Origin of the sequence: Dyadobacter chenhuakuii (genome assembly GCF_023821985.2) — a bacterium.
GTDB classification, from domain to species: Bacteria; Bacteroidota; Bacteroidia; order Cytophagales; family Spirosomataceae; genus Dyadobacter; species Dyadobacter chenhuakuii.
This window is the reverse complement of the sequence record NZ_CP098805.1, coordinates 5,651,715-5,989,234: the sequence shown is the minus strand read 5'-3', so window position 1 is coordinate 5,989,234 and position 337,520 is coordinate 5,651,715. Positions and strand designations below refer to the sequence as shown.

The 337,520-nt window shown below is 45.9% G+C and carries 281 protein-coding genes, 1 other RNA gene, 1 pseudogene and 1 riboswitch (1 of these 284 only partly in view); of the genes and pseudogenes, 142 read left to right on the top strand and 141 right to left on the bottom strand.

Going from position 1 to position 337,520, the window contains the following annotated elements:
* Nucleotides 1-129 precede the first annotated feature (129 nt).
* Together NFI80_RS25135 and scpA are read left to right on the top strand one after the other, a co-directional pair.
* On the top strand, nucleotides 130-1,320 hold the full coding sequence (locus NFI80_RS25135; RefSeq protein WP_235164212.1) for a methylmalonyl-CoA mutase family protein: 1,191 nt from the start codon (nucleotides 130-132) through the stop codon (nucleotides 1,318-1,320).
* Complete coding sequence (gene scpA / locus NFI80_RS25130; RefSeq protein ID WP_235164211.1) at nucleotides 1,317-3,461, top strand: methylmalonyl-CoA mutase; 2,145 nt, start codon at nucleotides 1,317-1,319, stop codon at nucleotides 3,459-3,461. Before NFI80_RS25135 ends, scpA begins: the two co-directional genes overlap by 4 nt.
* Before the next feature lie 5 nt (nucleotides 3,462-3,466).
* Here the strand turns inward: scpA and NFI80_RS25125 are convergent, their stop codons facing one another.
* The 14 genes from NFI80_RS25125 to NFI80_RS25060 form a co-directional block, all read right to left on the bottom strand.
* Complete coding sequence (locus NFI80_RS25125) at nucleotides 3,467-4,663, bottom strand: beta-ketoacyl-[acyl-carrier-protein] synthase family protein (RefSeq protein ID WP_235164210.1); 1,197 nt, start codon at nucleotides 4,661-4,663, stop codon at nucleotides 3,467-3,469.
* A 2-nt stretch (nucleotides 4,664-4,665) separates the two neighbouring features.
* Nucleotides 4,666-4,932: a phosphopantetheine-binding protein gene (locus tag NFI80_RS25120; RefSeq protein ID WP_233796899.1), complete on the bottom strand. Its 267-nt coding sequence runs from the start codon at nucleotides 4,930-4,932 to the stop codon at nucleotides 4,666-4,668.
* Nucleotides 4,933-4,954: 22 nt separating this feature from the next.
* Complete coding sequence (locus tag NFI80_RS25115; RefSeq protein ID WP_235164209.1) at nucleotides 4,955-6,232, bottom strand: ABC transporter permease; 1,278 nt, start codon at nucleotides 6,230-6,232, stop codon at nucleotides 4,955-4,957.
* A 1-nt stretch (nucleotide 6,233) separates the two neighbouring features.
* Nucleotides 6,234-6,983, bottom strand: a complete 750-nt coding sequence (locus tag NFI80_RS25110; protein ID WP_235164208.1) for an ABC transporter ATP-binding protein — start codon at nucleotides 6,981-6,983, stop codon at nucleotides 6,234-6,236.
* A 10-nt stretch (nucleotides 6,984-6,993) separates the two neighbouring features.
* Nucleotides 6,994-8,025 carry a BtrH-related acyltransferase DarH gene (gene darH / locus NFI80_RS25105; protein WP_233796902.1) on the bottom strand — a complete coding sequence of 344 codons (1,032 nt, stop codon included), beginning with the start codon at nucleotides 8,023-8,025 and terminating at the stop codon, nucleotides 6,994-6,996.
* 4 nt (nucleotides 8,026-8,029) lie between these two features.
* The gene (DarG, locus tag NFI80_RS25100; protein ID WP_233796903.1) at nucleotides 8,030-8,428 is read right to left on the bottom strand and encodes a flexirubin biosynthesis protein DarG; all 399 of its coding nucleotides are present in this window, start codon (nucleotides 8,426-8,428) and stop codon (nucleotides 8,030-8,032) included.
* 15 nt (nucleotides 8,429-8,443) lie between these two features.
* Nucleotides 8,444-9,586: a dialkylresorcinol biosynthesis protein DarB gene (darB, locus tag NFI80_RS25095; RefSeq protein ID WP_235159548.1), complete on the bottom strand. Its 1,143-nt coding sequence runs from the start codon at nucleotides 9,584-9,586 to the stop codon at nucleotides 8,444-8,446.
* A 2-nt stretch (nucleotides 9,587-9,588) separates the two neighbouring features.
* Complete coding sequence (locus tag NFI80_RS25090) at nucleotides 9,589-10,497, bottom strand: hypothetical protein (RefSeq protein ID WP_235159547.1); 909 nt, start codon at nucleotides 10,495-10,497, stop codon at nucleotides 9,589-9,591.
* Between the two features lie 29 nt (nucleotides 10,498-10,526).
* The gene (locus NFI80_RS25085; RefSeq protein ID WP_235164207.1) at nucleotides 10,527-11,012 is read right to left on the bottom strand and encodes a hypothetical protein; all 486 of its coding nucleotides are present in this window, start codon (nucleotides 11,010-11,012) and stop codon (nucleotides 10,527-10,529) included.
* A gap of 50 nt (nucleotides 11,013-11,062) precedes the next feature.
* Entirely contained in the window at nucleotides 11,063-12,121 is a 1,059-nt protein-coding gene (locus NFI80_RS25080) for a methyltransferase (RefSeq protein ID WP_235164206.1), read from the bottom strand.
* 9 nt (nucleotides 12,122-12,130) lie between these two features.
* The gene (locus NFI80_RS25075) at nucleotides 12,131-12,856 is read right to left on the bottom strand and encodes a YdcF family protein (RefSeq protein WP_233796908.1); all 726 of its coding nucleotides are present in this window, start codon (nucleotides 12,854-12,856) and stop codon (nucleotides 12,131-12,133) included.
* Between the two features lie 232 nt (nucleotides 12,857-13,088).
* Nucleotides 13,089-13,700: a hypothetical protein gene (locus NFI80_RS25070; protein ID WP_235159543.1), complete on the bottom strand. Its 612-nt coding sequence runs from the start codon at nucleotides 13,698-13,700 to the stop codon at nucleotides 13,089-13,091.
* 35 nt (nucleotides 13,701-13,735) lie between these two features.
* Nucleotides 13,736-14,998 carry a flexirubin biosynthesis putative acyl-CoA ligase FlxY gene (flxY, locus tag NFI80_RS25065; protein WP_235164205.1) on the bottom strand — a complete coding sequence of 421 codons (1,263 nt, stop codon included), beginning with the start codon at nucleotides 14,996-14,998 and terminating at the stop codon, nucleotides 13,736-13,738.
* Complete coding sequence (locus NFI80_RS25060) at nucleotides 14,988-16,709, bottom strand: C45 family autoproteolytic acyltransferase/hydrolase (protein ID WP_235164204.1); 1,722 nt, start codon at nucleotides 16,707-16,709, stop codon at nucleotides 14,988-14,990. Before NFI80_RS25060 ends, flxY begins: the two co-directional genes overlap by 11 nt.
* Before the next feature lie 62 nt (nucleotides 16,710-16,771).
* Between NFI80_RS25060 and NFI80_RS25055 the strand changes: the two genes are divergently transcribed.
* Together NFI80_RS25055 and NFI80_RS25050 are read left to right on the top strand one after the other, a co-directional pair.
* Nucleotides 16,772-17,398: a 4'-phosphopantetheinyl transferase family protein gene (locus NFI80_RS25055; protein WP_235164203.1), complete on the top strand. Its 627-nt coding sequence runs from the start codon at nucleotides 16,772-16,774 to the stop codon at nucleotides 17,396-17,398.
* Between the two features lie 30 nt (nucleotides 17,399-17,428).
* Complete coding sequence (locus NFI80_RS25050; protein WP_235164202.1) at nucleotides 17,429-19,906, top strand: PIG-L family deacetylase; 2,478 nt, start codon at nucleotides 17,429-17,431, stop codon at nucleotides 19,904-19,906.
* A gap of 3 nt (nucleotides 19,907-19,909) precedes the next feature.
* Here the strand turns inward: NFI80_RS25050 and NFI80_RS25045 are convergent, their stop codons facing one another.
* The 8 genes from NFI80_RS25045 to sufC form a co-directional block, all read right to left on the bottom strand.
* Nucleotides 19,910-21,019, bottom strand: a complete 1,110-nt coding sequence (locus NFI80_RS25045) for a vWA domain-containing protein (protein WP_235159538.1) — start codon at nucleotides 21,017-21,019, stop codon at nucleotides 19,910-19,912.
* A gap of 91 nt (nucleotides 21,020-21,110) precedes the next feature.
* Entirely contained in the window at nucleotides 21,111-21,539 is a 429-nt protein-coding gene (locus NFI80_RS25040; RefSeq protein ID WP_026631606.1) for a BrxA/BrxB family bacilliredoxin, read from the bottom strand.
* Nucleotides 21,540-21,591: 52 nt separating this feature from the next.
* Complete coding sequence (locus NFI80_RS25035) at nucleotides 21,592-21,903, bottom strand: SUF system Fe-S cluster assembly protein (protein ID WP_026631607.1); 312 nt, start codon at nucleotides 21,901-21,903, stop codon at nucleotides 21,592-21,594.
* Nucleotides 21,904-21,927: 24 nt separating this feature from the next.
* Complete coding sequence (locus NFI80_RS25030; RefSeq protein WP_233796915.1) at nucleotides 21,928-22,362, bottom strand: SufE family protein; 435 nt, start codon at nucleotides 22,360-22,362, stop codon at nucleotides 21,928-21,930.
* 14 nt (nucleotides 22,363-22,376) lie between these two features.
* A complete protein-coding gene (locus NFI80_RS25025) occupies nucleotides 22,377-22,757 on the bottom strand; it encodes a DUF5618 family protein (protein ID WP_235164201.1) in 381 nt (126 codons plus the stop codon).
* A gap of 47 nt (nucleotides 22,758-22,804) precedes the next feature.
* Nucleotides 22,805-24,031, bottom strand: coding sequence for a cysteine desulfurase (locus NFI80_RS25020; RefSeq protein ID WP_235164200.1), 1,227 nt, complete (start codon nucleotides 24,029-24,031; stop codon nucleotides 22,805-22,807).
* An 84-nt stretch (nucleotides 24,032-24,115) separates the two neighbouring features.
* A complete protein-coding gene (sufD, locus tag NFI80_RS25015) occupies nucleotides 24,116-25,435 on the bottom strand; it encodes a Fe-S cluster assembly protein SufD (RefSeq protein WP_235164199.1) in 1,320 nt (439 codons plus the stop codon).
* A gap of 60 nt (nucleotides 25,436-25,495) precedes the next feature.
* Entirely contained in the window at nucleotides 25,496-26,254 is a 759-nt protein-coding gene (sufC, locus tag NFI80_RS25010) for a Fe-S cluster assembly ATPase SufC (RefSeq protein ID WP_235159535.1), read from the bottom strand.
* A 258-nt stretch (nucleotides 26,255-26,512) separates the two neighbouring features.
* Between sufC and NFI80_RS25005 the strand changes: the two genes are divergently transcribed.
* A complete protein-coding gene (locus tag NFI80_RS25005) occupies nucleotides 26,513-27,973 on the top strand; it encodes an arginine deiminase family protein (protein WP_235164198.1) in 1,461 nt (486 codons plus the stop codon).
* A gap of 65 nt (nucleotides 27,974-28,038) precedes the next feature.
* Nucleotides 28,039-28,995 carry a citrulline utilization hydrolase CtlX gene (ctlX, locus tag NFI80_RS25000; protein ID WP_233796920.1) on the top strand — a complete coding sequence of 319 codons (957 nt, stop codon included), beginning with the start codon at nucleotides 28,039-28,041 and terminating at the stop codon, nucleotides 28,993-28,995.
* 67 nt (nucleotides 28,996-29,062) lie between these two features.
* On the opposite strand, the gene NFI80_RS24995 is transcribed toward ctlX, so the two are convergent.
* Nucleotides 29,063-29,521, bottom strand: coding sequence for a hypothetical protein (locus NFI80_RS24995; protein WP_235164197.1), 459 nt, complete (start codon nucleotides 29,519-29,521; stop codon nucleotides 29,063-29,065).
* Between the two features lie 240 nt (nucleotides 29,522-29,761).
* On the opposite strand from NFI80_RS24995, the gene NFI80_RS24990 reads away from it, so the two are divergent.
* Together NFI80_RS24990 and hemW are read left to right on the top strand one after the other, a co-directional pair.
* On the top strand, nucleotides 29,762-31,834 hold the full coding sequence (locus NFI80_RS24990) for a TonB-dependent receptor (protein ID WP_235164196.1): 2,073 nt from the start codon (nucleotides 29,762-29,764) through the stop codon (nucleotides 31,832-31,834).
* Nucleotides 31,834-32,967 carry a radical SAM family heme chaperone HemW gene (gene hemW, locus NFI80_RS24985; protein ID WP_235164195.1) on the top strand — a complete coding sequence of 378 codons (1,134 nt, stop codon included), beginning with the start codon at nucleotides 31,834-31,836 and terminating at the stop codon, nucleotides 32,965-32,967. The genes NFI80_RS24990 and hemW overlap by 1 nt, the downstream gene beginning before the upstream one ends.
* A gap of 56 nt (nucleotides 32,968-33,023) precedes the next feature.
* Here the strand turns inward: hemW and NFI80_RS24980 are convergent, their stop codons facing one another.
* Nucleotides 33,024-33,446, bottom strand: coding sequence for an OsmC family protein (locus NFI80_RS24980; RefSeq protein WP_233796923.1), 423 nt, complete (start codon nucleotides 33,444-33,446; stop codon nucleotides 33,024-33,026).
* A gap of 271 nt (nucleotides 33,447-33,717) precedes the next feature.
* On the opposite strand from NFI80_RS24980, the gene NFI80_RS24975 reads away from it, so the two are divergent.
* The gene (locus NFI80_RS24975) at nucleotides 33,718-34,269 is read left to right on the top strand and encodes a hypothetical protein (RefSeq protein ID WP_235164194.1); all 552 of its coding nucleotides are present in this window, start codon (nucleotides 33,718-33,720) and stop codon (nucleotides 34,267-34,269) included.
* An 83-nt stretch (nucleotides 34,270-34,352) separates the two neighbouring features.
* Nucleotides 34,353-34,973: a DUF1684 domain-containing protein gene (locus NFI80_RS24970; RefSeq protein ID WP_235164193.1), complete on the top strand. Its 621-nt coding sequence runs from the start codon at nucleotides 34,353-34,355 to the stop codon at nucleotides 34,971-34,973.
* Between the two features lie 65 nt (nucleotides 34,974-35,038).
* Here NFI80_RS24970 and NFI80_RS24965 read toward each other — a convergent pair whose 3' ends face one another.
* Nucleotides 35,039-35,548, bottom strand: coding sequence for a YcxB family protein (locus NFI80_RS24965; RefSeq protein WP_233796926.1), 510 nt, complete (start codon nucleotides 35,546-35,548; stop codon nucleotides 35,039-35,041).
* Between the two features lie 234 nt (nucleotides 35,549-35,782).
* Between NFI80_RS24965 and NFI80_RS24960 the strand changes: the two genes are divergently transcribed.
* From NFI80_RS24960 to NFI80_RS24945, 4 genes are all read left to right on the top strand, one after another.
* Nucleotides 35,783-37,843 (top strand): BatA domain-containing protein, encoded by a 2,061-nt coding sequence (locus NFI80_RS24960; protein ID WP_235164192.1) that lies wholly within the window; start codon nucleotides 35,783-35,785, stop codon nucleotides 37,841-37,843.
* Nucleotides 37,844-37,941: 98 nt separating this feature from the next.
* Nucleotides 37,942-39,072: a 5-(carboxyamino)imidazole ribonucleotide synthase gene (locus tag NFI80_RS24955; RefSeq protein WP_255703523.1), complete on the top strand. Its 1,131-nt coding sequence runs from the start codon at nucleotides 37,942-37,944 to the stop codon at nucleotides 39,070-39,072.
* Nucleotides 39,073-39,086: 14 nt separating this feature from the next.
* Nucleotides 39,087-39,578 carry a 5-(carboxyamino)imidazole ribonucleotide mutase gene (gene purE / locus NFI80_RS24950; RefSeq protein WP_026631626.1) on the top strand — a complete coding sequence of 164 codons (492 nt, stop codon included), beginning with the start codon at nucleotides 39,087-39,089 and terminating at the stop codon, nucleotides 39,576-39,578.
* 59 nt (nucleotides 39,579-39,637) lie between these two features.
* Nucleotides 39,638-40,270 carry a LysM peptidoglycan-binding domain-containing protein gene (locus NFI80_RS24945; RefSeq protein WP_233796931.1) on the top strand — a complete coding sequence of 211 codons (633 nt, stop codon included), beginning with the start codon at nucleotides 39,638-39,640 and terminating at the stop codon, nucleotides 40,268-40,270.
* 93 nt (nucleotides 40,271-40,363) lie between these two features.
* On the opposite strand, the gene NFI80_RS24940 is transcribed toward NFI80_RS24945, so the two are convergent.
* Nucleotides 40,364-43,237, bottom strand: a complete 2,874-nt coding sequence (locus NFI80_RS24940; protein ID WP_235164191.1) for a TonB-dependent receptor domain-containing protein — start codon at nucleotides 43,235-43,237, stop codon at nucleotides 40,364-40,366.
* Nucleotides 43,238-43,372: 135 nt separating this feature from the next.
* Nucleotides 43,373-46,987: a PAS domain S-box protein gene (locus NFI80_RS24935; RefSeq protein WP_235164190.1), complete on the bottom strand. Its 3,615-nt coding sequence runs from the start codon at nucleotides 46,985-46,987 to the stop codon at nucleotides 43,373-43,375.
* A gap of 81 nt (nucleotides 46,988-47,068) precedes the next feature.
* Between NFI80_RS24935 and rsmA the strand changes: the two genes are divergently transcribed.
* Nucleotides 47,069-47,875: a 16S rRNA (adenine(1518)-N(6)/adenine(1519)-N(6))-dimethyltransferase RsmA gene (gene rsmA / locus NFI80_RS24930; RefSeq protein ID WP_235164189.1), complete on the top strand. Its 807-nt coding sequence runs from the start codon at nucleotides 47,069-47,071 to the stop codon at nucleotides 47,873-47,875.
* Between the two features lie 68 nt (nucleotides 47,876-47,943).
* Nucleotides 47,944-49,296, top strand: a complete 1,353-nt coding sequence (mgtE, locus tag NFI80_RS24925) for a magnesium transporter (protein ID WP_233796935.1) — start codon at nucleotides 47,944-47,946, stop codon at nucleotides 49,294-49,296.
* On the opposite strand, the gene NFI80_RS24920 is transcribed toward mgtE, so the two are convergent.
* Genes NFI80_RS24920 through NFI80_RS24910 form a run of 3 tightly spaced genes read right to left on the bottom strand, consistent with a single transcriptional unit; the run spans nucleotide 49,293 to nucleotide 51,432 of the window.
* The gene (locus NFI80_RS24920) at nucleotides 49,293-50,756 is read right to left on the bottom strand and encodes an L-serine ammonia-lyase (RefSeq protein ID WP_235164188.1); all 1,464 of its coding nucleotides are present in this window, start codon (nucleotides 50,754-50,756) and stop codon (nucleotides 49,293-49,295) included. The two genes, mgtE and NFI80_RS24920, sit on opposite strands and share 4 nt — an antisense overlap.
* A complete protein-coding gene (locus NFI80_RS24915; protein ID WP_235164187.1) occupies nucleotides 50,753-50,926 on the bottom strand; it encodes a hypothetical protein in 174 nt (57 codons plus the stop codon). Before NFI80_RS24915 ends, NFI80_RS24920 begins: the two co-directional genes overlap by 4 nt.
* 23 nt (nucleotides 50,927-50,949) lie before the next feature.
* The gene (locus NFI80_RS24910; protein WP_235164186.1) at nucleotides 50,950-51,432 is read right to left on the bottom strand and encodes a DUF6934 family protein; all 483 of its coding nucleotides are present in this window, start codon (nucleotides 51,430-51,432) and stop codon (nucleotides 50,950-50,952) included.
* An 80-nt stretch (nucleotides 51,433-51,512) separates the two neighbouring features.
* Between NFI80_RS24910 and dtd the strand changes: the two genes are divergently transcribed.
* Entirely contained in the window at nucleotides 51,513-51,965 is a 453-nt protein-coding gene (gene dtd, locus NFI80_RS24905; protein ID WP_235164185.1) for a D-aminoacyl-tRNA deacylase, read from the top strand.
* A gap of 87 nt (nucleotides 51,966-52,052) precedes the next feature.
* Nucleotides 52,053-52,382: a nucleotide pyrophosphohydrolase gene (locus NFI80_RS24900; protein ID WP_235164184.1), complete on the top strand. Its 330-nt coding sequence runs from the start codon at nucleotides 52,053-52,055 to the stop codon at nucleotides 52,380-52,382.
* A 95-nt stretch (nucleotides 52,383-52,477) separates the two neighbouring features.
* Here the strand turns inward: NFI80_RS24900 and odhB are convergent, their stop codons facing one another.
* The 8 genes from odhB to NFI80_RS24860 form a co-directional block, all read right to left on the bottom strand.
* Nucleotides 52,478-54,112 (bottom strand): 2-oxoglutarate dehydrogenase complex dihydrolipoyllysine-residue succinyltransferase, encoded by a 1,635-nt coding sequence (odhB, locus tag NFI80_RS24895; RefSeq protein WP_235164183.1) that lies wholly within the window; start codon nucleotides 54,110-54,112, stop codon nucleotides 52,478-52,480.
* 50 nt (nucleotides 54,113-54,162) lie between these two features.
* A complete protein-coding gene (locus tag NFI80_RS24890) occupies nucleotides 54,163-56,925 on the bottom strand; it encodes a 2-oxoglutarate dehydrogenase E1 component (RefSeq protein WP_235164182.1) in 2,763 nt (920 codons plus the stop codon).
* A gap of 112 nt (nucleotides 56,926-57,037) precedes the next feature.
* Nucleotides 57,038-57,961: a PorP/SprF family type IX secretion system membrane protein gene (locus NFI80_RS24885; RefSeq protein ID WP_235164181.1), complete on the bottom strand. Its 924-nt coding sequence runs from the start codon at nucleotides 57,959-57,961 to the stop codon at nucleotides 57,038-57,040.
* A gap of 99 nt (nucleotides 57,962-58,060) precedes the next feature.
* On the bottom strand, nucleotides 58,061-61,285 hold the full coding sequence (locus tag NFI80_RS24880) for a hypothetical protein (RefSeq protein WP_235164180.1): 3,225 nt from the start codon (nucleotides 61,283-61,285) through the stop codon (nucleotides 58,061-58,063).
* A gap of 16 nt (nucleotides 61,286-61,301) precedes the next feature.
* The gene (locus tag NFI80_RS24875; protein WP_235164179.1) at nucleotides 61,302-62,372 is read right to left on the bottom strand and encodes an NAD(P)/FAD-dependent oxidoreductase; all 1,071 of its coding nucleotides are present in this window, start codon (nucleotides 62,370-62,372) and stop codon (nucleotides 61,302-61,304) included.
* 1 nt (nucleotide 62,373) lies between these two features.
* Nucleotides 62,374-63,081, bottom strand: coding sequence for a (d)CMP kinase (cmk, locus tag NFI80_RS24870; RefSeq protein WP_026631641.1), 708 nt, complete (start codon nucleotides 63,079-63,081; stop codon nucleotides 62,374-62,376).
* 98 nt (nucleotides 63,082-63,179) lie between these two features.
* A complete protein-coding gene (locus NFI80_RS24865; protein ID WP_235164178.1) occupies nucleotides 63,180-63,767 on the bottom strand; it encodes a LutC/YkgG family protein in 588 nt (195 codons plus the stop codon).
* A 4-nt stretch (nucleotides 63,768-63,771) separates the two neighbouring features.
* Nucleotides 63,772-65,148, bottom strand: a complete 1,377-nt coding sequence (locus NFI80_RS24860; protein ID WP_235164177.1) for a lactate utilization protein B — start codon at nucleotides 65,146-65,148, stop codon at nucleotides 63,772-63,774.
* Between the two features lie 242 nt (nucleotides 65,149-65,390).
* On the opposite strand from NFI80_RS24860, the gene NFI80_RS24855 reads away from it, so the two are divergent.
* Entirely contained in the window at nucleotides 65,391-65,783 is a 393-nt protein-coding gene (locus tag NFI80_RS24855; RefSeq protein WP_233796946.1) for a T9SS type A sorting domain-containing protein, read from the top strand.
* 93 nt (nucleotides 65,784-65,876) lie between these two features.
* Here the strand turns inward: NFI80_RS24855 and NFI80_RS24850 are convergent, their stop codons facing one another.
* From NFI80_RS24850 to NFI80_RS24820, 7 genes are all read right to left on the bottom strand, one after another.
* Complete coding sequence (locus NFI80_RS24850; RefSeq protein ID WP_235164176.1) at nucleotides 65,877-66,653, bottom strand: (Fe-S)-binding protein; 777 nt, start codon at nucleotides 66,651-66,653, stop codon at nucleotides 65,877-65,879.
* A gap of 2 nt (nucleotides 66,654-66,655) precedes the next feature.
* Nucleotides 66,656-67,438, bottom strand: a complete 783-nt coding sequence (locus tag NFI80_RS24845; protein ID WP_235164175.1) for an endonuclease/exonuclease/phosphatase family protein — start codon at nucleotides 67,436-67,438, stop codon at nucleotides 66,656-66,658.
* Between the two features lie 42 nt (nucleotides 67,439-67,480).
* Nucleotides 67,481-67,813, bottom strand: a complete 333-nt coding sequence (locus NFI80_RS24840; RefSeq protein WP_235164174.1) for an L-rhamnose mutarotase — start codon at nucleotides 67,811-67,813, stop codon at nucleotides 67,481-67,483.
* Nucleotides 67,814-67,816: 3 nt separating this feature from the next.
* Nucleotides 67,817-68,647, bottom strand: coding sequence for an amidohydrolase family protein (locus NFI80_RS24835; RefSeq protein ID WP_235164173.1), 831 nt, complete (start codon nucleotides 68,645-68,647; stop codon nucleotides 67,817-67,819).
* 1 nt (nucleotide 68,648) lies between these two features.
* Nucleotides 68,649-69,512 carry a fumarylacetoacetate hydrolase family protein gene (locus NFI80_RS24830; protein WP_235164172.1) on the bottom strand — a complete coding sequence of 288 codons (864 nt, stop codon included), beginning with the start codon at nucleotides 69,510-69,512 and terminating at the stop codon, nucleotides 68,649-68,651.
* Between the two features lie 84 nt (nucleotides 69,513-69,596).
* Nucleotides 69,597-70,370: an SDR family NAD(P)-dependent oxidoreductase gene (locus NFI80_RS24825; RefSeq protein WP_235164171.1), complete on the bottom strand. Its 774-nt coding sequence runs from the start codon at nucleotides 70,368-70,370 to the stop codon at nucleotides 69,597-69,599.
* A 634-nt stretch (nucleotides 70,371-71,004) separates the two neighbouring features.
* On the bottom strand, nucleotides 71,005-72,657 hold the full coding sequence (locus NFI80_RS24820) for a UxaA family hydrolase (protein ID WP_235164170.1): 1,653 nt from the start codon (nucleotides 72,655-72,657) through the stop codon (nucleotides 71,005-71,007).
* 157 nt (nucleotides 72,658-72,814) lie between these two features.
* Between NFI80_RS24820 and NFI80_RS24815 the strand changes: the two genes are divergently transcribed.
* The 4 genes from NFI80_RS24815 (at nucleotide 72,815) to NFI80_RS24800 (ending at nucleotide 77,464) form a co-directional block, all read left to right on the top strand.
* Nucleotides 72,815-73,717, top strand: a complete 903-nt coding sequence (locus tag NFI80_RS24815) for an AraC family transcriptional regulator (protein ID WP_235164169.1) — start codon at nucleotides 72,815-72,817, stop codon at nucleotides 73,715-73,717.
* Nucleotides 73,714-75,345, top strand: a complete 1,632-nt coding sequence (gene ade, locus NFI80_RS24810) for an adenine deaminase (protein WP_235164168.1) — start codon at nucleotides 73,714-73,716, stop codon at nucleotides 75,343-75,345. Before NFI80_RS24815 ends, ade begins: the two co-directional genes overlap by 4 nt.
* 162 nt (nucleotides 75,346-75,507) lie before the next feature.
* A complete protein-coding gene (locus NFI80_RS24805; protein ID WP_026631654.1) occupies nucleotides 75,508-76,089 on the top strand; it encodes an RNA polymerase sigma factor in 582 nt (193 codons plus the stop codon).
* Between the two features lie 103 nt (nucleotides 76,090-76,192).
* Entirely contained in the window at nucleotides 76,193-77,464 is a 1,272-nt protein-coding gene (locus tag NFI80_RS24800) for a replication-associated recombination protein A (protein ID WP_233796955.1), read from the top strand.
* On the opposite strand, the gene NFI80_RS24795 is transcribed toward NFI80_RS24800, so the two are convergent.
* Nucleotides 77,458-77,640, bottom strand: coding sequence for a hypothetical protein (locus NFI80_RS24795; RefSeq protein ID WP_235159504.1), 183 nt, complete (start codon nucleotides 77,638-77,640; stop codon nucleotides 77,458-77,460). The two genes, NFI80_RS24800 and NFI80_RS24795, sit on opposite strands and share 7 nt — an antisense overlap.
* A gap of 137 nt (nucleotides 77,641-77,777) precedes the next feature.
* Between NFI80_RS24795 and NFI80_RS24790 the strand changes: the two genes are divergently transcribed.
* Nucleotides 77,778-78,326: a YfbU family protein gene (locus tag NFI80_RS24790; protein WP_235164167.1), complete on the top strand. Its 549-nt coding sequence runs from the start codon at nucleotides 77,778-77,780 to the stop codon at nucleotides 78,324-78,326.
* 299 nt (nucleotides 78,327-78,625) lie between these two features.
* Here the strand turns inward: NFI80_RS24790 and NFI80_RS24785 are convergent, their stop codons facing one another.
* The 4 genes from NFI80_RS24785 to NFI80_RS24770 all read right to left on the bottom strand — a co-directional run bounded on the left by NFI80_RS24785 (nucleotide 78,626) and on the right by NFI80_RS24770 (nucleotide 82,144).
* Nucleotides 78,626-78,820, bottom strand: a complete 195-nt coding sequence (locus NFI80_RS24785; protein ID WP_233796958.1) for a hypothetical protein — start codon at nucleotides 78,818-78,820, stop codon at nucleotides 78,626-78,628.
* Between the two features lie 165 nt (nucleotides 78,821-78,985).
* Nucleotides 78,986-79,354, bottom strand: coding sequence for a hypothetical protein (locus NFI80_RS24780; protein WP_235159501.1), 369 nt, complete (start codon nucleotides 79,352-79,354; stop codon nucleotides 78,986-78,988).
* Between the two features lie 106 nt (nucleotides 79,355-79,460).
* Nucleotides 79,461-79,961: a hypothetical protein gene (locus NFI80_RS24775; RefSeq protein WP_235159500.1), complete on the bottom strand. Its 501-nt coding sequence runs from the start codon at nucleotides 79,959-79,961 to the stop codon at nucleotides 79,461-79,463.
* A 173-nt stretch (nucleotides 79,962-80,134) separates the two neighbouring features.
* Nucleotides 80,135-82,144: a T9SS type A sorting domain-containing protein gene (locus NFI80_RS24770; protein ID WP_235164166.1), complete on the bottom strand. Its 2,010-nt coding sequence runs from the start codon at nucleotides 82,142-82,144 to the stop codon at nucleotides 80,135-80,137.
* A gap of 578 nt (nucleotides 82,145-82,722) precedes the next feature.
* Here NFI80_RS24770 and NFI80_RS24765 point away from each other — a divergent pair.
* The gene (locus NFI80_RS24765; protein ID WP_235164165.1) at nucleotides 82,723-83,421 is read left to right on the top strand and encodes a response regulator; all 699 of its coding nucleotides are present in this window, start codon (nucleotides 82,723-82,725) and stop codon (nucleotides 83,419-83,421) included.
* A gap of 29 nt (nucleotides 83,422-83,450) precedes the next feature.
* Here the strand turns inward: NFI80_RS24765 and NFI80_RS24760 are convergent, their stop codons facing one another.
* From NFI80_RS24760 to NFI80_RS24745, 4 genes are all read right to left on the bottom strand, one after another.
* Nucleotides 83,451-84,497, bottom strand: coding sequence for an aldo/keto reductase (locus NFI80_RS24760; RefSeq protein WP_235164164.1), 1,047 nt, complete (start codon nucleotides 84,495-84,497; stop codon nucleotides 83,451-83,453).
* A 393-nt stretch (nucleotides 84,498-84,890) separates the two neighbouring features.
* The gene (locus NFI80_RS24755; RefSeq protein WP_235164163.1) at nucleotides 84,891-85,514 is read right to left on the bottom strand and encodes a hypothetical protein; all 624 of its coding nucleotides are present in this window, start codon (nucleotides 85,512-85,514) and stop codon (nucleotides 84,891-84,893) included.
* Between the two features lie 77 nt (nucleotides 85,515-85,591).
* Complete coding sequence (locus NFI80_RS24750) at nucleotides 85,592-87,241, bottom strand: ArnT family glycosyltransferase (protein ID WP_235164162.1); 1,650 nt, start codon at nucleotides 87,239-87,241, stop codon at nucleotides 85,592-85,594.
* Between the two features lie 101 nt (nucleotides 87,242-87,342).
* The gene (locus NFI80_RS24745; RefSeq protein ID WP_235159494.1) at nucleotides 87,343-87,765 is read right to left on the bottom strand and encodes a response regulator; all 423 of its coding nucleotides are present in this window, start codon (nucleotides 87,763-87,765) and stop codon (nucleotides 87,343-87,345) included.
* Between the two features lie 256 nt (nucleotides 87,766-88,021).
* On the opposite strand from NFI80_RS24745, the gene NFI80_RS24740 reads away from it, so the two are divergent.
* Both NFI80_RS24740 and NFI80_RS24735 read left to right on the top strand, forming a co-directional pair.
* On the top strand, nucleotides 88,022-88,540 hold the full coding sequence (locus NFI80_RS24740) for a DUF4142 domain-containing protein (protein ID WP_235164161.1): 519 nt from the start codon (nucleotides 88,022-88,024) through the stop codon (nucleotides 88,538-88,540).
* Between the two features lie 31 nt (nucleotides 88,541-88,571).
* Nucleotides 88,572-88,913 carry a hypothetical protein gene (locus tag NFI80_RS24735; RefSeq protein WP_235164160.1) on the top strand — a complete coding sequence of 114 codons (342 nt, stop codon included), beginning with the start codon at nucleotides 88,572-88,574 and terminating at the stop codon, nucleotides 88,911-88,913.
* 19 nt (nucleotides 88,914-88,932) lie between these two features.
* Here NFI80_RS24735 and NFI80_RS24730 read toward each other — a convergent pair whose 3' ends face one another.
* The 27 genes from NFI80_RS24730 to NFI80_RS24600 all read right to left on the bottom strand — a co-directional run bounded on the left by NFI80_RS24730 (nucleotide 88,933) and on the right by NFI80_RS24600 (nucleotide 125,999).
* A complete protein-coding gene (locus NFI80_RS24730; RefSeq protein WP_235164159.1) occupies nucleotides 88,933-92,721 on the bottom strand; it encodes a metallophosphoesterase in 3,789 nt (1,262 codons plus the stop codon).
* Nucleotides 92,718-93,572 (bottom strand): SdiA-regulated domain-containing protein, encoded by an 855-nt coding sequence (locus tag NFI80_RS24725; RefSeq protein ID WP_235159490.1) that lies wholly within the window; start codon nucleotides 93,570-93,572, stop codon nucleotides 92,718-92,720. Before NFI80_RS24725 ends, NFI80_RS24730 begins: the two co-directional genes overlap by 4 nt.
* A 5-nt stretch (nucleotides 93,573-93,577) precedes the next feature.
* Entirely contained in the window at nucleotides 93,578-95,614 is a 2,037-nt protein-coding gene (gene ppk1, locus NFI80_RS24720) for a polyphosphate kinase 1 (protein ID WP_235164158.1), read from the bottom strand.
* A 3-nt stretch (nucleotides 95,615-95,617) separates the two neighbouring features.
* Nucleotides 95,618-96,847, bottom strand: a complete 1,230-nt coding sequence (locus NFI80_RS24715) for a Pycsar system effector family protein (RefSeq protein WP_235164157.1) — start codon at nucleotides 96,845-96,847, stop codon at nucleotides 95,618-95,620.
* A 37-nt stretch (nucleotides 96,848-96,884) separates the two neighbouring features.
* A complete protein-coding gene (locus NFI80_RS24710) occupies nucleotides 96,885-99,281 on the bottom strand; it encodes a GAF domain-containing protein (protein WP_235159487.1) in 2,397 nt (798 codons plus the stop codon).
* 83 nt (nucleotides 99,282-99,364) lie between these two features.
* Nucleotides 99,365-100,651, bottom strand: a complete 1,287-nt coding sequence (locus tag NFI80_RS24705) for an NAD(P)/FAD-dependent oxidoreductase (protein WP_235159486.1) — start codon at nucleotides 100,649-100,651, stop codon at nucleotides 99,365-99,367.
* A gap of 105 nt (nucleotides 100,652-100,756) precedes the next feature.
* Nucleotides 100,757-101,488 (bottom strand): methyltransferase family protein, encoded by a 732-nt coding sequence (locus NFI80_RS24700; RefSeq protein WP_233796974.1) that lies wholly within the window; start codon nucleotides 101,486-101,488, stop codon nucleotides 100,757-100,759.
* On the bottom strand, nucleotides 101,485-102,231 hold the full coding sequence (gene cmoA, locus NFI80_RS24695; RefSeq protein WP_235164156.1) for a carboxy-S-adenosyl-L-methionine synthase CmoA: 747 nt from the start codon (nucleotides 102,229-102,231) through the stop codon (nucleotides 101,485-101,487). The genes NFI80_RS24700 and cmoA overlap by 4 nt, the downstream gene beginning before the upstream one ends.
* A 157-nt stretch (nucleotides 102,232-102,388) precedes the next feature.
* Nucleotides 102,389-102,961, bottom strand: coding sequence for a DUF4833 domain-containing protein (locus NFI80_RS24690; protein WP_233796976.1), 573 nt, complete (start codon nucleotides 102,959-102,961; stop codon nucleotides 102,389-102,391).
* Nucleotides 102,962-102,976: 15 nt separating this feature from the next.
* Nucleotides 102,977-103,885: a PfkB family carbohydrate kinase gene (locus tag NFI80_RS24685; RefSeq protein WP_235164155.1), complete on the bottom strand. Its 909-nt coding sequence runs from the start codon at nucleotides 103,883-103,885 to the stop codon at nucleotides 102,977-102,979.
* A gap of 58 nt (nucleotides 103,886-103,943) precedes the next feature.
* Nucleotides 103,944-104,654, bottom strand: coding sequence for an HAD family hydrolase (locus NFI80_RS24680; RefSeq protein ID WP_235164154.1), 711 nt, complete (start codon nucleotides 104,652-104,654; stop codon nucleotides 103,944-103,946).
* An 86-nt stretch (nucleotides 104,655-104,740) separates the two neighbouring features.
* Nucleotides 104,741-105,754, bottom strand: coding sequence for a lysylphosphatidylglycerol synthase transmembrane domain-containing protein (locus tag NFI80_RS24675; RefSeq protein WP_026631680.1), 1,014 nt, complete (start codon nucleotides 105,752-105,754; stop codon nucleotides 104,741-104,743).
* Nucleotides 105,735-106,700: a CDP-alcohol phosphatidyltransferase family protein gene (locus NFI80_RS24670; RefSeq protein ID WP_235159482.1), complete on the bottom strand. Its 966-nt coding sequence runs from the start codon at nucleotides 106,698-106,700 to the stop codon at nucleotides 105,735-105,737. Before NFI80_RS24670 ends, NFI80_RS24675 begins: the two co-directional genes overlap by 20 nt.
* Nucleotides 106,700-107,569 carry a hypothetical protein gene (locus NFI80_RS24665; protein ID WP_235164153.1) on the bottom strand — a complete coding sequence of 290 codons (870 nt, stop codon included), beginning with the start codon at nucleotides 107,567-107,569 and terminating at the stop codon, nucleotides 106,700-106,702. The genes NFI80_RS24670 and NFI80_RS24665 overlap by 1 nt, the downstream gene beginning before the upstream one ends.
* 64 nt (nucleotides 107,570-107,633) lie before the next feature.
* Nucleotides 107,634-108,347: a nucleotidyltransferase family protein gene (locus NFI80_RS24660; protein ID WP_235164152.1), complete on the bottom strand. Its 714-nt coding sequence runs from the start codon at nucleotides 108,345-108,347 to the stop codon at nucleotides 107,634-107,636.
* A gap of 28 nt (nucleotides 108,348-108,375) precedes the next feature.
* The gene (locus tag NFI80_RS24655) at nucleotides 108,376-110,946 is read right to left on the bottom strand and encodes a DUF5686 and carboxypeptidase-like regulatory domain-containing protein (protein ID WP_235159479.1); all 2,571 of its coding nucleotides are present in this window, start codon (nucleotides 110,944-110,946) and stop codon (nucleotides 108,376-108,378) included.
* Between the two features lie 125 nt (nucleotides 110,947-111,071).
* Nucleotides 111,072-112,097, bottom strand: a complete 1,026-nt coding sequence (locus NFI80_RS24650) for an NAD-dependent epimerase/dehydratase family protein (RefSeq protein ID WP_235164151.1) — start codon at nucleotides 112,095-112,097, stop codon at nucleotides 111,072-111,074.
* Complete coding sequence (locus tag NFI80_RS24645) at nucleotides 112,094-113,215, bottom strand: GNAT family N-acetyltransferase (protein ID WP_235164150.1); 1,122 nt, start codon at nucleotides 113,213-113,215, stop codon at nucleotides 112,094-112,096. The genes NFI80_RS24650 and NFI80_RS24645 overlap by 4 nt, the downstream gene beginning before the upstream one ends.
* Nucleotides 113,212-114,417: a serine palmitoyltransferase gene (gene spt / locus NFI80_RS24640; RefSeq protein ID WP_233796985.1), complete on the bottom strand. Its 1,206-nt coding sequence runs from the start codon at nucleotides 114,415-114,417 to the stop codon at nucleotides 113,212-113,214. Before spt ends, NFI80_RS24645 begins: the two co-directional genes overlap by 4 nt.
* A gap of 448 nt (nucleotides 114,418-114,865) precedes the next feature.
* Nucleotides 114,866-118,012, bottom strand: coding sequence for an efflux RND transporter permease subunit (locus NFI80_RS24635; protein WP_233796986.1), 3,147 nt, complete (start codon nucleotides 118,010-118,012; stop codon nucleotides 114,866-114,868).
* A 21-nt stretch (nucleotides 118,013-118,033) separates the two neighbouring features.
* A complete protein-coding gene (locus tag NFI80_RS24630) occupies nucleotides 118,034-119,083 on the bottom strand; it encodes an efflux RND transporter periplasmic adaptor subunit (protein ID WP_235164149.1) in 1,050 nt (349 codons plus the stop codon).
* A gap of 36 nt (nucleotides 119,084-119,119) precedes the next feature.
* Nucleotides 119,120-120,436, bottom strand: a complete 1,317-nt coding sequence (locus tag NFI80_RS24625; protein WP_235164148.1) for a TolC family protein — start codon at nucleotides 120,434-120,436, stop codon at nucleotides 119,120-119,122.
* A 65-nt stretch (nucleotides 120,437-120,501) separates the two neighbouring features.
* Nucleotides 120,502-121,113, bottom strand: a complete 612-nt coding sequence (locus tag NFI80_RS24620; protein ID WP_235164147.1) for a TetR/AcrR family transcriptional regulator — start codon at nucleotides 121,111-121,113, stop codon at nucleotides 120,502-120,504.
* Nucleotides 121,114-121,270: 157 nt separating this feature from the next.
* Entirely contained in the window at nucleotides 121,271-122,500 is a 1,230-nt protein-coding gene (locus tag NFI80_RS24615; protein ID WP_235164146.1) for an acetate/propionate family kinase, read from the bottom strand.
* Nucleotides 122,497-124,590, bottom strand: coding sequence for a phosphate acetyltransferase (pta, locus tag NFI80_RS24610; RefSeq protein WP_233796991.1), 2,094 nt, complete (start codon nucleotides 124,588-124,590; stop codon nucleotides 122,497-122,499). The genes NFI80_RS24615 and pta overlap by 4 nt, the downstream gene beginning before the upstream one ends.
* A 53-nt stretch (nucleotides 124,591-124,643) precedes the next feature.
* Complete coding sequence (locus NFI80_RS24605) at nucleotides 124,644-125,639, bottom strand: FAD:protein FMN transferase (protein WP_235164145.1); 996 nt, start codon at nucleotides 125,637-125,639, stop codon at nucleotides 124,644-124,646.
* A gap of 171 nt (nucleotides 125,640-125,810) precedes the next feature.
* Complete coding sequence (locus NFI80_RS24600; RefSeq protein WP_026631695.1) at nucleotides 125,811-125,999, bottom strand: hypothetical protein; 189 nt, start codon at nucleotides 125,997-125,999, stop codon at nucleotides 125,811-125,813.
* Nucleotides 126,000-126,223: 224 nt separating this feature from the next.
* Between NFI80_RS24600 and NFI80_RS24595 the strand changes: the two genes are divergently transcribed.
* Complete coding sequence (locus NFI80_RS24595; RefSeq protein WP_233796993.1) at nucleotides 126,224-126,370, top strand: hypothetical protein; 147 nt, start codon at nucleotides 126,224-126,226, stop codon at nucleotides 126,368-126,370.
* 53 nt (nucleotides 126,371-126,423) lie between these two features.
* On the top strand, nucleotides 126,424-128,028 hold the full coding sequence (locus tag NFI80_RS24590; RefSeq protein WP_235164144.1) for an amidase: 1,605 nt from the start codon (nucleotides 126,424-126,426) through the stop codon (nucleotides 128,026-128,028).
* A gap of 18 nt (nucleotides 128,029-128,046) precedes the next feature.
* Here NFI80_RS24590 and NFI80_RS24585 read toward each other — a convergent pair whose 3' ends face one another.
* Entirely contained in the window at nucleotides 128,047-129,504 is a 1,458-nt protein-coding gene (locus NFI80_RS24585) for a hypothetical protein (protein ID WP_233796995.1), read from the bottom strand.
* A gap of 275 nt (nucleotides 129,505-129,779) precedes the next feature.
* On the opposite strand from NFI80_RS24585, the gene NFI80_RS24580 reads away from it, so the two are divergent.
* Nucleotides 129,780-131,492, top strand: coding sequence for a hypothetical protein (locus NFI80_RS24580; RefSeq protein ID WP_235164143.1), 1,713 nt, complete (start codon nucleotides 129,780-129,782; stop codon nucleotides 131,490-131,492).
* Nucleotides 131,493-131,638: 146 nt separating this feature from the next.
* A complete protein-coding gene (locus NFI80_RS24575) occupies nucleotides 131,639-132,892 on the top strand; it encodes an asparagine synthetase B (protein ID WP_235164142.1) in 1,254 nt (417 codons plus the stop codon).
* A 40-nt stretch (nucleotides 132,893-132,932) separates the two neighbouring features.
* On the opposite strand, the gene NFI80_RS24570 is transcribed toward NFI80_RS24575, so the two are convergent.
* From NFI80_RS24570 to NFI80_RS24560, 3 genes are read right to left on the bottom strand one after another with little or no spacing between them, the layout of a single operon-like run.
* Nucleotides 132,933-133,454, bottom strand: a complete 522-nt coding sequence (locus NFI80_RS24570) for a GNAT family N-acetyltransferase (RefSeq protein WP_235164141.1) — start codon at nucleotides 133,452-133,454, stop codon at nucleotides 132,933-132,935.
* Between the two features lie 52 nt (nucleotides 133,455-133,506).
* The gene (lpxB, locus tag NFI80_RS24565) at nucleotides 133,507-134,616 is read right to left on the bottom strand and encodes a lipid-A-disaccharide synthase (RefSeq protein ID WP_235164140.1); all 1,110 of its coding nucleotides are present in this window, start codon (nucleotides 134,614-134,616) and stop codon (nucleotides 133,507-133,509) included.
* A gap of 20 nt (nucleotides 134,617-134,636) precedes the next feature.
* A complete protein-coding gene (locus NFI80_RS24560; protein WP_233797002.1) occupies nucleotides 134,637-135,056 on the bottom strand; it encodes a 6-pyruvoyl trahydropterin synthase family protein in 420 nt (139 codons plus the stop codon).
* Between the two features lie 104 nt (nucleotides 135,057-135,160).
* Between NFI80_RS24560 and rfaD the strand changes: the two genes are divergently transcribed.
* The 3 genes from rfaD (at nucleotide 135,161) to NFI80_RS24545 (ending at nucleotide 140,052) form a co-directional block, all read left to right on the top strand.
* Nucleotides 135,161-136,126 carry an ADP-glyceromanno-heptose 6-epimerase gene (gene rfaD / locus NFI80_RS24555; RefSeq protein ID WP_235164139.1) on the top strand — a complete coding sequence of 322 codons (966 nt, stop codon included), beginning with the start codon at nucleotides 135,161-135,163 and terminating at the stop codon, nucleotides 136,124-136,126.
* 96 nt (nucleotides 136,127-136,222) lie between these two features.
* Nucleotides 136,223-137,674 (top strand): Fe-S cluster assembly protein SufB, encoded by a 1,452-nt coding sequence (sufB, locus tag NFI80_RS24550; protein WP_026631702.1) that lies wholly within the window; start codon nucleotides 136,223-136,225, stop codon nucleotides 137,672-137,674.
* 107 nt (nucleotides 137,675-137,781) lie between these two features.
* Nucleotides 137,782-140,052 (top strand): monovalent cation:proton antiporter family protein, encoded by a 2,271-nt coding sequence (locus tag NFI80_RS24545; RefSeq protein ID WP_235164138.1) that lies wholly within the window; start codon nucleotides 137,782-137,784, stop codon nucleotides 140,050-140,052.
* 5 nt (nucleotides 140,053-140,057) lie between these two features.
* Here the strand turns inward: NFI80_RS24545 and NFI80_RS24540 are convergent, their stop codons facing one another.
* Nucleotides 140,058-140,954 carry a 1-aminocyclopropane-1-carboxylate deaminase/D-cysteine desulfhydrase gene (locus tag NFI80_RS24540; protein WP_235159463.1) on the bottom strand — a complete coding sequence of 299 codons (897 nt, stop codon included), beginning with the start codon at nucleotides 140,952-140,954 and terminating at the stop codon, nucleotides 140,058-140,060.
* A gap of 40 nt (nucleotides 140,955-140,994) precedes the next feature.
* On the opposite strand from NFI80_RS24540, the gene NFI80_RS24535 reads away from it, so the two are divergent.
* Together NFI80_RS24535 and NFI80_RS24530 are read left to right on the top strand one after the other, a co-directional pair.
* The gene (locus NFI80_RS24535) at nucleotides 140,995-142,026 is read left to right on the top strand and encodes an RluA family pseudouridine synthase (RefSeq protein WP_235159462.1); all 1,032 of its coding nucleotides are present in this window, start codon (nucleotides 140,995-140,997) and stop codon (nucleotides 142,024-142,026) included.
* A 47-nt stretch (nucleotides 142,027-142,073) separates the two neighbouring features.
* Complete coding sequence (locus NFI80_RS24530; protein ID WP_233797007.1) at nucleotides 142,074-142,517, top strand: GNAT family N-acetyltransferase; 444 nt, start codon at nucleotides 142,074-142,076, stop codon at nucleotides 142,515-142,517.
* A gap of 2 nt (nucleotides 142,518-142,519) precedes the next feature.
* On the opposite strand, the gene trmD is transcribed toward NFI80_RS24530, so the two are convergent.
* The 11 genes from trmD to fabG form a co-directional block, all read right to left on the bottom strand.
* Complete coding sequence (trmD, locus tag NFI80_RS24525) at nucleotides 142,520-143,191, bottom strand: tRNA (guanosine(37)-N1)-methyltransferase TrmD (RefSeq protein ID WP_235159461.1); 672 nt, start codon at nucleotides 143,189-143,191, stop codon at nucleotides 142,520-142,522.
* On the bottom strand, nucleotides 143,181-143,744 hold the full coding sequence (gene rimM / locus NFI80_RS24520) for a ribosome maturation factor RimM (RefSeq protein ID WP_235159460.1): 564 nt from the start codon (nucleotides 143,742-143,744) through the stop codon (nucleotides 143,181-143,183). Before rimM ends, trmD begins: the two co-directional genes overlap by 11 nt.
* A gap of 88 nt (nucleotides 143,745-143,832) precedes the next feature.
* Entirely contained in the window at nucleotides 143,833-144,597 is a 765-nt protein-coding gene (locus NFI80_RS24515) for a 30S ribosomal protein S16 (protein WP_235159459.1), read from the bottom strand.
* Nucleotides 144,598-144,739: 142 nt separating this feature from the next.
* Nucleotides 144,740-146,260 carry an OmpA family protein gene (locus tag NFI80_RS24510; RefSeq protein ID WP_235159458.1) on the bottom strand — a complete coding sequence of 507 codons (1,521 nt, stop codon included), beginning with the start codon at nucleotides 146,258-146,260 and terminating at the stop codon, nucleotides 144,740-144,742.
* Nucleotides 146,261-146,315: 55 nt separating this feature from the next.
* Nucleotides 146,316-146,723: RNase P RNA component class A (gene rnpB / locus NFI80_RS24505), an RNA gene on the bottom strand.
* A 108-nt stretch (nucleotides 146,724-146,831) separates the two neighbouring features.
* Nucleotides 146,832-148,172 (bottom strand): DUF4403 family protein, encoded by a 1,341-nt coding sequence (locus tag NFI80_RS24500; RefSeq protein WP_235159457.1) that lies wholly within the window; start codon nucleotides 148,170-148,172, stop codon nucleotides 146,832-146,834.
* A 94-nt stretch (nucleotides 148,173-148,266) separates the two neighbouring features.
* Entirely contained in the window at nucleotides 148,267-149,250 is a 984-nt protein-coding gene (locus NFI80_RS24495) for a Smr/MutS family protein (RefSeq protein WP_235159456.1), read from the bottom strand.
* A gap of 58 nt (nucleotides 149,251-149,308) precedes the next feature.
* On the bottom strand, nucleotides 149,309-149,782 hold the full coding sequence (locus tag NFI80_RS24490) for a hypothetical protein (protein ID WP_252172083.1): 474 nt from the start codon (nucleotides 149,780-149,782) through the stop codon (nucleotides 149,309-149,311).
* Complete coding sequence (locus NFI80_RS24485) at nucleotides 149,746-150,291, bottom strand: YfiM family lipoprotein (RefSeq protein WP_252172082.1); 546 nt, start codon at nucleotides 150,289-150,291, stop codon at nucleotides 149,746-149,748. Before NFI80_RS24485 ends, NFI80_RS24490 begins: the two co-directional genes overlap by 37 nt.
* Nucleotides 150,278-152,353 (bottom strand): VWA domain-containing protein, encoded by a 2,076-nt coding sequence (locus tag NFI80_RS24480; RefSeq protein WP_235159454.1) that lies wholly within the window; start codon nucleotides 152,351-152,353, stop codon nucleotides 150,278-150,280. Before NFI80_RS24480 ends, NFI80_RS24485 begins: the two co-directional genes overlap by 14 nt.
* 25 nt (nucleotides 152,354-152,378) lie before the next feature.
* Entirely contained in the window at nucleotides 152,379-153,125 is a 747-nt protein-coding gene (gene fabG / locus NFI80_RS24475) for a 3-oxoacyl-[acyl-carrier-protein] reductase (RefSeq protein ID WP_026631714.1), read from the bottom strand.
* Between the two features lie 146 nt (nucleotides 153,126-153,271).
* Here fabG and NFI80_RS24470 point away from each other — a divergent pair, with 146 nt between their 5' ends.
* Together NFI80_RS24470 and NFI80_RS24465 are read left to right on the top strand one after the other, a co-directional pair.
* Nucleotides 153,272-153,985, top strand: coding sequence for an SDR family oxidoreductase (locus NFI80_RS24470; protein ID WP_233797016.1), 714 nt, complete (start codon nucleotides 153,272-153,274; stop codon nucleotides 153,983-153,985).
* A 192-nt stretch (nucleotides 153,986-154,177) separates the two neighbouring features.
* Nucleotides 154,178-155,212, top strand: a complete 1,035-nt coding sequence (locus NFI80_RS24465) for an isoaspartyl peptidase/L-asparaginase family protein (protein ID WP_235164137.1) — start codon at nucleotides 154,178-154,180, stop codon at nucleotides 155,210-155,212.
* 15 nt (nucleotides 155,213-155,227) lie between these two features.
* Here NFI80_RS24465 and NFI80_RS25725 read toward each other — a convergent pair whose 3' ends face one another.
* Nucleotides 155,228-155,512: a type II toxin-antitoxin system RelE family toxin gene (locus NFI80_RS25725; RefSeq protein WP_374759221.1), complete on the bottom strand. Its 285-nt coding sequence runs from the start codon at nucleotides 155,510-155,512 to the stop codon at nucleotides 155,228-155,230.
* Complete coding sequence (locus NFI80_RS24460) at nucleotides 155,506-155,793, bottom strand: hypothetical protein (protein WP_235159451.1); 288 nt, start codon at nucleotides 155,791-155,793, stop codon at nucleotides 155,506-155,508. Before NFI80_RS24460 ends, NFI80_RS25725 begins: the two co-directional genes overlap by 7 nt.
* 210 nt (nucleotides 155,794-156,003) lie before the next feature.
* On the opposite strand from NFI80_RS24460, the gene NFI80_RS24455 reads away from it, so the two are divergent.
* The gene (locus NFI80_RS24455; RefSeq protein ID WP_235164136.1) at nucleotides 156,004-157,467 is read left to right on the top strand and encodes an alpha-L-fucosidase; all 1,464 of its coding nucleotides are present in this window, start codon (nucleotides 156,004-156,006) and stop codon (nucleotides 157,465-157,467) included.
* A gap of 141 nt (nucleotides 157,468-157,608) precedes the next feature.
* Entirely contained in the window at nucleotides 157,609-158,574 is a 966-nt protein-coding gene (locus NFI80_RS24450) for a sugar phosphate isomerase/epimerase family protein (protein ID WP_235164135.1), read from the top strand.
* A gap of 34 nt (nucleotides 158,575-158,608) precedes the next feature.
* Here the strand turns inward: NFI80_RS24450 and NFI80_RS24445 are convergent, their stop codons facing one another.
* Nucleotides 158,609-159,793 carry a substrate-binding domain-containing protein gene (locus tag NFI80_RS24445; protein WP_374759649.1) on the bottom strand — a complete coding sequence of 395 codons (1,185 nt, stop codon included), beginning with the start codon at nucleotides 159,791-159,793 and terminating at the stop codon, nucleotides 158,609-158,611.
* A gap of 361 nt (nucleotides 159,794-160,154) precedes the next feature.
* Between NFI80_RS24445 and NFI80_RS24440 the strand changes: the two genes are divergently transcribed.
* The 15 genes from NFI80_RS24440 (at nucleotide 160,155) to cobA (ending at nucleotide 186,533) form a co-directional block, all read left to right on the top strand.
* On the top strand, nucleotides 160,155-163,181 hold the full coding sequence (locus tag NFI80_RS24440) for a SusC/RagA family TonB-linked outer membrane protein (RefSeq protein WP_235164133.1): 3,027 nt from the start codon (nucleotides 160,155-160,157) through the stop codon (nucleotides 163,179-163,181).
* A gap of 30 nt (nucleotides 163,182-163,211) precedes the next feature.
* A complete protein-coding gene (locus NFI80_RS24435) occupies nucleotides 163,212-164,705 on the top strand; it encodes a RagB/SusD family nutrient uptake outer membrane protein (RefSeq protein ID WP_235164132.1) in 1,494 nt (497 codons plus the stop codon).
* Nucleotides 164,705-165,637, top strand: coding sequence for a hypothetical protein (locus NFI80_RS24430; protein ID WP_235164131.1), 933 nt, complete (start codon nucleotides 164,705-164,707; stop codon nucleotides 165,635-165,637). The genes NFI80_RS24435 and NFI80_RS24430 overlap by 1 nt, the downstream gene beginning before the upstream one ends.
* The gene (locus NFI80_RS24425) at nucleotides 165,634-167,631 is read left to right on the top strand and encodes an FAD-dependent oxidoreductase (protein WP_235164130.1); all 1,998 of its coding nucleotides are present in this window, start codon (nucleotides 165,634-165,636) and stop codon (nucleotides 167,629-167,631) included. Before NFI80_RS24430 ends, NFI80_RS24425 begins: the two co-directional genes overlap by 4 nt.
* Nucleotides 167,632-167,780: 149 nt before the next feature.
* Nucleotides 167,781-170,351, top strand: a complete 2,571-nt coding sequence (locus NFI80_RS24420) for a glycerophosphoryl diester phosphodiesterase (protein WP_235164129.1) — start codon at nucleotides 167,781-167,783, stop codon at nucleotides 170,349-170,351.
* A 317-nt stretch (nucleotides 170,352-170,668) separates the two neighbouring features.
* A complete protein-coding gene (locus NFI80_RS24415; protein ID WP_235164128.1) occupies nucleotides 170,669-172,354 on the top strand; it encodes a sodium:solute symporter family protein in 1,686 nt (561 codons plus the stop codon).
* A gap of 966 nt (nucleotides 172,355-173,320) precedes the next feature.
* Nucleotides 173,321-175,342, top strand: coding sequence for a glycoside hydrolase family 2 protein (locus tag NFI80_RS24410; protein ID WP_235164127.1), 2,022 nt, complete (start codon nucleotides 173,321-173,323; stop codon nucleotides 175,340-175,342).
* A gap of 74 nt (nucleotides 175,343-175,416) precedes the next feature.
* Nucleotides 175,417-177,693 (top strand): FAD-dependent oxidoreductase, encoded by a 2,277-nt coding sequence (locus NFI80_RS24405; RefSeq protein ID WP_235164126.1) that lies wholly within the window; start codon nucleotides 175,417-175,419, stop codon nucleotides 177,691-177,693.
* Between the two features lie 180 nt (nucleotides 177,694-177,873).
* On the top strand, nucleotides 177,874-178,992 hold the full coding sequence (locus NFI80_RS24400) for a TSUP family transporter (RefSeq protein WP_235164125.1): 1,119 nt from the start codon (nucleotides 177,874-177,876) through the stop codon (nucleotides 178,990-178,992).
* Nucleotides 178,993-179,072: 80 nt separating this feature from the next.
* A complete protein-coding gene (locus NFI80_RS24395; protein WP_235164124.1) occupies nucleotides 179,073-180,260 on the top strand; it encodes a trans-sulfuration enzyme family protein in 1,188 nt (395 codons plus the stop codon).
* A gap of 24 nt (nucleotides 180,261-180,284) precedes the next feature.
* Nucleotides 180,285-180,989, top strand: a complete 705-nt coding sequence (locus tag NFI80_RS24390; protein ID WP_235164123.1) for a phosphoadenylyl-sulfate reductase — start codon at nucleotides 180,285-180,287, stop codon at nucleotides 180,987-180,989.
* Nucleotides 180,990-181,051: 62 nt separating this feature from the next.
* The gene (gene cysD, locus NFI80_RS24385; RefSeq protein WP_233797035.1) at nucleotides 181,052-182,005 is read left to right on the top strand and encodes a sulfate adenylyltransferase subunit CysD; all 954 of its coding nucleotides are present in this window, start codon (nucleotides 181,052-181,054) and stop codon (nucleotides 182,003-182,005) included.
* 191 nt (nucleotides 182,006-182,196) lie between these two features.
* Entirely contained in the window at nucleotides 182,197-183,441 is a 1,245-nt protein-coding gene (locus tag NFI80_RS24380; RefSeq protein ID WP_235164122.1) for a sulfate adenylyltransferase subunit 1, read from the top strand.
* A gap of 14 nt (nucleotides 183,442-183,455) precedes the next feature.
* Nucleotides 183,456-185,684 (top strand): ferredoxin-like domain-containing protein, encoded by a 2,229-nt coding sequence (locus NFI80_RS24375; protein ID WP_235164121.1) that lies wholly within the window; start codon nucleotides 183,456-183,458, stop codon nucleotides 185,682-185,684.
* Nucleotides 185,685-185,762: 78 nt separating this feature from the next.
* Nucleotides 185,763-186,533, top strand: a complete 771-nt coding sequence (gene cobA, locus NFI80_RS24370) for a uroporphyrinogen-III C-methyltransferase (protein WP_235164120.1) — start codon at nucleotides 185,763-185,765, stop codon at nucleotides 186,531-186,533.
* On the opposite strand, the gene NFI80_RS24365 is transcribed toward cobA, so the two are convergent.
* A complete protein-coding gene (locus NFI80_RS24365; RefSeq protein WP_374759647.1) occupies nucleotides 186,530-186,868 on the bottom strand; it encodes a hypothetical protein in 339 nt (112 codons plus the stop codon). The two genes, cobA and NFI80_RS24365, sit on opposite strands and share 4 nt — an antisense overlap.
* A 111-nt stretch (nucleotides 186,869-186,979) precedes the next feature.
* Here NFI80_RS24365 and NFI80_RS24360 point away from each other — a divergent pair, with 111 nt between their 5' ends.
* The 11 genes from NFI80_RS24360 to NFI80_RS24310 all read left to right on the top strand — a co-directional run bounded on the left by NFI80_RS24360 (nucleotide 186,980) and on the right by NFI80_RS24310 (nucleotide 201,181).
* Nucleotides 186,980-187,879 (top strand): lysophospholipid acyltransferase family protein, encoded by a 900-nt coding sequence (locus tag NFI80_RS24360; protein WP_235164119.1) that lies wholly within the window; start codon nucleotides 186,980-186,982, stop codon nucleotides 187,877-187,879.
* Nucleotides 187,880-187,980: 101 nt separating this feature from the next.
* Nucleotides 187,981-188,895 carry a lysophospholipid acyltransferase family protein gene (locus tag NFI80_RS24355; RefSeq protein WP_235164118.1) on the top strand — a complete coding sequence of 305 codons (915 nt, stop codon included), beginning with the start codon at nucleotides 187,981-187,983 and terminating at the stop codon, nucleotides 188,893-188,895.
* A complete protein-coding gene (locus tag NFI80_RS24350; protein ID WP_235164117.1) occupies nucleotides 188,888-189,871 on the top strand; it encodes a glycosyltransferase family 9 protein in 984 nt (327 codons plus the stop codon). Before NFI80_RS24355 ends, NFI80_RS24350 begins: the two co-directional genes overlap by 8 nt.
* A gap of 40 nt (nucleotides 189,872-189,911) precedes the next feature.
* Entirely contained in the window at nucleotides 189,912-190,820 is a 909-nt protein-coding gene (locus tag NFI80_RS24345) for a carbon-nitrogen hydrolase (protein WP_255703516.1), read from the top strand.
* A 781-nt stretch (nucleotides 190,821-191,601) separates the two neighbouring features.
* A complete protein-coding gene (locus tag NFI80_RS24340; protein WP_233797042.1) occupies nucleotides 191,602-194,760 on the top strand; it encodes a SusC/RagA family TonB-linked outer membrane protein in 3,159 nt (1,052 codons plus the stop codon).
* A 31-nt stretch (nucleotides 194,761-194,791) separates the two neighbouring features.
* Nucleotides 194,792-196,270 carry a SusD/RagB family nutrient-binding outer membrane lipoprotein gene (locus tag NFI80_RS24335; RefSeq protein ID WP_235164116.1) on the top strand — a complete coding sequence of 493 codons (1,479 nt, stop codon included), beginning with the start codon at nucleotides 194,792-194,794 and terminating at the stop codon, nucleotides 196,268-196,270.
* Nucleotides 196,271-196,310: 40 nt separating this feature from the next.
* On the top strand, nucleotides 196,311-196,793 hold the full coding sequence (locus NFI80_RS24330) for a hypothetical protein (RefSeq protein WP_233797044.1): 483 nt from the start codon (nucleotides 196,311-196,313) through the stop codon (nucleotides 196,791-196,793).
* Nucleotides 196,794-196,899: 106 nt separating this feature from the next.
* Nucleotides 196,900-198,090, top strand: coding sequence for a pyridoxal phosphate-dependent aminotransferase (locus NFI80_RS24325; protein WP_026628192.1), 1,191 nt, complete (start codon nucleotides 196,900-196,902; stop codon nucleotides 198,088-198,090).
* 192 nt (nucleotides 198,091-198,282) lie between these two features.
* On the top strand, nucleotides 198,283-199,377 hold the full coding sequence (locus NFI80_RS24320) for an AEC family transporter (RefSeq protein ID WP_233797045.1): 1,095 nt from the start codon (nucleotides 198,283-198,285) through the stop codon (nucleotides 199,375-199,377).
* A 22-nt stretch (nucleotides 199,378-199,399) separates the two neighbouring features.
* Entirely contained in the window at nucleotides 199,400-199,987 is a 588-nt protein-coding gene (locus NFI80_RS24315) for a Hint domain-containing protein (RefSeq protein WP_233797046.1), read from the top strand.
* A 132-nt stretch (nucleotides 199,988-200,119) separates the two neighbouring features.
* Nucleotides 200,120-201,181 carry an agmatine deiminase family protein gene (locus NFI80_RS24310; protein ID WP_235164115.1) on the top strand — a complete coding sequence of 354 codons (1,062 nt, stop codon included), beginning with the start codon at nucleotides 200,120-200,122 and terminating at the stop codon, nucleotides 201,179-201,181.
* A 159-nt stretch (nucleotides 201,182-201,340) separates the two neighbouring features.
* Here the strand turns inward: NFI80_RS24310 and NFI80_RS24305 are convergent, their stop codons facing one another.
* Complete coding sequence (locus NFI80_RS24305; RefSeq protein WP_233797048.1) at nucleotides 201,341-202,150, bottom strand: glycoside hydrolase family 25 protein; 810 nt, start codon at nucleotides 202,148-202,150, stop codon at nucleotides 201,341-201,343.
* 158 nt (nucleotides 202,151-202,308) lie between these two features.
* Between NFI80_RS24305 and NFI80_RS24300 the strand changes: the two genes are divergently transcribed.
* Complete coding sequence (locus NFI80_RS24300) at nucleotides 202,309-202,689, top strand: T9SS type A sorting domain-containing protein (RefSeq protein WP_235164114.1); 381 nt, start codon at nucleotides 202,309-202,311, stop codon at nucleotides 202,687-202,689.
* 85 nt (nucleotides 202,690-202,774) lie between these two features.
* On the opposite strand, the gene leuS is transcribed toward NFI80_RS24300, so the two are convergent.
* On the bottom strand, nucleotides 202,775-205,582 hold the full coding sequence (gene leuS, locus NFI80_RS24295) for a leucine--tRNA ligase (protein WP_235164113.1): 2,808 nt from the start codon (nucleotides 205,580-205,582) through the stop codon (nucleotides 202,775-202,777).
* Between the two features lie 252 nt (nucleotides 205,583-205,834).
* Here leuS and NFI80_RS24290 point away from each other — a divergent pair, with 252 nt between their 5' ends.
* The 3 genes from NFI80_RS24290 (at nucleotide 205,835) to NFI80_RS24280 (ending at nucleotide 209,275) form a co-directional block, all read left to right on the top strand.
* Entirely contained in the window at nucleotides 205,835-206,503 is a 669-nt protein-coding gene (locus NFI80_RS24290; RefSeq protein WP_051349907.1) for a porin family protein, read from the top strand.
* Between the two features lie 163 nt (nucleotides 206,504-206,666).
* Nucleotides 206,667-208,157 carry a helix-turn-helix domain-containing protein gene (locus NFI80_RS24285; protein WP_235159423.1) on the top strand — a complete coding sequence of 497 codons (1,491 nt, stop codon included), beginning with the start codon at nucleotides 206,667-206,669 and terminating at the stop codon, nucleotides 208,155-208,157.
* A 158-nt stretch (nucleotides 208,158-208,315) separates the two neighbouring features.
* Nucleotides 208,316-209,275 (top strand): sterol desaturase family protein, encoded by a 960-nt coding sequence (locus NFI80_RS24280; RefSeq protein WP_235164112.1) that lies wholly within the window; start codon nucleotides 208,316-208,318, stop codon nucleotides 209,273-209,275.
* Here the strand turns inward: NFI80_RS24280 and NFI80_RS24275 are convergent.
* From NFI80_RS24275 to NFI80_RS24260, 4 genes are read right to left on the bottom strand one after another with little or no spacing between them, the layout of a single operon-like run.
* Nucleotides 209,268-210,431 carry an acyl-CoA dehydrogenase family protein gene (locus NFI80_RS24275; RefSeq protein WP_235164111.1) on the bottom strand — a complete coding sequence of 388 codons (1,164 nt, stop codon included), beginning with the start codon at nucleotides 210,429-210,431 and terminating at the stop codon, nucleotides 209,268-209,270. The two genes, NFI80_RS24280 and NFI80_RS24275, sit on opposite strands and share 8 nt — an antisense overlap.
* 14 nt (nucleotides 210,432-210,445) lie before the next feature.
* Nucleotides 210,446-210,658, bottom strand: a complete 213-nt coding sequence (locus tag NFI80_RS24270; RefSeq protein WP_235164110.1) for a type II toxin-antitoxin system HicB family antitoxin — start codon at nucleotides 210,656-210,658, stop codon at nucleotides 210,446-210,448.
* A complete protein-coding gene (locus NFI80_RS24265; protein WP_235164109.1) occupies nucleotides 210,651-210,908 on the bottom strand; it encodes a type II toxin-antitoxin system HicA family toxin in 258 nt (85 codons plus the stop codon). The genes NFI80_RS24270 and NFI80_RS24265 overlap by 8 nt, the downstream gene beginning before the upstream one ends.
* Before the next feature lie 45 nt (nucleotides 210,909-210,953).
* Nucleotides 210,954-211,868 carry a sugar phosphate isomerase/epimerase family protein gene (locus NFI80_RS24260; RefSeq protein ID WP_235164108.1) on the bottom strand — a complete coding sequence of 305 codons (915 nt, stop codon included), beginning with the start codon at nucleotides 211,866-211,868 and terminating at the stop codon, nucleotides 210,954-210,956.
* A gap of 109 nt (nucleotides 211,869-211,977) precedes the next feature.
* Between NFI80_RS24260 and NFI80_RS24255 the strand changes: the two genes are divergently transcribed.
* From NFI80_RS24255 to NFI80_RS24225, 7 genes are all read left to right on the top strand, one after another.
* Entirely contained in the window at nucleotides 211,978-213,564 is a 1,587-nt protein-coding gene (locus NFI80_RS24255; RefSeq protein WP_235164107.1) for an NAD(P)/FAD-dependent oxidoreductase, read from the top strand.
* Between the two features lie 75 nt (nucleotides 213,565-213,639).
* Complete coding sequence (locus NFI80_RS24250) at nucleotides 213,640-213,873, top strand: DUF4160 domain-containing protein (RefSeq protein WP_026628202.1); 234 nt, start codon at nucleotides 213,640-213,642, stop codon at nucleotides 213,871-213,873.
* 29 nt (nucleotides 213,874-213,902) lie between these two features.
* Complete coding sequence (locus NFI80_RS24245) at nucleotides 213,903-214,142, top strand: DUF2442 domain-containing protein (RefSeq protein WP_233797059.1); 240 nt, start codon at nucleotides 213,903-213,905, stop codon at nucleotides 214,140-214,142.
* A 30-nt stretch (nucleotides 214,143-214,172) separates the two neighbouring features.
* Complete coding sequence (locus NFI80_RS24240; RefSeq protein ID WP_235164106.1) at nucleotides 214,173-214,826, top strand: NUDIX hydrolase; 654 nt, start codon at nucleotides 214,173-214,175, stop codon at nucleotides 214,824-214,826.
* 169 nt (nucleotides 214,827-214,995) lie between these two features.
* A complete protein-coding gene (locus NFI80_RS24235; RefSeq protein ID WP_235164105.1) occupies nucleotides 214,996-217,800 on the top strand; it encodes a DNA gyrase/topoisomerase IV subunit A in 2,805 nt (934 codons plus the stop codon).
* Between the two features lie 221 nt (nucleotides 217,801-218,021).
* Nucleotides 218,022-218,582, top strand: a complete 561-nt coding sequence (locus NFI80_RS24230) for a SanA/YdcF family protein (protein WP_310587955.1) — start codon at nucleotides 218,022-218,024, stop codon at nucleotides 218,580-218,582.
* Entirely contained in the window at nucleotides 218,579-221,149 is a 2,571-nt protein-coding gene (locus tag NFI80_RS24225; protein WP_235164104.1) for a DUF5686 and carboxypeptidase-like regulatory domain-containing protein, read from the top strand. The genes NFI80_RS24230 and NFI80_RS24225 overlap by 4 nt, the downstream gene beginning before the upstream one ends.
* A 4-nt stretch (nucleotides 221,150-221,153) precedes the next feature.
* On the opposite strand, the gene NFI80_RS24220 is transcribed toward NFI80_RS24225, so the two are convergent.
* Nucleotides 221,154-222,134 (bottom strand): ABC transporter ATP-binding protein, encoded by a 981-nt coding sequence (locus NFI80_RS24220; RefSeq protein ID WP_235164103.1) that lies wholly within the window; start codon nucleotides 222,132-222,134, stop codon nucleotides 221,154-221,156.
* Nucleotides 222,134-222,706, bottom strand: coding sequence for a nitroreductase family protein (locus tag NFI80_RS24215; protein ID WP_233797064.1), 573 nt, complete (start codon nucleotides 222,704-222,706; stop codon nucleotides 222,134-222,136). Before NFI80_RS24215 ends, NFI80_RS24220 begins: the two co-directional genes overlap by 1 nt.
* A 170-nt stretch (nucleotides 222,707-222,876) precedes the next feature.
* Between NFI80_RS24215 and NFI80_RS24210 the strand changes: the two genes are divergently transcribed.
* Nucleotides 222,877-223,197: a heavy metal-binding domain-containing protein gene (locus tag NFI80_RS24210; RefSeq protein ID WP_233797065.1), complete on the top strand. Its 321-nt coding sequence runs from the start codon at nucleotides 222,877-222,879 to the stop codon at nucleotides 223,195-223,197.
* Nucleotides 223,198-223,546: 349 nt separating this feature from the next.
* Here the strand turns inward: NFI80_RS24210 and NFI80_RS24205 are convergent, their stop codons facing one another.
* Nucleotides 223,547-224,005 carry a GNAT family N-acetyltransferase gene (locus NFI80_RS24205; RefSeq protein WP_235159412.1) on the bottom strand — a complete coding sequence of 153 codons (459 nt, stop codon included), beginning with the start codon at nucleotides 224,003-224,005 and terminating at the stop codon, nucleotides 223,547-223,549.
* A gap of 100 nt (nucleotides 224,006-224,105) precedes the next feature.
* Here NFI80_RS24205 and NFI80_RS24200 point away from each other — a divergent pair, with 100 nt between their 5' ends.
* Complete coding sequence (locus NFI80_RS24200; RefSeq protein ID WP_233797067.1) at nucleotides 224,106-224,822, top strand: YebC/PmpR family DNA-binding transcriptional regulator; 717 nt, start codon at nucleotides 224,106-224,108, stop codon at nucleotides 224,820-224,822.
* A 3-nt stretch (nucleotides 224,823-224,825) separates the two neighbouring features.
* On the opposite strand, the gene NFI80_RS24195 is transcribed toward NFI80_RS24200, so the two are convergent.
* Complete coding sequence (locus tag NFI80_RS24195) at nucleotides 224,826-225,272, bottom strand: transcription elongation factor (RefSeq protein WP_233797068.1); 447 nt, start codon at nucleotides 225,270-225,272, stop codon at nucleotides 224,826-224,828.
* A 161-nt stretch (nucleotides 225,273-225,433) separates the two neighbouring features.
* Between NFI80_RS24195 and NFI80_RS24190 the strand changes: the two genes are divergently transcribed.
* The 4 genes from NFI80_RS24190 (at nucleotide 225,434) to rlmB (ending at nucleotide 229,464) form a co-directional block, all read left to right on the top strand.
* Nucleotides 225,434-226,354, top strand: a complete 921-nt coding sequence (locus NFI80_RS24190; RefSeq protein WP_235164102.1) for an aspartate carbamoyltransferase catalytic subunit — start codon at nucleotides 225,434-225,436, stop codon at nucleotides 226,352-226,354.
* Between the two features lie 120 nt (nucleotides 226,355-226,474).
* The gene (locus tag NFI80_RS24185; RefSeq protein WP_235164101.1) at nucleotides 226,475-227,365 is read left to right on the top strand and encodes an SDR family oxidoreductase; all 891 of its coding nucleotides are present in this window, start codon (nucleotides 226,475-226,477) and stop codon (nucleotides 227,363-227,365) included.
* A 147-nt stretch (nucleotides 227,366-227,512) separates the two neighbouring features.
* The gene (locus tag NFI80_RS24180) at nucleotides 227,513-228,718 is read left to right on the top strand and encodes a GWxTD domain-containing protein (RefSeq protein ID WP_310587988.1); all 1,206 of its coding nucleotides are present in this window, start codon (nucleotides 227,513-227,515) and stop codon (nucleotides 228,716-228,718) included.
* Nucleotides 228,694-229,464 carry a 23S rRNA (guanosine(2251)-2'-O)-methyltransferase RlmB gene (gene rlmB, locus NFI80_RS24175; RefSeq protein ID WP_026628216.1) on the top strand — a complete coding sequence of 257 codons (771 nt, stop codon included), beginning with the start codon at nucleotides 228,694-228,696 and terminating at the stop codon, nucleotides 229,462-229,464. Before NFI80_RS24180 ends, rlmB begins: the two co-directional genes overlap by 25 nt.
* A 151-nt stretch (nucleotides 229,465-229,615) precedes the next feature.
* On the opposite strand, the gene mnmA is transcribed toward rlmB, so the two are convergent.
* Together mnmA and NFI80_RS24165 are read right to left on the bottom strand one after the other, a co-directional pair.
* Nucleotides 229,616-230,719 (bottom strand): tRNA 2-thiouridine(34) synthase MnmA, encoded by a 1,104-nt coding sequence (mnmA, locus tag NFI80_RS24170; RefSeq protein ID WP_235164099.1) that lies wholly within the window; start codon nucleotides 230,717-230,719, stop codon nucleotides 229,616-229,618.
* A 131-nt stretch (nucleotides 230,720-230,850) separates the two neighbouring features.
* Nucleotides 230,851-231,894: a hypothetical protein gene (locus NFI80_RS24165; RefSeq protein WP_233797108.1), complete on the bottom strand. Its 1,044-nt coding sequence runs from the start codon at nucleotides 231,892-231,894 to the stop codon at nucleotides 230,851-230,853.
* Nucleotides 231,895-231,950: 56 nt separating this feature from the next.
* Between NFI80_RS24165 and mobA the strand changes: the two genes are divergently transcribed.
* The 5 genes from mobA (at nucleotide 231,951) to NFI80_RS24140 (ending at nucleotide 237,005) form a co-directional block, all read left to right on the top strand.
* A complete protein-coding gene (mobA, locus tag NFI80_RS24160; protein ID WP_235164098.1) occupies nucleotides 231,951-232,541 on the top strand; it encodes a molybdenum cofactor guanylyltransferase in 591 nt (196 codons plus the stop codon).
* A 4-nt stretch (nucleotides 232,542-232,545) separates the two neighbouring features.
* Nucleotides 232,546-233,379, top strand: coding sequence for a formate dehydrogenase accessory sulfurtransferase FdhD (gene fdhD, locus NFI80_RS24155; protein ID WP_235164097.1), 834 nt, complete (start codon nucleotides 232,546-232,548; stop codon nucleotides 233,377-233,379).
* Nucleotides 233,376-233,744 (top strand): DUF7009 family protein, encoded by a 369-nt coding sequence (locus tag NFI80_RS24150; RefSeq protein WP_235159403.1) that lies wholly within the window; start codon nucleotides 233,376-233,378, stop codon nucleotides 233,742-233,744. Before fdhD ends, NFI80_RS24150 begins: the two co-directional genes overlap by 4 nt.
* Nucleotides 233,745-233,746: 2 nt before the next feature.
* Nucleotides 233,747-236,059 (top strand): FdhF/YdeP family oxidoreductase, encoded by a 2,313-nt coding sequence (locus NFI80_RS24145; RefSeq protein WP_235164096.1) that lies wholly within the window; start codon nucleotides 233,747-233,749, stop codon nucleotides 236,057-236,059.
* A 175-nt stretch (nucleotides 236,060-236,234) separates the two neighbouring features.
* Entirely contained in the window at nucleotides 236,235-237,005 is a 771-nt protein-coding gene (locus NFI80_RS24140; RefSeq protein WP_235164095.1) for a glycerophosphodiester phosphodiesterase, read from the top strand.
* A gap of 97 nt (nucleotides 237,006-237,102) precedes the next feature.
* Here NFI80_RS24140 and metX read toward each other — a convergent pair whose 3' ends face one another.
* Nucleotides 237,103-238,152 (bottom strand): homoserine O-acetyltransferase MetX, encoded by a 1,050-nt coding sequence (metX, locus tag NFI80_RS24135; protein ID WP_233797079.1) that lies wholly within the window; start codon nucleotides 238,150-238,152, stop codon nucleotides 237,103-237,105.
* A 124-nt stretch (nucleotides 238,153-238,276) separates the two neighbouring features.
* Nucleotides 238,277-238,384, bottom strand: a riboswitch (SAM riboswitch).
* Between the two features lie 139 nt (nucleotides 238,385-238,523).
* Between metX and NFI80_RS24130 the strand changes: the two genes are divergently transcribed.
* The 3 genes from NFI80_RS24130 to NFI80_RS24120 all read left to right on the top strand — a co-directional run bounded on the left by NFI80_RS24130 (nucleotide 238,524) and on the right by NFI80_RS24120 (nucleotide 241,932).
* A complete protein-coding gene (locus NFI80_RS24130; RefSeq protein ID WP_252172081.1) occupies nucleotides 238,524-239,453 on the top strand; it encodes a M20/M25/M40 family metallo-hydrolase in 930 nt (309 codons plus the stop codon).
* Between the two features lie 10 nt (nucleotides 239,454-239,463).
* Entirely contained in the window at nucleotides 239,464-241,014 is a 1,551-nt protein-coding gene (gene treA / locus NFI80_RS24125) for an alpha,alpha-trehalase TreA (RefSeq protein ID WP_235164093.1), read from the top strand.
* 126 nt (nucleotides 241,015-241,140) lie between these two features.
* On the top strand, nucleotides 241,141-241,932 hold the full coding sequence (locus NFI80_RS24120) for a PhzF family protein (RefSeq protein ID WP_233797082.1): 792 nt from the start codon (nucleotides 241,141-241,143) through the stop codon (nucleotides 241,930-241,932).
* Here the strand turns inward: NFI80_RS24120 and NFI80_RS24115 are convergent.
* The gene (locus NFI80_RS24115) at nucleotides 241,929-242,801 is read right to left on the bottom strand and encodes a DMT family transporter (protein ID WP_235164092.1); all 873 of its coding nucleotides are present in this window, start codon (nucleotides 242,799-242,801) and stop codon (nucleotides 241,929-241,931) included. The two genes, NFI80_RS24120 and NFI80_RS24115, sit on opposite strands and share 4 nt — an antisense overlap.
* Nucleotides 242,802-242,901: 100 nt before the next feature.
* Here NFI80_RS24115 and NFI80_RS24110 point away from each other — a divergent pair, with 100 nt between their 5' ends.
* Nucleotides 242,902-244,269 carry an OmpA family protein gene (locus NFI80_RS24110; RefSeq protein ID WP_252172080.1) on the top strand — a complete coding sequence of 456 codons (1,368 nt, stop codon included), beginning with the start codon at nucleotides 242,902-242,904 and terminating at the stop codon, nucleotides 244,267-244,269.
* Nucleotides 244,270-244,875: 606 nt separating this feature from the next.
* Here the strand turns inward: NFI80_RS24110 and pth are convergent.
* On the bottom strand, nucleotides 244,876-245,436 hold the full coding sequence (gene pth / locus NFI80_RS24105; protein ID WP_235159395.1) for an aminoacyl-tRNA hydrolase: 561 nt from the start codon (nucleotides 245,434-245,436) through the stop codon (nucleotides 244,876-244,878).
* A 66-nt stretch (nucleotides 245,437-245,502) separates the two neighbouring features.
* Here pth and pyrR point away from each other — a divergent pair, with 66 nt between their 5' ends.
* Entirely contained in the window at nucleotides 245,503-246,042 is a 540-nt protein-coding gene (gene pyrR / locus NFI80_RS24100; protein ID WP_026628231.1) for a bifunctional pyr operon transcriptional regulator/uracil phosphoribosyltransferase PyrR, read from the top strand.
* An 8-nt stretch (nucleotides 246,043-246,050) separates the two neighbouring features.
* Here pyrR and NFI80_RS24095 read toward each other — a convergent pair whose 3' ends face one another.
* Nucleotides 246,051-247,601, bottom strand: coding sequence for a hypothetical protein (locus NFI80_RS24095; RefSeq protein WP_235164090.1), 1,551 nt, complete (start codon nucleotides 247,599-247,601; stop codon nucleotides 246,051-246,053).
* A gap of 161 nt (nucleotides 247,602-247,762) precedes the next feature.
* Here NFI80_RS24095 and argS point away from each other — a divergent pair, with 161 nt between their 5' ends.
* From argS to NFI80_RS24075, 4 genes are all read left to right on the top strand, one after another.
* Nucleotides 247,763-249,541, top strand: coding sequence for an arginine--tRNA ligase (gene argS / locus NFI80_RS24090; RefSeq protein ID WP_235164089.1), 1,779 nt, complete (start codon nucleotides 247,763-247,765; stop codon nucleotides 249,539-249,541).
* Between the two features lie 135 nt (nucleotides 249,542-249,676).
* Nucleotides 249,677-250,234 carry a glutathione peroxidase gene (locus tag NFI80_RS24085; RefSeq protein WP_235159393.1) on the top strand — a complete coding sequence of 186 codons (558 nt, stop codon included), beginning with the start codon at nucleotides 249,677-249,679 and terminating at the stop codon, nucleotides 250,232-250,234.
* A 72-nt stretch (nucleotides 250,235-250,306) separates the two neighbouring features.
* Nucleotides 250,307-250,684, top strand: coding sequence for a DUF5618 family protein (locus NFI80_RS24080; protein ID WP_233797089.1), 378 nt, complete (start codon nucleotides 250,307-250,309; stop codon nucleotides 250,682-250,684).
* Nucleotides 250,685-250,707: 23 nt separating this feature from the next.
* A complete protein-coding gene (locus NFI80_RS24075) occupies nucleotides 250,708-251,601 on the top strand; it encodes a 1,4-dihydroxy-2-naphthoate polyprenyltransferase (RefSeq protein WP_235164088.1) in 894 nt (297 codons plus the stop codon).
* A gap of 6 nt (nucleotides 251,602-251,607) precedes the next feature.
* On the opposite strand, the gene NFI80_RS24070 is transcribed toward NFI80_RS24075, so the two are convergent.
* The 7 genes from NFI80_RS24070 to NFI80_RS24040 all read right to left on the bottom strand — a co-directional run bounded on the left by NFI80_RS24070 (nucleotide 251,608) and on the right by NFI80_RS24040 (nucleotide 260,447).
* Nucleotides 251,608-253,389 carry an SGNH/GDSL hydrolase family protein gene (locus NFI80_RS24070; RefSeq protein WP_235164087.1) on the bottom strand — a complete coding sequence of 594 codons (1,782 nt, stop codon included), beginning with the start codon at nucleotides 253,387-253,389 and terminating at the stop codon, nucleotides 251,608-251,610.
* Nucleotides 253,390-253,463: 74 nt separating this feature from the next.
* A complete protein-coding gene (locus tag NFI80_RS24065; protein ID WP_235164086.1) occupies nucleotides 253,464-253,913 on the bottom strand; it encodes a DUF4920 domain-containing protein in 450 nt (149 codons plus the stop codon).
* Between the two features lie 28 nt (nucleotides 253,914-253,941).
* Nucleotides 253,942-257,394: a DUF7948 domain-containing protein gene (locus NFI80_RS24060; RefSeq protein ID WP_235164085.1), complete on the bottom strand. Its 3,453-nt coding sequence runs from the start codon at nucleotides 257,392-257,394 to the stop codon at nucleotides 253,942-253,944.
* A gap of 19 nt (nucleotides 257,395-257,413) precedes the next feature.
* Nucleotides 257,414-258,034, bottom strand: a complete 621-nt coding sequence (locus tag NFI80_RS24055; protein WP_235164084.1) for an ABC transporter ATP-binding protein — start codon at nucleotides 258,032-258,034, stop codon at nucleotides 257,414-257,416.
* Between the two features lie 41 nt (nucleotides 258,035-258,075).
* Nucleotides 258,076-258,975, bottom strand: a complete 900-nt coding sequence (bla, locus tag NFI80_RS24050) for a class A beta-lactamase, subclass A2 (RefSeq protein ID WP_235164083.1) — start codon at nucleotides 258,973-258,975, stop codon at nucleotides 258,076-258,078.
* Nucleotides 258,976-259,005: 30 nt separating this feature from the next.
* Nucleotides 259,006-260,211 (bottom strand): hemolysin family protein, encoded by a 1,206-nt coding sequence (locus tag NFI80_RS24045; RefSeq protein WP_235164082.1) that lies wholly within the window; start codon nucleotides 260,209-260,211, stop codon nucleotides 259,006-259,008.
* Complete coding sequence (locus NFI80_RS24040) at nucleotides 260,208-260,447, bottom strand: hypothetical protein (RefSeq protein WP_235164081.1); 240 nt, start codon at nucleotides 260,445-260,447, stop codon at nucleotides 260,208-260,210. The genes NFI80_RS24045 and NFI80_RS24040 overlap by 4 nt, the downstream gene beginning before the upstream one ends.
* Nucleotides 260,448-260,684: 237 nt before the next feature.
* Between NFI80_RS24040 and fbaA the strand changes: the two genes are divergently transcribed.
* From fbaA to NFI80_RS24025, 3 genes are all read left to right on the top strand, one after another.
* Nucleotides 260,685-261,764 (top strand): class II fructose-bisphosphate aldolase, encoded by a 1,080-nt coding sequence (fbaA, locus tag NFI80_RS24035; RefSeq protein WP_235164080.1) that lies wholly within the window; start codon nucleotides 260,685-260,687, stop codon nucleotides 261,762-261,764.
* Between the two features lie 252 nt (nucleotides 261,765-262,016).
* Nucleotides 262,017-263,015, top strand: coding sequence for a DUF6973 domain-containing protein (locus tag NFI80_RS24030; RefSeq protein WP_235159384.1), 999 nt, complete (start codon nucleotides 262,017-262,019; stop codon nucleotides 263,013-263,015).
* 17 nt (nucleotides 263,016-263,032) lie between these two features.
* On the top strand, nucleotides 263,033-263,407 hold the full coding sequence (locus NFI80_RS24025) for a hypothetical protein (protein ID WP_235164079.1): 375 nt from the start codon (nucleotides 263,033-263,035) through the stop codon (nucleotides 263,405-263,407).
* A 37-nt stretch (nucleotides 263,408-263,444) separates the two neighbouring features.
* On the opposite strand, the gene NFI80_RS24020 is transcribed toward NFI80_RS24025, so the two are convergent.
* On the bottom strand, nucleotides 263,445-263,750 hold the full coding sequence (locus tag NFI80_RS24020) for a winged helix-turn-helix transcriptional regulator (RefSeq protein WP_235159382.1): 306 nt from the start codon (nucleotides 263,748-263,750) through the stop codon (nucleotides 263,445-263,447).
* Here NFI80_RS24020 and NFI80_RS24015 point away from each other — a divergent pair.
* Both NFI80_RS24015 and asnB read left to right on the top strand, forming a co-directional pair.
* Nucleotides 263,744-263,989 (top strand): annotated as a pseudogene (locus tag NFI80_RS24015) (class II fructose-bisphosphate aldolase); the annotation flags it as partial. The gene NFI80_RS24020 and the pseudogene NFI80_RS24015 sit on opposite strands and share 7 nt — an antisense overlap.
* Before the next feature lie 413 nt (nucleotides 263,990-264,402).
* Nucleotides 264,403-266,307, top strand: a complete 1,905-nt coding sequence (gene asnB / locus NFI80_RS24010; protein WP_235159381.1) for an asparagine synthase (glutamine-hydrolyzing) — start codon at nucleotides 264,403-264,405, stop codon at nucleotides 266,305-266,307.
* Here the strand turns inward: asnB and NFI80_RS24005 are convergent.
* Complete coding sequence (locus NFI80_RS24005) at nucleotides 266,270-266,677, bottom strand: winged helix-turn-helix transcriptional regulator (RefSeq protein WP_235159380.1); 408 nt, start codon at nucleotides 266,675-266,677, stop codon at nucleotides 266,270-266,272. The genes asnB and NFI80_RS24005 overlap by 38 nt on opposite strands.
* 91 nt (nucleotides 266,678-266,768) lie before the next feature.
* Between NFI80_RS24005 and NFI80_RS24000 the strand changes: the two genes are divergently transcribed.
* From NFI80_RS24000 to NFI80_RS23990, 3 genes are all read left to right on the top strand, one after another.
* A complete protein-coding gene (locus NFI80_RS24000; protein ID WP_235159379.1) occupies nucleotides 266,769-267,401 on the top strand; it encodes an NAD(P)H-dependent oxidoreductase in 633 nt (210 codons plus the stop codon).
* Nucleotides 267,402-267,467: 66 nt separating this feature from the next.
* Entirely contained in the window at nucleotides 267,468-268,175 is a 708-nt protein-coding gene (locus NFI80_RS23995) for a DsbA family oxidoreductase (protein WP_235164078.1), read from the top strand.
* A 104-nt stretch (nucleotides 268,176-268,279) separates the two neighbouring features.
* Nucleotides 268,280-270,847: a DUF5686 and carboxypeptidase regulatory-like domain-containing protein gene (locus tag NFI80_RS23990; RefSeq protein WP_235164077.1), complete on the top strand. Its 2,568-nt coding sequence runs from the start codon at nucleotides 268,280-268,282 to the stop codon at nucleotides 270,845-270,847.
* 72 nt (nucleotides 270,848-270,919) lie between these two features.
* Here the strand turns inward: NFI80_RS23990 and NFI80_RS23985 are convergent, their stop codons facing one another.
* On the bottom strand, nucleotides 270,920-272,779 hold the full coding sequence (locus tag NFI80_RS23985; RefSeq protein WP_235164076.1) for a M1 family metallopeptidase: 1,860 nt from the start codon (nucleotides 272,777-272,779) through the stop codon (nucleotides 270,920-270,922).
* Nucleotides 272,780-273,048: 269 nt separating this feature from the next.
* Between NFI80_RS23985 and NFI80_RS23980 the strand changes: the two genes are divergently transcribed.
* A complete protein-coding gene (locus NFI80_RS23980) occupies nucleotides 273,049-273,213 on the top strand; it encodes a DUF1328 family protein (protein WP_026628251.1) in 165 nt (54 codons plus the stop codon).
* Nucleotides 273,214-273,269: 56 nt separating this feature from the next.
* Here the strand turns inward: NFI80_RS23980 and guaA are convergent, their stop codons facing one another.
* Entirely contained in the window at nucleotides 273,270-274,799 is a 1,530-nt protein-coding gene (guaA, locus tag NFI80_RS23975; protein WP_235164075.1) for a glutamine-hydrolyzing GMP synthase, read from the bottom strand.
* Between the two features lie 178 nt (nucleotides 274,800-274,977).
* Between guaA and NFI80_RS23970 the strand changes: the two genes are divergently transcribed.
* Entirely contained in the window at nucleotides 274,978-275,169 is a 192-nt protein-coding gene (locus NFI80_RS23970; protein WP_026628253.1) for a cold-shock protein, read from the top strand.
* A 291-nt stretch (nucleotides 275,170-275,460) separates the two neighbouring features.
* Nucleotides 275,461-277,917: a TonB-dependent receptor gene (locus NFI80_RS23965; RefSeq protein WP_235164074.1), complete on the top strand. Its 2,457-nt coding sequence runs from the start codon at nucleotides 275,461-275,463 to the stop codon at nucleotides 277,915-277,917.
* Nucleotides 277,918-278,072: 155 nt separating this feature from the next.
* Here the strand turns inward: NFI80_RS23965 and NFI80_RS23960 are convergent, their stop codons facing one another.
* Nucleotides 278,073-279,263 carry a phosphoglycerate kinase gene (locus NFI80_RS23960; protein ID WP_235164073.1) on the bottom strand — a complete coding sequence of 397 codons (1,191 nt, stop codon included), beginning with the start codon at nucleotides 279,261-279,263 and terminating at the stop codon, nucleotides 278,073-278,075.
* A 268-nt stretch (nucleotides 279,264-279,531) separates the two neighbouring features.
* Between NFI80_RS23960 and NFI80_RS23955 the strand changes: the two genes are divergently transcribed.
* Nucleotides 279,532-281,280 (top strand): VRR-NUC domain-containing protein, encoded by a 1,749-nt coding sequence (locus tag NFI80_RS23955; protein WP_235164072.1) that lies wholly within the window; start codon nucleotides 279,532-279,534, stop codon nucleotides 281,278-281,280.
* Here NFI80_RS23955 and NFI80_RS23950 read toward each other — a convergent pair.
* Nucleotides 281,239-282,036 carry an endonuclease/exonuclease/phosphatase family protein gene (locus NFI80_RS23950; protein ID WP_235164071.1) on the bottom strand — a complete coding sequence of 266 codons (798 nt, stop codon included), beginning with the start codon at nucleotides 282,034-282,036 and terminating at the stop codon, nucleotides 281,239-281,241. The two genes, NFI80_RS23955 and NFI80_RS23950, sit on opposite strands and share 42 nt — an antisense overlap.
* Nucleotides 282,037-282,133: 97 nt before the next feature.
* On the opposite strand from NFI80_RS23950, the gene NFI80_RS23945 reads away from it, so the two are divergent.
* From NFI80_RS23945 to NFI80_RS23935, 3 genes are read left to right on the top strand one after another with little or no spacing between them, the layout of a single operon-like run.
* Nucleotides 282,134-283,453 carry a M16 family metallopeptidase gene (locus NFI80_RS23945; protein WP_235159371.1) on the top strand — a complete coding sequence of 440 codons (1,320 nt, stop codon included), beginning with the start codon at nucleotides 282,134-282,136 and terminating at the stop codon, nucleotides 283,451-283,453.
* Between the two features lie 39 nt (nucleotides 283,454-283,492).
* A complete protein-coding gene (locus tag NFI80_RS23940; RefSeq protein WP_235164070.1) occupies nucleotides 283,493-284,869 on the top strand; it encodes a M16 family metallopeptidase in 1,377 nt (458 codons plus the stop codon).
* A gap of 49 nt (nucleotides 284,870-284,918) precedes the next feature.
* Nucleotides 284,919-285,773 carry a sugar phosphate isomerase/epimerase family protein gene (locus tag NFI80_RS23935; protein ID WP_235164069.1) on the top strand — a complete coding sequence of 285 codons (855 nt, stop codon included), beginning with the start codon at nucleotides 284,919-284,921 and terminating at the stop codon, nucleotides 285,771-285,773.
* 161 nt (nucleotides 285,774-285,934) lie between these two features.
* Here the strand turns inward: NFI80_RS23935 and NFI80_RS23930 are convergent, their stop codons facing one another.
* The 4 genes from NFI80_RS23930 to NFI80_RS23915 form a co-directional block, all read right to left on the bottom strand.
* Nucleotides 285,935-287,833 carry a RagB/SusD family nutrient uptake outer membrane protein gene (locus NFI80_RS23930; RefSeq protein WP_235164068.1) on the bottom strand — a complete coding sequence of 633 codons (1,899 nt, stop codon included), beginning with the start codon at nucleotides 287,831-287,833 and terminating at the stop codon, nucleotides 285,935-285,937.
* A gap of 17 nt (nucleotides 287,834-287,850) precedes the next feature.
* The gene (locus tag NFI80_RS23925; RefSeq protein WP_235164067.1) at nucleotides 287,851-291,351 is read right to left on the bottom strand and encodes a TonB-dependent receptor; all 3,501 of its coding nucleotides are present in this window, start codon (nucleotides 291,349-291,351) and stop codon (nucleotides 287,851-287,853) included.
* Nucleotides 291,352-291,533: 182 nt separating this feature from the next.
* Nucleotides 291,534-292,658: a FecR family protein gene (locus NFI80_RS23920; protein ID WP_235164066.1), complete on the bottom strand. Its 1,125-nt coding sequence runs from the start codon at nucleotides 292,656-292,658 to the stop codon at nucleotides 291,534-291,536.
* An 88-nt stretch (nucleotides 292,659-292,746) separates the two neighbouring features.
* Nucleotides 292,747-293,337, bottom strand: coding sequence for an RNA polymerase sigma factor (locus tag NFI80_RS23915; protein WP_235159365.1), 591 nt, complete (start codon nucleotides 293,335-293,337; stop codon nucleotides 292,747-292,749).
* 154 nt (nucleotides 293,338-293,491) lie between these two features.
* On the opposite strand from NFI80_RS23915, the gene NFI80_RS23910 reads away from it, so the two are divergent.
* The 8 genes from NFI80_RS23910 (at nucleotide 293,492) to NFI80_RS23875 (ending at nucleotide 301,472) form a co-directional block, all read left to right on the top strand.
* Nucleotides 293,492-294,448, top strand: a complete 957-nt coding sequence (locus tag NFI80_RS23910) for an isopenicillin N synthase family dioxygenase (protein WP_235164065.1) — start codon at nucleotides 293,492-293,494, stop codon at nucleotides 294,446-294,448.
* 12 nt (nucleotides 294,449-294,460) lie between these two features.
* Complete coding sequence (gene chrA, locus NFI80_RS23905; protein WP_235164064.1) at nucleotides 294,461-295,648, top strand: chromate efflux transporter; 1,188 nt, start codon at nucleotides 294,461-294,463, stop codon at nucleotides 295,646-295,648.
* A gap of 98 nt (nucleotides 295,649-295,746) precedes the next feature.
* Complete coding sequence (locus NFI80_RS23900; protein ID WP_235164063.1) at nucleotides 295,747-298,758, top strand: serine hydrolase domain-containing protein; 3,012 nt, start codon at nucleotides 295,747-295,749, stop codon at nucleotides 298,756-298,758.
* 38 nt (nucleotides 298,759-298,796) lie between these two features.
* On the top strand, nucleotides 298,797-299,123 hold the full coding sequence (locus NFI80_RS23895) for a DciA family protein (protein ID WP_026628268.1): 327 nt from the start codon (nucleotides 298,797-298,799) through the stop codon (nucleotides 299,121-299,123).
* Nucleotides 299,124-299,165: 42 nt separating this feature from the next.
* On the top strand, nucleotides 299,166-299,474 hold the full coding sequence (locus tag NFI80_RS23890; RefSeq protein ID WP_235164062.1) for a DUF2683 family protein: 309 nt from the start codon (nucleotides 299,166-299,168) through the stop codon (nucleotides 299,472-299,474).
* On the top strand, nucleotides 299,450-299,728 hold the full coding sequence (locus NFI80_RS23885) for a Txe/YoeB family addiction module toxin (RefSeq protein WP_235164061.1): 279 nt from the start codon (nucleotides 299,450-299,452) through the stop codon (nucleotides 299,726-299,728). The genes NFI80_RS23890 and NFI80_RS23885 overlap by 25 nt, the downstream gene beginning before the upstream one ends.
* Nucleotides 299,729-299,738: 10 nt before the next feature.
* Nucleotides 299,739-300,665: a S66 peptidase family protein gene (locus tag NFI80_RS23880; RefSeq protein ID WP_235164060.1), complete on the top strand. Its 927-nt coding sequence runs from the start codon at nucleotides 299,739-299,741 to the stop codon at nucleotides 300,663-300,665.
* A 6-nt stretch (nucleotides 300,666-300,671) separates the two neighbouring features.
* Nucleotides 300,672-301,472: an SDR family oxidoreductase gene (locus NFI80_RS23875; RefSeq protein ID WP_235164059.1), complete on the top strand. Its 801-nt coding sequence runs from the start codon at nucleotides 300,672-300,674 to the stop codon at nucleotides 301,470-301,472.
* A gap of 5 nt (nucleotides 301,473-301,477) precedes the next feature.
* On the opposite strand, the gene NFI80_RS23870 is transcribed toward NFI80_RS23875, so the two are convergent.
* Nucleotides 301,478-302,806 (bottom strand): amidohydrolase, encoded by a 1,329-nt coding sequence (locus NFI80_RS23870; RefSeq protein ID WP_235164058.1) that lies wholly within the window; start codon nucleotides 302,804-302,806, stop codon nucleotides 301,478-301,480.
* 465 nt (nucleotides 302,807-303,271) lie between these two features.
* Here NFI80_RS23870 and NFI80_RS23865 point away from each other — a divergent pair, with 465 nt between their 5' ends.
* The 7 genes from NFI80_RS23865 (at nucleotide 303,272) to NFI80_RS23835 (ending at nucleotide 316,078) form a co-directional block, all read left to right on the top strand.
* Nucleotides 303,272-306,514, top strand: coding sequence for a SusC/RagA family TonB-linked outer membrane protein (locus NFI80_RS23865; protein WP_252172079.1), 3,243 nt, complete (start codon nucleotides 303,272-303,274; stop codon nucleotides 306,512-306,514).
* 8 nt (nucleotides 306,515-306,522) lie between these two features.
* Entirely contained in the window at nucleotides 306,523-307,986 is a 1,464-nt protein-coding gene (locus NFI80_RS23860) for a SusD/RagB family nutrient-binding outer membrane lipoprotein (protein ID WP_233797136.1), read from the top strand.
* 235 nt (nucleotides 307,987-308,221) lie between these two features.
* On the top strand, nucleotides 308,222-311,377 hold the full coding sequence (locus tag NFI80_RS23855; RefSeq protein WP_235164056.1) for a SusC/RagA family TonB-linked outer membrane protein: 3,156 nt from the start codon (nucleotides 308,222-308,224) through the stop codon (nucleotides 311,375-311,377).
* A gap of 11 nt (nucleotides 311,378-311,388) precedes the next feature.
* The gene (locus tag NFI80_RS23850) at nucleotides 311,389-312,963 is read left to right on the top strand and encodes a SusD/RagB family nutrient-binding outer membrane lipoprotein (protein ID WP_235164055.1); all 1,575 of its coding nucleotides are present in this window, start codon (nucleotides 311,389-311,391) and stop codon (nucleotides 312,961-312,963) included.
* Between the two features lie 10 nt (nucleotides 312,964-312,973).
* The gene (locus NFI80_RS23845) at nucleotides 312,974-313,879 is read left to right on the top strand and encodes a BT_3987 domain-containing protein (RefSeq protein WP_235164054.1); all 906 of its coding nucleotides are present in this window, start codon (nucleotides 312,974-312,976) and stop codon (nucleotides 313,877-313,879) included.
* A gap of 122 nt (nucleotides 313,880-314,001) precedes the next feature.
* On the top strand, nucleotides 314,002-315,246 hold the full coding sequence (locus tag NFI80_RS23840; RefSeq protein ID WP_233797140.1) for a pyridoxal phosphate-dependent aminotransferase: 1,245 nt from the start codon (nucleotides 314,002-314,004) through the stop codon (nucleotides 315,244-315,246).
* Between the two features lie 43 nt (nucleotides 315,247-315,289).
* The gene (locus tag NFI80_RS23835; RefSeq protein WP_233797141.1) at nucleotides 315,290-316,078 is read left to right on the top strand and encodes a queuosine precursor transporter; all 789 of its coding nucleotides are present in this window, start codon (nucleotides 315,290-315,292) and stop codon (nucleotides 316,076-316,078) included.
* 17 nt (nucleotides 316,079-316,095) lie between these two features.
* On the opposite strand, the gene NFI80_RS23830 is transcribed toward NFI80_RS23835, so the two are convergent.
* Nucleotides 316,096-316,860 (bottom strand): TrmH family RNA methyltransferase, encoded by a 765-nt coding sequence (locus NFI80_RS23830; protein ID WP_235164053.1) that lies wholly within the window; start codon nucleotides 316,858-316,860, stop codon nucleotides 316,096-316,098.
* On the opposite strand from NFI80_RS23830, the gene tamL reads away from it, so the two are divergent.
* The 6 genes from tamL (at nucleotide 316,860) to secG (ending at nucleotide 323,943) form a co-directional block, all read left to right on the top strand.
* Nucleotides 316,860-319,328 carry a translocation and assembly module lipoprotein TamL gene (gene tamL, locus NFI80_RS23825; RefSeq protein WP_235164052.1) on the top strand — a complete coding sequence of 823 codons (2,469 nt, stop codon included), beginning with the start codon at nucleotides 316,860-316,862 and terminating at the stop codon, nucleotides 319,326-319,328. The genes NFI80_RS23830 and tamL overlap by 1 nt on opposite strands.
* 134 nt (nucleotides 319,329-319,462) lie before the next feature.
* Complete coding sequence (gene miaB, locus NFI80_RS23820; protein WP_235164051.1) at nucleotides 319,463-320,947, top strand: tRNA (N6-isopentenyl adenosine(37)-C2)-methylthiotransferase MiaB; 1,485 nt, start codon at nucleotides 319,463-319,465, stop codon at nucleotides 320,945-320,947.
* Complete coding sequence (locus NFI80_RS23815) at nucleotides 320,944-322,248, top strand: sigma-54 interaction domain-containing protein (protein WP_235164050.1); 1,305 nt, start codon at nucleotides 320,944-320,946, stop codon at nucleotides 322,246-322,248. The genes miaB and NFI80_RS23815 overlap by 4 nt, the downstream gene beginning before the upstream one ends.
* Entirely contained in the window at nucleotides 322,238-322,792 is a 555-nt protein-coding gene (locus tag NFI80_RS23810) for an LptE family protein (RefSeq protein ID WP_235164049.1), read from the top strand. The genes NFI80_RS23815 and NFI80_RS23810 overlap by 11 nt, the downstream gene beginning before the upstream one ends.
* 52 nt (nucleotides 322,793-322,844) lie before the next feature.
* Entirely contained in the window at nucleotides 322,845-323,498 is a 654-nt protein-coding gene (locus tag NFI80_RS23805) for a DUF8458 domain-containing protein (RefSeq protein WP_233797147.1), read from the top strand.
* Between the two features lie 46 nt (nucleotides 323,499-323,544).
* On the top strand, nucleotides 323,545-323,943 hold the full coding sequence (gene secG / locus NFI80_RS23800; RefSeq protein ID WP_233797148.1) for a preprotein translocase subunit SecG: 399 nt from the start codon (nucleotides 323,545-323,547) through the stop codon (nucleotides 323,941-323,943).
* Between the two features lie 67 nt (nucleotides 323,944-324,010).
* On the opposite strand, the gene NFI80_RS23795 is transcribed toward secG, so the two are convergent.
* Nucleotides 324,011-324,718 (bottom strand): hypothetical protein, encoded by a 708-nt coding sequence (locus NFI80_RS23795; protein WP_235164048.1) that lies wholly within the window; start codon nucleotides 324,716-324,718, stop codon nucleotides 324,011-324,013.
* A 230-nt stretch (nucleotides 324,719-324,948) separates the two neighbouring features.
* Here NFI80_RS23795 and NFI80_RS23790 point away from each other — a divergent pair, with 230 nt between their 5' ends.
* Together NFI80_RS23790 and groL are read left to right on the top strand one after the other, a co-directional pair.
* Entirely contained in the window at nucleotides 324,949-325,245 is a 297-nt protein-coding gene (locus NFI80_RS23790) for a co-chaperone GroES (protein ID WP_026628287.1), read from the top strand.
* A gap of 57 nt (nucleotides 325,246-325,302) precedes the next feature.
* Nucleotides 325,303-326,934 carry a chaperonin GroEL gene (gene groL, locus NFI80_RS23785; protein WP_235164047.1) on the top strand — a complete coding sequence of 544 codons (1,632 nt, stop codon included), beginning with the start codon at nucleotides 325,303-325,305 and terminating at the stop codon, nucleotides 326,932-326,934.
* A gap of 148 nt (nucleotides 326,935-327,082) precedes the next feature.
* Here the strand turns inward: groL and NFI80_RS23780 are convergent, their stop codons facing one another.
* Nucleotides 327,083-327,745: an ABC transporter ATP-binding protein gene (locus NFI80_RS23780; protein WP_026628289.1), complete on the bottom strand. Its 663-nt coding sequence runs from the start codon at nucleotides 327,743-327,745 to the stop codon at nucleotides 327,083-327,085.
* Nucleotides 327,746-327,834: 89 nt separating this feature from the next.
* On the opposite strand from NFI80_RS23780, the gene sucC reads away from it, so the two are divergent.
* The 3 genes from sucC to NFI80_RS23765 all read left to right on the top strand — a co-directional run bounded on the left by sucC (nucleotide 327,835) and on the right by NFI80_RS23765 (nucleotide 329,948).
* Nucleotides 327,835-329,058 carry an ADP-forming succinate--CoA ligase subunit beta gene (sucC, locus tag NFI80_RS23775; protein WP_026628290.1) on the top strand — a complete coding sequence of 408 codons (1,224 nt, stop codon included), beginning with the start codon at nucleotides 327,835-327,837 and terminating at the stop codon, nucleotides 329,056-329,058.
* A 186-nt stretch (nucleotides 329,059-329,244) separates the two neighbouring features.
* Complete coding sequence (locus NFI80_RS23770; protein WP_235164046.1) at nucleotides 329,245-329,652, top strand: HEPN domain-containing protein; 408 nt, start codon at nucleotides 329,245-329,247, stop codon at nucleotides 329,650-329,652.
* Nucleotides 329,625-329,948, top strand: a complete 324-nt coding sequence (locus tag NFI80_RS23765) for a nucleotidyltransferase domain-containing protein (protein WP_235164045.1) — start codon at nucleotides 329,625-329,627, stop codon at nucleotides 329,946-329,948. The genes NFI80_RS23770 and NFI80_RS23765 overlap by 28 nt, the downstream gene beginning before the upstream one ends.
* On the opposite strand, the gene NFI80_RS23760 is transcribed toward NFI80_RS23765, so the two are convergent.
* The 3 genes from NFI80_RS23760 to NFI80_RS23750 all read right to left on the bottom strand — a co-directional run bounded on the left by NFI80_RS23760 (nucleotide 329,940) and on the right by NFI80_RS23750 (nucleotide 333,389).
* A complete protein-coding gene (locus tag NFI80_RS23760) occupies nucleotides 329,940-331,274 on the bottom strand; it encodes a GntP family permease (protein WP_235164044.1) in 1,335 nt (444 codons plus the stop codon). The two genes, NFI80_RS23765 and NFI80_RS23760, sit on opposite strands and share 9 nt — an antisense overlap.
* A gap of 13 nt (nucleotides 331,275-331,287) precedes the next feature.
* Nucleotides 331,288-332,400: an alpha/beta hydrolase family protein gene (locus tag NFI80_RS23755; protein ID WP_235164043.1), complete on the bottom strand. Its 1,113-nt coding sequence runs from the start codon at nucleotides 332,398-332,400 to the stop codon at nucleotides 331,288-331,290.
* A gap of 113 nt (nucleotides 332,401-332,513) precedes the next feature.
* The gene (locus NFI80_RS23750; protein WP_235164042.1) at nucleotides 332,514-333,389 is read right to left on the bottom strand and encodes a diacylglycerol/lipid kinase family protein; all 876 of its coding nucleotides are present in this window, start codon (nucleotides 333,387-333,389) and stop codon (nucleotides 332,514-332,516) included.
* 45 nt (nucleotides 333,390-333,434) lie between these two features.
* Between NFI80_RS23750 and NFI80_RS23745 the strand changes: the two genes are divergently transcribed.
* The 4 genes from NFI80_RS23745 to NFI80_RS23730 form a co-directional block, all read left to right on the top strand.
* Nucleotides 333,435-334,475 (top strand): App1 family protein phosphatidate phosphatase, encoded by a 1,041-nt coding sequence (locus NFI80_RS23745; RefSeq protein WP_235159343.1) that lies wholly within the window; start codon nucleotides 333,435-333,437, stop codon nucleotides 334,473-334,475.
* Nucleotides 334,472-335,158 carry a response regulator transcription factor gene (locus tag NFI80_RS23740; protein WP_026628294.1) on the top strand — a complete coding sequence of 229 codons (687 nt, stop codon included), beginning with the start codon at nucleotides 334,472-334,474 and terminating at the stop codon, nucleotides 335,156-335,158. Before NFI80_RS23745 ends, NFI80_RS23740 begins: the two co-directional genes overlap by 4 nt.
* Before the next feature lie 2 nt (nucleotides 335,159-335,160).
* On the top strand, nucleotides 335,161-336,528 hold the full coding sequence (locus NFI80_RS23735; RefSeq protein ID WP_235164360.1) for a sensor histidine kinase: 1,368 nt from the start codon (nucleotides 335,161-335,163) through the stop codon (nucleotides 336,526-336,528).
* A gap of 93 nt (nucleotides 336,529-336,621) precedes the next feature.
* Nucleotides 336,622-337,520, top strand: the 5' portion of a protein-coding gene (locus NFI80_RS23730) for a TolC family protein (RefSeq protein ID WP_235164041.1). Its footprint extends 349 nt past the window's final position; the window shows 899 of its 1,248 coding nt (coding positions 1-899); the start codon lies at nucleotides 336,622-336,624; its stop codon lies off the right edge, out of view.

Sequence of the window (337,520 nt, the reverse complement as noted above, 5' to 3'; positions counted from 1 at the left end):
AAAATCGCATGACTTTATGTTCCTGATCCGCCGAAGGAACGGTTTGCCCCGACAACTGAAAAAGTAACTTCAAATTTGTAGCTTTGTTTGCAAGCAAAAATCGCTCACTTCCACCTTATCCGTCAAGAAATGGCTGTCCTTAACTTCCCAGAATTCAGCCCTTCCGATAAAAACGCCTGGGAACAACGGGCTGACAAAGAATTGAAAGGAAGGCTTAAAACACTATCTGATTGGACAATCGGGGCTGATCTGCATTTGGAACCTTATGTGACGCGATCGGAAATTGCTCCTGAAAAAATGGCGTCTATGCAGGCTTGTCAGAAAAAAACACCAGGCTGGCAAAACTTGCCTATGGTGAAATTCTCAGAACCGCGCGCAACCAATGCAGCCATGAAGCATGCCCTGGAAAACGGCGCAGATGCGATTATGCTGGACCTTGGAAATGCCAGCATAGCACATTGTGAATTCCCGAAATTGCTTCACGGAATCCGGTTAAGCGACACCGCTATTTATTTTCAAACACAGGAAAATGCTACGGACGTTTTCAAGGAAATATCCAAAAACGCCGGTTATTATCTTAAAGGCGGCATCGCATTCGACCCGGTCGCCCACCAGATGCGCACGGGAAAATCAATTGGTAACAGCATTGACGCTATTATTTCTGTTCTAAACCAAAGCCGCAACATGCGGGAATTTCGGGCCTATATGGTTGAGGGTCATTTATTTCACAACAATGGCGCGACACCAGTGCAGGAACTGGCCATGCTGATTTCGGCCACTGTCAATTACCTGGATCTGCTTACAGACAGAGGGATTTCACCGTTAACGGCCTTCAACCGCGCCCTTTTCTCCATTTCCATTGGCACCAACTTCCTTTCGGAAATCGCCAAATTAAGAGCATTCCGGTTTTTATTACGAAAAGTTTCAAACGCCTATCAACTGCCTGCTGAGCTTTGCACGCCATTTATACAAGCGCAAACATCAACATTTAATGATGCCGCATCCGAGCCTTACACCAACATGATCCGCTCTGCCTCCGAGGCCATGAGCGCAGTAATGGGTGGATGCAATGCATTGACAGTGAGGCCATACGATGAATCAGCCAACAAGCAAAGTGACTTTTCAGCACGGATCGCGCGCAATGTATCCTCCATTCTTGCCCACGAAAGTGCATTGACGTATGTTGCGGATCCGGCGGCGGGCTCATACATGCTCGAAAAAATGTCCCTGGATATGGCCGCCAGGGCTTGGGAGTTGTTTTTGGAAATGGAAGAATCGGGAGGTTCCGAAGCATCCGTGTTAACCGCATCAAAGCCATGAAACCGGATTTCAGGAACATTCAGACGACCCATCATAACGAATCCGCTCAGCCAGAGGAACGGGCTGGCAAATCTGTGTTTACCTCAGAAGGAATCAGATTAAAAAGCATTTATAACCAAAATGATCTCGAAGACGCCGAACATTTAGCATTCGAAGCCGGAATTCCACCGTTCGTACGTGGGCCTTATGCGAGCATGTATCTGGAACGACCGTGGACAATTCGTCAATATGCCGGCTTTTCGACTGCTTCCGATTCCAATGCATTTTATAAGCGCAACCTTGCCGCTGGCCAGAAAGGCCTTTCTGTTGCATTTGATCTGGCCACGCATCGAGGATATGATTCGGATCATCCGCGTGTCACCGGCGATGTGGGCAAAGCCGGTGTTGCGATTGATACGGTGGAGGATATGAAAATGCTTTTTGACCAAATTCCGCTGGATCAAATGTCGGTTTCCATGACCATGAATGGGGCTGTTATTCCGGTTATGGCCTTTTTTATTGTGGCTGCGGAAGAGCAGGGCATTAAGCCTGAGTTATTGTCAGGAACCATTCAGAATGACATTTTGAAGGAATTCATGGTCCGGAACACCTACATTTATCCCCCAGCGCCTTCCATGCGGATTGTGGGCGATATTTTTGCCTATACTTCCCGTTTCATGCCAAAGTTCAATTCCATCAGCATCAGCGGTTATCACATGCATGAAGCGGGCGCGCCCGCGCACATTGAGCTTGCCTATACGCTTGCAGACGGATTGGAATACATCAGGACCGGGCTGAACGCGGGCATCGCGATTGATGATTTTGCACCCAGGCTGTCATTTTTCTGGGGCATAGGGATGAATCATTTCATGGAAATCGCCAAGATGCGTGCGGGACGGCTGCTTTGGTCAAAGATTGTAAATCAGTTTAATCCCAAAAATGAAAAATCGCTGGCATTAAGGACACATTGCCAAACAAGCGGTTACAGCCTTACCGAACAGGATCCGTATAACAATGTTACCCGGACAACGATTGAGGCCATGGCCGCCGTCATGGGGCACACGCAATCGCTGCATACCAACTCGCTCGACGAAGCCATGGCGCTTCCCACCGACTTCTCTGCCCGCATTGCGCGCAATACACAGCTTTTTATTCAGCATGAAACGGATCTTTGCAAGGCCGTGGATCCATGGGGCGGCTCCTATTATGTCGAGGATCTGACAAAAGAGCTCGCAGAAAAGGCCTGGCAGCTGATTGAGGAAGTAGAAAAACTCGGCGGCATGACCAAAGCCATAGAAACCGGACTGCCGAAGATGCGGATCGAAGAAGCAGCGGCAAAAAAGCAGGCCCGCATTGATTCGGGCAAGGACATTATTGTGGGGGTTAATAAATTCAAAACAGAAAGCAAGGAGACATTTGACATTTTACAGATTGATAACCAGGCAGTTCGGCTGTCGCAGATCGCTTCTTTGAATAAAATAAAAGAGGAACGAGATTCGCAGGCAGTTGCATTGGCGCTGAATGCTATCACGGAAGCCTGCAAGCAAAAGGGCGGCAAGGACATGTCTGTAAATTTGTTGGCGCTGGCCATCGAGGCGGCGCGCAAAAGGGCTACATTGGGTGAAATTTCTGATGCGATGGAAAAGGAATTCGGACGTTATAAATCAACCATCCGGTCTGTTTCGGGTGTTTATCAGGCAGAAGCTTCGGATGATGAAAATTTCCGGGCAGCGCTGCAATTGTCTGATCAGTTTGCGGAAATGGATGGCCGGCGTGCACGGATATTGGTTGCAAAGATGGGCCAGGACGGCCATGACCGAGGGGCCAAAGTGATTGCAACGAGCTTCGCCGACCTCGGCTTTGACGTGGACATTGGCCCGCTCTTCCAGACGCCTCAGGAAGTCGCCAAACAAGCAGCAGAAAATGATGTCCATGTAATCGGCGCATCGAGTCTGGCAGCAGGTCACAAAACACTTATCCCGGAACTCATCGCCGAGCTTAAAAACATTGGCCGGGAAGACATTATGGTGATTGCCGGTGGCGTTATTCCGGCGCAGGATTATCAGTTTCTTTATGATGCGGGTGTTAAAGGCATTTTCGGCCCCGGAACCATCATCTCAATTGCCGCACAAAAGATCCTGAAAGAACTCATGCAATCCTAGGACGCTTAATTTACGCTTCCAAAAACAAGGGAAGTGCAATTTCCTCCGAAGCCAAACGAGTTGGAAAGCGCATAGGCCACTTTTTTATCCTGAATCAATGCAGCAACCGGTTGCGCCTTGTGTGAGCTCATGGCCGTTTCCACGTGTAAACTCGGGAAAATCTCATCGTGGACGATGCTTAATATGCTGAAAATGGCCTCCACCGCACCAGCCGCTCCTAATGTATGCCCCGTGTAAGATTTGGTAGAGTTAAAAGGCGGAATTTCTTCGAATAACCGCGACATTCCGGTTAGCTCAACTTCATCATTGTTGGGCGTCCCCGTTCCGTGGGCATTGATATAGTCGATGCGATTGAAGCCAATCCCCGCCGATTCGATGGCTTCACGCATGGAGAGCATGGCGCCTATGGCATCGTCGGACATGGCCGAAGGGTGATGCGCATCATTTGCATTGCCATATCCGGCGACTTCCGCATAAACGCGTTTATCACCAACGACGTCCTCCGCTTCCAGCACAAGATAAGCCGCCGCTTCTCCCAGATTAAGCCCATCCCGGTTTTCATCGAATGGCTTACACGCGGAAGCAGATAAGATTTTAAGCGAATTGAAACCATTAACCGTGTATTTGGCAAGACTATCCACGCCGCCGACGATAACCCTTTTTGCCCGTCCGGACCGGATCAGTCGCGCGCCCATTAAAATGGCATTGGCAGATGACGAACAGGCTGTGTTAATGGTGTCGGAAAAGCCTCTGATGTTATACTTTTCGAGTAATGTAATGGTGTGCGCTGCGCAATTGTATGATTCCAGATATTCCGATCCGCTCGTTTTCAGATTGGCATCTTCATAGAGCTGATCAGTGAGGCACATTCCGCCGACTGTTGTTGCGGAGATGAATGCTGTATCAAAAGATGAAAGCTGGTCTGCGGAAAGATTAGCGTCTTTAATTGCCTCGTCGAATGCCTTGGTAGCAAGCAGATCGGTGCGCGTGTAACCTACGCTATCCTGCAAACCGAGCATTTCCTTCAGCCGTTCGTTGCTGCACGCAATTTCACCGAAAGGAAGTAATGCGGCATAGCGGGAATCAAAATGTGCTGCGGCGGTAATGCCCGTTTTTCCCTGGCGCAAACTGGCGTGGTTCTCCGAAAGGTTTTCACCAATGGCTGATATAATGCCCATTCCGGTCACCAACACCTTTTTCATATTCAGGCCGTTTTTGTATTTGCTAAAATGTATTCAGCCATGTGGTTTACATCCACAAGGATTTTTCTTCCCTCGGCAGGATTGGTGATTTTGATCCCGTACTCTCTTTCAAGAAGCACCACCAGTTCCAGCGAATCAATTGAATCCAGGCCCAGGTCGCCTCCGAAAAGGGGTTCGTCATCCTTAATGTCCTGCGGATTAATGTCAAGTAAATTCAAATATTGTACAATCTGACCTTTAATGACGGGTTTTAAACTTTCTATGTCCATAATTTCTTTTCTGAATTCAAACTTAAATAATTCTTTCCATCCTAAGCTTAAAATAAGTGGCAAGTTGACAAAGCAGGATAAATATCCCTAAAAAGGCGAAGACATTTTTGAGCTCCTGCCAGCTTCCGCCTTTGAGGAAAAGAATGTAGAAACCTTCCAGGCACCAGTGCAGAGGTGAAAAGTTGCTGGCAAACTGCATAAAACCAGGCATAACGAATGTAGGCACCAGGATACCGCCTATTGCCCCGAAAATAATAATGGAAATCGCTCCGAAACCATTTGCCTGCTGCTCGGTCCGTGCATAGGCGCCGATCATCAATGCATAACTCACGGCGGCCATGCTGCTGATCAGGATCACGCAGGCGAATGCAAAAAGGTTAGTAGGAATGGTTAGTTTGGGAAGTCCGAGCTCGGGAAGTATCCATATTCCCATGGAAAATGTCAATGCTACCTGCACCACTGCTACCAGCACGTAAATGGCCATTTTACTAAACATCACCAGCATAAATGTCGTAGGCATGGTTTTCAGTCGCAGAAAACTGCCGTTAATGCGCTCTTTTACAATGTTACTGCCAAGCGAGACGACCATAAAAAACATGGCAAAAATCGTCCAGGCAGGCACATTATGCTGTGTAGAATTGGGAATAGCCGTCGAGTTATTGTTGCTGGCCACGATCTGATTGATCTTAACCCGGTTGGAGATCATTTTCCTTTTCAGTTCTTCCGACTGTCCACCCAGGTCCATGGTTGAGTACATCCGGTCGATCATCAGCGAATTTTCAATAACACTCATGTAGGATTGAATAATGCCCATGATCGAAAAGCTGTAATTTTCCTGCAAAACCGGGTCATTATAAAAAGATAGCGTCGGCATCGACACCTTCTCCGTGTTAACTGAATCACGTTCCAGCCCCAGATCGTCCATCAGAATGTTACTTACATCGGCTGCATTGCTTTCAAGCCCCGAGGAAAATGTTTTAGGAATGTATAACCCGATCAATTTTCCTCTTGATAATAATTCGGATTTCAACGACTTTTCAGCAACCGCATCCTGCGAATCGATCTTGAAAAGGCCGGATTTTTTGAGAAGGTCAACAAGCTTATCACCTTCCTTACCCGCGTCGTGATTGACCACGAGCAGCGGGATCTGGTTCTCATTCACCATTTTATACGCACTATCCTGGATAATGGTAATGATAAATACCAGCAGCAGCGGCATCAGGAACATCAGCGCCAGGCCAACCTTGTCGTTGATCAGCAGCAGATATTCTTTACGTAATGATGAAAAAACCTTGAACATATTAATCCCTGTACTCCTCCCCTGTCAGTTTGATAAATAATGATTGCAGATTAGGAGCGTGATGCGTTTTCCTCAGATCTGTAAGGTCGCCTTTAGCAATAACCCTACCATGGTCAATGAGCGCAATGTGCTTGCAGAATTCCTCTGCTTCGGACATGTGGTGGGAAGTGTAGATGATGGTCGTCCCGGCCTTATTTATTTCCTGCAAATAGCGGATGATCGCATTGCGGCTTTGCACATCGACCCCCACTGTGGGCTCGTCCAGAAAAAGGATATCGGGTTTGTGAATAATGCCGATCGCGAGGTTAACCCGGCGTTTCATCCCGCCTGAAAACGACCCGACTTTTTTATCCGCAAACCGGGCCAATCCCAAAATTTCCAGCAGATCTTCCCGACGCGCTTCAAGCTCTTCCCTGCCCAGGTTATACATGGCGCCGAAGTAATCCAGGTTTTGCCGCGGCGTAAGTTCCTGGTAGAAAGCATATTCCTGAGGAACAAACCCAATATGGCTTTTGCGTTCCTGTTCGGAAATAAATTGGTTTTGGTAGTAAAAGTTAACCGTTCCGGAAGATGGCGGGATTATGCCGCAAAGGATCGAGATCAATGTTGTCTTGCCGGCCCCATTAGGTCCCAGCAAGCCAAAAATATCAGACGTACCAATGTTCAGGGAGACGTCGGTAAGGCTGTTTTCCTGCGCAGTTTTATATTTTTTAGAAACGTTTTGTATTTCAATGCTAACCGGTTCGGTCATATCGTAATGCTCATTTACCAAGACTCATGCGCGATAGTTTCTGAAACGCTTCTTTCTCTACCAATCTGATATCAACCAGCATATCGGCTATTTCATCAAAATCTTTTTGTTCCGTCAACCGGCCTTTGTAAACGCCCGCCATTTTGATCGCACTCGCGCGCCACATGTCGCCTGCTTTGGTAAAGTCCTCAGAAACAGCCGACAAACGATCATCCTGCATGTAAGCGGACGCTTCTTCCAGAAATGCACCGTATAGGAACCGAAAACCGCCTCCGCCTGTGCCGATCTCTTCCTGCATCCGAACAATTTGACCCAGATAAAGGCTGGCTTTTTTCAGCCCAAGCTTATCGCGCCACTTGCGGATATGCCCCGCTGTGTGCCTGATGCCATCCACGCCGGCAAAGCTGCCCGGAATTTTGAGCATATCACGCACATTCCGACGGATTCCTTTTACAATCCCTTTACGGATCATGTCATCGGTCACCGGTTTCACCCGTTCAGGATAATAAATGTGTCCTTTCGGAGCCAGCGGGCCTTGTGCAAAACGAACGCGGCTGAGATCCGACTTGGATAAAGTGGTCACATCCTCCATGACCGGATCACTGATAAGATAATTATTGTCTTCCTGCCCGAAAACGATCAGGTTATGGGCATTGAAATGGAACCGGTATTCTTTTGGAAAATAAGTAAGGTGAAAAACGCCGACCTGGCAGGCCACCGGGACGCCTTCCTGGACTTTTTTGTCCAGGAACGCTTCCGCTGAGGCTACATTTGAGAATTTTTTCCGCGTCACATCTACATTAAGTGAATTGCAAGTCCGCTTGAAAATAGCACCCGGCATGGTCCTGAAAGAAATCGCAGGGCCGTTATTAACAGTAAGGAAAGGAATCTGAATGTAAAAAAGCCCCGAACCCATTCCAAAAGCCAGCGGCTCGGTCATGAAATCCAGACCGTGATAACGCAACAATGCCGTGGTAACCCCATTCTCACAATGTGCGGTCTGAACGTGGCGGAACTCATCCGTATGGCTATCAATATTCACTGGATCAACCTTTAAAATTTTTCAATTCCTGCAATGTAACATCGAATGCGCTGGCATATTTTTCCAGCTTCCGGTCGCTTAATCCTTTAAAAACAGATGGTTTTAAATGTCTTTTGATAAAAAAAGGAAAAAAACCTGTGTAACCCGACAGAACCGACAGATCCATCAACCGGAGTTCCATATAGTAGTAGATCGGACTTTTCTCACCGTTTGCTACGGCTTTTCTGGCGTCCGCTATCCGTTCATTCACATCGTCCCATGCGCTATCCAGCGCCTGTTTTTTAACCTCCCAACCTCTGCTCAACGCGGTTTCGTATTTTCCGTCCTGATTTTTGACGTAACATACTTCCCTGGTAAATTTATCCAGTGCGCCCGGGTCTTGTGGAAGGTCTTCCTTTTTCATGGATCAGCAATTAGATCAGCAAACGGTCAACATACAGAACATATAAGAGAAGCGGGAGCTTTCGGGAACTGCTAAAAGTATCTTCTCACCCTTTTTCAGTGCCCCGCTGTAAAAAACTTCTTCAAGCATCATATAAATCGAAGCCGAACCTACATTGCCCTTGGTAACCAGGTTGGTATACCACTTTTCCTTTGAAATCGGCATGCCGTTCTCGTTACAGAAGTCTTCGATTTTGTTTTCAAAAAAGTAGCTGGACAAGTGCGGCAGGAAATAGCTCACTTCATCCATGCTGATCCCCCGTTTGTCGAGGATATCTTTTAATTTGGCAAAACCCAATTTAACAATTTTTTCTCCTAAAAGCTTCACATCCTGCTTGATACTGAACACAGACTGTTCCAGGACCTGCTCACTTTTAAAATCTTTATAGCTTTTAAGCGTACCGTCCTCCTGCTTGTCAGCGCCCATATACATGCATGCCTCCTCCTCGTTGGCATAGGAGCAGCCTTCTATCCAATCAATTTTCAATGATATCCCGGACTTGTTGGGCTCGGATTCGACAAGGAAAGCGCCGGCGCCATCCGACAACATCCAGCGTAGAAAGTCTTTTTCGAAAGCCAGATAAGGATTTTTTTCAAGCCTTAAAAGCTGCTGCACTTCATCCTCAAACTGATCCGCGCGCAAAACAGGAGAAAGCCTTTCGGAAGCACAGGCCACCGCTTTTTGCTTTTCGCCCAGTTTTACAGACATGTAGGCATATTTGAAAGCGTGCATCCCCGCGCAGCAAACGCCCGAAGGCGACACAACCTCAACAGGGCCGGTGTCTTTCAAGTAGCCGTGCACCATTGAACCGTGTGAGGGCATCAGTTGGTCCGGGCTCGACGTAGCACAACTGATCAGGTCCACGTCCTTTATTTCCGATGTATTTTTTTCAAAAAGTTTTGTTACCGCCAGCGCCGCCATTTCTGCATTGGTATGCGTCGTTGTGCCGTCTTTCAGCAGCGCATAATATCTGTTTTTTATGCCGTTATTACGTAAAACAAGTGCTTTTGATTTGGAAGGCTTTCCATTTATATATCCTAAATATGCTTCCATTTCATCATTGGAAACGGGCTCATTCGGCAAAAACTTGGCAATTCTGGTAATATATGCGTCTGACATTATTATTTGGTTTCTACACCACAAAAGTATTGTTTTTTCTTCTTAATCGCATTTCCGGTAAAAGGCACGATCAGCAAATTATATACGAAAAGGATCACGGGAGCGACCATAAACAAGGCGATCAGCAGATAATATTTGAAAAAACCAACCAGTCTTTTCCGCTTAGCAGGAGTCGTTCCTTTTGTTTTGATCAGCTTTGCCCAGATCCTGAAAAGTTTTTTGGCACGTTGTTCAATAAACAGAATGTCTGTCGGGATCGCGATCAAACCTGTTGCCAGAATCTCGTTCTGCAGATTGCCGTAATCTGATTTTGCTGCTGCGTTGTTCACAATATCGCCAAATTGCGATGCGCTTCGGATATCCTGGTCACTAACGCCGGGAAGTGGAAAAATATTCCATTTTCGGTCTTTTCGTCCGGTTAGCATCCAATGTAAAATAGTAAATGCGCTGATCAGATTCGACGTCCGGTCCATCAGCGGAATGTTGCCTACCAGCTTACCGCCTGCATTCTTAATTAACTTTTTAACACTCTCCTGCGAATTGAGCCACATATTTCTTCCTCCTATGACGGTCACAACGGGCGTGCCGCGCAGGATGGACTGGAAAGTAGGGTCTTTAAGCAGGGATGTAACGGGTGGCGAAGGGGACAAAAACCAGGGCTGATAACCCAATACGATCAAGTCGTAACGCTCAGCTGTGTAGGGAATTGATTTTAGTGGAATGGTGTCCTCCTCAACACATTCCGGCATCTTATCGAAGAATTCCTCCGTAGTCCAGGGAAAAACGTAAGGTGTAACCGGGAAAATCTGGTGCTTCTCTATGCTGTTTGGATCGAATGGAGCTAAAAACTGGTCGATGATTTCATTCAACTGTCCGGTTTGCGAGTAGTTTACGACTAGTATTTTTGCCATTGATCAACAATTCCTGTTTACCTGAATTCTCACTTTAAATCACTCGCTTTCAACACCTTGGAATCCTTGGCATAATTGGAAACAATCGCTTTCAAATCATTGTCCAGCTTGCCAAAACCCGCTATCACTGCCTGCTTGTCTTCGTCAAGCTGCTTATTATATTTCAAAACCTTAGGTGCATGTTCCTGAATGGTTAGTCTCAGAAACCGGTATTCTGTATTGGCCGGATTACTTTTAATCTCATCTTCAAGCATATAAGCACCTTTTTTGAAAGTTTTGACTTTCACTTTTACACTTTTCTGAAACCCCGCCTTCTTCATTGTCAATGCGCCTTTGCAGGCGTTGATCCGGGAAGACGGTTTTTCCTTTTCAAGATTTGCAAGCGCCTGATCGATAGTGGATTCTTCCCCGCTCGACAATGCCTTATAAAAATCTTTTTTTTCCGACTGAACAAACCCAAACGTAGTCAGGGATGCCAGGCAAACGAGTATGATAATAATCAGGGATCTTTTCATGTAACTAATCGTAGACTATTGCTTAAACAAATGATCAGAACCAGATGTTCCTAAGCCCGTTTTTTGCATTCCAAAATAGTATGATAGCTATCGCCGATCAACGGATAGGTTTCCACGATTTCGAACCCAGCCTGACGGGCCAGATCCTTCATTACTTCCACACGATACATTTTGCTGTTTCCATTCGCCATAATTGTGAAATAGAGCGATGTAGCCACCAGGCTATGATGAGCAGCCGGGAAATTCTGGTTGTCGAAAAAGGGTTCCAGGATGTAGAGCGTCGTGTTTTCGGAAGCTGCATAGCACGCATTTTCGAGGATCTGAATGATCTGCTCTTTTGAAAAGCAATCCAGAAACTGACTCATCCAGATCACATCAGCGCCCTTCGGGATTTCCTGCGAACGATCCAGGAGGTCAATCGGGTGGAAACTAATGCGGTCCAGTAAATTCCGCTCCGTTGCATTGGCCTGTGCCACTTTCAGCTGAACTGGAAGGTCAAGTATTTTTAACCTGACATTAGGATCGTGCTTGCAGCATGCAAATGACCATTTACCTGTGTTTCCGCCTACGTCAAAAATTAATTTTGGATTGTTCCTGAACACAATTTTTAATGCTTCGGGAAATGCGTTGTCCGAATAATAATGGTCAAATTCGAACCAGGAAGTTTTCGCTGGCTCCGGTAATACAGAAAGTCCCTCGTAAATGGTCGGCCAGTTGCCCAGCACTTTCAGCCCCTCAGGTTTGCCATTTTTGAAGCTTTCGGTCATATTTTTTGCACCGAGATAGCAAACATCATTCATGAAGTTGATATTGACCCGCGTCATTTCGTCTTTCAGGAGGAAAAAACCGATCTTGGAAATTTTAATAATGTCGTCTTCCACTTCCACAACCCCAAGAACCTCAGCGGCTTCCAGCAACAAAGTAACACTATACTCCGACACACCGGTTTTTTCAATAATCGTCTCAATGCTGACACCTTTCCGATTGTTGCTGATAAACTGCAAAATGCCCAATTCCCGAAGCGCAACGACCGCTTGAAAATACATGGGACCAAATGCTATTTTTTGTGCTTCATACTTGGCGTCAATTGCCGACAATTCTTTTTTCATTATACGCTTTTAAGGTTCATTTTTGGCCGAAGAGGCGGGTATCATTCTATCTTTAAACTTCCTTCTGTGCTTTTTCTTTTTGAGGTCTTCCTCATGCCAGACAATGTATCTGCCCATGGTGCCCCTGAAACGCTGGAAAAAATTTTCCCTTTCCGACAGCTTCACAAATCCTTCCCGCACGGCCAGCGTGTTGTCTACTTTGGGCTCGTAAAGGTTCATCCCCTTTAACGTATCGATGACAGTCGGCAGAAGCCCGATCGGCAGGTCGAAACGCTTAATGAATTTGCGCATGTAGCTCGTCTGGATCGGGTCGGTAGCGAGTGCAAGTTTCGTAAAACCCAGGTCTTTTCCAAGGCGATAAGAATAGTATACGTTTTCCGTGCTGTGCTCGGCTTTTTCTTCGGTAAAAATATTTTCACGGGGTACGCCTAATGCGTGTGCATAATTGGCCATCACCTTACTTTCTACATAAGGCGTAGCAACGGCAGAGCCTGAAAAGATAATGTTTTTGGTGTATCCCTTTGAATAAAGGTAATGTGCCCAGTGGATGCGCATTTGCAGGATCATATCCCATTTCTCACCATTGTGCGGAAAGCCGGGAACGATGACGGCATCATAGGGCGACTCTTTGATTCCTTTGTTGAATGCTTTTGCAGCCGACCGATATAGCATTTTTCCGCATCCTGACAATGATAATGTAATGAGCGCCAGGAAAATGAGAGGTAAAATCCGCACGTTTATGGGTTATCAGTTAAACAGTAAGCTGTGAAGCGCTCCCCCAATCTGGCGAACAAATCACAGCTTACAAAATATGCTATGGTATCGGTAATGGACTTTAAAAATAGGCAATTCTGTTTACTTTTTAAACCTTATAGGGTTTTGTAAAGCCAGTATGCATGAGAACGAATGCAGGAAGTCACAGCTTTTCATAACATAAGGATGTTAAAATTGTGACTCTGGATTGTTATTAAAGCTTTTTATCCAAAAATGCAGCAAGAGATTTTCCTGCTTTCGCATAAGATTCCGCGATCCTGACGCCGGTGTCAAAATCGAAGCCGCCAAACTGGCCGCCGGGAACATTGCGCATATTCAGCTGAGCAACTTTTGCAGATTTATTCGCTGATTCAACCAGATCCACTTCGTAATCCACGTAGGCATTTTTACGCATCACCCCTACATTAAAGCCAGGCTCAACGAATTTCGTGCGAACGATCAATGTGTAAGTTGCATCCGGACGGGACTGAACGGCTTGCAGGCCTTTGTCAGCCATTCCCTTATTGAAAAGCTCTTCGAATTTGGGTTCGAAACGGTTTTTGCGGTCATCAACCCAGGCTTTTTTCCAGGCGTCACCTTTGCCTGCTTCCTTTGCATTGTATTCAGCAGATTTCTTGTCCAGATATTCTTTTTCAGTTGCAAATTTGCCAACCCCGAACTCTGAATAATCGTATTCAACGTTTACTGTTTTCTGGCCTGATAATACGGCAATGTCTCCGCTTTTCAGCTCGACTCTCTGAGCAAATGTATCTGTTGCTCCGATCGCAACAATGGCAAAAACTGCTGCGTAAATGGTCTTTTTCATGTTCGTAATTTTATTTTTATATGGTAATAGAGGCGTCAAATATAGATCAATTTTTCAGGTTTGCGTTTTTCCTGTTTGTATATTCTGAGGTTGAGTTCGTGAGCGGTTGTGAACGCAAATGACGGCGTCACGCGAAGCCTGGATTTGAATAGTGAATGCAGTTTTTCCCGAAAAAAGGCAGTGTCCAGATGATCCGGTAACTGGATCGAAATGTCATCATTCCCAAACTCGTTTTTGGCAACGACAACCTGATAAAGGTCAATTTCGGGCATCATATCAAGGACATCGAAAATAGCAGGCGGGAAAATGGTCGTTCCCTTAAATTTAATCATTTGCTGCTTTCTGCCCACAACAGGACCCACGCGCGGGCTCGTGCGGCCGCAAGCACATTTTTCGTAATGCACATGGCATAAATCGCCCGTCCGGTAACGCAGCAGCGGCATTCCTTCCACGCCTAATGTTGAGATGACAATCTCTCCAAGCCCACCCTCTTTAACCACAATATCCTGCTCATCAACCACTTCCAGGATCAGCAGATCTTCATTCAGATGTCCGCCTTTACCCTCGCTGCATTCCGTGAAAGCCGCACCCATTTCTGTTGACGCATAAGTGGAGTAAAGTTTCACATCCCACTGTGAAGTGATCCGCTTACCGAGTTCATTATAAGTAAAATCCGGATTCCGGATCGGTTCACCGATGCATATGACCGATTTGATGCTGGAAGAGGCGAAATCGATGTTATTAGCCATGGCGTAATCAATGAGCCGCGGAATGAACGAGGGGATGGCGATGATAACGGTAGGCGAAAAACGCTGGATCGATTCCCATTGCAAAAACGGTGCGCCCGGCCCTACCCGGATCATTCCGGCTCCTAGTTTCCGGGCGCCCATCCAGTATGCGAGCCCGGCCATAAACCGCTTGTCAATGGTGGTCATGAGCTGGTAAATGTCATGCTCGCTCCCATCGGCGCAGCGAAATGATTCGGATTCATTCTCGGCAAGCCTTTCAATGTCGGAGTCTGTTAGATAAAATGCCACCGGATCGCTTAATGTGCCCGAAGTCGTTACATAATCCGCGATCCTGCCTTTTGGAACACACAAAAAATCATCATTGGCCGCAGCCAGATCGTCCTTCGTAGTGAAAGGCAGCTTTGCCATATCTGCAATTGAAACAATGCTGTCCACATCCACGCCGTGCTTCCGAAAAACCTTCTGGTAATAAGGAGAATGTGCCGAAACGTAAGCCAGCAAGTGCTTCAATTTTTGCTCCTGCGTTTCGCGGATCATATTAATGGTCATTGGAATCAGGTTTATAACTAAAAATCAGAAAGGAGACTTTTTGGCTTTCGGCGATTTTGTCTTTGATCACATTCCTTTCCTTGAGAGACGCTACATCGTGATTTAAGGCTTCCCTGTAATAGCTGATCGCTTTCTTTGAATTTTTTCTCTTTTTGAAATAATCACCTAAAAACAGATAGGTAAGATAACTTTCCGGGTTATTGGCTACAAAAGCAACCTCTTCTTCGCGCGAGAGCTCGAAAGGAACGCCCAGCATCACATATTTACTGATCTTTTGCTTGGTAACCTTGAACGCTTCAAACTTCTTGTAATCATTGGAAGCCAGGAAAGGGTCTGAACGGATTTTGAGTGAATCCACGGGTTGGAATGTTCCGTTCCGCGAGAATACATCATTTAAATTGTAATAAATAAATTCCCCCAACTGGTAAGGCGGCGTTGAAATCCACATTTCTCTTTTTTCCGGCTTGAAAAGAATCCCGTGATGCGCAATGAGCTGGTTCAGTGTTTTTGAATTGCCATAACCCACGAATTTGTCATTAACGCCCTTTTGATCGCGTAAAATAGCGGCAGCCTTGTCCACATCGAGCGGGTAAGACCGGTTCATCAGCTCATTCATGCGATCAAAACGAGATTTGGAATCTGTATCCTTGATGTTGTTAATGTTCACAGAATCAGTAACAAACGATTTTCCCTGGTAATGGTTGGCGCAAACCAGATAATCCTTTCCCGATTCAAAAACATCCATTTTCTGTGGCGATTTTTCAATAATAGCCGCATTATCATCGGCCGCGGAACCGATCAGTAAGGATTCGGAAACGAATGTTTCGCTATGCTGCGCGATTTTCCTGGCTTCTTCAATGGTGCCTGCATACTGCAAAATTTCCCTGGCCAAAATAGAAATCGGCTCTTTCGCCGCAAACGGAATGTCTGATTTTGAAGCATTTAATGTAACGGTTATGCCTTTTTCATTCATTCCCGAAACCACACCGGTAAGCCCCGCCCAGGCGTATGAAGCGAATTTGTAGCCCTTATCCGGGTTCATGAACACGATCAGCTTGTCTTCGGCGAAAGCATCGCCCATATAGAAATCGAAGTTCCTGGCAATCAGCAGCGTGGAGTCCTTTGTCAATGCATTATTGACTGCAAAAGACGTGCAGCCAACCATATTCAGATCGGTAAGCGCGTGGCCGATGTCGTGCGCGGCGTGGTAATTGAGAATGCGGTAATATTTAGGGCCAATGTAGTTGAACTGCTCAGAAAAAGATTGGGACACGCCGTAAATTTCCTGCTGGTTTTCTTGGGGAATATATTTGTAAATGTCCCGGTTAAACCAGCCGACAAATCCCTTCAGCACCTGCAAAAACACGCTGCTGGGAATCATTTCCTTGATCTGGTTAACAAAATGGACTTCCTGCTTTTCCATTAATTCCTTTGCAAGGATCCCGTAAATGAGCCCGCGCTCGTAAGGCTTCCCTTCCAGATACATTTCCCAGATCCCCTGCTTATTCTTTTTAAGCCAGCAATTTCCGACCGTATAATGATCTTCGGCCACCTTCATGCGCTTGTAACTCCCGGTTGTTTTATTACTTTCAAGCTTGGGAGCCGGCACGCGGATGCGCCAGAGGAAAAGGCCAAAGAGAATACCCGCAATGAGCAGGAATATGCCAAAGGTTTTCAGGACGTTCCTCGTAATTCTATTTTTGGGCCACATAATGAGCAGAGACGGGCAAATGCAGTTATTATGCCCGGTTTGAATATCAAAATTAACAATAAATGGCCATCTGTTACATAAAAAGCATCTCGGATGATTCAACGCTGGGCTTATGGCATATGTCGGAAAGTTGGCAGGAGCTGAAAGAAATGGTTAACCTCCACGACCTGGAATTGCTGGCACTGGAAGATAAAAAAACCGACCGTAGAAAGCAGGAATGGCTGGCCTGCCGCATTTTATTGCAGGGAATGAGTCAAATGCAACCTATCATTGTTTATGATGAAAATCGCAAGCCACATATAAAAGCTAGCACAAAGCAACTCTCCATGTCGCATTCGGGTGCCTATGCCTGCGTGTATGTGCATGATAGTAAGCCGGTTGGAGTGGATTTACAGCAAATGAAACCATCTATTTCCAAAGGCGCCGATTATTTCCTGAACGATGCCGAAATGCAGTGGACGGATCTGAACGACAACGTTTTGCTGCATTTGATATGGTGTGCCAAGGAGGCTGTATTTAAATATGCAGGCGATGCGGATCTGGACTTGAAAAAACATATTATTACAAATCCTTTTCAGAGCAACCAAAATGGAACAATTGAGGTTTGTATTCAAAAGGAAAATGTAAACAGGTCTGTCAAAGTGCATTATGACGCATTTGAAGACTACTTACTGGCCTGGACCATTTGATTTTGCAAAAGTTTAAAACCTAATCCCCATATGCAGCGAGTTCTTACCATCCTCTTTTTATTAATTGCTTTCCAAATTTCCGCACAGGTTCCTTCGCAGTCATCGAGTGAAATTTTTCAGAACATTAAGAAACTGAACGTCTTAGGCTCGGTGCTTTACATTGCGGCGCATCCGGATGATGAAAACACGCTGATGCTTTCCTATTTGTCCAAAGATCAGCTTGTGAGGACGGGATATTTATCATTAACGAGAGGCGACGGCGGGCAAAATCTGATCGGTGCGGAACAGGGTTATAACATTGGCGTTATCAGGACGCAGGAGCTGCTCGCTGCACGGCGCATTGATGGCGCACAGCAATTTTTTTCAAGGGCTTATGATTTTGGTTTTTCCAAAACACGCGAAGAAACATTGAATTTTTGGGATAAGGACAAAGTGCTGGGCGATGTGATCTGGATGATCCGCAAGTTCCAGCCCGACGTCATCATTACCCGTTTCCCACCCGATCCACGCGCTGGACACGGCCACCACCAAACTTCCGCATTCCTGGCCGAACAAGGTTTCAGCATGGCCGCCGATCCGAAATCCTACCCCGATCAACTAAAATTTGTAAAACCATGGCAAGCGAAAAGACTCGTTTGGAACACGTACACGCCTGGTTTTACGAACAAGCAGCCCACAGAAGAGAAAAACCCTTTCATATCCGTTGAAATTGGCGGTTACAATCCAATTTTAGGCAAATCTTACACAGAAATTGCAGCAGAGAGCCGCAGCCAGCATAGAAGCCAGGGATTTGGAAGCGCACCTCAGCGTGGGGCCAGGATCGATTATTTCCTGCATAAAGTGGGCGAACCTGCACAAAAAACCCTGTTTGACGGCATTGACGTTTCTTGGAAACGCGTGAAAGGAAGCGAGAAAGTGCAAGCTATGGTTTTAGCCGCGATCAAGAACTTCTCCGTAAACAAGCCTTCCGCATCTGTTCCCGAGCTCTTGAAAATCAATGCCGAACTGAACAAGCTGGATTCGGCGAACATTTATATCAAGGCAAAAAAGGAAGAAGTTAAAGAGCTAATATTACAATGTGCCGGACTTTGGTTTGAAACCAATCCGGATGATTTCTCCCAGGTTGCAGGCGATACGGCTTCTGTTAAGGTGTCTGTTGTGAAAAGATCTGATTATCCAGTGAAACTCCTTTCCCTGCAATGGACGGGAAACAAAAAAGACAGCACATTAAACATGTCCCTGGAAGATAATGAGCTGAATTCCATAGCATTGAGTCCCGTTTTACCAACAAGTCTGAAAATTACGCAACCTTACTGGCTGGAAAAGCCGATTGACAAAGGTTTGTTCCAAATTGATAATCAGCAGGACATTGGATTCCCTGAAAACCGCCCGGAAACCGTTACCAAATTTACCTTTGAAATCGGCGGCCAGCAATTCAGCTTTTCACGCCCCTGGATTTACAAGAGCACAGATCCGGCACAAGGTGAGATTTACCGTCCATTTGAAATCCGCCCTGCTGTAACGACTACCATTACAGAGCCCGTTTTCATATTCTCATCAATGGAGCCCAAAACGGTTACCATCGTCGTAGAAGCACAACGGAAAAATGTGAAAGGATCGGTTAAGCCCGAAATTCCCGCAGGCTGGAAATCTGTTCCCGAGTCTGCAAGTTTTGATTTGAAAGGAAAATATCAGCAGCAATATTTCTCGTTCATTGTTACGCCCCCGGCTGATAATCAGGAAGTGAAGTTAAAAGCAATCGCAACGGTCGACGGCCGGATGCTTGATAAATCGGTTAAAACCATCGCTTACCAGCACATTCCAAGTCAGACGATCTTCCCTACATCGGAAGCGAAACTGGCCAAAATCGATGTAAAGACAACGGTCAAGAACATTGGTTACATTGCTGGTGCCGGTGATGATGTGCCAACAGCTTTGCGGCAAATGGATTGCCAGGTTACCATGTTGAATGAAGGTGGTCTGGCGAAGGATCTGGCAATTTACGATGCCATTGTTGTGGGCGTCAGGGCTTATAATACGGAGAATTATTTGGCCAATTACCAATCCAAATTGATGGATTATGTTAAGAACGGCGGCACGATGGTTGTGCAATACACCATTCCGGGTGGACAAAAAGTAAAGCAAATCGGACCTTACGACATGGAACTGGGAAGAGACCGCGTTGCCGAAGAGGACGCAGAAATGCGCTTTCTATTGCCTGAGCATCCACTACTGAACTATCCCAACAAGATAACAGAGAAAGATTTCAATGGCTGGATCCAGGAACGCGGGCTTTATTTCGCACAAACCTGGGACAAAAAGAATTACCAGGCCTTGTTTTCAGCCAATGACAAAGATGAAACTTTAAAAGAAGGAAGCGTGCTTTATGCTCAATATGGCAAGGGACACTACATTTATACAGGTTTGTCCTTTTTCCGGGAGCTTCCTGCGGGCGTTACGGGAGCATACAGACTTTTTGCCAACATGATTTCTGCTGGCAAAAAGTAAGCATTACTTAACGTTTTTTCTGCGGTTACGCTGGAAGTCTTCCAGCACAAATCCGCCCAGGCCTTGCAGGTTGCTGTAATAGGCACGCCCATTATTCACCTGGGTGAAATTCTGTACAAATTGTTTCAGGTAGGGATCCGTGGCGATCATGAATGTCGTCACGGGAATGTCCAGCCTTCTGCATTGTGCTGCCAGGGTGAGGGTTTTGCTAATGATCTTGCGATCGAGGCCGAAGCTATTTTTGTAGTAACGGATTCCTTCTTTCAGACAGGTTGGCTTACCATCCGTGATCATGAAAATCTGCTTGTTACGCGTTTTTTTCCGGCGCAGAATGTCCATAGCAAGCTCCAAACCCGCCACTGTGTTTGTATGGTAAGGGCCTACTTCCAGGTAAGGCAGATCTTTGATCTGGATCTGCCACGCATCGTTACCAAAAACGATAATGTCAAGCGAGTCCTTCGGATATTTACTTCTGATGAGCTCGGCGAGTGCCAATGCTACTTTTTTTGCAGGCGTGATACGGTCTTCTCCGTACAAGATCATGGAATGACTGATATCAATCATTACAACGGTTGCAGTGGTTGTTTTTTGCTCACGTTCCACCACTTCCAGGTCATTTTCCATCAGCATAAAATCACCGATGCCATGGTTAACCTGCGCATTTTTGATGGATTCCGTCATCGCGATCTGGTCCAGCGTGTCGCCAAACTGAAATTGGCGAATGTCGCTGCTCAGCTCATCGCCTACGCCCATATGCGGCGTGTGATGGTTTCCGCCTGTTTTCGAGCGTTTCAACTTACCAAAAATCTCGTCCAAAGCACTTTTACGGATGCTCTTTTCAGCTTTTGGCGTCATAATGATCTTACTCTCACCCTCCTGCTTCTCTTCCGTGATATATCCTTTCTTTTTCAGGTCATCGAAGAAATCGCCGATGCCATAGGAATCATTGGTCAGATTATATTGGCGGTCGAGTTCACTAAGCCATGACATTGCCTCACTCACATCGCCGGAAGTCATTAACAATAACTGCTGAAAAATGTCGAACAATTGCTCAAACTTGCTGTTTGGGCCTTGTTCGGCTGGAATAAATTTTGAAAAACGATGTCCGCGCATATAAAATCAGGCTTAAAAAGATCTCGAAAAAAAGACGGCTACTTTCAAATTTAATCGAAAGTAGCCGCATATTCATTCATATTTTAAAAGACTACGCCTCTTCTGCGCAGAACTCTTCAAATGCCATTTGCAAATGTTGTGCAATCATCTCAGCCGAACGGCCTTCAATGTGATGACGCTCAACAAAGTGAATCAATTCACCATCTTTGAAAAGCGCTACTGCCGGTGAAGACGGAGGATATGGCAATGTATATTCGCGCATTTTAGCGACTGCTTCCAGATCAGCCCCTGCAAAAACGGTTGCCAGATGATCAGGCTTAATTTCGCTGCGTGACAAAGCTGCTGTTACACCGGGACGGGCAGCCCCAGCCGCACATCCGCAAACTGAATTGATCACAACCAAAGCTGTTCCTTTTGTAGTTTGCATAAAGTTGTCAACTTCCTCAGCCGTTGTCAAATCCTGAAAACCTACATTAACCAGTTCAGCTTTCATCGGAGCCACTAATTGTGGTGGATACATATTTCTAAAAATTAAAGTTTATGATAAAAATTATATTCTTCTCAGCCGGAAACTACATGAACCCAAGTTCAAGCTTTGCTTCTTCCGACATCATTTCTGTTGTATAAGGGGGATCAAATGTCAGTTCAAGACTTACATCATTCACCCCTTCCACTTCACGGATCTTCTGTTCTACTTCCCCTGGCAATGTTCCCGCAGACGGGCATGAAGGCGACGTCAAAGTCATGGAAACAAATACATTATTGACAGGGAAGATTTTCAAATCGTAAATCAGCCCTAGCTCATACACATCCACCGGAATCTCCGGATCGTACACAGTCTTGATGGCCTTAACAACTTCTTCCCTTAATTCTGACTCTGACATTTTTTATAAATTTACTGATCTGAATTAATTGGCTGTATTAAAGGAACTTGCCTGAAAAGCCACACCATAAGCCTTCATTTGTTTCAACATTGACGCCAGGCCATTCGACCGGGTTTGCGCAAGATGCTGGTGTAATCCAATGCGTTCCATGAAATAAAGGTCCGCACTGGCAATTTCCTTCGGCGTATGTCCTGACAAAACTTTCACAAGCATGCTAACCAGCCCGCGAACAATAATCGCATCGCTATCCGCTTCAAATTTCAGCAAATCGCCATCCATGTAAGCATTCAGCCACACGCGGGATTGGCAGCCCTTGATAATGTTATCCTCAGTCTTATATTGCTCTTCCAATGGCGGGAACTGCTTTCCGAGATCTATAATATACTCGTACTTACTCTCCCAATCATCAAACAATTCAAAATCCGAAATTAGTTCGTCCTGTATCTCGTTTATGGTCATTTGTATTTTTAAAATTACGCAGCAGCAGTTCTGATTTCAACCCAATTTATCAACGATTCCGCTAGCTTTAAGCCGGCTGCCGAAATATCCGCAGATTGATTTCCATCATAGCCCATTGATAGATGCAAGGTCTCATAGGCTGCATGCAAGGATGTTAATGCCTTCTTATCCATCTTTCCAACCTCCTGCAAATACCACTCAATACTCTTTCTTCCTCTCCCTTTGGCTCCGAGCAATCCGTCAAACGCGACTAACACGCCCGTATAAGCCGCGTGCCCCGCTAACTTCACATACTTTTTATCCTGATAAAACCCATCCTCTTTCTTCGCTTTCTCTCTTAAAATCTCCTTAGCATTATCCAGATAACGCTTTGCTTCTTGTACTGTATTTGGCATAGGTGTATATAGGTTTGGTTTAATATTCGGAGGTTAATTTAATAATATTATCCGAGCATTCTTTTCACTTTGTGCAAGCCCTGTATCAAAAGATCGATTTCTTCTATCGTGTTATAAACAGCAAATGAGGCGCGGGTGGTTCCGGTAATATTGAAGCGGCGCATGAGTGGCTGGGTGCAATGGTGCCCTGTGCGAACTGCTATGCCCTGCTGGTCCAGCAACACGCCCATATCCTGGTGATGAATGCCATCAATTACGAACGAAAGCACACTCACTTTCTCCTTTGCCCGACCGATAATCCTCAGTCCTTGAATGTCCTTTACAGCCTCCGTTGCGTATTCCAGCAGCTTATGTTCGTGCGCTGCAATGTTGGATTTGCCCAATGTGTCCACATAATCCAATGCATACTTCGCGGCCACAACGTCTGCTATGTTAGGCGTTCCTGCTTCGAACTTGTACGGCAGCTCATTATATGTTGTTTTCTCAAAAGTCACTTCCTTAATCATTTCCCCACCACCGCGATAAGGAGGAATGGCATCCAGCAACTCTTTTTTGCCATACAAAATCCCCATTCCTGTCGGGCCGTAGATTTTGTGCAGGGATAATGAATAGAAGTCGCAATCCAGGTCCTGAACATCCAAATGCAAATGCGAGCTCGCCTGCGCGCCGTCCAGCAGCACTTTCGCGCCAACAGCATGCGCCTTGGCTATGATCTCCTTGACAGGATTAATAGTCCCCAGCGAATTAGAAACATGCACGACAGACACAAATTTCGTCCGCTCCGTCAGCAATTTCTCATATTCATCCATCAACAATTCACCCTCATCATTAATCGGGATGACCTTTAATATGCAGCCTTTTTCTTCACATAGCATTTGCCACGGAACAATGTTGGAATGGTGTTCCATGGTTGAAATGATCACTTCATCACCGGCTTTTAGGAACGTGCGGCCGTAACTCGATGCCACGAGATTGATCCCGTCTGTGGTTCCGTAAGTAAAGATAATTTCCTCGGGAAGCGGTGCGTTCAGAAATGTCTGCAAGCGGCGGCGCGACAACTCAAATGCAGACGTTGCCTTCTCGGCTAAATGATGGATCCCCCTGTGAATGTTGGCATTATAATGCTCATAGTAACCCGACAGCGCATCCAAAACCAGACGCGGTTTCTGCGTTGTTGCCGCATTATCAAAGTAAACCAGCTGCTTTCCGTTCACGATTTCATTCAGGATCGGAAAGTCACTTCTGATGGATGCTATATCAAGATTGTTGCTCATTATGACAGGTATTTAAGAAAAATACCCAACCCAATAATGACAGGTTGGGTAGCAATAAGATGAAGCCTGAGTAATGTCAGACGATTATTTTGAAGCTAGTTTCTGAGCAATTACGTTTTCAAGATATTCACGGACCGAGTCAATTTTGATCTGCGAAACCACGTCAGCGCAGAAAGCAAACATTAACAACGCCATCGCTTCTGGTCTGGAAATGCCGCGTGAACGCATGTAAAATAATGCTTCCTCATCAATCTGCCCGGTTGTGGTTCCGTGCGAACATTTTACGTCGTCGGCAAAAATTTCAAGCTGCGGTTTCGTATTCATTGTCGCTTCTGTCGACAGGACAATGTTTTTACAGGATTGAAAAGCATTGGTCTTTTGTGCATCCTCACGAACAATTATCTTTCCGTTGAAAACACCTTTTGACTTATCCCTCAAAATCCCTTTATACAATTCATTGCTTTCAGAATTGGGCTTGCGGTGATCTGCAACTGTATGGTTATCAACGTGCTGCGTCCCGTCCGGAAAATATAGACCGTACATATGCGCATCGCAACGCTCCCCATCCAGGATAATGTTCAGGTTGTTACGGGTAAAACGCCCGTTGAGCGTAACCGTTCCCGCGTAAAAGTGCGAGCGGTCAAGCATCCGAACCTGCGTTGTGCCGATATGATAAGCATTATCGCTTTCGTTCTGAACTTTATAATATTCAACATTCGCGTCCTCTGCAACGTAGATTTCTGTAACTGCATTTGTGAAAGAGCGCTGCGTTCCCAAAGTCCGGAACGCTTCGGCAAGCTTCACTTGTGCATTGCGGCCAACAGATATAATGTTCCTCGGCTGGCTACCCACATGTTCGGTTCTCGCGTCACTCAGGAAGCGCAGGATTACCGGGTGCTCCACTACTTTATTATCAGCAATGTGGATAAAAATGCCGTCCTGCGCAAAAGCCGTGTTCAGCGCAGTAAAAGCATCATCCTGGTCTTTTACCAACTCATTAAAGTAAGAATTGACCAAAGCAGGATTGCTTTTATAAGCTTCCGAAAGTGAACTGATCATGATCTGATCCTGCGATGAAATGATGCGGGACAGCTCGGCGTTATAATGTCCGTTTACAAAATAGATAATGTTCGCATCTTGTGCCGGAATCTTCAAATCTTCCAGATCAGCCAGTTCAAGCGAGCTGCCAGCATTAAAATTATAAGAAACGCTGATCAGATCCTTTACATTGGAATACTTCCACTCCTCGTTTCTTGTTGTCGGGAAACCCAACCTATCAAATTCAGCCAGTGCTGCTCGTTTTTTCTGGTGAAAAGCCGATGAAGCCTCCCCATTCATTACGGACTCGCGGGCATGAAAATCCGCGACCAGCCTGGTTTTTAAATCTATTGTTTCGGTACTCATTGATGTATCAGTTGTCACTTTAAATGTTAAGAGGGCTCAGGTATAATCCCTAATGTATTCTTAACCAACGGCTTCTACTTCCGCTTTAATCCAGTCGTAACCTTTTTCTTCCAATTCCAGCGCCAGCTCCTTAGGACCGGATTTCACAATCCTGCCTCTGTAAAGCACGTGTACATAATCAGGAACAATGTAGTCCAGAAGACGCTGATAGTGCGTAACCACAATGGTTGCACGCTCAGGAGAACGCAATGAATTAACTCCTTCTGAAACAATGCGCAATGCATCAATGTCCAAACCAGAATCGGTTTCGTCGAGGATAGCCAGTTTTGGTTCAAGCACGGCCATTTGGAAGATTTCGTTGCGTTTTTTCTCACCACCCGAAAATCCTTCGTTCAAAGCACGTTTCAGTAACGAATCGTTCATGCTTACCAATTTCGCCTTTTCACGCACCATTTTAAGGAATTGTGCAGCGTCCAGCGGGCTTTCACCTCTATATTTACGGATTTCGTTTACAGCAGTTTTCAGGAAATTGATGGTGGTAACACCAGGAATTTCAACTGGATATTGGAATGCAAGAAAAATACCTTCTGCAGCTCTGTGCTCAGGCGCCATTTCAAGGATATCTTTTCCGTCAAAAACTACCGAACCGCCAGTAACTTCATATTCATCTCTTCCAGCCAGAACAGATGCCAAAGTGCTTTTACCAGACCCATTAGGCCCCATAATCGCATGCACTTCACCTGGCTTAACTTCCAGGTTGATGCCTTTTAATATTTCCTTACCTTCAATTGAGGCACGCAAGTCATTAATAGAGAGCATAACTTATTTATACTTAAAATACAGTTCGTGGTAAATTTACCGCAAAAGTAACACGCTTTGGGCGTAAAAGAAAATAGCGGTAATTGGGTGCAGTTATATCCTGCATATAATGTACAACCTTTTTAAAGACCGCCTTGTTCCCCGGATTTGCATATTTCTAATGTTAAAACCCTGCCTGTAAGCACATACGCTGTAAGCCGGTTTTTAATTGGAAAAGAAACATTTACTTTGCGAACAACACACGTCAATAAATCATTTATGCATACAGAAATCATCGCCGGCACGGCCATCAACGTGGCTTCCGAAACCGGGACATTAAAACGCCTCCTGATCCACAGCCCCGACCGCGGCCTTGGCAAAGTGGTGCCCAGCAAAGCGCAGGACTGGCTTTTTGAAGATATTGTCCACCTGGACACCATGCGGCGGGGCGAATATGACTACTATGTAAAACTGCTGCTTTACTTCCTCGACCCGGAAAAAATCAAGGGCAGGCTGGCCGACATTGACAGTGACCCTACCCGCTCCTTTTTCATCCCCGGTTCCGAAAAATACTTCAATTCCGACTGTGTGGTTGACATTCAAAAACTGCTGGGGGAAATTCTGGAAAATGGTGAAGTTCGAGTCAAACTTACAGCGGCGATTTGTGGCATTGAACGTTGTTCCTACCATACGCAGGAAGAACTCAACCAATATGACCCCCACGAGCTGTCCAAAATTTTCATTTCCGGCTCCTATTCCGATAAACGAATGCTTTTTGCCCCACTGCCCAACCTCATCTTCATGCGGGACATCGGCATTGTGATCAATGATCATATTTTGTTGAACAAACCTGCTAAAAATGCGAGGACAAGGGAATCGATACTGGCGCAGTTTGTTTTCTTTTACCACCCGATGTTTGCCGACATCAAAAGCCGCATCATTGAAATACCCGAAAACGAACGCCATTTTTTGCTGCCGGATGATGAAAAAGCGAGCGATTACCACCGCTGCACGCTCGAAGGCGGCGATGTAATGATGGTGGCGCCTAACCATTTGGTGATCGGTTGCAGTGAACGGACTTCGCTTTATGCCGCGCAACAGGTAATGAAATTGTTGTTCGAAAAGGAAGTTGTCACGAAAATAACCATTGTCAAAATCCCTAAAAAAAGGGACTACATGCACATTGACACGATTTTTACGCAAGTCAAAAAGAATGTCTGGGTGCTTCTTGGTTCGTTGGCGCGCCTGGGAGACGAGGCTAAGAAGCAGGATGTGCTTCATTTTTTTGCCCCGCAGGATACAAATAAGGAATTCAGGATTTTGCAATTTGTAAAAGGCCAGGAACACAGTCCGACTGAAATAGAAAATCTGGAAGATCTGCTTACATCAATCAGCGTCAATGATCTGGGTGTTACGGAACCTGTCAGATTCATTTATTCGGGCGATAACGAGTTCCCTTACGGCGAGCGAGAGCAATGGACGGATTCCTGCAATCTGTTAGCATTAAAAGACGGCGTTGTTGTGGGTTACGACAGAAATGACAAAACACTGGATGCATTCCGGAAGCACGGTTATCAGGTGATCACTGCTAAGGATTTGATACAAAAGCTGGAAGACGATGAGCTGTCGGTGGACACCTTGACAGATACTTTCATCACGCTTCCATCCGCTGAACTTTCACGTGCACGGGGCGGCTCGCATTGCATGAGTATGCCCATTTTGCGTAGCGCGGCCCGGTAAATTTTATATTGTAATCGCGGCGTTTCGGTTGTAAATTGCAGTAGACATTCATTCCCAACACTCCTATGCGCGTAATCACTTCATCCGCCCAGATCCAGCCTCAATCGACCTCCCGGATCATGATGATCAGGCCGGTTCAATTTGGCTTTAATGCAGAAACTGCGGAAAGCAACGAGTTTCAGCAAAAAGCATTTGCGCAAAACACACAGGAAACCGCCGGCGACCTGGCAAAGGAAGAATTCGACCTGATGATCGATCAGCTTAAAAAAGCGGGCATCGATCTCCATATTTTTGATGATAATGAGGACATTCTGAGGCCAGACGCTGTTTTTTCCAACAACTGGGTGTCTTTTCACCAAAGCGGAAAAGTGGTCCTGTATCCAATGATGGCCGAAAACCGCCGGGCGGAACGCAGACTGGACATTATCGAGCGATTGAGGGAAGATTTTAAAATTGAAGAAATCGTAGACCTTTCCTATTTCGAAGAGCAGGGAAAATTTCTCGAAGGGACTGGCAGCATGGTGCTGGACCGCCGTTATAAAATTGCTTATGCCTGTCTGTCGCCTCGCACGCATCCAGAGGTTTTGGAGGCCTTTGCGGATGCATTAGGATACGAAATTGTTGCATTTTCGGCTTCGGATGAAAATGATAAGCCTGTGTATCACACCAATGTGATCATGTGCGTAGGTGATGTGTTTGCGGTGGTTTGCCTGGAAGCCATCAAAAATCCGGACGAGAGGCAGATGGTACGGGCTGCGCTTGAAGAAACAAAAAAATACATCATCGAAATATCATTTGACCAGGTGCGTCATTTTGCAGGGAACATGCTTATGGTGCGCAATACCAAGCAAGACAAGTTTTTGATTATGTCCACGCAAGCCTACGATTCGCTTACCAGCCACCAGCGGCAGGCATTGAGTGACTATGCACGTATTTTGCATACTGACCTTGGTGTAATTGAGGGCAACGGCGGAGGTTCTGCGCGCTGTATGATGACGGAAATCCATCTTCCCAGAAAATGAATTCCCTATAAACAAAAATGCTCCTCACCGGGAGCATTTTTGTAATTCGTAACCCTCATAAAAACAATTAATCCCTAATATCGGCTTTCGCTTTTGCGATTTTTTCTTTTGTTTCTGCTTTAAATGCATCCCATTTGTCAGCAGTTTCGTTCTGAGCATCTTTCCAGGAAGCTTGCAAATCCTCTTTTTCTTCGTTTAGTTCTTTCTTGCGGTCTCTCCACTTCGCTTTTTCCTTGTCAGTGGCTTTTTCCATTTTAGCGTCCGCGTCTTCTATCTTCTTGTCTAATTTCGCAACAGCCTCATCTATATCTGCTTTCAACGATTCTTTATCCTCTTTCACTTTCGCCTCGAAATCATCGCCTGCTTCTTTGATATCCGATTTTGCTTCAGCTACATTATCATCCATATCTTCTTTTGCCTCTTCAACGGTCTCGTTAGCAGAGTCTTTTGTTTTTTCGGAACAGCTGGTTAGGCTCAGCATGCCCATGGTCATCATTGCAGCAACCATTAAGGTGATCTTTTTCATAATTGGGTGTTTTAAATTATTTGAAAAAAGAATGATCGTCCATTCCAAAAATTACATATCAAAAATCTTACCAGACCACTATACGCGATTGAGCCTATGGGTTGTAGAATTTTATGCTCACAGTCCTAACCGTTTGGCAAGAACCTTGTGTTTCTTCAAAAGGTTAAGGTTGGTATAACGCTTGCTAGTATTCCTTTTAATAATCAGATTTGTATTTTATTGATAGCCTTTCAACTCAACATGCGCCAATTTTATATTCCCAGCCTTTTATTTTCGACTCTTATTTTTACTAATCCGGGAAAGTCCGTTGCGCAAAGCGATTCGCTGAACGCGCGGCAGCTGGAAGAAGTGACCGTCAATGCATTTGAATCCAAAACAAATCCGTTAACGACCACCGCAACTGTGGGGATGATCACATCCCGGTCGCTGGAAAGATTCTCGACTTATACGTGGGCAAATGCGGTTAACACGGTTCCCGGTGTCAAAATGGAGGAACGCTCACCCGGAAGTTACCGTTTTTCGGTTCGCGGGAGCCTGATCCGGTCGCCATTTGGGGTGCGTAATGTGAAATTTTATTGGAACGGAATCCCTTTCACAGATGCTAGCGGGAATACACCGCTTAACTCGCTGGATTATGGTGCTGTACAGAATATGGAGATCATTAAAGGACCAGGAAGCAGCATTTACGGGGCCGGGACGGGCGGCGTAGTGTTGTTGCAAAGTCAGACAGACAATGATTTCACCAACCGCATTGAGCAAAGCGTAAGTTTTGGTAAATATGGTTTTCAAAGCAGAAATTCAACCATTCAGGTGGGCGACATTTCAGTACAATATGGTCATAGCGAGCAAGATGGATATCGCAACCACAGCAATATGGTGCGGGATGCGCTCCGTTTTACTTCTTCTTCACGATTAGGCGAACGCAGCACATTATCGATCCTCGGAATGTTTTCCGACCTGAAATATGAAACCCCGGGCGGCATTAATCTTGCACAATACCAGAGTAACCCGAAACTGGCCAGACAATCTACCCCGACGGTGCCGGGGAGCGAGGCGCAGCAGGCTGCTATTTACACGAAGCTCGCCTTGATCGGCGGAAACTATGCATTACAGCTTTCCGACAGCTGGACACAATCCAATGCATTATATCTGACGTTCACAGACTTTGCCAATCCATTTATTTCAAATTATGAAAAACGCGATGAGAATGGAATCGGCGGAAGGAATATCTGGCAAAACCGCTCTCAGATCGGCAATGTAAAAACGAGCTGGACCTCAGGATTTGAATGGCAGTATGGCAAATCTGCACAGCGCAATTATGACAACATTGGCGGCAGACCGGACAAGCAGCAAACAGTGGAGGACATCAGGACAAGCAGCCTTTCTGTTTTCAGCCAGCTGGAAGCGGTGCTCTTTACCGACCTTACATTAAGCGCCGGCGCGAGTTACAACACATTTAAATACAAATACGAAAGGTTTTTCGCCCTTCCATACAGCAAGGAGGGACGTAAGTTTGACGGCATTTTCGTCCCGAGATTTGCGGCAAACAAAGTGATAGCCAAAAACTGGGCGGTTGTGGCATCGTATAGCGGTGGTTACTCGCCACCCACATTGCAGGAAGTGCGCCCATCGGCAGGTGGCTTCCGCCGGGATCTGGAGGCTGAGAAAGGGATGAACACCGAATTTGGGATCAGGAAAACCGGGAAAGTGATCACCGGGGAAATCAGTCTGTATCATTTCGGATTACGTGAAACCATTGTTCGCAGGACCAATGAAGCGGGCGCTGAATTCTTTATCAATGCAGGAAAAACCCGTCAGAAGGGAGTAGAATGGACTGTCGCTTATGACATCCTATCTGACCCAAAACTGCCGGTAATGCTTAAATTATGGAACACCGGCACGGCAACAAAATACACATTTGAAGATTTCCAGCAAGCTGATGTGGATCTGACAGGCAAGAGAATCCCGGGAATTCCAAAATTCTCACAAACATCTGGTCTGGATGCCCTTTTCAGATATGGCTTTGCCGCATTTGTAACTTATCAGCACGGAAGTTCGTTTTACCTGAACGATGCCAACACGGTTGAAAACACACCTTACAATCAATGGATTGCGCGCGTAAGCTGGAAGAAAAGCTGGGGTCAGCATTTTTACAGCGAGCTCTCAGCCTCCGCAGAAAAAGTGAATGCAGGCATTTACAGCCTCGGTTATGACCTGAATGCATTTGGCAACCGCTATTATAACAGTGCGCCAAAAGACAATTTATGGGCTGGTGTGAAGATCGGCTGGGAGTGGCAGAAAAATTCCAAATAATGCATTTATACCTTCATATTCCTTTTTGCAGACAAGCTTGCCATTACTGTGACTTCCATTTCAGCACCAACACCGCCAACAAACGGGCTGTGGTGGAAGCCATAGCAAATGAAATCATTCTTAGAAAAGATTATCTGCCCAAAGCGGATATTGAAACCATTTATTTCGGCGGAGGAACGCCTTCGATGCTGGACGAGGCGGAGCTGCATTTGTTGCTCAACACAATCAATCAGCATTTTACGGTTTCTCCCCGTGCTGAGATAACATTAGAAGCCAATCCGGACGATTTGCAGCGGGAGAAGTTGCAGCAATTTTACAATGCGGGAATCAATAGGCTAAGCATTGGCATACAATCTTTCCACGAGCCCCATCTTCAATTCCTGAACAGGATACATTCTGCTAATGAAGGTGAAATATGCGTCAGAACTGCGCAGGAAATTGGCATTACGAACATTTCCATCGATCTGATCTATGCAATTCCCTCACCGGATCACAGCATTCTGATGCAGGATATGCAAAAAGCATTTGCAATGGACATTGCCCATATTTCAGCTTATTGCCTTACTATCGAGCCGCAGACAGCATTTGGAAGCTGGCTTAAAAAGAAGAAAATCAAGCCCATAGACGAAGAATATGCAGCGCAGCAATTTGAACTTCTTGTAAAAAACCTGGCAGAAAACAGATATGAGCAGTACGAGATCTCGAATTTTGCCCGGAACGGACATTATAGCATGCATAACAGCTCCTATTGGAAGCAAAGGCCGTATTTAGGCGTTGGCCCGAGTGCGCATTCCTATAATGGTGCAAGCCGTGAGTATAATGTTTCAAATAACGCGCGCTATGTCGAGGCCATTCAAAAACAGATCATTCCCACAACGGTGGAAACGTTATCGCCGGCAGATCAGACGAATGAATATTTGCTTACAGGCCTGCGAACGAAGTGGGGCGTAAATAAGGAAAAATTGGAGTTGTTATCGGGCAGCACTTTCGCATCGATCCATTCAGCCGATTTGCAACAGATGACGAAGAAAAACTGGATCAGGGAAGATGCAGACAACTGGTATCTGACGGATTCGGGGAAGCTTTTTGCGGACCGGATTGCAAGCGATCTTTTTATCGAGTGGAATGGGTAATGAGTTACCGGGCGCTCATTGCGTATGGCCCGATAACTCAAAAACGCGTCTTTTGCTTATGAAAGCAATTCTGCGTTCAATGTAATTTCTGCATTCAGCAACTGTGAAATCGGGCATTCTTTTTTCGCTTTATCCGCAATTTGCGCAAACTCATCTGCGGAAACGCTCGGCACTTTCGCCTTCAATTCGATTGCGCTTTTTGTAACCTGTCCTTTCGCCGGATCCAATGTTACAGTTGCAGTGGCATTCAGCTCATCGGCTGTAAAACCTGCTGCATTAAGCTCAAAGCTAAGTTTCATGGCAAAACAGCTCGCGTGAGCAGCTGCGATCAACTCCTCAGGATTCGTTCCTTTACCCTCAGCAAAACGGGTGTTGAATGAATATTGCGTGTTTTCCAATACAGTGCTTTGTGTACTTACGGTTCCGGTTCCTTCTTTTCCAGTTCCTTTCCAAACGGCTGTTGCTTTACGGTTGATCATCTTGAATGTGTTTAAAAGTTTAAATTAAAATCCCTTGTTGCAGGATCGTTTCATCGAAAAGTAACAAGCATCGGCGATTTACGCAAATTATTAAATTTATATCCTGTGCAATAAATGGGCACTTTTGCCTGTTCCAGACTATGCGCATTCCCGGCCGGAGGCTACTGTTTTAGTTAAGGAATGTTAATGGCGAATCGGGCATTAAACTTTATTATTGCGCAGCAATCTAAAACCAAATTACAAACCATAATTCAACTTAATCTATTCAATCATGAAAAAGATAATAATGCCTCTCCTACTGATTGTAGCTGTTCTGTTTCAAAGCTGCGAAGGTCCGGAAGGCCCACAAGGACCTCCGGGGCCGGATGTGGAAGCACTCGGAAAAACATTTGACCTTACAGATGTGAATTTTGTAGCCGCAGAAGATTATCAGTTTGGCCTCACTTTCGCAGCCGCAAAACTGGGCTTTGAGGTGCTGGAATCAGACGCAGTATTGGTGTACATCAACTGGGGAAGTGAAAATGTGAACGGCCAGCCACTCACAGCATACAGACCATTGCCACAGACCGCATTCCTGGACCAAGGCATCCTTACTTACAACTTTGACCGCACTGTGCAGGATTTTTCCATTTTCCTGGACGGAACCGCTAACCTTGCCACAGTGCCTGCCAGGTATACAAGAGATCAGGAATTCCGGGTGATTATCATTCCAGCCGATTTTGTCCAACGCAGAAATGCCGCAGTGGATTTCAATGACTACAATGCTGTTGTGAAAGCATTTAACATTGATGATTCAAAAGTTCGGAAGATCTCAGCGAAATAGGCACAGTATTTTAGTTGTGTAGGCATTCTGGATATTTTTTTATAAAATCCGGTAATTTTTTACCGGATTTACTTTTACTAAGTATGAAAAGCGTTTTAAACACACTCGGGTTACTGCTGATTACAGTTTCGCTGGCAACTGCCCAGGATTTCAAGAAGGAGACTGACAAGTTCAGAAAGAAGTATAAAGACGAATTTCTGAGTTCGGCAAACTCTCCCCTCAAAGAAGCTGATCTACCGTTTTTGCAATTTTACGAACCCGATTCGTCGTATAGGGTTATCGCAAAATTCGAAAAGAGCCGTGGGCAATCTTTCGAAATGCCTACTTACAGCGGAGTCAATAAAACGTACGTAAAATATGGAAAGGTGAAATTTCGGATTAACGGCAGAAAGCAGACATTAACAGTTTACAGAAGCCTGAGCTTGCAGCAGCTCGCGAAATACAAAGACTATCTTTTCATACCTTTTAAAGACAAAACAAATGGCGACGAATCCTATGGCGGCGGCCGCTATCTCGATCTTAAAACCACAGACATAAAAGACGGCCAACTGGTGCTGGACTTTAATAAGGCATACAATCCCTATTGCGCGTACAGTGACGGCTACAACTGCCCGATTCCGCCCGCGCCTAATCATTTGCCGATTGCGATCACGGCCGGAGAAAAGAAGTTCGGAAAAGACCATCAGCAAGCGCAATTGAAATAGCATAAAAAAATCCCGATCTGTTCAGACCGGGATTTTTTTATGCTCCAATTATTATGCTCCAATTATTATGCTTTCAAAAATTCTTTCTGCTTCATAATTCGCTCGAAAACTTTAATGTCGTGCTCAGAAGTAAAAATGCTGAAAGGAAGATATACAAACTGTCCTTTTGAAATCACCAGCACGTAGGCTTCCTTATCCTTATAAGCGTCCATAATCTGCTCCCATTTCATAACACTTCCCTCCTTCTGGTTTAACTTCATCAGTATCTGACGATTATCAATCTCGTAGGAGAATTTTTCGAACATGGGTTTGTATTGCGCAAGCTGCGTAATGCCTGTAAACTGCACCAGCCAGAAAAGCACGTAAAGAAGTGCCCCCACAAACACGGTAATGTAAATCCACAAGTTAGGATACACCCCGGTAAGGTTTAAAATGGCGTTGATCAGGATAAGCGCGAGTGGTATTAATCCCCATTTCAGCTGCGTTTTGAAAAAATGACGCATGGCAAGGGCAATGTATTTCTTCGTTGGTAAAGCGTATCTTTTTGTACGGACCGCCGCAGGGTTCGTCGGCATTTGATACACAGGTTGGTGTTTATTCACCGAAACTTTGGCCATAATTCAGTTTAAATTAACATATTCTTGGATTCCCGGCATGTCGCCATGCTATCGGAAAATGAAGTGCAAAGTTAGAAAAAAAGGAGTCGACATATCAGAATGCCATTGAAATAAAAAACTGTTATGAGATTTTAGTGTAATTTGTCTTTCTTAACTGCGTTGAACATGAAACACGAAAATATTCATAACTAAATGGGTTTCCTTTTTCCATCATTTTTGTGGGGTCTTCTGGCTGTTTCGGTTCCAATTGCGATTCATATTTTCAATTTCCGTCGTACAAAAAAGGTCTATTTTACCAATGTCGCCTTTTTAAAGGCAGTAGATACAAAAACGCGTTCGGTAAGACAGGTGAAGCATTGGCTGGTGCTTGCGGCGCGGATTTTGGCGATCATATGCCTTGCGCTGGCATTTGCCCAGCCGTTTCTGCCTGCTCAAAACAATCTTTCGGTAGACCGCAAAGGCATTACCAGTCTCTATCTCGACAATTCGCTAAGCATGGAAAGCGAGCTTAATAACAAACGCTATCTGGACATTGCCACCGCGCGGTTAAGCGAGTTACTGGGGCTTTTCAGGAACGCGACTTCTCTCCAATTGGTTACCAACGATTTTTCAGCCCAGGAACAAGGCTTATACGCGTCCGAAAAATTACGCGACAGGCTGACAACCATCGGGTTATCCAATACACCACGCACATTTGAGCAGGTTTATAAGCGCCAGGAAAACCTCATGTCCCGGCATCAGCAGGCGGGCAAAAATCAGCTTTTCTGGTTTTCTGACTTTCAAAAAAGCACTTCCGGAAATCTTTCAGGATTGAAAGCCGATACGACAAATCAGCTGTTTCTGGTGCCTGTTCAGGCTGCGGCGGAGAAGAATGTTTTCGTAGATTCTGCCTGGCTTAACACGCCTTTTATCCGCGAGTTGCAGAACAACATTCTCTTCGTTAAGGTCAGCAATTCCGGATCAGAAGCGGCCCGCAATGTTGTTTTGAAGCTGAGTCTGGATAATATGCAGGCTTCTACGGCGTCCGTAAATGTTCCTGCCAACGGCAGCGCAACCGCCAAATTCAATTTTAACCTAAAAGGAAAAGGCTATAAAAAAGGGCAGATCACATTTGACGATTTCCCGGTTACATTTGATAACAACTATTATTTCGTGCTCAATGCTTCGCCGTTGATCCGCGTCCTGCACATTTACGGGCAGAAGTCTGCTGGTAACTACATTGAAAACGTCTACGCCAACGACAGCCTCTTTTCTTTGCAGAGTTACAGCGCCAGTAATGTTGATCCGGGATTAATCAAAAATACAGATCTTGTTGTTTTAGAAGGTGTTACCTCATTATCCGGTTCCCTACCCCAGGATCTGCAGGAGCTCATCCGAAATGGCGGAAGTGTTACAATAATCCCTCCCGCCGCACCTAATACTGAAAGTTACAGCGGCTTTTTGTCGCGGATCGGCATTAATGGTTTGTCCGGCCCCCAGAATGCGCAACCTGCACCGGTTGCCCTGGCAGCGCCCGATCGTAACAATCCGTTTTTCAGCGATGTTTTTGAAGAATCCGTCCGGCAGGAACTGAACCTTAATCTACCCTCCGCTTCGCCTGTGTGGAGCTGGGCCAATGCAGGGCAAATGGTGCTGGCATTGCGCAACGGACAGACGTATCTGAACCAGGTTACTTCCGGTACGGGCAAGGCTTACCTCTTTGCTGCACCCTTAAATCCGGAATACGGCAACATTGCGCAGCACGCCATTTTTGTGCCTATCATGTATAAAATCGCTGCATCAAGCGTCCGCGCACAGCGTACATCTTTCAAGTTTGATGAGAATCCGATAACATTAAATGTTGAGAAAGCGCAGCCAAATACGGTTTATAAATTGAGAAGAAACCAGAAAGAAGTCATTCCTGTGCAGCGGATCGCAGGAAATCAGCTTTTACTTGAAATCCCCCAGGGCGATCAGCTTGGAGAGGGATTGGATGCGGGATATTTTGAATTAGTAAAAGACAACAAAGTAGAACAGATCATCGCATTGAACCACAACAATGCAGAGTCAAAACTGCAATACTATTCTCCCGATGAGCTCAGAACAATTTTCGCCGGACAAAAAAACGTCCAGATTTTCGACCGCATCGACGACGACGCATTCTCCACAGCCTTCCAGCAACAAAACATGGGAACCAACCTCTGGAAATATTTCCTCTACGGAGCCCTTTTCTTCCTCTTAGTAGAGGTAGCCTTGATCCGGTTATTGAAATGATTGCTTAAACCAAAGCATAATTCTTGTCAAAAGATTTCGGTTCAGTTTTATGTTAGCGGTTTTTACACCAATTTTGTGTGACACTACCGGAACATTAAATGCTTTCATCGCGAATAGGAATTCTTGGCGGCGGCCAACTAGGACTTATGCTTTTACAAGCCGCTGTGGACTGGAATCTGGACATTCACGTCCTCGATCCCGACGCAGAGGCCCCATGCAAACAAATTGCCCCTCACTTTCAGCAAGGCTCGTTACAGGATTATGACACGGTTTATAACTTCGGCAAAGACCTGGATGTAATTACAATAGAAATTGAAAAGGTGAATGTCCAGGCTTTGGAAGCACTGGAAAAGGAAGGCAAGAAAATCTTCCCGCAACCCTCTGTTATCCGACAAATCCAGGATAAACGTGTCCAAAAGCAGTTTTACAAAGATCATAACCTCCCAACTGCCGATTTTATATTAACAGAAAACCGGGAGGATGTTTATAAAAACGCATCCTTTTTACCCGCATTTCATAAGCTGGGAAAAGATGGTTACGATGGCCGCGGGGTGCAGCGGCTTACTTCCGAAGCAGACATTGAAAAGGCTTTCGAACAGCCCGGACTTCTGGAAAAGGCAGTGCCCTTTGAGAAGGAACTGGCCGTCATCGTGGCGCGGAATGTACAAGGAGAAATCACAACATTCCCGACCGTGGAAATGGTTTTTCATCCGGAACTAAACCTCGTTGAATATCTTTTTGCACCAGCAGAAATTGAAAAATCCATAGACGAAAAAGCGCAGGAAATTGCCAGAAAAACGGCAGAAGCTTTCCAGATTGTTGGGCTGCTTGCTGTGGAGCTTTTTATGACTGCCGATGGCGAGATCCTGATCAATGAAGTGGCGCCAAGGCCGCATAACAGTGGCCACCACACCATCCGCGCCAATGCGACTTCACAATACGAGCAGCACTGGCGGGCCATTCTGGACTTACCGCTGGGCAGCACGCAAGCTTATGGGCCATCCGCAATGGTAAACTTGCTGGGTGAAGAAGGCTACGAAGGTCCGGCGATTTATGAAGGAATGGAGAAATTGTTGGCTACTGAACAGGTTTTCCCGTTCCTTTACTGGAAGGCCATTACAAAATCATTTAGAAAAATGGGCCATATTACCATTATGGATGCCGATATCGCGTCTTTAAAGAGAAAGGTTGATTTTGTTAAAAAAAATATCAGAGTAATTAGTAAGTAATCTTTCGTTTAGTAATGGTTGGAATCATAATGGGAAGCTTATCAGACCGGAAAATCATGCAGCAGGCAGCTGATGCACTTTCCGAGCTTGGGATCGCTTTCGAAATGGAGATCGTCTCGGCACACCGTACGCCCGAACGCATGCTGGAATACGCGTCATCGGCCAGAAGTCGCGGGTTACAGGTTATTATCGCTGGTGCAGGCGGCGCGGCGCACTTGCCGGGCATGGTTGCCTCACTCACTTCACTGCCTGTTATCGGCGTCCCGGTTTTGTCCAGCAATTCGATAGACGGATGGGATTCAGTGCTTTCCATCTTACAAATGCCTTCGGGTGTGCCGGTGGCAACAGTGGCACTGGATGGGGCGAGAAACGCTGGAATTCTGGCGGCTCAAATCATCGGAGCGAGCGATCCGGAGGTCGGAAAAAGGCTTGATGCATTCAAGGAAGGCCTAAAAGAAAAAGTCGCGGTCATGAATGAGGAATTGAGAAATCACCTTGGAAGTTAGAAGGTCTTTAGTATTTTCGTAAAATTAATTAGCACCACAAAAAACCTCGATTACCGGCTATGGAAGACGAATTCCCGAAGAAAAGAAATGTCCGTCCGACCGAAAAGTCCAACCTTCCTATTGTTACCCTGTTTGTGTTGGTTCTTTTGGTATTAGCAATGTTGTACGTGGGGTATGAATACATTTCCGACAGTTCCTCGAATTCCGAAGAGCTTACTTCGGTCGTTGTGGACTCAACGCTTGAAGAACCCAGTGTAGGCGAGCCGATAACCGACGAGCCCGCCGAAGCATTAGAAACACCGGCCTCGGAAAAGCCGTCGGCAGCGAAAGACCAACCGAAAGAGACTCCAAAAGAAACGACGCCTGCGATTTCGGCGTCCTCAGTTGGTGGAGAGCAAATTACGCATACAGTGAAAGGCGGTGAAACTTTTTCAAGCATTGCATCGCGCTACAATTTGAAAACGGAAACATTAAAGGGACTGAATGCTTCCACTCCCGAGTTGAAGTCGGACGTTACCAAGCTCAAAATTCAAGTTCAGGCCGTGCATACTGTGGGCCCGGGCGATGTTTTGAGGGTAGTCGCAGGCAAATATGGCGTAACCAAGGAAGCAATCATGAAAGCGAATGGTAGAACCAGAGATTTCTCCGAAAGAGGTGAAAAACTCATCATTCCTTTTCCGTCCAGAAAATAGATTCTGAAAATAAAGACATATAAAAGCGCCCGGGACGACTCTTCGTTCCGGGCGCTTTTTTGGCATTGATATTTGATTTAAGCACTTTCCAGCTCAAAAACCACCTCTTCCTCCTCTTCCACCACCAGGCATATCACCGCTTTCAAAATCTCTGCGGCGGTTGTTTTGCGGAGCCGGCGCTTTTCCGAAGTTTCTCAGCGTGTAAGTGAAAGTCAGCATTGCATATTGGGTCAAAACGCGATTGGTAACATCCTGCACGTAGGTTTCCGTTACGTTCCGGGTAATGCTGTTGTTTTGTTTCAAGATGTCAAAAACCGTTAGTTTCAGTTCGCCGGCATTGTTTTTCAGGAATTTCTTCCCAATGCTGGCATTCCACAATGTGAAGTTTCGGTTATAACCTTCTCCCAAACCCCGGTACGACTGGTTGCTCACATCACTTTGCACGACAAACCCTTTTCCAAAAATCCAGTTCACACGTCCGGTAATGCCCTGCGTATAATAATTATTGTTCAAGTTCGGCTGGATCGTATTGCGGACCATATTGTAGTTTCCTGAATAAGAAACTGTGAAATCGAGGTTCTCGCTGACATTGCTGCTGACAACTAAACCCTGCGAAACCGCGTAGGTGTTGGAGTAATTGGAAATGTTGTTGATCAAGCCAGGGGAACGCACATAGTTGAAGCCGGTAGTCAGGTTTACATTCAGTTTTAATGGCGCAATTGGCTTTCCATAAGCGAGAAAAGTTCGTGCATTCCAGCTTCCGTCCACATTCACAGGCTTTGTAAATTTCGCTCCGCGTTCCAGAATAATTCCGTCGACGATTTTGGTTGGCTCCTGCGCAATCAATGTTGAGTTTACAATTGCGTTATTGGTTTGGGTTACAAAAACCATTGCATTCAGGTTGTACGGACGCTCTGCGCCGGCCAGCGAATAGCGAATATTAAAACTGTTGCGATATTCCTGTTTCAGATCCGGGTTTCCAGCGGTTAAGGCGAGCGGGTTACTATTATCGATCACATTCTGCAACTGGGAAATCGATGGCTGGTTTGTTGAACTTCTGAAAAATGTACGGAACTGCGTGCCGGTTTTCGATCTGTAACTCAACATGAAATTGGGCAGCAGATTGGTAAATGACTGATCCACTTTGGCATTAACAGGCGCCAATTGCTGACTGTACAAGCCGGTATTTTGGAAATCCAGCCCAAAGTTCGCTGACCAGCTGTTTTTGCGATAACGATAGCCGATTCCTGCCCGGTTGGTCACGTAACGATTGTCAAATGTATTGGAAAGCAGCGAATCAAGATCCGAATAAGTGTTTTCATCGAAACTCATGTTGTAAGTTTCTTTTTTCGAATCGCTGTTGCTCACCGTCAGACCGTAGTTAAACTGTAACTGGCTGTTTTTCCCGATAGGCTCGGTGTAGATCAGGTTTCCGCCTAATGTCAGGCCGTTGGAATAGGTATAACTTTCCTGATCCAGTGTATCCCCTCTTGCCGCCAGGCCCAGACTGTCGAAAAACATGGTTTTGGAATACAGATTACCGAGTCCGTTGCGATCATTCAGCTGCGTGTTCAGATTCACAGAAAGAGTCCGGCCCTTCTTTTCAAATGAATGGCGAAACAAAACGTCATTATTGAAGTTGTACGCATTGGTTGCATTACGCTGGCTGTTATCCAGGCTGTTGATCCGCAGGCCGTTCAGTGTGTTAAGTCCGGCCTTTGTGCTAGCTGAATTGTTGTCCTGAAAGCTCAATCGCGGTGTAACGATCAGCGAGTTGTTCTTATTAATGTTGTATTCAATTCTAAAATTAAGTCTATGGTTTGCGTTGGTGTTGTTCGTACGGCTGTTTTCATTGTAAATCTGATCCGTAGAATCCGTATCACCAGGCAAAATGAAGCGTTGCTGCATGCTCTGCAAATTGCTGTTACCCGTGCGGTTGAAAAAATAGCTTCCGGTAACATCCACTTTTTTCCCAAACTTGTTGGCATAGTTCAATCCGAAAGAATTTGTTCCGGTAATCCCGCTTTGGTTACCAACCAGGAAATTACCCGCAGAGCCGCCTCCCGAACCGCCTCTTCCCCCGCCCCCTCCACCGGAAACACCGATCAGATCCTGGCTTGAAAAGTTTTGCATATTAATGTTATTGCTCAGCCCAATCACCGATATACGCTGATCGCCTTTGAAAAAACTCACATTTCCGCCCGCCTGATAACGGTTATCGAGCCCATACCCAGCGAAAACCTTACCAAACTGGCCCATTTTGCGATCGGCTTTGGTGACGATGTTGATGGTTTTTTGGCCGTTACCATCGTCGAATCCTGTGAATTGCGCCTGATCGCTCAGTTTGTCGAAAACTTCGATCTTATCGACGATCTCGGCAGGAAGCGATTTCAATGTTAGTGCAGCATCTTCCCCAAAAAATGGCTTACCATCCACCAAAACCCTGTTAACTGTCTCACCATTAGCCGTTACCGTTCCGTTAGCTACCGTTATTCCGGGCATTTTCTGGATGAGGTCTTCGGAAGTTGCGTCAGGGTTTGTTTTATAGGCAGCAGCATTGAACTGGGTCGTGTCGCCTTTTTGCTGCACCGCAGTAACTTGCCCTACGACCTTGATTTCCTTCAAATTGGCAACGGCTTCGCTTAACTGAAATGTGCCGACATCCTGCGTATCATCCTGCACTGTGACTGTGCGGGAAGCATCTTTATAACTCAGATAGGAAACCTTCACCAGGTAAGCAGCTTGCTTGGCGAGACCACTGAATGAAAACTTACCGTCTATATCGGTCGTTACATACTCGGGTTTCGCATCGGGCAGGTTCCTGCTTACTGCAACATATGCGCCCACAACCGGCTCGTTGGTAACACTGTCTTTCACCACGCCGGTGATCCGGCCGGTTGGGTCTTGTGCAAATGCTGAGAGGGAAAATAGTATCAGCAGCGAGAGTAGGGATGCGAATTTTTTCATGGTTTCTGTAAAGGTTAATTGCATTTTAGAGCCTCCTTTTTGATTATAGTTTAATCAGACTCAGCAATAAACCCCTACAATCGATAAAACCACCACACTTATAGATCAACGCCGGGATTTACCCGACGAGAAAATTCACTTTAACCAGTCCTTTAAAAGCCCTTCATACGCATCCAGGAATTTTTGATACGCTTTTTCCAGCTTTGGAAGCGCCTCGCCGAGGGTGCTCGTATCATCCGATTTCAACCGCCATTCCGCGTCTCGCGCTATCTCAGCAACCTGTGCCACGCCCACAGTTCCGCCGCTTCCTTTTAATGTATGCAAATTACTTTTCACCGTTTTAATGTCCCCACTGGCATATGCCTCCAAAGCACCCGCAACCAGCTCGTTGGATTCTGTAACAAAATCTTCAAACACAGACCATACGAGATCCGGGCCGCCAATGCCGTTCAGCTGATCGATGATTTCTTTGTCCAAGACCGGCAACACCACTTCCTGGGCAATTTCGCGCTGTTTTGATTCCAGTTTGCGGCTCTCCACATTACTCAGCAAATCTTTCACTTTGAGGATCAATGTTTGCGCGCGAATGGGTTTAGCAATGTAATCGTCCATGCCCTGGCTCATAAACCGGTCACGGTCCTCCTTCATGGAATAGGCTGTCATGGCCACAATCGGCGGCATAGTGTCCGGGAAACGCTTTTTCAACTCCTGGGAAGTCTCCACGCCATCCATATCGGGCATTTGGATATCCATGAATATAATGTCGTAACTCACATCCGAAACTTTCCTTTTCGCTTCCACCATTTCAATCGCCTTAAACCCGCTCTCTGCCAGATCCACGTAGCAACCCGATTTTTTCAGGATTTCGTTCGCTACTTTCCGGTTTACCGCATTGTCGTCCACCAGCAGAATGGTCGGATGATAGTCTGTGAAAACATTCTCAATCGGCGTTTCCTCCATCTGCACAATGGTGCTGGCCTGCGCGATGGAAGTTTCTTTTGTTTCAAATGTAAACCAGAATGTGCTCCCCTCTCCTACGGTCGATTCCACACCAATTTCCCCATGCATTAACTCGCACAGCTGCTTGGAAATGGCCAATCCGAGACCCGTTCCGCCAAAAGATTTACGGGAAGAGTTATCGAGCTGTGTAAATGAGGTGAACAGGATCTGCCGGTCCATCGGACTGATCCCTATGCCCGAATCCTGAACCTCAACTTTTATTTTATGAAACAATCCGTCCTTCTTAACCAATGTCAGGAACACAGTAACTGCCCCGTGTTCGGTGAACTTCAATGCATTGGAAGTCAGGTTCGACAAGATCTGCAATAATCTGGTTTGATCCGCAATGATGAACTTCGGAATGTCGGGGGCAATGTGATAGGTGAGCGTATTTCCTTTACTCTTAGCAGTTTGTCCGAAAAGCGAAACCAATTTCAGCAACAACTCTTCCGTCGCGATCGGCGCCTCGTGCAATTCCATCTTTCCGGCCTCGATTTTGGAAAGATCCAGAATGTCATTCAGAATGTTCAGTAATGTTTCCGATGAGCGCTTGATTGTCAGCACGTAATCCTTTTGCTCCACATTCAGCGGAGTCTCGCCCAGTAAATCGATCATTCCGATCACACCATTCATCGGCGTCCGGATTTCGTGGCTCATATTGGCCAAAAACCCTTCTTTCACCTTTAATGACCGCTCTGCATGTTCTTTCGCTTTCAGTAATTCCTGCTCGTTACGCTTCAATTCGGTAATGTCACGCGCCAGCACAGCAATTTCGGTTGGCTTGCCTTTGTCGTTGGTAAACATCAGCATGTTAATCATGAACTGCCTTTCGGTGCCGTCTTTGCGGTAAAGCGAGATCTCGAAGTTGCGAAGGCTCTTGCTCCGCCTCAACCGGATCAATGCTGAATGTATCCGTTTTTTATCTGGAAAAAATTCAAGGATCTTGTGTCCGATCACTTCACCCGGCAAGTAACCGAGCCTTTTCAACACAGATTGGCTGATCATGGTAATTTCACCCAGGCGGTTAATCCGACAATAAATGTCTTGCAGATTTTCAAAAATCCCCCGAAAAAGCTCTTCACTATGCCGCAGTGAGAGCTCAGCCTCTTTACGCCGTGTAATGTCGCGTGCGATGCCCGAAACCTCCTCAATTACGCCATCCGCATAATGAATGGGGTTAAGGTAAAATTCGAGCCACATTTCGCCATCGCCTTTCCGGTCTATTTTAAATTCAAAATATTGCGGCTCGCCTTTTAAAGCCTGCCTGTATTTTGTTTCCAGCGTCCTGCGATTGCTGTTACCCACCATTCGCCAGCCGAACTTCTCCGCACTGGACTGCAATGAAGGCCTTATACCAAGCTGATTCTGAATAAGATCTGCGTAATTCCTGTTGAATGAAGTTAGCTGCAAAGATTTGTTAACCGACCAGATCAGGTGAGAACTGCTGTCAAAAATCGCGTTCAGGCGTGCCAGATATTTACTCAGTTCTTCTTCATTCTGTTTCCGCGCAATTGCCATCGCAACCTGCCCTGAAATAAATTCCAGTAACTCCAAATCCCTCGCATCGAACATGTTAGGATCATCATAGGATTTTACACCAATGATCCCCGTTACGCGGTCGCCTACGCGCAAGGGCACGCACAGGAGCAATTTTGGCGTTACGCCGTATAGGTGCAAACTGTTTGTTTTAGCCAGTTCTTCGACTTTTTCACCAGACAGAAACAGCGGCTTGTTAGACGCAATCGCATATTCCGTCAAACCATTACCCAGCTTTCTTTTTGTAAATTTTACATTCCCTTTAAAATATTGATCGATATAATAGGGGAAATAAATGTAGCTCTTGCTTGGATCGTAAAGTGCGATGAAAAAGTTTTTTACGTCAATGATCTTACCAAGTTCTTCATGAATGCTGTGGTAAAAATCGTCCAGATTCTGTGTGTTAACAGTCCAGTTGGCGATGCTATAATACAGGTTCTGCGCCTTTTCAGCCCTTATTTTTTCAGTATAATCATTTAAAATGCAGCGGAAAGCAGTTGGTTTACCATTATCAAAACGGCAATTGACACTTCCTGCCACAAAGACCTTTTTGCCCTCCCTACTGAGGAAAACCGTTTCAAAATTTGGATTGGAATAGCCTTGCTCGATCAGTTTCAGCTGCGCCAGTGCCTGCTCTTTATGCTGCGGATGCAGAATGTCTTCCATCCGCATGGACGCAATTTCGTCGAGCCCATAACCCAGCACTTCGCGCCAGGCTTTGTTTACAAATATAAATTTCCCGTCGATCGCAACCAGCTGGATCAGATCGCTGGTGTTATCCACCAAATCCTGCAACTGCGAGTTGGATTTGGCAATGGATGATTCCATTCTACGCCGGCGGGTGATGTCATCACCAACCAATGTCACACATTCCACCTCGTCGTGCTCGCTGTGCATGAGCACGCTGTTGATCGAAAACGTCCTTAATGTTCCTTTCTGAGCTAAAAATGGCACTTCTCTCTGTTCCAATTTTCGCTTTCCCTGAATGCCTTCTTCCAGCATCTGCCGGATTTCATGTTCTTCTTCCTTGGGAATGAGTCTGTCAAAAATGCTGTGTCCCACCAGGTCCGACTCCTGCCAGCCTGTTTTCATCAAAGCATGCGCACTGATATTACGGATGATAAAGTCCGGAGAAAAGGTAATTCCTATCAGGTTGAGATGCTGAAGTGTAGCGTGTATAGTCTGCCAATCGGTCTGGGACAAGATCAATTCCATAGTAAGTTGATAATCGCACTTTTAAGATTCCTTCCTATTCTTTATTCGATAAATCTACGAATTAAGCCGTAATTTTGGTTCGTGAAAACAAATTATAAAAAGCGCGACGATTCCAAAGTAAGGGCCAAAAAGCATTTGGGCCAGCACTTTCTGAAAGACTTAAATATTGCTCAGCGGATCGTTGACGGACTGTCCGGACATAACGGTTACAGCACGGTTTTAGAGATTGGCCCCGGGATGGGCGTCCTCACCCAGTTTCTGATCACAAAAGATGCATTCAGCACACACGTGATTGAAATCGACACCGAATCTGTTGCCTATTTGAAGAAATATTACGAAGACCTCACGCCCAGGATCATCGAAGGCGACTTTCTGAAATTCAATCCGGCCGATTACTTTTCAGAGCCTTTCGCCATCATTGGCAACTTTCCCTACAACATTTCCTCTCAGATTTTTTTCCGTGCATTACAAATCCGCGATCAGATCCCCGAGATCGTTTGTATGCTGCAAAAAGAAGTGGCTATGCGCATTGCATCGCCTCCGGGAAATAAGGATTATGGTATATTAAGCGTTCTATTGCAGGCATTTTATAATATAGATTACCTGGTTTCAGTGCCTCCTGGTGCATTTGATCCGCCTCCCAAAGTGCAGTCCGGCGTGATCCGTTTGCGTAGGAATGCGGTCGCAGCATTGGATTGTGATGAAAAAATGTTTTTCAGAGTTGTGAAAACGGCTTTTAATCAAAGAAGAAAAACACTTCGCAATGCATTGAAACCCATCGGTGAATTTCCTGAAAATCCACTGCTGACCAAACGGGCGGAGCAGCTGAGCGTGGCGCAGTTCGTGGAGCTGACCAGACTTGCCCAGGATTTGCAGCCGCAAATCTGAAAATGCCTTTTGATAGTATATAATGTAGCTAGGAGCCATTCTGCTAATTGCTAAAAGCTAAGTGACCAATGACGTTTGAATTAACCAAAGATTACGTAGAGCACATTCTGGAACTGATTGAAAAACAGGATTCTGCTTCCATCAGAAGGGAAACGGAGAGCCTTTTTCCGGCAGATATCACCGGTCTTTTGTCAGAGCTGGAAACAGAGAGTGCCAAATTCCTGATCACGCAGCTGAATGTGGAACGCGGGGCGGAAATCCTGGCGGATATGGATCCGAATGAACGTCGTGAGTTTTTGAAAGCATTCACGTCAGAGGAAATCTCTCATTTTGTCAATCTTTTCGATTCTGATGATGCGGTGGATTTGCTGAACGAGCAGCCTATCCGTGTTCGCGAAGAAGTGATTGCCTTGCTGGAAGACCGCGAACAAGCGCGTTTTATCCTCGATCTGCTGCACTATGACGAAGATGTGGCCGGTGGTTTGATGCAGAAAGAGTTGGTAAAAGCCAATGTCAATTGGAATGTAAACCAATGTATTGAAGAGCTCCGTAAGCAAGCAGAGGATGTTGGGAAAGTGTATGCGGTTTACGTTGTGGATGATTTTGGCAAACTGCTAGGCCTTCTTTCACTGAAAAAAATCGTTCTGGCACATAAAAATACGCGCATTGAAAGTCTGTATGACAAAGATGTGATTTTCGTGGAAACTTACCGCCCGGCCGAAGAAGTAGCGGAGCTCATGCAGCGTTACGACCTTGACGCACTGCCTGTTGTGAATGTGCAGGGAAAACTTTTGGGCCGGATCACCATTGATGACGTGATCGACGTGATCACAGAGCAAGCCAGCTCGGACACATTGGCGATGGCGGGTATTACGGGCGATGTGGAAGAGGACGATACGATCTGGCAGCAGACCAAAGCACGTTTACCGTGGCTCTTGGTGGGCATGATGGGCGGGATCCTGGCCGCAAAGTTTATCAGTTTTTTTGAAGGAGATTTGAAAATTATCCCTGCTATGGCCGCATTCATTCCTATTATCGGATCCACCGGCGGGAATGTGGGCATTCAAACCTCTTCTATTATTCTTCAAAGTCTGGCTGATAAAACCGGCTTGGACACAACGGTTGGGCAGCGACTGATCAGAATGTTTGCCGTTGCATTTATCAATGGCATTATCATCAGCACCATTGTTTTCGGCTTTAATCTTTTGATTGGCAACGATATACAATTAGCATTGGTCGTTTCGGCAGCATTAATGTCCGTCGTTTTCCTCGCCTCGTTTATGGGAACCATGACGCCGATTTTACTTGAAAAAATAGGCATTAACCCCGCAGTAGCATCCGGTCCCTTCATCACCACAGCCAACGACCTCATCGGCTATGGCGTATATTTCGGGCTGGCACATTTGCTGCTGAATCTTTAACATTCACTCAAACTAATCGGGATATTCACCGCTAACCCGCCTTCCGAAGTCTCTTTATAGCGATTATTCATATCCAGTGCCGTTTCCCACATGGTATGCACCACATTGTCCAGCGAAACTTTTGCATTGTCCGGGTTACTTTGCAATGCCAGCTGACAAGCCGTAATCGCCTTAATCGCTCCCATTGTATTCCGCTCGATGCAGGGAATCTGCACCAAACCGCCCACAGGATCGCAAGTAAGGCCCAGATGATGCTCCATCGCAATTTCAGCAGCCATCAAACATTGTTCAACCGTGCCACCGGAAACCTGCGCCAATCCAGCAGCAGCCATAGCCGAAGAAACGCCAATTTCAGCCTGACAACCGCCCATAGCTGCCGAAAGTGTGGCTCCTTTTTTAAAAATACTCCCAATCTCACCGGCTGTCAGTAAAAACCGAAACACATCTTCCTCCGTCCCTCCGCAAAAAGTAAGATGATACTGAATCACCGCCGGAATCACTCCTGCCGACCCGTTTGTTGGCGCAGTAACAACCCTGCTATATGATGCATTTTCTTCATTAACTGCTAAGGCAAAGCAACTTACCCAATCCAATGTATAGCTAAACCCCGCACCGCTCCGGCGGATCGCGTCCATCCAGTCGTCACAGCCAGCGCAGACAAAGTCTTTCAATAGCTTCTCGTTTAATGCTGCCGCCCGCCGCTGCACATTCAAACCACCCGGCAAAACACCGTTCGTCTGGCAACCATGAAAAATGCTTTGCTGCATCACGTGCCAGATATTCATTAAATCGTTTCTGACCAGCTTTTCGTCTTTCCAAACTTTTTCATTTTCTAAAACAATCTCCCAAATCGGCTTTTGTGAAGCATGATGCCATTTCAGTAAGTCCGCAGCCTGGTCGATTGGGTAAGGAAGATCCACGCATGGCTTCACCTCGTCCCCGGCCTTGCCCTCCTGAATCACGAAACCGCCACCTACCGAGTAGTATGATTCTTCAATCAAGCCTTTGGTTCCGCAGTTTGCAATGAATGTGAGGCCATTGGGATGAAATGGAAGTGTCTCGTTCTTATGGAAGATGATGTTCTTTTTAGGAGAGAAAACCACCTGTAAGTCACCGGGGAGCACTATGCATTCCTTTGAGGCAATTTCAGCCAGGATCTCATCAATATGTTCCGTCTTCACCGTAACCGGATCATAACCGCTCAGACCCAGGATCACCGCAATATCCGTCCCATGCCCCTTACCCGTTTTCGCCAGTGAACCATAAAGATGAATGTTAACCGCCCGCACCTCGTCCAAGGCATCCTTCGCCTGAACAGCCTGCAAAAATTGCTGAGCCGCCCGCCAGGGCCCAATCGTATGCGAACTGGAAGGCCCAATCCCAATCTTAAAAATATCAAAAACGGATATGCGTTCCTCTTTCATTTTGGAAGTATGGCTCTCTATCTCAAAAGAGATCATTTGGAAGGAGAATTCAAAAGCTTGCCTTTTCGCACTGGAAGGCTGGTCTTAGATAATGTGGCTTTTGCAATTGCGGTTTTGGCAGGAAACAGATCTTTATCTTCCAACCTATCGAGACTGGCATCATAGGAACCTTCCGTATTGCTTTCAGAGACCGATCTGACTTTCATAGTTGATTTCATCTTGGGTAAAGTTATAACAATTTCAAAATGAGGAATGATTCATAATTTACATTTTTCAGAAATGGCAGCCATTGCTCTTGCCGGAAGCCATATATTTCAAAATGTAAAGCTAAGTGGTCATAGTGGCTGCTGATTATGATTTGATATAATCTTGTTCTTGATGGTGTACTGCCTGTCAGGAAAATTCGCACTTCCGGATTTCTCTTCAAAAAGTGCTCCATAACTGCAATAACGGTTGCCAGGACTTTTTCCATATCCCCGTTATCTGTAACAACCTGATCATCTAATGTATCGAACTCCTCAGAATAATCTCCGAAACCCAGGTTATAAACGTTGTCGTCAATAAGCCTGAATTGGACAACTTTCTTAATTCGGCCACGCTTTCCAAGGCTAATAAATGAAAATGTATTCTTCTTACCTCCGTATTTAAATACGTAATGCTGATGATTAATGTATCGTGATAATGTGTGTTTCCTTTCAACAAAACCGAACAAATAAAACGAGTTCGTGCTGCAATGTACAATCGTTCGTTCAAGTGCGCTAACTTTGCTGCATTCTTAAATACTTAATACAAATGATCGCAGTAGTCCAGCGCGTAAGCAGCGCTTCTGTTACAATTGAAGGGAAAGTTGAAGGGGAAATACAAAAGGGCTTTCTGGTTTTATTGGGCATTACACATCTTGATAGTCAGGAAGATATTGAGTGGTTGGGCAGGAAAATTGTTGGTCTGCGCGTGTTTGGAGATAGTGATGATAAGATGAACCTTGACCTCAAAGCTGTGGACGGGGACATTCTGCTGATCAGCCAGTTCACGCTGCATGCGAGCACAAAAAAGGGAAACCGGCCCTCCTTCATCGAAGCAGCCAAGCCCGAAATAGCAACCCCACTTTACGAAGGAATGATCACCTTCCTGGAAAAAGAATTAGAAAAACCCATCCAACGCGGAATCTTCGGTGCCGATATGAAAGTTGCATTGCTCAATGACGGGCCAGTAACCATCATCATAGATTCAAAAAACAGGATTTGAGATAAAAGGCAATCTCCCATCACATCGTCAGAATCAAATATCATATCACTCAAACATTCACTCATTCAAAATTCACTCATTAACCCCATGACCATCCAAGAAGCCCAAGCCCAAGTTGACAACTGGATCAAAACCTATGGCGTCCGTTATTTTTCTGAATTGACTAATATGGCGATCCTGACGGAAGAAGTAGGAGAACTTGCCCGCATTATGGCCAGGACATATGGAGATCAGTCCTTCAAGAAATCGGATTTGGGCAAAGACCTGGGCGATGAAATGGCGGATGTAATGTGGGTGCTGATATGCCTTGCTAATCAAACAGGCATTAACCTGACCGAGGCTTTTGAAAAAAACATGGCGAAGAAAACGGAACGGGATAAGGACCGGCATAAGAATAATGAGAAGTTAATTAACTAAATATGCTTGTAATGTTGATTCTCAATTTCTTCTGAAAACAAAAAGAGAGCCCAGTTGCCCAGGCTCTCTTCGTCATTTATAATGCAATGCTTGAATTACATATCCAGTAATAATCTCATTGGATCTTCCAGAAGCTGCTTCACGCGAACCAGGAAGCTTACAGAATCTTTACCGTCAATGGTGCGGTGGTCATAAGAAAGTGCCACGTACATAATAGGACGGATAACGATCTGACCGTCCACCACAACTGCGCGTTCAACAATGTTGTGCATTCCCAGAATCGCTGATTGCGGTGCATTGATGATCGGTGTTGAAAGCATCGAACCGAATGTTCCTCCGTTGGTGATCGTGAATGTTCCACCGGACATTTCATCCAGTCCAAGTTTTCCATCCCGGGCGCGAACGGCCAAGCGAACGATTTCTTTTTCAACTGCTGCGAATGACAATGTTTCAGCATTGCGGATCACAGGCACAACCAAGCCGCGAGGCGTAGAAACTGCCACCGAAATGTCTGCATAATCATTGTAAACCAGCTCATCGCCGTCCATATAGGCATTAATAACCGGGAAGTCTTTCAACGCAACGGTTACTGCTTTCACAAAGAATGACATAAAGCCTAAACCAACTTCATGCTTCTCTTTGAATTTATCTTTGAATTTCGAACGTACGTCCATAACCGGCTTCATATCCACCTCGTTGAACGTGGTAAGCATGGCCGTTTCATTTTTCACAGCAACCAATCTGCGTGCGATCGTCTTACGCAGTGAAGACATTTTCTCACGACGCTGACCTCTTGCTCCGGCTGGCGCTGCAGCAGGTGCGGCAGGTTTCGGAGCAGCTGATTGTGACGGTGCAGGAGTTTCAGCGGGTTTGCTGCCTGCTTTTAATGCATCGTCTTTCATAATGCGTCCGCCTGATCCTGAACCATTCACGTCTTTCGGATCGATTCCTCTTTCAGCTAAAATTTTCGCAGCAACAGGTGATGCGTGTTTTTCGCTATATGCTTTATCTGATCCGCCTGTCTCCGCGGCTGGTGCAGCGGCTTGTTGAGAAGATCCTGCGGATGCCTGTGCTCCGCCGGCTCCCGGCTCGATGGTGCAGATGATCGCACCAATGGACAATGTTTCACCTTCTTTTCCAACAATCCGCAACGTTCCTGCTGCTTCTGCCGGTAATTCAAATGTTGCTTTATCCGATTCCAGTTCGCATAGGATCTCGTCAACTTCTACGTGATCACCGTCTTTTTTGCTCCATGAAGCAATGGTAACCTCCGTAATAGACTCTCCTACTGCCGGAACTTTCATTTCATATGTTTTACCACCTCCGGCAGGAGCGGCAGCAGCTTGTGCTGGCGCAACAGCGGCGGGTTCACCTGCTTTGTCTTCAATTTTATCGGCAGCCGGTTGCTCAGCAGCGGACGCAGCTGGTGCAGCGGCATTGGCAGCAGGGGCAGCTTCCTGTTTCGGAGCAGTATCTTTCGATGCACCGTTCGCGGCTGAATCGATGGTTGCAATCAGGTCGCCAATGTTCAGCGTATCGCCTTCCTGCGCTTTAATGTGCAGGGTGCCTTCTGCTTCTGCTGTCAGTTCAAATGTCGCTTTATCCGAATCAAGTCCACAAATGACCTCATCCATTTTCACAAAATCGCCATCATTTTTGAACCAATTCCCTATTGTAACCTCTGTAATGGACTCGCCAACGGGCGGTACTTTTATCTCAATTTCAGCCATTTTATGTGCAATCTTGTTATCGAACTAAGTGTCTAAATTTTATAGGAATATCATTCAAAAGCTCTGCTAATAATCTCTGCCTGCTCTTTCGCGTGTATTTTCGAGAAACCGGTCGAAGGAGAAGCGCTTGATTCGCGGGCGATTACCTGCAATGGATTTGCGCCTTTGTACATTCTCAGCATGAATGTCCAGCCACCCATATTGAAAGGTTCTTCCTGCACCCAATATACTTTTGCATTGGTATATTGTGCCAAATGTGCATCAATCTGCGTCTGCGGGAACGGATGCATTTGTTCAAGACGGATAATAGCAACATCGTCGCGCTTGTCTGTCTGCTGTTTTTCGTAAAGCTCATAATAAAGCTTTCCTGTGCACAGCAACACTTTTTTCACCTTTTTCGGATCTGCAAAAGTGTCTCCTATCGTTTCCTGGAACGAGCCGTTGACCAGGCTTTCGATCGGCGAAACGCACAGTGGATGTCTCAGCATCGATTTTGGCGACATTACTACCAAAGGCTTGCGGAACGGGAATTTCAACTGCCTGCGCATCAGGTGGAAGAAGTTTGCAGGCGTTGTTACGTTTGCTACAATCAGGTTGTAATTAGCAGAAAGCTGCAAATAACGCTCCGGCCTTGCATTGGAGTGCTCCGGTCCCTGGCCTTCATATCCATGAGGCAGCAGCATTACCAACCCTGTCCAGCGATCCCATTTCGTTTCACTTGAAGTAACAAACTGGTCGATGATCACCTGCGTACCATTTGCAAAGTCACCAAACTGTGCTTCCCAGATCACCAATGCATTAGGGTTTGCCATGGAATAACCAAATTCAAAACCTAAAACGCCGTATTCTGATAGCAGCGAGTTATAGATCATGAACGGCCCCTGACCTTCCTGAATATGCTGTAAACTATTGTAAGCTGCATTCGTTTCCACGTCCCTAAGCACCGCATGACGGTGAGAGAATGTTCCGCGCTGCACATCCTGGCCGCTTAATCTGACAATGTTCCCTTCAGTAAGAATCGAACCGTAAGCAAGCAATTCGGCTGTTGCCCAGTTTACTTCTTTTTTATCAAAAATCATTTGCTCACGATCTTTGAGCAACTTATCGATCTGTTTCAGACGGCTGAAATTCTCAGGCGTGCTGATTAATGCTTTCCCGATTTTTTCCAATGTTTCCAATGGAACACCGGTTTCAGGCGATTTTTCAAAATCCTCCGGCCTCGATTTGCGCAATGTGTGCCATTCCTGTTCCAGTTTCGGCATGATATATGGCAATGCTTTTTGCTTTACCATATCCAAACGCTCCTGCAAAAGCTGCTTGAACTCTTTGTCCATGTTAGCTGCCAGCTGCGCGTCTATATCGCCGCGATCTGAGAGCGTTTTTTGATAAATCTCCCGTGGATTCTGGTGATTCTCAATGGATTTATAAAGAACCGGCTGCGTAAATTTCGGTTCGTCCGCCTCGTTGTGACCATGACGACGATAGCAAACCATATCAATGAAAATGTCCTTATTAAAGGTCTGACGATACTCCACAGCCAGTCGCATACAAAATACAACTGCCTCAGGATCATCCCCATTTACGTGTAAAACAGGCGCATCCACAATCTTTGCAATGTCTGTACAGTAAATGCTGGACCTTGCGTCAATGAAGTCTGTTGTAAAACCAACCTGGTTATTGATCACAAAGTGAATGGTCCCACCTGTGTAGTAGCCATTTAAGGCAGACATTTGGGTCACTTCATAGACAATCCCCTGACCGGCAACCGCTGCATCACCATGAATCAGAACCGGCAGAACGCGGTCGTAATCACTGTCGTACATGCCGTCGGCACGTGCCCGGATATAACCTTCAACAACCGGGTTAACCGCTTCAAGGTGAGAAGGGTTAGGCGCCAGTTTCAAGTGTACTTTTTCACCATTCTTGGTTGTGATCTGGCTTGCAAAACCCATGTGGTATTTCACGTCGCCGTCTCCCCAGACCTGGTCCGGCAAGTTACCTTCAAACTCGTTGAAGATCTGCCCGTAAGTTTTCTGCATCACGTTGGCAAGCACGTTCAGACGGCCACGGTGTGCCATCCCAATCATCACTTCTACAACGCCCATTTCAGCAGCCTTGTTGATCATCGCGTCCAATGCAGGGATGGTAGTTTCGCCACCTTCCAGAGAAAAACGCTTTTGACCTAAATATTTTGTGTGAAGGAAATTCTCAAAAACAACCGCCTCGTTCAGCTTTGAAAGAATATGTTTTTTCTCATCAATCGAGAAACTCATATTCAATGCTTCCTTCTCAATTTTCTTGCGCAACCAGCTTTTTTGCTCGCGGTCACGGATGTATAAATATTCGAAACCAATGTTTCTTGTATAAATCGTTTTAAGCGAATCGACGATTTCACGCAGTGATGCCGGACGACCGAAAAGCTCAACGCCTGCTTCAAAAACCGTGTCCAAATCTTCATTCCCAAGATTAAAATCAGCGATATCTAACTGAGGCTGACGATCCTTGCGTTTTTGAATGGGGTTGGTAGTTGCCAGTAAGTGGCCTCTTGACCGGAATCCACGGATTAGGTGAACAACTTCCATTTCCTTGCGGATACGGGAGGGATCGGTTTTCGAAATTGTGGCTGCTTCCTTGCCATTAGCAGCGCCGTTCGCATGGCCGTTGCCGTTGACAGGATACTTTTGTGAGAAGTCAAAGCCTTCAAAAAATTTCTGCCAGCCTTCGTCTACTGAAGCTGGATTCTGCTTATAGGAATTGTACAATTCCTCTATGTAAGCGCCGTCGGAATTTGCTATATATGTGTATTTATCCATCACAAAAGTGAGTATTTCATTTACCGCACAAAGGTACGAGACTTATTAAAACATTACGAATAAATTATCCTTTTAACTTAGGCCAAAAACGATCTCTGACCGTCCAGCCGCACTAGTTTTTCTGAAACCCGTTCGGACTCGGTACAAATTTCAGCATAAGTTCATGTATGCCTTTCGGGCCGGAATAGTTGGCGTAAAGTTGCTCAACCTGGCGCGTGCTGTAAAAATATCCCAATCTGATATTCTTTCCTGCCTGCACTTCTGCCGAGATCTGCAAATAATCCACTTTCTGCGAAAATGACTGATATCCGCCCCCAATCCGGTATGACGCCCCTATGCCGACTTTTTCATTAAACCAAAACCTGCTACCCAGGTCGAAACGCAATGCATGGTCCTTCTCCTGGACAAACAGAACGTGCGGCAATATCATCAGATCATCATTTAAATAGTAACTGCCACCAGCCATTATATATAAGGGACGACGATAAACGCTGGTTATTGCCTGATTGCCGAAATTCTGTGTCAACAGTTCCGGTTTTGATATCCCGAAATACAGACGATCCGAACGCAGCCATGCCCCGATTCCGAAACTTCCAAGCACCGTATTATTCCTGGGAGAGCTCAAATCCACAACCGGAAGCACATTAATTCCCCCCTGCGCACCAAGCCCGAGCTTCCAATTATCCGAAATACCGAGATGATAGGCGAACGAGCCGGAAAAGCCCGTGGTAGTGAAAAAACTCGTCTGGTCATTCAATGCCATAAAGCCTATTCCAAACTTGCCATTGGCAACGGTCCCGTCTGCGGTGAATGTCTGACTGGATGGCGAGTTTTGAATGTTAAACCATTTTCTGCGGAACATTGCCGTCATATTGAAAGTCTCCCGCACACCTGTAAAGCCGGGGTTAATGGTCATCGGGCTTTGCACATATTGTTCGTAAAGGACTTCTCTTTGCGCCAAAAGAGGCTGGAAACTTGCGGCTGCCAACAGCAAAAGGCAAACATTTAATCTGATCCGAAAAAGTTGTGTGTTCATGAGATTCATTTAAATCAATTACTAACTAAAAATGGCAAGAGAAGTTATCCCTTGCCACCAATAAGAACCGTGAATTTAAAATTTATACTGATTCTTTAATTAAAAATCATAGCCTAATGTCACGTAAGGAACGGCCTTATTTGTATAACCGTTGTCGACACCCCAGGCGTAATCAAACTTAGCATAGAAGCCGAATAACGTCGTTCTGGCGCCTACTCCATAACCCATTAAATACGGATTTTTGAAGTTGGTAACCGTTGCACGGAAAGGATCTTCCTCGCTTCCAATGATTTGCGTATTCAAACTGTTGTTTTCGCTGAATGGCCCCTTACCCGTCCATGCAGTTCCGATATCGCCAAAACCGACGATCTGGAAGTTGCGGAGGAAGCTGGAAGTGATCGCACCGCGATAAAGATATTTCACCAATGGTATTCTCAATTCGGCATTCAACAACATATAGCTTGTTCCGGATAATCGGTTCAGCTTAAAGCCTCGCAAATTGGTGGCGAAATCTGCGAAGAAAATGTCGCGGTTGTCTTTTTGGAAATCGAGCGGGTTGTCACCGGTGCGTACTTCCTTCTTGTTTCCGATCCAGTTTTCCATCCCACCCAGAATGTTCTGTTTTGGGGCCTTACCACCCGAATGACTCGCCGAAGCACGAACCGCCAGGATCAGGTCGCGGTGGATTTTTTGGTAATGACGAAAATCGAGGCTTACGCGATTGAAACTTTCATTGCCATTCGACAAGCCTTGTTGCAGGTCATAACGGATCTTGAAGCGCGTTCCTTCCATCATATTCATACCGTTTACACGCGTGTTATCAAACACATATTCACTCCGCAAACCACCATAGTTCGATGCCAGATCAGGATTTGGCAGCAAATACACATCGATCATACGTGTAGAGCTGAACATCGGGGAAAGCGAGAAGCGGCTTGTCGTCGAAAATGGATAGGATGCCGTAAACATCAGCTGGTTAAACCGGTATTTCTGCGGCGCTCCCTCAGAATCAACGTAAAGGCTCTTTCTATCTATACGCAGCCCAAAATCAATGCGGTAAGTATTGTTATTATATTCTGCAAAAAGATCGCTGTTGCGGAAATTCGAGGAAATGAAAAGTCCTGCTTTAATGACATGGTTTTCAAGCAGATCATTCATCGAAATGGACTGAGCGTAACCAAATCCCCTGATCGGGTCGATGCGCCAGTCGGAATTGGCGTCATTAGTAATGAATAATCCTTTGTAAGGATATGGCCCTTTGATAGCAATGTTCTCCCTTGTCGCTTTCGACCTCGACAATGTGCTTGGCGATGTCGGGAATGTTCCCCGGCGCTGTTTTGATTCGAAAGCTTTCAGAACGTCCTCGTCAAATTCGTAATTATCCGTATCCACTTCGCCTTCTTTCAGAGCGATTTTAGGCGTTCCCGCAGGTTTTGCCTGCTGTGCCGAATCTGCTTTCTGGGCCGTTGTTGTACCAGCAGCTGATGTTCCAGCCGGGGCAGCAGCCGCAGCACCATTGGTCAATGCCGGTGTGTTTACCGTTGCATTGATATCAAAACCATTTTTGAAAGCCGCTGTGTAATAACCGTCGTTCAAATAAGTGTAAGCCAATCCTCCACCCGACTTGGTTGTCAAATCCGCATTTCTGATGCCTTGAATGTAGTTGGTGAGCTGGGAATTTGTATTGCTTGCACGGTTAAATTTAAAAAGGTTGCTTACGCCTTTCTCATTCGAAATGTATACAATGTCATTTTCGTCCGCGTAAACCGGCAATATCTTGGTTTTTCCGTCCGCCTGAACGAGTTTCAGCAGATTGTCCGACTTGGGCGTTCCATCATGCTCGAAAATCGTAAACGAGCCCGAAATTGATTTGTAATTTCCCTTATCGCCGGTTCCCAGCGAATCCACCGACCGGTTGGAAGAGAAAACCACCCTACGCGACGATCCTTGCACGAAACGTGGGGAAAGATCATCGTAAAGATCACTTGTTAATGGCAATGCAGAAGCCCGCGCAACGCTGATCAGATAAAGGTCATTTTGTCCGCCCTTATCCGCACTTACGGCAAGCATTGTTCCGTCATGCGAAACATCCATATCCACAATCTGATCCAGACCACGAATATTGCGTTTCAGCTTCACCTTGACCTTTTTCGTGCCCAGGTTTTCATACTGATAAAAATTCTTGCGGTCATTTTCAGTAGCCAGGATCGATAACACGTTATTCCGGGACCAGCCTAAAAGCGGTGGCTGCGTTTTCACCCTTCCGCCTATGAAATCAAGCTTGCCCTGACGAACGATTTTCTTGCTACCGGTCTCACTATCAAACAAATAAACCCTGTAACGACCATTCTTGATCTCACTAACGGCCGTAAATTTCTTATCCGGAGACACCTTAATTACGGCGCTTGCATCGGAAACGCCGAATTCATTCAGCTTATATTTCCAGGTTGGAGCCGGATCAGCGTAAAACTGCTCGGCGTTTTTGTTTTGGTTTAAATAATATGCTTTCCAATCACGTAGAAAACGGTTGTAAGACTGGATCCCCAAAGTGCTGGTAATGCTGGTTTGCTCGGTTCTGATAATGCGGGTAAGGTTCAGGATATCTGAAATCTTGTCTTTTCCGTAGCGTTCAGCAATGTAATTCCAGATGGAGTGACCGATCAGTGTAGCGTCATTGCCAGTCATTAATGTCGGCTTACGCACATTGCGGTTTTTGAAAAAATCACGCATGTAATCATTCAATTCCGGCGACCAGCCCTCTGCAATGTATGCCGCAGTTCCTGACATGAACCATTCTGGCAGCGTCAGCAGTAATGAACTTTGCAGCGCTTCCTTCATATTTCCGCCATAAAGCATGTCGTAAACAAACAATAGGCTAATGTCTTTTACCAGTTTCTGGCGAAATGTAACCTGGTTTCCAGTGTATGCAACTTCCACCCGTGACTGGGAAAGATCCAGTTTCTGCTCATTAAGGTTATCCAATGTAGACAGCCCCATGTTGCTCTGTTCCAACTCGGCAGGAGAATTGTAAAGAAAGATTTTTACACGGCTGTAAGGAGTCCAGCCCAGGATATCGGTGATCTTATCAAATTCACTTTCAGCATATTGCGCAGTCAGCTTGGCAAGCGCAGTTCCGCCCTGGTAATGATAGATTTCGAAATTGGTTGTTCTGAATATTTTCCAGTTAAAGGTCTTGTACTGAACCCTGTTCTTTCCAAATGTTTCCTGGGAGGGGTAGCGTTGCGCTACTGATTCGGTAAATAATCCTAAAACCGCTAAAAGACCGACCGAAAAGGTTAACTTGTATATAGATTTTATGCTCATAGTGCTAAGGCTGACTTCAACGGAAATATAACGAAAAATACCGCTGAATATTAACTAGCGGATTCAATTCTTTACCGTTTTCCAAATGTTGGGCGAGCTCATTTGCAAAAAATGGCGCCAGCGTAACACCCTTCGTGCCTAATCCATTGAAAATAGCAACATTATGGTATGCAGGATGCACGCCGATCAACGGCCTGCGATCCCTTACAGACGGTCTGATGCCCGCCACTTCCGAGCGAATTTGATACGGTATTTTCAGCAGCGCAGTTAGCTTTTCTTTCAGTTCAGCAGTGGCTTCTTCTGTGGGCTCCCAATCCAGCGGATCCCAGGAATAAGTGGCTCCTACCCGGCTCACTTTGTCAGCCACCGGAAACATGAAAATTCCCTGGTTCACAATGTAATCTTGCAAGGGAACTTCCGTTTCAATTTCCAGGATTTGCCCTTTTACCGGCGTAAAAGGAAGCCAGTTGAAAAAGTCGTTTTCCAAAGCCTTGAATCCCTGACATAAAACCAGCTTTCCAAATGTCTTGTCTTTCCAAACAATCCCATCCGTTGAAACAGACAACGCATTGATATCGAACGCTTCATCAACAAGCATTCCGTATTCCAGAAAATAATTTTTGCTTTGGTCCAATAACACAGGCAGGTCGATCCAGCCAGACCGGATCACTTCTAAACCACCATAACCGGCATGGATGTAATCGGATAAATCGGCGGAATCTCCGTCCTGCTTTATATAGGAAGCGATTTTCGGATCGGCTGTCTGGGCGAGATAAGTGTTTTGTTCGGCTATAGAGCGGAATGGTCGATAAATAGGTGCGGGATGCACAAATTTCTCACCAAATATTGCTTCAAGATAACCGTAGAAGCCCTTCGCATAGGGAAAGAGGTCGTCCGCGAGCCAGGTTTTTACCAGCTTTTTACCGGTTAAAGGATTAAATATCCCCGCCGCTACTTTTGAGGAAGAAGGTGCTTGCGAATCGTTTACTATTAAGATCTTTTTACCAAGATCCAACAAATGCATGGCCAGCGAAGTACCCGCAATGCCTTGTCCAACAATCAGATAGTCATAATCGTGCTCTTCCATATCAGGCCCGGCTCGCTCTCCGGCGAAGTGACAGCCCGATCTGCTCATCGGCCAGCCTGACAACCATTTCAACCTGCTCGTCCAGCGTCATCAGGGAATTATCAATGTAAACAGCATCTGCTGCTTGCCTCAGCGGACTTTCTGCACGGGTAGTATCAATGTGATCGCGCATTCTCAAATTTTCGGCAATTTCCGGCAGTCCTATCAGCTCTCCTTTTTCTAGTAATTCAAGTTGCCTTCTTTGCGCGCGGATCAGCGGATCAGCGGTCATGAAAATCTTTAATTCCGCTTGCGGAAAAACAACGGTCCCGATGTCCCGGCCATCCATAACAATACCTTTGGTTTTGCCCATGCGCTGTTGCTGCGCCACCAAAGCATGCCTTACTTCCGCGATCGCACTCACATCGCTTACCTTTTCGGAAACATACATTTTGCGGATTTCATCTTCGACATTGAGCCCGTTCAGGTAAGTGTCGTTACGCCCCAGTTCGGCATGCCTGCGGAAGGAAATGTGAATGTTGCTCAGCGCTGTTTCAGTTTCTTTGGGATTGGTAAGGCTGACGTGATTTTGTATAAAATACAGTGTAACAGCCCGATACATAGCACCGGTGTCGATATAGGGATAGTTCAGCTGCTTTGCAACCAGTTTCGCAGTTGTGCTTTTGCCACAACTGGAATAGCCATCAATCGCAACAATTATTTTGGGCATATGGATGAATCTTGTATTTGCAAAAATAGAAGAAAGAATGGGCGGGAAGCCGTTTTTACGCAATTTTTTCCTCCGGTTGCTACATTATCCACTGCATATCAGGCTTCTTCCAGCAGAAAGATAACCAAACTTCTCGCGCCATGTGCACCTATGACGAGCGATTGCTCAATGTCAGCCGTTTTGGAAGGTCCGGAAATAAAACAACCCCAACCCGTGGTCTCGGTCAGGCGCTCATATGCGTCGTGCATGTTGTTCACAATCGCTTTTCGTGGAATAACAAAGGCCAGATTTTGCGTGATAAAAGGCAAAGCACGATGCGGCAAATGCGCGTCCGAAATCCAGATCGCACCGTTTTCAGCCACACCAAATTCCGCTTGCAGGATTGCAATTTCAATCAACTCCAATGCGTGCGGGTCCGGGTTATTGAGACTAAAATCGGCCCAGTTGCTCAATGCTGGAATGGTGGTTGCACGGTTCGCAACGGAAGCGTAAAGCTCGTCGGCCTTCCGTGCAAGCTCCGCTAAATCCTTCACCACGATTACTTCGGTGTAAATTGCGGTGAGCGTTTCTATAAACTTCTCTTCTGTATTTTCATATAAACTGTCAAAACGCGTGGTTTCCGGAAACGGCGTTTCGGCTGGCTTATTCAGTTTTATTTGCTGCAATATTTTTTCCCGTGAGGTCATTGTATTATTCTTTTCGATTTCGGATATACCAGTCGCGGAAACTTTCCTTAGGCGGCTCGGGCATTTCGCGTTGTTTGAACCAGGGATTCATTCCATTATTCACTACAAAAGGGATTGTACGCATCAGGGAGCGCCCTAATCTGCCCGACCATTGATAAAACCTCGGCTGAGACAAAACCACAGACATGGCCTTAATGCCCAGTTCCTTCGCTTGCGGCACATGCCCGCCTTTTACCAAAACCTGCCGCCATTTATAGAGCTGATCATGAATGTCAATTTTAACAGGGCAAACATTGGAACAGCTGCCGCATAATGTGCTTGCAAAAGGCAGATCCGCATTCTTGGTCATATCCAGATTTGGCGCGAGGATCGATCCGATCGGGCCTGCAACGGCATTGTGGTAACTGTGCCCGCCGCTTCTGCGGTAAACCGGACAAGTGTTCATACACGCGCCGCAGCGAATGCATTTGAGTGAATTTCTGAAATCGGCGCGTCCTAATTGAGTCGTGCGGCCATTATCGACAATGATAATGTGCATTTCCTGACCTTCTCGTGGTTTTTTGAAATGGCTGCTGTAAGTGGTGATGGGCTGGCCGGTTGCACTTCTTGCCAAAAGCCTCAGAAAAACGGCGAGGTCTTTTTGTTTCGGGATTATTTTTTCAAAACCCATGCTGGCGATATGAATGTCGGCCAGATGTGCGCCCATATCTGCATTTCCTTCATTGGTGGAAACCACAAAACCGCCGGTTTCGGCGATGGCGAAGTTTACGCCCGTTAATGCTGCTCTTCTGGTCAAAAACTTGTCGCGCAAATGTTGCCGGGCAGCTTCTGTTAGATATTGCGGATCCGTGGCGCCGGCTTCTGTTCCTAAATGCTCGTGGAAAAGGTCGCCGATGTCTTTCTTTTTCAAATGTATTGCGGGAAGCACAATGTGGCTCGGCGGCTCATTCCTTAGCTGCACAATCCGCTCGCCCAGGTCCGTGTCGATGACCTCAATCCCGCTCTTAGACAAAAACTCGTTCATATGACATTCCTCGGTCAGCATGGACTTGCTTTTTACCATCTTGTCGATATTATTTTGCTTCAAAAGATTGAGGACGATCTCGTTATGCTCCGCAGCGTCAGCGGCCCAGTGAATGTGGATGCCGTTTTCTTTCGCCTTTTGTTCAAAAGCAATGAGCAGCTCATCCATATGCGACAGGACATAATTCTTAATGCCCGACGCCGTTTCCCGCAATTGCTCCCATTCCGGCAATAATTTCGAGGATTTATCCCTTTTCTGGCGCACAAACCAGAGCGTCTCATCATGCCAATCTACATAGGGCTCGTCCTTATTAAAGGTCTCCGAAGCCACCGAATGCTCAATTATCGCCTTAGACATAATTTGCTTAACAATTTGATAATGGTATTTTATAAAGAATAAGAATTGTACTTTTCACATTCATTGCACTATTCCAAGTTTGCTATTTGTTTAATAAACAACTTTTTACTTAACCCAAAAAAGCTATTTTATTGTAATGCAATATCTTATACTTTTGAATCACAAAGTTATTCGATCAGGGCATCGGAGTTTGAAACAAGTTTAGTTTAACTTTTTTTAGACACAATTAAATTTTCACTCTTATGAAAACTAAAAACACGCTTCTCATCGCAGCCTTGACTGGCTTGCTTTTATCAGGTTCAGCATTGACAGTTCATGCACAAACCGCCATCGCAACTGAAAAAACGGAAACAGTTTCTAACAAACTGACTGTTCTTCAGATCAAACCAATGCAATTCCGCGTTTCATATAATAATCCAGTTTCTAAAAATGTAGCAGTTCGCATTTTGGATACTGATAACAATGTTCTTTTTTCAGAAAACAGACGCGTTGACAACAGCTATTTGAAATATTTCGACTTATCGACTTTGATGGATGGAACTTACACATTCGAAATCACGGACGGTAAAGAGAAGGCTACACAATCGTTTGATATTCTGACTACAACGAGCCGCGTTGTTTCTTCTATCAACTAACAACAAAGCGCTTCTCAGATTCTGTGCCTCTTTGGCAAGCCTGCAAACCCTCCTTTGCGACGCGCCACCCATAAACTTTGTAAATGCCGGTTCCTATGCGGGGATCGGCATTTGTTTTTTTACGGCGTTGTTCAGAATCTCTGCGATATGCTTCACCTGCACATTGCTTTTGCTTCTTTTCAAAATTCCTTCCAAATGCAAAAGACAGCTCATATCTGACCCCGTAATGTATTCGGCATGATGGCGAATGTGGTCTGAAACGCGGTCTTTACCCATTTTCACAGAAACAGCTTCTTCACTCACGCAAAAAGTCCCGCCAAAACCACAGCATTCATCCGGCCTGTCCAGGTCAACCAATTCCAATCCTCTGACATTTTTCAACAGTGAAACCGGTTTGGAAAACGGCGCTGCATTCAACTCCGACATTTGTGATAAATGCAGCCCACGCTGGCCGTGACAACCCTGGTGCAAGCCCACGCGGTGCGGAAATTCTGCTTCGATAAAATCAACTTTTAAAATATCGACGATAAACTCCACCAGCTCGTACACTTTCTTACGCAACACCTTGGACTCATCCGGTTTGTTTTCCACCTTCAAATGATCCTTAATGTGCAGCACGCAGCTTCCGGACGGTGACACAACATAATCACAATCAGCGAATTGATTATAAAATAACCTGTCGCAATCCTTTGTCAAATGTTCGAAACCTGAGTTGGCCATTGGCTGCCCGCAGCACGTCTGGCTCAACGGGAATGTTACATTACAGCCCAGTTTTTCAAGCAGTTCGAGCGTTGCTATACCCACCTGCGGATAAAACTGATCGACATAACAGGGGATAAACAATCCGATTTTCAAATCCGAGTGATTCATTTTTACCAAAATTCAATGGTGGCAAGTATGGGGTAGTGGTCCGAAACCAGCGGGTAATTCCTGATTACCTTGTAATTTCTTATCCTTACTTTATTATTCAGCAAAGCAAAAATATAGTCGAGCCGGTCGCCGGGCAGTCCCTCGTTCCAGGTTTCCAGCTGTGAACCCTGCGCGGCATCCTGCCAGTTTTTCCGGAAAGAAAAATAAGGCTGTTCATTCGGTCGCGCACCCATATCCATGCCTAAAAGCACAGGCTGGATGCTGTTGACGAGCATTTGATTAATATAGGCTGCCTGCAAAGCCCTGTCCATAACCGAGGCGTACTCTAACCGTGCATTACAAAACCGGAATGTGAGTCCTCTCGCTGGTTTTACCAATCCACACAACAGCACTTTGGGATCCGCGCCTGCTGTTTTCGGCAGGTCAATGGTTTGTGTTTTTTCAAATTCCCAGGTCGACAAAATTCCTACGCCCTGCGAGCCGTTTTCAGACTTGTCCGCAACACCATATAAATAATGCATCCCCGTCTGAACGGCAATTTGCCGGAGCTGAAACTGCACTTTCCCATCACCAACCAGGCTATCAACCGCTTGCAGGGCGATCAGGTCCGGCTTATGCTCCTTGATAATTTTTAAGATATCCCTCAGGTTCGATTCCTCGCTCCGGTTCAGCCCATGGCGGATGTTAAAGCTCATCACTTTGATTTCCACAGGCTTGCGCGGCCGGGAAGAAAACAATGTGCAAGACAAACTGGCAATTAGTAACAGATAAATTAATTTACTCAAACCATTCAGAACGCTAAGTCACCAATCTTTCCTTCTTCTTTTTTATTTGAGGGCAAATATTTTATCCATTAACACCCATTTTTCGCCTGGTTTGGCGGATGGAAGGGCTTTTTGATACTTCCACATGAGCTGTTCCCATTCCTGGACCTGCGCATTGGCGGCGTCCATCCGGGCTTTATTTTCAAAACTAAAATCGTCTTCCGTTTCCATGATCATGAAAAGGCGCTCCCCGATCCGGTAAATCTCCATTTGGGTGATCCCGGCATCCAGGATGCTTTTTTCAATTTCAGGCCTGGCTTTTTTGTGATATTGTTCATACTCGGCAATCATCACCGGATCATTCACCATATCCACCGCAAGACAGTATTTTTTCATAAATCAAACATCAAGACTATAAAATTCCACTGCATTTTTACCCATCACTTTCTGCAATTCCGAATCTGAAAACATGCTCAGATAGTCGGTCAAAATGCCCTTTGCACCCTCATACTCAGCTGCAACGAGGCAGACCGGCCAGTCGGAACCATAGATTAATCTGTCCGTTCCGAATGCTTCGAAAACAACATCCAGGTAAGGCCGGAAATCTGCTTTTTCCCAGTTTTTCCAATCGGCTTCGGTAACTATTCCGGACACTTTACAGCTTACATTGGAAAGTTCTGCGAGCTCGAGAATATCCGTTGCCCAGGGCTGCATTTCGCCGTTTTTGATCAAGGGTTTGGCAATGTGGTCCAGCACAAAATGCACATTAGGCAGCTTAACCGCGAAATTGAATGCTTCTTTCAATTGATCCTGACGGATCAGAATGTCATAGGTAAAATCAAAAGCAACCAACTGACCAACGCCCTTAATGAATGCAGGTTGCAGCATAAATCCTTCCGCCTCACCTTGCACCACGTGCCTGAAACCCCTTAGCTTCTCAAATTGCGAATACTTTTCAAGCTGATCATATAAATCTTCCGCCTGCAAATCGACCCAACCCACCACGCCTTTAATAAAATCATTAGCCTCAGCAAGCTGCAACAGAAATTCCGTTTCCGACCTGGACTGCGACGCCTGCACAGCCACGCAGCCATCCACGCGATTTTCTTTTAAGACCGGTCTCAGGTCTTCGGGCAGAAAGTTCTTGCGGATTGCCTGCATCTCGGGCGTGATCCATGCATCGCGTTCCGCGTCAAAAATCCAGAAATGCTGGTGTGCGTCGATAACCATATTATAGTGGCTTCCAGGCGATTGCTTCCTGTTTTTGCGAACCTAATTTTTCAATCCCGAGCTCAACAACGTCACCTGCTTTCAGGTAAACCTGTGGCTTCATGCCCAGGCCCACGCCTGCTGGTGTTCCGGTTGTGATCATATCGCCCGGCAGCAATGTCATGAACTGGCTCAGGTAACTGATCAGGAACGGAACCTGGAAAATCATGTCCGAGGTGCTGCTATCCTGTATTTTTTTACCGTTTAATGTCAGCCAGAGTTCGAGGTCATTTGCATTGCCCACCTCGTCAGCCGTCACCAGGTAAGGCCCCAATGGTGCGAATGTGTCATTGCTTTTTCCCTTCACCCATTGTCCGCCACGCTCCATTTGGAACGCACGTTCTGAATAGTCGTTGTGGACTGCGTAACCCGCTACATAGCTTAGTGCATCTGCTTCTTCTACATAACTGGCTCTCTTGCCAATGATCACAGCCAGCTCTACTTCCCAGTCCGTTTTTTCCGAATTTCTTGGGATAATCACCTGATCATTAGGCCCGCACAATGCAGAAGTGGATTTAAAAAATACGATCGGTTCCTTTGGCAATTCTGTCGCACCGGATTCGTAAGCGTGCTTGGCGTAGTTCATGCCTATGCACACAATTTTAGACGGGCGAGCTACGCAAGAACCGTAACGGAAACCTTCCACAACTTCCTGGCAGCCTGACTGATTGGCACTTAGCCATTCTGTTAGGCGAGTTAAGCCGTCGGTTGCAAAAAATTTCTCATTGTAATCTTCACCAAATGCAGACACATCTAGTTTCTTACCATCGGGAAGTTCCACACCCGGTTTCTCCTGCTCAAAAGCACCAAATCGAAAAAGTTTCATAAGTTTTATACGGCTTGCAGCGGTTTGCTTTACGCCTTTTTTAATTATTTCTCAATGTTTCAAAAGCCTGTCAATAACAGTCGCTTAATTATTCAGCTTCTCAAATCCACCGTCAATCAGATAGTCGCAGCCCGTGATAAAACCGGCCTCGTCTGAGCAGAGATACAATGCCATTGCACCGATTTCCTCGGGCTTGGCCATTCTGCCAATAGGCTGCGTTTTGGAAAGTTTTTCGAACATTTCGTCTTCTTTGCCAGGATAATTTTTGGAAATAAATCCATCCACAAAAGGCGTGTGCACGCGCGCCGGCGAAATGCTGTTGCAGCGAATGCCATCCGCCAGATAGTCCCGGGCAACCGACAATGTCATGGAATAAACCGCCCCTTTGGCCGTAGAGTAAGCAAACCGGTCCGGAATGCCGACCGTGGCTGCGATAGATGCCATGTTCAGAATCACCCCGCCGCCATTGGCTTTCAAATGCGGAATAGTCGCCATGAGGCAATTGTAAACACCTTTCACATTTACATTAATAACGCGGTCAAAATCAATTTCAGCCGTGTTATCCGCCTTTCCTACATGCGCAATGCCGGCATTGTTAACCAGAATGTTGATCTTGTGATTGGTCGCAATGGCGTTGATCACATTCACCACGTCGGCTTGTTTGGAGATATCGATGGCGTGTGCTTCCGCCTGACCGCCATCTGCAATGATCTGGTTTACAACCTGGTTGGCCAGATCAAAATTCAGTTCAAGAATATGGACAAATGCGCCCTGTTTCGCAAAAGTTTGAGAGATCGCCAGGCCAATGCCGCTCGCCCCCCCGGTTACCAATGCTGTTTTTCCGCTTAAATCAAACATGAAATTTTGAGTGTTATTGAAACAAAAGGGCCTTTCCAGCGGCCTATACTTGCATTATTTCTTCTGATCTGAATTTTTCATCTATTTTAAATTAATCTCAAATATATTTTAATGGATCTCAAATCTATTTCAATTAATCTCAATCTATTTTAATTAATCAAATCTATGTCACTTAATCTCTATCTATTTTAATTAATCTTAATCTATGTCAATCAATCTCAATCTATTTTACTCAATCTATTGTAATCAATCTCAAATTTATTTTCAATCTCAAATCTATTTCAATTATCTCAAAGATCCCCGGGTTGAAACCCGGGGCAAATGATTTTGTTGATTATAGAGTCTGTTTTAAATTCTTATCAGTCAGCACTGCCTTGGGGCAAATGAATTTGTTGATAAGAGCCTGTTTTAAATTCCCATCAATCAGCATTGCCCCAGTGCAAATGATTTTATTGATTATAAAGTCCTTCTAAATTCTCATCAATCAGCATTGCCCCCGGGCAAATGATGTTGTTGATTAGAGAGCCTTTCTAAATTCCCATCAATCAGCATTGCCCCGGGTTTCAACCCGGGGACCAAATGAGAGCATTTAATTATTTTCAATCTTTGATTCTATCATTCAATTAAGAAAAATTTAGAGAGAGACGCCTCTTTTCCAGGGGATGAAATCATCCTGGCCTAGTTGCTGTGCTTTGGTCAATTCTCCGCTTGCTACTCGGATGACATATTCTAGCAATGCTTCGGCGTTTTGTTCCAGGCTTTGCGTGCCGTCAACAACCGGTCCGCAATCAAAATCGATGACGTCGGGCATGCGGTTGGCTAAGGTGGTGTTGGTTGCGACTTTGGCAACGGGGCAGATCGGGTTGCCGGTGGGCGTTCCTAATCCGGTTGTAAAAAGGATGATGTTGGCGCCTGCGGCTGTTTGCCCGGTGGTTGCTTCTACATCATTGCCTGGTGTGCACACGAGTTGCAAGCCTGATTCCGTGGCTCTTTCGGTGTAGTTTAAAACATCCGAAATATATGCATTACCGCCTTTGCGGGCTGCTCCGGCTGATTTTATGGCGTCTGTAATGAGTCCGTCTTTGATATTTCCGGGTGATGGATTGAATGCGAATGCGGAACCGACTGCTTCTGCCTTGCCAGCGTAGTCACGCATGAGTTTTTCAAATTTGGCGGCCTTCTCTTCGGTCACACAACGATTAATAAGCTCTTGCTCAACGCCATTGAGTTCGGGAAACTCTGCTAATAATGTCTGTCCGCCTAAGCCGACAACGATATCCGAAAGATGTCCTAAAACGGGGTTCGCAGAAATGCCTGAAAATCCATCTGAACCGCCGCATTTAAGGCCAACGGAAAGTTTAGACAAAGGCGCATCGCTTCTTTCGAACTCATTGATCTTGGTAACACCCATGAATGTCTCCTTAATTGCACCCGACATTAAAGAATATTCTGTGCCTTTCTGATGCTCGAATGCGAAGAACGGTTTATTGAAATTCGGATCGCGTTTTTTGATCTCGTCTTCCAATGTCTTCAACTCCGAATTCTGACAACCCAGGCTTAAAACTGTAATGCCGGCCACATTAGGGTGAACTGCATAGGAAGCAAAAAGAGCACAAAGCGTGTTGGCGTCCGTTCTTGTGCCGCCACAGCCGCCTTCGTGGGTCAGGAATTTGATTCCGTCCACATTCTGGAACGGGCGTTCCGGTTTCTTTCTAACAGGCTCGCGCTCGGTGAATGCTTCCATACTTTTAATGGTGCGCAAGTCGCCGCTTTGATATAAATGCAGGAAATCCCTGACGTGCTCTCTATAAATATCGGTTTGCGCATAACCCAGCTCGCGCTCGAACGCATCCTTCATAATCAGCACATTGCGGTTTTCGCAAAATACCAATGGCACTACGAGCCAATAATTATATGTGCCTACGCGGCCGTCTTCACGGTGATATCCTTTGAATGTTCTGTTCTGCCATTTCGAAACATCCGGCTGAATGTAAGAATAAGGCTGCCGGTTGGCCGTGCTGTAATCCTGGGAATCGTGTTTAAGATTGAACGTTGTGATGGGCTCGCCCTTGCGGATGGGCTGCGATGCGCGTCCTACGAGCACGCCATACATGATGATAGCGCCACCGGTTTCAATGTCCTCCGTCACAAATTTATGCTTGGCAGAAACGCCGTAAGGCAGCGAATAATGACTGCCTGCCCAGGCCACGTCGGCGTTCACGGGCAAGTCCCGCAATGCAACGATCACATTATCAGAAGGATGTATTTTTAAAAGCTGTGACGCCATAGTCAGTTTCAAATTGGTTTTATTTCGCCGGGTATTTTAAATAGAATTTATCAACAAATGAACTGAAATATTTCAATACATTGATTCGCAATACTAGCAAAGTTTTCAACTATATTGGCATATATTTCCTCTTAATAGAATCTTTTTGTAATTATTTGTGAAACCGCAATTACTAAAAGTCCCCAAGGGCCTGCAAAAATCGTTCAGTATCCGCCGCGATGTAGTCCTCTACTTTTACAACCGCTGGCATTACCATCCTGAGCTCGAACTGATCCACATTGAGCAGGGATCGGGCACGCAGTTTGTGGGTGACAACATTCAGAATTTCCAGAGTGGCGACCTCCTTTTGATCGGCCCTAACCTCCCCCATTACTGGCGCTGCGACGAGAAATATTTTCAGCGCGAAAGTCAGCTATATGCACAAGCCACCGTCGTGCATTTTTCACTGGACTTGTTCGGTAATGCATTTTTGGAATTGCCTGAAAACAAGGCCATCCGTGAATTACTGCTCAAAGCAAAGTTTGGAATGAAACTATTGGGAGAAGAGACCGAAAATGTGAAGAAACTTTTGCAGGATTTATTGGATCAAAAAAGCGGGAATGCAGTGATTTCACTTTTGCAAATCCTTGAAAACCTCGCACATTGCTCAGAAAAAAAGACATTGTCCAACACACACTATCACGAAGAATACGATCAATACGATACGGACCGGATCAACCAGATCTATCAATATTCGATCAGTAATTTCCAAAAGAAGATTTCGATCGAAGAGATTTCGGAGATTGCAAACATTAGCCCCCATTCGTTTTGCCGGTATTTCAAAAGCCGCAGCCGCAAGACTTACTCGCAGTTTTTGCTGGAACTAAGGATCGGGCATGCCTGCAAATTGCTTTCTGAAACCAAGCTGCCTGTTGCGCAGATCTGCTATGAAAGCGGTTTCAACAATTTTGCCAATTTCAATAAATATTTCAAAATCCACACCGGCAAGAGTCCTTTGGCTTACCAAAAGGAATTTCGAAAAATTGCCGTTCACCTGCCTAACCTGGAAGTCGCATTATGAAAATCAACCTGGTCAATATTTTTGAAAAAACCATTTCCGAGGCAGAACTGCGCAGCGCCGATGGGATCATTAAGGAAATCGACATTACCGGACCTGAAAACCCGTCTTTGCCTTACGCGCTGCCCGGCTTCACGGACGCGCACGTACATATAGAGAGCTCCATGCTAACGCCCGCACAATTTGCCCGCCTCGCGGTTGTGCACGGGACGGTCGCCACAGTTTCGGACCCGCATGAAATCGGGAATGTGCTCGGCATAGCAGGCGTGGAATTCATGATCGAAGATGGCAAGCGTGTGCCGTTTAAATTCTGCTTCGGGGCGCCCTCGTGTGTTCCCGCGACGGTTTTTGAAACGGCCGGGGCTGTGATTGATGCGGAACAGGTTGGCCAGTTACTGGCGAAGGACGACATTGGTTATCTGGCCGAAGTCATGAATTTTCCGGGCGTGATCAACGAAGATCCGGATATGATGGCGAAGATCAACTGGGCCAAACATTATAGTAAGGTTGTCGACGGCCATGCGCCTGGCCTGCGCGGGGAAGCGGCGCGCAAATATGCATCGCATGGCATAACCACTGATCATGAATGCTTTACCTATGACGAAGCCCGAGAAAAAATTGATTACGGCGTCAAAATACTGATCCGGGAAGGCAGCGCTGCCCGGAATTTCGGGGCATTAATTCCGCTGATCGATGAGTTTCCTGAACTGGTCATGTTCTGTTCGGATGACAAGCATCCGGATAACCTAGTGGCGGGCCACATTAATGTGCTGGTAAAGAGGGCATTGTCGCTGGGTTATGACATTTGGAACATTCTGCAGGCGGCCTGCATCAATCCTGTGTTGCATTATAGTTTGAATGTTGGTTTGCTGAGATTAAATGATCCGGCCGATTTTATTTTGGTTAATAACCTGAGTGATTTTAATGTAAAGGAAACCTGGATTGATGGGGCGCTTGTGGCCAAAGATTCAGTTTCAATGATTCCGGATCTGCGAAGCGCGCATCCCAACAGGTTTGTGTGCGCCCCAAAGACAGCGCCTGATTTTGTTTTAAAAAATGAAAAAAATTCTGAATCCCAAATAAGGGTCATCGAAGCATTAGAGGGTCAACTGATTACGAATGAAATCATTGCGAATGCAAAAGTACAGGGTGATGCAATTGTGGCTGATCCGGACAACGATATCCTGAAAGTCACCGTGATCAACCGCTATGAAAACGCGCTTCCGTCCATCGCATTTATTAAAAATTTCGGGTTGAAAAAAGGCGCTATCGCTTCGTCTGTTGCGCATGATTCACACAACATTATCTGTGTCGGTTGCGACGATGAAAGTATAGCCATGGCCGTGAATATGATCATTGAAGCGAAAGGTGGAATTTCGGCGGCAGGGAATGGAAAAACGCAGTTAATCGCGTTGCCGATTGCAGGAATTATGACGGATTCGGATGGCTATGAAGTGGCGGCGGCTTACACATTGCTCGACAATTTTGTGAAGGAAGAATTGATGTCGTCGCTCCAATCTCCATTCATGACGCTGTCATTTATGGCGCTGCTCGTGATACCACGTTTGAAATTGAGCGATAAAGGCCTTTTTGATGGTGAAAACTTCAATTTTGTTCCGGTAAGTCTCTAAACGGTGACATATTTAACGAAATAGTAACATTAACCTTTGAAATAGAATTTTCTGACGAAAATATTTTTTAAATACGTTTTTTTATAAATATATTTACAAGTGTAATAATGACCCTTATTACAAATATCAATTCCTAACCCCAATCAAAATCCTTTCCAAACAATGGCTCACCTACGCTACAAGCAAGAAGAAGAACTCTGTTTTTGGGATCAGTTCAGAAAAGGCGATGAAAATGCTTATGCATGCCTGTACCGCTCTTACGTTCACATTTTGTATCAGTATTGCTCACAGTTTACGATTGACAAACCACTGATTAAGGACTGCATTCACGACTTATTTGTTGAACTCTGGAAAAACCGAATGACGCTGGGTGACACCACTTCCGTTCGGTTTTATCTTATGGCGTCAATTAAAAGAAAGTTGGTTCGCCATTTGAACGCACAGCAGAAGCATACAAGCAACGAGGATATTCCGGTAGAATACTGGCACATCAACACGCCTTCTCATGAAAATCACCTGATTTCCGAAGAAGAATTTGAATCAACCAATCAGCATTTAAACGTAGCGATCAACGGGCTCCCACGCCGCCAGCGGGAAGCCATCTTTTTAAAATTTTACATGAATTTGAATAACCACGAAATCGCAGACCTGATGAAAATCAACATTCAGTCTGTTTATAACCTGGTTTTTGGTGCATTAGGCAACCTTAAAAAGCAAATGACGCTGGACAGACTGACCTTCTGACATTTCTTTATAAAATTATCATTGCAAAAAGCGTGGCGAACTAAGCCACGCTTTTTTTGTTAAATATTTACGATCATTAACAAACTGAAATAATACCATTTGAATGTCGCTGAACTCCACGCCATTAGCTGAACGCCTGCGCCCGAGAACCCTGGATGATTTTGTTGGCCAGGAAAAACTATTAGGCCCGAACGGCCCGTTGCGCAGGGCTATTTTGCAAAATACCATCCCTTCGATGATTTTCTGGGGACCACCCGGCGTCGGAAAAACAACATTGGCATTACTCATTGCCGAAACCACCAAAAGACAATTTTACAACCTCAGCGCCATCAGTTCGGGGGTTAAGGATTTGCGCGAAGTGCTGGCAAGGCCATCCGGCTTGTTCCCGGCGATTTTGTTCATTGACGAGATTCACCGTTACAACAAAAGCCAGCAGGATGCATTGCTGGGTGCGGTGGAAAAAGGACAGGTAACATTGATCGGTGCGACGACTGAAAATCCTTCATTCGAGATCAACTCAGCTCTTTTATCGCGGAGCCAGATTTACATCCTGGAAGCATTTGGTGAAAAAGAATTGAAGCAACTGATCGAAAGGGCGCTTACCAAAGATCAGTTTTTAAAGAATAAGAATGTCACTTTCGAGTCGTATGACGCGCTGATGCGCCTTTCGGGCGGGGACGGTCGCAAGCTGCTCAATCTCCTGGAATTGGTGATTCTTGGAAAAGGCGAGGAAAAAGACATTGTCATTACCGACGAATGGGTGACCGAAGTGGCGCAGCAGAACATTGCGCGTTACGACAAATCGGGCGAGCAACATTATGATATCATTTCTGCTTTTATCAAATCATTAAGAGGAAGCGACCCGAACGGCGCAGTTTACTGGATGGCACGCATGATCGTGGCCGGTGAAGATCCGTCTTTTATCGCCCGACGAATGCTCATTATGGCTTCCGAGGACATTGGAAATGCAAACCCAACTGCCATGATCATGGCCAATGCGTGCATGCAGGCCGTGAATGTGATCGGCTATCCCGAATGCCGCATAATCCTCTCACAAGTAGCGATTTACCTTGCCACTTCTCCCAAAAGCAATGCCAGTTACATGGCCATTGGCGACGCCATCGAGCTCGCTAAAAACACGGCCCATTTACCGGTTCCGCTGCACTTGCGCAATGCGCCGACCAAACTTATGAAGCAGATCGGTTATGGCAAAGAATACAAATATTCACACGAATTTGAAGGGAATTTCGCCAAGCAGAACTTCATGCCGGATGAGCTGAAAGGCAGGAAAGTGTTCGAGCCGGGACTGAATGCGAGGGAAGAAGAGATCCGCAAAAAATTGCAGCACTGGTGGGGCGACTGGTACGGTTACTGATCTTTGCTTTTAAGCTTTTCCTCAAATTTAGAAAATGACAAATCAGGAACTTTGTCCGTCTTTAAGGGCTTGTTCCATTCTTTTGTCAGCTTTTTCGCCATTTTTTCCAGATTTTCATCTGACTCTTTCACGCGGACAGCATTGTTTTCGTCAGAAATCGGTTTGATCTTTTTCATAAGCTCAGAGCAAAAAGCAATACTAAAATGACAGATTGTTTAAATTACGCAAAGATGGTTTTGATAGATCAAATATCAGAAACATTGCCAAACTTTATAAGCAAATATTAACCTAAATGACCCTAAATGATTCAAAAATGACCAACAACACTACTATTCCGGAAAGTATCCCATTGATTGAGCGCCAGTTACTGATCAATCAGTGCAAGATACTTTCAATTATTTGCGATGAAAAGGAAAGGGAGATTAATGAAAAACGAATTGAGATCCTCGAAAAAGGTTATACGGGCTTGTATCCGAAAGTGTTCAACTCATTATATGAAGAGGTGCCTATCAGCGTATATGATGAAATATCAAGCATTATGAAAATGTATGGGCGCATCAATGAGTCCATTAAAATGTTGTCAAATGAGGAGAAAGAATTGCTGGATCTTGCAAAAATCGAGTTCGAAGGTTTTGACGAAGACAGCGGCATGCATTATTATATGATGTCTTACCTGGTAGACCGGATGGACGAGCACGGAGAATATAAGGGCCGACAGCTCAAATCACACAATAGTTCATGTATGATCAAATATAACAAGATGCTTTCTGTGTATTCGGAGCTCGCAAACACGGCGGATAGTCACTTTGCACTATCTGACTTACAGCGGTTTATAGAGAGCGTTTTAGATACGAATGAGTAATTTGCGTCGCGTTAGAGACGCAATTGTAGTTCAAAACCTTGATTGAGTATGCTTTATTTAATGTGGTAATTATAAAAACATATTTCTGCGTTAAAAAATAATGTTTTAAGTAAAGATTTCGTTAAATTTGTGTTGATAACCAGGCAACTGATTATCAAATAACGTTGAGTAAAATCAGACATCCCGGATACCCTGTATTTGGGATGTTTTTTTGTACCCTATCGCCAAAAAAAATGCACAGCCGGGCTGTGCATAGGGTATATAGTGTCGAGTATGAATGTCTTATATTGGGAAATTGATCAATGCCATTCCACCTTCCTTAGCCTGGCTGCATTGCGTTTGATAAACATATGCTCGTCTACCATATAACGATCATGGCCTGGCGATTTCTTCAACTGGGTGATCAGCCATACGGCACAAAATGTTGCGCCTATCAGTATAGCAATAAAAAGATATGGTCCGATTGCGTATATACTTTGAAGTAGCTGAGTCATAATTTCCAGTTGTTAGTCAGGTTTCTGATATCTTGACTGAAAATAAAAAATAATCGTACCAGAACTTCGTAATTGCCCTCCTGCGTTTAGTCGGGTGTATTTTAGCAAACTTGTAGAATTGCAGGCAGTTAAGTGGTGAAAAGTGTGGAATATCAGCCGCTACTTTCAGCGTTTCAGTACGTTTTCCTCTTTTAGATAACCGAGATATTCTCGGAACTCATAGCCTGTCATTTCAGAGATCTGCTTTGAAAAGAGCTTGTGTTTTTTGTCAGGTTCCAGTTGCGACAGAGCGTCGGAAATGAGGAATGTTAGGATGGGATTCCATCGGTTCAGGGTGTCTTCGAATTTGATTTCCGGGTCGCTTAATTCTTTGCTAATAAAATGCAGCCCCTTGTCTTCGGCCAGCAATCTGAGGACTTGCAGATATACCTGCTGGTTCTCGTCATACTCAGGCTTCTTGCCGATACCTTCATATTGAAATAGAAAATCCTGGATCTTGTAGAGATCCTGCATCGTAGAAGAATGGTCAGTCATGATTTTAATGTTAGCAAAGCGTTGATACTTACTAACAATTAAAATCATGCCTTATTTGGAGTAATAGAAACCGCCCTGCTATTGCTGAAAATTGCCGGAAAAACTTTCAGATGACGGCGTTCACCACTTTTGTATCGCAGCCCACAACGGAATTGTTGACATAGCCCACGCTTATCCCCGAAACTTTCGTAGCCTTTTTGGAAGGCAGCGGCGTCTTGATGGTTACGATCTTGGAGGTGATCACTGCCTGTGTGTCGGACAGATATTTGAATTCTACCTCAATATTTTTGATGGCCGTAGGCGAGTTGTTTTCGATCACCATGCTGTGAATTGCGATCCCACCTACCGAATGCCATTCGTTTTCGAGGATTTTAATTTTGCCGATCAGCTTTTCCTTGTTTTGTGAACCCACTGCATTAAGCGAGTCTGCCTGGCTGATAACTTCTGTTTTGGATTTAACAACCGGCTTTTCTTTGAGGAAATCAAATTGCTTGTAATAGTAGAGGATGTAAATGAATGCGCAAACGGGAACTATGGCGCTGACCCATTTTAATAAAGGAATAAAGAACTTCTTGAACTTGGCTTTTTTGCCTCTTCTTCCTGCCATATATGTTGTGTTAACGTGTACTTAACTTTTTTGTGGTGCTGTTATACGCAAATATACCGATCCGCGGCTGCAATTTTGTTCATGTCGTTTTTTTTTGACAAGATAGTAGCACAAACAAAAACAAACCGCTGGTTTTGAGCCAGCGGTTTGTATGTGTATCGTGTTGAACAGGACTATTGTCTTACAAATCTGTGCGTAGCAATCGTGCCATTGTTATGGATAATTTGCACCACATATGAGCCTGAGCTTAAATTTCTTGTGCTGATACCCGTGCTTAATGCATTTGATGCTTCGAACACCGTTTTGCCAAGTGCATTTACAACTTTCACCTGCTTGATATCAGACCAGTCGGTCAGATTAAGGTTGATGTTTTCAGCATTGCGAACCGGGTTTGGATACAGGAACGCTGCGCTTGCAAATGAAACGTTTTCGATGTGGCTGTAAGCAAAAGTTTCGTCCAGATCAACCATTTTCAATCTGTAAAGGTTTTGGCCGTTCAAAGGTTTTGCATCCTGGAAAGAGTAGAATTGCTGGGTCACGCTTTCATGATTTGATTTCACAGAACCGATTTTATCCCATTTCTTACCATTTGCGCTGCGCTCAATGTCAAAGCGATCACTGTTCGTCTCCGAAGCAGTAGACCACGACAAGGATGCAGTTGTGCCTTCACTTGCTGCCTTGAAGCTTACCAATGTCACCGGCAGAACAGATTCAATTATAATTTTAAAAGTGGTAACCGCAGTTTGTCCAAAAGCATTTGTTGCTTCAACATCGAAGAAATAAACACCTGTCTGACTCTCATTAGCGCCTCCTGATAGACGTCCTTCCAATGATAGCGTGATTGTATTGGGCAGCGTACCAGCAGCTGTCCTTCCATTGACTGACGTAACATTGCTAAGTCTATATGTGTAGTCAGTAAATCCTCCGCACTCAATATCAAAACCAGGCTGGGCCGGGAACTGAGGATAAGCTGCATCGAAAGAGAAGGCATCTGCACCTGAAAGATCAACCGAGATCACGTCATCCGTATCGTATACGCCCAGGTCCCCCCCTGTAAATGTGATGGGTGTGCGCGCGCTAAGTTCGTGAATGTTGATACTGTTGAGCACATTAGCAACCCCTTCAACGATAATCTCGATGCCGTCGAAAGCTGTCCCGGGATTGAACGCTACTGTTGCGGGATTCGAACCGTTAAAATCAATCAATCTTAAACCTAACAGAAGGCTTTCGAGTGTGCGGACCGTACCCACTCTTGTATTGCCCAATCTTGCCTGTATCCTAATGTCGGACAATAAAGTAACGTCGGCCAATAAACCTATTTTGGAAAGCGTAGCGACTATTTCTGTGCCCGAAGGGACTGTCTTTGTCAAGCGAATCACCTGAGAGATTTCAGCAAGCGCACTTACTTCTGCGGCTTTCAATACCGAATATGTGGCCGCGTTACCGTCTATTGCCCTTTCCGGATTAACCAGCGCATTTGTAAGCGTTACACTAACACCTTCTACTTCCGCGGCAGCATTGGTAAAACTTGGTACAGATTCACATGGCGTAAAAGTAGTGGTTGTATAAGCAACAGCATGATCAATGTCTATTGTCGCATTGCCAATTGCCACATTCGCTATCTTCTCAAAATCGTATGTTACACTAACCCTCGTGTACGCATTAGTAGGCTTAACTGCCAGGAACAATGCTCCCGAAGGATCTCTCACCAATTTCGAAGTTGTTGCTCCACCGTCGGACGTTGCAGACAGCGCATTCGTATTCAGGAGGCCTAGTAGCCCTACCAGCTGGTCAAGATCAAGACCAATTATAGAAGTTTCAATATCCGTGATCCTCACATATGTTGTAACGCCTGCTGCTATGCCAGGATTGAAATTCAAGTTCAGCGTTCCCTTACTGGAGACCGCAATAGTAACTTCAAGTGGAGGAATCCCAGTAGTAACAGTCAAACCCTGTACCCTCATTCTGGCTACACCTCCGCCGGGTCCGCCAGCTGCATTTTCCGGAGTCGTACCTGTGGCGACCGCGGGGAGCTCGTTGCCCGCCGTAAATGTTGCACTACTCGCATATTGCTGTGCAAATGCACCCTGCGCAAGCAGCGAGAAAATCATGATGAGACCTAACCCTGAACGTGAACCTTTCGTGGCCAGTTTTCTAATTAGTTGACGGATAGAAATTTTCATAGTAGTAGAATTTAGATAGTTATTATAAACCGTTATGTGTATTAAAGGACGTTGATACGCTATGGAAATAGTGATCGACAGCCAGACGGCCGACGTTTCCGGGACACTTATTTTATCGTGGAGGCTTCCAGGTAAAAATGCTGGAAGTGGGTAAAAAGACTTGAAGACTCTTAAATGCAGATGTAAAGTTTACTTCATTTACTGGTTTTAAGTTGAAACAAAAATTCAAAATACCCGCAATTCACATAGTAATAGTTGGTTACAAAATTATCACTAGTACTTACTGCAAATAGTAGTTATTTGCAAATGTATCTATTAAAAGCACAAAAAAGACCCGCATAATAGTACTATGCTGATACCCCCAAAATTTAGCGGGGATAGAGCTAATTCTATCCACATATTTCTTATCTTTCTTATACTTAAATTGCGGATCATCTAGTTCTGAAAACGACTTTTGGATGCTATTAAGTTGTATTTCAGCACTATTATAATTTTGCATTGTTAAAAATCTCCTGAAAAGGACGCAGTAAGTAACTTGCGGCGACTATTGTATTATGGATATTAGATCTAAGCACACCATGGACAATACAAATTACTTTCCTGGCAAGCATAAAAATACTTCGATCAACATTGCTTTGGTAGATCAGCTCACGCTCCTTACCGACGCTTTGCGAAATGTTTTATGCCAAATGCCGGAAGTAAATGCGGTGGTGTCCTACACGGACGGGAAGGAATTTATGGCCGACCATGCCATGTTCTTGCCGGACATTCTGATCATGGACTGGGCTATCAACGGTATGACTGGTCTCGAACTGCTCAACTCAGCCCGAAGCGCTGTATCCAAGGACCTGAAAATTATAATCATTTCCTCGGTTACAGATGTGCAAACAATAAAACATGCGATCAGAAGGGGCGCAAACAGCTTCCTTCCAAAATCAGCGTCGCTGGAAGAACTGAAAGAAGCCATCGTTTCTGTGATAGCAGGAAAGCAATATATTGGGAAAGGCATCCGGGATAACCTCATCAACAGCGTTTTTACCGATGAGCAGGTTGTTCTGCATCTATCGCCGCGTGAAAAGGAAGTTTTGCAAAAGGTGTGCAGTGGCCGGACGATCAAGGAAATAGCTTACGATCTCAAACTGAGCGCGCATACAGTCCAATATTACCACCGTTGCGTTATGGATAAGTTGAAGGTGAAAAGGACGACCGATTTAATCGTTTACGCCTTGCAGCACGGGCTATACATACCGGAAATGAAGCAGCCGGCAAATGTTTAACTTACCGGCCGTCCAAACGATATCAATTTTTAACGGTTCAATTTTCCGTAAAAGTCAGGCAGCGGATTCAGTGCTGTGTTTTTGCGCTGATGCCAGTATGGATACGTGGGCGCCTTGTCGCTTGCCGCATCCAGTTTCTTAACCTGTTCAAGACTCAGGTTCCAGCCTACGGCACCCAGATTTTGTTTCAGCTGCTCTTCATTCCTTGCTCCAATGACCACATTACTAACGGTGGGCCGCTGTAAAAGCCAGTTAAGGGCAACCTGTGCAACCGTTTTTTCTGTTTCCGCGGCTACTTCGTCCAGCACATCAATGAGGTTAAAAAAGAATTCTTCCGGGATCTCTGGTCCTTCTCCCCCGCCCTGCGCGATGCGGCCCTCAGACGGCATCGGCTGGTTTCTTCTGTATTTCCCGCCTAATCTTCCGGCAGATAAAGGGCTCCATACGATTGTCCCGATGTGCTGATCCACCGCCAATGGCATCAATTCCCACTCAAACTCGCGGCTAAGCAATGAGTAATGTGCCTGATGAGCAATGTACTTGGACCAGCCATATTTTTCAGAAACAGAAAGGGATTTCATTAAATGCCAGCCCGAAAAATTTGAACAGGCAATGTATCGCACCTTTCCGGCGGTAATCAGGTCATTGAGAGCGCTGAGCGTTTCTTCAACGGGCGTATTCGCATCGAAACCGTGCATGTGGTAAATATCAATATAGTCTGTTTTGAGCCGGCGGAGGCTGTCTTCACAAGATCTGACAAGGTGAAAACGCGACGACCCGAAATCGTTTGGCCCGGTTCCCATTTTGAAAGTTGCCTTGGTAGAAAGAATGATCTTATCCCGCAAACCGATGATGGCTTTCCCCAGAATTTCTTCCGAAAGTCCTTGTGAATACACATTAGCTGTGTCGAAAAACGTAATTCCGGCATCCATACAAAGGTTAACAAGACGTGCCGCTTCGTCAGTCTGGGTGTTTCCCCAAGCTTTGAAAAAATCGCCACCGCCTCCGAATGTGCCTGTTCCGAAGCTTAACACAGGAACTTTCAGCCCCGATGCGCCCAATTGTCTGTATTCCATATTAGTAAGGTCAGTTGTCTGATTTTGAACATTGTTACAATCGAGCCAAAATTTACAAGATTAATTCTTATACAAAAAGAATGGCGTCCCTCCGGAACGCCATTCTCTCAGCTTAATCAATCCCTATATCAGCTCAATGTCGAGCAGGATTCTTTTGAAAACTTTCCCGGTCGTTTCGAAAATACCTTTGAAAGCACCAAGAAAAACACACAAGGGAAAAATTACAGGCAGATATATAAACCACCTCAAAGCCATTGATCTGTTAAACCTTTTCATGATAACACCTCTTCAACATTGCGTAATATTCAAACCCACTAGAAGTAATTATACATGCAAAATAGAAATAGTTGTATAAAAAGTCAAGATATAATGTCTCTTTGTCGTCCAATGAAACTAGTTAGGCACGTTTGTTCCCGTTTCTTCCCGATCTTTTTTCTTGCGCTTCTTGTCTTTTTTACCCGACTTGTCCTTCATCTGATTGTCATTCATGTTGGAATTCAATGTGCTTGTTCCAGTGCTTGAATTAGCCTCAGATGGCTGTGTTGTAGTCGACTGCGACGAGCCCTGTGCATTGTTTTGGTTGGTAGAATCTGGTGTTACTGCACCTGTTGTTCCTGTGCTTTGTGGCCAGGCAGAAGTGCCGCCAGCGCTGCTTCCCTGCGATTGAGAGCCGGTTGTGCTCTGCGATCCGGTTGTTCCTTGTGAACCGGTTGTTCCCTGTGAACCGCTTGTAGTTTGTGACCCGGTGGTGCCTTGCGATTGTCCGGTGCTTTCGCTCGTTCCTGTTCCCTGCATTTTACCATTTTTTCCGGTAGTATCCATGCCAGGTCTTGCTGCTCCTGCCGTGCCTGTGCTTTGTGGCCAGGCCGAAGTCCCTCCTGCACTATTTCCTTGTGACTGAGTCGAATCCTTGGTCGTTGAGCTGGATGACTTCGTGCTTTGATTTGTCGTTTGCGCATAAGCAGTTCCGCATAATGTCAGCATGAACAGTGCTACGCTAATTTTGAGCTTTTTCATTTTATTGATCTGTTGATGAGTTAAATTTTCCCACATCATATCAATAACTGTTCCAGCAACGCTGCTCCCCAGCGTAATTACCTGACGTATAGTAAGCTCCGCTTCTCAACTGCGCTGCTTCTTGTGTCCTTATTTAAAAATTTCCCTTTCAATTTCGTAATGCGAAAATATTCGGGTGCAGCCAGGATATCGGCTTTCATGCCTGCGTTGAGCAAACTGTCGGCGAGCTCCGGGGAAGTGTAAATGTAGCACGGCTTCTTAGCGAGAAAGGCATCCAGATCCTGGCTTGTACGCACAAGCCGGACATCCGCAGGAGCGTAGAATTCAAGCGAATAGGAAAACGACTTGTAAGCGGCAACGGGAAGTTCAGGGTTATTTGCCCAGATCGCCCTTGCAGCACTTCTGCCCGACTGGTATTGAAGTAAAAATGGGTAAAAAAACAGGAAAAGGAATATGTAAATGATGGCGGCCATTGCGTAACCATTGTATAAAATACGCTGCAACGGATTCTCAAACCGGATAATGTTGACTACGGCTACAATAAAGCAAGTCAGGCCGGTGGCGAGCCATTCATTTTTTAATCCGGTCCAGTATAGTAAACCGATGACCGCTATGGCGACGAGGAACACCAGAACCTGCTGCACCTTTGCCAAAATCGAAAGCTTTATGTGCCCCGCTTTTTGATATAAAAAATAACCGGTAATGATCGAAAAATAAGGAAACAGGATCACAATGTAATGCGGAAGCTGAAATCTCGACAGCGAAAAAAGAATGAAAGTGAGTAATGTGCTGCCATAAATGATCCAGCGCAAAGGCATCCTGTTCGTGTCAAAACGAATGAGATAGATAATAGCGCTTACCAGACCAACAGACCAGGGAAGAAACGCCCAAAGGGTTGTATGCATGAAAAAAGTAACATTCCCGCTTCCTTTAATGGGCCCCGTGTTAAAGAAGCGGCCGAACTGACTGTCCCAGAAAAAGAATTTTAATCCGGAAACCCCTGTTTTGCCAAATACAACTTTCTCAGGATGCAGGTCAAACTGCGCGTAAAGACTGTACAACTCCGGGGTAATGAAAACGAAGCAGAGTATGAGCATTGCCCACCAGCGGTAATTCAGGAACTCCCGCCACTGAGAAGTAAAAACCCAAAAAAGCACCCAGCCGCCGCCGATCGTAAGCAGCACAAAAATGCCCTTTGTCATGATAGCACATGCCGCAAAAAAAGCCGCGGCAACGATGTGAATGCCACTCTTTTTTTGATATACACACAACATATGCCAGACAGCCGCAATGATGCATGTGGTGAGATAAGGTTCCGCCCGGACGTCAAAGTTGGCAAGTGTGCTGTGCAGCGCTACTGCGGAAATCAGGACCGAAATCCTGGCTACGGTAACATTAAAGAGGTCCCTGGCCGTCAGAAAAGTGTAATAAAGACCCAGAAGCCAGAAAAGGAATGCCGGGAATTTATAAGCGAAACCCGTTATACCAAAAAGCTTGTAGCTGATCGCAGCCATCCAGAAAGGGAAATGCGGCTTATCGAGCCAGTCGTGGCCGTCGCCCCATAGATTAATCCAGTCGTTGTGCTGGACCATGTGCTTGGCGATTGTAGCATATAGCGCCCCGTCCGGCTCAATAATTTCCAGCCAAAGGCCCGGAACATTCAATGCAATGCCAATAATCACTAACCAGGGGAAATAACGTTGCAGAGCACGCTCAACATCATGCATAATTGTTTCTTTACGTGCCAGAATACCTGACGCTTCGTGAGAATGTTGCAAACATACGAAACGACGGCATTAATTTGTAACCGGCACCATAGCAAAGAAAGCTATCTGGCAATCTGATTTTCGAAGAAACCTTTCAGCATTTCGCTGTTGACAATTTTATTGCAGCTCTCAATGCTAAGCGGTTTTTGCTGGTAATCAATCACCTGGCTATAATTGGTTGCTCTTTTCATTTCTGATTCTTCTGTGGCCGAGCTGACCATCACAACATGGACCCGATTGAGATAAGGACGGCCGCCAATTGCATCCAGAAATTCCCAACCATTCATAATGGGCATATTGATGTCCAGTAACACGAGGAAATTAGTTTCCTGCGAAGGGTAACTTTCCAGATACTGCAGCGCATCTGATCCATTGTAGCACAAGACCGTATCGTTTAAAATTCCGGACTTTTTAAGAAACATTTCGTGGAGGAACAACATGATCTTATCATCGTCTACCAAAAGGATTTTGAGGTCATTAATCATGTCTTCTAACTTTATCTGCCTTATTCATCAGGTGTCAATTATGTTTTTGTCTAATTTACGTTATCAACGCCGTTGCGGACTAACAGGATTGCATATTTCGTCTTTCCCCAAATCCCCATATTCCCCATTTTTCTGCTTGCGACGTTATTTAAAAAAAATGATCCGCGCTTCGCAACCATCATTTCCCGCTGATTGGCACAATTATTACCGGCCTCCTCTTTCTCAATCAACAGCAGCATTATTGCCAAGATAACTTATGAAGCGTACAAAATTCTTTTTCCTTGCAGCAGCACTTTCTTTTGCAACCGTAGCCTGCGACGACGATACAACCGGGACCAATGCACCCGCCGAACTCGATAAGCAATTCATGCTCGCTGCATCCGATGGGGGTCTGTTTGAGATCAATGCCGGCCAGGTGGCCTCATCAAAAGGCACAACCCAGACCATTAAGCAATTCGGGCAGGAAATGCTCGATGACCATACGAGCATCAAACAAGAGCTCATGAAAATAGCGAAGGATGCGAATGTAGACCTGCCAACAACATTGTCGAGTGGGAAGCAGCAGAAACTGGATTCACTGTCGGGACTTTCCGGAATCGCATTTGATACGACGTACATTAAAATGGTGACCATTTCGCACGAAGAAGCGGTGAACCTGTACGAAATTCAAGACAAGTCTGCCAGCAATGTTCAACTGAAAACCTTTGCTGCCGACAAGCTTCCCAGGTTAAAGGCGCATCTGGAAAAGGCGAAAGCCATGAGAGATTCGATTTAGTAAGATTTTAGAAGTATTAACCAAAAATATTATGTTCCAATCCATCATCGCCATTTTCGAAACGAACGAGGAAGCTCAGAAAGCTAAGCGTGCCCTGATTTCCCACGGATTTGATCTAAGCCAGATTGAAGTGAATTACAATGTGGATGTGGAAGATGACCGCAGCACTGACGGCCAGCAAACTGCTACCACGGAGCACGATGCGCCGGAAGAGGATTCCGGATCAGTTGTCACAGTTCGCACCAACAATATGCAGGAGTCGCTGGATGCAACCACCATTCTGGAAGATTGCGGCGCACTGGATGTAAACGAATTTTCCGCAAAGCCCACCAGCGATCCCGATCCATTCTTTGATCCGGAAAATCTCTCTTAGGAAGATTATTTAGGAAAACTCAAAACCAGAACCCAATCTGGAATGCAATCCGGGGTTTTTCTTCCTTCTTCTCTTTTGGAATAAATGCTCCTACGGCCAATGTGAGAATGTCAACCGGTGCAAACCAGACTCCGCCGCCGTAGTTATAATGCAGGGATTTGGATTCCTCATCATCAAGCCAGACGCGGCCGTAATCAAAACTTCCAAATACGCCATAAGTGAGCGGTAATGTTGGGTTATAGCTGCTGCCAAGCCGGATACGAAGGTCTGTATCGTGCCAAATGCTGCTATGCCCGTAAAAGCGCTCCGTCCGATAGCCACGCAATCCCTGCTTTCCGCCTAATGTTGGCATTTGAAAAAATTCATAACTATCTCCAAAGATCAGCCCCGTTCCGACTTGCGTTGCCAGAATAATGTTTTCCCTGGCATCGAGGCTGGTATAATAGGCGAATCTGGCCCGGAATGAGCCAAAGTTGTTCTTGTTTTCCAGGTTTGTTGTCCAGTTTAAACCGGCGTTAAAGCGTATTCCCGTATGTGGCGCAAAAATGTTGTCAACGCTGTTGAAGTCAAACTGAAACTTGCCGCCAGCAAACATTTTTGTCTCAAAAACATCATCGGACAATTCGTTTTCAGCAGTTGTAATGAACCTGCCGCCTGTTGGCTGAATGTCTGAAAGCTCAAAGGTTGGCCCCAGGGTAATAAAGCCGGCTGTTCCTGCAAAACGTTTTTTTAATGCAGGATAAATGTGTAAAAAGCTTTGTCTTACTCGGTAAAAATCAGGGTCATTGACCAGTCTTTCGGTGTCATTTCCTAATCCGGCGTAGTTAAATGCGTAAGTAGGGCCGTGATAATAGGTGTCGAGATAAAAGTCAAACCTTTTAAAAGCATTGATGAAATCACCGGTATAATTCACTTTAAAACCCTTGGTAGCAAAGGCATAACTGGCACCAAATGCGTGCAATGAGGCATAAGGTTCCTTTTTAAACCCATATTTCATCCAGGTGGCGCTTGCGCCGAGCAACAGCCCGTCATCCGGGTTCACACCCAGGATCGGCGCCGGAATGGCAATGTCGTAATTGCTGTCAGCGCTGCGCCGGTCATATACATTATAACGGTAAAGGTTCGTGCGCTTGTCCCTGGTATCAGCCCCTGCAACGACTGTGTTATTTCGCAGGTCGTCGTAGATGAGTGTTTTCTTTTTTCCAGCACTTGTGCCCGTGCTGTCGGCAAATACATCCGTTCCAAGTCCGCCTATTAATCTTACTTTGATGCCCTTTCCGGCGTCTCCTTTAATTATAAACTCATCGTCATCACCATTGCCATACACATTGATTGTCCTGGTAACGTCAGCATTAAAGACACGCTCGTAATTCAAATGTTTGATACGGCCGTCCTTCCCGGTTTCGTAAACAGAAACTTTGGTTCGCCTTTCATCCAGCCTTTCCACCACCACCCTTTCTTCCTCTTCCGTCCCGATGACATTCACGTTCTCGCTCACAAATTCATAATGTGTCCTGGCGATTGTGAGCAGCTTATCCCGACGGCTTTTCATGTTTTGGATCAACGCAGCAGCGGATTTTTGCCTGGCTTCCTCCGGCCAGCTGGCAAAAGCATTGTTAATGACTTCGTCGGTGAGGTTGGTTTGGATAAACTTCGCCTGCTCTTCCCATTGCTCCCAGGTAAGCCGGGTGAGGAATGTCCGGTCAAAAAGCCGCGCACTCCACGTAGTCCATTTCATGCTTTGTATTTCGGGGCTGAAACTTTGGAGCTGACGCAGAAACGGCAATGTCAGCCGCGCAACGCCGGTCAGCAAGCCGTCGTACATGGAAAATGCCTGGTCACGGTCTCTCGGGATCGGACGATACAATGTGGTCCCGTCCTGCTGCTTCACCGAGGACCATGCCCATTGATCGTCATGCCTGTCCCAGTCACCCACGATGAAATCAAAAAGGCGTGTCCGGATTGCCCACGCTTCGTCTACTTTATTTTTACCATTTTCGAGCAGGCTTTCGACCAGTTCTGGCGTGCTTACAATTTTATCAGGATTACCAAAAAATGCTGCTTGCTTCCACCTTTTTCCATCGGGGCGCTCTTCCAGCAGGTTCATGGTGCCACCGAAAAGCGCATTATAGGTGGCCAGTCCGGGTTGAGCAGGGACATAATATAGCTTTGGATTGGTGTGGTAAACTTGCACCGCATCCGCCAATACAGGCATACAAAGCGGCGCGAAAGGATTGGTTGACAAGAAGTTATCCTCAACCAGATATTTAGCAGCGATCATTTGATTAAAAGGAAATGGCAAAAACCGGCTCACATCCTTCGTCAGTCCGCGCAATGCATATTCCTTTCCGTCTTTGTCCCGCAGGCGCAGAGAGTTGGTCTGGTTACCGCCACCTTGCTTCACGGGCGTCACGCCGCCTTTGAATTTATTCAAGTCTAAGACGGGAAATGTATATTTTTCAACGTAAAGATCCCTGTTGTGCTGACCAAGCAAAAATCGGTGGAATCCGCCCACGGGTTTCACCTCGTTACTGGTCACATAACGGCTCGTGGAATCATTATGCTGGCTATATTCGGTAAAAGCGATTGTCGAATCCGGTAATTCAACGGCTTGCTTATCCTTTATTTTTTTCCGAAAAACCAGCTTCGCCTCTTTTCCGTCCGCGGTTACTTCCCAGAAATTGGTCCAGGCTTCCCCACCTTCATAAAAGTTAATGGTTGAATATCCCAGCCGCGATGAAGCAAACTGCGATCCCTTACCCAGGCTTACCGGACTATTTTTACTCCCGCTTCCGCTGACAATGAATTCCTGATTGTCGTTTTCTATAAACTGCAATGCATGCTCATGTCCGCTGGCAAAAATGAACTTACCATTCTTTTTGGCGCCCGCCATAACAGCTGTGCGCAGGTCTTTATAATGCTTGTTGGCAACATCCTGCTTCGAGCCGATCGTAGCGCGGAATATGGCGCTGATGCTGCCCAGAACCGGCAACGGAATCCATAGATCAGGATTCAGCTCGGTGAGCGGAAAAATATGCTGCTTGATGGTGAACCTGCCCCCGTGCGGCCCGTATGTATAAGGCGGATGATGCATGGCGAAAACAACCTGCTTATTACGGTATTTGCGCACAACATTCTCAAACACAAACCGGAACTGTTCCCTGTTTTTAATCTCACAGCCGTCATTGATCTTCGAATCCTTGTCCCAATCCGTAAGCCACCATTGTGAATCAACCACAATAACGACCACATTATCATTGAGTTCGATCACTTCCGGGCCTGAACAGCCATCCAGTGGAAGGAAATAACTTTGGTAATCTTCCTTATTGCTTACCCCCCGTTTTTCATTGATATATTTATCAACAAATTTTTCCTGGCGCTTCAAACCCTTCACGCCCCAGCCGCGCCAGTCGTGGTTCCCGGGCAGGAAAATGGGCGTTCCTTTGAAGTTATCCAGCGTTTCGAGCTGTGAAATGATCCTGAATTCGGCTACTTTCCGGTCCGCAGAATCCTCCGACGGCGGCATACCGTGCTCATAAATGTTATCTCCCAAAAACAATGCAGAACTATGCTTCGACTCCGTTTCGAGCTTTTTTTTGAGATATTCCAAAACAGGCGCACGGCTTTCCGGCGAGTCGTTTCCGGCGTCGCCGATCAGATACATGGTGTGTTTCAGGACGAGATCGGGGCTCGGCGCATCCCGTTCCCAGTTAATCGCTTCTTTTGAAAACTGGGTCTTATAGCTGGCGCAGGAAAAAACCCCGACCAGCAAAACAAAAAAAGTAATAACCCGCAACACGCGCTTCATCGGTTTTTCTTTTTAAACTTTAAAATATTGCCCGAAAAAAGATCGTCACCTTCATTGGAAATGTACAGGTTTCCCTGCTTGTCGAAAATAATGCCCTCGGGCTGGATAAACTGGTTCCCATTAAGCGCATATGCCTCTTTTACCTTCCATTGATTATCGGTCACAACAAGGAGTTTGTTGACAGCAGAGATGATATACCAGTCGTTCGTCACCGGATTTTTGGCCAGGCCCGACGGACGGAAACCGCGCTCTACTTTGCCCGTGATCGCTTTGATCTCGTCGACTTGAATCGAGAATGTTTCTGAAATTTTCGCAGAATCCTTATCCGGCTCTAAAATATATCCCGTAACGCTGCTCTTGGAATTATCCTGCTCACAATTTTTGCAGAGAATATAGATCTTCCCCGAAGCCTCGTCACCAAACATGCCTTCGTATTCTCCTTTCGGCAATATTTTCTTCATTTCACGAATCTGCTCCACTTCTTCGAAAACCGCCTCGGTCAATGGAAAATTATAAATGGCACCATTGCTTTTGAGGACATACACATTGTTTCTGATAATGGTAACATCTTCGTAATCACCCTTTTTAGAAAACTTAGCATTCAACTGCTTTGGCTCATCCCAGCCCAGCCGGTAAAGCCGGCCATCTTCGTCCTGGATTGCGTAAATAGTGTCGGGATTTCCCTGGTTTAATGTAATACCCGAGATCTCGAAAAGGCTTTCCGGCATATTAAACTTGTCGGGCTTGCCCAGATCATAATCTTTGTAAACAACCTGTTCTTTTTTTGTGGAGTCGCACCCGCCCAACGTGAGCAAGGCCAGCATACCAATGTGCTGTAAGAATGTTGCCATATTTTTTAATGCGTTTTCAGTTCGGCTATGTCTTTTGACAACAGCCTGTAAATTTCCTCCTGCGAACGGATTCCTTTGTTGTCCGTTTTCAGTGAAATATTGTTTAAGTCACTATCGATCAGGACAGCTTGTTCTGTATCCTGCCATTGCAGCTCGATAATGTCCATCATTTTCGCTTTAAGCTTTTCGCTGTAAATCGGGAAACAGACTTCGATACGGCGGTAAATGTTCCGGTTCATCCAGTCTGCGGAGCCCATAAACAGCTCGGGCTGACCATTATTGTGAAAGATAAAAACACGGCCGTGTTCCAGGTAACGGTCTACGATCCGCTTTACTGTAATATTTTCGCTTTGCCCCATCACGCCCGGCACAATCCGGCAGACGCTGCGCACGATCAACCGGATGTTAATGCCTGCATTCGACGCTTCGTAAAGCTTGTTGACCAGTATTTCTTCTTCGAGGTTGTTCAGTTTAATGGTAATGCCTGCCTCCCTGCCACTTTTTGCATGTGCAATCTCGCGGTCGATCAGTTGCAGGAATTTAGTTTGTAAATTGAACTGCGCCACCAGTAAATGCTGGAATGCGATAATGTCGGAGCTGTCTGGTTTTTTCTTTTTACTTAAAAATCGGAAAAGCGTCTCTGCTTCCAGGAGCATAGGCTGGTGGGCTGTCAGCAATATATGGTCTGTGTAAAAACGTGCCGTTCCTTCATTGAGATTACCCGTCGCCAACAAGCCCAGATATGGGCATGAAGCGTGTTTTCTCTTAACCAAAGCCAGCTTCGCATGCACTTTCAGCGCATTCACGCTATGCACGATCTTCACGCCGGCAGACTTCATTTTTTTCGCCCAGCGAATGTTGTTGGCTTCATCAAACCTGGCTTTTAATTCCACCAGGACCGTCACCTTTTTGCCATTCTTGGCTGCGCTGATCAGTGCAAATGCAATTTTGGAATCATGCGCCACGCGATACATGGTTGTGTAAATTTCTTCAACCTGCGGATTAATAGCCGCTTCATTGAAGAACCGCAGGATGGTGTCGTAACTCTGGTATGGCGCGTGGACCATCAAATCGCGTTCGAGGAGCGAGTCAAAGAGCGATGTATGCTCGTTTACACCTTCTATGCCTTCTGCCGCAGGCCATTTGGGATATGTCTCGGCAGGCGGGCTTACCGGCAGCGACGCCAGATCTTTGAGATTATGATAACGGCCTCCCTGGACAACAGAAGCGCTTTTGAGATCAAAAAAAGAGATAATGTTTTGCAAATGCCGCAGCGGCAGCCCTGGCTCGAAGAGCAACCTCGTAGCAAAACCCAGCTCCCGCTTGATCAGTTGTTTTTCAAATTTTTCGGCAATGTCGTCCCCGTCTTCATCCATCATGTCCAGCTCGGCATCCCGCGTTACTTTAATGTTGAAAGATTGCATACTGATAACTCGCGGAAAAAGGCTTTTCAGGTTGCGCTTGATAATGTCTTCGAGGAAAATAATGTAATCCTGCTTCTCCCTTGTGATTTTAAGGAACCGGCTCAGGTTACCGGCAGGAATGTTGACCAGCGCAATCCGCTCCTTATCAGCTGGATATTGCAAAATAACTACGAGATATAGCTGATTGTTTTCGGGGAAAAACAATGTACTTTTTTTCAGGACAACAGGTTGCAAGAAACCCGCAACCTGCGCAAAGAAATAATCGTCTGCAACATTCGCAATGTTTCCGGGAATTCCATTCTTGTAGCAAAAATGGACGCCGAGTTGGCTCAGCGAAGGAATAATCGATTCGCTTAATATCCTTCCGAACTCGTCCTGCTGCTTGTTAATGATCGTCCCGGCTTTGCTATAAGCATCCTCGTTGCGGTCCAGGATCTCCTTTTTTTGCAGGTAAGGCATCCGGACCCGGTAAAATTCGTCCAGATTGGAAGAGAAAATCGAAAGGAACCGGATACGCTCCATCAACGGAACGGCCTCGTTGGCAGCCTCTTGCAAAACACGTCCATTAAAGGAAAGCCAGCTGATATCACGGTTGAAATAGCGGTACTTTTCCATCATTGATCAATGTTCAAAAAGTGCGGAGGCAAACACAAAAGCTATGACGGACACGACTATACCGAACATAAATACATTGTAAGCAATGCGCAGCAACCTGTATTTCCGGCCCAGCACAACGCCCTGGGAATATACATCCTTAGTTAAACTTCCATATAAAAACTCGCGGTCGTTCATCATGCGCTGCATGCCATTGGAATAATCATTATACGACATCCGGTAAAAATTCCCGAAAAACAGCAGGTTCACGTTTTTGGTATCAATATCCTCCTGTGTGAATGTGCCGTGCGGGATCGTCGGACGTGTGGAAAGGATTGAAAACACCATGGTGATCATGCAAATCGTCAGCAAAAGCATGGTAGGAATGATCAGGTATGTGTTGTCTTCCAGTTTCCGGATGAGGACGCTTAGCAGGACGGAAATAATGATAGACGTGGTCGTGATCATGATATGTGCCTTATTATCAGCCATATCACTTAACCTTTGATGGTTATTGGAGCTGATCCGGAACATCGTTTCAATGCCTTTGTCGGGCCGGTCGTTTTTTATCTTTCTGAGATCGGTGATTTCCGGTGCGGTTGCGGGAGTAAATGTATGGGCAACCGTTTCAGTAACCGGCTCTTCCGCCGCAGGTAACGATTCCAGCCCCTTTTCTTTTAGCTTTTCAATGTTCTTGCGCTTCTGCTTGTCCAGCATATCGCGGCAGTAATCGGTTTGGAATGTGTGCGATTCCAGCAATGCAATGGTGCTTTTGCGCCATTGCGCTTTGTCCATTTTTTTGCCGGCACGCTGCTCTGCTTCTTTCCTTACCAGCTTGTTCCAATCCGAAAATTCCGGCGTTCCGAAATGAAACAGGTCGGCGTCACAAACCACTTGTTGCAGGAAGTTTTTTGGATTTTGTGGCCATATGGTCGCCAGAATGCAGCCTTCCACTTCCGCAATGACGCTCTCATCCACTTCCTCCGACCGCAGAAACTCGGCGGCAAGTGCAGCTCCGCGTTGCTCATGACCAGCCGCATCGCCGGTGCTGTAACCCGTATCATGGAACCAGGCCGCGGTAACGACAATGAATGTTTCCTTGTCCTCCAACCGGTAATGATTGGCTATTTTGACTGCATTGGATACAACGGCTTCGGTATGTACCAGGTTATGGTAACTGAGTTGCGCCAGTTCTTTGGTACCAAAAAAATGATGGACATAATGCCTCACCTTGTCAAGCCGATGGTTGTAATTCATAGAGGTTCAGAGTTTTATTACCGCATTCCTTATTGCATCAGAGCCACTCGGAGTCGAGGTTAACCCCCACCCTGAGCGCCTTCAATCCTGTAACACCCTGCAGTTCTTCCAGATCAAGAAATTCAAGGTCATTATTTAAAGTCTTTTTCTCCTGTAAATACCGGATATAACCGACATATTCTTCGGCAGATTTACTATTAAAATAAACCAGCGCTATTTTCCCGGGTTGTGTAAGGCGCTCGCCGGTCCCTTTGACGTGGACTTTGTCGATGCGTTTTTTAATAACCTGATAACGAATATTGTACGCACCTTCCACATCAAAACGTCTTTCATCGTCGCGGAAGCTGATATCAATGCTGCTGGAATGTATGAAAATCAACTGCGTGGTTTGCAGCGGTTTTTCCATCTGGGGAATCAGCGAATTCGTGATTTTGGAAATCGCTGCCATGGAAGTCAGCTGCCAGAGCCGGATGTTTTTAAGATACAGCTCGCTAAATTTCTTTTCAGGCTCTATCGACTGGCCTATATAGATATCGTATTCGATTCCATCCGTCCTGAACTTTTCAAAATAGCAGGGGTAAGATTGCTGAATTTCCTTTCTGAACAGGTCCAGATACAAGTTTACCGACGAGTTGACCGTTTGCATAGAAGCTTCAAGCGCACGCCTGTTCGAAAAAGCAGCACCGGTATGTTCGTCTGTTATCTCAAAATATCTGTCAATAACATCCACCAGTTCCTCATTGTCATCATCCGGCACACCGGAGGCCGATTGAAAAGCCCGGGCTTCCTTGAAATGCAGCAGGAAAGGATGTGCTTCGTATTCGAGGAAATCCCGCACACGCATTTCATCGCTGTCCGTGGAGTCACTGTTGATTTCTTCGATCCATTTTTTACATTTATAGATCATTTCATCGGCCAGCCCGAACCCCAGTTTCTGCTTTAATATCGTAAAGGTTTCTATCAATAAGTCAAATTGTAAGTGCAAATCATCCCGTAACGCTGCATTTCTTTCGAGTGTAGAATTTCTGATATCTATGGCCCCGTACAGCGGATACACATTCCTGAACTGGATATTTTCAATGGTTGGCGCAGGCAGGCTGAGGGATTTGTCACGCAAGTAATGCCACGCCGTTTCCCGGAACCGCCACTGCACCGCCGGCTGTAACGAAGTGAATTTCTCCCGGATCACATTGTCGATCTCTACATTGAATTCATCAATGTAATATTTCATCATTTGCCCGATGAACGGAAGCGCTGCATCCAGCCGCGCCAGCACGCGCTCATCGATCGCCTTCTGTGATTTGGAATACACCTCCAGCACACCGATGGCTTTACTATCATAATATACCGGCAGCAAGGCATATGATTCTACGCCATCAGCTTTGAGCGTGCGGATGAAATCCATCTTGCTTTCATCTTCCAGAGCCAGATTTCTCATAAACACCACCTTAGGGGCCTGAAAATACTGATTGGCCATGGACAAATACATGTCTTCGGCCTTATCATTTTCGAGCGCCGCGGTCATCAGCTTGCTGAAAAGCACGGTACTGCGGTCAAAAACCAGTTTTTTGTTTACCCGCAGCACGGGTAACAGGCCAAAATCAATGTCCGAATTACATGCAAGCATTTTCAGCGCATTGGTAATATTGCTGAAATAAGTGTTTGCGTCATAGGATGCGCGATCCAGGATCGCACTTTTAATGTTATCAACGGCATGCTCTGCCGTTACATCCGTGAATGTAATAACGGAAAAACCCTCGAACCGGAACATGGTAAGGGGAAGCAGCTGGCTCAGGACATCTATTTCGCTGGATTCCTGCCACTCCTTCCGGATTTCTTCCACGTCAATTTCAGGAAGGCTTCCCTTGGCATATACGTCTGCAAAACGGGTGTCCAGATTAGCACGGTAATATCGTTTCAGGCCGGTCTTGTCGTCATTCAGCGCAATGATCAGGTCGTTTTCATGCATGGGCGGAAAATGATAAAGCCGTTCGAGGATGAACGAGTAAAGCTTTTTCATCTTCTGCTTCACATTGATCGCGGTTTTATCCGCGATCTCGCACCGGACGCAGCCGGAATTATCCGTCATCAGCTTATAAAAGCCTGATGTGCCGTAAAATACAACAGGGCTTACAGGCGTACTAAGCGCCCAAAAAACTTCATCTTCATTCGTAACGGGCGGCATCAGCATGCCATAGACCAAACTCAGTTCTTCCTTGAAATCCGCAATGTTGTTGAGATCAATGTCTGCGGAAAAAGCCGGATTAGACCGAAGCCTGTCCAGCACCATGGAAAAGAATGTTTTTTTGACTGTTTGTTCCTGACCTGCTTTCTCTTCAAGGAAGTTTATAAAATTCCTGAATGAGACGGAAGAATCGATTTTCTGGAGACCGTATGGTGCATCTTGGATTACATCAATAATCTTCGGTTCCATTATTATTATTTTTAAAAAGCGCTCACTTACAGACGGTCGCCAAAAGTCCGCGTTTTTTGTTAAACTCCAATGTTAAATATTAATTACTCTTTCAAAACAGGCTCTGCAACCTTCTGAGTAACAGATGGCTTAATGATCATCCGCAGCGACTGGTCTTTGGTGAAATAAGCCACCATCCAGTTATACAGCGTCTTGATCCGGTTCCGGTGATTAATCAGCGAGACAAGGTGTATAAACAGCCAGGCAAGCCAGGCGATCACGCCTTTGAAATGCAGCTTAGGCGACGGCATGTCCACAACGGCCTTTGCGCGGCCTATAATGGCCATTGAGCCTTTATCATGGTAAGTAAATGGTCTTAAAGCCTGATTTTCTGCTGCTCTTCTGAAATTTTGCGCCAACGCTTTACCTTGCTGAATGGCCACTTGCGCAACCTGCGGGTGCCCGTTTGGAAAGTTAGGGTCTGTTTGCTGCAAACTCGCGTCTCCAATAGCGTAAATGTTATACGTCCCGACCAGCTTGTTATATGCATCCACCAGCATTCTCCTGCCACGCCCATAGGCTTCCGGGGGAATGCCTTCGAACACTTTGCCCGTCACACCTGCCGCCCATATCAACGTTTTCGCTTCAATGCATTCACCTTCACTGAAACACACCTTATCGTCAACAAAATCCGATACGTGGGTGTTCAGCTTTATCTTCACGCCGAGCTTTCTTAAAGCCTCGTAAGTATCTTTTTGAGAAGCAACGCTCATCGGGGAAAGCAATGCATCGCCGCCGTCGACCAGGTATATTTCGCTTCCTTTTCCGGCCAGTTCGGGGTATTCTTTTCTTAAAATGCCGTTACGCATCTCGGCGAACATCCCCGAGATTTCCACGCCGGTAGGCCCGCCGCCGGCAATCACTACGGTGAGGAGCTTTCTGACTTCTTCCGGATCCTCGGAAATTGTAGCCTGCTCCATCTGCTGCAACAGCCTGTTGCGCATGCCAATAGCATCTTCCACCGTTTTCATCGGCGTAGCATTGCGCTTGACATTCTCCATGCCGAAAAAATTCGTTTCTGCTCCGGTGGCAAACACCAGGTAATCATATTCCAGCTCGCCGTTTGAAAGGATAATCTTGTTTTCGGTGGTTACCACGCTTTGCAGCTCACCCAATCGGAAGAAGAGATTTGGTTTTCCCCTGAAAAGCTTTCGAAAAGGGTAGCTGATGCTGGATGGCTCCAAAAACGCCGTGGCAACCTGATAGATTAGCGGCGGGAAGAAGTTGTAATTGTTCTTATCGACAAGTGTTACTTCAAACTTATTGCTTTTGGCCAGATCAAGCGCCAGATTCACACCGGCAAATCCGCCACCTACGATTACAATTTTCATAATGCTTACTGTTTATTAGGGGGTATTGTTTTTAATTATTTGTGCCGCGCTGATCGGCAAACAGTCTGCAAGCTTACCCCAAGTAAGATTATCAAAAGAGGCACGCTAGGCCAGGCTGTCGGTCATTTTCCCCGATTTTTTCAAATATTTGATATAACCATAAACCAGGCCGAGAAAAACACCTATGCCTATGAAAAGTTTGATACGCGTATCGCTGTCCGGCGTCAGCTCGGGATATCTGAACAAAATGATGGCAGTGATCCCCATTAACCAGACGAACAACGTGTTATATTCCTTTAAAATCCATCGCTTATAATTAAAACGCATGTCATTGAATGTCTCCGACATGCCGCTGAAATTGATGATCCAGCGATTCACTTTCCTGCAATAATTGTCGAAATCGGCGCCAAACTTGTTACGTAAAAAATTCTCTTCTGCCAGCACGATCGCCTGATATATGAACAAAAAAGACGGCATAACAATGCCCACATAAACCAAAGAATTTGACAAAATACCGACCCCCAGCAACATTAGGATATTTCCAACATAAAGTGGGTTTCGGCAATGCTTAAAAATACCTTCTGTAACAAGCTTCTCCGCGTAAACCCTCCTGTCGCGTCCGCCGCGGATAATGTATGCAAGGCCAATCGTAATGCCCCGGATTATTTCACCAGAAAATGTCACTAACAGGCCCAGAATGATAGGAAACAAATAATATTTCTCTCCAAAATGCTCCGGCTTGAACAGCAAAGGCGAGGGTAAGAATAAAAGCAGATAAAGAAAAATGAACAAAATGTTCCTGAACCTGAAAAAGAAATTGCCAATAGTGACCATCATTTTTTATAAGCGATTAGACCTGAAAAATTATACCATTTGAAGAAAGTTTCACAATCTCCAAAGCCCGTTTCCTTTAATAAAAGCAGGTTTTCAGACAGCTTATAAGGAATCAGAACATTTTCCAGGGCCTCCCTTTTCTGCGAAATTTCCATCTCGCTGTAATGGTTACGGCGCTTATAATTGTAATAATATTTGATAAAATCACGATTGAAAACCGTGCTCTCTGCCAGCACTTTTTCCACCAAAAGCAACACGCCGCCGGGATTAAGTCCCTCGTAAATGTTGCGCAGTAACCGCTCTCTGTACAGCGGCCTCACGAATTGTAATGTAAGGCAGAGGATCACAACGGACGCATTCTTGATCGGCAGCTTTTCGTGTAAATCGCCTGTTAACAGCTCATAAGGACGGACAAAACCCGCTTCCTTTAACTTTATATCACATTTATCCAGCATTTCTGTCGACTCGTCGATGCCAATAAACCGGATGTCCGAAGGAATGAGCTTGTCCACTTCAATCATTGTGGTGCCGGTAGAGCAGCCCAGATCGTAAACAGAACTTCCTTCCTTGGCGTGATCCGCCGCAATTTCACCCAACATGCGCTGCATCTCGTTATAGAACGGGACGGATCTGCTGACCATGTCGTCAAAAACTTTTACAACTGTTGTTCCGAATTTAAAATCGGATACTTTGGTAATTTCATCTTCAAAAACATTGTCGCGCTCGGGATGCGGAGATTCGGTCATCGTTAGGTTTGCGTTATTTAGGTTCGCTATCAGTTAGCTCCAACAAATATCCTGCCATCGGGTAGGGAAAAAGCAATGGAGTGGAATTCAGCCATAAAAATGGTAAATAAAAAATAAATTCCATTCACTAACGTGCACTTGCCTAATATAAACCGCATCAAACCGGCTTAATCCGCTGCACTACCGTCTTGCCGGTAGCTGTCTCAGTTCCTTTGAGTTCAATATAAAGTACATTGGGCGACCAGAACGTCCCCCCGTCAATCCGGATAAAAACCCGGCTCAGGATGCATTCTTTCTTGTTGATATTTGCATAAACGTGATACTCGTTTTTGCTGTCTTTCCTTAAATAAAGCGGCAATTTTGAGTACGCCACAGACCGCAGCTCATAAGTAGCATTTCCAATCGCCTTGGAATTAATTCCGTATGCAAATTTTCGTTGCAGGTAATTCAGATCCTTCTTCTCGCCGCCATCGGCGTACTTCATCCAGAAAGCATCAACAGGATTCTTTTGGCTTAACCGACCCTGTTCGTCCATGTTAAGGTGGTAAATAATTGTATTCGCATTGGGATCACGCTGAATGTAGAAAAGCAATCCCGGGATGTTCTTTGGTACTGGAAATTCATCGGGCTCCGCAACGGCTTCCTTTGAATATTTATTAGCAGAATAACTTCCTGAATACGAACACAGCAGCAGGCTCAAAGCCAGCATCATTCTAACTGCGTTTTTCATGACTATTGTTGAGTACTATTGATAAATTGCCTGGGCAATCATTTCACGGTCACATTCTCCATATTGAAGCACTTCTTCAACCATTGCGGCATTTCCCGAAAATGGCCCGGACGACTGGATCTTCAAAGTGGCCATCGCCGCTCCGAATTCACCCGCTTCCTGTACGCCTGCTCCCTGAATTCTTTTGCTCAGATAACCAGCCATATACGTGTCCCCGCAGCCCGTAGCATCCACGATGGCTGTTGGCTTATAGGCCGGAATCCGGAAAAAATCATTGTCTACATAGATCAGTGAGCCTTTGCTGCCCAGTGTGATGATCACTTCTTTTACACCAAGGTCCGCCAGATATGCAGCGCCCTTGCGCACGTCGCTGGTGCCGGTCACCACTTCCATTTCAAACTCATTGGCTTTGAGGATCGAAACATGCGGAAGCGCTTCTTTTTTATCGGCCCAGTCTTTATACAAAACCTTCTGATCTTTTACATATCTTAAATAACCCTGAATATCCAGTGAAACCGTGCCCTTAGCGGCCAGCGATTTCAAAAGGTCCACAGTGATATCATCCGAAAGCAAAGGACCTAAATGAAATATCCTGGCCTCAATGTCAGGCATTTGCGCGGTGGTGAATGGCGCCGCCTTATGCAGCACATTCTGTTCGCGGTGATCCTGGTTGGCACTGTAGATATTTTCAAAATACACGGTAAACTCACTCGGCTGCGAGAAGATCTGGATGTTTTCATCCCTTAATGCAGATAAAATATGGTTCTCTTTCTCAGCCAACGCCGTTACCAGCATATAGTCCACATCGAATTGGCGCAGTGCCTTCGAAAAGTAAAACGAAGTGCCGCCGGGCATGAATTTGACTGACTGGGCAGTTACCACTTTATCCAAAGTAATGTGCCCTATGGTACAAATGTCGTACATGTTCTTTTTCAATTTAATTTTATCAAGGCTTGTGTCGGTGCCCGATAAAAGTTGACAACTAGCCCAAATTTGTAATGCTGTCCGCTATCCGGGCAAAATCGGTAATCTCAGCATCCGCATCCGAAACTTTAAAATCCGTATCGGCCTCATCCCACCCTTTCACATTCAGCCAGATTGTGCTGCAGCCTAATGACTTGGCCGGCTGAATGTCTTTGGAATAAGAATCCCCGATTACCACACATTCCTGAGGAGACAGTGCCAGCTGATCAATGCCGAGCTGGTAAATTTGCGGGTTGGGCTTCCGGACGCCAACGACAGCAGATTCAACAACAGCCTGGAAGTAATCCCTTATGCCGAAATCCTCCAAAACGTGATTGATGTTCCCATAAAAATTGGAAACCATCACAAGCGGGTATTTTTGCGCCAATAGTGCCAAAACCGGCGCTGCTTTTTCAACATTAGTGCGTGCAAATTGGTTACATTCCGTGGCGATGAGCCTTATTGCCTCATCTTGAAGAACAAATCCTTTTTCTTTCAAAAAACTGAATTGCTGCTCCACTTTCAGAAACAACACATCATAAAACACGTGGTGCGGTTCAATGATCGGCTTGATCGCTAATGCTCTTTCGCCGAATTTATACGCCTCCGCAAATGCATCCCGGTCCACATTTACCTGGTTACGCTGGTAACTTTCCCACAAAACATTGGCCCAATGCAGGCCGTTGGTATCGATCGTACCGCCGTAATCAAATAAAATCCCTTTAATCATATTGTACTTTGGCTGTCGGCAACCGGCTTCGGCCTTTTTTTAAATTGATATATATTATTAATGACCCTAACCCGCTGAGGGCCCTTTCACTCAACCAATGCAGCTTCCTGCTTTACTTTCGACTTCTTGGTAATCAGGGCTAATCCAATGATAATCCAGACAATTTCACGGATCCGCATTACGATGCCAATAAAGATGCCTTGTGATGCTGCAAATCCTACGCTGCTGAGTGCCAGTGCCAGCCCGCCTTCCCTTGTGCCGAGTTGCATGGGAAAGAAGAATATCAGGTTGGCAAAGAGCGACGATCCTGAGCTGATGATCAGCGATTCCGACAGTGACATGCCTAATCCGATGGCGTGGGCTGTGAAAAAGATCTCTGCACAGCCGATAACCCTTGCTACGAATTCATAGAACAACGACAGGTAAAAAACGTTTCTCCTTTCGGCATATAAAATGCGGATCTGTTCATCGACCTCGTATAATGTTTCAGAGTTCTTTAATGCAAATGCTCTCGCCTTGGTTTTGATAAAAGGTATCTTTTCCAGAAGTCGGAATGTGCTGACAGTAAATCCCTTTTTATATACATTGATAAACCAGTAACCTAAAACAAGCCCCGTCACCAGCAGAATCCCACATCCGGCCAGCATGACATTGTTCAATGGCACAACGGCTACAATCAGAACAATGGAAACGAGCCAGAAAATGACGTGCGAAAACATGTGCATTAAGCTGTATAACAAAACCGAAGAAGTTGCTTTCTGAATCCCTAATGCAGGTTTCAGTTCTAAAATCCGGTAAGGTTCCCCGCCCAGCGCCACAAAGGGCGTAATATAGTTAATCGCATATCCCGAAACTGTCAGCTTCAAGACCGACCAGAACGAGAGATTGCTTTCCGGTAAATTCGGCTCCCGGATGATCGAACGAAAGGCAAGCGCATTCAGGATGTAGATCACCAGCCAACTCCCGATCACGGGAATGAACCAGATGCCTGTCCTGCTGATATTTTCCCAAATCACAAGCGGTCCCGTGCCGTAGATCATATAACCTAACGACAAAATGCCGATCGCCATGAAGAGGGCTTTATACGCCTTGGAACTCATTCGTTTTTTCAGTCAAAATCTTTTGATAAAAATAACGGCTCACTTTCTCCTGGTTCACGATCATGTAAATCAGGATCGGGTTCAGGACAAACATATCGAAGAAGAAATAAATCCACGATTGATCCAGAAACAGCCATAAGAACAGAAAAAGCACACGTGTGTTGAACTGAACAATGTTGGTATACTTCATAAGGGGCTTGTTATGCGCCCTGAAATCGGTTACCAGCGCTGTGGGCAGGCCATTTTTATATTTTTCACGCACCAAAGTCAGTAGCTTTTGCAAATGGGGTGAGAAGCTTTCCTGCAACTTGGTGTAATTCAGGTAAGTGCGGGCGATGAATTTCATCCCAAAGTTCTTGCTCCAGGTAAGGCTGTCATATTCTGCCTGCAAGTCGCGGCTGTTGTCGAGCTCGCTTCCCGATGTTCCTTTGATAAAGAACAAATGCACATTGCGATAGTAATCCGCCATTGCCGACTGGACCACATGTGACGCGCCCGCGAGCACACCCGGAACCCAAATCCACGCGCTCCAACCCTCATTCATGCTCCTGAGACAGATCGCAATGTGAATGGCAATGAACCAGAAATCACCAGCCGCCCCGTCCAGAATCCTTCCTAACCGGCTTTTATCATTCGTCATCCGCGCAAGTTGTCCGTCCGCACTGTCCAGCGAATTGGCAAAAACGAGCAGCAGCATCCCGATCACATTGATCCATAATTCCTGATAATAAAACAAGATCCCCGCCGCAACGCCGAAGAAGATACTGATAATCGTCACCGGATTGGGCCTCAACCCTATTTTGGCACAAAACAATGCGATCTGATAGCCGATCGGGCGGTAAAACCAAATATCGATCTGCTCCTCTGTATCGTTGGATTTCAGTGAGCTTTCAAATGCGGATGGCGCTGGTTCGGGAGCGGCGTTGTGCTTTATAACTGGATCCATTAATTGCTTTTTGTAAATTTCTCGTATATAATGCTGGCAATGTGTCCGGCGGCTTGGTCACGGCATGGCGCAAAACTTGGCCAGTCGTTCAGATCGATAATTCGGAAACTGCCGTCCTTTCCTATAATGGCGTCACCGCCGTAAATATCTATTCCAACTGCGCCCGATGCGTCCGTAGCAACTTGCTGCAAACGTTCCGCATCAAAAGGATAATAAGCCGATGCGCTGTTAATGTTCTGGTATTCAACATATTTATGATGGTTGTTATCATAAGGATAAAACCAAAAGAAAAAATCCGTCCCGCGCACCCCGTAAAATTTCACGAGGTCGCCGATCAAATGTTTGCTGATCACCGCATCCGGAATGTCCCGCAATGCATATTCACGCAAAATCTCCCTGGCTTCTTCACGCGAGGCTGCAAATGAAACGTCCTCTTTGTGTATCGCGTGAAAATCGCCTCTTTTGATCCAGTAACCTTTCCCTGTAATGGCATCAAAAACATCGTCCCCTGTGTAATCCGTTGGCACAATGTAGCTTTCGGCTACGGGAATGTTATTTTGGTTTAAAGCATTTGTCAGATTCGTGCGAAAGCAATTTTCTATTCCGAATGCTGAGTTAATGACCTGTGCACCGTTTTCTTCCAACGCCTGCAATTTTTTAACCACTTCTTTCTGGCGGGCCATCGTGAAGATATGCCGCTCGGCGATATTTTCATTTTTCAAAAAATCGTCCTCAAAACTGATCCGCACTTTGCATCCCATTTTTTCTAATTCCTTTGCTGTCAAAGAAAAAATCGCATCGTCATTTCCAATGTGGTTAGGCGAGAACTTGCGGTTCCTCGGAACGCCTAAGATATTTAATTCACTCATTTACGCTGCGGCAGGCCAAACGCTCCTGCCTTTATTTGGTGTCGGTTACTCAATTAATTTTCAATCAAACAGCTGCTTCCGGGCTCAAAAAAAGCTCGGCTGTTGCAATGTCCTGCACATGGTCCACGTCCACGATTTTAGAAAACGGATAGGCTTTCAGATGAATGTTGTTTTCCAGCAAACTGCGCTGAAAGTTCCGCATCCGGCTTACTCCGCCATTCACGGCATCATTGACCAGTGCAATAGCCTCTTTTCTCAAACAATAAATTCCGCCCGAGATGAAGCGTGTTTCCGTCGTATTTTTATCCGTGAAAGCGGTAATGTTCTCCGCCTCGTCAATAGTTACGTACAAAGGACTTTCGTCGTCGATGAATGTGGTTACGGCCATGAGGCCCCCCAATTCTTCATTTCCTGCAAATTCCTGAATGTAGGCTGTGAACTCTTCTTCTTTAAAAACAGTGTCTGTTGTCGTCAGGCAAATTTCTTTCAGTTCCGGGTCGCTGCCAAACAGCTCAAAAACACTGTGCAACGAACTCGGTGTTGATTTTTTCACTTTATGAATCGGCAATGTCAGGCTAAGCTCGTTCAAATGACTTTCCAGCACGGCTGATTCTTCATTGATAATGATCATGATTTTTTCAGCATCATTCCGCATGAAAATCCCTATCAGCCTGTCTATCAGCATTTCGCCATTCAGCGTCACCATGGGTTTTGGGAGTTCGAAACCCTCCTTTGCCAATCGTGATCCTTCTCCGGCCGCTATAATTGCGTAGTTCATATTATTGGTGTCTTTTTCTAAACCTCTCTTAAAAATCAAGCCTGAACCGTGCCCTTATCCCCCATTCTGAAACATTCGGATTGTCGAGATAGGTGAAACGTTTCACCAGATCGACGCGTAACAGCTTGAAAATGTTTGCTATACCCACGCTTCCCTCAATGTAAGGCTCGCGCGACAATGTGTAACTGATCGGCTTGCCGTTCTCATCTACGGGAAAGCGGAAAAGTGCAGGGTTATTGGCCGGGTTGTTTTCGTCCCTGAGCCCGCCCATAAGTCCTTTAAAACTGAAAACCTCTCTCAGTTTCAGCTTTTTCAGCAACGGGATTTTGTTAAATAAAAAGCCGTTCATGTAGTACTGCACGTCAAGACTCGCATAATGATCGCTCACGAATTCCAGGAAGTTCATCAGGTTATAGCTGTTGAGCTGGTAAGCGTAAGTCTGGTTGGCGCGGTGAATGGTAAGCAGCGGGAAAAGAACGTTTTTACCAAAAATGTAACTTCCCTCAGCCGTCACATCTGCATAACCGAACTGCGACAGGTAAACCCGTTTTGCAATGTTCGCTGAAACATTATGATAGCGGTTCTGACCTTCGAAAACGCCTTTCAAACCCGCATTATAGCGTACTGTGAAGATCGGATATTTGTTAATGATCGGCGTGCGATACAGTTTCCCCTGGTAATATTGCTCATGCGGCGCATAGCGTAATTCCAGGTTGGCTTCTGTGTTGCTTAATCCGCCCACATTCTGCAATTCGCCTTCACTGTTCAGTTTTTCGTATCTTAAAATTCCGGCTGGCGTCTGTCTCCAATTGGTAAAACCAATTTTGTAAGAAAAGCGGCTTTCAAACTCGCGGACATATTCGAGCTTGTACACATCATTGTAAAGCCAGCGGTTGTTGTCACCTCTTTTGAAGGACAAAAGGAAGTTATCTTCCTGCACAAACTGCAAATCCTGGCCCGGAATCTTGGTGTCGCGCTGGTAACTGGCGCGGATGTAATTCAGTGGGAAATGGTAAACAGACTTGTTGTTGAAAGAATAAGTGCCGCTCAGGAAATATTTCCATTTCTGATCTTTAAAACCATAAGCCGCATAAGTCTCAATGTAAAAGCGCTTGCTGAAATCCGTGGTCGTGCGTCCGCCGAAACGAAGCCTGAAACCTTCCACGGGGTTGAAACTGTAAAACGTGTTCACCGGCCCTACTTCCACTTTGCCAAAAGACTTGTAACCTGACAATAATAGGGTGGCAATGTCCATCGTACGGCGGAAGGATGGAATCGTTTGCAGCGTATCCACATTTCTGTAAATGTTCAGCTCCATTTTTTCCAGCGGCAAATGTCTCGCGCCAGCCCAGAATGCTTCGCCCGTTTTTACGTCGGGATTGAATGCAACCTCCTCACTCGGCCCGCTGTAAACGCTGTCCGGGCGGGTTTGATTAACCGTGTAATTTTTGAAATTCACCACGCGCTGCCCATAAAACCCGGCATTTTTCTCGCCTAAGGCGAACTCCATGCCCAATGTTGTCTTGGTCGGGTGGTAGCGTCCGTCGGGTCCTTTTTCATATTCCAAACGTGCTTCGAGGTCACGCATGAAGTTAAGGTTAATGTCTTTATTAACCGTCAGATATGCATTTTGAACACCATAATTTCCGTCCAGTGTAATGTACAGCTTACCTTCAAAAAGCATATCTGTCTTGTTTCTTGGAACAAAACCCAGTTCAACAAGCCATGGCGTTTCGGTCTTAATCGTGTCGCGGATGAAGAATTTGTAGAATGTAGGCGCCGAATTTGCGATCGGGCTCAGCAATAAGTTGGTGGCGATGGAAATGTCATTTTCGTACAAATTGACATCTTCATATAACCTGTTGAAATAGGCGCTCAAACCATCATTATCCACAAATTTCGCATCAAACTCTGCCCTTCTGTTGGCCAGCACCCATTGTTTTTTGGTATATGGATTTTTGCGGAAATAAATCTGCGAAAGCTTTTCCTGAATGTAAGCCGGCAGCATATTCTTTCCGCCCATAGCCGTAGAGTCCTGATCTTCGAAAAGGAACTGATAATTTTTGAAAATACGTTTTTCCTTGAAATTGTCCGACAGGTTGCTCAGCGCGAAGGAGATCTTTTCGTACTGCTCATATTCCACAAAGTCATTGGCGGCCATTTTGTTCTGGTCCTTGTGCGCAATCACTTCGCGGATCAGCTGAACAGCCGGGTTATCCTTGTTGCGGTAACGGCCTCTTCCCTTAATGGTCACTTCTTTGAGCATGGAAGCATCCACAGCCAGTTTCACATTGATCACTTGCTCAATGCCGGGCGTGATGGGTTTTTCAACGCTGAGATATCCTACGTATGTGAACTTTACGGTTTTATAATCTTCACGCAATGTCATTGCGTATTTTCCGTCTGCGTCGGAGGCTGTTCCCATGGTCGTGCCGGGGATCAGGACGGATACGAAAGGCAATGTTTCGCCTGTTTTCGCGTCGGTAACGGTTCCTTTAATTGTCGTGGTGCTTTGCGCTATGGCAGTTCCGGAAAGGGTCTGTACGAGACAGAGGATCAGGGAAACTTTTAACCATACCGACTTACTTATTGTTTTCATTTGTGAACGTCATAACGTATTTTTCATGGATGCGTTTTTAATAAATCGTGCAGACTGCGGAGCCCGGAAGCCGGAAGACCCGGACGCTCAAAACCCAGCACGATGATCAATCCGGCATTCGATTGCTAAAGCCACTTATTTTCTTTGTACCACATCAGGGTTTCCTGCATGCCCTGCCGTAAGTTGTATTGCGGCGCGTAGTGCAGGCTGTTTCTGGCTGCTTCAATGCTGCAGATCCAGTTTGAAGCCGTGAGCTCTTTGAGTTTTTCCTTGTTCAAAACCGGGGTTGCGGCGGTGAATCCGTAAACGAAGTCCAGGAAGCCGGCCATCAATTTTACCAAAGGCAGTGGCAAATGTGCCCTGAAAATGTTTTTGCCGCTGATTTCCCGGAACCGGTCTGCGAATGCATAGCGGTCGTAAGCTTGCCCGTCGGAAATGTTGTATACTGTTGTTTCGCGCTGGTTTTCCAGCATTGCAGCCATGGTGGCGGCCACAAGATCTTTGACATACACGAAGCTCAGCCGCTGCGGGCCCTTGCCTATATATGCATCCAATCCATTGTTCAGTGTTTTGAAAAGAATAAATAAATCCTTTTCACCGGGACCGTAAACGGCAGTCGGACGGATAATGGTCAACGGTAAGCCGCTCACCTGCGCGAGATATTGCTCGGCCAGCAACTTGCTTTTGCCATAATCGGTCACAGGAATGGGCAATGTTTCCTCTGTAATGGGCTGTTGCTCAGCATAAGCAAGCGGACCGATAGCGGCCAGGCTGCTCAGAAAAACAAAGCGTTTCAAAGGAATATTGGCTGACATTGCGGCCTGTGCCAGATGCAGGGAATATTCTGCATTGACTTTGTTGTAAACGGCCGTTTTTTTAGCCTTGGTCACTCCTGCTGCGTGGATAATGTAGGAATAGCCTCCATCTTCCAGTAATTCTGTCAAGGAATCCCTTGACTCAAAGTTCGTATTCACAAACGTCAGCGGGCCTTTCCCGGTTTTCCCCAAATCGCCTTGCAGCTTTTTCAGAAAGGTCAGGTCGCTGGAAGGCCTTACTGCTGCGTGCACTTCCATGCCTGCTTCCAGTGCTGCTTCTACCAGGTGAAACCCGATGAAACCGCTGGCCCCCGTTATGAATACTTTCTCTTTCATATTGCTTTTTCCAGCAGTCTGTACCGTTTGTACAGCTTGCCGTTGATCTGTTCAATGGCGTGGTTCATGAGATAATTGCCTTCCAGCATCCATGAACATTCGCCACCTGTGACTTTTGTGCCGTAAGTGTTTTTGATGATATGGCCGTATAAACAGGCTTCTATGCCCATTTTGCGGTAACCTTCAATCACACCCAATGTCAGCACGCGAATGCGGGTTATATTTTTTTTGCCAAACAGTAATTTAAAAATTCCGGTCGGCAGCAAACGTCCTTTTTTAATCTTGATCTGGATCTGGTTAATGTCGGGGATGCCCAACACGAAACCGACCAGCTTGTTATCCTTCTCTGCAACGAGACAAAAATTGGGATCGAGGACCAGTTTCAGGTCATTGGCCAGGTAATCGAATTCCTTTTCGGTCATCGGAACAAAGCCAAGGTTCTTGTCCCAGGCGCTGTTGTAAATTTCCCGGATCTTCACCACCTCGTTTTTGAAATCTTTCAGATTGATCTTGCGAATGGTGATCCCGCTCCTTTTGAGCCTTCCTTCCAGCGCTTCGATCATCCTTACCGACTTATCATTTGCCTCGTTCACATTGATCTCGTAAGCAAGCAGGTCCGTCTTTTTCACAAGTCCTGTATTTTCGAGCAAAGGCACGTAATACGGCGGATTGTAAGGCATCATCGCCATTGGCGGCCGGTCGTAACCTTCTATCAGCAGGCCCACCGTATCATTGGTCGACAAATTCACCGGCCCGATCAGGTTATCCGCTCCTTTTTCCTTCACCCACGCAGCCGCCTGCCCGATGAGCAGATCGACGACTTCCTGATCATTAACCGTGTCAAAAAATCCAAAAAAGCCATCTTTTCGGCCTGTAAACGCATTATGATTGCGGTTATCAATCGCCGCAACCCTACCCACAATCTTATCTCCGTCGTACGCTAAAAACAGCTTAACCTCCGAATGTTCATAAAAGGGATGCTTCTTCGGAGAAAGCATATCTCTTTGCGCGATAAAGAGCTCGGGAACGTAATTGGGATTTTCCTTATGTAATTCGTGGGGAAAATCAATGAACAGTTCCAGGTCTTTGGGAGAGTTTACGTGGGCAATGCGCTTCATAGTTTTGCGGTTACAGCTTCGGGACAGATCTGACGATATATTTTAGCCATTTTATCAACTGCTTCTTCAATCTGCCCAAAAGTGTGCGTCGCCATCAGCGAGAAACGGATAAGCGAATCTTCCGGACGAACCGCTGGTGAAACCACCGGGTTCACGAACACGCCATCTTCCTGCAACAGCTTGGTCATCAGGAATGTTTTCTCGTTATCGCGGATGTAAACCGGCAGGATCGGGCTTTCTGTTTTGCCCAGGTCGAAACCGTTTACCAGCAACAATTCTTTTGCATATCTTGTATTGGCCCAAAGGCGTTCAATGTGATGCGGCTCGGATTCAATGATGTCCAATGCTGCCAATGTGCTGCCTACTGCGGCCGGCGTCATACTCGCACTGAACATTAATGACCGTGCGCGGTGTTTCAGGTAATCGATCGTAGCTGCATCGCCGGCAATAAAGCCGCCCAAAGAGGCAAGCGATTTGCTGAATGTTCCCATGATCAGATCAGTAGTCTCGGTCAGGCCGAAGTAGGAAGCTGTTCCTGCTCCGTTTTTCCCGATAACACCCAGACTGTGCGCGTCATCCACCAAAACCGAAGCGTCAAACTCAGCTGCGATGGCATTCAATTCAGGAAGTTTAACGATATCGCCTTCCATGCTGAAAATTCCGTCCGTAGCGATCAGCTTCACGGCTTCTTCCGGCAAAAGGCTCAGTTTTTTCCTGAGGTCTTTCATATCATTGTGCGCATACTTGATCACTTTTGAGAAAGACAACCGGCAACCGTCAATGATGGAAGCATGGTCGCTTTCGTCCAGGATCAGGTAATCGTTACGGCCCGTAAGGCTTGACAAGGCGCCTAAATTAGCTTGGTAACCCGTGCTGAAAAGCACCGAAGCTTCTTTTCCGGTGTAAGCGGCAAGCCTTCTTTCCAGTTCCTCGTGAATGTCCAGCGTTCCGTTCAGGAATCGCGAACCGGCACATCCGCTTCCGTATTTCTGAACCGCTTTTTGCGACGATTCAATAATGTAAGGATGCGAGGTCAATCCCAGATAAGAATTGGACCCAAACATAAGGACCGGCTTACCATTGATGATCACTTCCGTATCCTGCCCGGATTCGATGGGGCGGAAATAGGGATAAAGACCTTTGGATCGAATGTTAGCCGCGTCTTTAAATTCGGCGATGCGCTTATTTAATTTTTTACCCATAAGTAATTAATGTCAGAATCAACAGCTTCTTTTAGTGGGGTGCCTGGTGGCTTTCAAGCCGAGGCTGTGGGGGTGATCAGAGCGATCAGTTGGTATTGTAGTGGTTATTTTCCATGCTAATTTTTTTAGAACTTGAGTTTGATAAAAATGTCAGTTTCAGTCGCCGCGGCCTTTAATTTCACTGTTCTTAAACTACACTCCGGCCGCAACATTTTACCGGAATTTATCTACTGGCATTCAAAGTTAAAAGGTAAACCCGATACCTGCCATACTAGTTCATCAAATTCCCTATTCATTTTGCATTTTACCGTTAACATGAAAAAAAACTTTTTGCACTTTTCATCCATTTAGCCCCTAAAACGCCAAGTTCTGACCAACTTGCCTTTCAGTTTTTCAAAATGGGGAACTTTATCAAACAGTAATTTTTTCATGTTAACGTTTATCCCAACTACGCTTCTTCCACCACTATACTTTTGGTTACCGCGCCCGACCGGAATTTAGCGGATGACCACTTTTCCGCTACTCTGTCGACCAGGTAATACATCATTGGCACGAGATAGATGGTTAAAAGCATTGAACTGGTCAGTCCGCCTATTAAAACCCATGCCAGCGAATTCTTCCATTCTGCCCCTGCGCCGGTTGCCGTGGCAATAGGTACCATACCGATCACCATCGCAATGGTCGTCATCAGAATCGGACGAAGACGCTCTTCTCCTGCGATCAGGATCGCTTCCCGGAACGGCACGCCCAGCTCTTTTTGCTGATTTGCAAAGTCGACGATCAGAATTGCATTTTTAACTACAAGCCCGATCAGCATCAGCATTCCCAAAAGGGCAAAAATACCGATGTTCGATGATGACAAGGCAAGTGCCAGAAGCGCCCCGACAACGGCCACCGGAATCGAGAACAACACCACGAGCGGATAAACAAAACTGTCGTAAAGCAGCACCATGATAAAGTATACCAAAACCAACCCCGCCAGCATCGCCAGCCCCAGTGAACCAAAACCTTCGCTCTGGTTTTTCGCGTCGCCTCCCCATGTCAGAATAATGTCTGATGGAAGTGGCTTCTCTACTAACCCGGCTTGAATATTGCTCACCAATGTTCCCGATCCAATCCCTAATGTATTAGCGGTTACAGTTACGGATGAACGACGGTTCTTGCGCTCCACAATCGACGGTCCGTTGCTTAGACTCACGTTTGCGAATTCTGCCAGGCGAACCGGACGCTTAGCGGCGGGACTGTAAAAATTAATGTTTTTGACGTCATCCGGGTTTTTCCGGTCGAACGCGTCCAGCATGATGCGGATCTCGTAATCTTCACCGCCATCCCGGTATTTGGAATCGTCATTTCCCGCAAATGCATTCTGCATGGTCGCACCCACAGTCTGAATGTCCAGACCAAGCTTCGCCATTTTTTCGCGGTCAATTTCGACCCTTACTTCGGGGTTACCTGCCTCTACGGACACATTCACGTCGTTTGCGCCGGGTGTTTTTCTTAATCTGTTAGCCAAGTCATTGGCAGAAACCAGGATCTTATCCAGATCATCGCCGCTCAGGAAAATTTCGATCGGAGACGCGCCGGAGTTCACCATTCCCACAGCTGCGGAGTTGAATTCCACGCCTGCGAATTTTTGTTCCAATTCTTTCCGAACGGCAAGCATGTAATCCTCAGTCGGTTGTGCATTCTTACGCTCTTCTGCGGGGATCAGTTCTACTGTTAGTTCTGTCCGGTTGGTTTCACCGCGGCCGGAGCTGTTCAAACCTGTGCTCGCTCCGCCAACATTGGCGAAGATCGTTTTCACTTCCGGTTTTTGTCTTAAATAATCCTCTATTTGTCTGGATGTGAGGTTATTCTGTTGCAATGAAGCACTTTTATCCAATTTCATGGTCAGCAGAAACTTACCCTGATCACCTTCGGCCACGAACTCTGAACCAATGATTCCCAGGCTCATTACCCAAACTGTCATCCCAAAAATCGCTATCAAAATTCCTGAAAACGCCAGCTTATGGCCAAGCACCCACTGCAAACTGCCGTGATACCATTTGGTCATCTTGGTAAGGCCCTTTTCAAACCATAACAAGAAAGCCTGCACCGGATTTTTAGGATCCAAATGTTCGATCCGCGCCATTTTGGAAGTCATCCAGGGTGTAAGTGTAAAACTTACCAGCAAGCTGACCATAGTCGCAAACGCAACTGTTAAGCTGAATTGACGAAGCAAATCGGCGATTACCGAGTTCACAAATGTGATCGGAACAAAAACCACTACGATTACCAATGTGATGGCCAATGCCGCAAATCCAATTTCGGTAACCCCTTCAATGGTCGCATCCCAGCGGTTTTTGCCCATTTCCAGATGTCGCTGAATGTTTTCCAGAATTACAATAGAGTCATCGACCAAAATCCCGATCACCAGCGAAAGTGCCAGTAAAGTCATCAGGTTCAGCGAGTAACCCATCAAATACATGAATAGGAAAGCCGCGATCAACGATGCCGGAACTGATACCATAACAATGAATGCATTCCGGAAACTGTGCAGGAACAACAGCATTACCGCAGCCACCAGGATTACCGCAATGATCAAGTCATGCGTTACGGCTTCCACGGATTCCAATGTAAAAATGCTGCTGTCGTACGCGATCGCAAATTTCACCTTGTCCTTTGCATTCGTTTTTTCAATCTCCGAAAGCTTCGCCTGAATGGATTTGCTGATCTCCACCGCATTGGCGTCCGATTGTTTTTTTACAAACAACCCGATCCCGTTGATGCCGTTGTAACGGCTAATGCTTTCTGCGTCAGTAAGTCCGTCGGTAATGTTAGCAACGTCGCCCACGCGGATGGGACTGCCGGTTACTGGCGAGGTGATTACCAGATTCCTGATGTCGTCAATAGAAGTAAACTTTCCGGCGAGACGCAATGTCATGTTTTCGCTCGTGCTCTTTACTTTTCCGGTTGGGAAGTCGAGGTTAGCCTGGTTAATGGCCTGGGTAACCTGCAAAAGCGATAAGCCGTAAAAATTCAGCTTGTCGTTGTTCACATTCACGCGGATTTCGCGCTGGTCGCCGCCGGTCATTGTGATTTCGGCAACGCCTTCGATCTGTGTTAGTATGGGCAGATATTTGTCTTCAACCTGCTGATAAAACACTTCATTTGGCAAGCTTGAAGTTGCGAGCAGCTGCATAATCGGCTGATCGCTGGGTGATATTTTAGATAAGGACGGCGTTTCAGCGTCGTCCGGCAAGTCGCTGAGCATGTTGTTCACATCGCGCTGCGCATCTTCCAAGGCTTTATCAATGTCCGTTCCGGCTTTGAATTCCACGATCACCAATGATGCGCTTTCCAGAGATTTGGAAGTCACTTCCTTGATGTTGTCCAATCCGGAAACAGCGTCTTCAATTTTCTTGCTTACCTCCGATTCCACTTCCGTCGGCGCTGCGCCCGGGTAAACCGTTGTGATCGTGATCGTCGGGACGGAAAATTCCGGTAGCAGCATGTAGTTCAGCTGCGTGTAGGAAACAAGCCCACCCAGGATCAGCACTGCGAACAGTACAATGATCATCGACGGACGTTTCAATATGGTTTGAATAAATTTCATGTTTTCCCTGGCTAATGAGTGTTATTGTGCAACAACAGAAGTTCCGTTTTGCAGGTTAATCTGTCCGCTGGTCACGACTTTGTCGCCCGCTTTCAGTCCTTTTGTGATTTCATAAAATTCGTTGGTCGTGGCGCCGATGGCTACGTCGCGCATGTTTGCTTTGCCGTTTTCAACCACGTAAACCTGTGGCTGTTTCGCTGAACCCGTAATTGCCTGGCGTGGCACGGCCAATGCTTCGCCCTTCACTTCGCCAGTGTTGGCGATGGAGCCATACATGCCTGCTTTCAATGGATTTTTCTGTGAATTCTGAACCGTGATCTCTACCGGATAATTGTGCGCATCATCGCCTTCTGCGCTTACCATGGTCACTTTCCCTTTGAAATCTGCGTCAGGATAAACATCCGTTTTAATGCCGATCGTTTTGCCATTGCGAAACTCATTTACCGATTTTTCAGGAATATTCACCACCAATTTCAGCAGGGAAATGTCTGTAATCTCGGCCATAGGCGTTCCTATGCTCACTACGGAGCCTTTTTCAACCATTTTGGCCGTCACAATCCCCGAGAAAGGAGCGATGATGCTGGTGTTGGCAACCTGTTTTTTCAATTGCTTGATCTGCGCTTCTGTGCTGCGAATGCTCAGCTGAGTTCTTTCCAGGTTTACCGCAGGAACCGCGTCGCCTTTGACGAGCACTTCGTAACGTTTCAAATCATTCTGATAACCTTCCAATGTAACCTGCGCGGCCTCGATCTGGTAACGCAATTGCTCGTCGTCCAGCTTGGCGATCAGTTGTCCGGCCTTTACGAATTGTCCTTCTTCAATGTTCAGACGAACGATTTCGCCGCCTGCCTGCGGACGGATCTCTACTTTGCGGTTGGGAGTAAAAGATCCCAAAAAGGATGCTTCCTGTGATAATCGCCGTATTTCTGCGACGGCAACTTTCACACCTACTTTGGGATCTGTATCGGGTATGTAAACTTTCTGTGCTGTCTTTTCTTTGTTGTCCAGCAATTTTGCCGCAGTAAGTCCTATGCCTGCAATCACGGCTAAAAATATAAGTAAACGTTTCATAATCTTGATGTTAATGTTTAGTACAGTAGTTGAGTGTTATTTTTGAATGAGTGAGCCGGTCGCTTTTTTCCATTCCAGCTCAGCTTTCAGCAATTGGACAAGCGATGTGAGATAATTGCTCTGGGCGTCCAGGTTGCTGTTTTCAGCTTGAATAACATCTGTCAGCGAAACCGTTCCCTCCTTGAATTGCAGCTGGATCTGTTTGTAAACCCTGGATGCCAGCGCCACCTGGTCTTTCTTAGCATTAATGTTCCTTTGTTCTACGGCGAATTTGTTGCGCGCATTGGCTTCTTCCATGGCGATTGACTCTTTCACTTGCCTCAACTGCACATTCAATTTGTCATTATCAATCTGATTCTGAGTGCGTTTGGCGCGTCGGGCCATTCCGTCGAACACATTCCAGTTCAGCTGCAAACCAGCCCAGTAACCAGGCACATCCTGAAACGTTGAATTCTCGCCCCCTTTGGCATAGAACGCCATATTAGCGACTCCGTAGGCATTCACAGTAGGGATAAATCCGGACTTAATGTTCTTGTCCTGCAACTCATTCAGATCACGTTGCTTATTCAATAATGCCACATCCGTGCGCCTTAATTCAGCATCCTGCGCTTGTGCAGGCAGCGAAACGTCACTAACGTTAATTGCTATACGCAAGGAATCGGTCTGTGACGTGCCGGTGTAATATTTGAGAAGATTGACGAGCTGGCTGTAATTGTCTTTTAAAGTGGCCAGCTGCGTTTCTGTTGTAGTTTTGTTGATTAAAATCCGGTCAACATCCACGCGCTGGCCTAACTTATTCTGATAAAGGAGGTCTGAAACTTTGTGCATGCGGTCCAGCGAAATGAGGTTGCTATCTAAAAAAGCCATTTGCTGCACCACCGTAACGAGATTGTAATAGGCGTCCGTTACATTGTAAGCCACATCTTCTTTGGTTTTCACCGTGCTTAATGAAGTCAGCTCGCGATTGAGATTAGCTGCTTTCAATGCATATTTTACAGACGGATTATACAGATTCTGAGTCACTTGCGCTGTCGTTGACAAATTGTAAGGCAACCCGAACGCCAATGTGCTATACTGTCCTTCTGGCCCGCCGAATGCGCTTGCGGGCACCACCTGTCCTGGGATTTTGAAATAACGTCTGTAATCTCCGGAAACCGCGACATTAGGCAGTAAGGCAGATTTCACCTCGTCAATCTTTGCGTTTGTTTTCCGTTCTTCCAGCTGCGCCGACTGAATGGAAAAATCATTTTTCATGGCTAATTCTAAGAGTTGCGGCAGCGAATATTCCTGCGCTTTTGTGCTGCCTATCGCCACAAAAGACAATAGGGCTGCGATATGAAATTTTAATTTCATGGCTAATTTTCAAGTAAATGTTTATTTTAAATGTTTGTTTAAACGGAGGGCAAAAAAAATTTAGATTAACTGATTACCAAATAATTGCAAATCATTTCCTTGATGTGGTTTTTCTGAGTTTCTGCAAACTTTTCAAAATCTTCATCCGTCATATTGTAAAGCTTCTTGTGAATGGGTTTTCCCAGGAAAATAAATTCAACAGAGCATTTGATCAGCGGCAGCAAGTTTTCGAGTCTGAGCTCCCGGATCGTTCCATTCGCAATGCCTTCTTCCAGCTGGGTTGTAAAATAGGATTCCTGTAATTTTTTGAAAACCGACATGCCAGAGAACAAGCGGTCCGGTTCCTTGTGAATTTCATTCATGATAAAAATCACCAAATCAGGCTCATTTTTCATCATATCGAAATCGTTTTCGATCATCTCCGAAATCTTGCTCTTAATGTCAATCTTCTTATTGAGAATTTCGAGCGTGCTGTTAAAATACATATCCAGCACTTCACTGAAAATCTCAAGAAACAGCTTTTCCTTACTTCTGAAATAATAATTCGTCAATGCAATGTTCATATCAGCTTCGCGGGCAATGTCTCTCGACGTTGTTCCATCGAAACCTTTTTTAAGAAAAACCCTTCTTGCCGCCTCCTTAATCTTGTCCTCGCTTTTTTCTCCTATGCACTTCACTTGCTTGTCTTATTTAAGTTTCTGTCAGGTTATTCTAAACCGCACAATGTATTAATACAAACCAAAGGTCTGCAAAAAAAATCCCTCTCACAACTGTTTTAAATAAATAATTTAAACAACCATTTAAAACTATAATTTAAAACTAATATTTATCCGATTAATACAATTCCACTTGCTCACAAGGCGGCTCCTCGCTCAGCAGCTCAAAACTTTGCCGGGCGATCTCAAACTCCTCATTTGTAGGCACAACCAGGATTTTCACCCGCGACTCTGCCGAACTGATTTCCTTAATATCGGATGATTTGATGCGATTTGCATCCTGATCGATTTTTAATCCCAAAAATTCCATATCCCTGCAAACGCGCTCGCGCATCTGCGGATCATTCTCGCCTACGCCGGCTGTAAAGATGACTGCGTCGAGACCGTTCAATGTGGCGGCATAGGAACCAATGTATTTTTTAATCCGATAGGCATACATATCCGAGGCGAGTTCCGCATCATAATTGCCCATTTCCAGCAGTTTCCGCACATCGCGCATGTCGCTATGGCCCGTGAGCCCGAGCATTCCGGATTGTTTGTTTAATAAAATATCCATTTCGTCCGGCGTCCTGCGTTCCTGCCTTAGCAAATGCAGGATTACGGAAGGATCAATGTCGCCCGACCTTGTTCCCATGATCAATCCGCTCAAAGGCCCGAAACCCATGCTCGTATCCAGCGACTTGCCGCTATCCACGGCCGTAATGCTGCAACCATTTCCCAAGTGAATGCTGATAATCTTGGCATCCGGCTTGCCCATCCACGCCATCGCTGCAGCACTCACATATTTGTGGCTTGTCCCATGAAATCCGTAAGCGCGGATGCGCATCTCAGCGTAATATTTTTCGGGAATGGCGTAACGAAAGGCATATTCAGGCATGGATTGGTGAAATGCGGTGTCGAAAACGGCAACCTGCTTTGCGTTAGGAAATGTTTTTTCCGCAATTTCAATGCATTTGTAATTCACCGGATTATGCAGCGGCGCGAGCGAGAATAAGGAACGGATCTTTTCCTTCACCTCATCCGTCACCATTACAGCAGTTGTAAAATCCTCCCCGCCATGTACCACGCGGTGTCCGACCACTTCTATTTCATTTATATTTTCAATGATCCCGGTTTCGAAATCAGTGAGCAGCTGCACAACTTTTTGAAGGCCTTCCGCGTGATCTTTTACGAAGAATGTACTTTCTGTCAGCTTTTCAACGCCGTCTTTCTGCACCTTATGCCTTATAAAGCAGTTTTCTTTTCCAATCCGCTCCACAATCCCCGCACTGAGCGGTTGCTGATCGGGCATTTTGAAAAACTGATATTTCAGCGAGCTGCTGCCCGAATTGATGATGAGAATGTTCATTCTTGCTGACATTGAATGGCGGTGATTACCACGGTGTTGAAAATATCGTCCACGGTGCAGCCGCGGCTCAGATCATTGATGGGCTTGTTCAATCCCTGCAACATCGGCCCGATCGCCAATGCGCCCGTTTCACGCTGAACGGCCTTATAGGTGTTGTTTCCGGTGTTCAAATCCGGGAAAATCAGTACGCTGGCTTTTCCCGCCACTTCGGAATTAGATAATTTCTGATTGCCCACAATCGGGTCCACAGCAGCGTCATACTGGATCGGCCCTTCGACTTTCAGCTGCGGCGCGCGCTGCTTCACGATGGCTGTCGCTTCCCGCACCCTTTCCACGTCCTCCCCTTCTCCCGACGTTCCCGACGAGTAAGACAACATGGCGATGCGCGGTTCAATGCCAAACCTGGCACTGCTTTCAGCGGAAGAAATGGCAATGTCGGCCAGCTGCGATGCCGTTGGATTCGGGTTAACGGCGCAGTCGCCAAAGATCGCTACGCGGTCGGGCAGGCACATGAAGAAAATAGACGAGACGATGGAAACGCCCGGTTTTGTTTTGATAAACTGCAATGCCGGCCGGATCGTGTGCTGCGTCGTATGCACCGCACCCGACACCATTCCGTCTGCATGACCTTTGTAAACCATCATAGTTCCGAAGTAAGAGACGTCGGTCATCAGGTCGCGAGCCATTTCCTCGTTTACATTTTTATTCTTACGCAGCTCATAAAGTGTCTGCACGTAATCTTCGTAATTTTCCGAGTTAGCTGGATTCACTATTTTGACCACATTCAGGTCCAGATCAATGCCTAGCCTTTTGATAGAAGCCGCAACTTCATTCGGATCACCAAGAATCGTCAGATCAACCACATTCTGGCTGATTAACCTTGCAGCAGCACGTAAAATCCGGTCGTCATTTCCTTCCGGCAGCACAATGTGTTTTTTCTGGCTTTTGGCCCATTTAACCAACTGATACTGAAACATGTGCGGTGTGATTCCTTCGGGCTGGAATGTGATGATCTTGTCGTCCAGCACCTTCATATCCACATATTTTTCAAAAGTGTCGATAGCCAGCTCTATCTTTTTGGTGTTATCCGCAGTGATCCGCGAATGGATCGCGCCTATGGCCGTCGTCGTGCCGAACGTGCCTTGCTGCACTGCTATGATCGGAATCTGGGTTTGCAAACCTTCGATCAGCCGCATAACAGGCTCTTCCGGAACAGTGCCGGCCGTCAGGACAATGCCTGCAACTTTGGGATAATTGGTAGAAAGATTCGCCTGCAAGGCACCTATCACAATGTCACCCCGGTCCCCCGGCGTAATGATCAGGACATTTTCTTTGATATGGTTTAAAAAATTGGGCAGCATCATTGCGCCCGTCACGTAATTATCCACCTGGCTGGAAAGCAAATGTTCGCCGAATAAAACTTTTGCATCCAGCGCATCCGTGATCTCGCGCATGGTCGGACTTTGCAGCGCCTTTTCCCAGGGAATGACGGTGAGCATAATGTCGGCTGGCAATTGCATCCGAAGCAACTCACGCACATCTTCCACCTGCTCGGCCTTCACGCGGTTGGCCACAATGCCCAGCACCTGCACTTCACGCGATTCGAAATTTCGGAGCACATTCAGCGCCGAGTTGATGATCTGCGCGGTGGATTTATTTTCACCATTAATGATCGTGAGCACAGGTGCGCCCAGATTCTTGGCAATGGCCGCGTTGGATTCAAATTCAAAAGCAATCCCTTCGCCTAAAAAATCGCTTCCTTCAATGACCGTGAAATCATAATCCTCTTCCAGCTTTTTGAACTTGCTGATGATCGTGTTGATCATTTCACCCCAGTTTTCCGATTCGGGATGCTGCAAAACTTCCTGACGGGTGAATGCAAATGTATCCTCGTAAGGAATAGGAAGCGAAAAATGGTTGATAATGGCTTCAATGTGCTTGTCTTTTCGCCCCGGCTCCTGCTGGGAAATAATGGGTTTAAAAAAACCGATCTTTTGCGTTTTGGACAAAAGCATATTCACCAGGCCCAATGCAATCACTGACTTCCCTGCATAAGGCTCGGCGGAAGCGATAAAAATGGTCTTTGTCATAAGGTGTAGCGAAAAAAGCGATAAGAGCTGTGCTTTGGGCAAAAGCTAAAAAATTATTCCAAGGTGTTCCATTCCGCCACTTGCTCCTCCTGCTTCTCCACCAGCCAAACCCTGCTTTCCGGAAACTGCGTTATCATTTGTTTGCTTTTTTCTATTCCCGCAACACTGAACGCCGTTGCGAGTGCATCCGCCACCGTTCCGTCCGGTGAAATTACCGTGGTACGCACGTGAAACAGCAGCCCTATGCCCGTTTTTGGATCCACAATGTGCGAATACCTGATTCCGTTGTATTCCATATAGCGATATGTCGGGCCGGATGTGGCGAGCGCGACGTGTGACAAAGGCATTGTTTTGAGGGAATCACTGCCATTTGAAATGGTAATGTTCCATCCTTTTGTTCCCGGCGGCGGATTGGTGAGGACTATTTTACCCCCCGCATCCATCATAATGGACTTGATATCAAAGCTTCTCAGTACTTTCACCGCTTCCTCGGCTGCAAACCCTTTGCCTAACCCGCCAATGTCCAGCCGCATGCCTTTTTGTGTTAAAAGCACTTTTTTGCGCTTTGCATCAAGTTTTAATTTCTTATAACCCGTTCTGGACATGGCGTCCCGGATAGCAGAATCGGCGGGGAAAATTCCTTTCCGAGTTGCATGGCGCCACATTTGAACCACTGGCCCCAATGTCGCGTCGAAAGCACCGTCTGTTTTTTGGCTGATATCCTGGCTGATGGCGAGAATGTTGAAGAGTTCGTCGCTCACCTGGACCCATTTACCGCTGCCTGACTGCGCTGAGAGCAGGTTTATTTCGCTTCCGTCGCGATAATCGCTTAATAGTTCATTCAGTTTTTCAATGCGTTTGAATGCTGCCTGTGCTGCGACATTGGCTATGGAGTCGTTTTTTGCATAAAAAACTAGCTTGAAAGGAGATCCCATCATGCCTTTTTCGAAACTATACCGGCTTTCCTGGGCATTACAAAAGCTGGCTATTGTACTCAATGCCAAAGCGATCGCCCATTTGTATTTGTTATCTGAAAACTTTACTGCCATTTACTTTGATATGATAAGCTGTATTTTGAATGTTCAAAAGTATTCGATTTGAGATAATAACTGCTTTTTACGGCCGAATGTTGCCATGCTGCCGTACCGCTTACACCATAAAAAAAGGGGTGCAGATCTGAATCCGCACCCCTTTTGGCTATTAATTAGTTCAATATGCTATTATCCAAAGTAATCCGCCATGTGATTCCGGTCTGCATGCTGGTGCGGATGAGAGTCAATCGCGTCCTTAATCATCCCGGCGCCAATAAATGGCAGGGAAATGATGGTTGAAATGATCATCGCAACAAATAAGATCGTCGCGAACAGAAGCTTACCTGAGTAATATATGATGTTGGTGATGAAGTTCATAGCCGTTACTGTTTATGTGATATTTTTCAATGACAAAATTAAATAAATAACCATGCCAGCCTAATTTTATATGATAATTTTCTTATAAATTTAAACATTTAAGGGCTTTTAGGCAGTTTTGACTATGGTAACAAGGGAATTTTTACAATGCTTGTCAAACACATTCGAGACGCAAGAAAGTATAAGAATAATTTATTCTACAACATACACACCTATAACGCAACATGGCAAAATTTCTCGTCCTGTTTTTCAAGATCCTGTTCGCAGCGATCCTCGCGATTGCGACCATTATTACCGTTGTCATTTTGTCTCCCGCCTGGCTGATCTTCTGGATATGGAAGCAGTTGTCTGAAAAAATTCCGCGCAGCTAAACGAATGCTTCAAGGACTTTTTATATTGCAATCTACTGACGACGAATGCTCCTATGAAACGAAGAAACTTTGTGCGCCTCACATCTGCGGCAGGAATTACCCTGGCTGCATTTCCTCTTTTTAAATGTAATTCCGAGACGAGCAATAGGGAGCCACAGGATGAGGATTCATTTCAATTATCAGAAATGACGGTGGCACAAATGCAGGATGGAATGAAAAAAGGAACATTAACATCCCGCTCCATCACAAAAAGTTACCTGGATCAAATCGCCTTACTGGACCGTAACGGCCCGAAAATCAATGCGGTGATCGAGGTGAATCCTGATGCGATAGCGATTGCAGACGCAATGGACGCGGAGAGGAAGAAAGGAAATGTGCGAGGCCCTATGCACGGAATCCCTGTTTTAATCAAAGACAACATTGATACAAAGGACAAAATGCAGACAACGGCGGGCTCCATCGCGCTAGCCGGTAACATTGCATCATTGGACGCATTTGTCGTGCAGAAAATGCGTGAGGCGGGCGCCGTGATCCTTGGAAAGACCAATATGAGCGAGTGGGCCAATTTTCGCTCTACACGTTCGACGAGCGGATGGAGCAGCCGCGGCGGTCAAACCAAAAATCCATACATCCTGGACCGTTCGCCCTGCGGGTCGAGTTCCGGATCGGGAGCGGCGGTGGCTGCTAACCTCTGCGCAGTAGCTGTGGGCACGGAAACCAATGGCTCCATCGCCTGCCCGGCAGCCATGAACGGCGTTGTAGGCATCAAACCGACTGTGGGGCTCGTGAGCCAGACGGGCATTATCCCGATATCAGCAACGCAGGACACCGCCGGACCACTCGGCCGGACTGTTGCCGATGCGGCTATGCTGCTCGGAGCAATGGTCGGTGCCAATCCGTCCGAGCCGGCAGATACCCGCGTGGATTATGCGCATTTTAAAGATTTCTCCTCATCGCTTGATGCCAATGGCTTGAAAGGCAAGCGCATTGGAATCGAAAAGGGATTTTTGAAACAGCACGAAGATGTAGATGCCCTTTTGAAAAAAGCGTTGGACCAGATGAAACAGAAAGGCGCTGTGATTGTGGAGGTCGATTATATGAAGGCCCAAAGTACGGATGGGGCTGAATCCATATTGTTGCAATACGAGTTCAAGGATGGACTCAATAAATATCTTTATAAATCCAATGCGAAGATAAAGTCGCTCGAAGCGCTCATTGCATTCAACAAAGCAAATGCAGAGAAAGCAATGCCCTATTTTCAGCAGGAATTGCTTGAAATTTCCCAAACGAGAGGTGATCTGGAATCAAAACAATATCAGGATGCCCGCCAGAAAATATTGAATGTAAGAGTGGAATTAAACCGGCTTTTCGAATCCGAAAAACTGGATGCCTTATGTGGCCCGGCGACTGGCCCGGCCTGGTGTAATGACCTGGTAAATGGTGATTTCTGGACGGGATATGGCGGCTATGGACCGGCTGCTATATCGGGATTTCCTTCTGTGACCGTTCCTATGGGTGCAGTGGACGAGCTTCCGATCGGGATCTCGTTTCTGGGAAGAGCTTATGGAGAAGCGGACCTGATCCGCATGGCCTATGCGTACGAGCAGGCCTCTAAAAACAGAATTGCTCCCAAGTTTTTGAAAACACTCGGGGGCTGAGATATGAGAAGGTTTGTGTTATCGTGCTAAATACAATTCGTAGATAGACCCTTTCTGGCCTAGAAACTGATTGGCTTCCTGCTGGGAATAAATGCTCAGGCCCAGCTCATAAAAATCTTCAAACTGATTGTAAGGATAAGGAGTAAATTTCACCTTGTCCGGGAAAAGCATGGACGTAACCACATTCTCCTGCAAGGCACGCCGGATCTGCGACATAGGAACCACAAGGCCCAGCAAAAGAAATATCATTAAAGGATATGCCACTTTCTGCTTGTACCAATGCGGATGCTCTTTGATCCAGGTGGAAAAACCTTGCAGGATAAAAAGCGAGAGCAATGTCAAAACCGGTGTATTGCCTCTCAGGAACCAGTCGTTCCATTTACCCATTCTCACCAGCGAAATCAGGATAAGGAGCGTAAACAATGCTACTATGATGTCCCGGTTGATGTTTTTATGAAGGTTCAGGATGAACACAATGCCGATCAGCACGCCCAGATCAATGACCACACCAAAGAAATAGTGAAATGCGATCTCGTTCAAAGGGTTGAACTGCCATATAAAACCTGCTATAACCGAACTTTTACCAGACAAGAAATAGAAGAAAGTCGGGATGAAGATCAGGCCGGGAACGAGAATGTCAATCAGCACCTGACGTTGGAAAAATGCTTTGATATCCCTGCCATAACGCAGCAGGATAAGCATTGAGAAAATGATCACAAAAACGATCGAAGGGAAAATCCCCCAGATAAAAATGGCGATTACGGCCAGGAAGCTGCGTTCGGGCTTTTTCAAATACACATAATCATGGAAGAGAATGGACGAAACAATGATGATCGGGATTAGCTGGTTAGGCGCCCATTGCGCCTGATAAAGCACGGGCCAGATTTCTGTGAAAAACGGGGGCACGTGATAATTGAGACCGATTAACCTCAAAGTAACCACTTTCACCAAATGCCCTATGCCTCCCAGCGAAAGGAACAGCACGAGCGACAGATAACTTTTTCCCGTAAAAATGAATATCCAGCAAAACCCAAGAAACAGGCCCAGAGAAGCCCACAGATAAAGTGCTATTCCTGATAATTCGCCCAGCATTTTGGAGATCAGCGCGGGAACCAGGAAAAAGCCGAAATAATGACAAGCATAACGGCCATTTGCCTTAAATAAAACCGGCCAGGAATGATTGAAGAGCGTGTAGTATTTTGAATTATGTGCCCAGTAGTCAAATGCCTGGAAGCAAAATCCCCCTATACCCGAGAATGCAATAATGAGCAAGGAAATAACGGATATCTGAACCAGCTGCTTGCTGCTGAGTTCGGCCAGATTGTTTTTTTCGAGGCGATAATTATAAACGAAAATGCAGATGATCGCCAGCGCAAGCATAACGGACAAAGGCAACCGAAACCATCCCAGCGAAAAAATCAGGTTAGGCAAAAGAAGGTAGCCCAAACTTAAATTGCGTAGTAGCGTTGTTTTCATTTGAAATTTCCGGCAAACAAAATGTAATAGATGGTGTGGAGAAGGCCAAAAAGGCATATTAAAGCTCTCGAAAACTTCGGGCTTTTGAAAACGCAGTTAGCAAACGGCAAACAAAACATTCTTACTAGTTGTAAAATCGGGATCAAATTTGTTCTAATTTTTATTCAAATCCAATGCATCCGGCACAAATAATGGAAATAATGTAGTATAAGTTCTATCAGCAAGTAACCCCTTCGTTTCCGCTCCTTTTGAAGGCATAAGAACCATATCCTACAATGAACAGAAGAATATTTGTAAAAGGGGCGGCTGCTGGAATCTGCACATTACCCATCACCTCAGCGCTCTCATTCAGCACTGTAACCAAGAAGATACAAAAAATGCCGGAATGGTTGGATACGCTGGTAAAACAAAATGATATCGGTGTAGAGGCGATCAGAAAATTGCAGATTAAGGATGCTGCAAACCCCGCATATGGTGGCCTGATGGACGCTTTTGACATTGTTAATCCACACACTACATCCGCACTGATCCAGGCAGGCGGCAATGCAATCTCGTCTTCGAACTCCCGCTTTTTTCAATCGCCCGAATTACTGGCTGATATGGACCTGGCAGCATTATATCTTGTCAAAACGCAGCATGCGGATGGAACCATTGATTTGCTTTCCACCAATTTTCATTCGACGCCGGATACAGGATTTCTCGTGAAGCGCCTCGCAACCGCATATACGCTCATTCAGAAATCAGGGACAAAAGGTTCTGAAAAAATGCTCGCAAACCTTGAAACCTTCCTGATCCGGGGCGGAAATGCATTGTCGGTCGGTGGGATACACACGCCCAATCACAGATGGGTGGTGTGTGCGGCGCTGGCCAGGCTCAACTCGCTCTGGCCCGATCCCAAGTATGTGGCCAGGGCGGAAGAATGGCTCGGTGAACACATTGATATGGATGAGGATGGGCAATACAATGAAAAAAGCACTTTTATTTATTCCTCACTGACCGATCGGCTGCTTATCACGATTGCGAATGGCTTCAACAAACCAGAACTGTTGGACAACGTACGGAAGAACCTGGATATGACGATGTTTTACGTTCATCCGAATGGCGAAATCGTTACCGATGCGTCAGGTCGGCAGGATAAGGCATTAATAGGGACATTGGAAAACTATTATTATCCTTATCGCTATATGGCTTTGAAAGATCAAAACGGTGGGTATGCAGCAATGTGCCAGATGATCGAAAAGACGGCCGGGCTTAAAATCGGCGGTTTCCTGGACTATTACCTCGCCGACCAGACATTATGGAAAGACTTGCCCGCTCCCAAGCCGCTGCCGGTTAACTATGTCAAAACTTACCCAAATTCGGGCCTCGTCCGCATCCGCCGGGGAAACTGGGACAGCACATTGATCGCCAACAACCCTACCTGGTTTACATTTATGAAAGGAAATGCGGTTTTGCAGGGCGTGCGACTGGCCTCTTCGTTTTTTGGCAAAGGTCAGTTTCAGTCGGAGCAAATTGTTGAGCAGGGAAAAACGTGGGAACTTACTCAGACATTGGAAGGACCTTATTACCAACCCTATCCCAAAGATTTTATTGCCAAAGACGGAGACTGGGAGAAAATGCCGCGCCTCTTCCGGCCTGTTAGTGAAGTGCAGACCCTGGAAACAAAAATCCTGATCAGCGAAACGGATAATGGCATGCAGATCGAGATCCAAACCTCCGGCACTGAACGCGTCCCGTTGGCTCTTGAACTTATTTTCAGGCCGGGCGGAACATTCACCGGGCTTACCCAGATTGAAAAAGCCAAAGATTCGTGGCTGCTGAAAGAGGGGACCGGGAGTTACAGCTTGAATGGTGACACAATTTCTTTTGGACCGGGAATTGGCTTGCACAAGAACATTGCATTACGCGGCGCGCTCCCACCTGTGGAAGCGCCCACTGTGTTCCTGACCGGCTTTACGCCTTTCAAACATATCATCCGCTTTTCGTAACACCTTCTTACCTTTAAAACCGAATTTTGATCTAAGAAAAAAATAACTAATTCACTTACTGGCAAGCATTTAATATCGTGATTATTCGTTAAATTTGATTTTACCCTCCCCTGTTTTCTGGCGCTGGAAATTTAACCTGTCACGTTATGCTGAAGAGGTTTATAATACTCATTTTGGTGCTCGTCTCGCAAAACACCTTTGCGAATCAGATCCTGATCCCGATGGATCACACGCAGACAAATCACTTGAAGGCTTATGGCCTCGCGTACATGTTGCTGAACGGGGAAATTGACGTTGACTGGCTGCTTAACTACCGGGGCGGGGCTTTCAAAGTGGCTTACAGTAAGTCCATTGAGAATGAATGCAAGCTCCGCGCTGTTTCCTATGAAGTGCTATCCGAATCCGCCAGCGCGCAGATTGTGAGCCAGATCAGTGATCCGAACGTGAATATGGATCTGATCAAGCTGCATAAGGCCGCTAAAATCGCCGTTTATTCTCCTATCAAAATCAGCCCGTCCGAGTTCGAGAATACGGATGCTGTTTTACTGGTTTTGAAATATGCCGAGATTCCTTTTGAAGTCATTTACGATGAAGAAATCCTGAAAGGCGACCTGCCGAAATACGACTGGCTGCATTTGCATCACGAAGATTTCACAGGGCAATTTGGCAAAAGTCTGCGACGGACCACGCCCGCAGATGTGAAAGCGCAGGAAGCCATTGCGAGCCGGTTTGGTTTTGCCAAAGTGCCGCAAATGAAGCTGGCCGTTGCAAAAGCAATAAAGGAATTCTGTGCAGGCGGCGGGTTCCTGTTTGCCATGTGCTCCGGCGCAGAGACTTTCGACATTGCATTAGCAGCCGAGGGCATTGATATTGTCGACAATATGGATGGCGACGGCGTGGATCCTGACGCACAGTCCAAACTCGATTTTGAAAAAACATTCGCATTCCAGAATTTCAAACTCGCGCTGGATGAATATGAAGGGATGACATTTTCCGACATTAATTCTTCCGCGGGAGGTTTTCGCAGCTGGGGCGAAGAAGGGGCCTATTTTTCGTTATTTGATTTTTCTGCCAAATGGGATGTAATACCGGCCATGCTTGTTCAGAATCATGAACATCTGATCAGGGAATTTATGGGTCAGACTTTCGCATTCTCAAAAAAAACCGTCAAACCAAGCGTACTCGTGATGGGAACAGCAGCTTCTTCGGATCGCTACATCTATGGCGAACTCGGCCGTGGACAATGGACATTCTATGGTGGTCACGATCCCGAAGGACGCGGCGGAGGCGGTCGCAGAATGCCCACGGACCTGAATCTTTATCCCAATTCGCCGGGTTACCGATTGATATTGAACAATGTTTTGTTCCCTTCGGCACGGAAGAAGAAGCGCAAAACGTGAGACAGGATAATCCCTGTATTATCAGGATCAAATTGACTTGCTACAATGCCAATTCCATTTTGATATCTGCGCGCTTGAAGTTGTGACCGGTTAGCGGCACTTCAACAAAACCCAGCTTCCTATAAAGATTGATGCCGGCTGCTGAGCCTTTTTTGTTGGAATAAAGAATGATTTTTTGCGCTCCTAAATCGCGCGCTTTTTCAATGATCGCCTTACCCAGCAGATCTCCGATTTTTTTGCCTCGCATTTCTTTCGAAACAGTCATTTTACTCATTTCCAACGTGCCCGGCTCGCCTTGTTTCAATGCGCATGTCCCTACAACTTCGTTTTGGTAAAGCGCTATTAGTATGGCACCACCGTCTTTCAGGTAATAGCTCTCGGGATCGTCAAGGACTTTTTCATCCTCCGGCTCCACTTCATAAGCTTCTGATATCCATGCATAATTCAAATCGTAAAATGCCTTTGCATGGGTGGGATTGTAATCTATGATTTGAATGGATGAGTTCGTTTCCGCCTGGCTCAAAAGGCCCTCTTTTTTTAATGGATACTCTTTTTCGTCCATGGCTGGTACAGGGTTATTCGCTGTATTTTAGTGATGTCAAAAATTTTATTCATTATTTCAAATATCCAACTATAAATCCACCCGCTCTGCCAGACGCCCCAGGCCCTCCTACCATGGTTTGCAGCGTTTTGTAGTCCTGCATTTGCTGTTGATACTTAACTCCGCCGGGTAGGATCTTCTTTAATTCGCTGACCAGCTGATTCTCGTTTAATTCATCCTGGATCAGCTCTCTAACCGCTTCTTTGTCTAAAATAAGATTAACCAACGAGATGAAAGGCACGCGGATGAGGCGCTTGGCGATGGCATAGGAGAATGTGCTCGTTTTGTAACAAACCACTTCGGGAACACTGAATAAGGCGGTTTCCAGAGTTGCTGTGCCGGAAGTTACCAATGCAGCATCCGCAATGTTCAGCAAATCATAGGTGGATTCGTACACAATGATGGCGTTGTGAGCTGCAATGTATTTTTCATACAATGTTTGGGGCAAATTGCTTACGCCAGCAATGACGAATTGATAATCGGGGAAATGGGGCTGAACAGTCAGCATAATGTCCAGCATGCCGATGATTTCCTGCTGCCTGCTGCCCGGCAGTAATGCTATGACAGGCTTATCGGCTTCCAGATTGTTCTTTTGCTTAAAGTCAGGATCGGGCTTGAATGCTGCGATTGCGTCCATCAGCGGATTGCCGACGTAATCTACTTTGTAATCGAATTTTTTGTAAAAATCAATTTCAAAGGGAAAGATCACGAACATATGATCTACATTCTGTTTGATCTTTAATGCCCGCTTCTGATTCCAGGCCCACACTTTGGGAGAAATGTAATAGAAAACCTTCAAGCCTTTTGACTTCGCAAATGACGCAATGCGCAGATTGAAGCCCGGGTAGTCGATCAGGATCAATGCATCCGGCTTGTATGCAAGGATATCGGCTTTACATTTTTTAAGAAAACCAGAAATTTTGTGAAGGTTGAGCGCAACTTCCAGGAAACCCATGAAAGCAGTGTCCTTATAATGTGTAACCAGTTCCATGCCCGAGGCCGCCATCATATCCCCTCCCCAGCCACGGAACTGCGCATCAGGATCATTCTCACGGATTCCACCAATGAGGTTGGAACCATGCAAATCTCCCGAACGCTCTCCGGCAATGAGGTAATATTTCATCTGGACTAGTCAGTTGGCGCTTATTCGCCGTAATACTCTACGAAATTCTTTGGCGTTTCAACCAGCTTAATGTAATGCAGCTTGGACTGCGGGGATGCGGCAGCGATGGCAGGCGCAAGGATATTCCATATTTCGGTTACAAAAATTTCACAGGAAGCCATTTTGCCCTGCATAAAATCAACATCCAAATTGAGATTTTTATGGTCCACTTTGTCCACCACTTTCTCTTTCACAATGTCACCCAGCACCTTTAAATCGATCACGAATCCCGTGTCCGGATCCGGCTTTCCTTTTACAGTAACAATCAGCTCAAAATTGTGTCCGTGCCAGTTGTTGTTAGCACATGGCCCAAACACTTCCTGGTTTTTTTCCTCAGACCATGCCGGATTGAAAAGACGGTGGGCTGCGTTAAAATGCTCTTTTCTTGTTACGTAAATCATAAATCTTCTTCTCCCTTAATAAATAGGGTACAAAATTACATCTTGTATCCGTAGTTTTGCAGCTTAACAAGAGGATAATAATAAAAATCACATATATCTCTCCCATGATTATCGTAACAGGTGCAGCCGGATTCATTGGCAGCGGGCTTATCAGCCGACTAAATAAGGACGGTTTCAAAAGCATTATCGCAGTCGATGATTTTTCTAAAATCGAGAAAGCAGAAAATCTTGCAGGAAAAACAATTCAGGAAAAAGTGGAAAGAACTTCGCTTTTCGACTGGCTTGATCAAAACAACCGGGATGTTGAATTCATCTTTCACATCGGCGCACGGACTGATACGACAGAATTTGACAGGGATATTTTTGAGGAACTGAATGTGAGTTATTCCAAGCAGATCTGGGAGAAATGCGTTGCTTGCCAGATTCCGCTTGTATATGCTTCGTCAGCAGCCACTTACGGACTTGGCGAGCACGGTTACGATGATAACGAATCAACATTATCACAGCTTAAACCGCTGAATCCATATGGCGACTCTAAGAATGAGTTTGATATCTGGGCATTACAGCAAGAGAAAAAACCGTTTTTCTGGGCAGGATTGAAGTTTTTCAATGTATACGGCCCGAATGAATATCACAAAGGAAGGATGGCTTCCGTAGTTATGCATGCCTTTAATCAGATCAATAAAACGGAGAAAATGAAGCTTTTCCGCTCGCATAACCCCGATTTCCAGGACGGCGAGCAAATGCGTGATTTTATTTATGTAAAAGACCTGATCGACGTTTGCATTTTCTTCATGCATCACCGCAAAAACTCCGGAATCTATAACCTTGGAAGCGGCCGCGCCCGGACATTCAAAGACCTGGTAACAAGCACATTCAATGCAATGGACAGGCCGGTTGACATTTCGTATATAGACACTCCGGAAGATATCAGGGATAAATATCAGTATTTCACGCAGGCCAATATGAGCAAACTTCGCTCCATCGGTTTCACACGTCCTTTTACCTCATTGGAAGAAGGAATTGATGACTATGTGAAGAACTATCTTTCGACGGGAGCTTACCTATAAATCCGCATTTTTGTGTATTTTTGATGTTCTCAATAAACTCAATCCCCGTTCTCTGTGTTACTATTAAACGAAACACAGTGTGATAATAATTAGACTATGAGCAAAGAAGATGAATTGTTGGAGGAAATCACCAGTTCGGAATACAAATATGGTTTTGTAACTGATATTGAAGCAGATGAAGCTCCTATGGGGCTGAATGATGATATTGTCAGGTTTATCTCAGCCAAAAAAAATGAACCGGAGTGGATGCTTGCGTGGCGTTTGAAAGCTTATCATTTGTGGCTTACTATGGCTGAACCCAAGTGGCCTAACGTACATTATCCAAAAATCGATTTTCAGGCAATCAAATATTATTCGGCGCCTAAAAAGAAAAAGCAGGTTGACAGTCTGGATGACATTGATCCGGAATTGCGTGACACTTTTGAGCGTCTGGGAATTTCCCTTAACGAGCAAAAGAGACTTTCAGGCGTTTCCATCGCGGTTGATGCTGTTATGGACTCTGAATCGGTTTTTACAACATTTAAAGAATCGCTGAAAGAAAAGGGTATTATATTCTGTTCCATCAGCGAGGCTATTCGTGAACATCCTGCACTGGTTCAGAAATATCTGGGATCGGTTGTTCCACCGAAAGACAACTATTATGCAGCATTGAATTCTGCTGTATTCTCTGATGGTTCTTTTGTCTACATTCCAAAAGGCGTTCGTTGCCCGATGGAGCTTTCCACTTATTTCCGTATCAATGCTGCGGGAACAGGACAATTTGAGCGTACGCTGATTATTGGCGATGCTGATAGCCACGTAAGTTATCTGGAAGGCTGTACAGCGCCGATGCGTGATGAAAACCAGCTGCACGCGGCTGTTGTGGAAATCTTCGCACATGAGAATGCGAATGTTAAATATTCAACTGTTCAGAACTGGTATCCGGGCGATAAAGACGGAAAAGGCGGGATTTACAACTTTGTAACCAAACGCGGTCTTTGTGACGGTGCTGGCTCAAAAATCTCATGGACGCAGGTTGAAACCGGTTCGGCGATCACGTGGAAATATCCTTCGGTGATCCTGAAAGGCGATAATTCAATTGGTGAATTTTACTCTGTTGCGGTTACTAATAACATGCAGCAAGCTGATACGGGGACGAAAATGATCCATATCGGTAAGAATACGAAGAGCCGTATCGTTTCAAAAGGTATTTCAGCCGGTAAGAGCCAGAATTCGTACAGAGGACTCGTGCAGGTTTTCAAGAAAGCCGAAAAAGCGCGAAACTTTTCGCAATGCGATTCCCTGTTATTGGGTGACAAATGCGGGGCGCATACATTCCCATACATTGAAGTAAGCAACCCTTCCGCAACTGTGGAACACGAAGCAACCACTTCGAAGATTGGTGAAGACATTCTTTTTTACTGTAATCAACGCGGAATTCCTACCGAGCAGGCGGTTGCATTGATTGTTAATGGTTACGCAAAAGAAGTGCTGAACCAGCTTCCGATGGAGTTTGCAGTGGAAGCACAGAAATTACTGGAAATCAGTTTGGAAGGCAGCGTAGGTTGATGCTGTAACCCAACTTTTTATACGATTGCATTACAAAAGCCTTTGATACGTCAGAGGCTTTTTGTATTTTATTGACCTCAAGAAAATATTCGCCACTAAACCATTATATGACGCACGTTCCGCAACTGATTGTCGACCTTTCATTAATACTCACGATGGCGGGTATCATTACCCTTATTTTCAAAAAATTAAAACAGCCCATCGTTTTAGGTTACATATTGGCTGGATTGCTTGTAGGTCCTAATTTCAACTTATTTCCAACCATCACTGACATTAAAACCATCGAGATATGGGCAGAGATTGGTGTGATTTTCCTGCTTTTCAACTTAGGTCTCGAATTTAGTTTTAAAAAACTGGTCAAGGTCGGCAATACAGCCGCTATAACGGGTTTGTTTGAAGTAGGAATGATGCTGACCACTGGTTTTACAACGGGCCAGCTGCTGGGATGGAGCAAAACAGACAGTCTTTTTCTGGGTGGGATCATCGCGATTTCCTCCACCACGATCATATTCAGGGCTTTTGATGAACTAGGGTTAAAAACACAGAAATTCACCCGCGTCGTGCTGGGCATCCTGGTGATCGAGGATTTGACGGCAGTGCTGCTCATGGTGTTACTTTCCACGCTTTCTATCAGTCAGCAATTTGCTGGGATGGAGCTGTTACAATCTATCCTCAAACTATTCTTCTTCCTGACATTATGGTTTTTGGGCGGCATATTTGTGTTTCCCACGCTTCTCAGGCGTTACAGAAAGCTAATGAACGACGAGAGCGTCCTTATCACCTCTGTGGCATTATGCTTTGGGATGGTTTTTCTGGTAACGCAGGCGGGCTTTTCGGCAGCGCTTGGCGCGTTCATCATGGGTTCGATCCTGGCTGAAACTACCCATGCCGAAAAGATCGAGCATTTGTTGAAACCATTGAAAGATCTTTTTGGTGCGGTGTTCTTTATATCGGTCGGAATGCTGATTAATCCAGGCCTGCTGGTGGAATATGCATTGCCGACAGCCATCCTGGTTTTGGTTGTGATTTTAGGTAAAACAACATTCGTTTCACTGGGCGCCATCATTTCGGGACAGCCACTCAAAAATTCATTGCAGTCCGGAATGAGCATGTCGCAGATCGGTGAATTTTCATTCATTATTGCCAACCTGGGACTTTCGCTGAGCGTAACAAGCAGTTTTCTTTATCCGATTGCGGTGGGGGTTTCTGTCATCACCACATTTACGACGCCTTACATGATGAAAGCCTCCGAACCGCTTTCAGAATGGCTCGAAAAACGGCTGCCGGAGCGGTGGAAACATTATCTGAACAGATATAGCACCAGCACCGAAACGATTGTCCAGACCACGCATTGGAACCAGATCCTGAAATCCTATTCACAAACGGTTATACTAAATTCGGTGGTGATCATCGGGATTGTTATGGCCTCCTCGCGTCAGCTCGCGGATCAATTGCATACCAGGGTTCCGGAAACTTACATTACCAATGCCGTATTGTTTGGCATTACATTTCTTTTGATTTCTCCATTCCTATGGGCGCTCATTTTCAAAAGATCCAATAGGAAAGCTTATTCAGCGATCTGGTTAAGCCGGAAATTCAGCCGCGGCCCGTTGCTGTTGCTAGAACTTTCACGCGTGCTGATTGCTATTTTATTAATGGGTTTTCTGCTCAACTCCTTTTTTGCTACGCCCACCGCGCTGGCCGTAGCCGGCGGGATTATGATCCTGGGTTTTGCAATTTTTTATCAAAGATTACAAACCTTTTACACCCGCATTGAAGAGCGCTTTTTGCAAAATTTAAATGCAAGACAGCTGGAAGGAAGTGGAAAATCCAAAATGATATTGCTGCCCTGGGACGCGCATTTTGCGTTTCTGGAAGTGAGCGCCGATTCCTCTCTTATTGGCAAAACTTTGCAGGAATTAAAGATCAGGGAAAATTTTGGGATCAATGTTGTGCTGATCGAGCGCGGCAGTAAAACGATTTATCTCCCCCGCCCTACCGAAGTGCTGTATCCCTGTGACCGCATCGAAGTTATCGGGACGGACGACCAGCTGGATATCTTCCGGGGGCATATTGAGGTGAGCACGAATGGGGACGTCTATATGGCGCACGAAGACAGCATTGTGCTGGAACGCGTGGAAGTGAGAAGCGAGTATCAGATCCGTGGAAAAAGTATCCGAAGCAGTCAAATCAGGGAAAAAACGCGTGGGATGATTGTAGGGCTGGAAAGAAACGGCGAGCGCATCCTCAACCCCGATTCGTCGATGATCATTGAAAACGATGATGTATTGTGGATTGCAGGAGAAAAAGATCTGATCAAAGAATTTGTCAGAACAAAATCAGCGAACAGCGACGAAGAAATCCCCGCCCTGTCCTGAATTGCCTATGCTTTAAGCAATCCCTGCAAGCCGCCCGTGTGCACGGCAACGATTGTAGTGCCTTTTGGAAAATGATTTTTACGGATCAGATCAAAAAGCCCGAAGAACATTTTAGCCGTGTAAACCTGTTCGAGCTGGATGCCAAATTCGTCCTTAAAATTCTGCATGAACGCGATAAGCTCCGGGTTCCATTTGGCATAGCCTCCAAAATGGTAATCTGTAAAGAGCTGTAAACTTCCGGATGAATGTTGGTTGCTTAACAGCATGCTAATGTCATTTTTCAAAAATTCCCCGCCTTTTAATGCTGAAAAAGCAAGCACGTTTGCGCCAGCAGATAGCAGTCCGGCTGCTGTTCCGCCCGTGCCCGCAGCAACGGCAAAGTAATTAGCGGTTTTAGCCAGTTGCACATTTACTTCCGGCACCATTTCCGCCACGCCCTGCAATGCTAATGTGGAAGTACCGCCTTCCGGGACTATAAAAGGATGATCAAACTTTGTAGCGAGATCCAGCAGATAATTATCCGAGCTCCTCAGCTTGTATTCCGACCGCGATACGAAATACAGCTGCATTCCTTGATTCTGGCAAAATAGCAATGTGGGCGAAAGCTTTTCTGCTAATTCTTCGCCCCTTACAACGCCGATTGTTTCAAAACCCAAGGCATTACCCGCAGCCGCAGTGGCATACAAGTGATTGGAAAACGCACCGCCGAATGTCAGAATGCGTGTATATCCCTGGCTGCTGGCTTCGAGCAAATTGTATTTCAGCTTCCGCCATTTGTTACCGGACACCGTCGGATGGATCAGGTCATCACGCTTGATGTACAACGTTATACCGGCAGCTTCCGTCATGACATTGGAAAGTCTCTCTATCGGGGTGGGGAGCACGGCACTTATTAAATCCACTTATTTTGATAATTTTGTTTATAATAAATGACCATTTCGAATGTCCGAAGACCATATTGAGATTGCCTCAGAAGAAGATGATTTGTTTGAACATTACAGGATTGTTGCTGACAAAGGCCAGGGATTGATCAGGCTGGACAAATATCTGAGCTTACATGTCGCAAATGCTTCGCGGACAAAAATACAAAATGGAATTGATGCGGAAGCCGTAAAGGTGAATGGGCTGGTTACCAAAGCGAGTTATAAAGTAAAGCCGCTGGATGTCATTACCCTTTCCCTCCCAGAGCCGCCGCGCGATACGGAGATTATTCCCGAAAACATTCCGCTTGACATTATTTATGAAGATGAAGTGCTTCTGATTGTTAATAAGCCAACCGGCATGGTTGTTCACCCGGCATTCGGAAACTGGTCGGGAACGCTGATTAATGCATTGGTTTATCACTTTCAGCAACTGCCCACAGGTAGAAATGGCGAAGGACGGCCGGGATTGGTTCACCGCATTGATAAAGACACCTCTGGCCTGCTTGTTATTGCAAAAACCGAATTTGCGATGACGTTTTTAGCCAAACAATTTTCGGATCACACCATTGAGCGGACCTACAACGCTTTGATTTGGGGAGAGCCCAAGGAGCAATCAGGAACTATAACCGGAAACGTTGGGCGGAGTGCAAAAGATCGTCGTGTAATGGACGTCTTCCCCGATGGAAGCCAGGGGAAGCATGCGATCACGCATTACAAGACCATCCAATCCTTTCACTACGTCACACTTGTTCAATGTAACCTTGAAACGGGCCGTACGCACCAGATCAGGGCACATATGAAGCACATTGGCCATCCGATTTTTAATGACACCACTTACGGCGGCGACAAAATCCTGCGCGGGCCGTCAAATGGCAGTTATAAAGCCATGGTAACAAATCTTTTTGATCTGCTGCCTGGCCAGGCACTGCACGCAAAGTCCCTGGGATTTGTACATCCTGCCACAAGGCAATGGATGCAATTTGACACCGAACTTCCCAAAAACTTTCAGGCAATTCTAGAAAAGTGGGAAATCTATACGAACAATCAGTAGGAAATTGTATCTTCTAAACTCTTACTGGATATTTATAAAACCAAGCTATGACAATCTCAACCCGACCCGGAAACCTAGAAGACATCCCTGCAATTTTTGAATTGGTCAAAGAACTGGCGCTTTATGAACGAGCGCTGGATCAAGTTTCGAACAATGTCGAAAAAATGACCCGTGACTATAATGAAAAATTGTATGACTTCTTTGTGGCCGAATCGGATTCCAGGATCATCGGCATGTCGCTGTACTATTACCGGTATTCGACCTGGAAAGGGAAAAGATTATACATGGAAGACATTATCGTGACAGAGGATATGCGCGGGAATGGCATAGGCAAGATCCTGTTCGATGCGACCGTAGCAGCTGCCAAACAAACCGGCTGCACGGGCATGTTGTGGCAGGTGCTGGATTGGAATACGTCAGCCGTTGGATTTTACCGCAAGTACGGCACCAACTTCGACAATGAGTGGATCAATTGCAGCCTGGATTTTTAATGTTATAATAAATCCGGGCGACGTTCCCTGGTTCGCTGAACGGATTGCTCATAGCGCCATTCTTCTATTTTAGCTTCATGTCCCGACATCAGGATCTCAGGAACCTTATGGCCTTCGAAATCAGCTGGCCGCGTGTATACAGGCGGTGCAAGGAGGTTATCCTGGAAGGAGTCCGTTAATGCCGAAGTCTCATCATTAAGCACACCCGGAAGCAAGCGTATAATGGCATCGGAAAGGACAGCCGCGGCAAGTTCTCCACCCGAAAGCACGTAATCTCCAATACTAACTTCTTTGGTGATGAACATATCCCGCACGCGCTGGTCCACCCCTTTGTAGTGGCCGCATAGCATGATAATGTTCCCTTTCAGAGAAAGCTGGTTCACCATAGGCTGTTGCATCAGCTCTCCATCCGGTGTGAGATAAATAATCTCGTCATAACTCCGCTCCTCCTGCAAACCACGAATGCACCGTGCAATGGGCTCGATTTGCAAGACCATCCCGGCCCCTCCGCCAAATGCATAATCATCAATCGTCCGATGCTTATTAACTGAGTAATCGCGGATATCATGCACCATCACTTCCACAAAACCACCTTGTTGGGCACGTTTCAGGATAGAATGTGCAAAAAAGCTATCCAGCAGATTCGGAACGCATGTCAAAATATCAATCCGCATCGTCTGGCGTATTTTCAGAGTCAGAATTGTCAAGATAAACTTCCAATAAACCCTCAGGCAAATTTACCATAAGTTGCTTGTTATCTTTATCAGCTCTTAACACAATGTCAGCGGCAGTTGGAATAAGCACTTCTACGCCCTGATAATCCATTGCGATCAGGTCCTGGCCATTCAGGGAATAAACTTCGCGCACGACACCAAGTGTCCCGGCAGTTTGATCTACAACCGTGAAGCCTTTGATTTCATGATAATAAAACTCCTCGTTACTCAGCTCTTCCAGCTCGTCAAGGGACAGATAAAGTGAGCTTCCGACAAGCGCCTGTGCCTTTTCTATCGTATTAATGTCCTCAAACTTCACAATGGCATTGGCCTGCTTCTGTAAGTTGAAGTTTTCAATAAAATAAGGGACAAGCTCTCCCTTGATTTCAACATAAATTGCGTCGAGATCTTCATATTCCTCGGGATAATCTACGTCAAGGAAAATGACAACATTGCCCGCCGTTCCGTGCGTGCGGACGATATAACCTAATAAATAACAATTGTCTTGTGTCACCTGCTTATTAAATATTGGTGTAAGTATAAAACAATATGAGTCTGTACGGATCACCGACAGACTCATAAAGATTGTATTTTAACGCTAATTACTCAGCTTTTTTCTCTGCCGATTCATCCGTTGCAGGAGTTTCAGTAGATGCTGGTGCCTCAGCTTCAGGAGCTTCAACTGTTGTTGCCGCAGCCTCAGGAGTTTCAACTGGTGCTTCCGCAGCAGGTGTTTCAGCTGGTGCTTCCGCAACAGGTGCTTCCACTGGTGCAGCTGCCTCAGCTTCCGGAGCCTCAGTTACTGTTTCAGTAGCTGTTGTTTCCTCTGCAACTTCGTTAGAAACTTCTTCTGTCACTGTGTCAACAGCCGCTTCCGCTTCCTCAACTTCAGGAGCTTCTTCAACAGGAGGCGCATTTTTCTTAGCGATTGCTTCCGCACGAGTCTGGCTTACTTTACGCTCAGCTTCAAGTCTGGCTTGTCTGTCAGAATCTTTCTTCTGAGACAACGTATCAGCAGCAGTTGCTTTACGGTCTGTTTTTGATCCTTTCCATTCTTCAAAACGTGAATCAGCAACTTCTTGCGTGATTGCACCTTTGATAACGCCTACTTGCAAGTGTTTTTTAAGCATTACACCTTCATGTTGCAAAATAGAACGTGCTGTATCCGTCGGTTGCGCACCTTTCAAAAGCCAATCAACTGCTTTATCTGATTCCAAAACGATGGAAGCAGGGTTTGTTCCCGGGTTATAGATACCCAATTTTTCGATGAAGCGACCATCACGTGGTGCTCTGGCATCTGCGACTACGATATCATAAATCGCCTTCTTCTTGCGTCCACGACGCGCCAACCTAATTTTAACTGCCATTATTGAATTTGTTATGATCGGGAACTCGTCCCTAAATTAAACAGGGTGCAAAGGTAAGTGAAATTACTGAATTCTCGAACAGCTTGCACAAAAAAAGGAAGGTAAACGCTTACCTTCCTTTTCAATATGTTTTAACCAAATCCTATGGGCGGAAACCAGCAGGATATGTTGAGCGGATCGTGTTATTAGGCAAGATCTTGATTTCAACGCGACGGTTAGACTGCAAGCCTTCAACTGTTGTGTTTTCAGCGATTGGGCGATACTCACCGTAATGTTCCACAATGATACGGCTAGGATCAGTAATTCCGGCACGGATCAGGAAGCGTTTCGCAGCATCAACACGACGACGTGAAAGTGATACGTTATAAGCATCAGAAGCACGAGCATCTGTGTGACCAACCAGAACGATGCGGCAGTTTGTACGCATGTTCAGAAGCTCAACTACTTTGCTCAAAGTTTCTTTTGAAGGATTGCGGATGATCGCCTTGTCAGTATCGAATTCGATATTGCTGAACAATGCCTCACACTCGTCTTTCGGCAAGTTGTTTTTGATTGCGTCTCTGATGATTTTGTCCAGATCCATTGCAACTCCACCACCTGAAACGATGCTTCCAATTGGTGTGTTTGGCTCTTTGTCGAACAGATCGGCTACACCGTCACCATCTGAATCTGTGTAAAGACGTGGATCAACCGGCTTAGGCATGTTTGCTTTTGCGATTGAATCTGCATCTTCCATTGTCGGATTGTAAGGAACAGGGATTAAAGACTGTGGATTTGCCCAACGCAAGTGGTAACGACCGCTTCCAGCATCATATTTGCCTTTTTTCGCCATTACTGCATTCTTACCAAGTTTGTAAGTCAATGCGATCGAAGCCATTCCCCATCCGTCATTTTTAGAATCGTCTTTTGCAAACGTCCAGATTCCAGTTTGAGTACGGTAATCGCTCAAACCGCCTACGGTTGCATCCAGTTTCTCAGTATTTACGTAATTGTAAGTAAAGTCTAGGCCTAGGTCAAATCTTGGGGTTAGTTCATAATGTACGGCTAGTCCGGCAGGTACAACCCATTCTCTTGTATATGTAGAACCGTTGCGTTCCCATTTACCGGCTGTTTTTGAACTAGCGTCTGTATTTGTCGATACTTCGTAAGTGTTTCCGAAGAATTCACTTCGTGGATTTGTGTTGGTAGCAGTCAAATCAGTGTGGTAGTAGATAATTCCAGCTCCCAAATGCGCGTCAACTTTCCATCTTCTCAATTTCTTGTAACCGAAAAGCAGCCTGTTAACATTAAGCGTTCCGTCGATTGTTACTTGAACGAAAGAAGGGCTGTTGAAGACCACATCGTAAGAATCGCCTGTGATGCGGCTCATGTGACCTTGTTTTGAGCCTTGCAGCTGGCCATTGTAACCAACGATCTGAACCCCAAAAAGCGGAGATAACTGCTTATTAATAGAAAGGCCCCAGCCTCCTGTCAATTTCTCATTATTACTCCTTTTGAAATCGTACTCTTTGATGTCACCGAAGAACTTGGTTATCCCCCCGTAACCTGTGATGGACCAGGTGTTCATCTTATTGGGCCCTTCGTACGTCCGGTTTTGGGCAAACGTATTCAAACTCAGCAGGGAAAAACAAATAAAAGCAACGTAAAGATTCTTTCTCTTCATGGGAAACACCAGTTATGTGATTCAAATATTCACTAATTAATTAACTCAATATAAGAAAAAAAATAAGCCTGTAAGCCGGATTCTGTTACTCTAAGCTGGCGAACCAGCATCAAGCTCCTACCATTTATCCAGGATTCCGGTCACCCGGAACCTCTAACGATCTACCCGTGTCAATGTCCCGAAAGACGGGGACGAGCAGCCCCACGGATTGACACCTATTTGACCTTTCAGCCCGTAAGGTTTACCGTGCCCCTTTGGTCACCCAAAGAGCGGTGGTCTCTTACTCCACCATTTCACCCTTACCTTGTCACATAAAAAACATGCCAGGGCGGTATAATTTCTGTGGCACTTGCTGTCAGCATTCCGTCTCCGGCCTGCTGCCTTCCTGTTAGGAAGTACGGTGCTCTCTGCTGCCCGGACTTTCCTCTCCGGCCGAAACCGCAGCGGTAGGTCAGCTTATTCCTTTCCTCTGACCACAAAGCTAAGAAATACTTTCTTTCGATCAGCAGTCAATATACTATTAAAAGTAAAAAATTATGATAATGACGCGGATTTTTGCAGAATTTTTGTGTCAAATTCCCTTTAATCCATTGACCTTCAAATTAACATTTCCGTTCGCAAATACAACAGCGTAAAGGTGTTCCGGTGTTAAATAAACCTTGTCAGGTGTAATATCCGTTAAGCTGCCTTTCAAAATGACACCCTCGGTTACTTTTAAATTGGACAGCGCCTTTTGAATTGTTTTTTTCGCATCGCTGATCTGTCCGCCCACCGGAAACACCATCTTTTTCTCCATCATCCTGCTAAACTGGCCTTGTAACAGCCAACCCGCCGTCTTAACAATCGAGTTTTTCGTATCCAAATCATAATCAAGGCCTTTCAATGACAATTGCTGGCTTACAGGATCATAATGCGGCACGCCTTTCAGGTAAATATCACCATTGATACTGCCTTTCAGTCCTGCCTTGATCACCAGCTTTTCATTCTGACCATACATATCAATCGAAGTGACTTCTACATTGTACTGCCCGGCCAGGAAAGAAAATTTTTCGCCCGCAAACTTCGCCGTTGCCAGTCTCGCAGCTTCTTTATAAGACACGACACTGATAAGTCCGACTTTAAAATCCTCTGAGACCTTATTGACTATCTGCAAATTCGGTAACCTCAAAACCGCAGGAATAGCAGGCTTGGTCGCCGACGTAATCGTTTGCGTGTAACCTTTAATACCGATAACCGAGCGAAGAATACCATTCCTGGCCAACAAAGGCGTCATAACAACGCCTGTCGGCACGATAGCCAGCCATGTATCAAATTCCTTCGACAGCAAAACGGGCTGCCTGGCAATGTTCCAGGCGAGTTCTGCATTCTTTTTGAGCTCAATGTTGCTGGCAACCTGTTCGTCAATTGCCTGTGTTATTTTTTCAAAATTTTTATTCAAAAGCCTGCTCGCCATGCTCTTGATCGGAATGTTAATGCCGGCAACTTTTACATTCGGGTCGCTTATCCAATCGTAGCTATCCACATATGTTTCCGATTTGATCGCCCAGTTAGGTGAAATCCCCAACTTCGAGATCAGCCGAATGCGTATGGAAAATTCAGTATCCTTATAGCCCGACATAGTGATGCCCAGAGGACTGATTTTATAACCGGCGCTTACCCATATTTTAAGAGGGACTTCAAACAAAAATGAAGAATCAATTGCAACCACCTTTATAGGACTTATTTTCCAAACCTTCGCTTTCAGATTGTCATTATCCTCATCCTCATAGCTGTTATCCTCATAAATGAGTCCTTTTATTTTCGCATTGATCTGATTTTCAATCTCGGCAATCGGGATTTCTACCGGAACATTCAGCACCGAGAGGTGCTTTTCATTCTGGATCTCATCAACGGAGTACTTATATTCTTCCATGGGCGCTTTCGGGGAGGTGCTTTTAGAACGGCATTGCCAAATGCTGAGCGCAAATGCCATGATCAACAATACATTCAGGCAATTAGTGAGCCACTTATTTAATTTTGACGAGGGTTGCACCGTATCCGAATTTTTCTTTTTGAGCGTCTTTAAAATAATTAACATGCTGATTTTTGCCGAGTCTCCTGTGTAATTCGGTCCTTAAAACCCCGCTTCCGGCGCCATGAATGAATGTGATTTCTTCCATTCCGTTTGCAATCGCTGATTCAAGATTGCTTTCGAACGCGGCCAGCTGCGTTTTAAGGATAGAGTCATTCGAAAGAGAGCCTACATGCTTGGTCAGCTTTTCAATATGCAGATCCACAACCTGCTCAGGCTTTTCCAGCACGGGCGTTTCCACCTTACCTCCTCCCATCAGGCTCGTTTTCAAATCGTTGGAAAGATTTTCAGGACTTGCATGTATTTCAGTTTTCAAATTTTCCTCATCGATCTGGTATACAAACGCATCCTTTCCTAACACAGGCGCCTTGCCTTTATTTTTGTAAAATGATTGCGCCCTGCATTTAATCCTTTTGGTTAAAGCCTGCGGCAAAGCATGGTTACCTTCCCTGTAATAGAGTATTTTAAACTCGAACACGGGCCAGATTTCGAAGTCCTTCATAATCAGCTCCGACAATTTTTGCGCAGTCCGCGGCTGCAAAACACCACCCGCTAACCCTGTACTAACCTGCTCATTAACAGCAACAGCCGTAAAAGGCAACACCCAATCGGAGTTATTGATCAGATGCATCGTCACCGCCCTGTCATTTACGGCAACGAAAGCCAGGAAAATTCCTTTTTCCGCAAACGGCGCATTTCTGGGCACAATAACATCACTCTGCGATTTGATCTTTTTTGAATCTGGTTCTTTGACAAGTCGCTGGCTTTCAATGGGTGAAATAGTCACGATCTCGTTGCGCAGCACAGGAATCCGGAAGCCATCCTCAATTTCTATTTCCACAATGTTTCCGGGCAAAAAAGCGTAAATCACACCTTCTTCCCGTCCATGCACAAGCCTTACTTTATCTCCAATATTCATACTTAATCTGATTGAACTCAATGACGGCCCGTAAGGCCATATCCTTTAGCAACAATTGCTAAAAGTAAAACGGTTTAAAATCAATGCCTTTTTTGCTGAATTGCAATGCGGGCGCCGGGATTTTGATCGAATTAGCAAAAAAACCGATCGTGCGCACAAACTTACTTTTTGTTTTAATTTTTGTAAGATCAATGTCGAGGGACAAATAATATTGCCGGTAAGGGCGATAACCCCGCTCGATACTCTTCTCTTTTTCAGCCGAAACCATATCATGGATTCCATAACCAATTGAAAGACAAAGCCAGGCAGGCCAGCCGCTATTTTTGAAGAATGTTCCAGGGCTTCCCGAAAACCAGTAAGTCTGACCATTATAGTCTTTCAGCCAGCTTTCAGAACGGGTGCTTCCCAGCAATTCCGGACGGACGCGCGCCAGGGAAGTATAATGAAAAGAAAATTTCGGCTGAATGCGCACTTCATCCCAAAGTGCGATTTGGCCTAAATAAATAACTGACCCTGCAATGTTACCGACCATGTCACCGGGAGAGAAGCCGTAATCAGGCGAGAAGCCATCCAGAATTTCAATCGGCGTTTGGAAAAATAAATACCTGAGATGGCGCCGTAGACCAACATTTGACGTTTTGAAATTCCTGTTTTCCTATACAACTCTGCGGTGTGCCGCGCAATCTGATATGATGTGTAAACGTGCCCCATTTTGTCCATTTGGAGCCACTCGCCCGTGTCGTCCTTAAATGTGAACTTGGTCAATGGGTTTTTATACCAGGATTTGCTCAGGCCGTAAATCGTTCCGAGATACAGTGCCGACTGCGCTGCAAAAATGCCACGTAACATCCGGTAATTTGGTCTCACATCCGCCGGAACCGAATCTTTCGCAACGATTTTTAATGTATCAATCCGCGAAGAATCGGTTTGCCAATTCCCTTTTTGTAACGAATCCGTTTGGGCAGATACTGAAGGAGAGAGGCAGATAGCCAGGATTAGCAGCAAGAAACATGATAAAAAACGCCTGTTAATATCCGCCATGGTATTTTCTTAGGCCCCATTCTGCGCCGAGAAGCAGGACCAGTAGGAAGAACAACCACTTCATATAAATGATCTCGACCATTTCTTCGCTGCTGTCGAGCCGGTCAGAAGGGCGGTTTTCTTTGAGTTTTGAAATAAAATCACTGAAAGTTGCGGGCGTAGTGAAAGTTCCGCCCGAGCGGTTGGCAAGTTCGCGCAACATCCCGAAATCAGCCGTCGTATTGTTCAATTCAAGATCCGCATTGCTGATCACAAACTGCCCGGCCACTTTCTCCTGCCCGGAACGCAGCGATGTTGAAGCCGAAAATCGGTAAACACCGTCTGACAGCCCGCTTACATTGAAACGCGGATTTTCTTTGGAATGTGTGTAGGTAAATTGCCTGGTGACGCCTTTTTCATTTGTGATATCCAGCTTCACTTCCTGTCCGTAAATCTGCTCGTAGATATCGTTGTATATCTCAGTTTGAAAAGTGACCTGCTCGCCAGCTTCAAATTCGTTGCGAACAGGGTAAACGCGAAATTTCCGCTTATCCTCTCTTACCGAAAGCACCTGGATCAGTTTCTGAAACAAGTTATCCACGACTTCCTGCTTATTCGTCTGCGCAAACTCTTCCTGCCGCCATTGCCATATCCCCTCTCCTGCCAGAACCGCTGTTTTTTGCCCACCATTTGTATTCAAAACCAACAGCGGCTTGCTGGTGTTTAATGTTCCTACTTTTTGAAATAAAATGGTTTCTGTGCCTGAGGAGATATTGTAATCACCGAAAGGAACGGATAATGGCGGAAGGCGCTCTAATAATTTGAGTTGTTCAGGATCAAAATTCAATTGCTGAAAAGCCGGATTAAAGCGTGCCGTAACCTTATCGATCTGATTATTGGACGTATTGATGATCAAAGAACGGTTCAATGAATTGGCGAGCGGCACCGCGGACTGGTTGCCCAGAATAAAGAAAAGCGGCGTTTTGGATTCTATGAAATTACGGACCTGCGCATTACCAAGCCCGAGCACATTAGGAATCTGATGTAAAATGATCAAATCATACGGCTTGGCAGTTGCAACGGGTGTATTTGAAATGGACAAAATCTTCACGTCCAGCTCATAATTATCATTGGCTTCTACCAGGCTGCGAATGCTCTTAATGTCAGGATGCGGCGCCAAAGCCATCAGCAGAATTTTTTGCCGGCCGTCTATAATGTCTATATAAATATCTTTTTTGTTGTTCCTCGGTGAAGTTTCACCGGCTATTCCGCCCAATTCCAATGTGTAATGCTGCACACCTTTCTGGGTTGACGACGCCTTGAAATCAAATGCTTTGAAGAATGAAGGACGGTCCACCATAACCTGCTGGCTAGCAACCGTGCGTCCGTTCTGCTTCAATGTGATCGTTGTGGATTTTCCGGCCAGGCCATTCGCAGCGATTTCGGCACGGATCGGAAATTCATTTCCAAGATAGGCGATCCGGTTGCTGACCACATCTTTAATCCGGATATCCAGATCGGGAACCGTGTCACCAACCGCCAATGTGTTCACTTTAAATGGATAACGGTTATAAGCAGGAGAAATCCCCTGATTAACAACCCCATCGGAAAGCAAAATAACATCCGTCAGGTTCCTTCCTTCAAAGTTGGTTTTCACCGTTTGCAGCATTTCAGACAAGTCTGTCTTCCTGGCATCAAAACGGATCGAATCCGGAACTGGTGAACGCGAATCTTTTTCCAATGTTTGCACACTCACCTCAAAACCAGACGATTCCAGATCAGCGACAGCGCCCGAAATCTGCTTCATCAATGCGGTTCCTGGTCCTTTGACAGACTCAGAATTGTCGATCGCAAAAACGATTTTAGCTTTATCAACAGAAGTTTCCGTCTTGCGAACCAGAGGCCCTAACAGCAGAAAGCAGATCATTCCAACCGCCAGTCCTCTTAATGATGCGAGCACATAATTCCATTTTTTACCCCAGGGCGCCGTCGGTTGGTAAAGCAGGAATGCATAAGCAGCGCCTGCCACCAGACAGAAGACAATAAACCAGTAAGGGGTTTGGAAAATGAGTTCGGACCGCATGTGTTAAATGTAACGAAAAAACATGCTATGTCAACATACCGCCGTCCACTTGTAAAACCTGGCCGGTAATGTAGCGCGAAAGGTCAGAAGCAAGAAAAACGCAGGCATCGGCGACCTCTTCGGGCTGTCCTCCTCTTTTCATCGGAATCGACTGCTTCCATTCTTCCACTGCTTTTGAATCCACAGCATCCGTCATTTCCGTTTCAATAAATCCGGGAGCGACAGCATTCGAGCGAATATTGCGTGAGCCTAGTTCCAGTGCGATGGATTTGGTAAAACCAATGATCCCAGCCTTGGAAGCAGCATAATTGGACTGCCCCGCATTACCACTGATCCCCACCACCGAAGTAATGTTGATGATTGAGCCCGTTCTGGCGCGCATCATGCTTTTGGTTGCTGCCTTCGTAAGATTAAAAACCGATTTCAGGTTAATCGTAATCACAGAATCCCATTGTTCCTCACTCATGCGCATTAGCAATCCGTCACGTGTAACGCCCGCATTGTTGATCAGCACGTCCAGTTTTCCAAAGTCAGCAAGGACATCTGTAACGAGCTGGTCCGCTGCCTGGAAATCCGACGCGTCCGATCGATAACCCTTCGCCCTTACACCGAACTGCTCCAGTTCTTTGGCCAGCGCCTCACCTTTTTCAACACTTGATAAGTAGGTAAATGCAACATCAGCCCCTTCCTGAGCCAGGCGTAAAGCAATGGAACGACCAATACCACGTGATGCTCCGGTTACCAACGCGACTTTATTTTCTACTAATTTCATAAATGGGAATAATTCTGTCAAAATGATTTTGGTCGACAAAAATAGGGTTTTAACAGGCACTGCCAAAAAAGAAACTACAGAAACCTTCTGACTTGTGACGCTGTTAACCCACTACATTTAGTTTTTGTTTATTTAAATTGAAAGTAATGGCAGAATCAATCAAGACAGCGCTGATAACAGGCGGCTCAAAGGGAATAGGTTACGGCATTGCAGAAGTGCTCATTAAAGAAGGGATCCGGGTAGCGGTCACCAGCCGTTCAAAAGAAAGCGCTGATAAAGCGGCCGCTTCATTGAACAAGATAAATGACGGGTTCGCAATCGGCATCGAGTCCGATGTCAGAAGTCTGGAATCCCAGCAAAAAGCGGTGGAAACCGTTATATCAAAATGGGGACAGCTTAATTATCTGATAGCCAATGCCGGCGTAGGACATTTCGCCCCTTTAAAAGACCTTACTGCCGATCAATGGCAGGAAACTATCGACATTAACCTGACCGGCGTATTTTTCAGTGCAAAAGCATCACTGGCAGCGCTGACAGAGACAAAAGGTTACTTTATCAACATTGCCAGCCTGGCCGGCACCAACTTTTTCGCAGGCGGAAGCGCATATAATGCCAGCAAGTTCGGACTGGTAGGGTTCTCGCAGGCCATGATGATGGACGTGAGAGATGCAGGTGTCAAAGTAACTACGATAATGCCAGGCTCCGTTGCAACCGAATTCGGAGACCATAAACCGTCCGAAAAAGATGCATGGAAAATCCAGCCGGAAGATATCGGACAAATCGTCTCCGATCTGATCAAAATGCCAGCCAGAACATTGCCTAGCAAAGTGGAAGTAAGACCTGCTATGCCACCTAAGTAGCAATCTGATTATCAAGTATAACGCCCGCCCGGAAGCACACAGCTTTTCGGGCGTTTTATATATAAAGTAGGCCTGAATTCACATTCAGCAAATTACATATCAGCATTCGCCAGTTTTGCAAAATAATGTTACTTTCATTGCCGGATGAAGCATAGGAATGTATATTTGAAAAAATTTTAAAAATACATCCTGATGACCCCTTCTCGCCGTTCGTTTCTCCGACTTTCTGCCCTGGCTTTGCCGCTTACGAGTGTTCAGAAACTGTTTGCAAAAAGTGTAGTAAGAAAACCGATTGTGATTTCCACCTGGGATAGCGGTCAGATTTCCAATGCCGCAGCGTGGCCTGTGCTGGAAAAAGGTGGAAAAGCATTAGACGCAGTGGAACAAGCCGCCATCGCGATGGAGAATGAAGTCAACTGCTGCGTAGGCTTAGGCGGAAATCCGGACCGGGACGGGTTTGTGACGCTGGACGCATGCATCATGGATGAGAAAGCAAATTGCGGGTCTGTTGCTTTCCTTGAAAGAATAAAACACCCCATTTCCGTAGCCAGAAAATTGATGGAAACTACGCCTCACGTGTTTTTGGCTGGCGTCGGCGCGCAGCAGTTTGCCGTGGCGAATGGTTTTAAACTGGAACCGGCAAAGCTTTCGCCTGATGCCGAAAAATCTTATAAGGAATGGTTGAAGAAAGCTGAATATAAGCCCGTTATCAACATTGAACATCAGCAATTAAAAGGCCAGAAAGGCCACGGCCCATTTGCCCCTCCCCGCCTCGAAGACGGCTCTTTTAACCATGATACAATGGGCACATTAGCCCTGGATAACAACGGCGACCTGTCGGGCATGTGCACAACCAGCGGAATGGGTTTCAAGATGCGCGGAAGGGTTGGCGACTCCCCTATTATCGGCGCCGGACTTTTTGTAGACAATGAAATAGGCGCTGCCACATCGTCCGGGCAGGGCGAAGAGGTGATCCGCGTATGTGGAACACACCTCGTTGTAGAGTTCATGCGCTCCGGCCTTTCACCGGAAGAAGCCTGCAAAAAAGCCATCGAACGCATCGTGAAGCCCAATCCCGAGCGTGCAAAAACTTTCCAGGTTGGCTTTCTGGCCATCAACAAGCAAGGTGAAGTAGGCGCTTATTCCGTACAAAAAGGTTTCAACTATACGGTTACAGAAAAAGGCGGAAAAGGAGTCGTTATCAATGCTAAGAGTTATTTTTCATGAGCTGCCTGGAATCAGTTAGAGCTTGGGCGGGAAGGATTTGTACATATCACCACGACTAAGGATACGTAACAAAGTGATATCGGGATGAATACATTCAATCCCGATCCGCCAATCCCCTATCCTGATCCGAAAGTAGTTTTCGCCCCTTTTCTGTCCCTCAATTCGCTTGTAATCTAAACCTGAGCTTTCAAGATTATGTGCTGATTCCAATACTGCGATAATATCAAAAACCTTCCTTTGAATGTCCTTCGGTGTATTTTTTAAATCTTTTGAAAACCTTTTAACGTATTGAACTACCATCCCATTTCCTTCTTCAGATCCGCAACAGGATGGCGTGGCTCGTCGGCTTCGGACCTCATGAGTTCAAGGAAAAAGTAATCTTCAAGTTTTTTATTTTGTATAATGGTCAAAATCTGCTTCATCTCGTTCTCCGTCCAGTTTCCGCGCTGCTTCTTGACACTAAAGGTAGGCGCAGGAATACCGATCTGTTCCGCCAGAAACGCATTTTTATAGCCTGATTTATTGATCAATGCGCCCATATTCTTTTTAAGCTCCATATAAGATTCGACTATACTTAACATTTAAAAAATTCAAGATGAACGTTGATACTATTTCAAATATATAAATTTAAATTAAGATTTATGTTATGTTCTTGTATCATGTGACGAGCCTTGGTTATGAAACGCAATTTTCATTCACATACTCAACAAAAATTAGTGATCTGTTTCAAAAAAACCGATCTTCACTTTTAGAATTCACCGGACGTTTTCTATTTAATTTTAATACAAAAAATGATAAAACCCTTAGCCACACTTTTCCTGTTAACGGCATTAAATTCGTTTGCGCAAACTCCTCCGAAACCTTACGGCGCATTACCAGCCCCGAGGCAGGTTGCATGGCATGAAACCGAAGTTTACGGCCTCATCCACTTTACTCCCACAACATTTGAAAACAAGGAATGGGGCTTCGGCGATGCAGATCCGAAAGCATTCAACCCTTCTGATTTTAACGCCGAGCAAATCATACTTGCTGCAAAAGCAGGAGGACTAAGAGGAATAGTGCTGGTGGCCAAGCACCACGACGGCTTTGCATTGTGGCCTACCAAAACCACAGACTACAACATTACTAAGAGCCCGTTCCGCGGCGGCAAAGGCGATATGGTTAAAGAGGTCGCTGACGCGGCAAGAAAGCATGGGCTTAAATTCGGCGTTTACTGCTCTCCGTGGGACCGGAACAATGCAAAATATGGCACGCCCGAATACATTGCCATCTACAGAGAGCAGCTTCGTGAACTTTACACCAATTATGGTGAACTGTTTATGTCGTGGCACGATGGCGCTAACGGCGGCGACGGTTATTATGGCGGCGCACGGGAGAAACGGGCGATCGATAACACTACTTACTATCAGTGGGATTCCACATGGACCAACCTGACACGTAAACTACAACCAACCGCGAACATATTCAGCGATATCGGCTGGGACGTTCGCTGGGCTGGAAATGAGGACGGCAGTGTAAACGAAACTTCCTGGGCAACGCTTACCCCGAAGCCTTCGGAAGGCCAGAATGTTGCAGTTCCGGGACAGGCAAATGCCACCGAAAACCCAGGCGGAACGAGAAATGGTAAATTTTGGATCCCGGCTGAATGTGATGTTCCGTTACGCAAAGGATGGTTTTATCATCCGACAGAAAAGCCAAAAACACCCGAAAAGTTATTTGATCTCTATCTAAAAAGTGTGGGTCGCGGTGCGGCGCTGGATCTTGGCCTTGCTCCGGATACGCGGGGACAATTGCACGAGGATGATGTTGCAGCATTAAAATCCTTTGGTAATCATGTAAAAGAGACATTTGCAACGAACCTGATCGCAAGAGCAGGCTCCAAAGCTGTGAATGTGCGGGGTTACAACTCTATTTACAGCGCCAAAAACATTCTGGACGGAAAACAGGATACATACTGGGCAACCGACGATGATTTCAAAACTCCCGAGGTTGTCATTGACCTGAGCCAGCCCATCACGTTCGATATTATTACGTTACAGGAATTTATCAAGCTAGGACAGCGCATAGAAGAATTTGCGGTAGATAGCTGGGAAGGCAACGCATGGAAGGAAATTCATAAAGGAACGAGTGTTGGCGCCAAAAGGATTGTGAAACTTGCTACGCCTGTTACTACACAAAAAGTCAGACTTCGCATTACCAAATCGCCTGTCAGCATTGCGGTTAGCGAATTCGGGCTTTATAAAGATTCGGAATAGATCTATCTGAGAAACATTTCTCAGCCAATGTTATAACAAAACCCCTGACCGATTTGGACAAAGCAGGTTGATTATTTAACTTGCTTTGTCACAAATTTTTCAAATTTTAGTTATATAAATCTATTCCTAAATCTTTACACCATGTCTCTTGATTTGAATACGAAAGGTGACGGCGAATCACGACGGACCTGGTTGAAGACTGCCGCACTGGCAGGCGTCGCGGCTGTGGCGGGTAAGCCCGTAAACGCTGTCACAACATTACCCGCAGCTTTGCCAGCAAGACGAATACCGATTGCCGTTTCAACCTATTCTTACTGGCATTTCGGAAAAGAGAAATATCCGGTTGAAAAAGTGATTGAAGACGCGGCGAAGCTGGGATTTGACGGCGTTGAGATTCTGCATCGCCAGATGGAAAACGAAACGGTTCCTTATATGAACAAGTTGAAAAGACTTGCTTTCGATAATGGCTTATCGCTTCCGCTGCTTTCTATTCATCAGAGTTTTGTGCAGCCCAAGGCCGAAGACCGTAAAAAAGACATCGAGCATACGCTCAGATGTATCGATATGGCTGTTCAAATGGGAATCCCGGCCATCCGGATGAACACAGGCAGCTGGCGGACTGCAAAGCGGGACGCCAATTATTATAAAGACGGCAAAGAACCACCGATTGAAGGTTACACTGACCAGGACGCCATTAAATGGTGCATCGATGCGATGGGCGAATGTCTCGTTGCTGCCGAAAAGGCTGGTGTAGTGCTCGCTATCGAAAACCACTGGGGCTTATCTTCCAACATTGATTATCTGCTCGAAATTTACAAGCCACTTGCTTCATCGCCTGCCATGGGTATGAATGTGGATACGGGAAATTTCGTCGGGGATCCCTATCCGCAGTTTGAGCGGTTGGCACCATACGCAACAATAGTTCAGGCTAAAACTTATTACGGAGGTGGGCATTATTACGACCTGGATCTGGACTATAAACGCATTGCAGACATTCTGCGCAAAGCCAATTTCAAAGGTTATATCTCTTTGGAAATGGAAGGAAAAGAAGACGCGGCCACAGCCGTACCCAAAAGCCTGAAATTATTCAGGGAAGTGTTCAGTTAATCCCTGCAAGACAATCATATTATAAAGTGCGGCCTCATTGGATTCGCACTTTTTTTGTGTTGCCACGAACACACCGCCGCGACGAGCCTCTTACGATCAGCTCAGTTTTCAAAATTTTCTTGTCGGGAAGAATAACATCCTCATCATCAACAAGCTGCAAAATCCAGTCTGCTGTGGTGCGGCCAATTTCGTGCGTGGGCTGGCGGATGGTGGTGAGGCCGGGGCCGATGTAGGCGGATTCCGGGTTGTCGCTGAAACCGACCACGCCGAGCTCATCGGGAATGCTGATCCCTTTTTCTTTTGCTATCAGCATAATTTCAATGGCCGCAGAGTCATTCACCGCGAAAATGGCATCCGGGCGATTGGCCAGATCGAGCAGATATTGTCCGTAAATCCTCGCCTTCTGCTGCGTCAGCATGCCCTGGATGATCATATGGTCTTCAATGATTTTGCCATGCTTTTCCATTGCGGCCCGATAACCTCTTAACCGCTCCTGGCTGACCAGCAAATTAAGCGGCCCGCCCAAATGCGCGATCCTTTCATAACCATTCATAATCAAATGCTCCACAGCCAGAAAAGAAGCTTCAAAATCATTCACAACCACTTTGGGCACGTTGATCTGCTCACAAACCCGGTTAAAAAGCACGAGCGGAATGCCCCGCTTTTCGAACACACCCAAATGTTCAAAATTGTTGGTTTCCTGGGTGAGCGATATCAGCAATCCATCAATGCGGTTGGCGAGCATTGCTTTTGTATTGGATATTTCAACCTGGTATGATTCGTTGCTTTGCATGATCGTCAGGTTATAACCCGCCTTAGTAAGCACTTCATGGGCGCCTATGATCACATTAGGGAAGAACGGATTGTGGAATTCCGGAACGATCATTCCAATTGTATTGGTCTTGCTTTTCACCAGGTTATAGGCCAGCTGATTGGGCTGATAATCCAGCTGCAATGCCTTATCCAGCACAGCCTGCCGGGTTTCCGGATTAATGTCTGCATGCCCGTGTAATGCGCGGGAAACCGTGGAGTTGGAAACCCCCAGCGATTTTGCAATGTCGATGATCGTGGTCTGATGCCGCTTGCGCTTGACAGCAGAAGGCAGAGACAAGTCCTTTTCCGAATGCGTAAAATAGTAGTTACAGGTTTTGCACAGATAGCGCTGTTTGCCTCTGACGTAACCTGCCTTCATAATGCTATCCACCTGTTCACACTTCACACATTTAATCATAAACCTTGCACTTTTTTAATAATCCGACCTTTTGAACAACAACTTGCCCTGCACACTGATCCCACTCACAAAAATATAAAATTCTTATATTAAAAAGTCATAAAACCATATATCGGCAACGTCTTCGCAAACGTTGCCGATACTTTTAGTTTAATTCCCACATTTATTTGGGTCCTGAATGGCTTGATTTCACTTCCAGTCGGATCTATATTTATGTTAAACGACCAATTAAAACGCAGAGTGAATAAGTTTTTCAATAACCATAATCAACGTTTCTACATATCAACTGCATTTTAAATTGCATTATTCCCATTTGAACAACATTGCCTTTAACCCTAATAATTAGTATATGAAGAGAAGAATACTTGAATCAATTTTGCTGATGGTCCTGCAATTGGGCTTGACGCATGCATTGCTGGCGCAGTCCGGCATGGTGACGGGAAAAGTTACAGATGACAAAGGGGAAGGAATTCCCGGTGCCAGTGTAACGGTAAAAGGGACGCAGCAGGGAACATTAACAACCGTAGAAGGCACCTATGCCATTGAAGCTGCGGCAAATGCTACGCTCGTCTTTTCATTTGTCGGGTATTTAAAGGAAGAAATTGCCATCAATAACCGCACGAGCATTGACATTAACCTAAAAACCGACACAAAGGCACTGGAAGAAGTGGTTGTAGTGGGTTACGGAACACAGCGACGTGTAGAAACAACCGGTTCAATTGCATCCGTGAAGGCAGAAGATCTGGTGCAAACGCCCGTTGCAAACATTGCGCAAGGTTTACAAGCAAGAGTTTCAGGGATGCAGATCAACCAAAATTCCGGCGCTCCGGGCGGTAATATCAGCGTGCGGATCCGGGGAACCAACTCTATTAATGGTTCGTCCGAACCACTTTACGTGATTGACGGGATCCAGATCTCCAACGGCGGCGGCATCACGGATGTAAGCCCGCTTTCTACCATTAACCCCAATGATATCGAGTCCGTTGAAGTCCTTAAAGATGCTTCTGCATCGGCTATATATGGCGCCAGGGCTGCTAATGGTGTTGTTCTGATCACAACAAAACGAGGTAAAAGCGGCAAAACAAATGTCACATTCGATAGCTACTACGGCACCCAGAAGGTAAACAAACAACTCGATGTATTAAATGCGTCCGAGTTTGCACAGCTCGAAAATGAAGTTTTCAAAAACAACTATTATCCCGATCCTGCTTCTCTGGGCGAGGGTGTGAATTGGCAGAACTACATCTTCCGTAAAGCACCGATCCAGAACCACCAGCTTTCGATCAATGGTGGAAATGAAAAAACACAACTGGCATTGTCACTTAACTATTTCGACCAGCAGGGAACATTCATTGGATCATCATTCAAGAGGTATTCGTATCGTTTGAACCTGGATCACAGGCTGAGCAAAAAGGTGAAAATCGGAACGAGCATTCTAGGAAGTTATTCAATAAATGATGGCATTCAGACGGGTGGTGAGAACATCGGGGACGGTGGCGCAGTGCTGTCTTCTGTGCTGGGAGCCGCAATTGGCGCACCGCCTACGCTGAAACCTTATCGAGAAGACGGTTCCATTTTCCCGTTCGGTGAGCAAGCCGGCGGTCAGTATCGCGAGGTTGTGAACCCGCTGAATTTTGCGGCAATGGTCATGAACAGGGACATTAAAAGAACGCTGGCCAATCTTTATGCCGAAGTGAATTTTGTCAAAGGACTTACCTATCGCGCTTCTTTCAACATTGACCAGCGTGGCGAATTGTTCAACGCTTACTCGCCCAGGTCGATCGTTAATAAAAGTGACCTGAATGATAATTCCGGGTCTGGCGCCAAAGGCAATGGCAATTTCCTGGCCTTGCTGCACGAGAGCATTTTAACCTACAATACAAATTTTGGAAAAAACCATTCGTTCAAAGCCACAGCGGTTTTTGGAACGCAGCTCGAACAATCGAATTCCAACAATTTGAATGCAACCGGTTTCCCAAACGATGCCACGCAGAACGAAGCATTACAGCTTGCATTAACGCGGACAGTTAGCAGCAGCCGGAGCAGCCAGCGACTCGATTCTTATCTTGCCAGGATCAATTACGGTTTCAAAGACAAAATTTTTCTCGACCTCACAGCACGCGTGGACGGTTCGAGCAAGTTTGGGGCTAACCACAAATACGGCGTTTTCCCAGCCATTTCAGCAGCCTACCGTCTGATTGAAGAGCCATTTATCAAAGATTTAAACTGGTTATCAGACCTGAAATTGCGTGGAAGCTTCGGGATCACAGGAAATGCGGGCGGCATAAGCCCCTACCAATCACTATCAACGGCCGCCTCAACGGGCAGTGATTATTTGATCAACCATACTTACGTGACCGGCATCAATCCTACCGGCATTGCAAATCCGGATTTGCGCTGGGAACGTTCGAAGCAGGCTAATTTAGGGATTGACGTGAGTTTGCTGAACAACCGCGTGAGCTTCATTGCCGATGTTTATCATAAGAAAACAGACGATCTGCTCTACATCAAAGGCTTGCCGTTAAGCGCAGGATATGGCTCGATAACGGGCAATTTTGCATCACTTGAAAACAAGGGGCTTGAACTCGCTGTGAATGCCCGGATCCTGGACGGAAAATTGAAATGGGACGTTTCGGCCAACACCACATTCAACCGCAACAAAGTGCTGAACCTGGACGGCGGTGTTACCAATGAGCGCTTTGTTACCACGTACACGATTTTGTCTGTGGGACAGCCGCTTGGCATGTTCAAAACGTATGTTTTTGATGGTGTGAATCAAACAGGCGAAGCGATTCTTCCGGGTTATGACGGACGCTTGGGCGGCCATAAGATCAAAGACGTGACGGGCGACAACCAGATCACGGCCGCCGATCAGGTCATTGTGGGTAATCCCAATCCGAAATTCATCTATGGTTTTTCAACCAACCTCGCCTTCAAAGGCTTTGACCTGGGTGTGTTTATCTCGGGATCGCAGGGAAATGATATTTACAATGCCAGCCGCTTATCTTTCGAAAACCCACTGGGTCAGCGCAACTTGCTGAAAGGCGTTGTAGACCGCTGGTCGCCTACAAACCCGAGCAATCAGTATGTGAGCGGGGCGCAAGGCGGAAGGCTTCCGATTTCAAATTATGTGGTTGAAGACGGCTCTTATATGCGCTGCAAAAACCTGACGCTGGGTTACACATTACCACGTTTCAAGGGTGTGCAGGGCATTCGCGTGTATGTAAGCGCCAATAACCTGTTCACGATCACCGATTACAGCGGATACGATCCGGAGGTGAATACTTACGCAGGTTCCAACACGATCATCGGCGTTGACAACTTCGTTTATCCGCAATCCAGATCATTCCTGGGCGGTATTCAGGTAACATTCTAAATCCTCATCACTGATCTTAATTTTTGAAACATGAGAAAAGCATTAAAATTAAGCGCTACGCTGAGCATACTGGGAGCCTCCTTGCTGCTGCCATCCTGCGAGCTGAACGAAACGATATATTCATCTATTTATACCGAAGATTTTTACAAAACCGCAGCCGACGCTGAAAAAGGACTCGTAGCCGTTTACGGCGCATTGGGCGGCCTCGGCGGCGCACCGGCACTCACATTAGTTGCCGATTTCAGCGATGACCAAACTTACCCCCGCGGTGTGGTAGGCCGTAACACGTTGACAATGTTCACTTACGACGTCAACTACACGACCCAAAAAAGCAACAGCCGGGTAAATGAATCACCCCAGCAGATCTGGCAGTCGTGTTACAGCGGCATTGAAAAGGCCAACTGGGTAATTGCCAAAGTTCCGGGCGCAACCATGGACGAAGCCCGTAAAAAACAGGTTTTGGGCGAAGCATATTTCCTACGCGCATTCTACCATTGGATCTTGGCCAAAAATTTCGGCGACGTGCCAGTGAAGATCACGCCCAGCTACACCGAAGAGGAGGCATTGACTGCCAAAAGCCCGAAAGCAGATGTATACAAGCAAATCTACAGCGACCTTGACCAGGCCACGTCAGCGGGACTTCCATCTTTCCCGGCAGTTGTAAAAGGTCGTGCGTCGAACGAAGCTGCGCTTGCACTTTATGCAAAGGCTGCGCTATATAATGAGGATTATGCCACCGCGCTGGCGAAGGCGAAGCTGGTCATCGCATCTAATAAACATGCGTTGTTGCCTAATGTTCAGGACGTATATCGCTTTGATAATGAGGATGCTGCGCGTTTGGAAAACATCTTTGCATATGAAGTTGACCCTGTTTCGCCTGGGCTAAGCCACCAGCTGGTAGGCCTTTGCGGCCCTCCGGGAAGCGCCGGACCCGAGTATGCCCGGACTTCGTTCGGATCCATGTTTGCTTACCAGTCTTTTTTTAATTCATTTGATCCAAAAGACAAACGCAGAACGCTTTTGGATACCAATTATATTGACAAAGCCGGGAAAACGGTGCCGCAAAGAAGCATTACCCCCATCACAACAGAAGGTGTTTTGATCAAAAAATACCAGGACCCTGTGTCGACCATTGGCCTGATTCCAAACATTCCGATCCTGCGCATGCCGGATGTTTACCTGATCGCCGCCGAAGCCGAAGCGCGGTTGAATGGTGCTACTGCTGCTGCCTATGAGTCGATTAATGTTGTGCGCCAGCGCGCTGGCTTGCCTGTTTTGAAAACTGGTTTGACCAAAGATGCATTTATAGAAGCCGTTTTGCAGGAACGCGCGTGGGAATTCTTTGCCGAAGGCGACCGCTGGTATGACCTTACCCGCACCGGAAAGTTTTTAACTGTTATTCCAAAAGCGGTAAACAGCGTATATCCGGTCAGGAATGTAACTGCAAAAAATCGCTATTTCCCGATTCCGCAGGATGAGATCAATGCAAATGCGAAGATTGAACAGAACCCGGACTGGAAGTAATGAAAAGCGTATTAATCATTTTCCTGGTTGCCACGATCCATCATTTTTCTGCAAAAGGAAATGACAGGATCCGTGAATTTACGATCGTGGAAAATGACACGCTGACTTACACATTGAAACTCGTGCTGGATGAGAAGGGGCAACCGCAGTATTTTTTCAGAAACATTTTCACGCCGGTTTGCTATACAAATGAATGCAAACCGGTGCATATCAACTTCTACTGGGATTTACTGGGTAATTATGAACGTTTTGATCTGCCCAAAAACAAAGTGCTGACCAAAGTGGATCACGACGAATTCAGACAGGAAGACTATGACAAGTTGCAGGATATTCTGGCTCAGCCCAATTCCATTTTTGCTGATCTGAAAATGGAAGATCTGATCACAAAAGGCACTGATGACCTGTCCGATTCGGTTGATGCCAAGACAGGCGCAACATTAAAAACGATCAAAAATCATGTGATCGACGGCGCTGTTTATACCTGTTACACGCTTTGGCACATTGCATATGGAACGGTCGTTCCAGAAATGAAAAAGATCATTGAAACTTACCAGAGCGACGCCCTACTGCATCGCTTTCTGACGAGCAACAATTACCATTATCAATATTGGGCAATGGAAAAAGTGATGGATGCAAAAGGAAATGTTAAGAAAACTTTTGAGCCTGATATTGAGAAAGTGATTGATGGAAAAAATGTCTTCATCGCAAAAAATACATTGCAGCGCCTGAGCAGCGATTTTTTCTCAGGACAAAAAAGACAGAACTGGATCTGGCAAACCTATGAAAGGTCTCCATATGCCCTGCAAATATCGATTCTGAAAAAGCTGAACACCATTGCCCTCGACGAATCCCTAAAAAACAACCTGAAATCCGCGCTGGCCAAATCCAACGACGAACAAATATCCCTCATTAACAAAATCCTGAACCCATGAAAAACCCATATTTCGTCGGGTTGAAACCCGACGCTAGCAGTATTGGTCGTGCCGATGGCACTTTTTGCCAGTTGTTTGGATGGAAGTGGCTAGCCAATGCGGTAGGCACTTTTTCTTGGCCTTCAAAACCGAATGCATCAGCCAGTGCCATCGGCACCCTTTCATTTCATATCCCCGGACTTCAGTCCGGGGTAGCCGCACCCATCTTCACACTGCTCCTAACGCTCCTAACCTTTTGCTCGTCCGCGCAAAACCATGTTTTGGTAGAAACAGAATCGTTTGAGGACAAAGGCGGATGGGTGATTGACCAGCAGTCTTTTGTGGTGATGGGCTCATCCTACATTATGGCGCATGGAATGGGCAGGCCGGTGAAAGACGCTGCTACAACCGTCAAATTCGCAAAACCGGGAAAATACAAAATGTGGGTCCGTACCAAAGACTGGGCGCCCTTTCCGAAAGGGCCGGGGAAATTTGAGATCAGTATCGACGGCAAGCAAGTTGGCCCGGTGTTCGGTTCGAGCGGATCCGATGCCTGGAAATGGTATGACGGTGGCGAAACGGACATCAAAGCTGGCTCGGCGAAGTTGTCTATTAAAGATTTAACCGGCTTCAACGGCCGCTGCGACGCGATCCTGTTTACCGACGATTTAAAATTTACGCCTCCTAACGAATTTGAAGCATTAACGACATTCCGCAAGAAACTGCTGAACCTCACCGAAAAACCAGCCGAGGCAGGCCGATTTGATATGGTGGTGGTTGGCGGAGGAATTGCGGGAACCTGCGCGGCCATTTCAGCAGCCAGGATGGGACTAAAAGTTGCGCTGATCCAGGACAGGCCGGTCCTGGGCGGAAATAACAGCTCCGAAATCCGGGTGCACTTGATGGGCGATGTTGATAAAAACCATTATCCCAAACTTGGAAGGATTGTAAGAGAAATGGACAATGGCGATCCCGGAAACGGGAATCCGGATGCCAAAGAATATGGCGATGCACGTAAAATTTCGATTGTAAAAGCAGAACCAAACATTTCACTATTCCTAAACACCCACGTTTATAAAGTTGAAAAAGAAAACGATATCATTACCGCAGTAGTAGGCCGCGACATTGCTACAAACAAGGAAATACGCTTCACCGGCTCCTTCTTCTCTGACTGCACCGGCGACGGAACAATAGGCTATCTGGCCGGCGCAGAATTTAGAATGGGACGCGAAAGCAAGGCAGAAACGGGCGAATCGCTCGCTGCCGAAAAGGCCGATGATTTCACATTAGGAACATCCAATTTATGGGCCTCACTGGAACGTGACACAGTTTCGTCATTCCCCGAAACGCCCTGGGCCATCCAGTTTTCCGATGAATACCACATTGACGAACCCAAGGCTGACTGGCAGTGGGAAACAGGTTTTGGCAATTTCAACACCATTACCGACGCGGAGAAAATCCGTGATCATAACCTGCGCGCTATCTACGGAAACTGGTCTTATCTGAAAAAGAACAAAGCCGCGAAATATGCCAAACGGGAGCTTGCGTGGGTAGCTTACATTGGCGGAAAACGCGAATCGCGCCGCATTATCGGTGACCACATTCTGAATCAGATGGACATTCAGGAGGGCAAGTTCTATCCGGACGGCTCCGTAACGGCAACGTGGACCATTGATCTGCATTTCCCAGATGCTAAAAACAGCAAATACTTTGAAGGTCAGGAGTTTTTCGCGGGAACCAAGCACATTAAAGTAGCGCCATACACCATTCCCTATCGCTGCCTTTATTCCAAAAACATTCAAAATTTATTCGTCGCTGGCAGGAACATCAGCACCACGCACGTGGCGTTCGGCAGCACGCGGGTCATGCGCACCTGTGGAATGATGGGAGAAGTGGTAGGTTTTGCTGCCTATTTAACTACAAAATATAAAACAACGCCCAGGGGAGTTTACCAGGATCATTTACCCGAACTAATGGCCATTCTAAAAGGTGAAACCCCTGCGCCTCAGCCTTGATAAGAGACTAGCCTGCTGTTTTTTTCCGGTTAGAAAAATGAAGGAAGTATATGGAGCCGCAAAAGGCGCTTTTGCCCCAACAAAATGGGCAGTCAAAGCCTTCTTATCATCGCAGGAATCAAAGATTTTATTAATGAAATAAAGTAACAATGAAATTATACTTTGCCATTTTTCTGTGTTTAGGATCAATCAATTATGTTTTAGGTCAGGGCAAAACGCCTGTCAGCCTTGCGAATGATCACATTAGCATTCAGTTTAAAAACGACAGCAAAAACTGGTCGATCAATAAAATACTGGTAAAAAAAGATGGCAAATGGATTGAAGGGCTGACGCCTTCCGGAGAATACACGCTGCTTTACGCGGAGACGAAACCTTCCGACGAACCGGCCGAAACGTTTGAAAAAACGACCGGCGGAACATTCCCCGAAGACAACTACCATTATCAGGAACGCCAATGGAAAGAAAGCACCACGGCAGTTTCACTGAATAAGGCCGGGCAGGTTTTTAGCTTTTTACCAGCGGATCTTTCGGCAAAAAAAAATGAGCTGGAATTCACGAAAGAAACCGAAGTAGCGACGGTTAAAGCGACCTGGAAATTAGATCCCAATTATCCCACGGACATTCAGGTTACCATGCGGCTTATCCCAAAAAAGAAGGGATATTTTTCCTTGGCAACACCCACCCTGGCTTCTGTCACTACAAACCAAATGTCCTGGGCATCTGTACCGGGCTATTTTCAGGGTAATTTTATACAACGTAATTTCGCCCTCGCTTATGCTTATGGACACGGAATTCCGGATCGTCCGGTGGTTTATCGCGAACGCTGCGCAACAACATTAAGCCCGCTGATCAGCACTAAAAACGGCATTACATTGTCGGTCATTCCCAATCCGGGACTCGCGCGCGATCCCTGGGCAAACGACAAAGTCTCACAAACAGACTGGCACCTTGGGCTGTCGCATATGAACCGGAAATCGCAGCTCTCACCTACATTATACTATCCGGTTTTGGGCGAACCAAAATCAGAACTAAATGCTGGTGAAGAGATTACCTACTCATTCCGTTACAGCCTCATTGCCGGCGACTGGTTCCAGGCGATCAAGCATGCGGCAAACGACATTTACAAATTCCACGAAACATTAAGCCTTCGCCAAAGCAAGCAGGCACTCACCGACCGCATTGAAAAAATGCACCATTATCTCACGGATCCGAAAACGTCGCTTTGGAACATTGAGGAATACGAAGGCAAGCAGATTGGCGCGCAATCTTACCTTGGCGGCGTGGTCGGCTCCAACAAAGACGCCATGAAAAACGCCGATTACGGCGCTATGTGGATGCTGGCCAATGCAACCAACGATCCTGAATTGAAGGAAAAGGTTTTGCCACCTGCATTAAATTTCAAATTAGTACAGCAAGAGACCAATAAAGGCTTCTTTGAAGGAGCGATCGAAGGGCAATATTATTTAGCCAAAAGTAAAAAATTCGTCGAAGAATGGGGTGAAGTCGTGGAACCTATCGCACTGACATATTATGTGTTACTGGACATGGGAAATATGCTTTTGTTCGAGCCTCAAAATGCAGAGTTGAAGGAAAAATTGCGCTTAGGAGCTGATAAATTACTCAAATGGCAAAACACAGACGGCAGCTGGGCCGTAGCCTACGACCGAAAAAATGAGCAGAAATTATTCAAAGACATTCAAGATGTAAGACCCACATTCTACGGAATGATCGTGGCCTACCGCATTTCGAAAGATGAAAAATACCTGAAGGCCGCACAAAAAGGTGCGGATTGGTTTGTAAAAAATGCCGTTGAAACCGGCTCGTTCCTGGGTGTGTGCGGCGATGCGCGCTATGCACCCGATTTTGCTACCGGACAATCGGCTCAGGCACTACTGGATCTTTATGATTTGACCAAAAATAAAAAATACCAGGATGCGGCAGTTACCTGTGCAAAAATCTATACTGCTTCAATCTATACGCATCCTATTGCTAATAGGAAGATTAAGCAAGTCAATGGGAACAGTAGGGAAGACTGGGAAATCAGTCAGACGGGTTTGAGCTTCGAACATGGCGGCATTTTCGGTTCGGCAACACGCCTTGGCCCTATTCAGCTGGCCAGTCACGCCGGGCTTTTCGTTAGAATGTATCAATTAACCGGCGAGCAAATTTTCGCCGACATGGCCCGGTCCGCCGCCATCGGACGCGACGCATTTGTAGACAGCAAAACCAGCGTCGCATCCTACTACTGGCAAGCCATGAACAAAGGTGCGGGGCCTTACCCCCACCACGCCTGGTGGCAAATCGGCTGGATCACGGATTATTTACTCTCAGAAGTAGCACTGAGGTCCAATGGAAAAATTGAATTCCCAAGAGGCTTCGTCGCTCCAAAAGTAGGCCCGCACCAAACGTATGGCTTCGAACCAGGTAAAGTTTATGGCGATAAAGCCAGGCTTGTTATCCTGGAAGGATTCGCTGTGGCCAGCAAACCTGCAATTGACGTGATTACGGCAAGGTCGACTTCGAAAAATAGTATTTACATAACATTACTAAATAACAGCGCATCAGCGACCACATTTACATTGAAACTGGACCAAAGCAAACTCGGAGAATCTAAAAAAATACAGGAACAAAAATGGCTGGAAAACAACCAACCCGCAAAAACAGACCAGATAACTATCAACCCATTCGGCCTAAAAACCCTAAAAATCGATCTTCTTTAACCGTCAGCTTAAGCTGACGGCTAGAGACGATGCTCAGCTCGAGGCTGACGCCTAGCCGATGCTCGGCTCGAGGCTGATGCCTAGCCGATGCTCGGCTCGAGGCTGATGCCTAGCCGATGCTCGGCTCGAGGCTGATGCCTAGCCGACGCTCAGCTCGAGGCTGATGCCTAGTCGATACTCGGCTCGAGGCTGATGCCTAGCCGATACTCGGCTCGAGGCTGATGCCTAGCCGATGCTCGGCTCGAGGCTGACGCCTAGCCGATGCTCAGCTTAGGGAAACTTGCGAAACGGAATGAGAAAATGCTAACAACCGAATAATGAACAACACCATTGATACTGCCGTCATCCTAGTCTTTTCCGCATTCGTGATGGGCATTGGGATGTTATTTGCACGAACGGGACGGAATTTGAAATCTTTTTTTGCCGGAGGAGAGGCGGTTCCCTGGTTTATCGGGGGGCTGTCCTTATTCATGAGTTTTTTCTCGGCCGGGACATTCGTGGCCTGGGGCTCCATCGCCTACAAACACGGCTGGGTGGCCATTACCATCCAATGGACCATGTGCATAGGCGCATTGATCACCGCCCTTTACCTGGCACCACGCTGGAAAAGAACCGGCGCATTAACCGCTGCAGAATTCATCCGCGAGCGCCTGGGCCTGCCCGTGCAGAAGACTTACATTTTCATCTTCACATTGGTTTCGGTGTTTATCAAAGGCTCTGTTTTGTATCCCGTTGCCAAACTTGTTAGCGCTTCGCTAGACTTGCCTTTGATGCCTTGTACGATTGGATTGGGGCTTTTTATGATTGCTTATACGGCAGTCGGCGGGCTTTGGGCGGTAATGGTTACCGACATTCTGCAATTTGTAGTTTTGTCCGCAGCGGTCTTCATTTTGCTTCCCCTATCCTTTGACAAAGTCGGCGGCTGGGAAGGTTTCAGCAAGGCCGTTCCGGACGATTTTTTCAATCTCTTAAATGGCGAATACACTATCGGTTTCGTCGCCGCATTTGTCATTTACCATATTTGCTACATCGGCGGAAACTGGACGATGGTGCAGCGCTATACGAGCGTCGACAGTGAAAAATCGGCTAAAAAAGTCGCTTTTCTCTTTGCTGGCTTGTATTTGATCAGTCCGGTGATATGGATGTTTCCGCCTATGATATACAAGGCTATCAACCCAACATTAACAGGCCTGGATACAGAAAATGCCTATTTAATGATCTGCAAAATGGTGTTGCCGCCCGGCTTGCTGGGGCTAATGCTGACCGGCATGTATTTCTCTACATCCGCAAGCGCAAACACCGCATTGAACGTCGTCTCCGCCGTTTTCACCAATGACATTTACAAGGGAATGGTCAACCCAAAGGCCTCCGACAAGCAGTTGATCCGGGTTGCCCGTGGCTCTTCCTGGTTTTTTGGTTTGGGTATGATCGGCATCGCCTTACTCGTTCCTGCCGCCGGTGGCATCGTGGAAGTGGTTTTAAGCATTTCCGCTATCTCCGGCGGCCCGCTTCTCGCACCGCCGCTCTGGGCCTTATTTTCAAAAAGACTCAACAGCATAGTTACTTTATGGGTCACCGGCATCGGCCTTTCGGTCAATCTCTTCTTTAAAATCCTTGCGCCCATCTTACTGGATTTCAAACTATCCAGAGGCATGGAAACGATCGTCGGCGTTGGCCTTCCCTTGCTCCTTTTATTAGCCTACGAACTCTGGGCAAGCTCCAAAGACATCATCGCCAAAGAATATCTGACTTACCTGGAAACCAAAGAACAAAAGCGCATCGACGCACTGGAAGTCAACGAAGAAGAAGCCATAGAAATCAAACGCCAAAACCGCTTTGGCCTGCAAGTAATCGCCGGCGCATTGCTTTTTACAGCAATAATGCTCTTCATATTAAGTGTAATGACCACTTCCGGGACGTTGATAACCGCAGTTGTAGCAACGTTAGTGCTCTTTTCATCAGCAATTCCGTTTGTTGCCTCCCGGAAGGTTCTCGTCACGTGATATTCTTGCATGCCTCCGGCATTTGACATAAGTGCGTTCGCATTAGGTTACCAATATTGCGTCCCTCTGGGACTAGGGATAGCAGATAACAGAAATGGAAATGGTATCAATTCAACGATTGACGCTAAAATATTAGTAAAACAAAACGCAGTCACCAAGTCCCGGAGGGACGCCATATTGGTAGAAAAGAAACATTGAAACGAATCGCCAAGTCCCGGAGGGACGAAACATTGGTAGAAAAGAACAACAAAATGCAGTCACCAAGTCCCGGAGGGACGCCATATTGGTAGAAAAGAAACAATGAAACGAATCACCAAGTCCCGGAGGGACGAAACATTGGTAGAAAAGAACAACAAAACGCAGTCACCAAGTCCCGGAGGGACGAAACATTGGTAGAAAAGAACAACAAAACGCAGTCACCAAGTCCCGGAGGGACGAAACATTGGTAGAAAAGAAACAATGAAACGAATCGCCAAGTCCCGGAGGGACGCAACATTGGTAGAAAAGAAACAATGAAACGCAGTCACAAAGTCCCGGAGGGACGCCATATTGGTAGAAAAGAAACATTGAAACGAATCGCCAAGTCCCGGAGGGACGCAACATTGGTAGAAAAGAAACAATGAAATGCAGTCACCAAGTCCCGGAGGGACGCAACATTGGTAGAAAAGATCAACAAAACGCAGTCACCAAGTCCCGGAGGGACGCCATATTGGTAGAAAAGAAATGATGAAACGAATCGCCAAGTCCCGGAGGGACGCAACATTGGTAGAAAAGAACAACAAAACGCAGTCACCAAGTCCCGGAGGGACGAAACATTAGTAGAAAAGATCAACAAAACGCAGTCACCAAGTCCCGGAGGGACGCAACATTGGTAGCAACGAAAAACCGCGATAATGCCTTAAATCCGACCGTAAAAACATTTTGAATTGAAATATCGATATCCGTCTTAAAAACTCAATATATACAATGAAACAACTTTTAATCCTGCTAACCCTCTTATACTTTGCCCCAAAATCTGCTTCTGCGCAGTTCAAAATCCGGGAGCCAAATGCGATTCCGCTGCACGGAGAGTGGCTTTTTGCGATGGATCCTGCTGAGATGGGGATGAAGGGAAAATGGTATATGGACAAGCTGGCGGAGAGTAACCGGCTGGACAAGGTGACGGTGCCGCATTGCTTTTCTTCGGACCCGCGCTTCGAACATTATACCGGAACGGCCTGGTATAGAAAGACTTTTACCTGGAAACCAGTTGCCGAAAAGCGCGTGATCCTGCATTTTGATGCGGCTTATTATAAGACGAATGTTTGGCTTAATAATGAGAAAGTCGGTGCGCATGAAGGCGGTTATACGCCGTTCGGCTTTGATGTGACGGATTTGTTGAAAGATGGTGATAACCTGCTGGCGGTTTCGGTTAATAATGATACGTGGAAACCGGGCACGATTCCGGGTGCGAAGGACAATGGCAACATCAATGATCCTTTCATGGGCTGGCTGAATTACGGTGGTCTGGTGCGTCCCGTTTACCTGACCATCGAGCCCGAAGTGTATGCCGAAAACCTGAAAATAGATGCCCTACCGGACCTGGCAAAGGGCACTGCAACATTGAAAACCAGGATCAGGATCCGCAATGCTTCTAAGGCTGCCGCGTCGCCGAAGGTCAGTTATAAAGTTTTGTTTGATGGGAAAGCGGTTCCTGTCAATGTGAAAGGCAAGTCGGAAAGCATTCCGGCTGGGCAAACGGGTTTTATAGAAGCCGAAGCCACATTAACGGCTGCGCAGGTGAAGTTGTGGGATCTGGATGAGCCGAATCTATATCAGCTTAAAGTGGCTGTGGGCGAAGATTCGATCGCTGCGCATTTTGGGATAAGAAAAGTGGAAGTAAAGAATGCACAGCTGCTTCTGAATGGCAAATCTATTCGCGTTGGCGGCGGAAACCGGGTTGTGGATTATCCGGGATTGGGCTCGGTGGAGCCCGATTGGCTGATTGAAAAAGACTTTAAATTGATGAAGGAAGCAGGCATGGAATTCCAGCGCTTAACGCATTACACGCCTTCCGAATATTTCTACGACCTGGCCGACAAACACGGGATGCTCATCATTACCGAGGCCGGAAACTGGCAGCTTACGCCCAATCAAATGGACAATGATTCGATGCGGGCGAAGTTCAAATCACAGTTTACCGAAATGGCGGAAAGAGACTGGAATCACCCGAGCGTAATCGCTTATAGTGTTGGTAATGAGTATCTTTCCGAGCAGCCTGCGGGACAAAAGTGGACGAAGGATATGATCGAGTTTGCCAAATCCCTTGATCCGACACGGCTCTACACATTCGCCTCTATGCGCCTCAATATTTTACCCAAAAAACCGGAAGATGAGGCCAGTCAATACGTGGATTTCATCTCGACCAACACCTACGGAAACCACGCCAAAGTCCTGGACCACATTCATTCGCTTTATCCCGACAAGCCTATTTTGGTAAGCGAATGGGGCGTGCGGGCGGATGCAAAAGACGAAGCATTTCAGGCGCAACACATTACGGATCTGATGCTTGAGTTCCGTAAACGACCTTATGTGGTGGGCACTTCCTGGTGGACTTATAATGATTACCAAAGCCGCCATCATGGGACGAATGCAAACGGCTATCGCCCATGGGGCATCGTCGGCCCCGACCGCTCATTCCGAGCTGCTTACCGTGTTCATCAAAAGGAATATTCACCGGTTACCATTGAAAAAGTAGGTTTCAAAGCAGGCGGACAAGGTCAGCATTTGCTAACCGTTCGGTTGACCGCCCGCGGCGATTTTCCAGCAAGAACAATCAAAGGTTATAAGCTGAAAGCAAACGGCCTGACCATTGGTTTACCGGAAATAAAGCCGGGCGAAGCAAAGGAAATCGACATTCCGGTCGCGGGTTTTGATAAGAAACTGCACATTAATATCTCGAAACCGACCGGTTTTACCAGCATCGAGACAGACATTGAATTGAAATAATTATAAAACGCGCTCTGGTTTTTGCAACGGCTCCGGTTTTTGCAAATACAGAGTGGAGCTAATGACCTTACAAAATGATACGCGAAGAAGCATCTGAGAAAAGAGCACCCAAAACCATTGCATCGGCGGCAGATCTGGTGATTGTAGGAGGAGGATTAACGGGCACTTGTGCAGCGATTACGGCGGCGAGGGCTGGCGTAAAGGTGACATTGATCCAGGACAGGCCGGTTTTGGGCGGCAATTGTTCGAGCGAAGTGCGGCTATGGATCCTCGGCGCAACCTCGCACATGGGCAACAACAACCGCTGGGCCCGCGAAGGCGGCGTGATCGACGAGATCATGCTCGAAAATATTTACCGAAATCCGGATGGAAATCCGCTGATTTTCGACACCGTTTTGCTGGAAAAGGTCATTGAAGAAACGAATATTACATTGCTGCTGAACACTGCAGTATATGATTTGGACAAAAATACAGAAACCGAAACTATCACGGCCGTCCACGCATTTTGCTCTCAAAACAGCACTAAATACACGGTTACCGCACCGCTTTTCTGCGATGCCTCCGGGGATGGAATTGTCGGGTTTCTTGCAGGTGCGGCATTTCGGATGGGCGCGGAATCCATGGATGAGTTTGGCGAAAAATTTGCACCGGATAAGGCTTATGGCGAGTTGCTGGGGCATTCTATGTATTTCTATTCCAAGGACATAGGCCGCCCGGTGAAGTTCATTCCGCCTTCGTATGCATTGCAGGACATTACGGAGATCCCGCGTTACAAGACATTCAATCCGAAAGATTTTGGCTGCCGGCTATGGTGGCTGGAATATGGCGGAAGACTTGATACTGTGCATGATACGGAAAAAATCAAGTGGGAATTATGGAAGGTCGTTTATGGAGCTTGGAACTACATTAAGAATTCAGGCGCATTTCCTGAATCGGAAAATATGACATTGGAATGGGTTGGCACGATTCCGGGGAAACGCGAAAGCCGGCGTTTTGAAGGAGATTATTTGTTAAAACAGCAGGACATTGTGGAGCAAACTGCGTTTCCGGACACGGTCGGCTTTGGCGGTTGGAGCCTGGACCTGCATCCCGCCGATGGCGTTTACAGTGACCAATCGGGTTGTAATCAATGGCATAGCAAAGGCGTTTACAGCATTCCCTATCGTTGTTTTTATAGCAAAAACATCAATAATCTCTTCATCGCAGGCCGCATTATCAGCGCGACGCACGTAGCATTTGCGTCCACCCGCGTGATGGCCACCAGCGCGATGGGCGGTCAGGCGGTCGCCGTCGCGGCTGCGCTTGCGAAAAAATATAATTGCCCGCCACGTGAGGTGGGTGAACAGCATTTGAAAGAATTGCAATTGGAATTATGGCGAGCAGGCCAATATTTGCCACAAACTGACATTGCTGATTCAGAAAATCTGGTCGAGAAAGCCATTGAGATAAGTGCTTCTTCCAGTTTGAAATTAAAAGATCTTCCGGGCTCGGATCATTGGGCGGTTATCGAACATTCGGTCGCGCAAATGTTGCCTGTTCAGGGGAAAATGCCATCTGTAACCGTTTGGGTGGAAACATTGGCCGACACTGAACTGGTGGTTGAATTAAGAAAAAGCAGCAAGGCATTTAACCACACGCCGGATGTTACGCTAGAAACAAAGTCTTTTGAATTGAATGTTGGAAAACATGAAATTCAGCTCGACTGGTCGGCTGTTTTTGAAGATGCTGGTTATGCTTTTGTTTCATTTATCAAAAACCCGAACATTAAAATCCAATATAGCGAAAAACGCGTAACGGGCTTGCTAACGGTCTTTAATGCGACCAATCCGGCTGTTTCAAATTACGGAAAACAAGAGCCGATGGAAGACATTGGCGTGGACACATTCGAATTCTGGTGCCCGCAGCGAAGGCCAGAAGGACGCAATCTGGCATTCAGTCTCACCGAACCGATCGCCCTTTTTGAACCTGAAAATTTGAGAAATATTCATAACCGCCCCATCGCAAGTCCGAATGCATGGGTTGCCGACTTCAATGATGCCGAACCGGTGGTCACCATCCGCTGGGAAGCGCCGGTGAACATTCAAAAAATCGACATTTGTTTCGACACCGATTTTGACCATCCCATGGAAAACGTCATTTATGTGCATCCCGAAACGGTTATGCCCTTTTGCGCAACAGATATTGAAATTTGTAATGATCAGGATGAAATCGTGGGTAAAATCCATGATAATCACCTTTCCCACCGAACCATTTCCTTCAACAAGCCTATCCAGACCCAGTTTTTGAAAATAAAAGTGACGAATCCCAACCCGCAAACGCCCGTCTCTTTATTCCAGATCCGTTGCTATTGATCTCTGCCGGGAGATTTTTGTTCTTTGAAAACTAATAATTTGATCTTAAATTTGGCACCCGAAATAGCAAACATTTGTTTGCTATTTTATTGCTTGATTACTCTATAATAATAGTATACTACATAGACTTTGAAGGAAGCGGCGGATTTTACACCCTCATCGGATAAAAATTGGGAATCTTTGGATGTAGCCTACATCGCAAGTGGTGATCCTGAGGAAGATCGGCGCCTGGCGGCTCTGGCCCGGGAAAAGGGTCAGGTGGTTTTCCTCCGCGATCTTCCTGATGAATCCGATGTTCGTTTTAATGCTTCGTCTAATGTTACTTTGCCAATTGAAGCTGAGCACAAACCAACAAGGAATAATACAAAAACGCCGCTGACCTGGGAAACGATACAGCAGAAAATCTGGGCCGCCACCATTCGTAAAAGAACACGCACCGAAGTTGCGGTTAACATCTTCTCCGCGATAGCGTTAATGGTCCTCGGTCACCTGCTTTTCACCTTCTTCACTTACGACCGCCTGACTGTTCTCTGGAACGAACTCGAATTGAGTGAAGGTTTCTTTTATTATGTTTTGGGCGGTTTTGTGGCGCAGATGATCGACGGCGCATTAGGCATGGCCTATGGCGTTACGGCAGCTACATTTCTGCTCACATTGGGCGTTCCGCCTTCGGCTGTAAGCGCGAGCGTACACACTTCTGAAATATTTACCAGCGGAGTTTCGGGCTATATGCACTTGAAATTCGGTAATGTGAACAGCAAGCTTTTCAAAAAAATCCTGTTTCCGGGCGTTTTAGGCGCTATTACGGGTGCTTACCTCCTATCTTCTTTTGAAAAATACATTTACGTTATCAAGCCTTTAGTGGCTGTTTATACATTAATTCTGGGAATTCTTATCATCCAGAAAGCGTTAAAGAAGCGAGTTGAAAAGAAGCCAATGACTAAGATCGGCTGGCTGGCGATGGCAGGCGGAACGCTCGATTCGATCGGCGGCGGCGGCTGGGGACCTATTGTAACATCTACATTGATCGCCCGCGGACGTCACCCGAAATACACCATCGGATCAGTCAACCTGGCGGAGTTTTTTGTTTCACTCGCAAGTTCAGTTACCTTCATCAGCCTCATCGGATTTTCGCATTGGCAGGTCGTGCTCGGGCTCATATTGGGTGGTATGGCCGCTGCCCCGATCGCCGCAAACTTATCCAGAAAACTACCGATCAAAACCATGATGATAATGGTTGGAACCGTGATTATCATTGTGAGTTTGAGGATCATTTACATGGTTCTGAGCAGTTTATAAAAGACATTTTCTAAGTGAACGCACTTAGTTTTTATATTAAAACAAAAAAGGCTGAAAGTAACAGCCAATGAATTCGAATCATGAAAAAACAAACCAAAGCGATACGCACGCAAACGCCGAAGACCAAGTATCGCGAGCATTCAACACCATTGTTCCTGACCAGCAGCTTCACATTTGAAAGCGCGCAACAGGGAAAAGCACTTTTTGAGGAAACCGAAGAAGGCAACATTTACAGCCGTTTTTCCAATCCTACCGTGCAGGAATTTGTTGATAAGGTTTGTCTTTTAGAAGATTGTGAAGATGGCGTTGCAACTGCAACGGGTATGGCAGCAGTTTTCGCAAGTATGGCTGCATTACTCAAAACCGGCGATCACATTATCGCAAGTCGTGCATTGTTCGGCTCTGCACATCAGGTGATTACGCAAATTTTGAGCAAATGGGGCATCACATACACGTATCTGGATGCGGATGCAAGCGAAGCGGATTGGGAAGCTGCGGTTCAGCCGAATTCCAAAATGGTTTACCTGGAAACGCCTTCAAACCCAGGTCTTGATCTGGTAGACCTTGCCATGGTTGGAAAACTTTGCAAGAAGCATAACCTGATCTTCAACGTAGACAACTGCTTCGCATCACCAGCCTTGCAGAATCCTGCTGAATATGGCGCGGATCTGATCGTTCATTCTGCGACGAAATATATGGACGGCCAAGGCCGTGTCTTAGGTGGTGTCGTTGTTGGAAAAAAAGAATATATCAAGGAGTTACGCTTTTTCTGCCGCCAGACAGGACCATCCATGTCGCCATTCAACGCTTGGGTTTTGACTAAAAGTCTTGAAACATTGGGATTAAGAATGGACAGACATTGTTCAAACGCATTGGCACTTGCTGAAGCATTGGAAAAACATCCGGATGTAAAATCCGTAAGATATCCATTCCTGGAATCGCACCCGCAGCACGAACTGGCCAAACAGCAAATGTCAGCCGGTGGTGCCATTGTCACGATTGATCTGGAAGGTGGTTTTGAGCGTGTTTCCGCATTTATGGATGCACTGGAAATTGCTTCTCTATCATCAAACCTAGGCGATACAAGAACCATCGTAACCAACCCAAACACAACCACCCACGCCAAACTGAAACCAGAAGAGAAAAAAGCACTAGGCATTACCGAAGGCCTCATCCGCATTTCAGTAGGCCTGGAAGACATTGAAGATTTGATAGAAGACTTCACAAACGCCGTGGAGGTGTCGGTGAAAAGTGATATATTAGACTAAGTTAAGACGATTGCTATATTCACCATGAACGAAACAATAATATCTTCTTTAAACGCGGCCATTGAGGGCAAGAGTGAGACGGAGTCGCTGGCGATTCTGGCGGATCTTTTTCCTGGCGAGGTTGTGTTTTCGACTAGCCTGGGCTATGAAGATCAGGTTATTACGGATTTTATTTTAAAGAATAATCTGAATATTACGATCTTCACGCTTGATACGGGACGGCTCTTCGGCGAGACTTATATGACGCTGCAAAAGACGAATAATCGTTACGATACGAAGATCAAGGTTTACTATCCGCAAACGGATTCAGTCGAAACATTGGTCAGCACGAAAGGACCTCTGAGCTTTTACGATTCGGTTGAAAACAGGAAGGAATGTTGCTTTATCCGCAAAGTGGAGCCTTTGAACCGCGCTTTGAAAGGTGCGAAGATCTGGGTTACGGGCATCCGGGCAGAACAGTCAGGAAACCGACATGATATGCCGCAGCTGGAATGGGACGAAGCGCACCAGTTGGTGAAGTTTCACCCGATTTTGCATTGGTCATTTGAAGAGGTGAAGGGATATGTTAAATCGAATGGCATTCCTTATAACCCATTGCATGACAAAGGCTTCGTAAGTATTGGCTGCGCGCCTTGCACCCGTGCGATCCAGGAAGGCGAAGATTTCCGCGCCGGACGTTGGTGGTGGGAAGATGAATCGAAAAAAGAATGTGGCCTGCATGCTAAATAGCTTGCAAAATGCCATAAACGGGCAGTATTAGCCCATTTTATAGAAAAACAATTATTCAGAATATGTCAATTTCAGTTAAAGAAGTGTCGGATATCAGCGATCAGGAAGCGCGACGCAAGTCACCCGATTATCTGGACCAGTTGGAGGCCGAGGCGATTTACATTATGCGTGAGGTCGCAGGCCAGTTTGAGCGCCCTGCATTGTTGTTTTCAGGTGGAAAAGATTCTATCACATTGGTAAGACTGGCCCAAAAGGCCTTTGCCCCCGGAAAAATCCCCTTTCCACTGGTGCACGTTGATACCGGACATAATTTTATTGAAGCGATAAATTACCGCGACGAACTGGCCGAACAAATCGGCGCAAAACTGGTCGTTCGCTATGTGGAAGACACCATAAAGGCGAAAGGTTTAAAAGAACAAACCGGCAAGAATGCAAGCCGTAACTGGCTGCAAACCTTCACTTTGCTGGATACAATCGAAGAATTTGAGTTTGATGCCTGCATCGGCGGTGCACGTCGTGACGAAGAAAAGGCTCGTGCGAAAGAGCGCATTTTCTCATTCCGTGACGAATTCGGTCAGTGGGATCCAAAACGTCAGCGTCCTGAACTTTGGAACTTATTCAACGGCAGAATCCATAAAGGTGAAAACGTGCGCGTTTTCCCAATTTCTAACTGGACAGAACTGGACGTTTGGGCATATCTGAAAAGAGAAAACATCACATTACCATCCATTTATTTCGCCCACGAGCGTGAATTGATTTTGAGAGATGGCAAATTGCTAAACAACACGCCTGTTATCGAAAAAGACGAATACGACCAGATCGTAACGCGTCAGGTTCGTTTCAGAACGGTTGGTGACATGACCTGCACGGCGGCTGTAGAGTCGAGTGCTGCGACGTTGGACGAGGTTATTGCTGAGATTACTGTTTCCAGGATTAGTGAGAGAGGTGAGACGCGGATCGATGATCAGCAGACGGAAGCGGCGATGGAAGATAGGAAAAAGGGGGGTTACTTCTGAGGTAACATGGTGCTGCCCTTCGGCTCCGCTCAGGGTGACAGGTCAGCAGGGCATTACTCTAGGTTGACACGGCAACAGAGCGTTAGACTCAGAAGACATCCTTCGACCGGCAGGCTTTCCAGTGCACTAAGGATGGCAGAGTACTTAACATTCAGTCATTCACTCATTCAATCATTCAACATTAAAAAAAGGTGGATTTACTAAGATTTATAACAGCAGGTTCCGTGGACGATGGCAAGAGTACGTTGATCGGACGCTTGCTTTACGATACAAAAAATATATTGGCGGATCAGATGGAGGCCATTGAGCGCGCGAGTAAGAGCCGCAATGTGGGCGAAATTGATCTGGCGTTGCTTACGGACGGCCTTCGTTCAGAGCGTGAGCAAGGGATTACGATTGACGTTGCTTACAAATATTTTCAGACGCCTAACCGCAAGTTTATCAGCATTGATGCACCTGGACACATTCAGTATACCAGAAATATGGTTACGGGTGCTTCTAATGCAGATTTGGCGATCATTCTCGTGGATGCGCGTCACGGCGTTGTTGAACAAACCCGTCGTCATTCATTAATTGCTTCCATGCTGGGCATTCCGCATGTGATTGTTGCGATTAACAAAATGGATCTGGTTGGCAACTCGGAAGATGCGTTTTTGGAGATTGCGAAATCTTACCAGGAACTGGCTTCCAAACTGAATATCAAAGACCTGACATTGATTCCGGTTAGCGCCTTGAATGGCGATAACATTGTGGACAGATCCGTAAATATGCCCTGGTATACAGGCGAAACATTGCTTTCTGTTTTGGAAAATGTCAATGTTTTGAAAGATCAGAATCAGGAAGATGGCCGTTTTTCAGTTCAATATGTGATCCGCCCTCAGACGGACGAATTGCACGATTACCGCGGATATGCGGGACGTGTGCAAAGCGGAACATTCAAAAAAGGCGATATGATCAAAGTTTTGCCGTCTGAAACCGAATCCAGGATTGCTAAAATCGAATTTGGCGGAAACGAAATTGAGGAGGCCTCTGTTTTAGAATCTGTGACGATCTTGCTGGAAGACGACGTGGACATCAGCCGCGGCGACACCATTGTTTCGGTCACCAATTCACCGATTGTGAGCCAGGATATTGAGGCGCTCGTGTGTTGGATGGACGATAAAAAGACTTTGAAAGCGGGCAATAAATACGTTTTACAGCACGGAACAGCAAGATCGAGATGTTCTATCCGCGACATTGAATACCAAATTGATATTAATTCCTACGAAAAGCTGGATGAGGTTGATAGCCTGAAACTGAACGACGTTGCCAGAATTGTATTAAGAACAGCACAACCCATCGCCTACGACCCATATCAGAAAAACCGCGCGAATGGCGCAGCAATCCTGATCGACGAAACGTCAAATGTGACCGTAGGAGCTTGCATGATCGAATAAAAGAAATTATCACCATGAGCGAAATATTGATTTCTGACAAAGTATCCGCTGTTGCGAAGCGCGATATCATTGATTTGAACCAAAAAATCAATGCATTTAACACGGGCGAGACACCCGAGGAAGCATTCCGTAAGTTTAGGCTTACACGCGGAGTCTATGGCCAGCGCCAGCCGGGCGTCCAAATGATCCGTATCAAGCTGCCTTACGGTCGCATTACGGCGGACCAGCTTGTCAGGATCGCGGATACTTCCGACAAATTTGCAACGGGTAATCTGCACGCAACCACGCGCCAGGACATTCAGCTGCACTTTGTAAAACTTTCCGATTCGCCGCAATTGTGGGCCGATCTTGAAGATGCCGGTATCACATTGAAAGAAGCCTGCGGAAACACGATCCGTAACGTAACGGCTTCATCGATCGCTGGAATTGATCCGGACGAGCCGTTTGACGTGACGCCAATCACGCATTCCATATTCAGCTATTTCCTCCGCAACCCGATCAATCAGGATATGGGCCGGAAGTTTAAAATTGCCGTTTCTTCTTCTGAAAAAGATTCAGCATTGGCATTCATTCACGACGTCGGGCTTATTGCTAAAATGGGCGTGAACGAAGCAGGCGAAACGGTGAAAGGTTTCAAAGTGCTGATTGGCGGCGGATTAGGCGCACAGCCTTTTTCTGCACAAACGGCTTTTGAATTTCTCGAAGAAGATAAAGTAATTCCTTTCATTGAAGCATTGCTCCGCGTTTTTGACCGTTACGGTGAGCGCGTGCGTCGCCATAAGGCGCGTATGAAGTTCTTGCTGAACGACATCGGCCTTGAAGAAATGATGGCCAGAGTTGAAGAACAACGCGTTGCGCTGAAAAACAAGATTTTCACAATTCCGGAAGATCTGTTTGGAACGAAAGAAGTGGAATCAATCACTTTCGCTCCGCGTCCATCTTTGACAGAAGCTGAAATTTTGAACATTGCTTCTCAAAGCATTGAAGCGGAAAAGCTTGATATTTTTACAAAATGGTTGAGAACCAACACTTTTGAACAAAAACAAAAAGGCTGGTACGCTGTTCAATTACGCGTCCTTTTGGGCGATATGCATTCGGATACAGCGCGCCAGCTTGCCAATGTGGTTCGTCAGTATGCTGCGGATGACATTCGTGTAACGGTGAACCAAGGTTATGTGCTTCGTTTTGTAAAAGGTGAAGACTTGGTTGCGATTTATCACGAATTGTCAAAATTAGGACTTGCAGCGCCTGGTTTTGACAGCACAATGGACATTACAACTTGCCCGGGAACGGACACTTGTAACCTGGCCATTTCAAGCAGCTATGGAATTACGCGCGTGCTGGAAGATGTAATGCGTGACGAATTCCCTGAAATGATTTACAATCAGGACATTAAGATCAAAATAAGCGGATGTATGAATGGTTGCGGCCAGCATAATGCGTCCAACATTGGTTTCCACGGAAGCTCTATCAAAAACGGCAAGCTGGTTCTTCCCGCATTGCAGGTTTTGCTGGGCGGTGGATTTACAGGTGACGGCGTTGGTTTGATCGGCGATAAAGTGATCAAGGTTCCGACCAAACGCGGTCCTGAGGCGCTACGCACGATTTTCAATGATTTTGAAGCCAATGCATATGATGGCGAATATTTTAACCAATATTACCAGCGTCAGAGCAAAAATTACTTCTTCCAATTGCTGAAACCGATTGCGGATCTCACCACTTTGCAAGACGACGATTACCGCGACTGGGACCACGACGAATTGTTCAAAACAGAAATCGGGGTTGGAGAATGTGCAAGTGTGCTCGTTGACCTTGTAGCCACGACGATCACAGAAGGACAGGAAAAATTGAATCTTGCCAAAGAAAACTACGAATCAGGAATCTGGGCGGATGCGATTTATCATGCCTATAATGTGCTGATCACCGGCGCGAAAGGTTTGTTAATGACCAAAGACGTGACTTTGAACACGCAGTATGGCATCGTAAATGACTTTGACACGCATTTCGGACAGGATTTCAAATATGAAACACCGGCTGAATTTGCCCGCGAAGACAAAGCCGAAGCGCCTTTCCGTTCATTGGCATTCAGCATCAATCATTTCGAGCCTACACAGGAATTTGCGACTTACTTCCTGAGCAAAGCAGAAGAATTCCTGAATTTCGTTCGCAATACACGTGAATCACAATTGGTTGAAACCGGCGAGCCTGTTTTGCAAGAATTGTCATTCGGAAAAGATAGTTAAAATGGCTGTCAGCTTTCGGTTGTCTGCACTCAGCATTATGCTTGATTGCCGACAGCCGAAAGTCGAAGTCTTTCAGATATGAAACTTACACTCATTGGTGCCGGGCCAGGAGATCCGGACCTGATCACTTTGAAAGGGGTTAAAGCGTTACAGAAAGCCAAAGTGGTTTTGTACGACTCCCTCGCCCACCCTTCCCTGCTCGATTATTGTCCTGAAAACTGCGTTAAAATTTTGGTCGGCAAGCGTTTTGGTAAAACCAGCTGTACCCAGGACGACATCAATGCGTTGATCGTTGAGAATGCGCGTATTTACGGAGAAGTTGTCCGTTTGAAAGGCGGCGATTCATTCATTTTCGGTCGGGGTTATGAAGAAGTTGTTTATGCTGCGCAATTCGGCATTGAATCAGAAATTATCCCCGGCATTTCCAGCAGTTATGCAGCTCCGGCATTAGCTGGCATCCCATTGACTTCGAGAGGATTAAGCGAAAGTTTTTGGGTCATTACCGGCACAACAAAACAGCATGCGCTTTCCAATGATGTACATTTGGCCGCACAATCCACGGCAACCGTCGTGATCCTGATGGGCTTGCATAAGCTGAACGAAATTGTTTCTATTTATTCAAAACTGAACAAATCGGACGAGGCCATTTCCATCATTCAAAACGGCACATTAGCAAATCAAAAGGTCGTAACAGGCAAGATCAGCAACATTTCGGCATTGGCCCAAGTGAGTGAAATTGCTTCTCCGGCTGTAATTGTGATCGGAAAAGTGGCTGCATTGCCAGATCTGAGCTATAAGCACATTGAACAACTGATGCAGCAAGGATCTGTTGCGAGTGAAGCGAATTAGAGCAGGCTCAGAATCCAGTTGAAATCGATTCCACTCCCCTTTCCTTTAAATTCCAGGAAGTAAATAATCCCTGCCAGCACGACATAGCTGATAAACAGCCACTTCTTTTTCATCTCATACTGATCGTGATGATGAAAATAATGGTATACCATAGAAGCGGTGAAGCCGAAGATCATTAATGCGAATGACAAAAGGCCACAATCCTGGCGGTAATGTTTGAAAGTATGCAATGCAGGCGCGCCGAGAACGAGATACATCAGCCACATGCCGAATCCCATCCGATACAAATACATGCTCAGGCGACGATCATTCTTTATGTCAAATATTCCCTCCAAGACGTCGTTATTGAACTGGTTTTGAAGCAGTGAATGTAACAAATTGCACGTACAAAAACCAGGATTTCATATAGATATAATATATACGTATTATTGCACTAAAATGTCTGCATGCAATTATTTGTCTCAAAGTTTCTTTTTTTTATCCTAAATCAGGTTTCAAAGCTTTCCTGGAAAAACGCTTTCCGGCTTTCCGATTTTCTGCGCTGGTCTATTTTTAGCGTCGGCCGTTATCGCCGGGATGTGATCCGCGAAAATCTAAAAAACAGTTTTCCAGACAAAACGGATGCAGAGTTATCCCGCATAGCAAAAGATTTTCAGCTCCATTTTACAGATTTAATTGTTGAAACGCTCAAATTCCGCACGGCCAGCCCGGAATGTGTGCGCGAGCGGCTGCAAGGCGACATCAGCATTATGGACAAGTTTTATAATGATAAAACGAACATTATCTATCTGATGGGCCACCGCGGCAACTGGGAGCTTGCCAATCTATTTTCATCGCTTTGCTTCACACACGAATGCATTGTGGTTTACCGGCCATTGCAGAATGAGGCTTCGGATCAATGGTTTAGGGATCTCAGGACGCGTTTTGGTGCGAAACTGGTTCCTATGGATTGTATTTTTAAAGAGTTACAGAAGCCGCGAGATAAACCTTACGTCGTCGTGCTAGCAAATGATCAATCCCCTAATCCTAAAACTGCATTCTGGACCAGATTCCTGCACCAGGACACGGGCGTTTTCCGGGGCGTTGAGACCATTGCGCGGCGTTACAATCTTACGGTTCTTTATGCCGATTTCAGCAAAGTTGCCAACAAGCGCGGTTACTATCAGGTGGCTATTTCAACGATTACGGGATGTCCTAAGGAGGTGAAAAACAATGAAATTTTAGAAAAACAGCTTCGCATTTTGGAAAATGATATTCAATGTCAGCCGCATAACTGGCTGTGGAGCCATCGTCGCTGGAAACACAAGCGTCCCGCTTGCCTGAAACCAGAGCAGACTTTGAACTGATTCCCCTTCCATTTTTTGATTGCTAAGTCTCCGAAAAGTGACATTTTCCGGAACTATTTCTTTTGCAGAATTGCTTTTTCATTGCAATAGAATTCAATGCAATGAAAACACTTTCCACCCGACTATTGCTGTTTATGCTGACAGCGATCTCGAAGCTTTCGTGGAAAAAATTATATAAGCTTTCCGATATTTTCCGCTTTCTCATTTTTGACATTGGCCATTACAGAAAGCAGGTTATTTTCTCCAATCTCAAAAACAGTTTCCCTACTTACAGCGACGACACCATTGCCTGCATCGCGCGCCGTTATTACCGCAATTTCACCGACATTGTCTTTGAAACCATTAAGTTAAGGTCCATTTCTAAGAATGATCTGCTCGGCCGGTTTGACTTGGAGACCGAATTGCTGGATCATTATTATGCGCAGCAGAAAAACGTCGTGGTCGTTTCCGGGCACCTGGGCAACTGGGAAATGCTCAACTTATTTGCTTCTGCCAAATTATCCTACCAAATTGTGGTTGTTTACCACGAGCTGGCCAACGAGATCTTTGAGGACTGGTTTAAGAAAGTAAGGACCAAGTTCGGGACGGAAATGGTGCCTATGAAAGAAGCGATGGTCCGGGCGATGGCGCCAAGGGAAAAACCGTTTCTTTTTGTGCTGGTCAATGATCAGTCACCAAGTCCGGATAAGGCTTACTGGACCAATTTCCTGAACCAGGACACCGGGATTTTCAGAGGCGGCGAGCTGATTGCGAAGCGCCTGAATGCGCCGGTTTTGTACATGGGCATTTTACGGGATGAGCAAAAAAGGGGACATTACCGCTCCTATTTCAAGCTGATCACAGAAAATCCGAAGAAAGAGCCGACGAACAACATTCTGCAAAGTCAGATCGAATATCTGGAAGAAGACATTAAGCGCCAGCCCGATAACTGGCTTTGGAGCCACAGACGATGGAAACATGCGAGGCCTCAAAATCTGTTGCCATTTCAATTACGACAAGAAATAAAAAGTGAATAAACCTGTTAAAGTCCTTATCCTGCGTTTTTCTTCCATTGGTGACATTGTGCTTACCACGCCGGTGATAAGGTGTTTGAAACAACAGGCTAATGTTGAAATTCACTATTTTACCAAATCAAAATTCGAATTTCTCCTTACCGACAATCCATATGTCGATAAAATCTGGCTGCTCGATAAGGACATTAACCCTATCCTGAAACAGCTCAAAGCAGAACATTTCGATTACATCATTGACCTGCACGCAAACATCCGGACGTTGCGCATTAAGCTGGCATTGGGTGTTAAGGCATTTAGTTTTGATAAATTAAATGTGCTGAAATGGCTGCGGACCACATTCAAGGTCGATTATTTGCCGGATATTCACATTGTCGACCGATATATGGACACCTTAGGCGCATTCAATGTGATGAATGACGGGCAAGGGCTGGATTATTTCATTCCCTATAAAGACAATGTGGAAACCAGCTGGCTTCCTGTAACGCACCAACAAGCATTTGTCGCATATGCTATTGGTGGACAGCACAATACAAAAAAGTTACCAGTTCCGAGAATGATCGAGCTTTGCAGGAAAATCAATTTCCCAACCGTGCTTTTGGGCGGGAAAGAAGATTTTGAAGCAGGCGAGGAAATCCGGAAAGCTGTTGGCGACGAGTTAATCCTGAATGCTTGCGGAAAATACAATTTCAATCAATCGGCATCATTGATCCAAAAATCGCTGATCGTGTTCTCACATGACACGGGATTGATGCACGTGGCTGCTGCATTTAAGAAAAAAGTATATTCAATTTGGGGAAATACGATTCCGGGTTTTGGGATGTATCCTTACAAAACGGCATTTGAAGTTTTAGAAAACAACAATCTCAAATGCAGACCCTGCTCCAAGATCGGTTATAAAGCTTGTCCGCAAAAACATTTCAAATGCATGAACGAGCTGTCCTTCAACTTCCCGATAAAAGAACTACCCGGGAACAATTAATGTTAAAATAGCTGAACATTCAGATCACAAACGACAATTCATGAATAAAAAGGTAAACATTGGCATCGTCCAGATGAGCTGCACGGAAGACGTGGAAGCGAATTTCCAGAAAGCTGTGCAGGGCATCCGGGATGCTGCGGCGAAGGGCGCCAACATTGTATGTCTTCAAGAGCTTTTCCGCTCGCTGTATTTCTGCGATGTGGAAGATCATAAAAATTTCCTCCTGGCAGAGCCGATTCCTGGTCCTTCTACGGAGTCGTTAAGTTCGTTGGCGAGGGAACTCGGCGTGGTGATCATTGCCTCCCTTTTTGAAAAACGGGCACATGGTTTGTATCATAACACCACGGCGGTTCTGGATGCGGATGGCGCTTATCTGGGCAAATACAGGAAAATGCACATTCCGGATGATCCGGGTTATTACGAGAAATTTTATTTCACACCCGGTGATGCAGCCATGGGCGAGTCCGTGGGTGAAGCGGGTGACAAAGATGGTTATCGCGTTTTTGATACAAAATTTGCAAAGATCGGTGTGCTCATTTGCTGGGATCAATGGTATCCCGAAGCAGCCCGCATTACGAGCTTGATGGGCGCTGAAATTTTGTTTTATCCAACGGCGATCGGCTGGGACACCAATGAAACTGATCCGGTTATTAATGAAGAGCAATACGGCGCGTGGCAAACCATTCAGCGCGGCCATGCCGTTGCGAATGGCGTTTACGTCGTTGCTGTCAACCGGACAGGCCGCGAAGTGGACCAGCAGTTCTGGGGCGGATCATTCATCGCCAACCCGCAAGGCCGCTTGCTTTATCTCGCGCCGCACGAAGAGGAAGTAACGCATGTAGAAGAACTCGACTTGCAAAAGCTGGATTTTTACAGAACAACCTGGCCATTCCTGCGAGACCGCCGCATTGATTCCTACAAGCCAATCCTGAAACGCTATATCGACTAGCAATTACCAATTAATATAATTATTCTTAGATAAATAAAAAGAGGACTTCCTAACGGAAGTCCTCTTTTTGCGTTTTTGCTATATTTCCGAAACTAAGTTCAAAAATCAACATTTGTAACCGTAATTTTATTTAAAATAAAAATATCAGGTTCATAATAATCTCAATTATAGACAATTATTTGTAGGAATTTAAAATTTAAGTCTAGCAGACGAATAGAGATTCTGTGGAAACGGGAAATTTAAACTTAATATAAAATTATTACCAAAACATTTTATAACCGTTTTAAATGACCAATTTTTATTGCAAAAAACTTCAATAATTAAGTTTATTCTCTTGCATTATTTCACATTGTCAGTATATTTGAGAAGTCGTTAAACGAATGACTGAACTTCTTAAAAGCAGATGTATTCCAGCCGCACATGAATATATCTGTCTGTATCAGGAGGAAGATTGAATAAATCCGGCTGCGATAACCAAACGCATCCGGCAGGTTCTATCCAGGTACAATATAATTTTTTCAATAACAGGTTTACCAGGAACACCGTGGACAGGCAAATGTCTGCGCTAGGATTGCTTTGTTTTTGCCTAAGCGCGAAATGCTGTCTGTCCTCGATTTAAGAGGGTATTGCTTTCCGGAAAAGCAGTTTTGCAAGCTTATGGCTGTGTTGTTCTGTCCACGCGAAAGTGTGTGCGGCGCACGGCAACGTGGACACCACACAGCCATAACTTTTTTCTACTCCGATTACTGATACCTAACAACAATTTAACTCATCTTCTCCCATGCGTAAAGTTCTACTCTTATTATTATGGGCCTCTCTTACTGCTCCGCTTGCCTACGCTCAGGTGCGTCAGATCAGCGGGAAAATTACAGCAGCAGACGATGGCCTCGGACTTGCAGGCGCCTCTATCATATTCAAAGGAACCAATGTGGGTTCAAATGCAGATGCAGACGGAAAATTCAGTTTCTCTGTCCCGGGTGACGGAATTCTTGTGGTTTCTTATGTTGGTTTCTTAATTAAAGAATTGCCCATCGGCAACCAGACCCAATTTGACATAAAACTTGACGCCGATACACGCCAGCTTGCCGAAGTGGTGGTTACTGCTTTTGGTATCGAACGTGAGAAAAAAGCATTGGGCTACACAGTCCAGGAAGTAAAAGGAAGCTCACTAACAGAATCGCGGTCTACGAATGTGGCCAATGCATTATCGGGTAAAATTGCCGGTGTGCGTGTACAATCCAATGGCGGCCCGGGCAGCAGCTCGACCATCCAGATCCGCGGATCTTCTTCGGTCTCAGGAAACAACCAGCCGCTGATCGTCATCGACGGTGTTCCTATGGAGCAAACGGCTAATAAAACATTAGGAGGCGGAATTTCAGAAGTTAACCCGGACAACATTAAAGAAATGTCTGTTTTGAAAGGCCCTAATGCAGCCGCATTATATGGTTCACGTGCAGCCAATGGGGTTATTTTGATCACAACAAAAAACGGACAAGGAACAAAAGGATTGGGTGTTGAAGTAAACTCAAACATCACATTCGAACGTCCGTGGATCAAGCCTGACTTTCAAAACACATACGGCGGCGGAAGCGGTTACCGGACCTGGTATAACGATGGATGGAGCTCTTCTATCACGGATCCTGCGCAAATCGCACAATACAGAGCTGTTTATGACGCAAGATATCCTCTCGCTGGCTCAGAGGGAACGGATGAAAGCTGGGGAGCACCTATGGATGGCCGTATGGTGAGACAGTGGTGGACTGGTGACGATGTTGCACCACTGACTCCTCAGCCTAATAACTGGGAAGAATACTGGCAGACAGGCCGCACGATTACAAACTCGGTGGCACTTTCAGGCGGAAACGACAAAGGCTATTTCCGTTTGGGATTGAGCCGCGTTGATCAGAAAGGGATCATGTATTACAATGATTTTCACAGAAATAACTTCCGTATTAACTCGGGATATAACCTGACCAAAAATATCAGTGTAACATTGTCAGGTGAGTATATCAAATCGGGCTCCGACAACCGCAGCTATGCAGCTGGTCAGGAGTTTATCTGGTCTCACCGGTCAGTTTCATGGGATCAGCTGCGGAATTACGAACAATATGCTGATGTACATAACCAGAAAGCCGGCGACACAGATCCAGCAAACTGGCAGCATACATTCTTCACAAACCCTTATTTTTCTCAGCTAAAAATGCCTTCCGGCAATGAGAAAGACAGGTTGCTAGGGAACATTGCTTTGAACTACAAAATCCTGCCTTCCCTTTCCTTAATGCTTCGCTCAGGAACGGATTACTGGTCAGATACGCGTATTAATGTCACCAACTTCCTTCGCGTTCGGAACGGCACAAGAACACCGGGACGCTTTAACGAAGAGGTTTTGCGTAGCCAGGAAACCAACACGGATTTCATGCTGACTTACAATAAAAACATTACAAGTGATTTTGGTGTGAATGTCCAGCTGGGCGGAATCCAGCGTAAAAATTATTACAAAAGAAATTACTTCGCTGTGGGCGAAATGGTTGTGGACGGCCTTTACAATGCAGGAAACTCTGTACCGAGCGCCAACACCATTGAAAGTAAAATCGAAGAATCGGAAACACAAAGCTTGTTCGGAACGGCGAACTTCTCGTGGAGAGACGGCCTGTTCCTTGACCTTACTGCCAGAAATGACTGGTCAAGCACATTGCCTTCCAATGCACGCTCCTACTTCTATCCCTCGGCTTCTTTGAGCGCTGTGGTTACGGAATTGTTTGATGTGAAAAGCAATGTCCTCTCATTTGGCAAGATCCGAGCGAGTTATGCCCAGGTTGGAAACGACGCCCTGCCTTATCAGCTTGCCCAAACATTCACAGCGAGTGGTTCATGGAATGGAGCTGTGCCTAAGTTCGCTGAGAACATTCAGATCGCTAACGCTAACCTGAAACCTGAGATCACAACCGGTCTTGAACTAGGTGCTGACCTGCGTTTCTTCAAAGGAAAAGTGGGATTGGATGTGACCTATTACGACCAAACTACAAAAGACCAGATCCTGGGTGTTGAGATTTCAAAAGCAAGTGGTTATGACAAGAGAATCCTGAATGCAGGAAAGATCACCAACAAAGGCGTTGAAGTAACATTGTCCGGAACGCCTGTCAAATTGTCGAATGGTTTCAGCTGGGAGGTTTCTTTGAACTATGCCCGTAACCGCAACAAAGTGGTGGAGCTGGCAGAAGGACTGACGACCTACACATTGGCCACACAACGCGGCATGACCTCAGAAGCACGTGTTGGGGAATCTTATGGAACATTCTACGGTGTGGGATTCCAGAAATCACCGGACGGACAAACAGTTTACGGAGCAAACGGCTTACCGGTTACAGCTTCCAATCAAAAACTCGGTAATGTTCAACCCGACTGGATCGGTGGCATGCTGAACACATTCAACTATAAAGGCTTCTCTCTAAGTGCACTGGTTGATGTGCGCATCGGCGGAGACATTTATGACGAAGGAACAGGAACAGCGCGCTGGACAGGTCAATATGCAGAAACTGCATTGGGCCGTGAAGAAGGTGTGATCGGCAAAGGCGTTCGGGAAGTTACAGGAGCGGATGGTTCTAAATCCTACATTCCTAATGACATTATCGTAACAGCAAACCAATTGTACGGTTACAGCAATCCGCGTAACTATCACGAATCAGCGATTTTTGATGCGAGTTATGTAAAGCTGCGCGAGGTCTCCCTGGGTTACAGTATCAGCCCTTCATTTTTAAAAAGAATCAAAATTCAGTCTGCAAAGCTCTCAGTAGTAGGACGTAACGTGTGGATGATCTTCAAAAATACACCGCATATTGATCCTGAAATTGATGCAAAAGGAGCCAACGGACAAGGTTTCGGTTACGGCGAGCTGCCTAGCTCACGCAGCGTGGGTATGAACCTGTCATTGTCATTCTGATCCAGTTAACTGACCTTAAAGAATCTGAAAAATGAGAAATATATTAAATCATAAAACCATTTGGATGACGGCGCTTGCAGGGATTCTTACTGCATCGAGCTGCACCAAAGATTTTGATGAAATGAATACAAGTCCGAACAGCCCTACGGCCATTGGACCACAGTATTTGCTTCCTACCGGCATTGAAACCGCCATCGACCGTTACTGGGGGCACCGCACCCGTTTCGAACGGATCAACATCGATGCAGCCGAGCTTTATGTGCAGCATTTGACGCGTAATATTTATTCCAATGAAGGCGATGACTACACGGTTTCACCTGCATTGGTTGCCAACAACTGGAAAGGATTTTACAACGATTCGCAACTCAATTTCCAACGCATCATTACAATGAGCGGCGAAGGATCGGCCAATCCGCACTCCAACTATGAAGGCGTCGCATTAGTAATGCGCACCTGGGTTTTCTCCTTACTGACAGATCTTTACGGAGCGATTCCCTACACCGACGCGATCAATGGAACAGCAGATTCGCCTGTTTACACGCCAAAATACGACGCTATGGAAGTGGTTTACGCAGGAATGCTGAACGACCTGAAAATGGCCAACGAAAAACTGGTTGTAGGCGGCCCGGCCGTTGCGGGTGACATTATGTATGGAGGTGATATCCTGAAATGGAAAAAATTCGCAAATTCGTTGCGCCTTCGCCTTGCGAACCGTCAGGCTGCGAAAAAACCTGCTGAGTCCAAAGCCATTATGACCGAGATCGTAGGCGACGCGAAAAAATTCCCGATTTTCACCAGCAACGCAGACAATGCTCAGCTAAACTGCACAGCGGTCCTGCCTAGTAACAACGAGTGGAACCAGGTAATGAAGCAGGATGGCCGCACCGACTGGAACATCAGCAAAACGCTGGCTGACAAGATGAATGCACTGGACGACAGCCGCATCAAGGTGTATGCCAACCCAAACAAAGACGGCAAATACGAAGGCCACCCAAACGGCCTGCCTGACGCGATCGCCACCACTTACCTGGCAACAAGCTCCACCATTGGCGACGCATTTACCAAAATGGATGCCCCGGAGGTAATTATGACATTTGCCGAATTGAATTTTATCCTGGCCGAAGCAGCATTGGACGGCGAGATCACTGGCAGCCCTAAGACATATTTTGATGCCGGCATCGCCGCTTCATTTGCACAATATGGCTTAACACCTCCTGCATCATTCATTACCAAACTCGGCGCCGTGACGCGGGAAAAAGTATTGGAGCAAAAGTGGGTAGCATTGTTTGCACAGGGTGTTGAAGCCTGGGCAGAATGGCGCAGAACCGGAATCCCGGTGTTTCCGGCACCAGACCCGCGCGCAGTGTTGCAAAACGGAGGCATCCTGCCCACCCGCTTCCCCTATCCCAACTCGGAATATTCACTGAATGCTGAGTCGGTAAAAGCAGGAGAAGGCCTGAACGGCGGCCCTAATGACATGAAAACCAAGCTTTGGTGGGTAGAAAAGTAATCGGGTTATCATTCCAAAAAACGCATTTAAAATCGAGATTATGAAAAATATCAAGACATACATTCCCGCTCTTTGCCTCGCGCTTACGCTTTCGCTGGGGATGACCTCGTGCAAAGAAGAAGATCCGTTCCTGGACGTAGACGTGGCACCCGTGCTGGTGGACATTGTTGGCGCAGCATTCGGCGCGCCCATTGCCAGCGAGCCCACCGTGGGTTACCAGTTAACTGCACCCAAGCTTACCCTTTCGGCCAGGTTACTGGAACTCGACAAGACCAACATTCTTGACCATACCAAAGGCATCGATTCCATTCCCGTTCCAAATGTCGCGATCAAAATAACATTGCGCTCGGGAGCCGTTCTGGGCGAGGTCACGTCTAATGCACAAGGCCTTGTAACGATCGATAAAACCTGGGCTGAGCTAGGCGTACCAACACCCAAGGCAGGCGCGGTAACCAAAATTTCCTGGACGGGATCTTATAAAGGAATTGCGTTCACGAGGTTTTCTCAAATTCAAGCTAACTAACTCAAAATAAGCATAGTGTACAGGTAATTTTTTAATTATTCTGTATATTGTATCAAGGAATTTACCACAAATATTTATCGTCACATCTTTTCTAACCAATACAACAATGACTCAAAAAATGGACCGTCGAAATCTGTTAAAATCCGGTTTAATGGCAATCGGAGGAATGACTTTGGCACCGCATCTGAGCATGGGTGCATTCTCCAACACGCCGCTTAGTCTGGACCCTGAGAACCGCATTTTCCGCAGCCCAATGGTAAGAGAACATTTCTTGCCAAACGACTTCAAAGCACCGAAGATCATTGCGAAACTAAACTCCAATGAGAACCCATACGGGCCTCCTATGTCGGCGCAAAAAGCCGTTGCTGATTCTGTGAAGAACGGAAACCGTTACGCATGGAAAGAAATGTATGATCTGATTGATAAAATTGCCAAAAAAGAAGGCGTTCCGGCGGACCACATTATGATGGGACCGGGATCATCGGATCTTTTGGAAAAAGTGGCTCTGGTAACCTTTATGAACGGAAAAGGAAACATTGTTTCTGCCGATCCTTGCTATATGTCGCTTGTTCAGGTGGCCAAATCCGTTGGCGCAACCTGGAAACCCGTTCCCTGCACAGCCGACTGGTCGCACGACCTGAAAGCCATGGAAGCGGCGATCGACAGCGAAACAAAACTGGTTTACGTTTGCAACCCAAACAACCCAACCGGCGCCATCACAAAAGGTCAGGATCTGGTGGATTTCTGCTCACGCGTTTCGGAAAAAGTGCCTGTATTTGTAGATGAGGCTTACATTGAGCTTGCTGTTGGCGCGGATACGAAAAGCATGGTTTCGCTACTATCACAAAAGAAAAATGTAATCGTAGCCCGCACGTTCTCCAAGATCATGGGAATGGCCGGAATCCGCGTAGGTTACATGGTGGCACTGCCTACTTACCTGGCAACGATCAATAAGATCACGCGTGGTGGAATGGGCATTTCTTACACGTCCATTTTCGCAGCGTCGGCAAGCATGGACGACAGCGCATTCCAGGACAACACCCGCAAACTGAACCACGAAGCGAAACTGTATCTATACGAAAACCTGGATAAACTGGGATACAAATACATTCCTTCTTACACCAACTTCGTGTTATTCCCGATCAGCATCACCGGTAAGGAACTCCTCACCAAGATGAGCGAAAAAGGAGTTGCCGTAAGGTCATTCGACATTCAAAACAAGCCCTGGTGCCGCGTCAGCATCGGAACGATGGACGAAATGAAATCCTTCGTCGGCGCGCTGAACCAGCTGAGCTAACATCACTTCGACTACGCTCAGTGTGACAGTGCTTGTCACACTGAGCGGACCGGGCGGCCGAAGTTCCATTGACCATTTAAATTAAGGCTAACAAAGCTTGTCTCGCTGAGCGTAGCAGGGCCGCCGGGCGGCCGAAGTGCTGTCACACTGAGCGTAGCCGAAGTGCCATTGACCATTCAAATTATTTTGATCATGAGTGATGCATTGCAAAAAACTATAACACTCTTATTATTAATTGGTTTGGGGCTTCTTTTGAAGTCCAAATTCAAAAACAAAGACCAGACAAATGGGATTAAGGAGATCATTTTGTCCGTTGCATTGCCGTCGACGATCTTTATTTCTTTAATGAAGATTGATATTGATTCCTCCATGATCATCATTCCGGTGGTGACGCTGGTTTTCAATTTCTTAATGTTTTTCTCGGCACCCCTCGCATTCTCATTGTTTGGTATTGAAAAAAACAGCCCGACAGGCAGGACATTAATGATGCTCATCCCTTCACTCGCTCCCGGCCTGTCGTGCTTTCCGTTTATTGCGGAGTTTCTGGGCGAAAAAAGTCTTGCTATCGCTGCATTAGCGGATGTTGGAAATAAATTTTTCGTGCTGATATCCCTGTACATTCTCGCGATGAACATGTTTTTGAAAAACAGTGATGACAAGGAGACAAAAATGGGTGGAAAGCTGAAAAGCCTGTTTGTGAGTATGTTTCAGGAGCCTATTAACATTCTGATTTTCCTCGCGATCATACTTTTGAGCGTGGGCATAAATTACAGCAGCCTGCCGTTTGTGGTTACCGAAATTTTCGACAAAACCAGTGCTATGATGACGCCTCTTGTGCTTCTGTTCATTGGTCTGGCTGTACAGCTTAAAGAGGGCAAAAAACGCATTGTAGCAAGCATTTTGTTCTTCCGTGCAGGCATTACCATGATCATCAGCGCGGGAATGATCTACGTATTGCACATTACGGACCTTTCCCTGATTCTGCTTGCTATTGTGATTCCGTTAAGTGCAGCCAGTTTCTGGCCGCTGGCGCATATTTCAGCGTTTAATCTGAGGGAAGATGCGAAAGGTTTGCCGAAAGAAAAAAGAACATTTGACCTGGAACTGGCTGTATTGCTTCTGGCATTCTCCCTGCCATTCTCCACCATTCTGATCCTCGCTATTCTTTCGTCCGGCTCTTTCTTTGCACATACCTCTACGCTGCTTACCTCCGGTATGATCTTTATTGTTCTGGGCGCACTGCCTAATGCTTTAAGTAAAGTTTTCGTCAAAGTTTCCAAAGCCTGATTTTCAATTGAAACTTACATTTATGCATAAGTTCGTCATTACGTCTGTCCTTGCCATCTTATCATTGAACCTGGTTGCCCAAACCAATATGACAACCGCTGACAATGTAAAGTCAGAAGTGACGATTAAAGTATCCAAAAAGAGCAAAAGACATAAATACTTTTCGGACAATGCGCCGGTTACAATGGCGGACGGAAGTGTGAAATCGATTGCAGATGTAAAGGTGGGTGAGCATGTTAAAACCTGCAAGGGAGGCAAAAGCATGGCTACGCAGGTGCGGCAGATTGATGTGTATAACAAACCTGACTTTTCGTTAACGGCCATTTACCTGCGCCCTGCCGAAGGAATTGCCAACTATGATCCTAAAATGATCCCCGCCCTGCTGCTGGAAGCAACGCCTAACCACCGCGTTCAGACCAGCAAAGGAAAGAAGCGGTTAAAACAACTTAGCAAGAATGACATCCTTTACCATTACGAGCCTTCCACAGGCATTGTATCATCCTGGAAAGTGGGTGCTGTAAAGCAAAATGCGCGCATTGTCTCAAAGGCGTATAACCTGGAAACAGAAGACGGCACGTACCTGGTAGACAATGTAATGGTTGCACAGTAACGTTTATTTACTCAATGATCTGAGCGGGATGCAGGCAACTGCGTCCCGCTTTTTGTTATACATTATCGCTTTGCAATTGCCAGTCACCAAAACCTTTCCGACCTTTGCACTCTAAAATGACTTCATATTATTGTGCCTGATATAAACACTTCATCGACGCCAGGGGAACTTGGTTTTACATTTCCAGCCGAATGGTTTCCACACCGCGCCACCTGGCTTACATTTCCGCATAATGAAGCTTCCTGGCAGGGTGAAAGGCTTGCTAAGATGCGTCCGCAATATCTGGCGTTTATCAAGGCCATCAGCCAGGGTGAAAAGGTGGGGATCATTGCCAATGACGAAAACCTGAAAGCTTTCATTTACAAAGAGTTGGACCGGACCGATGTTGACCTTTCTAAAATTGAATTTGTAATAAAACCCACCAATGATGCATGGTGCCGGGATCACGGGCCATCATTCGTCATCAATGAGCAAACAAAACAGAAGGCGATCGTGGACTGGGGACATAATGCATGGGGAGGCAAATATCCGCCCTATGATGATGATAACCGCACGCCGAAAGCTGTCGCTGAATATTTAAATCTGCCTGTTTTCAATCCCGGCATCGTTATGGAAGGCGGCGCCGTGGAATTTAACGGGGCAGGAAGTTTGCTGACGAGTAAATCGTGCTTACTAAACCTGAATAGAAATCCGCACTTGAATCAAAGCCAGATCGAGGAAACGTTGTGCCAATATTACGGCGTCCATCAGATTCTGTGGGTCGAAGGCGGCATTGTAGGCGACGACACCGACGGGCACATTGACGACACCACGCGTTTCATCAATGAAGACACCGTCATTGCCTGCGTTGAGCATGATCCCAATGATGAGAACTTCGAAATACTGCAAACCAATCTGCAAATGCTGAAAAACATGCGCTTGTTGAATGGTAAGCAACTGAATATCATCGAAATCCCAATGCCCAAAGCCGTCATCATCGACGGTTTCCGGACGCCTGGTTCCTATGCCAACTTCCTGATCTGCAATGCCGGCGTTATCACCCCGGTTTTCAACAATCCCAACGATCAGATTGCCATAGATATTCTGGAAAAAGCATTTCCCGAGCGAAAGATCATCCCGCTTGAAGCCACTGAGATCATCTGGGGACAAGGAAGCTTCCACTGTCTAAGCCAGCAGGAGCCGCTGTTAAACTAGCAACTTGTCACCCTGAGCGGAGCCGAAGGGGCGCTCCTCTCCTCGGACTAAAGTCCAAGGTTACAAACCCGGCCGCCGCTGACGCGGCTCATCACGGAGTCGCCCAGCCGCGTCAGCGGCGACTCATCCCTATCCCCAGATTTCAATCTGGGAAAGAAGTCACGGCGAAGCATTCGCCAGATCCGCCCACTCCTCAGGCTCGTGCAGGAACACATTATAATCCACAAAACCTCGGATCCCATCGGCCCAGCCTTTTTCGCTGTGCTGCCAGAAGAGCACGTGCGCGTCTGCGGCGAGGTCGTCCAGGTGCGTGCGGGAATAACCGGCCAGCCAGAGCGGATAATCATCGAAGTTTCCGGCAATGTATTTTTTGTAAAAATATTCATTGACGTAAATGATAGGCTTTACGCCATAATGCGCTTCAATTTGTTGCAGCCAGTTTTTTACACCTTTAATGATGATATCGTCCGGCTTTCGGGCGTGTGTTTCCAGGTCCAGGACAGGCGGGAGATCGCCCGGCTCCATCCGCACCTGCCCGATGAAGTTCTGGACCTGCCGGTCTGACATTACCCTTGGATTATAGAAATGATAAGCGCCCCGGCGCATCCCTACGCGTTTTGCTTCGGCCCAGTTGCGCTTGAATTGCCGGTCTAGATGCGTGGCGCCTTCCGTGGCCTTGATGTATACGAAATCAATCCCTACATTTTCAGAACGCGTTTTTTTCAGCTTATCCCAATTGATCTTTGCATTGTGGTGTGACACATCGATGCCATGAATGGCGTAGCGGAGCGGCAGCTTGATCCCAAACTTGGCGACGAACTCCCATTGATTAACATCCTTCTTATCTTTCCACCAGATGAGCGCGCCAATCAGAATAATCACCCCGGCAATAATCGCCCAGCCCTTAGCAGGCAACGGTTTCAAATAATTCACTTTGGCCGCCGAAGCCTTAACTTTCCTTTTCGCCATAAGCCGCAAAAGTACAAAAGATCGTTGTTTGACCTATCCTACCGCTCACTTTCCTATTCAACCACTCATGTACTATGCTATGCATAGTACCTGTCATCGCCGTATGTTTGTCATGTTCAAACGGGACAACAAGAGCCAAACTTTAAATTCTATTAGCCATGAAAACTTCAATCAGAACCTTCGTATTAGCCATTGCTTTCACCGCTTCCTTCGCTTTCAGTTCTTTTGCAGAGGATAAGGAGACCAAAAAAGTTACCGGATTTGGAACAGGCATATTTGTTGCCAAAAATCACAAGCTGTTCGTAAGCGTTGATAAATACAATGACGCAAACGCAATCATTCTGGTGACGGACAAAAAAGGAAAAACCATCTACCGCGAGCAATTGGGTAAAAAAATTGACAAAATCAGAAAAGTATATGATTTAAACGACCTGCCTGCCGGAGACTACAACATTGAAATTTTCAGCGACGGCGAAAAGGTAACCAAAACCATTTCAGTGAGCGAGCCACACATTCAACGCTCGATCAGCCTTCGTTAAGCACAAAGAAAAATTTAGCCAGAAAAATAAAAGAAAGGGTCGCTGTTTCACAACAGCGGCCCTTTCGCATTTATAAATCTGAATATTAAATCACAACATTCACAATCCGCTTTGGAACCACGATCACTTTCTTCGGAGCCTTGCCTTCCATCCAGCGCTGAACCGTTTCGTCTGCCAAAACCTCCCGCTCAATATCGGAGACGGGCGTGTCCAATGCGAATGTAAGTGAAGCCCTCACTTTACCATTGATCTGGATCGGATACTCGAACACAGAGTCGGTAACGTGCTGCAATTCCCATTTCGGAAATGCTGCTTTTGAAACCATTCCCTTCTCATTGCCAAGCAGATCCCACAATTCTTCACTAATGTGCGGCGCATAAGGAGAAAGTAAAACGACAAGCTCCTGCAAAACTGCTTTGCTCTGACATTTAATCGCTCCCAATTCATTGACACAAACCATAAAAGCACTCACGGCAGTGTTGAACGAGAAGTTTTCAATATCCTCTTCGATTTTCTTGATCGTCTTATGCAGGATTTTCAGCTCTTCCGGTTTGGCCGGAATGTCCTTTACCATCCACTGTCCTGCATCATTATAGAACAATCGCCAAAGCTTGCGGATAAAGCGATAAGTCCCGTCTATTCCATTGGTATTCCACGGCTTAGCCTGCTCCAATGGGCCTAAAAACATTTCATACAAACGCAATGTGTCCGCGCCATAACGCTCCACAATGTCATCGGGATTCACGACATTAAACTTGGATTTGGACATTTTCTCCACTTCCACGCCACACACATATTTGCCATCTTCCAGGATGAATGTTGGATTTTCACCCACAATATCTTTGCGTGTTGCTTTGAATTTTTCAACATCCAAAACATCATTTTCCACGATATTGACATCCACATGCAGCGCCGAAACCTCATATTCCGAACGTAAACCTGCGCTTACAAAAACGGGGCTGCTGTAATCATCGCCTTTTACCCGATACACAAAGTTGCTGCGTCCCTGGATCATTCCCTGATTGATCAGCTTTTTAAACGGCTCTTCCTCAGGCACAAACCCACGGTCTTTCATGAATTTGTTCCAAAAACGGCTGTATAGCAAATGTCCGGTTGCATGCTCGGTGCCGCCAATGTACAGATCCACATCGCGCCAGTAATCGATGGCTTCTTTGGAAGCGAATTCCTCCTGGTTTTTGGGATCCATATAGCGATACCAATACCAGCTGCTTCCCGCCCAGCCCGGCATGGTGCTTAGTTCGTAACCACTGCCCGAACCATGCGCCCAATCCTGTGCGCGGCCCAAAGGCGGCTCGCCGTTCTCTGTTGGCAGATATTTGTCAACTTCCGGCAGGTTCAGTGGCAATTCGCCATTTTCTAATAAGTATGGAAGCGGCTGTCCGGTGCTGTCATTTTTATAAAAAACAGGCACAGGCTCGCCCCAATAACGCTGACGGCTGAAAACCGCGTCGCGCAGACGATAATTGATCTTCCCTTTTCCAACTCCTTTTTCTTCAAGCCAGTTGATCAAAACTTTGTTGGCTTCGTGAAAAGTAAGGCCATTAATGATGCCCGAATTGATATAATGTCCTTCCTTGGTTGAATCTGCCTGCGTTTCAATTTCTTTTTGCGAATCCAGAATCGGAATGATCGGCAAATTGAAGTGCTGTGCAAAATTCCAGTCGCGCTGGTCGCCGGATGGAACTGCCATGACAGCGCCCGTTCCGTAACCTGCCAGCACGTAATCGGCTATATAAACAGGGATTTTTTCATCATTAAAAGGATTTAATGCATAAGCGCCTGTGAATGCACCGGAAACCGTCTTCACGTCAGACATTCTATCACGCTCCGACTTCTTTTTAGTCGTGGCAATGTATGCATCAATGTCACCGCGCTGCCCGGGCGTAGTAATGATATCAACAAGCTCGTGCTCAGGCGCGAGCACCATGAACGTAACGCCGTAAATGGTGTCAACGCGGGTGGTGAAAACTTCAATATTCTGCTCATGGCCATCGATGCCGAATTTCACAAGTGCTCCTACCGACCTTCCGATCCAGTTGCGCTGCTGCTCTTTCAGCGATTCGGTCCAGTCAACCGTGTCCAAACCGTCGATTAGCCGTTGTGCATAGGCAGTAATGCGCATCATCCACTGACGCATTAGTTTCTGAACCACAGGAAATCCGCCTCTTTCCGAAACGCCGTCTTTTACTTCATCATTGGAAAGCACCGAACCAAGTCCTGCACACCAGTTTACCGTCGCATCCGCAACATAGGTAAGCCGGTATTTTAATGTCAGTTTATACTGATCTTCTTCTGACCAGCTATTCCATTCTTCGGCTGTAAAAATGGACGTATCCTCATCGCAAGTCGCATTAACGCCTTTATTTCCACTTTTTTCAAAAATAGAGATCAATGACCCGATCGGCTCTGCCTTACCAGAATCGTTGTTATACCAGCTTTTGAAAAGCTCGGTGAAGATCCATTGCGTCCATTTGTAATAATCAGGTTCGGAAGTGCGCACTTCACGTTTCCAGTCGTAGCTGAAACCCAGATTTTTTAACTGCTCAATGTATCGCGTAATGTTCTGCTCCGTTGTTATGGCGGGATGCTGGCCCGTTTGGATCGCATATTGCTCGGCCGGAAGGCCAAAGCTGTCGAATCCCATCGGGTGCAGCACATTAAAGCCTTTCAGCCTTTTATAACGGGAATAAATATCCGACGCAATGTATCCCAGCGGATGCCCCACGTGCAATCCGGCTCCGGAAGGATAAGGGAACATATCCAAAACATAATATTTGGGAAGCTCCGATTGGTTTTCAACCTGAAATGTGCCGTGGCTCTCCCAATATTGCTGCCACTTTTGTTCTATTTCCCGATGACTGTAATCACTCATAACTGTCTCTGTATTTCCTTATTACGATAGAGGCTGACTTTCTGCCTTGCCAAATTTCCAAACTGAGCGCAAAAATAGCGTTTTTGATTGTAATAAGGTTTACACCGTACCACATTAGGTTGCCGACTGCCCGCTGATCCGGCTCTTGTAGAAACTAATGCCCATTTCAGGTGAAATTTCAAATCAGGGTTCCGGGCACAGGTTTTTAAGATTTTTTATTAAGTCAATTATATCTACTAACCAGAAATCAACATGAAAAATTTTATGATTGCGCTGTGCTTGATGACGATAAGCTACGCGGCGACAGCTCAATACGACCCGGCTTTCAGATTCGGTGTTAAGGCAGGAGCTAATCTATCGAACATCAATGGAAGCAATGACCTGACACTGGCTTCGGGCAATAATCCATTCAATTTCAAAGACAACGACAACCGTTCACTGGGTTTTGTGGGAGGTGTATTTTTCCGTTTTGGTAAATCATTTTATATCCAGCCTGAGATTTTGCTATCACAAAAAGGTGGCCGCTTTAATGTATATGAAGACGGTGTGCAGGATTCAAATGGGAAGGTTGATGTTCGTTTTTCCAACCTGGATGTGCCTATTTTGTTTGGTGTGAGAGTGGCAAAGTTCTTCCGCATCAATGTTGGCCCGATGGCTTCTCTGAGATTATCCAATAATGGTAAAATCGGCGATTCATTTGATGTGATCACAGGCGAAAACTCGGCTGAATTCAAGAACAGGCTAGCTTATGGTTATCAAGCCGGTGTAGGATTTGATTTTGGCAGATTAAGTTTGGATGTGCGTTACGAAGGAAATTTCACAGATATCGTGAAAGTTGAATTTGACAATGCAACCACTGCTTCGCAATTTGGTAAAAAGAGCAATTTGTTCCAGGCAACGCTTGGCTTTGCAATTTTCTGATCCAAAACAATAAAGCATAACAAACGGGACCGTCGCTACGATGTGTCCCGTTTTTGTTTTGATATATTACCACTGAATCTTGCAGCTATTTCTACTTTTACATTTCTTTAATTAAATTGCCTGTAAACGAAATCGTACATTACAGGCCGATTCTATCAGCGCAGTGGCAATAAATACAGATAATGTAAGGTTGGTTTTCGGGTTGAAGCTCAAACAGCTCCGACTGGATAAGGGATTGTCACTCAATGAGCTGTCTCAAAAATCAGGACTGTCGATTTCATACATTAACGAAATTGAAAAAGGCAAGAAATACCCGAAGTCCGACAAGATCATTGCCCTGGCGTCTGCCATGGATGTGGACTATGACACGCTCGTTTCCCTCAAACTCACCAAACGCCTAGAACCCATTTCGGACCTCCTGAGCTCTAATGTGCTCACAGAGCTCCCGCTCGAACTTTTCGGCATTGATCCCGCTAACCTGCTTGAAATTCTTTCCGATGCCCCGGCCAAAATCAGCGCATTCGTAGGCACGCTGATCGAGATTGCGCGGAATTATAATATGTCAATTGAGAAATTCTATTTCTCGGCATTGCGGACTTACCAGGAAATGCACGACAATTATTTTGAAGACATTGAGCTGGAAGCAGAACGTTTTTTAACTGAAAACAATGTTGATCAAGAGCAAATCCTGAATGAAAATGATTTGGCCGAAATCCTGAAATCGCGCTTCAATTATTCGATTGAAAATATTAATGAAAAAGCCAATCCTGAGTTTGCCAGCGTTCGTTCCCTGACGATCACAAATCCAAACGGCAATCGCTTGCTGATCAATAATCATCTTACCTCCGTGCAGCGGGCGTTTATTTTCGGCCGGGAGATCGGTTATTTGTATTTAAATCTGAAAAACAGGTTGCATACCACGGCATTGGTGGAAGCGGAATCGTTTGAACAATTGCTGAATAACTTCAAAGCATCCTACTTTTCAAGCGCGATCATCATCAAGAGAAGCTTGCTTGTGCCCGCAGTGGCAGCGGTTTTTGAACAAAAAAGGTGGCAGCCGCAGCAGCTTATTGACCTCATTCACCGGTTCAACACCACGCCGGAATCTTTCTGTTATAGGTTAAGCAACATTCTGCCGCGCTATTTTGGCATTAACCAGATCTTTTTCTCCCGGTTCAATAATTTCGTCGGTCAGAATATTTTCGATATGACCAAGGAAATGCACATTTCCCGGAAGCATTATCCGCACACCGTGAAAGACGAACATTATTGCCGGCGCTGGGTTGCACTGACGATTCTGAATGATTTGGGAGACATTATCAAGCGAAAAGAGCAGCCCGGAATCCTTTGCAAAGCACAAAAATCAACTTACCTGGACACTCGGGATGAATATCTGGTGATCAGTTTTGCATTGCCTATGTCCCCTACTCCGGGCCTCAATGTGAGCGTTTCCATGGGCATTTACCTGGATGAGCCGACCAGGGAAAAATTACAATTTCTGGACGATCCCTATTTGGTTGCCCGGGAAGTAAACCAAACCTGCGAACGCTGCTCGCTCTTCGACTGCCGCGAAAGGATCGCCGCACCGACTATTCTTCAAAAACGGCATAAAAACGAAGAGTTAAGGAAAGCGTTGAAGCGGATGATCAACTAAAATCGAGACCATATAGGGGTTCAGGCGCAGTTGAATGTCTCATCAGGGAGGTGATTAAAAGTTGATTAAATGCTGGATTAGAAATATCTTAGAATTTATCTTCGCAAACCTTACCACCACGTTCCGAATTATCTTTGTGAATATTTGACACCAATGCTATGCCTGGCACATATGAGTTTGAAGATTTTCTTTTAAAAGTCTCCACTCCGTTTTATCTGTTGCTGATCTGCGTCGAAATTTTCCTGACTTACCGTCCCTCGCACCACCACGACAGCCCGCGCGCTTCCTATAATTTTAAAGATACGCTTACCAATGCATCCTTAATGCTCCTCAACGGCGGCGTTGACCTGTTATTCAGAACGGCCTATGTGGGCGTGCTGATCTGGTTTTACAACATGGGCGCGGGAACGAGCATTACCAATCCAATTTTTTACTGGTTCAGCCTTTTCCTGCTGGAAGACCTCGCGTTTTACACATTACATTATGTGGATCATCACAGCCGGTTGTTTTGGGCCGTGCATGTGACGCATCATTCGTCTGAGCATTTCAACCTGACGACCGGTTTCCGCTCTTCCGTTTTCCAGCCGCTTTACCGCTTCGTGTATTTCATTCCGCTGGCGCTAATCGGTTTTAATCCCGCCGACATCATCATTATGTACTCGCTCACGCAGATTTACGGCATCATTGTGCACACGGAATATGTGGGCAAACTGGGCTGGCTTGAATACATTTTCGTAACCCCTTCCCATCATCGTGTTCACCACGCGAGTAATGTGCAGTATCTAGATAAAAACATGGGCATGTGCCTCATTATCTGGGACCGCATTTTCGGCACATTCCAAGAAGAATTGGAGACCGTCCCGCCCGTTTACGGATTGACCAAACCCATTGAAAACACAACGTTGGCCCACACGGTTTTGCACGAATGGAAGGAAATAGGACACGATTTTAAACAGAACACGAACCTGCGGACGAAGCTCAATTACCTGATCAAAGCACCAGGATGGTCTCACGACGGTTCAAGACAAACCACAAAGAACCTGCAAACACATCTCGCAGAACAAATTACGCCAGAACCATTTATAAGAACTGACGGCCAGCAACCAACGGCTATTTAAACGCCGGAATCCCCGTTATTTCGGCACCCAGGATCAACAAATGAATGTCATGCGTGCCTTCATAAGTGATCACTGATTCCAGGTTCATCATATGCCGCATGATGGGATATTCGCCGGAAATCCCCATCGCACCCAAGATCTGGCGACACTCCCGGGCCACATTCAGCGCCATAGCCACATTGTTACGCTTCGCCATGGAAATCTGAGTTGTTGTGGCTCTGCCGTCATTCATTAATGTGCCGAGTCGCCAGGCCAGGAGCTGCGCTTTGGTAATTTCCGTCAGCATTTCTGCTAACTTCTTTTGTGTCAATTGAAATGCTCCAATCGGTTTATCAAACTGAATGCGTTCCGCAGCATATTTCACAGCCGTTTCATAGCAATCCATCGCAGCGCCAATAACGCCCCAGGCAATGCCGTAACGCGCTTTATCCAGACATTGCAGCGGCGCTTTCAGTCCGGACGCATTTGGTAAAATATTTTTTTCGGGAATGAATACATGATCGAAAACCAGCTCACCCGTCGCGCTCGCCCTTAATGACCATTTGTTATGAATTTCGGGTGTAGTAAAGCCCGCCATTCCGCGCTCCACGATCAGTCCACGCACTTTCCCTTTCTCATCCCTCGCCCAAGCAACCGCTATATCAGCAAACGGAGCATTGGAAATCCACATTTTGGCACCATTAAGGAGATAACCATTTTCCGTTTTCGAAATCCGGGTCTTCATTCCAGCCGGGTTGGAGCCATGATCCGGCTCGGTTAACCCGAAACAGCCAACCAGTTCGCCACTGGCGAGTCTTGAAAGATATTTTTGTTTTTGTTCCTCAGATCCAAATTCATAAATAGGCCACATAACGAGCGAACTCTGCACCGAAACCGTCGACCGCATGCCCGAATCGCCCCTTTCGATTTCCTGGCACATTAGGCCATAACTGATGTAATCCAGTCCACCACCGCCGTATTCAGCAGGAATAGTAGGACCAAAAACACCAAGCTCGCCAAACTTTTTGATCAGATGCAACGGAAATTCCGCCCTCTGTGCATAGTCTTCAATGATGGGTTTGATCTCCCTGTCGGAGAAGTCTCTGACAGTGCTCGCAATGAGTTGTTGCTCAGGTGTTAGCAGGTCATTGATGTTGTAGAAATCTGGGGTTAACATGCTGCGAAAGTCAATTAAGCATACATCAACTTGCCTTTGGGCTTTGGAATTTCTCGTCCAAGCGCTTTGGCCGTTTCAATCCACTGATCGATCACAATCTGCACATTCAGCAGCGCCTCATTTTGCGTAGGTCCATCCGCCATGCAGCCATGCAATTCAGGAACTTCCACGACGAATGTGTTGTCCTCTTCACTCCAATACATGATTAACTCGTATTTGCTATTCATAACTTACAAGTTTGTATTTCAAAATAATCCCTCTTACCTGTTTCACCTGATATGATTTAGCTTTACTACCATCAGGTTGGATATTTACAATTTCCACAATATTTTCCTTATAAAAAATTCTATGGCTGCCTCCTGTTGTCTTTTCCGTAAAACCCAGGTTTAATAAAATTAATCTCAAGTCATCAAAACTAAAATTGCTGTCAGCCGATCCAGAAAGCAACTTTAATATTAACTTGTCAAATTTCCCCATTGTTTATGTCATTTATAGTGTGATGATGTTTCCCAAAATATCCATCTAAACTTCAAAAACCTTCTTTACATAAACCAAATCCTGCCTATGCGCTTCAACTGCACCCACCGTTTTCGGTGATGTTTTTTCCAGACATTGCTCCAAAACCAAGTGCGGCGTGACATTCATTGATTTTAATGTTGTCACAAGGCGGCGGTAATCGATGTCGCCATCGCTGAATGCTTCCTGCCAGACTCCATCTTTGGATTGGCGCAAATGCAGTTCGACAATTCGTTTTCCGTATAATTTTATAATATCAAAAAGAGCAATCTGCGAATTGCCGGAGCCGCGGTAGACCCAATGCACATCCAGGCATAGTGAAACATTCTTGGGATCTGTCGCGAGCAGCATATGATGAAATTCCCGTGCTGCTGCGCGCAGTTCTACGTCATGCGTGTGATAGGCGAGCGTCATGCCGCGCTGTTTCAGTTCGGCACCTAGTTTGTCGAGGTTCTTGGCTTGTTCCGCGAGTTCGGCGTCATTCTTATTTTCGGACCCTCCCCATTGCAGCGGGTTGGGATTGGTGACAATGATCTTCGTGTTAGCAGGTTTCAGAGCGTCCGCAATTGCGAGCACGGATTCGATGGACTTGGTCGCCTCATCGGCCTTATGTAATGAACTGTTCACGTAAACCGAGGGCATAGCAAGCTGATATTTTTCCAAAACCGGTAACAACCTGCCGACTTCATCTGCGTGCGTAAATGCAGGTTCATAGGCTTTCAGGCCGGTTGAGGCAAATTCTTTCAGCGACGCATCCAGGTCTGCGCCCCATTCTTTTCCTTCCCGGGCGTAAAAGGTAATCCATGAATATTGGTTACAGGAAATAGGGAAGTCGGGCGCCAGGCTCTCCATTTCCGGCAAAAAAGCAGCTCCAGCCGAGACAGCCAGCGAATTCATAAATGTTCTCCGATCGATGGTCATGAAGTAAGGCTGTTTTAGCAAAGTCAGGTAATTTTTATCAAAGATGAAAACGGGAGAATATTACCGTCTTGCTTACCTTTGCAGCATTAAAGGCTAAATCCCTTTCCCAATGCACCAAACGCTTCAACTGACCCTGGCGCCCGAAATCGCGCTGGACGACGAGAATTTTCGTCAGCATATCATTAAAAAATTGCGGCTGCGTCACAACGACACGCCCATTATCCGCAAAACCCGCCAATCCATCGATGCCCGCAGCCGGCAAGTAAAAGTGAATGTGCAGGCAGAAGTTTATGTCAACGAAACGCCGCCTTCGCTGATCGGCTTCCAACTGGATTACCCCGATGTGAGCAAAAAGCCCCAGGCATTGATCATTGGCTGCGGTCCGGCAGGCATGTTTGCCGCATTACGGTTGATTGAGCTGGGCATTAAGCCGGTGATTTTTGAAAGGGGAAAAGATGTGCGCGCCAGACGCCGTGACCTGGCTGCTATTAATAAGGAGCACATTGTTAATCCTGAATCCAATTATTGCTTTGGCGAAGGCGGTGCCGGGACTTATTCGGATGGAAAGCTGTACACGCGTTCCAACAAGCGCGGTGACATTCGCCGGGTGTTGGAGATTTTTGTAGGCCACGGAGCCAGTGAGCAGATCCTCATCGACACACACCCGCACATCGGCACCAACAAGCTGCCAGTTGTCGTTTCCGAAATGCGCGAAAGCATATTGAAAGCCGGCGGCGAAATTCATTTTGACACAAAAGTAACCGACTTCATCATTGCCAAAGGTGAGTTAAAGGGTGTTATTACTGATGATAATAAGGAACATTTGGGCATTGGCGTGATCCTGGCAACGGGACATTCGGCCAGGGACATTTACGAGCTGCTGGATGCGAAAAAGATCCTCATTGAGAGCAAATCATTTGCGATGGGCGTTCGTATTGAGCACCCGCAAAACACCATTGATAAGATCCAGTATCATTGCGAGAAAGACCGTGGGCCATACTTGCCGGCTGCTTCATATAGTCTGGTAACTCAAACGCGCTACAAAGGCATTCAGCGAGGCGTTTTCTCCTTTTGCATGTGTCCGGGCGGGTTCATTGTGCCTGCGGCGACGGCTTCCGGGGAAGTGGTCGTAAATGGCATGTCGCCTTCCCGCCGTGATTCGCCATATGCCAATTCAGGGATTGTGGTTTCGATCGAAGAGCATGACCTTTTGCCGTTTAAAGAATTCGGTGCATTGGCTGGCTTGCAATATCAGAAGGAGATTGAGCAGGCAGCTTGCCAGTTTGCCGGTGCCACACAAACCGCTCCGGCTCAGCTGGCTGTGGATTTTGTAAAAGGAAAAGTTTCTTCGCAATTGCGTGACACATCTTACCAGCCGGGCTTGCAGTCTGTTGACCTGCGGGAGATTTTGCCAGCTGAAATTGCCTTTCCACTCAGCGAAGCACTTTCTGATTTTGGGCAAAAAATGAGAGGTTATATGTCTGGTGACGCGCAGTTGATTGGTGTTGAAAGCCGGACTTCCTCCCCCGTACGTATCCCCCGCGAACAGGAAACCTGCGAGCATCCTGAACTGAAAGGCTTGTTCCCTTGCGGCGAAGGAGCCGGTTACGCCGGGGGCATCATGTCGGCCGCCATGGACGGCGAACGCTGCGCCCAGCAACTCGCAAAATTATACGCCAACAAGAAAATCCAATAACTTCGGTATCCGTCGTTGTATTGTTATATTTGTATCAATGACGTTTGGAAGAAATTCTGTATCACACACTATTTTATGCCAGAGATTTTCAGAATGTTCGGGATGAAGTTTTTCTTTTACAGCCTTGAACATTTACCCATCCATATTCATGTCCGCAATGCGGACGGAACCGCCAAGTTTGAAATAAACCCGGTTAAACTGGTTGAAAGTCATGGCATTAAGCCTAAGGATCTCGTGCTTGCTGAGGCGCTCGTTGAAGAAAACAAAGAACTGATCACTGAAAAGTGGCAGCAGTTTCACGGCGAATGAGCATGTTAATTTTCTAACTTTTGAATGATATGAAAATTAAAAACGTATGGTTCGACGACTCGAATATTTATGTTGTTACGGAAAGCGGACATACCATTGGCAATCCACTTGAATGGTTTGCCAGGCTTAAAAATGCAAGCAAGGAACAACGCCAAAATTTTGAGATTGGCCCTGAGGGCAACAGCCTGCACTGGGAAGAAATTGACGAAGACCTGAGCCTGGAAAGTCTTTTCGATTTCAAGCGCGAGCTGCATTATGCCAAAATCTGACACCAACACTCTACTCAACAACCTGCCTCTATGGCCACTTTGGGATCTTTTTCCTTGTTTGTTAATGCACTCACTCAAAAACTGAAATATCCGCTGCCGGGGGAATCAGCGCACCGGATCATGCAGGCTTCTTCAAAGCTCCGACTGACTTTCAAACCCAACGCCCGCACCCGAAAAAGCGCCGTTCTGGTTTTATTCTATCCTTATAAAGACGAAATCTATTTCCCGCTGATCCTTCGCCCGGCCTACGACGGCGTACATTCCGGACAAGTGGCATTCCCTGGCGGACGATTTGAAAATACAGACGAAAACCTGATCCGCACCGCTTTGCGCGAAGCGCAGGAAGAAATCGGCTTACGCTTGAATGATGTCAAAATCCTGGGCGTTCTTACCGAATTATTTATCCCGGCGAGTAACTTTTACGTTCTCCCTGTGATTGCCGCAATGCCTTACCGCCCCGACTTTTATCCCGACCCGCGGGAGGTGGAAGATATTTTTGAGATCAAATTAGAAGAAATTTATGATATTGAAATTATCGGTTCCAGCGACATACAAGTCCGTGGCGAACAGGTTCATGCACCGCATTATATGGTGCAGGGATACAAAATCTGGGGTGCCACAGCGATGATGATCAGTGAGCTTTTGACTGTTCTGAACGCGCCGGAAGGTGACCCGGAAAGCTAGAAATTAACGCTTTATTTGCTATATTAGCAGGTAATTCAAATCGATCTTCCGGTCAAGTCTGCGCTGTTCCGTCTTTCTGGAATAGCTCAGCGCTGTATCCCGAACCGGCTGATAACGATTGCCTTACAAATATTTACTGAGTACTTAAAACCTGGTTCCTCCTTCATTTATGGACGAAAACGGAGCTACGCCTGACGTAGAAGATAGCGGATTGCACGATAAACTGCCCATTTCGGGACTATATGAAAGTTGGTTTCTTGATTATGCATCTTATGTAATTCTGGAACGCGCGGTTCCAGCTGTAGAAGATGGCCTTAAGCCCGTTCAAAGGCGCATTATGCACGCGTTGAACGAGATGGACGACGGCCGTTTTAATAAAGTTGCCAATGTGGTAGGTTCTTCCATGCAATATCACCCGCACGGCGACGCCTCCATTTACGACGCCATTGTAAACATTGGCCAGAAAGAATTGCTTTTTGACACCCAGGGAAACTGGGGAGATATCCGCACGGGCGACGGGGCTGCTGCGGCGCGTTATATAGAAGTCCGTTTGTCGCGCTTTGCAAAGGAAATTGTTTTCAACGACGATACAACCGAATGGCAGCTTTCCTATGACGGCCGTAAGCGCGAGCCGGTAACATTGCCCGTTAAATTTCCGCTGCTCCTTTCCCTGGGCGTTGAAGGAATTGCGGTAGGCTTATCTACCAAAATTCTCCCGCACAACTTCTGCGAGCTGATCGAAGCGTCGATTAGCATTCTGCAAGGTAAGGAAGCTACCATTTACCCCGACTTCCTGACCGGCGGGCAAATTGACATTTCAAATTATAATGATGGTCACAGAGGCGGAAAAGTAAGGGTTCGGGCGCGGATCGAGGAAGAGGATAAGAAAATGCTTGTTATCCGCGATATTCCGTTCGGGACTACGACGACTTCCATCATTGATTCCATCATTAAGGCCAATGATACGGGGAAAATCAAGATCCGGAAAGTGGTCGATAACACGGCTGCAGAGGTGGAGATCCAGGTGCATCTGGCACCAGGTGTATCGCCCGACATTACGATGGACGCGCTTTATGCATTCACGGAATGTGAAGTTTCCATTTCGCCCAATGCCTGTATCATCATCGCCGACAAGCCGCATTTTGTTGGGGTAACCGAAATTTTAAAATACAACACGGGCCAGACGGTTCATTTGCTGCAACGCGAGCTTGAAATCAAGCGGTTAGCATTGCTGGAAAAGATCCTGTATGGTTCTCTGGAAAAAATATTCATTGAAAACCGCATTTACCGGGACATTGAAGAATGCGAAACTTTCGAGGCGGTAATCCGGACCATTGACAAAGGACTTGAACCCTACAAGCCGCAATTTTACCGAGAAATAACGGACGAAGACATTGTAGAGCTGACCGAGATCAAGATCAAGCGTATTTCAAAATACGATGGTTACAAGGCGGACGAGTTGATGAAAAAGTGGCAGGAAGAATTGGCTGAAACCGAGGATAACCTCGTGCATATCACCCGTTTTGCCATTGAATATTACAAAGACCTGCTCAAAAAATACGGCAAAGGCCGTGGCCGCAAAACCGAAATCCGGGCATTCAACCAGATCTCGGCGAACATTGTGGCAGCCAACAACCAAAAATTATATGTGAACCGAGCCGAAGGTTTTATCGGTTACGGGCTCAAAAAAGACGAATTCGTAACAGACTGCTCCGACATTGACGACATTATTGTTTTCAAATCCGACGGGAGATGTTTGGTTACGAAAATCCAAGAAAAGGTTTTCGTCGGGAAAGACATTATTCACTGTGCGGTTTTTGTCAAAAACGATGAGCGGATGGTTTATAACCTCGTGTATCTGGATGGCAAAACGGGCGTTTCCTACATTAAAAGATGCCAGATCACCGCAGTCACCCGCGATCGTGAGTACGACCTTACACAGGGCACGCCAAAATCCAAGATCACTTATTTCACAGCGAATGAAAACGGTGAAGCTGAAATCATTGCGGTGAGTTTATCGGCTCAGAGCAAAGCAAAAGTGAAGCAGTTTGACTTCAATTTTGCAGACTTGCTGATCAAGAACCGCAGTGCAATGGGAAACATTCTGACGAAATATCCTGTCAGGAAAATTATATTAAAACAGGCCGGCCGCTCTACATTAGGCGGCGTTGATATGTGGTTCGATCCGATTATCGGACGTCTGAACCGGGATGAACGAGGAGAATATTTAGGCAACTTCGGTCCCTCCGACAGCATTCTGGTTATTTATAAAGAAGGGTCTTACGAGCTTACGAACTTTGACCTGACCAATCATTACGTCTCTAATGAAGTGGTGTTGGTCAAAAAGTTTGATCCGAAAATGGCTATTACCGCATTGTACTATGACGGCGGCCAGAAAAACCATTTCATTAAACGATTTAACATTGAGACTTCGACGCGGGACAAGAAATTCTTGTTTATCAGCGACGCCAAAAACAGTAAGTTACTGCTGGCCAGCACCGATAAGCGCCCGAGATTGGAAGTTATCTTACCCAAAACAGCCACCAAGGAGCAATCAAAAGAAGAATATGTGATTGAAGAAATGGTCGATGTGCGCGGCTGGCGGGCAATGGGAAACAAGCTTCCTAACGACAAGTTCAAGGACGTTCGCTGGCTGGAACCGCTGCCAGAACCGGAGGAAGAAGCAGTTATAGCAGAAGTTCCTAATGAGGAGGTCTCGGATGAAGACAGCGCTACTGAGGACGTTGGGGGTGAGGAGATTGCCACTGAGGAAGTTGCAGATGGAGACATTAAGGAAGCGGAAGCTGCCGAACAAGAAGACAATGCGGGAGATATTCCGCCAGCGGACGATAAGGCAAAACCAGAGACGGACGACTCAAAATCTGAGACTGGCGAAGACGCAAAATCCGATACAAAGCCAAAAAAAGAGCCTAAAAAACGGAAGGATGAGAAAAACCAGCTGGGGCTTTTTTAAGTGATTAATCAAAAAAAAATAAAAAGAAAATCAGCAACGATGAATGCTGCCCGATGCGTACAGTCTACTAGTATAACATCGTGTACAAAAGACCGGAATATTACAAAGAGTTGGTACATTAGAAGACAACTTCAAGTATACGAGTGAAAAATTTGATTAAAACCATATTACTCTTATTATTTGCGTGCATGGTTTTTATCTTGCTTTGTAACCTCTGGGTGGTGTATAATACAAGGCAGTACAATTATTTTTCAATCGAGAACCTGCCTTCCAATGACGTCGCGCTTGTGCTAGGGACGAGCAAGAAATCCGAGAAGGGGAAGGAAAATCTTTTTTTCAAATACCGGATGGAGGCGACCGCCCGGTTGTTTAAAGAGGGTAAAATCAAGTACATTATTCTGAGCGGAAACAATGATTCCCAATACTATAATGAACCGCTTGATATGCAAAGAGCGTTACTGAACCTGGGAATACCCGAGAACGTCATGACACTGGATTATGCTGGGTTCAGGACATTTGATTCGATCATTCGTTGCAAAGAGGTTTTTAATCAGGACAACTTCACGATCATTTCACAAAATTTCCATAATGCAAGGGCACTCTATATCGCTCATAATGAAGGCATTAATGCCATATCATTTGCAGCGCAGGATGTGCCGGACGGATATTCGCTCCGTACATTGGTGCGCGAGTATCTGGCAAGGCCGAAGGCTGTTCTGGACGTTCATATATTGCGTCCCGCGGCAGATGTTACCTCAAACAATGAGATAAGAAAAAAATGAGAAATTGGAATGAGGGAAATGATTCGGCACACGCACCGATCCAGACATATAGCTTGAAAAAAACATTACTTTGCCTGCTCCTATTTGCATTAGTTTGTACTACCAACTCTTTCTCGCAGACCACTTACACGATCAAAGGGAAGATAACGGACGCGACAACCGGTGACGCCATTCCTTTTGCTAATGTTGGCATAAAAGCCTCACTGGCAGGCGCTACAACTAATTTCGACGGCTTCTACCAAATCACTTTCACCCCTCCAGCGGACTCGGTCATTGTTACCTATGTAGGCTATGAGAGCAAAAGCAAACCGATCAAACCCGACCTCACTGAGCAAACCATTGACATACAACTTTCTCCGGGAACATTGCAGCTGAAAGAAGTCAGGATATTTGCCGGGGAAAATCCGGCTTATGCCATTATGCGTAAAATTGTTGCAGGGAAAGACAAAAACAACACAGACCAACTGGACGCTTACGAGTATGAAAGCTATAATAAGATTCAGATTGACATTGATAACCTGTCTGACAAATTCAGGAACAGGAAGTCTGTCAAGAAGATGACGCATATCGTTGATAAATATGATGAGGTGAAGGGAGAAAACGGTGAGACAATCATTCCAATTTTCATATCCGAATCAGTATCAGACGTTTATTATCGCCGTAATCCGAAGAAAAAGAAGGAGATCATTAATAAAACCAAAGTCTCCGGCGTAGGCCTCACCGACGGGAGCCTCGTCTCACAGTTGATCGGATCGTCCTTTCAGCAGTATAATTTTTATAATAACTGGCTGAATATCTTAGACAAAGACTTTGTTTCCCCCATTGCCGACAGCTGGAAGGTTTACTATGAATATTATCTGTCCGACAGTGTAAAAAACGGCGACCAGTATGATTATCAGATTGATTTTGAGCCTAAACACGAGCAGGACCTGGCATTCATAGGGTCGTTTTGGGTGGATGGCGAAACATATGCGCTGACACAAATGGACGTAAGTGTGGGCAAGCGCGCAAATTTGAATTTCATTGAAAAGATCAAGGTTCAGCAGTCCTACGAGTTTTTTGAAGAGCAAAACGAATGGGTAACGTCGAAAACGCGGGTGCTGATTGATGTAGATGAGCCTACAAAGCAGACTGCCGGCATGTTGTTGAAGTTTTATTCAGCCAATTCAAAATACAAGATCAATAGTCCGCGCGATCCCAAATTTTACGACACGGCCATTGAGCTGAAAGAGGATTACATGCAGCATGACTCGGCTTATTGGCAAAAAAGTCGCCCGGAATCGCTGAGTGCGAACGAGTTGCTTTCTTTCCAGCTTGTCGATTCACTGAAAATGCTGCCGGTGGTGAAAACTTACACCGAAATCCTGAATATCCTGGTAAACGGCTACAAGCGAATCGACAAATGGAACATTGACATTGGTCCTTATTTGTATTTGTATGCCAATAATAAGGTTGAAGGCCACCGGTTCAGGTTGGGTTTCAAAACGGATCCCGGATTCAGCAGGAAGTGGATTTTCAGTGGTTATGGTGCTTATGGAACGAAAGATAAGGCTTTCAAATATGGCGCGGGGATGGATTACATTATCGACCGGCAACCCTGGACGATGGCTGGCATCAGTTATTCCAAAGATCTGGAACGGCTTGGTGTTTCTGCGGAGACGATCGGGCCTAACACATTGTTCGGGGCATTTTCACGTTTCGGCGCTTTCCGCAGGGCCTATTGGCAGGAAGACATTTCTGCCTATTTCAAAAGGGAATTGGTGAAAGGATTAACCGGGAGCATCCAGATCCGCCACCGTGATTTCAGGCCGTTATTTCCTTTTACCTATAAAACAAATCCTGAGGCTGGCATTGAATCTCCGGTGAAAAGCACATTTGATATCACTGAGATAAACCTGGAAACGCGCCTCGCGAGCAAGGAGACTTTTTTGCAAAATGATAATGAGCGCATCAGCATGGGAAACGGCAATTCGCCCGCCTTTACATTGCGTTACACATTGGGAATCAAGAACTTCCTAGGTGGAGATTTTAATTATAATAAATTTTCCTTCAACATTAAGCAGAGTTTCCGCTTTGGCGTTATCGGCCGCACTTATTACAATGTGACATTCGGCCTCATTCCTTCCACATTGCCTTACCCATTGCTTTATACGCCGCTAGGGAACGAGTCGCTGTTTTATGTGGACAATGCATTTAACCTTATGCGATACTTCGAATTCATGAGCGACCGCTATGTTGCGTTGCGCGTTGAGCACAATTTCGAAGGCTTTTTATTGAACAGGATTCCCGCTATCCGCAAGCTGAAACTGCGCATGCTGGCAACAGGAAGGGTTTTCTATGGCAGTGTTTCGGATGCAAACTTGTCACTTTCGACAACGACGGATGAGTCGGGGAATGAAATTCAGGCATTTAATAAACTCAAAGACAGGCCTTACATTGAGCTTGGCTATGGCATTGACAATATTTTCAAGGCAGGCCGTATTGACTTTGTGCACAGACTTACTTACCTCAGCAATCCGAATGTGACGCCATTTGCAGTCAAGATTTCTTTCTGGTTCAGCCTGTAAGCGGTCAGATGCGTTTCAGATCTTTGGATGCATAAGTTAAATGCACCACCTGCCCTACTTCCATGTCCATTCTGTTTCTGTAAAAGGATAATTTCTCCTTTTTGGCATTAACACAGCGGATTTCCCAATGATTTCCGTGGAACCGGATCGCCTCCACTTTCCCCTGCCATCTGCTCTTTTCCGGATTTTTTGTAGGCTTGATTTTCTCCGGGCGGATATAAAATTGCTTGGAATTTACATCGCCGGCAAGCCAATTTATATCGCCTGTCAGCTCAGCTACATAACTGTCAACCGGCTGGTTATAGACCTCCTGTGGTGTTCCCGTCTGAATAATTTTACCTTCGCGGAGCACCGCAATCCGGTCCGACCAGGCCAGGGCATCTGCGGCTTCGTGCGTAACGAACACACAGGACATTCTCTGCTCTTTCCGCATGGTTTCAATGGCGCTGGCCAACACGCGGCGGTTGTGATTGTCCAGGTGCGCAAACGGCTCGTCGAGAAGCAAGACATCCGGCTGCTCAGCCAATGCTTTTGCAATCGCAGTCCGCTGTTTCTCACCGCCGGACAGCAGCTTGGCTTTTTGACTTTTTACAGATTCCAAACCCGTGATGGAAAGCAGTTCAGCTACCTTTTCCTTTCTATAATCTGCATTATAAAATCGCAGCGAGTACGCAATGTTCTCCTCAACGGTCTGATTAGGGAAAAGCTCAAATTCCTGGTGGATGAGCTTGATGGATTCGTGGCCGGGAATGAGCTCGCCGCTCACCGGTTTTAATTGCTCTTCTTTGAAAAAGACTTTACCTTCCTCCGCATCCTGAAAACGTCCCAGGATACGGAGTAAGGTGCTTTTACCCGACCCGCTTTCGCCCAATATACCAAGCCATTCGCCCGCATTGAGTTGTAAATCAATGTTGGACAGAACCGGCTTTACGCCAAAGCTTTTCGTAAGGGATTGCGCGCGAAGGGTAATTTTGTCTTTCTTCATTATGCCCAGGTAATCTTGTTTTCCATAGGCGTGCGACGGGCCGGCGCTTCCGGTGCATCGTGGTAACCCATGAAATACAATCCAAGACATTTCTGATTTTCGGGGATGCCAGCAAATTTGGCCAGAAGGTCGAGCACGCCCGGGCTGCTCCAATAAGAACCAATGCCATAAGCTGTTGCTGTAAGCCACATATTTTGCACTGCGCAAGCCACAGAAGCAGTCTCTTCCCATTCCGGAAGCTTATCCGGATGCAGTTCGGCACAGATCAGCACCACGACATTGGATTTAAGCACTTTCTCGCCTGCTGCGTCATATCTTGCCTGTGAAAATGATTCGGGAGGCGTCACTGTGCGATATCTTTCCGTGAAAAATCCTGCAAGCTTGTTCAGGCTCTCGCCTTTATAAACTACAAAACGCCAGGGCTCTGTCAATTTATGGGTTGGGGCGTAATTTGCATTTTCAAGGATCGTCATCAGGACGTCTTCGGGAATGTCTTTTTCGATATAACTGGGCGGAAAAATACTGCGTCGGTTACGGATTACCTGATTAACTGCCTCAACTGTTTGTTCCATTGCAATAAAATTTACTTCTGATTTGTCAAAAAAACAAAGCTAGCAATCTGTAAGTAAAATTTACCAACATCGTGCACAACTTTGCCGTTAAACAATTAATTTGGGCGGCTCCTTGGTGAAATCCGCTAAATTGGCCTCAATAAATTTCACTTCAACCAACCTGACACAAGATGCTTGTTACTACTACTCCGAACATTGAAGGCAAAAAAATCATTAAGTACATTGGTTTGGTAAATGGTGAAGCCATTATCGGCGCCAACTTTTTCAAAGATTTTCTGGCCGGGATCCGGGATGTGGTAGGCGGTCGCTCGGGCTCTTATGAGCAGGGCCTGCGGGAGGCTAAAAGCATTGCTATTCGTGAAATGATGGATCAGGCGCAAAGATTAGGCGCTAACGCGGTGATTGGTGTCGACATTGATCTGGAAACCATTGGTGGAAACAGCTCGATGCTGATGGTAAGCGCAAACGGCACCGCAGTTTGCTTTGAGTAACGAGTAGGAACAAAAAAATGGCCTACCGCATTACAGTAGGCCATTCCACGTAAACCCTCCTCTATCAGTGTTCGTCAAAAATGTTATTGGGTGTCTGACAGGGCGTCAGTCCCAGGCAACAATTTGCTTGACTGAATACTAATAACTAAAATTCTGTGCCAAATTATCAAACAAAAGCAAACAGACAAAAATTTATCAAAGTTTTTTTAGATTTATGTAGATTACTTACTACAAAAAATCGGAATGATACAGTTATTTAAACCTATCTGAACAATCCTAAAAGGCGTTGCTGTTTAATTATTCGTCAAATCCGGGAATTCATTCCCCAATCTTTTCACCACCTCTATTTTCAGCATATCTGACGCGTCATTTCAATGTGTTCAATGTTGTCTTCAAGGTAAATTTCGCTGGATTGCACGAAGCCGAAGGAGCCGTAGAACTTCTTTAAATACAACTGTGCCCCGATCCGTATGATGCTTTTGCCATACAACAATTCCACCTTTTTTATCGACTCATTCAGCAGTTCGATGCCATAACCCTTTCCTCTTCCCTTAGCAGCAACCGCAATCCTGCCAATGGATGGATACTCGTACGAAACGCCGGGTGGCAAAATGCGAGCGAAAGCCATAAGCTGCCCATCCGCATAGCCCGACAAATGATGTGACTTCTGATCCTTACCGTCTGTATCCAGATAATTACATCTTTGCTCGACCACAAACACCTCATTTCGCAATCGTAGAATGCTGTAAAGTTCGTTTGTATCGAGCTCCTCGAAAGTTTTGAATTTCCAGGCTAATTTTAAATCCATTTGTGACAGTTGTTCTTGAAAGAATATATTTTTACCTGAATTAAATCGTCTTTCATAAATTTGCAGCGAATTAACTACATAACATTTTACAAAGCTAAGCATGGGAAGAGCTTACGAATATAGAAAAGCGCGGATGTTCAAGCGTTGGGACAAAATGGCCAAAACCTTCACGAGGATTGGAAAAGATATTGTCCTTGCTGTAAAAAGCGGAACCGCTGATCCTAATACAAACGCAAGGCTCAGGGTTCTTTTACAAAACGCCAGGGCTGCCAACATGCCCAAAGACACCGTAGAAAGGGCTATCAAACGCGCTACGTCAAAAGACCAGGAGGATTACAAAGAAATGGTGTACGAAGGTTACGGCCCGCATGGCGTCGCAATCCTCGTGGAAAGCACAACAGACAATCCAACAAGAACGGTGGCGAATGTGCGGAGCTATTTCAATAAGCTGGGCGGAAGTCTCGGCACAATGGGCATGCTGGATTTCATTTTTGACCGGAAATGTATTTTTAAGATCAAAAATGCTGGTGGCAAAGATCTGGAAGAGTTCGAATTCGAATTGATCGACGTGGGCGGTGAAGAGGTTTTTTTAGATGAAGAAACCAACCTCATCAACATTTACGGAGAATTCACGGCATTCGGCGCTTTGCAGCATTATCTGGAAGAAAACGGTTATGAAATCGTAGAAGCGGATTTTGAACGCATCCCAAATGATACCAAAAAGCTGACCGACGATGAAGTTGCGGAAGTTGAAAAGCTGATTGAGAAGATCGAGGACGACGATGACGTGCAGCGCGTTTACCACAACATGGGTTAATGCTTAATGCAAGGCGATAATCTTGTGTTGTCGTTTCATAAATTCAAATTGGTCGCCGGGTCCTTTTCCCAGCAGCGACGCGCCAACCGGCGATGAAGAAGAGACTGCTATCACGGTCTCTTCTTCTATTTTTACTGCTCCCAGGCTCACAGCGATCAAAAACCAGCCCGCGCTGGTTTCCAGTAATGATCCTACTGCTGCCCGTACGGCAACTTCATTATCGTGTATTTTTTCCAGAACCAATCTTTCCAGCCGCACCTGCTCGTATTGCCTGGCGTGCATATTCCTATCCAGTTGCCCCATAGACCGGGAAGTTTCGTATTTATCGCCCATTGAGCTTTTCCCCTGATCATTCGCCGACGATTGCGCAGCTTCCATCGCGTTCCAAGCCACCATCATCCGCTCTTCCAGAAGTGATTTCAGATAAGTTATTAATGCTGCCTTATTCATTCTGATCCGATTTTTTAAGCTTTCTTCTTCACCGGAAAATCCCCGGTAAGGTTCCAAAGATAGTCAGCTGCGATGAAGAAATAGGAAGGGGAAATTTCCAAATGCGTTTTCGCGTTGCCGGGTTCCTTATTATCTTTGCCAAACTTTCTTGAATACCAGCAATGACAAAACTTTCGGTCCGGCACTTACTTGGAATTAAAAACCTGAACGAGAATGACATTCAAACCATTTTAGACACAGCAACTCAGTTCAAGGACGTCATTAACCGGCCCATCAAGAAAGTCCCATCGCTTCGGGACATTACCATAGCAAACGTTTTTTTCGAAAATTCCACCCGTACAAGGCTTTCTTTTGAGCTAGCCGAAAAGCGTCTTTCTGCGGATGTGGTAAATTTTTCTGCTTCCGGGAGTTCGGTCAAGAAGGGCGAAACACTGCTCGATACGGTCAATAACATCCTGGCTATGAAAGTGGATATGATCGTCATGCGTCATAGCAGCCCCGGAGCTCCCCATTATCTTTCCACACGTATCCCTGCCAATGTTGTCAATGCAGGTGACGGCACGCACGAGCATCCTACACAGGCCTTGCTAGATGCATTTTCCATGCGAGAAAAGCTGGGCGACCTGGCCGGCAGGAAAATTGCCATTATCGGCGACATTACACATTCGCGTGTGGCGCTTTCCAATATTTTTTGTTTGCAAAAACTAGGAGCAGAAGTGATGGTTTGTGGGCCGTCCACATTGATTCCCAAGCATTTGGATGAACTGGGTGTAAAAATTAGTCATAATGTAAAAGAAGCGCTGGAATGGTGCGATGTGGCCAATGTGCTCCGCATTCAGCTTGAACGTCAGCAGATCAAGTATTTCCCATCGTTAAGGGAATATTCACTTTATTACGGCATTAATAAAGCCATGCTGGACAGCCTGAACAAAGATATTGTCCTCATGCACCCGGGCCCGATCAACCGCGGCGTTGAGCTTTCCTCCGACGCGGCCGATTCCAGCCATTCTATCATTCTGAACCAGGTCGAAAACGGTGTCGCGGTGCGGATGGCGGTGCTTTATCTGCTTGCCCAGCAATAGCCAAATTTCGATTTCCCCATTTTCCTGCCGCATAATGTGCACGCGAATATATTCCGGCGTGTAAGGGACTATTTTTAGATAAAATTTTACCTTTACCAGCATCCACAAAAACCGATTCTGATGATTCACACGGAAGGAATGCTGCGCGACGATGCACTGAAAGGCAAAACCATTATTGTTACCGGCGGCGGAACTGGCTTAGGCAAATCCATGGCCACTTACTTTTTGAAGCTCGGCGCCAACATTGTGATTTGCAGCAGACGGCTCGAAGTGCTTGAAAAAACCGCGAAAGAACTCCAAGAGAGCACGGGAGGCAATGTTCTCGCTGTGGAATGTGACGTCCGCAAAAACGAGCAGATCGAAAATGTGATCGCAAAAGCCATTGAGAAGTTTGGCAGCGTAAATGGGCTGGTGAATAATTCAGCAGGAAATTTTATCAGTCCTACCGAACGACTTTCCTACAAGGCAGTGGATGTGGTGGTGGACATTGTTTTGCGCGGAACCTACTATTTCACGCTCGCTTTGGGCAAATACTGGATTGACAACAACATTAAAGGAACGGTTCTCAATATTTCAACAACGTATGCCTGGACGGGTTCGGGCTGGGTTGTGCCCTCCGCGATGGCGAAAGCGGGTGTGCTGGCCATGACCAAATCACTGGCTTTCGAATGGGCGGATCATGGCATCAGGCTCAATGCCATTGCACCCGGACCATTTCCTACCAAGGGAGCCTGGGAGCGCCTGTTTCCGGAAGAATTAGCCAAGAAATTCTCCCTTGAAAGCCGCATTCCGCTGGAACGCGTAGGCGATCATCAGGAACTGGCCAATCTCGCAGCTTACTTGATGTCTGATTTTTCGGCCTATATGACGGGCGAAGTCATTACCCTGGACGGAGGTGAAGTGCTGGCTGCCGGGCAGTTCAATTTCCTGAAAGAAGTCACTGACGATCAGTGGGATGCAATTGAAGATCAGATTAAAAATGCCAACCGGAACAGCAAGAAACCAGAATAAAAATTTTCTTACCGTTTTATTGGGTAATTTTACCTGTTCGTTCGTTATTTGACAAATGATGAAAACATGTACATGAGAACTACTTTAAGCTTTTATATCTGTGTTTTAACTGCCTCGCTGCTAGCTGGATGCGCGTCCAACAAGCCGATGAAGCAATTGCCCGAAGCCCAGGTCCGCCCCTCTCAGCAATCTGCGCCGGTTAACGAAGAACTCTCCCTGATTGCGATTCAAAGTAAATATCTGATAAAAGACAGCACACAGGCGAAAGTTTACCTTTACGTGGATGCTTTCAAAGGCAAAAACCCCATCGCTCCTGCCGACTTCATTCGCTTATATAACCTCAATTACGTCATTTACTCAGATTATGGAACGAGAGATCGGCTTGGTTATGGCAATGTAAAGCTGGATTCGTCCAATGTTTCCCAGATCGGACAGAAGATAGTGATCTCCTACGATCTTAAAAGCCCGGACAAGGAATATGGTGTTTTGCTAAGTGAAATAAGTCAGACAGGAACATTGAAGAAAGTCCTTAATGATCTCACAATCAGGTTCAAAAAACAGGGCGTAAACGAAACATACGGCATTTACACAACCAACAGCAATCAGCCGTTGCAAAGGCACTATATCAATTCAAACGAGCCATTTACATTAAAAAAGGCATCCGGCGGAAGTGAGCAATTGCAAGTTTTTTACTACAATCACGATTTTGAAGCGGCCGGGTCACCGATGAACATTGCTGCAAAGAATGTTGCCAAGTCGCTTGAAGTTGACAGCTCGTTTACGATCAATTCTGACCAGCAGATTACGTTTACGAAGGAAGGTCTCTATAACATTTTTGCAGATACAACACAATCAGAAGGCTTAGGCATACTCGTTGTCAATGAGCGCTTTCCGAAGATGACACGTCCGCGAAACCTGCTCGGGCCGTTGCTTTACATGAGCACAAACAATGAGATTAACGAAATCAAGAAAGCAGAAGATTACAAAAAAGCACTGGATAAATATTGGCTGACATTGATGAACGGAAATGCGCCTTTGGCACAGCAATCCATTCGTTCGTTTTATGGTCGGGTTGAAGAAGCTAACCAGCTTTTTACAACATATAAAGAAGGGTGGAAAACCGATAAAGGCATGATCTATATCGTGTTAGGGCCGCCGGATAAAGTTCAGCGCAGCAAAGATCGGGAAGTATGGACCTACGATCAACGCGGCAATGCGCAGAACGTCAATTTTACATTTAACAGAAAAAACAATCAATTCGTGGATGATCATTATGAACTGGTTCGGTACGCCGAATACCAGCCTATTTGGTATCCAGTTGTAGAAGCATGGAGAAACGGCAGTATACGGTAAGAAAACCCGCCCCAAGACAGTCCCAGGCCGACATGGTTTTTGGTACGCAATCAGTATTGGAAACCCTTCGCTCAGGCAAGGAAATAGAACGATTATTCATTCAGAGAGAGTTTGGACTTGCTGAAATTGAGAAACTCGCAAAGGAACTAGGCGTTCCCTTTCAGCGGGTTCCGGTTGAAAAACTTAACCGCGTAACCCGAAAAAATCACCAGGGCGTTATCGCTTTCGTGTCCCCGATCCAGTATATGCCCCTTCACAACGTGCTCACGCAGGTGTATGAGGAAGGCAAAACACCATTATTGCTTCTTTTAGACAGAATCACAGACGTAAGAAACTTCGGGGCTATCGCAAGGACCGCTGAATGTGCTGGCGTACAGGCGCTTATCGTACCCACAAAAGGTGGCGCGCAGATCAATGCGGATGCAATGAAAACGTCATCCGGTGCATTGAACTTCCTGCCCGTTTGCCGTGAGCCCAACCTTTACGAGACATTACAATATCTCCGTAACAGCGGTTTACAGATCATTGCCTGTACAGAGAAAACAGAAAAATCACTTTACGAAATTGATTTCTCAATCCCTACGGTCATAATCATGGGTTCAGAGGAAGATGGGATTTCAAAAGAATTCATCCAGCTAGCAGATTCCGGAGCAAGGATTCCGCTAAACGGACAAGTAGAGTCGCTGAATGTTTCTGTGGCTAGTTCGATTGTCCTTTATGAAGCTGTGAGGCAGCGGATTAAGTAATATTGCAATTCTATGCTTGTCAGCCTGGTCGAAGGCGCGCTACTCCTTGGTAACGTGCCTTCGACTCCGCTCAGGCTGACATGGCGCTCTACTCCTTGGTAACGCGCCTTCGCCCAGGCTGACAGTGAACCCGTGACAGGATCAAGGCAGCTTACTGCCGAAAACTCTTCATAATCCACCCACCACCAACCACATCATCTCCTTCATAAAATACAGCAGCTTGCCCTGGTGCGATGCCGTTTACACCGTCGTGGAAGCGGGCGATGATTTTGTCTGGTTCGATTTGCTCGATAATGGCAGGGGTTCCGTCGTGCTTGTAGCGCACTTTGGTAACCGTTTCCAATGGCTTTTCGAGTGAAGCGTATTTCTGCAAATTTAGTTTGCTAACATACATTCCGTCCCTGAAAAGGTCGGGTAAGTCGCCTAGCACCACTTCGTTTGTCTCTTTCCTAATCTCGGTAACGAATGCGGGTTTGCCCAATGCAATGCCCAGGCCTTTACGCTGGCCGACGGTATAGAATGGATAACCTTCGTGTTTTCCCACGATTGTGCCATCTTCAAAAACGAAATTTCCACCTGCCACTTCGGCTTCTAATCCAGGAATTCTTCTTTTCAAAAATCCTCTATAATCATTATCCGGCACAAAGCAGATTTCATAGCTTTCCGATTTGTTGACCAGATCAATAAAGCCCCTTTCCCGGGCCATTTCCCGGATTTCTGATTTGTGCAGATAACCCAATGGCAATTTTGTGCGGGCAAGGCTTTCCTGCGAAACACCCCATAGCACGTAGCTTTGATCCTTCCAGCTGTCAATGCCTTTGGAAACATAGTAACGGCCGTCATGGAACTGCATATTGGCATAATGTCCCGTTGCAATGTGCTCGCAATCCAGGCGATCTGCCCGTTTGAGCAAAGCATCCCATTTAATGTGCGTGTTGCACAAAACACAAGGATTAGGCGTGCGGCCTTCCAGATATTCGCCTGTAAAATGATCGATTACATAATCGCCGAATTCAGCGCGTATATCCAGGATGTAATGTGGGAAACCCAATTCGACAGCAATAGTCCGTGCGTCGTTGATGGAATCAAGGGAGCAGCAGCCGGTTTCTTTCTTGGTGCCGCCGCTGCTGGCGTAATCCCAGGTTTTCATGGTCATGCCGATGACCTCGTAACCTTGTTCGTGTAACATAACAGCTGCAAGAGAGCTGTCGATGCCGCCACTCATGGCGACCAAAATACGTCCGTGTTTGCTCATTCCGGGAATCTGCGAAGGTTGAATGCCTTCCGATTTTGTTTAAGTTGAAATTTTTTAACAGCTACTCAGCCAACATTTGTTCCTTATAAAATGCAAAGGTAAGATTTATAATCCGCAGGCCCGCAATTTCGCTAAGCATTCACCTGCCGGATGACATTCTTTATATTCAATTCAATAATGTCGGTCATGCTTTCACACCGATGATATTGATTGTCTGAATAATGCTTGAACAGTCCTTCGCGAAGCTGGTGAATGTTGTCGATGGTTGAAATGTTGTCCTTGATCGAAACGTCGCGAAGTTCTTTGAGCCGGTATCTTTCGCTTCGGGCCTGGTACATGATCGACGATTGCTCTTCCTGCTGATATTGCAGCACGGTTTTATCGGTCAGATATTCCATGGCGAGCTCCACATATGGCCGGTTTTCTTTGAAAAACTGGGGCATATACACTTTGATGTTGCCTTCATAAAATTGCTGGTCAAAGTCGATGGCGCGGAGACGGAACTGGAAATCGTCGAAATCCGGGGTGATTTGCATGACGAAATTGTAGGAACGCATGTCCCCAAGCAGTGTGATCATGCAGCGTTCATTGAATTTCACGAATTCTTTGGCAATCCGGATCGGGTTATAATCGGGCTCGCGTAAACGTGTCCTGGCAAATTCATCACCGGGAATGCCCGCAATGTGCTCTTCGATCAGACTATCGCCATCCACCAGATAATTGACCTGATTTGGAGAAAAAATTTCTTCCAGCTCCAGGCCATAAATCCTGGATGCGTCTGCTTTCTTGACATAAAAATAGTCGTAAATGTCATTCAGCCGGTTTACAATCTTGATTCTAAACGGATTGGAATTTCCGAATTTGCAATAATCAATGCGGTCGATGTATTTGTGCTCAACAATGCGCAGGTTACCTGATGCTTTCAGCATGGCGTAAGCTTTTTTTAGGCCGTTATGCAACCGGTCGATTTCATGAGGTGGATAGAGCGGACTTTCCCACAGGGTATCCTTGCCATTTTTATCCATGACCGGAAAAGACTCATAAAAATTGAGCAGGTCAACATAGCCCACCGGCAACTTTGCATCGCGCTGGTAAAATCGCAGATATTTCCGCAGCTCCGCGCTGACGGGATAAATTGGCTTCTTCTTTAAAATTTTAACATCACCATGTTCCATAGAGGAAGTTAACATTTTATAATGATTAAATTAGACGAGACTTTCGTTATAGAATTATGGCATTATACGGTTTGGCAGTTTGTGGCGGGAAAAGTTTGCGAATGGGCACGGACAAAAGCCAGCTGCAATATTTTGGCATTACGCAGGCCGATCGTGTGATAAATCTCCTTTCACCGCTGTGTGACGAAGTCTTTATTTCCTGCAACCGCACACAATCTTCGATTTTTGAAAATAAAAAAACACTGGCCGACTTACCTGAATTTGAAGACATTGGCCCGATGGCCGCTTTACTTTCAGCATTTAAAACTTACCCGAATGCAGACTTTCTGATAGCAGGCTGTGACTACCCTTTCCTTACGGCGGATGCTCTTTCCGATTTTTTATCCGCTATCCAAAAGGGCACTATTGCCGCGGCTTTTTACAATTCCGAAGAAAAATATGAGCCGTTACTTGCTTGGTATGCGCAGGATGCGGCGCCGCTTCTACTCGAACGTTTCGAGCGCGGACATCACAGTTTGCAGCATTTTTTGAGGGAAATTAATGCTGAAAAATACATTCCAGTATCAGAAAAAGTAATGCTCAGTGTCGATTCTCCTGAGGCTTATGATCAGGTTAAAGCGGCTCTCAATGTTCATCATGAAAATTAATTAAATGGAAATCAATGCAATAGCGCAGCAGCGCATCAGGGTGATAACCAGCAGCGGCAACAAGGATGCGGAAGACGACCTGGCTGTGGAAGAACCGCTGGAAATTCAGCTTTCCTACATTGAATCCGGAAAAAAGATCAAAAAAAGTATTTCTGTAACGATGCGGACGCCGGGCAATGACGATGAGCTGGCGGTTGGTTTTCTGTTTACGGAAGGCATTGTTGCAGAAAAAAGCCAGGTTAAGGCGGCTGCAAATGATATTTCTGATGAAAATAAAGTGATTGTCAATCTGGCCGAAGCGTTTGTGCCCGTGATTAATTCGCTGGAAAGGAATTTTTACACCACATCCAGTTGCGGAGTTTGCGGGAAAGCCAGCATTGATGCAATCAAGACGATTTCGGCGTATCAAAATGATGATAACACGTTGCTGGTAAGCAAGAAAGTTATCTTCTCATTGAAAGATCAGCTGAATGTGCAGCAAAGTATTTTTGAAACCACCGGCGGACTGCATGCCTCGGCGCTTTTTGATGTTAACGGAGATTTTATTGCCTTGCGGGAAGATGTAGGCAGGCATAATGCACTGGACAAACTGATTGGAAATGCGCTGCTAAACGACCTGCTCCCGCTTGCCGACAAAATCCTGCTTCTGAGCGGACGGGCAAGTTTCGAATTGATCCAAAAAGCCGGGATGGCTGGCATTCAGGTGGTGGCCGCCATTGGTGCGCCGTCCAGCCTGGCTGTAAAACTGGCCGAAGAAAGCAACATAACGCTGATTGGTTTTTTAAAAAATGACAAGTTCAATATTTACTCAGGTTTCGAAAGAATTTCAGAATTATGAAAATACGCATTCAACGCAATTCTGTGCGTTATAGATTGAGCAGGACTGATATCCAAAAACTCAGTACAGAAGGTTATCTCGAAGAAGTCACGCCATTTGGTGATTCTCTATTTATTTATGGCGTAAAAAAATCTGCTGACGTCTCCGAACTCACCGCAGATTTCCGGAATGGTAAGATCTTGTTACACATTCCTGAACAACTGACCGATGGATGGGCGGACAATAATGTGGTAGGTTATGACGGAGAAATGTTGTTTGGCAACAATGGCAGCTTGAAATTACTGATTGAGAAAGATTTCAAATGCTTGGATAATGTTACTGAGGATCAATCGGATAATTATGAAAACCCTGCAAAAACCTGTTAACCATGCCCAATGACCAGCGTAATGTTGCCGGGGCTGAAAATCCCGATAAATTAACCGGCCTCAAAAAAACGGAGATCAAGAAAGTGGCTGCCGGCATTCCGGCTGTTGTTTCCAGTTTTCAGAAAACCATTAGCGAGGCAGGTGTGCAGCGTGGCATGAAAGCGCTTTTTAACCTGAATAAAAAAGGTGGTTTCGACTGCCCAAGCTGCGCATGGCCCGATCCGGACGATGAGCGCTCGGGCATTGCGGAATATTGTGAGAATGGCGCCAGGGCGGTTGCCGAGGAAGCAACATTGAAGAAACTGGACGCGACATTCTTTGCTCAGAATTCGGTGGAAGCATTAGGAAAGCTGTCTGATTATGAAATTGGCGGCAAAGGCCGGATTGCTGCGCCAATGTTTCTGCCGCCAGGCGGGAAGTTTTATCAGCCCATTTCCTGGAAAGCTGCTTTTGAAAAAATTGCATTGGAACTGAACCGGTTGGCATCGCCAGACGAGGCCGTTTTTTACACTTCCGGCCGGACAAGCAATGAAGCCGCCTTCCTATATCAGCTTTTTGTACGCGAATTTGGCACCAATAACCTGCCCGATTGCAGCAATATGTGCCATGAAAGCAGCGGCGTTGCTTTGGGGGAATCGCTGGGCATCGGGAAAGGCTCCGTGAAACTCGATGATTTTTACGAGGCTGAGGTCATTATGATTTTAGGACAAAATCCGGGGACCAATCATCCGCGCATGCTTACCGCATTGCAAAAGGCGAAAGCGAATGGCGCGACGATCATTTCAATTAATCCTTTGCCTGAAACGGGTTTGATGGGTTTCAATAATCCACAAACAGTGCAGGGAATTTTAGGAGCTAATCCCGCCCTGACCGACATTTTCCTGCAAGTCAAAATCAACGGTGATCTTGCATTGCTGAAAGCCATCGAAATACTGCTGCTTAAAGAAGAGAAACGCAATCCGGGAATGGTGTTCGACCGAAACTTCATAGCAAATAATACAGCAGGTTATAGCGACTTCATCCAGCATCTGAAAGAATTGGATGCGCAGGAACTCGCACGCATCAGCGGCATCTCGCTAGGCCAGATTCAGCAGGTTGTGGACGTTTTGGCCGGGAAAAGCAAGATTATCGCGTGTTGGGCGATGGGCCTGACGCAGCATAAGAATGCAGTGGACACGATCAAAGAAATTGTAAACCTGCTGTTGCTGAAAGGCAGCATTGGCAAACCGGGCGCGGGCACATGCCCTGTACGCGGCCATAGCAATGTGCAAGGCGACCGGACGATGGGAATTTTTGAGAAGCCAACGGACCAGTTCCTGGATTCCATTGAGCGCAACTTTCATTTTGCTCCTCCCAGAAAACACGGATTCGACGTGGTAGAGTCCATTAAGGCCATGCACGAAGGCAGTGCCAAGGTATTTTTTGCGATGGGAGGCAACTTTCTGAGTGCTACACCGGATACAAGATTTACAGCCGAAGCGCTCAGCAAATGCCGCCTGACAGTACACGTTTCGACCAAGCTGAACCGGAGCCATCTGGTAACGGGTGAACAAGCGCTGATCCTTCCCTGCCTGGGAAGAAGCGATATGGATATGCATAAGGGTGAAAGCAGGTTTATTTCCTGTGAAAATTCAATGGGCGTAATTCAGCTTTCCAAGGGCGTTTTGCCGCCGGTTTCGGATCAGTTACTGAGTGAGCCGGTGATCATTTGCAGGCTGGCGAAAGCTGTTTTGGGCCGGAAAAGCCAGATTAACTGGGACATTTACGCCGAAGATTATGACGTGATCCGCGCTGACATTGAAAGGACAATTCCAGGCTTTGATAACTATAATGAGCGCGTACGCGTGCCAGGCGGATTTTATTTACCCAATTGCAACCGGGACGGATATTTTGACACATTGTCTCAAAAAGCGCATTTCAATATCGGCAAGCTATTTGATCCCGAACTGAAAGAGGATGAGCTGATGATGATGACCATCCGCAGCCACGACCAGTTCAACACCACGATTTATGGCCTGAATGATCGTTATCGAGGCATTCACAACGAGCGGCGCGTGATTTTGATGAACGAAAATGACATCGCAAAACGGGATCTGAAAAGCGGCGATCTGGTGGATCTGTATAACCATTATGACGGCATTGAGCGGGTTGCGTACAAGTTTGTCGTTGTCCCCTACCCGATTCCGGAAGGTTGCACAGCCACTTATTTTCCTGAAACGAATGTCCTCGTTCCTATTAACAGCGTGGCAGATAAAAGCAACACGCCGACTTCCAAACTGGTTATTCTCACAATTCGCAAGCATTTAAGCGCATGAACCATTAAAACGGAGTTTAAAAAGATTCGACTTGGAGGAAGATGCTTTTTGAAACTTAACATTGAGCTAACACCGCTGACCGAAACTAGCTTTAATTTTCGAATCTGCTTTGGACCATGGTTCAGGGTAAATTCAGGTTAATGTGTTCTTTTTATATAAGTCCAAATTTAAAAAAATGAAAAAATTCTTATCCATTGTTGCTGTTGGTTTGCTGAGTCTGACCGCTTTTGAAGGCATGTCTCAAAATAAAAACAAAGTTATAGCGCACCGTGGCGCGTGGAAAAATACCGGCGTAACCGAAAATTCTATTGGCGCATTGGAGCATGCCATCAAACTGGGCTGCTATGGTAGTGAATTTGATGTGCATATGTCGGCAGATTCGGTCATTTATGTGCTTCACGACCATTCGATCAAAGGAACGCATATTGAAAAAACCAATTCCCAGGAGCTTTCCCAGATCAAATTAGAAGATGGAACGGCATTACCAACATTGGAAGCTTACCTGAAAGCGGGCGCAAAACAGAAGAAAACACGCCTGATCCTGGAAATCAAAACTTCTTCGATGGGCAAAGAACGCTCGCTAGCACTGGCTACCAAATGTGTGGAAATGGTAAAAAAATTAAAAGTGGAAGGCATTACGGATTACATTGCCTTTGATTTTGATGTTTGTAAAAAAGTAAAAGAACTGGCTCCGAAAGCACACGTCGAATATCTGAACGGAGACAAAACGCCGGATGAAATTCAAGCCGCAGGACTGGATGGCATCGATTACAACCAGAATGTGTTGAAGAAAAAGCCAGAATACATTGCCGATATCAGAGATAAAAAACTGACAACCAATGTCTGGACGGTGAATGACGAAGAATCTATGAAATGGTTTCTTGAAAAAGGCGTCGATTACATTACCACAAACGAGCCGGAATTGCTTTTGAAAATAACAAAATAGCATTACTATAACGCAAAAAGCGCCGCCCGGAGAAACCTCTGAGCGGCGCTTTTTTATGTCTTAATGTTCCTTAAGTCTTAATGTTAGATACTAATGTTCAGATCTTTGCGGTTTGCAATTTGCCATTCGTTTCCTGCCACGCCCTGATCACTTGGGTAAGCTGCTTATATTCAATAAGAAAGCCATCGTGGCCATATAACGAATCGATTTCCTGGAAAACAGCGTCCGGAATGTGCCTGGCCAGAAATTGTTGCTCGGATAATGGGAACAGCAAATCGGATTTTATGCCTAATACTAATGTTTTGGCCTTAACCAAGCCTAATGCGTGCACAATTCCGCCGCGATTCCTGCCTACATTGTGCGAATCCATGATCTTGGAAAGCACCCAGTAAGAATAGGCATTAAACCGCTTCACAAACTTATCGCCTTGGTATTGCTGGTAGGACGATGCCCGGAAATCATCGATCTGATCCGGATTATCACGCGCCTGGGTAAAATTATAGGTGTCGTAATTTCTGTATGATAGCAATGCAATGGATCGCGCGGCCCGCATACCCATGCTTCCGGCCTCGTCCGTGCCATCATTAAAAGTCGGGTCCGCCTCAATCGCCATCCGCTGTGACTCGTTAAAAGCAATGCCCCACGGCGAATGCAGTGCATTGGAGGCGATCAGGATCAGTTCTTCAAAAAGATCGGGCACTTCCACCGCCCATTCGAGCGCTTGCTGGCCACCCAGGGAACCGCCAATACAAAGTTTTATCTTCTTAATTTCCAGCTCCTGCCGCAGCAGATCCATAGCACCAACCACATCACGAACTGTGATAGTCGGAAATGATCTGTAAAAAGGTTTATGCGTCCGGGGATTAATGCTCAGCGGACCCGTAGAGCCATAAGCCGAACCCAGGACATTCACGCAAACGATGAAATATTTGGCTGGGTCAAAAAACTTATCGTCCCCTACCAGGCCATCCCACCATTCGGCCGCGTTGGAGCTGCCCGTTAATGCATGACAGATCCAGACAATGTTGTTGTTTTCAGCATTCTGCGTTCCATAAGTGGTGTATGACAGTTCGAAGCCTGGCAATTCACCGCCCATTTCCAGCGCGTAGGCGTAAGGATATTTAAATGTTTTTTGTTCCGCTTGCATAAGTGCCAGAGCACAGGTTTTAATTCAAAAATTTAACAGACTGTCCCGTGGAATGCACAGGGCAGATGCGAGAATAAAGCCATCCGGCTTACGGAAATTTCTAACTGTAAGTTCACGCGAATTGAGTTTATATCTCCTAATAACTTAGGTGGGAATTAGCACCTTTCTCCATTGTGGTAGCAGGTTGCCAGAGGTTCATTGAGCCCATTCTCTCGCCTCTTCTTTATAAATCAATCGCACACAAGGTGAAGCAACTGACTTGATCCTGCAATATTAAGCGCAGATGCCTGAAAATGCAAACAAAAGCACAAATTCTATTTTGCAGGGCATCCAGGGAGGTTTATCTTTGCCCATTCATGATACTGCGTTCGATGAAAAATTACTTGTTCTTCTTTTGTTTTGTTTGCCAAAGTGCCTTTGCCCAACTGCCCGCTCCCGACCAACTTTCCAAACACGTTTACAAGCTTGCATCCGACAAAATGCAGGGCCGTGGAACCGGAAGCAAGGAGAACCAAAAAGCAGCCGGATATGTAGCCGCTCAATTCAAAAAATACAAGCTGCAACCGAAGGGGACCAACGGATTTTACCAACCATTTACGGCCAAAGTGCGGCGCGTGGTTGTTACCGACAGTCTGCGCGAGACAAATAATGTCATCGGCTTTCTGGATAACGGAGCTGCAAATACCATTGTCATTGGCGCTCACTTTGATCACCTGGGGCTGGGCAGACAAGGAAGCTCGAAAGCAGAAAAGCCGGAAGGGCAAATTCACAACGGGGCCGATGATAATGCTTCGGGCGTGGCAGGCTTGCTGGAACTTGCGCGCTATTTTTCCAAGAATGATGTCAAAGAACCCTATAACTTTCTCTTTATAGCATTTGGTGCCGAGGAGCTGGGGCTGCTGGGATCGCGTCATTTTGTTAACAATCCTACATTACCATTGGAAAAAATCAATTTCATGACTAATATGGACATGATTGGCCGTTATGATGCCAGCCGTGGCGTTGGGATCGGCGGTTACGGGACCAGTGATGCATGGCCGGATATATTTAAAGATGTGAAAAGCGATACCAAGTTTTTTACGGACAAGGCCGGAAGCGGCGGCTCGGATCATGGGTCTTTTTATGCCAAAAAAATTCCGGTGCTTTTCTTTCACACAGGCGGCCACGACGACTATCACAAGCCTACGGACGATCCGGAAAAAATCGATTATAATGCAGCTGCCGGCATTCTGGGCATTCATATACAACTCATTGAGAATGCAATGAAACTGCCTAAGCTGACATTTACCACTGTTATATAACCACTCACATTTGTACGGATTCATAGCACCCGCTTTCACGTATGGTTCACCGCATGTTTCACCAGAGGACTTGTATGGGTCGCTGTTTCGTGATATCCAGCACAGCCATATTTTTGAAGATTCCAAAACTTTCGCCGACGCGATTCCGCTGGAAGACCCGGTTCTGATCATTGAAAGATATCACCAGGAACAGGACCGGCCCGGATTCGACCTACAAGCTTTTATCAGTCAGAACTTTCGAATGCCTGCACATATCAAGTCTACTTTTGAGGCCGATAAGAGCTCGTCAACGTCGGAAAACATTGGCAGATTATGGGAGGTGCTCACGCGCCAGCCCGAAAACCAGGAACGTGGCGGCTCCCTGATCCCGCTTCCCTTTCCTTATGTGGTGCCGGGCGGGCGTTTTCGCGAGATTTATTATTGGGACAGCTATTTTACAATGCTTGGCCTGAAAGAATCCGGACGAACGGATCTGATCGAGAGTATGGTCAATAATTTTGCCTATCTTATTGATAGTTTCGGATACATTCCCACAGCCAACCGCACCTATTATCTCACGAGGTCCCAGCCACCGTTCTTTTCCCTTATGGTCCGGCTATACAGTGACATTGCCGGAAATGAAATCCTGAAACGCTATTTGCCTCAACTGCAAAAAGAATATGATTATTGGATGCAGAACGACGGACCGTCGCACGAGCCATTTACAGCACACCGGCGCCTCGTAAAACTTCCCAATGGCGCTTTAATGAACCGTTACTGGGATGACAAGGCCACGCCCCGCCCGGAGTCCTACCGCGAAGACGTGGAATTGGGCAATGAGGCGCGGGACCGGTTTGGGACGGCCCCGGAAGCTACTTTCAGGCATATCAGAGCTGCCGCCGAGTCGGGATGGGATTTTAGCAGCCGGTGGTTTGCAGACGAAAACGACTTTGCGAGCATTCATACCACAGACATTATCCCCGTTGACCTGAACTGCCTCATGCACCACCTTGAAAAAGCGCTGGCGGAAGCATATCTGTTGCATAACAACACTAAAATGCACCTGCAATATGAAGAAAAGGCACGTTTGAGGGTAGCAGCTATACAGACCTATTTCTGGGACAGCTCGCGGAATTTTTTCATGGATTATGATTTCAAGAAGCAGGATTTCACGAAAGCTGTCACATTAGCAGGCACATTTCCTTTGTATTTCAAACTGGCCACCAAGTCGCAATCACATTATATGCGTGGTTATATCCGGCTCAACTTTATGCGCTCAGGCGGACTGTTGACCACCACGATCAAGTCGGGGCAGCAATGGGATGCACCTAATGGCTGGGCGCCGCTGCAATGGATCACTTACAAAGGCTTGCGCAATTATAATTTCCACCGGACCGCGGACGAGCTGTGCGCGGAGTGGCTCACGCTGGTCGATAAAGAGTTTAAGCATTCAGGCAAATTACTCGAAAAATACAATGTTTCAGACACCAATCTGATCGCCGGAGGAGGTGAGTATGAAGTTCAGGAAGGATTTGGCTGGACCAATGGTGTTTATCTCCGTATGAAAAACCATAAGAGCTAGTTACATATAAACCAGTGTCGAATTTATTATCTGATTCGAATAATAATATTGAAAATTTCCAGAGACAACTTCTTCTAATCGAGAATATTTTTAATACCTTGGTATTGTTAACCCCATTTTTTGAACATGAAACTATCCATATATCAGATCGATGCGTTTACTGATAAACTCTTTTGTGGAAACCCTGCTGCGATTGTCCCTCTGAATGAGTGGCTTCCGGATGAAACAATGCTCAACATCGCTGCTGAAAACAACCTGGCAGAAACTGCATTCTACGTTCCTAATGAAAATGGCTTTCATATCCGCTGGTTTACGCCTTCAGTTGAGGTTGATCTTTGCGGCCACGCAACATTGGCTGCTGCATATGTGATTTTTAATATTCAAGGTTACGAAGGCAAATCGATCCGTTTTGAGTCGCGCAGCGGCGAACTGCAAGTGGATTGCAAAGAAGATTGGCTTACATTAAATTTTCCTGTTGACCTGTATCACATCGCCGTGCCGCCGCCTGCATTAGTGGAAGGCCTTTTGGACACGACCATGTTGGAAGTATATAAAGGAAAAACAGACTATATGGTGGTTTTGGAATCCGAAGAGGTGCTTAAAAACCTGGATTTCGACATCATAGTATTATCAACCATTCCGGCACGCGGCATTATCGTAACGGCTGCCGGTGAGGATGTTGACTTCGTTTCACGTTTCTTCGCACCGCAATCAGGCATAGATGAAGACCCCGTAACCGGTTCTGCACATACAACATTAATCCCTTACTGGGCAGAAAAACTCGATAAAACAACACTGACCGCCAAACAACTTTCAAAGCGCGGCGGATACCTTAAATGCGAGCTGGACGGCGACCGCGTACACATCGGCGGCCAGGCGAGGCTATACTTGAAAGGGGAAATATTGATTGATGATTAACTCATCAGCTTCCGCCTCTGCCCCGCATATAATCCACCGATTACAAGCACAGTTCCGACTATTGTATAAATCGTTACCGGCTCGTCCATGAGCCACCAGGCGAAGAAGAAGCCGAAAAGTGGGCATAGGAAGAGCCATAGGGACGCTTTTACTGTGTCAATTCTGAGTAAGTAAAACCAGCAGATCAGTCCGATGATGGAAACGGCCAGGCTTAGCCAGAGCACCGGAAGCCAGAATGTTCCGTCCCAGACCGTGGTAGAAAAATCACTGAAAAGCAATGTTACCGGAAGCAAAAAAACACCCCCCAAGCAAACCTGCCACCCATTGATCAGCAAATTGGGCAGCTCCCACTGAACCGTAGCATAGTATACACTGGCTGCGGAAACCGCTATCATGCTGATCAGCAGCAATGTTATCCCTCCTATTGTCGTATAACTATCTGCCAGTAACGGGTAAGTTGCCACGCCTACCCCTGCCATTCCCAAAATTATCCCTAACCATTCTTCCGTCCGTGGATGCCTTTTGAGCCACCAGGCGGATAACAGCACAATGATCAGCGGGTTAACAGAAACAGCCAGACTGCCGATTCCGGCAGCAGTAAATTTCATAGCGTACACGTAGAGGCCGAGATAAAGCGTTGTATTAAGGAATCCGAATAGCGCAAGCTGCTTCCATTCCTTTTTGTTAGGCATCCGGTAAGACGGATCTTTGCTGAGCAAATAGGAAAAAGACAACAATAAGATACCAGCAATAAAGAAGCGAACGTTTGCCAATATTAACGGAGCAGCTGACCGGACTCCAAATTTGGTAGCCACAGATGCAGACGACCACAGAATGGAAAAGAGAATGCCAATACCAATGTTTTTCACGCTTTCAAAGAATTATGCTCCAAAAATACACGATGCGTTTCGGGTTCACCCTGCACTTTTTATATTTTTGGGCATGATTGATAAAATTAATGCGAAGTGCATGCTGGTAATTCTTCTTACCGGACTTTGTTTTCCTTCCTTTTCGCAAAGTCAATGGACCTACGACTTCAACAATGGCCTTACTCCTATTGAAAATGCCGGCCCGTCTTTAAAAGTGCTCGGGCAGCCTGGAAAATATGTCAAAGAGAAAATTCCGGGTTCTGATGATTTGAGCAGGACCATTTATCAATTCGAAAAAAACAGTGGTTTACAGTTCAATAACGCGGAGGCCAAAGGTTTTTTGAGTAAATCTTTCACGGTTGAGGTCTATTTTAAAATGGATGAGCTCGACAGCTGGAAAAGGGTTCTCGATTTTAAAAACAGGAAAAGCGACTACGGCAGTTATATATACGACGGCAAGCTCAATTTCTACGATTTTGCGATCGGAGAAAAAGCACCTGTACGTGCAAACCAGTATGTACATTATGTGTACTCGCGCGATTTCGAGACCAAGATCATTAAAATGTATATCAATGGTCAATCGAAATTGGAGTTCAAAGATCCTGGAACGGAGGGAATGCTGGATAATGACCAGGTTCTTAATTTCTTCCAGGATGACCTCATCGCTAATCACGAATCCAGTGCCGGCTCCATTGTTCTTATCCGCGTGTACGACCGTGTGATGACGCCCGTTTTTGTAAGAAGAAGTTATCAGACGATCAGCAGGGCATCCAAAGCAGCGGTGGCCGAAAAAGAGGAAGAAAAGCAACCAGAGGAGAAACCCGCCGTTAAAGAACCTGCAAAAAGAAACACCAATCTGGCCGTTGTAACAGGTCGTGTCTACGATGGAAAGAACCTGAAACCCGTGAATGATGCCGATGTAACGGTCCGCAAATCCAACTCGGATTCGTTGGTGGCATCGACCAAAACGGTTAACGGGATCTATAACTTTGAACTACGGCCTTACGAAACATATCGCATTTCGGCCCAGGCAGAAGGCTTTCAATCCAAAAGTGTATCAGTAAAAGTTTCAAACAGGTTTGAAGAGGTGAAGTCGCTGATCAGCCTTTCGGAATCGACTTACGATACACCGTTATCCACATTATATTTTACGCAAAGCACGGATGTGCTGGAAGATGATGCACTGCGAGGCCTTGATTCGCTTGTTTCTTATTTTCAGAAGCGGGATAATTTAAGGATTGTGCTGAAAGGCCATACGGACAACACCGGCGATTTTGCTAAGAATTTAGAGTTGTCGAACATGCGTGTGGCGACTGTTAAAAGTTATCTGCTGGGAAAAGGAATTGACGAAAACCGGATTTCAGGCTCAGGTTATGGTTCGGCGCAGCCAAGCCGCATGAACCAGACAGAAGCATTAAAGAGATCAAACCGCAGGGTGGAAATTTGGGCAGAGCCTATAAAAAGATAAAGCCATCTCACTGAGACGGCTTTATACTGACTATTCCTAAACCCTTAACCTTTTCTTATCTTTTATATCTTTTGCGACTGACTTCGGCGTTTTTTGCTGAAAAAATATATCAATGCAAGCGTATCTAAATCTCTTTTTTATATAAAGTAACAATGTTTTAAATAATACTCCAATTTCCTCACTAACTAATTACGGAAACATTTGGCCTATATACGAAGCAAACTAACTTTCAGATTTGCCTGCAAACATTGCTTTTTTACCTCTATTCGCCCTTCTTTTAACTTTTGCCCTATTAACTTGTAACTGAGCGACTAATAGAACTGCGATAATAAATGCAAAGGTAAAAACATTAATTTTATTTCCTTGGATTTATTCAATTTTTATTTCGGCGAACCGTGATACAAATATCTGGATTAGTTTCGAAATTACAAACATCCTCAAATCGCACCAACAGAATTATATTTGGAATTAACCTTCGTTTTCAAGGGATATTTTATTATTAAATCTTGTAAATTAAATCTTCACCTCATTAATAATTTGATAAATAACCAAATAACAGAATAAATACAAATCTTGAAATATTTATATATTCTTTATTTAGTACAATCATTGGTTATAATTATTCATTGTCGACTGTATTCCCAAAGTACAAAATGAAAGAACCATATCGCCAGCGTTATCCAAAAATATGGGCAGCTCGGTCATTTCTTCATTGGAAAAAGGTTTTAGCACATAATCTACCTGCCTTCCTCTCGGAAAATTATTTCCTATTCCAAACCGCAAACGGGGATAATTTGTTGACGCCAGCAGCTCCTCAATATTTTTTAGTCCATTATGCCCGCCATGGCTTCCCTTTGGCTTAATCCGCAACGTTCCGAATGGTAGTTGCAGTTCGTCGAGAATGACCAGCAGATTCTCTTCCTGCACTTTAAACTGATCCATGTAATAGCGGATCGCTTTGCCGCTTAGGTTCATGAATGTCGTAGGCTTGATAAAATATATTTGTCTGCCTTTGTGCTTCCACTCCGCCACGAATGCGAGTTTTTCGAAAGAAAATTTAAAATCATGCTGCGCAGCTAGCCTGTCCAGCACCATAAATCCGACATTATGCCTGGTGAATGCGTACTCCGGACCTATATTTCCCAACCCGGCAATCAGATATTTCATTTGTTAAAAGTTTTTGATTTCATCTTCGAGCACTTAATTTAGGCTAAAATTCAGGGAATTTACATTATGCCCCAAAAACGATTAATACTAAGCAGCCCGCTGCTGGAAATCATGACCAGCCGGTTGTGCCAGGAACTGATTGAGAATCACCAGGATTTTGCCAACTCCGTGGTGATGGGACTGCAACCGCGGGGAATACATTTTGCCGAACGCATTATTGCCGAACTGAGAGAACGCACGGGAAAAGACATTCCAATGGGGCACCTGGATGCAACTTTCTATCGCGACGATTTTCGGAGACGGGAATCTCCGCTCCTACCCAATAAAACCAATGTCCCTTTTTTGATCGAAGGAAAAAGAGTGATCCTCATCGACGACGTGCTTTCAACCGGCCGCATGGTGCGGGCGGCGCTTGATGCTATGACAGCCTTTGGACGCCCCAAAACTGTTGAGCTAATGGTCCTGATCGACCGTCGCTACAACAGGGAGATCCCTATTGACCCGGATTATGTCGGCATGCAGGTAAGTACGGTCGAAAGTCAGCGCGTGCAGGTGGAATGGAAAGAACAAGGCTTTGAGGCAGACCATATCTGGATGGTCGATTAATATCAACATCAGCGCGGGCGAGATGCTTCTTCCTTCGTCGCTTTGCCGATGTCCTCTGTTTTGTAGGTTAATTTATTAATGTAAAAAACCTCACGCCCCTGCCCGATGGTGGATGTGCCCAGGCGCTGCATACCGTAAGCGAGGAAATACTGTCCATACCAGGGAGAGAGATAGCTATCTTCATTGTTAAGCACTTTTTCCTTTTCAGATTTGGCCGTTATCTTGAATTTTTCGCTTTCCACAACAACCTGGTTCCTGCTGATCACCTCTGTATGAATTTCACCTTCCTGCGGATAAGCCAATACAAAGTAGTCGTCAACCGGCGTCACCTGGACCATTTCCTGCAAATCGTAACTAGTTAAATCCTTGATGGTGATTGTGTTGTCCCACATGAATTTACCATTCCTGTCAAAACCGCAAACAATCGCGTGCGTGTAACGGTAACCTTCGAGTGAGCGCGAAATGTAAGGCCGGGATATGCCGCCGGTAATGATCGGGCTCGTTGACCTTTGATTGGGATAATAAACCTCCGCTACCAGCACAATCTCATTCTCTGTCTGGATCAGCTCATGAACCAGCAATCTGTAACGAAACTTGTTTTCCTTACCCATGCTTTTCCTCTTTCCGATGCGCTCCATCATTTTCGCACGGCGTTTGGGCTTCATGTAATTGAAGAAATTCTGCAATTCAGAAAATTCTATAAACTGCGGATCGCGCGGCTCATCATGCTCCACGTGCGTGACGTACAAACCTTGTGAATACTGCGTGCAACCAACTGAATAATTGCCGATCAGATAAGAATCGTCTGCATTCAAAGGCACAATCTGGCCGGAGATAAAGCTATATCTGGGATCGCTTAATGTTGTCTTTTTCAATAGTTTGCCATCGTAATTGTACGTTTTGATTTCGAAAACGCAGTTTTTCTTCCGGTAAGCATAAGTAATCACATTAATATAGCCGTCAATTTCATTGATGTCGACATTGTTCAGCTCCGTATTTTTTTCAAAAAGTCCTGGTAAGACGCGCGTTGTATGGTCAAAAAATGAATGGACGATAACCACCGGCCGTGACCTGTAATAACCCGAAACCAATGCTTTGCTTCCAATCACCTTGAACTGTTGTACGTCCACACCTGCTAAAAGATTTCCCTTATAAGTGTCGATAGAACCGTCGCCGTAATTGATCTGCATAAAGAGAAAACGGTCCGTATCCGGCTCAGCAAAAAGCCAGTAACCACTTTCTTCGCCTTTGTAAGCCATGACAGGAATATAGCGAAAATCGAGCTTGTAACTTGTCCGCCAGACCGCTTTTAATGTTGAGTCATACTTCACAAACTGCCATTGCTCATTCCGTGAATTGGACCATTCATTTCCCCTGATCACGGATAGCAAACCTTGCTCGCCCAGGCTAAAAACCTCGAACTGCTCCGTTGAAGTCGGGTTAGCAGGTATTTCCAGACGGTCGGACTGCTGCAATTGTGCGAAGGCACCGACAACGGGAGTGATACACAAAAAGAGCATGTAGTAAATCCGGTGCCATTGCAAAGAATGGTTATTCATAACTTCTTCCTTCAGGGGTGTAACTCTCTTCAATATTTACCCTAATTTTGCATCAAAAAGGACAACATTGCTATTAATATTATAAATTATTTTAATCAAATAAAAACTTTGGGAAATGTCATTCTGAATTAGAAGAAGCACTTCCATTGACCCCAACATTCATGACGATTGAAGCAATTCTGAAGGACGATATTCAAAAAGCAATCCAGAAGCATTTTGAAGTAACTATTGAAGACATCATTTTACAGCCGACAAAAAAGGAATTTGAAGGATTTTACACTTTTGTTACTTTCCCGCTTACCAAGTCCATCCGTAAATCCCCCGCTGAAATGGGCCAGATCATCGGAACTGAGCTCGTAGCGCAATCTTCTGTTGTGGCCAACTTCAATGTGGTGCAAGGCTTCCTGAACATCAGCCTCAAAGACACAACTTGGCTGGAATTGTTTTCAAATGTTTTCAATGATCAGAATTTCGGAACATTCGCGCCAAACGGGCAATCCGTGATGGTCGAATTTTCATCGCCGAACACAAATAAGCCACTACACCTGGGACATTTGAGGAATAATTTCCTTGGTGATTCGCTATCTAAAATCCTCAAAGCCAGTGGTTATGACGTTGTAAAAACATGTCTTGTCAACGACCGCGGCATTCACATCTGCAAATCCATGCTGGCTTACCGCGAGCTTGGCAACGGCGAAACGCCGGAATCGAGCGGGATCAAAGGTGACCATTTGGCTGGGAAATATTATGTGCTGTTTGATAAGACATACAAAACGCAGATCAACGAACTGGTAGAGCAGGGAATGTCAGAGGAGGAAGCTACAAAAAAGGCTCCCTGGATCCTGGAAGCGCAAAAATTGCTTTTGCTTTGGGAAAATAATGATCCCGAAACCGTTGCATTATGGCATAAAATGAATGGCTGGGTTTACGAAGGTTTCCGCCAGACTTACGATAAAATTGGGGTTGGTTTTGATAAAACTTATTACGAATCAAACACTTACCTGCTAGGGAAGGACATTATTGAAGAAGGTCTACAGAATAATGTCTTTTACAAAAAGCCAGACAATTCCGTCTGGATCGACCTGACCACGGAAGGACTGGACGAAAAACTGGTTTTGCGCGGTGACGGCACTTCGGTTTACATCACGCAGGATTTGGGCACCACGGAGCTGAAATACAGCGATTTTCACAACAACCGCTATTTATGGGTTGTTGGAAACGAGCAGGATTATCATTTCAAGGTCCTTTTCGCTATTCTAAAAAAACTCGGCCGCCCTTATGCGGATGGCTGCTATCACATCAGTTATGGCATGGTGGATCTGCCTTCCGGAAAAATGAAATCCCGCGAAGGCACCGTGGTTGACGCGGATGATCTGGTAGAACAAATGATCCAGACCGCCGCCAGCAGAACGCAGGAGCTCGGTAAGATCGATGATTTTGACAGTGCGGAAGCCAAGCAGCTATATAACCAGCTCGCGCTGGGTGCATTAAAGTATTTTCTTTTAAAGGTCGACCCTAAGAAACGAATGCTCTTCAACCCGGAGGAATCTATTGATTTTCAAGGACATACGGGACCATTTATTCAATATACATATGCCAGGATTCGGTCAATTATTAGAAAAGCGGAGCAGTCAGGCATCCAAGCAGTCATTCCACCCGTAAGCTATACATTACATCCGGCGGAAAGGGAGTTGATCTTTGCATTGTCTCAATATCCGGTGCGTGTGCAGGCTGCCGCCAGTGAGTTTGCGCCTTCGGTGATTTCACTGTATGCATTTGAGCTGGCGAAGGTCTATAATCAGTTCTATGCCGAAGTGTCTATTTTCTCTGATCCTAATGCAGATTCGGTCAAATTCCGCGTTGCATTATCTAGTGCTGTTGCTGAAACAATTCAGAAGGCTTTGGGGTTATTAGGGATAGAAGTTCCGGAGCGAATGTAGCGAGGCCGGGTGGTTAGGGAAGTTGTTTTGAAAAGCCGCTAAAATGTATCGAATATCCTGTATTTCACTTTTTAATTACATAATCTAACCAATAACCAGACTACAATTATGAGCTTATTAAAAACATTATTTATTATGATCACGAGTTTAATATCCGGCCTTTTCGCCGATAAGTCCGAGATTGCGACAAGACCTGCCCATGACGTTGTTGCTAAGCAAACGCTTTATGATTTCAAGGTTAAATCTCTGGTAGGAAATAAGACGGTTGACCTGAGCAAATACAAAGGCAAAAAAGTGGTGATCCTGAATGTTGCTTCCAAATGCGGCTATACCAAGCAATATGCAGATTGGGAAAAGTTCAACAAGGAGCACGGAGATAAAGTGGTTGTGTTGGGCTTCCCTGCAAACAACTTTGGTGGCCAGGAGCCAGGCACAAGCGAGGAAATCGCAACTTTCTGCTCGGCAACTTACGGCGTAACTTTCCCGATGTTTGAGAAGGTTTCCGTTACGGGTGAAGATCAGGCGCCTATTTACAAATGGCTTACTACAAAGGATTTGAACGGCTGGAACGACAAAGCTCCAACCTGGAATTTCTGCAAATATGTAATAAATGAGAAAGGTGAGCTAACCAATTTCTTCGCCTCAAAAATCCTTCCGACTGACCCAGAGTTTTTGACAGCGGTTGGCATTTAAGAAAAGCTTTTTAACTTTCAGGCTGCAAATGTTGCAGCCTGAAATATTTTCACCACATACACATCACTAAGCATGAAAGACATTACCGAAGCTAAGCGCTACATCTCCAACGCAAAAGAGATTCTGAGAGAAAAAGCGATTAAGGAAAATGGTGTTTACAAGGATCGTAAATACGTAAAGATGGCTGGACACACTGCATATGCTGGCGTTTTGGTGGCATTAGATAGTGTTTTAGGAGAAAAAAAGACAAAGACCAGAAAAAGCGTTGAATGGTATCAAAAAGAATTATCAACGACTGACAAGAAAATCCTCTCTTATTTTCTGGCCGCTTATGACACGCTCCACTTGTCGATGAGTTACGACGGAAATTTGAGCGCGGGTGTTTCAACCGAAGGTCTCCAACTTGCAGAAAAAATTATTGACTGGGCGGAGCGCAAAACGCAAGCCTGACATTACCCTACTCCTATTAATCAATGAACCCCTGGATTGAAGCAGCCCGTCCCCGCACATTGCCTCTTGCACTTTCATGTATCTTAATGGGCTGTTTCCTGGCAGCTTCCACAGGAAGGTTCAGCTGGGCTGTTGCGGGATTGAGCGTTTTGACAACAATTTTACTGCAAGTGCTTTCCAATTTCGCCAATGACTATGGTGATGCCGTCAACGGTAAAGACACTGAGTTACGCGAAGGTCCGCGCAGGGCCGTTCATTCCGGGCACATTCAGGCTTCTACCATGCTGAAAGCCATTATTGTTTTCTCAATTCTGGCATTAATTTCAGGAATTTCGCTTCTGATCATCGCCTTGAAAGGCGCTCCTGCTAATGTCTTCTGGGTTTTTCTGGGGATTGGCATCGCGTGCATTATTGCTGCGATTACTTACACGGCAGGGAAGCGTCCATATGGTTATGTGGGATTGGGAGATTTGTCGGTTCTCATATTTTTTGGATGGGTAGGCGTACTGGGAAGCAGTTATTTGCACACGCATGTTTGGGATTGGGGCCTGCTCCTTCCTGCTTCGAGCTGCGGACTTTTCGCCGTTGGTGTTCTCAACATTAATAACATTCGTGACATTGAATCTGATAAAGCGACGGGAAAAAACTCCATTCCCGTCCGCCTCGGACGGGAAAAAGCGATTGCTTATCACTGGACGATCCTGATCATTGGAATGCTCTGCGTTTCGGTTTATACAGCCGAGCACTTTTCTGGTTATACGAGCTTGATTTTCCTGCTGAGCTTTCCTTTATTTATCAAAAATGGCCTGGCAATTTCCAGGTTGAAAAAAGCCAGCGAACTGGATCCCTATTTGAAACAAATGGCATTTTCTACATTGCTATTTGTGATTCTGTTCGGCATAGGCGTTGTTTTGTGAGCCTTGTTATTTAACAAATGGCTTGATCGCATCTCCCAGCATTTTATATCCTTTTGCATTCGGATGCAGTCCGTCGGAGAAGAGTGATTCGTCGATTTTGCCGCCTTTTCGTAAAAACACCTTTCCCGGGTCCAGGAAATTTACATTGGCTTCGCCGGTCAGCTGCGCGAGTTTTTCATTGATCACAGCAACCCGTCCTTCCTGCTGACGCCTCGGATAAATTCCCAGCATAGTGATCTGTGCATCGGGTTGATGAAACTTGATTGCGTCAATGAGCATTCGCCAGCCTTCCACAATTTCCTCATCCGAATTCAAATGCAGGTTATTTGTGCCAATGTTGACAAAAATCTGCCTGGCAGCATAGCCGTCCAGTTCTCCGTGGTTAATACGCCAGAGCACATTCTCGATCCGATCCCAGCCATAGCCCATATTGCGAGCATTTTTACCAAAAGTATTGTCCCAGGAATCAGCTCCATTGGCCCGTGGACCTTTCGGTAAACCTCCCCAAAAATGTGTAATGGAGTTTCCGATAACGACAGTTGCCGTTGGATTCTTTTTGTTTAGATCCAAGATCTCCGCGTGCCGCGCTTCCCAATCGTAATTATTCGGCTCCCTCATTTGAATCACCGGTTGGGTTGTGGACGCTTCGCCTTTATATTCATGCAAAATCTGCCGCAAATGCTTCTCGTAACCTTCCGCATAACGCATCATACCAAGGTCATTAGGATGCGTTCCGTCCACCATAGTCTCGATATGCTGTCCGAAATCAGCTTTTGGAATAATATATAACTGTGTAATACCTTCCGCTTTGAGCTGCGCGAATGCTTCTTTCAATGTTTCATTAACCTCACTGTAAAAATGCTTGCTTTGCGGGTTCATATCTTCATCCGTGTAACCGGCGTGCGATGCAAGGACTATGGGCGTCTTTGGATGCTTTTTGCGGAGTGTCCGCGTGGTGGCAAGGATCCTGTTTTTTACGTCTTCAATGGTGAGTCCAAGCTTGGAATCTGGCCTTATCGTAAGATTGGGAAGACAATCGAGCACAAATAGCTTGGCATCAATTTCCGAGACAATGCTGACCACTTCTTCTTCAAGTCGACCGTTTCCGGAGAATCCGAGATTAATGAGCGGGTGATCCAGCTTTCGGCCTAAAATTGCTGTCCAGGCCATTCCCGGGCGTGAAGCGCACGCGCCGTGTGCGATGGATGTGCCGTAGATGACGATGGGTTTATCTGGCCGGGTGGCAAGTGGTGTGAATTCCGTTCCATCCGGAGTGCCCACTTCCAGCCATTTTACACTGTTATATAACGGGAGATAAAGCCTGTATTCCCGTCCTCTCTTGTGATAGGAATCATTGGGCTCCAAGCCTCTGAATGTGTAGGTTATGGTGTCGCCAAAGGCATATTTCCCGGCGCACCAGCGCCAGTCGCCGTCGCTGGAAATGGCGTAAAGATCCACTCCGCTTACACCCGTTGCAGGCATGTGCGGCAACGCGTGCTTGCCGTTCACAACATAGCGAATGCTTATTTCCGATGCATTCGCCCGGAACCGCAGCATTAACCCGGCCGACTGGTTGGACAATCCCCAAACCTGCTCCCTAACCTGCTTCTCTGCACGCGCCGGCAACCGGTCATAGGGATTTTTAACTTCCTTCGGCCAACCCTGACCTTCCAAAACAGGGAATGTTGCTGTTTGCGGATTCCACCAGTTTAATTTTGCGGTCTGGGCGAATGTAAATTGGAACGAGAGGATCAGCCCAACAAAGGCTATGGCGGTTTTGAACTTCATATAAAAAGAAAATGGACACTTCTGAATATCTTCAAAAGTGCCCATTCGCAGGTTTCTTACTTCGATGATCGGAATTATTTCACGATCACGCCATCGGCAACAAAGGTCAGCTCATCCTTCGGCTCGGTGATTTTTGCTATCTCTTCCTGACTCTGACCGGCGTCCTTTGCATAATGTTGCAAATGCTCCACCGGGATCGTTTTCTTTTGCGCCTGTCCTTCGAAAACGACCGTTTTGCCCGTTATGTCTTTTGGAACAAAAAATCCGTAATCCTTGAACATTACACGCATTGTTTCACCATTATCCAGCTTCACCGTCATCCAGCACCCTTTAACCTGACAAACAGACTCCACCTCGCCGCTCACCTTGGCTGCCATTTCTTTTTTATCCCCCATTTGTTTGGGCAAAGTACTGGCTTTAATGGCCTTGCTCTCGGTAATTTCCTTGCCAAAATGGTTTTCGGTTTGCGCTTCTGCGATCAATGTGCCCAGGGCGAGCAACATGAGCATCATTACTTTTTTCATGTTCGTTATGTGTTTAAGTGTAAGATTATTATTCCAGAACTTCTACCCAGCCTTTGCAATGGTTGCCCTGCGGCGTGTCCACCACATAGAAATAGGTCCCGTTACCAATGCCTTTGCCCCAATCATTTTTATAATCTGCCGTCTTGTAAACCGATTTCCCCCAGCGGTTAAACACTTCAAGCGAAGCCGGCAAAACGGGCACGATGAACAGATCATTCTTGCCATCCCCATTCGGCGTGATCACATTAGCTAATGTAAATGGCGGCGATGCAGTTATTTTTTTTGATGCCGTCAATGCGCATCCCGCACTGTTATAAGCAGTTAATGTGACTGTGTATTCGCCCGGCGTTTCGTAAATATATTCATTAATTTCCGGATCCGTGATGGTATTCCCCGTGCCCAGGTTCCATTCGTATCGCTGCGCATTTTTGGTTTGATTGGACAGCGAATAGCTGAAAGGTGCATTACAAGCCCCACCAGACTGATTTATTTCAAAAATAGGCTCATGCGCCCTATCCACCTTCACCGTAATCTCGCGCACCGGCCGGCAACCGTCCGCATAAGTGCCTTCAATAGTGTAATTGGTTGTTTTTTGCGGCTTCACCGTGACCGTTTTTCCAATGGTTTCTTCCAAGCCCTCTGTTGCCAGCCAACGATATTTCGTCCCATCGCCCGAAACACTCAGCACAACAGTCGCTCCGGCGCAAACTTCCACATCCGGCATATCGATGAAATCAGTCTTTTTATCAACAGAAACCTTCATTTTCTCGGTCACCTTACAGCCGCTTGCATTGCTGATCTCAACGGAAAATTCGGCGTCCTCCCGGATCGTTACGGACGGCATAGCTATCGATGCATTGTCCATTCCGGTTGCAGGTGACCATTTATACTGCGTCCCGCCAGAAGCCCAGAGTTGTAATTTCGTGTTTTCGCAAACCGTGGTATCCGCCTTAATCTTGCTATTCAGCGTTTCAACGATGATCTTCTTCTGCGCAACGTCCATGCGCTTGCAACTCAGCCGATTGTATGCCTTTAATGTAACGGTGTATTCGCCAGGTTTGGTAAATGTATATTCCGATTGATCCTCTTCGCGCGAAAACGTGCTTCCCCCGACATCCCAGATGTAATCCACGCCGCCTTCGCTTGTGTTTACAAAAGATAAGGACAATGGCGCGCAGCCACGCAGCACGTCTTTGGTGCTTCCCGAATAAACGTCGAAGTCAGCTTTCAGTCGGTCAATGTCTATTTTGAATGCTGCGTTGTTACAATTCTCGCTGTTGTTTGTCTTTGACCAGGCCTGAGGCGTTGCCGGAAAACTGCTTCCGCCGCACGCGCAGGTTGCATGATAAATCGTCCCGTTTTTATCAAACCGGCTCGTTCCGCCGTCCACGTGATCTCCCTGGACCTGGCCCGAACGGTCGCGGCTGCCGAAATAGGTGGCATATAGCAGCGATTTTGCGTTTTGTTCGAGAATGGCAATGTAAAAGTTATTTCCGTTGGTCAATGACTGGATCGCGTCGTCGGTAACGACCATATTATTAGTTGTGCTGTTTACATTATTGCCGGTGGACGAATTCACATTGCCGCCCCAGCCTGCCAGGTAAATGTTGCCACATTCGCTCACCAGAAATGCAGTCGGTGAAATGTCAGGAACGCCTCTTCCTGATCCTATAACCGTTGAAAAAATGGTTTTAGATAACGCGCCGTCCAACGCATGTACAAACTGACCGCTCTTCGCATTTTGATAAACACCCTTACTCACCGGATAAGGACCATTCGTTAGTCCATAGACATACACATTGTTAGCCGCATCCAGGTCCAGCAAATAAGCGCCATCCTGGTTCGCGGTGCCCAGGTAAGTGGTGCCCGCCAATTTGTCGTTAACATAACGCGCTACAAATCCATCTTCTGTTCCATTCAATGCTTTTTGATAGGAGGACGCTGTGGTCGGCAGATTCTTGCTTTGAGTGATTCCGGCTACGTAAATGTCGCCTGCGGCCGAAACTTTCAGCGAATAAGCGGCATCCCACTCGTTTCCCCCTACAAATGTGCCCCATAGCAAATTATTTAGCCCTGCATTAAACTTTAAAACCACCCCATCCTGCACGCCTGCGAATTTATCCTGCACAGGATTTTTCAGGGGAAAATTGGCCGAATTGGTTGAGGATACGATAAAGACATTATCCTCCTTATCCACGCCGATCTCACCTCTGAATGCGTCGCCGTAATTGCGGATTGTTGCCAGATCGCTCATGCTTACGCCGTCGTTCCCGCTGCCGCCTGCGAAGGTGGAGGCTGCCAGTTGTTTGCCGTCGGCGCTCATTTTAGCCACAAAAATGTCGCTGCCGTTATCAAGATCCAGCCCGGAAATGGGGATAATCTTTGTTCCGCCGCCAAATGTGGTTTGAAATGCGCCCGTTCTCGTTGGAAAGTTCTTGGAAGATGTTGTGCCTAAGATCAGCAATTCCTTTTTGCTGTTGACGATCAGGCTGCTTGGAATGTCGGTCTGGCTCCCGCCAAGGAATGTTGCGTAAATGAGTTTGCTGCCATCCGGCGTGAATTTCATGATGGAAACGTCTACTAACCCTTCAAATTTGGTTTGAAAAGCACCGACTGTCGCCGGAAAATTGGCCCCAAAAACCGTCCCGCCGGAATACAGATTCCCCTCATCATCATACGTCGCCGTATGTCCCCAGTTGTCCGCAACGGAGCCGGAATAAGTGGAAAAGATCAATTCCGGATCAATCGTGAGCTTTTCTGATTTATTATAAGCTTTGGGAATGCTGAATGTGACCACGTTATCGGCTGACAAAAGAAATTTCGAGGAAACTTCGGTTGTCCGCGCATTAATCTGCTGAAAGGAATAGGGTTCCGCTTCTTTGAACTGCCCGATGCTCGTTTTGACAACAATCTGGCCCGTTTCGTTCACGGAAACCTGCTCAGCACCGTTGTATTTCATCCGGATTTGCGACGGATCAGCCTGCGGATGCACGATGAATTCATATTTGAGTTTGAATTGATGCAGGTAAACACGCATATCAATCCCCTCATAAATATTTTTATAAATCACCTCCTGAAAACCCTTCACATTACCCGCCCAATGCGCCTCTTCTTTGCCCAAAAAATAGTTGAAACCGGTTTCAATGGGTGCATTAGCCGCATATTTGACATTTGCAGAAGCGCCAATAAACCGCACTTCTACACCATGCGCGGCAATGGATTTTTCAACTTCGCGCGCACCATTTGAAGCCACAGGCTTTTTTCCATGATTGGCGGAAACCTGGGCGGCATCATATAGTACGTAAACGAGTGATTGTTTTTTCAGAAACAGGAAGCCGCCGGGGATTTCGGTGCGGAACAAAATGTCGGATTCCCACTGACCGCGGTTTTCAATAAAATGCATTCCGGCAGCCAGGCAGTTGCCCATAATGCAGGTTAAAAACACGAAAATTAAGACGACTGGACGTAAATTTCTCCGCATATATGGCTCCGCTGTGTTTCTATTTGAACGCAGAAACTGAGATGATATTTTCACAGAATTCATATTCCTGCTTCACATTCGAGCCCAGCAGAACGAGCTGATTTTGTGTGTGATGCACCACGTGATCGAGATACCAATTGATACCCGGGACATCCAGATTGGTCGTAGGTTCATCGAGAAAAATGACGGGAACATCTGACATAAAAGCCAGCCCCAGCTTTACGCGCTGTTTCATGCCGGAGGAAAAATGCCGGAGCGTCTTCCCGCTGGCATGCGGCAATTGTATAAAATCCTCAAAATCTTTGAATGAAATGCCGTTTTTAAATGCTTTGAATTTGCTGTGAAACTGGATTAGCTCACGCAATGTAAACTCCTCGATCAGTTCGAGATAAGGCGCAGCGATCACCAGATGTTTGTACCAATGGTCTACTTCGATTTCCTTTCCCGATTGATCAATGTATCTGATGGTGCCCTCGGAAACGGGGACAATACCCGTCAGCAATTGCAATAAAGTCGATTTTCCGCTGCCGTTGGGGCCTACAAATGTGTATTGCTGCCCAGCTGCCAGCTCAAATGTAGCGTTACGGACAATCCATTCCTTGACAAATTTTTTACCTATTTTCTCAACTGATATCTGCACTTTTCAAAAACTTAGAATGATGAAGGCGGTTGGAAAACCTTCTATTTAGCGGCATAATGTTCATATGCCGCCTTCGAAACCTGCGCCATAACCGATTCGATCGCTTTCAGCTCGGCTGTGGAATTTGACATAAAAAGTACGATAGCGAAGCTCTTTCCATTGGCCATTTTCACAATGCCGACATCATTAACAGCCGCCATCACGCCCTTATCGTTCGTACCCGAAGTGCCTGTTTTATGCGCCACAACGGCTTCTTTCGGCAATTGACCTTTAATCCGGTTCATGCCAGTGGGGCCATCGATCATGATCTTTGATAAAAAATCATGGCTGGATTTGGAAAGATTTTTCCCTTTGTAAAAAATATCAAGCAGTTGCAGCATTGCTCCGGGCTTACACCAGTTGGTATATTGCACATTCCAATCCTGCCCCATTTGCTCCTCGTTGGCAACAATCGCAATGTCTTTTACGCCTAAACTATGCACATAATCCTGAACGGGTTTTGTGCCGCCGGCCAGTTTGAAAAGAATATCGCAGGCAATGTTATCACTCAACGAAACCATGCTGGCCAGCAAATCTGCAATGGTAAGATCGACATTTCCATCCGGATATTTGTCGCGCAGCGGGCTGTAAGTTTTCAGTTGAACGTCCTCTTTGGTAAGGTGATACTTTTGATCCAATGCTAATTTCCCTTTATCCACCTGATCCAAAACCGCCATCGCGATAGGAAATTTGAAAGAGCTGAGCATGGGGAACTTGTGATCTGCATTTAAAATCAATGTTTCGTTCCCTTCCAAATCCTTTATAGCAACACCCGCTATGCCGTCAATCTGCTTCGTAATGCTTTCCAGCTGACTCTTGAAATCGGACTTTTGCGCAAATAATAAATTGGGTAATACAAATAATGCCGGTAGGAGAATGCGCCGTAATGTCTTTACTTTCATGAATATGGATCAATTGCCTTTTGGAATCTGTTAACTTTTATCGCTCTTTTTTTCCCTTTCTTCAATGGTCAATCTGACGAGCTCAATGCGCGTGTCCTGCATGGAAACCACCTGGAATGCGTAGGGTGGAATGCTTACAGTTTCGTTCACTTCGGGTAAGTCGCCAAAATTGTCGATTAACATGCCGGCTAATGTGTCGTAATCGCCTTCAGGAAGCTCCCAGCCGTATTTTTCGTTCAGATAATCGAGTTCGTGGCGTGCGCTGAGAATGTAGCTGTCATCGTCCAGTTTACGCTCCGTCCAGTCTTCCGTGGAGTCATATTCATCCTGAATTTCCCCAAAAATCTGCTCGACGACATCTTCCACACTCACCAATCCCGACGTCCCGCCAAACTCATCCACCACCAAAGCCAGACTTCTTCTTTCTTCTAAAAACCGCAGCATCAGGTCGCTCGCAGGCATTGCTTCCGGCACGATCAGAATGGGCGTGATAATGTTGCTTATCTCTTTTGGCTTCTTGAAAAGGGATAATGCATGGCAGTAACCTAAAACTTCATCCACCGATTCACGGTGCACGATGATTTTGGAGTGACCGCTAGTCAAAAAAGCAGTCCGCAGGTCTTCAATGCTTGCGTTGACATTCACCGCCGAGATTTCAGTCCGCGGGATCATGCAATCGCGAATACGCAAGTCTTTAAAATCCAATGCATTGATAAACATTCGTTCTTCAATGCTATGATCGTCAAAATCCGGATCATCGGCAGAAGCGGCATCGTCGCGCAATGATGGCGACAGAATATTCTCCTTAACAAACGGCTCCACAACCCAGTAAAGCGGCGTGATGACCCATTCTGCAACGCGGACGGGAAACGCCGTAAGGTCCAACGCCTTCGGAAATGCACGTCCGATTTTCACCCAACTGGAATAACTCGCCATCCAAACCACGATCAAAACAGCGAACATGCCGGCAATCAATGCGCCTTCATGAACGCCAAGATCCACCAACAGAACCGGATAAAATGCCGCTATGGCCCAGAAACAGCCCAATGCAACGGTCAATAACCGGATCATGCGCAATATCCTGCGCCAGTATAATGTTTCGTAAACCTCTTCGGATTTTTCGTGGCGTAACGAATAACGGTCGATTGAAACATCCAGCAAAACAGAGCGCACAGCCCCGTAATAACCCGCCAGGATAAAAAAAACAACCGTCAGACCCAGGAATAGCATGCTCATTTTTTCAAAGTTTTAACCGGCTTTTCCTTTTTCTTATTCGCATTCATTTCAATTTCTTTTTTGGCTAATAATGAAGCCTTTAACCTGCTGAACTGGAACATTAGCAAGCACATAATGGCCAGCAAAAGCAGCCAGTAACTTTCAAACATGGTGGTTCTGCGGAATTCGAGGACCCACATTACAAAAAAGCCCAGTGCGAGGGCAATCAGGATCGTCCTGGTCAGTTTGGAATTCATCAATTAATCTTTCGTATCACAATCACGCAGCACATTGTCTGCCATTTCAACATTTTCAAAGATACGCAGATTGCGCCAAAACGATTATACATAGATTAATCTTCGTCACAAAGCATAATATACGGCGCATATTTCCTCCAATTTCTGTAAAATACCTAACTTGCAGGGATTCCCGCGCAGTTCATTTTTTATATCTGAATTGTAAAATTTATTCTTGAAAAAATATTCTTTATTACTATGAGCGAAACCACAAAACGCTTTGCGCCCGGTGTTGTAACCGGTGACGGAGTTAGCGAAATTTTCCGCCACGCCAACCAAAATAACTATGCCCTCCCGGCGGTTAACGTGGTAGGAACCAACTCAGTAAATGCAGTTCTGGAAACTGCCAAAGCGGTTAACAGCCCCGTTATCATTCAATTTTCAAATGGCGGTGCAATATTTTATGCTGGAAAAAGTCTTTCCAACACCAATCAGCAGGCTGCGATCGCAGGTGGAATTTCCGGTGCAATGCACGTGCACCAGATGGCAGCACTTTACGGCATTCCCGTAATTTTGCACACCGACCACTGCGCCAAGAAATTGCTTCCATGGATCGACGGTCTTCTGGATGCAGGCGAACGTCATTTTGACCAACACGGCATTCCATTGTACAGCTCACACATGCTGGACCTTTCGGAAGAACCGATTGAAGAGAACATTGAAATTTCAGCAAAATACTTCGAGCGCATGGCCAAAATCGGCATGACACTTGAAATTGAACTGGGTGTAACAGGTGGCGAAGAAGACGGCGTTGATAATAGCGACGTTGACAGCTCGAAATTGTATACGCAGCCTGAAGAAGTGGCTTATGCTTATGAAGAGCTTTCCAAAATCTCTCCAAATTTCACTATTGCAGCGGCATTTGGAAATGTTCATGGCGTTTACAAGCCAGGAAACGTGAAATTGGAGCCGAAAATCCTTCGCAACTCTCAGCAATTCATCCAGGAGAAATTCGGCACGGCTGAGTTGCCTGTTAACTTCGTATTCCACGGAGGATCAGGTTCTTCACGCGAAGAAATCCGCGAAGCCATCGAATATGGTGCGATCAAAATGAACATTGACACTGATATGCAATGGTCAACCTGGGAAGGTCTTCTGAAATATTACAAAGAAAACGAAGGCTTCCTGCAAACGCAATTGGGTAACCCAAATGGCCCCGATTCGCCAAACAAAAAATACTACGACCCCCGCGTATGGCTTCGCAAAGGCGAAGAAAGCATGATCCAACGTCTGAAAGTAGCGTTTGAAGATTTGAATTGCATTAATCAGCTGGGGTAATTTTAGCTGAGTTTTGTTGGTATTGAAAGCAACCTGTGAGGGTTGCTTTTTTTGTGTTGCGCGCGACCATTTCCCACACAATTCCGAATAACAAGTCATTCCGACCGGCAGATCAACCATTTTCACCGGCGAATAATTGCGCTTAATCCTTCTACAAGGCGCCACATTTATCTCACATAGATTGCGAAAGAGTTTAAGACTATCCTGTCAGGCTGACTCGTAAAACCTTTTGACATTAAACCTTTCGTATCTATGAAATTTACATTACCCAAAGCAGCTTGCTTTTTATCTTTCATCAATTCATTTATGATGTTGTTAGCAGCAACAATGCTATTTACAGGATGCGAACATGACAGTCGCGTTCAACAAGAAATTGGGCCTGAAAAGCAAGCAGAAATGAAAGAAGTGACATACAAGAATTTGAGTGCACAAATGCACGTTGCATATCCGGAAGCCCTTTTGGAGTTCAGTCCAGGTGATTTGGAGCACATCGCCCTGAATGAAAATCTGATTAGTGCTGCTAACTTACGAACCGTCAAGGGAAATACATTCGACGAAATTGTTGAAGGCGTGCGAAAAAATTATCCCGATTTCGATAACGCAACTCCGGAAGAATACAAACCTTATTTTCCAAAATTATCAACCGAACAAATCATTGAGAATCAAGACGTAGTCTTTCAATATGATGAGAAATTAATGGGCTATGAAGTTGCGATCTCTGTGGCTGCTTCTCGAAGTGGTGGAACTATGCCTAATCTTAGAATTGCATACCAATCAAATTCGTGTGAGGAATGGTACTATGCTGGGCATTTAAGGTTAGACAAGGATGGAATGAAGAAGGCTATGGATTTGGCATATGCTAAAGCTGGTTACGGCACAAACGATAGATCCGACGCGAATAGACATGCGGTCTGGAATGTGTACTTAGGTAAGTATGCGGCTTATAGGTATGGCTCCGTTAACGAGGCAATGGCAGTGGTGCTTGGACTTACAAATGCACACGAATGTGACACACCGCAAAATCAACAGTTAAGCAAAGACATGGATCTTTTTAATAATCTTGTCGGTCTACAATACTTCACTCAGATTGCTCAAAAGTACAAGAAAAATATTTTTGACTACAATGTGAAAGTTACGAAAACAGATGAAGAGATATTCGGTTATATAAATTCATTGAGTGCTCGTATTGTCGCGAGCTCTGCTGAAATTAACAATGGATCGCCACTAAATATTCTGGTAAAGCTATTATGAATACAATGAGAGCATTCATGGCTTATGCATCAACACTCTTCCTATTTTCTTTGATTTCGTCATGCAATGATAAGTTCTATAAAGAAAAATATGATGTAGAAATGTTGTTCACAAACAAAACTGATTCAACAATCGCTGAAATTAAGATTGACGGAGCAAACGGAGCGAAAGTTTGGACGTTTAAAAATGTTCAACAAGGAAAGACAGAAAAGATTATCTTCAATATAATGAGAGAATTAAAAGTTCCAGAAGGCGGCTTTATGTTGACGGCGTCTTTGAATGATACAGATTCAATATATTTGAACACAGGATATTTCACTAATTGGTCCTATCAAGGGCCAATTCCTGCTAAGTTTAATATTTATAAAAACAGAATAGATGAGGTGAAATGATTTTTTAGCCTGATAGGTTTGCTATCAGGCTAAACTTTTACAAACTCATAATGCGATTCCGATGCGCCAATCCCCAAGTTCGCAGCACTTCAATTACCGGCTTCAACGTATGCCCGTACTCGGTTAATGTATATTCCACAACCACCGGGATTGAATCATAAACTGTCCTTTTTACCAGGCAGTTAGCTTCCAGGTCACGTAATTCCTTTGATAACATTTTATCGGTAATCCCGGGGATCTCTTTGGCGATTTGGGAAAAGCGTTTGTTGCCGAAGAGCAGGGAAATGATGATCTGCAACTTCCATTTGCCACTTAACACTTCCAAGGCGTCGCGGACGGGCAAGCGCTATCAAAATGAACATTGACACTGATATGCAATGGTCAACCTGGGAAGGTCTTCTGAAATATTACAAAGAAAACGAAGGCTTCCTGCAAACGCAATTGGGTAACCCAAATCGCCCCGATTCGCCAAACAAAAAATACTACGACCCCCGCGTATGGCTTCGCAAAGGCGAAGAAAGCATGATCCAACGTCTGAAAGTGGCGTTTGAAGATTTGAATTGCATTAACCAGCTAGGGTAATTTTAGCTGAGTTTTGATGGAATTGAAAAGCAACCTGTGAGGGTTGCTTTTTTTGTGTTCACTAAAATCGTTATTGCGGCCTGTTCTATTTAAAACATTAAAGTTGAATAAGGCACTCACTGTTGCTCGCAAAGCTCCGTTCCTATTCCAGGACTTACCTTTTAATAAATAGTATTATTAAAAGGTTAAATAAATGTCGCTTTTATACAAAGTTCACATCGCATCTGCTAGATTGCAACCAAATTCCCAGAATCGTGTCCCAGGAATGGAACCTTCTGCATCCAGCTCAACGCAATCATATAAACAGGACAGAGAGCTTTTGCCATTCCGTCATGCTGAACGCATAATTTGAAATGGGTAAACCCTCCGTTAAACATGTATCATTAATAATTTCTTAATTTCAGTCGGACAGTATGTGCGGTATTGCAGGATTTATAGACTACAAACAAGGATCATCACAAGAAATTCTAATAAAAATAACCAAAGAACTACATCATCGAGGACCCGACGCATCCGGGCATCAAATATTCGATTCTGCTGGTGTACAAATAGGAATAGGCCACCAGCGGCTGGCTATCATTGATTTATCAGATTCCGGAATACAACCAATGCAATTTGGCGACCTTTGGATTGTATTTAATGGCGAAATTTATAATTATCAAAATATTAAAAAAGAGCTGCTCTTACTTGGGCATCATTTTACAGGCCATTCCGATACCGAGGTTATTTTACACGCATTCCAGCAATGGGGAATTTCATGTGTAGACAAGTTTATTGGAATGTTCGCTTTCGTAGTTTACGATGCAAAAGCTCGTACAATACACTGCGTTAGAGACAGGGCGGGAATTAAACCTTTCTTCTACTATTGGCACGACGGCCTGTTTTTGTTTGCTTCCGAATTAAAGGCCTTTCATAAGCACCCACAGTTTAAAAAGGAAATTAACTTTGATGCAGTTGCCGCATTCATGCAGCATGGCCATGTGCCAACACCTCATTGTATTTTTAACTACGCCTATAAGTTACGGCCGGGACATTATCTTAAACTGGACATTGATTCCAGAGCGCTCGATATTTTCAAATACTGGGAAGTTTATAGCGCTTATAATAAACCGAAACTGGATATTTCATTTGAAGAAGCAAAGACAGAAACAGAGAAAATCTTAAAATCCGCATTTGAATACAGGATGGTGTCTGACGTTCCTGTCGGTGTATTTCTTAGCGGCGGATATGATAGTGCTTGTCTCACGGCTATCTTACAGAAGGATCGCAATGAGAGACTCAAAACGTTTACCATAGGCGTTCCGGATATTGGCCTGAACGAGTCGGAATATGCAAAAAGTGTGGCCGATCACCTTGGTACAGAGCATCATGAATATAGCTGCACGCAAAAAGAAGCCCTAGAACTAATTTCAGAATTACCTTATTACTATGATGAGCCGTTTGGCGATCAAAGCGCCATTCCAACCATGTTTTTATGCAAAATGACGTCCGATCAGGTGACAGTGGCTTTAAGTGCGGATGGCGGAGATGAGGTTTTTGCCGGTTACACGCGGTATGAGTATATTATGAAATATGGCAATGCACTTAATCGAATTCCAGGTTTCGCCAGAAAGGGTGTTTCCGATATCATGAATTTGATTTCTGCAGACTACATCCCTTTAATGAAAAATAAGTACAATTTTCATGACAGGTACGAAAAATTCAAGTCCCTGCTGAAAGACCCATCTGCCAAAAATATGATGCTCAGCATTAGCCGGCAATTTGATGAGGAACAAATCAGTGCATTACTGAATAAAAATGTGAATGCGCTTGAAACCTATTACACCAGTGAGGGGCTTTCCAAAAATTTTTATTCTCCACTGGCTTATATGATGGCCGTAGACTATCAGACTTTTTTGTTGGATGATGTTTTACAAAAAGTAGATAGGGCGTCTATGGCATTTAGTCTTGAAAGCAGGGAACCGTTTATTGATCATCGTATCATTGAGTGGGCTGCTCAATTGCCCGATAACTATAAGTATAGTAATGGAGTAAAAAAATACATTTTAAAGGAAATCGTTTACAAACATATTCCGAAAGAACTAATGGACCGCCCTAAAATGGGATTCCAAATACCTACTGCAAATTGGCTGTCGACCGACTTAAAAAACCAAGTACTATATTATTTAAGTGACGATAATATAGCCAGTCAGGGAATTTTTCGTCTTCCTGCTGTACAAAAACTAAGAGAAGGATTTTTCTCCGGAAAAAAGGAGTATGCACACAAAATATGGTATTTGCTTATGTTTCAGATGTGGTATGAGAAGTGGATGGATTGACCATAATCCGCTCCCTATGTGCCATTCCCCACTTTCTTAACACCTCAATTACAGGCTTCAACGTATGCCCATACTCAGTTAATGTATATTCCACAACCACAGGGATTGAATCATAAACTGTCCTTTTTACCAGGCAGTTAGCTTCCAGATCACGTAATTCCTTTGATAACATTTTATCCGTGATCCCGGGGATCTCTTTGGCGATTTGGGAAAAGCGTTTGTTGCCGAAGAGCAGAGAAATGATGATCTGCAACTTCCATTTTCCACTTAACACTTCCAGGGCGTCGCGCACGGGCAGGATGCTTTTCGTGCATTCTTCGTGCGTATGAGCTGTCTTTTTCGTTGTAGTCTCTATTTCTGATGTTTCCATGACTGAACTAATTTAGCTATACTTTGGTATAGTACTTACAAATGTATAGCTTATTTATTTAAGTTTGCATATCAAATTTAAACAAAAGAAAATGAATAACCTGATAGAAGATCTGAATTGGAGATATGCTGCAAAAAGAATGAACGGCCAGACAATTCCGCAAGAAAAACTGGATACAATCCTGGAAGTCATTAAGTTATCACCATCCTCGGTGGGACTGCAACCTTATAACATTGTTGTGATCAGCGATCAGGATACGAAAGATAGGATTTTCAAGGAAGCTGCTCCTCAGCAGCAGATTCCGGAGGCCTCACACTTGCTGGTTTTTGCTGCGTGGGAGAAAATCACGGCACAGCAAATCACCGATTACATGAACCTGATCGCTACGACCCGAGGCATTTCAGTTGAGTCGCTTTCAAAATTTCAAGAAAGTGTCACCGGTGGCATACTGAGTCGCTCTGAGGAAGTTAATTTCAACTGGGCGGCACGTCAGGCCTACATTGCGCTTGGACATGCATTGGTTGCGGCAGCAACGGAACACGTGGACGCGACTCCTATGGAAGGTTTTAACAATGCTAAACTGGATGAGATTCTTGGTCTGACCGAAAAAGGATTGAAAAGTGTTGTCATTATGACGTTGGGTTACCGAGATAGCGAAAACGACGCTTTGTCCAACGCAAAAAAGGTAAGAAGATCGCATGAAGAGCTTTTTATATCGCTTTGATAGGCCTCTTCTCAGCACCAACCCTGCGTAAAAAGATTAACATTTGAACACTAACCCACTGAAATTATGAAAGTTGAAATATGGAGTGACGTAATGTGCCCTTTTTGTTATATCGGCAAAAGGAAATTTGAAAAAGCACTTGAACAATTCCCTCAAAAGGATAAGATCCAGGTTGAATGGAAAAGTTTTCAGCTCAATCCGGCTATGAAAACGGAGCCGGGAAAAAGCATCAACGATTATCTGGCGGAGGTGAAAGGCTGGACGCCGGATTATGCGGCGCAGATGAATGACCATGTGAGTTCGATTGCCGCTGAGGTGGGATTGGAGTACAATATGGACAAAGCTGTGGTTGCAAATTCCTTCGATGCGCATCGTTTTGTCCAGTATGCAAAAACAAAAGGCAAGGGCGACGACGCAGAAGAGCAGTTATTTAAAGCTTATTTTACGGATGGCAAGAACACCGCAGATCATGCAACATTGCTTGATTTGGGAACTCAAATTGGACTTGATACGGAAGAATTGAAATCTGTCCTGGACGGGTCAAAATTCAGTGATGAGGTTCGAAAAGATGTTTACGAAGCACAGCAAGTTGGCGCACGCGGCGTCCCTTTCTTTGTTTTGGACAGAAAATACGCTGTTTCTGGTGCGCAGCAGCCGGAAACATTCTTACGCGCTTTGGAAAAATCATTTTCCGAATGGGAGAAAACAAACCCGGAACCATTGGTTTCCCTGGCCGACGGCGCAAACTGCACGGTCGATGGTCAATGTGATTAAGGTGTAACGGCAGCGTGGTACGGTTATAGAGGAGGCTCAGCAAGGGCACAAATCAGAAATTTGATCTAATTTGTGCTTATTGCAAAAACTGACGATTTACCTCTATGCGTGTTGCGTTGCTCCTGATCATATTATGTATTGGCTTACAGTCGCAGTTAATCGCAGGCGGGATAAAAGGCCGCATCTCTAATGCAAAAGGAGAAGCACTTTCCTATGCCGGCATTGCCGTAAAAGGCACGAGCAACGGAACCATGGCCAATGAAGAAGGTGAATACGAATTCACCTTATTACCAGGAAGTTACGAGATCATATTTCAGTTTTTGGGATTCAAAAGTGTCTCAAAAAATGTAACAGTCGGCAACGACTTTACAGAACTAAATGTAGTTCTCGAAGAACAGGCGCTTAACCTACGTGAAGCGACTATCGGAAAGGGCAAGGAAGATCCTGCATATAGCATTATGCGGCGGGCTATCGCCAAGGCGCGTTTTCATCAGCTACAACTACGCGGCTATACGGCAAAAGTTTATTCCAGAAGCACCGCACTGCCCACAAAAATTCCATATCTGGTAGAAAAAAGATTAAAAAAAGAGGGCGTTCAGGAAGGAAAAGCAATTCTTAATGAGAGTGTTGCTGAAATAAAATACCGCCGGCCGGCTAGTTATACGCAAAAGATTATTTCGACACGAAACAGTCTGGATAACAGCATTCCCTCTCCCAACGAATATATTTTAGCAAGCCTTTACAGTCCGGAAATAGCCGGAACCATCTCCCCGCTCTCTCCTAGGGCATTTGCCTATTATCGATTTGAATATGAAGGTTATTTTGAAGATCAGGGCCAATTGGTCAACAAAATAAAAGTGATTCCACGTGCTTATGGGGAAGGTGTTTTTAAGGGAAGCCTGTTCATTTTGGAAGATCGCTGGGCCATTCACAGCTATGATTTGCAAACCACTACAAGCGGACTGAACATTTCTGCCAAACAGATTTTCAGCCCGGTTCAGAATGTGTGGATTCCTGTGAATCAGCAGTTTCGCATTAATGGAAGTTATTTGGGCTTTGCAGGAGAATTCAAATATCTGGTTTCCCTGACTTACCAGAAACTGGATATCGATCCGGGCCTGAAAGAAGACATTGTCATTGCAGATCACAAAAAGGAAGATGTGAAGGAGGCAAACCGGAAGGAAAATCTTGAAAAATTGATCCGTGAACAGAAGCAATTCTCGACCAAGGATTTCCGAAAACTCACCAAGGAATACGAGAAAGAGCAGAAAAAAGAACGCAAAATGGAGGGCGGCAGCGATCGGCTGGTGCGCCAGGATTCGATTATTATCGACTCTATGGCTAACAAACGCGACACCACTTATTGGCAAGCACTCCGCCCTATCCCACTGACAAAATCGGAAGTGACCAGTTATGTGCTGCAAGACAGCATTAAGGTGGTAAAAGATGCGATTCGCGAAAAAAGAAAGCCCGACTCGCTGGCATTCAGGCCGCTGCACTTGATTACAGGTAATACTTATGCGCTGGGCAACAGGCGAACGTTCTATTTCAAAAGCCCGATCCTGTCCATCAGTTACAACACAGTCGAAGGAAATGCTATCAACTTTCTTACTGAATGGGAAAAGAAATGGGGCAAGTCATACCGCTTCAGTGTTAGCCCGCTCGTGCGCTATTCTTTCGGACGCAAAAGGGTTTATGGAAACCTGACAACCAACATTGGCAATGACAAATGGAATCTGATGCTATCCGGTGGAGAAATGGCCAGTCAGATCAACAATAACAACCCCATTCCTGCCCTTCCCAACAGCATTGCGGCCAGGTTTTTTGACAGGAATTTTATGAAGCTGTATCAAAAACAATATGGCCGGGCCGAGTTTTCACTACGCAACATTGCTGATGTTTTTAGTCTGAATGCAGGATTAGAATTTGAGCACAGAAAAGAGCTTTTCAACCAGGAAAGTGCACGTCCTATTTTCTTCTGGAGCCAATATTATTACACTCCCAACCGCCCCGAAAACAGGGAATTGCAAAACACCGGCTTCGCTATACACAATGCAACCATTCTGGACCTAACCGCAACCGTGCGTCCGTGGCGGCGTTACCTGATCAGGAATGGTGAAAAACGATATTTAAGAAGCAAAGGACCATCATTTAGTCTTAATTACAAAACTGGTCTTGGATTTGTGGGTGATGTGGATTACTCCATGTTACAGGGAAACATTCGCCAGAATTTGAGCCTGGGACCGCGGAGTAATCTTGAATATTATGTAAATGGCGGCGGTTTTTTGAGTACAAAACAAATGTATTTCCCCGATTACCGTCACTTCATGGGAAATGAGTTCTTTTTCCAATATGCCTATCCGCCCGACCAGTTCCGGATGCTGCAATATTATCGTTACAGCACGTCATCCTGGTTTTTTCAGGCGAATGCCACCTGGACTTCGCAGCGATTTGCACTTACTCGCATCGAAGCACTTCGTGTCACAGGCATCTCGGAAACGCTGCAATTGCATTATCTGAGAGTGCCAACAATCCGCAATTACACCGAGGCGGTTTATGGAATTGATGACATCCTTCGCATTATTCGCCTGGAAGCCGTCGCCCAGTTCCACGGCAGCCATTTCAAGGGAATGGGTTGGCGCGTGGGGACTTCCATTAAGTTTGGACGATAAAGGCATTCAATTATGTGCATAAAAAAAGGGCTTTCTCAGTTGAGAAAGCCCCTTTTTACCACTTCAATTTTATCACTTTACGACTTTATCAGCTTTGAACCGCGGCAATTCTTTCGATATAGACGGATAGGAGTTATTATCCGGATTAATGTCCGCCATTCGCTGACTTGGATCTATGACGATCCTTTCAATGTCAGCAAGATTTCTGTCGATCGTAAATGAATATTCCGGATAAGTCCAACCCCAATCATTCAGTAATGTGGTTTTGGAATACATTGCTTCGGATTTTTCTCCGCGCATGAGTTCCAGGGGAATGTTGAAGTTCTCCTGACTTCCGTCTTTATAACTTACCACAACATCCAATGGCATAGGCATCTGGCCTATTTTTTCCAAAACAACAGTTGTTTTAGCTGCATTGGATACAACCTCTTTAATGCCATAATCGATGGTTTTGGTTGTTCCTACAAAATCTTCCCAGTACCAATCCAGTTCAAGACCCGATTCCTTTTCCATGATCCGTTTCAGATCATTGGGGTTAGGATGCTTGAATTTCCACTCGTTATAATAGCGTTTCATGCCGCTTTCCAACTTCTGGCTGCCGATAATGTAGCCAAGCTGATTAAGGAAAACTGCGCCCTTGGCATAACTGGCCGTGCTATATGCGCGATTTGTGTTGAAATGATCGGCATGTGTGGTCAATGGTTCTTCCAGACCTGACTTCACGAGATTGCGATAACCCGCGGTGCTTCCCCGCTGGGCATCCAGTCTTGAAGGAAACAATTCAGCCATGACAATATTCTGCGCATAGCTGGTAAAACCTTCGTCCATCCACGCATATTTGGATTCGTTTGTGCCTAATATCTGCTGAAACCAGCTGTGAATGGATTCATGAACCGTTACACTTACCAATCCGCCCAGATTCTGACGCCCGGTAATCAATGTTGCCATGGCATACTCCATTCCGCCATCACCACCCTGAATTACCGAATACTGCTTGTAAGGATAGCGTCCGAATTTCTCATTCATAATCTTGAAACAACGCACAGCAAGCGGTTCCATTTCTTTCCAGACATTGGCTAATGTATCTGTTTGATAAAAGAAATGCATATCCAGATTATCATCCACTTTGATGACATCATGCTTGTAATCACGATCGGCTGCCCACATGAAATCATGGACTTCGGGTGCGATGAAATGCCAGGTTAATTTGTCGCCGGGCTTGTGTTTCACCTCTTTCTGCGTGTAGCCGTGGCCAATTTTATCCGGATTTTGCAGGTAACCACTCGCCGCCACGACATAAGAAGCATCAATGGTCAGTTTCACATCAAAATCACCCCAGACGCCATAAAATTCCCTGGCTATATAAGGATTCGCATGCCAGCCTTCGTAGTCATACTCACTCATTTTGGGATACCATTGCGCCATCGAATAATCGATGCCTTCCGCGTTGTCGCGGCCAGTGCGGCGGATCTGAATCGGGACTTGTGCTTCGAAGTCCATCTCAAATGTATGCTGCGTTTTAGGGAGGATCTTTTCTTTCAATGTCACTTCCAGGATCGTCCCAACCACTTCATATTTTACAGCCTTACCATTATGCTTCAACGAAAGCACTTTTTCGTAGCCAATTTCAGAAGGGGTTAATTTGGAGATACGGTCTTTTACACGTGGGTCCGGGTCGCTGATGGTGCGGGAGCGAACGTCCATCTGGCTGCCTGGCTGGAATGCATTCAGGTACAAGTGGTAAAAGACCTTGTGCAGCGTGTCCGGGGAATTATTGCTGTAAATCAGCTTTTGCTTTCCTTTATATTGATGCTTCGCGGCGTCAAAATCAACTTCCATCTGATACTTCACGCGCTGCTGCCAACGATCACTTTGTGCTGAAACCTGCAAGCTGATCGCAGTCATCGCCAACACGATAAAATTAAACTTCATTCGTACTCTTTTTGGTTTGTTATAATGCAAAATAAGTGTTTTGTTCGGTTTTATCAGGATTGAAAACGTGGGAGGCATTAGAATATTCGGAAGCAGCAAAGAAAAAATCGTAAAAATGGGCATCATTCTCCCCATAAAAACAATAACAATTCTTCTATTTTCGCCAAAATTCCGATGCGGATGAATGTTTTATGGCGTCGGCAGCTTTTGGCACATAATTGGTAAAACTGTTTTCATATTTCATTATGAACTAAAACCATTTGTCAATTATGTTAAGATGGACCGTAATTTTTCTGATAGTTGCCATTATCGCCGGTGTATTGGGCTTTGGTGGAATTGCTGCCGGAGCAGCTGGAATCGCTAAAATTCTTTTCTTCGTATTCCTTGTACTATTTGTGTTGAGCTTAATCAGCCGTGGAGTCGGGCGATCCTGACGAGAACGGAACAATATTAAAAAAGCGGACAATTGTCCGCTTTTTTCGTTTGTATGCTATTCCCATTCAATGGTTGCCGGCGGCTTCGACGAAATGTCGTAAACCACGCGGTTAACACCTTTTACTCTATTGATAATGTCATTGGAAACCTCAGCAAGGAAATCATATGGCAAATGCGCCCAGTCGGCTGTCATTCCATCAATCGAGGTCACAGCACGAAGAGCAACCACACTTTCGTAAGTCCGCTCATCCCCCATCACACCCACACTTTGAACCGGCAAAAGCATAGCGCCTGCCTGCCAGACGTCTTTATATAAATTCCATTTGCGGAGCCCGCCGATAAAAATAGCGTCCACTTCCTGCAAGATCGCCACTTTCTCCGGAGTGATTTCTCCTAAGATACGAATGGCAAGTCCTGGACCCGGGAACGGATGACGTCCTAATATTTTTTCATCAATGCCCAATGTCCGGCCCACAGCCCTTACTTCATCTTTAAACAAAGTATTCAGCGGCTCAACGATTTTCAATTTCATGAAATCCGGCAAACCACCCACATTATGGTGCGATTTGATCGTTGCAGACGGCCCGTTGATAGAAACCGACTCAATCACGTCCGGATAGATCGTTCCCTGACCCAGCCATTTCACTTCCTCAATCAAATGCGCTTCCTGATCAAAAATATCAATGAAGGATTTGCCAATTGCTTTCCGCTTTGCTTCGGGCTCCGACAGTCCGTTTAGGGATTGGTAAAAGTGTGATTTTGAATCAACACCTTTGATATTCAAACCCATATCCTGGTAAGAATGAAGCACTTCCGCGAATTCATCCTTACGCAAAAGACCGTTATCAACGAAAATGCAATAAAGATTTGCGCCAATAGCCTGGTGAACCAGCGTAGCAGCAACCGTAGAATCTACACCTCCCGAAAGCGCCATTACTACCTTATCATTGCCCAGCTTCTTACGAAGGTTTGCAATGGTTTGTTCTACGAAAGACTCCGCTGTCCAATCCTGCTTGCAACCACAAATTTTGGCTACGAAATTGTACATCAGCTTCCTACCTTCGGTCGTATGCGTAACCTCGGGGTGAAACTGAATGCCGTATGTAAGTTCATTTTCAATTTTGAATGCAGCCACTTTCACGGATTCCGTCGAAGCGATCACGTGGAAGTCGTTCGGGGCGCGAACAATGGTATCGCCGTGAGACATCCAAACCTGAGAAGACTCCGATAATCCGGCCAGCAATGAGGAATCCGTATCGTCAATAACCAGACGGGCGCGGCCATATTCTCGGTGCTGCGAAGGTTTCACATCGCCACCCAGCTCCTGCGCCAGCAATTGCGCTCCGTAACAAACGCCCAGAACAGGCACAATTTTACGGAACTGATCCAAATCTATTCGCGGTGCGTCGGTATCCCGAACGGAACATGGGCTTCCGGAAAGAATTACGCCTTTAATGTTGGGAGTGAGATCGGGGAAATTATTGTAAGGATGGATTTCACAATAAACATTAAGCTCACGAACACGACGTGCTATTAACTGAGTGTATTGCGAACCAAAATCTAAAATCAGAATTTGTTCAGTCATATAAATGCTATCTAAAACGCAAATGTAGGGAGATTGACCCAAATCAAAAAACCGGATTTAATCATTCTGCTAGCGGACAATTGCATTATAGGCGGGCAAATTTTAATTTTTTCAATGTAAATTTGTACAAACGCTGCGTTCTGTTTACCTTTACGTAAATTTTCAATATATAATTAATATGAATCAAGGAACAGTAAAATTCTTTAATGACTCAAAAGGTTACGGGTTTATTAAAGACACAGAAACAGGACAGGACTATTTTGTACACATCTCCGGTCTTGTGGACGAAGTTCGCGAAAATGACGACGTTACTTTTGATCTTCAGGAAGGGCGTAAAGGGCTTAACGCGATCAATGTTAAGCTTGCCTGATAGGGACTTAATATAAAAATGTAAAAACCGCTTCTCGAAGCGGTTTTTTTTTGTGCCCTGGTCGTTCACAACGGCAATTTACCACTTAAACTTTTTTTCTCGCCACATGCAACTTTCTTTATTCCCTTTGTATCTATCAAGCAAACAACAGGCACACATTATCCGCTTATGTAACATTAAAACCACTTATGTAATCTAAGGTTCTATGTTATACAAAGTACTTACTTTTACACTGTACCGGAAAGGAAAATAACGCACCCGAAGCCGGACACTGAACATAATCTATTAGCCATGAAATTCTTATTAAACCTAACTGTAGCGCTGCTGCTGGCTGGAACTTTTGTGCAGGCACAAACCACTTCCGCCACTCCCGGCAAGGGAAAAGTATCCGGGGCAATCCTAGATGAAAAATCCCAGCCTTTTCCGTTTGTCAATGTATTATTGTTAAAGGCAAGCGATTCCACCCTGGTGAAAGGGCTTGCGGCTGACGACGGCGGTAAATTTTTATTCGACCAAGTTCCAGCCGGCAAATTCCTGACGCTGGTTTCGATGGTCGGTTACCAAAAAAGTTACAGCGCACCTTTCAATGTCAATGACGACGCTGTTGCACTTCCCACCATTTCCCTAAAAACCGACACGCAGGCATTGAATGAAGTGACGGTCGTTGCTAAAAAACCATTCATCGAACAGCAGATTGACCGTACAGTTGTAAATGTGGAGAACAGCATCGTTTCTGCGGGTGCCACGGCGCTGGAAGTTCTGGAACGTGCACCTGGCGTAACGGTTGACCAGCAAAATGAGCAATTGAAATTGCGCGGAAAAGAAGGTGTAATCGTTCAAATTGATGGAAAACAGACCTTTTTATCCCAACAAGAACTCATCACGCTCCTGCGCAACACGCCCAGTGATAACATCGAAAAAATCGAGCTGATCACCAACCCTTCTGCCAAATACGACGCTGCCGGAAATTCCGGGATCATCAACATTAAGATGAAGCGCAACAAAAATTACGGCACGAACGGAAACATTAACTTAGGCGCCGCCTACGCCAAATACGGAAGATCCAACGCCACGGCAACAGTTAATCACCGCGCCGGAAAATTAAGCACATTCATCAGCGGAGGCGCTTTTTTCAACAAAGGATTCAATAACAACGACATTTACAGAAGAATCCCATTCGAGGATAAGGTGACGATTTTTGATCAAAAAACAGAGCGCACCAACAAATCACAATACTATAATGTAAGGGCAGGTGCTGATTACTTTGTTACGGATAAAACAACGGTTGGAGTGCTGGTTTCAGGATTTTATAACAATTGGAGCAACCCTTTCGGACAAACCAACACCAGAATCCTGAATGAAGATTTAAGCCTGCAACGCACGTTCAGAACGGATGTTTTCAACGGCGGCAAAATGAACAATGTGAGCGCCAACGCCAATTTGAAGCATCAATTTGACGATAAAGGCAAGGAACTGACATTCGATGTGGACTTTGTCAATTACAGCGGCAGCAAGAAAAGCAACCTGGATACGCGCTATTTCACTCCGCAAGGCCAGGAAGAAACCGGCAGCCGTGAAGCAGTCAGAAACAACATGCCTTCCGACATTAACATTGGCGTTGCTAAACTCGATTACGCGCAGCCATTGGGCAAAGGAAAATTTGAAACAGGTTTGAAAACCAGCTTCGTAGCTTCCGATAATGATATGATTTTTGAAACAAAAGCAGACGAATGGGTGCTGGACCCATCGCGCTCCAACCGCTTCAAATACACCGAAAACGTGAACGCGGCCTATGTGAACTACAATGCCAAAATCACGAAAAAACTAAGCTATCAATTAGGCCTTCGTGCAGAGCACACGCATTCTATTGGTAACTCGGTGACACTGAACCAGAAGCGTGACCGGAATTATGTCAATCTTTTCCCAAGCGTTTTCCTGTCGCAGCAACTGGACACGAACAATGTGCTGAACATTTCTTACAGCCGCCGGATCGATCGTCCTAATTATCAGTCGCTTAACCCGTTTGAATTTTATCTGGATCCTTACACATTCCAGCGTGGTAACCCGAATCTGAAACCGCAATACACGAATTCATTCCAGTTGGTCCACGTTTACAAAAGCAAAATCAACACCACGCTTGCTTACAGCCGCATCAAAGACATGATTGCCGATGAGCTTCCTCAACAGATTGCTTCTGAAAATAAAACATTTGTAACATCGGATAACCTTGATAATCAGGACAATGTAAGCTTGACCGTTTCATTCCCGGTCACATTTACAAAATGGTGGAGCTTACAAGCGAATTTCACAGGGGTTTACAACGCATATAACTCTATTTACCTCGATCAAAAGCTGGAAATCAAGCAGGCATCGTGGAATATGTACGCCAGCAACCAATTTACTTTGGGCAAAGGATGGTCCGCTGAGATCTCCGGATGGTATAACAGCAGAGCGTTCTACGGATTATATGCTGCGAACCCGATGGGCATGCTGAACGCAGGTTTGCAAAAGAACATTTTGAATAAAAAAGGAACGATCCGTCTGAATGTAAACGACATTTTCTGGACAAACCGGTTCAATGGAACTGCGATTTACAAAGACATCGATTTCAAAGTGAAGTCTGAGTGGCCGAGCCGCCAGTTCAGGCTGACGTTTACTTACAATTTTGGTAATCAAAATGTAAAGGGCGCCCGCCAGCGTAATACGGGTTCTGACGATCTTCAGAAACGTGCCGGTGGAGGCAGTTAAGTTGGAATTCCGGTCTGGGCGGACCCGCCGATCGAGGCATCCGCTCTGTGACCCGTGTTCATAAATTAGTTAGGTTTGTTATGCAGAAAAACCATCCCGCGCTATGCGAGATGGTTTTCTTATTTTTTAACCAAACTGATTTCAAAAACGAAAGCCTAAGCTTCCAATGCAGCTACACCAGGAAGCACTTTGCCTTCCATATATTCAAGCAATGCACCGCCGCCCGTAGAAACGTAGCTCACGCGATCGCCATAACCTGCATTGTTGATCGCAGAAGCAGAATCACCACCGCCAATCAAAGAGAACGCATCATTTTCTTCCGTTACCGCCACCACTGACTCAGCGATTGCGTTGGTTCCCTGCGCGAAGTTTGCGAATTCAAAAACACCCATTGGACCATTCCAAAGAACTGTTTTTGAGTTTTTAATGATTTCGGAGAATATCTTGATGGTTTCAGGACCAATGTCAAGGCCTTCCCACTCGTCCGGAATTTCGCCGGCTGCAACCACTTCGCGCTGCGCGTCATTGCTGAACTTATCTGCAATCACAGTGTCAACTGGCAACACGAGGTTAACGCCTTTTTCTTTGGCTTTCTTCACCAATTCAAGCGTAAGATCTTGCTTATCAGCCTCTAAAAGCGACTTACCGATTTTTCCACCTTGTGCTTTGGAGAATGTATAAGACATTCCGCCACCGATGATAAGGTTATCCACCTTGTCGATCAGTCGCTCGATAATCAATATTTTATCTGAGATTTTGGCACCGCCCATGATCGCTGTGAATGGTCTTTCAGAATGCTCCAAAAGACGCTCCGCGTTATCAAGTTCAGCCTGCATCACATAACCGCAAACTTTATCCGCAAAGAATCTGCCGATCACAGCCGTAGAAGCGTGTGCGCGGTGAGCCGTTCCAAACGCATCCATTACCCACACATCACCCAGTTTCGAAAGCTTTTCTGCAAAACCTTCGTCCCCTTTTTCTTCTTCTTTATAAAAACGAAGATTTTCCAATAACAAAACCTCACCTGCATTTAATGAAGCCGCCAGATCCGTCGCACTTTGACCGATGCAATCATCAGCAAACTTTACCGTTTTACCCAGGATCAAAGACAATGGGTTAACCAGGTGTTTCAGGGAATATTTTTCAGTAGGCCCGTCTTTCGGGCGTCCCAGGTGTGACATCAGAATGACAGATCCTCCATCATTCAAAATTTTACTGATAGTAGGAATAGTTGCTTTGATCCGGGTGTCGTCCGTGATCTCGAATTTGTCATTAAGCGGAACATTAAAGTCCACGCGGACTAGGGCCTTTTTGCCGGAAAAATCGTACGAATCTAATGTTGTCATGGGCATGTAAAATTGTTTTCCATAGGCAGCAAATGTAATCCAATTTCTTTATTATATACTATGATATCAAGAAAATGCGGCATTTGTAATAGGTATAATGCAATTTATACTATCAATTTTTCTAAAATATCGTCAATTAACAAAATTTTAATCCTTTTCACAGAAGTTATGCAGAACCGTAAAATCTAAGCCGCATTTCTTTCTTCAAAAAGCTTTATTTTGGTAACTTTAATTTTAAATCGAATCCTTACAATCCGTTTTTATCGAAGTGCTTCCGAATCCATTTGTGCAGAATATCGAGTTTCCGACGGATCTTCCACCTAAATATTACCACGATTATTTCAACTATGTGCTGGAATTTGTCCGGAAGCGCTACGCCCATGTTTTGAACGAAACGGAGACGCGGTTTCTGGATGATTACGACTCGCTTTCGGAAGATGCGCAATGTCTTTTTATTCGTTTCAGCAATCGCAGCAAGTCTTTTTTCCGGGTCAACAGCCTCTCTTACGCTGAGATCAGTGACCTTCCGGCTGTGCTGAATGAGCTTTTGGAAAAAGATTTTATCGAGTCGATTTGCGACGCGCATGAGGGTCGGTTTGCGGAGATCATGGAGCTTTTCACTAAGCCGGAACATTTGCTGTTCACCAAGATCCTCGCCCCGGACATTATGCCTGCTAAAACCATCAAAAAGCCCGATCTGGTGCGCTGGCTGATGCATGAATATGATTTCAAAACGCTTTGCGAGATCATTACGGAGCATGAGCCGGTGGTGAAAGTTTCCTATGAAGCCGAAGTTATGGTGATGAAATTCCTATTTTTCGGGAACCGGAATGCGGATATGACCGAGTTTGTGATCCGCGATCTGGGTCATGTGCGCTTCAATTCCTTTGATGAACAGCATTTGGCCATTCAGTTTGAGACCCGGAAAGATGTAGACGACACATTAATGGTCTCGTTGATGAAAGAGACTTTCGACGTGCTGAAAGCCGATCTGCCGCCGGAAGAAATTTTTGACTGGTTCATGAACTGGCATGTCGGCAACGGAACGGGATTAAGTCCGAAAGCGATTCCATCCTTCAATATGTTCATTCTCAGGGTCAGCGCCTGGCTGGAACGGAAGAAAATGTTGTCGCAGGCATTGAGCATTTATCAGTTGACCAATGATGCGCCTGCGCGGGAACGGCGAGTCCGGCTGCTTTACAACCTGGGCGAAATCGACGAAGCGCTGGCCTTATGCGAAGAAATTGCCGAAAATCCGCAAAACGCAGACGAGCGCTATTTCAGTCTGGATTTTCATGAAAGAATCAAGAACAAAAAAACCCGGATCGTCAAGCGCACAACCCAGGCGCTGAAATCGGCCGAGGCCATCGAAGTGCCGATTATGTATCGTTACCAGGTCGAACTGGGCGCTATACATTATTACAGGGAGCGCGGTTACCAGGCATTTTTCAGTGAAAATGAGCCCTGGCGGACTTTATTCGGACTGCTGTTTTGGGATGCCATTTACGACACCAATGTGCAGACCATTCACAACCCCCTGCAACGCGTCCCAACCGATTTTTTCCTGCCCGATTTTTATTACAAAAGAGCAGCGCAGCTGAAAGAGCGCCTCGAAGCGGCACATTCCAAAGAGATCATTGAGGAGCTCGTCACGCGCACTTACATGGAAAAATACGGCATTACCAACGTGCTGGTGCCTTGGTACGAGGGTGCTTTGGAAAAAGTGCTCGTATTGATTTCGCTGCTAAGCCCTGAGCAGATCCATCTGGTAATGATGGAAATTGCATTAAACCTGCGGGAAAACACGCGTGGCTTTCCCGACTTACTGGTTTGGAATGAAACCGAATATGCTTTTATTGAAATAAAATCCCCTACGGATCACCTGTCATCCAGGCAGTTACACTGGCAGCATTTCTTCAAGGAACATAATGTGCAAAGCCGTATTGTGCGCGTAAAATGGTTGAAAGACGAAGTGTCAATCGATCTCGAAAGTGGCGACAACGGGCAAATGATCTGACGCATATTTCTCGTCAATCACTTTTGTATCAAATCCTTTCAACTTGCTTCCCTGCTTGGACATGATGAAATCAATTGTTTTATTCGGGGTTTCTACCGGAATGGTGGGTTTGCAGTCGGAGCAGGTTCTGGTGAAATATTTGTCAAAATAAGCGATGACCGGGCTTTCGGGAACTGCATTGAAATCGCCGGCAAGGATCATAGGCAATGTTGTTTTGCCTAACTTTTCCATGATCGTCTCTGCTTGTAAAAGACGGTTTGGCTCTTTTAAACCAAGATGCGTGCTTGCAAACATCATTTTTTGCTTGTTAGGCAATGTTACCGTGATCGCGGCGACCGTCCGGTTTTCTTCCGGCTTGTCGGCATGGATCGGCAATGCATATCTTACAGAATCTTCTATTTTGTATTTGCTCAAAACGGCAACGCCATAATCACCACCCTGATGGTCAATGGCTTTGGAAAAATAGAAATGCATGCCGGTTAACGCGGCAAGTTGCTGCGCCTGGTTTTTCCCTTTTCCGGAGCGCTCGGTGTTCACGTCCACTTCCTGCAAGGCCACAAAATCGGGTTTTTCAGCATTAATGACCTTTGCAATGGCTTCCACATCGATTTTATCCCCGGCCGACGGCGGGTTACAATGGTGAATGTTGTAGGTCATCACTTTGAATTTGTATTTTTTGACCGGCGGATCCGTCGCAGGCTTGGCGAAAGCAGAGAATGCAAGCAGGATAAGCAGACTAAAAAGGCTATTTTTCATAAAGAATTTAAGGTTTAGGAAATTGCTGAACCAAAAGTAGTGGATAGATTTAAAACCGTTTGCTATCATTACACATCAATTCACAAAGCTTAATCAAATGATAAAGAAATTTCTGCTTACCGCCGCGCTCCTGGCCGGTTTCGGGACGTCTTTTGCGCAAACCAAACCGGAAGATGTGAAGACTTTCACATTGGCCAACGGCATGAAATTCCTGGTGCTGGAAGACAAATCGATCCCCAACGCCAACATGTACCTGTTCTGGAAAGTGGGTTCGCGGAATGAGGTGCATGGCATTACGGGCCTCTCCCACTTCTTTGAGCACATGATGTTCAATGGCTCCAAAAACTTCGGCCCCAAGGAATTTGACCGTTTTATGGAAGCCAACGGCGGTTCCAATAATGCTTATACGACCGAAAATGTGACCGTCTATACCGACTGGTTCCAGAAAGACGCATTGGAACCGATCTTCAAACTTGAATCCGACCGCATTGCCAGCCTGTCCATCGACCCGAAAATGGTGGAAAGCGAACGCGGCGTGGTGCTTTCGGAGCGCAGCACGGGTTTGGAAAACAGCAATTACAGGCTCATCGGCGAGCTGGTGCAATCGGTTGCTTTTCAGGAACATCCTTATATGTTCCCGGTAATTGGTTTTGAGTCTGACATAAAAAGCTGGACGCAGGAGGATTTGGAGAATTATTTCAAAACTTACTATTCGCCCAATAATGCGACGGTGGTTGTGGTCGGCGATGTGACTTTGGAACAGGTCAAAAAAATGGCAGATCAATACATGGCGCCCATCCCGGCAAGAGGTTTGCCGCCAAAGATCAGAACCGTAGAGCCACAGCAGAATGGCGAAAGAAGGGTAACGGCCTATAAAGACATTGCCGCGCCGAATATTCTCATGGCCTATCACATTCCTGAAACCAAACATGAGGACTTTTATGCGCTGGATTTATTGAGCAGTTTGCTTACTTCCGGCAATTCCTCACGTCTTACCAAATCGCTGGTCATGGACTCAACCCTTGCGATGAATGTTTCCAGCGTCACCGACCAAAGTTTCGACCCAAGTCTTTTTCTGATTTACGCCATTGCCAATAGCAATGTTTCTGCACCGGACCTCGAAAAAGCGATTAGTATTCAAATTGATATGATTATAAAAGACGGTGTAAAAGGCGAAGAACTTCAAAAAGTGAAAAATCAGAAGCTGATGGAATTTTATCGGACATTAGAAACCATTAATGGTAAAGCAAATAGTCTGGGCAGTTATGATGTGTTTTTTGGGGATTATAAAAAAATGTTCGAAGCGCCGGAATTGTATAAAAAAGTGACTGTGGACGACATTAAGCGCGTTGCTGCAAAATATTTTACCGAGCGCAACCGGACGGTGGGTTATCTGCTTCCTGAAAAATCAAAATAGCCAAAACCTCACACCGACATTCAGTAATCAAATTGAAATATGAAAAAGATACTATTTGTGTTTCTGGCGATGCTCACGCTTTCGGCCTCGGCACAAAACAACTTTAAAGTGCCGCCTTTTGAAAAATTCAAGCTCAAAAACGGCCTGACCATTTACCTGATGGAACAACACGAAGTCCCGCTCATCAATGTCTCGGCTGTTTTTGACGCCGGTGCTATCAATGACGGCCAGCGTTACGGACTTGCGGGCTTAACCGCTGACGCACTGCTTTTTGGCACTGAAAAATACACCAAACCGCAGATCGAAGAAATGATCGATTTCGTGGGCGCGAGCATTAATACGTATGCCAGCAAAGACATGGCGGGTCTGAATTCGTCATTTGCGACCAAGGATCAGGAAAAACTGTTTGACATCATTCAGCAGGTGATTATGCACCCGGTTTTTGACAAAACAGAATTTGAAAAGCACAAGCAGCGCCTCACGCAGGAACTGATCCGGGAAAAAGAGAGCCCGCGCTCAGTAATCAATGCTTACATGAATGCATTCATGTTCAAGGACTTCCCGTACGCCGCACCCACCGGTGGCACACCGGCAACCATCGAAAAAATATCCGCAACGGACGCAAAAGCATTTTACGAGAGCAACTATACGTCGGGCCTCGGCGCGATTGCGATCGTAGGCGATTTCAAAGCAGCGGATATGAAAAAGAAAATAACCACCCTCTTCGGCAGCTGGAAAACAGCGCCTTACCGCATGGTAAAACGCGTTGCCCCCAATCTGGAATTCGAAAAAAGCCGCGTGTTACTGGTTGACAAGCCGGATGCAAGGGAAACTACATTTGTTATTAGTGGAAAAGGAATCGATTATAATTCAGCCGATTACGTGCCGGTCCTGGTTGTGAACACAATTTTAGGCGGACGTTTTACTTCCTGGCTGAATGATGCATTACGCGTCAATTCGGGCCTTACTTATGGTGCACGAAGCGGTTTTACGCGTTACAAATTCGCAGGAACGTTTGCGATCAGCACATTTACCAAAAACTCGACAACGGTTCCGGCTGTGGATATGGCGTTGCAGGTCTTGGATAGTTTGCACAAAACAGGCATTAATGATGAGATTCTGAAATCAGCTAAAGCTTACGTAAAAGGCAGCTTCCCGCCCGCCTACGAATCCGCGGGAGTGCTCGCAAGGCTGCTGACGGATATGCACTTCTACAACTTCGACGAAAGCTTCATCAACACATTCCAAACAAAAGTAGACGGGCTGACCACTGAAAAAACAAAAGAGATCATCGCCACTTACTTCCCGAAAGACAAGCTGCAATTTGTGATGGTAGGCAAGGCGGACGAGATCCGCGAATCAGTCAAAAAATATGGTGAATTAACCGAAAAGCAGATCAAGGCAGACGGATTTTAGTATAACGAGCGTTTTGTTAGCTTTTAAACGAACATTAACCAATCTATAAATGAACAAACTACTGAAAACCTGCCTCTTCGCAGCCGCAGCCTTTACAAGCCAGACCGATCTGTTGGCGCAGGGCAATGTCTACACGAACCCAATCGGCTTGCAAGCTTATACATTCCGGGGGAGCTGGGATAAGGGGATTGAGGCTACTTTGGATACGATCAAGTCTTTGGGCGTGACGGAAATGGAAGGCGGACCGATAAAAGGCATGACGAACGAAGAACTGCGTAAGCAGCTTGATAAGCGCGGCATTAAAATGGTTTCCATCGGCGCCGATTATAACAAACTGGCCGAAAGCAGCGCGCAGACCATTGCCGATGCAAAAGCACTGGGCGCAAAATACGTGATGGTCGCCTGGATTCCTCACAAAGGCAAATTCGACCTCGAAACAGCGAAAAAAGCAGTTGCTGATTTCAACAAGGCCGGGAAAGAACTGAAAGAAGCAGGCATCGAGCTTACTTATCACAACCATGGCTATGAATTCGAGCCTCACGAGGACGGAACATTGTTTGACTATCTTGTCAAAAACACAAATCCTGAATACGTAAACTTCGAAATGGACGTGCTATGGACTGCATTTCCGGGACAAGACCCAGCGAAATTGCTCATGAAATATCCAACCCGCTGGAAGCTGATGCACTTGAAAGACCTGAAAAAAGGCGTAGTAGGCAACCTCTCCGGCGGAACGCCAACAACCAACGACGTGGCATTAGGAACAGGCTCCATCGACATTCCAGCCACACTGAAAGCAGCGAAGAAAGTTGGGATCAAGCACTATTTCATCGAGGATGAGAGCCCTTCATATCTGAAGCAAATCCCTCAGACCATTGCTTATATTAAGGGGATTAAAGAGTAAGAAGTTAACAACATTTGTCACCCTGAGCGGAGCCGAAGGGCTGCTACTAACGAAGGCGCCTTCGTTAGTACCGGCCCTTCGTAGCTTTAGGCCTTCGTTAGTACCGGCCCTTCGGCCGCCGGGCGGCCCCCGTCCGCTCAGGGTGACAGAGCTAGTGACTTTTACCAACCCGGGTTTTGCTTTAATGTTGGCGTTTTTTGCAGCTCGTCTTGCATAATTGGGAACAGATAGTGCCTTGGTGCTACGAAGACGCGGCTCTCTATGAAATAGCGTTGCATTCTGTATTTTTTGCCGTCGACTAGAATCTTTCCCGCCGGATCTTCTATCGGCTTCATGCCATTGATCATTCGCTGCGTCTTGGGGTAAGGCCAGGCTTTTTGCGAGCGCTGGTCGTTTGTGCTTCCGGCACTTTGCCACGCTTGTTCTTTGGCGATCTCCTTGGGTGCGCTCGGTTCCAGATAAAGGCGTGTAGACCATATTCGGTTATTTTCATAGAACAATTCGACCCTTCTTTCCCGTTTGATATACTCGTCCATCAGCGCTTTGCTTGCTTTTGCTTCGGCGGGAATAGGCGCCATGAATGATCTTTTGCGGACGCTATTCAGCAGATCATAAATCTCTGCATTGGGCCCGGCGGTTTCGTTTACGGCCTCGGCATAGATGTAGATAAATTCGGGCAAGCGCCATACAGGCGGGCCGCTGATGGAGAAACTCTTATCCCGGTTCCAGGATTCCCGCAAGATTTTTCTCAGGAAATAACCCGTTGTCGTTGAGTTGGTTGCGCCCACTTTGTCGGCGCCGGAAGCGGTGTTGATCACTTTTCCTTTGAATGTTGAGCCGTGGTAAACAATGTCCCTGTAAAATCTTGGGTCACGTTTTACGCTTTCGTAGGGGTTACCATCGTCATAGCCGTCTTTTTTTGCACGTGTAGCGTAAACCGGATAGCCAAATCCATCGGGGGCAATGTATTCGTACTCATCCACCTGCTCCTGAACGGGCATCTGGCGCGAGCTCCCGCCCCAGCTCGGCGGATAAATGTCACCCTGCCAGTTGTTATCTTTATCACGTGTCACAAAGAAAACCGCTTCGTTCTGGAATGCTTCCATGTTGTGATACAAATCCCAAAGCCGGGCTGGGACCTTGGAATTATTATTGTTCACTCCGGCATCGTCCCGAAAATCCGTTGCGTCGTGGCCCTGATAGAGCGAGTAACGCTGACGACCCTCTACTTTGAAATCAATAACCGCCTTGGCCGCAGCTTTTGCTACGTTCCAGCGCTCGGGCTTATACGCATATTCAGCAGCAAACGCACGCGTATCATTCGGGAAAGTGCCGCCATTCCACATGGGGGTTGCTGCCATCCAGGCCACAATGGCCTTTAAACCCAGGCAAGCACCCTGATCCACTCTTCCAAAGTCGGCCCCGCCCCAGCTGGGAGGCACCAGCGCCATCGCAGAATCGCAATCCTGATAAATTTTTGCTGCAATGGAGTGAAAAGATTCCTGTTTAAAGTCCTTTGGATCCGTGGTGCCTATGGTGCGGTTCACATAAACCACCTCTCCATACATGCGGGCGGCCAGATAGTGGAAGTAAGCACGCAGAAAATACGTTTCACCCAACCGCTTATTCAGATCTCCCGCTTGCAATGGGTTATCAGGCGTTTTGTATTTCCGGACGCCTTCCAGGATCACATTTGCCTTGCGGATCCGTCCGTATAAATCCCACCAATATTGCCCCCGGCTGCTCCCGGCAGGCATGACGCTGGCATTCCAGTCGCCATTGTTGAATTTGTTGGTAAGGCTTCCTTCTGCTGTGGAACCTTCTGCCTCGTCGGTAACAGGCGCGGTGGAAAAGTGGGAGAAAAATACGAGCGGGCTGTTGGAGCCTTTTGCATTGTCGTAGAGATCGGTAATGAGCTGGTTTGTTTTGTTATATCGGGTAAAAACCTGCTCGGCATCCAGCTGGTCATCCGGCTTTCTGTCCAGAAAATCTTCCTTGCAAGCCGAAAGCAGTGCGCAGGCGAAGCAAAGGATGGTGATATATATTTTTCTAGTTATCATAAAATCTTTGGATAAAATCAGAATGTTAAATCAACGCCAAAATTCAAAACCTTCTGGATCGGATACCAGTCGCCCGTCCCTTCCCTTGTTTCCGGGTCCATATCTACTTTTTTCAGCCCGTCCCAAGTCATCAGGTTCAGGCCCTGCGCATAAAACCGAACTTGCTCGATACCGATTTTGTTAATGGCGGCTTTTGGCAAATTGTAGCCCAGCTCAATGGTTTTGAGCCGGATGTATTTGGAATTATATAAAAACAAGCTGCTGTTACCATTCTTGTTATTGCTATGGTCGCCGAAATGCAATGCGGGATAGGTCGCTGTTTCCGCCGTTTCCGGTGTCCAGCGATCCAGATGCATGGGTTTCACTTTTCCATATTTATCCTGGTTAAACAAAGGGAAATCGTAAACAGCCGCACCCGACAACTGCACAGAAGCACGCGCAGCACCCTGGAACAGCATACTGAAATCAAAACCTTTGTATTTGGCCCCTACCGGCAATCCAAACATAATTTCAGGATTTCGCGGATTGCCCATAGCCGTGCGGTCGCCGAGATCGTCGATTTTCCCGTCCCCATTCAAATCCTTATACACGACATCGCCGGGACGCAATGTTCCCCACGACTGGTAACCACCACCAGAGTTCATTGCATTCAGCTCATTAGCCTCTCCCTGGTTTCTCACGAAATGGTCAAAGGCATAATTGAAATGTTCGCCGATGCGTTTCCCGGTGTTAGCCCTGCCGGACATTGCGTAAGGGATTTCATTCATAAACACAATGTTGTTGCGCGCGAAGGAGAGATTGGGACGAATAAAATACGTGGCATCCTTCCCAATGCTGCCAGACCAGCCTACTTCCAGGTCAAAACCGCGGTTATTGACAATCCCTGAGTTAATGTAAGGCGCATCCTTTCCCACTATGTCCGGGAAGCCAAGCTTATCGCCGCCACCCATGTCTGTGATAATGTCGTAGCGATGCTCGTGAAACAGGTCCAGTGTAACCGTAAGGTGTTTCAGGAATGTTGCATCAATACCAATGTTGGCTTTTCTGGCTTTTTCCCAGGTCAGGTCTGGATTGGCCAGGTCGCCTTCGTAGAGGTAACCCCCTGCTCCTGAACCGAAATTGTCCGTTCCAAAATTGTAATCATGCTCTCGACCGCTAAAATATTGCAGATAAATAAACCGGCGGTCATTCGGAACACGGTCACTCCCAACCAAGCCATAGGAGCCTCTGATCTTAAAGGAATTCAGCCAGTTTTGCGTGCTGCTCATAAACTGTTCTTTGGAGAGCACCCAGCCTGCCGAAACAGAAGGGAAAAATCCGTAACGTTTCCCTTTTGCAAAGTTTTCGGAGCCATTATACGCCGCATTGAACTCGAAAAGATAGCGATCGTCATAGCCATAAGTGGCCCTGGCCGTAATGCCCTGGTAACTAAACGGCACCTGGTTATTAATGATCCGTTTGGAGCGGTTTACGAGCACCATTCCCGTGACATCATGCATGCCGAAATTGCGCAGGTAATCCAGCTTAGCCTGGACATAAGAGCGGTTTTCGTTGTCCTTATTGTCGAACTGGTTGCGGATCGTCTGGTCAATGTCATACTTGTTTCCCGACTTGTATGCACCCGTATAGATCCCTGGTTCCCTGTAAATATCACTTCCCTGCTCCGGAACAAATGTTGCATAACCCGGATATTCGCGGTAACCTTCGGAATAGGTTGTCACATCGCGACGGATCCAGGCTCCGTCGGACGCATCATATGAGAAAACGCCGTCAATGGATAAGCCTTTTGTTATGAAATCCAGCTTATGCCCCAACGAAAACGAGCCGTTGAGATAGGTGTTTTTATCATTCAAAAACCCGGTGCGACTCAGCTCACCGAGAATGTTAAACCTGTAAATCTGATCACCATACAGCATTCCAAGCGGATTATTAGCTTCAAAAACCCGGTTCGCAGGGTTTCCATTTGGTTCTAATGTGATGGGCAGATAAGAAGGCTGCGTGTTGGCCATTTCCACGATCCTTGCTGCCGATGTTCCCGGCGCATTGCGGTCTGTGATCCGGGCACCAATGTCCAGTCTGGCAAAAAAGTTATCTGTAATGTCTATATCAATATTAGAACGGAAATTATAGCGCTTAAAAACGGCCTGGGTGTTGTTCGGGCCCATATTCGTGTGCTTGTAGTTTCCATCCTGCTGAAAGTAATTGGCCAGAACGAAATATCTGGCCCTTACTGATCCACCGCTAATAGACAAACTATAATCATGCTGCACCCCTGGCTTGAATGCGTAATCGAAATAATTCCAGTTATACCCTAATCCATCCGAGTTGTCACCTTTCGCTTTCCGGAAATTCGTAATGGCGGATTCTGAAAACAGATTCAATGTCGACGGGTCCGCATCCGGGCTGTCGTTCCGGCGGGCTTCGTTGTATAACATGGCATAATCCGCCGATCCCAGGTAAGTCGGGAATTTTACAGGCTGGTTGACTCCGACCGAGCCTTTAAAATTGACGGTCGCTTTATCCTGCACTTTTCCTCTTTTTGTTGTGATCAGAATCACACCATTGGCTCCCCTAACCCCGTAAGGAGCTGTTGCTGAGGCATCTTTGAGAATTGTAAATGTTTCAATTTCCGATGGTGCCAGATAATCCATGCTTCTTTCCAGACCGTCGATAATCACAATCGGGGCTTGATTTCCGTAAGTGGCTGTGCCGCGGATAAAAATATCACTCCTGTCCACACCCGGCTCACCGCCGCCAAACTGGTTGGCAAAAAGTCCCGGAAGCCGTCCCGCCAATGCATTGGTAATGCTCGCTGTCGGGCTTTGTTTTAAATCTTCTGTGGTAATGGTGGCAATGGAACCCGTAATGGTGGCTTTTCGCTGAGAGCCAAAACCTACGATCACAACTTCTTCCAGTCCGCCCAGGTCCTCTTCCAGCTGGATATTCACAGCCGTTTGGGTGCCGACAACCAGTTCCTTGCCCAAATAACCGATAAAGGAAATCACCAGCACATCCCCCTGCTCCGCTTCAATGCTGAACTTGCCCGTGGCATCCGTAGACGTGCCCTTATCAGTTCCTTTGACGATCACGGTTGCTCCCGGCAACGGCCCGCCCTTCATATCCTGGATTGTTCCCGTGATTTCGCGGATCACATTTGCTACCGGTGCCTCGGGTGCAGGCAATGATTTAATGGCGGCAGATTTTGATTCTTCATCCTTTTTGAAAACGGCAATTTGTTTTCCAATAATTTTAAATGTCAGATCAGTGCCTTTCAGCGCCCGTGTCAGAATGGCGGGAACGGTTTCGTTTTTTAGGTTAAGATTGAGATTCCCTTCGCCGTTTTCCGAAAAAAGGCCGTCCTTATAAAAAATCCGGTAATCGGTTTTTTCCTGAATCAGCTTAAATAACCCGCCCAGATTGCCGTTCCGGATCGCTACATCCATCCTGCTTTTCTGCGAATAGCCTGTTGCATGAACGCCCATCATTCCGATCCATAGTAGTAGAATCGTCAGCTTCATAATTCTTAGGATTTTTTTTGGGAATAATACACCCGGAGGGCAATGCCCTGAATGGTCAAATTTTTTCATAAATTTGATACGACTTTTGTTGATACAATGGTTTAAAAATCACTTGCTTGCCGGCAAGTGTGACTATCGGAAGACGTTGCCGCGTCTTCCGTTTTTGTTGTTCTCATAATGCTTTACCTGAATATAAACCTCCTTTCTGTTTGCTGATATTTAAGTGATGTCGATACGGATATAACGTCCAGAACCATGGCCAGATCATCCTGCAAATCCAGTGTTCCGGAGAATGTAACGTGCTTTGCCTCTGCGCTGCCCAGCGAAATATCGGCCTTATAATAGCGCGAAAGCTTTTTGAGGATGTCCCTAAGCGGTGCCTTTTTGAAAATCAGATAGCCCTCTTTCCAGGAAATGTAAGGTTCTACGTCCACGCCCGCCGTTTGCAGATCATCCGTTGCTGCATTGTAAACAGCCATCGTCCCGGGTGTGAGCTTCTTGTTTTTCGTGTTGAATAAAGATTTTTGATTGGCCGTCAGCTCAATGCTTCCTTTGACGAGCACGGCTGCGGTCTGTTGGTCGTCGTCATAAGCGCTCACGTCAAACTCGGTTCCGAGAACCTGTACTTTGATGTTTTTGGTATGCACATAAAATGGTCTTTCGGCTGCGTGCGAAACGGAAAAATAGGCCTGACCTTCAAGGTAAACCTCCCTTGTGTCGCCGTCAAATTGAGCTGGATAAACGAGGCGTGAACCGGAATTGAGCCAGATCTTGGTGCCGTCGATGAGCGTAATGGTCGACCTTTTACCGTAAGGGACCGTTAATGTGTTGAATTCTTCTTCGGATTCAGCCACTTGCTGTTCCACCACGGACGACGAGTCGATCTGGATACGAGAACCGTTTTGCTCATAGATCAGGTCTGAATTCTGTTCGGAAAGATGAATAATCCGCTTGTCCGCGAGCTGCAAGCGCGTTTCTTCTGTGTCAGCCTGGATTTTGGAAGCCACTTCTTCCATCGCCGATCCTTTATTTTTTTGCATGAGCAGGAAACCTGCGCCTACGACCATTAATAAGGCCAGAGATGCTGCAACGGCCAGCCATATGCTGCGGACGGGCCGCTCGCTTTTTTGTGCGATTGTTTCCTGAACGCGCATTCGCAATGCTTCTTTTTCGGCAACAGGCAATGCTTCCTCCCGCAGGGAATGCATCAAAATCTTTGTATTAGCAAGAATTTTTTGCTCGTCTTCCGTCAGTCCGGCTGATTCAGATTCGTGCAAATCCTCGTGCTTTCGTAATCTTCTTTTCATTTAAGAACTTGTTTGACATACAAGAGAAGACTTTCGACGTCATATAGACTCCGAAAAAGGATTATTTTAACAAAAAGAAGAAAATATTTTATACCCAGTACAAAAACAGGGCAATGGAGCTGAATTCCAGCTTGCCGCGAAGTTGTTTGAGCGCCCGGTAAATGAAGGTCCGGCAGGTAGGAACTGAAATTTGCATCATGGAAGCAATCTCCTCATAATCCAGGTCCTGATTGAAGCGTAAATACAGGATTTCCCGTTGCCGCTCAGGGAGTTGATTAATTTCCAACGCCAGATGATCCAGCATTTCACGCTGTTTTTCATCCACAATGATCTCATGTTCAGCACTGAATGCAAATGCATTAATGCCGAACGTTTCCTCTGCCTGCCAGCTGTTGAAGTTCAGCAAGCTTGATTTCCGGTGCGCGGCGTGCAGTTTTCTTCGAAATGATTTTAGTAAATAAAATTTAACATTAACCTCCTTCGCCAGACTTCCGCGATAGCTGTGCAGGTCTATAAAAAGATCGTGGATACAATCTTTAACAAGATCACTGTCAGCCGAATATCGCATTCCGAACTTATACAGAACGTCTGTATAGGCATCGTAAAGCTCGCTGAATGCCGAAGAACTCCCGGAAATAAATCGCTCCCAAAGGTCATTTCCCGGATCAATGTCTGTCATACCAGAATGTCAAAAATGGAAGTCTGAAAATATTGAACAAAGGTGTAATGTATATATAAAAAACATTCCCTGCTGTATACGTTTTCCAGTTCATGCTATGAGATCACTTGGCAAGTCTGCGGATAGTTTTTACTTTGCACCAAAAAAGTATTTTATGGAACCAGCATTATTAAATCAAGTCCCATCGCTGGATTTGGCCGATTTTACCTCAGGAAATGCCGAACAGAAAAAGCAGTTTGTAGCAGACCTGGGTGAAGCGTTCAACAACATTGGATTTGTAGCAATAAAAAACCACGGACTCAGCGACTCCCTGCGGAATGAACTTTACGAAACCGTGAAGGCTTTCTTCTCGCTTCCTGATGAAGTCAAGAAAAAATATGAGTTTGCCGAGCTCTTCGGTCAGCGCGGATATATAGGAAAAGGAAAAGAGACTGCTAAGGGTTTCAAAGTGGCCGATCTGAAAGAATTTTACCACATTGGCCAGCCCGATCCCATTGGCAGCATGCCTTCCAACGTTTTTCCTGCCGAACTCCCTGAATTTGAAAAACATACATTAGCAGTTTACCGGACATTTGAGAATGCGGGGAAAATGCTGCTGCGCGCCATCGCTATTTATCTCAATCTGCCTGAGGATTATTTTGAAGACAAGGTCAGAAATGGCGACAGCCTGCTGCGGGCCTTACATTATTTCCCAATTCCAAATCCCGAACTCGTGCCCGAAGGAGCCGTGCGTGCTGCGGCTCACGGCGACATTAACCTCATTACATTACTAATGGGCGCCAGCGCAGAAGGCCTGGAAGTGCTTCGCCGCGACGGAGAATGGATTCCCATCACCGCCCTTCCGGATCAGATCGTGGTCAATGTGGGTGATATGCTGGACAGGCTTACCAATCATAAATTGAAATCGACCATTCACCGGGTCGTGAATCCGCCACGTGAGAAAATGGGCACTTCGCGTTATTCAATCCCGTTTTTTATGCATCCTCGGGCCGATATGGATCTCACAAGTCTGGATAGTTGTGTTTCGCAGGAATTCCCTAAACTGTATACCAATATGACAGCGGGTGAATTTTTGGATGAACGATTGAGAGAACTGGGTTTAAAAAAATAACCTCCAAAACCCTTGGCCCACCCTCCTATCCGCCGCTTTCGCTACATCATTTACCTGACGGACATCCTCTTGCTGTCCGTGACGGCATTTGGAGGCCCGCAGGTGCATTTGATGATGATGATTGAGCGGCTGGTGCGGAAAAGAAGATACATTACCGAAGAGGAACTGCTTGAATTACAGGCATTATGCTCGGTTTTACCAGGCCCCAGCTCCACGCAGACTGTTACGGCCATCGGACTGAAAATCGGTGGACAACCACTTGCTTATCTGACACTTATCGTCTGGTCGCTGCCAGCTATGATCCTGATGACACTGGCGGCAATCGGCATACATTATCTGGAACGCAACTCGATTTCTCTGCAATTCACGAAGTTCGTGGGGCCGATGGCGGTAGCTTTTTTAATGTATGGCGCGTCGTCCATTGCCAAAAAAGTCATTCATAATACACAAGGCTGGTCGTTTCTGGTAATTGCCACGATTCTGGCCTACATGTATCCGTCCCCATACATGACGCCCGTGCTCATTGTCAGCGGCGGCGTTGCGGCGTCCCTCAATTTCAAGAAACACGAAAAAATGGAGCGCGGCCCGATCCGCATTCTTTGGCGGCCCATTATTTTTTGGATCTCGGTCCTGATCGCGGCTGCGATTGTGGGTAAGGTCACGAATTCTCTTCCTGTGCGGCTTTTTGAAAATTTTTACCGGAACGGCAGCCTGGTTTTCGGCGGCGGGCAAGTGCTTGTCCCGATCCTATATAACGAGTTTGTAGAATTCAAGCATTATCTCACCGATCAGGAATTTCTGGCCGGAATGGCGCTTACCCAGGTCGTGCCGGGACCTGTTTTTTCCATTGCCACATTTGTCGGAAGCATTTCGCTGCAATCAGCAGGCATTACCGGACAGATTGTTGGCGGTTTCGTTGCAACAGCCGGGATTTTCCTTCCAGGCACATTCTTCATCTTTTTCGCCTACCCATTCTGGGACCAGCTCAAACGTTACCGCGGCATCCGGGCCTCGCTCGAAGGCATCCACGCCGCCAGTTGCGGCCTCACCATCGCAGCCGCCATCTCCCTTTTCCAACCCATGATGAGCAGCACTCAACCAATGCTAACCGTCATCGCCACAATTTTAGTCCTGACTTTTTCAAAGGTGCCGTCATATATAATTATCGTCGCAGGGCTGGTGTTGGGGTTGGTGTTTTAAGATGCGTTCGCCAAACATTTAGCGAGACAATAGTTTCCATTGGATTAGTCAATTGGTTTTCCAAACTTTGGAAGCTGATTCCTATTCTGTCCCAATTCATGAAAAAAATCACCTTTCTGCTCGTTTCCCTTTTCTCCCTAATCATTTGCAGTGCTAATTCCCAGGCACAAATTGCTGCTTCCCCCACATTTTTAAATCAAAATCAAACCAATGCTTCGCGGCAGTGGGTGGATTCGGTTTTTGCTACGCTTACGCCGGATGAGCGGATTGCGCAGTTGATTATGGTGGCGGCGGTTTCGGATGTAAAACGGGCTGTTATTGATCCTAAAACTAGTAATCCGGCAGTGGTGGAGAAGCTGATCCGGGAAAATAAGGTGGGTGGGATCGTATTCTTTCAGGGCGGGCCGATTCCCCAGGCACAGCTGACGAATTATTATCAGTCGATTTCAAAAGTGCCTTTGCTGATTGCAATGGATGCGGAATTCGGACTTGCTATGCGGATTGACAGCACGGTGCGCTATCCTTATCAAATGACATTGGGCGCAATCCAGGGCAGTAATGATCTGATTTATGAGATGGGCGCACAGCTCGCCAAACAAGCTCGGCGCCTGGGTATGCACATTAATTTTGCGCCCGTTGCCGATGTAAACAACAATCCCGATAACCCGGTGATCAGCTTCCGGTCTTTTGGAGAAAACAAATACAAAGTAGCCGACAAAGCCGTGGCTTATATGAAGGGAATGCAGGATAACGGCTTGCTGACCAGCGCCAAGCATTTCCCCGGACACGGTGACACGGGCGTAGATTCGCATTATGATCTTCCATTAATTTCGCATAACACAACCCGGCTTGATTCTCTCGAACTATATCCTTTCAAAGCGCTGATCGCGAATGGCATTAGCGGGATGATGATCGCACATTTGAGCATTCCGGCGCTTGATACGACCAAAAATCTTCCTTCAACCCTTTCAAAACCAATTGTTTCCGATCTTTTGAGAAAACAGCTTGGGTTCGATGGCCTGATCTATTCTGATGCTATGAATATGAAAGGCGTCACCAAGTATTTCCCGAATGGTCGCGCAGATGCTATGGGCCTTGAATCAGGAATGGACTTGCTGGAATTTACGGAGGATGTTTCGAAATCAATCGCTGAGATCAAGAAAAGCATTGCGGAAGGAAAAATAACGCAGGCGGAAATTGATGCACGCTGCAAAAAAGTACTGCAAGCCAAGGCGTGGGCCGGCCTGAACTATTATAAGCCGGTTGATCTCAACAATTTATACAAAGACCTGAACCCAAAAGCTGCCGAACTGACAAACCGCCTTTTGACCGAAAAAGCATTAACTGTCCTCAAAAACGACAAAGACTTATTGCCCCTGCGCGACCTGGACACGTTGAAAATCGCTTCCATATCCTTAGGTGCCGACACCATTACAACATTCCAGAAGACATTGGGCTTGTACACAACCGTCGAGCACTTTCAGGTTCCGGCCAAAGCAACTGAGGCGCAGGTAACCGAATTGCGGGAAAAATTGAAAGCATTCAACTTGTTACTGGTAGGCGTGCATTTGGGTAGCATTTCGCCACGGACTAATTATGGGCTAACAGAGCAAATGAGTGCCGTTTTGCAGGAGCTGATTGCTTCTGACAAGGCAGTTGTGTCCATTTTCGGCAACCCTTATTCTTTAAACAAAATACAAAAGCCCGAGAATGCGCGTGCGTTGTTAATGGCCTATCAATTAACCCCTTACACACAGGATCTTTCTGCACAACTGATCTTTGGAGCCATCCCCGCCCAGGGAAAATTGCCTGTTACCGTAAATGCACAATTTCCTTATAATGCAGGCATTGAAACTCCTGCCATAGGCCGATTGAAATACACAATCCCGGAAGAACTCGGACTTGATTCTGAGATCATTACATTCAAAATAGACTCCATTGCAAATCTGGCGGTTACGCAGAAAGCAACGCCAGGCTGCGTGGTGCAATTGGCAAAGGATGGGAAAGTGTTTTTCAGAAAAGCTTATGGAAAACATACTTACGAAGGCAATGCGAATGTGAAACTGACTGACCTTTACGACCTCGCTTCGGTGACGAAGATCACAGCTTCCACATTGGCCCTGATGAGCCTTTGGGACGCTAAAAAGTTTGATCTGGATGCGACAATGAAGGATTACCTGCCCGATTTTGAAGGCTCCAACAAAGCAGACCTGCAATGGCGCCGCGTATTGACGCATAGTGCTCGTTTAAAGGCATTTATCGTCCTTTGGAAAGAAGCACAGAATGCGGATGGATCCTGGAAAAAGAAGACATTCAGCACAAAACAGTCAAAAAAATATCCGACTTCGGTAGTTGGCGACAGCCTCTTTATCTTCAAGAACTACGACAAAAAGATTTTCGAAGCCATTCGCAATTCTCCTCTGAATGAGAAGGAAGGCTATGTATACAGCGATCTTTCGTTTATTCTTTATCCTCAAATTGTAAAAAGACTTTCAGGCGAGAATTTTGAAGATTACCTCAAAAACCACTATTACCATAAGCTGGGTGCGAACACATTGACATTCAATCCAAAGCGTTTTTACAAGTTGCAGGACATTGTAGAGACGGAACGCGATACGTTTTTCAGGATGACGCAATTGCATGGCCAGGTACATGACGAAGCGGCGGCGATGTTAGGCGGTTTGAGCGGACATGCGGGGTTGTTTGGGGATGCCAATGATGTGATGAAAGTTTGGCAAATGTATTTGCAGCAGGGTTATTATGGCGGTCAGCAGCTTTTGAGCAAGGATGCGCTGGTTGAGTTTACGCGTTACCAATATCCTGAAATGGGCAGTCGCCGTGGGATTGGGTTTGATAAGCCTTCGTTTAAATATACCGGCAATGCACCTAAATATGCGAGTCCGTCCAGCTTCGGGCATACGGGTTACACGGGCATTATGACTTGGGCCGATCCTGCGTGGAAGCTGAATTATGTGTTTCTTTCGAACCGCGTTTACCCAACAAGAGAGAATAATAAAATTTCGCAACTCAACATTCGCACGGCCATTATGGATGTGGTTTACGAGGAATTGCTGAAAAAAGTAAACCCCGTAACGACAGCCGGGCTCTGAGAACTTCCTACATTTGCAGGATTCAACATTGATTCATTATGGCCATGCAGTATCGGTTTGACAAAGAAAAAGCTTCGCGGCGACCCGGCGTCACGCCGCTGAAAGATGCCATTGACCAAATGCTGGAGAAGTATCGTTTACGGAACCGGTTTGATCAATCGTACGTCGTCGCACATTGGGAAAAGATCATGGGTTCTGCAATCGCAACCCGTACAAAAACCGTTTACATCAAAGAAAAAACCCTTTTCCTACAAATAGAATCCGCACCGTTACGGAACGAACTCTTCCGCGCCAAAGGAAAAATCATCGAACTCATCAACCGGGAGATGGGCTCGGAGTTGCTGGAAGAGGTTGTGTTTATATAGTAAACTATACTATCTTTAATTTGGTTAAAAAAGAAAAAAGCTATGACAACACTATTCATTAATACGGAAGATCAAAAGGTTCTTCAGGCTGTTAAGGATCTCTTGAAAAATGCCCACGTTTCTTTTGAGGAGCAGGCAGAAAGTCCATATAATCCTGAGTTTATTGAAAAAATTAAGAATGGTAAAAAAGATATTCAGGATGGGAAGAGAGTGAAGATTACGCTTGACGAGATAATTTATAATTCCGAATTTGTAGCCATGATCGAGGATGGCGAACAGCAAATTAAAGAGGGTCGCACTACTGAACTAAAAGAAGGAGAAAATTTATGGGATCTGGTAACTTCAAAATAAAGTTTACCGATCTCGCTCTGCAACACTTAGAATTCTGGCATAAATCTGGCCGGAAAACGCACATTAAGAGAATCGAAAAGTTGATCCAGTCGATCAGAGAAACGCCGGCTTCCGGAATCGGAAAACCTGAGCTGCTGAAATACAGTCTGGCAGGCAAATATTCCAGACGAATAGATCAAGAACACAGAATCATTTACAGAATCGAAGACCATACGGTTTTCATTATCTCCATGAAGGGTCATTATGAACCCTAGCATTTATTTAATGAACAAAATCAACCTCCCTCCTTTCCTCAAACCCGGTGATAAGATTGGCATTGTGGCGCCGGCTAGTGTTTTGAATTATGATGACCTTTTGCCGGGGATCGCTGTTTTTCGAGACGAATGGGGGCTTGAAGTGGTGGAAGGAGAGACTTTAAAAACGGCTTCGAACCAGTTTTCTGCGCCGGATGCCGTGCGTCTTGCTGATTTGCAGGCGATGCTGGATGATCCTTCTATTAAGGCTGTGATTGCTGCCCGTGGCGGTTATGGCTGCTCCCGGATCGTGGATCAGCTTAATTTTGATCAATTTCTTAAAAATCCGAAATGGGTTGTGGGATTCAGTGACCTGACTGTGATCCTTTCCCAGATATTTGACCTGGGTTATGCGAGCCTGCATGCGCCCATGGGCAAGTCTATTACGACGGACGGGGCGGAATTGGCGAAAGAGTCACTCCGGCAAATGCTGTTCGGCGAAATGCCTCATTATAAGATTGATATCCATCCTTTAAATCAAGCAGGAATCGCTAACGGGCAGGTTGTCGGTGGTAATCTGTGCATTTTAGCGCATTTGATCGGCTCGCAAACCGATGTGGATACGGATGGAAAAATCCTCTTTATTGAAGACATTAACGAATATCTCTACAACCTGGACCGCATGATGATCCAGATGAAACGGGCTGGTAAATTCGATAAACTGGCTGGCTTAATCGTCGGGCAATTCTCTGATATGAAGGACAATACTAATCCGACATTCGGTAAAACATATTACGAAATTATTCAAGAACACATTGCTGGGTTCGATTATCCGGTTTGTTTCAATTTCCCTGTGGGTCATGTCGGCGATAATCGTGCGATGGGCGTTGGTATGGAGGCTGTTCTCAATGTCACAAGTGAGGGAGTTTCCTTCCAATTCGAAAATTCCGCATTCTGATCATTCATGGATACATTTAATAATAAGGTTGTCTGGATAACGGGCGCATCGTCGGGAATCGGAGAGGCTATGGCGCTTGCATTTGCAAAAGAAGGCGCCAGGCTTGTGCTCACGGCAAGGCGCGAAGACGAGCTCCGGAGGGTGAAAGAAATAACAGGCCTACCAGAAACATCCGTTCTGGTGCTTCCTATGGACGTAACCCAGTTTGACAAGGCGCAAGGCGCAGCTGAACAAGTAATTGCGCATTTCGGACGGATAGACGTAATGGTTCACAATGCAGGGGTTAGCCAGCGTTCCTATGTCAACGATACAGCGCTGGATGTTTATCAGAAACTGATGAATGTGAACTTTTTTAGTACGGTGGCCCTGACTAAGGCCGTTTTGCCTTATATGATCAAGCAAAAAAGCGGGCATTTCATTGTGATCAGTAGCGTTGCCGGAAAAATAGGGACGATTATGAGATCGGGTTATAATGCTGCCAAACATGCATTACATGGCTTTTACGACTCGCTCAGGGCTGAGGGTTACAGTGATAACATTAAGGTGACGACGGTTTGCCCGGGCTATATCCGCACCAATATTTCGCTGAATGCGATGGATGCTTCGGGGAGTAAATTCGGCAAAATGGATTCCAATCAGGCGAAAGGAATTCCCGCAGAAGAATGTGCACGCAGAATTCTCGACGCAGTTAAAAAGGACAAAAAGGAAATCTATATCGGTGGTTTCAAAGAAGTGGCCGCTATTTATTTAAAGCGTTTTTTACCAAATCTGCTTTTTGATCAGGTCCGCAAGAACATTCCGGAATAAGGTGTTTACTTGCTTTTTCCTTTCTTAACATCACTTGATTTGGCCATTTGCAAATAATCTGTTGCCAAGCGGCTTAGCGAGCGCACGCCCAGTACAAGACTGCTCTCATCCACATAAAAGTCGGGCGTATGGTGCGGCGCAGCTTGCTCTACGGCCTTTCCCTTCGGCATACCGCCCAGGAAAAAGAAGAATCCGGGGACTTTTTGCTGAAAATAGGAGAAATCTTCCGCGCCGGTTTTGGCCGGGATTAAGTTCACATTGTTTTTTCCGGCTACATTTTCCAAAGTCCCGATCATCTTCGCCGTCAATGCTTCATTATTGAATGTGACCGGATACATGACATTAATGTTCACCTTGGCCGTTGCGCCTGCACTTTCTGCAATGTTGGTTGCAATCTCATTCATCCGCTTGTGCACATACATATGCATACCTTCGTCGAACGTGCGGACCGTGCCGATCATTTTGACACTTTCCGGAATAATATTCTGCCGGATGCCACCATTGACCGCGCCAACAGTTACCACGGCGGGTGCCTGCGTTAGATTCAGGTTGCGGCTTACAATCGTCTGCAAACCCATGATGATCTGTGAAGAAGTAACGATCGGATCTATTCCGGACCATGGATAGGCGCCGTGTGTTTGCTTTCCTGTTACATCAATGCTGAAAAAATCAACCGCCGCCATGGTTGCTCCCGGCTTGTAAGCGATTTTGCCGACTTCTATCAGCGCATCAATATGAAGCCCGAAGATCGCTTCAACGGCCGGATTGTCAAGAACACCCTCTTTAACCATCAGCTTGGCACCACCCTCCTCGCCTTCCGGCGCGCCTTCTTCGGCTGGCTGAAATATAAATTTGATCGTCCCTGGAATGTCATTTTTCATCCCGGCAAGGACTTCGGCAACACCCATCAGGATCGCCACGTGTGTATCGTGCCCGCATGCGTGCATGACGCCTGTTTTCTGGCCATTGTAATCGACCATAACCTTCGATTTGAATGGCACATCCACACGCTCGGTGACAGGCAGTCCGTCCATATCCGCCCGCAATGCTACCACAGGACCTGGTTTCCCACCTTTCAGAAGCCCCACAACACCCGTATGCGCTATGCCAGTCGTCACTTCTATTCCCAATTGTTTCAAGTGGTTTGCCACTTTCTCAGCGGTTTTAAACTCCCGGTTGCCCAGCTCCGGATTTTCATGAAAATCCCGGCGCCATTCCACCAGCTTTTTTTCCAGCGATTGTGCCTTCTGATCAATAGAGGCCGATAAATTAGACTGCGCATGGGCTTGCAGAACAGAGATGATAAGAGCGATGGAAAGTAGTGTTCTTAGCATAAATGAAAGGTTGAGATATTTTCAATTATTAGAATAATCCAAAATAAAAAGAATTTAGTTAACGGCTTGGAACGAATAAATTCTAAAAATAAATAATTTAGATTCATTCTTGTTAAGACAAACGTATAACCCTAGCGTCAAATTAGTTTGCTATTTATTAATCTTAAAACTGCTGACCGGTAATGATACGAAAAAGTTAATAAAAGCACCATATTGTTAACAAATATATAATAGTAACTGGTTTTTCACATAAATCAAACATTTAAAAAATGGCAAAAAATGCGCTATTCCAGGTATAATATTTGTCAAAAACACAGTGGATACCAAAGTTTATTTTGAAAAATTGCAATTAAAAGGTTGTAATGGTTAAACTAATAATTATTTTTGCAACATTATGTTAACATAACAATTCTAACTCTTTTAACACGTATGAGGAAGACTCTATTAACCCTACTGGGATGCTTGATGCTATTGACGGCACAGGTATTCGCCCAGGATCGCGCCGTGACTGGTAAAGTCAGCGCCGAAGATGGCTCCGCACTGCCAGGCGTGAACATTTCTTTGAAAGGTACTAATCGCGGTACTACCACCAATGCCCAGGGAGAATTCTCGATCAATGCTGAATCGAATTCGACGCTGGTATTTAGCTTTATCGGTTTTCAGACTCAGGAAGCCGCTGTGGGAAGCCAGACAACCATTAATGTTTCGCTTAAGAATGATGTAAGCCAGTTGCAAGAAGTGGTTGTAACGGCATTAGGCCAGGAAAGAAAAAGAAATGAACTGGTGTACGCAGCGCAGCAGGTTAACGCTGAGCAAATCACGCAGGCGCGTAACCCAAGCGTAATGAACGCACTGGCGGGTAAAGTGGCCGGTCTGGACATTAAAACAAACAATAACATGGGTGGATCGACCAGCGCGGTTATCCGTGGTTTTAAGTCCATTACCGGTAATAACCAGGCTCTTTGGGTTATCGACGGTGTGCCCGTTTCCAATGCCAACACAAACACTTCCGATCAGCAAACAGGACGTGCAGGAACTGACTACGGTAACGCCGCAGCGGATATCAACCCTGACAACATTGCTTCTGTAAACGTTTTGAAAGGTGCTGCTGCAACTGCATTGTACGGTTCACGCGCATCCAACGGGGTGATTTTGATCACAACCAAACAAGGACGTAAAAACAGCTTCGACGTAGTTGTGAACAGCGGTGTTACCTGGGGTAAGATCGACAAAACAACTTTTGTGAAGTATCAGAAAGAATATGGTGCAGGATATGATGGTGACCGCGCAAAAACCCGTTTTTACCGCGGTAACCTGGGTTCAGGAGAAGGAAACATCACATTGTTTGATGCGGATGCTTCTTTCGGTCCCAAGTTTGATCCTAGCGTGATGGTTTATCAGTGGGATGCACTTGACCCTAGCTCACCAAACTACCAGAAAATGACGCCATGGGTTGCTGCTGCAAACGGACCGGACGCATTTTATGAAACAGGTGTAAACTCCAACCAAAGCGTAAGCATCACTGGTGGAGGTGATAACACAACTTTCAAAGTTGGTTATACAAGAAATGATGAGAAAGGTGTGCTTCCAAACAGTAAGTTGGGCAAAAACCTTTTCAACTTCTCAGCAAGCTTCGACCTGACTAAAAAACTGACGGTTCAGGCTAACGCTAACTACTCGCAGATCAAAGGTCTTGGTCGCTACGGAACAGGTTATGATGGTAAAAACCCTAACCAGCAGTTCAGACAGTGGTTCCAGACAAATGTTGACCTTCTGGAGCAAAAAGACGCGTATTTCAGAAATGAGCAGAATGTAACATGGAACTGGGCAAGCCCAACAAGACCATTTGATACAAACGGCCCTATCTACTCTGAAAACCCATACTACTCCCGCTACCAGAACTACTCGAACGATACACGTGACAACTTCTTCGGATACGCACAGGCTATTTACAAACTGGCGCCATGGGTTGACATCACAGGTCGTTTCGCTTACAACGGAACACAGGATTTCCAGGAGGAAAGAATCGCATTCAACAGTTCAAGCCCTGCGGAATACAGCCGCTATAACAGAGGTTTCAACGAAACCAACCTGGACGTTATCGTTAATTTCCGCAAAGCAATTACGAAGGATATCAACTTCTCTGGTTTGGCGGGTGGAAGCATGCGCAGATCCAAGCTGAACGCATTAAGAGCTAAAACGAATGGTGGTATGGTTGTGCCAGGACTTTATTCCCTGCTTAACTCTATCAACGCGATCGAAGCTCCGTCTGAAACTTATCAGCGCATTGGTGTGGATGGTATCTACGCACAGGCTTCTTTTGGCTACAAAGATCTTGTTAACCTTGACCTTACAGCAAGACAAGACAAATCTTCTACGCTTCCGAAAGACAACAACACTTACTTCTACCCAGCGGTAGGAGCCAACTTCAACTTCTCTAACCTGCCAGGTTTCAAATTCGACTGGTTGACAATGGGTAAGTTGAGCGCTAACTACGCGGAAGTTGGTAATGATGCTCCCTGGGGAAGTGTTTTGGATGTTTATGACAAACCAACCGGTATCGGATCCACTCCATACTTTACATTGCGTAACACGAAAAACAATCCTAACCTGAAATCAGAGCGTACAAAAAGCTATGAATTCGGATTGGAAACAGCATTCCTGAATGATCGCGTAGGTTTCAACTTTACCTATTACCGTTCACAAACACTTGATCAGGTTCTTCCTGTATCTGTTTCATCTGCGACAGGATTTGCTTTCAAGTATATCAACTCAGGAGAAGTACAGAACAAGGGTATCGAAATCTCTGCTTATGTAACGCCTGTTAAAACTCCTGACTTCTCATGGACGGTGAGCGCAAACTTTGCACGTAACAGAAACGAGGTTGTTAGCTTGTACGAAGGTGTAGAAAACGTACCTGTTGCCAGCTTGCAAGGTGGAGTTTCACTTAATGCTGCTGTGGGACAGCCATTTGGTATCATCCGCGGTACGAACTTTGTTTACCATAAAGACAACGGCCAGAAAGTGGTTCGCTCAAACGGTACTTACCAGGCAACTGCAAGTTCTGCTGAAATCATTGGTAACCCTAATCCAGACTGGATCGGTGGTCTTAGCAACAACCTGAAATATAAATCGTTGTCACTGAGCTTCCTGCTTGACATTCGCCACGGTGGAGATGTTTGGTCACTGGATCAGTGGTATGGAGAAGGAACAGGTCTTTATCCTAACACTGCTGGCTTGAACGAGCTTGGCAATCCTAAAAGAGATCCTGCTTACAACTACGACGCAAAAGGAAACAAGCTGGGCCTTACAGACAAGCCGGGTGGTGTATTGTTCCCAGGTGTAAAAGCTGACGGAACGCCTAACGATATCAGAGCTGAAAACTCAGATGGTAACGGAAATACAGCATATGGTTACCCAACCAACCCTCCGCGTGCCATGTACATCTACGATGCGAGCTACATTAAACTGAGAGAAGTTGCGTTGACTTACTCTATTCCACAAGAATTCGTTTCCAAACTACGCGCTTTCAAAGGAATCGACGTTTCTGTAATCGGACGTAACCTTTGGATTATCAGCAAAAATATGGACTATCAGGATCCGGAAGAAGGCTTGGGCTCAGGCTTGCTGAATGGTGCTGGTGGATACCAGAGTGGTGCATATCCAGCTGTAAGAAGTTATGGTTTCAATGTTAAATTCCGTTTCTAAAATATAGTATGAAAAGATTAATCATTTTCTTTCTCCCGATCCTGCTGATGACCGCCTGTGTCGACAGCTTGGACGACTACAATGTCGACCAGAAGCGCCCTTCGGAGGTGCCACCGGTAACTTTGTTCTCTAATGCACTGAAAGGGCTTGCTGATACACTTACCAGCCCTAACGTAAACGTAAACAACTATCGCTTATACGTACAGCAGTGGGCAACAACCACTTATCTGGATGAGCCTCGTTACAATGTAACAGCGCGTACAGTTCCTCAGGCTTTCTGGCAAGGACTTTACAAAGGTGTGATTTCGGACTTGAACGAAGCACGCAGATTGCTGAATGCTGACGAATTCATCCTTCCTGCAAACAGAGACGTGCAATTGGCACAGATCGAGGTTGTAGAAGTGATGGCCTGGGCTGCACTTGTGAACACTTTCGGCAACATTCCTTACACGGAATCTTTGAACCCGGATAATGTATTGCCTAAATATGATGATGCAAAAACAGTATACGATGATTTGCTGGCTCGTCTGGACGTTGCTATTCCAAAATTCACTGCACCGGGTACACCATTTAGCGATGGCGACCTGCTTTATGAAGGAAACAAAGCTCAGTGGGCTAAGTTCGGCAATTCATTGAAACTGAAACTGGCAATGATCATTGCGGACAGCGATCCTGCAAAAGCGAAAACACTGGTTGCACAAGCTGCTCCGAATGTTTTCACTTCGAACAACGACAACGCTGCATTCCCATACATCAGCACGCCTCCTAACTACAACGTGATTGCTCAAAACCTGAACCCGTTGTATTCAAGCCGTCAGGATTTCGTAGCTTCTGCTACACTAGTGAATCCTTTAAAAGAACTGAAAGACCCAAGACTTCCTGCGTTTTTCACTCCTAACGAAGATGGTGAATATGTAGGTGGAGCTTATGGATTTTCTAACACATATTCCGCTTTCTCTCACGTAGGTGACAACATTATCGAGCCGGATCTGGAAGGAATATTGCTGGATTATGCGGAAGTTGAACTATTGCTGGCTGAGGCTGTTGAAAGAGGCTTCATTACCGGTTCTGCTGCAACACATTATAACAAAGGTGTTGGCGCTTCTATCGAATACTGGTTGGATAACATCGGCACTCCTGCTGCGGAAATTACAGCTGCAACAACTGCATATCTTGCACAACCAAAAGTAGCTTATGCAACCGCTGCTACTAACTGGAAAGAAAAGATCGGTTTCCAGAAATGGCTTGCATTGTACAACAGAGGATGGGAATCATGGGTTGAATGGAGAAGATTGGATTATCCAAAATTGCTTCCTCCAACAGGTGGTAACGCCCCTGCCGGCCTTGCTATCCCTGTAAGAATGATCTACCCGATCAACGAGCAAACGCTGAACGGTGCAAACCGCGAATCGGCCGCAACAGCAATCGGCGGTGACCTTGTAACGACTAAATTATGGTGGGATAAGTTCTAATTAACTTATTGACATCGATTAAAAAGGGGACATTTTGTCCCCTTTTTTTATGCCTGAATGCCAAGATAAGCCGCAAACATGCCTAAAATTCTGGACATTATACTATTTGTAAAATTTTCTCAGTAAAAACCGCTTTACGAACAAATTTTAATCTAGAAAAGGGTTGTTATTGGTTGCAATTGTCTAAACAATAATTATTTTTACACAAGCATTTTTTTATAACAAACCTAACTTAATGAAACGAAATCTACTACTCTTCTTGGGAGGGTTGCTGCTGCTCTGCAGTCAGGCTTTCGCCCAAAGCAGGGAGGTGACCGGGACGGTTACTTCCAAGGACGACGGGTCACTTCTTCCCGGCGTATCAATCAGAATTGCCGGCACTAGTACCGGAACACTATCCAATGATAAAGGCGAATACAGCATTAATGCGCGCCCGGGTCAAACACTCATCTTTTCTTTTGTCGGCTTCCTTAACCAGGAACTGAAAGCACCTGCATCCGGAACGCTGGATGTTGTTTTGGCACTGGATGAACTGGCGCTGAATGAAGTCGTAATTACTGCCGGCGGTCTTACGGCGCAACGCCGCGAGCTCGGAAACCAGTCTACAACGGTAAAAGCGCAGGACATTGTGCAGGGCAAGCCTATCAGCGTCGCTGCCAGCCTTGCAGGACGTGTTCCGGGATTGCTGGTAATGGGCGTAAGCAGCGGGGTGAACCCGAATTATCGTCTGGTACTTCGCGGAAACCGCTCCTTAACCGGTAATAACCAGGCACTTGTGGTAATTGACAACATTATATCAACCAATGATATTCTTGGCAATCTTAACCCGGAAGACATTGAAGACATTCAGGTCCTGAATGGTGCAGGCGCAGCCGCATTATATGGATCCGATGCTTCCAATGGTGCCCTTATTGTAACCACAAAAAAAGGAAAATCGGGTGTAACGCAGTTCAAAATTTCGAACACGACTACCTTGGAAAAAGTAAGTTTCCTTCCTCAGTTGCAAAACGGATTCGGATCCGGGACGACGCCTGATGATGTCCCTTCTTACACACCTTACGAAAACCAGCAATATGGTCCTGCATACGACGGTTCGATGGTAGACATTGGTAAGCCGTTGCAAGATGGCTCCATTCAGAGAGTTCCTTATTCAACCAAAAACTTCCGCGAGGATTTCTGGAATACAGGCGTTGCAAATCAAACAGATTTAAGTGTTACATCTGGTGATGAAAAAGGCACATTCTACTTGTCAGCACAGTATTTTGACCAAAAATCAACTGTTCCTTACGACAAATACAAGCGTTACAGCGTGCGTGCAAACGTGGTTCGTCATATCTACAAAAATCTGACGGCATCGTTTAATACTAACTTTATTGCAGGTCGTACTGCACAAAGCAGCAATACAGGCGCAGCTTATGAAAACCTTCTAATGTCGCCGGGCCAAGTGGACGTGACGAATTATGAAGATTGGCAGAACAATCCTTACGCAAACCCGAACGGCTATTTCAACGAATACTATCAGAACCCTTACTTCACATTGTCAAACAACCGCTGGGACCAGCGCAATGACTATCTGCAGGGTAACATGGAATTGAAGTGGAATCCGGTAAAACCCTTGACATTCACTTACCGTGTGGGTATGAGCGGACGTAATTTGTCAGGTAAGGTTTATACAGGCAAATTCACCTACACAGATTATACAAAAAGCATCTCAGGAAGCTCCAAAACGGATATTGCTGGCTCAGTTGTAGATTACGCAGGTTTCACTACGCAGTTTGTAAACGACTTTTTGGCTGAGTTCAGAACAAATCTGACTCCTGCATTCAACCTGAATGTTGCCGTTGGAACTACGGTTCGCGAAAATGCAACAAAGGCAATGGGTGTTGTTGCGAACGGTCTTGTTATTGACGGACTTTACAACATCGGTAACAGCTTAAACCCACCGATCGCCAACGAAGGAAATTACAAAGCACGCCAGATTGGTGTGTATGGAGAAGCCCGTCTTGGTTTCAAAGAATTCCTTTACCTGCACGTGACCGGAAGAAATGACTGGCGCTCGATCCTAGCGAAAGAAAACCGCTCGTTCTTCTACCCTTCTGCGGACATTTCCTTTATCGCAAGCGACGCGATTCCAGGACTTTCGAATTCTGAATTCCTGGAAAGCTTGAAATTCCGTGCGGGTTACTCGCAAGTTGGACAGGTTAACCTTGGTAACAACAGAGATTTTGGCCCAATTCCATTGAACAACCTGGGTGCTTATTCTTTGAGCAGCACATTCTCGCAGGCTTTTGGCTATCCGTATACAAGCGGCGCGGGATTTGTTCAGGATAACGTGCTTGTTTCCGCGAATCTGAAACCAGAGATCACAACAGGAATTGAAGGTGGTATCGACTTTGAATTCCGCCCATGGAACATTGGTGGTGGGCTTACTTTCTACAAAACCAACACCGTTGACCAAACCATCACCGTTTTAATTCCAAACTCTACTGGTTTCGGATCATTGAGGACGAACATTGGAGAGGTTGAAAACAAAGGGATTGAAGCAACATTGCACATTACCCCGATCAAAACTGCTTCGGGCCTGAAAGTTGACCTGAGCGCCAACTACACTTATAACCAGAATGAAGTGCTTTCCTTGTCTGCACAATCAAATGAGTTAAGTGTTGGTTCTTCCGGAACACCGGCAAAGGTTATTGCCAAAGTAGGCTCTCCTTTCCCGCTTCTTCAGGTAACGGATTACAGACGCGATGATCAGGGAAGAATTATCGTTGATCCAAAAACGGGTTATCCTTCGACTGATGGTACTTACCACGATGTAGGCATTACCAACCCGCCGCACATCCTCGGCGTAAATGGAGGTATAACCTTCAAAAAGTTAAGACTGAACGTACTGTTTGAATACCGCAACGGACATTACATCTACAACTCAGTTTCAGGTGGATTCGACTTTTCCGGCGCAGGTGTTCGCACAGGCTGGTACAACAGGGATCGTTTTGTAATACCGAATTCATCATACCAAAATGCAGAAGGTGAATATGTTGAAAACACCAACATTGCTGTAAGAAGCGGTGGCGCTGACTTCTGGACAGATGCAACAAGAAACAGGGATATCGGCCGGAACTTTACAAACTCGGCAGGTTTCTGGAAACTACGTGAGGCTTCGATTGGCTACGAGCTGCCAGCAGGATTGCTTGATAAAACAAAAGTGATCAAAGGTGCAAGCGTGAGCATTCAGGGAAGAAACCTTTTCATATGGGCCCCAAAATCAAACCTCTATACCGATCCTGAGTACAGCTCCAATGGTGCAGATAACAACGCGGTAGGATTTACCAGCCTTGGACAAACACCGCCGGCGCGTTACTTCGGTGGCACATTATCCTTAACATTCTAATTCAAATAATAATGAAAAGATATAACATCAGTTGGATGCTGGCAGTGCTTGTCACGGTCCTGTCATCTTGTAGTGATTATCTCGATATCAATACCAACCCAAACCAGGCGACAAGCGTGCAACCCTTGCTCGTTCTGCCTGCTGCTATCACCGGGACGGCTTCGGTATCAAACCAGTTTAACAGTTATGGCTTGCATTTTGGCGGCTATATGGCCAATGCAGGTGGTTTCTCGGGTTTTGGTAATTTATTCAACTATCAGATCATCCCGGCCGACTACAATGCACTGTGGGTGAATGCTTATGACAACCTGAATGATTACAAATATGTGATCGATAAGACGGAAGGCGATGATACGCAGGCTTATGCCAGCGCAGCAGCACAGATCATGGTCGCTTACAACTTCCAGAAATTGGTGGACGCCTTCGGTGACGTTCCTTATACGGAGGCCTTGCAAAACAATGCAAACCTAACCCCTAAGTATGACGACGCAGCGACGATTTATCAGGATCTTGTAACGAAACTTGACGAATCGATTGCAAAGATTGACGGCGCAGAATTCCCAACCGCACTCAATTCTTCTTCCGATCCAATGTTTGGCGGAGATATGGAGAAGTGGAAGAAGTTTGCCAACACGATCAAGCTTCGTATTCTGATCCGCGTTTCGGGCGTGCCTGCACTTTCTTCTTTTGTAACTACGAAATTTGCTGCACTGGATAAAACAATCGGATTTATCACTGACGATGCGATTGTTAATCCGGGATATGTGAAAGACAAGCCAAACCCACTCTGGAATTCCTGGGGATATCAGACAACGGGTACGCTTTCCAACTCTTCCCGCATTCCTACAGAATTTGCTTTCGGATTTTACAAAGGTCAAAAGCTGGAAGACATAGGAAGAGGTGAAGTGATCTACAAAAACTTCGAAACGAACACGCCTGTGAACCAGCTTGGAAACGAAGTGGATGCGCCAACGATCATTACCAACTATTCTACCTGGTATACCGGCACATTCAGCAGCGCTTCCAGCATTAGCAATGCACTCGGCGTATTGAAAGGACCAAGCCAGGGACAAGTGCTGATGCTACTTGCAGAAGCGCAGTTTTTACAAGCAGAAGCTCGGTTGAAAGGCTTCATTACCGGTGATTTCGCTGCGAGTTTCGACGCCGGTATCGCTGCATCGTACACTTATCTGTACAAAGATGTGACCAATGTGGTTGCAGCTGGAAAGAATGTAGCGGCAGACGTTGCTACTTACAAAGCGGGAAATGCAGCCAGTTATCTGGTGAACATTAAACTGGCCACAACACCTGCTCAGCGCCTGGAAGCGATCATCACGCAAAAATGGATCGCAGTCAATATGATCAATTCTGAGGAAGGTTATAACGAATTCAGAAGAACAGGCTACCCGGTTACACAGCCAAATGGTGATGCTTACCACAACATTGCCTCGCTGCTGTCAACCTCGACACGGCCTGACAAGCTTCCTTCCAGAATTCTATACCCAACTTCCGAGCAGTCCTATAATGCTGGAAATTACAGGGCGATTAACCCATTCACTGATTTGATCTTCTGGGATCCTAACTGAAAAATTTGATATGAACTATTCAATAAAAATAGCTGGCCTTTTCCTGTTTGGGATGGCCGTAACATCGTGTCTGAAAGACGAAATTAGCCTGGATCCGGACACATCGACAAATGTGGTCGAGTTTAAAAATCCGTCCAGCTTTGTATCGCCTTCCGGCAGCACTTATTCACTTTACTCTCAATCGTTTGATCTTGCTGATGAGGCTGATTATCCGGTTACCGTAAGTTACTCGGGAGCGGATGTTGCGCCAGAGGATATCACAGTAACATTGGGCGTGGACACAGCGGCAGTAACGCAGTACAATACGGAGCAAGAAGAAGCGTTCGACGCCATTACGCCGGATCTTTACACCATTCCTGCATCTGTTGTCATTCCAAAAGGACAGCGCAGGGCCGAGGTAGTGATTAAATTAAAGCCTTCAAAATTCGATTTTGCTAAAAGCTACGTGCTTCCGATCCAGATCAAGTCGGTTTCGAGCGGCATTGTGAGCGGAAATTTCGGAACGATCCTCCTGGCTGTTAAGGCGAAGAACATTTACGATGCAACTTATGCTGCAACAGGATATGTGTATCACCCGACTGCGCCAAGAGCTGTTGCAAAGGACAAACCAATGGTTACGGTTTCGCCAACCACAGTTTCCGTTGAACTAGGCGATTTGGGCGGATCTGGCTACAATGCCAACCTGACCATTGATCCAAAAACCAATAAGGTGACGATTACACCGGCAGCGGGAGCGGCAGGAGCGCCTTACACGCAGTTTGACAAAGAACTTCCAGCACCATACAAGTCTGCCTGGGCAGGAGCGTCCAAGGCGAATAATACCTACGACCCTGCAACCAAGACATTCTATCTAAGATATGGCTATATGGGTGGCAATGGATGGCGGGTAACCGAAGAGATCCTGGTGAGAAAATAAGAGTTGAAGATAATACACTTCCTTATTACGTAATAGTTTGAAATTAGCTGGTCTGTCTCGGGCCAGCTAATTTTTTTTATGATTGAATTTTTTAACTTTGGAAGTTATCCTATCTCAAAACAATGGAATTTCTAAAAAGCCAGCGCCTGAACAACCTCAAATATGAGATTCGCGGCGCTACGTATCAAAAAGCATTGGAGCTGGAAAGCCTTGGTTATAAAATCCATAACCTGAATATCGGCAACCCGGCCCCGTTCGGATTTGATTCTCCGGACGAAATTGTTCACGATATCATCATGAATCTCCGCAATGCGCAGGGCTATTCAGATTCCAGAGGATTGTTTGCGGCCAGAAAAGCAGTTATGCATTACACGCAAACAATTGGTATACAAGATGTTGAAATCAATGATATTTTTATAGGCAACGGTGTAAGCGAGTTGATCCTACTTTCCATGCAGGCATTGCTGAACCCTGGCGACGAAATCCTGGTGCCTTCACCGGATTATCCGCTCTGGACTGCGGCCATTGCATTGAGCGGAGGCACGCCCGTACATTACGTATGTGATGAAGAGTCGGACTGGAATCCGGATCTGGACGATTTGGAAAAGAAGATCACTTCAAAAACCAAAGGGATTGTCCTTATTAACCCGAATAACCCAACAGGCGCTGTTTACGAAAAGGATGTGCTGATACGCATTGCCAGAATTGCAGAAGAACACGGCCTGATCATTTTCTCGGATGAGATTTATGACAAAATCCTTTACGATGGAGCCGTACATTATCCGATGGGCACGCTGGTAACCGAAACCCTTTGCGTTTCCTACGGTGGCCTTTCCAAGAATTACCGCTCTGCCGGTTTCCGTGGCGGGTGGATGATATTAAGCGGTGCGAAGCAAAAAGCCAAGTCCTATCTTGAAGGAATTCTGCTGCTGGCGAGCATGCGGCTTTGTGCCAATGTGCCCACGCAATATGCCATTCAGACTGCATTGGGCGGTTATCAGAGCATTAAAGAGCTGGTTGCCCCTACCGGCAGGCTGCACAAGCAGATGAACCTTGTTTACGACCGGCTGACTTCCATTCCAGGCATAACCTGCGTAAAACCGAAGGGCTCGCTATATGTTTTTCCAAAAATCGATCTGAAAAAGTTTGGCTTAAAAACAGACGAGCAGTTTGTTTATGACTTGCTGAGCGATCAAAAAGTGCTCGTAGTGGCCGGAACAGGCTTCAACTACATTTCCGATGATCATTTCAGGATCGTTTTTCTGCCAACAGTTGATGAACTGAACCAGGCGATGGACAAGATCGAATTCTTCCTTGAAAATCACCGCATTCTGTCATCGAAAACCGTGGAAGACGTCATTGCCTGATTACCACATAAACGTTTCCTAACAGCAGTTTTTGTCACATTAAATGTCCCTAGAAAATATTTCCAACCAGGAAGCCAAGCGGCAGCGGCTGTTTTTATTGCTCTGCGGAATTTTTTTGACAAATGCGCTGATCGCTGAGATCATAGGGGGAAAGATATTTTCGGTAGAAACGCTGCTCGGCATTGCGCCGGCGCAGTTGCCGATCGGAGGACAAAAACTGGATTTCAACATGACGGCCGGTGTGATCAACTGGCCTGTCGTTTTTATTACTTCGGACATTATCAATGAATATTTCGGCAGAAAAGGGGTGAAACGCATCTCATTTCTGACCGCCTGCTTCATTGCCTACACATTCATCACGGTGCTCGCGGCGACAAATCTGCCACCGGCGCAATTCTGGCTGGACATTAACAACACAGACAAAGCGGGCAATGTTTTCAATATCAATGATGCATTTTCCAAGATCTTTAACCAGGGACTCGGCATAATGATCGGCTCGATCGTTGCGTTTTTGCTGGGACAGCTGCTCGACGTTTCGGTTTTTTCCTGGCTGCGCAGAAAAACGGGCAGCAAATACATCTGGCTCAGGGCAACGGGTTCTACGATGTTTTCACAGCTGGTGGACAGCTTCGTGGTGATCACCATCGCCTTTTACGTATTTGGAAACTGGGACCTGAACCAGATATTTGCGGTCGGCACCATTAATTATTTATACAAAGGCGTTGTCGCGATCCTGCTGACGCCGCTGCTCTACGTTGCCCATTATTTTATCGATGGCTATCTTGGCAAAGAATATGCGGAAGAGCTTTCGCATAAAGCTGCTCATGAATAAATGGCGGAACGCCGATACTAAGCCGGAACATTAATCTGCCGCCTGAGATTATCCAGCATGACCGCCGTCGCAATGCCTACATTCAATGATTCTGCCTCTCCTACCCGCGGAATTGTAATTTTATTGGTTACAAATGCTTCAACCGCATTGCCAATCCCATTCGACTCGTTACCCATGACAATGTAACCTCCGGATTGGGCAAAACTAAAATCGTACAGCGATTCGCCACCCAGAAAAGCGCCTATTACCGGTTTTCCAGCAGCATTTTCGGCCAGATAGGAAGTCAGGTCTGTGTAAAACAGATCAATCCGCGTAAATGAGCCTTTGCTAGCGGCAATCACTTTGGGGTTGTAAACGTCCGTTGAGTCATTGGAACAAATGATTTTTTTGATACCATACCAATCCGCGATTCTAATGATAGAACCGAGATTTCCCGGATCGCGGACGTCGTCCAAAACGAGCACATATTCTGAATTTGCGGGAGACAAAAATTCATTTTGCTTCGTTTTAGCAACAGCCAGGCAGGAATCGTTGGTTTGAAAAGATCCAAGACCTTCCAGTTCCTGCATCGTTACCGTTTCTGTGATAGTTTGATGCCTGCTTAAAATACTTGCGTATTTTTGCTGAAATTCCTGCGTTATTAACACAAATTCAATGTTAAAATCGGAATCCAGCAATTCCAGCACACTCTTGGCACCTTCCACAATAAAAGATTGGTGAAGCTGCCTGTACTTCTTGATTTTAAGCGAGTTAATATACTTTATACGATTTTTTGACAGCATTGAATATTAATTGTAAGATTACATATAGCTGGTATTTCTTCCTGATTTTTGTGGGATTGTCGTCTTGTGCGCCCAAGCCCGCCTCCCAATCCAAGAGCTATTATCTTGGCAATTCTTCCATTAAAGGCAATGAGGTCATTAATGATTCCGAACTGGATGCGCTCATCCCTCAAAAACCGAACAGACGCCTCCTGGGACTGCCTTTCTTTCCTTATGTTGGTCTTTATCGCTTTGGTGAGCTCTTTTATAACCGGGAAGAAAAACAGCGGAAAGTAATTGAAATCACACAAAAATATCAAAATGAATCCCGCTTAAACGAAAATTCTCCACGGAAGCTCGAAAAGATTCAGCGGCGCTACGCAAAGAAACTTGAAAAAGCACAGGCACGTGTGGACGAAGGAAATTTTTGGATGCGCGTGCTGGGTGAAGCGCCCGTGTATTTCAATGCAGCCGAGATTGCTCAGAATGCAGAAAAGATGCAGCGATATCTTTATAACAACGGCTTTTTCGAGGCATCAGTTACCGCGAAACCGGATACGATCATTAACCGGGTCAGGGTCAACTATTTTGTAACGGAAAAACGGCCGACGATGATTCGCGACATTGAATATCAGGTCCGCAACAACATGGCCGACAGCATTATCAGCGCCAGCAATAAAAATCCTGCGCTGCAATCGAAAAAACGGTACGACGGCGATGCGTTTGAAGAAGAGCGAATCAGAATTGAGACGTTGCTACGAAACCAGGGTTACCTCGGTTTTTCACGCCAGAATATTTCTTATCTGATCAACGACACGATCACGAATGCCGCTACGGACACTTTTTTCAAGTCGGTGGATGTGAAAGTGAAGGTGGATATGCCGGGTACGATCAAGAACGGGGAACGTTACAAGATCAATTCCGTGCATTTTGAAGTGCTGCCGCCTTCTGGCTCCGCGGATTCTGCTTATGCACGAAAAGACACCGTCAATTTTCGGGGGATCAATTATACTTTTTCTGATAAAAGGTTTGCAACCCGGATTTTAGACAGCAAAATCCAGGTCAGGCCGGGCGCTATTTACAGCCAGCAAAAAGAACGCGATACGCAGCAGCAACTCTCCCTGACAGACCAATTCCGCTTTGTGAATTACACCTACACGCTTGATTCTACCGGAACTGGCGTTAACAGTTACTTTAAAGTGATTCCGCTCGAAAAATATCAGATTTCCACTGACATTGGCTTGAATGTGATCCAGCTGCAAGGGGCACCGGGGCCGTTTGCCAACCTATCTTATAAGATCCGCAATGTTTTCAACGGACTCGAAAACTTCGAAGCCAACCTCCGCGGCGGGATCGAGCTTGTTCCCGGATTTTTGGGCAACAGCTCAATTTATCGCAGCGAGGAAATTGGATTAAACACCTCCTTAACCTTTCCAAGACTGCTTACGCCCGGGAGTTTGCTGCAAAAGCAAACCGCAGGCTACAACCCGAGAACTCAGGTTGGATTTGGTTACAATTACATCAACCGCCCGGAATACACGCGGACGAATGTGAAAGTGGCAATGACCTATTCCTGGCAGCCGACGAGCAAAACATTGTTCAACCTATCGCTCGTTGACCTCAACATTCTCAACACTCAAAACACACGTGCAGATTTCCAGGCGTTGCTCAAAGACCTGCAAAACCAGGGAAACAACCTTTATACCAGTTTCAGAAGGTCGTTTGTATCTGATATCAATTTCAACTTCACTTACAACACCAATGCACTGATAGGACCTCAGAAAGATGCACATTACTTCCGCGTGGCAGTGGAATCGGGCGGAACGTCGCTCAATATTCTTCCCAAACAGGAAAATCTGATCAAAACCGTGTTTGGTGACAGCCTTCAATTTTATAAATATCTGCGTTGGAATGCGGATTATCGCCGTTATTGGGCAACCGGCAGACGTTCAGCCTTTGTGGCAAGGGTTAATGCGGGCGGCATTTACAGTTATGGCGACAACAAAGTCCCGCCTTATGAAAAATATTTCTTTGCCGGCGGCTCCAATAGTCTTCGCGCATGGCTTCCGCGCCGCTTAGGACCGGGCCGTTCAGTTCCCAAGAAAACACCAACCGGCCTGACCATTGAATCGCCGGGTGAATTTTTGTTGGAAGCCAATCTGGAATGGAGGGGTTATCTGGCCAAGTTCTTCGGTGATCTCAATTATGCGGTGTTTTTGGATGCGGGAAATGTCTGGAACCTGGGAGGCGACGCAACCGAGTTACAAAAACTGGAAGCAGATAAATTTTTAAAAGACATTGCCATCGGAACCGGCTTCGGGATCCGTTATGACCTTTCCTTTTTCATCCTCCGCTTCGATTTCGGGATCAAGGTCTATGACCCTGCATTGCAGCGGTTTGTGTTGGATGAACTACAATTCAACAAGCTTTTTAAACGTACGCAATCCAATTTCCTGAACATTAACCTCGGCGTCGGATATCCTTTTTAAGGTTTTTTATGACTGCTGCTTAGTATGACAGTTTGTCAGTTTTTACCAGATTCTTTCTATATTTGTAATCCCGAAACTTCAAATCGGCAGTCCTATGCCGTGAGTTTCTTTTGAAAATTTGTTAAATCCCTTCCATGGAAAATAGAATTGCAGAGACTTTGAAAATATTGACTGAGGAGGACAAAGTTGCCTGTGAGACAGTCCGTATTTCCGAAAATGAGCCGGCTTTTAACAAAAAATTACTTTTCATTGAAAGTTACGGCTGCCAGATGAATTTCGCAGACAGCGAGATTGTGGCCTCCGTCATGCGTGAGGCGGGTTTTGCAACCACTTCCGACGTTGATAATGCAGATCTGATATTTTTAAACACCTGCGCCATCCGCGACAATGCCGAGCAGCGCGTCAGGACGAGATTAAGGCAACTTAATGTTATAAAAAAGAAAAAGCCGGGCACATTAATCGGTGTGCTGGGTTGTATGGCAGAACGCCTCAAAGCGAAATTGCTGGAAGAGGAAAAGATGGTTGACATTGTCACCGGACCCGACGCATACCGCGATCTGCCCAGATTAGTGGAAGAAGCGGAGACGGGCCAGAAAGGTGTGAACGTATTTTTGTCAAGAGAAGAAACCTACGCCGACATTTCCCCTATCCGGCTGAATTCTAATGGCGTAACTGCATTGGTCTCCATTATGCGCGGCTGTGACAATATGTGCAGTTTTTGCGTAGTGCCTATGACGCGTGGCCGGGAGCGTAGCCGTGATCCTTTCTCGATTGTAAAAGAGGCGCAGGATCTTTTTGATGATGGTTATAAGGAAGTTACGTTGCTGGGCCAGAATGTGGACAGCTATAAATGGCAGGCGCCAAACAGCGTCACCGCCATCTCCACCAATGTTGATAATGGCACATTGGAAACCCAGGTGAACTTCGCACAATTGCTGGAAATGGTGGCGCAGATCAGCCCGGAATTGCGGGTCAGGTTCAGCACTTCGCACCCGAAAGACATTACGGATGAAGTGCTTCATACCATTAAAAAGTACGACAACATTTGCAAATACATTCACCTTCCGGCGCAGCATGGCAACAGCCGCGTGCTGGAAATGATGAACCGGACTTACAACCGCGAATGGTATCTCGAAAGAATCGACAGCATCCGCCGGATTTTGGGTGATGAATGTGCCATTTCCCATGATATGATCGCCGGTTTTTGTTCGGAGACGGAAGAAGAGCACCAGGATTCACTTTCGCTGCTGGAATATGTGCGGTTTGACTTCGGCTATATGTTTGCCTATTCCGAACGTCCGGGAACATTGGCTGCCAAGAAATACGCGGATGACATTCCGGCGGACATTAAGCAGCGGCGGCTTGCGGAAATTATTGATATACAACAAAGGATTTCCCTGGAACGCAACCAGAAACTGATCGGCACCGTGCAGAAAGTGCTGGTTGAAAACACTTCCAAGCGGTCTGTAAATGACTTTACAGGACGCAGTGACCAAAATAAAAGAGTCATATTCCCCCGCGAAAATTTCAAAGTAGGCGATTATGTCGACGTTTTAATTACAGACACGACCGCTGCGACGCTTCGCGGTTACGCGGTTGAAAAAGTACCCGTTTCATGAATCCAGCTGAAATACAAGCAATAAAGAACCGTTTTGGAATAATAGGGACTTCCCCGGGACTGAATCACGCGATCAACGTTGGTGTGCAGGTTGCCGCCACAGATCTCACCGTGCTCATCACCGGCGAAAGCGGCAGCGGAAAGGAGTCTTTTTCCAAAATTATCCACAGCCTCAGTTCCCGCAAACACGGGCCTTTCATCGCCATCAACTGCGGTGCCATTCCCGAAGGAACCATTGATTCAGAGCTTTTCGGGCACGAAAAAGGTGCATTTACGGGTGCATTGGATTCAAGAAAAGGATATTTTGAAACAACGAATACCGGGACCATTTTCCTGGATGAGGTTGGGGAAATGCCCCTGGGCACGCAGGCGAGGCTTTTACGTGTTTTGGAAAACGGGGAATATATCCGGGTAGGATCTTCCAAAGTTCTGAAAACCAATGTGCGTGTTGTAGCAGCGACCAACGTGAATCTGCTGGATGCCGTGAACAATGGAAAATTTCGTGAAGATCTTTACTATCGCTTAAATACAGTCCCCATTTACGTTCCGCCTTTACGGGATCGTGGTGAGGATATATTGTTGCTATTCAGGAAGTTCACCAATGATTTCTCGGAAAGATACAGGACAAAACCCGTGCGATTGGATTCGGAAGCACGTGACTTGCTGATGCAATATGCGTTTCCCGGCAACATTCGTCAGCTCAAAAATATAGCCGAGCAGATCACGATCCTGGAAACTGATAAAGAACTGCCGATTTCTCGCGAAACATTAAATAATTACCTGAATCCCGTCCAGCCAGCAGGAAGAAAAGCGCTGATTACCTTACGTTCCGGTGAAGATCCGGCGGGCAGCTCGTTCTCTGAAAGGGAATTGCTGTATAAGGTCCTTTTTGATATGCGCAGGGACATGACAGAGCTTAAAAAGCTGGTCCGTAATGTTCTGGAAAATGAAAAGTACGGAGGCGAAATCCTGAAAGACCATCAGGAATTGTTCAGCTCATTGAACACGGCTGATCCCGCAACACATTCGCACACGCCTACCCTTGAACCCGCACGCCTGCTTTCACCAGTCCCTTCGCGGACGGTTGATCTGGACAGATATTCAGACGAAAGAAGTGAAATTGAAGACGTTATGCACGTCACGGCTGAGGAAGAATCCTTATCGCTCGAAGACAAGGAAAAGGAAATGATCATCAAGGCATTACGGAAGAATAATAACAAACGAAAATACGCTGCAAGTGCATTGGGCATCTCGGAACGGACGTTATACAGGAAAATTAAGCAGTATGACATTGAAGAATAGAATAAAAAGCATTTGTACAATGCGCGTTTCGATGAATACCAAAAGGTTGCTAACCCTCTTTTTTGTCCTGCATTGCTCCGTTTTCATGTCGGGCTGTGGCGTTTATTCTTTTACCGGGACCAATTTGTCTCCGGATATCAAGACATTCAGCGTGCTTAATTTCACGATGGGAACTGCGGGTGGACCGTCGGATCTGCCACAAAGACTTACGGAGGAATTGAAAGAATATTTCCAGCGAAACACGAGCTTGATCAGTCAGCCTGGTGGCGGCGACCTGGTTCTGGAAGGTTCTATTACAGGTTACGACGTGCTCGCGGCCGCTCCTACCGCGAATGACCAGGCCGGTTTGAACCGTTTGAATGTCACCGTTCAGGTGCGTTACACCAATGCAAAAGACGAAACCAAGAATTTTGACCAATCTTTCACTTACTATGCCGACTTTCCTCAGGATCAAACGCTTAACCAAAATGAAGCGCGGCTTCTGCCTACTATCCGCGAAAATTTAGTTCAGCAGATCTTTAATAAATCTGCCGCAGACTGGTAGTAGATTATCGTTTTGTCTAACTTCAATTTTTATTTCAACTTTCAAGGCCCATATGTCCATCATTGAAAAGGAAGCTTTCAGCAATCTGGTCAAACATCCTCATGCAGCAGGCACGGAGGTGATCGAAGCGCTCGAAGCGACGATAAAGGCATTTCCTTATTGCCAGATTTCCTATTCTTTATTGGCGAAGGCATCCAGTGTTGCCGGAACGGAGAAATTAGACGAAACCCGTCCGCGTGCGGCGGCTTACGCACTGAGCCGGGTTGCATTACAGCAGCTTGTAGAAAGTGACACGGAGCGTTACGACGCAACGGTTAACATTGAAGAAGTGATCGAGGCACAGGAAAAATCGGTCCCGCAGAACGGTGAAGATATCCTGATCAGCCTGGTGGAGCAAGAGACGGTAAGCTTACAAAACATTGTTTCCGAAGAGCAGAAAAGGCAGCAGCAGATTATCCAGGGTTTTATGAAAAAGAACCCGCGTATCATTCGTCAGGATAACAATCTGGAACCTGTTGCTGTTGATGTCAGCGGGCGCGTTGCAGAGTCGGGCGCGGGAAGCATTGAAACCGAAGCTTTTGCAAAAATATTGGTACGACAAGGCAAAATTGAAAAGGCAATTGACCTGTATCAAAAATTGATCTTGAAAAAACCAGAAAAAAGGAATTACTTTGCGAAAAAATTAAGCGAGTTGTATAGGTTGTAAAAAATCACACATTCACTCATTCTATCATTCAAAATTAAGAAAAGGCATGTATTTGGGTTTAATTATCTTGGTTGCGATCATCGCTGTTTTGTTGATCCTGGTTGTATTGGTACAGAATTCAAAAGGAGGAGGACTTTCCAGCGAGTTTAGCGGAGCAGGAACCACCCAAATGTTCGGTGTTAAAAAGACAACCGATTTATTGGAACAAATCACCTGGGGACTTGCAGGCGCCGTTATCCTGATTTCCCTTGCTTCATACATTATCGTTGGCGGAACCGCACAAACTGGCGGCATTAACAGTGTCAATGTGGATAAGGCTCAGAATACGGTAATTCCTGGCGGAAACATTGCTCCTGCACCAGCTCCTGGCGCGGCGGCTCCTGCGGGAGGCGAAGCAACGACGCCGGCTGCTACACCAGCAGCACCAGCGGACAGCTCAAAATAAGATATTTAAGTTATTAAAAAAGGCTCATGAGTTGCATCATGAGCCTTTTTTGTGTTCGGGCATTTAATTAAGCAATGTTCATTTGCTTCAAGATCAGCTTCTTGGCCACAGGCAAAAGCGCCTCATGCAAAGGATAATCGTATTTTGATTCAACAATATAGGTGGCAGGATTAGGCAGGGATTTGTTCTTTTTGGTAAGATCAACTTTGATCTGAGAAACCGTATTCCCTAAACCAATTCGGACGGTATCCACAAAAGTCGTTTTGAGATAACGCTCTTTCATTTCGTTATAAAGCGCCAGCTGATATTCAAACACACTTACAAGCGGCTGGAATGTGTGTAAAAAGAGAAGATAACCCTCTTCCAGCCTTAGCGGTACAATGCCCACCGGCGAAATTTTAATGTTCTCCCCCACTTCACTGAAACGCTCGGCGCCATGCTCCAAAGCACGCGAGAAACGCGGAATGGCAAAGTCCAGGATATAGTTCAGTTCTTCGAGATAAGGATCGTCGTGATGTGTTTCTTCGTATTCCAGTTTCCAAGTCTGCAAATTGACGCCTGTCACGTTCTTTGGGAAAGACGTTTTGATCTCCCTTTTGGTGGCGCGGATGTGGATGCAGGAATCAAAATGAAATTGCAGATCTGGCAGATGCGGGTGGAGCTTATGCTGTGTAAACTGGCTGTCGATATGCTGTAAATAGGCCTGCAGCACATATTTTTTGTACTCAAAATCAAAAATTCCTTCTGTTAACCAGTTCTTTTGGAGGTTTTTCATGGGATTCGAAATTTGTTGCCGATAAAATTTAAGCATTTTCACTCGCTAAACAATTCTTATGCCGTGCATGACATTATAATTGCTTCTAATAATTATATAACGGCAAGGTTCGGTACAAATTTGTCACACTTGCCGGAAAAAATGTCAGCCGGAACTCGCTGGCATAGATTGTGCTTACTTGTTTCAGTCAAATCTATTACTGACAATCAAAAAACAAACGTTTAATATTTATGTCAACTTTAGCAGAAATACAAGTGAACGTACAACCTCTGGCTGATCGTGTTCTTGTAGAACCAGCCCCAGCCGAAGAAAAAACAGCATTTGGTATCATTATCCCTGATACTGCAAAGGAAAAGCCTCAACGTGGAACTGTTGTAGCAGTGGGCCCGGGTAAAAAAGACGAGCCGATGACCGTTAAGGTAGGTGACACCGTATTATACGGAAAATATTCAGGTACTGAATTGGCGTATGAAGGCAAAGATGTGCTGATCATGCGTGAGTCTGACATTTATGCCATCATTGGTTAATTGTTATCAAGTCCTATTCAATAAGTTTAATCAAGAAAATCAAAACGATTAATTAGTATGTCTAAGAAAATTTTCTTCGATACCGAAGCTCGTGATAAAATTAAGCGCGGTGTTGATACATTGGCTGACGCCGTTAAAGTAACATTAGGACCACGTGGTCGTAACGTAGTTATCGATAAGAAATTCGGATCGCCTAGCATCACAAAAGATGGTGTGACGGTTGCAAAAGAAATCGATCTGAAAGACCCTATCGAAAACATGGGTGCTCAGTTGGTGAAAGAAGTTGCTTCTAAAACTGCTGATTCTGCAGGTGATGGTACAACAACTGCAACTGTTTTGGCTCAGGCTATCTATTCAATCGGTGTTAAAAACGTAGCTGCGGGTGCAAATCCAATGGATTTGAAACGCGGTATCGATAAAGCCGTTGCTGTCATCACTAAAAATCTTGAAGGACAGAAAAAAGTAATTTCTACTTCAAAAGAAATCGCTCAGGTTGCAACAATCTCTGCTAACCATGACGAAGAAATCGGTCAGATGATTGCTGAGGCGATGGAAAAAGTAGGAAAAGAAGGTGTTATCACTGTTGAAGAAGCACGCGGAACAGAAACAGAAGTTAAAACTGTGGAAGGTATGCAGTTTGACCGTGGTTACCTGTCTCCATACTTCGTAACAAACACTGAGAAAATGGAAGCTGATCTTGAGCGTCCATATATCTTGATTTCTGAGAAGAAAGTTTCTTCAATGAAAGAATTGCTTCCAGTTCTTGAAGCAGTTGCACAAACTGGCCGTCCTTTGCTTATTTTGGCAGAAGATGTTGACGGAGAAGCACTTGCTACATTGGTAGTAAACAAAATTCGTGGCGCCTTGAAAGTGGCTGCTGTAAAAGCTCCTGGTTTCGGTGACCGTCGTAAGGCAATGCTTGAAGACATCGCAGTAATCACCGGAGGACAAGTGATCAGCGAAGAACGTGGTTTCAAATTGGAAAACGTTACTTTGGATTATCTTGGAACTTGCGAAAAAGCAATTATCGACAAAGACAACACAACTTTGGTAAATGGTGCAGGTAACTCTGAAGATATTCAGGGCCGTGTAAACCAGATCAAAGCGCAGATCGAAAATACAACTTCTGATTACGATCGCGAAAAACTTCAGGAACGCCTTGCTAAATTGTCAGGTGGTGTAGCTATCCTTTACATCGGAGCTGCAACTGAGGTTGAAATGAAAGAGAAAAAAGACCGCGTTGACGATGCATTGCACGCAACTCGTGCTGCTGTTGAAGAAGGCATCGTAGCTGGTGGTGGTGTGGCTTACATCCGCGCAACTGCTGCTTTGGAAGGCATGACAGGCAACAACGAAGACGAAACAACGGGTATCAATATCATCCGCGTAGCTTTGGAAGCTCCTTTAAGAACAATCGTTTCTAACTCAGGCCAGGAGCCATCCGTAGTTGTTGCGAAAGTGAAAGAAGGAACCGGCGCTTACGGTTACAATGCGAAGGACAATGTTTACACAGACCTTTTGGAAGCTGGTATCATTGACCCGAAAAAAGTATCTCGTCTTGCGCTTGAAAACGCAGCATCTATCGCAGGTCTGTTGTTGACAACAGAATGTGTGATTGCTGACGAGCCAGAAGAAGCTCCTGCTGGTGGCGGTCACAGCCACGGCGGCGGAATGGGCGGAATGATGTAATATCATTTTGTTCAGACTGAACATTATAATGCAAAAAATAGCCGTCCGGAAATTCCGGACGGCTATTTGCTTTTACAACATTTATGAAAAACTTCTTCGTTTAGACGAATCAGTTTCAATTAAGTCACACATTTATATAAAAATATTTTTACGGCTGCATAAAACCATCCTGCATCACCAGTCTTCTATCCGCCATAGCAGCCAGATCTTCGTTATGCGTAACGATTACAAATGTTTGTCCGAACTCGTCCCGCAACTTGAAGAACAACTGGTGGAGTTCCAATGCATTATGCGAATCGAGGTTACCGCTCGGTTCATCCGCGAGCACGATGGACGGTTTGTTTAACAGTGCTCTCGCAACTGCAACACGCTGCTGCTCACCACCGGAAAGTTGTGAGGGCAAATGATTGGCCCTATCCTTCAAACCAAGCATTTCCAGCAATTCTTTTCCTCTTTCCAGAATATCTTTTTCATTCATCGAACCATTGATATAGCCCGGCATGCACGCATTTTCTAATGCAGTAAACTCGGCAAGCAGGTTATGAAATTGGAAAATGAAGCCTATTTTTTCGTTGCGGAAACGTGCGAGGTCTTTGTCTTTTTGTGTAAAAACATTTACGTCTTCGATAAAAACAGAACCTTGCTCCGGCCGGTCTAATGTTCCCAGGATGTGCAGAAAAGTACTTTTGCCTGCACCGGATGGCCCTACAATAGCCACCACTTCGCCTTGCTCCACTTCCAGATCAATCCCCTTCAACACTTGTAAGGAACCATATGTGCGCCTGATCCCGCTCGCCCGCAGTAAATTCATATTATGGAGAAGATAATTGGACTGAAACCTACGCCCGTTTTGATTAATTCCTTAATTTGCCGTGAAAATACCAATTTACTTTTATACTCATGAATATTCACGAATATCAAGGCAAAAGCGTTCTTAAAAAATACGGTGTGCGTATTCAGGAAGGGCTCGTAGCCGACACTCCGGACAAGGCAGTAGAAGTTGCGCGTGAGCTTAGCCAGCAGACTGGTACCAAATGGTATGTTGTTAAATCTCAGATCCACGCAGGTGGACGTGGAAAAGGCCGCATCGTTGGAACAGAACAACGTGGCGTTGCCCTTGCGAAATCTGTTGAAGATGTACGCACCATATCCAACAATATTCTGGGAAAAGTCCTGGTTACACACCAGACTGGCCCTGATGGCAAGCGTGTTAACAAAGTGCTTATTGCCGAAGACGTGTACTATCCAGGACCAAGCGAGCCGAAAGAATACTATCTTTCGATCCTCCTTGACCGTGGACGCAACTGCAATGTAATCATGGCCAGCACCGAAGGCGGGATGGACATTGAAGAAGTTGCTGAGCACACGCCTGAGAAGATCATGAAAGAGTGGATTGATCCAAAAGTAGGTTTGCAGCCATTCCAGGCGCGTAAAGTTGCTTTTGCTTTGGGCCTTGAAGGTGATGCTTTCAAAGAAATGGTGAAATTCATCACTTCGCTTTACAAAGCATACATTGAAAGTGATTCAGCGATGTTTGAAATCAACCCGGTTTTGAAAACATCTGACAATAAAATCCTTGCCGTTGATGCAAAAGTTGATTTGGATGACAATGCACTATATCGTCACCCGGAATTGGCTGAAATGCGTGACACAAACGAGGAAGATCCTTTGGAAGTTGAAGCAGGCGCAAACAACCTGAACTATGTGAAACTGGACGGAAACGTGGGTTGCATGGTAAATGGTGCTGGTCTTGCTATGGCTACAATGGACCTTATCAAGCTTTCAGGCGGCGAGCCTGCGAACTTCCTGGATGTTGGGGGTGGCGCAAACGCACGCACCGTAGAAGCAGGTTTCCGTATCATTCTAAAAGACCCGAACGTAAAAGCAATCCTGATCAACATCTTTGGTGGAATCGTTCGTTGCGACCGCGTTGCTGCTGGTGTTGTGGAAGCTTACAAAGCCATCGGCGAAATTCCGGTTCCCATCATCGTTCGTCTGCAAGGAACAAACGCAGAAGAAGGAGCTCGGATTATTAATGAGTCTGGACTTAAGGTTTCTTCGGCTATTGAGTTTAAAGAAGCAGCTGCTAAGGTTTCAGAGGTTCTGGCCGAGCTGGGAGTTTAAGAAGACTTGCAGTAAAGTTATATTTGACCTGTCACCTGAGCGGAGTCACTTACACTGTCACCCTGAGCGGAGCCGAAAGGGGGCGTTATCACCTAGGTAGTAACGCCCCTTCGACTCCGCTCAGGGTGACAGGCGTTTATGAGCTTTGTTGAGACTGACAATCTTATAAAACCCATACTTTTGCATATGAACGAAGCAGGATTTGACAAGGAGAAAGTTATTAACTACTGGATCAGAAGTTCGGACGATGACTTTGAAACAATGATGGCAATGCTGGACAGCAAACGCTACGCATGGAGCTTATTCGTAGGACATTTAATGATAGAGAAGCTTTTGAAAGCACTTTTTGTTAAGGTCAACAATGAATTTCCACCATTTACGCATAACTTGTTAAGAATTGCTGAAAAAAGTAATATTGAACTAGATGAGAAAAGGAAGTTGTTTCTTGTATCAGTGACTGCTTTTAATATCAATAGCAGATATGACGACTACAAAATGAGTTTCCAAAAAACCTGCACACCGGAATTTACTGGCAACTGGATTGAGCAACTAAAAGAATATAGACAATGGATCAAGGACTTAATCAAACATTAGAGCGCTTTGTTTCTACCGTCTCTAAGAATCAACCAGGCCTAGTTGCGGCTTATTTGTTCGGATCTTATGCCAGGAACAATTCCCGCTCAGAAAGCGATATTGACATTGCCTTGGTAATTGAGCACTTGCCGGAAGCCGAGAGATTTGATACGCAAGTAAGGCTCATGATGTTGGCTTCTCAATTTGATTCCAGAATCGAGCCGCATCCAATATCAAAGCAGGATATGCTTTCATTAAATAATCCTTTTGCAGCTGAGATAAGGAAAACAGGCATTAAATTGAACCACTCAGCCTAGCAACACCCACAACACCATCACCACCAAAAAACTCACCAACCCCTGCAATCCAGTAAGAATCGTATGCGTTCGATAAGTATCCCTCGCTGAAATCCCCGTAAACTGCGAAACGACCCAGAACCAGGCGTCGTTGGTGTGGGATACGACCATGGCACCGCTTCCTACTGCCATGACAACTAATGTGATTTGAATGGGTGTAACGAAGCCTAATGATGCTAGCAATGGTGCCAGAATGCTGGTTGTCAGCACCATCGCGGATGTAGTTGAGCCTTGTGCTGTTTTGAAGAAGGCGGCGATGAGGAAGGTGATTACCAGGAGATAGGCGCCAGACATTTCGTTGTGGAGCAGCCATTCGCTGACCATGTCTTTTAATGTTGTTTCTTTTAAGATCGCGCCGAAGGCTCCGCCTGCTCCTACCAGCACCAAAGTTGTTCCGCAATGTTCTATTCCACTTTTGAAACAGGCCATCATTCTTTCCGAGGCGTATTCCGGGAAAAGGGAGTAGCTGAAAAAGATGGCGATAAGGAAGGAAACCAGCGGACTGCCGAAAAAGCCCAGCCATTTTATCCAGGTTTCCGGGAAATCGAGAATCCTTGCAAATGAGGCTAGGGTAATGAGGATAATGGGCAAAAGAATTGGCATGAATGCTTTCCACGCAGGAGGCAGTCGGCTTTCGTGAATGATGATGGGTGGCTCGACGGCTGAGTTTTCTGTGATTTCTACATTTTTTGCAAATTTTCCCGCGAACCAGGTCGAAAGGAAAAGGCTGGGAATGGAAACGACCAGGCCTATCAATATGACTAATCCCACAGAATCCGCAATGCCGAGGTTTCCTGCTGCGGATAACGGGCCGGGCGTTGGCGGAACAAGTGTATGCGTCGCAAAAAGACCGCCTGACAATGATAATGCGATGGTTCCCAGCGGCTTTCCGGTTCGTTTGGCAACAATCTGATTCAGCTTATGCAGGATAATAAAACCCGAATCACAAAAGACTGGAATCCCGACGATTCCACCAATCACTGCCATTGCAAATGCAGGGCGCTTTTCACCGAACAACTTTAATATCACATCTGCCACCTTAATCGCAGCACCGGATTTGTCCAAAATTGCACCGATCACACAGCCCAAAATGACCATTAACCCGATTTTCGACATCAATTCCCCGAAACCCTTTCCAATCGTTTCGGCCAGCTTGTCGATGGGCAGACCGGCGAAGATGCCCACGCCGATTGCAGCTAACAGCAAGCCAACCAGCGGGTGCATTTTTAGCACCGTAGAACTCAATACAATGAAGACAACGGCCGCAAGAACAATTAATATGATCATCGGAGGTCTGGATTTACAGCATTTTCATGACAGCCTCATCCCCCATTACCGCGTTGGCCGGCCGGGGATGCGCCGCATTGAAAACTTCCAGATCTTTCTGTTCCAGCAGTTTGGAAGGTGTTTCGTCAATTTTACCTTGTGAATCGGTGACGGCTTTCAAATCCAGCCCAAGCTGTTTCGCCATAAAGGTGTACATCGCATTCCGCTTGGAAGGGCCATAATCGTGCTTTTCGTCAGGTAAATGCACGTTTTCGACCAGATCTTTCTTGCCGTATAATCCGTAAATGCTCTGAATGAAAGGAAATTCGACTTCCGGCGTATTCTTGGTCCAGTCGCCGCCGTCAGACACGAGCAGCATGGGCCTCGGGGCGGTTAGGGAAGCTATTTCAACATTATTGGTCTGGTAATCGCCCTTTTTATGAATGGGAAGGCCGCTTTCACAAACGCATCCGCCAAAGAAGTAAGATGAGACCATCACGACGGGTGCAGTGACCTTAACGCGGTCGTCCAGTGCAGCCAAAAGGAAAGTTTGCGTTCCCCCACCCGACTCGCCTGTTACAGCAATCCTTTCCGGATCAACGCCGGGTTGCGCCATTAAAAAATCCAGTGCTCTTACTGCATTGATCGTTTGAAGTTTAAGGGCTTTGGGCATTTTATGTTCGCAATATTTGGAGTCACCCTGCCCTACCATATCCAGAACAAACACAACAGCACCCATGCGTGCGAGCGTTGCGCAACGTTTTTGCGTTTGTTCCCTAAACCTGCCATGCGGATTTTCACCGTGTCCATGGGGACAAAGAATGCCTGCGTAGGCTTGCTGCTTTTTTAATGGTTTGTACAAATTCCCGGTCACGTAAATCCCTGGCATGCTTTCGAAAGCCACATTCTCGATGGAGTAACCGTCCATTTCTTTTTTACTGTGAATGATCGGTTTTGAGGTCGGCTTGGCGGGCATAGTCTGCAAATTCATCCCTTCACGGATCTGCTTTCGGATGGCTGCTGCGCGCGTTTCCCATTCAAGTTTCGTTTTGACGGCATGTTTTTCCAGAAATTCCTTTCCCTGCGCTTCTGTAAAATAAGCGCCCTGGCATAACTCTGCCTGCTGCGCAAACAATGTGGCAGACATACAAAAAGCACTTAACATGCACATTAAAACAACTTTCATAACCCAGCGGAAAGAGATTGAACGGATTTTATTACGAAAGAGGAAAACCAGCGGTGCTTACTGTTTAAATCACCTCAGGGAATGGCCACCCTGATGTATTCCTTCAAAATGTGCGCTTCAAGTTTCCTGACCATCCCTTTGTACTCCCCGTCTATCTGGAAATGTGCTTCTTTGTCGGGGCATTCGATGGTGGCCTTCTCAACGGAAATCACGCGCATAATCTCGGGATTGAAGTCGGTGCTGCCTGCCAGGATCTTCGCGGTTTCTATGAAGTCCAGTTTTTTGGCAATAACGAGTTCGAAAAAACCATCCGACATATCGCCGGTAGGGTTAATGGTAACGCCAGTCCCGTATTTCTGCGCATTGGCGATAATCACAATAAGCGCTTCGGTTTCAATCACTTCATTGGCTGTTGTAATTTTTACCAAAAAGTTTTCATGCTCGCTTAATGTTTTCAGCATTTCACGTGCGTAACCCAGTTTTCCGCGCGTATCACTGCTCTCATAATTTTTTACCAGCAATGCATTCAATCCGATGTCGCTTAAATGCAGACTGATTTCATTATTGATACAAACCGCATCAATACCAATGATCTTATCCCCAAAAGCCACCTCAACTGCCTCAGCAATAGACCCGGTAACCCCGAAATCCATAGCTAGCCCGTTGGCCGAGCCCACCGGGATAATGCCCATCACCACATTAGAACCCTGGACTGCTTCGGCCGTCTGCGAAATAGTGCCGTCGCCACCCGCAACCAGCACACGTTCAGGCTTAATGTTGATGACCATTTCCCGGATCGTTTCCAGATCATGCTCGCCGGTTGTTGTATAGATACGCAAATCATAACCTTTTGCCGCTGCCATCTCAATTACCTCTTCAAAAACCACATCCTTGTTCACATCACCGGATATGGGATTTACAACCAACAAAACTTTTCGTTCTGAAAACATATTGTCTAAATTAGGGACTTCAAGTGTACGGGGATAAAGATAGTTATGAAACGTTGCGACATAAAATTGTACCGTGGATATGCCAATAAAAATGAGCTGGTGGTGTTTGGGCATATCGTCAAAAAATATCCCTCAGGTGATCGAAAATATACAAGAAGCGGGTTCAGATACGCACGGACGATCATTGAGCTCTTTTCTGTTAAGACCATTCCATTTTTAAAAGTTGTGTTCAGGCTGGGCGATATTACCGCCGAAGCGACGGCCGAGGCCGATGGATATTTCCGTTTTCAGGTCCCGCTTACGGAGCCAATGACCAGCGGGTGGCATACTTACGAGGTTACCGTTGACGATGAGCTGAACGGAAAGCGATATCAGGGAAGCGCGCAGGAAGAATTTTTCCTGCCTTACAAAAGCTCCTATGGCATCATTTCCGACATTGACGACACTTTTCTGATCTCACACAGCCGCCGGTCTTTCCGGAAACTCTTTGTATTGTTGTCCAAAAACGTCCAGGCTAGGAAACCGTTCGACGACGTCGTCAAGCATTATCAGCTGCTGTCGTTCGCCAGCCGCACGCATCCGCATAAGGACAGCAACATTTTCTTTTATGTATCGAGCAGCGAATGGAATCTGTATGATATGATCGTTCGCTTTGCAGAGCTTAATGGCCTGCCAAAGGCTGTTTTGAAGCTGCGGACCATTAAGTCGGGACTGGATGATTTTGTTTCCACGGGCGGCGGATCTCATGACCATAAGCTGCGCAAGATCCATAACATTATCAATTTCTATCCCGAGCTGCAATTTATTTTGTTAGGCGATGATTCTCAGAAAGATCCGGAAATTTATGAACAGATCTGCCGGGATTTTTCTGCCAATATCCGCGCGGTTTACATTCGGCAAACCCGGCGACGAGCAAAACCAGAGACGACCTTGAACCTTAAAAACATCCAGGAACTCGGCATTGATGTTTGTTATTTTGCGCACAGTAACAAAGCCATTATCCATTCCCTCGACACAGGAATTGTGTTTCAGGCACCCATTGAGGCCATTGCGCCCATCATTGAATCAAAAGATCTCCTGCAATGAAAAAAATCCTGATTATTGAGGACGATCGCCGGATTGCCCAGAACATTTTCCGCGGACTGGCCTCCGAAAACATCGAAGCAGAAATTGCCCACGACGGCATTACGGGGAAGCAAATGGCCTTGGACAAAAAATTTGACCTTGTTTTGCTGGACGTAAATTTACCGGGAATGAATGGTCATGATGTTTGCCAGCAGATCCGGATTTACAAGCCTTCGCTGCCGATCATTATGCTTACTGCTTACGGAGAAATTGAGGATAAACTGGAAGGGCTGGGACGAGGAGCGGACGACTACATCGTTAAACCGTTCGATTTTAGAGAATTACTCGCAAGAATCAATGCAGCATTGCGCGTTTCGGAACTTATCAATCCGGAAACTACGGACAAAGTGCTCCGGATTGCTGATCTTGAAATGAACCTCGGGACCAAGCAGGTGAGCCGCGGCGGCAATATGATCGACCTTACTGCCAAGGAATTTGCCTTATTGGAATATTTCCTTTTGCACAGAGGCAGGGTTGTGTCAAAAATGGACCTGGCCGAGCACGTATGGCACCTCAATTTTGATCCGGGTACGAATGTGGTTGAGGTGTATATCAATTATTTACGCAAAAAAGTTGACAAAGACTTTGCTACCAAGCTAATTCACACACGGCCCGGCATGGGCTACATTATGAAGGAAGAATGACCCTGAAAATCAAGAATCGCATTGCTCTTCAATTCACGCTCCTCGTGGCGACGATCCTGCTATTGTTTTCAATCACCATTTACAGCGTTTCCGAACATTACAGGCAGGAGGAATTTTATGACCGCCTGAAAAGCCGCGCCCGCACCACTTGCCGGCTGCTGGTAAAGGTTAAAGGAATTGACAAACATTTGCTGAAAGCCATTGACCAAAACACGCTTTCAGAAATGCTTGACGAGAAAGTGCTGATTTTTAATGCTGATAATGAGCTGATCTATTCCAGCGTGGATGATAAACTGTTGTCTTATAAAGCCTCGCTGCTGGATGAGGTCCGGGAAAAGCATTATATCGAGTTTCACGAAGGCGGAAGCGAGGTCATCGGTCTGCTGTATCAGGAGCAAAGTGAGCCGTTAACCGTGCTGGCGTCGGCATATGACACTTTTGGGCATAGCAAACTCACCAATCTCCGCGAAACATTGGGTTGGGGCCTTTTAGCCGGCATTGCGGTTACTGTCGGGCTGGGGATATATTTTGCCGGAAATGCATTGCGGCCTATCAGCCGGATCAATCATGAAGTTTCGCTCATAACGGCCCAAAACCTCTCCCAAAAACTTGATGAAGGCAACCGAAAGGACGAGATCGCGCAGCTTGCGATTAATTTCAACACGGTGCTTGTGCGCCTTCACAATGCATTTGAACAGCAAAAAAGCTTCGTTTCACATGCTTCCCACGAGTTGCGGACACCATTGGCCGCCCTGAAATCCGAAATCCAACTGGGGCAGCGGTTTAATAAAAATAATCCCGACCTCGACGAAGTTTTTGCCAACCTCTTTTCCGACACGGAAAGGCTCATCAGCATTACCAATAATCTGCTTTTCCTCGCACGCTCCTACGAGCATTCGGGACAGTTGAAAATGGCGCCTATCCACATAGAAGATCTTGCTTTTGCGGCTAAGGAAGAATTGTTGTCAGCCAACCCCGATTACCGTGTTGAAATTGACTATGAAAACATTCCGGAGGATGAAAATCAGACTGTTATCGAAGGAAATGAAGAATTATTGAAAAGGGTTTTTTCCAATTTGCTGGATAATGCATGCAAATATTCTTCGGATCACCAGGCTAGGATTCTGATCTCGTCCGACAACAAATCGTGCATTGTGAAGTTCAAGGACCAGGGCATTGGCATCAGCCCCGAAGACATGCCGCATATCTTCAATCCTTTTTACCGGTCGTCGGATGCAACGACTGTTCCCGGTTTCGGAATAGGCCTCTCTATTTGCCAGCGTATCATTGATCTGCACCACGGAACGATCTCCGTCACGAGCGAGCCAGGCCAGGGAAGTGAATTTCAGGTGCGTTTAAACCACGTATGAGCCTGTTTCGGCCATTCTAATTTTTTTCTAACTTTATTTTAAGGCTCCTGTAATACCGGCGTCGGAATATCGCATCATTCTAACACAGAAAACATGCGAACTTATTTCACGACGATCCTCCTATTCCTGGCAGTTCAGCTGCACGCACAGGACACATTGAGGCTTTCGATCAAACAGGCCGACAGCCTTTTCCTTCAAAACAACCTTGAAATTCTTGCCGAAAAATATCAGATCGATATAGCCAAGTCCATTGAGATCCAGGACAAGCTTTGGAATAATCCCACATTCGGCGTCGAAATCAGTGCTTATAATCCTTCTCGGGGTTTTCTGGACGTAGGGAACAAGGGCCAGAAAGCATTCACTGTTCAGCAGCTCATTACCCGGGCCGGCAAACGGAATAAGCAGGTGGCATTGGATGTGGAATCCACCAGGAAAAGCGAATATCAGTTTTTTGATCTCATCAGAACATTAAAATTTGACCTTCGCCAGATCTTTTTTGAGTCTTATTATCTGGAACAGACCATTGCATTATACGACACACAAATCGCCTCGCTCAACACGACCGTAAGCGCGTTTGATAAAGAATATAACCGGAAAAATATCTCGCTCAAAGAAGTTGTCCGCCTTAAAGCCCTCCTCTTTCAATTGACCAATGATCGTGCCGACATCCTTTTCGAACTCCATGATAATCAGCGCGATCTGCGCACATTATTGAATGTTGACCAGCCTGTAAAGTCGGTTGTGGATTCGGCAGCCGTTCGTCGTTACCAGCTTAGCCAGTATAATGGGGCTGCGCTGAAAGCGAAGGCGATGGAAAGCCGCGCCGACCTGAAAGTGTCGCAGTCGGAAGTGAAACAGGCCGAATTGAACTACACCTTACAAAAAGCGCTGGCGGTTCCTAACATTCAGCTCGGTGCGGTTTACGATCAGGCGAGTAATTACGTGAACAATTATGTAGGCGTTTCGGCCACGATGGACCTTCCTTTTTTCAA

Excerpts from the sequence above, each read along its gene's own strand:
- NFI80_RS25135 (WP_235164212.1), top strand. The coding sequence starts at position 130 with ATGGCTGTCCTTAACTTCCCAGAATTCAGCCCTTCCGATAAAAACGCC.
- scpA (WP_235164211.1), top strand. The coding sequence starts at position 1,317 with ATGAAACCGGATTTCAGGAACATTCAGACGACCCATCATAACGAATCC.
- NFI80_RS25125 (WP_235164210.1), bottom strand. The coding sequence starts at position 4,663 with ATGAAAAAGGTGTTGGTGACCGGAATGGGCATTATATCAGCCATTGGT.
- NFI80_RS25120 (WP_233796899.1), bottom strand. The coding sequence starts at position 4,932 with ATGGACATAGAAAGTTTAAAACCCGTCATTAAAGGTCAGATTGTACAA.
- NFI80_RS25115 (WP_235164209.1), bottom strand. The coding sequence starts at position 6,232 with ATGTTCAAGGTTTTTTCATCATTACGTAAAGAATATCTGCTGCTGATC.
- NFI80_RS25110 (WP_235164208.1), bottom strand. The coding sequence starts at position 6,983 with ATGACCGAACCGGTTAGCATTGAAATACAAAACGTTTCTAAAAAATAT.
- DarG (WP_233796903.1), bottom strand. The coding sequence starts at position 8,428 with ATGAAAAAGGAAGACCTTCCACAAGACCCGGGCGCACTGGATAAATTT.
- darB (WP_235159548.1), bottom strand. The coding sequence starts at position 9,586 with ATGTCAGACGCATATATTACCAGAATTGCCAAGTTTTTGCCGAATGAG.
- NFI80_RS25090 (WP_235159547.1), bottom strand. The coding sequence starts at position 10,497 with ATGGCAAAAATACTAGTCGTAAACTACTCGCAAACCGGACAGTTGAAT.
- NFI80_RS25085 (WP_235164207.1), bottom strand. The coding sequence starts at position 11,012 with ATGAAAAGATCCCTGATTATTATCATACTCGTTTGCCTGGCATCCCTG.
- NFI80_RS25080 (WP_235164206.1), bottom strand. The coding sequence starts at position 12,121 with ATGAAAAAAGAATTGTCGGCAATTGACGCCAAGTATGAAGCACAAAAA.
- NFI80_RS25070 (WP_235159543.1), bottom strand. The coding sequence starts at position 13,700 with ATGAAAAAGACCATTTACGCAGCAGTTTTTGCCATTGTTGCGATCGGA.
- flxY (WP_235164205.1), bottom strand. The coding sequence starts at position 14,998 with ATGACCATTAATATGATCCGCGAAACGCAGGAGCAAAAATTGAAGCAC.
- NFI80_RS25060 (WP_235164204.1), bottom strand. The coding sequence starts at position 16,709 with ATGTGGCCCAAAAATAGAATTACGAGGAACGTCCTGAAAACCTTTGGC.
- NFI80_RS25055 (WP_235164203.1), top strand. The coding sequence starts at position 16,772 with ATGGCCATCTGTTACATAAAAAGCATCTCGGATGATTCAACGCTGGGC.
- NFI80_RS25050 (WP_235164202.1), top strand. The coding sequence starts at position 17,429 with ATGCAGCGAGTTCTTACCATCCTCTTTTTATTAATTGCTTTCCAAATT.
- NFI80_RS25045 (WP_235159538.1), bottom strand. The coding sequence starts at position 21,019 with ATGCGCGGACATCGTTTTTCAAAATTTATTCCAGCCGAACAAGGCCCA.
- NFI80_RS25040 (WP_026631606.1), bottom strand. The coding sequence starts at position 21,539 with ATGTATCCACCACAATTAGTGGCTCCGATGAAAGCTGAACTGGTTAAT.
- NFI80_RS25035 (WP_026631607.1), bottom strand. The coding sequence starts at position 21,903 with ATGTCAGAGTCAGAATTAAGGGAAGAAGTTGTTAAGGCCATCAAGACT.
- NFI80_RS25030 (WP_233796915.1), bottom strand. The coding sequence starts at position 22,362 with ATGACCATAAACGAGATACAGGACGAACTAATTTCGGATTTTGAATTG.
- NFI80_RS25025 (WP_235164201.1), bottom strand. The coding sequence starts at position 22,757 with ATGCCAAATACAGTACAAGAAGCAAAGCGTTATCTGGATAATGCTAAG.
- NFI80_RS25020 (WP_235164200.1), bottom strand. The coding sequence starts at position 24,031 with ATGAGCAACAATCTTGATATAGCATCCATCAGAAGTGACTTTCCGATC.
- sufD (WP_235164199.1), bottom strand. The coding sequence starts at position 25,435 with ATGAGTACCGAAACAATAGATTTAAAAACCAGGCTGGTCGCGGATTTT.
- sufC (WP_235159535.1), bottom strand. The coding sequence starts at position 26,254 with ATGCTCTCTATTAATGACTTGCGTGCCTCAATTGAAGGTAAGGAAATA.
- NFI80_RS25005 (WP_235164198.1), top strand. The coding sequence starts at position 26,513 with ATGCATACAGAAATCATCGCCGGCACGGCCATCAACGTGGCTTCCGAA.
- ctlX (WP_233796920.1), top strand. The coding sequence starts at position 28,039 with ATGCGCGTAATCACTTCATCCGCCCAGATCCAGCCTCAATCGACCTCC.
- NFI80_RS24995 (WP_235164197.1), bottom strand. The coding sequence starts at position 29,521 with ATGAAAAAGATCACCTTAATGGTTGCTGCAATGATGACCATGGGCATG.
- NFI80_RS24990 (WP_235164196.1), top strand. The coding sequence starts at position 29,762 with ATGCGCCAATTTTATATTCCCAGCCTTTTATTTTCGACTCTTATTTTT.
- hemW (WP_235164195.1), top strand. The coding sequence starts at position 31,834 with ATGCATTTATACCTTCATATTCCTTTTTGCAGACAAGCTTGCCATTAC.
- NFI80_RS24980 (WP_233796923.1), bottom strand. The coding sequence starts at position 33,446 with ATGATCAACCGTAAAGCAACAGCCGTTTGGAAAGGAACTGGAAAAGAA.
- NFI80_RS24975 (WP_235164194.1), top strand. The coding sequence starts at position 33,718 with ATGAAAAAGATAATAATGCCTCTCCTACTGATTGTAGCTGTTCTGTTT.
- NFI80_RS24970 (WP_235164193.1), top strand. The coding sequence starts at position 34,353 with ATGAAAAGCGTTTTAAACACACTCGGGTTACTGCTGATTACAGTTTCG.
- NFI80_RS24965 (WP_233796926.1), bottom strand. The coding sequence starts at position 35,548 with ATGCCGACGAACCCTGCGGCGGTCCGTACAAAAAGATACGCTTTACCA.
- NFI80_RS24960 (WP_235164192.1), top strand. The coding sequence starts at position 35,783 with ATGGGTTTCCTTTTTCCATCATTTTTGTGGGGTCTTCTGGCTGTTTCG.
- NFI80_RS24955 (WP_255703523.1), top strand. The coding sequence starts at position 37,942 with ATGCTTTCATCGCGAATAGGAATTCTTGGCGGCGGCCAACTAGGACTT.
- purE (WP_026631626.1), top strand. The coding sequence starts at position 39,087 with ATGGTTGGAATCATAATGGGAAGCTTATCAGACCGGAAAATCATGCAG.
- NFI80_RS24945 (WP_233796931.1), top strand. The coding sequence starts at position 39,638 with ATGGAAGACGAATTCCCGAAGAAAAGAAATGTCCGTCCGACCGAAAAG.
- NFI80_RS24940 (WP_235164191.1), bottom strand. The coding sequence starts at position 43,237 with ATGAAAAAATTCGCATCCCTACTCTCGCTGCTGATACTATTTTCCCTC.
- NFI80_RS24935 (WP_235164190.1), bottom strand. The coding sequence starts at position 46,987 with ATGGAATTGATCTTGTCCCAGACCGATTGGCAGACTATACACGCTACA.
- mgtE (WP_233796935.1), top strand. The coding sequence starts at position 47,944 with ATGACGTTTGAATTAACCAAAGATTACGTAGAGCACATTCTGGAACTG.
- NFI80_RS24920 (WP_235164188.1), bottom strand. The coding sequence starts at position 50,756 with ATGATCTCTTTTGAGATAGAGAGCCATACTTCCAAAATGAAAGAGGAA.
- NFI80_RS24915 (WP_235164187.1), bottom strand. The coding sequence starts at position 50,926 with ATGAAAGTCAGATCGGTCTCTGAAAGCAATACGGAAGGTTCCTATGAT.
- dtd (WP_235164185.1), top strand. The coding sequence starts at position 51,513 with ATGATCGCAGTAGTCCAGCGCGTAAGCAGCGCTTCTGTTACAATTGAA.
- NFI80_RS24900 (WP_235164184.1), top strand. The coding sequence starts at position 52,053 with ATGACCATCCAAGAAGCCCAAGCCCAAGTTGACAACTGGATCAAAACC.
- odhB (WP_235164183.1), bottom strand. The coding sequence starts at position 54,112 with ATGGCTGAAATTGAGATAAAAGTACCGCCCGTTGGCGAGTCCATTACA.
- NFI80_RS24890 (WP_235164182.1), bottom strand. The coding sequence starts at position 56,925 with ATGGATAAATACACATATATAGCAAATTCCGACGGCGCTTACATAGAG.
- NFI80_RS24885 (WP_235164181.1), bottom strand. The coding sequence starts at position 57,961 with ATGAACACACAACTTTTTCGGATCAGATTAAATGTTTGCCTTTTGCTG.
- NFI80_RS24880 (WP_235164180.1), bottom strand. The coding sequence starts at position 61,285 with ATGAGCATAAAATCTATATACAAGTTAACCTTTTCGGTCGGTCTTTTA.
- NFI80_RS24875 (WP_235164179.1), bottom strand. The coding sequence starts at position 62,372 with ATGGAAGAGCACGATTATGACTATCTGATTGTTGGACAAGGCATTGCG.
- cmk (WP_026631641.1), bottom strand. The coding sequence starts at position 63,081 with ATGCCCAAAATAATTGTTGCGATTGATGGCTATTCCAGTTGTGGCAAA.
- NFI80_RS24865 (WP_235164178.1), bottom strand. The coding sequence starts at position 63,767 with ATGACCTCACGGGAAAAAATATTGCAGCAAATAAAACTGAATAAGCCA.
- NFI80_RS24860 (WP_235164177.1), bottom strand. The coding sequence starts at position 65,148 with ATGTCTAAGGCGATAATTGAGCATTCGGTGGCTTCGGAGACCTTTAAT.
- NFI80_RS24855 (WP_233796946.1), top strand. The coding sequence starts at position 65,391 with ATGAAAACTAAAAACACGCTTCTCATCGCAGCCTTGACTGGCTTGCTT.
- NFI80_RS24850 (WP_235164176.1), bottom strand. The coding sequence starts at position 66,653 with ATGAATCACTCGGATTTGAAAATCGGATTGTTTATCCCCTGTTATGTC.
- NFI80_RS24840 (WP_235164174.1), bottom strand. The coding sequence starts at position 67,813 with ATGAAAAAATACTGTCTTGCGGTGGATATGGTGAATGATCCGGTGATG.
- NFI80_RS24835 (WP_235164173.1), bottom strand. The coding sequence starts at position 68,647 with ATGGTTATCGACGCACACCAGCATTTCTGGATTTTTGACGCGGAACGC.
- NFI80_RS24830 (WP_235164172.1), bottom strand. The coding sequence starts at position 69,512 with ATGAAACTTTTTCGATTTGGTGCTTTTGAGCAGGAGAAACCGGGTGTG.
- NFI80_RS24825 (WP_235164171.1), bottom strand. The coding sequence starts at position 70,370 with ATGTTTGATTTAAGCGGAAAAACAGCATTGGTAACCGGGGGGGCGAGC.
- NFI80_RS24820 (WP_235164170.1), bottom strand. The coding sequence starts at position 72,657 with ATGGCGTCACAGCTTTTAAAAATACATCCTTCTGATAATGTGATCGTT.
- ade (WP_235164168.1), top strand. The coding sequence starts at position 73,714 with ATGAAAATCAACCTGGTCAATATTTTTGAAAAAACCATTTCCGAGGCA.
- NFI80_RS24805 (WP_026631654.1), top strand. The coding sequence starts at position 75,508 with ATGGCTCACCTACGCTACAAGCAAGAAGAAGAACTCTGTTTTTGGGAT.
- NFI80_RS24800 (WP_233796955.1), top strand. The coding sequence starts at position 76,193 with ATGTCGCTGAACTCCACGCCATTAGCTGAACGCCTGCGCCCGAGAACC.
- NFI80_RS24795 (WP_235159504.1), bottom strand. The coding sequence starts at position 77,640 with ATGAAAAAGATCAAACCGATTTCTGACGAAAACAATGCTGTCCGCGTG.
- NFI80_RS24790 (WP_235164167.1), top strand. The coding sequence starts at position 77,778 with ATGACCAACAACACTACTATTCCGGAAAGTATCCCATTGATTGAGCGC.
- NFI80_RS24785 (WP_233796958.1), bottom strand. The coding sequence starts at position 78,820 with ATGACTCAGCTACTTCAAAGTATATACGCAATCGGACCATATCTTTTT.
- NFI80_RS24780 (WP_235159501.1), bottom strand. The coding sequence starts at position 79,354 with ATGACTGACCATTCTTCTACGATGCAGGATCTCTACAAGATCCAGGAT.
- NFI80_RS24775 (WP_235159500.1), bottom strand. The coding sequence starts at position 79,961 with ATGGCAGGAAGAAGAGGCAAAAAAGCCAAGTTCAAGAAGTTCTTTATT.
- NFI80_RS24770 (WP_235164166.1), bottom strand. The coding sequence starts at position 82,144 with ATGAAAATTTCTATCCGTCAACTAATTAGAAAACTGGCCACGAAAGGT.
- NFI80_RS24765 (WP_235164165.1), top strand. The coding sequence starts at position 82,723 with ATGGACAATACAAATTACTTTCCTGGCAAGCATAAAAATACTTCGATC.
- NFI80_RS24760 (WP_235164164.1), bottom strand. The coding sequence starts at position 84,497 with ATGGAATACAGACAATTGGGCGCATCGGGGCTGAAAGTTCCTGTGTTA.
- NFI80_RS24755 (WP_235164163.1), bottom strand. The coding sequence starts at position 85,514 with ATGAAAAAGCTCAAAATTAGCGTAGCACTGTTCATGCTGACATTATGC.
- NFI80_RS24750 (WP_235164162.1), bottom strand. The coding sequence starts at position 87,241 with ATGCATGATGTTGAGCGTGCTCTGCAACGTTATTTCCCCTGGTTAGTG.
- NFI80_RS24745 (WP_235159494.1), bottom strand. The coding sequence starts at position 87,765 with ATGATTAATGACCTCAAAATCCTTTTGGTAGACGATGATAAGATCATG.
- NFI80_RS24740 (WP_235164161.1), top strand. The coding sequence starts at position 88,022 with ATGAAGCGTACAAAATTCTTTTTCCTTGCAGCAGCACTTTCTTTTGCA.
- NFI80_RS24735 (WP_235164160.1), top strand. The coding sequence starts at position 88,572 with ATGTTCCAATCCATCATCGCCATTTTCGAAACGAACGAGGAAGCTCAG.
- NFI80_RS24730 (WP_235164159.1), bottom strand. The coding sequence starts at position 92,721 with ATGAAGCGCGTGTTGCGGGTTATTACTTTTTTTGTTTTGCTGGTCGGG.
- NFI80_RS24725 (WP_235159490.1), bottom strand. The coding sequence starts at position 93,572 with ATGGCAACATTCTTACAGCACATTGGTATGCTGGCCTTGCTCACGTTG.
- ppk1 (WP_235164158.1), bottom strand. The coding sequence starts at position 95,614 with ATGATGGAAAAGTACCGCTATTTCAACCGTGATATCAGCTGGCTTTCC.
- NFI80_RS24715 (WP_235164157.1), bottom strand. The coding sequence starts at position 96,847 with ATGAATTACAACCATCGGCTTGACAAGGTGAGGCATTATGTCCATCAT.
- NFI80_RS24710 (WP_235159487.1), bottom strand. The coding sequence starts at position 99,281 with ATGGAACCGAAGATTATTGATGTAATCCAAGATGCACCATACGGTCTC.
- NFI80_RS24705 (WP_235159486.1), bottom strand. The coding sequence starts at position 100,651 with ATGAAAATTGTAATCGTAGGTGGCGGATTTGCCGGTGTGAATCTGGCG.
- NFI80_RS24700 (WP_233796974.1), bottom strand. The coding sequence starts at position 101,488 with ATGATGGTCACTATTGGCAATTTCTTTTTCAGGTTCAGGAACATTTTG.
- cmoA (WP_235164156.1), bottom strand. The coding sequence starts at position 102,231 with ATGACCGAATCTCCGCATCCCGAGCGCGACAATGTTTTTGAAGATGAA.
- NFI80_RS24690 (WP_233796976.1), bottom strand. The coding sequence starts at position 102,961 with ATGAAAAACGCAGTTAGAATGATGCTGGCTTTGAGCCTGCTGCTGTGT.
- NFI80_RS24685 (WP_235164155.1), bottom strand. The coding sequence starts at position 103,885 with ATGTACGACATTTGTACCATAGGGCACATTACTTTGGATAAAGTGGTA.
- NFI80_RS24680 (WP_235164154.1), bottom strand. The coding sequence starts at position 104,654 with ATGATTAAAGGGATTTTATTTGATTACGGCGGTACGATCGATACCAAC.
- NFI80_RS24675 (WP_026631680.1), bottom strand. The coding sequence starts at position 105,754 with ATGAGTTCCAAGGCGTATAAAGCCCTCTTCATGGCGATCGGCATTTTG.
- NFI80_RS24670 (WP_235159482.1), bottom strand. The coding sequence starts at position 106,700 with ATGGATCCAGTTATAAAGCACAACGCCGCTCCCGAACCAGCGCCATCC.
- NFI80_RS24665 (WP_235164153.1), bottom strand. The coding sequence starts at position 107,569 with ATGAGTGAATTAAATATCTTAGGCGTTCCGAGGAACCGCAAGTTCTCG.
- NFI80_RS24660 (WP_235164152.1), bottom strand. The coding sequence starts at position 108,347 with ATGAACTACGCAATTATAGCGGCCGGAGAAGGATCACGATTGGCAAAG.
- NFI80_RS24655 (WP_235159479.1), bottom strand. The coding sequence starts at position 110,946 with ATGAAAACAATAAGTAAGTCGGTATGGTTAAAAGTTTCCCTGATCCTC.
- NFI80_RS24650 (WP_235164151.1), bottom strand. The coding sequence starts at position 112,097 with ATGAAAGAGAAAGTATTCATAACGGGGGCCAGCGGTTTCATCGGGTTT.
- NFI80_RS24645 (WP_235164150.1), bottom strand. The coding sequence starts at position 113,215 with ATGAAGCGCATTGCCCACGTAAACTCTCCCAAAGACCTGGAACTGTTC.
- spt (WP_233796985.1), bottom strand. The coding sequence starts at position 114,417 with ATGGGTAAAAAATTAAATAAGCGCATCGCCGAATTTAAAGACGCGGCT.
- NFI80_RS24635 (WP_233796986.1), bottom strand. The coding sequence starts at position 118,012 with ATGAAATTTATTCAAACCATATTGAAACGTCCGTCGATGATCATTGTA.
- NFI80_RS24630 (WP_235164149.1), bottom strand. The coding sequence starts at position 119,083 with ATGAAACGTTTACTTATATTTTTAGCCGTGATTGCAGGCATAGGACTT.
- NFI80_RS24625 (WP_235164148.1), bottom strand. The coding sequence starts at position 120,436 with ATGAAATTAAAATTTCATATCGCAGCCCTATTGTCTTTTGTGGCGATA.
- NFI80_RS24615 (WP_235164146.1), bottom strand. The coding sequence starts at position 122,500 with ATGAACATTCTCATCATCAATTCGGGCAGCAGCTCGCTGAAATATCAG.
- pta (WP_233796991.1), bottom strand. The coding sequence starts at position 124,590 with ATGACAAAGACCATTTTTATCGCTTCCGCCGAGCCTTATGCAGGGAAG.
- NFI80_RS24605 (WP_235164145.1), bottom strand. The coding sequence starts at position 125,639 with ATGGCAGTAAAGTTTTCAGATAACAAATACAAATGGGCGATCGCTTTG.
- NFI80_RS24600 (WP_026631695.1), bottom strand. The coding sequence starts at position 125,999 with ATGAACTTCATCACCAACATCATATATTACTCAGGTAAGCTTCTGTTC.
- NFI80_RS24595 (WP_233796993.1), top strand. The coding sequence starts at position 126,224 with ATGGCAAAATTTCTCGTCCTGTTTTTCAAGATCCTGTTCGCAGCGATC.
- NFI80_RS24590 (WP_235164144.1), top strand. The coding sequence starts at position 126,424 with ATGAAACGAAGAAACTTTGTGCGCCTCACATCTGCGGCAGGAATTACC.
- NFI80_RS24585 (WP_233796995.1), bottom strand. The coding sequence starts at position 129,504 with ATGAAAACAACGCTACTACGCAATTTAAGTTTGGGCTACCTTCTTTTG.
- NFI80_RS24580 (WP_235164143.1), top strand. The coding sequence starts at position 129,780 with ATGAACAGAAGAATATTTGTAAAAGGGGCGGCTGCTGGAATCTGCACA.
- NFI80_RS24575 (WP_235164142.1), top strand. The coding sequence starts at position 131,639 with ATGCTGAAGAGGTTTATAATACTCATTTTGGTGCTCGTCTCGCAAAAC.
- NFI80_RS24570 (WP_235164141.1), bottom strand. The coding sequence starts at position 133,454 with ATGGACGAAAAAGAGTATCCATTAAAAAAAGAGGGCCTTTTGAGCCAG.
- lpxB (WP_235164140.1), bottom strand. The coding sequence starts at position 134,616 with ATGAAATATTACCTCATTGCCGGAGAGCGTTCGGGAGATTTGCATGGT.
- NFI80_RS24560 (WP_233797002.1), bottom strand. The coding sequence starts at position 135,056 with ATGATTTACGTAACAAGAAAAGAGCATTTTAACGCAGCCCACCGTCTT.
- rfaD (WP_235164139.1), top strand. The coding sequence starts at position 135,161 with ATGATTATCGTAACAGGTGCAGCCGGATTCATTGGCAGCGGGCTTATC.
- sufB (WP_026631702.1), top strand. The coding sequence starts at position 136,223 with ATGAGCAAAGAAGATGAATTGTTGGAGGAAATCACCAGTTCGGAATAC.
- NFI80_RS24545 (WP_235164138.1), top strand. The coding sequence starts at position 137,782 with ATGACGCACGTTCCGCAACTGATTGTCGACCTTTCATTAATACTCACG.
- NFI80_RS24535 (WP_235159462.1), top strand. The coding sequence starts at position 140,995 with ATGTCCGAAGACCATATTGAGATTGCCTCAGAAGAAGATGATTTGTTT.
- NFI80_RS24530 (WP_233797007.1), top strand. The coding sequence starts at position 142,074 with ATGACAATCTCAACCCGACCCGGAAACCTAGAAGACATCCCTGCAATT.
- trmD (WP_235159461.1), bottom strand. The coding sequence starts at position 143,191 with ATGCGGATTGATATTTTGACATGCGTTCCGAATCTGCTGGATAGCTTT.
- NFI80_RS24515 (WP_235159459.1), bottom strand. The coding sequence starts at position 144,597 with ATGGCAGTTAAAATTAGGTTGGCGCGTCGTGGACGCAAGAAGAAGGCG.
- NFI80_RS24510 (WP_235159458.1), bottom strand. The coding sequence starts at position 146,260 with ATGAAGAGAAAGAATCTTTACGTTGCTTTTATTTGTTTTTCCCTGCTG.
- NFI80_RS24500 (WP_235159457.1), bottom strand. The coding sequence starts at position 148,172 with ATGGAAGAATATAAGTACTCCGTTGATGAGATCCAGAATGAAAAGCAC.
- NFI80_RS24495 (WP_235159456.1), bottom strand. The coding sequence starts at position 149,250 with ATGAATATTGGAGATAAAGTAAGGCTTGTGCATGGACGGGAAGAAGGT.
- NFI80_RS24490 (WP_252172083.1), bottom strand. The coding sequence starts at position 149,782 with ATGGTCGGTAACATTGCAGGGTCAGTTATTTATTTAGGCCAAATCGCA.
- NFI80_RS24485 (WP_252172082.1), bottom strand. The coding sequence starts at position 150,291 with ATGGCGGATATTAACAGGCGTTTTTTATCATGTTTCTTGCTGCTAATC.
- NFI80_RS24480 (WP_235159454.1), bottom strand. The coding sequence starts at position 152,353 with ATGCGGTCCGAACTCATTTTCCAAACCCCTTACTGGTTTATTGTCTTC.
- fabG (WP_026631714.1), bottom strand. The coding sequence starts at position 153,125 with ATGAAATTAGTAGAAAATAAAGTCGCGTTGGTAACCGGAGCATCACGT.
- NFI80_RS24470 (WP_233797016.1), top strand. The coding sequence starts at position 153,272 with ATGGCAGAATCAATCAAGACAGCGCTGATAACAGGCGGCTCAAAGGGA.
- NFI80_RS24465 (WP_235164137.1), top strand. The coding sequence starts at position 154,178 with ATGACCCCTTCTCGCCGTTCGTTTCTCCGACTTTCTGCCCTGGCTTTG.
- NFI80_RS25725 (WP_374759221.1), bottom strand. The coding sequence starts at position 155,512 with ATGGTAGTTCAATACGTTAAAAGGTTTTCAAAAGATTTAAAAAATACA.
- NFI80_RS24460 (WP_235159451.1), bottom strand. The coding sequence starts at position 155,793 with ATGTTAAGTATAGTCGAATCTTATATGGAGCTTAAAAAGAATATGGGC.
- NFI80_RS24455 (WP_235164136.1), top strand. The coding sequence starts at position 156,004 with ATGATAAAACCCTTAGCCACACTTTTCCTGTTAACGGCATTAAATTCG.
- NFI80_RS24450 (WP_235164135.1), top strand. The coding sequence starts at position 157,609 with ATGTCTCTTGATTTGAATACGAAAGGTGACGGCGAATCACGACGGACC.
- NFI80_RS24440 (WP_235164133.1), top strand. The coding sequence starts at position 160,155 with ATGAAGAGAAGAATACTTGAATCAATTTTGCTGATGGTCCTGCAATTG.
- NFI80_RS24435 (WP_235164132.1), top strand. The coding sequence starts at position 163,212 with ATGAGAAAAGCATTAAAATTAAGCGCTACGCTGAGCATACTGGGAGCC.
- NFI80_RS24430 (WP_235164131.1), top strand. The coding sequence starts at position 164,705 with ATGAAAAGCGTATTAATCATTTTCCTGGTTGCCACGATCCATCATTTT.
- NFI80_RS24425 (WP_235164130.1), top strand. The coding sequence starts at position 165,634 with ATGAAAAACCCATATTTCGTCGGGTTGAAACCCGACGCTAGCAGTATT.
- NFI80_RS24420 (WP_235164129.1), top strand. The coding sequence starts at position 167,781 with ATGAAATTATACTTTGCCATTTTTCTGTGTTTAGGATCAATCAATTAT.
- NFI80_RS24415 (WP_235164128.1), top strand. The coding sequence starts at position 170,669 with ATGAACAACACCATTGATACTGCCGTCATCCTAGTCTTTTCCGCATTC.
- NFI80_RS24410 (WP_235164127.1), top strand. The coding sequence starts at position 173,321 with ATGAAACAACTTTTAATCCTGCTAACCCTCTTATACTTTGCCCCAAAA.
- NFI80_RS24405 (WP_235164126.1), top strand. The coding sequence starts at position 175,417 with ATGATACGCGAAGAAGCATCTGAGAAAAGAGCACCCAAAACCATTGCA.
- NFI80_RS24395 (WP_235164124.1), top strand. The coding sequence starts at position 179,073 with ATGAAAAAACAAACCAAAGCGATACGCACGCAAACGCCGAAGACCAAG.
- NFI80_RS24390 (WP_235164123.1), top strand. The coding sequence starts at position 180,285 with ATGAACGAAACAATAATATCTTCTTTAAACGCGGCCATTGAGGGCAAG.
- cysD (WP_233797035.1), top strand. The coding sequence starts at position 181,052 with ATGTCAATTTCAGTTAAAGAAGTGTCGGATATCAGCGATCAGGAAGCG.
- NFI80_RS24375 (WP_235164121.1), top strand. The coding sequence starts at position 183,456 with ATGAGCGAAATATTGATTTCTGACAAAGTATCCGCTGTTGCGAAGCGC.
- cobA (WP_235164120.1), top strand. The coding sequence starts at position 185,763 with ATGAAACTTACACTCATTGGTGCCGGGCCAGGAGATCCGGACCTGATC.
- NFI80_RS24360 (WP_235164119.1), top strand. The coding sequence starts at position 186,980 with ATGCAATTATTTGTCTCAAAGTTTCTTTTTTTTATCCTAAATCAGGTT.
- NFI80_RS24355 (WP_235164118.1), top strand. The coding sequence starts at position 187,981 with ATGAAAACACTTTCCACCCGACTATTGCTGTTTATGCTGACAGCGATC.
- NFI80_RS24345 (WP_255703516.1), top strand. The coding sequence starts at position 189,912 with ATGAATAAAAAGGTAAACATTGGCATCGTCCAGATGAGCTGCACGGAA.
- NFI80_RS24340 (WP_233797042.1), top strand. The coding sequence starts at position 191,602 with ATGCGTAAAGTTCTACTCTTATTATTATGGGCCTCTCTTACTGCTCCG.
- NFI80_RS24335 (WP_235164116.1), top strand. The coding sequence starts at position 194,792 with ATGAGAAATATATTAAATCATAAAACCATTTGGATGACGGCGCTTGCA.
- NFI80_RS24330 (WP_233797044.1), top strand. The coding sequence starts at position 196,311 with ATGAAAAATATCAAGACATACATTCCCGCTCTTTGCCTCGCGCTTACG.
- NFI80_RS24325 (WP_026628192.1), top strand. The coding sequence starts at position 196,900 with ATGACTCAAAAAATGGACCGTCGAAATCTGTTAAAATCCGGTTTAATG.
- NFI80_RS24320 (WP_233797045.1), top strand. The coding sequence starts at position 198,283 with ATGAGTGATGCATTGCAAAAAACTATAACACTCTTATTATTAATTGGT.
- NFI80_RS24315 (WP_233797046.1), top strand. The coding sequence starts at position 199,400 with ATGCATAAGTTCGTCATTACGTCTGTCCTTGCCATCTTATCATTGAAC.
- NFI80_RS24305 (WP_233797048.1), bottom strand. The coding sequence starts at position 202,150 with ATGGCGAAAAGGAAAGTTAAGGCTTCGGCGGCCAAAGTGAATTATTTG.
- NFI80_RS24300 (WP_235164114.1), top strand. The coding sequence starts at position 202,309 with ATGAAAACTTCAATCAGAACCTTCGTATTAGCCATTGCTTTCACCGCT.
- leuS (WP_235164113.1), bottom strand. The coding sequence starts at position 205,582 with ATGAGTGATTACAGTCATCGGGAAATAGAACAAAAGTGGCAGCAATAT.
- NFI80_RS24290 (WP_051349907.1), top strand. The coding sequence starts at position 205,835 with ATGAAAAATTTTATGATTGCGCTGTGCTTGATGACGATAAGCTACGCG.
- NFI80_RS24280 (WP_235164112.1), top strand. The coding sequence starts at position 208,316 with ATGCCTGGCACATATGAGTTTGAAGATTTTCTTTTAAAAGTCTCCACT.
- NFI80_RS24275 (WP_235164111.1), bottom strand. The coding sequence starts at position 210,431 with ATGTTAACCCCAGATTTCTACAACATCAATGACCTGCTAACACCTGAG.
- NFI80_RS24270 (WP_235164110.1), bottom strand. The coding sequence starts at position 210,658 with ATGAATAGCAAATACGAGTTAATCATGTATTGGAGTGAAGAGGACAAC.
- NFI80_RS24265 (WP_235164109.1), bottom strand. The coding sequence starts at position 210,908 with ATGGGGAAATTTGACAAGTTAATATTAAAGTTGCTTTCTGGATCGGCT.
- NFI80_RS24260 (WP_235164108.1), bottom strand. The coding sequence starts at position 211,868 with ATGACCATCGATCGGAGAACATTTATGAATTCGCTGGCTGTCTCGGCT.
- NFI80_RS24255 (WP_235164107.1), top strand. The coding sequence starts at position 211,978 with ATGCACCAAACGCTTCAACTGACCCTGGCGCCCGAAATCGCGCTGGAC.
- NFI80_RS24250 (WP_026628202.1), top strand. The coding sequence starts at position 213,640 with ATGCCAGAGATTTTCAGAATGTTCGGGATGAAGTTTTTCTTTTACAGC.
- NFI80_RS24245 (WP_233797059.1), top strand. The coding sequence starts at position 213,903 with ATGAAAATTAAAAACGTATGGTTCGACGACTCGAATATTTATGTTGTT.
- NFI80_RS24240 (WP_235164106.1), top strand. The coding sequence starts at position 214,173 with ATGGCCACTTTGGGATCTTTTTCCTTGTTTGTTAATGCACTCACTCAA.
- NFI80_RS24235 (WP_235164105.1), top strand. The coding sequence starts at position 214,996 with ATGGACGAAAACGGAGCTACGCCTGACGTAGAAGATAGCGGATTGCAC.
- NFI80_RS24225 (WP_235164104.1), top strand. The coding sequence starts at position 218,579 with ATGAGAAATTGGAATGAGGGAAATGATTCGGCACACGCACCGATCCAG.
- NFI80_RS24220 (WP_235164103.1), bottom strand. The coding sequence starts at position 222,134 with ATGAAGAAAGACAAAATTACCCTTCGCGCGCAATCCCTTACGAAAAGC.
- NFI80_RS24215 (WP_233797064.1), bottom strand. The coding sequence starts at position 222,706 with ATGGAACAAACAGTTGAGGCAGTTAATCAGGTAATCCGTAACCGACGC.
- NFI80_RS24210 (WP_233797065.1), top strand. The coding sequence starts at position 222,877 with ATGCTTGTTACTACTACTCCGAACATTGAAGGCAAAAAAATCATTAAG.
- NFI80_RS24205 (WP_235159412.1), bottom strand. The coding sequence starts at position 224,005 with ATGGATTTAAAATTAGCCTGGAAATTCAAAACTTTCGAGGAGCTCGAT.
- NFI80_RS24200 (WP_233797067.1), top strand. The coding sequence starts at position 224,106 with ATGGGAAGAGCTTACGAATATAGAAAAGCGCGGATGTTCAAGCGTTGG.
- NFI80_RS24195 (WP_233797068.1), bottom strand. The coding sequence starts at position 225,272 with ATGAATAAGGCAGCATTAATAACTTATCTGAAATCACTTCTGGAAGAG.
- NFI80_RS24190 (WP_235164102.1), top strand. The coding sequence starts at position 225,434 with ATGACAAAACTTTCGGTCCGGCACTTACTTGGAATTAAAAACCTGAAC.
- NFI80_RS24185 (WP_235164101.1), top strand. The coding sequence starts at position 226,475 with ATGATTCACACGGAAGGAATGCTGCGCGACGATGCACTGAAAGGCAAA.
- NFI80_RS24180 (WP_310587988.1), top strand. The coding sequence starts at position 227,513 with ATGAAGCAATTGCCCGAAGCCCAGGTCCGCCCCTCTCAGCAATCTGCG.
- rlmB (WP_026628216.1), top strand. The coding sequence starts at position 228,694 with ATGGAGAAACGGCAGTATACGGTAAGAAAACCCGCCCCAAGACAGTCC.
- mnmA (WP_235164099.1), bottom strand. The coding sequence starts at position 230,719 with ATGAGCAAACACGGACGTATTTTGGTCGCCATGAGTGGCGGCATCGAC.
- NFI80_RS24165 (WP_233797108.1), bottom strand. The coding sequence starts at position 231,894 with ATGGAACATGGTGATGTTAAAATTTTAAAGAAGAAGCCAATTTATCCC.
- mobA (WP_235164098.1), top strand. The coding sequence starts at position 231,951 with ATGGCATTATACGGTTTGGCAGTTTGTGGCGGGAAAAGTTTGCGAATG.
- fdhD (WP_235164097.1), top strand. The coding sequence starts at position 232,546 with ATGGAAATCAATGCAATAGCGCAGCAGCGCATCAGGGTGATAACCAGC.
- NFI80_RS24150 (WP_235159403.1), top strand. The coding sequence starts at position 233,376 with ATGAAAATACGCATTCAACGCAATTCTGTGCGTTATAGATTGAGCAGG.
- NFI80_RS24145 (WP_235164096.1), top strand. The coding sequence starts at position 233,747 with ATGCCCAATGACCAGCGTAATGTTGCCGGGGCTGAAAATCCCGATAAA.
- NFI80_RS24140 (WP_235164095.1), top strand. The coding sequence starts at position 236,235 with ATGAAAAAATTCTTATCCATTGTTGCTGTTGGTTTGCTGAGTCTGACC.
- metX (WP_233797079.1), bottom strand. The coding sequence starts at position 238,152 with ATGCAAGCGGAACAAAAAACATTTAAATATCCTTACGCCTACGCGCTG.
- NFI80_RS24130 (WP_252172081.1), top strand. The coding sequence starts at position 238,524 with ATGAAAAATTACTTGTTCTTCTTTTGTTTTGTTTGCCAAAGTGCCTTT.
- NFI80_RS24120 (WP_233797082.1), top strand. The coding sequence starts at position 241,141 with ATGAAACTATCCATATATCAGATCGATGCGTTTACTGATAAACTCTTT.
- NFI80_RS24110 (WP_252172080.1), top strand. The coding sequence starts at position 242,902 with ATGCTGGTAATTCTTCTTACCGGACTTTGTTTTCCTTCCTTTTCGCAA.
- pth (WP_235159395.1), bottom strand. The coding sequence starts at position 245,436 with ATGAAATATCTGATTGCCGGGTTGGGAAATATAGGTCCGGAGTACGCA.
- pyrR (WP_026628231.1), top strand. The coding sequence starts at position 245,503 with ATGCCCCAAAAACGATTAATACTAAGCAGCCCGCTGCTGGAAATCATG.
- NFI80_RS24095 (WP_235164090.1), bottom strand. The coding sequence starts at position 247,601 with ATGAATAACCATTCTTTGCAATGGCACCGGATTTACTACATGCTCTTT.
- argS (WP_235164089.1), top strand. The coding sequence starts at position 247,763 with ATGACGATTGAAGCAATTCTGAAGGACGATATTCAAAAAGCAATCCAG.
- NFI80_RS24085 (WP_235159393.1), top strand. The coding sequence starts at position 249,677 with ATGATCACGAGTTTAATATCCGGCCTTTTCGCCGATAAGTCCGAGATT.
- NFI80_RS24080 (WP_233797089.1), top strand. The coding sequence starts at position 250,307 with ATGAAAGACATTACCGAAGCTAAGCGCTACATCTCCAACGCAAAAGAG.
- NFI80_RS24075 (WP_235164088.1), top strand. The coding sequence starts at position 250,708 with ATGAACCCCTGGATTGAAGCAGCCCGTCCCCGCACATTGCCTCTTGCA.
- NFI80_RS24070 (WP_235164087.1), bottom strand. The coding sequence starts at position 253,389 with ATGAAGTTCAAAACCGCCATAGCCTTTGTTGGGCTGATCCTCTCGTTC.
- NFI80_RS24065 (WP_235164086.1), bottom strand. The coding sequence starts at position 253,913 with ATGAAAAAAGTAATGATGCTCATGTTGCTCGCCCTGGGCACATTGATC.
- NFI80_RS24060 (WP_235164085.1), bottom strand. The coding sequence starts at position 257,394 with ATGCGGAGAAATTTACGTCCAGTCGTCTTAATTTTCGTGTTTTTAACC.
- bla (WP_235164083.1), bottom strand. The coding sequence starts at position 258,975 with ATGAAAGTAAAGACATTACGGCGCATTCTCCTACCGGCATTATTTGTA.
- NFI80_RS24045 (WP_235164082.1), bottom strand. The coding sequence starts at position 260,211 with ATGAGCATGCTATTCCTGGGTCTGACGGTTGTTTTTTTTATCCTGGCG.
- NFI80_RS24040 (WP_235164081.1), bottom strand. The coding sequence starts at position 260,447 with ATGAATTCCAAACTGACCAGGACGATCCTGATTGCCCTCGCACTGGGC.
- fbaA (WP_235164080.1), top strand. The coding sequence starts at position 260,685 with ATGAGCGAAACCACAAAACGCTTTGCGCCCGGTGTTGTAACCGGTGAC.
- NFI80_RS24030 (WP_235159384.1), top strand. The coding sequence starts at position 262,017 with ATGAAATTTACATTACCCAAAGCAGCTTGCTTTTTATCTTTCATCAAT.
- NFI80_RS24025 (WP_235164079.1), top strand. The coding sequence starts at position 263,033 with ATGGCTTATGCATCAACACTCTTCCTATTTTCTTTGATTTCGTCATGC.
- asnB (WP_235159381.1), top strand. The coding sequence starts at position 264,403 with ATGTGCGGTATTGCAGGATTTATAGACTACAAACAAGGATCATCACAA.
- NFI80_RS24005 (WP_235159380.1), bottom strand. The coding sequence starts at position 266,677 with ATGGAAACATCAGAAATAGAGACTACAACGAAAAAGACAGCTCATACG.
- NFI80_RS24000 (WP_235159379.1), top strand. The coding sequence starts at position 266,769 with ATGAATAACCTGATAGAAGATCTGAATTGGAGATATGCTGCAAAAAGA.
- NFI80_RS23995 (WP_235164078.1), top strand. The coding sequence starts at position 267,468 with ATGAAAGTTGAAATATGGAGTGACGTAATGTGCCCTTTTTGTTATATC.
- NFI80_RS23990 (WP_235164077.1), top strand. The coding sequence starts at position 268,280 with ATGCGTGTTGCGTTGCTCCTGATCATATTATGTATTGGCTTACAGTCG.
- NFI80_RS23985 (WP_235164076.1), bottom strand. The coding sequence starts at position 272,779 with ATGAAGTTTAATTTTATCGTGTTGGCGATGACTGCGATCAGCTTGCAG.
- NFI80_RS23980 (WP_026628251.1), top strand. The coding sequence starts at position 273,049 with ATGTTAAGATGGACCGTAATTTTTCTGATAGTTGCCATTATCGCCGGT.
- guaA (WP_235164075.1), bottom strand. The coding sequence starts at position 274,799 with ATGACTGAACAAATTCTGATTTTAGATTTTGGTTCGCAATACACTCAG.
- NFI80_RS23970 (WP_026628253.1), top strand. The coding sequence starts at position 274,978 with ATGAATCAAGGAACAGTAAAATTCTTTAATGACTCAAAAGGTTACGGG.
- NFI80_RS23965 (WP_235164074.1), top strand. The coding sequence starts at position 275,461 with ATGAAATTCTTATTAAACCTAACTGTAGCGCTGCTGCTGGCTGGAACT.
- NFI80_RS23960 (WP_235164073.1), bottom strand. The coding sequence starts at position 279,263 with ATGACAACATTAGATTCGTACGATTTTTCCGGCAAAAAGGCCCTAGTC.
- NFI80_RS23950 (WP_235164071.1), bottom strand. The coding sequence starts at position 282,036 with ATGAAAAATAGCCTTTTTAGTCTGCTTATCCTGCTTGCATTCTCTGCT.
- NFI80_RS23945 (WP_235159371.1), top strand. The coding sequence starts at position 282,134 with ATGATAAAGAAATTTCTGCTTACCGCCGCGCTCCTGGCCGGTTTCGGG.
- NFI80_RS23940 (WP_235164070.1), top strand. The coding sequence starts at position 283,493 with ATGAAAAAGATACTATTTGTGTTTCTGGCGATGCTCACGCTTTCGGCC.
- NFI80_RS23935 (WP_235164069.1), top strand. The coding sequence starts at position 284,919 with ATGAACAAACTACTGAAAACCTGCCTCTTCGCAGCCGCAGCCTTTACA.
- NFI80_RS23930 (WP_235164068.1), bottom strand. The coding sequence starts at position 287,833 with ATGATAACTAGAAAAATATATATCACCATCCTTTGCTTCGCCTGCGCA.
- NFI80_RS23925 (WP_235164067.1), bottom strand. The coding sequence starts at position 291,351 with ATGAAGCTGACGATTCTACTACTATGGATCGGAATGATGGGCGTTCAT.
- NFI80_RS23920 (WP_235164066.1), bottom strand. The coding sequence starts at position 292,658 with ATGAAAAGAAGATTACGAAAGCACGAGGATTTGCACGAATCTGAATCA.
- NFI80_RS23915 (WP_235159365.1), bottom strand. The coding sequence starts at position 293,337 with ATGACAGACATTGATCCGGGAAATGACCTTTGGGAGCGATTTATTTCC.
- NFI80_RS23910 (WP_235164065.1), top strand. The coding sequence starts at position 293,492 with ATGGAACCAGCATTATTAAATCAAGTCCCATCGCTGGATTTGGCCGAT.
- NFI80_RS23900 (WP_235164063.1), top strand. The coding sequence starts at position 295,747 with ATGAAAAAAATCACCTTTCTGCTCGTTTCCCTTTTCTCCCTAATCATT.
- NFI80_RS23895 (WP_026628268.1), top strand. The coding sequence starts at position 298,797 with ATGGCCATGCAGTATCGGTTTGACAAAGAAAAAGCTTCGCGGCGACCC.
- NFI80_RS23890 (WP_235164062.1), top strand. The coding sequence starts at position 299,166 with ATGACAACACTATTCATTAATACGGAAGATCAAAAGGTTCTTCAGGCT.
- NFI80_RS23885 (WP_235164061.1), top strand. The coding sequence starts at position 299,450 with ATGGGATCTGGTAACTTCAAAATAAAGTTTACCGATCTCGCTCTGCAA.
- NFI80_RS23880 (WP_235164060.1), top strand. The coding sequence starts at position 299,739 with ATGAACAAAATCAACCTCCCTCCTTTCCTCAAACCCGGTGATAAGATT.
- NFI80_RS23875 (WP_235164059.1), top strand. The coding sequence starts at position 300,672 with ATGGATACATTTAATAATAAGGTTGTCTGGATAACGGGCGCATCGTCG.
- NFI80_RS23870 (WP_235164058.1), bottom strand. The coding sequence starts at position 302,806 with ATGCTAAGAACACTACTTTCCATCGCTCTTATCATCTCTGTTCTGCAA.
- NFI80_RS23865 (WP_252172079.1), top strand. The coding sequence starts at position 303,272 with ATGCTATTGACGGCACAGGTATTCGCCCAGGATCGCGCCGTGACTGGT.
- NFI80_RS23860 (WP_233797136.1), top strand. The coding sequence starts at position 306,523 with ATGAAAAGATTAATCATTTTCTTTCTCCCGATCCTGCTGATGACCGCC.
- NFI80_RS23855 (WP_235164056.1), top strand. The coding sequence starts at position 308,222 with ATGAAACGAAATCTACTACTCTTCTTGGGAGGGTTGCTGCTGCTCTGC.
- NFI80_RS23850 (WP_235164055.1), top strand. The coding sequence starts at position 311,389 with ATGAAAAGATATAACATCAGTTGGATGCTGGCAGTGCTTGTCACGGTC.
- NFI80_RS23845 (WP_235164054.1), top strand. The coding sequence starts at position 312,974 with ATGAACTATTCAATAAAAATAGCTGGCCTTTTCCTGTTTGGGATGGCC.
- NFI80_RS23840 (WP_233797140.1), top strand. The coding sequence starts at position 314,002 with ATGGAATTTCTAAAAAGCCAGCGCCTGAACAACCTCAAATATGAGATT.
- NFI80_RS23835 (WP_233797141.1), top strand. The coding sequence starts at position 315,290 with ATGTCCCTAGAAAATATTTCCAACCAGGAAGCCAAGCGGCAGCGGCTG.
- NFI80_RS23830 (WP_235164053.1), bottom strand. The coding sequence starts at position 316,860 with ATGCTGTCAAAAAATCGTATAAAGTATATTAACTCGCTTAAAATCAAG.
- miaB (WP_235164051.1), top strand. The coding sequence starts at position 319,463 with ATGGAAAATAGAATTGCAGAGACTTTGAAAATATTGACTGAGGAGGAC.
- NFI80_RS23815 (WP_235164050.1), top strand. The coding sequence starts at position 320,944 with ATGAATCCAGCTGAAATACAAGCAATAAAGAACCGTTTTGGAATAATA.
- NFI80_RS23805 (WP_233797147.1), top strand. The coding sequence starts at position 322,845 with ATGTCCATCATTGAAAAGGAAGCTTTCAGCAATCTGGTCAAACATCCT.
- secG (WP_233797148.1), top strand. The coding sequence starts at position 323,545 with ATGTATTTGGGTTTAATTATCTTGGTTGCGATCATCGCTGTTTTGTTG.
- NFI80_RS23795 (WP_235164048.1), bottom strand. The coding sequence starts at position 324,718 with ATGAAAAACCTCCAAAAGAACTGGTTAACAGAAGGAATTTTTGATTTT.
- NFI80_RS23790 (WP_026628287.1), top strand. The coding sequence starts at position 324,949 with ATGTCAACTTTAGCAGAAATACAAGTGAACGTACAACCTCTGGCTGAT.
- groL (WP_235164047.1), top strand. The coding sequence starts at position 325,303 with ATGTCTAAGAAAATTTTCTTCGATACCGAAGCTCGTGATAAAATTAAG.
- NFI80_RS23780 (WP_026628289.1), bottom strand. The coding sequence starts at position 327,745 with ATGAATTTACTGCGGGCGAGCGGGATCAGGCGCACATATGGTTCCTTA.
- sucC (WP_026628290.1), top strand. The coding sequence starts at position 327,835 with ATGAATATTCACGAATATCAAGGCAAAAGCGTTCTTAAAAAATACGGT.
- NFI80_RS23770 (WP_235164046.1), top strand. The coding sequence starts at position 329,245 with ATGAACGAAGCAGGATTTGACAAGGAGAAAGTTATTAACTACTGGATC.
- NFI80_RS23765 (WP_235164045.1), top strand. The coding sequence starts at position 329,625 with ATGGATCAAGGACTTAATCAAACATTAGAGCGCTTTGTTTCTACCGTC.
- NFI80_RS23760 (WP_235164044.1), bottom strand. The coding sequence starts at position 331,274 with ATGATCATATTAATTGTTCTTGCGGCCGTTGTCTTCATTGTATTGAGT.
- NFI80_RS23755 (WP_235164043.1), bottom strand. The coding sequence starts at position 332,400 with ATGTCTGCCACATTGTTTGCGCAGCAGGCAGAGTTATGCCAGGGCGCT.
- NFI80_RS23750 (WP_235164042.1), bottom strand. The coding sequence starts at position 333,389 with ATGTTTTCAGAACGAAAAGTTTTGTTGGTTGTAAATCCCATATCCGGT.
- NFI80_RS23745 (WP_235159343.1), top strand. The coding sequence starts at position 333,435 with ATGAAACGTTGCGACATAAAATTGTACCGTGGATATGCCAATAAAAAT.
- NFI80_RS23740 (WP_026628294.1), top strand. The coding sequence starts at position 334,472 with ATGAAAAAAATCCTGATTATTGAGGACGATCGCCGGATTGCCCAGAAC.